Here is a 461,373-nt window from a genome sequence, read left to right on the forward strand (position 1 = left end):
CAGAGGTCGTGGAGTTGAGCCAAACCTTTTTTGGATATGAGGGAAGTCCTGTGCTCATCGGGGATGGTCGTGAATTATTAGGCCAAGAACCCGCTGCGACATATGATTATATTATTATTGATGCCTTTACGGCAACGGGGACACCCGAGCAGTTTATATCCAGTGATTTTTTTGCCATGGTCAAGGACAAGCTGGACTCGGACGGAGCTGTGATCCTTAATGTGTTTGGGCGTGCGGGCAACGATTGGCTTGTCAATGCGATCTATACGACACTTCAGGCACAGTTTGCCTATACACGTGCATTTGCATTACCTACAGAAACAGCGGATGAAGTCCAGAATCGAATTTTAATGGGCAGTCATCACCCAATCGAATTTCAGGTTCGTCACATGGCAGGGTTTGTTGAACAAGAACCAGAAGAAGGATATATCATTGTCGATTAGGACGATCCTGAACAGTGATTCTTCCAGGGAAAGTAAAATGTCATTAAATCGTCAATCTTACGATGTAATTGTTAAGATTTCTCAAACTCTTTATTTGATCTTAACAACTTTTGTATAAGATAGAAGGAATATGCCTTTTCATGAAAATCCGGGGGAAGTAAACGATGATTCCACAGATCAAGAGATCTAGGTTACGAAAAAAAATAAAAAACATCAAGAAGATCAGCCTCACGGCTTTACTCGGGGGGTTGGTCACTATATCAGTTATAATGACATTGACCCTCATGGTCATCTCATCTTATACATCTCAGAAACAGTCACTCATTGATAACACCCTTTCGCTAAATTATGCAAGCGCTGTGCAAATGAGCCAAACGCTGGATTCGCTTTTTTATTCCATGCAGGAGAGCTTGAAATATGCAGCTCAATATTTCCCGGATACGGATCACGCCAATACAAAAGAGTTGAATTCCACATTGGAATTGGTTCGCAATAGTAGTAATTTTTTTAATTCCGTTTCTTTGGTAAATAAAGCGGGGGTAGTCAGGTCTACCTCACCTTACTCACAGGCTAGTGTAGGTCACCATGTTAGTTCCAATGCAGCAAAAGAAGCGGTTAAATTGAGGGCTTCGTATATCTCCGAAGCGTACCAGACACCCAGAACCAAACGCAGAATTGTATTTGTCAGTGAACCGATCTTTGATTCGGCAGGGGAGTATCAAGGAACAATCGGTGGAAATATCTTTTTGCAGGAAAATAATATATTGAGTCTGTCTTTTGGTAGTCAGCTCAAGACAAGTAATGGTTCCTACTTTTTTATTGTGGATAAGAAGGGCACTTTGTTATTTCATCCAAACACCAACCGAATTGGTGAAAATGTCAGTAAAAATGAAGTGGTGCAAAAGCTGCTAGAAAACAAGAACGGTAAAGAACAATACAAAAACCTGGCAGGTGTGGATTCGCTTGCAGGTTATTACAAAGTTCCATCAACAGACTGGGGCGTCGTAATCGTGTCTCCAACCAAAACGGTGTACGATCAGTTGAATCATCATATCCGTATGTTGTTACTGTACACTTCAGTGCCTTTTCTGATCCTGACCCTTATTGTGGTTCGGGTTGCACGCAAGCTGGCCAGTCCTTTTGCTATGCTCGCTGATTTGGTGAATCAGGTCGATAAGGGACAAGTGGATCTACCTGTGATGAAGCCTCACTGGAATAGAGAGGCAGACCTTCTAACGAGAGCAGTTGTTGGCGCATTGGCGAACTTTAGGAAACAGACAAACCAGCTTGTCTATGATGCCAGAACCGATGTTTTAACAGGCATGAACAATCGCAGAACTTTCGAAGAAGTCATCCAGGAATGGATTCAGGATGAGGTGCCATTCTCCATTATTGTTCTGGATATCGACCGCTTCAAGTCCATTAATGATACATTCGGGCATCATGCTGGGGATGAAGTATTAAAACACATTGCCAATATCATTCAATTGTCTGTTCGACCAGAAGATGTCTGCGCCCGGTTTGGTGGAGAGGAATTTGTAGTCTTGTTAAGAAATTCCGAGTCTAACGTGGCTTTTGAGATTGCTGAACGTATCCGAATAACGGTCGAAGAAAGCATATTGCCTATAGATCGTTCCGTCACCATCTCGGCTGGAATTGCCGAATATCCGAAGCACTCCACAACTTCCACAGAACTGTTTCACTTGGCGGATAATGCATTGTATCAAGCGAAGGAAGACGGCCGTAACCGTACGGTTACGATCCAGACGGTTATTAAATAAGCAAGCAAAGAAGCTGTTCCCTAAAAACTAGGGACAGCTTCTTTTGTGTTTTATACCTCTTGTGAGGATCTGGCCAGAACCTCATTTGTATACGTTTCTCCCCAATCTCGCATGCTGAAGATAATCGGCCGTAACGTTTCACCAAATGGTGTGAGGGAATACTCCACTTTAGGTGGAATCTGGGGGTATATTTCACGATGAACAATTCCGCTGCTTTCCAACTCTCGAAGTTGCAGGGTGAGCATACGCTGGGTGATTTCAGGAAACAATTTTCGGATCTCGTTAAATCTCAAAGGACCGGAGAATAAATGATACAAAATGGCACCTTTCCATTTGCCTCCGATCACGCTGAGGGTAACTTCCACGGAACAGCCGTATGGCGCGGGACATAGCTTGGTAGCGTCCTTTTTCATTATAAGTACACCTCCACTTTAGGGTGATTTTCTATGGTATCTATTTGGGTGGTTATATTTCATAAAGTACGTATAGTTCATGAAAGAGCATATCACTTATGATGCAGATTATAAACCCTAATTGTAGTCGAAGGCAGATGTGTTGATGTCTATAAGATAAAAAAGAGCCCCGGTTTCAGGCTCTTCTCTGGATGTATAAAATATGAGGATGAGCGTATATACGCTACTTCAGTGACGATAGAATGGAGTCACATAGAGCCATCGTTGCAATATTATCCTTGGCGCTGGAATGTGGGACAGTCTGATTCTGGCAACACGCGATAAAGTGCACCATTTCACCAACAAACCCGCGTAGATAAAGGTCGCGATAAGCTCCTGACATAGGAGATCCGGAAGGTGTATATACAGTATCTTGCTCCTCGAGAGATTTCCAGGGAAGGCTGGTCGAGCTTCGGGATTGATGGACAGTAAGTGTGTTGATATCTTCAGCTGACGCAAATCCGTTGTCAAAGGTGACGAGTACACTTTCACTCTCCCGTGACCAAGCGCTCATGCCGGTAAAATAAGCGCTGCCTACTACGTTATTCTCAAAAACAAGGGAAATGCTTTGATTAATATGTTCCCCATCCTTCACGGTTGTGCCTGTAACCCGTATTACTTCTCCGAATAAGTAACGCATCAGATCGACCATATGTATGGCAGCGAGCTTCATGAACTGTTCCTCATCCTTGCAAAATGGGGTGCTGTCTACAGCGAATTTCATCTGGAATGAACGTACCTTACCTAGCGAACCACTATCAATGAGCTCCTTCAGCTTCATGTATACGGGAGCATAACGTTTCATAAAACCGACCATGACAACGACGCCGCCTTGCTCGGCAGCCTCTGCTACAGCTGCTGCTTCCGCTGCATTCCATCCGAGTGGCTTATCCACGTATACATTCTTACCAGCTCGAATGCATTCAAGGACAAGAGCGGTCTGATCAACAGGCTGGGCGACCACCACGACTCCGTCACAAGTTTCCTGTTGTAACATAAGCCCAGCGTTATCATACGCTTTTCCGTTGCTGCCAAATCGCAGCAGAGCTGCTTCAGAGCGTTCCATACTGCGTGTGGCAATGGCCTGGATCTGCGCTCCGGCTTCAACAACAGAAGGGTAAATATTCGTGGATGCATGAAACCCGGCACCGATAAAGCACAGATGGGTTGTTTTCAAGGTGGATCTCTCCTTCATTTTTGCATTTGTATGGATGGTATATTTGTTTAATGCTACGATAGGGTGTTTGAAGTTGAGAAAAAAGGACATATGTCCTATTCTTGAATGAATAAAAAAGAAGTTGCATTTTTATTTTGGAGCATGTATACTCTGAATTACGGTAAAACAAGGAATTGCTTCACCGGAACGCTTTTCATCGATGGATGAGGAGATACATATTATGCGGTCGTGGCGGAATTGGCAGACGCGCACGGTTCAGGTCCGTGTGGGCTAACCCCCCGTGGAGGTTCGAGTCCTCTCGACCGCATCTAACAAAAAGGTTCGTGAGTTGCTCTAGGGCAAATCACGAACCTTTTTTTGTTTTGTGGATCATTCGTGTGAAGCCTGCATTTTGCTATCAGCATGCTAATGCTAATGTTGCCGCTGGCGCAGAATGACTGCCGTGATGATCCCGGCAATGGCTCCTGCAATACCAAATAGCGTAACACTGGCAACCACTTCAACCGACTGGAGACGAAACAAAAAAGCGATACCACTGCCAAAAGTGGTTCCGGCCAGAAATCCGAGCGAAATTCCTAATTCTTTCGTTAATTTCATTGCTTCACCTACTTGGAAATGTGAGATATGGATTTGCAAATATTGGGTATAGGCAGTAAAGTGTGATCAGGAAAATCATCACATTTTATTTCCTTTTTTATCTTGTGGTTTTAACCCGTTAATTATGCATGATATCTCATATGGGAGGGTAAGAGCGAATGAATATGAACGAACGAATTGCAGCATGGAATGAGGAAGCACAGCAGTGTGCTTGCGGTCATCAACACCGGGTGGTGGATATGCTGATTCATCTGGAAGCTGGGGCCATTCAGAGGTTACCGGGTTATTTGTCTGAGCAAGGATATCGTCAGGTGACGGTTGTTTATGATCGACATACGTTTCAGGCGGCCGGATCTGATGTGCTGAGCAGTGTTCGCGAAGCGGGAATACATGTGGATGAGATCGCTCTGCCGGAAAATCGTGCGGGTGATATCATTGCGGATGAAGCAGCTATTGTACAGGTCATGTTGGGTGTGAAACTGGAAAGTCAGGCTGTAATTGCGGTGGGTTCAGGTACCATTCATGATCTGGTGAGATTTGTTTGTTCCAAAATGAACAAGCCCTTTCTGTCCATACCGACAGCGGCTTCAGTGGATGGGTTTACCTCTGCGGGTGCACCCTTAATTGTAAGCGGCGTCAAACAAACATTTCAGGCTGTTCCGCCAGAGGCTATCTTTGCCGATCTGGATATTCTGGAGCAAGCCCCGCAAGTGATGACAGCTGCCGGATTCGGAGATATGCTTGGTAAATATACTTCACTTGCAGACTGGATTGTTTCTCGTGAACTGGGCGGAGAACCGTTCTGTCCAGTTGCTTATCGGATGACAGAAGAAGCGCTGAATACCTGCATAGATCATGTACAAGCTATTGCGGAGGGGCGAGCAGAGGGAGTAGCTGTATTAATGGACGCATTAATTGTTTCCGGTATCTCCATGCTGATCATTGACCATTCCCGTCCGGCATCCGGAGGTGAGCATCATCTGTCCCACATCTTGGAGATGGATCTGATGCAAGCGGGAGAAAGACCGGTTCTGCATGGTGCCAAAGTTGGCGTAGCTTGTGCATTGCTTACGGTGAAATATAAAGAGCTTGCACAGACATCGGGTGAACCGGTGTTTGGGATATATGACCAATTGCCGGAGGCCTCTCAGCTCATTGCATGGTTGGAACAAGTAGGTGGACCTGTGACTACTGAGCAACTCGGTGTAACCCCGGAGATGGTGGAACATGCATTCAACACAGCGCATACGCTTCGTCCTCGATATACCGGATTGAGATATATCAATGAAGTGTTAAACACGAGGTCAGGATGACCTTCTAGAGAGAATGATCATGATGAAATGCATAAACATAGCTTTTAGCGGGCTGTGATGGCTCTTTTTGGGAGCAAAAGGCGAAAAAGGGTAGGTTATCTGACATTTCTGATGGAATAGCCAGAACAGTGCTTCAAGTCCGAGAGAGAAGGCATGCATTTTATTTTAAAAAAGGCTCTGGCCTCCCTATGGGGAGATCAGAGCCTTTTGGCTGTTCGCTTATTTAGTTGTTGCGACGATCTTTCAAGATGACATCTGCGAACAAAATAGTTTTCGGGATACGGAAAAATTGCTCCGCTTGTTCCTGAAACGCAGCAGAAGGCAGTGTTCCCTGATGCAGCCATTTGCGGAAAGTGCCGGGATGAACCCCGATCCAGTGGCTGACATCTGTCACCGACAGATCATGGACCATACACAAGCCTGTCAAAATACGGTTACTAACCGGAGAACGGGTCACCGTACGCTTCATGAAGCGAGATGACTCGGGTTGACATATGACAGGGCTATTACGCACAACTTCTTCATTGAAGAGAATATGACGCGGGTAGCCGAGTAATTGGCAAGTCTTGTCCAGATTGGTACTGCCGGGTATCCGTCCTTCATATACCCACGCACTGACACTGCGTGAAGAGATGGAGAGGTCTTCAGCAAGCTGGGACAACTTGATATCATTGGCCATCAGCACGGCAAGAAGAACACGATTGCGGATTTGACAGCGTGTCGGTTTTCGGAATCGTTTAACACGGACGCCTTTTCCCAAGTATTTACGGTTGATCAGAGACCACGCCTGGATGGAATGTTGTTCTGGTTGATTAGGCATATTTCCTCCGATTTTTTTTAACCAAATACTACAATAAACAACGGGGTACTTTCAAGTGCCGGGACTACCGGTTACAAATGCGTCAATGCGTGAATTCACGATAAAGAGGGAACTACGAACTAGACCATGCGCAATTCACATCCTAGTATATTCCTAGATTACAATGTTTCACTAAAAATGAAGGGAGAAATTGAACAGGAATAAAAATAATATAGTTCTAATTACTTATTACTAGGTCTAAAGAACTTTTATCTGTTTTTTGTTGATATGATGCGGTTTATTTCCCTGAATTCCCCAAAAGCATGTGATTTTCGTTCTCCTGTTGCGAAGAGGATGTGCACAAATCTGAAATGATAAATCCGCATGTTCAGCATGACATGTGACCTGTCAAATCTCTTACTTTTACATATATTGTATGATACTCAAGTGTAAGGGAGAGGTGAGGAACGTGCATCTATCTGTGAATACCTTTGCTGTCATCTCGGGAGCATTTGTTACGTTTGCTTTTGGCGGATGGGATCAATTGCTGAGCCTGCTCGCGGTCGCGATGGCTGTGGATTATGTAACAGGTTTGGCAGCGGCGGTAAGAACAGGTGCCGGGTTGAATAGCAACATTGGATTCTGGGGGATTGCTCGCAAAGGGCTCATGCTGACGGTTGTTTTGCTTGCTCATCGAATTGATCTGATCATGGGAACCGATTTTATCAAAGGCGGAGCTATTTATTTCTATCTGGTGAATGAACTCATTTCGATTACCGAGAATTATGCCAAAATCGGTCTTCCATTGCCTGCAAAGCTCAGACAGGCCATTGCAGTGTTGAAGAAACAGGAGGATCAGGAGTATCTGGCGAATCGTGAATGGTCCAAACCGCAGCCAACCGCGGACAACACCAAGCAGCAGGCTGAAACAGGACAAACTTTGCAGGATGACTCTACGAAACAGACGGAGGATGGATCGCAAAAGAAATCCGAATCGAAGGGAAACGGTTCGGATTAGTTTTTCTTATCAAGAGAACGTTTCCAAGTATCCTTTCGTAATAGAGAACGTTATGATATATTTTGGATACATGAAAATTCATTCATTTCTACTATTATATTAAACGAGGTGTTTGCCCAGATGATAAAACATATTGTCCTGTTCAAAATGAAAGATCGCTCAGCAGAAAGTATTGAAGCTGCAGCTCAGGTGCTTCGCAATCTGGAAGGTAAAATTGATGTCCTGGTTTCACTTGAAATCGGGATTGATGTGCTTCGCTCGGAGAGATCGTTCGACATTTCACTCACAGCGGAGTTTGCTTCACTGGAGGATCTCCAGGCGTATCAGGTACACCCGCTTCATCAGGAAGTTATCAAGTACATGAACGAAGTCAGAGAACAGTCAATTGCAGTGGACTACGAAATCTGATCTGTCATTCAAACTACGTTGAGATAAAGGGGACTCTGCATGAGCGATTTAAGAGACGTTATGGAATTTCTATATATTTTTGTTGTGTTTCTAATCGCTTGTCCTGTGATGATATTCTGGCTTAAGCGAAGAGGGAAACGGAACCGATAACTCACTGAACGGGAAGTGAACGAATGTATTATGTGAACAGAGAACAGATTGCCCGCCGGCTTGCTGCTGTACCGGAAGTAGCTGAAGGGCTTCGCGGGGCAGCAGAAGCTTGGGACGGCAGTCTCATGCTGGGGATGGTACAGGAACGGTGTCTTCACCTGGCGATCGAGATTGTTACCGATGTGGGAAGTTATCTAATTGACGGTTTCATCATGAGAGATGCGAGCAGCTATGATGATATTATTCAGATTAATTATGAAGAAAAGGTTTTTGATAATCCTACCTATGAGATATTGCGTCAGCTTGTCACGTTACGCAAGCCACTGGTGCAGGATTATTACACTTGGGAGCGGTCTGAGCTCCATCCGCTTAGCGTAGAGTTGCCGAGTATACTTGAACATTTTACTACTCAGGTTAGCGCCTACGTGGAAAAAGAACTTGGTCCTTTCAATACGGCACAGACCGAGGGACAGCGTAAGGAATGAGGGAAATCGCATGACAAATGAATCAAAAGAATTCAATGAAGCAAATACTGAAAGTAAAGAAACAAATGAATCACCGTCCGGATTCCATCCGGTGTATATGGTTGAACTTTTGTTCCGGGAACGTCCAGAGGTGAATCGCCTGCGTTTGCAGGAAGCAATGATTCGCCATACAGGACAAGTCCGACTGGATGTGAAACAAGAGAGCGGAGGGCAAAAGCATGAGATGCTTGTCTTCTATCATCTGGACCATAAGGTATCCTTCCAGGAAGGGGATATCCCTGCTCAGACTTGCATGCTTCCTGTGAATGAAATCGCAGATCGTGCTCGCTTTGGCGGTGCTCTGCAACAAGCATGGCATTGGCCGGAAGTGGGACAGGTTGTAGAAGCTTCGCAGTACTCCATCCGGATACATGATATGTTCACGGCTGCCATGCCTCGTAAGCAGCGCCTGGAGCTGTTTCAAAAGACTGTACTGGCAATCATGGAAAGTATGACCTGTGACGCGCTGTATTGGTATGGCAGTGACAAGCTCGTTGAACCGGAAGCATATACGCAAGCTCAGGAACGTGAGGAACATCTGTATGCAGCCATGAACGTTCGAATGTATCAAGCCGGAGGTACAGAGGAACAGCGCGGGTTGGTCATGGATACCGTGGGATTATCTGCGCTGGGTGTACCTGATGTCCAGTGTCACTTCGTCGGTCTTGATCCGGATACGGTGGCTCAGACCTTACTGGGTGCAGCGTATTACATATTTGATCAGGGGGATGTTCTGCAAGATGGACAGACGCTGGGTTCTTCAGGTGGACGTCGCTGGCGGTGTGAACATCAGGCGGCATTGATTGCACCGGGACGATATGTGATTGATTTGGACCCGGGGGATGAGCATGCCGCGGCTGATCTCGAGCCGGCTCGTCAGAACTGATTTTAAGCCAAGTCATCTGCATCCATTCAAAAAGGGCGTTCAGATTATTTTTAACATCTGGAGTGTCAAGTCAAGCCTGTGCTGCTTATAATGCATCAACAGAGTAGGCATTCGCCCGGATGGCTGAGCGACAGACCGTTGCTTCTGATCCGGTACTTAAACAATAGTAAAGGGAGAGATGTGACGTGAAGGATTCTAACAAAAGTTTGTTGTGGGGAGCTCTTATTGGCTCTGTAGTTGGTTCAGTAACGGCATTATTGCTGGCGCCAAAATCGGGACGTGAACTTCGTCAGGATATTACAGAAGGTGCTCGTCAGGTATCGGAAAAAGGTCAGGAACTGGCTGGTATCGTGGGAGAACAAAGTTCACAGATTGTATCCAAAGTTAAAGAGACCGCAGATGTTGTGATTCAGGATATTCAATCCTGGCGCAATTGCGCTGAAGGAAAAGAAATTCGCATATCGGCAGCCATTGTTGATAACGAGATTGATAAAGCAGCTGATGAACCCGGAATTGACATTGTAGCGAAGCTTCCTGCGGATGAGTCCAAGGACGACAACTAAGCAAAGCTTGATAAGCAGGCTTTCCTCTATTTAGAGGAGAGCCTGCTTTGTTGCGTGTCCACACATAGGTGACGTAGCGCGGGGATTTAATTTGAACCCTGCGATGAAATCGGGTAAGATGTAGGTACCTTTTTGCCGGAATGTTCATACGGTAGGAAGAAAGCTCTGGGAAACAAACGTTTTGAGAATTAATTCAATGAAGAAGGAAGCGGTGTGTTCGTGCAGCAAGCAATCGCTATATTAGACTCCGGTGTGGGGGGATTGACCGTCGCCAAGGAAGTGATGCGTCAGCTCCCGCGGGAAAAGATCATTTATTTTGGGGATACTGCCCGGACACCGTACGGACCCCGTTCGTCCGAACAAGTAAAACAATTTACGGAACAAATCGTTGATTTCTTGATCCAATTCGATCCGAAGGTTATCGTTATCGCCTGTAACACAGCAACAGCAGCCGCGCTGGAGTATATCCGTGCCAAGGTGAATGTGCCTGTCATTGGTGTTATACATCCGGGTGCGCGGGCCGCAATCACAGCGACACGTACAGGACGTATTGGTGTGATTGGTACCGCGGGTACCATAGGTAGTGGGGCTTATACATCGGCACTCAAACAGTTGTCCCCCTATATTGATGTGGTCAGTCAGGCTTGTCCGGCGCTGGTGCCGTTGGTGGAACAAGGTGAATTTCGTTCCGAGCACACGACACATACGGTGGAACAATCATTGGGCGGGATCAAACAACAGCCAATCGATTGTCTTATTCTGGGTTGTACGCATTATCCCTTTCTCATGGACACGATTCAGGAAGTTATGGGGCAGGAAGTGAAGTTAATCAGTTCAGCAGATGAAACGGCACGTGAAATCAGTACGATTTTATATGATAAACGAAAGCTGGCCAGTGGGGATGAGACCCCGGTGCATCAATTTTTCTGCACGGGTGACCCGCGAATGTTCCAGAATATCACCCGTCGATGGTTGGGGGAGCAGATCTCCAAGACCCCTGTTGTCTGGCAGGTAACGCAATTATCATAGTTATACTCAAATTATGCATGAATAAGACTTTTAATTAATGTATTTTGGTTGTGGACTATCTCGGAACTGTGAAGTTCCGGGATTTTTTGTCGTCATTATGCATTAACCGGAGATAAACATGATTCTTGTCACATGACGGACAACCTGACCTGCATACATATGTTACAGACACGAAATTGGTCAGAACTGGACAGGAGACCTGTCTTTTCCTGTGGAAAGGAGAACAACATGGATCTACAGTGGATTATCGTTCAGCGGGGAGATACGTTGCCGCGAATTGCGTCAGCACACCATATGACCAAAGAGTTACTTGCTGCACTGAACCCGGAAGTGGCTTCCCAGCCTTACTTGCTGGCAGGTCAGATGCTGCGTATTGTCCCCGGGACAGGTCGCAGATACGCTGTACCGCCTGGAGAAAGTGTAGGGGAGATTGCAGAGAGATTTGGTCTGGACGAAGAGGTGTTGCGCCAGGCCAATCCCGAAATCACCAATATAACCGACTGGGTTGGTCGCTGTATTCATATTCCGGCTTCGAATGGAAAAACTATTGTAAAGATTCAGGGAGAGTATGGTTATCGAGAATTAATCAGGGATATAGACAAGCTGGAGAATCAATACCCTTTTATCGAAACAGGGTCCATTGGAACAAGTGTCATGGGGAAGTCGCTGCCTTATTTGCGTATTGGGCAAGGGTCGAGACATATCCATGTTAATGCTTCCGTTCATGCGAATGAGTGGTTGACAACAGCAGTTCTGATGAAGTTTATTGAAGAGTATGCCGAGGCGTATGGTGCGCATAGGGCATGGCATCAATACCAGACAGAACGCTGGATGCAAGAGACGACACTCTGGGCCGTGCCGATGGTTAATCCGGACGGGGTCGAACTGGTTCAGGAAGGTGTGGTCAATCAGCATCCACATGCACAGCAGTTGTTAACCTGGAATGCGGACAGATCACATTTTACCCATTGGAAGGCCAACATCAGAGGGGTGGATCTGAATGATCAATTTCCAGCCCATTGGGATGAAGAGGCAGCGAGAAGAGGTATAACCTCACCTGGCCCCAGGGATTATGCGGGGACAGCGCCATTGACAGAACCGGAGGCACAGGCGCTTGCGCAGTGGACGCAGCAACATACATTTGATGTGGTTGTATCCCTGCATAGTCAGGGACAGGAGATCTATTGGAACTACCGTGATCTGGAACCTAGAGAGAGTGGACCGCTGTCGCGTAGACTTGCCAAAGCTTCAGGTTACAAGGCGGTGAAGCTTGGTGGCAGTGATGCCGGATACAAGGACTGGTTTATTCAAGATTTCGGTAGACCGGGCTTCACGGTAGAAGTTGGATTGGGTGTTAATCCCCTTCCCGTAGAGCAGTTTGATGATATTTGTATAGAAGTGGGAATGTTGTTGGCTGAACTGTTATCCAATGGACAATGAGGCAAGACCCCGAATGACGAAGGTGTGAAACTTAACAGTAGATCATTCGTATAACAGGAACGGACGCTATGAGCGACGTTCCGTTTTTATTATTTTTGATAATGGCATGTCACGTCATTCGTTCTGAATGGTTTTCGAACGGGTAATGATGGATGTGCCGTTTCGGCGACATATACAATTATACGGAGGGATTCAGATGAAGTGGAGAAGACTGCTGTCGTTCAAACGATGGACACAAGTTTTCAAAAGGCTCCCCCGGCTGCTCCGGGCTCCGCAGATTCCTTTGGGAGAAAAGTTGTTGTTTATTATTCCGGCGCTGTTATACTGGGTACTTCCTGACGTCATGCCGTTTATGCCCATCGATGATATCGGGGTCACTTTGATTCTGATGAACTGGTTTGTAAGCCGGGCAGAACGTAAATATCCTGTGCTTCAGGAGGGGACACCTTCTTAATTTGCGGCCCAATGGATCGTTTTAACAATGAATTCGCATCAATGTTATTGCGAAGAGCGGTAACTTTCTTTACAATAGATGCTGTAGTTTAAGAATGCTGAAATTGTTGAAACCTGCAATTACAATATAGGAGATGAAGAGAATGAACTGCAAAATTACGCGTAATGCTGCTAAAGTATTGAAGCTTGAATTGGACAAGCCGGAGAACGAAGGAAAAAAACTGCGCGTTGTTATCACACATGCACATGGTGACCATGCTCACTACGGACTTGATCTCGACACACCAAAAGAAAATGATACAGTTGTATCTACCGATAAAGAGATTGATGTCATTCTCGCGAATGATCAGCCTTTGTTGAACGGTGTAAAAATTGATTATCTCTACTTCCCGGAAGAGGGATTTGTTATTACGAATCCGTCCCAAGGCAATCACGGCGACCACTAAGGGCGCGAAGAAGGGGAACTCATGGCTAACGATATCCGCGTATGCGAAAAGTGTAATCATGTTCGACTGAAATCGATTGTGCCCAAGTTGCAAAAAATGGCTCCAGACACGGAGATCAAGATTGGGTGCAAATCCTATTGCGGTCCTTGCGCGAAACGTGCGTTTGTCTTTATCAACGGTCGGTACATCAGTGCGCCGACAGAAGAAGAAGTGCTCGCCAAAGTTGCAAAGTTCGTGAAGTAATAGGATATGATATAACAAGGTGAGTGGAGAAAACTGTCCACACATCACAAAGGAGGGGCTACGTGCTTCTCCTTTTTTTGCGTTTGGGTAGCAGTGAAAGGCTGCTTCAAAATGCGGCATCATCTATCATTTCAGTAATTTGGAAGGTATCTTCTCGAATTTCAATGGCAATGACGGTAGTATCCTTTTTCAGAAAATGTACATGTCCCAGCCGTTCTTCCTCTAATTCCACCCATCCTGTATCCGCTAACTTCTGAAAATAATCCATTGGTGGGTATAGTCCTTGCTCACCCCCAATATGTTTCAGTTCATACTTAACACCTTCTTTAAGAGTGGGATGATCGGAATAAGCTATGTTTTCAATGAGTTTTGCATTGGTTGGAACCGGGATGTCTGGGTTCATGGATGATGCTTTATATCCGTCTATCTCGTATGTTGCAGGAGCGCAGCCTTGTACCCAAATGAGCAAGGGCAACATGCAGAGTGTCAGTAATATTTTCTTCAAATAAATTCCTCCCGACTCACATGATTATCTAATAAACGTAGCGTAATCAACTAAAGTTACGATAAAAACACAAAAGAAGAATAAGGAAGGCTTGTGTTATCCATCCTAAAGGGGTAACAGGAACATGATAATCCCAAGGAGGAATACTCATGCCGAAGCGTTATGATTCCAGTTTGCAAGCCGATACCACCGTATCTCAGGCGCAAAATGCGGTGAACAAGCTTCATTATGCTGTATCTCAGGCCCTGTCTCATCCGACGGCACAGACCATTATACAGGCGGAACGTCGTCTGGCACATACGGAGCAAGCGATGCGACAAGCAGAGCTTTCACTCGGAGGGCAAGGTGTTGAGTTGGCAGAGGAAATGTTCATCGAGGAGAAGAGAAGATTGAATTCAATCCAGAGTCAGCACGGTCAAGGGAATATATAACGTTCCTGTCACATCAGAACCCGCAGGGCAGCAATGCTTTGCGGGTTTTTCATATCTTTTGCAAAGACTCTCGATCCATGGGTTTACTCCGACAGTATGTCGAATGGTCGCTTAAAATTCTGTGAGAAGGTTAATAGAACAAGAGCAGGCAAAATTCCATACGGGAGGTACAGAATGACAAAACATATTACAGATTGTACGATTCTGAACAACGGAGTAACGATGCCATGGCTAGGATTTGGAACATATAAAGCAAAAGGTAAGGAAGTACAACAGGCGGTTGAGACCGCTTTGGAGGTTGGATATCGCAGTATTGATACCGCGTCCATCTATGGCAATGAAGAAGAAGTGGGACAAGCTATTGCAAGCAGTGGTGTTGCCCGTAACGAACTGTTTGTGACGACCAAGCTCTGGAACGAGGATCAGGGATTTGATTCAACGTTGAGAGCATTTGAAGCCAGTCAGAAGGCACTGGGACTGAATGTGATTGATCTTTACTTAATTCACTGGCCTGGCAGAGACCAGTATAAGGAGACGTGGAGAGCATTCGAACGTTTATATAGCGAAGGAAGCATCCGTGCGATTGGTGTGAGTAACTTTCAAGTTCACCATTTGCAAGATATCATAAATGAGGGTGGAACGGTGCCTGCGGTAAATCAGGTAGAGCTGCATCCGGGTCTGATCCAGCAGGAACTTCAGGATTTCTGCGGGGCCCAGGGAATTCAGCTGGAGGCATGGAGTCCTATTATGAAAGGCAAGCTTAACCAAGAGTCCACCCTCAAAGCGCTGGCCCAGAAATATGGGAAAACGCCAGCACAGATCATTCTGCGCTGGGACATTCAGAATCAGATTGTGACGATTCCGAAGTCCGTTACCCCGGAGCGTATTCGTGAGAATGCTGACATCTTTGACTTTGAATTGACACCGGATGAGTTGAGACAAATTGATGCACTGGATTCAGATAAGCGGACGGGTCCACATCCGGATCAACTGTTCTGGGATTAAGTGAGTCGGCGCTAATTGAATATAAATGTTTGATCATAAGTTAGTGGAGGTTCCGGTTACGGATCGATCTTCCGATCGCTGTTGTCTCCAAATTTTTTTGATTCCTCTTTTCAGAGGATAAAATTTGGAGACAAAGGCGCACGCTTCGCTTCTTCAGAATCGATTCCGTCCCCTCCACAGTAACTGTTCATCAAACAAAAATGTATACAATGAGCTAGAGTGGTATGTAGTATATAAAAAAGCAGCAGGATCAGGGAGTATCCCTTGATCTTGCTGCTTTTTTTAGTGAATTGGTTTAACTTTTTTTCGGGATTTCGCAGCCGTCATCTGTGCAGACGCCGCTGCCGTCAGCTTCGGTTGTATTGGACTCAACCATGGTGAACGGGGAACGCTCGTCCCAAGCTTTCTGAATAGCGTCCAGGAACACCTCGTCCGGCTGAGCGCCTGACACGGCGAACTTGCGGTCGAATACAAAGAACGGTACACCGCGGATGCCGAGTTGCTCGCCTTCTGCTTGGTCAGCACGGACATTGTCGGTGAATTGATCACTGGAGAGCACTGCCGTAGCTGCGTCACGATCGAGGCCTACTTCTTCTGCTAACTGAGCCAACACTTCAGTGTCGCCGGAGTGTTTACCTTCAATAAACACAGTTTGGAAGATCCGTTCACTCAGTTCAAGCGCTTTGCCTTGTGTATCCGCCCAGTGTGTCAATCGGTGAGCTGAGAAGGAGTTCGTAGGGATCATGGCATCGATATTGTATTCCAGTCCTGCCGTGCGAGCATTGGCATTCATCTGGGCATTCATACCTTTGGCCTGTTCCACGCTCATATTATATTTGTCAGCCAGATATTCCGAATTGGTTTTACCTGGGTTCAATGCAGCATTTGGATCAAGCTCAAAGCTTTTGAATTGCAGCTTCACTTCATCACGGTGTGGAAACTGTTCCAATACATTCTCCAAGCGGCGTTTGCCGATATAACAGAAAGGGCAGAGAAAATCAGACCATATCTCAATATTCATTATGTTAAACCTCCATTATCCTTTTAGTTGAAACTAATATAGTTACAATTATAAAGCCACTTTCTATAATTCGCAAGGAGATTGCTATTTATCCCGATATGCCTTGGACCAATGATAAGGCTGGATCTCACTCAGTCTCTTGAAGACCAGTTGACCAGAAGGATCGTATACGGCAGCTTTGACTTCTTCGCCCCAGTAAAATAATCGTTCCTGGCATACACCACAAGGTGTAAGGACCTTAAATTCTGAATGCTCATCATCACGAGCGATACAGAGGGAGTGGGTGACACGTTCGTTCAATTTGTGGGCTTCCAGATAAGCCCCTGTTTCCATACATAGATGCGTGGCATCATTGATAACCTCTGGAGCTACACTAATCAGCAGGGAGCCAGCTTCGGTATAGACGGCACCCGCACCGCCCCATCCCTGAGGATAACGTTGCTTCACAAATTTTGCGGCTGCATTGAACAATTGCTGTTCAATATGGATTGGTTCAGTATGTGATGTCATGTAATGAGAATTCCCCTTTTTGAAATGTAATTCACTTCATTTAGTGTATTTGTTTAGCTTGTCATTACGATATTGCTTATTGCGATGTTACGGCTGAACTGTCTTCCTCTCGAAAGCGCTGAATCAAATCATAGGTAATGACCGTGTCCGAGACATGCAATCGCTTGGTTGCTTCATCATGAGCGGGACGACAAGCGTTGATATCTGTTTTGTCACGTGTGGACAGGTCATAACAAGCGCCGCTCTCGTAGATATAATCATCCGATGGAATATAGAATACAGAACCATCCGAGAATGCGCCATTACGTAGCACAACCGTACGTGCAGACCCGTCATATACATCGTTACCCATATGATAATAGGACTGGTCGGACACCCCGAGCAGATGCAGCACGGATGGCGTGATGTCCAGTTGTCCCGAAGGTTCGTCGAAGGTTCCAGCCGCTGCTCCATCCGGTAAATGCACCAGCAGGGGAACCTCGTTCATGATCTGTGCCATATCCAGTTCATTCAATGAGCGTCCCAGGAACTGCTCGTATTGTGATTGTTCCTTGATCGAGTTGTCGTGGTCCCCGTAGAACATAAAGATGGTATTTTCCCATAATCCCCGATTTTTCAGATCCTCCACCATTTTGCCGAGCGCCGAATCCACGTAATGTACGGATTGCAGATAGTTACCAAACATGGTTCCCTGAAACTCGCCTACATCCAGTTGTTGTTTTTCTTTCGGCAATGCATACGGATGGTGACTGCTGAGTGTAATGAGGAAGGAATAGAACGGTTCGGTCACCTCACTACTCATTTTCTCAACGGATTGGCGGAAAAAGGATTCATCAGACAGGGACCAGCCAAGCGGGTCATCCTGTGCAAAATCATTTTTGCTATAAAACTTGTCGTACTTCATGTTCTGATACATCGTATACCGATTCCAGAAGCCGCTCTCATAAGCGTGAAATACGTTGGTGCTGTACCCGTTGTCCTTCAGAATGGAAGGGAGGGAATCATACGTATGGTCTGCATACCGTACAAAGGCCGAACCAACCGGAAGTGGATGTAGGGAAATGTTTGCTCCAAAATCGGCATCGGACGTTCTACCCTGACCGGTCTGGTGATAAAAGTGACTGTAATACTGACTTTCCTTCATCAGTTCATTAAAATGGGGTGTGATCTCCTGACCCCCAATGCTCTGGCCAATCATGAAGTTCATAAAAGCCTCACCCTGGACAATGATCACGTTGCTGTCTTTATATTTGCCAAACAAGGCATCATTCTGCGGGGCAGTTTCTTGCCTTTCAGCGAAGAACGCTTTTGCTTGCTCAACATCAGCGGGATCAGCCTGCGGCCCGGAGCCGATGTGGTCTTTGGCATAGTTGTACAGATCATAACCGTGAAAAGCGAGCAGTCCGGTCACATTATACATGGATACATTCCACCAGTTGTTATCGAACAGGCCTTTGGCCCATGTTTTGCTGTAAAAATAAATCGGGCCGACAGCGAGGCCAAGTCCCAGCACAAGGGCGATGCTGCCAGCCGTGAGACGGCGGCGCAACCGTGCCTTGCCATCGTTATACGAATAACTCCCGTAACCAGTAACAGATGTACTGGAGTGCTTCGAACGGTAACGTCTACTGAACATTACGATAGTTGCGAACGGAATGACGACAAGCCAATCGGCAAAGAACCAGAGATCACTTGTGTAAATCAATGTAGCGATGCTGTCACCCAATGCGTCAACTTGTCTGGCCTGCAACAATACCGGAATGGTCAAGAAATCCTGGAAATAGCGATAATACACCATATCGGCGTAGATTAGTGCGGTAAGCAGCAGGTTAAGGACCGCGAGAGACACGATCATGCCTCTACGTGGCAGCAACCAGGTCCAGAAGGACAAGAGTAGTAAAGATCCAATGGCAATGACTTTATCCAGCAGTCCCATCGTAATGTTATAAGCGTGAAGATTGTGATGGAGCCACATGAGTTTGAGCAGCATGAGCACAAGAAAAATAAGATATAACGTTAATGGATGATATAGAAGCCCGCGTGGCATGGAGCTGCGCGTAGGCCGAGTGACAACCATATGTATGTCCCCCTTGCTTTTGTTGTTTTGTTATCGGAATGTAAAATAGGGCTCCATCCATTATAGCGTGGCCTCATGTGTTTTCAACTATGCCTCAGAAGAATTGATTTCTGCGGAAGTGAAGGTCGATGAAGGAGAATTCATATGACCAGAAAAGCGCACAAAAAAAGCGCCCCGGCCATGGGTGGCTGGAGCACTTTATATTTGGAACAATTATGAAGATTGTGGTGTTTTATTTCGTGGAGGCAGTGGGCCCAAATACTGATAGTATTGGGTTTCAATGCGTCCGTTGAACAACTTGCGACGTTTGTCTGCCTTATGACCGAAATACTCCTCAAAAGCTTTGGTCGACGTGATTGCAAAAAAGGACCATGTTGGCATGTCGAGGTAACTGCGCCCTAATGAGCGGAGTAACTTCTGAACTTCTTTTTCTTCACTCAAACGTTCACCATATGGGGGATTGGTAATGATAACACCATATTCACCCTGTGGTCTTGCGCGATGCGCGGGCAGAACGCTGACTTCAATGTCTTTAGCAAAGCCTGCGCTCTTGATTGCAGCCTGAGCTACTTCAATCGCTTCCGGATCAATGTCGCTGCCCGAGATTTGTAACGGGATATCGTCACGCACAGCATCGAATGCTTCTTCACGCGCCTGTTCCCATAATTCTTCAGGAATGACAGCCCAGTCCTCAGAGTTGAAGGTCCGACGAAGTCCTGGTGCAATGTTCCAGCCGATCATGGCGGCTTCGATCAGCATTGTGCCTGATCCACAGCATGGGTCATAGAATGGACGGGATACATTCCAGCGGCTGAGCTGAATAAGAGCTGCAGCAAGTGTTTCTTTGAGTGGCGCTTCGGTAACGAGTTTACGATAACCCCGTTTATGAAGACCCGGTCCCGTTGTATCTAAAGTAAGCAGGGCGCGATCGTTCAGCAGAATGACCTCAATTACATAACGAGACCCGTCCTCTGGGAACCACTCTGTGTCATAAGTCAGTTTCAGTTTCTCTACGATTGCTTTTTTCACGATCCCTTGTGATGCAGGCACACTGCTAAGTTGGGATTTTTGAGAGCGACCTTCTACAGGGAATTCGCCGTCGGCTGGAATCCACTCTTCCCAAGGAAGTGCTTTGGTGCCTTCAAACAATTCGTCAAATGTCGTGGCAGGGAATTCACCCATTTTCACCAATACGCGATCCGAACTTCTCAGCCACAGATTACAACGGCATATATCAATATAATCTCCTGTGAAGAAAACCCGGCCGTTGTCGATCGTAACATCTTCATACCCCAGTTGCTTCAGTTCCCGGGCAACAACAGCCTCGAGTCCCATCGCCGAGGTTGCAATCAATTGCAATTGAGCCATGTGATTCATTTCAACTCCATTTCAAGCTGGAGAAGGGAAATCCTTCTCTCTGCTGTATAGTAACGGTGCGGCCTTGCCGCTTTCCGTGAAAAAACTTACAATGAGAAATGCGGTGAACGTATGCATTCCTCTTTCGAGGTGATGCACCAGTCAACCGCCTGTGTTGATAACAAACATTTATTATAGAACATTGGCATCCATATGGAAAGCAGTCCAAGTGTCCAAGGAGGATTTTAGTGGTGAATCTGACCCCTGATGAATATGTAAATCAATTATTTCAAGAGGATGAGCTTTTGCTGAAAGTGAAAGAGGCTATCCGTTCGAATGGTATGCCGGAAGTTTCGGTGGCTGCGGCGTATGGACGACTGCTCACGTTTCTAGCGAAGACATCCAAAGCAGAAGCTGCGCTCGAAATCGGCGTATTAGGCGGTTACAGTGGGATATGCATTGCACGCGGGTTGCGTGAGAATGGAACCCTGACTTCGCTGGAACTGAGAGAGGAATATGCGGCAATGGCGCGTGGTCATCTGGAAGAAGGCGGTTTTGGCGAAAAGGTAGAGTACCGCATTGGTCCGGCCGCAGATAGCCTGGAACAATTGGAGCAGGAGGGTCGCACATTCGATTTCTTCTTTATTGACGCAGATAAGGAGAATTATCCGGTATATCTTGACTATGCCATTAAGCTGGCCCGGCCAGGTGCGGTCATTGTAGGTGATAATTGTTTCCTGCGTGGTCGTACGCTGAATCCGGACAAGCAGGGACCGGCTGTGCTTGCTGTTCGTCGCTTCAATGAACAGATGGCGAGTGACCCGCGCCTGGTGACGACCATGTTGCCGGACTACGATGGGCTCGTACTTGCCTGGGTGAAGTGAAAGTGGATATTTCCTAAAGATAAAACTCCGATGGAACACGATCTCACGCTTTTATGTTTGTGAGGGGGATCGTGATTCTGTTCGGAGTTTTCTAAAAACACACAAAGAAAGAGATGACAACATTTTGAAGGACAGAAAATGTGTCGTCTCTTTCTTTGTGTTTACAGATATCTTTGTAGTAGTTCTATTTATACTTCAGGTGTTCCGTACGTTTCGAACCATTTTTTGATGGTGTCAAAATCATCACTGAAGGACAAGCCCAGCATCAATAATACACGAGCTTGTTGTGGACTCAGGTTGTCGCCTGCAATAATGCCTTTGCCGCCGCCGTATACACTTCCCGAACCCGTCCGAGTGGTGGTCACAAAGATGACACCTTCTTCAATGGCTTTGGTACGAGCTTGTCCCATAGCTTTGGATATACCGCCAGCTCCGGTACCGGAAGTCACGATTCCTTTGGCACCGCTGCTCACGAATCCTTCAATGGCTCCGCCGCCAGCTTCTTGGTACGAGATCGCGATTTCTACTTTGGCCAGATCTGCCTTTGTGATTTTACTTAGATCAAATACGGGCTTCGCTGTGCCTTCAGGTTTCAAGGCACGTGCTGGAGCACGGTAGATTCGGATATTTTCTTCATCAATATATCCTACAGCTCCGAGCATCGGCGTTTCAAACGTATCTGTCCGATAATCATTTGTCTTGGTTACACCGCGAGCAAGCTGGATTGTGTCATTCAACATGAGTACTGTGCCGAATGAAGTGGTACGACCACTACCTGCAAGTTTGATGGCGTTGTACAGATTGGCTTGAGCGTCGGAACCGATGACGGTCCATGGACGCATGGAGCCTGTGATCACGACCGGTTTGTCACTCTGAACCGTCATATCGAGGAAATAAGCGATTTCTTCCATTGTATCTGTACCCGTGGTAACGACAACACTGTCATACATTGCAAGAGCTTTATCTACCGTTTGCGACAAGTCATAGAGGTCGGTCATGCTATAGGAACCTGAACCTGAATTTCCGAACTGGAGTGTGCTAACATCAGCAATCTTCTGTTTATCCGGTAAGGCGTCTACCATCTCTCCAATCGGAAGTGTGCCTGCCTTGTAATTCTGGAAGCTGGTGGCATCCTCGGATTGTCCGGCAATCGTTCCGCCAGTTCCGATTACCAATACATTAGGTAGTGCAGATTGCTTGGAAGAGTCTGGTATTGCGGGAATGGAAGTATTGCGAGCTGGGGTAGTGGTTGCTGTCTGAACAGCACCTGTTGTGCCTTTCACCTCTACCGTAGCTGCGTGCGCGGCGTAGGTTCCAATGGGGGACAACGAGATGGTTAATGCTGTTAAAGCTACGGTACTCCATACGGCCCAGGGACGAAGATTGGATGTTTTACTCATGAATAGCACTCTCCTTCAAGTAAGTGTGATGTTAAGTTTGTTAAGAAGAATATGTATACCATTTCAAATTGATTGTATTTTATGTTAAGTAATATGACAAACTTAGATAATGGTAGAGTAATCGGTTACATTCCTAGATAATGAGAGTAAAATGATTATTTATGAGGAATTACAAAAGAATATTCATTCTGCTAGAGATATATAAGAGCTGGTTTTAGGAGTTTTGAAGAGAAATATGCCTTCATTGTGTTATTTAATCTTACATATTGAGTCTTTTGTCCTGATAAAATGAAGCATTTTAATAAAAGAATGTCGAATTGGGACGCATATCAGAAGTAGGTAACAAAATAAGAGGATGATAGTAACGCATATTAGGTAATGGGGATCAATTACGGTCTAAAGAGTGGTTTCGTTATAGAGTTATGTTTATAATAGGGGTGATTAACATATGTAAATAAATATATAATATTGATTGGAGGAGAAACGATGAAACAGGCACCGAGAAAGTATGCAAATTACATTCCGATTCGGGAACTGGAGACTTTGGAAGAGAGGTTACTTCCCTTCAAGGTGTATGCAGAACTTCGTGATAACACTCCAGTCCGATATGATGAGCATCGAGAATGTTGGGATGTTTTCGGGTATGAAGATGTGAAGTACGTTCTGAAAAATCCCAAACTGTTCTCTTCTGCACGTGATCGTGCCAATACGAGCATGTTGACGACAGACCCTCCCAAACACAAACAGCTGCGTGATCTGGTGAACCAGGCGTTTACACCCAAGGCAATTGAAGCATTGGCTCCGCGTATTCAGGAAATCACAGATGAGTTAATTGCTCCACACCTGTCAGAAGGACATATGGAACTTATTGATGACCTTGCAACACCATTGCCCGTCATTGTCATTGCGGAATTGATCGGAGTCCCTGCGGCGGATCGTCAAAAGTTCAAAGACTGGTCTGATGTATTGGTGAAAGGCGCACGTGACGATAGTGAGCAGGCCTTCCAGGAGTTATTGGAGGAGAAAAAAAGAAATATGCAGGAGTTGCATATCTATTTCACTGGCATTATGGAAGAACGTCGGTTGCAGCCAGAGGATGATCTGATCTCATTACTGCTTGCTGCGGAGATTGATGGTCAGAAATTGACTGCAGATGAAGTGGTAGGCTTCTGTATTCTTCTACTTGCTGCCGGTAATGAAACAACAACCAACCTGATTACCAATGCGGTTCGTATCCTATCCGAACAACCTGAGCTACAACAGGAGTTGCGCGAACATCCTGAACGGATTACTTCTGCGATTGAAGAGACGCTGCGATATTATCCGCCAATTGTCGCGATTGGGCGGGTCGCCAAGGAAACTGTAGAGTTGAATGGTCAGACGATTCAAGCTGGAGAGCAGGTGATTTCCTGGGTTGGAGCTGCTAATCGGGACAGTGCCCAATTTGAACACCCGGAAGATTTCATCTCTGATCGCAAGCCGAACAGACATATGGGCTTTGGTTTTGGCATTCATTTTTGTTTGGGTGCACCACTCGCTCGATTGGAGGCAAGGGTAGTTCTTCATACATTGCTTCAGCACATGGGAAACATTCAACTTGTGCCGGGAACGGCTCTGGAACCGATACAAAGTGCTTTTGTATTTGGTGTGAAACATTATCCGATACAATTCAATCTAATAAATAAATGATGAATGGCGCATGAATGACAAAAGCCGCTCTCAGGCCAATTAGGCGCTGGAAGCGGCTTTTTCAAATGGAAAAGTAAGATGGACTAAAATGGATAGGGAATCAGGATTCCCGAATAGAAGCAGGTTTGTTATACAATTTGAATCGGACCCAAACCATATTAAGCAGCAGCAGTCCGCCAGAGACGATAAACAGACCTTCGATCCCGATGAATCCTGCCATAAAACCTCCAATGATCGCTCCAAGCATGTTGCCTAACGCAAGGGTACTCGTATTAAAACTGAATGCACGGCTGATCATGCTATCGGATGTATAGGAACGGATCAAGGCATTAACGCTCGGAAGCAGGCCACCCATGAACACACCCATCATGAAACGAACAACAATGAGCTGCCACACGGTCTGAACAAATGCCTGCGGAATAAGCATGAGTCCTGTTCCTATGAGTGAGAACGTAAGTACCTTGTGAGGACCAATCCGGTCACTCAGCTTCCCGAGAATCGGAGACATAGCCATATTGGATAGTCCCGTAACTGCACCGACCATTCCTGCCCAGAAGGCCACATTTACATCCGAAGCATGCAATTTTTGCACATACAGCGGCAAGAGTGACATGGGGCTGATCATTGCAAACTGCAACAGGAACGTCACAGCAAACAGTGCGGGCAGTTGAGGTGACTTGTTCAATTCCTTCAGACCGGACAATACGGATTGTGCCGGCAGTTTGGCTGCTTCTTGACGGTCAAACTTCTCTCTCACCAGGAACATGGCGAGCATGGAAGCAACAAAGATCAGTCCACCTGTAATGTAGAAAATGGGGCGGAAGCCTACCGCATCCGCTAACAAGCCACCAATGAGTGGACCCAGAATTGTGCCGGCAACCTGCCCGGACTGACTGATTCCCATAGCGAAACCCATGCGGTCTTTCGGCGTGGTACCCGATATCAGTGCAACAGCCGCAGGATTGAACCCGGAGATTGTACCGTTAAGCAAACGCAATAAGAGAAGCTGCCAGGGATTCTGTGCCAGACCCATAAGGGCAATTACGATGGCCATCCCGAATCCCGAACGAAGCAGCATAACTTTACGACCATACTTGTCCGATAACTTGCCCCACAGCGGTTGAAACAAAAATGAGGTGAGGAAATTGGCTGCAAAAATAAATCCCGCCCAAATGCCAATTTCATGTTCGCCAACAACGCCCAGATCTCTTGCGAGATAAAGAGACAAAAATGGGGTAATCATGGTCATGCCCGAATTGACCAAAAATTGTCCGAACCAAAGCACAATGAGGTTTACTTTCCACGTTTTCAAAGTGCTTTCACTTCCTTTCAAAGATATTTCTGTAATTCTCAAAAAAACACCATTCTTTCATTATAACATAATTGGCATATGAGGGATGGGTGTAAGGAATGTCATAGTATTGTCACGTAGAACGCATCTGCATGTGGTTGTTACGGCTGTTTAAAAAGGGCATAATGGTAATTATGAGTCCAAAAACTATTGGAGGCTTCTTACATGAGCTATAATGATCGACTGATTCGGGCAAGTTTCAAACAACAGGTAGACCGTGTCCCGGTATGGTACATGCGTCAAGCTGGACGTTACGATCCTGAATATCGCAAAATTAAAGAAAAGTACTCCTTGCTAGAAATCTGCAAACAACCCCAGCTGGCGGCTGAAGTTACACTTATGCCGGTACGCAAACTTGGTGTAGATGCGGCTATTTTGTATTCCGATATTATGAATCCGGTTGCCTCTCTGGGCATTGATTTTGACATTGTAAAAAATATTGGTCCAGTTATTGATAATCCTATTCGGTCTGCTGCAGATGTGGATCGGCTACGTCCCATCGACGTAGAAGGAGATCTGTCACATATCCTGGAAACCATTCGAATTCTGGATAAGGAGCTTGATGTGCCTCTTATTACGTTTGCGGGCGCACCATTCACGATTGCGAGTTATCTGATTGAAGGCCGACCTTCGAAAGGTTATATCCGCACCAAAACGATGATGTACAGCGAGCCTGAGGTGTGGCACAAGCTGATGCAGAAGCTTGGTGATATGGTTATTACATATGTCCGTGCGCATATTGCGAATGGCGGTAAGGCATTTCAGTTGTTTGACAGCTGGGTTGGAGCACTTTCTCCCAAAGACTTCAAAACATATGTGTTGCCTACGATTACCCGTATCTTTACCGAATTATCGGATTTGAATGTACCGAAGATTTATTTCCCTGGTGTTGCATCCGGTGAGTTGTTGCCAGCACTGCATAATCTGCAAGCCGATGTGATTGGACTGGACTGGAGAGTATCCATTTCGGAAGGGCGTCAACGTCTTGGTGGCAAGTTTGCAGTACAGGGTAATCTGGACCCATATTTGCTGACTGCCCCAATGGAACTGATTAAAGAGCAAGCCAAAGTAATTATTGACGAAGGAATCAAGGAGCCGGGTTATATTTTCAACCTGGGACACGGATTATTTCCTGAAGCATCGCTAGAGAAGCTCAGAGAACTAACGGCGTATATTCATGAATATTCTGCCGAAGCAATGAAGACTGGGGTGACGGTAACCAATGACTAATACTGTAGGTGTACTGGTGATGTCGTATGGCACACCAGAAAATATGGAGAGTGTTGAGGCGTATTACACACATATCCGCAGAGGACGTCCGCCTGAACCGGAGCAATTGAAAGAACTGACGGATCGTTATGAAGCCATTGTTGGGGGTGTATTCCCACTTCGGGAGAACACAGACAATCAGGTCAAGGCCCTTCAAGAGACATTAAACCGCGATGAGCGTGGCACTGATGTGGAATTCCGTTGTTATCAAGGACTGAAGCATGCCTATCCGTTTATTGAGGATGGCGTGGAGCAGATGGCGAAGGATGGAATTCAGACAGCGATTGGTATTGTACTGGCTCCTCATTTTTCCACGATGAGTGTAGGCAGTTATATCAAACGTGCGCGTGAAAAAGCAGAAGAGCTGGGCGTTCATATGTCCTTTATTGAGAGTTATCATCTGCATCCGAAGTTAATCCAGGCGTTGTCCACACGTGTCAGTGCCAAGTTGGATGCGTTCGAAGAAGCTGGAGCAAAACGCGGAGATGTGAAGGTGTTGTTTAGTGCGCACAGTCTGCCGGCACGTATTGTGGAGATGGGTGATCCATACCCGCAACAATTGCTGGAGACTTCGGAAGTGATCGCCTCACGTGTAGGCATAACCAATTGGCAATTTACGTGGCAGAGTGCCGGACGAACAGCTGAGCCTTGGCTTGGACCGGATATTCTGGATACGTTACAGGAGCTTTCTCGTGAACAGGTAGAGGATGTACTTGTGGCGCCAATCGGGTTTGTCTCGGATCATCTAGAAGTACTTTATGATCTCGATATTGAGGCCAAATCGATTGCCAAAGAAATTGATATGCGCCTGATGCGTATTGATTCTCTCAATAGCGATCCTCTATACATGGAGACATTAAGCGACGTTATTATAAGCCAATGGCAGCAAGGGTCGGATGAGTAATGGGCGATAAGAAACGCCGTGTTGTTGTCGTCGGCGGTGGCCTCACCGGCCTCAGCGCGGCATTTTATATCCGCAAGCATTACCGGGAAGCAGGCGTTGAACCCGTGATTACTCTGGTCGAGAAAAGCTCGTCCATGGGAGGCATGATTGAGACACTGCACCGGGATGGATTTGTGATTGAAAAAGGGCCCGATTCCTTCCTGGCTCGCAAAACAGCAATGATTGATCTTGCCAAAGAATTGGAGATCGATCATGAGCTGGTCAGTCAGAATCCGGAGTCGAAGAAAACGTATATCATGCAACGTGGCAAGCTTCATCCTATGCCAGCAGGACTCGTTCTCGGTATTCCTACAGAATTAAGACCGTTCCTGAGAAGTGGGCTTGTCTCTCCGGCAGGCAAACTGCGGGCGTTGATGGATTTTGTCATCCCGCCTCGTCGTACAACAGAGGATGAATCGCTCGGTTATATGATTGAACGCCGTCTTGGAGCTGAAGTGCTGGAGAACTTGACCGAACCACTGCTCGCGGGAATCTATGCAGGTGATATGCGGAGATTAAGCCTTCAGGCTACCTTCCCGCAGTTCGGCGAAGTAGAGCGGGATTACGGCAGCTTGATCCGGGGCATGATGACAGGTCGCAAACCGGCTGAGACGCATACCGGAACCAAACGGAGCGCTTTTCTGAACTTTCGTCAGGGACTGCAGAGCCTTGTTCATGCACTTGTCCATGAGTTGCAGGATGTGGATCAACGTCTGAACACCGCGGTGAAGTCACTGCAACGTCTTGATGGAACGCAGACCAGATATCATGTTGAGCTGGAAAATGGTGAAATGCTTGAAGCGGATGATGTAGTGGTTACTGTGCCGACATATGTCGCGTCAGATCTGTTGAAGCCTCATGTGGATACAGCGGCACTGGATGCGATTAACTATGTATCTGTGGCCAATGTAGTGCTCGCTTTTGAGAAAAAAGAGGTGGAGCATGTATTCGACGGATCGGGTTTCCTCGTTCCGCGGAAAGAGGGTCGGAATATTACGGCTTGTACGTGGACATCGACCAAATGGCTGCATACCAGCCCGGACGATAAAGTACTGCTCCGCTGTTATGTCGGTCGCTCGGGTGACGAACAGAACGTAGAGCTTCCAGACGAAGCGTTGACGGATCTGGTTCTCAAAGATTTGAGAGAGACGATGGGTATCGAAGCGGTGCCGATCTTCTCCGAGATTACAAGGCTTCGTAAATCCATGCCTCAGTATCCGGTGGGACACCTCCAACATATTGCTTCCCTGCGTGAGGAACTTGGCAGCAAGTTACCGGGTGTGTACATTGCAGGTGCAGGTTATGAGGGCGTAGGCTTGCCGGATTGCATCAAACAAGCGAAGGAAATGTCTATTTTGGCAACACAGGCGCTTGTAGCAGATTAAGTACAGCAAGAGAGCTGTCTCACCGTAGAATTATCTACTGGAGAGATGGCTTTTTTCATATGAAGATCTAGAAGCTAAGCGAGTTAATCCCCTTTCAATCGATGCAGTTCCAAGGAAAGATGGAAATCCAGAATATGCCTGATATAATGGTATGTATGGCTGTGAAGAAGAGGAGTTGCTTATGTATCCCCCAAGATCAGATCGAAGTGTAGAGAGAAAAAAAAGAAAGCGCACCCGTGATAGAATCATCTGGACAATTAATCTTTTATTGATCATGACAATTGGTCTGGTGGGCATTTTTTATGTGATTAACACACGTCAGCAACAGGCAGACCAGCCGGTGAAGCAGCAAATTGTTGATCAGGATCAGCCTTCCATTGGAGACGATGCCAAAGGCGGGGATCAAGTAAGTTCTCCAGACTCGGAGGAGTCTGATGAGACTCCTGAAGAAGACGCCGAAGCAACGAATGAAGAAACAACAGCAGATGCAGGTGAGCCATCTGGCGTAGCGACCCCAGACACTTCAGGCAATACCAATAGTGAGAAATCAGAATCCGGAACGAAAAAACCTGCGGCAACTTCGACTCCGTCCGGCACCAAGGGAAATGCAGGTGCGGATAAGGAAACAGGGGCATCGAAACCTACCAATTCAGCGAAGGATGTCACGATTAACTTTGTTGGCGATATTCAATTCTCGGGCAAAGTTGCTGAATTGCTGGATAAGAACGGTTATGACTATCCCTTTGTCAAACTCGGCAGATTATTCAAGGATGATGATCTTACCATCGGCAACTTGGAGACTCCGATAACCCAAGGTGGTACTGGTGCAGCTGACAAAACGTATGTATACAAATCTTCGCCCAAAGCATTGGCGGCAATGGCCTCTGCGGGTTTTGATGCTGTCAATTTGGCTAACAATCATATTCTGGATCAGGGTGTAGAGGGTTTGGTAGATACGTTAACCTATCTCAAGGAATATGGCATAGCTCACACTGGGGCCGGTATGAACAGGGATGAAGCCTATGCACCAGCGTATCTGGAACGCAAAGGCATGAAGATTGCATTGCTTGGGTTCTCCCGAGTTGTACCGGAAACGAGTTGGAAGGCTGAGGGCAATCGGGCTGGCGTGGCTGAAGCCTATGATTCCACAGGAGCGGTCAAAGCGATCCAGGAGGCCCGTAAGAAGGCTGATCTGGTAATCGTGGTTGCTCACTGGGGCGAGGAACGTGTAAGTACTCCGAACAGTGACCAGACCCGATTGGCTCATGAGTTTGTCGATGCCGGCGCAGATCTGGTCATAGGTGGTCATCCTCATGTGTTGCAAGGGTTGGAGTATTATAAGGGGAAATGGATTGCATACAGTACGGGGAATTTCATTTTCTCCAGATCAACAACCGAAGAGACATGGAAAACGGCGGTATTTCAGGCACGCTGTAGTGCTGATGCAGCTTGCAGCATGAAAGTCATCCCTTATGAGGCCGGGCTTGGTCAGGCCATTCCAATGATTGATGAGGCAAACAAACTGCTGCTGCAACAGATGGCAAAGCTCTCGCCAGGCATTCGATATGATGGAAATGGAGTCGCTTCGCCAAATTAATAACCTTTTTGAGGAGGGAATCGAATGAACAACCTTTGTGTAGCGCACCGTGGATTTTCTTCTATTGCACCAGAGAATACGATGGCTGCGTTTCTAATGGCCATGGAACGGCCTGAAGTTCAGTGGATGGAGCTGGATGTGCAGTTGTCGCGTGATGGTGTGCCAGTAATCATTCATGATTTTACAGTGGATCGCACCACGAATGGAAAGGGTCTGGTTCGGGAAACCGATTGGGCAGATCTGCAACGTTTGGATGCCGGAGCATGGAAAAACAAGTCTTACAAAGGCGAACGCATTCCGGCGCTAAGTGAATTGTTAGATCGCTCGTGCGGCAGAGTACGTTTGAACATTGAACTGAAAACGCAGGGAGACATGTACCCGGGTCTGCCTGCGGCTGTTATACATGAAGTGAGAAAAAGACATATGCAAAATGATGTTGTAATCACCTCATTTGAACCAGCCGCTCTGATCGAAGTGAAGAAACTTGCACCGGAGATCCAGACGGGGCTGATTATCGATGCACGACCAGGTGATCTGTTAACTGCCCTGCAGCAGATGAATTGTACATTTCTCTCGATTGGATACACCAATGTAGACAAATCCTTAATGAACGATATGCGGAGTGCAGGCATTCGGGTGATGGCTTGGACAGTAGATGACAAGACCATTATGAAGAAACTGGCCGCAGTTGATCCAGAACTCATGTTATGTACGAACCGTCCTGACGTATGGGAGCTGGCATTTCAGGAGACGAGCAGCCGATTCTTCAGACCGTAATTACCCTAAATGCACTATTGAATCCAATAAAGGTGGTAATATACCCATGTTGACTAACATTCGCAACGTATACTGTGTAGGACGCAATTATAAACTTCATGCGGAAGAATTGGGCAACGCGGTTCCGGATGAACCAATGATCTTTATGAAACCTTCTCATGCAGTCGTGCCCCTGAATGGTGAAACGCTTGAATTGCCTGCTACCAAGGGTGAAGTTCACTATGAAGCCGAATTGGTCGTTCAGATCGGCCGGAGTTATGAGCCGGGTATGGCGGTAGATGAGCTGGTGGATGCGTATGCGTTTGGTATTGATTTTACGTTACGTGACGTACAGACTGTGATTAAGAAAAAGGGCCACCCGTGGACTGCGGCCAAAGGGTTCAGAAATTCCGCTCCGGTTACTGCATTTAAGGCGTTTCCGGGTGCGGTAGCATTACTGGAGAAAGACTTTACATTGACCAAAAATGGTGAGGAAGTCCAGCGTGGTAATATTCGTAACATGATCTTCAGTTTACAGGATATTGTGGATTATGTAGGTCATCATTACGGCCTGGGGCCGGGCGATGTCATTTTTACAGGAACACCGGAAGGTGTTGGACCAACACAAGCAGGAGATGTGCTCGAACTGGCATGGGACGGCGAATCCTTGGGTGCCTGCACGATTGGGGCAGCGCAATAAGGATTACACATCATACCTGCTTGAGATGAATAGGTTACAAGAAAGGGGCGTGAATACGCTCCTTTTTGCTGTGTTATCGTGGATATATGTTTATATCTTCATCGTACGGATACGCTACTAAGTTACGCCAAGCTGTATGTTGTATTTGCGCTCTGTGTGACCAACTCTTCCAGTTCGGCTTGTTGTGCAGCATGTTGCTCCGAGCTGATACTTCCATTTGCGAGCCTTTCATCCAACTGCTCCCTGAGCTGCCTTACTTGTATAGCAATGACCTCATCCAAATTCCCCTTGTTTTCCTCCGTAATTGTTCTCAGTGATTTGCCGTTGTACAGCTCCTGATACAGATGCTCTTCTGAAGACTGATTCAGAGCGCTGAGCAGCTCGTCACTGCTTCCCTCACGAGTATCCAGGTCAAGGATAGACCATTTAGCAGTAGGTATGGGGGAGATGGCGGATTGGCCCCATGCGGTTCCAGCGAAAGACATGGTGACAATCATGGTGCCTATAATAATGACTCTTTTCATGTTCATATGTATAATCCTCATTTCTGTAGTTGAGTACGAACTGAATCTTGTCGTAGATGTATTCGTTGATATATCGATCTGAGAATAGTGTAAACGGGAAACCTGAAGTGAAACTTAAAACAGGATAAGTAATTTAGCCCGACAGAGAACGACCGTAAAAGAAGATCACTAATGTAATTCGCACTTGACAGGTTGGGTTAGTTGGTTATATGATGATCTCAATTATTTTAATACTCATTAAATGAACAGTGAACTAATTTGAACTGAAAATATATCGAGCTGATTGGACCACCAAAGGCTCCCGGGACTACTCCTCTAAGGAATGTCCTCGGGGGCCTTTTTTTGTTCGCTGTTGAAGCTTCAAACGATCAAGGAGGTTATGAAATGAGTGATAGGGACTGGGAAGCGTTGGAGCGGACGGATTGGTTATTTCGCAAAATGGTCAGACGATTCGTCAAAGAGCGGGATCGTATCTCTGTAGAAGGTATCAGCCTGCCAGGCATGCTTATCCTGCACAAAATCATTCGTGAGGGAGAACAGCGGCTTGGAGATCTGGCAGAACAGTTGGACTTCACATCGGGTGCCATCACAGCTCTGACCGATAAGTTGGAGAAAAAGGGACTCACCATCCGCAGACGAAAGGAAGACGACCGCCGGACGGTTTTACTGGACATCACTTCCAGCGGACGGGAAATGTATGCGAGAAACAGCAACATCGGTGCCCGATGTATCACGCTTCTGTTTGAGGGTTTTACGAGTGAGGAACTGGAGCGGCAAAGTCGATTCTACGAGCGGGTAGTAGCGAATCTGGAGGGATTCTCAGACACGGTGCTGGAATTGGCGGAAAACAACGGAATACAAGAACAGGATCAGTCCTTCGCAAGTGACCTTGAGCAGAAGCAGCGGGATAATACCGGGAAGAGTAACTATCTCAGTTATTGAGATTGAGTCCAGGCAACGGCATTTGATATACCACTAACATTCTAGGGGAGAGATGATCAATGGGGCACTCAACAATATATCCAACTGGAGCGACATTATACAATCCGGACAAAGCTTGGGGCGGTTATACCGTTTATCAGGCAGGTGAGGAAGGCGTAGTATTGATCGATATGAATGGCAAGGAGGTTCACCTGTGGAAAGGATTATTAGGTTTTCCGGCCAAAATATTACCTGGTGGCTACGTGCTGGGCAGCACGGGTCGGAGAGATCCGAAGTTCGGTATTCAGGATAATGTCGATCTGGTTCAGGTGGATTGGGACGGCAACATAGTATGGAAATACAATAACTACGAACACATCGAAGATCCGGGGTATGAGCCACTATGGTATGCCCGCCAGCATCATGATTATCAGCGTGAGGGAAATCCGGTAGGTTATTATGCACCTGGCCTTGCGCCAAAGACGAAGAGTGGCAAAACCCTTATTCTGGCACACAAAAATGTGATTAACCCGCAAATTTCAGATAAGCCATTGCTTGATGATGTCATTATCGAAGTCGATTGGGAGGGGAAGGTACTTTGGGAGTGGCTACCTAACGAGCACTTTGAAGAATTAGGTTTTGATGAAGCGGCTCGAAATGTTCTGTTCCGTGATCCGAATACACGTTCTTTCGGTCATTTGGGTGGTGGTGTAGGAGACTGGTTACATATTAATTCTGCTTCTTATGTTGGACCCAACCGCTTCTATGAAGACGGAGACGAACGGTTCCACCCCGACAATATTATCTGGGATGCAAGAGAGGCCAATATAATCGCAATTACAGACAGGCAGAGCGGAAAAATCGTATGGAGACTGGGCCCCGACTATACTTCAACTGAAGCGAAGCACATTGGCACAATTATCGGGCAGCATCATGCACATATCATTCCTCAGGGCCTTCCTGGAGAAGGGAACTTGCTTGTATTCGACAATGGCGGCTGGGCAGGTTACGGCCTTCCGAATCCGGCTTCCCCATTTGGATTAAAACATGCGATTCGGGATCACTCTCGTGTGCTGGAGATTAACCCGGTCACTCTGGAGATTGTCTGGCAGTATACATCGGCAGAAGCAGGTTTCTCGGTTCCGACGGATTCTTATAAATTTTATAGCCCATACATCAGTTCCGCCCAGCGTTTACCTAACGGCAACACCTTGATAACCGAAGGTTCCAATGGCAGATTGTTCGAAGTGACAGCGGAGCATGAGCTGGTCTGGGAGTATGTCTCCCCGTACACGGATGGGCGGAATACCAATATGGTCTATCGCTCATATCGAGTCCCTTATCAGTGGGTTCCACAGTTGGAGAAGCCGCAGGAAGTTGCCATCGAAGCCATTGATGTCTCCACCTACAGGGTACCGGGAGCAGCACCCAAAGGTTCTGCATCCATCGTGAGCGTAGAGACAACTCTTCCATTTGTTGAGGGAGCAGCCTGTGTGGCAACGTCGGATGAAGGCAAGTCGGGCGGTTAAGCGTCAAGAATCATGACTAGATCGAATGGGGTGTATATTGTGAGAAAACCATCCATAATTACCGGCGTATTGATATTATTTCTGGTTACGGCACTCATATTATCCGGATGCAGTTCCAACGCAGCAGGATCTGGAGCAAAAGATGCTACCGGCAAGAATACCGATAATGTAAAAATTCGAATTGCAGATACAAGTATGAACCCAACGTTCAGGGTAGCCATTGCCAAAGGTTTTTTTGAAAACCGGGGCATAGATGCAGAGAGTATTACGTTTGGCTCACCGGCTGAAGGTGTAAATGCACTATTTATCAAACAGGTTGATATTGCGTACGGGGCGGACTTCCCTGTATTGAATGCTCTGGCTAAAGGGGAATATTCAGTCATCGCTTCTGCAGGCCAGACTACGGATGAAGCGGCAGCCGCCTGGAAGCTGTATGTAAGGGATGATATTCAGAGTGGAGCAGATTTGAAAGGCAAGAAAGTGAGTTTCATTCGAGGCACATTTATTCCATATCTATGGGATGAATATTTGAAAGATCAGGGGGTGGCGCTGAGTGATGTGACGCAAATTGGTCAGGGGGCTTTTGATGAAGCCTACATCGCACTGAAACAGGGAGACCTTGATGCCGCTTGGGTCATAGGTTCCGCGTTAACCGATAAATTCGATGCACTCGAAGGAGTACATCAGCTGACGGATATGTCTCAGACGCCTATACGCCTTGGTATGGGACTGGTATCAAGTAATGAATTCATCCAGGCAAACCCTGAAAAGATAAGTGACTTCCTTGCTGCGCTGGATGAAGCATCCACGTATGCCCAAGCGCATCCTGAAGAGGTTGCCGATCTGATGTATCAAGAGACCAAACAGCCTAAAGATGCCACGTTGAAAGATCTTCCGATCAATCCATGGGAAGTTGGATTTACGCAGGCTGCTTATGATAGTTTGGCGGGTCAGAAGCAATATATGGTGGACATTGGAATCATCGAACAGGATTTTGATCTCGACACCAAACTCAATCTGACTTCTCTCCAGCAGGCGTTGCCGAAAAAAGTGACATATAGTAAATAATTCTTATTGAAATGGGAGGTGTCCGTTATGTCCTTACCTGCAACTCAGCATACCATTCATATTGAACAGCTTCGGAAAACGTATCATGCCCCGACCAATGGGGATGTACATTATATCATTAAGGATGTCGATCTGGTTATCAAGGGAGGGGAGTTCTTTGTCCTGCTTGGTCCCAGTGGGTGCGGGAAGTCAACGCTGCTGAATATGATCGCGGGTTTCATCTCCAAGTCAGGTGGACAGCTCAAGGTGGACAACAAGGAGATCGACAGACCGGGCAGGGATCGGGCAATGGTATTCCAGCAGGCGGATTCTTCTCTCTTTCCATGGCTAACTGTGAGGGAAAATGTTGAATTCGGACTTCGAATGTCCAAGGTCCCTAAGACACAACGACGTGAGATCTCTGATCGATACATCCAGCTTGTGGGACTGAGTGCTCATGAGGGGAAATTTCCGAAAGAGCTCTCGGGTGGCATGAAGCAGCGGGTTCAATTGGCTCGGGTACTTGCGAATGACTCGGCGATCTTGCTGATGGATGAGCCATTCGGTGCGCTGGACGCGATGACACGGCGGACGATGCAGAAGGAACTGGTGAATATTTGGAAAGAAACTCATAAGACCGTTATCTTTGTCACCCACGATATTCAGGAGGCGTTATTGCTTGGTGAGCGCATAGGCATTATGTCCGTAGGTCCGTCTTCGAATATAACGGATATTTACCACAATACGTTACCTTACCCTAGGAACATCGCCTCGTCTGAGTTCAACACCCTGTATGACCGAATTCAAGGCCACTTTGAAGAATAACTGAGGTGATATGTAAGATGAAATGGTTGGAGAAAAAATGGGTGTCTATCCCGCTTCTATGGGTAACGGTCATCTTAATTTGGCAACTTGGCGCCCTAATCTATGGGCCTGACGTAATCCCTGGTCCGTGGCACACGATCCTGGGAGCACGAGAACTGATAGCTGACGGTACGCTGATGGAGTATATCGGAATCAGCTTCACTCGTGTACTGGCGGGCTGGGTACTCGGAAGCATCATTGCTATTCCGGTAGGGCTGATTATTGGCAAGGTGCATATCATCCGGCTGTTCGCCGAGCCATTCCTTAACTTTATACGTTTTATCCCGCCTATCGCCTTTATTACCTTATTCCTGGTGTGGTTTGGTATTGGAGAGCAATCCAAGATCGCACTCATTATGTACGCAACCTTCTTCATAGTTGTGTTGAATACACTGACAGGTGTGCTCTCCGTCGAAGAGGACAAAATCCGGTCGGCCCGCAGTATGGGAGCCAATGAACGGCAGATTCTGCTGCATGTGATTGTTCCGGCGACAACCCCGTATATCTTCACGGGTGTGCGACTGGCGATGGGAACCTCGTATATGGCCATCATCGGTGCTGAGATGATTGCCTCCAATGAGGGAGTGGGGTACTTGATCTGGAATTCCAGACTCTTTTTCCGGACGGATTGGATCTTTGTCGGGCTGATTTCCCTGGGTTTTATGGGATTCCTGACGGATCGATTGTTCAACTGGTTTGGTCGCAGAGTACTCTACCGATATGGGGTCATTGGCGGAGCGAAGAGGGTCTAAATTAGGTCATAGGAACATTGAATTCCAGACGTTACTTGAAGAGGGGAGTTATCCTGTTTTAACGTTTGATCAATAACCTGTTTTGGTACTTCTACACGAGGCCAAAACAGGTTTTTTGTGTGCTGTCGTAAGGAGTTTCGGCATTGGGATCAAACCGTGGTATAATTGAATTTCAAAAATACAATAAACGTCATGCGGGCTGTACATACGCTGCATGCAGGAGACATTATGGATTGGATTATTGGCGCCGTATGCGCTTCTATGGTGGCAGGTGCTGCCTATGCGAAAAAGTCGCTAACCTTGTCTGGCTGCCTGGCAGCCATCATGATGGGAACGATATATTACGGAGCGGGTAACCTGTTCTGGTTTGGCACGTTATTGTTGTTTTTCATTACTTCAACGTTGCTCTCCAGGTTTCGTAAAGATCGGAAGCAGGAGCTGGAGAGATCCTATGCCAAGTCAGGAAATCGGGATGCAGGACAAGTGATGGCTAATGGTGGAATGGGCATGTTCCTATGTCTGGGATACTGGATATTTCCACATCCGGCATGGGTGTATGCTTTCATTGGTGTAATGGCTACCGTTACATCGGATACATGGGCAACCGAAATTGGGAGTCTCAGTCGCAAGCCGCCGCGCTCTGTGCTCACGTGGAAGGTACTTACGCCAGGTGCTTCAGGAGGTGTTTCACTTCTTGGCACCGTGGCTGCAGCCGTAGGCGGGGCTTTGATTGGTGCGGGAGCATTCTTGTTTTCCTGGATCGCCGGGATCGAAGGGCTTGGTCTGTTTAGTTGGACTTTTGTCGGTCTTGCAGGCGGGTTGGCAGGGGCTTTTGCCGATTCCTATCTGGGCGCAACGTTGCAGATGATGTATCGTTGTACTGTGTGTGGCCGTGAAGTTGAGGTACATGAACATTGTGGGCATCCAACGGTTCGGGCTCGTGGCTGGGCATGGATGAGTAACGACCTGGTGAACGTGCTTAGCTCAGTGATCGGCGGATGTGTGGCGATTGGTTTAGGTAACATTTTGGCGTTGTAAGGGGGAGTACATTTGAGCACGGTACAGGGAGACAAATCGGAGGCTATTTTGGATGCGGCCTATGGTATTTTTGGCTCGAAAGGTTTTTATGAGACCAAAATGTCTGATATTGCAGACGAGGCTGGCATCGCAAAAGGCACCATTTATTTATATTTCAAAAGCAAGGAACAATTATTTATCGCAGTATCCAAGCGGGACTGTAACAGCTTTATTAGCCGCCTGGAATATGCTTTGAACTCACATGAGAACACAGGTGATAAACTTGGAGCAATAGCCAAGACTCACCTTACGTATTATTATGAGCGCCGCAATCATACCAAGCTCTTTTTTATGGCACCCAATAATGATCCGGACCTGATGAAATTCATGAAGGCATTCATGAATCAATACATGAGTATGGTGTGTGAGGTATTGGAAAGTGCAAGTGTACCTGAGCCTGTATTGCTCGCTGAAGCCTACATTGGAATTCTGGATCGGCTGAAGATGGATATCATGTTAAATCCGGAGTTTAATGAGGAACATCTGAACAAACGAATTGCTTTTGCAGCAGCATTGTTTCTGGACGGATGCCGTTCTTTTTTACAAGTTTAAAGTTAGTGCGCGGATGTACGTAATGTTGAATATTAATTTACAGAGAAGTGGGTACGAGCAATGAACATAATGACGGTAGAGCAAATTGCAAAAAGTTATGGCGAAAAAATATTGTTCAAGGACGCTTCATTTGGCATGGCTGATCAGGACAAGATTGGTGTCGTTGGGGTAAATGGAACCGGTAAATCCACGTTTTTGCGTGTGATATCTGGCATGGAACCTGCAGATGCGGGACAGATCTCGATCGGTAATGATGTACGAATTCAGTTCCTGGCGCAAAATCCAGACTTCAATCCGGATAATACAGTACTGCAACAAGTATTCGAAGGTGACAGCCTGGAAATGAAGACCGTGCGAGAATATACGGAAACGATGGAATTATTGGAACTGAATTCGTCCGATCCAGCGTTGCAAGAGCGGTTATTACGTTTGAATCAGCAAATGGAGCAGCTTCAGCTCTGGCAGATGGAGAGTGAAGCGAAGAGCATTTTGTCCAAGCTGGGTATTCGTCAATTCGATGCACTGATGGGCACATTGTCTGGCGGACAACGCAAAAGGGTAGCACTTGCTGCTGCACTAATTCATCCTTGTGAACTGCTCATTCTGGATGAGCCGACGAACCATATTGATAATGATTCGGTCGTTTGGTTGGAGCAGTACTTGCAGAAGCGCCGCGGTGCACTGCTTATGATTACGCATGATCGGTATTTCCTGGATCGTGTGGCGAATGTCATGCTGGAATTGGATCATGGACGTTTGTTCCGGTATGAAGCCAACTATACACGCTTTCTGGAACTGAAAGCGGAGCGTGAAGAACGGGAAGCTTCTTCCGAACAGAAGCGTAAGAACTTGCTTCGGACGGAGCTGGCATGGATTCGTCGTGGTGCCAAGGCACGGACGACCAAACAAAAAGCGAGAATTGATCGTTTCGAACAACTCAAAGACCAACAAGGAGTCCAGCGCTCCGGTTCATTGGAAGTATCGGTTGGCTCCACTCGTCTGGGTAAAAAGATTCTGGAGATCGAGCATCTTTCCAAATCCGTCGGTGGTCGCACACTGATTGAAGATCTAAGTTATATTGCCGTACCTGGAGATCGGGTAGGGATTGTCGGACCGAACGGTAGTGGTAAGTCCACGTTGCTTCAGATGATATCTGGCAAGCTGGAACCTGATGCAGGTGTGGTTGACGTTGGTCCTACGGTCAATCTGGGTTATTTCACACAGGAACATCAGGAGATGGACGAATCTCTTCGTGTCATAGAGTATATTAAAGAAGTGGCCGAGAATGTGAAAACGGCCGATGGCTCTCTGATTACAGCATCCCAGATGCTGGAGCGGTTCCTGTTTACCCCGGCATCCCAGTGGACGCCAATCTCGCGTCTTTCTGGTGGAGAGAAGCGTCGCCTGTATCTGCTGCGTGTGCTGATGGCTGCGCCGAATGTATTGCTGCTGGATGAGCCGACGAATGATCTGGACATCCAGACACTCGCTGTACTGGAAGACTACCTGGATGATTTCCCCGGTGTTGTCTTTGTCGTATCCCATGATCGCTATTTCCTTGATCGTACTGTGGATAAAGTGCTTTCTTTTGAGGGCAACGGTGCTGTACGTGTACACGTCGGCGACTACAGTGAATATGCGGAATGGATGCTGAAAAATGCGCCTGGAGTTACTCAAGAGAGTGACACTGGAGCGGCGAAGGTGAAGCAGTCATCGGAGAAAGCGACGCCTGCTGTGTCAGCGGCCAAACCGAAGTTGAAATTTAGCTTCAAGGAGCAACGTGAATACGACCAGATTGATGAAAATATTGAGAAGGCTGAAGCCAATCTTGTCCGGATTAACAAAGAGATGGAAGAGTCATTTAGTGATTCTGCCCGTCTGCAGGAGTTGATGGCGGAGCAGGTTGAGGCTGAACGTCATCTGGATGAATTGATGGAACGCTGGACCGTTCTGAATGAACTTGCAGAGCAGATTGAGCAGAGCAAGTCTTAATTTATAACTAAACATCGCCCTTTCTTCTAGAGTGACTTGATGTCGCTTTGGAGGAGAGGGCTATTTTTTGTTTGTGAATTTCGCATGAAAGTGAAACGTTCAGTATATTCATTACGTTGTATAAGTAAAGAATTCCATAGAAGGGAGAGAACACCATACTTATGTATAAAGAAATCAATGAACAGTTGGCGGTACTCAAGGAAAAGGGGAGAATTTACGAGAAATGGACCAAGCGTTTGGAGAAGCTTCAAACGGAAGAAACTGAATGGGAAGCAAAGGTAAAACGTCGTCAGGAGCACCTCCAGAAGGAGCAGAAAGATGTTGATCGACTGAACAGTATGACATTGGCAGCATTTTTCTATCAGCTGATTGGCAAGAAAACGGAGCGGCTGGAGAAGGAAGAACTCGAACTGATGGAAAGCAAGGCTGCATACGATACCGCTTGTCGCATGTTACAAGACGTACAGGAGCAACGAATTCATGTGGAGCAGGAGTTGGAGGGCGGGCGGCAGTATCAATACTGGCAAAGCGATTACAACGCGCTGTGGGGGAAGAAGGAAGGTCGACTGCTGGACCAGGATGCGGAATTGCAACAGATGGCTGAGAATCGGGAACATCTGGCAAGTGAGCTTCAGGAACTGGATGAAGCTTTCCGGGAGGGGGAATACCTGCTCTATGCCCTTGAACGTGCCGAGAAGGCTTTGTCTTCGGCAGGTAATTGGGGTGTATATGACATGATGGGTGGTGGAGTGATCTCCACACATATCAAGCGAGGACGAATGGATGACGCTCAGGTCGCCATCATGGATGCAGGTAAGCGTCTACGACGATTCCAGAAGGAGTTGGAGGATATAGAGATGGCTGTACACGCGGATCTGCATCTGGGAGGTCTGCTTTCATTCGCAGACTATTTCTTCGATAACCTCTTCGTGGACTGGATGGTTCAGGACAAAATTCGCAAAGCCGAACGTCAGGTGAAGGATGGACTGAGTGCCGTTCGGAAAACCATGCATGTGTTAAGAAATGAAATGCGTGACCATAAGGCAGAGTTAGAGATATTGGATCGTAAGTATCATGCATATGTCGAACAGGCAGATTAAAAGAAATGACAACAAAGGCCCCTTCCAAGCACACCGAATTGTGTGCTTGGAAGGGGCCTTCTGCTTAGACGAACATGCCATGATAATTTCGTCGATCAATGATTCTTTTTTATTTGGTTGTAATGTAGGCTGTGAGCAATCGTGCTGTATTCAGGACAGCATCCTTATGTGTACGCTCCATGGAATGAGATGCGTGAACTCCAGGACCGATCAGTGCTGCACGGATATTGTTTCCTCCGCGCAATGCTGCGCTGCCATCTGAGCCATAGTGGGGATAAATGTCCACGACGTAATCCATTCCATCTTGTTTGGCCAGTTCAATGAGACGACTGGTCATATCGTAGTCATAAGGGCCAGAAGAATCTTTGGCACATATGGAAACGTCAGTTTCTTTACAGCTCAGGTCATCACCCATAGCTCCCATGTCTACAGCGATTATTTCACTGATTTCCGCAGGGATATACGATGCGCCATGTCCAACTTCTTCATAGTTCGAGATAAGCAGAGAGACGTTATGTAATGGTTTCCAGCCTTCACGATGTGCAGACTCAAGGATGCCAAAGAGGGCAGCTACGCTGGCTTTGTCGTCCAGATGACGTGATTTGATATAACCACTCGGCGTGATGACTGCGCGAGCATCAAAGGAGATAAAGTCGCCGACAGAGATCCCGAGTTTCAACACATCTTCCTTGGAGGAGACGACCTCATCGATTCGAACTTCCATATGGCTCTCGGTCCGTTCAAAGGTGCGTGCATCCGGATAGACGTGTACAGACGGATGAAGGGAGAGAATGGTGCCTGTGTATGTCTTTCCATCCCGTGTATGGATGGTGCAATATTCGTTTTCGATACTTTGCATCGAAAACCCACCGACAGAGGTAAGCTTCAATGTGCCATAGGATGTAATCGAGCGTACCATGGCCCCTAGCGTATCCACGTGGGCGCTTAAAGCGATGGTCTTGGAAGAGTCCTGTCCGGGCAATGTAAGCACCGCACCGCCCTTGTTATTCAGCTCACAGGCGATGCCCACTGCTGCTGCTTCCTTCCGGATCATCTCGATAATATGATGTGTGTAACCACTTGGGCTTGGTGTGTCCAGTAATTTTTTCAGAAAAGACAGAACGTATGATTCATCAATTGTAAAACTCATTGTGTAATTTCCTCCTCGGATCATGGGTATGGTGTGAAACAAAATACAGCCTGTCTGGGGGAGAGAATGTGATACTACCATTCCTGACTCGCCAGCAGGCTGTCTCTGATTGGTTACAGTGTTCCCGTAGGGTTTCCTTTGCGCTGACTCTGGATCGAATCATTCTCCAGTAGGCTGTCGGGTTCATTTGAGTCAAGCGAATCCATCGATTTGAAAGAATCCAACGTAGATTTGCTTGTCGCGGAACTCTCCAATTCAGATACACGCAATTTCAATTGCTTGTTCTCGCGTTGCAGTCTGTATTGGCGATAGATGCCATATGACCCTACAATAATTCCACCGATCAGGGTACAACCGAGAATCAGCAAGATTAGCGGGATTTGTACCGTGTTAAATAACAGGTTGACTTGTACGGAATCCACATTAATGACCGCAAAGATTCCCGTGAGCAATGCAAAAACAAGACCTGCTATGAGTGCCCATTGCATTTTCATGGTGTTGCCTCCTTGTTGAACAATTGAGAACTAGATATGCATTACCCGTATTCGGGTATGTTGCATCTTGCAATGATGATAAAATCCCCTGCCCAAACGGGCAAGGGATGCAGGTCACATGGAAAGACAACCTTATTTGGTTAGCTGCTCCATCTGTTCAATCAATTCCTTGAACACACTCATGGCTTCACGAATTGGCTGTGGTGTAGACATATCCACACCTGCTTTTTTCAGAATGTTGATGGAGTAATCACTGCCACCGCTCTTCAGGAAGCCAAGATATCGGTCAACAGCCGGTTGGCCTTCTTCCAGGATTTGCTTGGAAAAGCTTGTCGCTGCGGAGAAGCCTGTAGCATATTTGTAAACGTAGAAGCTGTTATAGAAGTGGGGAATACGAGCCCATTCCATTTCAATTTCTTTGTCAACAGCCATGCCTTCTCCGTGATATTTAACGTTCAGATCATAATAGATCTCGGATAACAATTGTGGTGTTAATGCGTCACCTTGTTCCGCACGTTCATGAATGATTTTCTCGAATTCAGCAAACATGGTCTGACGGAATACCGTTGTACGGAATTGGTCGGCATAATAGGTTAACAGATACAATTTTTCCTTTGGATCTGTTGATTTGTTAAGCAGGTAATCCATGAGCAACGCTTCGTTGGTCGTGGATGCAACCTCTGCCAGGAAGATGGTGTACTGGGCATCACGATACGGAAGTGTTGTATCCGAGTAATGTGAATGCAAAGCGTGACCCATTTCATGTGCGAGTGTGAACATGCTGTTCAGGTTATCTTTGTGATTCAACAAGACATACGGGTGAGTGCCATAAGCGCCCCAGGCATATGCGCCAGAACGTTTATTTTCATTCTCATATATATCGATCCAGCGGTTATCATATCCAGTCTGCAATGCGTCAGCATAGTCCTTGCCGAGTGGTTTCAGACCATCTTTGACCGTTTGTTTCGCTTCCTCATAGGTAATATCCATTTTGTATTCGTCTACGAGTGGAGCGAACAGATCGTACATGTGCAATTGATCCACACCCAGCAACTTTTTGCGCAGGTCCATATAACGATGCAATAACGGAAGGCTCTCGTGAATGGTGTCTACCAGATTGGTATACACATCCGTTGGGATGTTATCTCCATATAGGGACATTTCCATCACGGAAGGGTACTTCCGAACATTAGCATAGAACATATTTTTGGTTACATTTGCGTTCAAGGCAGCGGCAATTGTGTTCTTCTGTTTAGCATAGGTTTCGTATACCGCTTTGAAGGCACGTTCGCGAACTTCACGGTTAGGGTTCTCCAGGAACTGAATGTAGCTGCCGTGTGTCAGCTCGACTTCCTTACCATGTTCATCCTTGATTCTTGGAAACTTGAGATCGGCGTTATTCAGCATGCTGAAGATGGTCTGTGGTGCTTGTGAAAGGTTGCCTACCTGTGCAAGCAAAGCCTCTTCAGCTTGGCTAAGAACATGGGCTTTTTCGCGTTTCATCTCTTCCAGCGTAAATGTATAAGCAGAGAGTTTTTCGTTCGCAATAAATGCGTCCAACTGATCATCAGGCAGGGAAAGAATCTCCGGTGTGACAAAAGAAAGTGCTTCACCAACCCGTACGCCTAATTTCTGGGCTTTTTGGGACAGGTTTTGATATGTAGGATTAGCTGTGTCTTCATCTTGATGCATGCGTGCGTACACAAAGAGGCGTTCTATTTTGAGGCTGATCTCATCTTCGAATTCGAAGCAAGATTTGAGTACATCAGGTTGATTCAGTTTGCCTTGGAATTCGGAGGCCTTCTTGGTCAAAGACGATACTTCTTCATATTCTTGATCCCAGGCTTTCTGATCGGCAAATAAATCTTCCAGTTTCCAGCTATGTTCAGCTGGCACCTCGGAACGTTTCAATAATTGACTCATGGAAATCCTCCTTTGATGATCTGATGAATGGTTGGACGAAGCTGCCTTCGTCTCGCTTGCCTGTGCGGAGAGAGACGAAGGAATCAGACTAAGTACCAGGATAACAGATAGCGATTTCTGGTATTTCAACGGCCTTCCTCCTTACGATACGAATAATCTCGTATAGTATGACCTTAGGCACGTTGAAATATTTGAATATCTGGGTCCCCTTGATTAGGCTCCCATGTTATACAGAAAATAAACGATCAGGAAAAAGGCGAAACAAATGAGCAGGGTAGCAATAAGCGCCATTCCGCGTCTCAGTCGATCCGGGATGGAATTGCGTCCCAGAATAAGCACAATACCAAGGGAGAAGGCAAGGATAATAAAGATGACGACATTGCTAGAGTCAAGCTGCATGGGTTAGACCCCTTTGAAGGCAGCCATCAATTGACGCCATTCATCCTCACGGTTCTCAAAGTCTGCTTTTGGGAAACGGCGTTCAGCCCAGTGCATTAATGCAGGACGGCTTAGGAAAGTATGGCATTCTTCGCCCCACTCTTCCGAAATTTCTCGCAGTACGAGATATTTGCCTTGAACTTCTACGGTCATCATATTCCACTTGTCTGTTTTGTATATTTCATGTTTTTTTATCATAGGTAGTCTCCAAACTAACGGTTTTGGTAAAATGATACCGTACCCTACGATTCAAAGCAAATTTTTTCGACATTTATGGAAAGATAAATTGCAAAATGGAAGCCCATACAGTATAATAAAGGTATTCGCCATAGATGGCGATATTTTTAGGAGGTTTTTCATTTGAAAGGTACAGTTAAATGGTTTAACGCAGAAAAAGGCTATGGCTTTATTTCAGTTGAAGGCGGCGAGGACGTATTCGTACATTTCTCCGCAATCCAAGGAGATGGCTTCAAAACATTGGAAGAAGGTCAAGCGGTAGAATTCGAAATCACTGATGGAAACCGTGGTCCTCAAGCAGCTAACGTAAACAAACTGTAAGAATTTTTCCGGTCAACGGACTTCTTATATATGATAAATTTATAGCTGAATATTAAGAACCTAAGCACAGTCCCCCAAGGGAGGCTGTGCTTTTTTTGATTCTAAAATTTTCAGTGTAAATAACGGTTGAATACGGTGTATGTTCCCTGTGTGTTCAGGGGACGCGATTGGTCATGCTGGACCATAACTTCAATCCGAAACCGATCAGTGCAGCCAGGGAGAAAACCATAGCGGTGAGATAGAAGGTTTGTCTGCCTGCATGTTCCAGCAGCAGTCCGCCTAACGTTCCGCTAAGAAGTCCCGAAGCACTGGACCAGACAATGGTGAACAAAGCCATACCCGTAGCTCTGTAGCCGTCCGGAACTAGGCGAATGATATAACGGACCGCCGTAACGTAGAAAATACCAAAGGTCACACTGTGCATCGTCTGAATTGCAACGACAGCTGCTGGTGTATCGGATATGGACATGAGAAGCAAACGAACCGTATACATCAGTGCAGCAAAAGCGATTAGCGGCAGTTCTTTATAACGGTTTCCATACTTGCTGAGAAGTAGAAATATGGGGATTTCACTTACGGAAGAGATCAGCAAAGACCAGCCGATCAGCCCCTCGCTGGCACCCAGATCTTTTAGCGTGATGGTAAGAAATGCTTCGTTCATGCGATGTCCCATGGCAAGCAAAAATACACAGCCAAAAAAAGTGAGCACATCTCTGCGTTTCAGAATAGCCCATAACCCCGATAGATCCATTTTGCTACTGCTCCCCGAAGGTTGATCCTTCAATTGAAAACTGATCAATAGTGTAGTTGCAGCAAGACCAACGCAGACCCAAATTGTCCATGCTGGACCAAAAGATCCAAGGAAATACCCGATACTTAATGCAAAGAAGGCATAACCGATCGATCCGAAGACTCGAATGGAAGTGAAATTTCGGCCGTACTTGCTGGCCGTTGTAATGGCCATCGTATCGGAGAGAGGATAGACCGGATAATAGAAAAAGTAAAACAGGGTCACGAGTACAAATACCTGACCGAAAGTTGTTGCATTGGCGAGCATGATCCCTGTGATCAATTGACCACCAAGCAGAATGATCATCACTTTGCGTACCGTTTGGTATCTGTCGCTGGCCATGCTCCAGAACATATTGGAGAACACAGAGATGAGGGGGCCAATTCCGTAGAGATATCCAATCTCAGCCCGACTGAAGCCCAGATGACTGAAGTAAAGCTGGAAGTATGATACCACCAGAACGGTGGAACCAAAGATGGTGAACATGAGAGCCCGGAGCCAGTTCTGATCCGGGCGGGCGTTGTGACTTAATTTCATGATGAGAGACTCCAATCCTGATAACAATTCAATGATTTTATTACCCTTTCAGGGATGTTGATTTACGGGCTTTCGGCACGGACATCGTAGGTTCTTGCTTCGTGCGCCGGATGACAAGCCAGACAATGATGAGTTCGGCGAGCAGGCCAAGGGATTGGGCAACAGCGCCAATCATGCCGTTCCACGCAGGAAAGATACTAACCAGTATAAGAAGCACAATTACTGTGCAGATTGCATTCGCAGTTTGCGAACGAAACATCGTTTTTGTCTGACCGCGAAGCAGAATGAGGCCATTGCTGAAATCCAGAAAAGGGAAGATCAGCGGAAATAAGACGAACGCACGCAATGTCCACAGACTTTGTTGCAAAAGTTCGCCCTGAACGCTCATGACATTTTCGAGTACCCATGGTCCCAAGGGGGTATAGGCAATCGACACCATCATCGCAAACGGAATAAATCCGGTGACAAGTGCGAATTTTCGTACCAGTTTGGCGTCCACAAGGTAGAAATTCAGCACGATCTGATGGATGTATGTAAAGAAGCTTAGCATCAACTGCATCAGACTGCTTGCTATGGCAAAGGACGAAATGGCTAGTGCAATCCCGGTCGTTTTGCCCAGTACAATGTTAATAACCGGTCCTATGAACAGCGCTACAAAGCTGGATAACAGCAGTGGCTTATAAAAGCGAAATACGTCTCCCTTGCTCTCGACGGGATGATCCTTAAGCTTGGCTGGCATCTTGCGTTTGATGCTGTTTCCCTCCAGAAAGCTGACGAGCGCTTCAATCATCATGCCCGCAGCAAAAATGATAGCGCCTACACGTCCACTGTCAATGCTGTCTGTGTATATGAAATAGAGGGATAGGCCGTACATGCCGGCTAAACGGAATACCATCCCAATGGTTAACCACTTGGTGCGGTTATTCGTAATGATGATCCCCTGATAGATGTTGCGGATCACTGAAAAGATACTCACATACATGAGAATTTCATATACGTCGATGACTTTGTTCAGCAGATCCGGACTTACACCAAACAAGTATTTGAACACCCCGGTACCAACGGGAGAGTATACGATGAGAAATCCAATGAGAAGCACACAGGCAAGAAATATTTTGGTCACAAACGTGAGGGCCTGAAAGGAAAGGCGATCGCGAACCAGTGCGGAACAGGTTTGCCGCAGCAGGGTGGAGGGGCGTTCCGTGAGGGTTAACAAGCTACCAGCGATGGCATAGCTGGCAATAACCGTCTCGGGATGAGCGGAACGTGCTAATGTGCTGTTTATGATGACGTGAGAAATGGTGACGAGAGAGGCGGAAATGCCAAGTGGCACAAAAAAAGAAAATAACCGTCTCCACGAAAGTGATTCACTTGACGACATGTCAACGACTCCTTTGATGGATGAAATATGCCTAGTATATCACAAAGTTTTGGACGCGGATGCGATTTTTTATGCGGAATATGCGGCAGATCATTTGTACAATTAAGGGGATCATATTATAATAGGAATGGTTAAAAATCGCTCTAATACGTATTCAACCAAGTGGAGGCACATTTATTTTGAGCCAATCAAATCGAAAACGTCATCAATATCCGCGTGGACCGCTGGCATTGATGAGAGGGGTGTACAAATACACCATTCCGGAAACACGGAAGGCATTGAATGGATGGCGTGCTCAAGCTGAGGCGATTCCGAATGAGGAGTTGCGTACACAGGCACTTGCCAGTCTGAAGGATAAACAGTTTCACTGTGAAGGCGGAACCGTCTACGCATTAGCTGATTTGCCCAACAGGCACATTCTGATTCCGCTGATCGTTTCATATCAAACTATTAGTGATTATTTGGACAATCTGTGCGACCGCAGCACGTCGATGGACCCGGATGACTTTCGTCTTCTCCATCAATCCATGCTTGATGCGGTAGATCCCGAAGCAATTCCCGTCAATTATTATGCCCTCCGTGAGGAGCAGGATGACGGCGGATATCTGCGGAATCTGGTGACCACATGTCAGGAACTGACCCGTCAGTTACCAGGCTATACGTCCGCCAAGCCCCAAATTCAGGATCTGGCAGGCCTATACACGGACCTGCAGGTATATAAGCATATCAAGCCGGAACTGAGAGAAACGGCACTGCTCGAATGGTGGTCGGAGCATCGTCATCGCACACCTCAGTTTCGTTGGAACGAATTTGCTGCTGCAACTGGCTCTACACTGGGCGTTTTCATGCTGTTTCTGGCTGCGAGTGACGATCAGTTGACTGAAGAGCAAGCGGCTTCGATCCACACGGCCTATTTCCCACATGTATGCGCATTGCACATTATGCTCGATTATTTAATTGATCAGGATGAGGACCGCATCGGGGGAGATCTCAACTTCTGCAATTATTATGAGAATGTGGAGACCATGCTGGACCGAATTGCTTTTATTGTGGAGATGGCACGCAGCGATGTACAGAAGATTCCGGGAAGCTCCTTTCACCGGATGATCATCGAAGGACTGATTGCCATTTACCTGTCTGATCCCAAAGTCAGCGAACAACAGGAAGTTCGCGTCGTATCCAAACGTCTGCTGAAAAATAGTCCGATCACAAGAATATTTTTCTTCATTTTCAGTCGCTGGATACGGAAAAATATGTAAGTCAGGTGTGATATTGCGGAGCCTGAAGTGAAACTAGAGGAGGAAGAAACATCATGACAGCAGTAAAGAAAATCGCAGTATTAACGAGCGGTGGTGATTCACAGGGGATGAACGCGGCTGTTCGTGCGGTTGTTCGCAGCGGACTGTTTCACGGTCTCGAAGTATTTGGAGTTCAACGTGGATACCAGGGTCTTTTGAATAATGACATTTTCCCAATGGATTTGCGGAGTGTAGGGGATATCATCCAACGTGGGGGAACGGTTCTTCAATCGGCACGTTGCAAGGAGTTCTATACCGCTGAAGGTCAGCAAAAAGGTGCGGACATTTTGCGTGCGCGTGGCATTGACGGTCTGGTTGTTATCGGTGGGGATGGTTCCTACAACGGAGCGAATAAACTGAGCAAACTGGGCATTAATACCATGGGTCTGCCAGGAACGATTGATAACGATGTTTCATTCACCGACTATACCATCGGATTTGATACAGCTGTAAGCATAGTAGTTGATGCAGTGAACAAATTACGTGATACGATGTCTTCACACGAACGTTCTTCCATCGTTGAAGTTATGGGTCGTCACTGTGGAGATATCGCGCTGCATGCCGGACTTGCTTCGGGTGCTGAAACGATTCTTGTCCCAGAAGTTCCATTTGATATGGACGAAGTAGCAGATCGGATGAAAGCTAACTTTGCACATGGCAAACGTCACAGTATTATCATCGTTGCAGAAGGCGTAGGCAAAGGTGAGGATGTAGCAAAAGAACTGATGGAACGTTGCCCAACGTATGAGCCGCGTGTAACCGTTCTGGGTCACATTCAGCGTGGGGGGACGCCAACTCCATTCGACCGTAACCTGGCAAGCCGTTTAGGTGACTTCGCTGTTCGTAGTCTGATCGCAGGCGAGACAGACAAAGGTTGTGGCATTATCAAGGGTGAGCTTACCCTGACGGATATTGATAAAGTGGTTAACACAAAAAAAGATTTCGATATGGTGACTTACGAGCTTGCACAACGTTTGTCCCAATAACTCGATTCATAAGCAAAAAGAGCACAGTCCCGTGGATTGTGCTCTTTTTGTTGTTTCACGGAGTGAGTATATCGATGTTACGCCTTACGGAGTGCCGCTTGTTTTTGTATCAGGAAGAGTCTCCAGAGAAGCGCTGTTGCTCCTACAGCAAGGCCGGCAATGAGGCCAATCCAGTATCCGAAGGCGCCGAGTGAAGTATACGTAGCAGTTAGATAACCTACAGGCAACCCAATAATCCAATACGCTATGAACGTAATGATCAGTGCCGGATTCACATCTTTGTAGCCACGCAATGCTCCTTGGGTCGGTGTGGCAATCGCATCCGAGATCTGAAAGAAAATGGCGTAAATGAGGAAATGCTGCGTAAGTGCAATGACCTCTCGATCGTTTGAATACACGCCTGCAATCTGTTCGCCGAACACAATCAACACGATCGCTGTCAGCAGTGAGAGCCCGATGGCTCCACCAATTCCAAGCAGACTGTATTGTCTGGCATCTCTCAGACGCCCCGCACCTGCCTCATAACCCACAAGGATCGTAAGAGCCATACATATACTCACAGGCAACATGTAGAGCGTAGAAGCAAAGTTCAGCGCCGCCTGATGGGCAGCAATTGTTGTGGTATCGAAACGGCTCATCATTAAAGTCACAGCAGCGAAGATGGACGTTTCGAAAAAAGTCGCGAATCCGATGGGCACTCCAATCTGGAGTAACTCTTTCCATTTGGACAATGATACACGGGTCCATCGACGGAAAATGCCATATTGGGCGAAAGGTTCGACCCGATGGACAAAAAAGAGACTAATAAGAAAGATCAGCCAGTATGTACATGCTGTAGCAACTCCAGCGCCAACACCGCCCAATTGTGGAAAGCCCCAGCGGCCGAATATCAGCAGATAATTTAGAATGATGTTAACGGGCAGGGAAACCAGCGTAATGAACATCGTAGTCCGTGTCTGGCCAAGTGCATCCATGAAGCTGCGCAGCACCGTATATCCGAAGAGCGGGATAATGCCAAAAGCGAGTGCACACAAAAAATAAAAGGCAACTTGGGCAACCCGGGGCTCTAGAGGCATTCCGTTCAGTATAGGGCCAAGTAACAACGCCCCGGCTCCGATAACGACTAGACTGACTGCAATCCCTAGATACAACGCCTGGATGACGTTATACCCGATCTGATCATTACGTTTGGAACCTAACAGATGGGAAACGACAGGTGTAATACCGATCAGAATCCCGCTTAGTCCAGTTTGAACTGGCATCCACAGACTTGTGCCGATTGCGACGCCTGCAAGGTCGGCCGGAGAAAACTTGCCTGACATATTGGTGTCGAAGAACGACATGGCAGAGAGGGCGATTTGAGTGGTAAAGATGGGCAAAAATATAATCAGGAATTGCTTCACTTTTTGGGAAAAACTTGTTGTGTTCATGTTCACTGGCAGTGCCTCGCTATTCTAAAGAGATGTCATCCAAGTGTCATATCTGGACAGCTATTTATTGTAGTGGATTTTGTTCAATTTGAATAGGGACAGAAGCAGAGTGGGGCAGTCAGAGAAAAATGAACACCAAAAAACCTCGCTCCGCTTCAAGCAGAACGAGGTTGGATGAAATGAGAAGTATGAAAGAGTGCGGATTACTTATATTGTACACCTGATGTATAACGGTTGGACGCATTCCAGAGCAGATATTCATGCACATCCATGTCCTTCATCGCTCTAATCTGGTCTTCCACTTGTTTCTTGCCATACTTGATATAATGCCCACTGCCCAGCCAGCTTGCTGTGAAGTCCTGAATCCACGGACGAATGACGGGTTTGAGTTCTTTGGTAGGGTCCAGTTTCTTGTGTGTATCTTCCATTGAACCCTTGATGGTTGTGTAAGGATCTTTGTCAGGGTCCTTGACCCCATACCAGCCAGTAGAATAGTGACTAGGGTATACCATCGGTGAGATCACGTCCACGTTTTCGGATATTTTAACAAAATCCTGTCCAATGCCCTCAGCCGCAGGTACAGAAGCGGCGTAACCGAAAATATCAACCGAGACCCGAACACCTAGCGGGGCCAACTCCTTGCGTGCATATTGCACGAATTCAGCTACAACATCCACTCGTGACTTGTCGGATTTGGTATATTTCAGGACATCGGCTCGAGTTTCGAATCCTTCCGGGAAACGAACGTAGTCAAATTGAATCTCTTTAAATCCAAGCTTGGCAGCTTCCTTGGCAATCTCAATGTTATAGTCCCATACTTCCTTGCTGTACGGATTCACAAAGCTGTCGCCTTTGCCATTGGCCCAGACAGATCCATCCTTGTTGCGGAAGGAGAGCTCCGGATTTTTCTTGGCAAGAATCGTATCTTTGAATACAACGACACGTGCAATCGGGTAGACCTCATGTTTTTGCAATCGTTTCATCAAGGCATCGATATCCCGAATAAAAGGTTGGGATTTACCCATTTTCTGAAGCGCTTTGTTTTCTGTGGGATAAGTTATGTATCCGAGATCGTCTTTGATATCAATGACCATGGCATTCAGTTCTGTACTGTCTGTCAGTTCCAACAATTCTTTCATACGTGCGCCGCCAGCGCTGTAGGCTGTGACGTAAATACCTTTGACCACAGGTGCGTCAGGTTGAGGATCCATTTTGGCAGGTGGGTTATCGGCATCAATAACGACCTGATCTTTTTGAGATTGGATGATTGCAGTGTTAAAACTGTTGGTTAACGATTGGAACTGGGGATTTCCCTGATCCGCCACTGCGGGGGCACCACCAAAGCTTCCAAAGGCCATAGCCAGTAAAGCCCAAAACATGTTCATTCATTTCCACTCCCTTATGTGTGCATTCCATGTATGAATTATACATTAAAGCCTCTGGGCTTTTAACCATATTAAGCAAGTAATGAAACACATGGAAAAAATGAAAACCGCTTCCTGCTGAGGAAATCCTCTGCAAGAAGCGGCGTGATCAATCTGAAAAAAAATTATTGAATGTAAATCTCATTTTGATGCTCACAAATACTGTACTGAATGATTTCCATTGCGTCTCCCTGTTCCAGGATGCCCAGCCCATCCCGGAGGACTATCAGTGAGTCGAGTTCATTCGGTTTCAAGAAAGGGAGCATTTCCGGGCACCATCTGTTGACAATCTCAAACAGTTTTACCGTTTCCATATCCACAATAATCACCCTTTCCTACTCGAATTCCAAAATGGTAAGTCATTCGGCGCGATTCGGGAAAGCATATGGCCTGTGAAATTGAAGGGTTGAACCTGCTATACAACATATTTAGGAGCCGTACACCGTTATTATACCACAATGTTGTGAATTGTTAACCGTACAGGTGTCTCAACTTCTGCGAAATGAACCCATAACACCAACCGTTTCCACAATGTTAACAAAAGCGTTTGGATCTGTATCCTTGATAATACGTTTAATTTCAACCAACTCGTAGCGGGTGGTAACGGTCATGAGCATGTCCTTCTCAATATCCGTGTATGCTCCCTGAGTCTTAATTTTGGTAACTCCACGAGGCCGAACAAGTAATTTTTTTAACATGGCTTCGGTTTCGTTTGTAATAATGTACAGCGTTACTTTGACGTGACTGATATGAATCAGATCAAGCACTTTGCCTGTAATGTAAATGGATACCATGGAGGCCAAGGCTGTATTCCAATTGTCACTCAGGTATCCTGCAAGCATAATAATCGAACCGTTCATGCCAGCCATTACCGTACCAATCGGAAAGTCTCGTTTACGCGTGAAAATGGACCCAACAATGTCGAGTCCTCCTGTGGAGCCACCGACTCGGAAGGAAACGCCAGTGCCCATTCCAATAAGCACACCGCCAAAAACAGAACTAAGTAAAGGGTCTGTTGCCACAGCAAAAACAGGCAGAAGCGCAATGAACCAGGAAGTGGCTGCTACCGAAAGAATACTTAATGTAATGAAGCGTCGTCCAAGAATAAACCAACCTGCAATGAGCAGGGGAATGTTAAGAACAAAATACATTATACTAAGATTCAACGTTGTAAAATAACCCAGAAGCATTGAAATACCGGACACCCCGCCGCTTAAAAGCTGATGGGGGACCAAAAACCAGTTAAAGCCGCAGGCAATAGCTGCAGCACCCAAAATGATCACTAAAGAGTGCCAAATTATTTTGGGCAATTTAATCACCTCATTTATATTTAAAACCAGATTGCTGGTAATCTTGAATTGTTTTGTGATATAATAATTTGTGGATATTCTTGAGTAGGAAACTTTTCCTAAATGGAGCAATAAAATTTTGAAATGTTTCAAACACATGTATGTAGTTTTAGTCTTATGTTGGGGACCCATTCATGGAATTATATTCGTTAGTGAAAATAATTCGTCCCGTTGGGATACCCTATAAATATTAACGCTACTTAAGAATACAGACAACAAAGTGGATTGTCCACCATGTCCACCATATAAAAGGAGCATGAATAATTTTGACAAATTTAAACTTTACAGATTTCAATCTTGAACCACTGGTGCTGCAAGCCATCACTGAGCTCGGGTTTGAAGAAGCAACACCGATCCAATCCAAAGCGATTCCTTTGGCACTCGAAGGCAGAGATTTGATTGGTCAAGCTCAAACAGGTACGGGTAAAACAGCTGCATTCGGTATTCCGTTGATCAGCAAAATCACAAAAAGTGACGAGAAAATCCGCGCCCTTATTATGGCACCTACACGTGAACTTGCAATTCAAGTTGCTGAAGAGATCGAAAAACTTACTCGCTTCAAAGGTCTTCGCTCCCTGCCAATCTACGGCGGACAAGATATCGTGCGTCAAATCCGTGCACTGAAAAGAAAACCACAAATCATCATTGGTACACCTGGACGTCTCCTTGACCACATCAACCGCAAAACAATCAAACTAGATGATGTACAAACTGTTGTACTGGATGAAGCAGATGAAATGCTCGACATGGGTTTCATGGAGGATATCCAATCCATCCTGAAACAAGTTCCAGACGAACGCCAAACGATGCTGTTCTCAGCAACAATGCCTCCTAACATTCAAAAATTGGCACAACAATTCTTGAACAATCCTGAACACATTTCTGTGATTCCGAAACATGTTAGTGCACCATTGATTGACCAATCCTATATCGAAGTACCTGAGCGTCAAAAATTCGAAGCATTGAGCCGTTTGTTGGATATGGAATCTCCTGAACTGGCGATCGTATTCGGACGTACAAAACGTCGTGTTGACGAATTGGCTGAAGCTTTGCAAAAACGTGGATATTCTGCAGACGGTCTTCATGGTGACTTGTCCCAGAATCAACGTGATGCGGTAATGCGTAAGTTCCGTGACGGCAGCATTGACGTACTCGTTGCAACAGACGTGGCTGCACGTGGTCTCGACGTATCTGGTGTAACTCACGTTGTTAACTTTGACCTTCCGCAAGATCCGGAGAGCTATGTTCACCGTATCGGTCGTACAGGTCGTGCGGGTAAAGAGGGTGCTGCTTGGTCCTTCGTTACACCGCGTGAGATTGATCACTTGCACTTCATCGAGCGTGTAACACGTCACCGTATTCCACGTAAACCACTGCCAACAATGGCAGAAGCGGTTGAAGGTAAACAACGTTTGACAGCAGAGCGCTTGCTGGAAATCGTACAATCAGGCGAACTGAACGAATACAAAGGTATTGCGATTCAAATGCTTGAGCAATATGATTCTGTTCAACTGTTGTCGGCTGCACTGAAGCTCCTGACAGGTGACAAGAAAGATGCTCAAGTTGATCTGACTCCTGAAGACCCAATCCGTGCAAAACGTCGTAAACCGGATGTTCGATCTGGCGGACGTAAACCATCGGGTTACAGCGGTAACCGCACAAGTGGTAGCGGTGGCAGTGGTGGTGGTTACAACCGCGATCGCAACAGCAGTGGCGGCGGACGTGGCGGTTACAACCGTGATCGTAACAGCGGCAGCAGCACTGGCGGTGGAAGCAGAGAAGGTGGTTACAACCGTGACCGCAAACCGCGTCCAAGCAGTAACGAAGGACGTCGTCCAGCGAAAGATTCTTCTTTCGAGTAATATAAACGTATGATCTGATAAATGGAGCGGGCAACTGCTCCATTTTTTTATTTTCAAAGCGCCTGCAATCATTTTATTTCACTGTCAGAAGTGGCCAGAAGCGCTAGCTAAGGACAATGACGATCTCTTTTCGGGAAGTACTGGCTTTTCCTATCTATAATAAGGTATATTAATATTAGACTTAAGGTAATTCGCAAGGCTGCAGAGGAGGAGAAATGTTTGGAATTTAAAGGAGCTATGGGTGGGATCTACCGGCTTACAGAGTGGATTACGAGACTGGCCGCAACCAATCTGTTGTGGGCTATTTGTTCGTCTCCGTTCTTGTTTTTCTTGATTATGAAACTGCTCGTGATGCAGCAGAACCTCGCAAACGAATCATTGCAAATGAACTGGGCTATAGCTATTGTGGCACCGCTTACACTGTTCCCGGCGACTTCGGCGCTGTTTACGGTTGTTCGTAAATGGAATATGGGCGATACGGATGTTCCGATCTTCCGTACTTTCTTTGTAGGTTACAAGGAAAACTACAAGCAAAGTTTAATTGGGGGCATTTTTTACACACTGCTGTTCGCGATTATGTATCTGGATTATACCGTGTACATGACGCAGTTCCGCAATATGCAGCTCGTGGGAATCATCATGTTAGTACTGCTTCTCTTGTTATTCGTATCACTCTTTAACTTTTTCTCGATGGTTGTACACTATCATATGTCCATCGGACTCATTATCAAAAACGCGGTATTGCTTACGCTGATCAGACCATTCCGTGTATTTTCCACATTGCTGGGAAGTGGATTGCTGTTCTACATCGGTTTCCGTTATCCGGTCTTGTTTGTTTTCTTCATTATCAGTATCATTGCTTGGTTTGCTTTCTTTAACTTCTACGCAACCTTCAACAAGATGCAGGAGCAGATGGAGAAGATGCAACTCAAGAAGGAAGAAGAGGAAGCTGCTGCGCTGGCTGAACAATCAGCAGAGAATGGTGAAACATCTGAGCCATCAGACGACAAAAACATTACATTGCAAAAATAAAACATGATGGATCGCCATTTACTTTTTACACAGTTAGGGATATAATAATTGTACATCCTGCGATGTACGTTTCGGTTATTCGTTGTTTTGAACCAATGATGATGTCTTCGGGAGATCAACACAGAATGTTGCTGAAAAGCCCTGTCTATACGACATGGGGACTTCAAAAAGCATTTTTGCGGTCACCCACCTGCCAAGCAGGTTCATAAGACAATGTAGCCGGACGGCATAGGCGGGTTCCTAAATCTTCATGTACAGCACCCTGACTTTTCCTCTTTAGAAGGAATTTCAGGGTGTTTTTAAGTTGTGATGAATGTTTTTGATTGGTTTTACGATAAATATGATGCTTGCCCTTTTGTTACTACTTGAACAATGTTACACTAAGATACATAAATGGAACGGTTACATTCAAAGGAGGAAGGGTCTTGACCTTAAAGAGAACGCTCGTCGGTATCATCCGCAGCATGGAGGGGACCAGCGATCGAGCCAAGGATCCCAAATTAAAAACACGGTATTATAACTTATCCAAAGACAGAGCCTGGGAAGAGGTCTCTTCGACACTCAAAAAGATTCCGGGTTATAAAGTGCTGCATGAAGTGCCTTCTGTTGGAGAAGTTATTCTGGAGAAGCGGACTACCTTTGGACGGACGATGGATATTACAGTTTCCATTATCTCGGTAAGTCCTGTTCGCAGTGCGGTGGATATGTATTCAGCTTCTCGTGGTTCACTTGGAGACTTGGGTTCCAATTATCGCACGATTATGAACTTATTCTCTGTACTGGATAAAAAGCTAAGCAAGTATAAAGCAAATGATTGAAATAGATGATAAATAACAAAAGCGAGTGAAGGTTAACCTTCCTCGCTTTTGTTCTGAACGTATGATAACTTCTACAGCAAAGCTTTTACAGCAGCAATTGCTTGTTCGAAGTTAGGGGAGTCTGTCATTTCAGGCAAATACTCCACATATGTAATCCGGTCTTGGGCATCCAAAACAAAAATGGAGCGCATGTCGAGTTGGAATTCTTTGATCAGAACGCCGTAGTCTTCACCGAAAGAACGTGTTTTGTAGTCTGACAATGTAACTACGCGGTCAACACCAGCTGCTCCACACCAACGGGCTTGAGCGAACGGAAGGTCAACGCTTACTGTCAAGACAACAACATTGTCTCCGAGATCTCCAGCTTCCACGTTGAAACGACGAGTTTGCGCATCGCATACGCCAGTATCCAGGGAAGGAACAACGCTGATTAATTTGATTTTGCCTGCGAAGTCTTTCAGGGAAGCGTCCTCAACCAGGTTCTTGCTCAGTGTAAAATCAGGTGCTTGATCGCCCACTTTCAGTTCGGGTCCGATCAATGTAATAGGGTTGCCTTTAAATGTGGCTGCGCCTGTACGTTCTTGTGTCATAATAATGTTCCTCCTTATAAATTGGTGATCCGTGCCAAAATCCATTATAATCTTTTATGAAAGGCATTGTCCAATTCGGACATGTACCATTACGATGGATCAGAGATGTAAGTCCGATCTGAACAGGGTGGAGTGAAAGAAGAAATTTATGATATTTATTCGCTATGAGAACTGGAAAGGTTATTTGAAGTATTTCCCTTTGACGTCGCTTTTTTTAATTGCCAATGTAGTCATGTTTATTGTGTTAACGGTGAACGGTGGATCAACAAACAATATGGTGCTGCTGAAATTCGGGGCACTTACGAATCATGAACTGTTCGCGCATGAATGGTGGCGTTACATTACATCCATGTTCCTGCATGCGGGCTTCAGTCATTTATTGTTTAACAGCTTTGCGTTAATCGTATTTGCACCACCAATGGAGCGGTTGCTCGGGTCGGTAAGGTATGGTGTATTGTACCTGGGTGGCGGTGTATTGGGTAATATTCTTGCTGTTGCGTGGTACAACTCGGTTGGGAGTATTACCATCTCGGTAGGGGCTTCGGGAGCGATCTATGCCGTCTATGGTGCATTCCTGTATGTAGCGCTGTTCCAGCGAACGATGATGGACGAGGCTTCGCGCAAAACGATGTACACGTTGCTTTTGTTCGGGATCATATTCTCTTTCGCCATGTCAGGCATCAACTGGATGGCTCACCTTGGCGGATTGTTGGGTGGATTCTTTATTTACGGACTGTTGATCAGATTGTGGAAACCCCGCAGCTTAAAGAGGTAGTCAGAACGTTCTCAAGATGGAATGCAATCCAGGATAAGTAGGGTATAACAGATTGGAGCGATCAGGACGAGTGGAATTAAGACAGTTGCATTACTTTTTGAAAGTGGCACAGAAGGAACATGTAACACAGGCTGCTGAAGAGTTGCATGTGGCACAGTCGGCGGTGAGTCGTCAGATTCATCAGCTGGAAGAAGAGCTGGGCGTGGACCTTTTTATGCAAAAGGGGCGGAACCTGCAGTTGACTGCAGTGGGACAGCTTTTTTGCAAACGAATTGAAGGTATATTAAAAGATTTGGACAAGGCAGTCGGGGAAGTTCATGAGTTTCTTGATCCGGAGCATGGGGAGATTCGAATTGGATTCCCTCATAGCCTGGGGATTCATCTCATTCCTTCCGTTGTGGCTGCTTTCCGTCAGCGTTACCCTAACGTGAAATTCAGATTCAAGCAGGGGATGTTCCCTACACTGATTCGTGATGTGTTATCTGGAGAAGTAGACTTGGCATTTATTTCTCCTTTTCCAGAGAAGCATGATCAAGTAGATGGTGATATTGTACTCACAGAAGAATTGCATGCGATCCTTCCTCCCAATCACCCGTTAGCTGGTGAAGAGACCATTGCGCTTGAACAACTCAAGGATGATAAATTTGTATTGTTTAGTAAAGGTTATTCTCTTCGTCCTATTGTGTGGCATGCCTGTCTGGAAGCTGGTTTTACACCCAAGATCGCTTTTGAAGGGGAAGAGACTGACACCATCCGCGGATTGGTTGCTGCGGGCATGGGGGTCAGTCTGCTACCTGAGATGGCGTTATTCCAGACCAATCCTTTGCAACCGGCACATGTGGCCATCTCCCATCCCAAAGTAACACGGACCATCGGGTTAATTCACCGTGCGGATGACAAACTGCCGCTGGTTGCCCAGTCCTTTCGTTCATTTTTGCTTCATTATTTCGGTTTACAACAAAACAATACCCCATCCGATTAACGGTGGGGTATTGTTTTTGTTGTATTAGGTATCCAATTAATCGCGGCTGTTGAAGATTCCGATATAACGAATCAACTCAAGCAGTGAGATCAACGCTGCAGCAACGTAAGTCAAGGCTGCGGCATTCAGAACCTTTGCAACACCTTTTTCTTCTTCGTTACGGATGTACCCTTCGGATACCATAATCTCTCTAGCGCGATTACTTGCATTGAACTCAACCGGTAAAGTGATGAGTTGGAATGCTACAGTTACGGAGAAGAAGATGATACCGATACCTACAAGGTTCATGGCATTGAAGATGAATCCTGCAATCAACAGGAATGGAGCTAATCCGGATGCAAAGTTCACAATTGGGAAGATCCGGTGACGCAGTGCCAGCATCGGATAACTTTCTTTATGCTGAATGGCGTGGCCAACTTCATGACACGCTACCGAAACAGCTGAGATTGAGTTTTCATAATATACTGGTTCTGATAAACGTACAACCCGATTGATCGGATCATAGTGATCAGAGAGCGTACCGCGTACAGGTTCAATTGGAACATCGTGCAGGCCGTTAGCATCAAGCATCTGGCGAGCGGCATCGTAACCAGTCATTCCGTTCTGGTTCGGTACCTCCGACCAACGTCTAAACGTACCTTTAACGCGAAATTGCGCCCATAAAGAGAGCAAAAAGGCGATAATGATCAATACGAACATACCGTTATTAAAACTCATATTCATTCCTCCGCTTTCTAAGAATAAGCTACATCATGGTGTTCTCAAGCAAGATTTTTAGTGCCTCCATTGTACCGGCACTTTTGGTGAGGAGTCCTGCCATCATTTTACGTGCTTGTACAGGTTTCATCTCTCCAAGTAGCGGTTTGAGTTCGTTAACCTCTCGCTCAAGTTGTTGTACATGAAGCTCCAGTGTTGTCAATTTGCTGGCAACTTGTTCTTCTGTACTAACCAGACGCCACTTTTCAAGAGATTGCTTAATCTCGTCGAGACTATACTTCTCTTGTTTCATCTGTACAATACGTTCAAGCCTCGTTAAAGTTTCATTACTATAGAGACGATAATTTTTTTGTGTACGTTCTTCGGGAGCGATTAGTCCAAGCTTCGTGTAATAATCAATCGTCCGTTCACTAACACCAGCGGTCTTGGCAAGTTCGCCAATCCGAAAAAGTTTCATATCCCCAATGATATTCACCTCGCTTGCAAGTTCAAATGTAGGGAATTGTAGTTTCCACTTGTGAATTTCTAGACTACGCCCAATTTTCTTACTAATAAGTATGATACATGATCTTTAACCGTACAGTCAAACGTTATGCTTTGGCAATCAGCATACTGCATTTCTATATCTATGTACTCATAGAATGTGATTATGTACTTAAGTGCAAGAAAAAGACGTATGACTTTATTCCCAGAAATATTTTTCAGTTTTGATGAAAATACTCTTGTCAACTTTCCTCTCTTCTGCTTATAATGACATTAAGAGTTTCACGTTATGTGAAGAAACTTAACATAAGAGGGAGTGGGGTATATGAGAAAGAAATGGTTGGTTTCCGTGTTAGTAATGCTTACTTTGTTCGCTTTTCCGGTCAGCGCATTTGCGGCTGCGGAGGGTCCGACTAACATTGAACTTCAAAGTGGTTTGAACTCAGCCTTTACGTTTTTGGCTGTTGTACTCGTGTTCTTGATGCAAGGGGGATTTGCTTTACTCGAAGCGGGTTCAACACGAATGAAGAATGCAGGACACATTGCGGGTAAGACCATCCTGACACTGGGAATTTCAGTTATTGCCTTCTGGGCTTTGGGTTTCGGTCTTGGTTTCGGTAATGGTAACAGCTTCTTTGGAACAACAGGGTTCTTCCTGAGTGGTGACAAGATGGCTGCTTCCTTCGAATCACTGGCTTTCTCCGATGTTCCACTGACTATTAAATTCGTATTTCACCTCGCCTTTGCGGCGGTATCTCTGGCCATTGCCTGCGGTGGTATGGCTGAACGTGCAAAGATGAGCGTATATATTGTTTTCGGTACTCTTTATACCATTATCATGTATCCGGTTGTTGCTCACTGGGTATGGGGCGGCGGCTGGTTGGCTGAGCTGGGTATGCAAGACTTTGCAGGATCGACGGTTGTTCACTTGACTGGTGCGACTGCAGCATTGGTAGCTACCATCTTGTTGAAACCACGTATTGGTAAATATAACAAAGACGGAAAACCTAACATCATTCCAGGTCACAACCAAGTGTATTCCGTACTCGGGGTTATTATCCTCTGGATCGGTTGGTTCGGATTCAACCCAGGTAGTACATTATCTGCCATGGGGGATGGGTTCTTCGGTTATGTTGCATTAACTACTAACGTAGCTGCTGCAGCTGGTGGTGTTGCTGCGCTGTTGATCTCATGGGCAGTACTTGGTAAGTCTGATATTCCTAGCATGTTAAACGGTGTGCTTGCGGCACTCGTTGCGATTACAGGAGCATGTGCATTCGTTGAACCTTGGGCAGCGCTGGTTATCGGTGCTCTGGCGGGTATCATCACATTCTTCACAGCACAGTACTTCGATCGTAAAGGAATTGACGATCCAATCTACGCTTTCTCCGTGCATGGTATTGCTGGTATGTGGGGTGCGATCTCCACGGGCTTGTTCGCTACTCCTGAACTTGCCGAGAATGCTGGTGTAGGTCAAGCGGGTCTGTTCTATGGCGGTGGATTCCACCAATTGGGCGTACAGCTTCTCGGTCTGGCAGGTGCTTTTGCCTTCGTACTGGTCATGTCCTTCATTATTCTGGGTGGAATGAAAGCGATCATGGGCATCCGTGTTACTGAAGAAGAAGAAACAATGGGTCTGGATATCAGTGAGCACGGTACTTACGGATACCCTGAACAAATGAAAAATGTAGATTCTAAATCCAATGGTGGTACGTTCAGCTCCTGAGGTGAATGATGCTGAATCATGCTTCAAGGAGGCTGGACATGATGGAACCCATCTCGTATACAAACTATTCCTGGTCTTATAAGGGAATCGATGGTGCGGTGTCTTCTCAAGAACTGCGCCAGGAACGTGTAATATTACAGAACGAGCTCCAGGAATTGTTGTCCGCTTCCTTGTCGCCGATCGAGTGGTACCAAACGGTAAATGAACTGCATGACCGGATTGCACGGAAAGCAGTAGAGTTATGCATTCAGGGGATGGTTGAGGAAGGCTTCGGCCAACCTCCCGTCCCCTATGCCTTTATCGTATTTGGCAGTTCCGGCAGGGAAGAAGCAACGTTATGGAGTGATCAGGATAATGGCATGATCATTAGCGATACTCCGCATGAAGGTAAAGAGGAATATTTTGCTCAGCTCGGACAGCGAATGACGGATATGTTAGAAGAGCTTGGTTACGCCAAGTGCGAAGGTAAAGTCATGTGCTCTGAGCCACTCTGGAGAAAAACACTGGCCTCATGGAAACAACAATTAGCAGATTGGAGCTCGGATCTGAATTGGGAGCCTGTTCGTAATCTGATTATTGCTTCAGACATGCGTTTTGTTGCAGGTGAGCAAAGTCTGGCGGAGGAATGGATCACGAGTTTTTATGAAAAGTTCAGACTGATTCCTGAACTTTCGGATGCAGTTCTTCGCAATACGGTTAAACATAAAGCTACATTAAATGTACTTGGACGTGTGGTCACAGAACGATTTGGTGAACATGCAGGCGGATTTGATGTTAAGTATGGTTTGTACATTCCGCTGGTGAACAGTGCTCGTTATTTGGCTTTGCAACATGGGATCAAGGAGTCATCTACGTTAAAAAGAATGGAGAGACTGACTTCGCTTGAAGCTGTTCCATTTACATTACTGGATGCATGTCAGCGGGCCTTCTTGGCTGCTTTGAAATTTCGCCGAAGTACACCGGTTGTCATACAAGGGGATTTGCAACATAGCAGTGGGTTCCTGGATGAGAAACAGATGAAACAAAAGCAAATTCATTATGAGCTCAGGGATACGCTCGGGTTGGTACGACGAGTGCATCGTGCTTTGCAAAGACAGTTGCGTTTTGCAGAAAGGAGACGTCCATGAGAGAGCCGGCAAGGGGCAATACAGGATTCTGGAATTCGCTGCGTCAGGGAGGGGTTCCTTCCGCCATCGCTTCCATTATGGGAGCCCCTACGGCGCAACACATGGCGTTTATCCGTTCGATGATGAGAGATCAGCGCAGACCTGAGGTTCTGCATACACCTCTAAATGAGCTGGACGCAGTTGTATTTGATCTGGAAACGACGGGATTTTCGCCCCAGCATGGGGATGAGATTATCTCATTTGGTGCGGTTCGTATACATGGTGGTGTGGTACTGGAAGGGGAGCAGTTCTATACGGTGGTGCAGTCCAAGACTGCGGTTCCGGAACATATTACTGAACTTACAGGTATTACGCAGGAGATGACGCTGGACGCACCGACTTTGCTGGAAGGGCTGCATGATTTCATGTCTTTTGTAGGTGGAAATGTTCTGATTGCACACGCAAGTGCGCATGACCGAGCTTTTCTGAATGCCGCTCTGTGGCGGACTTCAAAGGTAAGGTTGACACATCGTTTAATCGATACGATGATGTTGGCCCGCTGGCTTGAACCAAGCAGGCCGGGGTATGGTCTGGATGAATTGCTGGAATCCAGAGGGATTCCGATCTATGGGCGGCACCATGCACTGGAAGATTCAAAAATGACTGCACAGTTATGGTCCTGCTACTTGGAGGACATGACTCGTAAAAATGTGGAGACCTTGGGTGATTTGTATACCCAGCTAAGTCACGCATAACGGAACGGGAAACAGATTGTATGAAGGCACAAAACGTTGTGCCTGATCCTGCGATTCCTTCGAGGATTCAATCAGATAACCGTTCAGATGCATATGAGATCGCAACCCGCTTGTTAGGTCGGGTGAGCCGATGAGGTACATCTGAAGTAAACCGGCGAAGGCCGGAAGAGCTTGCATGTCCTCTACGGATGGAACAGGCCTTGTCTGCGGATGAGAATGGAAGATACCAATGAGCTTGGGCTCGGAGAATACGCACCGAATCCATTCGGCATCGTCCAGAGTAAAATGGCGCAGCGGGTCAGGTGCTACGTTACGAATGGGCTGAAACCGACTGATTCGTATACCGCCCGCTGCGGTTTCACCCAGCATAACCCCGCAGGCTTCTTGCGGCAGCGAAAGGAACATGTGCTTTGACATCTCTTGTTCTACGGAAGAAGGGATGTAGATGGCGTTTTGCTGCCCGTGAAGTGCTGCCATTTGTATTCACCCCTCTCTCTTTGGCTCCTGCTATGGCAGGAGTCCTTTTTCATTTTATTTTCTGTAATGCGGATTGTAAAATTTTAAAGGAAAAGGGTACAATAATAAAGAGAACATTTGGGAATCATGTTCTGGTGAACTGTAATAGAGCGTGATAAACACTTAGCATGTGCAGAAATTACGGTTTTAGTTTCAACAGGCTAATTATATAAAAGGGTGGCGGGTTATGAAACGAAACATATACATACTCCTTGGTGTTGTCTTGCTGGTTGGTATTGCACTGGCCCAGAATGCGGGTGACGGCATTACAGCCGTCTTTAAGCAGGAAGAACCCATGCCTACAGAGACGGGACCTCGTGCGGGTCTTCTGGCGCCCGCTTTTTCTCTGACAGCAATGGATGGGAAGACGTACAGTGTGGGTGGTGCCAAAAATAAGGCCACGTTTGTCAGTTTCTGGGCATCCTGGTGTGAGCCGTGTAAACAGGAAGCTCCTGAGCTGAACAAAATGGCTGCAAAATACAAGGATAAACTTGACCTCTACGGTGTTAATGTAACATCATACGATAAACTCAAGGATGCCAAATCTTTTGTGGATGAATACCAACTGACATTCCCTATTCCTTTGGATGAAAAGGGGACTGTGTATGCTCAATACAATGGGGTGGCTTTTCCGACGAATGTTCTGATTGACTCCAGAGGCGTTATACAGGAGATTGTTCTGGGCATATTGCCCGAGAAAGAGTTGGAACGTAAGATTAAAGAGTTAATTGCGAATTAATTTTCTGCAAAGAAAGAAGCCTTTGCATCCATGAATCATGGGTACAGAGGCTTCTTTTTATTTTCCGGGAAATATGGGGTATTAGTGGTTGCTTATCCCATGAGCAGGAATAGGGAGTGTGCCCGGTTCATCCTGCAATTTTTCTTGAAGCAATGCATAGCGGAAACTGTGTACGAGAGCTTCCCAACTTGCTTCAATTACGTTCTCGGATACACCAACAGTGTTCCATGTGTTCTCCGTATTTTTGGATTCGATCAATACACGAACTTTAGCGGCGGTGGCATCTTTCTCATCCAGTACACGCACTTTGTAGTCCGACAGATGCATGTTGGCAAGTGAAGGGAAGTATTGTACCAATGCTTTCCGAAGCGCATTATCGAGTGCGTTCACCGGACCGTTACCTTCAGCAGCGGTATAAACACTTGTTCCAGCTACATTAAGTTTGACAAAAGCTTCAGAAACAACGGATTTGCCCGCCGTTTTCTCCACAAGCATTTTGAATGATTCAAAAGTGAACAATTCTTTCATGTCACCGTTCGCTTCACGAATTAACAATTCAAGCGAAGCATCTGCACCTTCGAACTGATAACCCTGATGCTCCAGGTCTTTGATCTTCTCAATAATCTGACGTGAATTGGCACTGCTTGGATCGAACTCAAGCCCCAGTTCCTGCGCTTTGGATACAATATTACTCTGTCCGGCAAGTTCCGAGACCAGCACACGTTGTTTGTTACCAACCAGTTCAGGCACGATGTGTTCATAGGTACGTGAATCACGCAGGATGGCAGAGACATGAATTCCACCTTTGTGAGCAAAAGCAGCATTGCCGACATAAGGCTGATTAATCGGCATATTCACATTGGCAATCTCGCTAACATAACGAGCCACGTTTGTAAGTTGTCTCATGGAATCCTCAGTAACACATTCATAGCCAAGCTTCAGTTGCAGGTTCGGGATAATGGATGCGAGATTGGCGTTACCGCAACGCTCTCCATAACCGTTCATCGTTCCTTGCACCTGACGGGCTCCGGCTTGTACAGCGCTGAGTGTGTTGGCCACAGCCAGTTCACAATCATTATGTGTATGGATGCCGAGATGGGCATGAGGCAGGCTTCTATGCAATGTGGATACGATCTCGTGTACCTCGTTAGGCATCGTCCCGCCGTTGGTATCACACATAACGAGCCAGTCCGCTCCAGCTTCGTGGGCCTTGGTCAAGACCGCTTGAGCATACTCCGGGTTATGTTTGAATCCGTCAAAGAAGTGTTCTGCATCAAAGATCACTTCCATTCCATTCTGTTTCAGATAGGCGATGGAATCATAGATCATGGACAAGTTTTCTTCCAATGTAGTCTGCAAAGCGGTATGCACATGGAAGTCCCATGATTTACCGACCAGGGTTGCAGCCTGAGCACCAGATTCGATCATGCGCTTCAGGTTGGCGTCTTCACTAGCAACGCTGCCTTTACGGCGGGTACTGCCAAAAGCAACAACCTTTGCGTTCAGGTTTAATTCCTTGACTCTTTTGAAAAACTCAATGTCCTTGGTATTGCTGCCGGGAATTCCGCCTTCAATATAATGGACACCCAGGTCATCAAGCTTCTTGGCAATTTTGAGTTTGTCGTCTGCCGATAAGCTGACACCCTCCCCTTGTGTGCCGTCACGTAAAGTCGTATCGAAGATGGAAATGGCCTTTGACATGAAGATCCTCCTTTGAGATAAAGCGCTCTTTTAAAAGTATGGATTGTAAGTTGGGAAAAGCTGTTAAGTACGTTAGTGGACGAATCCTTCGATTCGGCAACGCTACACTGTGTTAAACTGGGTGCGCTGATTTGTCCTAAAGTCGTCAATTTGTATAATTAATTATTATATCACCATTATAGCCAAATGCTACATCGAAATCGCAGTATCATGTAACATTTAACGAATTTTAGAGAAAAAAGAAGGATGTTAATCATAATCCGGATGTATGTTATAATCTATTATTGAGTTTTAATTGGAATATATGGAAGAAAAGGAGGGTTAATTTTGAGTTTTGTATGGGAAAATACGGTTATTGCCCTGGTCACTTTGATATTTTTTGTGAGTGTAGGCTGGTTGATTATTCGGTCTCTGATCAGATCTCGCAGAAAATAAATGTTCGTGACTGAATTAACATAACGGGTTTGATATACTATAGAAGAAAGAAATTCGTTTCATTAATTAGTGTGCAAGAAAGGGCGGGGGTTCATGATGTCTTCAGACGGCAATCCTCCAGCGAATGTGGATCAATACTACCCTACAGCCGGACGGGTGATTCTGCATGTCGATATGAATGCTTTCTACTGCTCTGTACATGAAGCCGAGGAACCAGATTTATATAGAGGAAAAGCAACGGCCGTTGCGGGCAGCAGTGAACTGCGAAAGGGTGTAATTGTAACCTGCTCATATGCCGCTCGTAATCGAGGCATCTCAACAGGAATGGTTGTCCACCAAGCCTTGAAAAAGTGCCCTGATCTCATTGTGATTCGTCCTGATTTTCATTTATATCGTCAATATTCAAGAGCTTTCATGCAGATTGCGTATAGTTATACCCCTCAACTTGAGGCAACGTCCATTGATGAATGTTATCTTGATATTACAGGGTCAAGGCAATTCGGGAATCCAATGGAGATTGCGGAGAGCATTCAGCGTAGAATCAAGGATGAATTGGGGCTGCCATGTTCCATTGGCATTGCCCCCAATAAATTATTGGCAAAAATGGCTTCGGATCTGAAAAAACCGAACGGTATCTCCATTCTACGTATGAGGGACGTACCCCGGATTCTTTGGCACAGGCCATGTAACGAGATGTTTGGCATTGGCAAAAAAACGGCTGAAAAGCTGAAAAAACTGGGCATTGAAACGATTGGTCAATTGGCCAAGTCGGATGAGAACATGTTGACCGAACTATTCGGAGTTAATGGAGCATGGCTCAAAAATTCTGCGAATGGCATTAACCATTCCGCAGTTCACGCGGAACGGGAAGCCAATAAATCCATTGGACATACAACCACTTTACCGGCGGATGTATCGGATATGAATGAGATTCATCGTGTGTTCCTCAATATAAGTGACCAGGTAGCCAGAAGATTGCGCAAGCACGAAATGTTCAGCCAGGGCATTCAGATTACGATCCGCACACCGGATATGAAGACAATCACCCGATCACGTTTAATGGAAGTTCCTACGGAGGATGCAACGGTCATTTACCGTGAGGCCTGTAAACTATTTGAGAAGCATTGGGGTAGTGGCAAGCCTGTACGCATGCTGGGTGTGACACTTCAGAACCTGATTCCAAGAGAAGAATCCGCTGTGCAGATGGACTTGTTTGAATATGAGCAGAAGCCCAAGAAGGACAATCTGATTCGGATTATGGATCAGTTACGTGATAAATTTGGTGAGAATGCTGTTGTGACCGCCGGCATGCTTGGAGACGATCCTTCCGTGCTGCTTCGGAATCATAAAGTGCGCGGTACTTCCCTGCAAAAAGATAACTTGCAAAGTCTTGATTAAATAAGGGATAATAGAGACTTGTGGTTGCAAAATGATTTGTAATTATCCTTACTTTGGTTTAATATGTTTCTAGATAAAAACACTGTACGTTTTGAATTTTAGGAGGAGAGAATGTAAATGAGTAAATATACTTGGGTTGAAAAAGACACATGCATCGCATGTGGCGCTTGTGGAGCAACGGCTCCAGACATCTACGATTATGATGATGAAGGTTTGGCTGAAGTTATCTTTGACGGCGATGCTAACCATGGTGTCAAAGCTATTCCAGACGACTTGTTTGACGATATGCAGGATGCATGCGATGGCTGCCCTACAGATTCAATCAAAGTAGCGGATGAGCCTTTCAATAAAGAAGGCTAAGGTTTTCTCACTAAACATACGGCACTTTCTTTTGTCTTAACGACAAGGGAAGGTGCTTTTTTTGCATTCATTTAAATGTGATTATCCGACTATGGATCAAGGACGAACATTGTCGAACCCCCTTTTTTCCACCGGGTACTCAAGTCCTATGGATTCAACGCCTGGTTATGCCGATATATAATGATATACGGAAAAAGGCGAAATAGTGGAGGATCGGATGCAAAATACTCATCTAAGAACATATGTTAAGAAACATCCCGACAATAAAATGGCTTGGTACTTGCTCGGAAAGGAGTATTTGGGCGAAGGACAGGAGGCCAAAGCCAACTATTGCTTTCAGCAAGCGGGCGAGGTTTATGAGGCATTTGAACGCAGTAAAGCTCCTGCGGACATCTGGGTAGACTATCAGGAGAAACTAGTGGAGATGTCTGAGCAAAAAGAGAAAAAACAACGTAGACGCAAAATGTGGCTTACGTTGTTCATGCTGCTTGTGCTGGCAGGTCTGCCACCTGCGGACGCTCCGGGTTTCAGTCGTGAAGCGACCGACGCACTGTCAGCAGCACTGGAATCCACAGATGACATCGCAGCGCCTGTAGAAGCGAATAAACAGGTTGGAACTGCATCCATTGCGCCAAGCAATGTGTTCACTGCTGCGGCATTTGGTGGAGGTAATCATGGTGAGGCTGCGCTCGCAGCTGCCTGGTCTGGGTCTGGTCCAAAAGTAGAGACCTCTGCTGTACTGGGTATGCAAACCTCGGATGACTGGTCTTTATGGAAGCGAAATATGCCTGTGAAATACATAGTACAAACCAATACAAGCGGGAAATTAACTGCACAGAGTTATGATGCCAAGCAATGTAACTGTGAACCTCCTGAAATTACACCGAAAATCAAAAAGATGTCCTTGGCGTGGACCGCCAAGCAGGAAGCAGCTGCATCATTATCAAGTGCAATCGTTGCCTATCGCAAAAAAAATGACGCTTGGCCCAAGAGTGTAACGCAAATGGCTCAGCCATTTCCGAACAATATTCTGGGAGAGACTGCGTCAGGGATGACCGAGATGTTTCCGAAGCTGTTAGCTTTGCATCAAGGAAAGGTACAGGAAGGGAAGAGCGATTCGAGTGGTAAAGAGAATGGTTCAACGACCTCGAATTCGTCTCAAGGCAACAATGCCGCTTTTGCAGATACGCTGGGAGGTCAGCCTTTTTTGCAGGAACCGTTGGAGATTGTTATTGATAAGAATAAACATAAACTTGCATTAATCAGTGGGGATACCATTGTTCGTATGTATGATGTGGGACTTGGCGGTGATCGAACACCTGAGGGTTCATTTATCATTACAGATAAAGTGGTCAATCCGAATGGACGCTCGAACGGTGAGTTTGGAAGCAGAGGTATGCAGCTCTCGAATACGAATTATGCCATCCACGGGACCAACGAGCCAGACAGTATCGGACTGGATGAGTCCCTTGGATGTGTGAGAATGCGTACAGGAGATGTAGAAGAGTTATTCGCTCTTGCTCCGCAAGGTACTCCGGTACGCATTGGAGAAGATGTACTGCCAGATCTGACGCTTGTTCCAGAAGCAAAGCAGCGTTATCAGCATACGCTTGTTCCAAAGCAGAATAATCCGAACAAAACGTATCACTGGCTGAATTGATCTGTTAGATATGTAGAATCAGATGGATTCAGCCTGAATCATCTACATGTTGGCAATAATGATAAGAGCACCAATGATGATGATCAAGCCACCTACACTGGCTGCTGTCCATGCAATGGCTTTGCGATTCACTTCTTCTTTCTTTTGCTGTAATGCAGGTGGTTTACGTTTGGGAGCCATGAGTTATTCCTCCTTATTTGGAATAGAACTGGTGTAGAGTAACCATGCTCTCATTGTAAAGAATTCAACTCGTCATTACCAGTGGGCGGGTGGATTTCTTGTGAGCATTTTGTATTATTCGATTTGTGCTGTCTATGCGCAAACTACTTTCCTTTTTAATAAGAAACAGATAGACTTGTGTGTAGAGTGTTTTTTTACATATGAAAAGACGGACAACGGCTTTTTGGCGTACCGGACCAGAACGGAGTGAGTGATTTGTTATACAGAAGTCTTGCTAAACCTTTGTTGTTCAAAATGGACCCTGAACAGGCCCATCATCTGATTATTGGCGGCCTTAGTGGCGTGGGTAGCATCCGTCCGGTTCCTTCCGGACTGCGTGTGATGTACGGCGTTCGGGAAACGTCTGATCTGGCTGTTGACATGTTTGGGTGTCATTTCCCTACACCTGTTGGTCTGGCTGCGGGTCTGGACAAAAACGGGCAGGCCGTAACGGGCTTTTCTTCCATCGGATTTGGATTCATGGAAGTGGGAACCGTGACACCACTTGCACAACCAGGTAACGATCAACCACGGCTGTTCCGTTTGCCTCCAGATGAGGCGTTGGTGAACCGAATGGGCTTCAACAATCTTGGTGCGGAAGCCATGGCAGGTGAATTGGCACGTCTACAGAATCGGCGTATTCCAGTGGCTGTTAACATCGGCAAAAATAAGGCAACGTCTAATGAGGAAGCTCACTTGGACTATTCGAAGTGCATTCAGGCACTATACGATTATGCTGATCTGTTCGTGGTTAATATCAGTTCACCAAATACACCGGATTTGCGTAATCTGCAACATGGGAATGAATTGAAGGAACTGCTCGCTGCGGTTATGAACGAGATGAACGTGCAGCATGCACGAGCGGGCGGAGCGACCAAATCCGTTCTGGTGAAGATCGCACCGGATGTGAATGATCAGGAACTTGAATATATGGTTCGCACCATTGCAGACAGCGGTGTTGCTGGCATTATTGCTACAAACACAACCATCAGTCGTACAGGACTTTCCCACCAACATGCAAAAGAGACTGGCGGTCTGAGCGGTAAACCTCTACGTGACCGTTCAACGGAGATTATTCGCCAGATCTATCGCCAGACCGAAGGCAAACTTCCGATTATCGGTTCAGGTGGCATTTTCACAAGTGAGGATGCATACGAGAAAATTAAAGCCGGAGCAAGCTTGGTCGAAATATATACAGCATTGATCTATGAAGGACCTGAGGTGAATCGGCGCATTCATGCCGGACTGCGTGAGTTGCTGCGCAAGGACGGTTATCGTCATATCTCCGAAGCGGTTGGTGCGGAACATTGTTAAGAAGGAATGTGAATCCCCAGAATGAAAATATAGAAGCATGGGAAGAGCGTAAAATGGTTCGGGACTCTTCCCCCCACCAAACATCATGTATAATGGAATAGAACAGGGGACGCTATAGAGACAGGAGGCATAAGCATGGACGGTAGAGACTGGGGTACATTTTTACTTCCTTATGAACAAGCGGTAGAGGAATTGAAAGTCAAGTTTAAGACAATGCGAGCGGAACTGAAGAAACGGGAAGAGTATGCCCCGATTGAATTCGTTACCGGTCGTGTCAAAAAAATATCCAGTATTCTGGAGAAATCCAGACGACTGAATGTGTCGCTTGATGACGTGGAAACAGGCATTGAGGATATTGCAGGTATCCGCATTATGTGCCAGTTCGTGGATGATATCCGCCGGGTTGCCGAGTATATTCGAGGCCGTAAGGATCTCACGGTACTCATTGAGAAAGATTACATTACGAATTTCAAAGAGAGCGGCTATCGTAGCTTTCATATGATTATTGAGTATCCCGTTCAGACGGCTCTCGGACAAAAGAAAGTTTTGGCCGAGATACAGATCCGGACACTTGCCATGAATTTCTGGGCTACCATTGAACATTCGCTGAGTTACAAGTTTCGGGAAGGGTTACCTGATGAGATGAGAACCAGGCTGAAAAAAACGGCTGAGGCCGCGTTTATACTGGACAACGAGATGTCTGCAATTCGTCTACAGATTTTGGAGGCGCAGAAGGCGTTTGAGGATGATTCCAATATCGTGTCAAGAACATTGAATATCATTCATCAATTATACTTCTACCACCTTGTCAGTGAAGCAATTGAAGCACAGAAGCGATTTAACGATTACTGGGAACGTCATGATATGGAAGGACTCAAAGACTTGCTGGATGACGTGAAGAAACTTCTGAACAACGCCAGAAAGGGCGAAAACCCGGATGAGCATCTATGAGCCACTGTACGTGGACTACTTAATCTACTTCAATCGGGATCAGGATTATTTCGAGTGCCATGAGGTTCTGGAAGAATTGTGGCTTGAACGGAACCGGGATTCTCTCTATAAAGGGTTGTTACAAATTGCAGTTGGTTTATACCACTTCAGGAATGGCAATCTCCGCGGAGGAACGATGATGTTACAGAGCTCACTTGATCTTCTGGAACCTTATCCTGCTACGATTCTGGGCATTGACCTTGGGGCTTTGGTACGGGATGTACAGGAAATCGTGAAGCAACTGTCCCAATCAGATGTTCAGTCTGTGACTTACAGGGATTTGTCCATACGAATTGTTGATGAGGTCTTAGAACAAGAGATATCTAGAAGATCGCTTGAGCTAAAACCTAATATTCCGCAGCGCCGGAGTCCTACCAGAGGGCGAATATACGAAGAGAAGATGAAGGCGATGGATCAGAGTAACAGTTGAACCGTAATCAGCATTAACATTCAAATGAGCATCCCATGGATATGAAGTTCCATGGTTATGAAACACCCCGACGATTCCTGTAAAGGGAACGATCGGGGTGTTTTTGAATGTTGCGTTATATTCAGATGATTGCAAGTGGCACAGCCTGTCCTTCAACAGAACGTTTCTGGTGATACAAGTGCCTGATTGTAGATACTTGTGAAAACGGAACTATCAGTTAGCTTGCCGAAGGAGCGGCGCTGCCTTTATATTTTTGGAAAAATTGTTTGTAATCATCCAGCGTGTAGCCCTGGTCACTGCCATTCTCTTGCAGTCCGCCAACCATACGGTCTTTCTCGACACCAGCCTCATAATAGACGAGTGTAGGTGTGAACTCGATATTGTAATCGGTCCATCCTGCTTCGAATTCACGCAGATTGAACTGTGGAAGCTCAATACCTTCACTGTCAACGAGTGGCATCAACTGAGGTGTTGTGGCACGGCAGTGCGAGCAGTCGGAAGCAAAGAAATAAACAAAAAAGCTGTCTTTGTTATCGATTTTGGTTTTGAGATCAGTGGGTACAATAATTTGTTGATAGTTGGGATCACTAAGTAGCTCCCGTGTAGCTGGATTAAGCTTGGAAGCAGCAATGCCATAAGCATTTTCCACTGAATCCATCTGTTTCTTGGATTGCTGGTCTACGACAACCAGTGCTGCAATCATAATGATTAAAATACCCAGGAAAATAAGGATCGCAGCACTTTTCTTTTTCTTCTTGGATTTCATTGGACATCCCCCATCGATCATATCGAAATATAGTTTGGGCAAAAATAAAGGTTGGGATAATATGCATAAACACCCGAATTTTTGCTCAGGAATCAATCTACTTGCCATTATACTACATTACACGCTGTAGTGGAATAGATACGATATGATAGGAAAGCAAAGCCTGGATATGATAAAATGAAACGATATTGCAATCTTACGAAGACAGGATGAGTGGGAATATGGGTGTAAAGTTACCTTTGATATTTGCTGAGCGAATGAAAAGTTTGCTGGGTGATGAGTTTGAACAATTTATGAAATCTTATGAACAGTCTCCTCATGCGGGACTGAGAGTGAATACGCTAAAAATATCGATGGAACAATTCGATGAGATTGCTCCGTTTGATCTAAGACCTATTCCGTGGTGTGAGACAGGATTCTATGTACCTCATGGTGTTAAACCGGGGCTGCACCCTTATTATCATGCAGGCCTGTATTATATACAGGAACCAAGTGCAATGGCTCCAGTTGAATTATTGCAGGTTGAGCCTGGAGATCGTGTGCTTGATCTGTGTGCTGCTCCGGGAGGGAAAACAACACAGATTGCTGCAAAGCTGCAAGGCAAGGGTGTACTTGTGACGAACGATATCCATGCTGAACGCACGAAAGCGCTAGCCAAGAACGTGGAATTGTACGGGGTGCGTAACGCGGTTGTTTTGAATGAGTCACCAGAGCGGATCGCGAATGCATTTCCTCATTATTTTGACAAGGTATTAATTGATGCGCCTTGCTCAGGTGAAGGCATGTTCCGCAAGGATGAAGACATGGTGAAATCGTGGGAACATCATTCGGTGGAAAAATGTGTGCTCATGCAGCGGGATATCTTGGAGACTGCGGCACGATTGCTGGCCCCGGGAGGAACCATCGTATATTCGACATGTACCTTTGCGCCGGAGGAAAATGAAGCGATGATTGCGGAGTTCCTGAATGTAAACCGTGATTTCGTGGTAATGGACATTCCTGAAGAGACAGGGTTCGCAACAGGACGTCCGGAATGGGTACGTCAGATGATGCCGGAGAAGGCAGAAGAGACAAAAGATGTGTTGGATCTAACGCGTGGTACGGCAAGATTGTGGCCTCACCTTTTGGAAGGAGAGGGACATTATGTCGCTGTATTGCAGCATCGTGCAGGGCAAGGATTACAAACAGATCAACCTGGAGTAGTTAAAGAAGGAGCAATGGAGTATGGACAGGTCGTGGATGTGTCCAGGATTGAAGTAGAGGGGAACAAGGATCACTCTATTGCTGCTTCTTCAATTGCTATGACCAAGGCTGATCGAAAAAAGGAACGTTTATTGCGAATCGAATCCCGAGAGTCCCATGACAGACAGGCTGGCGGGGGCAAGAATTCGGGTAAACAGGGCAAAAAAGGTAAAGATCACGGTGGACGTAAATCGGAACGGGGTCAGGGACGCGGAGCTGATCCGGCAAGTATTGATCCGATTGCGATCTATCATACCTTTATGAAAGAACAATTGGAGATGGAGTTAACTGGAGAGACGGTATGTTATGGAGATCGGGTGTATCAATCATCGGTTGGTGCAGCTCGGTTGGAGGGACTGAAAGTCATTCGTCCAGGCTGGTTTATGGGAACGATCAAGAATGGACGATTTGTTCCGTCCCATCCGCTTGCCTGTGCTCTGAATGCATTTGAAGCACGGCGAAGCGTAAATCTGTCATCCGCTGATGGCGAAGCCGTGAGATACCTCAAGGGTGAAACGTTAAATATTGAAGAAGAACGAGTGGTGCTCAAGGCGGATACGGTTGCCAAAGGGTACGTTCTTGTATGTGTAGATGGTTATGCCGCTGGCTGGGGAAAATGGCTGGATGGTGTACTGAAGAATGAATATCCGGCAGGGTGGAGGTGGACATCGGTATGAGTGGAAAAGGGAAACAAACGCTGCGTCTGGACAAAATATTAAGCCATATGGGTGTGGGAACACGAAGTGAACTCAAAAGGATGGTGAAACAAGGCAGAATCCATGTGGACGGCAAAGCGGTGAAAGACAGCGGTGTACAGGTGAATCCCGAGGTCAACGTCATTGAAGCCGATGGCGAGCGGATTATGTATCGGGAGATGATCTATCTGATGCTGCATAAACCTCCGGGTGTTGTGTCTGCTACCGAGGACAACAGAGATAAGACGGTACTGGATTTGCTGCGAAAAGAGGATCGGGTGTTCAATCCTTTTCCTGTGGGACGACTGGATAAGGATACGGAGGGACTGCTCATTCTTACGAATGACGGTCCACTTACCCATGATCTGTTATCTCCACGCAAGCATGTGCCCAAAACCTATGAAGCCCGTGTTCTGGGAAACGTGGATGAAGCGGATGTGCAACGTTTCAATGCGGGCATTCAATTGGATGACGGATACGAGACATTGCCTGCTGAGCTGACTATACTTGGCCGGGAAGAGACCGAAGAAGGCACGATCTCGTCGATCTCGCTTATTATTCACGAAGGGAAATTTCATCAGGTGAAACGTATGTTTCAGGCGGTAGGCAAGCGAGTGATCTATCTGAAACGCGTTGCGATGGGTGAGCTGGAACTAGCTTCCGATCTTGCGATCGGAAGCTATCGTGAACTAACCGCAGATGAGTTGAACCTTCTGCGGAAGTAAGAGCTCCCGTCCTTCGCGAAGCGGAGCAGGGAGTTGTGGAGGGAAGCGAAGCCCCGGTACGAACGCCGAAGGCGAGGAAGCTCCCGTCCTGCGCGAAGCGGAGCAGGGAGTCGGGCAGAGAGCGAAGCCCTGCCCGTAATGGTCCCGGTTAAGCTTGGGCGGGACCGCCGCTGACCAGCGGTGTGCCCGGCAACAAGCGTTCCTACGACAACCGTGACATAGCAAGACCCGACCTACCACCGGTGAGCAAGACGGGAGTCCAGAGGGCAGAGCCCTCTGGGGCCCTCCCTCGGAAGGGAGGGTTTGGGTGGGTGCGATTACTACAGAGATGAGGATGAAGCCAGATGACTTATAAATTAATTGCACTTGATGTAGATGGAACATTGCTGAATGATCATCATGAACTTACCGAATGGACTCAGGAGACCTTGATCCAAGCTTCCCGTCAGGGAGCAGAGATTGTCCTGTGTTCAGGTAGAGGTCCTGCCAACACGATTCCTTTTATGGAGCAGATGGGACTGGATGGATATGTGATTACACATAATGGTGCTGTAACTGCACAGGTAGATACTCGTGAGGTGGTTCATCACTTTGCATTAGATGGACAGGGACTGGAGCCGATCATATCCTACTGTCGAACCAATGGAGTACATTTTGACATCAATACGGCATTTGGTCTGTATGTGGATCAACCAGAAGGTCTCGGGTTGCAGGTGCGTGAGATGTATTACAACTTTATGGCAGAGCCAATGAAGTTACCCAAGTGGGTTGACATGACAGAACCGCTGGCGAAGTTCACTGCATTTGGACCGATTGAACAGATGGATGCCGTGCTTCAGGAGTGGTCTACGTGGAATCTGCCTTATTATATGACACGGAGTGGTGACTTTTTTATAGATCTGATGCATCCCGAAGCGTCCAAAGGCGCTGCGCTTAAAAGGCTTGCCGAATCAAAGGGAATCATGCTTTCGGAGATTATGGCGATTGGTAACTACTTCAATGATATTACGATGCTGACCTTTGCGGGCAAAGGCATTGCCATGGATAACTCACCGGACGAGGTGAAAGCTGCTGCGGACGAGGTTACACTCTCCAATAATGAGCAGGGTGTGGCACACGCAATTCAAAAATATGTGTTATCCGTCTAACCTTACATCTTATATCTGAAATGCGCGCTTTCCTCATAATCTACCGTCCTTAGGGACATCCTAAGAGAATAACGTTAGGAATGGAGGAGGACACGTGATGAAATATGATGTGGAATTGGTTGCAGACCTGCGGACATCAGGTGGAGAAGTACAGGACGTGATGGTCAATGGTCAATATGCAGGCTCACTTTTCCTTGTGTTCAGAGAAGGAGATCGTTTATCTGGTAGTCTTCAGATCGAGCAGGAGTCTCTGCCTGATGATACAGAGCAACGTATCGTGGAAAAAGTGCATGCCTATGTCCAATCTCTTGCAGATGCGTTGGAAGCTGCGTATTATGAAGTGCTGGTTAGTTGTGGCTCATTACATTCGGTGTTGCATAAGCCTGAGTCAGAGACAATGTGGCCGTCTGAAGAGATGAATCATGACGAAGGCAGCTATGACGATATAGACAGCAGTGGAAGTAAGGTAATACCTGTGTCACAAACCGAATCGTTTACATATGAAGATCGGGATCAGGTTCTGGAGATGGAAATGGTAAGCGCAGGACGCAGCATATCGACGTATATATTCAATGATGTCGAAGGGCAGGAACTTGCAGAAGCTTCCTTAAAACAATATGGCGCTGATGTACAAGGTGAAATACACTGGTATGACGAGCCGGAAGAGAATCAATTGGAAGCTGCGGCAGAGTTGCTGGTCAGAGAGCTGGATGAAGATATCATTGATACGATTACAATCCGCATGTGGCATCAGGGCAACGAACTCGAAACGCTAGAGTGGGTACATCGCGATTTCTCCGAGGAATTTGAGGATACCGATGAATCGGATCTGGATGAGTTGGAAGCTGCTGAAGAAACATGTTATGTCATGCTAAAGCGTAAGGAACGGGAGTTCCGGGTATATGAGCTGTTTCTTCAGGAGCGAGGTGGATTGCCTGTGGGAACAGCAACTATAGACACTTCTCATTCGGATCTTACGGGATACATTGATTACGAGGTTCCTGGTACCAGCATGCAACGAAAGAATCTGGTCGAAGTGTTGATGCAGGAGTTGGACAAGGAAATGGAGTTTGACACCTTGCACCTGACGATGTTGTATCGAAATCAGATTATTGATGAAGCCAGAATAGATGGGTAAAGGGCAACCGCCTTTTACCTTTTTTTTGTTCTCATTTTGACGAAAAATCCATTTCCCGGTATAGTACCATTAGTTTAAAAGAGATCAGGAAGCGGAGGAGAACAATGATGCACTCATTCAGGATCAATAGCGAATATATTAACGATGGTTTTCAAGCGGTTCAGGCGAATCCTGAAGATACGGAGGATGTGATGTCGCTTCTGGTGGAGACAGCCGAATGGTTACAGAGTCAAGGTTCTTCCCAATGGAACGCTTTGCTTAAAGGTGAAGATTCACATGATACGGCAGGGGCGATTCGCCGAGGGGATGTGTTTGTATTTAAAAAAGGGGCGGACGTAGCGGGGATGGTCATCCTTTTGGTTCAGCCAAGTCCTTGGGATATTCATCTTTGGGGTTCAAAAGCTTATGCCGAAGATGGCGCAATTTATCTGCATCGGCTAGCGATTCGAAGAAAATATGCTCAGAGCGGTCTGGGACGGTCCATTTTGCAATGGTCCAGCAGCGGGATACATTTTGAAGGCAAACATACTGTTCGGTTAGATTGCGGAGCGGGCAATGCTACGTTGAACGCCTTTTACGCACGGAACGGGTATACTTTTTTGGGAGAGACCGATGGTTACAGTACATATGAGAAGCCCGTGCAGCCACTGAGCTGAGAATTCGGACTGTCCAATGGAAAGATTGACGACAATCGCGAGGAGTTGACTGCTGGTTTAAAGATTTTGCTTCTGAGTGGCACGTTTCATGAATATGTTGTATATACGAGTTGGTGAAAAAAAGCTTAGTCAGTTTTGCTTTGAATGAGCGGTTTAAATAGCCAAAAGTTTGCAGTATCTTTCGTAATATAGATGTTCCGGCTTCGCTATGTCATAATGGATACTATAGCCGTATCCAGATATAAATGGATCATGAATGAAGATGCATTGAAAGAACGTAAGTTAAAAAGGGGGAAACTAACGGTGAAATTGCTGCAGGCGCTTTTCTTTCCTCCGGAGCAGCCCGGAGGTGTATCCTCTATGATTCCGTATATGCAAGAGAGATTTACAGCCCCGAGGTGGGAAATGGATCTGTTCTCGTTGCCAAAGCGAATTCGCAACAAGGGCAGAGAGGAAGTTCATTTCGAAACGTTTGACTGGACGGAATATCAGGATAGTCCTGTTGTCCAAAAATATATTCAAACCTATCGTGATTATCTTTGGTGGACCAAACTGCGTATTCAGAAGCCTTATGATCTGATCCATGCCCACCACCCAATTGCAGGACTTGCGATGAGAACGGTTTTCCCGGATACACCCCTCATTCAGACGATTCACTCCAGTTATGAACGAGAATTAATACTTAATGGACGCATTGAAACGGATGGACCGGAGCATCGATTCCTGCTTGCGATATATGGTGAGCTGGAACACCAGGCAGAGCGTCTCTTAACGGTGTCGGATTCGTTCCGTCGTTATCTGGCCCCCTACGTGAAGGAACCTGATGTCATCGGTGTGATTCCCAATGGATTTGATGAGAAGCGGTTTAAGCCGATTCCTCATGATAATGCGATACCACAACTGGTCACGGTATGTCGGCTTGTTCCGGCGAAAGGGTTGGATATTCTTTTCAAAGCCTGTGCGGAACTGAAGGGCCGAGGTCATGATTATGTGTTACATATTATTGGAGATGGACCGATTCGTCCTGATCTGGAAGAATTGGCACAGCGATTGGGGATCTATAATGAGACCATCTTTTATGGTTACACACTGCACCCTGAGGAATTCATGCCATTCTTTGATATTTTTGTACTTCCTTCACGGGCAGAAGCATTTGGTTCCGTCTTCGCTGAAGCGGCGCTGAGTTGTCTTGCCCTTGTGGGTACGGATGTAGGTGGTATACCGGAACAGATCGAGAACGGTAGCAATGGGTTGCTTGTACCGGCAGAAGATCCTTCTGCATTGGCTGAAGCGCTTGAAAAGGTGATGCTGGACCCGGCTTATCGTTATGAACTTGCCCGTTCAGCGTGTGAAAAAGCCAAAACACATTACTCGCTCGGCAGATCGGTCAATGAGTTGAAGAAGATGTATTTACAGTTTCCCAGCAAGGCCTAAAAGAGAGAGCAAAAAGTGCGAGCCGCTGTGCTAAACAGCGGCTTTTTTTTCATGCAAAAGGAAGGCGCATGAGTGATGAATTATGGTATGAAGCAAACGGATGCTCATATTCATGAAGTACATCACCATTTATATATTTTTGCGTCCACGGAAGGCACCCCAGCGGTTTAATACCAATTTGGCTGCCCAGAACAGTGCCAAACTTCCGAAGATAGGATAAAGGATGGATAGTAGAGAACTGAATCCAAACTGACTGAGTGAGTAACACAGCAGCATAATGGTTAATGTAATGAAACGGGGATGAATGCGTATATGTTGTCTGAGTTGCAAGGTCATGCCGTAGATATCGGCAACAAATGTACTGAATATTTCCATGAAAATAAGGGATACATATACAGATTGTACTGCCCATCCAAGTTGAAAGGCAATGCTGCCCATCGGAATTTCGAATTGGATGATGCCGGGCATCTGTGCTGACATGGCAAAATGAGCTGCCATCAGCATGAAACCTACGCCAATTCCACCCAATACTCCGCCCCACTTCAGCACATTCCGACTGCGAATCTGGTTGCCAACGGGCACAAGAACAGCTTGAGCTAACGCCAGATTGAACGAACTATACAACAATGGAGACAGCCATACTTGAATAGGGTTTGAGTCTGTCGTCAATGTGATGAATCGGGAAGCTCCTGGATGATGGATGGTACTAGTGATCATGAGCAGAGATAACAGCAGCATCATGGGCACGACGATGCTATTCATTTGAAGGATAGCCTGGATGCCCCGACCGAGAAGCAGATATGTCCCTACAAGTGTGACGATCAGACCGGTCTGATAATGCAAACCCAGATGTTCGACAAAGACGGAACCTGCTCCGGCAAGCATGACGCTGTTCACGCCAATGAGAATGAGAAGGGTCACCCAGGTGATCCATTTGCCCGCCTTGGGCCCGAATAAATGTTTGTTCAGGTCCTCATAAGAGCGGGACCCGGTATCGTGAGCGATCAGCATCATTTTGGTACCTAACCAGACAAAGAGCATGGTGGATAAGCCTATGGTGACGGTGGCCCATTTGCCATACTGGGTAAAAAACTGCAAAATTTCCTGCCCTGTAGCGAAGCCGGCTCCGACAACCGTTCCGATGTATGTAAATGCGATCTGCAGCACCCGAAATGCCTGTTTCATGTGTTTCCCCTCTCAGGCCCCTGTATAGTTTGGACATGCGGGTACCATGGTACAAGGTATGCTTGACCCACGAAAGTCATGACAATCGATAATGTGCTTTGGCTTGAATTGTGTCTCAATGACAGCCCCCAGGCAATTTCGCTTGAACTTATAGATAGATATATGATACTTTTACCTCATAGGATAGGCTTGGGAGGTCAAATCATGGAATTATTGAAACAACGAATTTTACAAGAGGGTGTTGTTATCTCGGATCAAGTATTAAAGCTGGATGGTCTGTTGAACCACCAGATTGATCCTGCATTAACGATGGAGATGGGACGTGAGTTTGCTGCCCGTTTTCGTGAAAGTGGAGTAACTCGGGTAATCACGGTAGAATCCTCAGGGATTCCGGTTGCGTTTGCCGCAGCCTATGAACTTGGGGTGCCCCTTGTATTCGCCCGTCGTAAAAAAACACTTCTGGCTGATCCTGATGCTTACTGTGAACGTGTACCGTCCTTTACCAAAGGAATTGTAACTGACATTATGGTATCCCGCGAGTTCATTCATGAGAATGACCGCATTTTGTTCATTGATGATATTATTGCCAATGGAGATGCGGCTCGTGGCGTCATCAAAATTATTGAGCGTTCTGGCGCGGAACTCGTCGGATTCGGCGTTGTGGTCGAGAAAAGTTTCCAGGCAGGGGCACGCACGATTCGTGAACAGGGTATTCCGGTGGAAGCCTTGGTACGCATTCGTTCCCTGAACGATGGAACAGTACAATTTGACGATAACGAAATGTGACATTTTAAAGGAATAGGGCCTATTTTTTGAACTATGCCTTTGCATGACCGCCGATTTCATTTATAATGGGGTTATGTTAGGGAGAGGAGGCAACACCATGGGGAACCAACCGGCAACAGAACAATTTTTTAATGATAAGCTGGCGGAATCGAAAGTTCATTTTGAACGTGCCCTAGATTGTAAACATACGGAATTCGATGACCTTTATCCCTATATGATTGAACATCCTCAATTTTTCTGGTACAAACGCTATGTTGCCTGGTCAGAATTACTGACGATTGTAGGCTTGTGCGAAGAGTTGTCCTTCTCTTGGAAAGAACAATTTACACCGCATCAAGTGGAGTACCTTGAAGAACGTGTGATGTCCGCCAAAGTGCTTGATTTTTGGTTCGAGAAGAACGACAGCAAAGAGCACGCACAGCGGTAACTTTCAGTCGGGACATAATTTCGAATGACATGACAGTCTAATACAGTCACGTGAGACCTAAATGACATTTCATTTAGGTCTCTTTTTGTAAATAAATTTGGAAAATAGGAGCCATGCGAATGATTAGTGATACAGAATTGGACGCCCTGCGTCTGTCAGGTGAGAAAGTTAGAGTAGTACGGGACGAGCTGGAATCGAACGATGTAACCGGGATTGTTGTTGCCTGGGATGGCGAGCAGGTACTTATCCGACGTCAGAATCGACGTGTAGTTAAGCTGGATCGCAGTTACAAATATCAGCTGTTCAGCGAGCCGCGCCAGAGTCCACTTAGTGAGTAATAGCTTATGATTATGGCAGAGCCATGAGCGTTTAAATGTTTGGAATTACCATGATATCTTGGCATAATTGGCTCACTCGGGAGAGAAGATAGGTACAGTGAGGAAGATCTGTAACTATAAGCCGAGAGGGTGTGCTACAAGCCATGACATTGATGAATGATAAAGTTCATGCCTACAAGGATCAGATTGGAGCATTAAGCGATGTACTGCCAGGTGTGGTGAAGTCGTATCATGAGTTTACCGGAGAATGTTTCCAACCTGGCGTGATTGATGCCAAGACAAAACAGCTAATTGCGCTTGGGATTGGATTATTCGCCAACAATGAGGTATGTACCTTCTACCATGTAGAAGAAGCCCGTGCCAAGGGAGCAACAGATCAGGAGATTATGGAGACCGTTGCGGTGGCCGGAGCTGTTGGAGGAGGACATGCCCTCTCTCAGGGTGCGATGCGAGTGCAGAAGGCGCTGAATTAATGAAAAAACATGGTCATACTCTGTTTAGTACAGGAGTAATGACCATGTTTTTTTAAAGTTCATCTTTACTTGTTTTACTGTTCAGTTTTTTATTGTATTTGTCCACGTCCGCAAATTTTTCCATTATGGAATAGCGTGCCTTATATTTAATCGATGATGATTTAGTCCAATATTCAATCGTTGATCGGTCACTGGTCCAATTATATATAAAACTGTTATTGTAGCTTTCAAGCTCTGGTTTACCATACTTATTCGTAAGTTCTTCCAAAATTTCATCAGAATCCTTATTAGTCAAAGTGCCGAAATCGTAACTTGCTTCAATCATTAAAAAGTCATCTAATGGATATGCATCTGCTGCATTTTCCATTTCTTCAAGGCGCTGGTCCATTATTTTGTATATCTCTTCTTTCCTTGTTTCTGTGGTGTTGGGGTTATTTAATTCCTCTGATAATTCACTTCCTTCTTCCATCATTTCCAGAATGCCATCATTGTCTAATAAATCAGTGAAAACGTATTTAGCATCTGCTTTCTTACCCAAGACTACAAGATTGGAATACTCGATACTTTTCTCATGGTCATTATGTACGTCCTCTTCATAGCCCAAGTTACCGTTCTTTTCTTCGGCTGAAATGACTTTGTCGATCTTGGTACCCCATGAAACATCTCTAAAATCTTTTTCGTTCTCGCTACTGCATCCTAAACTACCTATCACTAAGATAGCAAAACTTAAAACAAACATTAACTTTTTCAATTGTTCTCCTCATCTCCTTTTATTTCCTAAAACATTTTACATTGTTTAAGAAAGCAGTTAAAGACAAAAAATGGTTAAAAAAAAAGGCATCCGGTTAATAACCGATGCCTTTTTGTATGTGAATTACATTTTACCTAACATTTTATCATACATAAACTGTCCAGTTACCCGACGTGCTGTTACGTAACGATCATTGAAGTATGGATTCGATAACTTCGTGATGCTTACACCTTTACTGCTGGAGGCATGAGCGAATTGTCCGCCGCCGATATATACACCTGTATGTGAAATGCCTTTGCCTGTTGTATTAAAGAACACCAGATCACCTGTCCGAACATTGCTCTTGGATACTGGCGTACCTGCTTTGGCTTGCTGCTGAGAAGTACGTGGCAATTCAATGCTGTATTTGTTGAAAAGATATCTCATAAAACCAGAACAGTCGAAGCCGGCTACAGTCGTGCCACCCCATTTGTAAGGTATACCTGTCATGTTGTTCACTACGGAGTTGATACTGCTTGCCTCTGTGCTTGTTGCCCCGGATGTAAATAATACAGCTGCTCCAAAAATGGAGATAATCAGTTTTTTCAAAATCAATGTTCTCCCTTCGATGCCTACGGAGTTAGCTAAGGGTTCGGTAGAAGGTTCCCTATATTTCCTATGTATAAGAATAATTCACCCAAATTGGTTCCCCCGTTTTCAAACATGAAACTCGGCAATGAATAATTAAGTTTTTGTAACTATTTGAAACTATATTGCATAAATGCGTAATTGTCAAACCCATTTAAAACCCTTCGTAATACCTCAATGTTAGCGGAATTAAGGTTTTTATATGAAAGAAGGGATCAAGTTTGGGAATCATTCATGACAAAAACGTCATTAATGATTCGTTTAAGACGAATTTGGATAAATAAATAGGTTTGTCATGAGTTAAAAGAACTATCCCGTTATGTAGAATTAGAGAGATTATATTCATTAAGTTGCATATATTGACAAAAATCGATTTTTTGCATATTATCTGATTATCCAATCCACATATTGGATTAAAATTGATTTTATTATGCTATAAATACAAATAAAGGAGGTTTGAGGGCGTATATCATAGGTAAAGTAGAAGTGGAAGATTTATAAAAATGAACATAGGAGAGTGTTACATTTGAAAGCGAAGAAAATAATTACTTTTGTCCTGGCATGTACGATGGTGTTCTCAGCAGTTGGAACGGCAGTTCTTCCTGTAGGGACGGTATCTGCTGCGGATGCATCGGGTACTACAGCGAGTGTTTCTGATATTTTGAAGAACCAGCTGCCGGATGGAGGTTGGAGAAAAGATTATAAACAGACAAGTGGAGAGTGGGCGAAGTCCACGATAGACAACAAGGCTACATACTCAGAAATTAGAAGATTGGCGAAGGAATTTAAAAAGACAAATGATCCGCGATACTCCACAGCTGCAATCAAAGGGATTAACTTTTTGATCAACATGCAGTATTCAAACGGCGGATGGCCACAAGTTTACCAAAGCTCCGGATATCACAAGCATATCACTTACAATGATGATGCCATGATTAACGTAATGATCATGCTGGATGAAGTAGCAGCACGCAAAGGTGATTTCTCGTTTATAGACAGCACACTTGCTAACCGTAGTAAAAATTCAGTTGCCAAAGGTGTGGAGGCGATTTTGAATACACAGGTCGTTTCAGGTGGTAAGCTGACAGCTTGGGGACAACAACATGATTCCAGTTCCCTTAAACCAGCGAGCGCAAGAATCTACGAAGTGCCATCGCTGACAGCTGGAGAGAGTGTAACGATTGTTAAATTTCTGAAAACCAGACCTGCTAACGCTAAAATTACCGCATCCATTAAAGGAGCGGAGGCTTGGTTTAACAAGGTGAAAATTACGGGGTACAAATATGAAAGAGCTAATGGAGATAGTAAAATTATCGCTGATTCCAAAGCAGCACCAATTTGGGCACGCTTCTATGAGATAGGAACAGATAAACCAATCTTTATTGGTCGTGACGGGGTAGTTAAATACAAATTAAGTGATATTGATAAAGAAAGAAGAGGCGGGTATGCATGGTATGGCAACTGGCCTTCCAAGCTGTAATTTGTAGTATGCTTCCGTTTTAATGAACCAAACTCTTAGTAGTTAAAGGTAAAGCCTGAATCGACATGGACGTCTGGTTCGGGCTTTATTGTTATTATTTTCAGTGTTGACATGATAGATTCCACATGATATATTACTTCTTGTCGCCGATATTGATCACGGAGATACAATATGCGGTCGTGGCGGAATTGGCAGACGCGCACGGTTCAGGTCCGTGTGGGCTAACCCCCGTGGAGGTTCGAGTCCTCTCGACCGCATCTAATAAAAAGACTCCTTAAGCGTTAGCTTAAGGAGTCTTTTTTTGCTTTTTTTGATATAACACTAACACTAGATTTAGTATCCAACAGGTTAGTGCTTAGCTGCACGTACAGCAAATGTCTTCCATTAGCCATACGGAACGTTTATTGTGCTGCGGTAACATTAACGCTGTCAATATTCGGTCCTTCCGATCCAGTGGTAACCACTTTCAATGTATTGGTCCCCGTGTTCATGGGGACCTGTATTGTTTTTTCAACCCAAGTGGACCAGCTTCCCGTAGCCGGAAAAGGCTCGTTGCTGATGACTTTGGTTCCATTAACAAAAATGTCGAGGTTACGGGTTCCGCTTTCCAGCGCATAACGAAACTTTACGTTTTTGGTACCTGTAATTGTGTTATTAATGCCGTTCCATTGAATGGCTGAACCAGTCATCGCATTGAAGTTAACATACCCGGAGCCAGTGTAACCAGGGTAGATCGTTTCAATGGTAGCATCCGTAAGAGTTGTTCCGGTCTCGGCTTCATAAGTAGTGCCACTACCTGTATTTCCGCCGTTATTCCCGCCAGTAATGTTGGCAACAAACGTTGTTACGCTCTGAGCCGGGAGCTGTGCCGTGAAGGCCCCATTGGATACGTTAAGCGAGGCCCCGCTTGCCAGGTTGCGACTGCTGTCCGTAATCCATGAGGACACCGTGGAGGCATTACCATTTTGCAGAACGAATTTTTGGCTTGTGGCCGAAGTTCCACGGTTAATTGCTACGACAACGACCTTGTTATCCCCTTTGTAGGCAGAAACAAATGTGTTCGTATCCGGGTTTTTGGTTGCATCCACTCTGAGATAGCCAGGACGTACAAATTTGGAGAAATGGGCCATATTATATCCGCGTTTGCTTATGGTACCGTCCTCTTTCATCGGACCATACTGTCTGCGGATGTACCACCACACATAGGCCTGGAAATCACCTTCTACCATGGCATTGTGCATGTGATAGGAAACGTCTAATGCTTCAGGCCAGCGGTCTGCTGAGTTGTTGTCACTGTTCGGAACATACACCTCAGTCATCCACAGTTCTTTGCCGGCTCCTTTTTGCTTAAAAAGAGGGTAGGCAAAATTCGAAATCTGGGTTCCATACGTATGTGCTCCCAGAATGTCCATGTTGGCAAGTGCCTGCGGATCATTCAGGATGGGGTCGGATATATTCTTTAAGTACTGGAAGGATTCAGGCGCCATGACTTTGGTACCTTGGATGGACCCGGCATTTTCTTTCATGAATCGAAGGATCTCTTGTGGAGTCCACCAGGTCCAGTCATGAGCATAATCCGGTTCGTTTTGTACCGAAATGGCATACAGATCTACGCCGTTATTTTTCATGTAGGTTACAAAGTCGTTCAGATGTTGCGCATATGCAGTATATTTGTCGTATTTCAGACGTTTGGCATTGGTGTCCCCATTGCGGTTGAACGTTTCAACCATGCTGCTTGGAGGATTCCACGGGGATGCGAATACGATAGCTCCTTTTTCAATAGCCCGTTTGGCAGTGGCAACTTCACGATACCAGTTATTGGAATCTGGATCAACGTAGATCCTGAGAATTGAGAAGCCTAACTGATTCTGGTCATTACCAAAAGCAGTTTCACGTTGAGCGGGCGTCAGATCACCAATCCAGGCAGGAAGGTTAATGCCCCCAAAGCCCTTGATCAGCTGTTTTTCCGAGGACAAATTAATGTTGGCATCGCTGGCTGCTGACACATTTGTCGGGGTTAACATCAAAGGCAGGGCTGTTAAACAGGCCAAAAGAACATTAATCGTCTTTTTTAGTTTGAATTTCACTACTTTCATCCTCCTCGATAGTGGGAAATGGTTACATAGAGAAACCGTGACCAGAAAAACAAACAAGAATAGCGGATTGTCTGGCATTTATTTTATGTAAACCCTTTCAAAACCTCCTTCCATAAATCATAGGAAAGAAATGCAGCACATAAGCTCTTTCATTTGTTGATTCTACTAAATAATTCCTAAACTGAAAACCTGACAAATTACAGTATTTTTTCTAATTAATCTCTATTTTCTAACTGTTCAATGACAGTTCTTGTCTGAATGCTAAGGAGGAAACGGGAATGATGGAGATCTTCACTTGAGATAGAGGTCTTCAAGGGCGGGGATATTATCATTAAGGAAGGCTTTGGCTTACATATTCCTCCCTTCATTATCAAACAATGAGATCACAGAAGTTACAGGGGAGGGAATCATGATGAAGGTACAGAGAAAGAATTATCGATTCATTGCAGGTATCATGGCATTATTGATTGTGTTTTACGCAGTCTTATCGGCGGGAGGGCCTACAGCAGCAGCTTCAGAGTCTCCATCGAATCATAAACGGTTAGCAATTATCATCGATGACGTCGGAAATGACATGAAGGGAACGGCAGAGATTCTTGCGATGCCAGTTAAACTAACGGTAGCGGTTATGCCCTTTTTGCCAACAACAAAGAAAGATGCGATAGCTGCACATGAAAAGGGGATGGATGTGATTGTGCACATGCCCATGGAACCCAAGAAAGGAAGACCTGAATGGCTGGGCCCCGGTGCAATCACATCCAATCTAACAGATGAAGAAGTCCGCTCACGCGTGGAGAAAGCGATTGATGATGTGCCCCACGCCATTGGCATGAACAATCATATGGGTTCCAAAATTACTTCGGATAAACGCATCATGTCCATTGTGCTCGATGTATGCAAGGAGCGGGGCCTCTTCTTTGTAGACAGTCGTACGAACTTTCGCTCCGTGGTGGGGGAACTGGCCATATCCAAAAATATGCCACCTGTAGGTAATGACATTTTCCTGGATGATCAAAACTCCAAGCAACACATTCGCAAGCAACTGGACCTGGCTGCTCAGCGTGCGATCGACAAGAATATCTGTGTTGTCATTGGTCATGTCGGTCATTCAGGGATGAACACATCCGCAGTAATTCGTGAATCCGTCTCCCGTCTGCAAAATCAGGTTCAATTTGTTGGAATCGGTGATCTGGTTCGAGATGTGTGGCAATGGCAATCTGCTCCTACACTACCGACAGATAATAAATAATACCATTGGCAATGGACTGGGCGATTCGTTTTTGCTCAGCGGGGTCACTCATTCTGGCTCGATCTGCCGCATTGCTCAAAAATCCGGTTTCGACGATGACGGCAGGTTGCTTCACGTAATTCAATATATAAAAGGGCTTGCCCCATACGACCCCGTGCTCCGTTCCGTACAACTTGTTCATGGCATCCTGAATGGATTGGGCCAGCAAATAACTCCTGGCTTCTTTCTGGTGCAGTACCACCGGGCCGTGTGCTGTGGATCGGGGACTCCAGTTCGCATGAATGCTGACCACGATATCTGTACTTACTTCTTCGCTAAGGCTTTTACGTTGGGCAAGATCTCTGGTATGACGGGAGCGGCTGTTCAGCCAGCGGTTCTCATCACTAAGTGCATAATCACCCAGTCGATTGATGATAACGGCATACCCTTTGCTGCGAAGCAGGAGATAGACCTTTTGGCTAATGGCCAGATTGATATCTTTTTCCAGCACACCTTGGGCTGACGTACCACCGTCAATACCGCCATGGCCTACATCGAGCAGGATAACGGGTGCTGCAAAGGCATGATGACTTGAGCGATAAGCATCTCCATCGGTCACTGGCAGCATGGATGGACTGTTCTGGGACGGGGCTGCTTTTCCATAAGCGACATGGGGCAGCAGGGGAAGGCAATGGAAGCTGATTAACAAGGCTACCGAAGCGGTCAGCAGCTTATGCATGGGAATACACACTCCTTCATGAAATAGGTATCGAATGCAGATTAACGACTCGTTGGATACCTTTGGCATTAGACTGTGCATTCTGAGGGTTTTCATACTTCTTTCAATAAAAAAATGTTTAACTAGTACACATCCTGCACACAATAGAACTATCGTAAGCTCCGCGAATGTGCAGGAGCGAAGGAGGCAGATGTTATGGCCAAAAGTGATGAATTGGTAAAATACATTACGCAGCGGGTTGTTCATTATATCGATACGCCGAAGGATGAGCGGAAAGGCCGAACAAAAAGGAAAGAGCCGTGGGCGATGAAATGGTTTGGTATGATCCCTTTCGCTGTTTCCCTGTGGGTGGGGAAAAAGGAAAAAGAATTCGATACACAGTCTCATAAACGAAGTTCTTCGGGTAAAGGGTGACTATCGCTTACCTATTTCACTAATGTAAAGCAAAAAGACGCAATCCCTTAATAAATATGGGAAGGCGTCTTATTTGTTGTAGATGTTTATAGTTTTACACGTTATCTGACTGTATGTTAAGAATTTGCTGATGATCAAGGATTTAAGAGGTAAAAATGGCCATCTTGCTGCAATGTACTCAAAGGGATAAAGCGTTGAATGGATGATTTTCCACCTAGCGCTACATATAGAATGGACTCTGCTTCCTGATCTGTATGCCACAGCTGATAACCGCTAACGGGTAAAGGACCGCCGTATACGATATTACGATCACCCGCTGAGAAAACAATCCCTTGATTCTCCCCGTGTTGTATTACATCTTGTGCCCGGTCGGCAGCAACAGGCTTGGCGGTAATCCACAACAGATTGTCAGCCGGATTAAAGACGGGTCTGAGATAAAATGGATCGACTGATAAAGATGGCGTTGTGGACAAATCAGTTATGCTGGCAGAGATCTGTTTGGAATCAGCCTCCAGTAGGTTCAGGAACTCTGACGGTAGTACATCTCCGTTCGTAGCATCAATATAAAGTGCAGGTTGACTAGGTTGTTCCACTTTCCAATATGCCAGCAGGGGAAGAGCATAACCAAGATGAAGCTCTCCTCCGCCAGAAAGTAATGCCTCAAGGTTCACATGTTGTCGATCCAAGGCTTGTCCAAGAAGTTCATTGTTGTATGGTGACTGTTCTCCTTGACCATATTCACTAAGCATCATCTGTCCCTGTTCTGTGGCGGTAATAATCATGTATCCGATAGGTTTACCCTCAAATGCAGCTTGCACCAGCCAGCTATGTGTACCCGGCCCCAGAGGATAGAAGTCCAGGTCGGCGTTCTTCCAATTTGCTTCGCCGTTAGCCGTACCGAGTGTAACTGCTTGTTGCTCTGCAAATCGTTGCACAGCAGCGGGAGCTAGCTTGTCATTCTGGAATGCATGATTTTCGGGACTATATTCTGTGGATGATTCGGGGGACAGCGAAGACGCTTTTTGTTCCTCTGCATTGGCTATCGACCAAAAAGAGAATAGGGCAAGACAACTGAGCAAGCCCAAGGTTATACAGGTTGTTTTCCGAGGGTTGTTCCAACATGTATGAAAGAATCGTTTCAAATTTACACCTACTTTTCATTTATCCGTTACCTGAGCGGGTTCTAGTTTCATTCTAGGGGACAGGCTATGCAAAGGTTGCTGCAACCTGTCGGGCAGCTGATCATGAATAAACACTACTTTTGCCAGCATTTGCAGGAAAAGTAGTGTCTTCGTCTATCTTAAGTGAAACATGCCGCTGCTAATCGCAGTCACTTTCACTTTGGGTTCATATTGCCAGATCATCTCGGTCCGGCGTGTCTCGTATTGCAATTTCATGGCTTCACGATCGATTACCGCCTGCTTGGCTTTCTCTTCTTCGGCTTCTGTCTCGGTGTCGATCGGTATTACGGCCTCTGCGGCCAGTTCTACATCTGCTCCAATGGGTTTAGCGTTAGGTATATCCAGAACTTTTCTCAGGGGTACAGGTGGCGTGCGGTCAGAAGTGACTTTCCCCGTGTCTGAGGTTATGTTACCTGGTGATTCTACCTCAGGCGTATCTTCCCGGAGTACCGCCTCATAGTAGGTGTCCAACACGTCCAGCTCCAGATCAAGCCGCTCTTGGGCTTTCTCTGCCCAGCTATAATCGAGTTCCAACAAGCGGTTCGTCAAATGAGATTCCAGAGCAGCTCCGGCATCGGATAACGAAACTTTAGCTGTCTGCACATGCATGTTCTCCGCGAGCCTTGGACTGAGATCACGTCGGTTCAGCTTAGTGCCGAATTTTTCTATAATCTCACCCGAGCGAAGGGAGATGCCGAGAAAATGCAATTCCTCCCGTTTCAAATCACAGGCGAATTCTACCTTGAAACAGACACCAAGCCAAGGTTCATATACGGCTGGCGCTGTAGCGCGTAATTGCCGTTTGGGAGCCTGTTCGAACAGGTTCACGAAGGCACCGCCTTCACGGGCAGCGCCGAAAATCTGTTGGAGCCTGCGACTGCCATACACCACTTCTTCACGCAATATTCGACCTGGCCCCAGCTGTGGCAGCGATGGCGTAATACCGAAGTAACGACCCAGAATGGTATCTTTCGGTGGCTCACCTGGGGTATTCCCATTGGTTACGCCATTCGTACCCGCAGGGTCAGTTACAACCGGAGGTGATGTTTGCGCTGCTTTGGCTTCTGCTGCTTCAATGGCCTGCTGATAACTGTCAGGATCAAATATAAATGTAAAGGACATCGTCTCAGCGGGTGCTCCGGTTCGTTCCACGAACCCCCAATAATAGGGGCGATTGGTCAACGCTTTGTCTGCCTCAGGCGAGAGTTTGACTGTAACATGGGCAGGGGAACGCTCCATAATTTGACAATCCAGTGCTTCCAGATAGGTGAGAACATAAGCCTGCACTTCATGGGGAGACATGGTCATGAGTTAGCTACCTCCTTTGCGAAGATCCAACAACCCGGATACGGCAGGCCCTTCATCTGAAACCTCACGTTGAATAGAGTTCAACGATTGTCCAAGTGAATCCATTTTGCGGCGAATATCTTCATCAGTTTGTGATTCCAACATGATTTTGTACAAACTTTTCTCAATAGACTCCTTCTTCTCCAGCCGTTCCAGAATGACATCCAAGCCGCCGATCACCATCTCAAACATATTGATCTTCTCATGCAGCAAATTCAAAATATGTTCCTCTATGGTTCCAGTCGTGGATAAATTGAAGATGTTCACGTCATTTTGCTGTCCCAGCCGGTGTACCCGACCGATCCGCTGCTCTACCCGCATAGGGTTCCAAGGCAGATCAAAGTTGATCATATGATGGCAAAATTGCAGATTAATGCCCTCACCACCCGCTTCGGTTGCAATCATGGCCTGCACACGCCCGCGGAAGAGATCCATCATCCAGTCTTTTTTGCCTCGATTCATGCCACCCCGATAGGGTACAGCCGTGAGCCCATTGTTGCGGAAATAGTTTAGCAGATATTCCTGCGTGGCCCGGTATTCGGTGAAGATAATTACTTTTTCATTCATGTTGCGAACCAGTTCCATCGTTTTCTCCGCTTTGGTATTCTCCTTGATCGCTTTAATATGGGCAACGAGTTCCCAAATCTTGTCCCGAAGGGGAGAGTCCAGCGGAAGTTTCTTCGACAGATTAACAAGCGTCACGAATACAGCATCTCGACTGCTGCACACTTCACGCTGCAATGTAACAAGGGAGAGCATGCTACTCAGGTTGCCGCCAGCTTCCTGGTACTGGTCTTTAACAAAGGAAGTCACGCCATCATATAGCGCTTGTTCTTCGGGCGATAGTTGCAGATTCACGTTGGAGACATTCCGTTTGGTAAATTGAACGGGGCCTTCGCCGCGGCGGTTACGAATCATGACTTTGGATAACTCGTTCTTAAGCTGTTCCTGATTTTTCGGAACCCGTTTGTCTACAACAAAGTTGGCTGCAAAATCACCCTGACGACCCAGTTGACCGGGCTTCAGCAAGTTGATTAGATTGAACAACTCGCTCATATCGTTCTGCACAGGTGTAGCTGTGAGCAGCAGACAATACTTTTTGCGCAATTTCAGCATGAATTGATAGTTGGTTGTTTTCTTGTTTTTGAGCTTATGGGCCTCGTCAATAATGATCATGTCGTAATCGGTATTCAGCAGCATATCTTTATGCGGGTCACGTTTGGCTGTATCCATGGAAGCAACAACGACTTCATTTTGCCAGGAATAAGCCTTTTTCTGGGCAATCGCAGGGATGCCAAACTTTGAATTCAATTCCCGTACCCACTGCAAGACAAGAGACGCCGGGACGAGAATGAGTACCTTGGATACGAGACCCCGAACCATATATTCTTTCAGAATGAGACCGGCTTCAATGGTTTTGCCAAGACCCACCTCATCGGCGAGAATGGCCCGGCCTGACATTTCAAATAATACTCTGCGTGCAGTGTCCATCTGGTGAGGAAGTGGAGTAAGGCCTTGCAGATGCTTCAAACACTGGATCTCGTCAAAATTGGGAATCAGATTGGTTTCTTCGGCTTGAATGCCCAGTTGGAAGAGTCGATAATCCCCCCAAGGACCTCCTTTATCCAGTCGTGATTCCAATTGATTAATCCAGCTTCGATCAAATTCCAACGGAACGGGCAGCTCGGCTACAGGTTGATTGGTGTGGTGCGGGTTTTTCCGGTTCATGGTGTTTCCTCCCCTGCCATACGTGATGACGTTTTATTCGTAGGTAATAGTATGGACGAATGAGAGGTAGTTCATAACTATACAAGTTGAACTACAGTTTATTTGCACGAACACTACGATGACAGAACAACCTTCCAATCGCTGTTATCCCCAGATTTCTTTGATTCCCTTTTCTGGAGGGGAAATCCGGTGATAGCGTATGCTTTCGATGCAGCTTTCTTTCAGAAAGCTTTTAGGCGAACGCTTCGCTTTTTCAGGTTTTTTCTGTCCTCTCTGTTGATGTGCAAATGATTAGTTTAACTTATATTGAACCCAGAAATTTAGTAAAGGCACATGTTTTTTTGTCCTAAAAAATTCACAGGTTTTGTATGCGTGAGTCTAAGGGTGTGTGAAGAAGCTTGTCCGAGCAGGAGAGTCCAAAAAATAAGGTCTGTGATAAAAGTCATATAGAAAATCAATATATGGTGTAATATACTGGTTTTATATCACTATATGTGGTGTTTCATCATAATTTGCTTTTATAGTGAAAATGGAGCTTTATACTGGGGAGGTTGAATGTAGCGATGAAATCGAACCAACGATCGTACCAATTAGAAGGACTCAGCGAAAAAATATTTCTGGACCGATACGCCTGGAAGGATGCTGACTCGAATCATGCCAAGGTCGGAGATGTGGTACTGGTATTAACAAAGGATGATCCCAAGTTTCCAACCAAGGAAGTGGGCGAAATTATAGAACGTCAGGGTCAGCTCGTACAAGTAAGGACTCGAAGCGGAGAGATCATCGAGACCAGCGTGGAGAAACTGACACTCAACATTGAAAAAACACCGGAAGAGATGTGGAGCCGGCTTGCCAAAGCCATGGCCTCTGTTGAATCCACAGCAGATCAGCGGGCAACGTGGGAGTCCAAGTTCCGCTCCGTGTTGGAGGATTGGAAGTTAGTACCCGGAGGGCGTATTGCTGCGGGAGCGGGGGCAAGCGATGAGCTGACACTCTTTAATTGTTATGTCATACCGTCTCCGCAGGACAGTCGGGGTGGCATCATGAAGACCTTGACCGAGATGACGGAGATTATGGCACGTGGGGGAGGCGTGGGTATTAATCTGTCCTCGTTGCGTCCTCGCCGAGCGGTGGTGAAAGGTGTCAATGGATCATCCAGCGGTTCCGTATCGTGGGGCGGATTGTTCAGTTATACGACAGGACTGATTGAACAGGGCGGAAGCCGGCGGGGTGCGCTCATGCTGATGATGAATGACTGGCATCCGGATGTGCTTGATTTTATTACCGTGAAACAAACGATGGGGCAGGTGACCAATGCTAATCTGTCTGTATGTGTGAGCAACGCCTTTATGGAGGCTGTCAAGCAGGACGGAGATTGGGATTTGGTTTTCCCCGATACGAACGATCCAGACTACGACACGGAGTGGAACGGGGATATGCAGCAGTGGAAAGCCGCAGGTCATTCGGTGGTACACTATCGTACGCTGAAGGCTCGCGAAATCTGGCATACCATTATTGAATCAGCCTGGAAATCGGCAGAGCCTGGTGTGGTATTCATGGAGTACTATAACCAGATGTCCAACAGCTGGTACTTTAATCCGATCATTTGTACTAATCCTTGCGGTGAACAAGGCCTGCCTGGCTGGGGTGTATGTAATCTGTCAGCGATCAATCTGTCCAAATTCTATGATGAAACAAATCATGATGTGGCATGGGATGAACTGGCGGAAACCACTCGCATCTCGGCTAGATTTTTGGACAATGTCATCGATGCAACACCATATCATTTTGAGGAAAACAGACTGAATCAGCAACGTGAACGCCGGGTGGGGCTTGGCACGATGGGGCTGGCAGAGCTGATGATTAAGCTGCGTATAAGGTACGGCAGTCCTGAATCCCTTGAATTTCTGGATAAACTGTATGGATTCATGGCGAAGGAGGCTTATCTGGCATCGACAGAGATTGCAGCAGAGAAGGGAGCTTTCCCTGCTTTCGAAGCTGAACCGTACTTACAGAGTGGATTCATGAAAAACATGGTTGCGAGATACCCTGAAGTAGGAGAGGCCATTCGCAAACAGGGCATTCGAAATGTCACACTGATCACACAGGCGCCAACGGGAAGTACAGGTACGATGGTGGGCACATCAACAGGGATTGAACCGTATTTCGCCTTCAAGTATTTCCGTCAAAGCCGTCTAGGTTATGATGAACAGTTCGTACCCATTGCGCAAGATTGGCTGGATGAACATCCGGGTGAAGCTTTACCAGACTATTATGTGACAGCGATGGATCTGTCTGCTGAGAATCACATCCGAGTGCAGGCTGCGATTCAGCAATGGGTGGATAGTTCAATCTCAAAGACGGCCAACTGTCCGGCTGATTTTACGGTGGAGGATACGGCTGAGCTGTACGAACTGGCCTTCGACCTTGGCTGTAAGGGAGTAACGATATATCGCGACGGCAGCAGGGATGTGCAGGTGTTGTCCACGTCGAAGAAGGAAGAGACCCATTCCGAAGATCAGAACACGGCGGAAGCAAAAGAGAAGACGGACGTATCTGCAATATATAACCCGAATAATATACGAGGGCAGGCAGGTGTTGAAGCGTTCAGTAGCGAGGTTGATGTTGAGACTCTTTCTTCTGATCAAGCCCCTTCTTCTGCTACAGTGCTGGATAAACAATACAGAAGCCGTCCTCAAGTACTGCGCGGTGCGACATACAAAATCAATACGCCATTCGGGATGGCTTACATTACGATCAACGATCTGGAGGGAACGCCGGGTGAGATCTTCCTGAACGTGGGCAAAGCGGGATCGGACGTGTTTGCCATGGCTGAGGCACTCGGTCGAGTATGCTCTCTGTTCCTGCGATACGGAGATCATGGGCACAAGGTTGAACTGTTGATTAAACATCTCAAGGGAATTGGTGGTTCGGGAGCGATTGGCTTCGGAGCCAACCGGGTGGAATCGATTGCTGATGCCGTCGCCAAAGCATTGGAAAGTCATGTACAGAGCGATGTGCAGGAGAACGAAACTAGAGCATTACAAGAACAGAATCAAGTGGAGAGCACGTATCCAAAAGTGGAAGATCAGAAAACCTTTACCGAATCGAGAGATTTATGCCCTTCATGCGGCTCGGCATCCCTGATGAATGTGGAAGGTTGCAAAACATGCAGCAACTGTGGGTACAGTAAGTGCAATTAAATACCTTTTGAAAAAAGAGAAAAAGAAAGGCACTCCTGACTCCATTACGAAGTCAGGAATGCCTTTTCGTCATTTAGCTAACTAACACCAATCCTGGCATCGATCTGCAAGTGATTGCAGTTCATTAAATAAAACGCCAGCATGGTAGCCGTCGCACACGGCGTGATGTAACTGAACGGATAAGGGAAGATATACTTGATCGTTTTGTTGAACATATTTCCCCATCGTGAAAATAGGCAACAAGTAGGTTCCCTCATTGTAAATATTCAGATTAAATCCAGTAAAGTTCACCCAGGGAATGCTGGAAACGGGAAATGTATTTGGCGGTTCATTGGGTTTGGCAACAAATTGTTTGTGATCTTTGTAATTCTTCATATCTTCCAGATAACGAATGTGGAATGTCTCGAAATCTTCATGGAATGTCGTCCAGATCGTTGAGAAACTCTTGTCGTCCTCATGAAAAATCGTATAACTCGGAGACATTTCGTCCCAGTAGCCCAATCTCCCCTCGGCATCAAAACAGGTTCGGAATTCCCTGTGTGCATTGACGACCGTAGAGATCATATGAATAAGAGCGGGATAGAACTTCAATCCTTTAAGCTTCAGTTCGTTGATCAATAGAGTGATATCCAGATTAGCAGTTATGCTGTAAGTACATCTGACCTGATTCAAGTAGTGGTCAAAGTATGGCTTTCGATCCCACTGATCTAACACGATTGAATTAAACATAAGTTATAACCTCCTAAATTTGAATATTGCCTTCATTTAGGAGGTATATTTGACTGATTTGACCATATCCTATCACATTCCCAGTATCGTATTTTTAGAAATTGACCATCTCAGTATAACATGATACTGAATGTGTCGCTTATAGCGAAATCCTCTGCAAAACGCTTTTTCAACCAGATTTTTTACTTTATAATTAAAGTTGTGTTTATAACGAAGAAGAGAGGGGATTAGATGCGTCAGCCGATAGAAGAACCCATATTTTATTCTTATCCTGGAATGGTAGCGGTGGTGACTTCACGTCATGAGGGAGTCCAGAATGTGATGGCGTCCGGATGGCATACATACATCGGATCATCACCAGGCGTATATGGCATCTCCCTTCGTAAGGAAACATACTCCTATGAACTCATTGAGAAGAGCGGCGTATTCGGTGTTCATTTCCTGCCAGGTCATCGATCGGAGTGGATTCAAGCTGCAGGAACGTTCAGTGGGAGAGATACGGACAAATTCACAAGATTCGGCATTCCGTATGAGGAAGGAATCAAGGTAAGTGTACCCATTTTGACAGATGCTTATTTTGCTTATGAATGCAAGGTTATGGAGATTACGACATATGGTGACCATGAATGGATTGCAGGCGAAGTATTGCAGCGATATCAGGATCAGAAGTACTTTCTGGAGAATGGAATGGTTGATCTGGAGAAGTTGCAAATCCCAATGTACACAGGGCGTTCAGCATACCGGATCATGGATGCGAGGACAGAAGAAAAGATTCACCCGTTCCACCTCTAGGGTCCTAGGCAAGAAGAAGCAATTATGAGCAAAACTTTCAATCCGGTCTGACATAGGTTTATAATGGATATTGGCTGCTGAGCAAGTCGGCAGCCTTTTGTTATGAATTCAATTGTTTCAATCGATGTGTGCGTGGGTATGCTGGTTTGCGCAAGCGGGACAGGTAATTTTAGCCACTCGATGAAAAGTACTATATTTAACGACAAAATTAGAGTATGATTTTACAGCTATATGAGCTGGCAGGAAAGGTTACATCGGTTTAATCGTTTGTAACTATTCCTGTAAAGTATGAGGCTTATTTCGGGCGTATAATGCTAAACGTGAACTCACGAATGAATATAAAGAATATTTTAATAATTAACTTAATGGACAGGCAACTCGTCTTCTTTAAGATTATAGAATTCACACAGAATGTCGCATCATCGGATCGTGCTTCAAACAGAAGCTTTTCTTATGTTGTAAATGAAAGATGGAAGGTGCAATACGTATGTTAATGACAACCAGAACGATCAGGAGTTCCTTTATGCCCCCAACACCGATGTTGTTGACTCACAGTAACAAGGAGGGGCATGCATGTCACAATCGTTAAATCGTAAGAGACATATGAACGGACTTGACGGCTTGCGAGCCATCGCTGTACTTGCGGTAATCGCGTATCATCTGAATTTGGATTTTATTCCGGGCGGACTGCTCGGTGTAGGTATATTCTTTGTTCTCTCGGGATATTTGATTACAGATATTCTCGTGTCACAGTGGCAGGAACATGGACGCATTTCACTCGGTGATTTCTGGGTAAGACGGGTAAGGCGTTTGCTTCCAGGCATGCTGACCATGACAGCTGTGGTGATGATCTGGTTGGCTTGTACAGACCCGTCCCGGCTTGCTGCGCTTCGTGGTGATATCGTTTCGGGTGTATTATACATAAGCAATTGGTGGTATATCTTTCACAACGTTTCCTATTTCGAAAGTTTTGGCCCTCCATCACCGTTTGGACATTTCTGGTCACTGGCTGTGGAAGAGCAATTTTATCTTATATGGCCTCTTCTACTGATCGCAGCAATCGTAGTGTTCAAAAGAAAGGGATGGCTGGTCGTCTTCATTGTCGTCGCAGCTGAATTGTCTGCTGGCGCAATGGCCATCATGTATAATCCGGATCTGGACCCGAGCCGTGTATATTATGGAACAGACACGCGGGCATTCGCACTTCTTGCCGGTGCTGCTCTTGCCGTGGTGTGGCCTAGTCGCAAGCTGTCGAACTCTCTGTCTGGCATGAACCGGCTTGTGCTCGATGTGTCGGGACTTGCTGCGCTCGCTTTGTTAATCTACATGATGTTGAACAGCAGTGAATATGATCCGTTTCTGTATCAAGGGGGCATGGTGCTTCAGGCTATTGCAACAACGTTGCTGGTAGCGGTGTTGGCTCACCCATCGTCTTTCCTGGCACGTATCATTGGCGCGAAGCCATTACGCTGGATCGGAGAGCGATCCTACGGATTATATCTGTGGCATTATCCTGTCATTCTGTTAACCAATCCCGCGGTGGATACGGGAGGAGCACATCCTGTACGAATCATTTTACAGGTTGCTGCAACGGTTGTACTGGCCTCATTGTCCCTTAAATATATTGAAAATCCGATTCGGTACAACGGATTCCGTGATTCTTGGTCCCGATTATGGGGAAGAGGGCGGTCAACGATCGGTATACGTAACGTATGGTGGAAGCGGGCAGGCCTGTTGATGACGATTCTGTTGTTGTCCTATACGGTATCTCAGATGATGGTCTCACATGCAGCGAACTCTGACTCCCATTCGGTATCGATGTCCAACACATTGAATGGAGAGAATTCCGTGGTGGAGGAACAGGGACAGGATGTGTTGCCAGCTATTACAGCGACGTCAGGCTCTGGTCAAAAGAACGATGCTCATACCCATAAACCGGAAGCAGGGACGAAAGATGATCCGGGGAAAAACGAGAAGCCAACAGGAGAGTCTGCTCCAGACTCAAAACCTGACGACCAAGACAATGCAGTGAATGCTGGCAAGGACGGTCAGTCTGAAGATAAGCCGGCTGATGACTCCGTGACTAACGAGAATGATACACCAGATGACGCTGGAGCGAATCAATCCGATAATACGGATCATACAGATGATGCACCTGATTCATCTCAGGACAATGAAGAAACGGCTCCTCCTGCCCAGGATGGCAAGGTTCATTATACCGTCATTGGAGATTCGGTGATTTTGGATGCAAAACCGTTTCTGGAGCAAAGTATATCGGGAGTGTATGTGGACGGACATGTCGGTCGTCAGATGTGGCAGGCAGGTGATGTATTGGAAGGTCTGAAGCAAAACAACCAAATGGGCAGCAAAGTGGTGCTGGAGCTCGGGACGAATGGTTCCTTTAACTCCAAAAACTTGAATGCTGTGCTTGATTATCTGAAGGATGAGGATCACGTATATCTGGTTACTGTGCGTGTACCTCGTCCGTGGGAACGAACGGTGAACAGGGCTTTGAATGAGGCAGCATCCAAATACAGCAATGTCTCGTTGATTGACTGGAACAGTGCAAGTCAGGGACATGACGAATATTTTGAAAAAGACGGCGTACATCTCACTACGCAAGGGTCCGAAGCTTTTGCAGATCTGGTGAAAAACAGTATCCAATAATACGCAATCCATATTTAATACGATTTAGCACTTATTCATTATATATAGCCTGGGTTGAAGCTACCGACGGCTGCAACAAGAAAGAGCTCTCATTGTGAGGGCTCTTTTTAGTTGTTATGAACAATAAGTCAGCAAAGTAAGTTCCAAACAGGGGAACCGATATTTTTCACCCCTGCATCCGTGGATCGTCACCTTACGGTATGATAGCGTTAACATTTACAATAAGTGTATTCAAATCGCCGAGGGGGATTATAGAGATGTTGAAAAAATGGCTTTCGGGTTTCCTGGCAATAACGTTGTTCTCCATTATTCTGGCTGGCTGTGCTGGCGGGGACACTTCAGAAGGAGGCAGTGGCAATGACAAAGTAACCGTCACTCTCTGGCACAACTGGACCGGACAGGATGCAAAGGCGGTTGCGATGCGCAAAATAATTGAAGATTTTCGTGCGGCGCATCCAGATATTGAAGTTGTGGATGAAGGCCTGCCAACAGATGGTCTCAAAACCCGGCTTCGTACGGTGGCAGCTGCCAACGAGATGCCAGACCTGTTCGTGATGTGGCCGGATGCCATGACGAAGGAATTTGTCAAAGGGGATCTGTTACAGCCCATTAATGCAGAGCTGGACGCAAAGCCGGAGTGGAAAGATAACTTTATCCCGAATGCACTGGACGGATACACCGTGGACGGGAATATCTACTCCGTGCCCATGAATTTGGCGCCGAGTTCATTCATTTATTATAATGAAGCTCTTTTCAAGCAGTACAACGTAAAAGTACCTGAGACATGGGCGGAACTGGAACAAGCGATTGCTACTTTTAATCAAAATAAAGTCATTCCCATGGCACTTGGCAACAAGGCCAACTGGGTAGCTCAATCAACGATATTCAGTACACTGGCTGATCGGATTACCGGCACAGACTGGTTCTTGAAAGCGGCAGCACAAGAGGGTGCAAGCTTTACCGATCCACAATTTATTGAAGCCTTGAACAAGATGCAGGAGCTAGGCAACACCAAGGCATTCCAGGATGGATTCAATAGTATCGATGAGACACAGATGATGCAGCTTTATTTCCAAGGTAAGGCAGCGATGGTCATGAACGGCGGATGGGCCTTGGCAAATCTGGTGAACAATGCACCTGAAGAGGTGTTGAACAACACACATATTACGATTCTTCCTCCAGTGGACGGAGGTCAGGGTGAACCAAGAACAACATCCGGTGTAGTAGGAACCGGGTTGGGTGTAAGTAAAAAGCTGAGTGGTGCACAAAAAGAGGCAGCGATGGAGCTGTTCTACGCGCTGGCAGGACCAGATGGTCAGAAGGCCACATTGGATAGCAGCACATTGGTGAGTTACAAGATTGATCTGGACAAAACCAAAGCACATCCATTGTTCGTAGAATTATATGATTTGATGCAGGAAGTGAAGATCACGCCAGTATACGATTCCAAGCTGGGATCAGCAACGGTTGAGGTTATTAATAATGCATTGCAAGAGTTGCTTATGGGTGGCAAGGCTGAAGACATTGCGGCCAAAATTCAGGCGGCTCAAGCCAATGCAGTTAGTCAGTAACCATTCGTTAAAACCCCTTCCCGGCAGGGGAGGGGTTTTAAGTATGAATGGGATAGTCAGTTGCAAGTCGGTAAAGGCATTTATGGAAGGGAAGTGAACAGATGAACGCACTGCGCAGTCGGCGTTTTATTATGCTGGGGCTGGCCCCGGCAGTCATCATTTATGCATTGTTTGTATTTGTACCGGTCGTGTGGTCGGCATACTACGGTTTCTTCAACTGGTCCGGCATTGGCGCATCCAAATATATTGGTGTGGATAATTACATTGAGATCTGGCATGATCCTGTGTTCTGGCGGGCACTGAAAAATAACGTTATTTTTGTGTTGGCATCGGTATTTGGACAAATTCCGTTAGCGCTGATGCTGGCGGTCATATTACACAAAAGCAATCCGTTACAGCGGTTTCTGCGTTCAGCCGTATTTCTGCCGATGGTGTTATCCACTGTCGTTATCGGTATGATCTGGCAGTATATCTATCATCCGCAGATCGGGATATTGAACTTTCTGCTGGACGCACTGGGGCTTGAAAGTTGGAAGCTGCAGTGGCTTTCCGATGACAAGATTGCAATTTTCTCATTGGTACCGCCGCTGCTCTGGAGTTTTGTCGGGTTGTATCTAATTATCTTCATCTCGGCGCTACAGAATATTCCCGGCGAGATTCATGATGCTGCCAAAATAGACGGGGCTTCAGGAATTCGGAAGCTGGTATCCGTCTCTTTGCCCATGATCTGGGGTACGGTTCAGGTAGCAATTATTCTATGTATTTCGGGTAGTCTGAAATCCTTCGATCTGGTCTACATCATGACCAAGGGTGGTCCGGCACATGCGACAGAACTGCTTGCAACGTATATGTACAATTCAACCTTTACAACATACCGATATGGTTTTGGTAGTGCAATCTCAACAACCATCGTACTGATCTCCCTGCTGCTGATCGGAACAAGCCAGTGGCTAACCAGTCGCAAACGAAAAGAGAATCAATAGAGAGGAGGAGTTATCATGCAAGTGACACCTGTATCCATGCCATCACCACGAAGCGGCTCGGGCCATCCGATTCGTCGCCTACGTAGCGGAATTGTTTGGACGCTGCTAACGGTCTATGGTATTTTAACATTGTATCCGTTCTACTGGCTCGTGATTAGTGCATTCAAAACAAATGAAGATTTTTATAGCAGGCCCTTTGGACTGCCGGAAAACTGGAATGTTGCCAATTTCAGCAATGCATGGGAAAGCTCCAGGCTGGGGACCGCTTTTGGCAATTCACTAATTGTATCGGTTGGATCACTTATTCTGACGCTGTTTATTGCAGCGCTGGCTTCATTCATCCTGGCCCGTTTCCAGTTTCGCTGGAAAGGGTTAATCATGACCTTCTTTGTTGTTGGCATGCTCATTCCGATCCATAGTACACTTGTCCCCTTATTTATTTTAATGAAACAGATGTCCCTGCTAAATACGTACTGGGCCTTAATATTACCTTATACGGCTTTTGCATTGCCTACGGCAATTTTTGTGCTTACTGCTTATCTGACAAGTGTTCCACGTGATATTGAAGAAGCAGCTTTTATTGATGGAACAGGACTTTGGGGGCTGTTTACCCGGATCATGTTACCCATGTCCGTACCTGCGTTGTCAACGGTTACGATCCTGAGTTTCTTGCATGCGTGGAATGACTTTTCATTTGCGCTTGTATTCATCAACAAAACCGGATTGAAAACGTTACCGCTGGCCATTGCGAACTTTGCGGATGGGTATCAAACCGATTACGGATTAACGCTTGCTGCCATGACCCTGTCGGTCATTCCAACCATTATCTTGTATCTCGTATTCCAGGAACAGGTTATGAAAGGTATGACAGCCGGAGCTGTCAAAGGGTAAGCGAAAGCGCATCCAGAGGAGGAGAAACGTTTGGCACGCTGGCTCACATCTTCGTTACAAAGGAAGCTATCCGTCGTTGTGACGGCTTCAATGATTGTGCCTTTGTTGGCCTTGGGCCTGTTTGCCTTTCTAATCTCTTCCCGCATCACAGAGCAAAAAACAAAGCTGTCCGGCATGGATACGCTGAAACAGGTAGAGGCCAATCTTCGTTATATGTTGCAGGATGCCGAGAATCTCTCCATTTTCCTGATTGGAGAACGGGACATCCAGCAGTATCTTAGCCATAATGAAGATCATGAGCTGGACCGGGTGGATATTTTGGGCAGGATGACCAATCTGGCAGCTTCCAAGAAATATATTGCGAACATCGCCATATATCCAAGCCGATTCGATGCCACATTGTCTACGGCTACCTGGTATGAATCCAATAATTCAAGCTTATCTTATCCACCAGTGCCGAGCGGAGAAGCAGTGAAAAAATGGACGGGGGTATATCCGGTCCAGAATTATGCGGGTATACAAAATGTGATCACATTGGTTCGGCCGATTCGCAGTATCCATGATTATCGACCCATTGGCTGGTTAGCCATTAGTCTGGATGAGAAGGCCATATCCAAGGGATGGGCCGCTCTGGGATTAGGCAGAGGGCAAGGCAGACTGGAGCTCATCGGCAGTTCTGGAGAAATTCTGTCTTCGATGGACAAATCCCGGCTTGGACTTAAGCTGGAAGGTGTCGAACCAGGGATTTCGACGTTAATTCAGGATGGCGGTAGCGGAACCACCACGTATGGAAGTGGTGACGATAAACGGACGTTGCTCTATTATCCGGAAGAATTGACGGGGTGGACGTTGGTTGGAACGGTTCCTTATGACCAGTACAAGTCGGAGAATCGGTACATTCTTATTCTAACCGGCTGCGCCGTTGCGATGTCTGCTGCGATCAGTGCTGGCTTGGTCTGGTTTACGGTGCGGCGTGTGACGAGGCCGCTTCGTGTGCTTACCCGGCATCTGTCCCGAATTGATCCGGAACGTCCGCTTCCTTTGTTTCGATCTGAAAGTGATGACGAGATTGGCAGGCTTGGGGAGAGTTACAATCTGCTCGGTGCACATATTCAGTTATTGAAGGAAGAGATTATTCGAGGTGAAGCTCGCAAAAAAGAAGCGGATCTTCGTGTGCTTCAGGCGCAGATTAACCCGCACTTTCTGTATAACACGCTCTCTTCAATTCATTGGATTGCCTTGATGTCTGAAGAGAAGCGGATTGCAGATATGGTTGAGGGTCTGAGTGATTTTCTGCGTATCAGCTTGAATAATGGTCAGGATTACTGCCCTGTGGAACAGGAGATCGCTCATATTCGCCATTATGTGCGTGTGCAGTCGATTCGTTTCCCTGATCAATTTGTGTTGCATTATATCGTAGATCCAGCGCTTGAGAAGCGAATAATGCTGAAGCTATTGCTGCAACCGCTTGTTGAGAACGCCATGATTCATGGCATTCAGCCCAAAGCAGGCGTGGGCACCATCACCATAATGATTCGCAAGGACCCGGATAATGAACAGATGAATGTGCTGGTGCTGGATGATGGTGTCGGCATGGAGCCGGACAGGCTGGAACAATTAAGGACAAGCATTAGGGAATGGAAGGGAAAACAGCCGGAAAAACAGCTAAACCAAGGCGGTTATGGGCTCTGCAATGTAAATGAGAGGCTGCTGCTCCATTATGGAGTGAATGCACAGCTTGAAGTAGACAGCAGGGTTGGGGGAGGTACCCGGATTTCGTTTTCCATTCCAATCTTGGAGGGTTCGCCATGAGACTATTAATTGTTGATGATGAAGTGATTATCCGTACAGGGCTTGCCAGCGTTATCGCTTGGCATGAACTCGGAATTGAACTTCTTCAACCTGCTGCCTCGGCAGAGGAGGCGTTAACACGCATGGCAGAGGAACGTCCGCATATCCTGATGACGGATATTCGGATGACAGGCAGATCGGGGCTGGAACTGGCAGAAGAGGGACTGCGATTGTTACCTGAGCTGGAGGTCATTATTTTGTCCGGATACGATGACTTTTCTTATGCGCAGCAGGCGATACGCCAAGGTGTTACAGATTATCTGCTCAAAACAAGCAAGCCGGAAGAGATCATTAAGACCGTATTACAGGCCAAACAGCGGATCACGGAACGTTGGGCAGAGAAGTCCAGAGAGGGACAGCTTATGCGGGAGAATCGGGAGCGTTTATTTGCTGGGTGGATCATTGACGGTGACACCGCTTCGGGCCAATTTCCTTCATTTCTGCGATCTGATGCTGGAATAGAGGCAGCGATTGATGGCCTTGATGATGAACAGATTCGCAGACAAGTCATTGTTCTTCTAGCAGAGGGGTGGAATCGATCCTCGGATGCGCTATTACGATTTGCGGTGCAGAATACCCTGGAGGATATGTTACCTGGTGCCATTGCTCATGTAGAGAAACAGCAAATTATCTGTGTAGTTTCATGGCCGCCTGTGGAACATGAAACTACGTTCAGGCTGGAGATTGCATTACGTCGGGTGGAGCAATTACTGAAGTGCACCCTGCGCGCAGCGGTAGGTCTGCCTGTGCGTGGATATGCAGATCTGCACGAAAGCTACAGAACTGCTTCAGCTGCTTTCCGATATCGAGGTTTGATGGATGATAAAGTATGGCATTATGAGCACGTTCAGGATCGCCAAGGTGGTAAAACTGTACTTACGCACGAAGAGGAGACCACACTTGGTTCAATATTGCTGGATAATGATTCAGTGAGGTTAACGACATGGACGCGAGAACTGGTGGCTAATTTGATTACAGAATCGGAGGTCACGCCAGAATCGTTCAGTGCTTGTCTGCACTCTGCGGTCATTGCAGGTCATCGCTGGCTTACCCGCACAATGCGAGCGACAGGGCGTGAAGAAACCGCAAGGCTCGAACCCTGGTTGCCGGAACCGGATGCCGGAGCTGTAGATCTTGGGGATATGTTGTTCCACCATCTGTATGGTCTGATGCATGTCTATCATAGCCGAATGGGTCAGGGACAGGCTGCCCATGTGCAAAAGGCTATTGGTTATATTGAATCTTCATTGGCGCAGGATATTAATCTGCAGCAGGTAGCTGGACATGTTCATTTGCATCCGGGTCATCTCAGTGCACTGTTTAAAAAAGAAATGGGTGTGACCTTTGGAGATTTTGTCACCGATATGCGTATCCGAAGAGCGATGGATATGCTCGCGGTGTCTCCAGCGAAGATCAGTGAAGTCGCTGCTATCAGCGGCTACGAAGACGTGAAATATTTTAGCAGGCTGTTCAAAAAACATACCGGCAAGACCCCGAGTGAATATCGAGAAGAGGCGCTGTCGTTCAAACCTTCGGGAAGTTAGAAATGAGCAGACCAGGCAGCATGTCTTGCATTTCTGCAAACGTTTTCGATAGGGTATTACTCAGGGTTATTGGAGAGTGAGGGTGTATTAATGAAGATCCATAGTTCAAGTCAGGATTTATCGGGAGAATGGAAAATACAGCATTTTGAAGTTGGAGAGAAACGGGCAATGGATGTGGCAGCTGCTGCGCTGGATGACCGTTTTTGGATCGGGGCTGAAGTGCCTGGGGATGTACATGCTGCACTTATTGAGCGCAGTATCATTGATCCGCCCTATTACGGACATAATGATGCCAAAAGTCGCTGGATTGAACAAAAGGAATGGTGGTACCGCACAACCTTCAATCTGATGAGAGATACAGAGAGCGAGGAGCACTTTGAATTGGTGTTCGAAGGATTGGATACGTTTGCAACGGTTTACGTGAACGGCCATGAGGTCGGGAAAACGGCCAATATGCTCATGTCACATACGTTTAATGTAACGTCACTGGTACGGAGCGGCTGGAATGCGATTGCTGTCAAGTTTGACCCGCTTCACCTGCATCACCGGGACAAAGAAACCTTCGACTGGTCCTCGTATACGAAGGAACGGCCATGGCTGCGCAAAGCAGCGATGAACTTTGGCTGGGACTGGGGTCCACGTATGGTTACAGTGGGGATCTGGGGTGCGGTAAGGCTGGAAAAACGAACAATCGCCAAGCTGGAAAATGTGTATGCTCGTACGGAATCAGTCAGTACAGAGCTGGCTGTCTTACATGTCACGGCGGATGTGAAGTCGGTCTTGTCTTACCGTAGCAGACAGAAACGTGAGCAGGCTGTGGTTGCGACCTGTAATGTTCGTCTGTTGGATCGCAGCGGACACGAGGTGGCATGTGCCACTGAACTACCTCTAGAAGGTTATAAGGCAGATACCACATTAAACATTACGTCACCTCAGTTATGGTGGACTCATGATCTGGGTGAGCCGTATCTGTATACACTGGAGGTTACATTATACGCAGATGGCGTTGAGGTGGATCGTTATAGCGAGCCCTATGGGTTACGAACGATTGAGCTGGCTCTTCACAATGAACGGGGTGAAGATACATTTACGTTTATTCTGAACGGAGTCAAAGTATATGCCAAGGGTGCCAACTGGATTCCGGCTGATCATCTGATTGGTGCCATCCCAAACTCCCGGTATCGTGAGCTTGTCGAGCTGTCGGTGGAAGGGCATATGAACATGTTGCGTGTCTGGGCTGGTGGTATATATGAGAAGGATGTCTTCTACGATGAGTGTGATCGGCAAGGAGTGTTGGTGTGGCAGGATTTTGCATTCGCGAACGCACTGTTCCCGGATTTCAATCGTGATTTCATGGATAATGTACGGCAAGAGGTAGAAAACAATGTCCTGCGCCTGCGTAACCGTGCCTCGCTTGCCCTCTGGTGTGGGAATAATGAAATAGATTGGCTCTATGATATGAAGTCTGCAAGTGGAGATATTACCAGTCCGTTCTACGGCGAACTTATCTATCATGAACTGATCCCTGAAGTGCTGGATCGCTTGGATCTGTCCCGTCCGTACTGGCCTTCTTCGCCGTTCGGGGATAGTAATGGTCAGGACGCGAATGATCCCGATGTCGGGGATCGTCACAACTGGCAGGTATGGCATGGCTCGGTCTATCCAAGGAAGCATGGAGAGCCGCCGTTGCTGGACTACAGTATTGAAGGTGTGACGTTCAAAAATTACAAAAAGGATCATGCGCTTTTCAGCAGTGAATTTGGTATGCACGCCTCGGCCAATCGTTACACACTGGAGAAAAATATGCCCGCAGGGCAGTTTTACTGGGGCAGTCCGGAGATGGCCTACCGTAACAAGGATACCAATCACCAGAAAGGTATTCTGCTGATGGAGGGTTATACAGGCATTCCGCAAAATATAGAAGAATACATGAACTATTCCATGTTGACTCAAGCAGAAGGATTGCGCTATGGAATAGAACATTTCCGACGTATTAATCACCGTAACAGCGGTACACTCGTGTGGCAATTAAATGATAGCTGGCCGGGTACAAGCTGGTCGATGATCGACTATGAACTGCTGCCGAAGGCATCCTTTTATTACGGGAAAATATTCTTTCATCCTGTCCTGTTGTCATTGGAGCATGAACCGGGTGAACCGCTTGCGTTGTGGGTCGTGAACGATACACGGGACGTCTTGAAAGGTCAGCTGCTGCTCAATGTCTATGAATTGCATGGAGAGAAGATCTACTCCAGCTCACATGCTGTTGAAGTGACATCTCAATCCGCACTGTGTATTGCCGAATTAACTGAAGTAGAGGTGTTACAGGGCAGACGTGCGGAGGAAGTAATGGTTGAGTTGGTATCCGAAGGATTTGCAGCGCCGAGCAATCGGTACTTCTTGCGTGATCCTAATGATGTGACATTGCCAGAGTCTCAATTGAGTGTACATGTGAACGAAGAGGAACAGTCTGTTACGGTTACGGCCAGTGGAGCGATTGCACGATTGGTGAAGCTGGAGCTTCCCCTTGGGCGTGTCCGATTCAGTGACAATTATTTTGATCTGCTCCCTGGTGAGAGCCGAACAGTAAGACTTCGTCATCCAGAGCAAACATCTCTGCCACTGACAGAACTTCGGGTCAGTGCCATGAACGGCAGAGAAGGATAAAATAAATAGACTTCGAATTATTCGAGGTTCAAGGTGGTAATCCTGAGCAGGGATGCCACCTTTTTTACTTTTGCAGCAGGGTGAGTTCCTGTCGTTGTGTCAGGTGACCTTGGCCTTATTCCACAAGCGAAACTTCCAATCGGGTTCACATCTTGAATCGTTAAGGTTAGAATGATATAGAGAAATCGTTTTCAAAGGAGGTGGGTTCATGTCATATGTCTTTTACCCGGAGATGGTTATATTCATTCTGATGTTGATCCTGCTGATTATTGGTATTGTATATATCCGAAGGACGTTGATACTGTACAAGAAGCACCCAGAGAAGACACGTTTGCTCCACGCAAACGAAAATGAAGAAGGACACGGAATTACATAAAAAAGATAAACCAACAAACCAAACAGCCGATTCTTCTCTAATGAGGAAGTGATTGGCTGTTTGGGCATATAGGCATTTTATCCGTATTAACTGGGTTTAGAGAAAGGATTCATAACGCTGTTGGAAAGAGGATTCCATCTCCACTTGTCGAGCAAGTTGCTGCTGTACCTTTGCACCGCGAATCGTCTGAAGTTCCTGAAGTTGTGTAGTGGAACTGAATTGATCTGTAGCCATTTGGACAAGTAATTCGGAGAGCACATCCGCATCTTCGAGCGCGGCATTAAGTCCAAACGCACCGGTTGGGGTCATGGTATGAGCGGCATCACCGATGAGTACAACATTGTCCTGTGCCCACGACTGGCAATAGCTGCTTTCGACAGATAACAGAACAAAATCACTCCAGCTCTGAATATTGGCAGCTACAGAATCAGACAGGCAAGGAAAAGCAGATACAAGTTTATCTACAAAAGGAGCAATCGGCTGCTCTCGCAGCTTGGAGTAAGCTCCCTCGGGAATGTTCCACCCAATCTGAACATAACCGCCGAACTGTGAGAACAGTGCGAGCTGTTGACCATCCATGCTGGCCATCCGAACAGCGGGTTCCCAACCTACGGGTGCCGGAATGCGTGCCCAGAGCAGATCATACCCGTGCTTGCGAATCTCCGGGGTCATACCGGAATGTTTGCGTACCGCAGAGTATCTGCCATCAGCGCCAACAATTACAGATGCTTCAATGGAGGCAGGAACGCCGTTCTGCCGAATGTTAATACCCACGACCTGGCCGTTCTTGTCTCGTAACAAACCGGTCATAATCGTATTGAATAGTACTTGTTTATATGAACTGTGCTGCTGAGCATGCGACACGATGGCTTCCAGGAGATGATCTTGGGGTACATGAATACCAACATGAGATTCTCCATTGCCCGGTGATACCGTATGAATAATCTGCCCATTTTCCCAATACTGAATCTGTTCCAAGAGCAGCGCTCCGCGTTCCTGAATGAGGGAATAGAGGCCGTGTTTATTCAAAATGGCTTCGCCATCCACATTGAGCAACTCCCCGCGAAAAGACTTGTGCAGGTGGGGCTGCCGCTCAATGAGCATCGTGGAGATTCCTTGTTGATTCAGTAAATAAGAAAGCAAAGCACCGCCAGGACCTGCGCCGACGATGCAAACATCTGTTTTGAGTTGAGATTGTATATTCTGATTCATGTGCATAAGTCCCTTGCATTATAATGGTGACGCTTTATTTACTTTATAACAACAGATTTATTAAAATCATTAAGTAACTAAAAGTAACTTTAAAGATATAGGTTATTATAAACAAACTCGTTGCCATAATGCAATAGGTGAAACCCGAAATAAAACAAGAGTGGCAGTCAACGATAGAGTGTCGGATACAAGCGCATTTTTCACAAACATCATAGTGTAAATATGTTACAATATAAGGTAGGTTATGATGAAAGGCAGGAGGAACGTTTATGAGCCCGGATACGGAGCGAAACTCTCAATTGGCAAATGTAGATCAATTGTTGGAGGCCTTCTTCAGATATAAAAACAAAGTATTGGATCAGCAGCAGAAGACCGAAACCAACTGTAAACTGAATCCGACAAAAAGTCATATATTGGGCATGATTTTACGTGAAAAACGCTGCATGGCGGTTGATGTGGCCAGACAACTCAGTTTGTCTTCCGGCGCAACCACCATTGTACTGAATCAACTGGAGACGGAAGGGTTGATCCAGCGGGTGCGCAGTGAAGAAGATCGGAGAATTGTGTGGCTGTCCTTAACGGATGAAGGCGCGCAGCTTGCCAAGACACTTAATGCGAATCGCGGCCGAATGACGTGGGAATTGTTGCAAGCACTTTCCGAAGAAGAGCAACAGCAGATGTTTGGCATGTTGAAGAAAATTGAACTGAAACTGCTGGAGAACATGAAGTCGTTTGAGCAGATCCACCGGTAGTCCATATATGACTTGATCCTTGAAGACGTCAGTCCTCATGAGTTCGTCCCTAATTGCGGAGGGGTGAGCCTTGAAGACTGGCGTTTTTGAGTTTGTTCATAAATGAAAGCGAACCACATGATCCGTCATGCCTTCTTGGATCAAAATTTCTTTTTGCTTGCTGCCCATCAGGTCAAAGTGGGGAAAGGGCTGCCGCCGATGAATGTATCGCGGGTCCAGCCCATGATCGTTGCACCAACGCTCGAGACGTTCCAGATCTGCACAGCCAACTTTGGTGACACTGGTGATGTCGGGGAATCGGTTGTCAATCCAGAAATGAGTGAGGTACGCAATCTCACCCCGAGCCACTTGTTCCTTCCACGCAGCAAGCTCTTGTCGTTTAATTCCAAATGCCATAGATGCAAGTTCCTTTCCGAAGGGTATTGTCCTTAGCATATTGTAACATCTTATATACAGGATCCATCAGAATTCTTCAATCTATATAAGTTAACTAAAGATTATTTATACTGACACTACGATGACAGAATAACCTTCCAATCGCTGTTATCCCCAGATTTTTCTGATTCCCTTTTCTAAAGGGGAAAATCCGGGGATAGCGTATGCTTCCGATGCAGCTTTCTTTCAGAAAGCTTTTAGGCGAACGCTTCGCTTTTTCAGGTTTTTTCTGTCCTCTCCGTTATCGTGTAAATGAATAGTTCAACTTATATAGACTAGTCTGAGAGCAGTTAAATGGGTATATGAATATGACAACATTTTTATAATAAAGGTTGGATTATGTTAAAATAAACCTATACAACAAAGGTTTCACCACTTCTATAGCGGAAAGGGATTGTCATCATGGAAATATTTATTGCCGTACTTGTGTTACTGGTCCTGATCGGTTTATCCAATATTTTAAACCGGTTTGTACCCTTTATTCCCATTCCGCTCATTCAAATCGTGCTTGGTGTAGCTATAGCTTTGCTTCCTGCAGGTGTTCACCTGCCGTTGAATCCGGAATTGTTCTTTGTACTGTTCATCGCACCTTTGTTATACAACGATGGTAAGCGAACGCCAAGGAATGAATTATGGAATCTGCGTGCACCGATACTTCTGCTTGCACTAGGGCTTGTATTCGTGACAGTAGTCGTGGCGGGATATGCCATTCACTGGCTGATTCCTTCGATTCCGTTACCTGCTGCTTTTGCTCTTGCAGCCATATTGTCCCCGACAGATGCAGTGGCCGTTGGCGCCATGGCAGGGCGAGTACATTTGCCCAAAGGCATACATAGACTTCTTGAAGGTGAAGCATTAATGAATGATGCATCCGGCCTGGTCGCCTTCAAATTCGCAATTGCAGCCACAGTTACAGGTGTATTTTCCCTGGCGAATGCAACCTTTAGTTTTATTCTGATTGCGATTGGCGGGCTTCTTGTCGGGGCATTGTTATCTTTTCTGTTAATCAGGCTAGGGGTATGGATCCGTAGACTGGGCATGGAAGATGTGACAATTCACATGCTGCTGCAAATCCTGACGCCATTTATCATCTATCTGGTGAGTGAAGAAATTGGGGTATCAGGTATTCTTGCGGTAGTGGCAGGCGGTATTATCCACGCCATTGAGCGTGACCGTGCTGAATCGGTTCAGTTGAAAATGCAGGTGGTATCTGCGAGCACATGGTCAGTCATTTTATTTATACTAAATGGTCTGGTGTTTGTTATTCTGGGTGTACAGGTCCCGGATGTGTTGAGTACCATATTTGAAAATGTTTCGTTTAATAACTTGCAGGTGTTGGGGTATGTGGGCTTGATCTCTGTGCTACTGCTGGTTCTGCGTTTCCTCTGGATCTATCTGTTCTGGCAAGGGAATGAATTGCTGCGTACCAAATCCTCAATTGGCCGGCCCAGATTCAAGGATATTACGATCATTTCCCTCTCTGGGGTGCGGGGGGCTGTAACATTGGCGGGTGCCTTCTCCATTCCTTATGTGCTTCAGGATGGATCACCTTTTCCTGAAAGGGATCTGATTATTTTCCTCGCGGCAGGGGTTATCCTCTTCTCCCTGATTGCGGCGAGCGTGTTTCTTCCCGTTCTGGCCAAGGACGATGGGAAATCCACAGAAGAAACACCGCAGAAGTCAGAACGAAAAGCACATGACATTATGCTGAATGCGGCAATACGAGCTGTCAAATCCGAAATGAACGATGAGAACAAAGCTGCCGCTCTCGCGGTTGTCTCCGACTTGTCCAAATACATCAGACAGGCCGCAGGTCAGCTTACCGCCGATAAACGCAAAGATATTCAGAAACAAGAAACGGCTATTAACCTGATTGCCACCCGTGCGGAACGTAAAGAAGTTGAAGTAATGTTGGACGAAAATGCAATTGCTTCTGATGCGGCCTTCAAATGTGACAGCTGGTTGGATCGCAAGGAAATGATGCTGGCGAATCGCGCAAACACTCAGTTCATGACTTCGATCAGCGAGATCGGGCGTGTGTTAGGACATCTGTTCACCAACCGGTCCCAAAAGCCGAATCAACCATTCATGCTAGAAAATGCAGAACTGTTCCGTCAGGTGAAGTTACGTACCTCTGAATCGGCAATTAAGGCCATTCGTGCCCATATGAATGATGGGAATCGAGTCGTCGCACTGTCGGTCATTGCCAAGTATGAGCGTGTAATTGCCAAATTGCGCACCTGGAACCAGGGTAAAACGGAAGATCCGTTTAATCAGGAGAAATTGGAGTTGCAGATGGTGGCCATTCAGGAACAGCGCAATACGGTTCAACAGCTGTATGAAAACGGCGAAATCACCCGTGATGTGGCTGCGAAACTTCGTCGGTTTATTAACGACGTTGAAGCGACTGCGCTGAAAAACACCTAATCCGATAAATCCGATATTTTAAATATGCTAAACGGTTTGATATAATATGGACAAGAAAGACATCACAACTAAATTGTACTTATTCGATCAGTGAAGGAGAGATGAGACATGGCAGAACAACAAATTCGGTTGGGTAAAACGGATCTGATCGTGAATCCCATTGGACTGGGTGCGAATGCAGTAGGCGGACATAATATCTATCCGGACATGCTGAATGATGAGACGGGTAAGGAAGTGGTTCGTACAGCTTTGAAACAAGGTATTAACTTTGTGGATACGGCATACATCTATGGACCTGAGCATTCCGAACGACTGATCGGTGAAGTATTGAAGGAAACCGGTCAGCGGCAGAATACCATCATTGCAACCAAGGCAGCTCATAAATTAGTGGATGGCAAGATTGTCATGGATAACTCACCTGCTTTTCTGAAAACAGCCGTGGATGAGGCGTTGAAACGTCTGCAAACCGATTACATTGATCTGTTCTACATCCACTTTCCGGATGAACATACGCCTAAGGATGAAGCGGTAGATGCGTTAAAACAATTAAAAGACGCTGGTAAAATCCGCGCCATTGGCGTATCTAATTTCTCCATTGATCAGTTGCGTGAAGCCAACAAGGACGGGCATGTAGACGTACTGCAATCTGAATATAATCTGTTCAAAAGAGATGCGGAGAAAGAGCTGTTGCCGTATACGGCTGAGCATAACATTTCTTTTGTGCCCTATTTCCCACTGGCTGCGGGACTGCTGGGCGGTAAATATAATCGCAATACAACCTTTCAGGATGGACGGGCGAAGAACCCGCTGTTTACAGGTGAAGCTTTCATTGAAAATTTGGATAAAGTTGAGCAACTGCGCAGCATAGCACAATCCAAGGATGTTGAGGTTGCTCATCTGGTTCTGGCCTGGTACCTGACACAGCCTTCCATTGATGCATTGATTCCGGGTGCCAAACGACCGGAACAGGTCATTAACAATCTGCAAACATTAAATGTGGAATTAACTGCTGAGGAAATTGCAGTCGTGGATCAGATCTTTCGTTAATGAGTTTGAGTGAATCGGGAAATGCTAACAGGGAGTTTACGTATGAAGATAAAGTGAGGACACCACATGAACCTGAAGGCAGTCCGAGTCATCGGAATGTTCACGCTAATTATTTTGCTGGGTAGCAGTTCTGCCTATGCAAAGCCTGTACAGAAGAACCGTCAGTATTATGAGGAACGAGGAGAGATTGTGTGGGAAGTTCCCACACAGGATAAACTCATCGCCCTTACCTTTGATGATGGACCAGATCCGATTCAGACTCCGCAGATTCTGGCTTTGCTTCAGCAGTACCATGCCAAAGGAACTTTTTTTGTACTTGGCAAATGGGCAGATAAATTTCCTGAACTGATTAAGCAGGAACAGCTCGAAGGGCATGAAATCGCCAATCATACGTATGCGCACACGTATGCAGTTCGATCAACTAGTGCGGACAAGTACATGAAGGATATGAACGAAGCGGAAAGTTCCATCATTGAAGCGGGTGCTGAGCGTCCCCTGTTGTTCAGGCCACCGGGCGGCTATTACAATGACATGGTCATCCAGGCTGCCAAACAAAAAGGGTATACCATTGTACTCTGGTCCTGGCATCAGGATACACGGGACTGGGCTTCTCCAGGTGTATCAGCTATCGTTAAAAAAGTACTGAATAACGCACGCAATGGGGATATTGTACTCTTCCACGATAAGGTGGAAGGCAAGTCTCATACGGTAGCTGCACTCAAAACAATCCTGCCGAAGTTACAGCAGCAAGGGTACCAATTCGTTACGGTGTCTGAGCTGCTTGCTGTCAAGGCACGCGAAGCCGCGAAGGATGGAACTTCGCCTTCGTCTATTTTAAAGCATGTGCAGCCCTGAACATGGTAATCCAATTAGAAACCGAAGGTCTCAGTTGAAGAGACCTTCGGTTTCTTTATCTTGGTCTTCATATCAACCATGGAATCAGGCGTAGGAGGTTATTGCCGTGTCCCTTTTGTTTTGAAACCAAAACGTCTACAATAGATGGAGCTTTATGTTTAAGGGTTATATAGTATACAAGATATGAATTACGACATAGAGGAGAGTGAACATAATGAATGGACAACAACGTGTGAATATTAAGCCAGGTCTGGAAGTGGACATTGTGCTGAAGCAGGATCAAGCTACAGGTAAGCTGACACGTGGCATTGTGAAGGATCTGTTAACCAAGTCACCTACGCATCCACACGGAATCAAAGTACGACTGACGAGTGGTCAAGTGGGACGTGTGAAACAGGTCATTACAGGAGTCTCGAACTAACTGTGGCCCAAAGTGGGGAGATGAGTACTACCGCAGAAGTAATGGCACATCTGGCTTCGGGCAATACACGTCAGCAGGACGCCTATTATGTGTTACAGAGTAGTGGATTGCTCGAAATATTAGCTGACTATCACCCGTATCCAGCAGGAACGGTACCAATTGATATTGATATTCCGGGCAGTGATCTGGATCTGCTGTGTTATGCAGAGGATCTGGATGTGTTTGAAGCCGAGATGTACAATCGAATCGGAGCCGTTGCTGAATTTCAATGTGTACGTGGTGGGGATCTTCCAGACCAACGTCCTTATGTGACTTGTAATTTGCAAGTGGGACATTGGCCTGTGGAGATTTTTGCCCAATCCGTGCCGGTTAATAGGCAGAATGCATACCTACATATGATTGTGGAGTGGAGATTGTTACAACTTTGGGGAGACGCGGGGCACCGTGAGATCCGCAGACTGAAACAGGCAGGGTGGAAGACGGAGCCTGCATTTGCTTCTGTACTTGGATTACAGGGAGATCCATATTTGGACATGTTGCATCTGGCAGAGATGAAACGTGAAGATCTCTGGAACTGGGCGCGTTCACGCACGTTTTTTTGAACGGTTTAGTATAATCTTTGGTCAGATTAGAAAGATGGCTACAATTGTCGTTACCGTGAGTCCCAGCAGTACAGGCTTCAGGTTGCGTCTTGCAAGTTCAAAAGGATTGACTCCGCAGATTGCAGCAGCAGGAATCAATGCCCATGGAATCAAGGTTCCGCCACCTACCCATATGGCTGCAACCTGACCGAGTGCTGTCAGCACAGGTGCGGAATCTGCCGTTCCTGCAAACATGGACGCAATCGAGCCAACCAGGGATATCCCCGAGAACCCCGAACCATCCATACCGGTAACTGCTCCGGTCACCGTCATTGTAATTGCCCCCACCGTATCATTCAATGGCACTAGTCCAGCAAGTGCGACCCCAAGATCATTCACAATCCCGTGTGAACCTTCAGGAAGAGGGTTGATGAACAACTCCGTAATCGCAGCATCTCCCAGATAAAAAAATGCAGCTATGGGAATAACCGGTCCAAACACCTTGAAACCAAACTGAAATCCTTCTATTAAATAGTTAGTCGTTTCCTCTGGTCCCGCATGTCGATGTGCGGCAAGGGTAACGGCGATCAGTATAACTACAGCAGTTCCGCCAATCAGAGCTGTTGCATCGCCGCCCTGCAACTTCAATACAAACATCAGAATCACATCAACTGCGAATAACAGAGGAATAAGCAGTGCGAAAGCTTTTTGCAGACGGGGTGACATCACTTGACGTTGAGCAGGCTGATTAGCGGGTAGGGCGGTGGTGGGCACAGTCTCAGATGAGGAAGAAGGTTCCGTACTCACGGTGGCATCTGGGGAATGAACAGGTGAGCCTGATCTCATCTCTTTGCGCAGCATCCAGAAGGCTGTAAGGGTAGATACGGTCCCCATGACAATAACTAAAGGAATGCTTGCCGTCATGACGGAAGTAACGGGGAGACCCGCTGCATCAGCCGTAAGTTTGGGAGCCCCTTGAATAATGTAATCCCCTGACAGTGCAATCCCATGTCCAAACAGGTTCATGGCAATGGCAGCTCCAATCGGAGGAAGGCCTACACGCACGGCTACAGGAAGCAGTACAGCACCGACTAAAGCTACTGCTGGGGATGGCCAGAAAAATAGCGATACGACCATCATGATCAATCCGATACCCCAATACGCGACCTGAGGAGAACGGATAAACCGGGTGACGGGTGTCACCATGACCTCATTGATGCCTGTTCTGATCAGAACGCGGCTCATCGCCACAATAATCGAGATGATGAAGATCGTACTTAACAATTCTTTTGTTGCATAGATAAAACTGCTGAAGATCCCAGCAACTGACCCGCTTAAGGTTTCGGTTGCCAGAAGTCCAATGGTCATAATACCCGCGACACAGATGATGGTGGTGTCCCTGCGCCGGATCATTACCGCAATAATCAAGATGATATATGCCAGATAGACATAGTGTAATGCCGTGAGTTGAATATTCATCGAACAGGCCTCCCTACATCCTGGTGACTATCCCGAGGAGTGATATATCGTATGCATGTCAAGATCGGGCGTTCGTGGAGTTGAGGGCTTGCCGCAGCATTTATTTTTAGGGAGAAGCTTCTGAGCTATAAATGAAGGACTTATTTTACAACTGGAGAATTTATTACTACATGAAACTTGTCACTCTTGAAATTGGAGCGGATGAAAGTCACCAGAATTGATATGTGAAGGTCACGTGACCCCATAGACAATGGCAAGCAGGGGTGATTACAATAAACATGCCATCATAAGGAAGAAAATAGAAAAACTATGTTGAACTAAAAGGGCGGGAATCCATAATCCATGAATTTTATCCGTTCACTTCGTTTTAAATTTATAGTGGGTCTTACATTGATCATGCTGCCATTATTCATGCTGCTTTATTACAACAACGTCTACGCGATGAAAGTTGTACGTGACAAAGTATCCCTCACCAATATGAATCATCTCGCCAAGAGTGTGGAGCAGAATGAGCGTGTGTTACAGGAGACGAATCGGTATTTATATAGTCTGGGTGAGCGGGACCCGGATATTATCTCTCTGTTTTTTCTAAAATACGGCAGCGGTGATTATATCATTGCAAAGCAACGGATTATGAACAAATTCATGACAGATATCGGTTTTTATAATCTAATCGATTCTTTTTTTCTATATGATGCGGTGAATGATGATCTGCTGCTCGCGACTTCAGGCAATTATGATGTCAAAAAGTCGGTTGTGCAGGAGAGTATGCCAGTCCAGATGCAGCAATTGGAAGGGGATATCCAGAAGCCGGAATGGAGCATCGTGCGTGGCGGGACGTGGAATGCGCTGGTGAAAACGGTGCGAATCAACCAGCAGTTCTATGCAGGTGCACTTGTGGATATGAATGCACTGAATCATACACAACAATTCACTGAATCCGGAGATCGGGGAGGCGCAGTCATTGTTGGAACAGACGGTGGGGCGCTATCGGATTCCACATTAAATACTGCACAGATTCAGCTGGCTGCAGCGCATCTCTCCGGCCTGAAGAATCCGTATCAGGTTATCTCTGAAGTTGTGAACAAGGGCGAAGCGCGTCAATATTTGATGCTGGGTATTGCCTCGGCCATGTCCGAGATGAATTATATCGTGCTGCTGCCTGAGGAAGACATGATGCGTAACCTCCCGTTTTTCCAGCAGATCATTCGTCTGCTTCCCATTGGTGCGGCAGTTATTCTGGTTACTGCACTGATCTTTTTGCGGCATCTGTTATTCCGCCCGATGAATGCGTTAATCCGAGGCATGAGAAGGGTGAGCCGTGGAGATCTCGATGTGAAGCTGGACCCGCCATCTTCCTCGGAACTTGAATTTATGACCCGAAGTTTTAATCAAATGACCAGTGAGATCAGGCATCTGAAGATTGATGTGTATGAGGAACAGCTGCGGACGCGGGAGGCAGAGTTCAAACAACTGCAGATGCAGATCAATCCTCACTTTTACCTGAATTCACTCAATATTATTCATAGTCTGGCTTCCTTGCAAAAGCATGAGTTGGTGCAGCAGATGGCTGGTCATCTGGCCGATTATTTTCGATTCAGTCTGCGTGCAGGCAAACGTGTTATTCGTCTGGATGAAGAGCTCGAGCACATTCGTCATTACTTAGAAATTCAAAAGTTGAGGTTTCCAAGCAGATTCGATTTTGAACTGGATGTCGAACCGAATCTGGGACATTATGTGATTCCGCCATTAACCATTCAGCCTTTTGTAGAGAATGCCATTATTCATGGATTTCAGCGCCGGACACAAGCATTTGTCATTCGGATCGTGGCGCGCCTCGGTGAGAAGTCGTCCGGTCAGATCGATGGGACGGTGCTTCAACTGATGATTGTGGACAATGGTGTCGGATTTGAAGAGGAGTTGTTGGGGCGTCTGCAACATGGTCAATACGCTGAAGACCCGAGTGGACAGCATATCGGTATATGGAACGTGGCTCATCGGCTTTTAGTAAAGTATGGTGATCAGGCCAGTTTGCAGTTTGGCAATGAGGTGGATCATGGCGCCAAAGTCATCATTGATTTACCCGCTCAGACCGAAGAGGAAGAAGGGGGAGCCTATGCGGAACCTGTTGATCGTGGATGATGAAGTGTATGCATTACAAGCAATGGTGGAAGGAGTCGATTGGCAAGCAGCAGGTATTGACCAGGTATATAGTGCTGGTGATGCCGAAGAGGCAAGAAAGATTTTAAGGGCAAATGCTATCGATATCATGATCTGTGATATCGAGATGCCCGGTGAAACAGGGCTTGACCTGCAAAGCTGGGTGTTGAAACATGATCCAGGCATACTGACCATTTTCCTGACAGGGCATGCTTTATTCGATTATGCTCAGACAGCCATTAAGCTAAACAGCTTTGATTATGTGTTGAAGCCGGCTCCAGCTGATCAATTGATTAAGGTAGTAACTCAGGCAGTGGAAAAGATCAAGGATGGAGAGCAGCGTACCCGTACCAACGAAGTTTATGAGACCGTATACAAACGCTGGAAAACCCATAAACCGCTGCTGACGGAACGCTTTTGGAAAGATGCCATCTCTCAGCGTATCACGTTAACCCAGCAACGGTTGCAAGAGCTCGCAGAATTGTATGGTGCCGAGATTGATCCGCAGGCTCGTGTGTTACCCATTGTGATCTCAGTAGAGGAATGGGTGCGTGATTTTGATTTGCGTGACGAAGAGGTATTGGAATATGCCCTTCGTAATGCAGCCAAAGAGATGTTACTTGGCGACAAACCCGGTGAGGTGTTTCAGGATCAAAGTGGATTAAATATTGTGCTTGCTTATGAGCAAGATGGCATCATTCCGAGTGCGAGCGAAGTGGCACAACATTGTCAGGGGTATATTCAGGAATGTGGTACGTATTTCTACTGTCGGTTGTCCTGTTATGTTGGTGCCCCGGTTGCTGTAACTGAGCTGCAAGGCATGTTAAATGAACTGATGGATATGGAACGTCGCAATATTAAGGAGCTTGAAGAAGTTTTTGTCTATGATGAGTGGGGAAGAGATCAGGAAGATCGCTTTTTGCCTATTCCATGGTTTTCGGAATTATCCATTCTTTTTGAGACGGGTAAAGTAGGGGATTTGCGAGAACGTGTGGATGAGATTTTTGAGTTGCTTGCTGCCCAGGAGGGATTGTCTCCTGAAATGCTGCATCTCTACTATCATGCCATGCTGCATGTGGTCTATCCGCTGCTTCATCAGAAAAACGTATCAATACGCAGTCTGTATCCGGGTGAACGGGAGCCGGAAGAGGGTATGGTGACAAGGTCGTTGCCGCAGTTGAAACAGTGGACAGCTGATCTGATTGATCGTGTTATCCCGGTGTTGTACCCGGACGATCATAGCCCCATGACCATTGTGGATCAGTTGTGCGTTTATATTGAAACTCATATTGGTGAAGAACTCATGCGAGAGGAACTTGCAGCTTTTGCCGGATTCAATCCTGCTTATCTATCCCGTCTGTTTCGGAAAGAGAAGGGCATGTCCCTATCTGAGTTTATCCTGCAGGGCAGAGTAGCCAGAGCGAAGACATTGTTGTCCCAGTCCACCGTCAAAGTGACGGATATCGCTGGCAAGGTGGGGTACTATAATTACTCGCATTTCACCAAAATGTTCAAAAAGTGCACGGGTATAACGCCACAGGAGTTTCGAAAACAGTCACGTACCGTATAGTTCAGGGCGCAGCATGCTGCGCCTTTGTTTTGTTTATTTTGGCACTAAAGTCATAATTTGATAAGTCAACAGGTCACCACAGCAGATAGAGGTCTTACTCGCCCCGCCGTATACTTGAACCACAGGAGCCGCAACGGAGCTTCATCCTGAGGAAGAATTCAAGAGGAGTGAGGGAGAACAAGTTATGAAGACACAACCCCAGGCGGGTAAGGGAGTACGGATATCGGAAATACCGGGAGAAACAGTCCGAAAGCGCAAGTCTGTGTGGCACAATCTTGGCAAATTCAAGGTGCTGTATCTCATGTTCTTGCCAGGTGTCCTGTTTCTGCTGGTGAACAACTATATGCCGATGTTCGGCGTTCTGATCGCATTCAAAAATGTAAACTATGCTGATGGTATTTGGGGTAGCCCATGGAGTGGATGGGACAATTTTAAATATTTGTTCTCCACCAGTGATGCATGGGAAATTACCCGAAATACACTCGCGTATAACACGGTGTTCATTGCACTAAATCTCTTAGTGGGTGTCGGGCTTGCTATTCTGCTCAATGAAGTGAAGAACAAGGCAATGTCCAAGTTATATCAATCACTTATGCTATTACCGTATTTCCTGTCCATGATTGTGGTCAGTTATCTGGTACTGGCTTTCCTAGGCAAGGATTCAGGCTTCATGAACTCAACGATTCTGCAGATGTTCGGTGGTCAGCCGATCGACTGGTATTCAGAGCCGAAGTATTGGCCGTATATTTTGCCACTGGTGAACACATGGAAGAATATTGGATATTATGCCGTCATTTATCTGGCAGCTGTCGTAGGTATCGATGAAGAATATTATGAAGCAGCTGTGCTTGATGGTGCAACCAAATGGCATCAGATACGCTTCATTACCATTCCGTTTCTCGTCCCATTAATCGTCATTATGACGTTATTGCAAATTGGCCGTATATTTTATGCAGACTTCAGTCTGTTCTATCAGGTTCCATTGGAATCGGGAGCGCTGTTCCCTGTAACGAATGTACTGGATACCTACGTATATCGTACGTTCCTTATCGGTGGAGATATCGGGATGTCATCAGCAGCCGGTCTATACCAAGCAATCGTTGGATTTGTGCTGGTTCTTGTATCCAATACCATCGTAAGGCGAATAGATAAAGATAATGCATTATTTTGAGAGGAGGCAAGTCAGCTGTGAAATCACGTGATCCACTAGCCGTATCGAAGCGTTCCGCATCCGTTATTCATGCGATGTTTCTATTCTATGCCATTGCCTGTATCGTGCCGATCCTGCTTGTCTTCGCCATCTCATTTTCGGACGAGACAACTGTAATTGCCAATGGATATAAGCTTATTCCAGAGAAATTCAGTCTGACGGCTTATGAGTTTCTGTTCAGAGATATGGATCAGATCATTCACTCGTATGGTATATCCTTTATCGTTACCGTTGTAGGTACCATTACAAGTGTTGCGCTGACCGCATTGTATGCGTATCCGCTCTCACGGAGAGATCTGCCTTACCGGGGCTGGTTTGCCTTTTTCATCTTCTTCACAATGTTGTTTAATGGGGGTCTGGTACCTTGGTACCTGGTCTATGTCAACGTATTGGATCTGAAAAACTCCCTACTGGCACTCATTATGCCGCTACTGCTATCCCCATTCTTTGTACTGGTCATGCGTACATTCTTTGCGAACTCCATTCCGGTGTCTATTCTGGAATCGGCTCGGATTGATGGTGCGGGAGAATTGAGAACGTTTGCACGTATCGTGCTTCCGCTCTCTCTTCCCGTAATGGCAACCGTCGCGTTGTTCAGTACATTGAATTACTGGAATGACTGGTACCTTAGCATGATTTTTATATCAGATAACCGGACGATCAGCCTTCAGTACCTTATGTACCGGACGCTGCTCGATATTCAATATTTAACAACCAACTCCAACGTCTCTTCACAGATTTCGTCGCAGGGTGGATTGCTCAATCTGCCTAACAAAACTCTGCAAATGGCGATGGCTGTGGTCGGTATTGGTCCAATTGTACTGGCATATCCGTTCTTCCAGCGTTATTTCATCAAAGGTCTTACGGTTGGCGCTGTGAAGGGATAACTCTGAACCGGTTAGCGGAGTGGGCAAGGTAAATGAAGATGGACTGAAAGGGCATATACAGAAGTAGTTATCGGTTTAATTGTGAATTGGGGAATTCGGTTGTATGGTTCAACACATGACAGGAGGGGTTCAATTGGTTAGATCATTAAAGGTATGGTCACGCATGATGGCAACGGTTATGGCGCTGAGCCTGGTGCTGGCTGCTTGCTCATCAGACAAGGGTGGAACAACAACACCTGGCGCAGAAGGCGGAGGAGCAAGTGAAGGTGGGGGCAAACCCTATGAAGTGACACTGTTCTACCCAGGGACACCACAGAAGGATGTCGCTCTGGTGGAAGCCGAGATTAACAAAAAGATGGAACCGAAGATCGGAGCCACGCTTAAGATCAATGCGATTGACTGGGGGCAATGGGATAACAAGCTGAATCTCATGATTTCTTCAGGTGAAAAATCAGACATTATCTTCACAGCAGCTTGGCAGAACTACACGGTGAATGTAGCTAAAGGCGCATTCTTGCCCTTGAATGAACTGCTTGATGCACATGGTCAGGATATTAAGAAAAACCTGGACCCTGCCTTTCTGGAAGGTTCCCAGGTAGACGGCGTGAATTACGGCGTTCCTACGAATAAGGAACTTGCTGCCACACGTGGTGTGTTGGTACGTAAAGATCTGGCTGACAAGTATAAGCTGGACCTGACAGCTGTAAAGACATGGGCTGATCTGGAGCCACTTCTCAAAACAATCAAGGAAAACGAGCCAGCTATCACACCATTCTATATGTCCAACACCAATGGTAACGGGCTGTTGGAGAATCTGGATTGGGATTATCTCGGTGATGCTTCCGTACCTGGAGTCATCTCCAAAACAGCAGGCGGAACAACGGTGCTGAATGAAGTGGAGACCCCTGAATTCAAAGAAGCGGCCGAACTCGCCCGCAAGTGGTATCAAGCAGGATATATCAATAGTGATGCTGCTACGTCCAATGTGTTCCCGAAAGACCAGGCGAAGGCTGGAAAAGCGTTTCTCTGGACCGATGGCATGAAGCCAGGCAAGGATAAAGAAGAAGAAGGGTATGTGGGTTTCCCACTGACTCAGATTGAGATGACACAGCCGACAATCACGACGGGTGATGCGTCTGGAGCAATGCTTGCAATCTCCCGTTCTTCCGAACAACCGGAGAAAGCGATGCAGGTGATTAACCTGCTGCATTCCGACAAGGAAATTAACAACTTGCTGAACTTCGGAATTGAAGGTACTCATTATGTGAAAAAAGACGGACAGGATAATATCATTACTCTCCCTGAAGGCGTTGATGCCAACAGTCGTACCTATAACCCTGGTGCCCAATGGCAGCTTGGTAACCAGTTCCTGAACTTCCTCTGGGATAATGAAGATCCACAGAAATGGGAGAAGTTCAAAGAGTTTAACGCCAAAGGTGTGAAGTCGCCAGCACTGGGCTTTACGTTCAACAGCCAATCTGTCAAAAATGAAATTGCGGCGGTCAACAACGTGAACAAACAGTTCAAGCCGGGTATGACATCGGGCGCCGTTGATCCAAATGAGATGATTCCGAAATATCTGGAGAAATTGAAAGCAGCGGGAATTGATAAAATTATTGCAGCCAAACAGGAACAACTTGATGCATTCCTTGCCAAAACTAAATAAAATGATCATCTATTATGATAAGAGACTTGTATTCTAGAAGCTCTTGTCGGTGGCAAATCAAAAGGACGTTTTCGGTGAACAACCGAAGACGTTCTTTTGATTGTTGTTTTTTTGATTTGGATTGTTAATCATAAATAGGAAAAATATGATATAATAAGGTGGTTGATTAGGGGGTGTTCGTGTGTCGAGAACCAGACTTGTGTTCTCAGGGGCTTTATTGCTATTTGCTATTATCTTTACATTTAACCATCATCTTGGTTTTTCTGTTGGGGATACCATGCTGTCAGCAATAGGTATATCACCGTATACTACGTCTTATTTAAGTGGTGTACATATCACACTTTTCCTGGGAATGGGAATCTTTGCTTGCGGCTTCTACCTTACACGCAAAGAAATCGGGAAATCATTCCCCGGTCTTGCAAAAGGGTTATGGATCGTAGTTATCGCTATCGTTCTCAGTTATTCGTACATGACGGATAAATTCATGTATGTAGCCAAGTGGGGAACTTCAGGCATTAATGCGGTATCCTATGTACAGAATGCAAGCTCTTGTACCTTTAACGTGCTGAAAACGGGTGAGACCCGAGCAACCTGTGACCTGACACTCAAAAATTACGGCAGAGATTCCGTATCCGCCGTGTTATTGCCTGATCTCGCACGCAGTTATAAGTTTAAGGACGATCCACTATTGGAAGCCTTGCAGTCTGTCCAATTAAGGCCCGTACAAGTTGAGATTGAACGCCATGGAACGTTTACAGGCAGGTTGGAGTTTTACGGGAAAGCGGAATCCCCTCTGTTCGTCAATGGGAAACTCATGGATATTGTGCTGGATGTAGGCGTGGATGGAGCGAATACGGTATTTGATTATGATATTCCATAGTTGATATTTTCATAGAAAAAAAGAATAATTACATAAACAGAAGTGGAATAAGGTTTGATTCGAATAGAAAGATTAAAGATATATACTGAAATTAGATAGAGAGCTGGCTAATCGCTGGCTCTTTTTGTGCGTGGAAGTTGCATTTAGTGCAGAAATATTGGTTTTATCTCCTTCCCCCTTGAATTGGTAACGCTTACGCTAGATAATGAATTGGTTTGTCTCAAAAAAATAGTTTGTCTTTAGCGCTTACATCATTACAATTAATGTCAAGACAAATTAAGACAAGGTGAGATGAAAAGATGTCATATCGGACAAACCTGTTTTCCAAAATGGTCATTCTTATTCTGATTATGCTGATTCCTGTAGTGCTTTTGTACTGGTACTCCAATCACAAAACAACAGCTGTTCTCAGAGATGAGTTAAATCGATCGAATAGTAACCAGCTTGAATTTTTCCAAAATCAAGTGAACACACACATCGAACTGTTATCCTCATGGCCGAATCTGCTCATACATGATCCTGATATTGCCAGCTTCAAGCGAATCTATGCGGACAGTAACTACTTTGATCTGGATGCGATCAACCTGGTCAAACGTATTCAGAATAAGCTGAGTATTCAGGAAAGCTCATCCAATTGGGCCACGAAATTATATCTGTATTCTCCTTCGCTTGGCAGGGTGGTTTCCGAAAGGGACGCACGTTCTTACGATAAAGAAGCGCTAAGGGAAAATATCAGTTCCGGCTGGGATGTACGCAAAATTCAGGATGGGGAAGATGATCGGTTCATGTTTAGCTGGATTACGGTATCTCCATACGGTATTAAAGACCCGGCTAATAATGCGGAAACGATTATTAAACTGGAGTTTGACAGTGATAACATTCGGGATATGCTGGATAAATTCAAGGACGATGGCAGGCATGATCCCTTCTATTTCCGTGAAGAATCGGGGGTTATCTATAACCGGACTTCGGATCGTTCATTAACGAATCAGTTGATGGAAGAACTGTCCATCCATAAACTTCAGGACGTTGATAATCGTACAGTGGTGATCGGGAACGAGCCTTACATGGTCAACACGGTGAAATCCAGTACAACAGGCTGGTATTTGGTGGACTATATGCCGCTATCAGATATTCTGAAGCCCATTCATCAATCAAATATGCTGTTCTATTCTTCCATGATTTGTTTGTTGTTAATGAGTTTTGGTGTGGCGTATTTGTTCTATGTTCAGGTGCAGGTACCAGTGAAACAACTCATTCGCGGGTTCCAGCGGTTGAAGCAGGAAGATTATTCAGTGAGGATTAAGCCAAAGGGCCGCAATGAATTCAGTTTCCTGTCCGAACGTTTCAACTTGATGGTGGAGCAGATCCAGCAGTTATTTGAACACGTTTACCTGGAACAGATTCATGTGCGTGAAGCCCGGTTGAAGCAGCTGCAATCGCAGATTAACCCGCACTTTTTCTATAATTGTTTCTCCTTCATTACGAGTATGGCGAAGCTGAAGCGTATGGACGCTGTTGTAGCGATGTCGCATAACCTATCGCGATATTATCGGTATACGACAAGACAGGAGCGGGACGTGGTACCGCTGACAGAAGAGATTGAATTTGTCAGCTGTTATCTGGAGATCCAACGGATGCGTATGGACCGGATTCATTACAAGATTGATCTGTCTGATGAGATGTTAAGACAGGAGGTACCGCCACTCATCGTGCAACCATTGGTGGAGAATGCAGTGATTCACGGCATCGAAGCGGACGCGGAAGCAGGAGAAATAAGAGTATCCGGGGAAAAACAGGGCGGTGTCATGGTTCTTGTGGTAGAGGATGATGGGCAAGGCATGACGCAGGAGGCACGTGAGGCGCTTCTGAGTAAGCTCAGGGGAACGATGGATCAGGAGATGGGCTGTGGCCTGTGGAATGTGAATCAGCGACTCCAGCTTCGATATGGGGAGCAGGCTGGGCTTGATATAACGGAATCGGAACTTGGCGGGTTACGCGTTACACTGTCATGGCCTGCCGAGCAGGAGTTTCTTCTGGAGAATGAAGGATAAGCACTTGGAATGTGTAGCGCATGATGCACGATGGAATCCATTTGCAGAATGAACGAAATAGGGAGTGAATCACTTGATTGATATATTGCTGGTAGATGATGAGACATACGTAACAGAAAGTCTGGAACTTACGATCCCCTGGGGAGAGCTTGGAGTAACGACCGTGCTGCGTGCCGCATCCGGTAAGGAAGCGTTGGAGATTATGGAGGAAAATGCAGTAGATATCGTAGTTACCGATATTCGCATGCCTGGCATGTCAGGACTGGATCTCATTGCAGAGGTAAGCAAGCGTTGGTCTCATATCCGCTGTATTTTACTAACGGGTCACAGTGATTTTGATTATGCTAAAAAAGCCATTCAATTGCAGGCAGCGGATTATATCCTGAAACCCGTAAACGATGATGAGTTTATGGGATCGGTGTCGGCAGCCATCACGTCTCTTCGCGATGAGTGGGATGAATTTGATAAATATCACCGGCTTTTATACAGTCGGAAGTCTGACTATAAGATTTTACGAGAAAATCTTATGCATGATCTGCTGCTGGGACGTGAGATCACGGCGCGGGCGCTTCGGGAACAACTGCAACAATATGAGATTCATATTGATCCGGAACAATCGGCTGTGATGATGCTGATTCGCCTTACAGGACGCTTCTCATCAATGGACCAGCAGTCTCTGGATCTGATGGATTTTGCGGTAGGTAATATTGCAGAGGAAGTACTCGGAGAGCAATTTAACGTGTGGTTTGGTCGCGGACCCCATGAGTGTCTGGTTATGTTCTTGCAGAATCAAGATCAGATCGTAGCTCCGCAGATGGACTTGGAGACGTTGAGAATCTCAGCTGAAACTTTCCGTGAGCATGTCATTCGATATTTACAGGGAGATCTGTCCATGGTAGTTACACCGTCATTTCCCTTTAATGAGTTGACAGCAGCTTATCGAAAAAGTCTGGGTTCGCTTGTCCTTTCAGGACCGGAAGAACACAAGATTATATATATGGACATGGATCAGGCACTCAGCAAAAGACCGGAGAATGATGCGACGCAGGCTCTCGAAGAGCTGTACAAACCGCCTGTACTTCCTCAATTGCTTGAGACCAAGCAATGGGAAGCGGCAGCGCGTAAGCTGAACGCGGTCTTTGACGCGGCAGAACAGGTTCGATTGTCCAGAGAACATGTGTATGAGATGTATCTGTCGGTAACCAATGCATTTATGTATATCGCCCATAAACAGGGGCATCTGGTGCATGAGATTGATCATGCGGGATTCGATCTGCTCCTTGCTCATCAGTTGATTCAATCCCCCGAGAAGCTGCGGCGCTGGGCAACCGAGATGCTGGCGAAGCTTCAGGAAGAGTTGTCCGATCAGGAAGGTGTGCAGAGCCGCAGACATGTGATCAAGCAGGTTCAGGAGTTGGTTACAAGAGATACAGGACAGGATCTGTCAGTGAAGATGATTGCGGACAAGGTATATTTACACCCCGTATATCTATCGAAAATTTACAAGGCAGAGACAGGGGAAGGTCTTGGGGACTACATGATTCGTATGCGCATGGAACGTGCTCTGTATCTGCTTAAGAATAGCAATAAAAAAATATACGAGATTACGAGTGAACTTGGCTATCAAAATCCGCAATATTTCAGCAAAATGTTCAAAAAACATTATGGTATGACACCAAATGAATTTCGGGATCAGGCATAATTACAACAACATTCCAGAATATAGGTTGGCAAAGGTGCAGAAATCTTGATTTCGTATCATAGGCTCAAAGGCCTGGTCAGCCTATAATGAAAGGGTAACCAAAACGATTTAAGGGGGAACAACATGAGAGCGCAATCAACGAAAAAGAGATTCTTGACGCTTCTCGCTACAACGCTGAGTCTAACTGTCGTTCTTGCAGGATGTTCAGGAGGCAGTGGGGGCGGAGATAGTGCAACACCAAGTACATCTGGAACCCAAAACGAATACAAAGAAAAGTATGATCCGGAAGTAACCATTACAACAGCATGGGGAATTGACCCTGAGCTGAAGTTTAAAAATGGCGAATCCATGGAAAATAACGTGGCTACCAAGTGGGCCAAAGATCAATTCGGGATTAATATTAGCTCGCTCTGGTCTGTAACGGATACGAATGGCGCATTTGCAACCAAACTTCGCCTGGCGATGTCTTCTGGTCAAGATATGCCTGAAATTGTAACGGTGGGTGACAACTTGCTTGCTCAGGATCTGATTGATTCCGGCATGTATCAGGAAGTTGGTCCACTGTTCGACAAATATGCTTCAGACACATGGAAAAAAGCGATGGAGCAAGATCCTAACGTATGGAACCAATATAGCCGTGATGGTAAAAGAATGGGTATCCCTGTTCTGGACTATGCATACAACAATGATTACTTGCTCTGGATTCGTCAGGACTGGCTGGATAAGCTGAAGCTGGAAGCTCCAAAAACAATCGATGAGCTGGAAACCGTTATGGAAGCTTTCAAAAACAATAACCCGGACGGTTTGGCTCCTGAAAAAGTCACTCCGCTCAGCATTGGTTTCAAAACATCCATGAATACATGGATGGGAGACCCATCCTGGATTTTCGGAGCATATGGAACATTACCGTTCCAATGGAATCTGGCTGCGGATGGCAAGCTGGAGTATGGTTCCATCAATCCCGGTATGAAGCAAGGTTTGGTCAAATTGAGCGAATGGCTTAAAAAGGGGTATATCCCACAGGAAGCAGCGCTATGGGATGAGAACAAAACAGCAGAGCCCGCAGTTGCAGGAACCGCCGGCATTATCCCAGGTCCTTACTGGATGAGTGGATGGCCGTTGACTGACACAGTGAAGAATTCGCCTGGTGCCGTTTGGAAACCGATTGAAATTCCAACGGGTCCTGAAGGTAAAGCAATGCGTCATGGAACACAATTCGTAAACGGTGTTACGTTGATCAAAGCAGATATGGAACACCCTGAGGCGTTCTTCACGTATCAGAACTACCTGTTTGACAATTATGCTGATCCTGCACCGGGTAGCCCGTATGATAACGGTCTATTCGACGGATATGACTACCAGCTGGACGCGAACGGAAAACAGAAAAAGCCAGACGAAATTGATGGCGGATATGTCAATGTCGTACGTTACCTGTTAGTTCGTGATGGTGCACGTATTCCAGATGCACAGATGAAAGCGTTGCTTAATTTGGCTGATGGCAAAGAGCCTGAAAGCAAGCTGGAAAAAGACGTGGCCGTAAACTATGGACCAGAAACTCCTGCAGCAGCGAAAGTGTTGCTGAGCCAAGAAGAAATTTCCTTCAAAAACATGTTCACAGGTCCAACAACACAGACGATGAAATCCAAGTTGGACTATTTGAATAAAATCGAGAATCAAGCATTTAACGAAATTATCTATGGCAAAAATCCGGCGGATGCGTTTGATACCTTTGTACAAACGTGGAAATCGGGTGGTGGTGACCAAATCACGCAAGAGGTTAACGAATGGTATGACAGTGTGAAAAAATAGTTACAAGCAGCGCTCAGACGACTAACGTCTGGGCGCTTTTTTTGTTTATTCAAGTTAAGGCAAAGTGGTTGAATTTGTGCCATTTATATTGCTTTTATGTGCTGTTTGGGCCCCATAAAAGGTTGATATAATCGCATTATAAGCCACTCAGGGAGTACTTGAGTAGGAAGAAATACAGGGGGAGCAATCATGAGAACTTTGAAACGCACTTGGCCATTCCACGTTATGCTGTTGCCAGCCATTATCTTTCTGATTATCTTCAGCTATGTGCCTATGGGCGGGATCATTATGGCATTCCAGAACTACAAGCCATGGCTTGGGATTAGCGGTTCTGAATGGGTTGGGCTGGACAATTTTAGATATCTGTTTGAACGTGAAGACAGCTTACAGGTCATCTGGAACACATTGATTATTGCTGTACTTAAACTGATTTTTAATTTATTTGTTCCATTTGTTTTTGCCATTCTTTTGAATGAGGTTCGCAAGATGGCTATACAGCGAACGATCCAAACACTTGTCTATTTACCTCACTTCTTGTCCTGGGTCATTCTGGGCGGGATTTTGATAGATCTGTTGTCAACAGGCGGCTTGGTTAACCGGGTTCTGGGAACCTTTGGACTCGGGCCATATTTCTTCCTTGGAGACAACAGTTGGTTCCGATCTACGGTCATTCTGACAGATGTGTGGAAAGAATTTGGCTATAACATGATTGTCTTTCTGGCTGCCCTTGCCGGAATTAATCCAGCATTGTACGAAGCAGCGGAAATTGACGGAGCAGGACGCTGGAAACAGACACTGCACATTACAATTCCTTCACTTGTGCCGATGCTGATGGTTGTAGGAACACTGGCACTTGGTAACGTACTGAATGCCGGATTTGACCAGATTTTCAACTTGTATAACCCGCTCGTATATCAAACGGGTGACATCATTGATACATTCGTATATCGTTCCGCAATGCAAAATGGTGAGATGGGCTTTGCAACGGCGATCGGATTATTCAAATCGGTTATTAGCATGATCTTGATTCTTGTATCTTACAGCTTAGCCAAAAAATACGCTGGATACCGCATATTCTAAACGAATGAACAGAGAAAGAAGGGACCACGATGTATCATAAATCATTGCCTTATCGCGTGTTTAATATAGTCAATACCTGCTTTCTGATTCTAATTGCCATCATGTGTATCATACCGATGGTTCATGTACTGGCGGTATCCTTTAGTACAAAGGCTGCTGCCGATGCAAATTTGGTCAATCTCTGGCCTGTAGGTTTCTCCCTTGAGGCATACAAAAAGACAATGAACAATCCAATTTTCTTGAACTCGCTCTGGATCTCACTGTTACGTACAGTGATTGGTACAGCTATCACCTTGCTGATTACGTTCCTGGCGGCGTATCCGTTGTCCAAAGAGAATAGTGAGTTCAAAGGCAGAACGATTTACTCCTGGATTTTTGTGTTTAGCATGATTTTCAATGGAGGGCTGGTTCCATTCTATATGGTTATCCAGAAGATCGGGTTGATGGATTCCTTCTGGGTACTTGTACTCCCGGGGGCGGTTAATACATTCCTTGTCATCCTGATGCTGAACTTCTTCCGTGGTATTCCAAAAGAGCTGGAGGAAGCAGCGCTGATGGATGGAGCTAACCATTTCAGAACATTGTTCAGTATCTTCCTTCCCATTTCGATGCCGTCCATTGCAACAATTGCATTGTTCAGTATGGTGTTCCACTGGAATTCCTGGTTTGATGGCCTGCTCTATATGAATAACGCCAAGGATTACCCACTTGCTACATTTATGCAAACAGTCATTATTGGACGTGACATGAGTAGCATGAGCATGAATCCCAAAGAGATGGAATCTCTCTCTCAAACTACGGTAAGGGCAGCTCAGATCTTCATCGGAAGTGCACCGATCTTGATTGTGTATCCTTTCCTGCAACGTTTCTTTGTCAAAGGTATGACGTTGGGCTCAGTTAAAGGCTGAGCCAGTACCCCAAATTAATGGAGGTTGATACAGTGAGCAATTTGACGGAAAAGACATTCATTCTGGGAATGGATGTGTCCTTTATGGATGAAATCGAACAGCATGGCGGGAGTTATAGTGATGTGGATGGCAAGGAACAAGACTTGCTGTCCATCCTGAAGATTAATGACGCTAACGCGATACGACTTCGAATCTGGAATGATCCTGTTGGTGGATTCTGCAATCTGGAGCGGACGGTGGAGGTAGCCAAACGAATCAAGGAACAGGGATTGAAATTTTTGCTGGATTTCCATTACTCTGATCGCTGGGCTGATCCAGCCAATCAATGGAAGCCGAAAGCATGGGAGAATCTGTCCTATGAAGAGCTTCAACGTGCGGTATGCATGTATACGGCTGACGTTCTGAGAACGTTGAAGGAACACGATGCGCTTCCAGACATGGTGCAGGTGGGCAACGAGATTACCCCAGGCATGTTATGGAATGAGGGACGTGTTGGTGGAGAAGAGCATGATACGGATGAACAGTGGGAGCGTTTTGCCGGCCTTGTGAAGTACGGAATTGCTGCGGTCAAATCCGTTGACGCGGATATTCAGATTATGATACATATTGATCGTGGTGGAGATAACGCCGAGAGCCGCAAGTTTTACGATCGCTTTGAAGCACTGGGTGTGGAGTTTGATATCATTGGTCTCTCGTATTATCCTTGGTGGCATGGCACACTTGATGCGTTACGTGATAATCTTCATGATCTGGCTGAGCGTTATGGCAAACCAATCAATGTAGTTGAAACCGCTTATCCATGGACATTGGAGCAGCCGGAAGGCATTGAATGGATTTTGAATCAGGAAGATATGTTGTTGCCAGGATACCCTGCAAGTGTAGAGGGACAGACCAAATATCTGAAGGATTTATTGCAGATTATCCGCGAAGTTCCTGGTGGTTTGGGGCACGGATTCTATTATTGGGAACCTGCCTGGATACCAAGTAAAGAAGAATGGTCCGTCGGGCACCCGAATAACTGGGGCAACCTCACCATGTTTGATTTTAAAGGTCGCAAGTTGGAATCGTTTACAGCACTTGCTACTGTTGAAGAATCAGATGTCGTGACATACGTGTAATCTAGCGTAATACGTATCGTCTGTGAAGTCGTTGTTATCGTTATCGTATATAAACTAAAAAAACAGTAATTAAAGCAAGGGAGTTGTCCTTATGACATACAAATTTCCACCTGTAAGTTCCAAAGCCCCGCACATGTTGCATGGCGCAGACTATAACCCGGAGCAATGGCTCCGCTATCCTGAAGTGCTGGAAGAAGATATTCGCTTGATGAAGCTTGCCAAGTGTAACGTGATGTCCATTGGTATCTTCTCGTGGGTGTCCCTTGAGCCGGAAGAGGGTGTATACACGTTCGAATGGCTGGATCAGGTTTTGGATCGTTTTGCAGCAAACGGTATCTATGCATTCCTCGCTACACCAAGTGGCGCCAGACCTGCTTGGATGTCCGCGAAGTACCCGGAAGTGCTCCGCGTATCCGAGAAGCGTGTCCGCAATCTGCATGGTTTCCGTCACAACCATTGTTATACTTCCCCGGTATACCGTGAGAAGGTTACTGCGATCAACACAAAACTGGCAGAGCGTTATTCGGATCATCCGGCTGTAATCGGCTGGCATATCTCAAACGAGTTCGGCGGAGACTGTCATTGTGATTATTGTCAGGAAGCGTTCCGTGGTTGGGTTCAGAATAAGTATAAAACACTCGATGAACTGAATCATTCGTGGTGGACCACATTCTGGAGCCATACGGTTACAGACTGGAGTCAAGTGGAATCTCCTGCTCCACACGGTGAGACACAGGTACACGCAATGAATCTGGACTGGCGCCGTTTCGTTACGGATCAGACAGCTGATTTTATCGTCCATGAAACGAAACCATTGAAAGCTCAGAATCCCGATCTGCCAGTCACAACCAACCTGATGGAATTCTATGGTGGTCTGAACTATTGGAAGTTCGCTGATATTCTGGATTTCCTCTCTTGGGACAGTTATCCGACTTGGCATGATGCAGATGACGACGCGAAACAGGCATCCCGTATCGCAATGATGCATGATATCGTTCGTTCCATCAAAGGCGGTCAGCCGTTCTTGCTGATGGAGAGTACTCCAAGTTCGACGAATTGGCAAGATGTCAGCAAGCTGAAAAAGCCGGGCATGCATCTGCTCTCTTCTATCCAGGCTGTGGCGCACGGTTCCGATAGTGTTCAGTACTTCCAGTGGAGAAAAAGCCGGGGGTCCAGTGAGAAACTTCATGGTGCGGTGGTAGACCACGTAGGAACGGAACACACACGTGTGTTCCAAGATGTCACCGACGTAGGAACGGCTCTTGAAGGTATGGAAGCCATTGTAGGAACAGCGGTTCCGGCAGAAGTTGCAATTATATTTGATTGGGAAAACCGCTGGGCCGTTAATGATTCCCAGGGTCCACGCAATATCGGTGTGAAGTATGAGCAGACCGTGGAAGAGCATTATGAAGCATTCTGGAAAAAGGGAGTCGCTGTAGACGTTATTGATATGGATGCAGATCTGTCCAAGTATAAGTTGCTGATTGCTCCAATGCTCTATCTGGTACGTGAAGGTGTCGGGGAACGCATTGAGAAGTTTGTAGAACAAGGCGGTACGTTTGTAGCAACTTACTGGTCTGGTATTGTAAATGAAAACGATCTGTGTTTCCTGGGTGGATTCCCAGGCCCCCTGCGTAAGACACTTGGCATCTGGTCCGAGGAAATTGACGGACTGCATGATCGTGATCTGAACGGAATCATTCCGGAGAAGGGCAATGAGCTTCAGCTCAATACAGCGTATGATGCAATTGAACTGTGTGATCTGATTCATCTGGAAGGCGCGAAGTCCCTGGCTACGTACCGTTCTGACTTCTATGCCGGACGTCCGGCATTGACGGTTAACCAGTTGGGTACAGGAAAAGCATATTATGTAGCGACACGTCTGAAAGCACCATTCTATGATGATTTCTATGCGAAACTAATCGCTGACCTGAACATTGAGCGTGGACTTGAAACCGAGTTGCCTGCCGGAACAACGGCACATACACGTACAGATGGTACAGCAGATTATGTGTTTGTACAGAACTACACGCCAGATGAGAAGCTGATTGAACTAGATGGACAGTCCTATACCGATCTGCTCAGTGGTGATGCCGTGGAAGCAAGTCTCAGCTTGAAGCCATATGACATTTGTGTTCTGCGCAGACCGGCTGCCCGGAAATAATATAAGTTCTATATGCTACTAAATGAATGAAGTTAGTATTGAGAAAAGATGCCCTGAACGCCTGCATTGGTGTTCAGGGCATCTTTTTTTATTTTATGTATTTGGCTGTTGAACGACTTTTTCTGGACAAGATAAAGGATAAACGTGTCCGCGTAGCGAAGACAAACACGTAACATGTAACTCAAGACTTTCAGTCTGGGAGGAATGGAAATGAATCAAAGAAATCTGGATGGTAACAGCATTATTATTCGACTGGAAATGACAACTAAGGATATCAAGTTTGGCGAAGTGGCTTCGGCCATCTCGGAAGCTGGGGGAGACATCATTGCCATCGACGTGATTTCCACCAATCAGGATGTAAGCGTACGCGACTTGACGGTCGCCGTTACAGATGCACAAGATAACAGTAAAATTATAGAAGGGGTGCGCCAGCTTAAAGGTGTGTCCATTATTAATGTATCGGATCGGACGTTCCTGCTTCATCTGGGCGGTAAGATCGAAGTAACACCAAAGACCCCGATTCAAAACCGGGAAGATCTGTCACGTGTGTACACTCCGGATGTGGCTCGTGTATGTTCAGCCATTTCAGAAGAACCCGGTAAAGCCTTCTCATTGACAATTAAACGGAATACAGTGGCCGTCATATCGGATGGCAGTGCCGTACTTGGACTTGGTAATATTGGTCCTCGTGCAGCGATGCCCGTCATGGAAGGTAAAGCGATGTTATTCAAACAGTTTGCAGGTGTGGATGCTTTCCCAATCTGCCTGGACACACAGGATACCGAGGAAATCATACGTACTGTGAAAGCGATATCACCTGGTTTTGGCGGCATTAATCTGGAGGATATCTCATCACCGCGCTGTTTCGAGATTGAACGTCGTCTGAATGAGGAATTGGACATTCCTGTATTTCATGATGACCAGCATGGCACAGCGGTTGTGTTATATGCTGGTCTGATCAATGCGCTCAAACTGGTGGGCAAGTCCATTGAAGATGTGAAGATTGTGGTCTGCGGTATTGGTGCAGCAGGAGTAGCTTGCAGCAACATATTATTGTCCGCGGGAGCCAGCCGGCTTATAGGTGTCGATCGTGAGGGTGCGATTGTGCGGACACAAACCTATGAGAATGAAGTCTGGAGTGATTATGCAGCTCGTACAAACCCGGAACTGGAAACCGGATCGCTGCGTGATGTCATTCGTGGAGCCGATGTGTTCATTGGCCTGTCCCGCGGGAATCTGTTAACTCGCGAAGATGTGCAGACCATGGCAGAAGATCCAATCGTGTTTGCAATGGCAAACCCGGTACCTGAGATTATGCCTGCCTTGGTGGAAGACATTGTGGCTGTAATGGCAACAGGACGATCCGATTATCCGAATCAGATCAACAACGTGTTATGTTTCCCGGGCATCTTCAGGGCAGTTCTGGATTGCCGAGCCACCGAAATTAATGAAGAAATGAAGCTGGCAGCCGCGCAAGCGATTGCATCGGCCATTACGGATGAAGAGCGTACACGTTATTATATTATTCCGAGTGTGTTCAATGATAAAGTAGTCAAATCGATGCGCAGTCGCGTAATTGAAGCAGCTGTTAAGACGGGTGTAGCTCGGCGTATTCCTCGTGAACAGGCCCGTGAAGGCGGGGAATCGTAAGATGTCAGAGAACCCTCTTCAACCTGGCGGGAATCTGCAAGAATTAGGGCACATGCATAATATAGATGGAATAACGGCAGGAGAGGCTGTTCTGCGCGCCGCCCGATCCTTTGTTCAAGGGGACTCATCCAAGCATAGTGATGGTCATGACTGGCCGCACATTGAACGGGTAACCGCACTTGCGATTGAACTCGCTCACCGCATGGGTGCAGATCCATTTGTCTGCGAACTGGCTGCTTTATTACATGATGTACCGGATGAGAAGCTGAATGAGAGCTTGGAAGCCGGGATGGCCAAACTGAATGACTGGCTGGATACCCAGCCTCTTGACCCGGATATACGTAATAAGGTTGTGGGTATTATTAGCACCATCTCATATGCGGGAGGCCAGCGTCCTGCGGTCAGTTCGCTTGAAGCACAGGTTGTTCAGGATGCGGATCGACTGGATGCAATGGGTGCGATTGGGATTGCGCGAACCTTTGCCTTTTCAGGCGCCAGAGGGCGCGAGATGTACGATCCGTCCCTTCCTCCACGGGAGCAGATGACCCGTGAGGAATATCGCAATGGGCGCAGCACAACGATAAATCACTTTTACGAGAAGTTGTTCAAGCTCAAGGATCTGATGAATACCTCCTATGGCAAGGAGCTGGCGGAACAGCGTCATGATTATATGGTGCAGTTTGTGGACCAGTTCAAAAGGGAATGGGAGGGCACGGACCGTTAGGCAGGCATAATAAGCATGAGTATTCCACAGAGGTATAATAAGTAACAGAGGCGAATCTTTGAAGTGGAGAAATCCATATTGAAGATTTGCTTCTTTTTGGGTTAATAATGTGTATTAACATACATAAAGAAATCAATTTCATAATACCTCTGACTTATGACATGGCAACGGAAGACCTTACATGGTACAATAAATCGTTCTCCTGAATGAATTCAGGCAAAAAAAGAAATATGGGGTAATAATGAACATGATCATCAAATGTAAAATTTCAGGTTCGGTAAAGAGGAGGGGTCACCACCATGTCGTTTGGTGCACGTGTACTTAAGACGGGGATCGCGGTCACGCTTGCCTTGTACCTAAGCAGCCTGTTCTTGAACCCGCAATCTCCCGTGCCTGCCGCAATCGCGGCTATATTCGCCATGCAGCCTTCCATCTATCGTTCCTGGAAATACTTCCTGGATCAATTGCAAACAACCACGCTGGGAGCTATTGTCGCCCTGGTGGGGGGCATGGTGTTGTCCAATGAGCCAATCGCCGTTGGATTAATTATTGTACTTGTCATCATGATCTGTCTTAAATTGAATATGGGTGAAACGGTTGGACTGACACTGGTCACGGTTGTATCCATTATGGAAGCCTCGGGTGACTGGCATTTTGCACTCAATCGTTTTCTGTTGACACTGGTTGGTATTGTATCGGCGTTTCTCATCAACATTACGGTATTTCCTCCGAAACCGAAGGTTCAGTTCGTGAAGCAGATCCATAGTGTATTCAGCGGTATGTCGTTGCTTCTGCGAACTTCGATCTCGGATGAGATCAAGGAAGTTGTATTCCGGGAGGAGAAAAGCAACCTGGGAGGTTCCATTAAGTCTCTGTCCGACAAGTATAACTTGTTCGAAGAGGAACAGAAAAAGATGAAACGTTCGAAATTCAGCGAAACTCGTCAGATGGTGGTCTACAAACAAATGCTGCTGAGTCTGCAAAAAGGATATGAGGTGCTGGATTCGGTGGAACGCCACTATTTCCAGGCACCGCGGACAACGGCCATGGATCAGTTTTTTGACTCACATCTTGAACTGGTTATCAAATTCCATGAGCATGCACTGCTCAAGTTCGAGGATAAGCTGAAACCTAATGGGGAAGAAGCCGCACAGTTTGTATTGGATAATGACCGTTTCATGGAGCAGGCGATCACCCAGTTTGATATCGACAAGGAAGGGATGTTACGATTGTCGATCGTGGCTGCTGCAATTTATGATTACGGATATCAACTGGAACGTTTGAATCGACTTGCCGAACATGTGCATAGCGCCAGTGAAGACAAAGAATCACAGGACAAAATTTTAAATTGGCTTAAGTGGCCTTAAGTGCGAGTTCAAAAAGGCTGGTTTTCAGTACCGAGAAGATGGAATGAAGCTAGAAATGGAGTAGCGGAGCGTAGGAAAAACTACGTGAGCAACGGACATTTCGGCTGAATTTCATATTCGATGCTGATGATGCCGTTAGGCATGATTCGTAATCAAAAGTAGACTTTTTGAACAACCTCTCTAAGTGCGAATTGCGCACCTGCTTGGCGATCATATACAATGTAGTTACAACATTGCCCGGACCATCGTGTCCGGGTTGTTTTGTCATACATAGGGCTGAAGCGTATGAATGATTTTTAACGAACTGAGGGATAGAGACATGATTATAGAGGAACTGGACGCTGAACTAATGGAATGGTTGAGTGGGACAAATCTGGAGCATAAACAGCATGAAGCCATGCAACTGCTGACCGTATCTGAGGATCAATGGCCGCATCAGGCGATGATTAGTATGGGAGAAGTGATTGCGCTAAATCCGCAGCAGCTTAGACTTGCTTTATGGCCAGGTACACAGACCAGTATGAACATGAGCAATACAGGCAAGGCTACCTTGATTACGGTTCAAGGACATCGATTGCTGCATATCCGTATAGAAGTAGAACGGTTGCCTGAGATTGAGGGGGCTGTTCATCCGAGAGATCGTTTTGAAGCAAAAGTGCTTCAGGTACGTGTGGATCACGCGCCATATGCGGAGATCACTTCAGGAATAACCTTTCAATTAAAAGATGAACTTGGAGCAATTACACGCTGGAAAGAGACGATTGAAGAATTACGAAAGTAGGCAGGAGTTGCCAAGTCAGTTGAGGACCCGGTGATTGGGTAATAATGAAGAAGAAAACAACAAAAAACGCCTCCGCTTGCATCGGGACGTTGTCACTGGTACAATAAAAAATGGTTTTCAGAAAATTAGAACTAATTAACATATAATTAAAATGTTTACTTTCTAATAATTATACCATTGCCTTTTCGGGCTTGTCAAATGGGATTTTGAGGACACAATCCGGGGAAAGAGGGGCTATTAACATATGAGTACAGATCAGCAATGGAATGAGGAACAACAACGGGTCAACACCGTGACCGATCAGATTGAACGCAAGATCACAACGTTAGAAGATGAAGTAGGCTCCTTCCGTGACGAAGTGGTTGGAATGAGAAAAGACTTTTGGGACGAAGTCACGATGAACTTTAGTGAAGCGGACGATGTCGGAGAGACATCAACCAGCATGCGGCAGCAGTCACAGGTACTATCCGATCGGGAGCGCAGCCATCTTAATACAGCGGCTGCGTTGGACAAAATGAAACGACTGCATCACTCACCATATTTCGGCCGCATTGATTTCAAGGAAGACGGGTATCCAAATGCTGAACGCATTTATCTGGGCATTGCATCGTTGCTGGATGAGAAGGAAGAATCTTTTCTGGTCTACGACTGGCGTGCGCCGATCTCTAACCTGTATTATGACGGAGCACCGGGTCCAATCACGTATCATACACCCAGTGGAGAGATCAGCGGTGATATCGAGATGAAGCGGCAGTTTGTCATTCGGGACGGACGTATCCGGTTTATGTTTGACACGGGGGTTACGATTGGCGATGAGTTATTGCAGGCCGTGCTCAGTCGAACTTCGGATGCACAGATGAAGAGTATTGTAGCGACCATTCAGAAGGAGCAAAACCGGATTATCCGTAATGACCGGACACGCATGCTCATTGTGCAAGGCGCAGCCGGCAGTGGCAAAACATCCGCGGCGCTCCAGCGTGTAGCATATCTTCTCTATAAATACCGCGAGCATCTGCAAGCGGATCAGATGGTTCTTTTTTCACCAAATCCGATGTTCAACAGTTATGTCTCCACGGTACTGCCTGAGCTTGGGGAGGAAAACATGTTGCAGACGACCTTCCAGGAGTATTTGGAGCGCCGTTTGGGTCGTGAATATCAACTGGAAGATCCGTTTATTCAACTCGAATATGTACTTACAGGGACGGAAGATCCCGATTACGATGTGCGCATGTCCAGCATTCGGTTCAAGTCATCCGAATCTTTCCTGAAGGTGATTACACGTTATAAGGAAAGCATGTTGTCAGGTGGCATGAAATTCAAGCCGGTTCGCTTCCAGGGCCGAGCGATTGTCACGTCAGAGGCTATGGCTGAGAAATTCTATAGTTTCGAATCATCCGTTAAGCTGGTGAGTCGACTGGAGATGTTGCGGGACTGGATGCTGAAAGAACTGTCTGCCTTTGGTAAAGGTGAACTGGATGCGCCTTGGGTAGACCAGCAGCTTGATCTGATGGAGCCGGAGGATCTGCAACGTGCCTATCAACGGTTGAAGCGCAAGCAAAAAGGAAAGACCCATACGTTTAATGACTTTGAGCAGGAAAGAGAAATTCTGGCACGCATGGTGGTCAGTGACCGACTCAAACCTTTGCGAAAATGGATTAAGTCCTTACGATTCGTTGATATAAGACAATTATATGCACATCTATTCAACGATCAGGCTCAGATGGAGCGATTGTTGGGTGATGAAGCGCTGCCTACTCAATGGGATGAAATCTGTAAGATGACTTTACGCAGGTTGAAGCTTCAGGAGTTGGCATACGAAGATATTACGCCATATTTGTACTTGCGTGAGCTTATGCTTGGATTCCATATTAACTCCAATATTCGCCATGTCATTATTGATGAAGCCCAGGATTATTCTGCGTTTCAGTTGGCATTTATGAAGAGGTTGTTCCCACGGGCGAAAATAACAGCACTCGGTGACTTTAATCAGGCCATCTATGCCCACTCTTCAGTGCTGAGTGGAACAGGACCTTTGACTAACCTGTACGGTCCAGACAATACAGAGGTCATTGAGCTGACCAGAAGTTATCGATCTACTCGGGAGATCGTGGAGTTTACCCGTGGCATGGTGCCTGGTGGGGAAGAGATTATTCCATTTAACCGTAGCGGCGAGAAGCCTAAAGTGATTGTTTCTTCTGAAGCCGAGCGTCATATGAACGTCATCACGACAGATCTCAAACACTTGATTGAGGAAGGGTATGAATCAGTTGCAGTGATCTGCAAGACCGCCGAAGAGAGCAGAGACGTACATGCTGCATTGAGTAAGGCGCTGCCCACAGCACCGAAGTTAATCAAGAAAACGACGCTGGCTTTTGAACAGGGTGTTCATGTCATCCCGGCGTATCTGGCCAAAGGTGTGGAATTCGATGCTGTCCTGATCTATGACGGCTCTGCGGAGCAGTATGCTCAGGAGCATGAACGCAAGTTGTTCTATACGGCTTGCACACGAGCGATGCATCTGCTACACGTTTACTGCGTGGGCACACCGAGTCCGTTCATTACCGCCCAGTCGGAAGAAAAGTATGATCTTGGCAAGGTGTCTGCTGCGCAAGTGGACTGACATAACACTTCATATGCATAAGAAGGCTTCCGTTCATTGGAACGGGAGTTTTTCTGTATATGATACATAGATCGGGAAGAAGCTAGCTTAGCGAGGGAAGTATACATGTTGAGGTTCCAGCCATATAGGTGATCGTATCGAATGAAAATACCTAACGTGAATTCGTAAGGATTGGGTTCCGTGGATAAAAATGACTTCTTAATTTGTATTCAAGCACAATGGATGTAATTTTTCTTTACACATGAAGTCCGGACTCATATAATCGTAACAATATATTTTTTTGGATCGTTTATTAAAGGAGGCAACAAAATGAACATACCATCTTTTGAACGGCCACTTATGGCTGATTGTGTACCTGATCTGGTCGCTACAGCACGAGGAGATTTGCCAGCGACTTTGGTCATTCGGGGAGGTACGCTGGTAAACGTGATATCGGGTGAGATTTTGCCGGAGATGTCCATAGCCGTACAGGGAGCTCGAATCGCTTATGTCGGTAAAGATGTGAGCCACACCATTGGAGAACATACCCGGATTATTGAAGCAAACGGTAAGTATATCGCTCCTGGTTTGCTGGATGGACACTGCCATATTGAAAGTACACAGATGAAAGTAACCGAGTTTGCGAGAGCGGTATTGCCTTCAGGCACAACCGGAGGTTTCTTTGACCCACATGAGATCTCTAACGTGCTTGGTCTGAAAGGTCTGAGACTGATGCTGGATGAAGCACGGACCACACCGATGGCAGCCTATATGCAGGTGGCTTCCTGTGTGCCTTCCACTCATCCAGGACTGGAGACAACAGGTGCTTATATCGGGCCTGAAGAGGTAGCTGAGGCTCTTTCCTGGGGTCCGGACATGATTGGCCTTGGTGAAGTGATGAACTTCCCTGGGGTAGTCTATGGGGACGAGACGATGATCGGTGAGATACAGGCGACCCTCCGTGCAGGTAAAGTGGCTGACGGTCACTTTACCTGGGCTGCAGATGACTGGCGTCTGCCAGCGTATGCAGCGAGTGGCGTTACAGGGGATCATGAATGTGTGACCAAGGAAGATGTGGTTGAACGTCTGCGACTCGGAATGTACGCGAAGATGCGCCAAGGTTCGGCATGGCATGATGTAGCCGAGACGATCAAAGCCTGCACTGAGCTTGGACTGGATACACGCCGGATGATGCTGGTGACCGATGACCGAAGCTCTGAATCCCTGCTCAAAGAAGGACATATGGATTTTGTTGTTCGTCTCGCAATCTCCCAAGGGGTGAAGCCGGTTACGGCTTTCCAGATGGCAACCATTAACACGGCTGAGCGCTTTGGTGTTGCGCGCGACATTGGTGCGGTTATTCCGGGCAATATAGCTGATATTATTCTGCTGGACGGCCGACTGGCTGATGTACGTGTGGGCATGACAATTGCTGCCGGGCAAGTAGTAGCCGAGAACGGGAAAATGACCGCGGTATGGGACAGTTTCACGTATCCGGAGGAAGCACTGAACACGGTGAAGTTAGAAGCAAATATTCAGCCAGAAGATCTGAAGCTTGCTGCACCGATTCAAGAGGGCACGATTGGTGCCAAAATCATTCATGTGACAGAGAACCATGTGGATACAAAGGAGAAACACCTGCCTGTTAGAGTAGAGAACGGCAAAGTTGTGGTTTCAACTTCAGGGGAAGTATGCAAAATTGCGGTATTGGAGCGTCACAAACAAACCGGGAATCGAGCGGTAGCGCTTGTTGGAGGCATCGGTTTCACATCCCCTGCAGCGATTGCGATGACGGTTGCTCATGATAGTCACAACCTGTTGATTATCGGTAATGATGATGCCCTGATGGCCGAAGCCGGTAACCATGTCATTCGTATGCAGGGCGGGGTCGCCGTGGTAACGGCAGCAGGTGTAACCGAATTCCCGCTGCGGATTGCAGGTTTGATGTCAACCGAGCCATTCGAAGTCGTTGCAACGCAATCGGCAGCAGTCAGTGAAGCTTTACAATCCGCAGGATGTACGTTGAATAATGCGTTCATGACGCTTTCGTTGCTCGCGCTGGTTGTGATTCCGGAATTACGGTTGTCCGACAAGGGGCTTGTGCGGATTTCGGCAGAAGGTATTGAACTGGTGTCACTTTTCGATGAAGTGGTTGACAATACACCGGTGGCTCCATCGGGTAATGAATGAACGGAAATGTCGACTAGAAATCATTAAATAGGGTTCCATATAAAGCCGCCTTAGGGCGGTTTTTTGGTGTGTTTTGAGAGAAAACGCTTTCTAGGTCTTCTGGAGCTTGGTGTACATATGGCAATAATGACTGAAGTCATGCTGGAATAAGGATTGAATTTGAAAATAATGAATAATTGTGACTTTTGAACTATACATACAGAACTACGAATTCCCGAAATATAGTTATATGATTCTTTCGTAGTGAGTCTTAAAGATGATATTGCATATAAAAGCAATTCAAATTCGTCGTACGTAATAAGTATCCATTAAATGAATATGAAACGACACAATTTCATCCAGATTTGCACGTCAGAGCTGATAACTTCAGAGGGAGTGTACAAATATGAAAAGCAAAAGGGGTTACCGTTTTATCTTATTACTGAGTTGTTTGATCCTGTGTGCGAGTACAGCCTGTTCTTCCAAAGCCATTGCGGATGGTTCAGTCGACAGTTATGCAACGATTCATGGAGAACTTGATGTGCCAGTGAGAGCGACTTGGGTATGGGATACCACCCAGATCCGAAGTAATCCTCAAGAGGTGCTAAATTACGCTACAGCGAACAAGATCAATACGATCTATCTGCAGTTGAACCGGGATATAAAAAATCCTGAGTATAAAAGTTTTATCCGCCAGGCGAGAGCCAAGAATATTGCGGTGGACGTCATGGATGGAAGATCAGCCTGGGGGTTGACGGAAAGTCGGGAGCAGATTGCATCTTTCCTGGACTGGATCGAGGCATATCAAGCGCAGGCATTGTCCAATGAGAAATTTGCTGGTATTCATCTGGATATTGAGCCACATGTGCACCCACAATGGAAAATCAATCAGGGCAGTGTAATTTCCCAGTGGCAAGGAAATGTGGAGTACATTGTTGAGCGAGCATCACGGATGAAAATGCCGGTAGCGGCTGATCTGCCTTTCTGGCTCGATAACTACAAAATTCCGGGTTCCACGATGGCCGTAAGCAGTTGGATGATTCGCAAGTTTGATTCCATCACGATTATGGCTTACCGCGATACAGCAGCTGCAATCTATAGTGTAGCGAAGGATGAACTTGCAGAAGCAGCTCTACTTGGCAAGACGATCTCAATCGCCGTGGAAACAAAGCAAAGCAAGGAAGGTGACTTCATTACTTTTTATGAAGAGGGATCTGCTTATATGGAAGCACAATTAAAGTTGGTCGAAAAAATGGCTTCAGTACATGCGTCCTTTAATGGGTTCTCCGTACATGAGTACACTTCATGGAAGACGCTGAAAAAGTGAGGCCAATGTTAAGCTTCAAAGCGTAAGGCTGATAGCAGCGAGTGAGATGAGTTCTAACTGAGCCAGTGTGGCTCAGATCAGAGCGTTATCTTACTCGTTGGCTGGAAAGTTGATAAAAAAGATAAAGAAGGTGTTTGCAGCTGAATAGCTGTGAGCACCTTCTTCTTTTATACCTGAACCAAGGCAGATTCCATGGCTACGTTCTCATAGAACAATTTGCGATACTGTGATGGTGTGGTGGCTTTATGCTTTTTAAATGTAGTGATGAAGTAGCTTAGATGCTCAAAACCCACATCCATGGCGATATCAACAATTTTGTGATCCGTATTCTCAAGCTGAACGCAGGCCTGTTGAACGCGGTAATAGTTAATGTAATCAACCGGGGTTTTCTGCACCATCTGTTTGAAGAAACGGCAGAAGTGTCCTTCGCTCATATTGGCTTCATCAGCCAGTTCTTTCAGCTTCAATGGCTCAGGATAACGCTTGTGGATATAGCCGAGCACGGATTTCAGGCGCTCTACCTTGTCATGACTCCCTGTAGCGATGGTGCCTTTGAGCGGAGCAGGTCTCATATGTTCGAACATACGGGCAAATATGAGATACAGGTACGCTTTCGTTGACATTTCACACGTTTCTGTTCGGGCAGCATGGTCAGCGAATATGCGTTGCAGGTGATCCAGAATTTCTTGTCCCCAATCCTCATCTGCCTTGATATGAAAAGGGGGGATCACGGTTTTACGCACCAGTGGACCAATGAATTTCTCCTGGACCGTATCGAAGGTGCGGCTGCCAAGCAGCTCCGGATTAAATACAATGGAAGAGAATACACAGGGAATATCACCTTTCAGATAACCTGCATGAATCTCACCTCGATTGATAAAAATGGCTTCTCCAGCTTGAACCTCAATGGTGTTCATATCAATCTGAAAGACCGCACAGCCCTGAGTAACCATGGTGAACTCCATTTCATCATGCCAGTGGCAATCCAGAATGCTATCGCCGTTCAGCTGTTGTATATCGGGGTACACACTGACTGGATACATGGCATTGCCGTGAATTCGGTCTTCGCGTAATCGTTCACGTTCCATATCAACGCCTCTTTTACTTCATTTTTAATGTAATCGTTTCCAAAGTTTGGTGTTGATGTTCAAGAATCGGATGGTTATTATCAAAATTGTGATATATTTAGTCAAAATAAGAGAAGAAATTCATTATTAATATCAATATTATTATAGTATAACAAAAGGGGGAAAGAAAACATGAAATTTACTGATGGATTCTGGATGACTCGTGAAGGGTACCAAATTCAAAACCCGACTGACATTCGTGATATTGTACAAAAAGATAATTCTTTGACCGTATATGCGGCAACTAAATATATTCGCAGCAAAGGCGACACGTTGAACGGTACATTGCTTAAAGCAACATACAGCTCACCTATGCCAAACGTTATTCGTGTAACCTTGAATCACCATAAAGGCGGAGTGAAAAAAGGGCCTGTATTTGAGCTCAACACGCAAGATGCAAACGTTGACATCTCGAAAAATGAACAAGGCGCAGTTTTGAAAAGCGGTAACCTGGAAGTTCAAATCGACAAAACAAACGGTTGGGACGTTAGCTTCCTATATGGAGGAAAGCGTATTACAGGTAGTGGTCAAAGAGCGGCTGGTTATATTACAGGTCCAAGCAAGGAAGCGTACTTCCGCGAGCAGCTTGATCTCGGTATTGGTGAATATGTTTACGGACTCGGTGAGCGCTTCACACCGTTTGTTAAGAATGGCCAAATCGTCGATACCTGGAATGAGGACGGCGGTACAAGCAGTGAGCAGTCCTATAAGAACATTCCGTTCTACTTGTCCAATAAAGGATATGGTGTATTTGTAAACCATCCGGAACGCGTATCCTATGAGATTGCATCTGAAAATGTATCCAAAGTTCAATTCAGCGTAGAAGGAGAGACTCTGGAGTACTTCATTATCGGCGGTGACAATCCAAAGGATGTACTTGATAATTATACGAAATTGACAGGTAAACCAGCACTTCCACCAGCATGGACATTTGGTCTGTGGCTGACAACTTCATTCACAACGGATTATGATGAAGCAACGGTTAACCATTTTGTAGATGGTATGGCTGAACGTGATCTTCCGCTGTCTGTATTCCATTTTGACTGCTTCTGGATGAAGGAATATCAATGGTCTGATTTTGTATGGGATGAAGCGATGTTCCCGGATCCGGAAGGCATGCTTGCACGTCTGAAAGAGAAGGGTCTTAAAATCTGTGCTTGGATCAATCCATATATTGCAGAAAAATCCTACTTGTTCGATGAAGGTATGGAGAACGGTTATCTGGTCAAAACAGCCGATGGTAGCGTATGGCAATGGGATATGTGGCAAGCAGGTATGGCTCTGGTTGACTTCACGAATCCGGATGCTGTGAATTGGTATAAGAGTAAGCTCGAAGTCCTGCTTGATCAAGGTGTAGATTCCTTCAAGACCGACTTTGGCGAAAGAATTCCGACAGATGTCGTGTACTTCGATGGTTCTGATCCGGTTAAAATGCACAACTATTATACACAACTGTATAACAAAGCTGTATTTGAATTGCTCGAAGAGAAGATTGGCAAAAACGAAGCTGCTCTGTTTGCACGTTCCGCAACAGCAGGTGGTCAACAGTTCCCGGTTCACTGGGGTGGTGACTGTTCTTCCACGTATGAATCCATGGCTGAATCGCTTCGCGGTGGCCTGTCACTGGGGCTTTCCGGTTTCGGATTCTGGAGCCATGATATCAGTGGTTTTGAAAGCACAGCGAGCCCTGACGTATACAAACGCTGGGTACAATTCGGACTTTTATCTTCACACAGCCGCCTGCATGGCAGCACTTCGTATCGTGTGCCTTGGCTGTTTGACGAGGAATCCGTGGACGTTGTTCGTGATTTTACCAAACTCAAAATCAGCCTGATGCCGTACCTGTACAATTCTGCGGTAGAGTCAACGGTAAAAGGTATTCCCATGATGCGCGCTATGCTGCTGGACTTCCCAGAGGACCCAACAACATACAGCCTGGATACGCAATACATGTTTGGTGACTCGATTTTGGTGGCTCCAATCTTCAACAAGGAAGGCGATGTGCGTTATTACCTGCCTGAAGGAACTTGGACGAACTATCTGACAGGAGCGAAAGTACAAGGTGGACGCTGGATCAGTGAAAACCATGACTTCAAAACGCTTCCAATGATGGTCAAACCAAACAGCTTGATCGCTGTGGGTGCGGTGGATAACAAACCGGATTACGACTTTGCAAATGATGTATCTCTGCACTTGTTCGAGCTGGCTGATGGTCAAACGGCTCAAGCTGTCGTTGTGAACCAAGCTGCTGAACAGGAGCTAACAGTTAACGTTACACGTAATGGATCAGTGCTGGATGTTCGTGCTGAAGGTGCAGGTAAACCTTGGAACATCGTGCTTCGTGGTATTGAAAGTGTATCCAGCGTTGAAGGTGGTTCCCAAATGTCTGGTGCAACTGGTGTTGTTGTTACGGCAGTAACAGGTGCAAGCGCGCTTACAATCCAACTGTAAAATGATATAGTAGAAGAAAAGGACGGTGCCGAAAGGTGCCGTCTGTTTGTCTACGATGATAGGAGATTGAATGAAATGAGTACAATGAATTCCGGTTTGCACTGCACGATATCAGCAGAGATGCTGCATCAACTGGTAGAGATTAATTTTGGAAGCGATACCAAAGTGAAGGAGTTTGGTCTCCTGCAAGGTGGACTTTTTAATACAACTTATCGGATTCACCTTGAACATACATCCTATACGGATGTGATTTTACGGTTGGCTCCAGAGCGGGGAGAGATGGCGGCTGATTCTGCGAGTGACCCACTCTTTTCTTTTGAACGTACGATGATGGCGGCTGAACCGATTGTGTATGAATATTACCGTAAGGCAGGCATTCCTGCTCCCAACATTATCGCCTGTGATGATAGCGGATCCATCATTCCAAGAACGTACATGTTTATGGAGTTTATTCCAAGTAAGCAGCTGGATCACGCATCAATTTCAGACATAGACAAAGAGCGATTGTATCATCAGCTTGGCGTCTATACCGCCATCATGCATCAGATCGAGGGGGCATCGTTTGGGTGGCCGCAGGGTGATGGGACGATTAGAGGCTCGGATCAATGGTCCGAGGTGCTGCACTCATTTGCAGAAGAAACGGCACTTAAAGCGGCACAAGTCAATTATATGTCAGGTGTGGGAGAAGAGATCGCTGCTATTTTCATCCAAAATAAAGATTTATTTGATCAAGTGACACGTCCGGTACTCGTTCATAATGACCTATGGGAAGCAAATGTACTTGTTCATCAGAAAAATGGTGAGCTGAACATTGCGGCCATCATTGACGGAGATCGTTCCATGTTTGCCGACAGGGAGTTTGAAGCCATATTGTCGACAGAATCAACGGCTTTTCATGAAGGATATGATCGTCCACTGGACTCATCCGCTGAAGGACAGGCACGCAGGCTTGCGTACCGAATACTTTCTTCGTATTTTAATGCCTACGTTCATGAACATCAGGTCAATCAACCTGAAGATGGTCAGAAGTATCGCCAGCGTACGCTGGATTTACTGGAGCAATGGAAGCAACTTGGACATAACTAATTCGCAGGGGGAATGAAGGATGAAGGAGTATCATCAATACCCGATGTGGGATGCATCACGTTCACTTGAGGAACGGTTGGATGACCTGATTGCACGATTAACAACGGAAGAGAAGATTAGACTAATTCCTACACGCGAAGCAGCTGTACCAAGACTGGGCATCCCAGCCTACAACGTTGGGGGCGAAGCTGCCCACGGGGTTGCATGGAAAGGAGAGGCAACGGTATTTCCGCAACCGCTCGGTCTATCCAGTACCTGGAATACAAGACTCATGCGAGAGATTGGTTCAGTCATTGGTGATGAAGCTAGGGCATACCATCACCGTGATCCTGAGGTTCACGGGTTAACATTGTGGGCACCAACGGTTGATCTGGAACGTGACCCACGCTGGGGCAGAACGGAAGAGGGATATGGCGAGGACCCGGTCCTCACGGGAGAAATGTCGGCAGCTCTCGTCAAAGGTATGCAGGGAAATGATCCTTTTTATCTGAAAATGGTCGCAACATTAAAACACTTTTTTGCCAATAATAATGAGAAAGATCGGCTGAATTGTTCATCCAGCATCGATCCGCGCAATCTGCGGGAATATTATTTAAAAGCATTTGAGACACCATTTGTGGAAGGTGGAGCCTTGTCCATGATGACAGCTTACAATTCCATCAATGGTACACCTGCCATTGAAAGTCCATATGTGAATGATGTGGTTAAGGGTGAGTGGGCGATGCCTGGGTTTATTGTATGTGATGGCGGAGACCTGTCACAGACGGTGAACTATCATGGTTATCACACCAGTCATGCCGAATCAGCAGCAGGTGCGTTGAAGGCAGGAGTGGATTGTCTTACGGATGAAGTTGATCTTGTTGTATCTGCTCTGGAAGAGGCTCTTGATCAGGATCTGTTGGAGATCGCTGATTTGGACCGAGTAATTCGTAACATCTTCGGTGTGCGAATGCGACTTGGACAACTGGATCAGTCGGGACGTAACCCGTATGCCTCCATACCCGAGTCTGTACTATGTGCACCAGAACACGCCAAACTTAGTTATCGTGCCGCTGCCGAATCCATTGTTTTACTCCAAAATGACGGATTGCTTCCCTTGAAGCCAGAAGCATTACAGAAAATTAGTGTGATTGGACCCCTTTCCGATGTTGTCTATACCGATTGGTACAGTGGCACACTGCCTTATCGTGTATCCGTCCTCGATGGATTGCGTAATCGACTACCTCATTCAGACATAACGTATTCAGATGGGAATGACCGTATTCAGCTGAAGACAACAGACGGTCAGGTTATAACCTTGGGTGCGGAAGGTACGCTCATCGCTGTACCGGAGGATAGTGCACCTGCAGCCGCCGAGTTTGTACATCAGGATTGGGGCTCGGGAAGTCATACGCTGAGAAGTGTGAACAATCATCGATACGTTAGTTTAACCGAGCAAGGCATCTATCAGGCAAACGCACCGGAGATTGGTGGCTGGTTTGTGAAGGAAGTTGTTCGCATAGATCCTCTAACGGATGGAAGTAACACCTTGCGGACGTGGAACGGTATTCCGGTTGGACTGAGCGAATATCAGGGACAGGCTGCTGTATCACCACCACGGCCACAAGGAGAACAAACTACAGCTACAAGTACAACTCAGGACAATGTGAGTGCCTCTGGACACGCAAGTCAATCACCAGGCAATACACAGATACCTTCTGCATTCAATATTGATATTGTGACCAGCGGAATACAACAAGCCGTAGAAGCTGCACGTAGCAGTCAGGCATCTGTCGTTGTTGTTGGCAACAGCCCATATATCAACGGCAAAGAAGAAATTGACCGCCCAAGTCTGCTGCTTCCGCCGAGTCAGGTCGAGCTTGTCAAAGCCGTGTGTGAAGCCAATCCCAATACGGTGGTTGTCATTATGGGCAGTTATCCATTTGCCTTGCAGGAGTTGAAAGGTATTGCCCGCGCAATCGTTTATATGACACATGCTGGTCAGGAATTGGGTAATGCGCTTGCAGATGTGCTGTTAGGTTATTATGCCCCGGCAGGCAGATTGAATATGACATGGTATGAAGACGAATCACAGCTTCCTGACATGATGGATTATGACATCATTCAGAATGGCATGACTTATATGTATCATGAAGGACCGGTTCAATATGCATTTGGTCATGGCCTGACGTATTCCGAATTCGAATACGAAGCGATTCGTGTAAATCGTAGTGCTCCGGTGGAAGACACCACCACAGATCAATTAAAGATTGAAGTGGAGATACACAATACAGGTGAACGTGACAGTGATGAAGTCGTACAGATCTATGGATCTTCCTACACCTCCCGAGTGAAACGTGCTCAGAAGCAACTGCTTGCTTTCCGTCGTGTTCATGTCAAAGCAGGGACGCGTGTTACGATAAGTTTAGAAGTCCCTGTTCAGAAGCTGGCGCTATGGGATGTTACCCGAGATCGATACTGCCTGGAGACATCGACCTGGGCCATCCTGGCAGGGCGTTCTTCTGCAGATATACGTCAGTCGGCTGATATTGAAATTGAAGGTGAGACGATTCCGGATCGTCCGCTGCACTTGCTTACCTTTGCCGAGAATTACGATGTTTGTAGAGGTGTTCTGTTGGATGAATGTCTGGAAGGACGTTCGGCAGTTCGGGCAATTAACCAGGAAGAACCTTTATATCGAGATGGTCAGTCATCCTGGATCGCTTTCAACCATAATGCTGTTCAGGAAGTACAAGGATTTGAAGCCAGAGTGGCAGCTTATGGGGAAGAGGGCAGACTTGAGATTCGTTCTGGAGGACTGGAGGAAGAACTGCTTGGTGTGTGTGAGGTTTCTGGACCTGGTGGCAGTGTGAATGGAAAAGATATCAAGTGGACAACGGTCCAGTGTTCGCTTGAGGCGCCCCATAAGGTGAATGAGCTGTATATTATTTTCAAAGGTGGAGCAGCGTTGCGCCACTTTAGATTGTTGTAGTTGTAGACATCATGAACCAAAAGAGCTGTCTTGCATAAATTCGTGCAGGCAGCTTATTTGTGTGAACAAGCGGTAACATCCAGCATGTCCTGAATAATCAACCTCCGAAACAAGCACAATAATGCTGTTGTGTGTAGAATCTGTAAAGGTGGTTGTGGTATGAACGATAAAAAGTGGGACCTCGTCGCACTTGCTTCCATCCCTTTAATTATGACCTTGGGTAACTCCATGCTTATACCGATCCTGCCACAGATTGAACGTGAGTTGAAGGTATCTGCATTCAAGGTCAGTATGCTTATTACAGTCTACGCTGTAGTTGCCATTCTGCTTATTCCACTCGCAGGATACTTGTCGGATCGTTTTGGCAGAAAAGCAGTCATTATTCCCAGCCTTATCATTGCAGCCGTCGGGGGTGCTGTAGCTGGTGTGGCTGCATGGATTCTGAACGGAAATATAGCTTACTGGACCATATTAGGTGGCAGGTTATTGCAGGGGGTTGGAGCAGCGGGGGCATTCCCGATTGTGATACCTTTGGTTGGGGACATGTTCAATGATGAAGATCAGGTATCTAAAAGTCTGGGAATCATTGAAACTTCGAATACATTTGGCAAAGTGTTAAGTCCAATTCTGGGAGCAGCACTGGCTGTGTGGTTATGGTACCTACCATTTCTGGCTATTCCCGTTCTATGTGTTCTTTCGCTGATCCTGGTTATTTTCTTGGTGAAAACACCCAAGAAAAAAGAAAAACCGCCCACCTTTACAGAATTTGTGGCTTCCATTAAAGATGTACTAAAAGAAAAAGGACGATGGTTGTACGCCTTGTTTGCGATCGGTGGAATTTGTATGTTTATTCTTTTTGGTGTGCTTTATTATCTTTCCGAGACATTGGAGAGCGAGTTCGCCATGAAGGGCATTGTAAAAGGTCTCGTGCTTGCCATTCCGCTAGCGGCACTGTGTCTTTTTTCCTTTTTCGCAGGAAAGTGGATCGGAAAGAGTAAGCCTCGCATGAAGTGGATCGGATTCACAGGACTTATTCTTGTAACTGTTTCGCTGGGTGTTATTGGAGTTTTCGATAATATCTACGTTGTCCTAGGTCTATTCACATTGGGAAGTGCGGGAATAGGGGCAACCTTACCATGTCTGGATGCTCTAATTACTGAGGGTGTGGACAAAAAGCAGCGAGGTACGATTACGGCTTTGTTCAGTAGCATGCGATTCATCGGTGTATCACTCGGCCCACCTGTTGTTTCTTTACTCATTGGCAAACAACATTTTTTGCTTTTTGGTGTGCTTGCCGCTTCTGCAGCTGTAGGAGGACTACTTACATTATTTGCAGTTAAGCCGGATAAGGGAGACCAACCTACTTCAGGAAGAGGACAGAAACAGGACGAACGACTCATCGAGCGAATCGAGCCAAGTAGAGGGTATGCTCCTATAAGGCGCAAGAAAAGTCCATTTTAAATAGAAGGTTCTGTATGCTACGTTCATTCCCAAGCTGTCGTAAGCTTATTAGATCTTCAGATCTGTTCCAATAAAAAACGCGTTTACACCTAAGAAAGCGGATGAATTTGCTTTCTCGGTGTAAACGCGTTTCTCGTTTCTATGAGCAGAATGACCTTAACCAATCATTCGTATTTACTTATATTCGACTGGCTAGTTTCGGTGTTTCCAGCTCCAGATTCTGAATCCTTGTTCTGATCTTGAGGTGGTTCCGTTGCAGTGATATGAGTATGAGCGAGCAGAGCATGAGGTTCAATGGAGAAGCTGCCGCTTCGTTTTCCCTGAATCAGATATATAAGCAAGAACAGAATCATAAACATCACGGAATAACGATACATATCGGTATAACTGGTCATGGCCGCAATGGCGCCGAGAAGAAGGGCGCCGGTCGCAATCCCCAGATCCAGCGAGTTCAAAAACATGCCGTTAGCCATACCCCGTTGAGTAGGAGATACAACTTGAATCATCCAGGTCTGCAGAGACGACTGCATGGAACCATAACCGATTCCGTAGATAAAGGCAGCGATGAACAGGACAGACATGGAGGTTGCATAAGAGAGCAGAATGAGGCCGACAGCAACGAATATTGCTCCTGGAATGAGCAGTGCTTTTGGACCTTTATTGTCATAGATCCGCCCTGCAAATGGTCTAACCAATAACACGGCGAGTGCATTGAACAAAAAGAACAGCGCAGGATTGGCCAGATTGGCTTCTTTACCATACAAAACGATGAATCCGACAAGCCCACCATAGGTGATGGATAATAGGCAATTCAGCACACTGGGCAGAATCAGCTTGCGGTTGAAAGGGGTCTTCTGTTTCGGGTTGGACCCTGAAGCACTTGTTGTGGCTTGTGGCATGATGGTTGTACTGTTATCGGTTCTGACTGCTTTTTTGCGTGTCAGCGAATAACTCAGTGGATAGATCACAGCGAGGACACCCGCAGTACATAACATCAGGGTTACAAATCCAGCGCCCTGGAGCAGAGTGACCCCAATGATTGGCCCCATAGACATAGCCAGACTAGTCGATAGACCAAAGTAACCCATACCTTCACCCATTCGTTTGACGGGCACAATATCCGAGGCCATCGTTGGAAAAGCGGTACTGCTCATACCAAACCCGATACCAAACAACATTCTCAGCAACAAGAGCACAGCTATACCGGCAGCAAAATAATAGCCGAGTGTTGCCAGCAGGGCTACGGACAGACCTATATAGATCATGGCGTTACGAAGACCCTTCTCCAGTGCTTTCGCGGAATAGAGACGGGCTGCTATGGCACTTAGTGCAAACAGACAGGTGAATAAACTTACTTCAAACGCATTGGCGTGAAATCGCTCCTGAACGTAAGACGGAAGCGGAGAGACAATCATGTGCAGTTGCAAGAACAACAAGAAGTTGCACAGCATCAGCAGTATAAAATCGGTAGTCCATAGTCTAACTTGTTGTGTAGATTGTTCTTTCATGATGATGTATTCCCCCTGAGTTGTGATTCATTACAAGTTGCGGTTAATGAGGGAAAGAGTATGTTTAAATGCTTCCATCTGGTCTTCGGATATACCTTCAGCAAGTTCTTTATTCATTTCTCTTTCAATCGGAACGAGGATATCAATTAACGCTTTGCCTTCCGTGGTGAGATATAACAGATAGGCTCTGCGATCCTGTTCGCTGGTCCGGCGTTCTACCCAGCCTTTTTTCTCAAGCAGATCAATGATCCGCGCAGTGGTGGGTTGGTCTTTGAAGACACGTGCAGCGAGTTCCTTCTGATTAACACCTTCACCGCGGTCAACATTAAAGAGAACAGAAAATTGCTCTGTCGTAATATCATAAGGTTTGAATCGTGTCGCAAGTAAAGCTACAGCTCTACGATGTGTGAAACCCAGCATGAATCCAACAGATTGTTCCAGTGTATAGTCCATGTGATTGCTAGACCTCGCTTCCATAATAAAATGTCCCAATTAATTAGTTGTTATAACAACTATATGTCAAACAAGTATTTTTGTCAAAATGAAATATTCTCATATCGAACTTACAGGTGCGCTGTGCAATGATCCAAAAATCCTGTTAGAATAGTGATGAAACCGCTTTTATATAATCGATTTCCAGCGTGCTTGAAGGATGGAGAAAACCAATTTGCTCTAACTGATGTTGGAGATGAACAAGGAGAGCTGTGTATGCTAAAGAATATACCCGCAATAATACCTCCAGAGTTACTCAAAATCATGTCCGAAATGGGTCATGGAGACGAGTTGGTTCTGGCGGATGGCAATTTCCCCGCAGCCAGTCATGCCAAGCGACTGGTACGCTGTGATGCACTGGGAGTCGTTGAACTTCTGGATGCCATCCTGCAATTATATCCACTGGATACCTATGCTGAGCGTCCCGCTGCTGTCATGCAGGTTGTGAAAGGGGATCAGGTGATCCCGATCATATGGGAAGACTACCGCCGATTAATTGAAGAATACGAAGGCATTACGGATGCTTTTGATCATGAAGAACGATTTGATTTTTATAAACGGGCTTCGAATGCCTATGTGATTGTTGCAACGGGTGAGCGAGCGCAATACGCCAATCTGATTTTGAAGAAAGGCGTCATTTTCCCAGATGCTGATCCTGGTCAGGAACAGCAGAATGCTGAATCGAACTGAATAATTACGGCGACGGAGCAGTGGATGCTTTGGTCGCCTTTTTATTTTTACCAATACGGAGTTAATATAACAAAACGTACAGAATTGGCATGGACTAGATAAGCACGATGCAATCTAGAAGCGCGCATGAACGATTGTCAGATCACTGCTGAAGATACTACAAACTTTGATGCAGATGATGAATGTGGAAAATGAAAGGACTGTTTTACAATTGGAAGAAATACAAACGAGGAGACGATGGTCTCTATCCCAGAGGAGTTGAGTGAAATGCAGCACGGAATCAGACAAGCGGGTCTTCCTGATTGTAACGAAGTGGGACAATTGTTCAATGAGTACAGGATGTTCTACAACCAAAATGCTGACATTGAGGCAGCACATCAGTATATTAGAGAACGAATGGAACGCCATGAATCGGTGATTTTGGTAGCAGAAACAGATGCCGAAAGTGATCATGGGACAGATGAAAGTAACGGTATGTCACTCTCGAATGGCTTTATTTGTACAGGATTCGTTCAGCTGTATCCCAGTTTCAGTTCGGTATCGATGGGGCCTGTCTGGGTGCTTAATGATCTATATGTGCATCCGGATTATCGTCAGCAAGGCATTGCCAGGAAGCTCTTGCAAGCAGCCAAACAATTGGCATCTGAGCGAGGAGTTCTTCGTATATCACTCTCAACCGAGTTAAGTAACAAACAAGCACAAGCTTTATATGAATCCGAAGGATATGCACAGGATACCAAATTCATGTATTATGAACTTAATGTATAGGAGGTTGCTCAAAAAGACGCACTATATGAATGAATGGCACACTCGTGTCGTCGGCAACAAGGGAGGGGAGTCACAACATGATGCAGTGGATTGCCATGATCACAATGTTAATTGATCATATAGGGGCTGTCTTTTTTCCACATATTATAGAGTTGAGGATCATAGGTCGTATCGCTTTTCCAATTTATGCTTTTGCAGTGTATATCGGTTATAAACATACACGAGACGTACAAAAATACATATGGCGGCTGTTCTGGATTGCAATCATATCACAGGTGCCGTTCATGGCGGCGTTTAATCATTATTCTCTGAACGTGGTATGGACATTGTGGTCAGCCCTGTTGGTATTATTCGTTATCGATAAAATGCCATCCAAACTACTGCGGATTCCGATTGTCATTGGAGCAGGATTGTTTATGGAAATTAGCCAGATGGATTACGGGATGTACGGGTTGTTATTGGTTCTGTTATTCCGTTATTTCCAGGGTACTGTACTTGTCGTGGCACATGTCTTGTTAAATGCACTATATCTTCTGCTGCATAACAGCTCTGTGCAAATGTATAGTGTGCTCGCAACCTCCGGCATTGCTATTGCTCAGTATTACCAGGCGGGTTTCCGTATGAAGGGGCCGCGTTGGGTCTGGCGTTATTTCTATCCAGCTCATCTTGCCATCATTGCAATTATCCGATGGGTCTAAAAGAATGACTCGAAAATGCGAAGAAAAGAAGCGATCTTATCGTCAGTGAATGACGATAAGATCGCTTCTTTTTGTATGACCTTATTTATTAATTAAATGCTAATGATAAAGTGAACTTACTCCATTGCTGTAGAAGTGCCGTTATGGCGCCGGATTGCAGACGGGAAATATCCAATCTGAACGGCATAGTCTAACATGGCGGAGATGAAGTGATCATCTGTTTTTGCACATGAGATGCCAGCAGGTTCCACATAAGCTGTTGTGACAGGGCAAGCATAGACATATGCTGAGTCCTTCGCGCCGTCGCCTTCAAGCTGTGCAATAGCCAACTGAAGAGCTTCCGGCTCTTTGCTGATGCTGGCATCGAACAACCAACGTGTGTAATCCGCGAAAGGTAGCGTTTCAACTTCGTAACCAGCCCGATTCACAGAACGGATCAGCTCATCATAGCGGATGGGCTCCGGATTACAGATGTGGAATACACGACCGGCGGTATCCTGACGTAAGGCCAGATGAACGATAGCTTCACTTGCATAGTTGATCGGTGTAAAATCAACCATCCAGTCAGCCGCAGGAGCCTTGCCGAGCAATAACATCGCTTTGATCATACGATAAAAGGCGTTGCTATCAATATTGGACTGGAAGCGTCCAGTTTCGGAGTGGCAAGTGAGATTACCTGCACGATAGATGCTGACAGGTACACCTTGCTCGGCGGCAATCATGAGCACTTTCTCGGCTTCAAGCTTACTGTCCGAATACAGGTTGTCCACATGCAAATCAGCCGGGAACCGATCATATTGCAGGGAAGATTCCCATTGTCCGCTGAGTGCCAGATCTTCCGGAATACCCATCGTGGATACATGGTGGAAGGAAGCACCAGGTTTGCTGCGAATCAGATCCAGTAAAGCCACCGTTCCTTCCACGTTTGTTTTGGCGAACTGATCGGCATCGCCAAAATGACGTACGTCTGCAGCGCAGTGGATGACACGGTCAATTCGATCCTGAACATAAGCCGTTTGTTCAGCGGACAGACCGAGATTAGGTTGTTCGAGATCCCCTTCAATAATTTCCACACGAGTGGAGAGCTGGTCAGTCAGTTGTTTGCCGAAATAACCTTCCAACACGTTAGTCAAACGTTCCATTGCAGTTATTCCGTTGGATGGTCGACGAACAAGGGTATAGATTCGTGTACTGGAATTCAAAATTAACTGTTGCAGCACATGAGAGCCCAGATAACCAGTCGCTCCGGTCAGTAACACATGCTCAGGTTCACGAATGAGCGGATACCCTAACTGGGATGTTAACTCCACAGGGTGTTCGGATAATTGTGTAATCATACCATCGGTCACCACTGAATCCGTAACTTCTGCAGCACTGAGAGACAATACTTCCACACGACGAGCGAGAGCGCGGACTGTTTTCTCGGCAAAGAAGTCGGCAATTTTCAGCTGTGGATAATGTGGCTTCAGAATGACCAGTACATGAATGACCCGGAGTGAATCACCACCAATATTGAAGAAGCTGTCTTCGACACCGAAGTCATCATGCTGAAGGATTTCTTTCCATGCACCCAGGATAATGGATTCCGTCTCCGTCTCAGGCATGACCCGGTCAGGGCGATCTTCATATCGTTCCACATGAGGCAGGGATACCATCGCTTTGCGATTGATTTTTCCAGTTGGGGCAATCGGCATTTCATCCAGCTGACAGATCCACTTTGGTACAAAATAAGAAGGTAGTTTCTCCGTCAGTTCTGCTTTGATGTCCGAAACAGAGAGGGTACTGCCATCTTTCGATGTAAAGTAACCAACCAGCATATTTTGTCCATCGGATTCTTTCTTCGGAATGACGGCAACGTTCTGGATCTGATCAAGCCGTGCAAAGTGATCTTCAATCTCCCCGATCTCAATCCGGTGACCACGAATTTTTAGCTGTGAGTCACTACGACCGACATATTCCAGTAACCCGGTATCCAGCAATTTGGCAATATCGCCAGATTTGTAGATTTTCTCACCTATCGCAAACGGGTTCTCAATGAATGCTTGCTCTGTACGTTCTGGCTGATTCAGATAACCTTTGGCCAATGCAGGGGTAGCGATATATACCTCACCAGGTACACCTGCCGGACAGAGCTGTTGTTCTTCATTCACAATGTATACTTTGTAGTTATGAATCGGTTTACCGATAGGGATGTTCACCACATGTTCGGGAACCTGCTCACTGATGCGGTGAGTAGTTGTGGCTACTGTACATTCGGTAGGTCCGTACACATTAACAATATCAATCTGGTTTCCGAATTTGCGCTGGAAGGCACGAACTTGTTCACCATAGAGCGCTTCTCCGGCTACAGTAATGATTCTGACTTTGGCCAGCTTGTGGAAACCTTCATCGGATAAGTAGGAAGCAAGCTGATTGAAGAAAATCGTAGGCAGTATCGTAATGATGTTTGTTCCTGTCCGTTCAATTGCACTTGCGAATTCTTCTACGGATACCCGTTCTTCCGCAGACAACAGATATAATTCTGCTCCATAGAACAAGGCGCCAATGGTATCCCACACGGATGCATCAAAGCTGTATGTAGCAAACTGGGTTAATACATCACCGGGTTGAATGTCACAATCACGCTGAACCACACTGCCAAGATTGGTTACACCCCGGTGGGCAATAAGTGCACCTTTGGGTTTGCCGGTCGATCCTGACGTGTAGATAATATACGCAAGATCATCGGGCTGAATATTCAGATTGGGGTTACTTGCTGCAAATCCGGCTAAACGACCATCCACAGCGAGAATCTGACGGACCGTAGCTATACTGGAGAACAAGCTGGAAGCTTGGGCATAAGAAGCCTCCGTTGTCAGCACGAATGAGGACGCCGTATCTTCCACGATATAACTGTTACGTTCTTGTGGATGCTCAGGGTCGATCGGAACATATGCACCACCTGCCTTCAGAATACCAAGCAGGGAGATGATCGTCTCCAGACTTCGATCCATAAAGATACTGACGAATTCACCTTTCTGCAATCCATTGGATAACAGAACACGTGCAACCTGATTAGCTCGTTCATTCAATTCCCTGTACGTATAACTTTTGGATGGCGATGTTATCGCCTGTGAATCCGGATATGCCGCGGCCGTTGCTTCGAACCAGCCATGAACCGTCTGATTCTCTGGTTCGAGAACGGAAGTATCATTCATTTCACGGTAAAGCAATCGATCTGAGGCGGAAAGAATATCTACAGTACCGATTGCTTTCTCACCGTCACGCACAAGGGCGAGTAGAAGAGTCTGATAATATTCTGCATATCTCAGCACGGTAGACTCTTTTAACAGTGAACTATCATAGAACAGATCGAGGATGAGCATGTTTTGATCATCTCGAACGTTCCAATTTAATATTTGAGGAGCTTGAGGCAACTGTACACTATTCAGCATAAAAAACGATTCAGGGTATCCACCGTTTTGCAACGTGTATTCAATCTTGAGCTGCTCTGAAACCTGATGACATAGTTGGCTGAAGGTCAATTTCCCCTGAATCTGTAATGAAAGATAGGATGCTGCCTGATCGGGAGAAAGTATACCTATGGCAAGTTCCTGTTCAGCTGACAATCGGAATAACAAGGCTGCATAAGCTGAGAGGAGTACCGGGTACACCATCTGTTCTCCATACTTCTGTTTAAGTTCACGGCTCAGAGAAGCATGTAATGTGATTTGAGCAGACTGATAAGAGAATGATTGTTGACGTCGCCCAAAATCCAGTGGAATCTGCAGAACGGGCAAGCTAGATTCCATGGAATGGGAAGAAGATGGTTGGTTTTCAATCACTTCAGTTATTCCTCCTTGGTTCAAACCGAATGTTTGTGGATTTGAATTATTGTTTGCTTACATTGAAATGAGAGATCAATTCTTGGAGTTCCTCAGACATGGTATTAAGACGTGTGGAGGAGTCTACCAGTGTAATCAAAGATGCTTTTTGCTCATCAACAGATGAGGAAATTTGTTCACTGCTGTTTGCTGTCTTACTTACGCTTGAAGACAAGTCGTCCGCTGTAGCGGTCATTTCCTCCGTACCCGCAGAGATTTCTTCCGTCGCGCTTGATACTTCCTGAATCTGATTAGATACTTTTTTCGCTGCTTCTAAAATATCTTCGAAAAGTTGTCCTGTTTGATCGGCTACGCTGAGTCCTGTATCTACTTCTGACGTACCTTGTTCCATTGCACGTACAGCTTGTTTAATTCCAGCTTGAATCTCTTGGATCAATACGCCAACCTGGCTGGTCGCTTGTTCAGACTGCTCGGCAAGTTTACGTACTTCACCTGCAACAACTGCAAATCCTCTTCCTTCTTCACCAACACGAGCTGCTTCAATGGAAGCATTAAGAGCAAGCAAGTTAGTCTGGCTGGAGATACCCGAGATGATATTGAGAATATCACCGATTTCCTGTGAACGACTCTCCAGAACCTCAATGGCAGAAGCGGTATTCTTAACCGATTCCGTAATCAGATTCATCTGTTCAGATACCTGACGGACAACGCTGTTACCTTGTTGTGAACGACGTTCCATCTCATAGGCTTCATCCGCTACACTTGCCGAGCTGCTGGCAATCGTCTGGATTACGGTAGCCATCTCGGACATGGCCCGTGCACTATCCCGGGTTGCCTGTTCCTGTGAACGAATGTTGGAAGTGATTTGAGTCACATTATTATTGATAGAATCTGCATTCTCACTGTTGCGCTCGGAAACTTCATATAGCTCTTTGGCAGACTGATTTACTTCTTGTGATGTGATTTGCACTTTAACGATAGTATCGTTGATTTTGCGAACCATGGTGTTGAACTTCTCATTAACGAGTCCCAGATCGTCTTTTCCTGTCGGAATGTTGACATTCAAATTACCCCGACTCACGTCATCAATTCCTTTGATCAAGTGACGGATAGGGGAAAGTGTGTTTTTAACGACAAGGTATTGGATAATCAGGAATAACAGCAAGAAGGCCACAAGGATGATAATTCCGTTTTTGAGCAAGGAGTTTAGTCCCGCGGGTACGGCTGATGCATCTGCATCAATGGCAAAATATGAGAAAATCTTACCGTTGCTGTCTTTGATTGGATATGCAATGGTTGTCCAAGTTCCGAAATCATCGGAATAAAATGTTGTGAATGTTGGGCGATCCGTATTAAGCATTTCTTTCAGTGCATTGGCTACAACGACCGGCTGCTCATACATGTCACCAATATTTACGTTCTCACTTTGAAAAGCCTCTCTTAGGTTGGTCGGCATCGCTACAAGGGAAGTTAATCTCTTGTTATCGCCACCGAGCTCAACACCGAAGATGTAGGCTTGTGCAATGTTAGGATAATATTCTTGCATCTCATCGAAATACGCTCGTAATTTCGTTTGTGTTGCTCCATCATAGCTACCTTCCGCAATAGCAGCTTGTACCTCGGTAGGATTGATATCTTCAGCCCACTTTTTGGTAATCTGTTCCACCTGTCCATGCAGTTGATCAACAAGAACTGTTTTTTGAAAATAGTAACTGCTTGCGATAAGTGCTACCCCGATGATAACGATATTCGTAAATGAGAGTAACAAATTTTTGGAGAAAAACGACATGCTTTTCCAACTTAATGATTTCACTAAATTCCACTCCTGATCTTCTTTAAATTAAGAAACTTTAGGGTTGCATTGGTACAGTGAACTAGATCATTCCGTGATCCCCTCCAAAGGAAATTTATGCGACCATGGTCTTGGTTTATCAGTCGCTTTCGTAGAGACTTATGTACCGTATGAACCATAGGTGTCTAATTATTAAAACACATCTATAATTAATATGTCGTATAAAATGTCGTTAAATTGAATAGTATCGTTAAATTTTTTTTAATATTTTACGTATTTATGGACATATCAGATGGTTTATAGGTATTTAGAACTGTTTATTTTAAAATTTCCCATTTTTTAGCTTCATTCTGTATTCTATAACATGGTGGGTAAAAATACATCCTTCAACAAAACAAAAATATGATGCAAAGATGCAACATAAGGCACGGATATACATCGGAAGCGGTTTTATCTATAATAACTACATATGCATTTCTCAAATTATGAGCAGCGGGGGTTTATAGATGAATCTTAAACAGATAGCAGCAGAGCGTGCGGCAGAATATGTTGAAGATGGAATGAAGGTTGGATTGGGTACAGGTTCAACAGCTTATTATGCCATCTGCCGGATCGGTGAGCGGGTACGTGATGGATTAAACATTCAAGCGGTTGCCACTTCAGAGGCTTCGGACAAGCTTGCCCGTGAATGGGGGATTCCCATTGTCCCATTTGACCAGATTGGACGTCTGGATCTGACCATTGATGGCGCTGATGAAGTCGATCCCGAATTTAACCTGATTAAAGGGGGCGGCGGGGCTCTTTTGCGTGAGAAAATCGTGGCGGCCAATAGTGACAAATTGATTATTGTAGCGGATGGCAGCAAAGCCGTGCAAAAGTTGGGGAAATTCCCGCTTCCAGTTGAGGTGGTTCCATTTGCTTCGGAGTGGACCTTCCAGGCGCTCGAAAAATTGGGGTGTCAACCACAGTGGCGGATGGATGGACAGCAACGTTATCTGACAGACAACGGAAACCTGATAGCGGATTGTCATATGGAAGCGATTGATCACGCTGCGAACCTTAATGTTCAATTGAACATGTTACCAGGTGTTGTGGATAACGGACTATTTGTGGATATGGCTAGCACAGTCATTCTTGCCAACGCGGACGGCAGTATCGAAGAGCTTCATCGTTCTTAATATGGAAGAGGGTGCGTTGCATTTCATGAAAGAACTACCAATCGTGGATGGTGAACTTGTACTCAGGTGTGTGGAGAAACAGGATCTGAAAGAACTCTATGAATTGATCTATAGTGATGATGTACCTGAATGGAAGCAATGGGATGCACCCTATTACCCACTTAAACACGAAAGTTATGAAAGTTTTGAACAAGGTATGCTCAAACGTATGGATGTAGATGCAGGCGATTCCAAACCCGTTTCAATCCGTATTATTGAATCCGACAGACAAATTGTGGGTACAATCAGCTATTACATAGAAGATGAGTTATCCATGTGGCTGGAAATGGGGATTGTAATATACAGATCTGTCCAGTGGGGACGCGGGGTTGGCACACGCTCACTTGTCATGTGGTCAAGTCATTTGTTCGAACAGATGCCTTTGGTTCGGGTTGGATTGACTACTTGGTCTGGTAATGAACGTATGATGCGTGCGGCTGCAAAAGCCGGATTACAAGTAGAGGGACGAATGCGGAAGTGTCGTATCGTTCGCGGGCAGTACTATGATTCAATTCGTATGGGGATGCTCCGTGAGGAGTGGGAGCAGAGGCTGTCCCCTCATACGAGCCTAAATGTAAACAACTGATGGAGGATTATTGAAATGCCGAACACGGAGGACAACCGGGAACTGTCTTTACAATTATTTGTGGTTCTTGCTCGTGCCTACAATTCTGTGACCTCACGTTCCAATCGGGACATCCAGAGTCATGGTCTGAATACGACAGAATTTGGCGTGCTTGACTTGTTATATCATAAGGGACCACAGGCATTGCAAAAGATTGGTGAGAAGGTGTTAATGTCCAGTGGTAATATTACCTATGTTGTAGATAAGTTACAAAATAAAAATCTGCTGTTTCGTCGGCCATCCAAGGAAGATCGGCGTGTCATTTACGCTGAATTAACCGAGGAAGGAAGACAGTTGTTCACACAGATATTTCCTCAACATCACCAAGTTATCATTGATGCTTTGGAGGGACTTGACCCTTCCGAGAAAGTGGATGCGATTAAGATGTTGAAGAAGCTGGGACTGGCGGCAGAAGGGAAAACTGACTTGCGTTCATAACGCAGGTCAGTTTTTTTGTGGAACCTTAAAGTACAGTATACTGGCTGACTTACTTGCAAGGCCCTCCATAATATAGGAAGATTATTCTATACATGCATGGCGTTAAACACATGATCATCAGGAATTCATGTATAATGGAACAGAACTTTTAAGAGCGGAATGGATGGATTGGAACAAGTAGAAGAACCTATCCCGATTGCAAGTGAGCTAACATCGATCTCATTCTGGATTAGTCACGAATGATGATGGAGATGTGATGCGGGTAGAGGAGGGGTGCATCTATGAGTCATCAAGAAGCAGGAGAACGTTTACTCCAGGAATCGGGGAACTTAGCTGACAAAATAACGGAGAAACAGTATCTCAGACAGCCCGATTTACTTGAGCGATTTGGTGAGAACGGAAAAATGCGAACCAAACAGGATTCTCAGTATAGCTTGAACTATTTGGCAGAAAGTGCACTCGTACAGAGTCCAGGCCTGTTTACTCATTATATTGCCTGGCTGAAAGTTCTACTTGAAGGTTATAAGGTATCACAAGAAGACCTGGCGATTAATCTCAATCTGATCAGAGAGACATTGGAAGAAGAATTTGACCATCCGTCAAAGGCGCTTCTGCTCGATTATCTGGATATGGGAATATATAGAACAACACAATTGGAGTCACAGGCGGGTTACATCAACGAATCCATGCCATATGGAGATGCTGCGCAATCGTACTTGCAGTGTTTGCTTGAGAATAGACGGAAAGAAGCATTCGAAATCATTGAAGCTCAGTTAGAAGCTGGGGTGACGATTCGTGATATTTATCGTTATATCTTTCAGCCTACCCAATATGAAGTTGGGCGATTGTGGCAATGCCATCGGATAAGTGTGGGGCAAGAACATTTCTGTACGGCAGCGACCCAGTCATTCATATCACGTCTCTATTCTAGCTGGATGATTCATACGGGTCAGGATAAAAGGCTAGTTGCCACCTGCGTAGGCAGTGAACAACATGAGATCGGACTGCGTATGCTCACAGATGTGTTCGAGATGGAAGGCTGGGATACGCACTATCTGGGAGCCAATGTTCCTAATGGAAGTGTAGTAGAAGCTATAGAGCGGCATCAGGGGGATGTTGTTGCGATTTCAGTTACGATGACGTATCACCTTCATCTGGCCAAAGAATTAATTCATCTGATTCGTCATCATCCGGCAACGGCACATGTGAAGATTATGGTTGGTGGATATCCCTTTAATATTGATCAGGAGTTATGGAAAACGATAGGAGCCGACGGTTATGCTCCGGGAGCCGATGAGGCAGTTGCGGTTGCAGAACAATTATTGGCTCAGCCAGCTAGATGCAATCATCTGGATCTGGATATGGTTAGGGATTAGGAGAGGGATGATGTGGTGTCTAATGAGAACGGAGAGATACAGAGGCTACGCAGAACGATTGAGCATTTATCGGATCAGATGATCCGAAGCAAAGAGCAAGAGGAACGGACACTTGCGGAATTCTCGGAGATGAATAATGAACTGGTGACACTCCATCGTCTGCTTGCAAAGAACAATAACAGTCTTGAAGCTGCACGTCAGCAAGCAGTAGATGCAGGTGATTCAAAAATCGCATTTATTGCAGGCATCAGTCATGATTTTCGTACGCCATTAAATGGCATATTGGGGATGGCTGAGATGCTGAAGTTGTCTCCATTGTCTGAAGAACAGGAAAATTCCGTTTCCGTTATACAGGATGCTGCCAAACTGCTGCTTAAGCTGATTCAGGATCTTCTGGATCTGTCCAAACTTGAGGCGGGGCAGATGCGACTTGAACTGGGAGAAGTGGACCTTCAAGAGACGATAAACTATATTGTTCGTTTGCTCGAACCCCAAGTCAGAAAGAACGGAAATCAGTTATCGATAGACTGTGACCCCAGAATCTCTACTCTTCTTGAAGGGGATTCAACGAGGATTACACAGATACTGATCAATCTGATTCAGAATGCGAACAAATTCACATCAGAAGGAACGGTGCGGATACGAGTCACCCTTATGAAAGATGATGAGATTACACAAATGATCCGACTTGAAGTCGAAGATACGGGGATTGGTATCTCGGAAGAAGATCAGAATCAGTTATTTCAACCCTACGTGCAGACTGAACGAGGTCGCTCAAGTGAGTATGGAGGAACGGGCCTTGGATTATCGATCTGCAGGTCGCTCGTTACACTGATGGAAGGTCAGATTGGAGTAGACAGTCAGGAGGGTGAAGGATCAACATTCTGGTTCGAACTTACACTTGGTAAGAAAGACGGTAACCAGTCCGCTAACCAGTCTGTTGCTTCCGCTCAAGAGCATCAGGGGCGTGATATGGATGATGAAGCTCCTTCTATATCTGTATTGCTGGCCGATGATAATGTTATCAACCGGCAGCTTGTTATGTTGCAGCTCAAGAAACTGGGAATAACCCAAGTGGACGCTGTAGTGAATGGGGAAGAGGCAATAGCTGCTTTTCTCAGCAAAAAATACAGTTTGATTCTCATGGATTATATGATGCCATTGATGGACGGTTTACAGGCAACACGCAAAATCCGCTCGATAGAAATGGATGAAATGCGTCATACCACACCAATCATTGCAATGACAGGTAATGTCATGCAGGGAGAGAAAGACAAGTGTATGGAAGCCGGGATGAATGACTTTATTGGCAAACCCTTCACGCTGGAAATTCTGAGTAAGATGATCGAGAAGTGGCAGCAATCTTCCGAACCGACCGAGGTACTAAATATGAGCATCGTACATGAGATTGCGGAATTAAACACCGATGGTGATCGTACACTCCTTGGTATGTTGTTGGACATGTATCGTACCGATACACCTGGCAAAATTGAGGTGCTGCGCAGACATATTGTGTCCGGTGACCATGTTGCTGCAACCGAGGTAGCCCATGATCTGAAATCAGGGAGCTTGAGCCTAGGGATTCGTTATTTATCAACTTTGTTTGCCCGGATAGAGCAGTTCGCGAAGGAAGGTCAATCACGGAAAGCAGAACCATTGCTGGATGCTTTATTACCCGCCTATCAAGCAGCATGTGAGTCACTTCAACGAGTAAGTAAAGATTGAACATATCTTAATAAGGAAAGAGGGTAGAACTCGTTCATGTTATTTTACGTACTTGCAGCACTAGTACTGATCGTTCTTGCTCTTTTATCGGCAGGTGGGCTTTATTTTTTCAAAACGGCCATTCGCCGTACGCCAAAAACGTTTTTGGTGGATAATCCAAATCTGATGCCTGAACCGGACAATGAAATCATCAGCAGTGCTTCTGACCTGAAGTGGCTGGATGTTCAGCCTACAGAAGAGATATCTCTTCAATCGCATGATGGATTAAAACTGCACGGTACATGGCTTAGTTCCAATAAGGGGTCAGATCAGACAGTGATTCTGGCACATGGTTATTCGGGGAAAGGTAGAGAAATGGCTGGTTTTGCCCGATTTTATGCTGAAAAACATGGGTATAACGTGTTAATGCCGGATGATCGAGGTCACGGCCGCAGCGAAGGTGACATCATCGGTTTTGGCTGGTTAGATCGGAAGGATTATGTCCAGTGGAGCAACTGGGTGCTTGAAAAAGTGGGTACAAAAGGGGAAATCATATTGCACGGCATATCCATGGGAGGAGCAACCGTACTGATGACAGGTGGTGAAGCCCTGCCGACTCAGGTTAAAGCGATTGTGTCTGATTGTGCATATACATCCGTGGAAGAAGAACTGACGTTCCAGTTAAAGCAATTATACAAGCTTCCTGCATTTCCGTTTATACCTGTCACAAGTCTGATCTCCCGGTGGAAAGCAGGGTATTCCTTCAGAGAGGCTTCGGCACTCAAGCAACTTGCCAAAGTTAACGTTCCCGTGTTATTCATCCACGGTGAGGCTGATACGTTTGTACCGACCGAAATGGTATACAGGTTGTATGAAGCTTGCCCAACCAAAAAGGAATTGCTGACCGTCCCCCGTGCGGGTCATGGCACAGCGTTTCAAGTCGATCGCACCGGATATGAGGCGGCACTGGAATCCTTTATGAAGGAAAATCTGTTGCCTTCGTGCTTCTTACCTGAAAGTTCAGAGGCCAAGTAATGCGATGACCTTGTGTTTATAGGTATGCCCATGATCAAGGGGGCGCGGCGTTTAATTGATTTTTTTGTGACAATCTGGGTATTAAGTAGAAGATGCAAATCATTTACTAAACGATGGGGGTATCTTGATGGGAAACGAACAATTTGAGGCTGCACGAAAAGCAGAGGCAGGTTATCATTCCAACTTCTATCAGAATAATGAATTATTCGCCTCCGGTACCTGGATGTCGAGGCCCATGCCTATGGTGATGGATATGCTGGAACGTTTACTTACTCACAAGGAGGAATTGCGTGTCCTCGATCTGGGATGCGGAGTTGGGAGACATACGATACCGATTGCACAGCGCCTTGCAAAAACGAACAGTGAAGTCATCGGTGTGGATTTACTGGATGAGGCCGTAGATGGACTTCGCAAGTATGCGAAAGAATATCAGGTTGATCATATCGTGCAGGCAGTGAAAGCAGATGTTGAACATTATGCTATGGAGCCAAACTATTTTGATTATATCGCTGCTTGTTCTTGTCTGGAACATGTTTCAAATAAGCAAGCCTTTATGGAAGCGATAGACCGGTTACAGGCCGGAACTCGTACAGGGGGCATTCATTGTATTACGATGAGTACCAATGTGGAGGAAAAAGAAATCAATACAGGCAAGGAGATTAAACCATTAATTGAGCTGAACCTGCCCACAACCGAGGCGATTGCTATACTGGAGGATGCCTACAAAGGCTGGAATATTCTGCTTCAGGAACATGTTACACAGACGATTGAAGAGGAAAAGTATGATGAACCGACACAATTTCGTTGTGAACTGCTTCGTTTCGCTGTGCAAAAGCAATAAATTCTCTGCCGGGACCTGACAAAGGACCCGGCAGTCTTAATGTGTGGTCTGAAGGGAGATCGTTAAGGATGAATACATATGTAATAGGGATGGATGGAGGAGGGAGTCACACGCGTGTGGCTGTCGCAGATCAGAACGGGAAGATTTTATCCTATGTACAAAAGAATGGTTGCAACCGCTATCACGATACCAATGCTGAGCTAAATGTGCTGGAGGGTATTGCTGAAGCGATAACTCAAGCGGGGCTCAAGTCGAGTCAGATCGCCTCCATTCAGGCAGGAATGGCAGGCTTGAATGAGCCTGAAGATACAATTTGGGCTGAGGCATTGCTCGCTCGTACGGGGATTACAGGCAGGATCAGTGCGGTAAACGATACACACATCGCACATACAGCGGCCTTCGACGGTGAGCCAGGCATTGTCGCTATTGGAGGAACAGGATCTCTGATCCTTGGCAGAACCGAACAGGGAGCTTGGCTCCGCAACGATCAGTTCGGTCATTATGCGCCGACAGCAGCACGTTTTTTAGCTTACGACACAGTGCATTCCATCCTCGCGGGGCGTTATGGGCCGCAGGACCAAGCTTGGATTGAGCAGGTGTTGAAATATTGGAATGTTGCCTCAATTCGAGAGCTCGCTGCGCTGGGGATAGCCGGTTTTGCCGAAAATAAACAGGCGACCAACCGGAAATTTGGTCAGATGGCGTCTATGGTGACGGAAGCTGCTGCCCGGAATATTCCCCTCGCAGTTAGGGTGTGCGACTCGGCTGCCGATACGGCTGTTGTGGGAATTCTCATGCTGGCGTCCTGTTTCGATCAGCCCACAGTGTCCATGACGCTTACCGGAAGCTGTCTGAGTTCACCATATATGGTGAAGGCTGTTCAGAAAGGACTGGATGTTACTTACAGGGCCGATGGGAAAAGAATTCAGTACATAACCAGTGACTTGTTGGCAGTTGGGGGCGCACTGCTGGATGCTTATCATTTGGCGCAGATCAACGTATCGGATAACATCTCAACTGTGCTTCAATCGGAGCTGAATCGGCACACGACTTGAACTTTTAGAGGCTAACGACTACAATACGATAACGGAAACAAGCAAGGTATAGGAGGAATCAAGGTGTTAATTAATCTGAAATCACGCATACGGGAGCCGGAAGTACAGGAACTGTTGTCCTATTCGGTCTTCCCTGATCCGGATCACTTGAACCGTGCGTTGCAACAATATGTAGAGAAAGACGAACTGCAAATGGCCGGTTACGAAGATGAGGGACAATTGATCGGTCTCATTGGATATGAGAAGACAGGAACAAGTGAGGTTACCATTCATCATATCTCGGTTTTGCCTGAAAACCGCTTTAAAAATTATGGACGTGGTATGATCTCACAACTGTTGGCAACATACAATCCCGATAGACTGATCGCTGAGACCGAGCTGGAAGCCGTCGAGTTTTATCGGAATACGGGGTTCGTGGTATATAGTCTGGGTGAATTATATCCAGGTGTGGAGCGATTCCGTTGTGTGCTTGAAAAAGAGGAAGATACAGACGAAGAGTAGCACAGAGGTCTTTTATTACTTTAAGAAATATATGGATTATAATCATTACAGGATGTTGGATTTGGCAATAAGCTGAGTCGGACGTCCTGTTTTTTTGTCGTTTTCATCTAAAAAGCAGGAAAAAAGTATTGCTTTGTGAGATTGTTTCATTATAGAATAGTTTCACAGAAGAATAGTTCGTTAAGTGAACTATATAGATTTGGGAAAGGAGAATGAAAAATGAATACACCGGATGCAAAAAGTTTGGTGAACCGCTATTTGGATGCTTCCTTTCTGGTCAATAAGCGGTTTGATACCCGGATACGTGAACAAGTGGGGCAGACCATAACAACCGATCAGTTCTGCGCACTTCGTCTGATTGAAGAGAAACCTTCCTGCACACCCTCTGATCTGGCAGAGCTTCTGTGCATAGGCAAGAGCAGCATTACCGCTTTGGTCAACAAGCTGGTGGATCGCGATCTGGTCCATCGGGCCGGGGATGAGCGTGACCGCCGTGTTGTATATCTGACACTGACGGATACCGGACGACAGGTATACAGGGAAACAGAACAGGAAATACAGCAGATTCTGGAGCCGTATCTGGTTCATTTTAAACCGGAAGAGGTTCGAATTTTCATTGAATCTTTTGAGAAGCTTGCAGCTTTGCTAACGCATGAAGGAGGACAGGAGAACGAATGAGAGCGATACTAAAAGCAAGATGGTGGTTAATGGGGCTATGGGTTGTTGTAGCTGCCGTGTTGATGTTTACTGCCCCTAACATGAGTGAACTGATTCGGGAAAAGGGACAGTTTTCGGTTCCGGAAGGGTACTCTTCCACCCAGGCAGCAGCAATTTTGAATGAAGCTGCAGCGCAAAAGGGAGAACAGCAAGGCAGCCAGATCGCTCTTGTATTTTATAATCCGGAAGGTCTGGGTACCACGGGGAAACAAGAGGCAGAGAAGGCTGTTAAAAACTTGGAGGCCGACAAGGAGAAGCTGGGCATTCTGTCCATTCTGGAACCTTTCTCTCAGCCTGAACTTTCAGAGAAGATGATCTCAGCTGATGGCAAAACGATTCTAACATCGCTATCCATTGATCAGGGAGATCGTACGGTCAAGGAAATGCGGGAAGACCTGAATGAAGCATTGAAGTCCGTCAATGTGGAGCACTACATAACCGGTAAAGGTCTGATTGATGAGGACACCATTGAGAGTTCCCAAGAGGGGCTTAAGAAATCGGAATATATTACCGTTGTCTTTATTTTGCTCATTCTGTTCCTGGTCTTCCGTTCGTTTGTAGCTCCGTTTGTCCCGCTGCTGACGGTGGGGATCAGTTACATTGTATCGCAACAGATTGTTGCATTCCTGGTGGATGGGATGGACTTCCCGATATCCACATTTACGCAGATCTTTATGGTCGCCGTCATGTTTGGGATTGGTACGGATTACTGCATCCTGTTGATCAGTCGGTTCAAGGAAGAACTGGCTCATCATGAGAATACGTGGGATGCCATCATTGCGACCTATCGTACTGCCGGTAAAACGGTACTCTTCTCAGCACTGGCTGTGCTGGTTGGATTCATTGCGATCGGATTTGCCCAGTTTATGTTGTACCGCTCTGCGGTTGCCGTAGCTGTAGGTATTGCTGTGATGATGCTTGCCTTGGTGACCATCGTACCATTCTTCATGGCGGTGCTGGGCAAGAAGTTATTCTGGCCGTCGAAGGGTTCACTTGAACATGCGGAGAGCAAGATCTATGGTGCAGCTGGTCGCTTTTCACTTAAACGTCCATGGGCTGCGTTGCTCATCGTTGCAGCGGTCTGTGTGCCTCTTCTGGCAACCTACGATGGCAAACTGTCGTTCAACAGTCTCGATGAGATTGGCGAGAAATATGATTCCGTAAAAGCATTTAACATTATCTCTGACAGCTTTGGTCCGGGTGAATCGCTGCCGGGTCAGATCGTCATCCAGAACGATGAAGCGATGGATAATGCAAAGTATATGGCCGTTGCGGAGAAAATTAGCCGGGAAGTAGAGAAAGTAGCCGGAGTCTCTGGTGTCCGTAGTATGACACGACCTACGGGGGATGAGATTAAAGATTTTGAAGTTACACAGCAAGTCGGAACATTATCGGATGGACTGGGTGAAGGCAAGACGGGTCTGGACAAAATCCGTGATGGTCTGAGTGAAGCCAGCAGTCAGCTAAGTAAAAATGAACCACAGTTAAAAGAAGCTGCTGATGGAGCAGGTGAACTTACTAAAGGAACCTCCCAGTTGCAATCGGGTATCACGCAACTCAGTCAGGGACTTGGGCAGATTGAAAAAGGCATTCGAGATGGTTCCGCAGGTGCAGGGGATCTGAAAGCAGGACTCCAGCAAGCGAAAACGAGTGCAGATCAGCTTGCGCAGGCGAACAATCAGTTGCTTGAAGCCTATCGTCAGGCGGGAGCAGGGGTCGCTGCATTGGGGGATGGAACCCGCGAACTGGAACAACAGCTGAACGGGGTTTCAACAGCTCTAACCAGTCTGTCTGAATCCTTCACAGCACTTGAAGAGCGTTATCCTGAATTGCAGCAAGATGCTGATTACCAGCGTATCAAAGGCACGATTGGTGAAACCGGTTCTGGCACAGCGCAGCTTGCTCAAGGTTTGGGTCAGATTAAGACCAAGCTTGGAGAAGCCGCAGCTGGAATTAATCAGGCCAATGAAGGGTTTGCCTCCGCAGCAGCCGGACAAAAGGCACTTTCCGATGGCCTGAGCCAGATTGTAACGGGAATCGGTCAGTTGCAATCCGGTCTCAAACAGGCTGCGGATGGTCAGGGTAAAGTGATTAGCGAAATTCCTTCCATTCAGGATGGACTTGGCCAGCTTCAGGGTGGTCAGGAGAAAATTCAGCAAGGCTTCTCCGATCTGAGTGGTCAGCTGACACAACTGACAGATGGATTGAATCAAAGTGTCGATGGTATTAAACAGGTATCCGGGGGACTGGATTCGGCACAGGATTATCTGACCCAACTGCAAAATTCACCTGATTCGGATCTGGCAGGCTGGTACGTTCCTGAAGAAGCACTGAACAACAAAGACTTCACACAGGTGTTTGATACGTATCTGTCCGAAGATCGGAAAACGATGACGATTGATGTTATTTTCGCCGAAAATCCATACGGCACAGAAGCCATTGATCGTGTTCCTGACATTGAGGCGGCAGTACATCGCGCGGTACAAGGCAGTACGCTTGAAAAAGCAGACATCGCCGTAGGTGGCGTTACGAGTACGTTTGCAGATTTGCAGGAGATCTCGAATAACGATTATACACGTACTGTAATGTTGATGCTGGCGGGTACATTCATTATTCTGGTTGTGCTGCTTCGCTCGGTCATTATGCCATTGTATCTGATCGTTTCCTTATTACTGGCTTATTTCACATCGATGGCTTTAACCGAAGTGATCTTTGTTAATATCCTCGGATTTGCAGGCATCAGCTGGGTTACTCCGTTCTTCGGATTTGTCATGCTGATTGCACTTGGTGTGGATTATAGCATCTTCCTGATGGACCGTTTCAATGAGAACAAAGGCATGAAGGTACAGGATGCGATGTTGTACGCGATGAAGAACATGGGAACCGTCATTTTATCTGCAGCGGTCATTCTGAGCGGTACATTTGCTGCGATGTATCCATCCGGTGTTCTCTCGATGATGCAGATTGCCACAGTAGTCCTTAGCGGACTGATCTTGTACTCTCTGCTGTTCCTGCCATTCTTCGTCCCAGTGATGGTGAAGATGTTTGGCCGGGCCAACTGGTGGCCGTTCCCGAACAAGGAACAATCAGATTCCGTTGATTCGGATCGAACCATAGGCATGTAATGCATTGCAATGGATTAGGCTCTGCCGCGTTATGCGGCAGGGCTTTTTTCTTTTTCTTCCTCTACAGAGAAGAAATATGGTTTTATGCAGCAAAAGAAAGGTACATGCCTAAGGACACCATCCCGCGCCTTGTCTTGCCTCTCATCATAAGATATAGAGCAGTTCATTATTGTTCAGAGACATCACAGCAGAGAGGGGCGACGGGATGGTATATCGATATGTGGCTATAGGAGATTCATTAACGGTAGGTACAGGAGCGTTGCTGGGCACCGGCTTTGTTCCTTTATATCGGCGAATGGCAGAAATGAATGTTCGTACGTTTGTATCCATGGAAAATATGGGCGTAAATGGACTGACGTCGGGGGAAATGTTGCAGATGATCTCTTCGCATCCCCGAGTGCGGCAATCGCTCCGTGAAGCGGATATCATTACCATATCTATTGGCGGGAATGATCTGATTCGTACGTTCAAAGCAAGTAATGGCATTCCAAATGCCAGCAAAATGACACAGGTGCTCGGAGAAACCCGCAGTAATGTATCCCAGATCATGCGGCACATTCGGCAGTTAAAGGGTAACCATGAGTATATGGTCCGATCCATCGGATTGTACAACCCGTATCCACAAGCGACGGAAGCTGCCTACTGGGTGCGCCAATATAATTCGTTTTTGAATGGAGCGGGATCAGGCAACTATGCGTGTGCTCAGGTGTATGACAGGTTTGAAGGTCGTGAGCGTGAACTGTTGTTCTGGGACAGAGTACATCCCAATGCAAGAGGATATCGTGTCATTGCAGAGCAGCTTAATCGGACGGGATATTATCCGTTCTCTTGATCACTTTGGAACAGAACTAGACCGAGCGATGGACTTCCTTTAAGATAAATAGAAGACAGTTCCATTTTGTGAGATAAAGGGGTTAATTTTTGGTGCAAAATATCGATTCCGGTTCCCTCCATCCTTCAGAGCAGCAACGTATATCCGAAGTGTTGGCCTCATATGGTTTCACATCGGACTGGAAAGGTGAGCGTGGAAAGGGTGGGATGAATAATTCTACCTACATGCTCCATATAGACGGGACGAGTTACGTCATGAGACAATATGAGACACATAATGATCCGATGAAAATCACCTTTGAACACAAGGTGTTGGAAGCCCTCCAACATTCGAACTTTAAGTTTGATACTCCTTCACCTGTTAGACGGTTATCTGGCGAGGGAGATACATTCCTTCCTGTAAAAGATCCCCTCACAGGTCATACCAAAATTGCAACGCTGTTTCATTATCGGGAAGGTGTCAATCCCATCTGGCATAAGCCAGACCAATTATTTGGCCTCGGTAAAGCGGCGGGGGCCCTGTCTTCTGTTATGGCAACGCTGGATATACCCCTTGATCCTGTATATCCACCGTACTATCGAATTCAGGATTCGTATCCGCTCTGTTCACCAGAACGATTATTACAGCTATGTGCATCGCCGCCGGAGCAATTGGTCGCATGTGCGCATGAGCTGAAACAACTGAGGGATGGGCTACCAGGTCTGTTTGAAGCTCTGCGGGGAATGGAACAGTTGCCGCATCAATTGGTCCATGGAGACGTGAATGCTTCGAATGTATTGGCAGATCAGCAGGATGGTGAAATCTGTGCCATTTTGGATTTTGAATTTGCGACATGGGATTTGCGGGTCATGGAGTTAGCTGTTCCAATGTCTGACCTTCTGACCATGGACAAGAGTGAAGATTGGATGTGGCAGGCACAGGAGGGACTGATCAGGGGATTTCGGGAACAGGTCAGCCTGGAACCGGAAGAGTTGCTGGCCATACCTCGATTGATTTTGCTGCGCAGTCTGGATGTGGTCATGCATTTCATCAGTCGGATGTTTGAGGGTACAGATGAGCCGGAAGTGGCTGTGGAGCAGATTGTGAAACTCAAACTGCGGATGGACTGGATGCGTCTTCATAAAGAACGACTGCGTGAGATATTGGTGTATTAATATCGTTGTTAAGAATAAAGTGCACTGGTTCTGCTCATACGAGGGCAGAGATCAGTGCACTTTTATTGGTTAGCAGAGTGATATATGCAAATTATAGCGTATAGCGGATGAAATTATAATCCACGTTTGCGGAACCAACTGCGGACAGCCCAGCGGCGCTCCTGACGTTTCTTGTATTTGGGTAACGAACGATAGACGTTCAACGATTGCTCGTAAGCCTGCTTCGCGTCTGCATTGCGCCCAAGGGAACGGTGAACCGAGCCAAGCAGATAATAAGCTTCACTGGAAGAGGAATGAATCTCCTGAAACTGATGCACATAATCCAGCGCTTTGTCCTCATGCGTATCTTTGAAGGCTCCAGCAAGGGTTAGGTATGGACGTCCGTACTTGACTCTGGGGTTGATCTCGAGGGCTTGCAAAATATGACGTTCGCCTTTTTCGATGTTGCCCAGATGAAGTTCAGTCGTTCCTAGTGCCTCCCAATACTCAGCCGATTGTTCGTATGGGCGCTCCAATTCAAGCAATAACGTATGTGCCTCATTGTAACGCTTGCGCTCAATCAGCAGGCGAGCCAGCTCCAGCTTGGAAGAAACTTCATTGGGGCTCATAGCAAGTTGTTGCCGAAGCCGGGAGATGTTACGCATACGTTTCAGAGGTTTCGTGAAGCTTGGGAATACGCCAACATAGCGACGATCCAGGAAATACAGTATAACGAGTAAAATGAGGATGGCAATGAACGGATTACCTACAATCCGCCATAGAAGGCCAAAGATAAGAAATTTAATAAGCACAGGTTCAACTCCATTTATGATGTAATCGCGTTTCGTACACTTAAAATATACTTCGATTGATCCAGCGGGTTAACTCCTCTGCGCTTGCGAGCATGAGTCACATCCGTAGGACAATCCTGATATCCGGCAAACGAAGTCGTAAGCACCCCGCGGCCACTTGTCTCGGAACGCAGTTTCACCGGATAATCCATTGAGGTGGCAAGAGGCATAACTCCTTCAATAATACAACGTCCGCTACCAATGACGGGGGCTTCGAAGGTTGCCCGCATATGTACCAGATCGCTAAGGGCCTTACCACCGTATTCTTCGGGGACCGTCAGCCGGAACTGAAGAAGGGGTTCCAGCAACGTGGTACCTGTTCTCGACAATCCATCCATGATTCCCATAGGCGTGGCTACAACAAAATCCAGCGGATGTGTATGCCAGACATGATGTTCCCCTTCTACCAGCGTGATGCGCAGATCGGTTACTTCCCAACCGAGCATACCTTGAGACAAGGCTTCCGGAATACGTCGTTCAACTTCATTTTGATAACGTAATAGCAGATCGTCTGTCCTTACGGTCGAGGCATAGATCAGACCGCTTCCGCGAGGCAAAGGTTCAATCTTGAAGCGGAGGATGGCCCAGCAGGGCTTAGGCATCGTATAGGCGATGTAACCTTCTCCGGCTGTACGGGGTGTCTCCTTATAGATGACGGATGGCGGATCAAACACGACATCCAATCCGAAACGACTCAGCAACAGGCTGGATAAAATCTCAAGCTGAATGGTTCCCATGACCTTGAGATGCAGTTCTCGTTCCTCCGGCAACCATTGCAGGTCGAGTAAGGGATCTTCATCCGTCAACTCTTGCAATGCTGCAACAAGATCGGGGTACTGTGCCGGGTCCTTGCCATGTACTTGTACGGTCAGCAAAGGTACAGCCATCTGTGGCAGAGGAGGTACACCCTCAGGATTGCCGATAATGTCACCCACATGTGTGTCACTCAGTCCGTACAGCACAGCAATCTGTCCCGCGTGAACGGCACCGGTATCCGCCCATTTCCGTCCATCCATGCGGCGAATCTGTGTCACTTTCTCTTCAAGCTCCCGCGTCGAATTATGGATGGTATCCCGATTATGTAAGCTGCCACCATACATACGGACGTAAGCCGTACGTCCCATCGTGCGATCACGTTCAATTTTGAACACAACACCGGATACGGGAGAGTCCACTGGTTGTGCAGGTGCAGGCAGGAAGGCAAGGACCGTGTCTAGCAATGCCGTGACGCCAATTCCTTTGCCGGAAGCCCCATAACACACAGGGAACATCTCACCCTGATGCACATACCGCAGGAATGCTTCATTCAGATCCCTTTGCGATAACGGAGTCTCCTGGATGTAGGCTTCCATGACCTCTTCGTCCAGCTCGGCAAGTATCTCGACCAGACCTGGAATGGAAGGTGTCCCATCGGACAGAGAATCTTGATTCGGGTTCCATAGGGAGTCGATGCCATGAAATGAATCTTCATGGAGCTGATAAGCTTGGATTTCACATGCGAAAGGGGACAGGGTGGAACGAATCTGCTCCATTACCGCTGGGGCAGACGCGCCAATCCGATCCATTTTATTAATATAAATGATGGTTGGGATGCGAAGTGAACGAAGGGCATGCCAGATGGCTTCACTCTGGGACTGAATGCCTTCAACTGCCGACAGAATGAGAATAGCGCCATCCATTACCCGTAGCGTTCGTTCTACTTCGGAGCTAAAATCAATGTGACCAGGCGTATCAATGAGGTCAATGATGGTGTTCTTCCAGATCAGAGAGGTCATGGCTGCCTGAACGGATATGCCACGTTCTTTCTCAATGTCCAGGGAGTCTGTGGCTGTTGTTCCATCATCTACACGTCCCGGACTGCGGACGACACCACTCTCAAATAACATATGCTCGGTGGTTGTTGTTTTCCCCGCATCCACATGGGCGAAGATGCCAATATTCCTGCGATTCAATTCGTTTAACATGGAATGCTAAGCTCCTCTGACAACGGAATGCAATGTTTCCGACAAGTAATAATCCAGATTATCATACCACATCTTCCATATGGAAGAATATGTGGATATATATGATTAGATCCAGGAACCTACGTCCAGTCTGGTTCTATTTTAACGAGAACTGTTCATGGTTCTGCGGTATGCTGCGGGCGTTGTACCGGTTAATTTTTTGAATTGACGGTAAAAATGGGGCAGACTGTCGAACCCGCAAGCATCGGCAACGGCTGCCATCGTCTCATCACCTTGGACCAGATGCTCTTTCGCCATAATAACCCTTCGTGCTAATGCATAATCCGTTAGAGTCATACCCGTGTATCGTTTGAATGCACGACTGAAATGGGCAGGGGATACAGAGGCGTACTGCGCCAGTTCAGGGAGGGACAGGCTACTCCGAAGGTTATCGTCAATATGAGAGATCGTAGAAGAGAGCCATGAGGGACCCGGAGCGGATTTACCAGGATTCGCAGGTCCCGCTGCTTCCAGACGTTCCAGAAAAATGAGTAACAGTTGCAGCCTTAACAGGGCCGCATGTGCGCTTAGATGATGACCGAGCTGGAATTCGGTCTGAATATCATCAATGAGGGCGGCCACCTCTGATTGCTCCTCTGTGTTCAAATGTCTCTTATACACACGTTGTTTACGACAACGTTCAAACAGGCTTAGCAAGGAAGAAGCAGCGCCTCCGGCGGTCGATGCCAGTAAGCCCGGGCTGAAGAACAATGCGGAAGATGTGACAGGATTGCCTGCATCCGGCAGGGCTCGATGAACCGTGCTGCCCGGTATAATGAACAGATCGCCTTCCTGCATATTCTCAAGTCCTGTATCAATAAAGATGCTTCCCTGTCCACGATATACATAGATAATTTCATGCCAGTCGTGAAGGTGATCTGGCAACTCGTTCTGAGGGGATTTGGTGTCGCTGTACACCAGGCGGAACGGAATACCGGATTCTGCTTGAATAGTCGTACGAACAGGTGAACGTTCCATAAAGCTCCTTTCCAGACGATCGTCTTCAACGAGATGTTATACCTGGTCATGAGAGAGTATATTTACCGCAATATAAGCAATTTAATTTCCTTTTATTGATGATACAATGAATTTAAAGCGTTTACAATAAAAGGGTGCAGAGCCTTCGAGCTGCATTCCGACAGTACAAATAATCGATGAGGTGAGTGTCCATGTCGGCAAGCACGAAACGGCCAAGGTTGAAGCTGAATTTACTGGGGAGCGATGGTCAGCGCAAGTGCAAGGAGATTATGGAGCGTCCCGTGAAGGTTTTGCAGATTGGAGAAGGTAATTTCTTGCGGGGATTTGCAGACTGGATGCTTCATGAGAGTGCCAGACAAGGCAAATTCCATGGAAGTGTAGCCGTTACCCAACCACGACCGGGAGGCAAAGCCAAGCTGGAGCAGATTCGTGATCAGGACGGATTATATACGATGATTACGCGTGGTCTGTCTCAAGGAAAGCCGGTTGAGCGGACAGAGTTGATCTCCATTTTCTCACAGTGTATCAATCCGTATGAGGAATGGGATGCCTTTCTGAACTTGGCGGAACTGCCTTCACTTGAGTTCGTTATTTCCAATACAACCGAATCAGGATTGAAATATATGCAGACAGACTATATCGAGGGTGAACCGATCCAATCATTTCCGGGGAAATTAACGGTTTTCCTGCATCAGCGATATTTGAAATTTGATGGTGATCCATCCAGAGGTTTGATTCATCTGCCATGCGAGCTGCTTGAAGGCAATGGTGACGTGCTGCGCAGTTGTGTCCTCCGTCATAGTGAGGATTATGGGTATTCGGATGGTTTCCGTTCATGGATCGAGAACGATAATCACTTCTTGAATAATCTGGTAGATCGAATCGTAACAGGTGCGCCGACCCAGGAGGAAGCTGATTCCCTGACAAATCGCTGGGGGTATGAGGACCAGTTGATTAATACGGCAGAGCCATATCATTTCTGGGCCATTCAGGGTGATGAATCATTGGACAAAAAACTTCCTCTCAAGCAGGCAGGTCTTAATGTACATTGGGTGAAAGATCTGAAGCCTTTTCAGGTACGCAAGGTTCGTATTTTGAATGGGGCGCATACCTTAATGTCATCCCTCGGCATTCTGCAAGGCAAGCAGCATGTGAGAGAAACGATGGAAGATCCACATTTTGGCACATGGATCAGGGAAGCTGTTCATCAGGAGATCGTGCCTGCTCTGGATATGCCCGATCATCAGCTGGACCAGTACGCAGAAGAAGTGTTCGAACGGTTCCTTAACCCATATATTGATCACAAATTGCAAGATATTGCTTTGAATACGATCGGAAAATTCAAGGTGCGTGTGCTGCCTACACTTTTGTCTTACGAGCAAAATCAGGGAAGTTGGCCAGAACGATTAATTCATGGATTTGCTGGATTATTGTGTCTCTATCGTCCGGTAAATACGCCAGAAGGTTACAAGGCACAACGACTGAATGGGGAAGATATTCTGCTGCGGGATGACCCGGATGTCCTGGCTGCTTTGGCTGCACACTGGGATGGTTATGACACGCTTAACAGGGATCAGAACCAACTGGATGACCGGGTATCGGCTGTGTTGTCGGATACCCTGATCTGGGGCGAAAATCTGGATGCAAGAGAAGGGCTGCGCACAGCTCTTGTTCGTGAAATCGGTTTGTTGGAAGGTGAAGGGAAATGAACACAACAAGTACAATCAATGACTGGATTGCCATTCAACCACAGGATGATGTCATTATAGCGCTTCGTGACTATGCCAAAGGGGAACAAATTACACTACCAGAGGGAGTTTCTTTTAATTTGCTGGATGACGTGCCCAAAGGGCATAAGATTGCTGTGCATACGCTGGCACCGGGCGATGATGTGATGAAGTATGGTTTCTCCATCGGGATTGCCCAAGAGCAGATCGAGCAGGGAAGCTGGATTCATAGTCACAATCTGAAGACGGGTCTGCACGGATTGCTTGAATATGAGTACCAACCGGGAGTCCAGATTCAGACAGACATGCCTCCGGAACATCTGCGCTCATTCGATGGATATTTGCGTCCCAATGGTGAAGCAGGTATCCGTAATGAGATCTGGATTGTCAATACGGTCGGGTGTATCAATAAAGTGTGTGAAGCTTTGGCACGTATGGGTCAGTCCCAGTTTGGAAGCCGGATAGATGGTGTATTTCACTTTCCACATCCATTCGGGTGCTCACAGCTTGGTGATGATCTGAAGTATACACAACAGTTGCTGGCCTCCTTGGTGGAGCATCCGAATGCAGGAGGCGTGCTCGTCATCGGTCTGGGCTGTGAGAACAATCAGGTCGATGAATTCCGTGAGTGTATTGCTCCGGAATACCGCGGCAAAGTACGGTTTCTCAAAGCACAGGAAACGGATGACGAGCTTGAGGAAGGGCTTCGACTGATGGAAGAACTTGTGGAGATCGCTGAACATGAACAACGGCAGCCGCTTCCGCTCAGCAAACTCAAAATTGGTTTGAAGTGTGGTGGTTCCGATGGTTTATCTGGCATTACAGCCAATCCACTGGTCGGTGCTGTTGCTGATATGTTGGTTGCTGCCGGGGGTACGGCTATTCTGACGGAAGTTCCGGAGATGTTTGGTGCGGAGACGATCTTGATGAACCGGGCTGCCAATGAGCAGGTATTTCACGATTTGGTGGACCTTGTGAACGGCTTCAAGCAATATTTTGTTAACCATGGCCAGAACATCTATGAGAATCCTTCACCTGGGAATAAGGCGGGTGGCATCACAACACTAGAGGAAAAGTCACTTGGATGTACGCAAAAGGGAGGACGTTCTTCCGTTGTCGACGTTCTGCGCTATGGCAAACGTGTAACTCAAACCGGTCTGAACATTGTAGAAGCACCTGGTAATGATCTGGTGTCTGTAACGGCACTGTCTGCGGCGGGTGCACATATTGTGCTCTTCACAACAGGGCGGGGGACTCCCTTCGGAGGTCCGGTACCTACCGTCAAGATTGCGACCCAATCCGATCTGGCGAATCGCAAAAAACACTGGATTGATTTCAACGCAGGCCAGCTGTTGGAGGGGCAGACGATGGATGAGGTGAAAGTACAGCTGTTCAGCCAACTGATTGACATTGCTTCCGGACGGTCACACACACTCAGTGAGCAGCATGGATTCCGGGAAATTGCCATATTCAAGGATGGCGTAATTCTCTAAATCCATTCTGTATAGAGGCTTTTAATTGTTTGGGTTACATTATAATATGATGAACCACAGCCAATTCCGGTTGAAATCTGCACTACAACCGGGATTGGCTTTATTTAGATTCCACGGATGCCAAGCGCTTTGGAGATGCTTGATAATGCGGCAGGTGAAGCATGTTGCTGTAGTTGCGCAGTTAACAGTTCACGTGCCTCTTCTATGCTGCCTTCAAATGGCTTAATGCCATGACGTTGCATCCAGTGATCTGCGGTTTCATATGCGGAGCTGTTCCATGCAACTTTGCCTTCTGCGAGCCCCTCTTTTTCTTTGGTTCCACTGATCACAATGGCTGCACAGCCCTGAAGGTCCAGAAGTCCACGGTCAAATGTTTTTTTGTCCTCTTTTGCCCCGAAACCGGCTTGTGATCGCAAGGCACGTCCATCAATGCCTTCCTGTTCTGCAACTAACGCATGGAGTTTGAACGCTTCACGGGAGAGCAGACCCGCTTCATACTGTTCCTTGATGGTTCTGGAATCGGCCAGCAGTCGGTGTACCCAAGGGAAGTATTCAGATGAGACAAGAAGCGCTTTCTTTTTGACAAATTTTCCATATGCAGCAATGCCCTCTTCAGCCAGGCGTGAACGCCATAACCAGGGATCGAATTCATCATCCTTGTGCCAATTTTCTTTGGGGGTTAGCGATGATAGAGAAGGATATTCGGCAAATAGTGGAGCCAGAGGCAGCAGCCCCATAGACTGGATACGCTGTACTGCTTCTTCGTACGTTATAACGGCTTCATATGTCATGATATCAGCAGGCTCCTTTTTGTGTGTAGTCAGGCTACGACTTGGTTGAAGCAAGGTATCTCCGGCTCACTTCCTCGGCATGCTGACGAATCTCACTGCGAAGTTCGAGGGGTTCGATCACTTCGGCTTCACGTCCCAATCGGTAAAAGAATCGTACGGCCCAGTCCCATTCCCCTGGTGGACAAAGGAATGATAATTCCCAGAGATCCGGGGCAATTTCAATCATCTTTTCACCAATATGTTCGTCCTGTTCAGCTTCAATCATTCCCTTATAACTCAGTTGTGCCTTAACCAGGGTTGGCGGCTGTTCTGGAGGGATCGGCTTACTCTGCTGTTGCTCCGCCTGTTCGTTAAGCACCTGTGCATCCTGTGGTTCGATCGCTTTGACTTCGATAATTCGGTCAACCCGGAACAGACGCTGTTCACCATGTTCGAGGGAATATGCTTCACAATACCAGAAGCCAGAGGAGGCATATACCCGTGTGGGACAGATATGCAACCATCGCTGTCGTGATGCGGAGCGATACAGCACACTAAGCCACCCGTGTTCGGGTATACATGCCAGCAGTGCGTCCAGATGAGGAAGAATGTAATTGCGGTCTGGAATATGATGATACAGCTGTTTGAGCATGGGATCAATTCGCGACATGATATCATCGGGAATGATGGCCTTAACTTTGTTCATCAGGGTCAAACGTTTCTCATGAAAGGGTGTGTCGGCGTAGCGACTTAGACCTTCAAGAGCGAATAGGAGCGTCGCTGCTTCTACCGGGTCCAGCTGTAATGGGGGTAATACGTAACCCTCCATCAGTCTGAAACCGCCTCCCGGACCGGAAATGGCGATAATAGGCACATTCATCTCGGAGAGGGACTGAATATCCCGAAGAATCGTGCGACGGGAAACTTCAAATTTCTCACCTAATGAGTGTGCCGTTTCGTGACCATGCTGTAATGCCATTACGATGGCAGCAAGCCGATTTGTTCTGTTCATGTCAGCCACTCCGTTTCGATCTGCGCCGCCGGAAAGTGAAGTCGTAGTTATATTTCTATTGTAACAAAGTATAAGTGACATCATGAGTGTCACCAATATTTGAACTGTTCATTATTTTATAATGGATCAGCATCAGGATTCACAAGCATGTTCCGGCAGGCTTTGTTAAAATGTGTTTCTCGTCCAATTCGCTTTGCATACTGATATTTCCTTCTATCAAAAATACCACAGATCATGCCAAAAACCCGCATCCGGTGTAGACGGATACGGGAAGTAGCAGTTTTTGGCTTACAGAAGACGATAAAGGTCTGAAATCTATACCAATATCCTCGCTGAAGACAATAACAAGTATAAAAGGAATGAATATGTGACACTTTGTATCACGGGTATTTCTATCACATTATATTATTTCGAATGATTTCAATGAAGTGAAATCGCTTATTTCATTTCGAGCAGTTGCACTCCACGGGCTTCAATCTCAACACTTCCCGAAAGCTCACGATTGGTGAGCAGATCATGTGCTTTAGCTGTTCCCAGATCATAGGATTGCGTGGTTTCGTTATGGTTCATGACAAACAGGTACGGTTTACCGTCTTTGGTTCGTGCGCTTACTTCAACACCTTCTGGTGTCTCAAGCAAGGACTCTACGTTCTTGGCTGCTGCAAGCTGTCCCAGCAAACCATCCAGGAAGCGCTCATCCGGGTCGGATGCAACGTACCAGGCTTCACCTTGACCAAAGGTATTACGTGTCACAACAGGCATGCCTTTATAAAAGTCGTCTCCATACTCCGCGATGACTTCGGCTCCTTCACTGTGCAGCAGGTCACACAGCATGCCGCAGCCATAATCTCCTTGAAGATCACCGTACGTTTCTTTGAGGACAATGCGGTTCTTTTGCTCAGGCAGCAGGGCATCAATCTCCTCCACCCAGATTCCGAGCAGTTTACGGAGTTCTCCCGGATATCCACCTGTAGTCACGAGATCGTTCTCGTTCACAATGCCACTGAAGAAGGTCGTCAGGAATGTTCCACCTGCTTCAACATACTTCTCCAGTTTGGTGGCAAACCCTGGTTTTACCATGTAAAGGACAGGGGCAAGGACAATGTCGTATTTGCTTATATCCGTATCCACACTGATGATATCTACCTGGATGTTGCGACGGAAGAAGGCTGCGTAGTATTTATGGATCTGATCCACATAGTTCAGGGCAACCGTAGGTCCGCTTGATTTTTCGATGGCCCACCAGTTATCCCAGTCGAACACAATCGCTACTTTGGATTCAACAGATGCATCCAGCGTGGTATCTCCAAGGATCTGCAATTCCTTACCCAACTCAGCGACTTCGCGGAATACACGTGTGTTCTCATGCCCAGCATGCTCAATAACTGCACCATGATACTTCTCACAGGCACCGATGGAGCGGCGAAGCTGGAAGAACATAATGGTATCGGCCCCGTGCGCAACAGATTGATAACTCCACAGACGCATGACACCTGGACGTTTCAGTGAGTTATACGGCTGCCAGTTCTGCTGACTTGGTGTTTGCTCCATCAGCATGAACGGTTGACCATCCTTCAATCCGCGCATAAGGTCATGAGCCATTGCCGTGAAGCTGACAGGAGTGGCGAGACCAGGATAACTGTCCCAGGAGACGATATCCAAATATTTTGCCCATTTGAAATAGTCCAATTGTTTGAAGAATCCCATCAGATTGGTAGTAACGACGGAGTCCGGAATATGTTTTTTGATCGCATCGTATTCCAACAGATAACAATCCAGCATGCTGTCGGAGTTGAAGCGAGAGTAGTCCAGCGAGATGCCCTGGAACGTTGAATTATTGTTACCCCAATGTTCGCTCAGGTTGCTTGGTAATACAATCTCGTCCCAATCGTAGAAGGTATGCCCCCAGAAATTTGTGTTCCATGCTTTGTTGACCTGTTCCAGAGTCTGATAGCGTTCTTTCAGATACACGCGGAACGCTTTCTCACAGTTGTCACAGTAGCACTCACCGCCATATTCATTGGAAATGTGCCATACGAGAACCGCAGGGTGATCCTTGTATCGTTCGGCCAGTTTATCTGCAATCTTCTCAGCGTATTTGCGATAGGTCGGGCTGTTGGGACAGGAATTATGGCGCCCACCGAATTTGCGTTTGCGTCCATCGGCATCTACACGAAGCACGTCTGGATATTTCTTCGCCATCCAGGCCGGATGGGCAGCAGTGCTTGTTGCAAGGCATATATAGACACCATTTTCATATAAACGATTAATTAGTTGGTCGAGTTCTTCAAAACGGTAAGTAACTTCATCAGGCTGAATCAGTGCCCATGAAAATACGTTGATTGTGGCAATATCAATGCCTGCCAATTGGAACATGCGCAGGTCTTCAAGGTGGGTTTCGTGATCCCACTGTTCCGGGTTATAATCGCCCCCGTAGAACATTTTGGGCAGTTTGCTGCTAATCAATGTGTTCACCTCTTGTATAAGAATAATCCTATACTATATGATACATATGACTTTTAAAATATAATAAAAGTAATGACTCATATAAGAATACGGAAGTTTATTTCAGCTTATACCCAAGGAGGCATCCCATGTTTATCTCCCCCCGACATCAACGATATTTCATGACATCACGTGATCAGCCGCTGCCCCTTTATATTGAGAGCCTGGGTTATAACGGCAATCAGGAGAAGGTGTCCAGACCTGTGGGGTATCCCTGTTACCACTGGCTTCAGACCGTGAAGGGAGCCGGAGAATTCAAGTTTGCCGGGTCCACGGTCATACTGGGGGAAGCATCAGGTATTTTGCTGCCACCGAATGAACCGCATGAATATGTGCGCGCCCAAGGAGAGTGGGAGACCCTTTATATTACATTTGGCGGTTCCCAGTGTCCGGCAATCTTGGAGTCACTTAGTCTGGGTGAAGCGGCGTTCCATCAGTGGGAGCAGAGCAGTCCGTTCAACGATTACGGCCAGGTAGTGCTGAATTCAATCAGAAGTGATCAGGATTTGTCGGGACTCGAGGCGTCAGCGGATATATACCGATTTTTGATTTTGCTCAAAAAACATGGCATGACGGGCAATCGGTCTTCGATCTCTCATGCCGTGGAGAGACTCGCTCCGCTCATTGCATTCATGGAACAGCATTATGCGAATCCTGAGATTGGTCTCGAACATATGGCTGACGTCACGGGGATCTCATCCAGACATCTGAACACCTTGTTCAAGCAGTCCTTTGGCATGACAGCCTACAGTTATTTCATTTTGCTGCGCATTCGCAAAGCCAAGGAAATCATGACCGCAGACCAAAGACCCACGATTAGGGAAACTGCAGTTAGGGTAGGGTTTCGCGATGCAAGCCATTTTGTAGCAACCTTTCGCAGGATTGAGGGGGTGACTCCTGAACAGTTCCGTAATTTGTACTAACATGTACCCAAATGAACAAAAAGTGATGCCAGGAAGGTATTGATGCGTTAGGGTCATTACCGTTATGATGGTATCGATTCCTGAGATTCGAAAACGTTTAAACGGACCCATGGTTCCGTTCTATTTGGAGAGGATGATTGAAGATGACAACAACGATACCCTTATGGGATCATGCTGCACCATATGCAGCCCAGGGCCATGAAGACGAAATGCCACATTTGATTCCATTTATTCACCCTGGTTCAGAGAGCGCTGTCATTGTGTGTCCAGGTGGCGGTTATGGATTTTTGGCTGATCATGAAGGTGCTCCAATAGCTGAATTGTTGAACCGTGCAGGTATAAGTGCATTTGTCCTGAAATATCGGGTGGCGCCTCACCAGCATCCTGCACCGATAACAGATGGTCAGCGTGCCATACGTTATGTTCGTGCGCATGCTGAGCAGTATGGTATCAACCCTGCCAAGATTGCAGTACTCGGTTTCTCCGCAGGCGGACATCTCACAGCAACATTGGGAACGCTATATGACGAGGGACAACCGGATCATGAGGACCTCATTGAACGCCAGAGTTCACGCCCGGACCGAGTTATTCTCTGTTATCCGGTCATTACGATGGAGTCCTATGGACATGCCGGTTCCCGTGAGAATTTGCTTGGGTCTGATGCGTCTGCCGAGCAGATCAAGGCTTTCAGTGCGGAGCAGCAGGTGAGAGCGGATGCTCCTGAAGCGTTCATCTGGCACACCAGCGCTGACCAGGCAGTGCCTGTAGAGAATAGCTTACGTTACGCACTTGCATTGGGTGAGCATGGCATTCCCTATGATTTGCACGTTTTTGAAAAAGGTTCACATGGTCTTGGATTGGCTGAGGACAACCATGCGATTCGGGTATGGTCGGATCTGTGTCTCACATGGCTCAAGAATCAAGGCTGGTAATTTTTCTGGCCGGTATCAAGTGAACGGTCCTGACTAATCGAGTAATCCGTATATTAGCGCTTTGAAGCGAAGGAGAAAATAACGATGAAATTGCAAAAAAACGACAAGCTTTTGTTTATCGGGGATTCGATTACAGATTGTGGTCGGGAGCATCCTGTAGGTGAAGGCAGTTCAGGTCTGGGCCATGGTTACGTAGCGCAAGTGTATGCCCTCTTGCGGTCCATCTATCCGGAATTGATGTTGCGTGTCCAAAATGTGGGTAATGGTGGAAATACGATTCGTGATCTGAAACAGCGCTGGGATCGTGATGTGCTTGACCTTAAACCGGACTGGCTGACGATCATGATTGGCATTAATGATGTATGGCGTCAGTTCGACAACCCATTGTCAACAGACTCACATGTGTTTCTTGAAGAATACGAATCCACATTGCGTGAACTGGTGGCTTCGGTTCGTCCCAACCTGAAAGGTCTGGTACTAATGACGCCTTATTATCTTGAGGCCAATCCGGAAGATCCGATGCGGGCAACGATGGATATCTACGGAGAAGCGGTACGCAGGGTAGCCAGTGAGTATGATGCGGTGTATGTGGATACACAGGCTGCATTTGCTCCATTTTGGGATCATTTCTATACGTCTGTGTTGACTTATGACCGGGTACATCCAGATGCAACGGGCCATATGGTACTGTCCAAAGCATTCTTGGATGCCATCGGATTCGAATGGTCAGGCGGCGTCAAATCTGAATAAGGACGTGATGGCATGAGCGACGTAACTGTAGCAGTACAAACCCCGGCATTACTGGGGGAAGGACCAAGCTGGGATGCGGAGAACAATCGATTATTGTGGGTAGATATTGAAAGCTTTAAGGTGCATGTGTATGATCCGGCTACAGGGCAGGATCAGGCTTATAATGTCGGTGAACATGTCGGGGCTGTTGTTCCCTATCGTGGTGACGAAGTTTTGGTTGCTTTACGCAGTGGATTCCATACGTATCACTTGCATACGGGTGAGCTGCATGCCATTGAGGACCCCGAACAAGATAAGGATACCAATCGTTTTAATGATGGAAAATGTGATGCGAAGGGCCGCTTCTGGGCAGGCACGATGAGCATGAATAATGAAAGCAAAGCCGGATCGTTGTATTGTTTGGAGCAAGGGCAACCCGTTCGCACAATGGTACAAGGTGTGTCTACATCCAACGGCCTGGGCTGGAGTCCGGATCGGCAGACCATGTATTACATTGATACCCCGACACGTTCTATTGACCGGTTTGATTTTGATCTGACGGCAGGTACGATACAAAATCGGACAAGTGTCATTCACATACCGGAGGAATTCGGTTTTCCGGATGGGATGACGGTTGATGGTGAGGGCATGCTGTGGGTTGCGCACTGGGGCGGAGGAAGAGTTACTCGCTGGAACCCGCATACATCAGAACTGTTGCAACAGATCGAGGTGCCGGCAGATCAGGTAACATCCTGCTGTTTTGGTGGACCGGATCTCGAAGAGTTATACATTACAACAGCACGTATAGGGATTAAGGAAGAACGTCTGAAAGAGACACCGGATGCGGGCTCACTTTTTGTCATCAGACCGGGAGTTAAAGGGCAAAAGACTCACGCTTATGGTAGCCAGCAATAAACAGGAGCCTATGTAGTGAACCTTAGTGAACTTCTGTCTTGTTTGCCAGGTAAGATACGATTTCATTTTTTAATCTTATATAAAATGTACAAAGGTGCTGTTCTAACAGCATCTTTTTTGATTTAGATTATCGTCTGTATAGAACAAAAATAAAACGACTTTTCATTAAAGTAACGGACCAAATAGTTCCATTATGTGGTATTATTTGGATTGAAGATGAAGCTCTACGGAGGACGTATTAGATATGTAGGAAAGGTGTAATTATGAAATTAAATCATCTGAACCTAACAGTTACTGATGTTCCAGCTGCTCGCGAGTTTTTAGAGACTTATTTTGGTATGACATGTGAAGGTACGAGAGGAAACGCATTTGCAGTTATGTTTGATGATGAAGGTTTTATTCTCACCCTAATGAAGGGTAAAAACGTACTCTATCCAATGACTTTTCATATCGGATTTCCCCAACCAACCGAACAAGAGGTTGACAGGATATATAGTCTTTTGAAAGACAATGGTTTTGAAGTAGACGCACCTAAGCATGCACACGGTTATACTTTTTATGTTGAAGCCCCTGGTGGATTTACTGTTGAAGTCTTGTGTTAATCTATATCCCATTGAAGTCGCTATTTTAGCGGCTTTTTTGTTGTATAAACAAGTTTAAACACTGAAAAAAATTCACAAAAATCGGAATTTCGACAGAGGGGTTTGGAGATTGCCAGCGAATGTTATTTATTGAAAGTATTATCCAGATAACCACGAATCAAGAACAATTATGTAAGCGCTTAACGATATGACTGGAAGGGGGTGAGGCTTCTTGTATCAAGGGATGCATTGATTCGTCTGGCACGCCATCATCAGCACGATGAGACAGCGGGGATAGACCGAAATGCAGTAACGAAGTAGAAGAGGAGGATAAGTTGATATGAGAACGTTTATGGGGAAATTGCGAATGATGAGCCTGACGGTTGCCGTAGTAACCGCCTCGCTGGGAGGACTTGCTGGAACAACAGCGGCGGCACCAAGTGAAGCTTATGAGTGGAAAAATGTGGTGACGGGTGCAGGAGGCGGGTTTGTACCGGGCATTATTTTCAACGAGTCGGAAAAGGATCTGATCTATGCCCGTACAGATATCGGGGGAGCCTATCGCTGGAATGCGGCTGACGAGAGGTGGATACCCTTAACGGATTTTGTCGGCTGGGATGACTGGAACAAGAATGGTGTGGACGCACTGGCTACGGACCCAGTTGATCCTGATCGGGTGTATATGGCAGTTGGGACGTATACGAATTCGTGGGACCAAAATAATGGCTCCATCTTGCGCTCTACGGACCGGGGAGATACATGGCAGACCACAACACTTCCGTTCAAAGTTGGCGGCAACATGCCGGGACGTTCAATGGGAGAACGTCTGACCGTGGACCCAAATGATAACAGTATTCTGTATTTCGGTGCACGAAGTGGTCATGGGTTATGGAAAAGTACCGATTACGGTGTGACCTGGAACGAAGTCACAAGCTTCCCGAATCCGGGAAATTATGTGCAAGATCCTTCGAATGAATATACCAGTGACATCGTAGGTCTGGCATGGATTACGTTTGACAAAACAACAGGTTCGGCAGGGCAAGCAACCCAGACCATCTATGTGGGTGTTGCGGATAAAGCTCAAAGCGTGTATCGCAGCACAAATGGCGGCCTGACCTGGTCAGCTGTTGCTGGTCAACCTACAGGTTATCTCCCGCATCATGGTGTGTTTGATTCAGACGGCAGCCTCTATATTACCTACAGCGATGGTGTTGGACCGTATGATGGGGCAAAAGGTGACGTGTGGAAACTGAATACGTCGACAGGTGTCTGGACCAACATCAGCCCTGTTCCAAGCAGCAGCACGGATAATTATTTTGGATATGGCGGATTGGCTGTTGATGCTCAGAATCCCGGTACATTGATGGTTGCGACATTGAATTCCTGGTGGCCTGATGCCACGTTGTTCCGCAGTACAGATGGCGGAGCGACGTGGACACGCATATGGGAATTTGATGGATATCCGAACCGGAAGTTACGGTATACACAGGATATTTCGGCAGCGCCATGGCTCACATTTGGTACCAATCCTGCCCCACCCGAAACAACCCCGAAACTGGGCTGGATGATCGGTGATCTGGAGATTGATCCGTTTGATTCGGATCGCATGATGTATGGAACAGGTGCTACGATCTATGGAACGAAGAATCTGACAGACTGGGATGATGATGAAAAAATCAATATTTCAGTGATGGCGAAGGGGGTTGAGGAGATTGCCGTACTTGATCTGATCAGCCCGCCAAGTGGTGCACATTTGATAAGCGGGGTGGGGGATGTCTCCGGATTCCGTCATAACAATCTGGACCAGGCGCCAGCTACCATATTTACGAGCCCGAACTATTCTTCCACAGAAAGTCTGGATTTTGCAGAGTTAAGTCCAAATACGATGGTTCGCGTAGGTAAAGCAGATTATGCTGCTGATCCAAATGCAAAATCCATTGGTTTGTCGAGTGATGGGGGGACTACGTGGTATAAGGCCAATGCAGAACCTGCCGGCACAACCGGAGGGGGGACTGTAGCCATCTCTGCGAATGGTAACCGACTCGTATGGAGCACGTCAGATAAAGGTGTACATTATTCGACTGGCGGCAATTCATGGACGGCAAGTACGGGCATACCTGCACAGGCGAAAGTGATTTCGGATCGTGTGAATCCAAACAAATTTTATGGATTTGCAGCGGGTAAAATCTATGTGAGTGTGAACGGTGGTGCTACTTTCACGGCATCATCTGCGACCGGACTTCCGATGGAAGGAAATGCCGATCTGGATGCCGTTCCAGGTGTTGAAGGCGAACTCTGGTTTGCAGGTGGTAGTGAGGAAGAAGGTCCTTATGGATTATGGCATTCCACAGATTCAGGAGCGACATTCACAAAGCTTGCCAATGTAGAGGAAGCAGACAGTATCGGATTTGGTAAAGCGGCCCCTGGGCAGAGCGTTGTTGCGTTATACACGGTTGCACAGATCGATGGAACACGTGGATTCTTCCGCTCCGATGACGGTGGTGCCAATTGGGTTCGTATCAATGATGATCAGCATCAGTATGCTCGTGTAACCACAATTACGGGTGATCCGCGTTTGTATGGAAGAGTATATCTCGGAACAAATGGCCGCGGAATTTTGTATGCTGACCGTGTTGGAGGTAACAATGGCGGGGGTACTCCAGTGACCAACTCTGCGATTACACCGGTTACAGCCGAATTTGATCGCAAAGCAGGCAATCAGGTTAATATTCCAGTCACGTTAACACTTAACGGCAATACACTTGCATCCATCCGTAACGGGAATGCAACGCTGGTTCCAGGTACAGATTACACGTTGACAGGCAATGAGGTCGTATTAAGTAAAAACTACCTGGCTTCACTGCCAAATGGCGCAGCGACGCTAACCTTTCAATTCAGTGCAGGCGACCCTGCGACCTTGAATCTGCTCATTAAAGACACGACAGCTGCACCTGTTGGAACCATACGCATTGAGATGTTTAACAGCAACACTTCAGCGACGGGCAGCTCGATTAGTCCCAAATTTAAACTGACAAACACAGGTACTACAGCCATGAATCTGTCTGATGTGAAAATCAGATACTATTACACGATAAATGGTGAACAGCCTCAGAACTTCTTCGCTGACTGGGCGACAGCTGGCAGTTCGAATGTAACAGGCACGTTCAGTGCACTCAATCCAGCTCGGACAGGTGCTGACCACGTGCTTGAGATTGGATTCACAGCTTCCGCTGGAACTCTGAGTGCAGGACAAAGCACGGAAATCCATACGCGCATCTCCAAGAACAATTGGACCAACTATACTCAAACGGATGATTATTCTTTTGCAGGTAGTCAGACTTCCTATACGGACTGGTCCAAAGTCACCGGTTATATCGCGGGAAGTCTCCAATGGGGAATTGAACCATAAGTGAGTGATTTAACGAAATAAAGGATTGAAATAGGGGTCCTGATTCGCCAGATGATCAAATGGCGAGTCGGGGCTTCTTATTTTGTCGAAATATAGTGTAAACTATAGATAGTTACCATTGCTTAAAGGATCGTTTTAGGATATAAAAAGATGTACAATTAATTTAAAATTAATGTAACCGCTAACACTGGAAAGTGTTTATAACCGATATATAATAGTTGGTATAGCCTGTACAGATATAGAGGAAAGATTAGACAAGGGGGTCGCGATCATGAACCGGTTGTGCAAGGTGCTGATTGTTGACGATGAGTTTCTGGTAAGACAGGGCATAAAGCACCATATGAACTGGGAAGCGGAAGGATTTATCATTGTGGGTGAAGCTTCCAACGGTGAAGAAGGATTACAGCAGGTGAACCTGTTAAAACCGGATATTGTGATCACCGACATTGTCATGCCTGTCATGGATGGCGAAACGTTTGTCCGTACACTAAAAGCCAGTAATCCGCAGATTGAAGTTATTGTACTTAGCAGCTTCAGTGAATTCGAGTATGTACGTTCAACGCTTCAGCACGGGGCAGCCGATTATATACTGAAACCCAAGCTGGATACAAATGAATTATTGCAAGTCCTTCAACGCACAGCGGGTAAAATTCCCGAGCTACAGTTCGAGCCGTCGCACGATGGCTGGAGACTGGGGCAATTGATGGAGAAGATGTTGTCCGGATTTACACTGGATGAAGATAGCGAAATGCCGATCATTCGAGATACCTTTCCGTATGAATCCTTTCGCTTGCTGGTGTATAAACCCGTGGGTGCTGGAGGGAATCCGCTGAAGATGGATCAGGAACAGATTGAATCCAAGCTCCGCAGTGATCTGCCTGAAGTAGAATGTGCAATGGTTCCCGCAGAGGGTACATTACCTGTGATGCTCCTTAATGTCGATCCTGCGAGAGATGAATGGATGCTTGAACGGATCAGACAGTTGGCCAGTGAAAATGTAGCAGGAGAAGGCAGTCCTGGTTGGGTGCTTAGTGAAAGCTTTACTTCATTTGAACAGATGGGTGTTGTTTACCGGGAACGCCTGATTAAGCTGATTGAATATCGTTTCTATTATAAGGATCGACCAATCCTGGTGTATGGTGAACTGCCTCCAATGCATCCCGCAGGTTACCAGTTTAATGTGAATATGTTTTTGCAGCATGTGAAGCGTAACCGGGTCGAAGCGGCAAGGGAGTATTTACAGGATCATGCAAAAACACTTGGACGGGATTATATTGCCGATGTGTTTGAGATCAAATCATTTCTCGGTAACTTGATCTTCAACGTGACCATTACCCTCGCAGATATGGATGTCCAGTCTGCCGGGCTGGAAGAGAGCAAATATACGTATTTTAAAAATGTGGACGGGGCTTCAAGCCTGGACGAAGTCATGACTGTGCTTGACCAATTCATGACGGAAGTTCAGGAGTGCACCGTTGGTGCGGGTGGAAAACGAAGTGATCCCAACATGAAGATGCTGCTGGATTACATGCATGAGCACTTTGATCAGCCGCTCGGGCTTGCTGAAGTAGCCAAGCACTTTCATTTTAATCCATCGTATTTATCCAGTTATTTCTCATCTCACAAAAAAGAAGGATTTAATGAATACTTAAACAAAATTCGGATTGAAAAAGCCGAGGAACTGCTCCGATCCGATGATGTAACGATCTCTGAGATTAGCAGTATGGTAGGTTATTCCGATCATAGTTACTTTTGCAAAGTATTCAAAAAATTCACCGGATTATCACCAAGCCGATACCGGCGCAAATTCTGGGCATAAAGTCAGAAGGATAAGATCATGAAGAAATGGATGAACCAATTATCTCGTCTCGGATTGTTTCCTAAGTTGTTTCTGGTTATGGTGGTCAGTATTGTCCTCGTTTCTGTACTCATCTTATGGACGACCATTCACATGTCAACCAATCTGTTTACTGAGACGTTCAGTATCACAAACTCCAAGGTGCTTAATCAGATCAAAACAAATTTTGAATCCTTTAATGAGGCCATTGCTGCCGTATCGAATAATGTGACGCAGAGTGGATCGATCCGAGGATTCCTGTCCGAAGGAGATGCCGATTCCCTCACGATGGCCAAATCCTTCTATAATATGAGGGAAACGATGGATCGAATTCAATCCATCACAGAATCCTACGAAGTTGGGATAACAATTATCGGGATTAATGGACGGAGCTATTCCACGAATCGTGCTCACCTTGAGTTGTCCGTGGATGAATTGAAGCAGGAGCCAATTACGATGGAAGCCGCTGAGACGCCGAGTCGTCTTATCTTTGATGTTTACCAAAACGAGGCAACGCTTGGGAGTCAGCAGATGATCTCTGCGACGAAAGCGTTGACGGACCGAACACGTAGCCGGATATACGGTACGCTTTATGTCACGATGAGAGAAGACATATTCCGGCAATTTTACAGCAGCTTTACAAGTCGTGGCAATGATGTGGTCATTATGAATGAAAAAGGTGAGATTGTATCATCGAATCGTGAAGACTGGATCGGAACAACTCAGCTGGATTTGTTATCGTATGCCCGGGATATGAACAACAACTCTCCGAGAAGTATTAATGCTCGTGTGATGGATCAGGATAGCGTTGTGCTATCCGAGTATTTACCGTTCTATCGGTTTTATATTGTCAATGTCGTGGATAAGGATCTGGCGATGGGTCAACTTATCGATATGAAGACGGTTGCCCTGATCTGTGCAGCTATCGTTGTAGGGGCACTCATCCTTGTGTTTCTCATCACCAGCCAGATTACCAAGTCACTGCGCAGACTTGTGAAGCAGATGTCCAACATTACAAAAAGTGATCTGGACAACTATATTCCGGTGAGCGGAAGCTACGAGAGCAGGCAGCTTGGTCATGCTTACAATTACATGCTTGATGAACTGCATGATTATGTGGATCAGTTAGTACAGACACAGCATGAACAACGGAATGCAGAGCTTGCGGCATTACAGAGTCAGATTAATCCTCACTTCTTGTACAATACACTTGCATCTGTCAAAGTTCTTGTGCAACAAGGCAACAAAGACAGGGCTGCGGAGACGATTAATGCATTAATTGGATTGTTGCAAAATACGATCAGTGATGTGAGTCAGACTGTTACAGTGGAACAAGAAGTCGAGAATTTGAAAAATTATGTCTTCATTAATCACGTCAGATATGGTGGCCGGATTAAAGCAGCTTTCTACGTTGCTCCGGATTGTACACACTATCATGTACCCAAACTGGTGATCCAGCCGTTTATCGAGAATGCATTTTTCCATGGATTCATCAAGAAAGAAACGGGTACGATTCATGTCATGGTTTCCAGAGCGGGAGAATCACTGATCTGTGAGATTATGGACAACGGGGATGGAATTGAAGGACTTGTCATGGGAGAAACGTTGCCCAATCCAAAGAACAATCGTCAACTATTCAGTGGTATCGGTATTCGCAATGTCCATGACCGTATTGAGTTATTATATGGTTCACCTTATGGTGTCACCATTATGAGTACGGTTGGGGAAGGAACGAGAGTCACCGTTACACTACCTTTAATCACGAGTTGAATCGAAACCCGATTCGATTAAATACACTTAAAATCGAGATCCTTCGCTTCTGTTTTCTACAGAGTCGGGGGATTTTCACGTGTCAGAGGTAAAGCGGGTGAAATCATTTTTGTACTATTTCAAGATCAAGAAATTACAAAATCAAAAGAAATTACAAAAAACCAAATTTAATGCAAACGGTTTCTGTAAAGGTTTTCATTGTGGTAATAAGATGACAAATCCGCACAAAATTATTACTAACGAATGGAGATATGGGAATGATAAGATGAATACATCGAAAGCAACCGCTTTCAGAAAACGCAAACAAATTACACACAAAGAGGTCGAAGGGGAGTTGAATGTTTTGAAAAAAATGTGGGTATTGATGCTCGTTACAGTACTGCTGTTGTCCGCATGTTCATCCGGTGGCGGAGGTAAATCCGCTAGTGGTGGTGACGAAAAAACAAACGAAATCACGGTCTGGGCTTGGGACAAAGCTTTTAACGTAGCTGCAATGGAAACAGCAAAAGAAGCATATCAAAAAGCAAATCCTGATGTGAAAATCAACATCATTGAATACGCTCAAGCTGATATCATTCAGAAACTGAACACAGGTCTTAACTCCGGAACTGCCAGCGGTCTTCCAAACGTAGTTCTGATTGAAGACTATCGTTCACAAAGCTTCCTGAATGCATATCCTGATGCGTTCAAAGATCTGTCTTCCAGTATCACGGCTTCCGATTTTGCAGATTACAAACTCGGACCAACAGCGTTTGATGGCAAACAATACGGAGTACCATTTGACTCCGGCGTTGCTGGTTTGTACTACAGAACAGATCTGCTGGAGCAAGCTGGCTACAAAGCAGCTGACCTGCAAGACATCACTTGGGATGACTACATCCAAATTGGTAAAGACGTAAAAGCTAAAACAGGTAAAGAGCTTCTTTCTCTTGACCCGAATGACCTTGGTTTGATTCGTATGATGATCCAAACTGCAGGTAAATGGTATTCCGCAGAAGATGGTAAAACACCTGACATTGCTAATAATGCTGCTCTGAAAGAAGCGTTTATTACTTACAAAGCAATGATGGATGCCAACATTGTTAAATTGCACTCTGACTGGAGTCAATTCGTTGCGAACGCCAATAACGGTAGCGTAGCAACAATTCCTACAGGTAACTGGTTCTCACCATCTGTACGTCAAGAAGCTTCCCAATCCGGTAAATGGGCTGTAGCTCCAATGCCAAAAATGGCTGGTCAACCAAACTCTGTTCACGCATCCAACTTGGGTGGTAGTTCTTGGTATGTTATGAACAACGTTCCTGGTGCAGATCAAGCAGCTGATTTTGTAGCAAAAACATTTGGTTCTGACAAACAATTGTATCAAGATCTGTTGAACAACATCGGCGCAATTGGTACGTACAAACCAGCAGTTGATGGTGACGCGTATGCCAAAGCAGACGAGTACTTCGGCGGACAAAAAATCTTCACAGACTTTGCGAATTGGACGAAAGAAATTCCAAGCGTAAACTATGGTATCAACACATATGCCATTGAAGATATTCTGGTTGTAGAAATGCAAGCATTCCTGAACGGTAAATCAATCGATGACGTTCTGGCTGATGCACAAAAACAAGCTGAAGCACAATTAAACTAAGATACCCAAGGTAACTTATAGAACCCTAGGAAACATCGGAGCCGTCTCCCACGTCCGGCGCAAGTCGAACCGGATATGGCGAGAGGCTCCGTGGGTTCTACCCATGTTCCATGGAGAGAGAGGAGCCATACTGTGAAAGCCATGAATACAGGAGACAGTCTCCAAAAGAAAAATAATTTGACTGGATGGGCTTTTGTTTTGCTGGCTGTTGTCGGGATTGTTGCATTTTACTTCTATCCGATGATTCAAGCGCTGCTCTTATCGTTCAAGTCTGGTGTAGGAGCCAATCTTGAATTTTCGGGCCTTTCTAACTACAAAAGATTGTTAGTTGATACAACATTCCGTACAGCATTATCGAATACTTTTATCTACTTGATTATTCAAGTGCCTGTAATGATTATTCTTGGTTTGTTTATTTCCGTATTGCTGAATGACAGCACACTGCGTTTCCGGAGCTTCTTCCGTACAGCGATTTTCTTGCCTTGTGTAACTTCATTGGTAGCGTACTCTGTTGTATTCAAATATTTGTTCGCACCAGATGGAATGGTGAATCAATTCCTGATGGGCTTGCACATTATTGGCGATCCAATTCAATGGATCACAGACCCGTTCTGGGCTAAAATTACGATCATAATCGCCGTTACTTGGCGTTGGACCGGATATAACATGATTTTCTATCTGTCATCCCTGCAAAACATCGATCAATCAATCTATGAAGCTGCAAGAATTGACGGAGCGAATGCTTTTACACAATTCTTCAAAATCACTGTACCTTTGCTTAAACCGATTATCCTTTTCACGTCCATCACATCAACGATTGGTACATTGCAAATCTTCGATGAGATTATGAATATTACCAAAGGTGGTCCAGGTAATGCGACCATGTCGATTTCACAATACATCTACAACCTTTCGTTCAAATATTCACCGGACTTCGGTTATGCAGCAACAGTGTCGTATTCCATCGTAATCTTGATTATTGTATTGTCCATCATCCAGTTTAAAGTGGCAGGTGATAATAAAAATGGCTAAAGCTAAAGCAAAACGGATTTTCACGTATGTGTTCCTATCCATCGTCGCCTTTGTATCCATTTTCCCTTTCTTCTGGATGCTGGTCAGTTCAACGAATGCATCTGTCGATGTAACGAAAGGCAGATTGTTACCGGGTTCAGCTTTCATTGATAACTTCAACAAACTGATTGATTCGACAAATCTGGTACAGGCTCTCGGAAACTCGGCGATTATCTCTGTAGTCTCCACTCTCTTGGCACTGTTTATTGGTTCCATGGCAGGTTATGGTTTCGAGGTATATCGCACGAAGTCTCGTGACATTGTGTTTAATATCCTGTTGTTATCCATGATGATCCCGTTTGCAGCTATCATGGTACCACTGTATCGTATGTTTGCAACAATCTCGGGAGTTGCACCGGTTATCGGAATCAACACGATGGCAGCAGTGATCCTGCCAACCATCGCAACAGCGTTCCTGATCTTTTTCTTCCGTCAGAACACCAAAATGTTCCCGAAAGACTTGCTGGAAGCTGGACGTATTGATGGTTTGAGTGAACTCGGCATCTTCTTGAAGATCTATATGCCAACCATGAAAACAACATATGCAGCGGCAGCAATCATTACATTCATGAGTAGCTGGAACAACTATCTGTGGCCACTCATTGTATTGCAAACACCTGACCAACAAACGATTCCACTGTTGATCTCAAATCTGGGTGCTGGTTATTCTCCGGATTACGGAGTAATCATGACAGCAATCGTGATTGCAACACTGCCTACAGCAATCGTTTTCTTCATCATGCAGAAACATTTTGTTGCAGGTATGGTAGGTTCCGTGAAGTAATGAAAACAGCATAATCCGTGCAAATGACGGATGCAGGAAAGAAGAGAGGGCGCTGTTATGGCGTACCTCTGTCTTTTTTGTTTATGTAAAGCAAAAGGAAATCCAGCGTAAACCTTGAATAAGTCAAACTATAACGTTTTAAAGGGAGAGAGAGCCGATGAAAGCAACAAAGGCAGATATCAACTGGTTGGGGGACGTAAGTGTATTTGAGGTGAACCGTCTTCATGCCTATTCCGATCACCGTTACTACCAAACAATGGACGAGGCTGTAGGTTCAGGCGCGATGTCCATGCGTTATGATCTGAATGGTACGTGGAAATTCAACTATGCAATTCGTCCAGACAGCCGTTCTGAGTTTTTCTATACATCCGATTTTTCCAGTGAAGGCTGGGATGATATTGAAGTTCCGGGGCATATCCAACTACAAGGATACGGACAGATTCAATATGTAAATACACAATATCCTTGGGATGGACTGAACGAAATTCGTCCGCCGGCATTGCCGCAGGATAAAAATCCGGTTGGAAGTTACATTCGCACATTCCACCTGCCGACAGGTTGGGAGTCGAATCCGGTATATATTTCTTTCCAAGGTGTAGAGTCTGCATTCTATGTATGGCTTAATGGACAATTCGTAGGATACGGGGAGGACAGCTTCACGCCATCTGATTTTGACCTGACGCCATTCCTTCAGGATGGAGAGAACAAACTCGCGGTTGAGGTGTATCAACGCAGCACAGGCAGCTGGCTGGAAGACCAGGATTTCTGGCGTTTCTCCGGCATTTTCAGAGATGTGTATCTGTATACCGTCCCGACTGCACACGTACGTGATGTTCATGTTCGCACAGATCTGGACAAGTCCTATACCAACGGTACTTTGCAAGTGGATCTGAAGCTGGAAGGAAAAGCGGTTGCAGGAGCACGTGTAGAGGCTGAACTTCGCGATCGTGAAGGTAATACCGTTAAAACGTTTGAATCCAAAGTTAACGATGGACAAGTAAGTCTTCGGGAAGATATTGGTACAGTGAATCTGTGGAGCGCAGAGATTCCATACTTGTATCGCCTTTATATTCGTGTATATGATGCTGCGGGTACACTGGTTGAGGTTGTTCCTCAAGCCGTTGGTTTCCGTACATTTGAAATGATCGATAAAGTGATGCACATCAACGGTAAACGTATCGTATTCAAAGGTGTGAATCGCCATGAGTTCAACCCGCGTCGTGGACGTGCGGTTACGAAGGAAGATATGCTGTGGGATGTTCGTACGATCAAACAGAACAACATGAATGCCGTACGTACGTCACACTATCCAAACCAAAGTCTTTGGTATGAGTTGTGTGATGAATACGGACTTTATGTTATTGACGAGATGAACCTGGAGACACACGGATCTTGGCAGAAACTTGGCGCCGTTGAGCCTTCATGGGTTATTCCAGGTGACAAACCGGAGTGGCATGATATCGTTATGGACCGCGCTGTATCCATGGTGGAGCGTGACAAAAACCATCCGTCCATTCTGATCTGGTCTTGTGGTAATGAATCACATGGTGGTGAAGTCATCTACAAAGTATCCCAATACTTCAAATCGGCTGATCCAACACGTCTGGTACATTATGAAGGTGTATTCCATGATCGCCGTTTCGATGAAACAAGTGATATGGAGACTCGCATGTATGCCAAACCGGCGGACATTGAGGAATTCCTGAATGCAAACCCGACGAAACCTTATATCAGCTGTGAGTACATGCATGCCATGGGTAACTCTATTGGCGGTATGCACAAGTATACGGAGTTGGAAGACAAATATCCGATGTATCAAGGTGGATTCATCTGGGATTACATCGACCAATCCATTTATAAAAAAGATCGTTACGGCAAAGAGTTCCTCGCTTATGGTGGAGATTTCGGTGATCGGCCATCAGACTATTCGTTCTGTGGCAACGGTATTGTCCATGCTGATCGTAAAGTAACTGCGAAAATGCAGGAGGTTAAATTCCTGTACCAGAACATCAAGCTGTTCCCGGATCGTGAAGGCGTCAAAATCGTAAACGGTAATCTGTTCGCAGATACATCTGTATTGGAACTGGTATACAGCCTGGAGCGTGAGGGACATGAAGTGCTGCGTGGAACATTGGAAGTGAACGTGGATGCGCAAAGCGAGACAGTAGTTAAGCTTCCGCTGGGTACAGAATCCCTGGTGGGCGGCGAGTACGCTGTGAACACCGCATTTGTGTTAAAAGAAGATACACTGTGGGCTGACAAAGGCGAAGAAGTGGCATTTGGACAGTTTATTTTCACACAGGATCAGGTAAATGATACAGCCCAGACGGACCTGAACCTTGTAAGTGATGTACAAGTGGTTGAAGGTGACGTTAACATCGGTGTTCGTGCTGGCAAAACGCATGCGCTGTTCTCCAAACAGTTTGGCACACTGGTTTCCCTAAAATTGTCCGGTCGTGAGACCATTGCTGTACCACCTGCACCGCTCTTCTGGCGTGCAATGACGGATAATGACAAAGGAATGGCGATGGGCTTCGAACTGGGTGCCTGGTATGCAGCGAGCCTGATGCCACGTTCTGTAGAGTGGAAAGCGGAACAGAAACCGGATCAATACCGGATCGAGTTCACGTACAAGCTCAACATTTCGGAGGATGTACAAGTGAAAGTGGTCTATACTGTACATGCAGATGGAAGCGTGCGTGTGCATAATACGTACAAAGGTACAGCTGGATTGCCTAACCTGCCAATCCATGCATTGTCCTTCAGAACATCACCTGACTTCGAAAACGTGGAATGGCTCGCGATGGGACCCGAAGAAAACTATGCAGACCGCGCATTTGGCGCACGTCTGGGTATCCATGGAAGTAAGGTAGCTGATACCGTGGCTCCTTATCTGGTACCGCAGGAATCGGGCAACCGTACGGGCGTACGTTGGGCCAAATTGACAGACAACGCGGGACGTGGCTTCAAAATTGAAGCATCAGGAACTCCGGTTGAGCTGAATGTATCACCATATACAGCATTTGAGCTGGAGAACGCACAGCATGCGTACGAATTGCCTCCTGTGCACTATACGGTCGTGACTGTAGCGGGTAAACAAATGGGTGTCGGCGGTGATGACAGCTGGGGTGCTCCGGTTCATCCGGAATACCTGATCCCTTCGGACGGCGAACTGACATTTGAATTTGTCATTCGAGCACTGTAAGCAGCGCAATCGTTCAGAATAAAGAATATATTTAAATAAAGAACAGAGGTCTTCGCTCGTCGGAGACCTCTGTTTTGTTATGTCCATGAATGGCTTGAGATGTGATCTATGAAACCGTTCTCTCTCCGGCCACGTAATGTAAAAGACAGGAAACATAAGAGGGGGTTCAAGATGAGTAGAAAAGCAAAGACAGGTATATGGGTGACGGTGTTAGTCTTCTTGGGCATCATTGTTGGATGTTTCATATGGTATTTCAATACGGCTTCGGGTGAACGTGCACTCAAAACGATGAGATCCAATAACTCTGGCGGTCTGGAGAGAGTTGTTAAAGTGTACAGTAATAATGGTGAATTGATTCAGACCTATGATGGCAAGATTGACGTGGAAGATACGGAATACGGCAATAAAGTATTATTTGATCTCAATGGGAAACGTGTCGTGATCTATAATGCAACGATTGTTGTTGAAGAGAAGTAAAGCGTAAATTGCCAGTCTTGACGAAGCGCTGGTTTGGAATTGGGATGACACCTTATCTCTTATATGGTAAAATTAAGGGAATAATATAAGGGTCGGGTGAGATTTTTATGGTGGATATGTACCTCATAATCCTTGTTGCTATCTTGGGAATGATCCTGTTCTATAGCTTTATCGCTTATTTCTTGATTCGTTTCATTTCGAAAAAAGCATTCAAGCTGACGTTAACCAAATATGAAATGATGGAGATTATGACTTGGCTTGCTGTGCTGTTTATCACCTTCATGATGATTAAGAATGGTTCGATTAATCTTCTCTTACCGGTTGTTCTACTTATCATTCCATTGATCAATTTACGACTTTCCAATCGAAAACATCGAGAGCCGAACTCGTAAGGCCTTGCTACGTTGGGGTAAGGCACAAGAAGGATGAACATAGGAAAGGTTGACGGAGATTACATCACTAGTCAACCTTTTTCAGTTGCATTATGAATGGTGAAAATGAATGGGAGGAGTTCAATAATGATCTTCGGAAAGTCAACGGATACTTCAGGTTTAACGCAGGTTGCCAATCTGTCGGATGAGCTGCAGCCTGTTTTTGATAAAGTAAAAAGCAAGTATCAAGTCGTTGATATAGAACTCTTCTTTGTTTTCAGGTGCCTTCCTGAAGAATACGAGAGAAGGTCCACAGTCAGGCATGTGAAGAAGGAGAATGTCATCTATTTTGATCTGGTGGTCAGTGAGGATCGGTATAAGACATTAAGCAAAAGCAAACAACGGTATGTGTTAAGCCATGAGTTTTATGCTTTTTTGAGTGAAAAGATTAAGAAATACAAGATTGAACATCTAGATTCAAATGAATTTATCGCAAATATGGGCATGTGGCTGAGGGAGATCGGATGGTTACAGACCGAAGAGGAAGCCGAAATAAGTGATTTTGAAGAAAAATATAACTAACATAATAAATGAAAACTTAAACAACAAAAAGAAGCCCTCTTTCGAGAGCTTCTTTTTCATGGGAGAGGAGAAACCGGACGAAGAGCTTATGGGGAAACGTAAGTCTTCTCCGCGGTTGTCTACGACACTTGTGATGTCGATAATTATAGAATCGCCCGATTGTTTCCTTTTTATACATATGCGTCAACAATTCGTCAACAATTTTCCAAGGGAAATGAAGACCGCACATTTTTCAAACTGAACCCGAGTGTGGTACGATAGTCGTATCAATAAACTTACATAGAGAAAAGGTGACTCGTCAAGTGAGAGTGGTATCTGGGAGTGCGAAAGGCAGGCCTCTGAAGGCTGTTCCTGGCACGGGTACGCGGCCAACCACCGACAAGGTGAAGGAAGCGTTATTTAGCATGGTTGGTCCTTATTTTGAGGGCGGCACAGCATTGGATCTGTTTGCAGGCAGTGGAGGTCTCGGTATTGAGGCGCTGAGCCGCGGCATGGACAAGGCTGTTTTTGTTGATTTGGAATCAAAAAGTATTGAAGTTATCCGCATGAATCTGAAGGCGACCAAGCTGGAAGACCAGGCGGCTGTATATCGTAATGATGCAGGTCGGGCATTGAAGGCACTCGCCAAGCGAGGCACAACGTTTGATCTGGTGTTTCTGGACCCGCCATATCGCATGAAAAACGGGCACGAGTTGATGTTAACCATGCACGAACTGGAACTTCTGGAACCCGAAGCAACCATCGTGCTTGAATATGAATCCAAACATGATTACCCTGAGCAATTCGGCCCGTTTGAACAAACGCGCAAGGCTTTGTATGGGGAGACGGCAGTATCCATCTATTATTATGCGGCAGAAGCAGTTGAAGGTGGAGAATCCATTACACTGGAAGAGGAGGCTCCTCATGACTGAAATGATACATCGACAGGAACGGATCGCCGTATATCCTGGAAGTTTTGATCCCGTAACGATGGGGCATTTGGATATTATCGCCAGAGCGTCGAAGCAATTTGATCGCGTCATTGTGGCTGTGTTGAACAATATGAGCAAAAATCCGCTGTTTACGGTGGAGGAGCGCAAAGAACTGATTACGGAAGTAACCCGCCATTTACCCAATGTGGAGGTGGACAGTTTCCGCGATCTGACAGCCAATTATGTCCGGCAAAAGGAAGCTCAGGTCATCGTTCGTGGTATACGCTCGGTAACTGATTTTGAATACGAGTTGCAATTGGCATCGACCAACAGCAAGTTGAACCCGGATGCGGAAACCATATTTATGATGACAAATCCCAAATATTCCTATTTAAGTTCCAGCATCGTCAAAGAAATCGCTCATTATCATGGAGATGTTACAGATCTTGTCTCACCTGAAGTGGAAGCTGCGCTCCGTCAGAAAATCAGCGAGAAAACCGGCGGTTAAACCAGAAGGTAAGACCCGAGAGACTAACCATGACTGCAAGAAGTAACGCAAGACCCATGCATGCAGCAGGGAAGACACTCCAAATGGTGTTGATCGTGTATGTGTTACCTGGACTATGTATGAGTAGCCAACCAAATGGTGTTGAGAGGTCTTGCTCTGCATTCGTCTGTAATGTGGTCCAGACTTCTGTGCTATAACGGCTGAACGGCATCCATAGGAACAGACTGATGAAAAAGGCGATGAATCCATGAGTCAGACGAACTCCAGCAAAGTACAACATCGATTTGCTGCCCGGACCAGTTGTTTTCAGGACAGTAGAGACTTGCAGATGGGAGCATAAACCACCCCATCCAAGAACGGCTGCAAGTAGAGATATGAGCAGCATGGGTGTTAATGAAGTCTGGCTCAAATGATAGGTGCCGAGGTGAAGCTCGAAGAAGGCTGGCCACAGCGCAGCAGAGGACCCGGGAGTCAGATAAAGGGAGACCAACCGGATAAATACGGCAAAACCGATCATGTATCCCCCAGTCATCATTAAGGTCTGCACAGCTTGGGATACGGTGTCACCGAGCAGTTTGCCAAATCCTCTTCCATCACGACGATGGGCTTCTCTGGCTGCAATCATCATATCGGACCATATACTGCGTCGTTTGGACGTTGCGTGGTGGGGTGTAGATGAGCGACTTATGGAACTTACAGGACTTGCAGGGCTTGCAAGCTGAGAATGAAAAGAGTTGTTATCTGCTTGCGCGGCTGTGGAGCCAACCCTGTTTGTCTGGTTACCCGGTGCTGGCAGGAGGCGTGTGGCAAGAATGGCTGCAATCCAGCCGCTGATCCAGTGGACCACGAGTAAAAAATATCCGGCCGCTGGCTGGTGGAGAAAAGCAGCACCAACGACCAAAATGATCATCATTGGATTGGCAAAATGAGATGCCGCCGCAAGGACAACCGCCTGCTTGGCGGTAATTTGTCTATCCTGAAATAAACGGGATACCGCATCTGCTCCTGCGGGGAATCCGCCGCACATGCCAACGGCAATCGCCAGACCTGCGTTGCCTGGGAGTCTGAACCAGCGTTGCATTAACGGTCCAAGCAAGGCGCCGATCGCGTGGGTGAAACCAAACGCAGTGAGCATTTGGGATAACATGAGGAACGGGAGCATGGCAGGGAAGATTATTTTCCACCATATATCCAGACCTTGAATAGAGGCGTCAAACGCTTCTTTGGGGGACGCAACTACCGCAATGACCAACATTAAAGCGCCGGTGCTTAGGATTATCGTTCGTAACGGGCCAGAATCTCTAACCTCGCTCTGTAATGTCATCGTTTCACCTCATATCAGATAACGCCGATTTGGCATCTGAATCGTAATGGACGGCCGAATGACGCCCGAAGGGCGGTTCGGCCTTGACCGGACAGGCTATTGTATACAGCGGCCTATCCGGCCTGTACCATTGTATGCACAAGGACCAGAGTGTTAGACTTGAAAAAATGATTAAACAAGATCAGCTGAGTATCTGCATTACAAAGAGCGTGAATCCAACCGGAGAATCGAAGTATTCACAAGGTGGAATTACGATCGCTGATTAGTGTAGAATTCGGCTTGTATAGAGATACAAAGAACGGAGGCTCATGTGATGAATCGGATTCGGAAATCTGGCGGATTCAGAGCTTCGATCTTTGTGATCGTGGTGGCTCTGGTCGTCTATGTTGCTGTGTACATGCCAACGCCGTATATCATATATATGCCTGGCAGTGCAGATGAAGTAAAACCAATGGTAACCGTTAAGGGTGGAGACCAGGAAGAACGCGGTGTGTTCATGATGACGACCGTGTCGGCAACATATGCCAATGTGTTTTTGCTAGGAACCTCTCTGTTCAATAAAAATGCTCAAGTGGATAAAAAGGAAGACCGACTGCGCGGCAAAAGCGAAGCGGAATACTCTGCCGAACAGGTATGGTTCATGAGTGACTCACAATCCTCCGCAATGGAGGCTGCATATGAGCAGGCTGATGTGGCTTACTCTATTGTACCTGAACATATCTTTGTATTTGGACTGTCCGAAGACCCAAAACCGGAAGGAGATATTGCTCCGGGCGATATTATTCTGGGAGTGAATGGAACAGCTACGCCGGATAATACGGTGCTTTCTGCCCAGTTAAAAGATAAAAAGGTCGGAGATACAGTCGAAATGCAACTGGAACGTGGTGGAGAGACCATTAGCCGGGACGTGAAACTGATTCAGGTAAAAGACAATAAAACAGGTGAAATCCGCCCGGGACTCGGAGTAATGATTGGTACGGTTCAGAAGGTGAAAGCGGAAGATCCGGACAAACAGATCTCCTTCACCGATACTCAGGTTGGTGGTCCGTCTGCCGGCTTGATGTTTACGTTGGAGATCTATAACCAGTTAACTCCTGGAGATCTGACCAAGGGGCATCGAATTGCGGGTACAGGTACCATTACCAAGGACGGTGTGGTGGGTGCCATTGGTGGTGTAGTACACAAGATAGTAGCCGCTGATCGAAAAGAAGCGGAGATCTTCTTTGTACCTAAGGATAACTATAAGGAAGCAGCAGCCAAGGCTGAACAGATCGGCACCAAAATGAAACTTGTGCCTGTGAGCACGGTGGATGATGCGCTGGCTTATTTGAAAACCTTGTCCGTGAAATCATAGGTTATAATCGGGCCGGAAGAGATCGAGCCAACGTTGAACCGCATGAATAAAGAATGGATGAAATCGGAATAATTGATTACAGTGGAATGAAGTGTGATCAAGAGATTTGAGAAGATTAACAGATTTACAAGACTCAAAGGGGTAGAGATACCTAAAAAATTTAAGAGAACTAGAGAAGTGAATAAGGGAATCCCCTTGTTGCGAGGTGCCTGAGCGGCGCGCAGCAAGGGGATTTTTTTAATTGTATAGTTTAGTTTTCAGTAGTCGACATGAATGACCTGTTTGATGATGGAATATAAAGCTCCTTAGGAAATGAAGCTTTGTGGTCCAAAGCGGATTACAGTATCACAGGCGACTCATAGTAGTCACTGAACATCTTGCGTGTGTCCCTATGCTCGCAAGCGAGCCCATACGCAACCTGAGCTTGTATATCCAGTTCAAGTTGATTGTGTGTGAACGTCGACGGTTTCAGCACAACAGGAAGCGATGCAGTCTTCTTCATTTGTTTAAGCAGGCTCTGCCCTTGAGCATTAAATCCGAGGACTCGTAGATATCCGGGGCCGGCAGCCAATTGCTCTGGTGAACACTCGGCTTTGGTGTGATTCAGGAGCAGGTGGGCGAGCATACGCTGGAGTTTGGTGCGTGTGTATCGTTTGGTCTTCAGTGCATTCAGGAGTGCTTCGACTGAAGGCTCCGGGAGCTGAGCGAGTGCACGGCTCAGTCGGTGTTCCAGGCCTTCAGTGACTTCGGCGATGCGTTCCAGCTCGGAGGCACGGCGGGTGGCCGCGAGGTGCAACAGCGGCTGTGCAAAGCGCTCCCAGTGTATGGGAGCGCGCCCTTCCTGCCATTCGCGATGCAGAATGGCAAGGGTTGCCGCCGGCACGTATGGCGCGGCGGCGTTGGGTCCGTCCGCCATCAGCAGACGGCGGACGGCTGTGGCACTGGCGATCGCCCCCGGCCCGGGCGTCGCCTCATGATACTCGGCACCGGTACGCGCCGCCGTAAAGGGCTGGATCGCACTGCCAAGTCGTTGCAGCGCGATCAGGTAGTGCAGCCCAAGCGAATTGTTGGGCTGCTCCAGCAGTGCAGCGGCGTCGTGAGCATCGACGCCGCCGGGCGCCAGCGCTGCCGCCGCGCCTGCGTACGCGGCGGGGTAGCTGGCGCCTTCCCGCAGGCGGCGCGCGATGTCCTCGCGCATCCCTGCGGGCTCCACAGCCAGCACGCGCGCAATGCGCTGCAGGCTGTCCAGGTCGCCGGACTCGCTGCCAAAGCAGAGCGAGTCCACAACGCCGGTGCGGTGCAGCAGCGATACCGCGCCGAAGGCAAACCACTCGGCCGGTTGGACCGCGTACGCAACCGGCAGTTCAAGCACGAGATCCGCGCCTGCGTGCAGCGCCATCTCGGTGCGCGCCCTTTTACCCACGATGGCGGGTTCGCCACGCTGGAGAAAAGGGCCGCTCATAACTGCGACAACTGCGTTTGCGCCGCTTAGCCGCCGAGCTTCCTGCAAATGATAGACATGCCCATTGTGCAAGGGGTTATATTCAACAATGACGCCTACGGCTCTCATGATTAGACGTACTCCTTTCAATTGGATAACCGAGTATGTATAACATCCATTCCATCATAGGGGATGACATGTATTAGATCAAATCATGCACCTATTCAGACAAGAAAAAGCACAAATCCGACATCAACGGATGTCAGACTGTGCCTGCAAATTTATTGTATATTACAGATTTTTCGATCATCGGAGAACGGCTTCTTCATCTGAATAAATCAGCACGTTTAGACACTTTCCGGAGCGGGAGATAGACTTGCTTTCGGCCCAAAAAATTCATAATGAATGTTGTCCGTCGCAACACCGAGTGCCTGAAGTTCCGTATACACTGCCCGCATGAACGAAACCGGCCCACACAGATAATAGGTGGCATCCAGTTCATCAATCACTTGACGAAGCCAGGTGGCATCCATATAACCTTCCTTATGAAAATACTCATTTTCACGATCAGCATCCTCAGGTTGAGTATAACAATAATAAGCTTTAACGCCCTGATTACGTTTGGCCAGACTGTCCACATAATCACGGAACGCGTGAGATTGACCATTGGGACTTGAATGCAAAAATGTAATGGTGCGATTTTCATTCAAGTTAACCAGCGTATTTAACATACTGATCATGGGCGTTAAGCCAACACCACCACTCAGGAGAACAACAGGCCGTTTATCGTCTGCATTCAGCGTGAAGTCGCCAGCAGGAGCGGATAGCTCCACAAGACTGCCTTCTTCAATGTGATCGTGGAGATACGTGGATATAACTCCGTCAGGGCGCTCTAATACACCTCGCTCACGTTTAACGGAAATGCGATAGTAGGGTTTACCCGGGGTATCTGAAAGGCTATACTGACGAATCTGGGTAAATGACTGTGCCTCTGGTTTGATTTTGATACTGATGTATTGTCCCGGTTCATAACTGGCAATGGGCTGACTATCATCTGGAACGAGGTAAAAGGACGTGATGACTTCACTTTCCTGCACTTTCTTGGCAACCTTGAAGGTACGGAACCCTTCCCAGCCACCCGTCTGGTTTTCCGCTTCTGTATACATGTTCTGTTCGATCCCGATAAAGGCATCTGCAATGACATTGTAGGCTTCACCCCACGCCGTGATAATTTCATCCGTTGCCGCGTCTCCAAGTACATCTTTGATGGCTTGAAGCAGATAGGTGCCAACAATCGCATATTGCTCGGGAACGATACCCAGGCTGCGATGTTTATGTGCAACTTGCCGGACGGCAGGCAGGATGGAGGACAGATTATCGATATGCAGGGCAGCGGTGTATACCATATTGGCGAGGGCGGCTTGCTGTCGTCCTTGTTTCTGATTTGCGTGATTGAAAATATTCAGTAGTTCCGGATGAGCTGTGAACATCGTTTCATAGAAATGGCGTGTGATCGCTTCGCCGTGGACTTCAAGTACGGGTACTGTAGATTTAATCACTCTAATGGTGTGCTCGCTTAACATACATTTTCCCTCCCGATATGATATGAAATAGTTGGATAATAAATCGGTCATGGAGCTGATCGTGTTTCGGTTTATAGCAAGTATAGATAGGGGACAAGCGGGTCTGTGTGATATAGATCACACTAAACGTTAACGAAATGTGACCGGTGTTTGCAAGGAACTACAACTAAAATGACGACTTGTGATTTATCTTGAAGTGAGTCTATAATAGACCAGATGGAGTAAACGTCTGTGCGGTCAGTGTTTTTAAAAAGGGTGTAAAGTTAAAAGTGTTGACAAACGTCTTGAAAAATCGGTATAATGATTTTTGTTTGTTAAGTCAATTTCATAATACTTTTAACGAAGATTCGTCAGAATACATACAGTCAGGATTTATTGCTTTACAAAAGCAGGCTTGACCTGTATAACTGTCGTGAAACGTTTGATACGAATTATGAAATTGGTTTCGTTTGGAGTGATGGAAATGTTAATGCCATTTCGCAAAGTGGCTACCAGTGATGGTCCCCTGAAGTTTAACGAACAGTGGGAGATTAAGGAACTGGTTTCTAACCGACAAGATATCACAGCCGTTACCCCGCTGACTGCGGACTTATCTGCAGAATTCAGAGAAGGTGACGTTGTGGATGTTCATGGCAAGCTGACTGTAGGAGTGGACATGTTGTGCTCCCGTTGTCTTAAGCCAATCAATGAACATTTTCATATTGATTTTCATGAGCAATTCAAGCAGGGAAAACAGCCAAAGGAATTACACGAAGACGATGATACGCTCTATGTGGATGGAGATAGCGTTGATCTGAAGGGTTATGCCGAGGAAGCTTTTCTGCTGGATCTTCCGTTTATACCGCTATGTAGCGATACATGCAAAGGGTTATGCCCTAAGTGTGGCCATGAGCTGAACGAAGGTGACTGTGGTTGTGATAACGAGGTTATCGATCCGCGGCTTGCAGGGCTCAAGGATTTTTTTAAATGAGCATGATTGAAAATCGAACATTTTAAGACTACCTGCAAAGGTTGATTTTGATAAGGAGGTGGGAATAATGGCAGTACCTCAACGGAGAACGTCCAAGACGCGTCGCGACAAACGTCGCACTCACTTTAAATTGGCTGTACCGGGCATGGTGAAATGTGAACAATGTGGCGAACTTAAACTTAGTCACCACGTGTGCAAAGTGTGCGGAACGTACAAAGCAAGAGAGATCATCTCTCAATAATAGTTTGACATTAAGTAGCACTTCATTTCGATGAGGTGCTACTTTTTTTGGATTAGAGAGTGCAGGTAGAGTGAGCTAACAAGCATGAAATCCTTGCACCAGAAGGGTGAATTGTTTTTGTTAGGCCAGTCTTTCTTTTTGACACGGGATGAGATATACTATAGTTTAGTACCAGGTTCTAAGATTTGACGTTACATATAGATGAACCATAATCCGTTTGAGAACGACCCTGGTGACCAGGGATGCAACTATAGAAGCAACACGAAAGAATGGTTGAACTGGCCGGACGGGACGGTTCCGTAAACGATACAGCGGGGGGTGTCAGGCATCGAACGTGTACCGAAAAGACAGAGGCAACAGCAGTTAACCAAAATGATAGAAGAGAACCCGTTTGTGACGGATCAGGAACTTACACGCCAATTGAAGGTGAGTATTCAGACGATTCGTCTTGACAGGCTGGAACTTGGAATACCCGAACTTCGGGAGCGGATGAAACTGATGGCAGAGCTCTCGTATGATCAGGTACGCTCGTTGCCCTTGCATGAGATTATCGGTGATATTGTGGATCTGCAACTGGATAAGAGCGGGATTTCCCTGTTTGAGATTAAGGAAGAACACGTGTTTTCCAGAACAGGGATTGCACGCGGACACTATGTCTTTGCACAGGCTAACTCCTTGGCTGTAGCCATTATTAATGACGAGATCGCGTTGACTGCATCAGCAGACATTCGCTTTGTCCGTTCGGTTCATTTGGGAGAGAAATGTATTGCAAAGGCTTATGTGAGATCGATTCCGGGTCAAAAGGGCAAAGCCAAAGTGGAAGTATTCACTTATGTAGGTGAAGAAATGGTGTTTCAAGGCAACTTTGTAATCTACCATTCAGGTGGAGAAGACAGCGGAGAAGGAGGTCATTTGGAATGAAAATCGTCATTGATGCCATGGGAGGTGACAATGCACCTGCATCAACGGTAGAAGGTGCGATTGCCGCAGCCACGGAATGGGCGGATACACAGATCGTCCTGATCGGCGATGAAGCCAAGCTGGAGCCTCTTTTGAGTCAGTCAGGTGTGAGACCTGCTAATCTTACGGTCCGGCATGCTTCCGAAGTTATTGGTTCGGATGATGAACCCGTCAAAGCAGTGCGTCGCAAAAAGGATGCCTCCATGGTGGTCGCAGGCCGCATGCTGAAAGAGGGCGAAGCGGACGCGATGATCTCGGCGGGCAATACTGGAGCTTTGATGACAGCGGGTTTGCTTGTTGTAGGTCGCATGGAAGGCATTGAACGTCCGGCGCTTGCACCTATGATTCCAACGATTGATGATGTAGGTGTGCTTGCGCTGGATCTTGGAGCGAATATGGATGCCAAACCGGAGCACCTTGCACAATATGGTCTGATGGGCAGTTTGTATCGGCAAAAAGTACAGGGCATTGAGTCCCCGCGAGTGGGCTTGCTTAATGTAGGAACAGAGCCAGGCAAGGGAAATGAGTTAACCAAACATGCATACCCTTTACTTGAACAACTCCCAATTCGTTTTGTCGGTAATGTTGAGGCACGTGATGTGCTGACTGGTGCTTGTGATGTGCTTGTATGTGACGGTTTTGCAGGGAATATCCTGCTGAAGTCGCTGGAAGGCACAGCAGGTGCCATTTTCGCCTTGCTTAAGGAACAATTTTCATCTTCTCTCAAAAGTAAACTGGCTGCAGCTGTACTAATGCCTGAGCTGCGTGGGTTGAAACGAAAGCTGGATTATACGGAGCATGGCGGAGCGCCACTCCTCGGTTTGAGCAGACTGGTTGTGAAAAGTCATGGATCTGCTGATGGCAATGCCATCAAAAATGCTGTGCGCCAAGCTCGGATTGCAGTGCAGAATCAGCTGGTAGAGAGCATATCTAAGGAAATTAGCGGGAAGTGAGTGACGATATGAATAATTTGCGCCCAGTAGGGATTATTGGTACAGGGAAATATGTGCCTGAGAAAATTTTGACAAATAGCGATCTGGAGAAAATGGTCGATACCAATGACGAGTGGATCGTCAGTCGTACGGGAATCAAAGAGCGTCACATCGCTGCACCCGATCAGGCAACTTCTGATCTGGCATATGAGGCGGCTATTAAAGCCCTTGAATCTGCAGGCATGACAGGCAGTGATCTTGATCTGATCATTGTTGCAACGATTACTCCGGATTCTTCGTTCCCATCGACAGCCTGCATTTTGCAGGACAAATTGGGTGCAAAAGGTGCTGCGGCATTTGATCTGTCGGCTGCTTGTTCCGGATTTGTATACGGTTTGGCTAGTGCTACGAGCTTCATCCAAAGCGGTATGTACAACAATGCACTTGTTATTGGAGCGGACTGCTTGTCTCGTATTACGGATTATACAGATCGTAACACATGTGTCCTCTTTGGGGACGGAGCAGGCGCGGTAGTCGTAGGTGAAGTTCCGGAAGGTCGCGGATTCAAAGCGTTCGATCTCGGTGCCGAAGGTGCTGGCGGTAGTCTTCTTCAGATGGAAGGCGGCGGTTCCCGACTGCCTGCTACTGCAGAGACCGTTGAAAATAAAAAGCATTACATCAACATGAACGGTCGTGAAGTGTTTAAGTTTGCGGTACGTGTCATGGGGACGGCTACCATTGAGGTATTACGCAAGGCTGGTATGGAGCGTACGGATGTGGATCTGTTTGTTCCTCACCAAGCGAATATTCGAATTATCCAATCTGCGATGCAACGCCTTGAACTTCCTGAAGAAAAGGTTGTAGTCAACGTGGATAAGTATGCAAACACATCGGCTGCTTCCATCCCGCTTGCTTTGGTAGAAGCAGCAGAAGAAGGTCGCATGAAAGCCGGAGATACCGTTCTGATGGTTGGATTCGGTGGCGGTTTGACATGGGGTGCATCGGTACTCGTTTGGTAAAATAGACATCTGGGAGATGAATGAGATGGGTAAAATAGCATTTGTATTTCCCGGACAGGGATCACAGGCTGTAGGCATGGCCAAGGACGCGTATGAGTCCGTGCCTGCGGCAACCGAGATTTTTCGCACAGCAGATGAAACATTGGGTTTCTCGCTGAGCACCCTTGTATTTGAAGGACCGGAGACCGAGTTGAAACAGACATCAAATACACAACCGGCTCTGTTGACAGCAAGTATTGCCTTGCTAGAAGCTTTCAAAGAAAAAGGAATTCAGCCTGACTATACGGCTGGACACAGTCTGGGAGAATACAGTGCACTGGTGGCAGCGGGCGTTCTTTCGTTTGCTGACGCAGTGAGCACTGTGCGGGCACGTGGTCAGTATATGGAACAGGCAGTACCGGGTGGACAAGGAGCGATGGCTGCTGTGTTGGGTGCAGATCGGGAAGCGCTGGGGGTGCTTTGCCGTGACGTATCTGAAAGTGGTCATGCGGTTGAACTTGCCAACATTAATTGTCCGGGACAAATCGTCATTTCTGGTGTGAAGGAGGGCGTAGCTGCTGTCGCGGAACGAGTGAAAGAAGCAGGCGGTAAACGCGCTATTGCATTGGAAGTAAGCGGTCCGTTCCACTCTTCATTGATGAGGGGGGCAGCTGATAAGCTGGAAGAGAAACTGAAAACAGTTACGTTCTCACCGGCAGCGGTCCCTGTAGTCGCTAATGTGACTGCAAGACCTGCAGAGGATGGACAGGTTCAGGATTTGTTGACAGCTCAGGTCTATTCTCCTGTATTATGGGAAGACAGTGTGACATGGCTTATTGAGCAAGGCGTGGATACGTTCATTGAGATTGGATCTGGCAGTGTATTGACCGGTTTGATTAAAAAAACAGATAAAACCGTAAAACTGTACAATGTGAACAGTCTTGAAACGCTCGAAGCAACGACAAGTGCGTTGAAGTGATTAGCAGGGATTAGATTTGGGGAAAGGAGGAATGATTATGTCTAAACCATTAGAAGGTAAAAATGCACTCGTTACCGGGGCATCCCGGGGCATTGGACGCAGTATTGCACTGGCACTTGCAGAAGCTGGAGCGAACGTAGCTGTGAATTATGCGGGTAGCCAAGCGGCAGCTGAGGAAGTGGCGGAAGCGATTCGTGCCAAAGGAGTCAAGGCGATTACACTTCAAGCCAATGTTGGCCTGATGGATGAAGCTGAACAAATGGTCAAAGCTACACTCGAAGCATGGGGCAACGTTGATATTCTGGTGAACAATGCTGGTATTACCCGTGATAATCTGATCATGCGTATGAAAGAGGAAGAATTCGATCAGGTTATTGAAACCAATCTCAAAGGTGTGTTTAACTGCCTTAAGGCGGTTACACGTCCAATGATGAAACAACGGTCGGGAAGAATTATCAATATCTCCTCGGTTGTAGGTGTGCTCGGTAATGCTGGACAAGCGAACTATGTTGCTGCCAAAGCAGGAGTCATTGGCCTGACAAAGGCATCTGCTCGTGAACTGGCTTCTCGTGGAATCACAGTCAACTGTGTTGCACCAGGTTTCATTGAGACGGATATGACAAAAGAGTTGTCCCAAGAGCTGGTGGACGGTATGCTAAGTGGTATTCCGTTGTCCCGTCTGGGTCAGCCGGATGAAATCGCTGGTGTAGTCACGTTCCTGGCTTCACAGGCTTCATCTTATATGACAGGGCAGACGTTGCATGTCGATGGTGGCATGTACATGTAATTCTTCCCGGACTTGAACAATAGTCGGGGAACAGGCGCTGGACGATCCGAAATGCCGGAAAAAGGCCGGGTTCCCCGGCCGGGAGCCGCATATGTCTTCTATGGCATTTTGCCTGCGATTCTCGTATAATACCAAAGAAGGAGGTGAACCGGATGTCCGATGTATTGGAGCGTGTAAAACGCATCGTCGTCGACCGCTTGGGCGCAGACGAAGCTGAAGTTACACTTGAAGCATCTTTCAAAGAAGATTTGGGTGCTGATTCTTTGGATGTAGTGGAATTGGTCATGGAATTGGAAGATGAATTTGATTTGGAAATCTCTGATGAAGATGCAGAAAAAATCACGACCGTAGGTGAAGTTGTAAACTACATACAATCTCATACCTAAAGTCATTTTTAGTCCCGCACATGTTTTCGAACAGGCGGGACTTCTCATCATTCATTGGTTTTTCTCATTCCGCAAGCAGCTCTACTCAAACAGGCCTATCTTGGTTGAATAGATGTCTGTTTGCGGATATTCCCACAAAATACTTGCGTAATGCAGTCGATATAGAGGTGACTCGGTTTGAAACAAAGAGTAGTAATTACCGGAATGGGCGTAATGACATCGCTCGGAAAAGATTTGGAAACGTTCTGGGGCAGTTTAATGGCAGGAAAGTCCGGAATTTCTCAGATTGAGGCGTTTGATGTTAGTGAATACACGACACAGATTGCAGCCGAGATCAAGGATTTCAACCCGGAAGAATATATGGATCGCAAGGATGCTCGCAAAATGGACCGTTTTGTACAGTTCGCTGTGGCAGCCGGCTTCAAAGCCGTTGAAGACAGTGGTCTGAAAATTAACGAGAATATTGATGCAGAGCGTTTCGGTGTATCTATCGGATCAGGTATTGGTGGATTGGGTACGTGGGAGGACCAACATAATGCATTGTTGCAAAAAGGTCCAAAACGGGTAAGCCCATTCTTTATTCCCATGATGATCTCCAACATGGCTTCAGGCCAAATGTCCATTTCCCTTGGTGCCAAAGGTCCTAACATTAATGTTGTTACCGCTTGTGCAACAGGTACACACTCCATCGGAGATTCCTTCAAGCTGATTGCCAATGGTGATGCAGATGCCATGATCTGTGGTGGTGCGGAAGCAACAATCAGACCAACGGGTCTTGCAGGGTTCTGTGCGATGCGCGCAATGTCTACACGTAATGATGATCCTGCGAAGTCAAGCCGTCCTTTTGATACAGAACGTGATGGGTTTGTTATGGGCGAAGGCGCTGGTGTTCTGATCCTGGAATCCCTGGAGCATGCTCAAAAACGTGGTGCACGCATTTATGGTGAAGTGATCGGTTACGGTCTGACAGGTGATGCACATCACATGACAGAACCAGATCCGGACGGAGCGGCACGTTGCATGAAGATGGCACTTCGTAATGCGGGCATTGAGCCTGAAGAAGTGGACTACATTAATGCACACGGAACTTCGACGCCTGTAGGCGACAGATCCGAAACGCTTGCGATCAAAAAGGCGTTTGGTGATCATGCGTACAAGCTCGCCGTGAGTTCCACTAAGTCCATGACGGGCCACATGCTTGGCGCTGCTGGTGGTGTAGAAGCGGTTATCTGCGGATTGTCACTGACACATCAGACACTGGCTCCAACGATTAACCTGGAAAATCAGGACCCGGAATGTGATCTGGATTATGTACCAAATGTTCCACGTCAAACCAAAGTTAATATTGCCATGTCCAATTCATTTGGATTCGGCGGTCACAATGCCACCATTATTCTCAAAAAATTTGAAGCATAAGGGGCTAGTTCGTTTGAGTGAAGATCTGAAGCAGTTACAACATAAACTTCAAATCAAATTTGACAACAGGCAGCTTTTAAAACAAGCGTTTACCCATGCTTCTTATGTAAACGAACACCGGTTCAGTCAGCATCAGGACAACGAGCGCCTGGAGTTTCTGGGCGATGCCGTGCTGGAACTGACTGTATCGGAGTACTTGTATCATTTGTATCCTAACCGTCCGGAAGGTGAATTAACTAAGCTGCGGGCATCCATTGTCTGTGAGCCTTCCCTCGTCAAATTTGCTGAAGCGTTGGGTTTTGGGCAGTATGTACTTCTTGGTAAAGGTGAGGAACTAACTGGAGGACGGACACGGCCGGCTCTGCTGGCAGATGTGTTTGAATCTTTCATTGGTGCATTGTATCTGGATCAGGGGCTTGCGCCTGTTCGGACATTTCTTGATCAGCATGTCTTCCCATTAATCGTATTGGGCAGCAAGCTGCAAATGAGTGATTACAAAACGGAACTGCAGGAACTTACTCAGCATCACAATATGGGAGCTTTGGAATACCGTATCGTTGAGGAACGGGGACCTGCCCATGAACGTGAGTTTGTCTCGGAGGTCCATATGGGTCAAGAAAGGCTTGGCAGAGGTACAGGACGTTCCAAAAAGGAAGCGGAACAACAGGCTGCATCTGCAGCACTTGATCGACTGAAGCTTCCGGAAGCCGGAGCTTAACCGATAGCGCATAGACAAACGAAGAGCAAAGAGCAGCCCGCGGGTCCGCCCCGGCGGAAGTAATCGGCCGGACTGCTTTTTGCTCTTTTTTTTGTAAAGAGGTTCAGGGGGAGTTAGCCTGATCGTTAACTAGATAAATGAACTTTATTTCAGTTCAATTTATTTAGGCGCTGGAAGGCAATACTTGAAATTTGCAAGAGGAGGTGACGAGAAACCCTATGTTTTTAAAACGGATTGAATTGGGTGGATTCAAGTCATTCGCCGACAAAACGGAGATGGAGTTCGTTCGTGGCATTACGGCTGTTGTAGGTCCGAACGGAAGTGGAAAGAGTAATATATCGGACGGAATCCGCTGGGTTCTGGGGGAACAAAGTGCCAAGTCACTGCGTGGTGGCAAGATGGAAGATATCATCTTTGCAGGCAGTGACGCACGGAAGGCCGTTAATTTCGGTGAAGTGTCGCTAACGCTTGATAACGAGGATCACGCACTTGCATTGGATTTCGGTGAGGTGACGGTGACTCGTCGTGTACATCGCAGCGGAGATAGTGAATATTTTATTAACAAACAATCTTGTCGTTTGAAGGATATCACGGAGTTGTTTATGGATACCGGCATTGGTAAGGAAGCCTACTCGATTATTGGACAGGGGCGAATCGAAGAGATTCTGAGTACCCGTTCAGAGGATCGTAGAGGCATCTTTGAAGAAGCTTCAGGTATTGTTAAATATAAATCCCGCAAGCGGGATGCGACGCGCAAACTGGATGAGACCGAGCAGAATTTGCTGCGGATTCATGATCTGGTGACTGAACTTGAAGATCAGATTGGACCGCTAAAGGAACAATCGGAGAAAGCGATCCACTATAAAGAACTTCGTTCACAGCTCAAATCGCAGGAAATTTCCATGTATGTGTACCAGATCGAACAGATTCATGCTTCCTGGAGTAAGGCAAATGAGCGCCTGCAATCGCTAAAACAGGAAGAGGTTGGACTCGCAGCGATTGTCTCTACCCATGATGCCAAGCTGGAAAATGATCGGAATGCGCTGCGTATCCTGGAAACAGAGACAGAGCAACTGCAAGCCGCCTTATTGCAATTCAGTGAAGCGACAGAAAAAAGTGAAGGACTTGGAGAATTGCTCAAGGAGCGCTCCCACCATCTGCAAACAAATCAGGAGCAGCTCAAAGTAACACTTGCTGCCAGTGAAGAGAGACATCGCGAACGGGAAACCGAGCTGCTTGCACTGCGTGAGAAGTTTGGCAAACTTGATCTCGAACTGAATGATGTGAGAAATCAGTTGTCCCAGGAAGAAGCCAAACTCATCGGTGTTACAGGTGGCATTAGTCAACAGCAAGAGGAAAGCCTCAAAGGCAATTTGCTGGAACTGATGAATCAGATGGCTCAGACACGCAATGAAATTCGTTATGTGGATCAGCAGAAAGAAACGCTGGAGCGCAGAATGAATCGCGCGGCTGAAGAATCAGGCAAATGGGAAGATCAGAAGGAGACACTGGAGAGTCGCAAAGCGGACATTGAGAAAAAAGTTGTTCGTTTGGGCAAAGAAATCAGTGATCTACGTGGTGGCTACATTACGGAAAGTGAACGACTCCAGTCGCTGCAGAAGCTGCTCGAAGAAAGTCGGGGTACGGTCCGTAAATGGGAACAGAAGCGTGAAGCTCAAGTTTCCCGCCGCGATACGATGAAAGAGATGCAGGATGATTTTGACGGATTCATGCTGGGTGTCAAAGAGGTCCTCAAGGCTTCACGTAAAGGTACGCTGAGCGGTGTTCATGGAGCTGTGGCTGAACTCGTAAAAGTTCCCGAGAAGATCGAACTTGCGGTAGAAACAGCAATGGGAGCGTCCTTGCAACATGTAGTCATGGAAAATGAATCAGTTTCCAGACAGGCAATTGCTTTTCTGAAGCAACGCCAGTTGGGGCGTGCAACGTTCCTGCCTCTGGATGTCATTCGTCCTCGTGCCATTGGAGCGGCTGAACGTTCCATGATCGAAGGTATGGAGGGTTTTGTGGGGATTGGTGCTGATCTTGTACAATTCGAATCCAAGTACGCTTCAATCATTGGCAGTCTGTTAGGTAATGTTATTATTGCCGAAACGTTGGAGGTCGCCAATAAAATTGCGGCTCGCTGTCAGTATCGTTTCCGGGTTGTGACGCTTGAAGGTGACGTGGTCAATGCGGGTGGTTCCATGACAGGTGGTAGCCAGCACAAGAAAAATGTGAGTCTGCTCAGCCGGAAACGGCAGCTGGACCAGCTCGACCAGGATATTCTGGATACGGAAAATCAGATCGTGAAACTGCATCGCAGTGTGGATGATGTAAAAGTTCAACTGGAGCAGTGTCAGGACAAACTGGATGAACTTCGTCAGTCCGGTGATGATACCCGAAATGCAGAACAGCAGGCTTCGATGGAAATGAAACAGGTAGAGCATGAGCTTCGCCATGTGCTTGAACAGGTTGCCGTTGCCGGGCAGGAGAAGAGCGGCTTTACCGAAGAGATCAAAGAGCTGGATATGGCACGTATCGTCGCTGTGAAGAAGCTGGAGCAGCTTGAAGAGGAAGAAAAAGCGACTCATCGTGCCATTCATGCAGCCGAGTTTGCTCGGAAAGCCAATGAATCCGCGAAGGAAGAATTGCAGAGCCAACTCACCGAATTGAAAGTGCGCGAAGGCAAGCTTGATCAGGAGCGATTCTCCAATGGAGAACAATTGCGACGTCTGGAGCGGGAAGTAGAGTCGCTGGTGAAAGATCTTCGTCAGAATCGCACGTTGCTGGCTTCGATGGAAGCAGATCTCAAGAAAACACAGACCGAGAGTGTTAAACAGATTGAAGATCTGAACCAGTATAAGCTGAAAAAAGCGGAAGCTTCTCAGGAGCTGGACTTCAAACGTGCTGCCCGAAGTGAGTTGTCGAAAAAGCTTGAGCTTGCCGAGAGCGAAACGAAGGAACAGCGCACGCAGTTAAAAGCTGTGGAAGAACAGATGCGACAGACGGAAATTTCCGTGAACCGGCTGGATGTTGAGCTGGAAAATATACTGCGAAAACTGACGGATGAATACGAACTGGGCTATGAACTGGCCAAAGAGCGTTATCCTGTGCCAGAAGACGTGGAGCATACACAGGCAGAGGTACAGAAGCTGAAGCGCAGTATATCGGCCCTGGGTGATGTGAACCTGGGAGCGATTGAGGAGTTCCAGCGAGTCAATGAGCGATACGAGTTCCTGAGTGAACAGAAGAATGACCTGGTTGAAGCTAAAACAACGTTGTACCAGGTTATTCGGGAAATGGAAGACGAGATGGCGAAGCGATTCAAGATCACGTTTGATGCCATCCGCCGTGAGTTCGGTACCGTGTTTAGCAAGCTGTTTGGCGGGGGACGTGCTGACCTTGTTCTGATGGACCCGGAGCGCTTGCTTGAAACGGGAATAGATATCGTGGCTCAGCCACCAGGCAAGAAACTGCAAAACCTGCAACTGTTATCCGGTGGGGAGCGGGCTTTGACGGCGATGGCTTTATTATTTGCTATTCTGCATGTGAAACCAGTACCATTCTGCGTGTTGGATGAAGTAGAGGCAGCACTGGACGAAGCTAACGTGGTACGTTTTGCCCAGTACTTGCGTGAATTCTCCGAACAGACACAGTTTATCGTTGTTACCCATCGTAAAGGTACGATGGAAGAGGCAGATGTGCTGTACGGTGTTACAATGGAAGAGGGCGGAGTATCCAAGCTTGTTTCGGTTAAACTGGAAGATGAGGAAGCAGTAATTGCCTGATCTGATCCAAACCTGCGAGACAAACGAACTCATTGTAATCATTGATAATCATTCAGATTGAGCATTTTTGCAGAAGCGCTTAGATTATGGACACGATGGAGGGGCTTTATGAGTTTTTTTAAAAAGCTGAGAGACAGCATTGCAAGCAAAACGGAGTCGGTCACCAAACAGTTCAAGGATGGATTGGAAAAGACACGTAAAGGGTTAGTGGAAAAAGTGTCGGATCTCGTAATCCGCCGCAAAAAAATCGATGAAGAGTTCTATGAAGAACTGGAAGAGATTTTGATCGGAGCAGATGTTGGCGTGAATACAGTCATGAATCTGATCGAAGACCTGCGCGTTGAGGTGAAAAAACGCAAAATTGAGGACGCGGCTGAGCTGCAGCCTGTATTGTCCGAGAAACTGACGGGTCTTCTTCGCGGTGAACAGAATAACGAATTGAAAATGAATCCGAATGGCATTACCGTTATTTTGTTCGTTGGCGTTAACGGTGTTGGTAAAACAACAACGATTGGCAAGTTGGCACATCGATTTAAACAACAAGGTAAAAAAGTCATCATGGCAGCTGGAGATACGTTCCGTGCCGGAGCCATCGAACAGCTGGAAGTATGGGGACAACGTGCCGGTGTCGATGTGATCAAACAGCAATCTGGTTCTGATCCAGCAGCGGTTATGTATGATGCGGTACAGGCAGCGAAACAACGGGGTGCGGATGTTCTGCTCTGTGATACAGCAGGTCGTTTGCAAAACAAATCGAACCTGATGGACGAGCTTAACAAGATCTATCGTGTCATTCAGCGTGAAATTCCGGATGCTCCGCATGAAGTACTGATGGTACTGGATGCAACAACAGGTCAAAATGCTTTAAACCAGGCTAAACTTTTCGGTGAGAAAAGCGGTGTAACTGGCCTCGTACTGACGAAACTGGATGGAACGGCCAAAGGGGGGATCGTTGTTGCGATCCGTCAGGAGCTGGACTTACCTGTGAAGCTCGTAGGACTGGGTGAGAAGATTGATGATCTGCAGCCGTTTGATTCTGAGCAATTTGTGCATGCTTTGTTCGCCGGATTGATCCAGGAACAGCCAGCGGAAAGTGCTGAAGAAGAGGAAGCTAATTCCTAGAATCATTAATAATAGGATGAATTAATAATGTTAACCGTATTGCCAGTGATATACGTGATAAGTGTCACGTGTAATGTCACTGGCAATACGTGTATAATGGAGGAATAAAGCAGGCAATGTTAAAGGGTTAGAAAGGACGGTTGAAAATGGCCAATACGTATACCTATTCTCGCCGTGAAGAAGTCGCCAATGCGGTGACACATGGAATCGGCGCTGCACTCAGTGTAGCTGCACTGGTGATATTGATTGTATTTTCAAGTATGAAAGGCACGGCTTGGCATGTGGTCAGTTTCACGATCTACGGAATCACCATGCTGTTGCTCTATACAAGCTCTACACTCGTGCATGCATGGAAAGATGGAAAAGTGAAAGATTTATTTGAGATTTTCGATCATTCTTCCATTTATTTGTTTATTGCGGGATCGTACACTCCGCTTTTGTTTATTGCTGTTCGCGGTACACTTGGATGGACCCTGTTCGGTATAATCTGGGGTATCGCATTATTCGGCGTGATCTTTAAGGCGTTTTTTACGAAAAAGTTTCTATTCATGTCCACGATTTTCTATATTGCGATGGGCTGGCTCATCGTTATTGCCTGGCAACCGCTTATGGCTGCCATTCCTACAGGCGGCATTGTGCTGCTGGTTGCTGGAGGCCTGATGTATACACTGGGTACGCTCTTTTATGTATGGCGTGGTTTTCCGTACCACCATGCGATTTGGCATCTCTTTGTGCTGGCAGGCAGTATTCTTCATTTCTTTATGGTACTGCTGTACCTGACACCACTTCGTTAGAACACCATAAACGGATGCATCTCCACGGACTGAGATGCATTCGTTTTTTCTTCTACATCGAGGTGGGTCGCAGGGATACAGATAGAATTTGCTTGTAGTGAAAAAGGTATAAACCGCCCGTTAAACATCGAAATAACATATCATCAGAGCTGTTTTTATTGTGACAAGTATTTTTGCTTGACAACCTGATTTGTTTTAGGTATTATTAGGAACGTTGCAAGAGTGTAAAGTGTTTTTCCTTGACGAAGGGAGTGCCCCGATGTGAGTCAAGAAAATCGGCTTGAGAAGACAAACCGGATTAACTTGCTGTTTGCTTTTTATGAATTGTTACTTACCGAGAAACAGCAGACTTTTCTAAAGTATTACTTTCATGACGATTTCTCACTTGGTGAAATTGCAGCCGAGTTTGAGATCAGCCGCCAGGCGGTATACGAGCATATCAAGCGTGCCGAACAAGTGCTGGAAAATTACGAAAGCAAGCTGGGCTTGCTGGAAAAGCATGAACGGCGTAATCGCAATCTTGAAGATTTGCAAAATGCATTGGAACGCGCAGGCGTCTCCATTGATAACAACAAACAAATACACGATATCGTTGCTCAGCTTAGTGAATGAAGAATTGGCTGAGCGGAACGGATCGGTCTTGAAAACAGTATTAAAGCTTAAGGAGGTGGGATCATGGCATTTGAAGGATTAACGACCCGATTACAGAATGTGTTCAGCAAGCTGCGCGGCAAAGGCAAGGTGTCTGATGAAGATGTAGCCGAGGCTATGCGCGAGGTACGTCTGGCATTGCTCGAAGCGGATGTAAACTTCAAAGTGGTCAAGGAATTCATCGCCAAGGTGAAAGAGAAGGCTGTTGGCAAAGAAGTGATGGAGAGCTTCACGCCAGGAATGGTCATCATCGACATCGTTAACAAGGAACTAACGGATTTGATGGGTGGAAGCCAAGCAAAACTGGCTAAAGCGAACAAACCGCCTACGGTGCTGATGATGGTTGGTTTGCAGGGTGCTGGTAAAACAACCACATCGGGTAAACTGGCTAAAATGCTGCAAAAGCAAAACAGCAGACCATTGCTTGTTGCAGGAGATATTTATCGTCCGGCAGCGATCAAACAGTTGCAAGTACTTGGCGAGCAGATCAAAGCGCCGGTATTCACACTGGGAGATCAGACAAGCCCTGTTGAGATCGCACGTCAAGGTCTTCAACATGCCAAAGATAACGGTAATGACTATGTCATTATCGATACAGCTGGACGTCTGCATGTTGATGAAGAACTGATGGAAGAACTTCGCCAGATTCACAGCGTAGTGAATCCGGATGAAGTACTGCTTGTCGTAGACAGCATGACAGGTCAGGATGCGGTTAACGTAGCAGAACACTTTAACCAGCAGCTTAATCTGACCGGGGTTGTCCTGACAAAGCTGGATGGAGATACTCGTGGTGGTGCTGCGCTTTCTGTCAAAGCAGTTACGGGTTGTCCAATCAAGTTTGCTTCCCTTGGAGAGAAACTTGACGCTTTGGAGCCGTTCCACCCGGAACGTATGGCTTCACGGATCCTCGGTATGGGTGATATGTTATCTCTGATTGAGAAAGCACAATTAAACATTGATACCGATAAAGCCAAGGAAATGGAACGGAAGATGCGTAATGCAGAATTCACGTTTGAAGATTTCCTGGAGCAGATGGATCAGGTGAAAAAGCTGGGACCAATCGACCAGATCATGGATATGATTCCCGGCATGGGCAAGATGAAACAAGCCAAGGATCTGAAGGTTGATGATAAACAGATGGGCCGGATCGAAGCGATCGTTTACTCAATGACGACCGAGGAGAAACGTAACCCGGACATGATCAACCATAGCCGCCGGAAGCGTATTGCTACCGGAAGCGGAACATCTCTGGCTGAAGTAAATCGTCTGATCAAACAGTTTGATGAGATGCGCCGCATGATGAAACAGTTCTCGGATATGATGGGACCTAAAGGCGGTAAAAATAAAGCGATGAAGCAGCTTAAAGGTATGGGTAAAGGAATGAAGTTTCCTTTCCGTTGATTTAAGCAAAGCTGGATCATATACAGATTTCATTGAAGGAGGTGAATTTTCAAATGGCAGTTCGTATTCGTCTGAAACGTATGGGTGCTCACAAAGCTCCTTTCTACCGCGTAGTGGTATCGGATTCCCGTTCCCCACGTGACGGTCGTTTTATCGAGGAGATCGGTTACTACAACCCGGTTGAACAACCGGCTGTTGTTAAGATCGATGAAGATAAAGCATTGGCATGGCTTCAAAACGGTGCACAAGCATCTGACACTGTCCGCAACTTGCTTAGCAAAGCGGGCGTGATGAAGAAGTTCCACGAGTCTAAATTATCTAAATAAAGTGCTGATTCGGAGGGTCATCTATGGAAGAATTAGTAAGCATAATTGCTAAGGCTTTAGTCGATCATCCGGAAGATGTGGCGGTTCGGACGGTTGAGAAAGACCGGCTTGTCGTTTATGAGTTAACCGTTCATCCTGACGATGTCGGGAAGGTAATTGGTAAACAGGGACGAATCGCGAAATCACTTCGTACGGTCGTCACATCAGCAGCAGTTAAGATGGATAAACGGGTTACCGTTGATATCATATCTTAAAGATATACGAAAGGGGGTTAGGATGCATGTCCTAGCCCCTTTTCGTGCATGCTGAAACTAATATGTTAGACTAGATATTATAATGTATTAAATTTTGGGGTATGAGTGACTTCGGAGCAGTACAGGGGACGGAATCGATTCTGGAGAAGCGTTAGCGCTCGCCTTAAAGCTTTCTGAAAGAAAGCTACATCGGAAGCATACGCTATCACCTCATTTTCACCTTTTAAAGCAATTTTCAAAATGAGGGGGTAACAGCGATCGAAAGAACGAACCGTCGCCGGAACGGCTGTACCAGAGTCGAGGTACCTGTTTAATTTGATTTAATTTTATAGGAGGATTTATGGCAGAGTTTATGAATGTAGGTAAAATCGTTAATACGCATGGAATTCGCGGTGAGGTGAGAATCATGCCTATAACCGATTTCCCAGAAGTGCGTTTCGCGAAAAATGCAGAGTTGTTTTTCTTTACACCAGATAATCATCCCGTCATAGTTAACGTGGAATCTGCACGTTTGCATAAGAATATGTATATTCTTCGTCTGAAAGAGTATGGCAATATTAATGAAGTAGAGAAGTTTAAGGGCGGCATGGCCAAAGTGTTGAAAGAGAATCTGGCTGAATTGGAGGAAGGTGAATACTACTTCCATCAAATCGTTGGGTGTTCGGTTATCACCGAAGAGGGTGAAACGCTTGGAACCATCTCTGAAATTTTGACTCCGGGTGCCAATGATGTATGGGTTGTCAAAACGCCTGCAGGTAAAGAAGTGCTGATTCCCGTTATTGATGATGTAGTACTTGATGTGGACATCGAAAAGAAGCAAGTGAAGATTCACCTGATGGAAGGGCTGCTGTAACATGAAAGTGGATGTATTAACGCTATTTCCGGAGATGTTTGACGGTGTGTTCGGAGCAAGCATTCTGGGTAAAGCTCAAACGAAGGGGCTCGTATCCCTTGGTGCAACCAACTTCCGTAATTATGCGACCAATAAACATAATACAGTAGATGATGCTCCTTACGGTGGGGGTGGGGGCATGGTGCTGAAACCAGATCCGATCTTTGCTGCTGTAGAAGATGTTCTGGAGCAACGCGGAGAAGCTGCGGCATCGATGAAATCTCCACGTATCATTCTAATGTGTCCGCAAGGTGAGACGTTTACACAGAAAAAAGCAGAAGAACTTGTGCAAGAAGATCATCTGATTTTTATATGTGGACATTATGAAGGTTACGATGAGCGTATCCGCGAATTTCTCGTGACGGATGAACTATCCATTGGTGATTACGTACTCACGGGTGGGGAGTTACCTGCTATGGTTGCGATCGACAGTATCGTACGTCTTATACCCGGTGTGCTTGGCAATGAGACAAGTGCTGTGACGGATTCATTCAGTACTGGACTCCTCGAATATCCACACTACACACGTCCACCCGAGTTTAGGGGCATGAAAGTACCGGATATGCTGTTGTCGGGACATCATCTGAACATTGAGGCATGGCGCAGAGAACAGTCGTTGCTTCGTACGCTGGAGCGCAGACCGGAGATGTTGGAAAAGGCCGATTTGACGGATAAAGAACGTATTTGGTTGAAAAAGATACGCCCGAACCGTAAAGATAGCACAGAGTAAGTATATGTATCGTATAAACACGTAAATATTATTTTCCAGAGTTCGAAAAGGCCGACCTTGATACCAAAGGTTGGCTTTTTTTTGTGTACATTGAAAAGAATACTGGATTTTCATTAGTATATTTTATAAAATGTAAGTATAAATAATGAAACTGAGTTTCATCAAATGAAACAAAAGGAGGTGTATGAATGACTTACAATATTATTGGTCTTGATCATATTCAGCTCGCGGCACCTGAAGGTTGTAAAGCGGAGGCACGTCATTTTTTCAATAACCTGTTAGGCTGGACGGAGATTCCCAAACCTGAAATTCTGAGAAAACGGGGTGGTGTATGGTTCGAGTGTGGCAGACACCAAGTGCATATTGGAGTACAAAAAGATTTTATTCCCGCCACAAAAGCTCATCCGGCATTTCATGTACAACATTTGGATCAGTTGCGTGATCATCTCATTCATAACCAAATTCATATTGTCGATGACGAAGCAAGAGCAGATGAAGGAGTAAGACGTTTCTATATAAATGATCCTTTTGGCAATCGCCTTGAGTTTTTAGAGTGGGTTTAAAATCATTCATTTAAATGGTTTAATTACGTAGGCACTTTATTGCAGATTTGAACTTTTTTGCATGATTCTAAATAGGGTTGTAAAAGAAAGGGATTTTCTTTATGGTGAACTCAGCTGGAATTGAATATAAAGATAGCTGAGGAGGAAGGTTATGAATCATCAGCCTTATGAAATCGCGAGAGTAGATATTAGCCAAGCTGGAGAACGCTGCAAAATGCTTTTGGGAGATCTAAATGGGGATGGCAGACTTGAGATGTTGCTGGTACAGGCAGATGGGGGTATAGACGATCGGTATGTCCCACATCAGGTATGTTGTTTGACTGCGTTTGATCTGGAAGGAACATTACTATGGCAGGTTGGAACTCCTGATCCGGATGCAGGTGGTCCGGGTTCAGACTATCCCGCTCAGATCGCAGATTGGGATGGAGATGAAAATAATGAAGTTTTGTGTGTCATGGACAAACAATTTCTCGTGTTGGATGGCCGGACCGGAGAGATCAAAGAAACACGTGATCTGCCAGGGGATGAAGCACATGACTGCATTATTCTCGCCAACCTGACGGGTAACCAGCAGAAAATGGACATTATATTGAAAGACCGCTATAGGACGTTATGGGCACTCGACCATGATTTTAATTTGTTATGGAAGCATGAAGGGAATCCGGGACATTTTCCATGGGTATATGACATCGATGGAGATGGGAAAGATGAAGTGATGGCCGGATATGACATGCTGGATCATGATGGGACGTTGTTATGGTCTTGTCATAATCTCGAGGATCATGCTGACTGTATATGGTTTGGAGACGTTGACGGTGATGGGCAAGTTGAGGTTGTCATTGGTGGCAGTGTTACGGTCATGATGGACCGCTATGGTAATGAGAAGTGGCGTTATGAAGATTCGATTGAATCACAGCATATTGCATTGGGTCATTTTTGTACTGGAATGGAAGGTTTACAGATTGCAGGCCTGGACCGGATTGTCCGAGGGGATGAGCATGGTAAGGATGGAATGTTCATGCTGGATAGCGCAGGGCAAGAAATTTGGAAAGAAAATCGCGCGACTCGGGGCTGGTTAACCATTATAGAGCCTGTGTGTAACTGGGATGAGGGTGGACTCGATTATATTTTGGCGTATCGCAGAGGTGGAGATGTGTTGCCTTCTTTGGTAGATGGAGATATGAAAACGGTTACTGAATTCCCGAAAGAGGGATATGCGGTGCATGCAGACCTGGTTCAGACGGGGAAAGAACAGATCATTATCTATGACGCAGAGGAAGCGGTGATGTATTCCAGCTCTCCGATGACATTATCACTTACCGATGCAAAAAGAGCCAAGCCACAGCTTAAAATGCTGTATAGCTCGACTCTGTATCCGGGCGGTGAAGTTAAAATCTAGATTTTACTGGTCATTCTCCGATGCAGATAATTCGTTCTGCGGACTGGATTCGGGTTGAAGCAAGATCGCCAAATCAGTACCTGTCGTGACCGTCAAGCGAGGCAGCTTCATGGGATGATCTCCTGGATGCACAAATCCAGACTTTACGGTAAAGGCCATGCGATATCCATGTTGCTGTAACTTGTAGATCATCTGTGTACTGGTATAACCAAAAGGATAGGCCAGATAAGGTGTGTCTATTCCGGTTTGCTTCATATGCTGGATATCATCATCCAGAAGACTGGTGTCCAGACCGACAGGAACACTGTTACCACAGCGCATAAATCCCTTGTGATGCAGGTTATAGGTATGGCTGTTAAATTCAAATACATCAGTTGCTGCCTGCATCTCTGGTTTGGAGATGAAACTGTTAATTGCGGGCTCAAATTCCGAAGGTTGATCTTGAATTTTACTGCCTATGACAAACAGCGAGGCATGAAAATTATATTTTTGAAGCACAGGGTAAGCTAATGTATAATTGTTCTGGTATCCATCATCAAAGGTAATCACAATGGATTTCTGTGGCAGGGAAATCTTCCCGCTAACATATTGCTCAAGCTGATCCAGTGTAATCGTGCGGTAGCCTTCATCATGCAGGTATTTCATATTTTGCTCAAAATCCTCCAGATTAATGATGGATTTATTATCTGTCTCGTGATTATTCAATTTGGGCTCTATGTAATGATACATCAGTACAGGTACTTCTGTAGCAGTACCTTGTTCAATCCTGAAGGTAGAACGATCCAGCGCAGATTGGTTGGAGAAGTCAGTGTGTGACAGCTCGAATGCTTTGCGTTTGACTATGTCCCAGGATGTGCAGGCTTTGTGTGACAGTGCATTCGTTGGGTGAGTTACGGCATATGAATATAGTGTAATGGAGCATGTGAGCATGGCGAGTAGGACAAGTGTGATCTTTTTCCAATATTTCATAAGTCTGGGTATTCTCCTTTTAAAGTGGTCAATAAGTTATATCATAGACGATATTACTACACTGGAAGTTACAGTTTTTTTTCCTGTATCAGGTTGACTTGCAGATTAGAGCGTTGATTCACTATCCATATGGGAGAATGTATTTTAGGATGAAGTTAACATGTGATGGATGAGTTTCAGAGTGGCAGATTGAACAATAGGCATTTGTTTAAATTCTCTTGTGTTTTGATATGCTGCGTGATACAATAAGTCTGTTATGTGGAATACGGCGGTCCTCTATGGATGATGAAGGAGACAAGGTGATCTCTGGAAGAAGTATGAACGCCTGTATGGAAGGAGGGAGTCATAGATGAATATCGTTCAAGCGATTACACAAGAACAACTTCGCAAGGATCTTCCGAGTTTTCGTCCTGGTGACACTTTGAAAGTGCACGTTAAGGTAATCGAGGGAACTCGCGAACGTATCCAATTGTTCGAAGGTGTTGTGATTAAACGCCGTGGTGGTGGAATCAGTGAGACTTTTACAGTTCGTAAAATTTCTTACGGTGTAGGTGTGGAAAGAGCTTTCCCGCTTCATTCCCCTAAAATCGATAGAATCGAAGTGGCTCGCCGTGGTAAAGTTCGTCGTGCGAAGCTTTATTATCTTCGTGAACTACGCGGTAAAGCAGCGAGAATTAAAGAAATTCGTTAATATAACGGATACCGGGAAGGGCTTGGAGACAAGCCCTTTTCGTTTTTGTCCGGGAAAAGTTGAACCGGAGGTACACTTCCGAGTAAAATGGTATGGCAACACATGCGGTGAATAGTCCGGGAGGCTTGTAAAGTCAGTTATTGAAGTGCGTGTTCAAAAGACCGGTTTCAGTACCGACTTTTTGAACAACCTCTTGAAGGCATTTGAATTGTGGATTAAATGTACTGTAATGCTTGGTGAAAGATTACATAACTGATGTGAATGTTTTGTATCCATCCATTGAGTTATTGGAACGATACAGAATGCTGGATGTGTGTACTGCTATAAACATGTACTGTGAAGAGAGGAAGATCTTGAATGGAACAAGAAGTTCAACATGACCAGGGCAATCCTGCCGAAGAGAAAAATAGTCGATCCAAAAAAGCCAAAAATGAAATTGTTGAATGGCTTAAAGCTATTGTTATCGCATTAGTTCTTGTCATTCTCATTCGGTGGTTGCTCTTCAAACCGTTTGTTGTGGACGGTCCGTCCATGCAGCCGAACTTTGAAACGGGTGAACGTGTGATTGTCAACGAAATCTTATATGATATCAGAGAACCGAAGCGCGGTGAAGTTATCGTCTTCCACGTACCATCCGAAGGTCGAGATTTCATTAAACGTGTTATTGCTGTAGAAGGTGATACCGTTGAGGTTCAAGACGATACCGTGATGGTTAACGGTAAAAAGGTTGATGAAACGTATATTCAAGGAGCCATTGATGCAGCTGAAGCAAATGGTGGAACCTATAACGTGAAGGATTTCCCGAATGAACAGTTCCCTGATGGCAAAGTGCCGGCAGGTCATGTGTTTGTCATGGGAGATAACCGTCCAAATAGTACAGACAGCCGTATGATCGGTTATGTTTCGTTAAAAGATATTATTGGTCGTGCAGATGTGATTTTCTGGCCGATCGGTGAGATCAAGTGGATCAACCACTGAAATTGAAGTAAATAATGAGGTGAAGACAAGTTGACGATACAATGGTTTCCAGGTCATATGACTCGAGCCAGACGCCAGATTCAGGATAAGTTAAAGCTCATCGACGTGGTCATCGAACTATTGGATGCCCGTCTGCCTGTCTCCAGCCGTAATCCAATGATTGATGAAATATTGCTGGATAAACCCCGGATGATTTTGTTGAACAAATCGGATTTGGCAGATGCAAAAGTGACGCAAGAATGGATTGAATATTTCAAAAAAGAAGGAATTACCGCTTTTCCTGTAGATGCTTCGACGGGAACGAATGTTAAAGATATTCCCGTTCAGGCCAAGCTTCTTCTTAAAGAAAAAATTGATCGTCAAATTGCCAAAGGGATTAATCCTCGTGCGGTTCGCGGGTTGATCGTAGGGATTCCCAATGTAGGTAAATCAACACTGATTAACCGACTGGCTGGACGGAGTATTGCGTTAACAGGAGATCGTCCTGGTGTGACGAAGGGGCAACAGTGGATCAAAGTTGGCAAAGAAATGGAGTTATTGGATACTCCGGGTATTCTTTGGCCCAAGTTCGAAGATCAAAATGTAGGTTATCGTCTTGCCGTAACAGGTGCAATCAAAGAGGAAATTTTGAATGCAGAGGATATCGCCTTTTTTGGAATCAGCTACCTGATGCGTTATTACTGGGACGCTCTTGAAGAGAGATACGGACTTCAGGAGTTCTCCAAAGATGCAGATGATTCAGACAGTGTTATTGCGATTATGGAACAAGTCGGTCGTATCCGTGGATGTGTTGTAAGCGGTGGACGCATTGATCTGGAAAAGGCATCACGAGCATTTCTGCGTGAACTGCGAGCGGGAAAAATGGGACGTTTTTCTATGGAAGCTCCCTATTAAAAAAATGGACTCTACACGATGAAGATCATTATCTTCATTTGTTCATTTCATATATACAAGTGCCGAAAGAAGCGGCCGTTACCGGATTACCGGGAGCGGTCGTTTTTTTGTGTATACAAACGCGGAAGAAGAGCTGGAACATACGTCGAAAACGATAAAATGGAAGAGGATTGAAGAACAGTACGCTTTATGGAATTGGCTGACCTATATATCAGGTGCATCTAATTCGTGCTATGATGAATGGTGGTGCAATTTAAATTAGACGAGGTCTGATATATTCAATTTAAACCATCAAATACCGATAAATGAAGACATAACTATCTTTATTATTGTAAACCTCAAGGAAAAGTTTTGCTGTGAGAGACAGGTTGTACAGAACAAAAGACAGAGGATCTGCGTCTATATTATAAAAAAGTTGTAAGTGATACGCATGCTGAAAATGCGTGGGTAGAGGAGATGAGTATTATGTTTGAAAATAATGAAGAGATCGGGTTGAATCTACTGGATACACCGATTGGACCAAAGAAGAAAAAAGAAGCCAGTGAACCTCGAGACCTGTTGCTCTACGAGCGGGAGTATTGGGACAGTGGATTTGAACGTATTGCTGGCATTGATGAGGTAGGACGGGGCTGTTTGTTTGGGGATGTTGTTGCAGCGGCGGTTATTTTACCGAAGGATCTTATCCTGGAAGGTGTGAATGACTCCAAGAAATTAACGGAGAAAAAACGAGATGCATTATATGACATCATTATGGAAAAAGCGCTGGCGGTAGGTATCGGGTACGCGGATGCAGAGACAATTGATCGGCTTAACATCAAGCAGGCTGCGAGACTTGCGATGAAACGAGCTGTTGAAGCATTGGGAGAAACTCCTGATTATATGCTGGTGGATGCCGAGAAGGTGGATGTAAATGTACCTCAACTATCCATCATTAAAGGTGACGCTAATAGTCAATCGATCGCAGCGGCATCTATTATTGCCAAGGTAACGCGAGATCGGCTGTGTAAGGAAGAATGGGATACGTTATATCCGGAATATGGTTTGTCGATACATAAAGGATATGCAACAAAAGTTCATCGGGAGCAAATTATGGCATTGGGGGCAACCCCGATGCATCGGCGCAGTTTTCTGGGCAACCTGCTTGGAGAGCAACAATCGTTGTTTTAACACAGGTTTGAAGAAAGGAGGGGGAGAGATTTGAATATCGGTTCCATGATAAAGGGATTAATGGGAGATAGTAAGCCCGGCAATGCCAAACCGCTTGAATTAAAGGAAGGTCAGGTGGTTCGTGGCTCCGTCGTTAGTGTATCCGATGATGGAGGAGAAGCAGTTCTGCAGATTCAAGGTGTGCAAGTGCGCGCCAAGTTGGAGACTCCACTCCGTCCGGGTGAGACCACGTTGCTTCAAGTGCAGCCTCCAGGTGAAAATGGCATAACGGTAATGAAACCTATGACGGGTGCACTTGCTGAGCTGCCACAAGCTTCGCTGAACAACCTGCTTAAGGATGTAGGACTGCCGGATACAAAAGGGAACCGGGAGCTGTTACTTGCCATGCAGCGTAGCGGATTGCCGCTAACGAAGGATAATGTGGCTATGGTCCAGAATATGATGACTGCCAAACCCGCACAGGTTCCTGTGGAAGAATGGGTGCAGGCGACGGGGATTGCTTTTCAGCGTGGTCTTCCGGTTACGGCGGAAACAGTAAAAGGATTACACCAGACGGTGTTTGGCCCCCCTCTGCACCAGTTGTTAAGTGGGTTGGCTGACCAGTTGGAAACGATGCTTACTCAAACTACAGGTAAACCGGTATTGCCTGGAGAACAATCTGCTGCGATGAAACCAGCAGTCATGGCTGGTGCACCTGTTGTGCCGAATGCATCACAGGCGGAAGAAGGATTGGTTGCATCAAGCAATGGTCGTCAGGTGACTGGAACCGGAACGCCTGCTTTGTCGACGCAACAAGGACAAACGGCATTGGCAGGATCTATATCCATGACGGATGGCGGGGCAGAGGATGCAGGTACTGCGGTGAAAGGAAACCTGCAGACTGGCGCAGGGGCAGGAAATGCTGAAGCCGGGGCAAAGGCAGTTGCCAGCAGCGTTGAAACGGCTGGCAAAGGGGGCGCAGGTATTCCGTCTGGAACCGGAATACCTGGGGAGAGCCCGCGCGGAGCTGACGCGGGCCAAGTCGGGAGCCGCCCGGGTACACCGGGGGCGGCAGCTGAATCTGTGGCTGGCCGTGTAATTACAGGCCAGCCTGAAACAGGCGCGGCCGGGCGGACTGACGGCCGCGCTGAAACGCCTGCTGCTGCGGGGACGCCGTCCGCAGCAGGCCAGGCGGCGCCAGCAGCGCCTACGGCAGCGCAGCTGGCGCCCAAGCTGCTGGCGCTGCTGGACGCCCTGCGCAGCGCGTCCACTGCCGCACCGGCACAGCCTGGTGCGGCAGCACAGGCCGCCCCTGCATCGCAGGGCGGCCAGGCGGCTGCGGCTGCCGGAGGCGTGCCGCAGCCGTTGCCAGCCGGCGCTGATGCGCCGCCGGCTGGCGGTAATGCCGCAGCACCTGCGGGAGCTGCGGCAGTGCACGCGCCTGTCACCCACGAGGGGGACCCGTGGGTGGGGCGCGTGCTGAAGCTGCTCGGTGCGGAGCACGAGCAGCAGGCCGTTCACGGCGCGGCAGCGCAGCCGCGCGTGGGGGATGCGGCGAGTCCGGCGAATGCGGACACGCTGAAGGGCTTGCTGCTGCAGCTTGCCAGCAGCGAAGGTGCACCGGCGGCGCTTAAGGATGCCGCCGGACAGGCCGTGCAGTATCTGACAGGTCAGCAGTTATTGCTGACGACAGATCGCAGTGCTACCTTTGCACAGATGCACTGGTTTATTCCGATCACTGGACCGGACGGGGAAGAAACGGCGTCTGTTCAGATTCAATCACGTCGTGGACCTCGTGGAGAGCTGGATGCGTCCAACTGCCGTCTATGGTTTGATCTGGACATGAAAAGTCTTGGGCCTACTCTGGTAGATGTCCATGTGGTTAATAACATTGTCAGTCTGCGTGTATTGAATGATCGCGAAGGAATGGGACCGCTCCTGGAGAGCGGACGAGAGGTCATCCATCAGGCATTGGACAAGCTGGGCTATCAACTGCTGACCTTCAAGGCGGAAACGTGGCCTGTGGGCCAGGAGCCGGGCGCGGAGCGGAAAATGACGGCCTCGGATTATAGTCCTGAACGTTACAAAGGGGTGGACTTGAAGGTATGAAAGACGAGTCGTCACAACCGGACCTGCTCTCCAAAAAGGCGGTTGCCCTAAAATATGTTCCTGGAGAGAGTGAAGCACCTGTTGTTATAGCTAAGGGGCGCGGTAAAGTGGCAGAAGCCATTCTGGATAAAGCCAGAGAAAACGGCGTGGCAGTTCAGGAGGATGCAGCACTTGTGGAGGTACTCTCCAAGTTGGATCTGGATGAACAGATTCCGGCAGAACTGTATCAACTGGTCGCAGAGGTGCTAACGTACGTCTACCGTGCAGATCGAATGGCCTCAGGACGTGAGGAAAATGAGTCATGGTAGACCGTAGATTGGGTCAGGAGCCAGGATTAAAGCTCACACGACAGCAGAAAGGCCGATTAGGTGAAGAGGCTGCCTGTCAATGGTTGCGAGAGAACGATTATCGGATCATTAGACAGAACTGGCGTTGCCGTAGCGGTGAAATTGACATCATTGCTTCCTGCGAGGGTCTGATTGTCTTTGTAGAAGTAAGAAGCAGAAGTGGAGCCGCTCAGTACGGTACACCTCAGGAATCGGTTGATATGCGTAAAATGCAGCAGGTGCGTTCAACCGCATCCGTTTATTTGCAAATGACGGGAGAGACGGAACTTCAGATCCGTTTTGATGTAATTGCCGTAATGCTCGATCAAGCAGGAAAACCTGTCTCTGTGAATCATATTGTTAATGCTTTTTAAGAATTACACTCAAAGTTATTGCTATATTAATTGATACGAATTGTATCTTTTTGATGTGAGTTGGTCAGTGATTTCGAAGTACAAGTTTAATTATGTCTTATCTTCGCATTCGTTTTAGTTTTAAAATTAGTTAATATACTAAAGCCGTAGTTCCTCTTTATACAGGAACTGCGGCTTTTTTTTGATTTAACTATGAAATCATTAAACAGAGGATAGAGCATTGATAATAAAATCATTGTATTTCAGAAATTTATAGATACAAAATGTATCATTTGTAATAAACTAAGAAAGTTGAAATTTAAAGAGAGGTTGGTGGGATGTATGAAAGAGCTTCAGAATACTTCGAACAACACAGTAAAACAAGTATGGGAGTGCCCTCGGATGGAAGTGCTGGATATCAGCGAGACCATGAACGGTGGACAGGGGATTTGGCAATATGTTTGGGACGGAGAATTCTGGAAGCTTGAACTTATGGTCAGTTAATTTAAGAGGTTAAAGAGGAATGTTTGATCAATAAAATAAATGGTGAGGTGTAGTGAGAAGATGCAGACAAGTATCAAATGGATCATTCGACTAAGTACACTATCTTTATGTTTCATATTGTTTGGAATCATGTATTCCGGAGTTTCTTATGCAGCCGATCCGTCTAGCCAGGCAAGTGTATCAGGTAAAGTTATTGATCGTCAGGGATTACCTGTCCAGGACGCTACTGTAAAGTATTGGCTTAATTATCGTGGAGATACGTCAGAGAAAAGCGTGAAGACGGATGGGAATGGACGGTATCGTATTATTGAGTCCGTTGAAGACAATACGGAAATTACTTTTGTAGTTGAAGCAGAGGGTTATGTGACGTACAGACACTATAGCTCCTACGGATTGTCCGGTGGAGAACAAATACAGCTAGATTTTCGTATTTATGAACCTTCCACGATTGTGGGAACGGTCAAAGATCAGGCGGGCAAACCTGTTCCAGATGCTCGTATAAAAGTATCAAGTGTCTTTGATCGTATAGTGAAATCTGATCAGCAAGGTCGATATGTGGTTACAGGAATTGATTACGCCTATAATCCGAACACTGCAATAGGGTAGATGCCGATGATTATATGTTATATGAACAGGGTCGATTGAGTGTCCGTGAGGGAGGAACCTTGAGAGTGGATGTTGTTTTGGCAGAGGCGGCACACGTGCGGGGAAAAGTTGTAGATGAGTCGGGCAATCCAGTAATTGGGGCTAAAGTTAATGCTGGAGGTTCGGCAACAACAGATGCTCAAGGTAACTATTTTATAAAGCGCGTGCCAACAGGCACCAGAACAATAACGGGGGAAGCAACAGGATACTTAAAATCTACTCAGAACGTTACCCTCGTACAAGGAGATCATAATACGTTTAATATCGTACTTAAGAAGGATGCAGATATTACACCTCCAGTAACCAAGTACAGATTAGTTCCTATTACAGATACTGTGAACGGGAAAATATACATCAAAGGATTTACATTCAGACTTCAGGCAACAGACGAAGTCAAAGGTTCGGGCGTAAAAACAACGCAATATCGAATCAATGGGGGAGAATGGAAGAACTATGAAGGACCCGTCAAGTTTTATGCCCCTGATGTCAAGGTGGTAGAGTACTACAGTACAGATGCTGCAGGTAACCAGGAGAAGTATAACAAAATGGATTTTGTTAATGGCACATTTGAAGGGAATGGCACGTTTGAAGGGGAGAGTTACGACGATTGATTACTCGTTGATATGATATGTGAATGAATAACATGAGAATAAAAGACGGTTCTGACTTGATGATCCCTCTTGGTGAATCAAAATTCAGAGTCGTCTTTTCTATTCGTAATGACCTTAACGGTAATGATCTCTGCCGCCCCTTTGAATCTCGCGATCAGATGGGTGTATAATCAAGAAGGTAAACAGGTAATCTTTTATGTCATAAAGAAATTATATTGAATGTACAAAGCCGCGAATCACTATTGCGGTTGCAAACGATTTTATAAACAGGAGGTACGGCCGATGAATAAAGCTACGAAAACAATAAATGAAGTCAGAAATGCGATTCAAAACCGTCGTACGGTGAAAAAATTCAAAAAAGAAGCTGTTCCTACACAGCAGATTATAGAATTGCTGGACACCGCAGTCTGGGCTCCTAACCATAAACTGCGTGAACCTTGGAGATTTTTATTGTTTACCGGGAATGGACGGAAGAAACTGGCTGAGGCTATTGATGCAGAAATGGGAGAAGATAACAAATTCTCAGCCAATATTATGCAAGTTCCATCCGTTATGCTTGTCGTGCTGGAAGAAGATCCAAGACAGAATATCTGGGACGAAGACTTCGCTGCAGTCAGTGCATTGGTCCAGAACTTTATGCTTGCAGCCTGGAGTGAAGACATTGGAACGTTCTGGGTGACCAAGCCATTTTTGTACGCTCCCAAATTCCGCAAACCGCTTGGAATAGAGGCGGGAGAGAAGATTGTAGGCATGATTTATATGGGATACCCTGATGTTATTCCTTCTGCCAAAGAACGCACACCAGCTAAGGACAAACTCACTCTTTTTGAATAATAAATTGTTAAATTATTGTAGACCTTAGCTATATACGATCCCCTTATGTTACAGGGAAATTTACGTACAAGTACCTTTCTTCACAGAAGAGAAGGGCTTGTACGTTTTTTATCATGTTGGCGTATCCGCATTGTAGAATCTGCATAAGAAATCTTTCTCGATCTTCCTCTGCTGTCTACAGTTTCATGCCCATTTCACTGCCTTTGGGTAAATCGACCCGTTCTTTTTCCATATGCTTCTTAAAATAGCTTCAAAATAAATTAAGATCCAGTTGACGATACTGGATGGCTTCAGCCACATGAGCTGTCACAATTTCACCTTCATGGTCCAGATCGGCAATGGTCTGTGCCATCTTGATAATCCGATCATGTGCACGCATGCTCAGGTTTAACGTTTGCAGCGTTTGCTCTAACAGTTGCTCTGCCTCTTGGGGGAGATGGATCGTTCGTCGCAAAAGCGTGCCCGAAAGCTGGCTATTCCAACGAACGGAACTTTTGGCATAACGTGTAGCCTGAATTAGATGAGCATGGATCACTTTTGCCTGCATTTCTTCAGAGGAAGGGGAAGCAGCAGACTTGCGCCACTCACCTGGTGGAGGAACCTCAACCTGAAGATCAATGCGGTCCAGCAGTGGTCCTGAAATTTTGGCTCGGTATGCGGCAACACGGGCTGGACTACATATGCAGCGTTGCTCCTCCGAATGAGCGGACAAATATCCGCAGGGACAGGGATTCATGGAACATGCTAGCATGAACTGGGCCGGAAAGGTGAATGCAGCGCGTGCCCGACTAATTGTCACTGTGCGATCCTCTAACGGCTGCCTTAATACCTCCAGCACTTGGCGCTGGAATTCAGGTAATTCATCCAGAAACAATATGCCCCGGTGGGCAAGGCTCACTTCACCCGGTTTCGGGATACCACCGCCTCCAATCAGACCAGAAGTGGATATTGTATGATGAGGCGAGCGAAAAGGTCTGTCTGCAATCAGGCCTTGAGGCGCTTCTTTCAACTTGCCTGCGGCACTTAATACTTTGGTGACTTCCAACGCTTCATCTTCTGACAAAGGAGGAAGGATGGAAGGCAGACGTTTGATTAACATCGTTTTGCCCGTGCCTGGCGGTCCAACGAGCAATATGTTATGCATGCCTGCTGCTGCAATCATAAGCGCGCGTTTTACATGATGCTGCCCCAGAACATCGCTATAGTCATCTGCAAATAATGGTGTTTGTCTTGGCTTCCTATCCGCCATCTTATGAGTCATATCCGTTATAGGAGCAGCGAGGTGTACATAATTTTTCAACACGACTGGTCCTGCATTCGAATTATTTGGTATCCCCACTGAGCTAGCGGGTTGATCTGGGTTTTCTGGAGCAATATCCTGTAAATGACGAATGCCAAACACCTGGATACCTCGAATCAGTGACGCTTCCTCCACGTTATCCAAAGGCAGGAGCACGGAGGTAAAGCCTTGTCGTTTGGCCAGATCCACCATGGATAAAATGCCGGGCACGGACCTGATCGAACCGTCCAACGCCAGTTCGCCAACCACTAGTGTCCGTTCCTTGGGAGGGAGTAAAAGCTGGCCGCTTGTCATGAGTAAACCAATAGCAATAGCTAGGTCAAAGGAGGATCCTTCCTTGCGCAGATCAGCGGGGGCCAGATTGATTGTGATCCGCTGTAAAGGATACTGATATCCGCAGTTTTTAATCGCTGCACGGACACGTTCAACGGCCTCACGAATGGCTGAATCCGGTAATCCGATGATGGACGTCTGTGGCAGACCATTGGATAAATCGGTTTCCACCTCGATCAGAACGCCATCGATTCCGTACAAACACGCACTGTGCAATTTTCCGTACATAACAAAGAAACACCTCACTCGATTCTTGACTCCGCATAATACGGGTCAGTCTACGAATTAAGGTGCTTCCTCAGCTTCTACTAAGCATTTTATATAAAAGGAATCATGGAGTCAACCTGTCATTATCATTGCTGTAGTCATCATTCCAGATCCCTGAATTTTAGTTATGGAAGGAAAACATTAAATAGCTATGGTGAAGATGGTCTATATATATCTTTCGTTATGATTATCAAATTTGGCGCAAGAAAACTCGAATCTATTCCATTGACCTTATGTATTATTTTTATTGAATTATGGGGATGTACTGCTGGTCATCTATTCATATTTATGTTTTACACAATCTAATTTATCATAATTAAATTGATTAGTAAAATCATTTGTGCTCAATTATTCTGTTTTTTTTCTATTTTGTGATAGTATAGAACTATAGTTCCTGTGTTATAAGGAATAGAATGCACAATAGGCAGGTGAGAAAGACATATGCAGACTGACAGTTTGAAGCTGGATAACCAATTATGCTTTGCCATATATGCTTGTTCACGTGAGATTACGAAGATGTACCAGCCTTATCTGGAGGTGCTCGGCGTAACGTATTCCCAGTATTTGGTGTTGATGGTTTTGTGGGAACGTGAAGAATGTACGGTTAAAGAGATCGGGGAGGCTCTCTATCTCGATTCGGGAACGTTGACACCCCTTCTCAAACGTTTGCAGTCAGCAGGACTTATTAATCGCGAACGCTCGGCTCAGGATGAACGAAAAGTATTAATTACACTAACCGACTCGGGCCGTGAGTTGCGGAACAAGGCATTATCCATACCTGAATCCATTCAGGGAGATGCGTGTTTGAACAGTACAGAGTTTGAAACATTGCTGGGTCAGTTCAAAGGATTGCTGGAGAAAGTTCACGAAACCAACACGAACGCAGCCAAAAAATAAAATGTAGTTTTACATCAAGGAAACCTCAGTTTTTAGCTGAGGTTTTTTCCATATATACCCAAGCATTCACAATATGGGATCATACTCATATCAAAATACTGTCTATTAAACATTAATTTTTTAAGGAAAGCGTTTTAAAAACGTGTTACAATGAATTGGGTTTAAGTGAAAATAGTCAACATTTGTCTTTTGTTAGTCTACCAACCCGCCTTGTTGCAGTCATGTTGATAGGAGGATTCGAGAATGAATATCCATGAATATCAAGGAAAAGAAGTACTGAAACAGTATGGAGTTACCGTTCCAAACGGAAAGGTTGCTTATACAGTCGATGAAGCGGTTGCGGCCGCAGAGGCATTGGGCAGTCCGGTGACTGTTGTTAAAGCGCAAATTCACGCAGGTGGCCGGGGTAAAGCCGGCGGCGTAAAAGTGGCAAAGAGTACGGATGAAGTTCGTGCCTATGCTTCCGAAATTCTGGGCAAAGTATTGGTAACACACCAGACAGGACCAGAAGGCAAAGAAGTGAAACGTCTTCTGATTGAAGAAGGATGCGATATCCGCAAAGAGTATTATGTGGGTGTTGTTGTGGACCGTGCCACAGGCCGTGTAGTTATGATGGCTTCCGAAGAAGGCGGTACTGAGATTGAAGAAGTAGCTGAAGCTACACCTGAGAAAATTTTCAAAGAAATCATTGACCCTGCCATTGGATTGCAAGTGTTCCAGGCCCGTAAACTGGCTTACAGCATTAAGATTCCAAATGAACTGGTGAACAAAGCTGTTAAGTTCATGCTCGCGCTGTACACTGCATTTGTCGAAAAAGATTGCTCTATTGCCGAGATCAATCCTCTCGTTGTTACCGGAGATGGAAACGTTATCGCGCTAGATGCAAAATTGAACTTTGACTCCAACGCCCTGTTCCGTCATAAAGACATTTTGGAACTGCGTGACCTGGATGAAGAGGATGAAAAAGAAATCGAAGCTTCCAAATACGACCTCAGCTACATAGCACTTGATGGCAACATCGGCTGTATGGTCAATGGTGCGGGACTTGCGATGGCAACGATGGACATTATCAAATACTACGGTGGAGACCCGGCCAACTTCCTTGACGTTGGGGGCGGTGCGACAACGGAGAAGGTGACTGAAGCATTTAAGATCATCTTGTCCGATGCCAAAGTAGCTGGGATCTTCGTTAACATCTTCGGTGGCATCATGCGCTGTGATGTTATCGCCAATGGTGTTGTTGAAGCCGCGAAGCAGCTTGGCCTGACCAAACCGCTGGTTGTTCGTCTTGAAGGAACTAACGTGGAGCTTGGCAAACGTATTCTGGGTGAATCTGGCCTGAATATCGTTCCTGCTGATTCCATGGCCGATGGTGCACAGAAAATTGTTGCCCTCGTAAAATAAGTTCATTCCTTAGTACCGGAGCTGTCCGGGAATTGAAAAATAACCGTAAGGATGTGAAGCAACGTGAGTATTTTGATCGATAAAAATACAAAAGTCATTACGCAAGGCATTACGGGTTCAACGGGAATGTTCCACACGAAGGGCGCATTGGACTACGGAACCCAGATGGTAGGCGGAGTTACACCGGGTAAAGGCGGAACTAATGTGGATATCACGTTGGAAGACGGCACAGTAGCTAGTCTGCCGGTGTTCAACACTGTGCAGGAAGCGAAGGAAGCTACAGGCGCAACAGCGAGCGTCATTTACGTTCCTCCTGCATTTGCAGCAGATTCCATTATGGAAGCTGTTGATGCTGAGCTGGACCTCGTAATCTGTATTACAGAAGGTATTCCGGTTCTTGACATGATCAAGGTTGACCGCTTCATGGAAGGTAAAAATACCGTCCTGATCGGACCAAACTGTCCAGGTGTCATTACACCAGGCGAATGTAAAATCGGTATCATGCCTGGTTATATCCATATGGCAGGGCACGTAGGCGTTGTTTCCCGTAGTGGAACACTTACCTATGAAGCCGTTCATCAACTGACGACACGTGGCATTGGACAATCTTCTGCTGTAGGAATCGGGGGAGACCCTGTAAAAGGCTCCGAGTTCATTGATATCCTCAAACGGTTCAATGAAGATCCACAGACTCATGCGGTCATCATGATTGGTGAGATTGGTGGTACAGCTGAAGAGGATGCTGCAGATTGGGTACGTGAAAACATGACCAAACCGGTTGTTGGCTTTATCGGTGGCGTAACAGCGCCTCCAGGCAAACGGATGGGCCATGCTGGCGCTATTATCTCTGGCGGTAAAGGTACAGCCAAAGAGAAAATTGCGAAGCTGGAATCATGTGGAATCAAAGTAGCACCAACTCCTGCTGAGATGGGTTCAACTTTGGTGAGTGTACTTGAGGAACGCGGTATTTTGAATTTGTGCACGACACATTAATTCTTTTTCGTTATAATAGAAGAAACGGCTCGGAAATGATTTATTTCTGGTAGACCGACTATTATGGTTACGGAAAAGGTAAGCAACCTTTTGTCCTTGAACAGGGCGAAGGGTTGCTTTTTTTGCGTTTTTTTACGGGAAAAGGGGGAGGAATTGTCTCTCATCTGCGTAAACGCTTGCATTCCGTGGTCACTTAACACACAATATGAGGGAAGATCTCTTCCCACTTTGGGAGGTTTATGGTATGGAAGAACGATGGATCTTGTTTGGGTTGCATGAGATGGAGGGTATTGGCAAGAAAACAATCTCGAAACTGATTTTGGGACAACATGAATTAACCGAACTATTGAATTATGGGGAAAGCGACTGGGTCGCAGCAGGCTTGCGCAAAGATCAGGCTGCCCGTTTGGCTAGCCAATTTACTATCGACTGGATTGAGAGTAAAAGAGAACACGTTTACAATCAGGGGATAGAGGTTATTACTTATCTGGATCAGAATTATCCCATATTAATGAAGGAAACCGTTCAGCCTCCCTGGGTAATGTATGCTCGAGGGGATGTTAGTTTGCTACACGATTCGTCTATTGCCATGGTGGGAACTCGTATGCCAACCGTGTATGGACGCAAAGTTGGGGAAAAGCTTGCAGAGCAATTATGCAATGCAGGACTGACGATTGTAAGCGGGCTTGCCCGCGGTATTGATAGCGTATGTCATGAGGCAGTACTACGTGCAAAGGGAAAAACGATCGCAGTATTCGGAACAGGGATTGATAATATATACCCTCCCGAAAATACAAGTCTCGCTGAGCGAATCGCGGAGACGGGGCTGCTTTTGTCGGAGTATCCACCAGATACGAGAGCGCGCCAGGGATTATTTCCGGAACGGAATCGAATCATTGCCGGTCTGACACTGGGAACATTGGTTGTTGAGGCTGACATTCGCAGTGGTTCACTCATTACAGCAGATGCTGCGCTTGAAGCAGGCAGGGATGTATTTGCAGTCCCTGGACCTATTACATCGCCGAAAAGTCGGGGAGCACACAATCTTATCCGTCAAGGGGCCAAATTGGTCACTTGTGCAGCAGATGTATTGGAAGAGTATCGATTGGGCTTGCCAAATGCAGAACAACTTCCTTACAATAGAGGACGTTCGACCGAAACAACCGAGCCTTCCGGGCGAGGGATATTCGCTGAGGTTAAGCTCTCTCCAGATGAACAACGCGTGATTTATCTGTTGGAACAGGGAGAACAATCATTGGATCAAATGGTTGAGCTGCTTGGTTGGGATTTTGGACATTTGCATTCAGTTCTGTTATCTTTAATCATAAAAAAGCAGATTAGCCAATTACCAGGCACTAAATACGCGAGGGTATGACGAAGCTACAACCTACGTAGTGCGTGGAAATATATAATTAGCAGAAGTTATTAACTATGCATAAGCTTACAGAAACAGTTTCATGACAGTTTCATGACTGAGAGGAGGATGAACCTATGGCGGATGCACTCGTAATCGTGGAGTCGCCCTCAAAGGCGAAGACGATAGGCAAATATTTAGGCAGCAAGTTCATCGTAAAAGCTTCGATGGGGCATATTCGCGATTTGCCAAAGAGTCAGATCGGCGTTGAGGTAGAGAATGATTTTAATCCGAAATATATTACGATCCGCGGCAAAGGTTCAATTCTGAAAGAACTGAAGGATGCACGTAAGAAAGTGAAAAAAGTGTATCTCGCAGCTGACCCGGATCGCGAAGGTGAGGCTATCGCATGGCATTTAGCCCATGCCCTTGAACTGGACGATACGGCAGATTGCCGGGTAGTATTTAATGAAATTACAAAACAGGCGGTCAAAGATGCGTTCAAAACGCCGCGGAAAATCAATATGGATTTAGTTAACGCGCAGCAGGCAAGACGTATTCTGGATCGGCTCGTTGGATATAAAATTAGTCCGTTATTATGGAAGAAAGTGAAAAAAGGTTTGTCAGCAGGCCGAGTTCAGTCCGTGGCTGTTAAAATCATTTTAGATCGTGAAAATGAAATTGATGATTTTGAGCCGGAAGAATACTGGAGCATTACCGCCAAACTGACAGCAGACGGCAATCCGTTTGAAGCCAAGTTTCATAAACTGAACGGGGCCAAAACAGAGCTGGGCAGTGAAGCGGAAGTGCAAGAGATCCTGAAACAGATCGAAGGTGCAGACTTTACGATCAAGGAAGTTAAAGAGAAAGAACGGAGCCGTAACCCCTCCGCCCCGTTTACGACAAGTTCTCTGCAACAGGAAGCGGCACGTAAATTGAATTTCAGAGCTTCCAAGACGATGTCGGTCGCCCAACAACTATATGAAGGTGTAGACCTTGGAAAAGAAGGCACAGTAGGTCTCATCACGTATATGCGTACGGACTCCACACGAATTGCGACATCTGCACAAGAAGAAGCCAAAGAATATATCGTTGGTAAGTATGGTGAGCCATTTGCACCTGAGACTCCACGAAACTATTCCAAAAAAGCAGCTAATGCTCAGGATGCGCATGAAGCGATTCGTCCAACTTCAATTCTGCGTGACCCTGACTCAATCAAGTCATTCATGAGTCGCGATCAGTTCCGGTTGTATAAACTGGTATGGGAACGTTTTGTAGCGAGCCAGATGTCTTCGGCTATTCTGGATACACTCTCTGTAGATATTGCTGCGGGGGACACCATTTTCCGTGCAGCAGGTTCGAAGGTACGATTCCAAGGTTTCATGAAGGTATATGTTGAAGGAAACGACGATGGTACAACCGATGAAGATCGTCTGCTGCCTCCGTTGAAAAGTGGAGATGTGCTTGAGAAGCAGGAGATTGAGCCAAAACAGCATTTTACACAACCGCCACCCCGATATACGGAGGCAAGGTTGGTTAAGACGCTTGAGGAATTGGGTATAGGGCGTCCGAGTACATATGCGCCAACACTGGAGACCATTCAGAAGCGCGGATATGTTGCAATTGAGGAAAAGAAATTCATGCCAACGGAGCTTGGTGAACTGGTCATCGAACAGATGGAAGAGTTTTTCCCGGAAATCCTGAATGTAGAATTTACCGCAAACATGGAAGGTGATCTTGACCATGTGGAGGAAGGTTCGGAGGATTGGGTCAAAGTACTCGCAGAATTCTATGAATCTTTTGAGAAACGGCTTGAATTTGCGGAAGAAGAAATGAAAGAAATCGAGATTGAAGACGAAGTATCGGATGAGATCTGTGAGAAGTGCGGCAAACCGCTGGTTTATAAACTCGGACGTTTTGGCAAGTTTCTTGCGTGCTCTGGCTTCCCTGATTGCCGGAATACCAAACCGATTATCAAGGATATCGGCGTGACTTGTCCGAAGTGTAAGGAAGGTCATGTTGTAGAGCGTCGTAGTAAAAAAGGACGTATTTTCTACGGTTGTGACAAATATCCTGAATGTGATTTTGTCTCATGGGACAGACCTTCAGCTAAACCATGTCCAAGTTGCGGATCGCTAATGATTGAAAAGCGGAACAAAAAGGGAGCACGATTGCAGTGTACTTCATGTGATCATCAGGAGCCGGTGGATGAACCGGATGACGAATCAGCAGATTAGTATATATGTGAATCAATTCAATTATAGTGAAATATGAAATTGCTTTATGGGGGTAAATGATTTTGACGAATGAACAACAAGTAACCGTTATTGGTGCCGGGCTGGCAGGAACAGAAGCGGCCTGGCAGATTGCAAGTCGCGGCGTACGCGTAAAATTATACGAGATGAGACCTGTTGTGAAAACGCCAGCTCATCATACGGATAAATTTGCAGAACTGGTATGTAGCAATTCGTTGCGTGCGAATGGATTGACCAATGCAGTGGGTGTGTTAAAAGAAGAAATGAGAATGCTCAATTCTCTTGTATTGTCAGCAGCAGACAAACATGCGGTTCCCGCAGGTGGGGCACTTGCTGTGGACCGGGATGGATTTTCAGGTGAGATTACATCCACGTTGCACCAGCATCCGCTCATCGAAGTGGTGAATGAGGAACTAACTTCTTTGCCGGAAGATGGCATCGTTGTTGTTGCAACGGGGCCGCTGACTTCACCTGCATTGTCTGAGCAAATCAAGGCACTAATGGGGGAAGAGTATTTCTACTTCTATGACGCAGCTGCACCGATCATCGAAAAAGATTCAATTGATATGAATAAAGTGTATCTGGCTTCCCGTTATGATAAGGGTGAAGCGGCATATCTGAACTGTCCGATGACAGAAGAAGAGTTTGATGTCTTCTATGAAGCTCTCATTACTGCTGAAGTCGCTCAATTAAAAGAGTTTGAGAAAGAAATCTACTTTGAAGGCTGTATGCCAATCGAAGTGATGATGAAACGCGGAAAACAGACGGCTCTGTTTGGTCCAATGAAACCGGTAGGTCTGGTTAATCCTCATACAGGAGAGTTGCCACATGCGGTTGTTCAGCTTAGACAGGACAATGCAGCTGGAACCCTGTATAACTTGGTGGGCTTCCAAACGCATCTGAAGTGGGGAGAACAGAAACGTGTCTTTTCTCTTATTCCTGGACTTGAAAATGCAGAATTTGTTCGTTATGGCGTAATGCACCGAAATACATTTATTAACTCTCCTAAACTGCTTCTTCCTACGTATCAGTTTAAAGAGCGTCCTAACCTGTTCTTTTCAGGTCAGATGACGGGTGTAGAAGGATATGTGGAATCTGCTGCATCAGGGCTGATTGCCGGCATGAACGCAGCCAAAGCAGCACTTGGGCAGGAACTGGTGGTATTGCCGGTAGAAACAACACTTGGCAGTATGGCTCAGTATATTACAACTGCTGACTTCAAGCACTTCCAACCAATGAACGCAAACTTTGGTTTGTTGCCGAAGCTTGAAACGAAGATCCGTAACAAAAAGGAAAAAAATGAAGCTCTTGCACAGCGTGCACTGGATGGCATCACTAGTTTTGCTGCGGCAGAAGGTCTAACTGTTCCAGAACGCGTATAAATTATTCGTGGGAGGATGCTGATATCATGGATATGTCATTTCATGCTACAACGATCTGTGCTGTTCGTCATAATGGTAAGGCAGCAATCGCAGGAGATGGTCAGGTGACCATGGGCCAAAGTGTTGTGATGAAGAATACAGCCAAGAAGGTAAGACGTTTGTACCGCGGACAGGTTGTTGCTGGCTTTGCTGGTTCTGTGGCGGATGCGATCACCCTGTTTGAGAAATTCGAAGGTAAGCTGGAGGAGCACCATGGTAACTTGCAGCGTGCCGCGGTAGAGCTTGCCAAGGATTGGCGTCAGGATCGGATCTTGCGTAAGCTTGAGGCGCTCTTGATTGTGATGGACAAATCAGGTATGCTGCTCATTTCAGGCGGCGGGGAGATTATCGAACCGGATGATGACGTTATTGCTATCGGATCAGGTGGAAACTTTGCCTTATCTGCTGCGCGTGCGTTGAAACGTCATGCAGTAAACCTGGAAGCGAAAGATATTGCGCGTGAATCGCTTCAGATTGCATCGGAGTTATGTGTATATACCAATAGTAATATTATTGTAGAAGAGTTATAAGCCAAAGAAATCTCCCGTAGTGGAGCATGATTCTGTAATCTGCTCCAGGACGTCTAGGGGATTCTTTGTCCTTGTTAGGAAAAATAAATTCAACATACTGGTAGGAGGGAAGCAATATGAATACTCAAGCGTTAACACCGAGACAGATTGTTGCAGAGCTTGACAAGTATATTGTAGGTCAAAAGAAAGCTAAAAAATCGGTAGCGGTAGCTCTTCGTAATCGTTATCGGCGTAGCCTTTTGCCTGAGCACACTCAGGACGACATTGTGCCTAAAAATATCTTGATGATTGGACCTACCGGTGTGGGTAAAACGGAAATCGCTCGTCGCCTCGCTAAACTGGTAGGTGCGCCATTTGTGAAAGTGGAAGCTACCAAGTTCACGGAAGTAGGTTACGTTGGCCGTGACGTTGAATCGATGGTGCGTGATCTGATTGAGACATCATTGCGGATGGTGAAGTTGGAGCGGACTGAAAAAGTGAAGGACAAAGCTGAAGAAGCCGCCAATGAGCGAATTGTACATATTTTGGCTCCTTCACAGTCTAAGTCCAAGAGTCAGCGTAATCCCTTTGAGATGATCTTTGGTAATAATGGCAACAACGTTCAGGAACAGGATGAGCCAGAACCGGATATTGGGGTTGCCGAACGCCGCCGTAAGATCAAGTTTGATCTGTTGTCCGGCAAGTTGGAGGATGACATCATTGAGATTGATGTCGAAGACACTGCGCCTAACATGATGGACATGTTTGCTGGACAAGGTAATGATCAGATGGGCATGAATATGCAGGAGATGTTTGGCAGCCTCTTACCTCGTCGTACGAAAAAGCGCAAGCTCGCTATTAAAGAAGCGCGCAAAGTGTTGACCCAGGAAGAAGCAGGCAAATTGATCGATATGGATGATGTTACACAAGAATCCATTCGTCGAGCAGAGCAGACAGGTATCATTTTCATAGATGAAATTGACAAGGTTGCCAGTCAAGGGCGCGGTAGTGGTCCTGATGTATCCCGTGAGGGTGTGCAACGTGACATATTGCCTATCGTAGAGGGCTCTACAGTAATGACGAAATATGGCCCTGTCAAAACGGATTATATCCTGTTTATGGCAGCTGGCGCATTCCATGTCGCCAAACCCTCTGATCTCATTCCCGAGCTTCAGGGACGCTTCCCAATTCGTGTGGAACTAAGCAGTCTAACACTGGAGGAGTTTGTATCCATTCTGACTGAACCCCAAAATGCACTGACCAAGCAGTATGTTGATCTGTTGCGGACAGAGAATATTGAGATTGAGTTCTCGGATGAGGCCATTCGCGAGATTGCCAAATTGGCTGAATCCGTCAATCAAAATACAGAAAATATAGGCGCTCGTCGATTGCATACGATTCTTGAAAAGCTTTTGGAGGATTTATCCTTTGAGGCACCTGAGCTTACACTGGAACGTATGGTTATCACTCCTGAGTATGTCCGGGAGAAATTAAATGATATTGCGCTTGATCGTGATTTGAGTCAGTATATCCTGTAACATGGGACTAGCAACGTAGTTGTTAAAATGATGCTATAAATGAACGGTATGCAAGAGAGTAGAGAACATTTGTGTGATCGACAAAGGGAAGCAATCCTTTAGCGATTCATAAAGGCCCTCTTACTTGACGCATATCGTTTATTTTTGTTTCTATCTAAAGGATTTTGAAGTTACAACCGATAAAAGATGTGTGGTTGTTATACGGATCGACAAAACCTAGGACTTGTGCCGCATGTATACGAAGTTAAAACCTATCGGAGTGGTAGTTATTCTTCAGTTCCATACCCAATGATTCCCATTAAAAGAATTTTTCTTATTCCAAGTCTGGTCATCGGTTTAGTCGATAGATTGGTAAATGTTGCGTAAATGCGCAAAATGATGAATTGTTGAAAAGTGTGAAGCCACTAATTGTTTTCTTAGAATTAAAATATATAGACCCCACTTAATTGTTAAGAAAGTGTTGTGTGGGCAAGACGAGTTTTGTTCATTCTTGAAAGATAACTTGTCAATTGATTAATATACAGCTTTGTATGTATACCCATCATAATGTTCATAAAACCTTAGTATGACGGCAAAAAATTCTAACATTCTCAACTAAAAAATATTCGGAAATATACATAATTACGGGCGTTATAAGCTCATATTGAGACTTGAAAGTTTTTTTTTATTTAAAGAATGTTTAAGAACAATAAGGGAGAGTATTAACATACTTTTGTTTTGGGCCCGAACATTTACGAAAAAATTCATAATTTGCAGAAAATACACAAAAAGCCCCGTCTTTCAGAAAAGATAGGGCTTTTTTCTTATTGTAATAAATCCCAAACTCGAAGAAACTTATGTTATACGACAACATCAGAGTTAATTCTACTTAAGTCCTAGAAAACCGTGTAAAGACGAATGTTTTTGTCGAAAAAAACATAAGAATTTTCAAGGGAAAAGATTCAATCTTTTTCCATTACTTCTAAAGAGAGGAGGGGGATTGTGAATCTTTTAAACGATATCAGCTTTAAAAGATTGCAAGGTGCACTCGATGCGTCCAATATCAGACAACGAACAATTGCTGACAACATCGCGAACGCCGATACCCCGTATTTCAAGCGCTCGGACGTTTCTTTTGAAGAAATGTTGCAAGGGCAAATGAATGGAGATATGCCTGTTCTTAAGGGTAAAGTAACTGATGCAAGGCATTTTGTCATAGGTCCTTCCTCTTCCGTACCAACGCCAGTAGTTAATATGGACCAGTCAACTTCCATGAATAACAACGAAAACAATGTCGATATAGACAGGGAAATGAGTCTTCTGGCGGAGAATCAGTTGCGTTATAACGCTTATATTCAGCAAGTGAACGAACAAATTAAAATCATGCGTGTTGGCGTGGAAGGGAGATAACCCAAATTGAACATTAGTAATAGTTTTAGTATCAGTAGCTCAGCGCTGACAGCCCAACGGTTGCGGATGGACGTTATATCTTCCAACATTGCCAACGCAGAGACGACGCGCGCGAGCGTATCCAATGGTGAAGCGGTCCCTTACAAACGTAAAATGGTTGTGCTTGAGCCGAATAAAACGTCATTTGGTACGATGCTGCAAAATCAGATGAGAGGTAGCGGTTCAGGAGATGGCGTAAGAGTAACGGAGATTCGCGAGGATCAGTCACCTTTGAAGCCTGTGTATGACCCTTCTCATCCGGATGCAAACGCAGAAGGATATGTATTTATGCCTAATGTGGATATTGCGAAAGAAATGGTTGACATGATTTCTGCCTCGCGTTCCTATGAAGCAAACGTAACAGCACTGAATTCAACCAAAGCGATGATCTCCAAAGCTTTGGAGATTGGAAGATAATCTGCTTAGAAATGAAAATAAGAAAAATAAAAACCAGGAATGAAGGGGAGGGACATTAATGATTCAGAACAACATGTTTAGCACACAGGGGATACAACCGCTACAGATGAAGAGTGCAACCGAAAGTAAGCCTTCTACACCAGCCGAAACCATTCAGAGCTTCGGTACATACTTACAGAATGCATTAGGTTCCGTTGCAGCACAGGAGGCTCAATCGCATGAAATGTCGAATCAATTTTTGGTCGGCAAAGCGAATGTGGATCAGGTGATGATTGCTTCAGAACAGGCCTTGTTAAGCCTACAACTCACAACTCAAGTCCGAAACAAAGTGGTCGAAGCATACCAGGAAGTTATGCGAACGCAGTTATAAAATAACCTACTTGCGCTTCGATAATAGCGCTGATCATTACAACAAAGCAGCTGCGATGCTGCTCCTGATCGTCAACCTATGAAACGGCTGGGGTTGAGTAAGGACAGACTAAGCAAAGTTTCGGATGGGGTGACAGAGTGAATGAGAGAATCGCCCAGTACAGGGATAAGGCATCCCAGTATTGGAATAGTTTTAGCAAAAAGCAAAAAGTATTATTTATATCCACCTTCCTGTTTCTGATTTTGGCTGCAGTTGTACTCACGATGCAATTGTCAAAAACGGAATATGAAGTTGCTTTTACAGATTTGAATGCAAGTGATTCAGCGGGCGTAATCAGTTATCTCGATTCATCTAGCATTCCATACAAATTAAGTTCAGATGGCAAGACCATATCTGTACCGAGTACAAGTGTTGCAATTGCAAAGGTGAACGTTGGATCTCAAGGGATTATTCAGAATGGTTCATTAGGGTATAAGTCATTCGAGGAGTCATCATCCCCCATCGGGATGACGGATAAAGAGTTTGATGTAAAGTACAACAACGCTATAAACGGAGAAGTTGAACAGTTACTTCAGCGGATGCAAGGGATACAGGATGCTAAAGTACTGGTTAATATGCCGAAAGATAACATCTTTGCTGGTTTAGAAGAACAAGACAAAGCATCAGCATCGGTAGCTCTCCAATTCAAACCGGGTTATCACCCAAATCAGGCAGCGGTAGATGGATACTTTAACTTGGTCAAAACTGCAATTCCTAATCTGCCTGTTGAGAATATCACGATTACAAACACAGATGAAGCAGAATTGATTCCAACTGCCCGAGGTGGCAGTGGCGGGTTGTCTTCCGAAGTTCAAGAGAACATGGCACTACAGAAAAAGTTTGAAAACGATGTCCGTAATAACGTGAAGCAATTCCTTTCCCAGATTGTAGGCGAAGACAAAGTTAATGTTTTGGTAGCCTCCAAGCTTAATTTTGACAAAGAAACACGTAAGGAAAATCTGGTCACACCTGTTGATGTAGATAATATGAAAGGCATCGAGATCAGTGTGCAGGAGATTCAAAAGAGCTACACTGGCGCAAGCAATCCAACAGGTGGTGTTGCTGGCACAGGACAAGAGGAAGTTCCGGGTTACCCATCATCTGATGCAGCCGGTAACTCTACCTCTGAAGAATCATCAAGTACTATAAACTACGATGTTAATCGAATCGCCAAGGATATCATTTCCAGTCCGTATACTGTAAAAGACTTAACCATTAATGTTGCAGTTGAACCACCGAATGGAGAAACAGAATTACAGGGACCGGTTCAGGACGCAATTGAGAACATTTTGGTTAACATTGTTCGTGCTTCACTGGCAGACTCAGGCACTATAATAAGTGACGCCGATCTGACAAAGAAAGTTTCAGTCATGTCACAAGGATTCCAGTCTGCCTCTGCAGACAATACAGGTTTCCAGCTTTCCTCAACGATGATGTGGGGTGGAGGCGCACTCATAGCGGCATTGATCGCAGCGGTAGTTATTTTGTTAGTACGCCGTCGCCGCAAACAAAACGAAGTCGAAGAAGAAGAGATTCCTCTTCCAATAGCAACAGAGTTCCCGTCCATTACGCTGGACAGTGTAACGAACGAAAGTCAGGTGCGCAAACAATTGGAGAGTTTGGCCAAGAAAAAGCCAGACGAATTCGTCAATCTGCTGCGTACATGGCTGGCTGACGAATAGAGGTGAACGCATTGGCGAAGGCAAGCAGTCAAGGTTTGACTGGCAGACAAAAAGCAGCAATTTTGTTGATTACATTAGGTCCGGAAGTATCAGCTCAGATCTTCAAACATCTGCGTGATGAGGAGATTGAGCAACTTACGTTGGAGATTGCCAACGTTCGCAAGGTTGATTCTTCCGAAAAGGACATGATCATGGCCGAGTTTCACCAGATCTGTCTGGCGCAGGAATATATCTCACAGGGCGGTATCAATTACGCCAGAGAAATCCTGGAGAAAGCTCTGGGTTCATCAAAAGCACTTGAAGTCATTAACCGTTTGACAGCTACGCTGCAAGTCAGACCGTTTGACTTCGCGCGCAAAGCGGATCCGAACCAAATTTTGAACTTTATTCAGAATGAAAGCCCGCAAACGATTGCCCTGGTTCTGTCTTACCTGCAATTCGAACAAGCTGCGGCGATTCTATCATCCTTGCCGCAAGAGAAACAGGCAGATGTCGCTCGCCGGGTGGCTGTTATGGATAGTACTTCGCCGGAAGTCATCTCTCAAGTGGAGCGGGTTCTGGAACAGAAACTATCTTCTACCGTAACGCAGGATTACACGAATGCGGGTGGTATTGAATCGATCGTTCAGATTCTGAACGGAGTCGATCGTGGTACAGAGCGTACCATTTTGGACTCGCTTGAAATTCAGGATCCTGAGCTTGCAGAGGAAATCAAAAAACGCATGTTTGTATTCGAAGATATCGTCAATGTGGATGATCGTTCGATTCAGCGCATTATTCGGGATATCGACAACGCAGATTTGCAGCTGGCACTCAAAGTGGCAAGCGAAGAAGTTCGGGATGCCGTGTTCCGGAATATGTCGAAACGGATGTCCGAGACATTCAAAGAAGAGATGGAATTCATGGGACCTGTGCGATTGCGTGATGTTGAGGAAGCTCAGACACGTATCGTAGGAACGATACGCAGATTGGAAGAAGCCGGTGAGATCATTATCGCACGCGGTGGAGGAGATGATATCATTGTCTAATTTGATTAAGTCTTTCCAGTATGTACCCGTTGATGACCGCAAAAAACTTGAAAATCATCATCATTATGGTGGTGCTGAGGAGTCTGAAGCGGAATTATACGGTGATAGTGCTGAATGTTCTGAAGCAGAAACGCTTCAAGCACGCGTGGACGAAGAAACACAACGTCTTACCGCAGAGATGCTGGAAGATGCCAAGGAGTTTGCAGAAAAGCAAGTACGTGAAGCTTCAGAAGAAGCAGAGCGCATGCTTCAAGAAGCCCGTGAACAGATCGATAGCTGGTGGCAGGAACAACGACAACAGGATGAACATCTGACCGAAGCACTTCGTTCACAAGGTTTCCAACAGGGTTTTGAAGAAGGCAAGGTACAAGCTGAACTGGATCTCCAGGTGCAGATCGAAAAGATGATGAATGAAGCCCAGGAAGTGCTCAAGGAAGCTTATGTAGCTAAAGATCAGATCATTCAGGAAGCCGAACCGTTCCTCGTGGAGCTCGCTTGCGGGATCGCTGAGAAGGTCATTGATAAGCAACTTACCATTGAACCCGATCATACATTGGAACTGATCCGTCAGAGTTTGTCACGTAAACGGGAGCAGGGTTTGATCACACTTTGTGTGGCACCTGATCAGTTTTCATTTGTACAGGCAGCTCGTGAAGAATTATCTCTGTCCATTGACTCTCAGGCAGAATTGCAGATTTTGCCTGATTCAACGGTCAAAGATAAGGGTTGTGTCATTCGTTCTTCGTTCGGAAGTGTAGATGCGAGAATTGATACACAGCTTGCTGAGATTAAAAAAGAACTGGTCCGCATAGCACTTGAGGATGAGGAGCGAAAAAATCAACATGAAGGTTCTTAGTTCACAGCGATATATGGAACATTTGCGCCAATTCGATCCTGTTCGTATTAACGGCAAAGTTACTCAGGTCATTGGTCTTATGGTGGAGTCAGAAGGGCCAGATGCAAGTATCGGTGACGTATGTTATATCTATCCTGGTAAATCGGCCAAACCTCTACAAGCCGAAGTTGTTGGGTTTCGAGATAACAAAGTGCTGCTTATGCCACTGGGTGAACTTCAATCCATTGGTCCTGGTTGCGATGTAGTAGGTACGGGTAAACCACTCGGCGTTCAGGTAGGCTCCGAATTGCTCGGTAAAGTGCTGGACGGACTTGGGCAGCCGCTAGACGGTTCCCTTCTCCCATCCAGAATGCCGATGTATTCTACCTCCAATACTCCGGTTAATCCAATGGATCGTCCACGTGTACTTGAAACGATGGGTGTTGGTGTAAGAGCTATCGACGGATTGTTGACCGTAGGTAAGGGACAGCGTGTAGGTATTTTTGCCGGTTCTGGTGTTGGTAAGAGTACGTTGATGGGTATGATCGCTCGGAATACGGCAGCAGATGTCAATGTCATCGCGCTTGTAGGTGAGCGTGGACGTGAGGTTCGCGACTTTATCGAACGGGATCTGGGTCCAGAAGGACTGGAACGCTCCGTAGTCATTGTTGCAACTTCAGATCAGCCTGCCCTGATTCGGATTAAGGGAGCAGTTATTGCGACCACTATTGCAGAGTATTTCCGAGATCGTGGAATGAATGTGATGCTCATGATGGATTCGGTAACCCGATATGCGATGGCACAAAGGGAAGTGGGTCTGGCCGTAGGTGAACCTCCGGCAATGAGAGGATATACGCCATCGGTTTTTGCAAGTTTGCCCAAACTGCTTGAACGGGCGGGTACAGGACCTACCGGTTCGATTACAGCCTTTTACACCGTTCTGGTCGATGGGGATGACATGAATGAACCGATCGCGGATGCGGTAAGGGGTATTCTGGATGGACATATTGTGTTAAATCGATCCATTGCAAATAAGGGTCATTTTCCAGCGATTGATGTGCTAGCCAGCATAAGCCGTGTTATGAAGGATATTGCTCCGGAAGAGCAGTTGGAAGCCGTTAATAATATGAAACGTTTGATGGCTGTGTACAAAGAATCGGAAGATTTGATCAATATTGGAGCTTACCAGCGGGGATCAAATGCAGCCATAGATGAATCGATAGACCAGATTGATAGTATATGGAACTTTACCAAGCAGAAAGTCGACGAGAAAGTCACTTTAAGTGAAGTGCAGGAACGTTTGATTCTTGAATTTGCAAGGAGATGAATGGGTAAACGATGAAATTTCGATATCATTTCCAGAAAGTTGTTGACCTGAAGAGTAATGAAAAAACACAGGCAGAGTGGATGTTATCCACAGCGATCGGTAAACTTCAGACGGAGGAAGAACATCTGATACAACTTCTTAATGATAGAAGTAATCTGATCGGCATTATCCAATCTGCTACGGAAAATACAGCGTCTGTAAACAGTCTGCAGGAGATGCAGCGTTATGTACATCACCTTGACGAGTGCATTTCACGCAAAAATAGTGATGTTAAACATGCTCAGGTCAATGTGCAACGGAATCAGACGTTTCTGAACGGTAAGATGGTTGATGAAAAAGTATGGCTTGGAGCGAGAGACAAGGCAAAAATCAAATTTCAGCAGGAGATGCTCCTCCGGGAACAGAACGATCTGGACGAGATGGCTACTGTACGCTTCGCTGCCAAAGCCGGACGCGCGAATTGATGTGAGCCGGACGCGAAGTTGTCTCGTGAAGGAGGAATGAACGATGGCTGTTAAAGATGATAGCGACATGGAAAAAGAGTCGGGAGGCGGTTGGGAAAAATTTCTCATGATTTCAATCCCGATTGTATTCACCGTAGTATTGCTAGGTGTACTACTAACGCTATTTAATGTAGATATTCGTAATAATTTGTTTGAATTCGCCAACAAGATACCGGTAGTCAAGGAATGGGTACCTGATCCTGTACTGGATCCTGAGAAGGAGAAGCTGGAGAAGAGTGAGCAGCAGGTTGAAAGTGCTGAAGCCACAATCGAAAAGCTGAAATCCCAAGTAACCGCCAAAGAAACAGAGCTCAAGGCAGCACAGGAAGCAACAACAACCGAAGCAAAGAAGGCCACTGACCTTCAGAAGAAGTTGGATGATGCGGAAAAAGCGGCTGAAACGGCTACAGCAGCAACGCCCGAAACGGAATCTGATTATCAGAAACAAATCAAGGATTTGGCTAAAATGTATGCTGACATGAGCCCAAGCAAAGCTGCACCGATTTTGCAAAATATGACGAATGAGGAAATGGTATTGTTGTTGAATGCCATGCAGTCATCTGCTCGGACCAAGGTGCTTGAAAAGATGGACCCGAAAACAGCAGCCGACGTCACTATGATGATGAAGGATGCTAAACCGTCCGGGGATCTGGCGCTGGATGCGCTGCAATCCAGATTGAAGAAAGAAACCGCAGCAACTTCAACTGCATCCACAACCACTAGCAAAAACCTGGATAAAAACCAGCTTAGTCAAACATTTGCTTCGATGTCTGCTTCAAGTGGTGCCAAGCTATTATTGGAAACATACAAGTTAAGTCCTGACAAAACATTGACCATCCTGAATTCAGTAGATGATGCAACACGCTCTCAATTGCTTGAGAACATGTCTTCAGAGGACTCGGTTGAAACTGCAAAAATTTTGAACAGATTAATGGGTAACAAGTAGAGTTGATTACACTGTATAACCGAGAGGAGGTGAAAATAAATGTCGATTGTATATCAAATGGCATCCACAGCATCTGCAAAAGCAACGGGAGCAGGTCAGACGACTGGAGCACAATCGAAAGGTTCAGCTGCAGGTGCTAGCGGTGAATTTCTCCAAACTCTTGCACAATCGTTATCTGGAGGAAACACAGAAGGTGATAGTTCAAGCGCTACTGGAAGTTTAACTGCCAATCCGTTGGTGATTTCCTTTGCTACAAGTGAAGAAGGAGAAGCGGCATCAATCACGGCTGTACTGAATTCGTTGTTCACGGATTTGGATGTGCTTGACGAAGCTTTGGAAAATGACCCAGCTCTGCTTGCAGGTTTGCAAACTCTGATCCAACAGATGTATACACAATTAAGTAATCCTTCAGGTACTAATGCAGAAGGTTCCGACGAGTCTTCGAACGGAGCGGAAAGCATAAAAACAGTACCCGCAATTGAATTGTCGCAGCATCCGGCAGCAGTACGTTTTGTTCTGCAAGATATGCTTACACAATTAGTAGCTGGAATGAATGATCCTGAGAGTAACGTTGCGAAGAACGCTCCTGAATTCAAACATTTGTTACAATCTCTGCAGAGTCAGCTTCAAGAGGCTGGAGTGGATACCACTAGTAACAAAGGATGGACTGAACTGAAATCCATACTGGATACATTGACTGCAGTTAAGGATCAGACTGCACAGGTCGCTCCAAGTACTTCGCTTCAAACATCCAAACAGGATTCGGTCGTACCACAAGTTCTTGTTGCGGCAGTGGCGAATTCTGGAACCCAGGTGAAAGCTGAGGCTGAGACAACATCTGCTTCAAATGCAGGTGGAGAAGTGGAACACTCAACCATCATTACTGCAGGAGAGCTGTCCTTGCGTTCATCAGGTACAACAGTAGGAAAACCGGCTGAACCTGTAATGCAAACATCACAGTTTGCCAAGGAAATGACACAGTTTGTTGTTAACAAGCTGGATATTGTCCAGCAAAAAGGATTTTCCGAGGCAACCATCTCACTTCGGCCTGAGCATCTAGGTAAATTGGATGTTCAAATTACCTTGCAGAACGGGCAGTTGGTTGCACGGTTTATGACTGAGCATACGATGGCTAAAGACATGCTTGAACAACAAATGACGCAGCTGCGTTCTTCACTTCAAGCCCAGGGAATTCAAGTGGAACGACTTGAGGTTACCCAGAACAGTTCAATCGGATCTCAGATGTATCAGGACGGAGGCCGCCAGCCGGGAAGTAACTCTCAACAACAACGCCGTTCGCGTGAGCGTGAGGAACAATCGGATGACGCTATAGCTACAGCAGGGATTCAAGAAGAATTGCGTAACTGGCGTAGCGAGCAAGTCGAAGGAAACGAATTACAGAGAGATACGTTTAGTGCTAAGGCTTAAACAGAAATGAGGTGAGCATATGGCTAATGAAATTGTCTCAACGAATAATACCTGGCCGAACTATTCGGCAGCCAATAAAGCAACCACAAGTGCTGCAACAAAAGAATTGGGTAAAGATCAGTTTCTAAAAATCCTGATTACCCAGCTGCAAAATCAAGACCCGATGCAGCCGATGGAGGATAAGGAATTTATCGCTCAAATGGCACAGTTCAGCTCCGTGGAACAACTGGTCAATATTTCTACGCAGCTTAAAACATTGAACCAGTCCCTTGGTGCTGTATCCGGCATGATTGGCATGGAGGTAAGTTGGCTTTCTTCTAATAAAGATGATAACGGGACTCTTCGTCAGGGTATTGTAGATTCCATCATTGTAAGAGATAGCGTCCAATACGCAAAAGTAGGCAACGACGAGATTAAGCTGGATGAGATCATTCAGGTGAATTATCCAAAACAGGCAGAAGAGAGCCAAACTCCGGTACAGAATGTTCAGGATGTAACCCCTGAAACGAACGAGAGCCAGGAAGTTGAATCATCCGCTGAAACGGGTGATACGGAAGATAGCGGGAAAACGATATGAGTGATCGCATAACGGTTGGACAATTATACGCAGGCCCGATTACACCGAATATGCTTCAAAGACCTAAAACGGGAGAAGCTTCGGCTATACCCGAAAAACCTTTTGCAAAAGTACTGGAAGATAATCTTCTGAAATTGAGCAATCATGCTGCCAAACGATTGGAACAGCGTGGTATTGAACTCAAGACTGAGCAAATGGAACAGATTGGTTCTGCTTTGGACAAAGCTGCTGCCAAAGGAGCCAAAGAGTCATTGATTTTAATGCAGGATATGGCTTTTATCGTCAATGTCAAAAATCGTACTGTGGTTACCGCTATGGATAGTGAAAGCATGAAGAATAATGTGTTCACTCAGATTGATAGTGCCGTAATCATTTCTTAACCGGCTGGCCCTTCTCGGGAGCCGGAATGCCGCTGACCGACTGATGCGGTAACCAAATGAAGACTGGGAGGATTTTTAAAAATGATAAAATCAATGTACTCAGGCGTTTCCGGGATGCGGGGTTTCCAAACAAAACTCGACGTAATTGGTAACAATATTGCGAACGTAAACACGGTTGGCTTCAAAGGCAGTCGGGTTATGTTCAAAGATATTATGAGCCAAACAACGGCAGGGGTAACTGCCCCTGGCGATGCAAGTGGTGGTGTCAATGCGAAACAAATCGGTCTTGGTGTAACGGTAGGTTCAATTGATACGCTGCATCTGGCAGGTAGCCCAATGACAACGAATAATCCAACAGATCTTCGGATTAATGGAGATGGATTCTTCTTGGTACGTTTGAGTGAAGATCAGGAAGTACCTTACCTGACTCGTGCGGGGGATTTTCATGTGGATGCTGCACGTAACCTTTTGACATCGGATGGATTGTTTGTTCTGGATAACGGTGGCGGAAATATTACCATTCCAGATGACGTCGTTTCCTTTACGATTGGTCAGGATGGAACGATTAACCAGACCATGGCAGACGGAACTATCGAAGCGGGAGCACAACTTGGTATCGGAAAAGTGGTCAATCCAGAAGGTCTTGAGAAAATTGGGGGCAACTTGTACCGTATGACAGCAAACGCGAATCCGGATGGGGCACTGGAACCATTGACAGCGAACAGTGCTGAGGACGGAACGGGAGCAATCATTGCTGGACAGCTCGAAATGTCTAATGTGGATCTGACCGGTGAATTTACTGAGATGATCGTAGCTCAGCGTGGATTCCAGGCCAACTCCCGGATCATTACAACGTCGGATGAAATACTTCAGGAAGTTGTTAACCTGAAACGTTAATAGCTGATTAATGAATTTTTAAAACGTGGGGGAGCTTGCTCCTCCCACTCTGATCAAGGGGGCTTAGCATGATTTCGGTTACGCGGTTAAATGGTTCTCCCATGTGGTTAAATGCGCTGATGGTTGAAATTGTGGAAGAGACGCCGGATACGTATATTACTCTGGTAACTGGAAAGAGACTGATTGTGCTTGAAAAAGCCGCTGACGTTATTTCCAAAATTAAAGATTACAACCGTGAAATCGGGGTTCAGGCAGCCACTATTAAAGTGCAGCAAACGGAGGAATCCTGATGAAAAAAATGATGCCCTGGCTTGCAACAATGTTGCTGGCGATAACACTCATTGTGGTGGTTGTGTTTGTATTTATGCAAGGACAGAACGGGAATAAGGACGACACACATACGGCGGCAGCTTCAGAAGCCAAGAAGATGACTGCGGATGAGATTGTAGAAGTTTCCTCTGAGCTTGGAGAAATTAAAACCAATTTGGCTGATACAGATCATGTTATTGTCGTTAGCTTCTCATTCAAGTTGGCTGACGTAAAAGCCAAGGAAGATTTCGAGAAAATTAAAGAAATTGTCGTAAAACCGATTATCATTCAGACGCTTGCAGATACGAAGTCTGATGAACTGGCTACAGCAAAGGGTCGGATACTATTTAATGAGAAATTAACAGGTCTTATTAATGAAGCTTTACCAGAAAGTAATTTAAGTAGTACGAGCTTTTCATCCATTGTGATAGCAACGATGTAAATGAACAGAACATGCTGTAGACCTGTAAGGGGGTGAGAACATGGTGGATGTATTATCACAAAATGAGATTGACGCCCTATTAGCAGCCCTTTCCTCTGGTGAGATGGATGCTGAGGAATTGAAGAAGGAAGAAACTCAGAAAAAAATCAGATCGTACGATTTTAAGCGGGCAGTGCGTTTTTCCAAAGACCATATCAGAAGCTTGACTCGTATTCACGAAAACTTTGCACGCTTTCTCACCACTTATTTTTCAGCCCAACTGCGGACGTTCGTTCAAATCAATGTCGTTCAGGTCGAACAGTTGCCTTATGATGAGTTTATCCGTTCTATTCCTAAGATGACGATATTGAACATTTTTGAAGCGGAGCCACTACAGGGACGAATGGTGATGGAAGTCCATCCAAACGTGGGATATGCGATGTTGGATCGCCTGCTTGGTGGAACCGGAACTGCTCCAACCAAGATCGCATCGATGACGGAGATTGAGACGACCATCATGGAGCGGATATTCAGCCGAGCATTTGAAAGTTTGCAGGAAGCATGGAAGACTGTGTTGGATATTTCCCCAAGGATGGAAGCGCTCGAGACCAATCCGCAATTTATGCAGATTGTATCTCCCAATGAGACCATTGCTCTGATCTCGCTCAGTACCAAAATTGGTGACACGACAGGCATGATCAATCTATGTATACCGCATGTCGTTCTTGAACCTATTATGTCACGGTTGTCAACTCATCAGTGGTTTGTTTCGGAGAAGAAAACGAGAGCTCCGGAGGAGTATGATGCTCTAAAAGAGCGTGTGAACAAAGCCAAGTTACCAATCGTTGCGGAATTGGGAGAATCGAGAATTTCAATTGCAGAATTTCTGGGTTTGTCCGTTGGTGATGTCATTACGTTGAACAAACCAGTTGATGAGGGACTTTCCATTAAAGTGGGTGACAAACTGAAATACATGGGCAGTCCGGGGACAATCAAAGACCGTGTGGCTGTGCAAATAGACAAGATTGTCACCGAAGGAGTTGAAGAATTTGACGAGTAAGGATTATTTATCCCAAGAAGAAATCGATGCTTTGCTCAGGCAATCGGAATCGATAAACAGCTCTGAACCCGCTGAAAAGACGGTTGATGATTTTTTGACCGAGCTGGAGCAGGATGCCTTGGGGGAGATTGGTAACATTACATTTGGTAGCGCGGCAACAGCCTTATCCACGCTATTAGGCCTCAAAGTAGATATTACAACACCTAAAGTTTCTATCATTAGTCGAACGCAGTTTGAAGAAGCTTTTCCTAAGCCGCATGTTGCCGTTCATGTGAATTATGTGGATGGATTCGAAGGCATTAACTCACTTGTTATCAAGAAGAGAGATGCCCAAGTCATCGCTGATTTGATGTTGGGTGGCGAAGGAAATCCGGTCGATGAAGAACTGAATGAAATCCATATTAGTGCAGTACAGGAAGCAATGAACCAGATGATGGGTTCCTCTGCAACCTCAATGTCCACCATTTTTAATCGTTTTGTGAATATTTCCCCTCCAGGAATCGATATTCTCAATCTGGAGAGTGGAGAGGGTGTAAGTAATCTTCCAGCAGATGAGACCCTTATCCAAGTTTCATTTCGTTTGTTAATCGGGGATCTGATCGATTCCAATCTGATGCAGTTGCTTCCAGTACATTTTGCCAAAAATATGGTAGATATGCTGATTGGAGGCGCTCAGGAGTCAACTGCAAGCGCACCAGTGGCATCAACACCTGAACCTGCGCCAACAGCTGTACCAGCAACGCCACCACCGGTTGCGGAGCAGCCGCCCGTTCAGCACCAACAGGCTCCACAGGCTCCACAACAGCCTGCTCAGGACTATAACGGATATGGACAGGCCCCGATGGGTATGCCTCAAGGAATGCCGCCACAGCAGCCGTATGGCATGCCACCGCAGCAACCTTATGGTGCACCTCAACATTACGGTGGAATGCCAAATAGGAATGTTAACGTACAACCAGTTCAATTCGCCAATTTGCAAAATGGGGCGTATGGTCAGGTAGACGAAAATAATTTGAATTTATTGATGGACATTCCCCTTAAAGTCACCGTAGAATTAGGAAGGACCCAGAAGCAAATTAAAGATATTTTGGAACTGTCACAGGGTTCGATTGTCGAACTGGATAAGTTAGCCGGGGAACCTGTCGATATTTTGGTAAATAACAAACTGATCGCCAAGGGAGAAGTTGTCGTTATTGACGAAAACTTTGGTGTTCGTGTTATAGATATCGTTAGCCAATGGGACCGAATTCAGAAATTACAATAAGCACAATTTAGGGAGGACTTGAATCAAGATGGCAAACCGAATTTTAGTCGTAGACGACGCTGCATTTATGAGAATGATGATCCGGGACATTTTGTCCAAAAATGGATATGAGGTTGTTGGTGAGGCTCAGGATGGCTCACAAGCAATTGAGAAATTTAAAGAGCTTCGTCCGGATCTGATCACAATGGATATTACGATGCCTGAGATGGACGGCATTGCAGCTTTGAAAGAAATCAAGAAGATTGATGCTAACGCTAAAGTAATTATGTGCTCCGCGATGGGTCAACAAGCGATGGTAATCGACGCTATTCAAGCAGGTGCTAAAGACTTTATCGTTAAACCGTTCCAATCTGACCGCGTTATCGAAGCGATCAGCAAGACACTGGGCGTTTAAGAGACATGATGATGGCTCAGGGTGATATTCCAGGAGGAGCTGGCGTGGGAAGTAATTATTATTTACAGCTTGTATGGGTGATTGTTGTCCTGGCCGTCATCCTGGCCCTTATTGTTTACCTGATCCGTTTTCTAAACAAACGGAATCAGCAAATGTTCCGGCACGGCACAATTCGTACCCTGGGTGGAGTTGGACTGGGGCAAAACAAGTCGTTGCAAATTATGGAAATTGGTGGATGTGTATATCTGCTTGGTGTAGGTGAAGACATCCAGTTGATAGATAAGGTTTCGGATTTGGAAGAGGCCCAAAGAATCATTGATTCCTTTGAACGAGATGCTGCTGCACAACAAGGAAATCTCTCACCTCTCATTGCCAAGCTGACAAAACGTTTCCGTAGAGAAGAACCGCCGCGGGAAATGGAACTAGAGGACACAACTTCTTTTCACGAAATGTTTGAATCCAAACTTCGGCAGATGCCTAACCGTAAAGAGAAGATGGAAAAGCTCCTGGATAAAGACAATACTACAGATCGGTCGAGGGATTCATGAAGAAAAAGATTTGGTTAGCGTGTTGTTTATTAGGACTTATCAGTCTGGCATCTGTAACGGTTGCCTTTGCCGAACCCATTCCGAATATTGATATTCAGATTGGAAACGGTGATGGAGGGACACCAAGCACGAGTTCACTGTCCATCATTCTGTTAATTACGGTGCTTAGTATTGCTCCAGCAATGCTTGTACTGATGACCAGTTTTACTCGGATTGTGATTGTGCTCGGTTTTATACGTACATCTTTGGGTACACAACAAATGCCACCCAATCAGGTGCTGGTCGGTTTGGCGCTATTTCTGACACTTTTCATTATGTCGCCGACATTGTCTTCCATAAATCAGGTAGCGCTTCAGCCCTATCTCCAGGGAGAGCTAACGCAAACAGAGGCACTTGAAAAAGCAGCGGATCCCATGAAGAAATTTATGTTTAGTCACACCAGAGAAAAAGATCTTCTGCTGTTTATGAAGTACAATCAGACTGAACAACCAAAGACCTATCAGGATATCCCAATTACTGTTATGGTGCCGGCATATGTAATCAGTGAGTTGAAGACAGCATTCCAGATGGGGTTTATGATTTTCATTCCGTTTCTGGTTATAGACATTGTTGTCGCGAGTACACTCATGGCAATGGGGATGATGATGCTTCCGCCGGTCATGATCTCATTACCTTTCAAAATACTGCTCTTTGTCCTTGTGGATGGGTGGTATCTGGTTGTCAAGTCACTGTTACTGAGTTTTAACACTTGATCCGGAAAGTTAAAGGAGGACGGTCATGACTTCGGAATTTATTATCGGTCTGGCCGGGAAAGCGGTATACACGTCATTGCTGGCCAGTGCACCCATGCTTATACTAGCTCTGGTTGTAGGACTTGCAATCAGTATTTTTCAAGCGACAACTCAAATTCAGGAACAAACATTAGCTTTTGTGCCCAAGATTGTTGCCGTACTTCTGGCAGTACTTTTGTTTGGACCTTGGATCTTAAATATCTTGGTCGATTTCACGTTTAACATTCTCGATAATCTATACAGATACATAGGGTAGGCTTTAGCAGATGGAGACATTGTTGCAAAGTTTCCCTGTCGCTCTGCTTATGTTTTGTCGAATCACATCATTTTTTGTAACTGCGCCAGTTTTTTCGGCTCGAAATGTGCCGGCTTCAGTTAAAATAGGTATCTCTGCATTTGTCACATTATCTGTCTATCTGATTTACGGAATAGACCAGACCGTACCCACAGACCTGAGTTATGTCTTATTGATCATCAGAGAGATTCTAATTGGCCTGCTTTTAGGTTTTGTGGCTTATCTGTTGATGACGGCAGTTCAGACTGCGGGGACCTTTATCGATCTACAGATCGGTTTTGGTATGGCCAATGTATACGATCCAATGACAGGTGCTTCAGCTCCACTTACGGGTAACTTGAAGTATGCATTTGCTATGCTTCTGTTTCTGACGATGAATGGTCACCATTATTTGCTGGATGCGATCGTTTACAGTTACCGGTGGGTACCATTATCGAATGTGTTTTTCCTACGGTTGGCAGATGGAAGTATTGCTGAATTTTTGATTCAGACCTTAGGTCAATCATTTATGCTGGCTTTTCAGATGTCGGCTCCGATTGTAGTTGCGTTGTTTTTGACGGATGTTGGATTAGGTTTTTTGGCCAAAACTGCTCCTCAATTTAATGTATTTGCAGTTGGGTTGCCGCTTAAGTTACTCGTTGGTCTTGCTATTTTGCTTTTGCTGGTTCCCAGTTTCTCCTTTGTATTTAGTCAATTGTTCGAAGCGATATTCAGATCGATGGAAAAATTGCTTGGAACCATTGGACAAAGGCCCGGCTGAGTGAAACGGAGGAAAAGACACGGATGAAACTTCAACTCGACCTCCAGTTGTTTTCAGGGGAGAAGACGGAGAAAGCTACCCCGAAAAAGAGACAGGATACACGAAAAAAAGGACAGGTTGTAAAAAGCGCTGAACTATCTGGCGCATCCATTCTCCTAATCGTGTTTTTGATCATGATGGTATTCAGCAATTTCTATAAAGAACGTATAGTTCGTCTGTTTACAGATATCTTCATCAATCGATTGAGTATGGATATCACCGGAGAGAATGTAATGGCGCTTATGATGCGCTATGGCATTGAAGTTTTGTTATTGATCGCTCCCGTTTTGCTGGGTGCGTTACTGGTTGCTTTGATCGTTAACTACATGCAAGTTGGTTTTCTTCTTGTAGGGGAAGGTTTGAAGCCGAAACTTGAGAAACTGGACCCGATTAAAGGTTTCAAAAATATATTCTCTCTCCGCTCATTAGTGGAATTTGCTAAATCCATTTTGAAAATGTCGATTATCGGTTATCTCGTTTACAGTACAATTAAAGGCTACCAGTCAGATATTGCTTCACTTTCTCATTTTTCATTGGATGCTATTTTACATTTCGCTGCGTCGATCACTTTAAGTCTTGGGATCAAGATTGCAGTGGCATTAATGATACTTGCGATATTTGATTACATGTATCAGAAGTATGACCATGAGAAGAAGATTCGTATGTCCAAGCAAGACATCAAAGACGAGTACAAGAAAATGGAAGGTGATCCGCTGATCAAAGGTAAAATCCGGGAACGCCAGCGTCGTATGGCTATGCAGCGTATGATGCAGGAAGTGCCGAATGCGGATGTAATCATTACGAACCCAACTCACTTTGCGGTTGCGTTAAAGTATGAAGGTTCCGAGATGGAGGCACCACAGATTATTGCCAAAGGTCAGGATTATGTCGCCTTGCGTATTAAGGAAATTGCCAAAGAAAACGGTGTTATTACGATGGAAAACAAGCCGCTGGCACGGGCATTGTTCCAGAGAGCCGAGATTGGTGACGCTATACCGGCCGATTTGTTTCAAGCGGTAGCTGAAGTGCTGGCTTATGTATATAAACTAAAGGGCAGAACGAAATAAAAGGGGATCGGAGGCCGTACATTCATTGAAGATTAAAGATATAGCTGTCCTTGCGGGTATCATTGGCATTGTGTTAATGATGATTCTCCCGATCCCGCCCTGGCTGTTGGACTTGTTGCTCGTCGTCAACATTTCAATTGCACTGATGATACTTCTTGTTGCCATGAACAGCAAAGAAGCGTTGCAGTTTTCTATTTTTCCAGCTTTGCTGTTGATCACTACACTATTCCGACTGGCACTGAACATTTCGACAACCAAGCTAATCCTTGGTGATGGGGATGCGGGAGCCGTTGTTGCTACCTTTGGTAGCTGGATTGCCGGAGGGCAAATTGCGATTGGATTTATCGTGTTTTTGATCCTCGTTGTTGTTCAGTTTATCGTTATTACAAAGGGGTCTGAGCGCGTAGCTGAAGTTGCTGCCCGATTCACCCTCGATGCGATGCCTGGTAAACAAATGAGTATCGATGCGGATCTGAATGCGGGTCTGATCAACGAGCAACAAGCTCGTGAGCGTCGTTCCAAAATTGAACGTGAAGCCGATTTCTATGGAGCGATGGATGGAGCAAGTAAATTCGTAAAAGGTGACGCTATTGCAAGTATTATCATCCTCCTGATCAATCTCATAGGTGGGTTCATTATCGGTATGACTGTGCATGGGATGGCTTTTGCAGATGCAATGTCAACGTACTCTGTACTGACTATCGGAGATGGATTGGTAAGCCAAATCCCGGCTCTGCTTATTTCCACAGCAGCAGGACTTATCGTCACCAGAGCGTCTTCAGAAGGAAACCTGGCAGATGATATTACGGGGCAACTGTTTACATATCCAATACTAATTTATATCGTAGCTTTCGTTATTGCCATGCTCGGTTTCTTCACACCCATTCATGTTATTACTACGCTTCCGTTGGCAGGTGTGTTGGCATATGCCGCGTGGCGTATGCAGAATAATCTGAATTTGAAACAAGTAGCGGAAGAACAGTTGGAAGAAGAACAGCAGATTGAAGAGGTTAGAAGTCCTGAAAGTGTAATTAACCTGCTTCAGGTGGACCCTATTGAGTTTGAATTTGGTTATGGTTTAATCCCGCTTGCTGATAATCAGCAGGGTGGGGACTTATTGGATCGGATCATTATGATTCGGAGGCAGTGTGCTCTTGAACTGGGGTTAGTCGTTCCGGTCATACGGATTCGAGATAATATCCAGCTCAGACCCAATGAGTATGTTATCAAAATCAAGGGTAATGTGGTAGGTGGCGGAGAACTGTTGTTGAATCATTACCTTGCCATGAGTCCTGGCTATGATGAGGAGTCTGTAACAGGTATTGAAACGACAGAACCTGCTTTTGGACTTCCAGCACTATGGATTGATGAAGTAACCAAAGACAGAGCCGAACTTGCAGGATATACGGTCGTTGATCCGCCTTCCGTTGTGGCTACACATCTGACGGAACTGATTAAGAAACATGCGCATGAGTTACTTGGAAGACAAGAGACAAAAGCACTTGTGGATAATCTCAGAGAGAACTATTCTGCCCTTGTGGATGAACTGATCCCTTCTCTACTTTCCATTGGTGATGTACAGAAAGTGCTTGCTAAGTTATTGCGTGAGAAAATATCTATTCGGGATATGGTGACCATCTTCGAGACACTGGCTGACTATGGTACGTATACGAAAGATCCTGATGTGCTGACTGAATACGTCAGACAATCCCTCTCGCGTCAGATTACTCAGCAGTTCTCACAGAAAGGTGAGACACTTCGAGTGATCACGGTTGGACCTGGTCTTGAGAAGAAAATTGCTGAAAGTGTGCAACAATCGGATCAAGGCAGTTATCTTGCGTTAGACCCTGTTTCTACACAAAGTGTATATCAGAAGCTCAGTGAACAAGTAAACCGTTTGATTCAATCAGGTCAACAACCTGTTGTATTAACTTCTCCAACCATTCGGATGTATCTGCGTCAGGTTATTGAACGTACTATGCAGGACATTCCTGTGCTTTCCTACAGCGAGTTGGAGCCGAATGTTGAAATTCAAAGTATCGGGGTGGTGAACTTATGAGAGTAAAACAATACGTTGTTGAGACCATGCCCGAAGCTATGCTTCAAATTCGCAAAGACCTGGGAAGTGATGCTGTTATTCTGTCCACCAAAGAGATTAAGGTGGGCGGAGTGATGGGAATGTTTCGAAAAAAAAGGATTGAAGTTGTAGCTGCAGTGGATAAGGAAGAAAACAAGCAAACAACAAAGCCAGTACAAAATCAATTCACACCTGTACCTCGTGCATTTGTACCTGAGGCTTATCGGCAAACAGCTCGTTCGTTTGTTGCGGCTTCTGATGAGTCGGCTACAACGAATACAGCTGATCAAAGTGTACAGGACCAATCTGCTGCTGCTCCGTCTGTGTTTGAATCGCGTAATATCGGTTCAGACATAGACAGCAGCTCAGGTTCTTCGAGCATGGATCATAAACCGCGACCGCAAGGGGCGGATTTTTCGGGTTCAACAACTGGTCCAAAGCCAACAGGTTCAGACCTGCAGCAGGATAAGTTGATGACTGAATTGCAGGATCTTAAACAAATGGTGACCAGGCTTTCAAAGCAAGGTACTTCTGCAGACCCTGTGCCAGAGGAACTGCAACCGATCCGAGAGCGTTTGACAGAACAAGATGTCTGGCCTGAAGTATGGGAATCCTGGTTTGATTCAATTCAAGCAAAATGGTCTGAGGATGGATTGAAAGAACAGGATGTAGAACAAGCGGTGAAACTTGAGGTCATGCACTTTTTGGAGCAACGTATTGAAGAAGGCATTCTTCCAACCACTCGAATCGTCTATGTAGCTGGACCAACCGGTGTAGGGAAAACTACGACGATTGCAAAATTGGCTGCTGAACAAATGTTCAAAAAACAGCGTAAAGTTGGATTCATTACATCAGACACGTATCGGATCTCGGCGGTAGAACAGCTTAGAACATATGCTTCTATACTGAATGTTCCACTTGAGGTGGTACAATCGCCCGGTGATACACAACGTGCCATTTCTCGATTAGAGAATTGTGATTTGATCTTTATGGATACAGCGGGTAGAAACTACAGAAATGAATTACTTGTTTCAGAACTGCAAAGTTTGCTTGCTCCTGTAGAGAATAGCGAAACCTTTCTGGTCATGAGCATGACTTCCAAAAGCGCTGATATGGTGCAGATCACGGAACATTTCAGTAAATATGGACTGGATAAGGTGATTTTTACCAAAATGGATGAGACTGGGAGTTGCGGTCCGCTATTTAACTTGTTACACCGTTTTCCACTCAAGCTCGCATATGTGGCAAATGGACAAAATGTTCCGGACGATTTGTTGAAACCAGATGCAGATTCGTTGTCTAAACAGTTGCTGGGAGAATGGTCACAATGAAGGATCAGGCAGCTGCACTTCGAAGTATGGTCTCCGCGCCATTGGAATTGGAAGGCATTGAGCGAGATATTCGATCCTCGAAAATCATTACTGTGGCCAGTGGTAAGGGAGGTGTTGGTAAATCCAATTTCACACTGAACTTTGCCTTGGCGTTGCAGGCTTTGGGGCAAAAGGTACTTGTATTTGATGCTGATATTGGAATGGCTAATATTGATGTTCTTATGGGTACGTCTTCTTCCTATAATCTTTACCACCTGTTGTACCGACAAAAAACCATAAGGGAAATCATACAACTGGGTGCCAGTGGCTTGCCTTACATTGCTGGAGGATCGGGCATGAAAGAGTTGTTCTCATTGTCAGATCGTGATCTGGAGTTTTTCGCCAGTCAAGTCGAGGATATTGCCCAGGAAATGGATTATGTCATCTTTGACACTGGGGCAGGACTCTCCAGAGAGAATATGAAGTTCATCGGTGCTGCTGATGAATGCCTGATTATAACTACACCTGAACCGACTTCAATAACCGATGCTTATGCTTTAGTCAAAGTTATGCACGGCCAGGAAAATGCTACGCCCTTTCGGATGATCGTTAACCGGGTGGAAGACGAACGAGAAGCGGAACGGGTGGCAGAAAAAATAGCTGGAGTGGCGAGGCGGTTTTTGCAGACGGATATTCCGCTGCTTGGGTATATTTCAGAAGACGCCCAGGTAGTCAAGGCGGTTAAAAGGCAAATGCCCTATAGTCTGGCTTATCCGAATGCCAAAGCCTCTAAAGATATAGAGAAACTTGCTCTTCGTTATCTGGCTGTACCTGCAACTCCGGGATCCGGAACCTTGACAGGAATCAGGGGATTTATGAATAAGTGGCTTAAACGGACAACGTGATTTCTGAATAAAGGAAACAGGGGTGACACAACATGGCGGCGTATCAAGTATTGGTTGTCGATGATTCCGCTTTTATGCGTAAGATTGTTACGGATTTGATCCAAGCGGATCCGGAATTCAAGGTTACGGCAACGGCATCAAACGGTAGAGAAGCGATTCAAAAATCACTAGAATTGAAACCCGATATTATTACAATGGACGTTGAGATGCCCGAAATGAATGGGTTGGATGCATTAAAATCAATTATGAAGGAATCTTTCGTTCCTGTGATTATGCTCTCTGGTATCAATGAACAAGGCATGAAAGAAACCATTATGGCGCTTGAAGCTGGGGCATTTGACTTCATTCGCAAACCATCTATTTCACATGACCAGGATATTGCTCAAGTTGGTAAAGCCTTGGTTGAACGCATGCGAGCTGCGATGAATGAGATCAAAAGAAAAGCTGATCGTGAGTTATCCATGAAAAATAGAGACATGTTGCGAGGAGCAGTTGCTCCCCCAACTCAGCCATTGCAGAAAGAACTGCCGGCCAGGGATCGAGCGGAGCCCGTGAAAAAAACGATCGAATCTGTCGAGACGATTCAACGCTCTATTCGAGAGCGGACTGAAGCCTTTCAGGCCAAAGCAAAGAAACCCATTGAACCATTGTCACCTTCAAAACCAGATCGCGTAGAGAATAAACCGGAGCCTTTGCCAAAAGCTGAGCGTAATTTGGGGGCGAAGGCAGAAAAAGCAGTGAGGTCAGCTAATCCAGTACAGACTCCAAAGGAAGTTCGACTACCTAATGCAGCTAGAGTGGCAGCTGATCAAATAGCGGCAACTTCTGCCTCTGCAAAAGCCAAGGATGTAATCAAGCCTAATCCTGTTCCCAAAGGTGGAGGGGGGCTGGAAGGACCATTCAACAAACTTGTGGCAATAGGTTGTTCTACGGGTGGACCGAGGGCTCTCAAAACTTTGCTCGAGCAGTTGCCTGCTGATTTGCCTGCACCGGTCATTATTGTGCAGCATATGCCGCCCAATTTCACACGTTCTTTGGCTCAACGATTGAATACATTCAGTCCACTGCATGTGGTTGAAGCTGAAGATGGAATGGTTCTGAAAAAAGGAACCGCCTATATAGCACCCGGCGGATTCCATGTGAAAGTTAACAAAACAGCAGACGGGAAGTTTATTGTGAAGTTGACTGAAGACCAACCAGTGAATGGACATAGACCTTCAGTGGATACGATGTTTGAGTCACTTCTGCCGTTTACATCTTTACAAAGGCATCTTGTTTTGCTAACGGGAATGGGAAGTGATGGAGCACGTATGATGAAGAGATTATACGAAGCTGGAGTTACATCAACCTTTGCCGAGAATGAAGAAACATGTGTTGTATATGGTATGCCGCGCTCTGCTGTAGAGCTGCAATGCGTTCGTCATCTTCTGCCATTGCAGGAGATTGCTTCTAAACTTGTTCAAGCAGTGAAATAACGGAGTGTAACTCACGGAGGAGGTGCCTCACAATGGACATGAACCAATATTTATCCATGTTTATTGATGAGTCTAATGATCATCTGCAATCGCTTAACGAAAACATGCTTCAACTTGAAGGTAATCCGGAAGACCTGGGCATAGTTCAGGTTATATTCCGCTCTGCTCATACCTTGAAGGGTATGGCAGCAACTATGGGCTTTGAAGATTTGGCATCACTTACACATAAAATGGAAAATGTGTTGGATCTGGTTCGTAATGAGAAATTGAAAATGCAGGATTTCATTTTTGATACCATGTTCAAGAGTCTGGACGCTTTGGAAACCATGGTTCAGGATATTACCGAAGGTGGACAAGGTAAAGCAGATGTGTCGTCAATCGTAGCTTCACTTCAAGCCATTGAAAATGGTGAAATGACAAACGGAAATGGACCTGTTACAGAAACAAACAAGCCGGCTAACGCTTCAATCTCTTCGGCTGTGGAGCTGGATGAATTCCAATATTCAGTGCTGGATCAGTCGATCGCCGAAGGTCATCGTGTGTTCTACGTGGATGTGCTTGTTAGCGAGCATAGCCAGTTAAAAGGTGTACGGGCTTATATGGTCTTTGATATGCTGGAACGTTCGGGTGAAGTCGTTAAGGCTTACCCATCCGTTCAGGATATTGAGCAGGAGAAGTTTGAGCGCAGTTTCTCGTTGTATTACATAACAACTAAAGAGGCGCACGAACTGGAAGAAGGCATCATGAGTATCTCTGAGATTGAAAGTGCAAAGCTCATTCAACTGGATCAGGAGACTCTTCAGCAGATGGCTAATCAGGTAGCAGCTACAGTTGAAGCGCCACCCGCACCAACAGCTGTAGCTGAGGTTGCTTCGCCGGATAAGAATTCTGTATCCAAAGAAGATGCCACAACGGCACCAGCTAAAACAGCTGCACCGAAGCAAGCTGCTGCACCTTCACGTACCATTCGTGTGGATATTGAACGTCTCGACGTATTGATGAATCTGTTCAGTGAATTGTTGATTGACCGTTCACGTCTGGAGCAACTGGCGAGTGAGACAGGCAACAATGATTTATCCGATACAGTAGCTCATTTAAGTCGAGTTAGCACAGATTTGCAAAATATTGTACTGAAATTGCGGATGGTTCCGGTAGATACCGTATTTAATCGATTCCCGCGCATGATCCGTGATCTGGCTAAGACACTTGATAAAAAAATCGATCTGGTGATTACAGGTGCTGAGACGGAACTGGATCGCACGGTAATTGATGAGATTGGTGATCCGCTTGTGCATTTACTGCGTAACGCGGTTGACCATGGTGTGGAATCCATTGCAGAGCGTGTAGCTGCAGGTAAACCAGAGATGGGTACAGTAAACCTGCGTGCCTTCCACAGTGGAAATCACGTATTTATCGAGATTGAAGATGATGGTAAAGGTATCTATCGCGACAAGCTTTTGAAAACAGCGATCAAACGTGGTGTTGTTACCGAAGAACAAGGTGCCAAGATGAGTGATGATGAAGTGAATCAACTGTTGTTCGCACCTGGTTTTAGTACTGCTGATATTATCTCGGATATCTCTGGCCGGGGCGTTGGCTTGGATGTAGTAAAATCGAAGATCACTTCGCTTGGCGGTAATGTAACGATTCATTCTACTCCAGGCAAAGGCACGAACTTCTCTGTTCAGCTTCCGTTGACACTATCCATTATTGCTGCAATGCTTGTACGACTTGGTTCAGAGAAATATGCTGTTCCGTTGTCCTCCATTGTAGAGACGGCCATTGTACAACGTGAGCAAGTTCGTAATATTCACGGCAATAAAATGATCACGTTCCGTGAGTCACTGATTCCGTACTTGTCTTTGAGCGAAGTATTCTCTGTACCGGATTTCAATGACGCTGATGAGCAAGAAACAGAAATTGTCGTGATTCGTAAAGGCGACCGTCTTGCAGCCGTAGCTGTTGAAGAATTTATTGGACAAAGTGAGATTGTTCTCAAATCAATGGGAACCTATCTTCCTGCTATTGAAGGAATCTCTGGAGCAACCATTCTCGGAGATGGACAAGTAGCCCTGATTCTTGATCCTAATGCATTTATTAAATAAGCATAGAGCTAAGTCTTACATTTAATAGGGAGGTTTTTTACATGGAAGAAGAGTTGAAAGTCATCGTCTTTAAATTGGGTTCCGAAGAGTATGGTATTGAGGTAGACAAGGTTCAGACGATTGAGCGGATGATGCCAATTACCCGTGTTCCCAAGACACTTTCCTTTGTAAAAGGAGTTATTAATCTACGCGGTGTTGTAATTCCAGTCATTGATCTGCGCGGTCGTTTCTCCCTTCCGGAAACGGAATACACGGATCAGACTCGTATTGTTATCGTAGGTGTAGACGACATGCAAGTTGGCTTTATCGTAGATTCTGCCAATGATGTTATTGATATCAAGAGCAGTGCGATCGATAGCCCACCAGAAGTGGTTGGCGGCGTCAAAGCGAGATACCTGCGAGGTGTTGCTAAATTGGAGGATTCACGCTTGTTGATCATGCTCAACCTAAACGAAGTATTAAATAAAAGCGAGATTGTACAGCTGGAAAGTGTTGAGGGCTAGTACCGTGGAGATGTTCAACCGATTTGAGGTATTCCAGATGGATGTGCTCAAAGAGGTCGGTAACATTGGAGCAGGCAACGCCGCAACGGCGTTGTCTCAACTCCTCAACAGACCGATTGACATGGGTGTACCTACAGTACAAATGCTCCCTTTTGAAGAAGTTGCCGAAAAAGTGGGCGGAGATGAACGCATCGTGGTTACCGTGTTTCTTCGTGTAGAAGGCGAAGCACCGGGAAATCTTTTCTTTATGATGACACCAGAGGCTGCTAAAATGTTGTTGAATAGACTTGCCGGGTTTGATCTGAAAGAAGGACTCGATTTTACAGATATGGAACAATCAGCGCTTTCCGAGATTGGAAATATTTTGGCTGGATCCTATCTTTCTTCTCTGGCAGATTTCACGAAGTTGTCTATGTATCCAACTGTCCCTGGACTTGCCATCGACATGGCAGGTGCCATTCTAAGTTATGGCTTGCTGCAATTTGGCGAGATGGGTGACGCTGCATTGTTGATTGACACATCTTTCTTTGAAGGTGAAGATCAAGTTGAGGGTCAGTTTTTCCTCATTCCGGATCCACCATCCTTTGCAAAGATATTTGAATCGCTAGGGGTGCCACTGAGCCATGATTGAGGACAAAAGCGTCGTTAAAGTCGGTATGGCGGATTTAAACATCGCTCATCTTCCTGGTGTAATCCGTACGACTGGCTTGGGTTCGTGTGTGGGATTAACAATGTATGACCCACATTTGAAGCTGGCTGGAATGGCGCATGTCATGCTTCCTACTTCAGAGATCGCCCGTGAAGGGAAACTGAACACTGCGAAATATGCGGATACGGCGTTGCCTGAGCTTTTGGAAAAGATGATTAAACTGGGCGCTTCACACTCACGTATTGTGTCTAAAATGGCCGGAGGCTCTCAGATGTTTGCCTTTGCTGGCGCTGGAGATACAATGCGTATTGGACCAAGGAATGCAGATTCTTGTCGAGAGTGGCTTCAAAAACTCAATATCCCTCTTCTAGCAGAAGATACGGGTGGGAATTATGGACGAACGATTGAGATGGATTGTGAAACTGGACTTTTGACTATTCGAAGCGTACAAATGGGTGTAAAGGAACTATAAGACTATGATAGGAAACTACCGCATTAATCTTGGAGCAGGCATCGTTGGGTTTATTCTTACTTTTTTTGTAGCATACAGCAGCAATGTGCTGATGACCAGTTTAATTCGCGGATTGATCGGATTCGTAGCCTGGTTTGTCCTTGCATATGGTTTACGCTGGGGATTGGGATTGCTGCTGAACCCTCAGATCGAGGGAAATGGGTATGGTTATGATTCACCAAGTGCTCAAGATCAAAGAGGTTCACAGGTGGACATTAAAATCGAAGACGATGGACAAGAGCTGAATGATTTGCTCAAGAATGGACAGAACGCTTCATCTGGGGACGATCTTCCGCCATCTGAGACGAAAGCTCCAACGGGATTCGCCCCTTTGGATCCGCCTAAACTTGTCCGGACCAAGGATCCGGAGGAATTGGCGCAGGCCGTTCGTCACCTGACAGACAAATAAGGAGGGTGAAAGCAATTGAACGAGCGTAAAGCTTCACATTTGAACCATTCTGATCTGTGGGAAAAGTGGAAAGAACATGGAGATCTTGAAGCCAAGAAAACTTTGATTGAAAAGTATCTTCATATTGTAAATTATGTATCCGGTCGACTGGCTGTTGGTTTGCCCAAAAATGTTCCCAAGGATGACTTGGAAAGCAATGGAGTTATGGGTTTAATTGATGCATTGGAGAAGTTCGACTATGAACGTGGTCTGCAATTTGAAACTTATGCATCATGGAGGGTCCGCGGAGCCATTCTTGACGGTCTGCGTCAAGGTGATTGGGTTCCGCGTTCTGTGCGTGAGAAGGCCAAGCGAATTGAAGACGCCTATCAACAGCTGGAACAAAGTTATCTCAGGTCTGTTAGTGATGAGGAAATGAGCGAGTACTTGGACGTATCCACTAAAGATTTTCAACATATGCTTCAGGAAGTGGCAGTCATGTCACTTTGCTCGCTGGAGGATCCAATTCGTGAAGAAGAGTCTGAGACTCGTCTGTCTTTGATGGTGGATGAGAAAGCCAAAAATCCGGATTATAAAGTGAATGAGTTTTATTTGAAGGAAGCTTTGGTGCAAGGGCTTGACAAGTTGACGGTAAAAGAGAGAACGGTTGTTTCACTATTGTATTACGAAGATCTTTCTCTTAGTGAAATTGCTGAGGTTATGTCCCTTTCTCCGTCTCGTATATCCCAGTTACATTCCAAGGCAATATTACGATTACGCGGCACGTTGGACAAACAGAAAGATTTGTTGATGCGTAAAGATTAATAGAGAGAAGTAATATCATTGGAGTTTGGGGAGTGGAAAGTCTAAAAGGGGGAAGAATTGCGGTGACACAGCGGACTGCTTTGGAACAATGTTTAAACATTGTTTTATCGGACGACAAATGCACAGCCTACCTTGAATTTTCCAAAGAGGAAGAAGGCTTTGCCTGCACGATTGATGAACTTGAACAATTTGTGGCGGACAAGGGCATCAGACAAGGTGTATCGCGAGAGGCATTATTACTTTTTGTGAGCAACCCTGAAACCTATTTAAAAGATAAATACAAGATTGCCGAAGGTATCGCTCCCATTCAGGGAACAGATGGATTCATCAAGATTCTGGTTGGAATGGACGATACGAACGAACGACGACCGCTCGAATCGGAAGATGGAACCGTCGATTACAAAGAAGTGACCCGGTTAAACAATGTCCGTAGTGGTCAGATCATTGCAGAGCGGATCGCTCCTAGCGATGGCATATCCGGCAGGGCAGTAACGGGTGAGGAAATTCCTTATCGTCCGGGAAAAGAAGCTCGGTTTAAAGTTGGGAAAAACGTTGTGATTAACCCGGATGGCTCTGCGATGTATGCTGCACTGGATGGGCTGGTTACCAAAACGGACGGTAACAAACTGAATGTGTTTCCGGTCTATGAAGTCAATGGTGATGTTGACTACAATAACGGTAATATCGACTTTGTAGGCACAGTTGTCATACGAGGCAATGTACTTACCGGATTTAAAGTAAAAGCAGCAGGTGACATTCGTGTCGTCGGAGGTGTCGAAGGAGCTGAACTGGAAGCAGGCGGCTCAATCGAAATTACCGGTGGTATTATTGGTTATAACAAAGGACTGGTACAAGCAGGCCATAATGTTAAATGTACTTTCATTCAAGAAGGCAACGTAGATGCCGGTGAAGATGTTCTGGTTTCCCAAAGTATTATGCATTCCAATATTCGTGCTGGCCACGGTGTCATCTGTGCGGGAACCAAGGGTCTTATTGTTGGTGGCTCGATCCAGGCTGGTCAGAACGTCTCAGCGCGTGTTGTGGGCAACAGCATGTCCACGGTCACTTCCATTGAAGTTGGTGTGCTACCAAAGTTGCGTAATGAACTCAATGATTTGCGCAAGGAAGTCAGAGAGCAGATGGATTCCTTGGACAAAACGAAGAAAGCTTTGACATTGCTGGATCAATTGGCTGCCGCTGGACAACTAACTCCAGATAAGATGTCGATGCGAATCAAGCTGAATGCTACGCAGAAATCTGCTCTTCGTATAAGTGAAGAAACGAAAATGCGTATCTTTGAAATTGAAAAGGCACTTGAAGATACAAGTAAGGCTCGTGTTGATATTCTGAAGATGATTTATGGAGGCTCTAAAATAGTTATCGGCAGATACACGAAATTTATTAAAGATCCAGTGAGTCGAATTTCATTTTATTATCACGATGGTGATATTACGATGGTTCCATACGTTTAAGTACAGCATTCAGGCACAGGAAGAAATCCATTCGAAACCGTGAGGTGAGCGTATGAGTTTCAAAGCAGTGGAGTTGCAGATTGCGGTACCACGAACAAGTGAAGCGGGACGTTATCAAAGTGAAGCCCAACAGCGACCAATTACGGATCAGAATCTTTTGGCAGAGCAAACGTCGAAAGAAGCAAATGAAGCAAGGCAACGAAGTGAAGCAATGGACGAAACTTCACAGACTTCGGTGCGTGATGGTCATAACCATGATGGGGATCAGCAGAGTGGTTCCGATGGACAGGAGACTGCTCAGGCTCAAGAAACTGTCAAACCTGCAGAGCACCCGTACAAAGGTAAACATATAGATTTGTCATTGTAATAGATGGTTGTTATAGACATGAAGCCTTGCGCACCGATGGTTGAATCAGAAGGAGAGAACCCAATTTGTCACCATGGATCATTATTGTCATATTAGGGGGCTGCGCCATCGCCTACGCTTATATTATGCCTCGGAAAAACAAGGCGCAAGAGCCCGGGCATCAATTGGTGCAGGAGATGGAATCTACGCTTGAACATTACATGACCGAGATCGAAAATGATAATGATGCTCTTATTCAACGTGTGGCTGAAATGAAGGGAGAAGCGACAGCAGCAGATCAACGTATGCAATTGCAACTTCAGGAATTACAGCAGCGGTTGGATCAGCTGGAACAGAGCAAAAAGAACGAACCTGTCGCATCAACTGTGCCACACTTAGGTAATGTACCTGTGCAAGCTTCCGAAGGTTTGCAAGCTCAAGCGCTCGTGAAAAGTGTACAAGCAGAGGCGGCCCAGCAGGCGTTAGAAGCAGACCTACAGATCAGCAAGGTCGAAACTTTGCCTGAGCGTGAATCGATTAAAGATAGATACCCAGAACTCTTTAATTTACATGCTGAGGGTAAATCGATGGATGCCATATCCAAGCAGACAGGCATTCAGCGTGGTGAGGTACAGTTAATACTTCAATTGGCAGAACGGGAGGAAAGCTAAGTCATGGACAAGCGATCCTTATGGATTGGTCTGGGGAGCGGCATGATTATTGGTGCAGTTTTGCTTCAACTGGCCACAGTCGGACAAAATGCATTATCGGATAGTAATCTGGCCCCTGAGCAGACTGCCAATATGACCAAAGAACAGCTTGAAACAGCGGCGAAAAGCCTGGATATGAAGGTGGTCGGTTCTGAAGAGGAATTGTACACAGAAGCAGAGTGGGTGGCGAAGAAAAAGCAGGAGAGCAGTGAGTTGCAAGGGGAAACAGCAACACCACCTGAGACAGTAACCTCTACGGAAACACCTGCAGAGCCTGAGAAGCCACAAGAGCCTACTGCAAGTGAAGTTAAAGGGCAGAAAGAGATAACTGAGCCGAAGACAACAGAACCTGTAACGCCGAGCAATCCGAAAGGCGCAACAGTATCATTCAAAGTACGTTCAGGCAATAGCCTTGCGATCGTTGCAGCAAACCTAAAAACCGCGGGAATCGTAGATGATGCTCAAGCATTCATAAAGGCTGGCAAGGCTGAGCGAATCAATACCAAAATCCAGGTGGGTACCTATACGCTTGAAAAAGGCGAAAGCTTCAAATCCATTATCGCAAAAATTACGAAAGAACCGTCAAACTGAGCATGCTCGGACAGGACGGTTTTTGCGTATTAAACGATACATTTTCAAAGCTTGATAATAATTAGCTCTGAGTTACATATCAAGTTTAAATGATTCGATACTAGCAAAAAATGAAAAGTAGATTTTAGCTTCAAAGACTGTTGCATCGGACAGTCAGTTATGCTATATTAGATAACGGTGTTAAAACACACGCATGTGCTAATTTTGTTGAGGGTGCTTTCCTTATGGAGAGTCTTGGCGAAAAATGATGCCGGCGGAGGACACAATAAAAACCATATTAGGAGGTGTGTGAAGATGGCAGTAATCTCCATGAAGCAGCTTCTCGAAGCTGGGGTACACTTCGGTCACCAAACTCGTCGTTGGAACCCAAAAATGGATCGTTATATCTTCACTGAAAGAAACGGAATTTATATCATCGACTTGCAAAAGACGGTGAAAAAAGTCGAAGAGGCTTACAACTTCGTTAAAGGAATCGCAGGAGAGAATGGTACAATTCTTTTCGTGGGTACTAAGAAACAAGCTCAAGATTCCGTTAAAGAAGAAGCTGAACGTGCTGGTCAATTTTACATTAACCAACGCTGGCTTGGCGGTACCCTGACTAACTTCCAAACTATTCAAAAACGTATTGATCGTTTGAAACAGTTGGAAGCTTGGGAAGAAGACGGTACATTCGCTGTATTGCCTAAAAAAGAAGTTATCTTGCTTCGCAAAGAAAAAGATCGTCTGGAGAAATTCTTGGGCGGTATTAAAAATATGAAAGGCCTGCCAAGCGCCCTGTTCATCATCGATCCACGCAAAGAGCGTATCGCTGTTGCGGAAGCTCGCAAATTGGGTATCCCAATTGTTGGTATCGTTGATACTAACTGCGATCCGGATGAGATCGATTATGTTATCCCAGGTAATGACGACGCGATCCGCGCTGTTAAATTGCTGACAGGTAAAATGGCTGATGCTGTAATCGAAGCTAACCAAGGCGAAGAAACTTCCGCTTAATAGATTCGAACATATGTTATAAACTAAATGAAAAGGGTGGTTGGCAGGTGGATAACCTCTCACTGCCCTTTTTTTAGAGTGTACGTACAATACTTAATGTTGGAGGGAATTTATAATGGCAGTTAATGCGAGTGCAGTAAAAGAACTTCGCGAAAGAACGGGCGCTGGTATGCTCGATTGCAAAAAAGCACTGGAAGAAGCAAACGGTGATGTAACAAAAGCAGCTGAATTGTTGCGTGAGAAAGGTCTTTCTGCAGCAGCAAGCAAAGCAGGCCGTGCAGCAACTGAAGGCGTTGTTGAATCTTACATCCACGCTGGTGGACGTATTGGTGTCTTGGTTGAAGTTAACTGTGAAACAGACTTCGTTGGTAAAACGGATCAATTTAAGGATTTCGTTAAAGATGTAGCTATGCAAATTGCTGCAGCTAATCCTAAATTCGTTACACGCGAAGAAGTTCCTGCAGATGAGCTGGAAAAAGAAAAAGAAATCCTGAAAGCTCAAGCTCTTAACGAAGGCAAACCAGAAAAAATCATTGAAAAAATGGTTGAAGGCCGTATCGGTAAATACTACGAAGAGTACTGCCTGCTGGAACAAACTTTCGTTAAAGATCCAGACAAAACGATCTCTCAATTGCTGAACGAAAAAATCAGCCAAATTGGTGAAAACATCTCCATCCGTCGTTTCGTTCGTTACGAACTGGGTGAAGGTCTAGAGAAAAAAGTAGACAACTTCGTAGAAGAAGTAATGTCCCAAGTAAACAAATAAGACGGTTTCTATAAACCGGCGAGCAGAATTGATTTTCGAAGATATAAGAATGATGAAACTTCGAAGCGTAAACTCCCTTATATCTCAGGAAAACAATGCCTTACCGGTTAAACGTTTTTCCTAAAAGAGCGGAACACAACTGTGTTCCTTTCTTTTTAAGCAGGAGGCCATGCGCGAGAAGTTTTGTTGGTTGAACACCAAGCGTGTTCGATTCAAAGTGGAGGGTGAATAATTGGAACAGCCAGTATTTAAACGTGTTGTCTTAAAGGTCAGCGGAGAATCTCTTTCCGGTCAAAACGGCTACGGTATTGATGCGGATACGATCTCGTCGATTGCCCAACAGGTAAAAGAGGTTGTTGCACTTGGTGTACAGGTTGCTATTGTATGTGGCGGCGGAAACATCTGGCGTGGAATTGCCGGTAGTGAAAACGGCATCGATCGTGCAACTGCCGATTATATGGGTATGCTGGCGACAGTAATGAACTCGCTGGCACTGCAGGATGCTTTGGAACAGATTGAAGTGCCTACGCGTGTACAGACATCTATTGCAATGCAACAGATTGCAGAGCCTTATATTCGTCGTAGAGCTATTCGCCATCTGGAGAAAGGCCGGGTCGTTATTTTTGCAGCAGGTACAGGTAACCCGTTCTTTTCCACGGATACAACAGCAGCACTGCGCGCAGCGGAGATTGAAGCAGAAGTTATCTTGATGGCCAAAAATAAAGTTGATGGTGTATACTCAGCAGATCCGTTTAAGGACAGTACAGCTGTGAAATTTGATCAGTTGACTTACATGGATATTCTTAACAAAGACCTTGGTGTAATGGATTCGACGGCATCCTCGCTTTGTAAGGACAACAACATCCCGTTGATCGTATTTGCCATTACTGAACAAGGTAACATCAAACGTGTTGTTCTGGGCGAACGTATCGGAACAATCGTTAAAGGGAGTGTAGATTAATGCCACAAGCGGTTAAACAACATGCCGAAGAGCGTATGGAAAAAGCAATTCAAGCATTGCGTCGTGACCTGGCTACTTTGCGTGCAGGCCGCGCAACTCCAGCTCTTCTGGACCGAATTCAGGTAGAGTATTATGGAGCAATGACGCCATTGAATCAACTCGCTAATATCAGTACTCCGGATTCCCGTACACTGATGATTCAGCCTTGGGACAAATCCTCCATGGGTGACATCGAGCGTGCCATCATGAAATCGGATCTGGGTCTTACTCCAGCCAATGATGGGAGCATGATCCGTTTGTCTATTCCGGCATTGACGGAAGAACGTAGAGCGGAACTTGTTAAGCTGACGAAGAAGTTCGGTGAAGAAGGTAAAGTAGCGATTCGTAACATTCGCCGTGATGCGAATGATGACATCAAGAAAATGGAAAAGTCAGATATTTCCGAGGATGAATCCCGGAGACATCAGGATGATATCCAAAAATCGACCGACAAGTTTATTGCTGAAGTCGATAAGGTACTCGCTGCCAAAGAAAAAGAAATTATGGAAGTGTAAGACAAGCGCAGCCCCTCCAATACGGTGGGGTTTTGTCTCTTTTTCCAAGCTTCAGATAAAGAAACTTCAGGGATTTTGGAGGAACAGGAATGATCAAACGGGTTCGGTCGTGGTGGAATGGGGCTGACAAGCAGGAAACGCTGACTATATCCGAGGACAATATCCCGCAGCACGTCGCCATCATCATGGACGGCAATGGACGATGGGCCAAACGTTTGGGACTCCCGCGTATAGCCGGGCACCAAAATGGCATGAAGGCGGTCAAACGTGCGACCATCGCGGCGGATGAACTGGGCATCAAATATCTGACGATGTACGCTTTTTCGACAGAAAACTGGACGCGTCCAAAAGAAGAAGTGGATTTTCTGATGCGACTTCCGCAAGAATTTCTGGCTATAGAGCTGGATGAACTTATAGAAAAAAATGTGCGCATTCGCATGATGGGGCAAGAGGAACATTTACCTTCTCATACCATCAATGCCTTGCGGGAAGCCATTCGTCTTACGGAACATAATACAGGTCTCGTTTTGAACTTTGCAATGAACTATGGAAGTCGTCGTGAAATGACGAACTGTGTTAAACAGATCGCTCTGCAGGTGAAATCGGGGGAACTATCGGCAGAGGACATAACACCTGAACTCATTGATAGACATATGCTGACGGTTGACATGCCTGATCCGGATCTGCTGATCCGGACGAGCGGAGAGTTGAGATTAAGCAACTTTATGCTTTGGCAGCTTGCATATAGTGAATTATGGTTTACGGATATATACTGGCCCGAATTTGGCAAAAAGCATTTGCTTGAAGCAGTAGCCGAATATCAGCGCAGAACAAGGCGTTACGGCGGTTTGAAATAGATGGAGGATGAAGCCGTTGAAACAGCGATTAACGACAGGAATCATAGCAGGTGTGTTGTTTTTAGGTTTTTGCATGCTGGGCGGACCCTGGTACCATGGTTTGGTATTGCTTATGGCTCTCATCGGTTATTATGAATTTGTTAAAATGACCGGGGTGATGCCTTTTTCAGGTGTGGCCCTGATTGGATATGCTGGTGTTTTTGCCATTGTGTTTCCTTGGGAAATGCTGTGGGAGGCAAGACCGCTATCCTTATTTCAGGTCATTTGGATAGTAATGCTTGTACTGATGACAGCTTCGGTTGTTACTAAAAATAAGGTTTCCGTGAATACAGTGGCCATGCTTTTCCTCGGCGTGTTGTATATAGGGATCGGTTTCTATTACATTGCAGAATCCAGACATCTGCTTCATGGGTTGTTCTGGACGTTCCTGTTGCTGGGTTCCATATGGGCCAGTGATGCAGGAGCTTATTTTGTAGGGAAACTCATTGGTAAAAACAAACTGTGGCCTTCCATCAGTCCAAACAAGACTATAGAGGGCGCACTGGGTGGCATCGTAATTGCAATTGTTACTTCTGTCATTTTTGCATTAGTATCAGATGGTTTGCTTTCCTGGCAGAGAGCGATTGTAATCGGAATTGCCTGTGCAGTTGTAGGTCAAATGGGTGACTTGATCCAGTCTGCATACAAACGTGTATATAATATCAAGGATTCAGGCAGTCTTCTCCCTGGGCATGGAGGCATTCTTGATCGGTGCGACAGCTGGATTGTTGTTTTTCCATTCGTACATATACTAATGCTACTGCCCTACTAAAGAAGAACATGAGTCTGAGATAACAGCATTGTTCGCCGTAGGCATTGGATAATTAAAGATGAGGTGCAGCATGAAAAAAATTGCGATTCTCGGGTCAACCGGTTCCATTGGAACCCAGACACTGGATGTAGTTGACATGCATCCAGAACTCTTTAAAGTGGAGGGACTGGCTGCCGGAGGCAATACAGACCTGCTGATCGAACAAACCAAACGTTACCGGCCGAAGAAGGTATCGGTGGGGTCTAAAGAACTGGCGGAGAAGGTAGCTCCACATTTGCCAGCAGGAACGCAACTATTTTATGGCAACGAAGGACTCGTAGAAGTTGCGGCAGGAACCGATGCACATACGGTTGTTACAGCGGTGGTGGGCAGTGTCGGATTGGAGTCAACGCTTGCTGCCATAGACGCAGGCAAACAGATCGGACTGGCCAACAAGGAGACATTGATTACAGCCGGGCATATCGTTACGACAAGAGCGGCTGCCAAAGGAGTCTCTTTACTGCCCGTTGATAGTGAGCACTCTGCCATTTTCCAATGCTTAAATGGTGAAAACAGAGAACGCCTGACAGGCATCACGCTCACCGCTTCAGGTGGATCATTCCGTGATCTTACCCGTGAACAGTTGAAGAACGTGACTATAGAGGATGCGCTTAAACATCCGAATTGGTCAATGGGCTCCAAAATCACGATAGACTCGGCAACGATGGTTAACAAGGGACTTGAGGTCATTGAAGCACATTGGTTATTTGGTCTTCGATATGATCAGATTAATGTATTGCTTCACCCGGAGAGTGTTATTCATTCATATGTGGAATTTGATGACACAAGCATCATCGCACAACTGGGGAATCCGGATATGCGAGTTCCAATTCAATATGCACTGACTTACCCTGACCGCTTGCCATCACCGGCACAGCGTCTGTCTCTTGCTCAAGCTGGGAAATTACATTTCCGTGAGATGGATATGGAACGGTTCCCGTGTTTAAGAATGGCGTATGAGTGTGGTAAAATGGGAGGAACCGCAACAACGGCGTTTAATGCAGCCAACGAGGTTGCTGTAGCCCGTTTCTTGCGTAAAGAGATTTCATTCCTTAAAATAGAAGATATTATTGCTTTTGTGCTGGAAGCACACCACAATGTGGACGAGCCTGATCTGCAGGAGATCGCACGTTGTGATCAGGAGAGCCGTAAGCTTGCGGCCAGTCTGTAATCTCTTTTTTCATAACAAATTGGAAGAAGTGATTCTCTTGTGCGGCATCAGAGAATAATGATAATCTAGAGGGACAGACTGCGGTATGTGCCGTGAAGGAGGATGGATAGGGATTGGAAACCATACAAGTGGTATTTCTAACGGTGCTCATGTTCTTTGTCATCGTGACGGTTCATGAATGGGGGCATTATTATTTTGCCAAACGTGCCGGTATTCTTGTACGGGAGTTTGCGATCGGTTTTGGTCCCAAATTGTTCTCATATAAAAGAAACGAGACCCAGTTTACATTGCGTTTGTTGCCTTTTGGTGGATATGCACGGATGGCAGGAGAAGATCCGGAACTGGTAGAGATCCAGGAAGGACAGACCATTGCGGTAAGATCAGCGGATGACCAGGTGAAGATGATCTATCTGGACCAGCTGGATAACCGTAAAAATGTAATACGTGGTGAAGTCATCTCCATTGATATGGAGAGAGCGTTGAAGCTTCAACTCGATGTAGATGGAGAGATTCAGGAGTATCGTATACATCCCCAAGCGATGTTGGTAAGTCGTGGTAAACAAACGCAGATTGCACCGAAAGATCGTCAATTCGGCAGCAAAACCGTTGGACAGCGTGCATTAGCTATTTTTGCGGGCCCACTCATGAACTTTATCTTGGCCTTTGTGCTGTTTGCTGTATATGCGCAGATGGCAGGAGTTCCGGTGGAAAACCCGAAGAATCTTGAAATTGGTGAAGTGCTTGAAGGTGGGGCAGCTGATCAGGCGAACCTGCAAAAGGGCGATATTATCGAAACCATCAATGGTACTGCAATTGGTACGGATTCACAAAAAATGGTGTCCATGATTGCCGATTCCAAAGACAAGCCGATGGAATGGACGCTGCGCCGGGGTTCGGATACGTTTAATATAACGATTACTCCACGCGCTGTAGAAGGACAAGAGGGCGGTAAAGTGGGAATCGTACCTACGTTACCAACCCGATCTGTTGGATTTGTAGAGACATTTAAAGTTTCAGGCGTGGCCATGGTTGATACAACCAAAATAATATTTGAAGGTTTTAAACATTTGATCAATCAGTTCAACATGGATGATATTGGTGGCCCAGTTCGTACATTTGAAGTGACAGGGCAAATTGCTAAACAAGGGATTGAACAGTTAACGAGATGGGCAGCAATTCTGAGTCTGTACCTTGGGATTTTTAACCTGCTACCAATACCTGCACTGGACGGCAGCCGTCTGGTATTTTTGGGAATTGAAGCGCTGCGCGGCAGACCTGTTGATCCCAATCGCGAAGGCATGGTGCATTTCATCGGATTTGCGATGTTGTTTGTGTTGATGCTGGCAGTAACTTACAATGATATATTACGTTTAATTAACGGATAATTACGGTTGGACTACGCTCTGGACATTCAGAGATAGTCGTTATGGGAGGACGCTGGAGTCTTATGTCAAAGGAAAATGATAAACAGTTCGTGACTGAAATCACACCACAGGGTGAGGATTTCTCACGCTGGTACATTGATGTTATCAAAAAAGCTGATCTCATGGACTATGCACCCGTACGCGGTTGTATTGTGTTCAAACCAGACGGTTTTGAAATCTGGGAACATATTAAGGATGAGTTGGATCGTCGTTTCCGGGAAACGGGTCATCGCAACGCATACTTCCCGATGTTCATTCCTGAGAGCTTCTTTCAAAAGGAAAAAGAGCACGTGGAAGGTTTTAACCCTGAATTACCATGGGTTACGGAAGCTGGCGGAGAGAAACTGGAAGAACGTCTGGCAATCCGTCCTACATCCGAAACGATTATTGGTCACATGTATTCCAAGTGGATTCAGTCTTATCGGGATCTTCCGGTACTGATCAACCAGTGGGCTAACGTAGTTCGTTGGGAAAAAAGAACGTTGCCTTTCCTTCGCACAAGTGAGTTCCTGTGGCAGGAAGGTCATACAGCGCATGAGACGGAAGAAGAAGCACGTGAAGAAACGATGAAAATGCTAGAGATTTATCGTGAAGTGGTTGAGGAATACTTGGCTATTCCTGTAATTGTAGGTCAGAAAACCAAGTCCGAGAAGTTTGCGGGTGCGGTGGATACGTACTCGATTGAAGCCATGATGAAGGATGGACGTGCAGTACAAGCAGGTACATCTCACTACATGGGGACGAACTTTGCAAAAGCATTTGAAATCCAGTATCTTAGCCGGAATAATGTGCTCGAGCTGGCTTACACCACTTCATGGGGAGTAAGCACACGTTTGATCGGTGCATTAATTATGGTTCACGGAGATGACCGTGGTCTCGTACTTCCTCCTAAGGTAGCACCGACACAAGTGGTCATGATTCCAATTGGACCTCCGAAAACGCGTGATGCTGTTGTTGGGCGTGCAGATGAGTTGTTCACTGAGTTGAAAAAAGCTGGAGTCCGTGTGAAAATGGATGATCGCAGCGATGTTCGCCCAGGTTGGAAGTTCAATGAATACGAGATGCGCGGTGTTCCGATTCGTCTGGAGATTGGTCCACGTGATATGGAAAATGGCGTTTGTGTACTCGTATCACGCATCACAGGTGAGAAGAAAGTGGTAGAACAAGCAAACCTGGTAGAAGAGATCCAGGCTATGCTGACACAGATCCAGGTAGATATGTTAGAGCGTGCTCGCACATTTATGTCGGATAACTTCTACTCCGTGGATACACTCGATGAGATGAAAGAACTGATGGAAAATAAACGCGGGTTTACACTGGCTGGATGGTGCGGTTCAGAAGCTTGCGAAGATAAAGTAAGAGAAGTCACTGGTGCAACAAGCCGGAACATTCCGTTCCAGCCTGCGGAAGAAAAGCATACGTGCCTGGCTTGTGGTGAAAAGGCTGAACACACGGTTGTGTTTGCAAGAGCGTATTAAGTCAGGATAACCTGACTATATACATTGAACTAAACATTTACATGAGAACGTAGAGAACAGAAATAACCTGAAGAAGCAAAGCGTTCGCCTTTATCCCCGGATTTTCACCTTTGTAAAAGGGAATCAAAAAATCTGGGGATAACAGCGATCTGAAGGTTGTTCTGTTATCGGAGTGGTAAGTGTAAATATCTCTTTGTTCAATTTATATAATGACACGTACGGACTGTAAGAGTAATGAATGGAGAGCTTCTGTCGGATAAAATGAGTCGGTGCGAGTTCGGATCGGTGACATTTTTGAATGCAGGGGCTTTTCATGCTTTAAGGGGGTACAAGGAGGAACACGATGAGCGGATTCGAGGAGAAGAGAAAACGGTTTGAGTTGTTGATGAAACAGGCAGAGCTTCCGGCTGGTCTGTTAGAGCCCTATTTTTTGGATGGATGGATTGAACAAGTAGAGACCAATCGAAGTAATCGGGAATGGAATATTCTGATTGCAAAGGATACGTTGGTACCCGCTCCAATCTATCGCACATTTTGCCTGCATATTCAAGAGAAGATGAATCATATCGCCAAAATTTCATTTGGCTTCAAATACACGGACCAAGTACAAAATGGTGATATCGTCACTGAATATTGGAATCTGTTTCTGGAGTGGGTTACCCGTGAGATTCCATCTGTAAATGGTTGGATGAACCGGACAACCTTTGAATGTGAAGAGGATCTTCTACAACTGACAATGAGTGATGCTACGTCGATGGAATTGGCTCGTAAGAAACAGATTGATCAGGCTATTACGAAATTCTATGACAAGTACTTTCATCTACCTCTTCGCATCAAGATGCAAGTGGGCGAAGTGGGAAGTAATAAAGAGGCCATGGAACAGTTCCAGGCCCAAAAACGTGTAGAGGAACTTGAGGTCATCGAGAAGATGATGAGTGAAGTGGACACAGAAATCCCGGTGGATGAGGAGCAGGGTGATCTGCGTTTGCAAATGGGTTATGACATCAAGGAGCCAGCAGTACCCATGCAGGAAATCCAGGATGAAGAGAAAAAGGTCACGCTTCAAGGTTCAGTGTTTGGACTGGATCGTAAAGAATTGCGAAACGGTAATACGTTGTTTACCTTCTACCTGACCGACTTCACGGATTCCATGCAAATGAAGATGTTTGCCAAAACAAAAGAGGATGTTAAAATTCTCAGTTTGTTGGCTAACGGTAAATGGGTAAAAGTGCGTGGTCGTGTAGAGTATGACCGGTTTATGCAAATTCCTGAGCTCGCCATGATTCCTTCGGATTTGATTGAAGTTAAAGCACCGCCGTCTCGCAAAGATAATGCACCAGAGAAACGGGTGGAGTTCCATTTGCACTCTACAATGAGTACGATGGATGCTGTAACTTCAATCGACAAATACGTGAAAATGGCAGCCGAGTGGGGACATAAGGCGATTGCTGTCACTGATCATGGTGGGGTGCAGGTATATCCCGAGGCTTCCAAGGCTGCTAAGAAAAACGGGATTAAGATGATCTACGGCCTTGAGGCCAATGTCGTGAATGACTCTGTTGCCGTTGTAATGGCTCCTCAGCCATTGGATCTCCAAACAGCAACATACATCGTATTTGATATCGAGACCACAGGTTTGTCGGTAACACAGAACAAAATCATTGAGATTGCAGCCGTGAAGATGCAAGACGGTAAAGAAATCGACCGGTTTGCAACGTTTGTGAATCCGCATGAACGCATTCCCTACAACATTCAGCAGTTGACCAATATTAATGATGACATGGTAAAAGACGCACCTGAGCTGGAGCCTGTTATCCGTGATTTTGTGCAGTTTGCTGGTGATGGTGTGCTTGTTGCGCATAATGCACGCTTTGACATGGGCTTTATCCAGGCTTCCCTGAAGCAAATTGGATTGCCAGAGCTTCCTAACCCGGTCCTTGACACATTGGAACTGGCGAGATTGTTATTTCCAAAAAACAAGAACCACCGTCTGAATACGATGGCTGATAAATATAAGGTTGGACTCGAAAGTCATCACCGTGCCATTGATGATACGGTTGCACTCGCGGGTATACTGATCGGATTATTAAATGATGCTGCTCAGATGAAAGGATTAACGAGACTTGATCGCTTGAACGATTATGTAGGTGTCGACTTGTCGAATACAAGACCTTTCCATTGTGGCATCTATGCATTGAATGATGTCGGTAAGAAAAATCTATATAAGCTGGTATCTCTCTCTCATACGGAACATTTCAAGCGGGTACCGTGCATTCCCAAATCAAAACTGATAAATTTGCGTGAAGGTCTTGTTATTATATCGGGCTGTGAAAAAGGGGAGTTTTTCGAAGCGGTGCTTAACAAATCGCTCGAAGAAGCGGAAGAGATCGCTGAGTTCTATGACATACTGGAGATTCAACCACTTACGATGTATATGCATTTGGTGGATAAAGGGTTGGTAGCTACACCCGAAGAAATCAAAACAGCGATCCGTAAAGTCATCGATATAGGTGCGAAACTTAATAAACCGGTCATAGCTACAGGTAACGTGCACTATTTGGAACCACGTGACAAGTTATATCGGGATATCACCATTCACGGTATTACAGGATTTAGTCCACTGAAAGATCAGCGTAAACCGGATGCACATTTTAGAACGACAGAGGAAATGCTGGAAGAGTTCCAGTTCCTGGGTCAAGAGAAAGCATACGAAGTCGTTGTTACAAATACGGTGGAGTTGTCTGACCGATTTGAGGAAATTAAGTTATTCCCGGACAAACTGTTTACTCCGATTCTGGAAGGTGCGGACGAAGAAATCCGTAATACCTGCTATAACACTGCCAAGTCCATCTATGGCGAGGAATTACCAGAAGTAATCGTGGCACGACTAGAGAAAGAGCTCATTCCAATTATTAAATACGGTTTTTCTGCCAACTATCTGATTTCGGAGCGCTTGGTTAAAAAATCGAATCAGGATGGTTATCTCGTAGGTTCGCGGGGATCGGTAGGCTCCTCTGTTGTTGCTACATTCCTGGGTATATCCGAGGTTAATCCACTACCTGCTCATTATATTTGCGTAAATTCAGAATGCAAACACAGCGAGTGGTTCCTGGACGGCAGCGTTCGGAGTGGATTTGACCTTCCAGAGAAAGAGTGTCCGGATTGTGGTGGCACACTTAAAGGAGAAGGCCAGGATATTCCGTTTGAGACCTTCCTTGGGTTTAAAGGAGATAAAGTTCCCGATATTGACTTGAACTTCTCTGGAGATTATCAGCCTCACGCACATAACTACACGAAAGTGCTATTTAGTGAGAAAAGTGTTTTCCGTGCGGGAACCATTGGTACGGTGGCTGAGAAAACAGCATTTGGTTTTGCCAAGAAGTATGAGGAACAGCATCAGAAGAAATGGCGTGGAGCTGAATTGAATCGTTTGGCCTCTGGCTGTACTGGGGTGAAACGGAGTACTGGACAGCATCCTGGCGGTATTGTCGTGGTACCTGATTATATCGAAGTCGAAGACGTTACACCTGTTCAGTTTCCGGCTGACGACGTTAATGCGGAGTGGAAAACGACACACTTTGATTATCATGCTTTTGAAGAGAACTTGCTGAAACTTGATATTCTGGGGCACGATGACCCAACGATGATGCGGATGTTGCAGGATTTGACAGGTGTCGATCCAACAACCATTCCGATGAATGATCCGAAAGTCATGAGCATGTTTAACTCAACCGAAGCTCTGGGTGTTACACCGGAACAGATTAGGTCGCCAGTCGCGACGTTTGGAGTGCCAGAGATGGGGACGAAGTTTGTACGTCAGATGCTTGTTGAATCCCAGCCGACGTCTTTTGCCGATTTACTTCAGATTTCCGGATTGTCCCATGGTACAGGGGTATGGCTTGGAAATGCTCAGGATCTGATTAAGAACGGAACGTGTAACATTAAGACGGTAATTGGTTGTCGGGATGACATTATGTTATTCCTGATTTATAAAACGGGAATGGACGCAAGTCTGGCATTTAAGATTACCGAGAGTGTTCGTAAGGGACGGGGTCTACCACAGGAATGGATTGACGAGATGAAAAATTGTAAAGTGCCTCAATGGTACATTGATTCTTGTCTCAAAATCCAGTACATGTTCCCGAAGGCTCACGCGGCCGCTTATGTTATTTCGGCAGTACGTACGGCATTCTTCAAGCTGTATCATCCGATTGAATATTACGCAACTTACTTTACCGTTCGGGCGGATGAGATTGATATCGAACTCATGTGTCAGGGATACGACGCGATCTATCGCAAAATTACGGAAATTGAGCAATTAGGTTTCCAGGCACCTCCAAAAGAGAAAAACATGTTACCTGTCCTGGAAATGGGTCTGGAAATGGCAGCGCGCGGATTCTCGCTGAAATCCATTGACTTATACCGTTCGGAAGCGACAAAGTTCATCGTTGACGGAAAAACACTAATCCCTCCATTTTCGGCGTTGGCAGGAATCGGGGATAATGCTGCTCGCAATATTGCTGCAGCACGTGATCATGGTGAGTTTCTATCGGTTGAGGACTTCCAGCAGAAGTCGAAAGCAAGTAAGACCATTGTTGAACTCCTGTCGAATATGGGATGTTTCCGTGGCTTGCCAGAGAGCAATCAGCTTTCCCTTTTCTAGGATTGAATTTGGATCTAACCTTAGCGATCGTTGGGGGAACGTAATTTTTCCTTCATTAGTAAGTAAACTGCCTGAAGCATCGCTTACTTGTCACTATTACCAGACTATGTTATAATTTTTGAAGTGAACGAGATAGTACGAATTTCTAAAGAGTGGGGAAACCCACTCTTTAGTCTTTGGTATACAAGAATCTTGGGTATTGAATAATCTGCCAGTGCTTTTTTTGCTGGTGTAACCTAAGTTGGAGGTTATTGGTTTTGAGCACAACGAACATTAAATCTACCGTGGAAGAAATGATCCAACCCTACTTGAACGAACAAGGCTTCGAGCTGGTTGACATCGAATACGTCAAAGAAGGCAGCAACTGGTTTTTACGGGTGTATGTCGACAAAGAGGGTGGCATCGACATCGACGATTGTGTCTTGATCAGCGAAAAGCTGAGTGCCAAGCTGGATGAGAACGATCCGATTCCAACCATCTATTTCCTTGAAGTGTCTTCTCCCGGTGCGGAGCGTCCACTGAAAAAACCTGAGGACGTTACCAAATCTGTAGGCAAAAATGTTTTTGTTACAACCTACGAGCCGGTGAACGGATTGAAGGAATTTGAAGGCAAGCTGCTTTCCTTTGATGACGGGGAACTCGTGATCGAAGCAGGCAAAAAACAGCATGCCATTTCTTATGATAAGGTTGCCAGTGCGCGCCTAGCTATTTTGTTTTAAGTGCCTTGTTCACTTTATTAATGAAAAAGACACATCTCACGATAACGGCAAGGTGCTCATGAGTTCAGAGCCTTTCGCCGTTTTACGTATGAGATGCCATGTTTGAAAGGGGGATCAACATTCATGAGTATGGATTTTATTGAAGCAATGAATGAATTGGAACGGGAAAAAGGGATCAGCAAGGATGTGCTGTTTGAAGCGATCGAGGCTGCACTAATTTCCAGCTACAAGCGGAATTTCAACACGGCCCAGAATGTGCGTGTTGACATGAACCGTAATACGGGAGTTATTCGGGTGTATGCCCGTAAATTGATCGTGGAAGAAGTCCTGGATTCACGTACCGAAATTTCATTGCCTGCTGCACGAGAAATCAACCCACACTTCCAGCTGGAAGATATTGCGGAGATTGAAGTTACGCCGCGTGATTTCGGACGTATCGCGGCACAAACTGCCAAACAGGTAGTGACCCAGCGGATTCGTGAAGCCGAACGCGGCCTGATCTACAACGCTTTCGTAGATAAGGAAGAAGATATCGTTACGGGAGTGGTGCAGCGTCAGGATTTGCGCAATATCTACATCGATCTGGGCAAAATCGAAGCGGCTTTACCGCTGACCGAATTGATGCCGAACGAGAAGTTTGTTCATGGTGACCGTATTAAGGCGTATATCACCAAGGTCGAGAATACGACAAAAGGGCCGCAAATCATTTTGTCCCGTACCCATCCGGGCCTCTTGAAACGTCTCTTTGAACTGGAAGTGCCTGAGATCTTTGACGGTGTAGTTGAAATTCGCTCCGTCGCTCGCGAAGCAGGGTTCCGCTCCAAGATTGCCGTTCATTCCCGCAACGAGGAAGTTGATCCAGTTGGATCTTGTGTAGGTCCTAAGGGAATGCGCGTGCAGACCATTGTGGGTGAGCTGCGCGGTGAAAAAATCGACATCGTTCGTTTCTCCGATCAGGTAGACGAATATGTTGCTAATGCACTGAGTCCTTCCAAAGTATTGGAAGTTCATGTATTTGAGGAAGAAAAGATGGCTCGGGTTATCGTTCCGGACTATCAACTGTCGCTCGCAATTGGTATCAAAGGCCAAAATGCCAGATTAGCAGCCAAATTAACCGGCTGGAAAATCGACATTAAGAGCGAGAGCCAGGCGGAACAGGAATTCGGCAGAGAAAAAGATTCTTCTTCTGAAATGCATCAGGATTCCGTCTCCGTCGACTAAAGTAAAGTACGGGGGGCGCTGACGTATGAAACCAAAAAAAGTGCCGCTGCGCAAATGTGTGGCATGCCAAGAAATGATGCCCAAAAAGCAGCTGATTCGCATTGTTAAAACGCCAGAGGATGAAGTGCTGATCGATTTGACTGGCAAAAAATCCGGACGTGGTGCCTATTTATGCGGCAAAGAGTCCTGTTTTAAGCTCGCACTCAAAAACCGGGCTTTGGATCGGGCGTTAAAAGGCAAAGTCTCACCTGAAATTTACGAGCAATTAGCAGCTGACTTCATTGCGGTTGAGGATGAATTCAAAGCAGCACAGGAGCGTGAACATGACTAATATTAAAACGCTGTCTTATTTGGGACTCTCTATGCGTGCAGGTAAACTTGTAACAGGTGAAGAAATTGTACTTAAAGCGATCCGTTCTTCCGAAGCTAAAATGGTTATTGTTGCGGGTGACGCCTCAGCCAATACACAAAAGAAATTTCGCGACAAATGCGGAACTTATAAGGTTCCTCTGTTGATCGGATTTGACCGGGATAGCCTGGGATCAAGTATCGGTAAAGACACGCGTGTTGTTCTTGCAGTAACGGATCGAGGGTTTGCAAAAATGATCTCCAAGCAAGTCGGTATAATGTCGGAGGTGGAGTATATTGAGTAAACAGGAAAACAAGGATAAATTGCGAGTTTATGAATATGCGAAGTCCCTTAATATGAGTAGTAAAGAAATTATAACCATTCTTAAAAAGCTGGAAATTCCCGTAAACAATCATATGAGTGTCATGGAGAATGGTTCAGTCGGTAAGGTGGAACAATTTTTTAAAGATATAAAATCCACTGCTGCTTCGAAACAAGGCAACGATGCAAAACCAGTTGCTACTTCGGCAGTGCGCAGTGACAAACCAGTGGACAGCAACCAGCCGGCCGGCGGAGTGAACACGCCGAAGAGTAGTAACCCATCCGGTAGTCCCGTACAAACAAAAATACAACAGGAAAAGCAGGTAGGTATGAACAATAGACCAAATTCCAACAATAACAATGGCACCCAAAGACCCAGCGGCCAAGACAGCCGCAACAGAACGAACTCTTCCCAAGGCTCAAGTCAAGGAGGACAATCAACTAACCGTCCAAGACCAGCTCAAGGTGGACAAAGCAGTACTGCATCCCGTCCGCAAGGAACGGGTCAACGTCCGAATAACAGCGGTGGCGGTCAAGTAAGAACTTCAGGCCCTAACAGCGGTGGTAATACAGGTACTGCTGGCAACCGTAGCGGTGGCCAAGGTCAGAGCCAAGGACAAGGCCAACGTAGAAGCGGCCCAGGTGGTACTACTGGCAACAACAACAATAGTGGTAACCGTTCGAACAGCGGTGGCGGTGGACGTCGTTATGATGACAACCGTGGCGGCAACTTCCGTGGTAACCGTGGTGGCAAGAATAACCGCAACAGAAATCAACAACAGTACCAACAACGTGAGAAAATTGATAACACACCTAAGAAAATCATCGTTCGTGGTGATATGACCGTTGGTGAAACAGCGAAGTTGCTCCATAAGGATGCTTCCGAAGTTATCAAAAAGCTCATCGCTATGGGCGTTATGGCAACAATCAACCAAGAGCTTGATATCGAAACAATCCTTCTGCTTTCAGGTGAATTCGGTGTTGAGGTTGAAGTGAAGATTGTGCTTGAAGATGACCGTTTCGAAACACTGGAAGAGAATGATGATGCTGCTGACTTGCAGGCTCGTCCACCAGTAGTTACGATCATGGGTCACGTTGACCATGGTAAAACTACTTTGCTGGATGCTATTCGTTCCACGAATGTATCCGATGGCGAAGCAGGCGGAATCACGCAACATATCGGTGCATATCAAGTTGAAATTAACAACAAAAAGATCACGTTCCTGGATACTCCGGGTCACGAAGCGTTTACAGCAATGCGTGCACGTGGCGCACAAGTTACGGATATGACGATTATTGTCGTAGCTGCGGATGACGGTGTTATGCCACAGACCATTGAGGCGATTAACCATGCCAAAGCTGCCGGGCTACCAATCATCGTGGCTGTCAACAAAATTGACAAGCCGGGCGCTGATCCAGACAAAGTGAAACAAGAATTAACCAGCTATGAACTCGTTCCTGAAGAGTGGGGCGGAGATACCATCTTTGTTAACGTGTCAGCGAAACAAAGAATGGGTCTGGAAGGTCTGCTTGAAATGATTCTGCTGGTTGCAGAAGTGAACGAATACAAAGCGAACCCGGACAAACGTGCCCGTGGTACAGTGATTGAAGCCGAACTGGATAAAGGACGTGGCCCAGTTGCACGTATCCTCGTACAGCACGGTACATTGAAAGTCGGCGATGCTTTCGTTGCAGGTAACTGCTTCGGTCGTGTTCGTGCGATGGTCAATGACAAAGGTCGCAAATTGAAAGAAGCTGGACCTTCAACACCTGTAGAAATCACAGGTCTGACTGAAGTTCCAGGTGCGGGAGATCCATTCATGGTGTTTGAAGATGAGCGCAAAGCGCGTTCCATCGCTGACAAACGTTCGATCACGCAACGTGAATCCGATCTGGGTACGCATACTCGTGTGACATTGGATGATCTGTTCCAGCACATCAAAGATGGCGAGATCAAAGATCTGAACGTAATCATCAAAGGTGATGTACAAGGTTCGGTTGAAGCATTGAAAGGTTCCCTTGCGAAGATCGAAGTTGAAGGTGTACGCGTGAAAATTATTCATAGCGGCGCTGGTGCAATCACAGAATCCGACATCATTTTAGCTGCAGCATCCAATGCTATCGTGATCGGTTTCAACGTTCGTCCTGATAACCAGGCGAAATCAACTGCAGATCAAGAGCAAGTAGACATTCGTCTGCATCGCGTGATCTACAGTGTTATCGAAGAAATTGAACAAGCGATGAAAGGTATGCTTGATCCGATCTACAAAGAAAAAGTTATCGGTCATGCTGAAGTTCGTAGCACGTTCTCCATCAGTAAAGTGGGTACCATCGCTGGTTGTATGGTTACCTCGGGTAAAATTACGCGTTCTGCGGAAGCACGCCTGATTCGTGATGGCATCGTCCTTTACGAAGGTAAGCTGGATTCCCTGAAACGTTATAAAGATGATGCCAAAGAAGTAGCACAAGGTTACGAGTGCGGTATCACACTTGATAAATATAATGATCTCAAAGAAGGCGACGTTATCGAAGCTTTCATTATGGAGACAGTACAACGATAAGCAAGGAAGCATGAGGTGAACAACGATGGCTAAGATTCGTACAGGTAGAGTGGGCGAGCAGATCAAGAAAGAAATAAGTCTGCTCATCCAGTCTGAACTGAAAGATCCACGTATCGGCTTTATTACGGTAACGGGAGTCGAAGTGACAGGAGACTTGTCGCAAGCCAAAGTTTATCTGAGTGTCTTCGGTGAGCAGGAACAAAAAGATAACACGCTCAAAGCTCTGGCAAAAGCAAATGGATTTTTGCGTTCCGAGCTGGGCAAACGTATCCGGTTCCGGCATGTTCCCGAGTTGATATTTAAGATTGACGAATCCATCGCTTATGGCAGCCGAATTGAGAAGCTGCTTGGCGATATTGGTTCCGACAAGAACGAATCCCAGTAACAGAATAGAGGAGACGGCAATGCACACTTATGAACAGGCGCTCCAGGCCGGAAAGCAATTTCTGCTGGAGCATGATGATTACCTGGTCGTGTCGCATGTACAGCCGGACGGTGACGCAGTCAGCTCGACGGTAACGGTGGGCTGGCTGCTGTCATGTCTGGGTAAGACATTCACGATGATTAATGAAGGTGAAATCCCGCATCGCATGCAATTTTTGTGGGAAGCAGGCAACATTGTGAACATGACCGAACAACCACCGCAGCGAAAATATAAAGCTGTTATCTGTGTGGATTGTGCAGACTTTGCCAGAGTAGGTTTGACACGTCATTATTTCGAAGACGATGCTGTTATCTTGAATATTGATCATCACCCTACAAATGACGGTTATGGTACAGTTAACATCATTAAGTCAGATGCTGCTGCAACGGCTGAAATCTTGTTCGATTTTCTTAACCTGTTCCAAGTAACATGGGATAAAGATGTTGCGACGGCAGTTTATACAGGATTGCTTACGGATACAGGTGGATTCCGCTATGCCAACACCAGCCCAAATGTAATGACAACGGCCTCCAGACTGCTTGAACATGGCGTGGATGGTCCCTATCTCGCCCAGACCTTGTTGGAGCAGGTGACTCTTCCGCAAGTTCGGATTTTGAATCAGGCACTATCAAGCCTGCAGATGACAGATGATGGAAAGATAGCCTGGGTTGTTATTACACCAGATGATATGGTGGCTTGTGGAGCAGCTAATGAAGATCTTGAAGGGGTAGTGAACTATCCGCGCAACATCCAGGGCGTGGAAGTTGGTATCTTTTTCAAAGTCATCAACGAGAATGCAGTCAAGGTTTCTTTGCGTTCAGCTGGAAAGATTGATGTTTCTGCACTAGCACAGACCTTTGGCGGAGGCGGGCATGTGCTCGCAGCCGGATGTCGTCTGGAAGGCAGACTTGATGATATTATCGCAAAAGTATTGAAGCAGGTGAATGCACAATGGTAAAGCCATTTGAAGGTGTACTTCCGGTATATAAACCGGCGGGATTTACTTCTCATGATGTTGTAGCCAAAATGCGCCGCATTCTCAAGATGAAGCGCATTGGGCACACAGGCACACTGGACCCACAAGTTACAGGTGTTCTGCCGCTCTGTCTTGGGCGAGCGACACGTGTGGTAGAATACATGCAGGAGCTTCCGAAGGAATATCTGGCTACGCTTAGATTGGGTCTGTCTACTGACACAGAGGATATGACAGGGGAAGTCGTTGAGCGTGCTGAAACGACTGTGGAAGTAACACAGGAACAGGTTCAACAGGTGCTTGAGCAGTTTCTGGGCACGATCTCACAGGTACCTCCTATGTATTCTGCGGTAAAGGTAGACGGCAAACGTCTTTATGAGCTTGCTCGTGAAGGGAAAACGGTAGAGCGCAAGAGCCGTGAGGTCACAATCTATGAGCTTGAGCTTACAGGGATTGAAACTCAGGGCGATACGACCGATATATCTTTCCGGGCCTTATGTTCAAAAGGTACTTATATTCGGACATTGTGTGTAGACATTGGGCGGCAACTCGGATATCCATCCACCATGGTTCAACTGGAGCGTACGATATCTGCAGGTATCTCTGCAGATCATTGTCTTCGTATTGAAGAAGTGGAACAACTTATGGCTGAGGGAACTTTGGCGGAGGCGCTGATTCCTGTTGACGAGGCTATTGCTTCGATTCCGGCCCACAAGGTTGGAGATGAACAGGCCAAAGGAGCACTTCAAGGTCAGAAACTGTCTGCACGTCTTTTGGAACCGCCAGTGGAGCAACCAGGTTTGCTGCGGTTGTATGCTCAGGATGGTACGTTTCTGGGGATATTTGAACGGGATGAACTAAAACCAACGGTGAGGGCAGTTAAAGTCTTTTTGCCGGAATAAAGAGGTTTCGGGCTTGGAGTTGTGGTGATGCTCAAGCTTGGCCTATCTAGTGAAATGCAGGTGAATGATTGTGAAAACCGTAATGCTAACCTATCCGCAGACGTTACATTCGACTGAGCTGAGCACACTGCCCCAAGTGCTTGCGATTGGTCAATTCGACGGACTGCATCTCGGACATGCAAGTGTCATTTTATCAGCTGTCCGCATTGCGCGGGAAACGGGCATGCAGGCAGCGGTCATGACCTTTCATCCACATCCGAAGGAAGTTATGCGCAAAGGGGATTACGAGGGTTATTTAACTCCCTTGAGAGATAAAGAAGACATCTTGGCAGGAATGGGCGTTGATGTACTCTATGTGGTGGAGTTCAATGAAGATTTCTCACGGTTGACGCCGCAACAATTCGTACACGACTTGTTGATTCCTCTTCAGACACGAACAGCGGTGGTGGGTTTTGACTTCCGTTTTGGTCACAAGGGCGCAGGGGATGAACAACTTCTTCGTACTTTGGGAGAAGGAGAGATGACGGTGGAAACCGTTCCTCCTTTCTTGTTAAATGGTGAAAAAGTGAGCAGTTCTCTCATTCGTGGCCTATTGAAGCGTGGGGAGATGGATGAGGCCAGTCAGTGGCTTGGCCGACCTTACAGCATCAGGGGAACCGTCATTCACGGGGAGAAGCGTGGACGAACGATTGGATTTCCTACAGCCAACCTTGAACTCACGGATCATTACGTTACCCCGTCTAAGGGTGTTTACGCTGTTCGTGTGCAGTATGGTGAACAGGAATTGCACGGCGTAATGAATCTGGGTGTGAAACCTACGTTTCACGAAAGCGGGATGAAACCTACGTTTGAAGTGCACCTGCTTGATTTTGATGGACACTTGTATGACCAGGAACTAAAGGTTGAGCTCGTTCACTATATTCGTGCAGAACGAAAGTTTGACTCCATTGATGCATTGATTAGCCAGATTCGTGAAGATGCATTAACTGCTGGCCGCCTGTTATCTTAAAGGCTCAGGATTAAATGCATGTTTACATTTACTTTAACTAGGCAATTATGATATACTGTACTACGTTGTCGATTGAGACAACATTAACCTTGGCTTGGTTGCTTGCTCTCACCGGCGGTGACGAGGCTAATGGCGATTATATTGAAGGAGGTGAACAGGATGGCATTGACTCAAGAACGTAAACAACAACTGATCGACGAGCACAAAACTCACGAGTCCGATACAGGATCTCCAGAGGTGCAAGTTGCTATCCTTACGGAAAACATCACAAGTTTGACAAACCACTTGCGTACGCATAAGAAAGACCACCACTCACGTCGTGGACTTTTGAAAATGGTAGGTCAACGTCGTAAGCTTTTGGCTTATGTGAAAAACAAAGATGTTAAACGTTACAGCGCACTGATCGAAAAACTCGGATTGCGTCGTTAATTATCGTACATGTTTTCAAAATCAACCTGGCTGTTATCCGTCATTCTTTTGTCTAAAAGGACAAGCGGAACTTACAGCCGGGTTGTTTTGTAGATGAACATGTTGCCATATATTTGTAGATGGGGCTCCGTGAGGAGCTTTTGTTGTGCAGGTTAGCATGTTGAAAGTTCCATACATAGCTAATGAATGCAGGACAAGCAGGAAATACTGTGAATATGCAGAATCCATTGAATTAGGAACGATTAAAAGGAGGGGTTTCATGGAACAGCGTGTTGAAATGCAGCTTGGTGGAAGAAAGCTTACGCTTGAGACCGGGCGTTTGGCCAAGCAGGCTAATGCTGCCGTTAAGGTAACATACGGGGATACCGTGGTATTGTGTACCGTGACAGCATCAAGTGAGCCGAAAGATCTGGACTTTTTCCCATTAACGGTGAACTATGAAGAAAGATTGTACGCCGTAGGTAAAATCCCGGGAGGATTTATTAAACGTGAAGGCAGACCGAGTGAGAAAGCGATTCTTTCAAGCCGTCTGACAGACCGTCCAATTCGTCCTTTGTTCCCGGAAGGCTTCCGGAATGATGTACAAGTTCTGAATATCGTTATGAGTGTGGATCAGGATTGCGAACCGCAGATCGCTGCAATGATTGGTACATCAGCAGCATTGAGCATTTCGGATGTTCCATTCAGCGGACCGATTGGTGGCGTGAAAGTGGGTCGTATTGATGGCGAGTTCATCATTAACCCAACGATTGCACAGCTTGAAGTCAGTGATATTGAACTGGTCGTTGCAGGAACCAAAAATGCCATCATGATGGTTGAGGCCGAAGCTAACGAAGTGCCGGAAGAAGTGATGCTCGAAGCAATCATGTTTGGACATGATGAGATCCAAAATATTATTGCTGTAATCGAACAACTTGTACAAGTTGCTGGAAAAGAAAAAATGGCTGTTAAGTTGCGTACCGTTAATGCTGAAGTTAACAGCAGTGTGCGTGAATTCGCGAGCGCTCGTCTGGTCGAAGCGGTTAAAATCGCCGAGAAGCATGCTCGTCAAGATGCAATCGATGTAGTGAATGACGAAACCGTTGCTCACTTTGAAGAGAAATATATTGAAAGTCCGGAATTGTTCAAAGACGTGAAGGAAGTTCTGCATGACATCGTCAAAGAAGAAGTCCGCCGTTTGATCACGCATGATAAAGTTCGTCCGGATGGACGTGGACTTGATGAAATTCGCCCAATTGAATGTGATACATCTCTGCTGCCACGTGCACATGGTACAGGACTGTTTACGCGCGGTCAAACGCAAGCACTTAGCGTTTGTACACTTGGTGCACTGGGTGATGTTCAGATTTTGGACGGAATCAGTCTTGAAGAAACGAAACGTTTCATGCATCACTATAACTTCCCACCATTCAGCGTAGGCGAAGCGCGTCCATTGCGTGCTCCGGGTCGTCGCGAAATCGGACATGGTGCACTGGGTGAGCGCGCTCTTTCCAAAGTGATCCCTTCCGAAACGGATTTCCCGTACACGATTCGTTTGGTATCTGAAGTTCTGGAATCCAACGGCTCATCATCTCAGGCAAGTATCTGTGCCAGCACTTTAGCTATGATGGATGCAGGTGTTCCAATCAAAGCTCCGGTTGCGGGTGTGGCTATGGGTCTGATCAAAGATGGTGACCATGTATCCATTCTGAGTGATATTCAGGGTATGGAAGATCACCTGGGTGACATGGACTTCAAGGTAGCAGGAACACCTGAAGGTGTAACCGCGATTCAAATGGACATTAAAATTGCTGGTATTAATCGTCAAATTTTGTCTGATGCATTGGCGCAAGCCAAAGAAGGTCGTATGCACATTTTGGGCAAAATGAACGAAATTTTGAAAACTCCACGTGAGCAGTTATCACAATATGCACCTAAAATTACAACGATGCATATCAATCCGGACAAAATCCGTGATGTGATCGGTGCAGGTGGTAAAATTATCAATAAAATCATCGAAGAAACCGGTGTTAAAATTGATATTGAACAGGATGGACGTGTCTTTATCGCTTCTTCCAACCAGGAGATGAATGATAAAGCCAAAGCGATCATCGAAGGTATTGTGCGCGAAGTATTGGTCGGCGAGATTTATGTCGGCAAAGTAAAACGCGTAGAGAAATTCGGTGCATTTGTTGAAGTACTTCCGAACAAAGAAGGTCTGGTACACATCTCGCAACTGTCAACTGAACGTGTTGCCAAAGTGGAAGATGTTGTAGCTATCGGTGATTCCATTACGGTAAAAGTAACGGAAATTGACCCACAAGGTCGAATCAACTTGTCCCGTAAAGCAGTTTTGACTGCTGAAGCTCCGGCTCAATCTTAGGAAACCGAAGCGACAGGTTATAAATGGATAGATTGAATGAAGAGACAGAATGTGAATTTCTGGCTCTTTTTTTAACGTTTAAATATGTATAGCAAGGATGAAACCATGGCTTAGCATTCATATTTTTGCCCTTGTCCTCATATGATGGGGACAAAGACGGCGGGAGGATGGAGCTGTGGGAAACCAATCCAAAAAGCTGGCGGCTGTTCTGGCGGGTGTGACTGCGGTCATATTGATCGGACAAGTTGGCAGTGTACGTACATACATTACGGAGATCCGTGATGGGCCAGGTACGCAAAATGCTTTTGACATGTTTAAGGAGGCAACGGGAGAAGATGCGCTGTTGTCTGCGATTCGGGATAAAGCGGCTGAAACGAAAATTGCTCCGGTGAATGCCAGAGTGGATCGGGTATGGAAAGCGATTCCTGGTTATAATGGCATGGAGATTGATGTGGAAGCGACATACCGTAAGGCGCTGAGTGGAACGTTGAATACCAAAATAGCGTATGTCTACCGTCAGATTGAGCCGGAGATTCAGCTTAAAGATTTGGGTGCACATCCGATCTATCGGGGCAATGCAAACAAACCGATGGTTTCTTTTATGATTAATGTGGCCTGGGGGAACGAGTACATTAAACCGATGCTGGATACGCTTGATGCCGAGAAAGTGAAGGCTACTTTTTTTCTGGATGGAAGTTGGTTAAGCAAAAACGTTGAACTGGCCAAAGAAATTCAGAAACGTGGGCATGAGATGTCCAACCATGCATATTCTCACCCTAATATGAGTCGATTGAGCGCTGAACGGGCCAAGCTGGAAATTAGCAAAACCCAGGATCTGCTCCATAAAACACTGGGTGTAGAGAATCGTTGGTTTGCTCCGCCTTCCGGTGACTTTAATCAGAAGACCGTTGACATTGCTTCATCCATGGGACTGCAAACCGTGTTATGGACAGTAGATACTGTGGATTGGCGTAAGCCAAGCCCGGATGCTGTTGTTGCCAAAATTGCTAAAAATACCGAGGCAGGCACGTTAATTCTAATGCACCCTACAGCTGCTTCTTCGGGAGCTTTAAAGGGCATGATTCAATCCATACGGGCCAAAGGTCTGGTGCTCGGAACAGTAAGTGAGACGCTGTCTTCGGAACGTGTAAATACCCCTGCGGTTGAGTGAACGTTATTTTTTTGTTAATATCAAACAGTTGGAACCAAATGTCGATTTCAATTTCAAGGTTGAGATCAAGGCAATTATAGAGATGTAGGAGGGCCAACCATGAAAAAAATTCAGCTGGGCAATGGCCTCAGAGTTGTCATGGAACAGATACCGACCTGCCGTTCTGTGTCTTTCGGAATATGGGTCAAGACAGGTTCGCGCAATGAGCAACCTGCAAGTAACGGAGTATCACATTTTATTGAACACATGTTATTCAAGGGAACAGATCGTTATGATGCCAAGGCGATTGCGGAGCAGTTCGATGCGATTGGCGGTAACGTGAATGCATTCACTTCCAAAGAATACACGTGTTATTATGCTAAAGTGTTGGATGAACATTTGCCGATTGCGGTTGATGTATTGTCTGATATGTTTTTCCGCTCCAAAATGGATGATGGTGAATTGATCAAGGAGAAAAACGTCATTCTGGAAGAAATCTCGATGTATGAAGATACGCCTGATGATATGGTTCATGATCTGATGGCCTTGGCCGCCTATGGTGAGCATCCACTCGCATACCCAATCCTGGGTACGGAAGAACGTCTCAAAGCGATGGATTCCAGTCATCTGCGTGCATATATGAAGCAGCACTACACGATTGAGAACACAGTCATTAGTATCGCGGGTAATATTGATGACAGTGTAATCGATCTGATGGAGAAACATTTTGGTGCTTTTGATGTAAATGGAGTAACGGAAGTAGTCACGATGCCAGCCTTCCAAAGCGGACAGCTCTTTCACAAAAAGAAAACGGAACAGAATCATATCTGTATCTCGTTCCCGGGCTGTAAAATCGGAGATCCCCTGCAATTCGCTATGGTTGTTCTGAATAACGCCATTGGTGGAGGCATGAGCTCCAGACTGTTCCAAGAAATTCGTGAGAAACGGGGTCTTGCGTACTCCGTGTATTCCTATCATAGTTCTCATGCGGACAGCGGACTGTTCACGATATACGCGGGTACAGCACCGAAACAGACCAAAGAAGTGCTTGATCTGACCAAAGAGGTTCTACGCGACTTGGCTGTAAACGGCTTGTCCGAAGATGAGCTTCGTAAAGGAAAAGAACAGCTGAAAGGTAGCTTGATTCTGAGTTTGGAAAGCACAGGCAGTCGTATGAATCGTCTGGGTAAAAACGAACTCATGTTGGGCAGACACCATACGCTGGATGAAATGATCACCAAAATTGAGCAAGTGACCATGGACGATATTAACGCGGTACTTGATCTGATGTTTGCTGAACCTTTTGCACTTGCTATGGTTGGCGCTTCAGATAAGACGATCGCTGGATTGAGAAGGGATGATTTTGTTGCATTACGTTCAAATACAGAAACTGCCGGGCAATGAAGATATTAAACTGCCTCAAAAAATGTCGGAGCTGGCATCCGGCTTTGATGTAGTAGCTGCACTTCAGGAAGATGTTGTATTGCAGCCGGGTCAGCGTACGCTGATTCCTACCGGACTTGCGATGGCAATGCCAGCTGGATTGGAAGCACAGATCCGTCCTCGGAGCGGACTGGCTTTCAAACATGGTATTACCTGCCTCAACACACCGGGGACCATTGATGCGGATTATCGCGGAGAAGTTAAAGTTCTGTTGATTAATCTGGGTCAGGAACCGTTCACGATTGTACGGGGAGAGCGCATCGCACAGATCGTCTTCCAGACCGTGCCTGCGGTTGAATTGACGGAAGTGAATGAACTATCGGAAACGGTACGTGGTGAAGGCGGATTCGGTCATACCGGGAAATAAGCAACGTAAATATACTCATTCTTTAGAGTCGTCCCTGACAGGGACGGCTCTTTTTTACATTCGAGAAACGGAAGGAGGAATGCAATTATTGTTTTCACCCCCCTGTGGGCCCCTGCATACGATAAGGCATACATGTGGTGAAAGGAGTGACGTCCCGATGCTGACCGGAGTCCGGATTGTAGTCCTGGGCGGAGATGCGCGGCAGCTTGAAGTCATTCAAAAGTGCGCTGAGCTGGATGCAACGGTAAGTGTAGTGGGTTTCGATAAAATAGAGCGTTCCATTCCAGGGATTGAGCACCAGGAACTGGAGGATGAAGTGTTTGCTTCCGCAGATGTACTGGTACTACCTGTCGTCGGTTGCGATGACCAGGGAAAAGTAAGTACTTCGTTCAGTGACACACCGATCTATTTGAAAAAGGAACATATTGCAGCATTACCTGAGCATTGTATTGTGTTCACAGGTATGGCAAAGCCGTTCTTGCGCGAACTTTGTCTTGAAAATGGGCTGCGACTTGTTGAAGTACTTGATCGTGATGATATTGCACTTTACAACTCTATTCCAACAGCTGAGGGAGCCATCGCCATAGCTATTCGGGAGACGGACTTCACAATCCATGGTTCGGAATGCATTGTGCTTGGCATTGGTCGAACAGGATTCACAATGGCCAAAACACTGCAGGGACTTGGAGCAAATGTACGGGTGGGAATCAGGCGGGAAGAGGATGCTGCCCGCGCTACAATAATGGGCTGGAAGCCTTTCATGACAACGGATTTGGCCGCTCAAACCGGGGAAGTTGACTTGCTTTTTAATACGATACCGACTATGATAATCACAGCACAAATCCTGTCCAGAATGCCGCAAAAGGCTGTCATTATCGACCTCGCATCCGCTCCTGGCGGCTGTGATTTCAGGTATGCCGACAAACGCGGTATCAAAGCGCTACTTGCGCCTGGCCTCCCCGGCATTGTTGCTCCCAAAACGGCTGGCGGCATTATTGCCGACGCGTTGATCCGTTTGCTTTTGGAAGAACAGAACGCACGGGAGGTTAAATCATGAACTGGCAGGGAAAAACGGTAGGTTATGCAATTACGGGTTCTCATTGTACGTTTGAAGAGGTTATGCCGGTAATTAGCCGCTTCGTAGCTGAAGGTGCCAACGTCATTCCGATTATTTCGAATTCGGTTCTGACGACGGATACACGCTTTGGTACGGCGCAAAATTGGCAAAAACAGTTGAAAGATATAACAGGTAATGATATCATTTCTACAATTGTTGAAGCGGAGCCACTAGGGCCTTCCAAGCTGCTTGATGTGCTGGTTATTGCTCCATGCACAGGGAATACAACAAGCAAGCTGGCTAATGCGATGACCGACAGTCCAGTGCTAATGGCAGCCAAAGCGCAGATGCGCAATCAGCGTCCGCTTGTGCTCGCGATTTCCACGAATGACGGTCTGGGCTTGAATGCTGCGAATATCGCCAAATTGCTCGTGGCTAAATACTTGTATTTTGTGCCATTTGGGCAAGACGATCCAGTGAAAAAACCAAACTCGTTAGTCGCCAAAATGGAATTGATTCCAGAGGCTTGCTGGAGTGCTCTTGAGGGCAAACAGTTGCAGCCGATGATTGTGGAGCGTTCTTCACAGGCTTGATGGAACAATGATTCGGTGACAACGTTTATGCGCTTGGAGAAATGAAGAAGGGTTCGAGAGACAAAGAAAATCATGGGGGACGATATGCTGGATTGAACAGCTACTATGTCCACGTTCCTGTCTATAAGGCATTCCTGCTTGCGGGCAGTACAGGTTAAGCAAGCGGGAGAGGTCTATTGTGAATGTATGCGTCATGACCTCGCTAACAACCGCAACCTTTGATTTGCGATTGTCCCAGACAATTACAAGAAAAAGGAGCGGCATGGAATGCCGTATAAAATGCTGAAATTATCGCATCAGAACGCTCCCTAGAGTGATCCATTTGTTGATTTGACCCGTGTCCAGTCTTCTTGCGTACACAAATGGAGGAATAAAGATGCGTATCATGGTACAGAAATTCGGAGGCACGTCTCTCTCCACTGTTCAGGCGAGAGAGCATGTGCTCCGTCACGTTAAACGTGAACTTGAAGCAGGATTGAGTCTGGTCATCGTTGTGTCTGCGATGGGACGCCGCGGCGAGCCATATGCGACTGATACGTTGCTGGACTGGGCTGCACAGAACGGAAACGCACTATCCGCACGCGAAAAGGATTTACTGCTGTGCTGTGGTGAAATCATATCTGCGACAACGTTGAGCAGTTTACTCGAACATGAAGGCATTCCAACTACAGTGCTGACCGGTGCACAAGCAGGTTTTGTGACGGACGACAATTTCGGGAATGCCCGGATATTGGATGTCCGTCCTGTTCGTGTGTTGGAGCAGCTTCAACTCGGCCGTGTCGTCGTTGTAACCGGATTCCAGGGGCAGACAGAGAACGGAGACTTCACAACACTGGGTCGTGGGGGAAGCGATACGTCTGCTACAGCTCTGGGTGCAGCATTACGTGCTGAAATGGTGGATATCTACACAGATGTGAACGGGATACTTACCGCTGATCCGCGAATTGTTGAGGATGCACGTCCACTGACTGTTGTGAGTTATGCAGAGATCTGTAACATGGCTCACCACGGGGCCAAGGTAATCCATCCACGTGCGGTTGAGATTGCGATGCAATCCCAGATTCCAGTACGGGTAAGATCTACTTTTGCAGACACGGAAGGAACGCTGGTTACGCATCCGGAAGGATTCCAGGATGTGCAGACAGGCATTGTTGACCGTTATGTAACAGGCATCGCCTACGTGAGCAATGTAACGCAAATTACGGTGGATGTGCCTGGTGGTGCAGATCGATTGCAACTAAAAGTGTTCAAAACCATGGCTGAGAATTCAATCAGCGTTGATTTTATTAATGTTACCCCCTCGGGAGTTGTCTATACGGTTTTTGACAGTGATTCCGAGAAAGCCATACAGGTATTGCAGGAGATAGGTCTCAAGCCACAAAGCCTGTCCGGTTGTGCCAAAGTGTCCGTCATTGGCGGAGGCATTAATGGTGTACCTGGAATCATGGCTCGAATCGTGGAGTCCTTGACACTGGCAGACATTCAGATCCTGCAATCGGCAGATTCGAATACAACGATCTGGGTACTCGTAAAAAAAGAAGATATGGTTCAGGCCCTGAGGGCACTTCACGCCTCATTCGAACTTCATTTGTAAATAACTGAAGTTAGAGGAGCCAAACCTGTTTTGAAGGAGGAATCGAATTGGACTTTGGAAGATTGATTACAGCAATGGTCACTCCGTTCAATGAACAAGGAGAGATTCATTGGGAGGAAACGGCACGTCTAATCGACTATCTAATTGTAGATCAAAAGTCGGAGACGCTTGTGGTTTCTGGAACAACAGGGGAGTCTCCAACACTTAGTGATACTGAGAAAGTTCAATTATTCGAATTTGCAGTGAAACATGCGGCCGGTCGGTGCAAAATTATAGCCGGAACGGGAAGCAATAACACGGCACATTCCATCCATTTGACACAGGAAGCTGAACGTGCCGGAGTGGATGGCATATTGTTGGTTGTTCCGTATTACAACAAACCTAGCCAAGAAGGTTTGTTCAAACATTTTGAAGCGATTGCAGGCTCCACCACGCTGCCAATTATGCTCTACAACGTGCCTGGGCGTACTGTAACCAGCCTGTCAGCAGAGACAACGCTTCGTCTTGCACAGATTCCTAACATCGTCGCTACGAAGGAATGTGCGTCTATGGAGCAGGTTACTTTGATTGCAGCAAGTGCTCCAGAAAATTTCAGAGTTTATTCCGGTGATGATGCTTCAGGCTTACCAGCGATTGCGGTTGGAGCACATGGAATTGTCAGCGTGGCCAGTCATGTCGTAGGGGCAGAAATGAAGAAAATGATTGACGCCTTCTATGGCGGAGCACCTCTTCAGGCTGCTCAGATTCATCAGCAGTTGTTCCCGGTGTTCAAAGGCCTGTTTGAGTGTCCACAGCCTCTACCAAACCCCGTAGCGGTGAAATATGCGCTGACATTGCGTGGTCTAGACGTTGGTTCCGTACGATTGCCACTTATTCCGCCAACGGAAGAGGAGCAGGTTTATATCAAAGGTTTGCTTAATTTGTAATCATTTTGGTTGTATATGGACTATTTTATTAATCATGGAAATATCCCTCAGATCAGCAAAAGAACCGCTCCTCTTCGTAGAGGCTGCGGTTCTTTTTTTACGAGTAATGTGAGGTTTCTTTTCCACTGCCAAGGGGAAACCTACAGGTTAACGAGAGAGTGACTTGTTTTTTTTGTTTTTAATCATGTATAATGATGTCAAGTGACTGGGTGCGGTATTTTTTTGAAATTGAAAGCGACATCGTTTCGTGGTGTAGCTTTGCGGTGAAAAAGGAAGGAACGGCTAAGAGGGAATTTCAACTCCAACATGTTGGTCAAAGGGAATAACTTCGAAGAACTTCTTCCAAATATCGTGAATAAAGGTGTTCTTTTGCATTCATCCCGATAGGTGGGTATGTGATGTATGGACTACTTTTCTTAACTTACAATAAATAATAAGGTACGACGTCCAACTACCATAGGAGGTTTAGATTCATTTGTCTAAGAAAAATAATAACGATAAACTGATGATTTTTGCTTTGGGCGGCGTAGGCGAGATTGGTAAAAATATGTACGTCATCCAATACGCCAACGACATTGTAGTCGTAGATGCTGGTCTTAAATTCCCGGAAGAAGATATGCTTGGTATTGATATTGTCATCCCTGACATTTCTTACCTGACTGAGAACCGTGACAAAGTAAGAGGAATCATCCTTACTCACGGACATGAGGATCACATTGGTGGTCTGCCATATGTTCTCAAACATCTGAATGTCCCTGTATACGGAACAAGACTTACGCTTGGACTTGTAGAAAACAAGTTGAAAGAAGCGAATTTGCTGGGTGAAACAAAACGTATTCTGATTGATGCTGATTCCGAGATCCAACTTGGATCTGTTCTGAAAGCATCCTTCTTCGCTACTAACCATAGTATTCCGGATTCTGTTGGTGTATGTGTCGAAACACCGGAAGGTGCAGTTGTTCACACAGGTGACTTCAAATTCGACCATACTCCAGTCAATGGTCAATATGCAGATCTTCAGCGTATGGCACAGATCGGAACAAATGGCGTGTTAGCGCTGTTGTCCGACAGTACGAACGCTGAAAAACCTGGATTCACACCATCGGAGAAAAATGTGGGTATCGTGCTGGAAGATATTTTCCGTAAAGCAAGTCAACGTGTTGTTGTAGCGACATTTGCTTCCAACGTACACCGTATCCAACAGGTGATCAATGCAGCAGAAGTGACTGGACGTAAAGTTGCAGTTATCGGACGCAGCATGGTGAATGTGGTTGGTATTGCTTCAGAACTGGGTTATCTTGAGATTCCGGATGGCATGATCATTGAACCTGAAGAAGTAGGCAAGATGGCAGCTGATCGTGTCGTGATTCTCTGCACAGGAAGTCAAGGAGAGCCAATGTCAGCACTGACACGTATGGCTCGTTCCACACACCGTAAAGTGGACATCCTGCCAGGTGACACCGTCATTATCGCAGCAACACCTGTTCCAGGTAATGAAAAATATGTAGGCCGTACGATTGATGAACTGTTCCGTCTGGGTGCTAACGTGCATTACAGCGGTGCTAACAGTGGCGTCCACGTATCTGGTCACGGTAGCCAGGAAGAGCTGAAACTGATGCTCAACCTGATGAAACCTAAATTCTTCTTGCCAATTCACGGTGAATTCCGTATGCAGCGTCGCCACGCGGTTCTTGCTGAATCTGTAGGGGTAGAACCTGAGAACATTTTCATCACGGATATCGGTGAAGTGATTGAAATTCAAGGTGGAGCAGCACGTAGAGCAGGTAAAGTTACTGCAGGTAATGTGTTGATCGACGGCCTGGGTGTAGGCGATGTGGGTAACATTGTACTTCGTGACCGCAAATTGTTGTCACAAGATGGTATCCTTGTTGTTGTGGTAACACTGAGCAAACAGGATGGAAAAATTGTTTCCGGTCCTGACATCATCTCTCGCGGATTTGTGTATGTACGTGAATCGGAAGGACTACTGGATGAGGCCAACCGGATCGTTAGCAGCACATTGCAGAAGTTAATGAGTGAGAACGTTAACGAGTGGGCTTCACTCAAAACAAATGTTAAAGATGCACTGGGACGCTTCCTGTATGAGCAAACTCGTCGTAGACCGATGATTCTGCCAATCATTATGGAAGTTTAAAATAAGCTAAACAAAAACATATATTCAGGCACACAGTCGCCCCTTCTCTACGAGTAATATTGGACGGTTCCTCGTAGAGAAGGGGCTTTTTTTGCGTTTTGAGGAAGATCTGCAATAGCGTCAATATGTGAAGCAATTTGATGTAGCGGGTATAAGGCGGTTGGAAAAATCCCCATACTAAGGAAATACATTAAATGTTTCTGGAGAAGGGGATTATTAAAATGAATGAACGTATGAATGACAAGCAGACGTCAAGATCCAATCAACCGGAAGTTGAAGCACCGGAGATTCCGATTCAGGAGGACAAGGCCATCTCTCCCGTGACAGAGACTATTCAGCAATTTGGGCAGACACAGTCGCCTGCAGGTGAATCGAATATTTTCTGTATGACCATTATTGGACAGGTCGAAGGGCATTTGATTTTGCCACCACAAAATAAAACAACAAAGTATGAGCATATCATTCCACAGCTGGTGGCCGCAGAACAAAATCAGCGTATTGAAGGTATACTGATCATTTTGAACACGGTAGGTGGAGATGTAGAGGCGGGTCTGGCCATTGCAGAGATGATTGCTTCTCTAAGCAAACCTACGGTGACTGTTGTCATTGGAGGCGGGCATAGCATTGGAGTACCGATTGCTGTAGCTTCAACATATTCCCTGATTGCCGGAAGTGCAACGATGACGATCCATCCGATTCGGATGAACGGCCTTGTCATTGGTGTACCTCAAACGTTTGAGTATATGGAGAAAATGCAGGAGAGGGTTGTTCGGTTCGTGACTTCTCATTCGAATATCTCTGAAGAGATGTTCAAAGAACTGATGTTTAAGACCGGTGAGTTAAATCGGGATATTGGTACAGCTGTAGGAAGCGCAGATGCAGTGAAATATGGATTGATGGATGCAGTAGGCGGAATTGGGCAGGCTATTACTCAGTTAAATCAGCTCATAGGAGACAAGAGACAGACTCTGCAAGTGGGAGGTTATACCCAATGACATTATATACAGTGATGCCCCCGGAACAACTCTGGTCGGGAATGTGGAAAGAGGACGAAGATACAAAGGAGATCAAGATGAATGGTTTATTGATGCAAGTGAGACCTGTTAATGTCAATGAAGCCGTTATTGTACGTTTGCTGGATTGTCCACTTGAAGCCTATCTCAATCCTGCTAATATGCCCGGTTCGACCATTCCGCTTTCGGGTAACTTGGGATCAGCATAACGCGACGAATTCAGACAAATTGAGCAGAAAAAGAACATATGTACGGATTATATTTGTATGGTATAATATTCTTCTGGGGGTGACCTGATTTTGGCCAGAAGAAAAAAGAGGAAAAAAAAGGGCGCTGGTTTTAGTGGCGTTTTAAAATATGAAATTTACGGGATTGTGCTTATTACCCTTGCTGTCATAGCATTATCGGGTGAAGCCACCGTTGGACGTTCGCTTTCCAAGATGTTCGGACTGATGCTTGGTAAGTTTTATTTTGCGATTCCACTTGTTGGTATTTATTATGGTCTCATGGTGATGATTCACCGGAAATGGCCGAGTGGCTGGACCACACGCAAGACAGGACTTGTTTTGCTGGTCTTTGCCTTAACTCTGATGAGCACTGTCTCTGCAATGCACCAGAAGCTCATTCCGGTTGGTGCGCTTGAGCCTGGTGCTGTGATTACGCAGGTACATAATGATATGCAAACCGAGTTGCTAACCCCTGCTGCGCCAGGTGAGAGGGACTCCATGCTTAACAAGGACATCAGTGGTGGTTATCTCGGAGCTGGGCAATTTGCTCTTTTCCTGTGGCTGTTTGGCAGCCTTGGGGCGAGACTCATCATGATTGTCATGTTTATTATCAGTTTTATGCTGATTACAAGTCTATCTTATGTGGATCTGATTCGAATATTCCGAACCAAGATCTGGGATGCCGGGAGTTCGATGTACAAGAAGCTGGAGTCGAGGCCTTCTGCACGTTCTGCTTCAGCATCTGATGGAAGGAAGAAAGGTAACGCTCGTAAAGTGGTGCCTGTTCCTGTTGAAGATGACGAAGACGAGTATGAGGATGAATTAGAGGAACAGCATCTGCCAAAACGAAAATCGCCAATATTCTTCCAACTTTTCGGGAAATGGGGAGCTAATCGTGAACAGGCGACATCAGGACGTGAAATGGATGAGGTCGATTCGGCAGAAACAGAACAGATTGTGTACCGCGCCGAACAAGATTACAATGTAGAGGCGTGGCAGGATGCGACCGAAGACGTAGCGAACAAATCAGCTTCATCACGTGTTCCTGTTCAGGCTAAACCTAATTCAGCGCCGATCATTCGAGACTTTTTTGAGCACGTCAGAACAGAAGAGGCAAGCATTGAAGATGATCTGGACGATGCTTATCCTTTCCCGGATAATCTGTCCGATCCAAACGTAGTACAACAGGGCGAGCATGCCATTAAAATAACGGATGAACTGGTTGAGACAGAGTGGTCTGCATCCGATGCGGGTACGAACGGATTGAATGCTGTGGATGAGATTCAGAGTGGAGAAGAAGTACCTAATGATGCAATGCAGGGAACAGATACTCCAACTCCTGAAGGGCAGAACACACAACCGGTGAAACCACCACCGCCACCTCCTAAGCCGTACAAGCTGCCATCATTCCGTCTCCTTGCCAAGCCGAAGAATGGGGGCAAGGCGGGTGACCAGAAGGATTATATGCAGACAGCACGCAAGCTGGAAGCTACACTGGAGAGTTTCGGTGTTCGTGCCAAAGTGCTTGAAGTGGTCCGGGGCCCTGCCGTTACAAGGTATGAAATTCAACCTGATATTGGTGTTAAAGTCAGCAGAATTGTCAGTCTAACTGATGATATCGCGTTGGCTCTGGCGGCAAAGGATATTCGGATGGAAGCACCGATTCCCGGAAAGTCTGCGATTGGTATCGAAGTACCTAATGGTGAAGTATCCGTTGTAACGATGCGGGAAGTAATGGAGACAGCAACGTTCCAGGATGCAGAATCCAAAGTGACCATTGCATTTGGCCGAGATATCTCGGGTCAGACGATTATTGGTAACTTGGCTCGTATGCCCCATTTGCTGGTCGCAGGTGCTACAGGTTCTGGTAAGTCGGTGTGTATTAACGGAATTATTACCAGCATATTGTACAAAGCCAAGCCGGATGAAGTGAAGTTCCTGATGGTCGATCCCAAGATGGTTGAGTTGAACGTATACAACGGAATTCCACATCTGATGGCGCCAGTAGTAACTGATCCTAAACGAGCGTCACTTGCTCTCAAAAAGATTGTGGTTGAGATGGAGAAACGATATGAACTGTTCTCCAAATCAGGCACGCGTAACGTCGAGGGTTACAATAATCTGATGAAAGATAATCCTGCGGCTGTTCTGCCTTATATCGTTGTCATTGTGGATGAGCTTGCAGATCTGATGATGGTTGCTGCCGGAGATGTGGAGGATGCCATTGCACGACTCGCTCAGATGGCTCGTGCAGCCGGAATCCATCTGATTATAGCCACACAACGTCCTTCTGTTGACGTTATTACCGGAGTAATCAAGGCTAACATTCCATCGCGGATTGCCTTCGGCGTATCCTCCCAAGTCGATTCCCGAACGATTCTGGATATGGGTGGGGCTGAGAAACTGTTGGGCCGTGGAGACATGTTGTTCATGCCAATGGGCGCATCAAAACCGGTTCGTGTACAAGGTGCATTTATGAGCGATGAAGAAGTCGAGAATATTGTAAACTACGTACGTGGTCAAGGTGAAGCGCAGTATGATGAGTCCATTGTACCTGAAGTGGATGATTCCATTCAGGCAGCAGAGGAAGTGCAAGATGAGTTATATGAGCAAGCTGTACAGATTATTTTGGAGGCAAAACAAGCTTCAGTCTCCCTGCTGCAACGTCGTATGCGGGTTGGTTACACACGTGCAGCGCGTTTAATTGACTCCATGGAAGCTCGTGGTGTAATCGGTCCTTATGAGGGCAGCAAACCAAGAGAAGTACTGGTTTCACTTGAACAGTATCAGCAGAATAAAATAAGCTCATAGTGTAACATGTAACATGGTTACAACGAATTATTTAAGCCCTCAACCGTATTGGTTGAGGGCTTTTTGCTTGCTGGGCAGACTGAAGTTTTGCCATCTACTCCAAAGATCGGATGATTTGGTGCATAGGAAACAAGCCGGCTTGTCATAATAACCTTAGCGATTCTGTTAATCCCACTAGAGAAAGGTAGAGCACAGTCGATGCGAAAAATGAACCTATGGCTTTTCACTGCTATTTTGCTGATATCCGCATTGGGAATTCGTTATTTGCTTCCTGGGAATACAGCAACTGAAAGTTCAGCCGAGCGTACACCGCAGGTAGAAGAAAAGGCCTTGCCTACGTTTAGCAGCAATACAGTGAAATATGGAAGTTACGGTCAGGATGTATATGAGCTTCAGGGGCGTCTGAAGTACCTGGGATTTTACAATGGTAAAATCGACAGTAATTTTGGCAGCAGCACACTGAAATCCGTTAAATGGTTTCAATCCGAGTTTGGCATGAAGGCAGATGGTGTGGTTGGAGCAGAGACCAAACTCAAGCTGTACAATGCGTCAACCAAATGGTCGCCAACAGAGCCGCCGTTACACAAGGAATCCTCAGGTGGGGGTGGAGACAGCAACAATACCGCCGATAAAGAGCAAGACAATATGGGATCTGCCAATGCCCTTGGTCTCTCAGAGAATGAACTCAAGATTATGGCTAACGCTGTATATGGTGAAGCCCGGGGTGAACCGTTTGAAGGTCAAGTCGCAGTAGCAGCAGTAATTCTGAATCGCGTTAATTCACCAAGCTTTCCGAGTACACCTTCTGGTGTGATTTTTCAACCAGGTGCATTTACGGCTGTAGCGGACGGACAGATCTATCTGGAACCAAACGCACAAGCCAAAAAGGCAGTCGAGCAGGCCTTAAATGGATGGGATCCGTCCGGTGGATGTCTCTATTATTTTAACCCGAAGACAGCAACATCCAAATGGATCTGGACCCGTCCACAAGTGAAAACAATCGGACAGCATATCTTTTGTATGTGATGATGTTGGAAGCAACCAGAAGGCGTGACTTCGGTTGCTTCTTGCCTTTTGAATGGGTTAAAATGGTTGTTACGTTTAGCTTAATACGATTGCATGATAAATGACGCCGTAAAGGGGTTTTGACATTTGAATACATCAGGATTCGAACGAGGTAGCAAGAGAGAGTTTCGTATACATGTGCTTCCGACTAAACGTTTTAAAACGTTTGCTATATCGCTATATGCAGGAGTTCCCTTACGGGAAGATACAGTAACCAAAGTAGCGCTGACACCTTTTGTTCTGCGACGGGGCACGGAGTCCTATCCGGAAACAACGCAATTTCGTGAGCAACTGGAGCATCTGTATGGAGCAGGTTTTGGTTTTGACGTCTATAAACGCGGGGATTACCAGATTGTACAGTTCCGAATGGATACCATTAATGATTCCTTTGTTGGAGGAGATGAGCAGCTACTGGATCGTTCATTTGCCTTCCTTGGAGAGGTTCTTACTCGACCTGTACAGGAGAATGGACATTTCAGGACGTCTTATGTACAAGCAGAGCGAGAGACTGTTCGCAAAAAGCTGGAGTCCATCGTGAATGATAAAATGCGCTATGCCGCTGAACGCAGTATCGAGGAAATGTGCAAGAATGAGCCGTACCGTCTTCATCCACTGGGTGAGCGAAAGGATCTGCCCGGGATTGAGCCCGACACACTGACTGCGTCTTATCAGGAGTGGCTGCAGCAGGCGAGTATGGATCTGTACGTGGTAGGGGATACGACACTGGAGGAGGTCGAGAACCTTGTTCAGCGTCATTTCAATGTAAATCGAACGTCCTCCTCTGATTACCAGACACAGGCAGCGGTTCGAGGAGATAAGGAAGTGGAGACCGTTGTTGAGCGACTGAATGTGAGTCAGGGAAAACTTAATATGGGACTCCGTACATCTATCACTTATGGAGATTCTCAGTATGCTGCAGCACTACTGTACAACGGGATTCTCGGTGGTTATCCTCATTCCAAACTGTTTGTCAATGTTCGTGAAAAAGAAAGCCTGGCGTATTACGCGTCTTCACGATATGACGGACATAAGGGCATTGCAACGATTCAATCCGGGATTGAAATCCCTAATTATGAGAAGGCCGTCACGATCATCAAGCAGCAGCTGGAAGAAATGAAAAGCGGTACAATCAGTGATCTGGAAATGTCCCAGACCAAAGCAATGATCCGTAACCTGCTTAAGGAAATGCAGGATTCTGCTTTTGAGATGATAGCTTATGACTTCAATCGACAGTTGTCTGGCAAAGAAAGAACGGCTGAAGAACTGTTGGCTCAGGTAGAACATATTAGCAAGGAAGATGTGCGTGAGGCGGCAGAACAATTCCGTCTGGATACGATTTATTTCTTGCGGGATGAGAAGGAGGAATAATCGGTGGAGAGCATTCGGTATGAGCATTTGCAGGAGACACTATATTACGAAGTAATGGATAACGGACTGCATGTCTATATTTTGCCAAAACCGGGATTCCAGAAAACGTATGCTACGTTTGCAACCAAGTATGGATCGGTGGATAATCATTTTCAGGTTGAAGGACAGGAAGAAGTTAAGGTTCCGGATGGGATTGCCCATTTTCTGGAGCATAAAATGTTCGAAGAACCAACAGGCGATATTTTTGCCACGTTTGCATCTCATGGTGCTTCAGCTAACGCATTTACGAGCTTTGATCAGACAGTTTATTTGTTTTCAGCGACCGAACATGTGAATGAAAATATACAAACATTAGTCGACTTTGTGCAAAATCCTTACTTCACGGATCAAAATGTGGAAAAGGAAAAAGGCATCATTGGACAGGAAATTGACATGTATGCTGATAATCCAGATTGGCGTGTTTATTTTGGATTGATCGAAGCCATGTATCAGAAACATCCGGTGCATATCGATATTGCAGGAACGGTGGAATCTATCCGTACGATTACCAAAGAGATGTTATATGAGTGTTATAACACCTTTTATCACCCGAGTAATATGCTCTTGTTTGTGGTGGGTGGTGTAGATCCACAAGAAGTCATTGATATGGTTCGATCGAACCAGGAGCGTAAGGATTATAAGCCACAGGGGAGTATTCAACGTTTCTTCGAACCGGAGCCTGAGCAAGTAGGAGAAGCCAGACGGGAAGCGAAACTGGCTGTTTCACTGCCCAAATGTCTGTTTGGATTCAAGGAGTCGGACGTTGGACTTACCGGGGAACAATTGTTACGGCGAGATATGACAACGCAGCTGATGATGGATCTTTTGTTTGGCTCAAGCACACGATTATTTCAGAAGCTCTACGATGAAGATCTGATCTCCGACAGCTTTGGACATGAGTATAACAGTTCACCGCAATATGCGTTTTCAGCCATTGGTGGTGATACAAAAGACCCGGATCAACTGCTCGCGCGTATACGTGAAGAAGTGGATGCCATTGTAGAAAAAGGGTTTGAATCCCCGGATTTTGAACGTGCACGCAAAAAGAAAATAGGCGGATATTTGCGTATGCTCAATTCTCCGGAGAACATTGCGCATGAATTTACACGTCAGCAATTCCGTGGCGGTGATTTTTTCAATATGCTCCCGCTCTATGAATCGATTACACTGGAAGATGTAAATCTCAGACTGAGAGAGCATATTCGCTGGGATCAACTGGCTGTATCGCTAGTCGTGAGTCCTTGATATGGAGAGGGGAACAGGACAATTGAAGGCAATCGGGGAAATGACTGTACTGGTAACTGGAGCAAGCGGTGGCATTGGAGCGGCTATCGCAGAACGCTTTGCCAGAGTGGGAATGAATGTTGTTATACACTATATGAAATCGCATGAAGCAGCGAATGAAGCCGCCAGACGGTGCATGGAACAGGGCAGTGGAAAAATCATGACCGTGTCTGCGGATCTTCGCAGCCGGGAACAGATTGAGCGCATGCGTGAGAAGCTCGAGTCGCATAATCTCATGCCAGATATTCTTGTGAACAATGCAGGAATCTCGCACTATGGGATGTTGGCTGATGTTACAGAGGAGATCTGGGATGAAGTGATGGCAATTAACCTCAAAGGCACGTTTATGTGTACACAGGAAATGATGCCTCACATGATCTCCCAAAGGTATGGCCGAATCATTAATGTATCGTCGATCTGGGGACTGTCTGGTGCTTCTTGTGAGGTGCTGTATTCCACAACCAAGGGTGGGGTGAATGCATTCACCAAAGCGCTTGCGAAAGAACTCGCACCTTCCGGAGTAACCGTAAATGCGGTTGCTCCTGGTGCCGTTCAGACATCCATGCTGAACCATCTGGATCAGAGTGAACTGAAGATGCTGGAAGAGGAAATTCCGGCAGGAAGACTTGCTCAACCTGATGAAATCTCATCATTGGTTTATTTTCTGGCTCTCCCTGAATCGGGTTATATCAATGGACAGATCATCAGTCCAAATGGCGGTTGGTTAACGTAAAAAGCAAGAAAAACTTGACTGGCTGTGAACATAACAGGTGAAGGTTGCTGAGAAGCAGTCGTCTTCCGGATTATTTTCAAAATGCTCGTATATAAAATGCCTCGAAAGCACATATTACAACTGTTGATTTTAAATCTCATGCGTCATCTAAGGAGGATTTATCATGTCAACAGAAAAAACAGTGCTCTCCAGTTTTGACACATGGAAGAAGTTCCTGGGTGACCGCGTACTGCAAGCAGAGAAGATGGGGATGAGTGAAGAAACCATCAACAAACTTGCGTATGAAATCGGCGACTTCCTTGATGAGAAAGTCGATCCGGCGAACCATTCCAACCGGGCATTGAAAGAGTTATGGGACGTCGGCGATGCAGATGAGCGTCGTACGATTGCGTGCCTGATGGTCAAATTGGCCAAACAAAACGCATAAGATTACAGATGAAGAGCTCCCGCAAGGGGGCTTTTCTCTAATGATTACAAACGGATTACAGAGCTGTTCTTGTAATTCATTTTCATTTTATATATCATTAACGTGACCCATTTTTAGAAGATGTCTCAGATTGTTGTCCAGAGGACACGTTCTGTTGCTGTCGAATAATGTGGAATAATGCATTACGGGGTGTTGAAATGGAATCTAAACAATGGTACATGGAATATAAAATACATAAGAACAGACCCGGTTTGTTAGGCGATATTGCCTCTATGCTGGGGATGCTTGAAGTGAATATATTGACCATTAACGGTGTTGAAGGCAAAACTCGAGGCATGCTGCTTGAATCGGATGATGATGAAAAAATCCGTTTGCTTGGTGAAATGCTTGGCAAAGTAAACAGCATCACCGTATCGGCTTTGCGTCAACCTAAATTGGTGGATATTTTGGCCGTGCGTCATGGCAGATACATTGACCGTGACTCGGATGATCGCAAGACATTTCGTTTCACACGAGATGAACTTGGGTTACTTGTGGACTTTTTGGGTGAAGTATTTAAGAGGGAAGGCAATCAGGTCATCGGTTTGCGCGGAATGCCTCGTGTTGGTAAAACGGAGTCTATTATTGCGGGCAGCGTATGTGCAATGAAGCGATGGACGTTTGTTTCCTCCACACTTCTGCGTCAGACGATAAGGAGTCAAATGTCCGAAGACGAATTGAACCCGAACAATGTCTTCATCATTGACGGAATTGTAAGTACGATTCGTTCCAGCGAGCGGCATTACAATTTGTTGCAGGATATTATGTCGATGCCAAGTACCAAAGTTATTGAACATCCGGATATTTTTGTGCAGGAATCCGAATATGATTTCAATGATTTTGATATTATTATTGAACTTCGCAACAATCCGAATGAAGAAATTATTTATGATACGTTTACGGCTAGCTACACCGACGAATTGTAAGGAACCGTACGGAATCATGAAATAGATTAGCAACAACTCAAGAGATAAACATAAGGAGGAGATGGCATGTCTGAACTGGGTCAGCAGTTAAGGGAGGCCCGGCTGCAAAAAGGGATGAGTCTTGACGATGTACAGGAAATGACAAAAATTCGCAAGAGGTATCTGGAGGCCATAGAAGCAGGAGACTATAAAGTGCTGCCGGGTAGCTTCTATGTGCGTGCTTTCATCAAAACCTATGCGGAGACCGTGGGACTGAACCCTGATGAGCTGCTGGAGGGACACAAAAAAGACGTACCCGAAGAAGAGACGGAAGCAACGATGGAACCGGTTATTCAGAAGCGTTCCAGCCGTCCGGTTGAGCGTAGTAATCGGTGGATGTCTGTCGCGCTGATGTGGACATTCCCTGTTTTGATCGTAGTACTGTTGTATGTATACGTGGTGTATAACAATGGTGATGAATCAGATAATCCGGGTCTTGATCAGGTCAAAATTACAGATAGTCAACAACAGCCTGAGGATAAACCGGATCCACCTGCCGACAACGGACAGGCATCTAATCCGCCTGCGACAGATTCAGGTACTGACGGTACTGGTAAGGGCGACGCTGGCGGTAATGGTGGCGGTACAGACACGGAAGGACAGACGGACGGTCAAACTGATGGCCAAACTGATGGTCAAACCGACGGACAAACGGGAGAAAATCAGGAAGAACCGACAGACAATTCACCGTCTAATGTGACTGTTGCAGAAGATGGGAAATCAGGAAATATTACGAACTTTAAAGTTAACGGTAGTGCAGGGCAACCTGTAACGGTTACGATCAAAGCAACAGGTCATAGCTGGCTGGAAGTGTACAAAGGCGAAAACTCCAGTGGAGAGAAGTTGGAGTATGGTAACACAGCCGAAGGTGACAGCTATACCTTTGAGTTGGATAGTACAGGCATGTATATTAAGTCCGGTTACGCTGCAGCGACCACGATTGAGGTTGGCGGGCAAGTTGTAACGGATGGCAAGGCGACCAATCGGATCCGTCTGAAGCTTGGTGAAGACAGTAGTAACACTACTTCTTCCACAGGTGTTGAAAATGGATCAACGGACGGTACAGGGGGTACCACGGGTAGCGAATAACCGGGTCAACTGCAGGAGACAATAATCGTGTCTTAACTTGCAGTTAACTTTTGGTGAAGTGAGGTGGATGGCTGTGACAGTCAGCTGGATCGTAACAGGTTTAGGGATCATTGTCAGCCTCCTGGGTTATTACCTGACTCCAAGTGCCTGGGGTTACGGAATATTGGGTTTTGGACTTGCACATGTACTTTTGGGTGTGCTCGATATGTTCAGACAGCCCAACCGCAGCCGCTATTAGGTTGGAAGCTGGACCAGCAAGCATTTTTGGCAGCCACTTGAAGTGGAGGCCAAAAATGCTTTTTTCTTTGTGTAAAATAGCTAGAAATTAGACTTTTGCTTAGGGTATCCTCTATAATGTTACAGTACATACGATTAACTGAAAGGGTGACTGGTTTGAGCTCAGAAAATTCATTTGATATCGTGTCCAAAATGGACTTGCAAGAACTGACAAATGCCGTTACACAAACCGAGAAAGAAATTGGCGCTCGTTATGACTTCAAGGGCAGCAAGAGCAGCCTGAAACTGGATAAGGATGCGTTAACGATCGTATCTGATGATGAGACCAAACTCAAGGCTGTCATTGACGTGCTGCAGTCCAAAATGGCGAAGCGTGGTCTACCATTGAAAAACATTGATTACGCAAAGGTAGAGCCAGCGTCTTCTGGTACAGTCCGCCAGCGTTTGAATTTTAAACAGGGGATTGATCAGGACATCGCCAAGAAAATCAATATTCTGATTCGGGATTCCAAGATGAAGGTGAAGAGTCAGATTCAGGGAGATCAACTTCGGGTAACTGGTAAGAGTAAAAATGATTTGCAAGCTGTCATGCAGTTGCTAAATGGTGCTAACCTACCTTTGGATTTGCAATATACAAATTTCAAGTAATATGGCCTTTCTGTAGCAAAAGTGTTTTTTGACACGGTATTGGGCGTATATTATACTAAGTGTGCATTGCTGGCAGTCAAGCATCAAGTCCAGTCCTCATCGTTTGCTGACTTTGTGAAAAGCAGTACATCTTCTGGAAGTCACCGGAACGTTTAAAGCGTGTTGCTTTTGAGCGGTTGACTTTATTTTTTGCGTTTCTACATAGTGGGATCATGTTAATCTGGATTGACATTGAAACTGTACATTTCATGTTCCGGATGATGATAACGGGATTATGATGATTGTTTGGAGTAATGGAGGATATGAGGGAGGGCGTCTTGTGAATTTACCCAACCGGATTACGCTTGCACGAATTTGCTTAATCCCTTTTTTGATGGTGTTCCTGCTCGTGGATTTTCCATTTTATCCAGAGCCGTTGCAGCTTGGAAGCTTGTCGCTTCCGTATAATCAACTGATTGCTGCTGTTATTTTTATCATCGCCGCAAGCACAGATGGAATTGACGGATACCTTGCGCGGAAAAATAACATGGTTACCAATCTGGGGAAACTGCTCGATCCACTCGCAGACAAGTTGCTGGTTACTGCAGTTTTGATCTCGCTTGTGGAGATGGGCAAGCTGGATTCCTGGATTGCAGTTGTGATTATTAGTCGTGAATTTGCAGTTACCGGCTTGCGTCAAATTGCATTGCTGGATGGTTCGGTTGTTGCCGCAAGTGCTTGGGGCAAGCTGAAGACTGTAGTGCAGATTGTGGCGATTGTGCTGTTGCTGTTGAACAATTTCCCGTTTTCATACACGGGTATTCACGTCGATATTATCGCGGTATGGGCAGCAGCGCTTATTACTATCTGGTCGGGTATCGATTACTTTATCAAAAACAAAAATTTGCTTCATTTAACAAAAGCATAATGGTTTGTTCTTAAATGGGTAATCATGAAGGAAGCATTGGGTCAGGGGCAATAGGAAATTATCCTATTGCCCTTTGATCACTCACCACGTGTACAGGAGGATGCTCAATGAAGGCAGAAATCATTGCAGTTGGCACAGAGCTACTGCTTGGACAAATCGTCAATACCAATGCCAGATACCTATCCCGTGAATTGGCTGCGATGGGGATCGATGTATATTTCCAAACGGTGGTTGGGGATAACCTGAATCGACTTAGTGAAGCTATTCGCATTGCGCAGGGTCGTGCAGACGTTATTTTATTTTCCGGTGGCATCGGACCTACCCAAGATGATCTGACCAAGGATGCGCTCGCAGCTGTTCTTAACCGGAAACTGCATACAGATCGAATGGCGATGGACAAAATTGAGAGCTTTTTCAGAGATCGTAATGTGGACATGACAGAGAATAACCGACGTCAGGCGATCGTTATTGATGGAGGAACACCTCTGGCCAATGAAACGGGCCTTGCGGCAGGAAATGCGATTTCTGACAATGACAAATATTATGTTGTGATGCCTGGACCACCTAAAGAGTTGATTCCAATGTTTGAACAGGAAGTCAAACCTTGGCTGTTCCAGCATGTACTCACAGAAGAGATGCCGATCTATTCCCGAATGCTCAAATTCGCAGGTATTGGTGAATCTGCTCTGGAAGATCGACTATTGGATCTGATTGACGCGCAGACAGACCCTACGATTGCTCCTTACGCGAGCGAAGGTGAAGTTACGGTACGTGTCTCCACGAAGGCTGCGAGTGAGGGAGAGGCGAAGCTGAAGCTGGATGCGATGGAAGTTCAGATTCGCGAGCGTTTGACAGAACATCTCTACGCGAACGAGGATGTGCCTATAGAGTACACGATTGTAACCATGATGTCTGACATGGGGCTGACGCTCAGCGCTGCTGAGAGCTGTACAGGGGGGCTTGTCATGCAAAGTCTGACCTCTGTACCCGGAAGTGCGTCAATGCTCAAAGGTGGAATTGTTTGTTACTCCAATGAAATTAAAGAAAAGCTGCTGAATGTGCCTCATGATTATCTGGAAGGTGAAGATGCACCTGGAGCGGTAAGTCCAGAGGTTGCAAAAGTGCTTGCTGAGCAGATCCGCATGATTGGCGATGCTGATTTTGGCTTGGCTGTTACCGGTGTAGCTGGACCGGGATATTCGGAACGTAAACCACCCGGACTTGTCTTCATCGCTCTTGCTGAACGTGGAAAAGAGACGGAGATTCATGAGCTGCGTATTAATGGGAATCGTGAGACAGTTCGCATTCGTTCAGCCAAAGCGATTCTCTATCGCTTATGGCAAAAACTTGTGGCGATGGATTGATTAGTTAATAGCTTCGATTGCATTTACAGTTCCAAGCAAGTATAATTAAGGAAGACGGAAGAACCGTAGAATTAGGCTTTACAGCCTTGTTTACGGTTCTTTTTTCTGTTTAATGGAAAGTTTCCTTGAGGAAGAGGCGCCTCGGCCTTCACAAAAAAAAACGAATGTATGTTCGAAAAAAAGCTTGGCAAACGTGTTAAAACAAGGTATCATTATCTTATAAACAGTAAAGGGTGTGAGCTTATTGTCAGACCGTCGTGCCGCGCTTGATATGGCGCTCCGTCAAATAGAGAAGCAATTCGGTAAAGGATCCATCATGAAACTGGGTGAGTCCACTCATATGAATGTGGAAATTATTCCCAGTGGTTCCTTGGCTTTGGATATTGCATTAGGAACAGGCGGCTTGCCTAAAGGCCGTATTGTAGAAATATATGGACCTGAGTCTTCGGGTAAAACAACCGTAGCATTGCATGCTATCGCTGAAGTACAACGAGCGGGTGGACAAGCTGCATTTATCGATGCCGAGCATGCTCTTGACCCACAATACGCAAGCAAACTTGGTGTTAATATTGATGAATTGCTTCTGTCTCAGCCAGATACGGGTGAGCAAGGGCTGGAAATTGCAGAAGCTCTTGTACGCAGTGGTGCAGTAGATATCGTTGTTATTGACTCTGTAGCCGCATTGGTTCCAAAAGCAGAGATTGAAGGCGAAATGGGCGATTCACACGTTGGTTTGCAAGCGCGTTTGATGTCTCAGGCGCTGCGTAAACTGTCTGGTGCAATCAGCAAATCCAAAACAATCGCAATCTTCATTAACCAGCTTCGTGAGAAAGTCGGCGTTATGTTTGGTAACCCAGAAACAACACCTGGTGGTCGTGCTCTGAAGTTTTATTCCACAGTACGTCTGGATGTGCGTCGTATTGAGAGTATCAAATCAGGCAATGACATGATTGGTAACCGTACTCGTATTAAAGTTGTGAAAAACAAAGTGGCACCTCCGTTTAAACAAGCGGAAGTGGATATCATGTATGGCGAGGGTATTTCGAGAGAAGGCAGTATCATTGACATTGGTACAGAGCTGGACATCGTTAATAAAAGTGGTGCATGGTACTCCTACGAAGGCGAGCGTTTAGGACAAGGTCGTGAGAACGCAAAGCAGTTCATGAAAGAGCATAAAGATATTGCTGACATCATTGAACAAAAAATTCGTGTAGCCAGTAACTTGGTTACTGCAGTTCCTGCGCCAACTACTGAAGAGCAACAAAAAGAAGCAGCAGAAGAACAAGAATTGTTTGAAATCAACGAGTAATCTCTCAAAACCTCCCATGTAGGGAGGACCCTGAGGGTTTCCCCTCTGGACTCCGTAAACTTGCCTGATTGAGCTTGGCTTGATTTGGATAAGGAATTATGGTGGGAGTGCTCTCGGTGTCCAGCAGCCCCTGTCCCAATGGACAGGGGCTGTTGGCACGCTAACTGTCAGAGATAACTGTGGAGATAAAGGCCGGGCTGACTTCCCGGCCTTTTGTATTACTAGTGTTCTTTGTCTTATGTGAAGATGTGCTTGGCGTAGTCAGAATGAAAATGTTATGAAAGGGGAGACCTGAATGGATCAACATGACGAGGATTTGTATGAAGAAGCAGAACAGGATGGCCTATCCCAATTTCCGGACAACGAAGAACTTATTATTACACGTGTAGAACGAACGAAGAGCAGGCAAGCTCGTTATCGAATCACTTTTGGTATCCACTCTATTACGGTCCTTGAAGATGTGATGATTAAATACAGGATGACTCAAGGTAATACGTTTATGAAGAAGGATCTGGAGGAAATCATTGTAGCTGACGAGCGACAGCGGACGTATGCACAGTCTCTGCGCTTTTTGGAGCATAAACCGCGCACACGCCATGAATTAAGTCAGAAACTTCGTCAGAAGGAGTTTGCTGCACCTTTGATTGAAGAGGCGCTGGATCGGCTTGAGCGGGAGAACCTGGTGGATGACGATCTATTTGCGAAGGAATGGACAAGACAGCGTATGGAGGGCAAGCGGAAGGGAAAACTGTGGATAAGGCAAGAGCTACGTCAAAAGGGCATTGCCAATGATCTCATTGTTGAGGCACTAGAAGGGATCAGTACAGATGCGGAATTTGAGACTGCCTTGAGTGCAGGACGCAAAAAATGGAATCAGGTCAAAGGGGACGTCAAAGAGAAGAAAAATAAAACGCTTCCCTTCCTAATGAGACGTGGTTTTTCAATGGATATGGTGCGCCGGGTCGTGAATTGTTTAATTGAAGAAGATGAGGCTGGGGACTCTGAAGATGACGAAGCGTTGTTATGGGATTAGCAGCCTAGAGTCTCTATACTGCATTCTCTTGACAATTTCTTTCGTCAAATACTAAAATGGACATGAGTCTGTAAGAAATGGACAACCCTTTTTCCTTCCAAAAAAGCGGTTTCGGTTTCTTAAGATTTATACCATTCTTAATTATGGGTTCGCTGGAAACAGTGAATAGTACGTGGAAACATGTACATGTGAAATGAAAATCGGCGGGGGATCGCCGTGAGTATTCGTTATTCCCAAACATATGTAAGGTTTGAAAACTGCAAATTGACCCAAGGAATGCCTTGGAGGAACCAACGAGGAGGTGAACAGTATGAATCCTGCAATCACGATCGCTCTCGTTGTGGCCGCGCTAATCATTGGGTTCGGAGTAGGGTATTTTATTCGCAAATCTCTTGCAGAGGCTAAAATCTCTAGTGCGGAACAAGCTGCCGTACAAATCGTGGAGAACGCGAAGAAAGAGGCAGAGGCACTGAAGAAAGAAACGGTGCTGGAAGCGAAGGATGAAATCCATCGCATTCGTGCTGAAGCTGAAAAAGACACTCGTGAACGTCGGAATGAAATTCAACGACAAGAAAGACGATTGTTGCAAAAAGAAGAGTCGCTGGATAAAAAATTGGAATCACTCGAACGTAAAGAAGAGCAAGTGGCTAACAAAGAGAAACGAATTGATGAGACTCAGCAGCAGATCGAAATGATTTACAAAAACCAGGTGACAGAGTTGGAACGTATATCCAACCTCACCATGGAAGACGCACGCAGTATCATACTGTCCAACGTAGAACAGGAAGTTCGTCATGAGACGGCTCAAATGATCAAGGACATTGAACAACAAGCGAAGGAAGAAGCGGACAAAAAGTCCCGCGAGATTATTACACTCGCCATCCAACGCTGTGCGGCTGACCACGTAGCGGAAACAACGGTATCTGTTGTTACCCTGCCAAATGAAGAAATGAAAGGCCGGATTATCGGTCGTGAAGGACGTAACATCCGTGCGCTTGAAACCCTTACAGGGATTGACCTCATTATCGATGATACGCCAGAAGCTGTTATTCTGTCGGGCTTTGACCCGATTCGCCGTGAGATCGCCCGTACTGCCCTGGAGAAACTGGTGGCTGATGGACGTATTCACCCGGCACGGATTGAAGAGATGGTTGAGAAATCCCGCAAAGAAGTGGATGAGCGCATCCGTGAATACGGTGAGCAAGCTACCTTTGAAGTGGGCGTGCATGGTCTGCATCCGGATCTGATCAAAATTTTGGGCCGGTTGAAGTTCCGTACAAGTTACGGTCAGAACGTCTTGAAACATTCCATGGAAGTCGCTTATCTGGCTGGACTGATGGCTGGCGAACTTGGAGAAGACGTAACTCTGGCAAGACGTGCAGGTCTATTGCATGACATCGGTAAAGCGCTGGATCACGAAGTGGAAGGATCACACGTCGAAATTGGCGTGGAACTGGCGAAGAAATACAAAGAACATCCGGTTGTAATCAACAGTATCGCGTCCCATCACGGAGATTGCGAAGCGACTTCGGTCATTGCCATGTTGGTTGGCGCAGCAGATGCGCTCTCCGCAGCAAGACCAGGCGCACGCCGCGAAACGCTGGAAACGTATATCAAACGACTGGAGAAGCTGGAAGAAATCTCAGAATCCTTCGAAGGTGTCGAGAAATCGTACGCCATTCAGGCCGGACGCGAAGTTCGCGTTATGGTACAGCCTGAGAAGATCGATGATGCTGAAGCCTTCCGCTTAGCCCGTGACATCACGAAGATGATTGAGAATGAACTCGACTATCCGGGTCACATCAAAGTCACCGTCATCCGGGAAACCCGTGCGGTTGAATACGCAAAATAGAGCAATACGGAAAAGTGGCCGCGGTAGTGGGCCACTTTTCCTTTTGATAGCCTCTTAAAGTGTGCGGTCAAAAAAGAGGCTAGGCTTATTCGACTGAATCCCATATTCGATCAAAGGCTTTTTGTATAAATACACATCATGGAACAAGAGATAGAGTCCTGCAAAGGTTCAACATTTGAAAAAAGAGAACTTTGCAGGAATTGAGGAGGCAGTAATCAGTGAAAGTTTTGTTTATTGGTGACATTGTAGGCAACGTGGGACGTAAGGCATTAAAGGAAAATTTACCGTACCTAAAATCGAAGTATAAGCCACATGTGGTGATTGTGAATGGTGAAAATGCGGCAGCAGGTCGCGGCATTACCGGTGCAATCGCAAATGAGTTTTTCAACTGGGGTGTACATGGTATTACACTTGGTAATCATACTTGGGACAATAAGGATATTTTTGATTTTATAGATGATGAGCCCCGCATGATTCGTCCAGCGAACTTTCCACCAGGCACACCAGGGCGAGGATACACGGTTGTCAAAGGCGAAGGGAAAGAGCTGGCGATTGTCAATCTTCAAGGAAGAACGTTCCTGCCTGCTCTGGATTGTCCATTCCGTGTAGCTGATGAAATTGTAGACGAGCTGCGCCAAGACCATAAATGTATTTTGGTCGATATGCATGCGGAAGCGACGTCAGAAAAGATTGCCATGGGATGGCATCTGGATGGACGCGCGTCTCTCGTTGTAGGTACACATACGCATGTACAGAGTAATGATGATCGGATTTTGCCTGGAGGAACGGCTTACTTGACGGATGCAGGCATGGTAGGGCCTCGTGACGGTATATTGGGTATGGAGCGTGAGGCCGTGCTGCGTAAGTTCTACACCCAGCTACCTGTACGTTTTGTTGTAGATGATGGCAAATGGCACTTCCATGGTGTTTTTGTTGAAATTGATGAAGCAACAGGTGCGGCAACACGCATCGAAAAAATTCGTCTGATGGAGGACGAGTGGCGCATGGAATAGGGGCATTGTCCCAATTTGCAGGGAAACCCGTCTAAAAAGAAGGAATTTTTTTGCCTCCCGCGAATAACATCTAGTAAGTGGAAACAAACTTTCAACATTCCCAGGGAGGTACTTACCATGGATGTATTAAAAGTTTCAGCAAAGTCCAATCCTAATTCTGTAGCCGGCGCTCTTGCAGGGGTTCTTCGTGAACGTGGAAATGCTGAACTGCAGGCAATTGGAGCGGGAGCACTGAACCAAGCCATTAAAGCGGTAGCGATAGCCCGGGGATTTGTAGCACCAAGCGGAGTTGACCTGATTTGTATTCCAGCTTTTACAGACATTGTGATCGACGGCGAGGACCGAACGGCCATTAAGCTGATTGTGGAGCCCAGATAATACATGCAGTATGCATTGAACCTGTTTACGATGTAGACAGGTTTTTTTGCGTTTTCTTAGCAATAACATATTGAGGAGGGTTTAAGATGTCCATGTCTGATTGGCGTGTAGCTGATTTTCACTGTGATGCACTGAGCAAAATTTTGATGCAGCCTGCTCTTTCTTTTGAAGATGCTCCACAACTGGATGTGAATTTGCAACGCTTGAAAGAGGGGAAAGTAGGGTTGCAGGCGTTTGCCATCTATTTACCCGAAGTACTTGGCAGAGGCAAGTTTGAACATGTGATGGGGCAGTTGGAGATTTATCGTAGACGTGTAGAGAGAAGTCAGGAGCGGCTTGGCGGCACACAGACGTTGTTATGGCGTGAACAGGTGGCTCAGGTGGGGCAAACAGAGGGTCCGTGGGGATTAATCACATTGGAGGGTGTGGACGGCCTGGAGGGCAACCTGTTCTATCTGGAGTTATGTTATCAGATGGGCGTTCGAATAATTGGACTAACGTGGAATTATGCCAATTGGGCGGCTGATGGAGTCATGGAGAAGCGTGGGGCCGGTCTGACCGAGAAAGGGAAAGAACTGGTGCACCAATGTAATGAAATCGGAATGCTGTTGGATGTGTCACATCTGACGGAGAAAGGGTTCTGGGAACTGGCTGACTTGAGTAAGCGTCCTTTTATCGCCTCCCACTCCAACAGTTATAGCGTATGTCCCCATGTGCGCAATCTGAAAGATGATCAGATCCAGGCTATCATTGCCCGGGAAGGGCGGATTGGACTGACGTTTGTACCCTGGTTTGTAAAGCAGGAGGGTGAGGTACGTATAGAAGATCTGCTGCCTCATATTGAGCAATTCTGTTCTCTAGGCGGGCAGCACCATCTGATGATGGGGTCTGATTTTGATGGAATTTCAACGTATATTCAGAAACTTGAACATTCAGGACAATATCCGAGACTGATGGAAATTCTGCTCAAACATTATGATGAACATCTGGTTCGTGGCTGGTTGTGGGGGAATGCAATGAGTTATCTGGGGGAACACTTGCCAGAGAGCAATCCGAAGATGCAGATGAAGGGGAATTCCATGAAATAGTGAACTGGTGTGTGCGTTGAATGGGTTGAATTGAAACTTGTTTTCCAAATAAAGGAGGGGAATGATGGTGAAATAAGTGTATTTCATGAATTTTCACCAGTTCGTTTTCATTTCACTCCAAAAAGGGGTATAATACCATTGGATTGTTAAGAGCCTGAGTACAGGCCATAGATAAACAAGGAGTGAATTTACAATGAGTAAAACAGTACCTGTGGGCGTATCTGCCCGTCACATTCATGTATCCCAAGAGCACGTTGAAATTTTGTTTGGCAAAGGTTATGAACTGACTGAATTTAAACCTCTGTCCCAGCCTGGCCAATACGCTGCTAACGAAACAGTAGCGGTAATTGGTTCGAAAGGACAGTTTGATAAAGTGCGTATCCTCGGACCTGTTCGCCCTGAAACGCAACTGGAGATCTCCATGACAGATTCATTTGCGATTGGTGTTAAAGCACCTGTACGTGAATCTGGAAGCATTGAAGGTACACCAGGAATCACAATTAAAGGTCCTGCTGGTGAAGTAACAATTGATAAAGGTGTTATCGTTGCTGCTCGTCACATTCACTTCCATACTTCTGATGCTGCTAAATGGGGTATTGAGGACAAACAAATGTTGAAAGTTCGTCTGGGTGGAGATCGCGGTCTTGTACTGGAAAATGTACTGGCTCGTGTATCCGATTCTTTCGCACTGGACATGCATATTGATACAGATGAAGCTAACGCTGCTGGCGCTCGTAATGGCGACACTGCTGAAATCATCGATTAATGACATGTATAGCTTCAGCCCCCAATTTTGGCGGTCTGAATAACATATAAACCTGAGCACAGCCAACAGGGGCCGGTTAATTCCAGCCCTGACGGCAAGGCTCAGGTTTTTGTGTTTTCTGAGTGCTCTTCTGAGCATGGCATGTTTCGGATTAGACGAAGGGAGATGCGCTTTGGATGTGGAACTACAGCCCAATTCATGCTATAATTTGCTGTAATGCTCTTTTAATGTTCCAAGCAAGGAATTCACGTGGAACAGGGATGAATGAACGATTTTTTATTAATAGAGGCTGTAAGGAGTGACCGAAGGAAATGGCTAAAGACTCAAAAAAGGATTACTCCCAATATTTTGATTTCTCCGATGCCAAAGTAATTTCGCAAGATGAATTCAGCAAAAAGATAAGAATCCGGGGCCGTGAGATTAACATCAAATCGGAACCCAATCATCGTCAGGAGAAACAGCGGGGCAAGGAAGACGTCCAGGTGCTTTACGAAAATGCCGTTCCCGATGAACTGAAAAACATAGGGAAAGGCAAACATTATATTGTATATACGTATGGATGTCAGATGAACGAGCATGACTCGGAGACCATCAAAGGACTTCTAGAGTCTATGGGGTATCAGGCTACAGAGGATCGCAAAGAAGCTGATATTATTCTGCTCAACACATGTGCCATACGAGAAAATGCGGAAGATAAAGTATTTGGTGAGCTTGGTCACCTGAAAACGCTAAAACTCGAACGTCCGGGATTGTTACTTGGTGTATGCGGGTGTATGTCCCAAGAAGAAGGCGTCGTCAACCGAATCATGCAGAAGCATGGCTTTGTGGATATGATCTTTGGTACACATAATGTGCATCGACTGCCACATCTAATCCAGGAAGCGCTGTTCAGCAAAGAAATGGTTGTTGAGGTATGGTCCAAGGAAGGCGACATTATTGAGAACCTGCCGAAGAAACGTGAGGGTATGCGCGGCTGGGTGAACATTATGTATGGCTGCGACAAATTCTGTACATATTGCATCGTTCCGTTCACGCGGGGCAAAGAACGCAGCCGTCGTCCGGAAGATGTCATTGCCGAAGTACGTGATTTGGCACGACAAGGCTTTAAGGAGATCACGCTTCTTGGTCAAAATGTGAATGCGTACGGCAAGGATTTCACCGACCTGAACTACAGTTTTGGTGACTTGATGGATGCCATTCGCCTTATTGATATTCCGCGAGTACGGTTTACAACCAGTCACCCACGTGACTTTGATGACCGCTTGATTGAAGTACTGGCCAAGGGCGGAAATTTGGTAGAGCACATTCATCTACCGGTGCAATCTGGCAGTTCGGAAGTACTCAAACGTATGAGCCGCAAGTATAACCGGGAACACTATCTGAAACTGGCTGACAAAATTAAAAAGGCCATCCCGGATGTTGTGTTGACAACGGATATTATTGTTGGTTTTCCAGGGGAAACGGAAGAACAGTTTGAAGATACACTTTCCCTTGTCCGTGAAGTAGGGTATGATTTTGCCTATACCTTTATTTATTCCCCGCGTGAAGGTACACCGGCTGCAGTGATGGAAGATAACGTACCGATGGAAGTGAAGAAGGAACGTTTGAAGCGCTTGAACGAAACGATCAACGAATACAGCCACCGAAGCAATGAAGAGCAACGGGGCAAAATCGTTGAAGTGCTCGTTGAAGGCGAGAGCAAACGGAATTCCGAAGTTCTGGCAGGACGTACGCGCAGCAACAAGCTGGTGCATTTTGAAGGACCTAAAGATTTGATCGGTACTTTCGTACAAGTGGAAATCACCGATCCGATGACTTTTTATATTCGGGGCAACCTGCTCTCAGAGCCGGTAGCTGCCAATCAGTAATACACACACACAAATAAGATGAGAATTTTGGGGTTCAATATCAGGTTCGGACATTTGCGCAAGTAGCGGAGGGGACGGAATCGGTCTGTAGAAGCGAAGCGTTCGCCTTTGTCTCCGGATTTTAACCTTAAACAATTGTAATCAGAAAAATCCGGAGACAACAGCGATCAAAAGAACGATCCGTTCCCGCAGCGGTCATGGAGCAGACGTTTGAACTCATTTGAGCCCAGGTTCTCATCTTATATCATCTCATAGAATGGAGCGATTTCAGTGGCGCAGGAAGAAGTGCAGTACAACCATTATGGAATGCCAACCTACGATACGCGCAATCTGGTCATACGCGACGACATTATGGGAAAAGCCAAAGAATTGGCTGATATGCTCGGAACGAGTGAGGAAGTTAGACAGTTTCAACAGGCTGAAACCAAAATTCGGGATCATGAGCGCATCCAGCAGTTGATTGCAACGATTAAGAAAAAACAAAAAGAGATTGTTGCTTTTGAAAGCTTCAAAAATGTGGAGATGGTCAGCAAAATTGAACAGGAAATTGAAGATCTGCAAAGCGAACTGGACAGTATTCCATTGGTTACGGAATTCCAGCAGAGTCAGAGCGACATCAACTACTTGCTTCAACTCGTGATTTCGGTAATCCGGGATACAGTTTCCGAAAAAGTAAACGTGGAGGCTGGAACGGATTCACCTCCGACCAGTTGCGGTTAAATGACGGAAGGGTGCGGACGCTGTCCGCGCCTTTTTTGACATTGCATAACTGTTAACGTGGAGTGGCTATCGCCAAGTACTCGGAATATAATTCCAAGCAAAGCTCCACGCTGTGGGGTTATTTTGTGTGGCGTAGCTGATTTTTAATGATAAAGGCACATGACATCAAGAGAGCTTGATACGTACAGTAAATAAAGGAGAAATGAATAATGAGTATTTTGGACAAAATGGTGGAAGACGGAGACGGACGATTCTGGGGATTTCTCGGCTGTCGTTATATTAAAGGAGACGGCAATGAAGTACAGATCGCGTTGACAGCAGGCGAACATCATACCAACTCCATGGGGATTATACATGGGGGTGTACTGACTTCACTGATGGACCAAGCGATGGGGATGGTTGCAACAGCAGCAATGGAAGTAGATGGCTGTGTGACAACGAATCTGAACGTACATTTTCTCGCACCGATGAGACAAGGGGAATTAACGGTGACGGCTAAGGTACTACATCAGGCTGGACGCAGTGTTACGACTCAATCGGAGGTTCGTGATGCATCGGGCACGTTGGGATGTATGGCTACGGCGACATTCCGCATAGCACGCCCGAGAACGTAACGCACGAATCCTGCGGTTGACAAAAGATATTATTATGTCATAATGAAATTATCAAAATGAAAATAGTCGGTGGTGCCCATGAGCGAAAACTACGAACACTTCAATGCAGAGAGCGACGAACAAGCAGCACGTGCTTATAGTTCCCAAAAATATCGTACCCCCGATGGTGTTCCTGCGGATATCGTTATGTTCACCTTGACCAAGCGGGAACGCAAGACAGTGACCAAGACACTTCCCATTCGGGAACTGAAAGTGATGCTGATCAAGCGCAAAGGCTGGCCTTTTGCAGGTAGATGGGCATTACCCGGTGGTTTTTGTCAGGAGAATGAATCCATCTACGGAGCAGCAAAGCGTGAGCTGATGGAAGAGACAGGTGTAGACGGTGGACATCTGGAGTACTTGAATGTATACAGTCAGCCGGGTCGTGACCCGAGGGGCTGGATTATTTCTCACGCATTTTTCGCGCTTGTGGAAGAATGGATGCTGGATCAACGCCAAGCAGCAGATGATGCCGAAGATGTTGGATTGTTCACCATTCAGGAGGCGCTGCAAGAATTGGAACTGGCCTTTGATCACAGAACAATCATCGAAGATGCTTATCGACGTATTCAACAGCAGATGCTGGAAACGACGATTGCTCGTCAGTTCCTGCCACGTGATTTTACATTAAGTGAATTATATCAGGTTATTCAAAGTGTTGTACCGGATTTTGAAGAACCAAACTTCATTCGCAAGATTACGTCTACCCGCAGTCGTAAAGGCATTGTGGAAGAAGTAAGAGATGAAGAGGGGAACCTCGTGAGTTCCAACCAGTACTCGCAGCGTCCGGCGCAGCTATATCGTTTTACAGAACTTGTACCACGCCTTTCCATCTATACGTAATAAGGTGTAGATGTGTCAATTGGATTGAATCAGAATCAACCATTTCTGGGATAAGGGAGTGTGGACGATGAAAGCACTGATTGTGATTGATTTTACGAAGGATTTTGTGACAGGTTCTTTGCCTGTAGGTCAGCCGGCGGTAGAGATCGAAGAAACGATTGCAGCTGTAACCGAGGCCTATTGTAAGAACAAACATGAGGTAATCATGGCCGTGGATCTACACGAAGAAAATGATCCTTACCACCCGGAGACTGTACTTTTCCCACCTCATAACATCAGAAATACGGAGGGAAGACAGTTATATGGACGTCTTGCCCAAGTGATGGAAGAACGAAAAACCGATATTCGGTGGATGGATAAGACGAGATATAGTGCATTCTGTGGGACCGATCTGGAACTCAGACTGCGTGCACGTGGTATTACGGATATTGCACTGATTGGGGTATGTACGGATATTTGTATATTGCATACCGCAGTGGATGCTTACAATAAAGGTTTTCATATTACGGTATATGAAGATGCTGTTGCCAGCTTTAATCCGGCAGGACATGAATGGGCGCTAGGACATTTTCGTTCCAGCCTGGGTGCTTCGGTGGTTAAGGCGAGTGAGACAGTCTTGGCTTAATTTACTCCATAGTCATGTTTGGTTGACTTCATGTTAGGAACCGGATGAATGTGGTGAATGGTGTATAGAGTTTTCCGGGAGACTTGTTTGTTTAATACGGATGAACAGAATCATGAAGAATAAGTCTCCATATGTTAACCCGTGTCCACAGATGAAACCTGGGGGCACGAGCGGAAGTCAGAGAGGATGAGACAAATGCAGACAACTAGCCTGGCTTTACATACGGATAAATATCAGATCAATATGATGTACGCCCATTGGGTGAATGGTACTCACAAGCGGAAGGCGGTATTTGAAGCCTATTTCCGTAAGCTTCCTTTTGGCAACGGATATGCGGTATTTGCCGGATTAGAACGGATTGTGAACTACATCAGCCAGCTTCGGTTTACGATGGACGACATCAAATTTTTATCCAAACAAGAGGAAAATTACGATCCGGTCTTTCTGGAAGAGTTGCTCCAGTTTTCATTTCAGGGGACGATTCATTCCATGAAGGAGGGCGCAATTGTTTTCCCTGACGAACCGCTCATTCGGGTAGAAGGCTCCATTATGGAGACACAATTGGTGGAGACGGCGATACTTAACTTCATGAATTATCAGACGTTGATTGCAACCAAGGCTTCGCGGATCAAACAGGTGGCACAACAGGATACGTTGCTCGAATTCGGTACACGGCGTGCACAGGAAGCGGATGCTGCCATCTGGGGCGCACGAGCTTCGTATGTAGCAGGCTTCCATGCAACGTCCAACATGCTGGCCGGAGAGCGCTTCGGAATCCCAACAGCAGGTACACACGCCCATTCCTGGGTACAGAGCTTTATGAGTGAGCAGGAGGCGTTTGACGTGTATGCCAAAGTGTTGCCTGATCAGGTTACGCTGCTGGTTGATACCTTTGACACGTTGAACAGTGGAGTACCTCACGCCATCAAGACAGCCAAGAAGTTGGAGAGCCAAGGCAAAAAGATGAACGCGATTCGTCTGGACAGCGGTGACCTTGCGTACTTGTCGATTCAGGCGCGTCAGATGCTGGATGAGGCTGGGCTGGATTATGTGAAAATTGTAGCATCCAATGATTTGGATGAAAATACGATTTTCAACCTGAAAGCTCAAGGAGCACGGATAGATACATGGGGTGTTGGTACACAGTTGATTACGGCTTCTGACCAGCCATCTTTGGGTGGAGTGTACAAATTGGTGGAACGTGAAGTGGACGGTGCCATGCTGCCTACGATCAAAATATCTGCCAATCCTGAAAAGGTGTCCACTCCAGGTAAAAAGGAAGTGTTCCGGATCATTGATCCGAAACATGGCAAAGCGATTGCAGATTATATCTGCTATCCAGATGAAGAGCAGCCGCTACAGGGCGGACCGCTCAAGCTGTTCAACCCGCTACACCCTTACCTGAAAAAGACGGTTACCCGCTACGAAGCGGTCAATATGCTGGAGCCAATCTTTGTGAATGGACGCAAAGTGTATGAACTGCCTAATCTGGATGAGATTCGGGCGTACCACCGGGAACAGATGAACCTCTTCTGGCCGGAATACCAACGGAAACTGAACCCGGAGATCTACCGTGTGAACATCAGCCCTGCGGCATGGAATATGAAGCAGAAGCTCATTGCGGAACATGTGAAATCCACAGAGGAATGATCTACACATAAGAATTACAAAGAGGCATAACCAGTGAGGGATACTGGCTTATGCCTTTTTGATGCCTATAAAATGTATACGTTCTTAGCGGATTTGAACGATTCAATGATCGCAAGCAAAATTTCCCGCTATACGCGTTCTGTCTTCTGTGAAAGTACGTCGATAGTTGATAGACTTTATTCTTATATGATCCCGATGAGATGGACCAGGGATGTAAGAAATCTCATGGACAGACTGCCCAGGTAGCAGGCTATACTGGAATTTGTCTTGTTCAGTTCGAGAGATTGTTCAAAAATAGACTTTTGAACATGTATTTACAGGGGGAACAGCAGTTATTATTTCTCGGGAAAGCGCAGGAGACGCCAAATTCTGCAACTATTGATTCAATCCCGCAGCTGCAGGGGATGAAAGTAAGAGGAGGTGCAGACATGAGATGGATACTAGGACTGGTCTGGATCGCTTTTATTGCCTATGCATTGTTGTTGGCACCGGGGCAGTCACCTGGAAGTGATCCAATTTTCAAAGAACTGATTACCATGCAAAGCAAAGAACCTTGGTTACTTACGGTATTTTCGTGGTTAGGTATTTTCCCGGCAGTTTATACTTGTATGCTGTTAAGAACATCTGTGAAAGAACGAGGTGGCCGTGTACCGGCTTGGCCTTTTGTTATACTTTCTTTCGGACTTGGTGCTTTTGCGCTGCTTCCCTATTATGCATGGTCGTCATCCGCGAATAGAGCTTCGGGTTACGCAAGCTTGCACTTTGGTCGTCAGCGGGAGTCGGGAATTGGACGGGTAGCAGCTCATAAGTTGACGCATGTAGTCCTTCTGCTGTTGACGCTGGGTACGGCATTCTATGCCGTGACGCAAGGTCATCCGGATGAATATATGGACGCGTTCAAGCAATCTGACTTTGTACATATCATGACGATTGATTTTGTACTGCTGACCTTGCTTTCCGTGATTGCGATATACAGGGATGCCAAAGGCAGTCGACGTTCACCAGCTTGGGCCGCGGCAGGCATCATCCCTATTGTGGGTCCGCTAATCTATCTGTTGACGCTCAGGAGAGACAGAGCTTGATCATCAACATCTGAAGAATCCAGAAGTAAAAGGTAGCCGTTAAGCCTGAATACGAACAATTCATGTGCTTAATGGGAAAATATATAAAATCCAAATAAGGAGTGGCTATTGATGAAAAAACATTTTAACGCATATGTTGTCCGTAAAGAAGAACAGGGAGGAGTGAAAGCTGCTATAGAGCAACTGAAGAAGGAAGATCTGCCAAATGGAGATGTAACGTTACAGGTGCAATATTCCAGTGTCAATTATAAAGACGGACTCGCGACTCTTGAAAAGGGTGGTGTCGTTCGTGAGTACCCGATGGTACCGGGAATTGATCTGGCCGGAACGGTAGAGGAGTCGGTCAGTGGACGTTTTGCACCAGGAGATCGGGTGATCAGTACAGGATTTGAACCTGGCGTATCCCATTACGGAGGGTACAGCGAGTATGCTCGTCTGCGCAGTGAATGGCTGGTGCCTCTGCCACTGGGTCTCAGTGAGAAAGAAGCCATGGCAATTGGAACCGCAGGATTTACGGCTGCACTTTCGGTAGATGCGCTGTTACAGGCTGGAGTGACACCGGAGATGGGCAAGGTTCTGGTTACGGGTGCAACGGGTGGCGTTGGCAGTATGGCAGTTGCCATTCTGGCGAAACTTGGCTTTGAAGTAACAGCCAGCACAGGCAAGAAGGAGCGGGAGGAGCCCTTGCTTCGAAACTTGGGGGCCTCAGAGGTTATTACTCGTGAAGAAGCCGATGCTCCAGCTAAAGGAGCCATGGGTAAACAGCTATGGGCGGGAGTGGTTGATCCAACAGGAGGCCCGGCTCTCGCGGAGCGATTGAAACAGATTCAATACGGAGGAGCGGTTGCGGTATCCGGGTTAACTGGAGGCGCAGCTTTTGAATCGACGGTACTTCCATTTATTTTGCGTGGCATCCAGCTTATTGGTATAGACTCTGTATATTGTCCGATGGAACGTCGGGAACGGGTATGGAAACTGCTCGGTGGAGAATGGAAACCGGAGCGCGCGCTGGAACTGGGAATCCGCGAAATTTCTCTGGACCAGTTGCCTCATACGCTTGAGACGATACTCCAAGGTGGTGCAGTAGGTCGAACTGTAGTCAATACCATATCAGATCTGCCATCCGCATAAGTTTCCAAGTCCTAAGACATGCTAATTCTACCTGATTGGGTCACAGTACATGTGACTGGAAAGGAAGGATTGGCATGTGTTTTGATAGAAAAGGACGAAGTCTGGTTGGGAGAACAATGAAGTCGATACTTGTAAGTGGTGTGTTGATCACAAGTGTCTGGTCCCTGGTGGCTTGTTCGGCATCATCCATTGAGCAGGAGCGGAAGGTCTACACCCGTGAAGCGACAGATGAAGGAAATATGCGGGCACAGAGTCAGGGACACGGATTAAACGGTGAATTGGTGAGTGAGATCAGTAAGAGTTTTGAAGCAAAAGGCATTCAGCTGATGAATAATATGTCTGCCGATGACGGGCATGGTGGGATCTCTTATATGTATTTGTTGAATGGAAGTGGCAGACACATCGTGAAAGTCCATATTTTCAGTGATGCAGCTACCCGGGCGGCCAGCATGAAACAAATGTATAGTGAGAATCGTGATGAGGCTGTCTTGGAGAATGCGCTTGGCCGGACAACGATTCGCAGCAAAGGATACGTCTCACTTGTTTATACAGCTTCGGGTGGGGAAAAGGACAAGTATGAACAGGATGTTATGCAGGTGTTCCAACATGTGCTGGGGCAAATAAGGTAAGTTGAGCGAGATCCCCTTCGTACTTTATTATACAGCTGAAAATAAACCCGAAAAACCCGTCTGATCTTTCAGACGGGTTTATATATTTCACGCATCACATGCCGCAGCTCAGGCAAAATGAGTTTTTCCATGGCCAATTTGACAGCTCCTTTGGAGCCCGGCATGGAGAAGACGGCTGTGCGTCCAATCGTTCCGGCGACGGCTCTGCTCAGGATGGCAGCGGAACCGATATCCTCGGTGTAACTGAGAAAACGGAAGATCTCACCAAAGCCCGGAAGTTCCTTGTCGAGTAGCGAGGATACCGCTTCGTAGGTTGTATCTCGGGGTGCAATCCCTGTTCCCCCGCTGAGCAGCACGGCTTCGATATCATCACGAACAGCTGCATCTTGCAGGATGCTTCGAATGTTCTCCGTTTCATCTGGAGTGATGATGTATTCAACAATCTGATAACCCGCTTCACTCAGAAGCTGGTGCATGAGCTGGCCACTGGTATCGGTGTCTTTGGTGCGTGTGTCCGACACTGTAACTATCATGCATGATACCGTGGTCGGAGCTTCCTGGCGATGTTGTTCCACTGAATTAGTCATGAAACTTCCTCCTTCAATCAACATGTCCTCATAGCATAGACCATCCGTTAACATCAGGCAATGTACTGGGGAAGAATTGAACATGATTGCATAACGAATGCGGGATGGTGTACACTCGCTAGATATAGATAGACTAGGTTACAAGAAGGACAATCAGAGAGGTGTATACGCATGAATGAAACAATTTTAAAAGAACAATCCATACCTGTATATATACTTTCAGGTTTTTTGGGAAGTGGAAAAACAACACTGCTTGTTCAGTTGATCGAACATTGGCAACAGCAGGGTTTGCGTCCCGCAGTGGTTATGAATGAGTTAGGCGAAGTCAATCTGGATGGTCAGATTGTGGATTCCACCGTTCCGATGACCGAGATGTTAGGTGGCTGTATCTGTTGTACCGTACGTGGTGACTTGGGATTGCAACTTGCTGATCTCGTTCAAGAGGAATCACCGGATGTGATCGTTATTGAAGCAACCGGTGCGGCAAATCCAATGGAGATTCTGGATGCGGTAACGGAAACCTCGCTCTACATGCGACTGGAACTGAAAAGTCTCATTACCGTTGTGGATACGGCACATCTATCTGGTTTGTATCAGGAGCAGAAGGGGCAGACCTTTAAACTGATGCAGGAGCAGATTCGCTGTGCGTCTGTGCTTCTCTTGAACAAAACGGATCGGGTGAGCGCACAGGAACTGAAGGATCTGGAACAGCTTTTGGCAAAATGGAATGGCTTCGCACCTGTAATCCCTACGGTCAAATGTGAGGTGGAGATGGATATGTTGCTTCGCAGCGGGGCAGACGTACACGTGCGTGATTCAGCTTCTGAAGCAGGTAAGCCAGCTCACCAAGAGCATCATGTGCATACGGAAACCTGTGGTACACATGGCTGCAATCATGGACATGAACATACTGATCATACAGTCCAAGGCGATGATACGAATACTGACGCATCCCATAGCCCTGTCCATGCCCACAGTCACGAGCATTCCGCTCCTCATGCATCACACGAACATGTCATGGTATATACGCATTATTTCAGTCAACCGGTGAACAGCGAGGCGTTTGAACAATTTGTATCCGCATTGCCACGTGATGTGTATCGAGCAAAAGGCATTTTATCGTTTAGTGACACGGCGAGTCGCTTCTGGTTCCAGTATGCCTACCGTGAATCGGACTACATGAAGATCACACCTCAGGGAGATGTCCCTAATGTTGCTGTGTTTATAGGTGAACATTTTGACCAAACTGTCATTCGTGACCAATTACTGGAATTGGAAGCGATAAAGTAGGTTAGATGATTCAATATTCCTCCGAACTGGGTATTAAGATGCATAGCAAACTTTGCCTGGGAGGTAACTTTAAATGACACAACAACAATATCAACAATGTATCGATGCTTGCCTGGAGTGCATGAATGCATGCAACGTATGTTACATATCGAGTCTGAAAGAATATGAACTGGCAATGTTGCGTGATTGCATTCGTTTGAATCGGGAATGTGCGGAGATCTGCAGTTTTGCTGCACAAGCGATGACACGTGGAAGTGATTTCATTGCTGAAATATGCGAATTGTGTGTGAAAGCTTGTGAAGCTTGCGCCGCAGAGTGTGGCAAACACAACCACGATCACTGCCAAGCATGTGCAGAGGCTTGCCGCAGCTGTGCAGAAGCTTGCCGATTGATGGCAGCAGTAGCGTAAATATTATTTCACTGGAATATATAATTAAAACCGATAATGACCGTTGTCCCCTAAGGGAAGGCAGTGTACACAAGCATCTGAGACGATGTGCCTATGTGTTGCCTTTCAGTAGGGGATTTTTAATGCAGGTTGCCAAGTCTGATCGTGGTATGTATAATGATGGCAATGAATTGAAACGAAGAATATCAATGATCGGGAGAGTAGCCAGATCCATACATGACAGCGAGCCGGGAGAGGTGGAAGCCGGTATGACATGACCTGAGTGAACCGCACCCGTGAGATGGTTATCCGAAAAGATGTACGTATCCCAATTGGGGATAGGCCAGATCTGTCTGAGGGTAACCCGGCTTGCGACCGTTATACGCATCGAGCGGAACAGGTTCTACGGGTATGCATGTTGATGCATATGAAGAGCAGCCTGTTCACCTAGAGTGGTACCGCGGGAACTGTTAAGTCAGCTCTCGTCTCTTATGTAGAGACGAGAGCTTTTTTGTGTTTATTTTTAGCCACTAATGAATGGATAAGGAGTGTTAGACATGTTGATGAAGCAGGCTGCGGCCGATATTGCCCCTTTAACGGGATTGAATGAACAAGAGGTTATGAGATTATTGGAAGTTCCACCACAAGCGGAGATGGGTGATGCAGCATTCCCTTGTTTTGCATTGGCGAAGTCATTAAAAAAAGCACCGGCAGTCATTGCAACTGAGCTCGCAACGGGATTACAGGCATCTGGAATTGAAGCGACTCCCGCCGGGCCGTATGTAAATATCCGTTTCAATCGGGAGAAGCTCGCGCCGAATCTGCTGAAAGAACTGGGGAATGCGGCATTTGGTAAGCTTCAGCTTGGTCAGGGTTCGCGTGTTGTGATTGATATGTCTTCCCCTAACATCGCAAAACCCTTCGGAATCGGACATTTGCGTTCTACTGTAATCGGTGCAGCACTGTATCGGTTGTATAACGAAGCAGGTTATACCTCCGTAAGTGTGAATCATCTGGGAGACTGGGGAACCCAGTTTGGCAAGCAGATCGCAGCATACAAACGGTGGGGCAATGATGAAGCGCTGCAGGCAGACCCGATCCGTACTTCTCTGGAGCTGTACGTGCGCTTCCACGATGAGGCGGAGAACGATCCTTCACTGGAGATTGAGGCACGCGAGTGGTTCCGCAAGCTGGAGCAAGGAGATGATGAAGCACAGCGGTTATGGGCATTCTTTGTGGAAGTGAGCATGAAGGAATTCAACCGGATGTATGAACGTCTGAATGTACAGTTCGACCATACGCTGGGAGAGAGCTTTTACAATGACAAGATGGGCGCAGTGGTTGAAGAACTCAAGACAAAAGGTTTACTTGAAGAGAGTGACGGAGCACTCGTGGTACGCTTAGAGGATGAGAACATGCCCCCGTGTCTGATTATCAAAAAAGATGGCACAACGATCTATCCTACACGGGATTTGGCTACGGCGGTTTATCGTCATGATGTGATGAAGGCAGATCGGTTGTTATACGTGGTCGGAGGCGAGCAGAAGTTACATTTCCGTCAGGTATTTGCGGTCCTATCCCGGATGGGTCATGAATGGTCTGCGAAGTGTGAACATATCCCGTTTGGCCTAATGCGTTTTGAGGGACGGAAAATGTCTACCCGCCGCGGTAAAGTTGTCTTTTTGCAGGAAGTGTTGGATGAGGCAGTTGCTCGTGCTTTGCAGATTATTCAGGAGAAAAACCCGAATCTGGAGAACCCTCAGAAGGTGGCTGAGGCTGTTGGTGTAGGTGCCATTGTCTTCGGTGATCTGCGGAATAATCGGTTAAACGATGTGGACTTCTCCCTGGAAGATGCGGTGAGTTTTGAAGGGGAGACCGGACCTTATGTGCAATACACCCATGCTCGGATTCAAAGTGTGGTTGCCAAGGCAGAAGAGGCGATCCGTATGGAAAATGAAAACCCATTGACTAAACCCAACCTTGCGGAAGGTGAGAATAACACAGAAACCACTTCATCCCTTATCGGAGATACCTCATGGGCATTGCTGAAACTGCTTGGTGATTATCCCGAGTATCTGGAAAAAGCAATTCATCGGAATGAGCCTTCGGTCATTGCCAAATATACAATAGATGTCGCTCAAGCGTTCAACCGCTTCTATCACGCCGAACGGATTGCGGATGCGTCATCTGATGTAAGATCCTTCCGGGTGGCATTGGCCAAACGGACTGCCGAACGACTCGCGTACAGTTTACATTTGCTAGGTGTGCAGGCCCCGGAACGGATGTGATCCCAATGACATGGAGTACACGTGGTATTTTCAAGAAGTCGGATCAAGCTACACCAGACTCATCAGTCCGAGGTATATTGCTTCAACAAGTGAGCAAGCGATTAGGTCATGCTCAGGTACTGAATCAAATTAATCTGGAAGTGAAACAGGGTGAATGTGCTGTGCTTGTTGGCAGAAACGGCTCGGGAAAAAGCACGTTGCTACGTATGTTGGCAGGTATTTTGTTACCCGATACAGGATCGATCCAGCGCACAATGAAGGGTTCTGATGGGTATGCAGTAGATGGCCTGCCACGTTTACCCTTTATATCTAGGGAGTACTTGTGGGACATGGGACGGATTCGGGGCATTCGCCCCGAAGAACTACGTGGGCGGATAAGAGAACTTAGTGAACTTTTATATCTGGATACCGCGATCGATCAGAAGTTACCCCTATTATCCAAGGGCACATTGCAAAAAGTGAATTTGATTCAGGCCCTGTTACCTGGACCGGGTGGTCTCTTGCTGTTGGATGAACCGTTGTCTGGCTTGGATATTCCAGCTCAAGAGGGCATTGTATCCTTATTGGGGCAATGGAAGGATGAAGGGACATCCATCGTTACAGCTTGTCATGAACCGTTGCTTATTGAACGTTTGGCAGACCAGGTGATTGTGTTGAAGAAAGGCCGCGTGCTCCGCTACTGGAGTCGTGAAGATATACTACAAGCTGGCGAACCCGCTGTACGTATTCAAAGTCTGACGAAAGCTGGAGAGGATCTGGCTAACGATCTATCGATTGTACAACAACCGGGAGTACTGTCTTTGGTTCGTAATACAAGCTCGGAGAAATCCAATTCTTGGTTGTGGGATTGGAAAATAGTTCAACAATCAACAGATGATGTCCTCAAAAGAATTTTGGCATCCGGAGGTTCGGTTGTGTCTGTACAACAGGAGGAAAGTCAATTACATATGGAAAGTCTGCTGGAAGGACAACATCCGGCTGTACATGCGAGTCTTAGAGGTGTCACAGAATCTGTCGACTTAAGCTCTTCCATGGATGATGCGGGGGGAGAAGCCAAATGATCTATCTGACCAGATATTTGTTAAGGCATCACATTCGCTCACAGAAATATTTTGCACCGGTTATCTTTTATATCATCGCCATGCTGCTGATCTATTCTTACAAACCCAACCCAATTGCCGACAGTTACAGCGTTACGGCTATGCTGTTATTTCTGGCAGCTGCTTGGCTCGGAGTAATGGTGATGAATACGGAATCTGCAAAGCAGGTTCAATTACTCGTCCTACATACAGGAAGCAGGCGTAAGGTTGTAATAAGTCAATTAATCTGTGCCTGGATCATGCTAATCATGCTCACCGCAATCACTGTGCTGTATCCCGTGTTCGCGGGAATGTTCGAGAGACAACTCACAGGTGAGGAGTGGATGATGACTTGGTTAGGACATCTGGGGTTATCACTGCTGGGATTAGGCATTAGTGTATTCTTTCAAAAATCGTACATTCCCTTGCTTAGTCGCAGTATGCCTGCCCTCATTATTGTATTATTACTATCGTTTATCCAAGGTTCCTTAAGTGAACGTTTGCCTGAATCGTTAGAATGGATCGGCCGTATTCTTCCGCCAGCCTTTTATCTGGTTCGTGAGATGATGTTATTTGATGAATCCAAGATGAACTCTTTTGTTTCGGTTACGCTGTGGACTGTGATCTATGCATTAGCGTTACTAATCATCCATGTGTGGCTGTCCGGGAGAAGAGATCTGCGGGGTTAGAAGACGCGCTTCCCGATAACTTGAATGTTGCTCTTGGTTTGGTTAGGATAGAGGGACATGGAATGGATAACATCGTACGGTTGAAGGAGGCGCTCGCATATGCAAAATACAGATATCCAGAATGGTGACATGCTGGACAGCGAACACTCCAGGGAATTGTTTGCCTATTACGGATTGGCCGTGTACTACGGGCAGGCGCTTGAACAGCAGCTGGTCAATCTGATTTTATTAATGAAAATGTCTCAGGGCAAGGCTGTGTCTGAAGAAGACCTGGAAGATCTGTACGAACGAAAGATGAGCAGTTCACTGGGGCAGCTCATTCACGAAGTACGTCATCATTTTACATTCTCTGAGGAAGAGACTCGCCAGTTGAATGAATTATGGCAGCAACGTAACCGTATCGTACATCACTACTTCAAGGAACGAATTCACGAGACATTCAGTCCGGAAGGACGCTCACGCATGATTAAGGAATTGGAGGATTTCAAAGACCGTGCACAGGAGTTGGAGATCCGTCTTCAGCAATATACGGGTGCATGGATTGCAGAGCTTGGTCTGGATGCCGAATCCGCAGCAGCTCTGCAAACGCTGGAGCGGATGCATACCGAGAGTATGCAAGCGAGGGCTTTGGAAGAGGATGAATGACAAGCAAACGGATAACCAAACGCTGGATATTAATGACGGTTCTGGCTGTAGTATTCGTTGGAATCCTGTGGACTGTGGTTACGGCAGTACGTATATCAGTATACACGGATGAGGATTCACCCAGGATATCGGATGCAGCGATCATTCTGGGCGCAGCCGTGGTGGGGGATAACCCTTCACCTGTATTTCGCGAACGTATTGAACACGGGATTGAATTATACCGTCAGGGTACAGTTCGTAATCTGCTTTTCACAGGCGGGTCAGGTGATGCTGGAGAACATACGGAAGCTGAAGTGGGTCAGAAGTATGCCATTGCACATGGAGTAGATCCTGCGGATATTCGCATAGAGACCAAATCCAGAATTACCGAGGAGAATCTTCTCAATTCAATTCCAATTGGTGAACAGGCCGGTTATCAAACCTATACGATTGTGAGTGATCCATTACATATGAAACGGGCCATGAAGCTGGCTGCCGGGCTGGGTATGGATGCCGTACCATCTCCGACACGAACAACGGCTTATCGAACCTGGCGCAGCAAGTTTCCTTTTCTCGCAAGGGAGACTGTGATGTACATGGGATATACGATCAAGGGATGGATAGACAATCCGCAGCAGCCATGAGGTTGCACGCGGATTGTTTTTTTGTCTGGACGAAATAAACAGTAACCGAACATACCTCCAGATGAAAATACAAAAAAACCGATCTACACCGCAAACCCTAAGGTAGCTGTGTAGATCGATTTTTGTTTTGCTGTTGAGTACATCATTTTTGGTTGGTTACTTAAAGAGCTATCTGTTTTACACTGTTATGCATTGCCTCCGGCAAAGGAGGTTGAGGTTGGAACGGAATCACCTGACGATTTCTCGACAGTTGCGACCGCTGCTGCTTGCGCACCTTGTTGAAGCTGATACATCTTATAATAGCGGCCTTTAAGCTCCATCAGTTCATCATGTGCACCTTGCTCAACGATACGCCCGCGATGCAGAACCAGAATCTGATCTGCTGAACGAATAGTGGAGAGGCGGTGAGCAATGATGAAGGTCGTACGTCCTTTTTTGAGGACCTCGAGTGCGTTCTGAATTAGTGCTTCCGTTTCCGTATCAATATTGGCAGTCGCTTCATCCAGAATAAGGATGGCCGGATCAAATGCGAGTGCACGAGCGAAGGAGATTAACTGACGCTGACCAGCAGACAATGTGCTTCCTTTCTCGATGACAGGTTCGTCAAAGCCTTGAGGCAAATGAGCCAGTATACGTTCGGCTCCTACATCACGCAGCGCCTGTTCAATTCGTTCACGGGAGATCTTCTCATCGCCAAGACTGACGTTGGAAGCAATGGTGCCTGTGAACAGATACGGGTCCTGCAATACAATCCCCATATGCTCGCGAATCCACTGTTTAGGCAGATCTTTGACGTTCTGACCGTCAATCGTGATCTTGCCTTTTTGCGGATCATAGAACCGGAATAGCAGGTTGATGATTGAGCTTTTACCCGAACCGGTGTGGCCGACCAGAGCGACTGTCTGACCTTGGGATGCTTTGAACGAGATATTGTTAAGCACGTAATCTTTTTTATAGGCAAAGGATACATCATCGAAGACAACATTCCCTTTGTATCTTGGCATGGAGCCATCCGTTACAGCTTCTCCCTTTTCATCCATCAGCTCAAAGACACGCCCAGCAGATACGAGGGAGGAGTCCAGGTTGGCGAGTTGATTCACCATACCGGTGATTGGCTGGAACAAACGGCCCAGAACATCAACGAAGGCATACAGAACACCCAGAGAGATAATACTTGTGCCATCCAGCACACTGGAACCGAAGTACCACAGGACCACCGCAAAGGCGATATTTCGTAATACGTTAACCAGGTTGTGTGAGGTGAAGGCATTCAGGTTGAGCATTTTGTTCTGGTGTTTCATATAGTCATCATTCAGATCTTCGAATTCCTGTTTGGTTTGTTTCTGATGGCGGAATACGCGGATAATGGACATCCCCTGAATGGACTCGTTAATGATTGCATTGATCTCACTCAGTCGGGATCGAATGATCGTGTTGTAACGAGTGGCGAATTTGCGATAGAGCACAATCCATGTAATGAGCATCGGCACAACGAATAATGAGATTAGACCCAGGCGAACATCAAGCAGGAAGAGTGCGACATACACACCTGTAATCGTGATGATTCCTGAGAAAAAGTTCGAAAGAACGGCAACGAACAGATCCTTGACGGCTTCTGTATCGTTTGTGACCCGAGATACAACTTTACCTGCGGGCAGGTTATCAAAAAAGTGCACCGGCAGTCGCTGAATATGGGCATACACATCGTTACGCAGTCTTTGAATAACCTTGTTGGCCGAGGATTGCAGCCAGAAAGTTTTACCAAACTCCATAATGACCGAGATCACGAGGAAGATCATGTAATACACAATTAATTGATAGATGCTGGGCATCTCCGGTTTGTAAAAAGCAAACAGTTCACCAGCGGACAGGGGGGTTGCCGCATATTGGCCTGTTACCTCACCTGCGCGTGTAACCGTGAGGGTTCCATCCGTATATGTGCGGTCCCCGTCAGGTGCATTGACCGGTTCGTTTACAAAATAAAAACTTCTGCCGGCTTGTAATACCCGCACTTCGGAACCTTTATTTTCATCCGGTTCGAACAAACCTTCGCGTTTGTAATTCTTACCGTTGTAAACTGCGGCTTCATCTGAAGCTGTCGTCTCATAGAAAGGCTGCTCAATCGCGAGCAAGTGATTGTCAATCATGGATTTGGCGATGAATGGCCCGGCAAGCTCGGCCGCAACACCAATAGTAAGCATAATTAATGCAGCGATAAATGTTCCTTTGGCTTTCAAGGCGTAATCAAGCAGCCTTTTGCCTGTATTAGACTTCAATGAATTGACCTCCTACGTGGACAGATTGGACTCGACCTGTTGCCGTTCATACTGTTCACGGTACCAGCCGTTCATGGCTAACAATTCCTGGTGAGTGCCTTCTTCCGTAATTTTCCCGTGCTCCAGTACGATGATTCGGTCAGCATGTTCAATAGCAGACAGGCGATGAGTCGAGATCAGCGTGGTTTTGCTCGAGCGTTTGTTGCGTATATTTTCAATAATTTTGGCTTCAGTACGTGCATCGACCGCAGATAAGGCATCATCAAGGATCAGGATATCAGGATTAGCAATAAAGGCACGCGCCAGCGAAACCCGCTGTTTCTGTCCGCCGGACAGAGAGATTCCTTTTTCACCAACGAGTGTATCCAGTCCATCGGACAAGGTTCCCAGATCCCCGTCAAAAGCGGCGGTACGAATGGCTTCCATGATGACTTCATCACTGGCCCCAGGTTTACCAAATTGAATGTTTTGACGAACTGATTTGGAGAACAGAACTTGTTCCTGTGGTACGTACCCGATCCAGCTGTGCAAGTCATCTTTGGCGATATCCTGAATCGGATGACCCGAGATGCTTAATGTGCCCGAACCGGCAGGGTATTCATGAAGCAGTTGTTTGAGCAAAGTAGACTTACCGCTACCCGTACGACCCACAACACCCAATGTTTGACCCCGTCGTAGCGAAAAGCTGATATGACTGAGATTGTCGACAGTTGAACTTGGGTAACGGAATGTAACATCCTGCATCGCAATTTCTTCCGGATTCGTAACGTGGGCAGGTTGCTCCACATCTTGTACGGCAGGTTCTACCGATAAAGTCTCGTTGACCCGATCAAGCGAAGCGCTACCACGTTGCATCAGGTTAATTAATTCGCCGATGGCAAACATGGGCCAGATCATCATCCCCAGGTACATGTTAAACGATACGAGATCCCCCAGGGTAATTTCATTATGAAATACAAGATATATGCCGTAGGCAAGTGCAATCACATAACTGAGTCCAACGAAGAGCCGGATGGTGGGTTCGAATAGGGCATCCATTCTGGCAACAGCCAGGTTTTTGCGATACACATCTTCGGTCACGTCGGCGAACCGTTTCTCGTCCAGACGTTCCTGCACATAAGCACGCACGACACGAATCCCGGCGATGGATTCCAGCACCTGGTCGTTCATATCTCCGAATGCATCCTGTGCCAGGGTGTAACGTTGATGTACAGCTTTACCATAGATCATCATGGCAATGGCGATAAAAGGTAATGGCAGGATTGCCGCCAAGGTCAGTTTCCAACTGACCAGGAAACCCATCGCGAACAATACGGTGGCCAGAAAGGCTGTAGAGTCTGTTAAGGTCAGCATGCCGAAGCCTGCTGTAGTAGCAATGGATCGAAGATCATTGGTGGCCCGAGCCATCAAATCTCCTGTTCTGTTTTTCTCAAAAAAGGGAGGAGTCATCCGTAACAAGTGGTCCATAAAGCGTGAACGAAGCAGCCGCTCCACCAGATTGGCACCACCAAACAGTTTGTGCATCCAAACGTATGTAACCAGATAGATAATGATGACCGTTCCCAGAATAAGCAAAATATAACGGGTAAGTGAGGTGCCGGTAATGGAACCGCGCACAATCTCGTCGATGGCATTACCAAGAAGACGAGGAGGCAGCAGTTCGGCAATGCCCACCAGAATAAGCAAGATGACACCGGTTAGGTATCGTTTGCGTTCCAGCCGGAAGAACCAGGCCAGGTTTTTAAGTACAGAGAACAAGTGTTATCCCTTCCTTTCGATGTCCGAGAAATGCAGATTCCGTTCATGTATGCCGAAATGTACCCACAAAAAAAGACATACCGCACGCAGGCGGTATGTCTTCATATCATCATACGGCAGCATGGCTCAGAGAACAGAGCCGCCACCATATATAAGTTCGATTGTGAGTAAACATTACAGAGATTTTAATGAAAGATCGCCTGTCATGCCGACTTATGAACGGAATAATGATTTCGGGTGTGCTCCGGTATTTAGTTGTGTGCTGAATTGACCAATCATATGTTTGTTAAACACCGTAATCACCCTTTCTTTTTTTGGAAATAAATACAATGTAGACCTCGTATGTTTGCATCTTAACACCGGTTTTTACAATCTGTCAAACATTTTTCACAATTTATTTTGTCTTTATGTGGTCACTCGGGTTTGTATTCAAGTCCCTGTAGAGATATGATGGAACATATATATACAGAAGGAGCTGACACCAAATGAGTACCATACATGTATCCGATCAAGCTGCTCGCTGGTACAAGGAAGAGCTGAATTTGAACGAGGGAGACAGCATTCGATTTTTTGCCCGTTATAGCTCTGGCGGAGGTCTTCACCCTGGATTTTCGCTAGGTATTGCTGTGGAGAAACCAAGACATCCTGCGGATCAAACCGAAGTATCGGGGATTCAATTCTTTATGGAAGATCACGATTATTGGTATCTGAAAGGGCACCAACTGCATGTGGATATCGTTGATGAAGGTCAGGATATCGAATATCGTTATACTGAAGTCTAAGCAATAGATGGATTACAGGTCGCCACCGGCTTCCGAGTAGGAGGAGGGGATAAGCAGTGAATCTGCCAGCACGAGATTTGGCCCAGTATATCGCGAAACGCTCTCATATTGTTGTAAAGGCGGCTGTGTGGGCTGAGAACGAACAAGGTGAATTACTGCTGATTCAGCATGCTGAACACGGTCACTGGCGGTTGCCAGCAGGTGAGATGCGCCCGGGTGAGGCTATTGAAGATGCTGCACATCGGGAGTTATGGGAAGAGACAGGTTGGATTGCTGATACCATGACACTGGAAGGCCTCTATTCGGGGCCAGACCTTCGGTATCTGCATTCAAGCGGAGATGAAGAGTATTATGTCATTGCTCTGTTCCGGACAGTGATCATTCAGGATGACCTTGTGGAGTCGCGTGTAAATAGTGATGCAGGTCTGAAGTTTTTTGCGCTGGAGTCGTTACCACCTCTGAATCAGATTAGCCGAATCCTGTTAGCGCGGGATATTGCAGAATAAAATAAGTGTTGACGCAAAAAAATGACCTTGGCATGCACGATAAAGTGGATGCCAAGGTCATTTTTTGAAAAATCCGATTCAGGTGCTCAGAGTATGAATTACACCTGATCCAGTGGTTCATCATCCATCGCAAAATCAAAATCATCAATATCGAATACCTGCACAGGTGATTCAGACTCAATAATACGTGCAATCAGTTCAACCTGATCGGTGAGAATCGGGATACTCAGACGCTGAGATGTCAGCAACAGTTCTGTCTCAATGGGATCGAAATACTCCCCGTACTGTGCCGTATCTATTGCGTTGATAATGGCAATGGATACTTGGTCACCAAATAAAATGGAGGGGCTTTTGGCCCATGGAACAAGTAACGCACGCTCTATTTTTTTCTTATTCAGCGGTTCCTCGAAATAAGAAATCATTTCATTGATTTTGGATTTCACATGCTGATCATCTGCCGGGTTATCCATCATGGGATCAGGACTGGTCTGGAATTCATATAGCTCAAGGATGGTGGTATAAGGAACAATATATTCAACAGGCGCGGGCGGCGCTAGCAATTGACCGTAAATGGCCACCATCACGGCTTCTGTAATAAACTGACGTGACATGGTTCCTTAATCCTCCTGCGCCATTAATAGTTGCAAAGTGAATCTATATTTCATGCAACAGCATAACCACAATGTGGATTATTCTGTTGTAGACTCGTGTACATAATTTGCATGAATAGAAGTATATCACACAACGGTGGGAAATACAGCCAATCTGCATAGCATGTCAGGTTACAACTATCACAACTTGAATCAGGATTTGCCCAGTAGCAATGATAAAATTCCCGCCGCAATCAATGGACCCACAGGTACACCCTTGAATAGGGCAACCCCAAGTACCGTTCCGATTAACAGCCCTGCAACGACAGTTGGCTGTGTACCCATCAACGTAGCGCCACGTCCTCCGAGATATGCCACCAGTAATCCTACGCCAATGGCGAGTAGTGATTTCCAGTGCAGGAAAGACTCACCGATCGTCTGCAGACTCATCTTGCCACTGGCAAGAGGTGCCATCACGCCAATGGTCAGAATGATAATGCCCAGTGTAAGTCCGTATTTTTCAAGCCATGGAAATGCCTGATTCAGGTTCAGGACTCGTAGCAACAACAGAAATACCATCGCTACGGTCACAGGTGTGTTGCTGCTGATAATCCCGAGAGCCGCAAATACGAGCAACAGCAGGGAAGTCATATCCATTGTTTTCATTTCCCTTCAGTCTGTCCACGTTGTTTGCTAACGATATGTTCCGCAATGTAACGTCCATGCCAGCGCCCGGATTCAATAAAGACTTCATTGGCATTACGCCCCGAAGCGATGACTCCGCCCACATATACACCAGGTACGCTGCTTTCCATCGTTTGTGCATCATATAGAGGTTTATCCATATCATCAGACATCTCCACACCTACCGACGTGAGTAGTTGACGATCTGGACGGAAACCGGTCATGGCCAGTACGAAGTCATTATCCAGTTCCCGAGTGGAACCATCCGTGTGTATCAGACGAATCGAATCATCGAGTATTTCATTCACGCGTGATTCCAGGTGGAGTGTGATATGACCTTTTGTCACCATGCTCTCGAATAGCGGGCGTACCCATGGTTTAATATGCTGGGACAGACCACTGCCGCGATAAACCATATCAATATGTGCTCCGACCCGAACCAGTTCCATGGCCGCATCCACGGCTGAGTTGCTTCCGCCAATAATGGCGACACGTGTACGGGTATAAGGGTGGGCTTCCCGGAAGTAGTGGGTTACCTTATCTTTATCTTCTCCAGGGATGCCCAGATAGTTAGGATGGTCAAAATAACCGGTAGCTACAACTACATTGCGTCCAGCATGTACGATGGCTTCCCCGCGGCGATTGAGCGTATGTACCTCAAACGTACCATCATCCTTGCGTTTAATTTCACGGGCTTCCTCATAGTTATGAACACGCAGACCAAAATGTTCGGCTACCCTGCGATAATAGGCAAGTGCTTCATAACGAAACGGTTTATCATTAGGTGTGCTGAACGGAACGTTTCCGATCTCAAGCAGCGGGGCTGTGCTGAAAAACTGCATATGGGTTGGATACAGATAAATAGATTGAACGATATTGTATTTCTCAACGATCACAGCGGACAGTCCCAGCCGCTCACATTCAATGGCAGCAGACAGACCGCATGGGCCTCCGCCGATAATAATGACATCTTCCATGTTCTTAATCCTCCTTATTTCAAGCAATATAATCCTACCGTAAATAACGAGCCAATGCCAGTTCAAGCGTGGAGTTTAATTAGACAAGCTTACTTGAAACCAAAGGAGTTGACGTGTTGAGAAGAAAAGACTAATATCAAATTAGATGTATATCTAATTGAAAGCGAGATGAACGATGATGCAGCTGGAGAAAATTGTGGCTTATCATAAAGCGTTGGCTGACCCGACCCGGCTTCGCATGCTGCTGTTGTTGGCACAGGGTGAACTGCACGGACAGGCACTTGCCGAGCGGCTGAATCTGTCACAGCCAACCGTGACACATCATGCATCCAAGCTGAGAGAGGCGGCGCTGATTAAGGAACGACGGGAGAAAAATACAGTGTATTTCACACTCAATCCTTCGTTTATCCGCGAGAATGCACAGGCTTCGGTTGATTTTATCTTTAATCGAGAGGAGGTTGCGGATATGAGTGATGTGAATGAAACATTGAAAGCGTCGGTCATGAGAAATTTTTTCTCCAAAGATGGGCGACTGCGTCAGATTCCGGCTCAATACAAGAAAAAACTGATTGTACTTGGTCATCTGGTCGAGCAGCTTGAATTTGGTCGGAAGTATACGGAGAAAGAAATCAATACATTTATAAAGCAATACCATGAAGACTTTGCAACGATTCGGCGAGAATTTATTATGCATCAGTTCATGTATCGGGAAGAGGAGATCTATGAATTGAATCCGAAGGAAATGTGGACACGCTGGGATCAGGTCAAATAGAGTAGCGTTTGGTAAAAAAAATTGGGCTTGACAACTGTAAAGCTCAGTGTGTAACATAATGGATAATTCTACAAGGGAGGCGATTGTTTATGACAAACTTAAATGCAGTATACGTTAATTTGAATATGAACAGCGTCTCCGGAACGGATCAAAGCATGTAATTTTGCGTTAGCTGGATAGCAGTATCCATTGTAACGTGAAGTATGTCATGCTCAGATGAAGCCACGGGTGACGCACCCGTGGCTTTTTTGTTTGCCAATAAAAGGGTGTTCCTGAATGGTTTATATCGGAGGGTTAAGTATTCTATCCGGTAGATCTGCAAGAAGGGATGATCTCTGATTCGGTTAACTACTTATTGCCACGGGTGTATTTCTACTCGTGGTTTTTTGTTTTGATCTGAACCGGAGATGATTGTTCAATCGGCTTGAACGAAGTAAACAACTTATTTTGGGAGGAATTTTTATTTTAGATAACCATATTGAGAAGTACGGCTGGTCAGCAAAGTGGCAGGAACTGTGGCAAGAGACAGGGATGGAAGAGCAGGAGAAAAAGCCAGCCAGAATTATCGCAGACCATGGACATCTGCAACGTCTGATTACAGAAGAGGGCGAATGCTGGGGGAGAATTTCGGGCCGAATGCGTCATGATAGTCTGGAGAGCAGCTTGGTACCAGCGGTTGGAGATTGGGTGGCGATTACAGGCCAGGCAGGTGAAGAAGCAATTATTCACCATCTGGTGCCACGTCGGAGCAGGGTATCGAGACAGGCGGCAGGTCCGGTGACCAAGGAACAATTAATCGCCGCAAACGTAGATACACTGTTGATCGTGGCTGCACTTAATCATGATTTCAACCTTAGACGACTCGAAAGATACGTGATGATGGCTTGGAATGGTGGCGTAAGGCCAGTCATTGTCTTGAGCAAAAGTGATCTGTGCAACAATGTGGAAGAACAGATCCGAAGTGTAGAAGGGATTGCTCCAGGCGTTGAAGTGCTTGCAATATCTGCAGTGGAGGGTCAAGGCAAATCCTTATTGGAACGATATTTGCAGCCAGGGCTGACTGTTGCGCTGACAGGATCTTCTGGCAGTGGCAAGTCTACGCTGGTGAACTGGATGATGGGTGAGGATGTGCAGCTTACACAATCCGTCCGCGAGGGAGACAGCCGTGGGAGACATACGACAACACACAGGGAGATGTTTGTACTACCCCAGGGAGCCGTATTGATCGATACTCCAGGAATGCGTGAGCTTAATCTCTGGGATGAGGGCAATGATGGGCTGTCGCATGCGTTTGGAGAAATTGAAGAACTTGCGGCCACGTGCAGATTTCTGGATTGCAGCCATACACAGGAAGCTGGATGTGCAGTGAAAGATGCCATACAGAATGGTTCATTGGATGAAAAAAGATTGAATAATTATCTGAAGATGCAGAAGGAATTGCAATATCAGCAACGCAAGGAAGAAGTGGCATCCAGAAGGCGTACCGCCTCCAGCAAACCGGCCAATAGTCGTAAACCCAAGCACTCCCGTAGTGCGAAAGAGTGGGAGGAAGCCTGAAATCAGGCGGGCATCATCCGGTATCTTGCATAAGATAGGTCAGGAGGGATGTCATTATGCCAGATTACAGGATTATTGTAGATCTGTCTGACCACATGTTATATCTTCTGGATGGCAATCAGGTGATTAAGGGCTATCCCGTGGGCACCGGCAAGATGCTCACACAGACTCCAAACGGGGAGTTTACGATTATTAACAAACAATCCAATCCAGGTGGGCCATTTGGCGTGTTGTGGATGGGGCTGTCTGCTCCCCATTATGGGATACACGGAACCAATGAGCCTTGGTCTATTGGCAAATCCGTCTCCCATGGTTGTATACGCATGTACAACTCGGATGTGCTGGATTTGTCTTCCAAGGTATCTGTAGGCACGAGAGTAACGATCCGGCCCTAGGGCCGGATTTTACTTCATGAAAGGTAGTTCAAAAAGTCCGCTTTTGATTACGAATCATGCCTAGCGGCGTGATCAGCATCGAATATGAAATTCAGCCGAAATAAGCGGGAGGCTTACGAAGTATGTTTCCGAAGGAAACATTTTGGTTGCTCACGTAGCTCTATCTACGCTCCGCTACTCCATTTCTAGCTTCATTCCATCTTCGTGGTACTTAAAACCAGACTTTTTGAACACGTATTATAAGGTTAAGATAGCCAGTTACCAAATAAGTTTTACAGCCAGGACTAAAGTGGGTTAATTTGGAATTAAAGAAAGAAGAACATATAATATGGTAAAGCTGCGGCGGTTACGAGAGAAAGTGAGTGATAGCGATGCTGATCAGGCGGGCGCGTGAAGGGGATGCGCAAGGAATAGCCCATGTACATACAGAGAGTTGGAAAACAACGTATCGGGGAATTGTGCCTGACGATTTTTTGGATCATTTGACTACAGAATCAAGATTGTCTCAGTGGGAGAAGACTATTCGTTCTGGCGAAAAGGATCAGATCCTGGTGGTAGCTGAACAGGATCATGGGAACATTGTCGGATTTGCTTGTGGGGGTAAGGAGCGTAAAGGCAAATTACCTTATGATGGAGAGTTGTACGCTATATATTTGCTTAAGGAAGTGCAACAAACGGGGATAGGTCAGCAACTGGCGACACATGTCGTTCATCATCTGCAGACCCACAATATGAAACGTTTGATCATATGGGCTTTGGAGCGAAATTCAGCTTGTCGCTTCTATGAAAAGATGGGAGGCACTCCAGTCCAAACACAGTCCCTCCGCATTGGTGGTCAAGATCTGATCGAAGTTGGCTACGGATGGGAAGACTTAAGCCTCTTTGGAGAGAAGAGCCTGCCCGACTGTTGAAAGACTTTCAGATGGCGAGAGAATAGTGTGGGTTGTGTTGTTTCCTTAAACTTTAAAAATGGAATAGCTAATTCAGGTCTTCACGTTTGCGTAATTCTGAACAAGGTTAATGATGTATTACACCGTTGTGCAGGTGTGACATTTAATCTTGATCAGGGGGCGTATTCACATGACTTTAATGGACACTGAACATACAACATGGACGAAACAATATATTAATGGCAGCTGGGTAGATGGCTCCGGTGAGAAAACAATGGAGAATATCAATCCTTATTCGGGAGAAGTTATTGCTACATGGCGCTCTTCCAATAAGAAAGACATAGATAAGGCTTATGAGTCAGCTCAGAAAAATTCGATTGAATGGGCGAAGTCATTACCTGCTGCGAAAGAAGAGGTATTGCGTAAAGTTTCATCCCTGATGACGGAGCGGAAAGAGGAGATCATTCAACTGTTGATCACGGAATCCGGGAGTACCCGTATCAAATCGGAGGCGGAGTTTGCAGCGGCTAAACGCATTGTGGACGAAGCAGCATCTTTTCCTTATCGCATGAAGGGTGAGATCATCCCGTCCAATACCCCTGGCAAAGAGAACCGTGTGGTTCGTGAGCCGAAGGGAGTGATTGGTGTTATCGGGCCATGGAACTTCCCTTTGCATCTATGCCTGCGATCTGTAGCTCCAGCAATTGCTCTTGGTAATGGTGTGGTGATTAAACCAGCATCGGATACTCCGATTACGGCAGGGTGGCTTATTGCCGATTTGTTTGAACAGGCTGGTCTGCCTGAGGGCGTGCTGAATGTCGTTGCGGGAAGTGGCAGCGAGATTGGAGATTACTTTGTCGCTCATCCGGTTCCCAAAGTAATTTCATTCACGGGTTCCACAGAAGTTGGACAAGGGATCGGTAAACTGGCGGGTGAACATTTAAAAGAAACGGCACTGGAACTAGGCGGCAACAACGCCATGGTTGTGCTGGAAGATGCGGACATTGAACGTGCTGCCGAAGCGGCGGTCTTTGGTAAGTTTCTGCATCAGGGACAGATCTGCATGGCTCTGAATCGTATCATTGTGCATACCGATATTTACGACCAATTCGTCGAATCATTTGTTGCCAAAACGAAGAATGTCCAGGCAGGTGATCCAGCGGATGCCAAAACACTCGTGGGTCCTCTCATTCGGGAAAAAGAGGTAGAACGATTGCTGGAGCTTGTGAACAAAACCAAGGCTGAAGGCGCACAGTTAATGCTCGGGGGGACCAGTCAAGGCAGCGTGCTGTCTCCTACTGTACTTGCCGATGTTAAACCTGAACAGGATATCGTGCAGCAGGAATTATTTGGCCCAGTAGCAGTGATCATGAAGGCTCATGATGAGCAGGAAGCTGTACGTTTGGCGAATGATACTCCTTATGGACTTAGTGGTTCCGTATTCACCAAAGATCTGAATCGAGGATATCAGGTTGCCCAGCGCATTGAATCGGGTATGGTGCATGTAAATGATCAGTCTGTGAACGATGAAGCGCATGTGATGTTTGGCGGTGAAAAAGCTTCAGGGATTGGACGTTTCGGTGGGGATTGGGCCATTGAAAAGTTTACACGTACTCGTTGGATCAGCATTCAGCACCAATATCGGGAATATCCGGGAGTGAAATAAGTCGAAAAAGAGTGAACCAGCAGGAGCATTTATGAATGATTAGAGTGGGTTACAAAAAAACGACAAATCATGCGAAAGTCCGTCTCCAGCTTGGTGGGACGGGCTTTTTGCACAATTTTACACCTCAGCAAAATACGGCTTAATATAAGAGTGGAAAAGCTGTTTGGGGCTGACGCTATCTGGTTATTTATGGATACACGGAAGAATCGATCCGTAAATCCAATGGCAAAGGGGCTTTAAATTCATGTCCATTGACCGCTTTATTCTGAGGAAACTGAATACCTGTCAGGAAGAACATACACGTGCCAATTTGGTTCGGCTGTTTGTCATTCGTATTCGTAAAGCCGAGATTGCGGAAGAACATGATGCCGCCTATGTCCTGAGCAAACTGCACTGAGTGATGGCTGACAATAATTGCGATCCGATGTTAACGTGTATACAACTCAAAAAAGGAAGCTTGTCTATAACGACAGCTTCCTTTTTCATGTCTTGTAAAAAATGTGTCTTGGTTGACTCCTTTTAATATAAGGATAAAGCAAGGGAGTCGTTTTCACTTCGACTGTGGAGAATGGCTTCTCCATTAACAATCTCAATACTAATTAAAGAATGCAGACATTTTTGAATGGCGCGTTTACCGTTGCTAATTTTATGCTCAAGAGCACTGCTAAGCAATCTTAATGTCTTCTGCATAGGTTGTTTGTTTTCTTGATTAAAATATACAGGGATTGATTTGTTTTGAAAGGTTATTAGGGTTCTCACTTGAAATCACCTCACGGTTGTTATTTCATACAGCTAATATTAAATTCCAATGCTTAAAATTACCTTAAAATCAGCTTATGAAAACATAAAGGTGGGTAATGTTTGAAAAGTGTTCACAATTCAATTGTGAGCGAAGGAATAAAAGTCCTGAAAAACGTAACTTAATTACCATTTAAATGGAACTAAAAACGATAGTTTTCGTATCCTCGCAATATTTAATTGCATAACTGCCACGAAAGTTCTGAGTCGAATGTACGATATTTTAATATATACGTGGGTCATATGTAACAAAATTACAGGTGGTACATTGCAAACAGGGGGTTTATGTAAGAAAATAGGGTTGATATAACGATTCATTCTCTTTTTTTTGATTTAATCTGACATTAGGACAATTTACATATGAGACCATGGGAGGGATTCGGATGATTCTAACCGTGTATTCCGGCCGCGAGGAAGGAGAATGGTTCGACATCGATGTTCCGGACGAATGTACCATTGAACATTTGAAGACATTACTCGGCGTTCGCATTTTTGGACAGGCACCGGGAGACGGCATTCAGTACATCCTTGAAGCCAAGTTTCCGGAAGGTTTGTGGTTCTCTCCGCAGAACGCACAGCAATTAATGGAAACAGGGCTGCGACAAGGCAGTTGCGTACGTGTCCAGCGGGCTTTTTCAACGACTTCGGAAGAAGCGCCTGTATATGGAAGACGTTCATTGTTTCAACAGGACAGCAACGAATAGGGCTTTTGAACGTATACATTCATTATTGAACGAACTAAAGGAGGTCTTCTCTTCGTGAATGTGTTATATCAGCGTTCCCCAAGAATGACACCGGTTCTCAAGGAAGAGAGACTCGAAATACTCAGGCCTCCAACAGAACCGAGCAAACCCACGTTTTCCATGATATCCATTATTGTGCCGATCATGATGACTATGGTCAGCATTGGTTTCTACGTATATATCAATATGACCGGCAAAATGGGCAACAGCAATTATATGATGTTTCAGATGATGACGGTCATGATGATGCTTACTTCTTACACCATTCCATTCTTCGTGTATCTGAGCAACAAGAAATCATATCGCAAAAAATTGGAAGAACGAAAAACAATGTATCTTGCCCAACTGGACAAACACCGGGAAGAACTGAAAGAAGCTCAGGCGGAGCAAGTGAAGAGCCTGTACGAAATTCACGGTGATCCGGGTGTATGTCTTCAAGTGGTGAAGAACCGGAACAGTTCCTTGTGGGAGCGTTCACCAGAGGATGATGATTTCCTTCAGGTGCGCATTGGAACGGGAGAGATTCCATTCCGCATCAAACTTCAGGTTCCGCGGATTGATGGTTACGAGAAGGATGAGCTGATTGAAGCTGCCCATGAACTTGCGGCTGAATTCCAGACGGTACCGGATGCTTCCATTACATTACCTTTGTTCCAATCGAAGGTTATGGGACTGGTCGGCGATCGGGAGGAAGTACTTGCTTCCCTGCGAGTCATCATCTCACAACTGACGGTACGCCATTCCCCGGATGAACTGAAGCTTGCTGCATTCTATGAAGAAAAGGACAGCAAGGAATGGGACTGGCTTCGCTGGATGCCCCATATCTGGGATGAAGACCAAGGACAACGCTATATGGCCGACAGGCACAGCGGTGCGCATCAATTGGCGGACAGCTTGTTTTCCGTGTTGAACCGGCGTCGTAACAATAAGGAAGACCGCTACAAGAAAAGTGTACAAACGCCATGTTACGTTGTGATTCTCTCCGATACGCAATTGATTGAAGAAGAACCGTTACTTCCGCTGCTGTTGGAGTCGGCTCATGACATTGATGTATGCACCATCATACTGGCTAATCGCAAGGAGTCTCTACCGATGCATTGTCAGTTGATTATGGATGCCTCCAAAGGCAAAGGGGTGTATATCAAAAAAACGGAAGATGCGGATGTTATACAACAAATGTACAAGCCTGATGTGATTTCGAAGGAGATGGCAGAGGCGCTTTCCCGTTATATGTCACCGATCCGCTTAAAGCGGTCATCTGCTTCAGATATCCCGCAAGTGCTTCCGTTATTTGATATGCTGAGTACATCACGTGTGGAAGATCTGGATGTGGTGTCCAGGTGGGGACAGACGAGATATCCTGACACGCTGCCCGTACCGATGGGTGTACGAGCTGGCGGCAAAAAAATTGCGATAAACCTGCATGACAAAATTGAACGTCAGGGTCATGGTCCCCATGGTCTGATTGCAGGTACAACCGGTTCAGGTAAAAGTGAAGTCATCCAGTCCATCGTTGCTTCACTCGCTGCTGAATTCCATCCACATGATCTGGCTTTCATGCTGATTGACTATAAAGGTGGCGGTATGTCCAATACATTTGTTGATCTGCCTCATGTGGTAGGGACGATCACCAATCTGGATGGAAATCTGATCGAGCGGGCGAATATCTCACTTCGTGCCGAACTGGTCAGAAGGCAAAAAATATTAAATGATGCGGGAAACCTCCAGCATATTGATGAATATTACAAGATTCTGCGTTCCAGACATGAACAGCCACTGCCACATCTGGTTATTATCATTGACGAGTTTGCTCAATTGAAGCGGGACCAGCCGGAGTTCATGGATGAATTGATCAGTATCGCGGCCATTGGCCGGACACTTGGGGTTCATCTAATTCTGGCAACCCAAAAGCCGGCTGGTGTTGTGGACGATAAAATATGGAGTAATTCGCGCTTCCGGATCTGCCTTCGCGTACAGAGTGAGGGAGATAGCAGGGATATGATCAAGATTCCAAATGCTGCCTGGATTACAAAGCCTGGTCGTGGATATTTCCAGGTTGGTAGTGATGAAGTGTTTGAAGAAATGCAATTCGCCTGGAGTGGTGCACCTTATAACCAGCAGGAGGATTCAACAACAGTATTGCCTGTTATGGAAGTGCGCCTGAACGGTAAGCGGGAGCCTCTGTTAACTGGAGAGCGCAGAGCCGTTCTCAAAGGTGAAGATGTTCCGAAACAGCTTCAGGTATTTATTGATTATGTTGCGCAATCTGCAGCTGATGCGGGTATCCGTCGTTTGCCAGGACCATGGTTGCCACCTTTACCAGAGACACTGGAATGGGAAGGTCTTCAGGACTGGCAGGAAGAAGAAAATCGGGATCTGCTGCTTGATGGCGGGGCGAGTGGTCTGAAACCACTGGTAGGTTTGCTGGATGATCTCCCTAATCAGCGCCAACAACCGCTCGCATTGCCTGTGGATCAAGGACATCTGGTCGTGTACGGCATGCCAGGACTGGGCAAAACAACATTTGTTCAGACCTTGCTTATGTCTTTGGCCCGTTCCCATAGAACTGAACCTTGGCATGGTTACATTATCGACATGGGCCGCATGATGAAGGACTTTGCAGCACTACCTCAGATTGGTGGCGTGATGATGGCGGAAGAGGAAGACCGGATCAAACGGTTATTCCGCTATATTCTCAAGCTGTCAGCACAACGCAAAGATATCATCTCGGAGGCGGGGGTTAAAACGATTTCGGCCTACCGCCGGACAGCTCACGCGGCTGTTCCGCAGGTTGTGGTCGTTATCGATGGTTATCTTTCATTCCGCAATGCCTATCCGGAAGAGAATGAACTTCTGGAGACGATCCTGCGTGAAGGCGGAAGTCTGGGTATCACCTTTGTGCTCACCGCCAATCGGGTAACAGATGTATTTGAAAAATTCAGAAGTAATATTCCCAATGCGGTTTCATTTGAGTTATCCGATCCAAGCGATTATTATTATGCCGTGGGAAGACCTTCCAAGGCGCCAAGCCAACTTCCGCCAGGAAGAGGTCTGGTCAAAGGGCAAGTGCCTCCGTTAATGTTCCAGGCGGCATTACCATCTTCAGGGGCAGATGAGGGCAAGCGTTCATCTGAACTGCGCCGTACGATTGCTGAGATTCGCCAAGGCTGGACAGGGGAAGAAGCGCCGCAGATTGCTCCACTTCCGGAAGAGATCAAACTCAAGGATCTACTCATTCGGACAGGATCATATGGTCAGGCGTGGGATACATCGTCTATAACTGTCCCTGTGGGACTGCTTACGGATGATCTGGAACCATTCGAGCTTAATCTGCGTGAAGGTCCGCATTTCATGGTAACGAGTCCGATGGAAGGCGGCAAAACGACATTTTTATTGACATGGATGTTATCACTGGCTTATCATGCTTCTCCGGAAGATGTGCAAATATACACAGTAGATATGCGTTATGGCTCAGGTGGGCTGGGGGAAATCAGCAGTTTGCCCCATGTCCGTGGACATGTATCGCGAGAAGAACAGCTTGCACCTGTCATTCAACAGTTGTACGATGAAGTTCTGAAAAGAGGCGAGATTTCCGGTGGACCGGAACTTGTGCTCGTCATCGATGATGCGGACACCTTGTCCAAGCAGCTAAACGATTTTAATGTAAAAGATCAATTGGGAGCGATTGTTCGTCAAGGAAGGGATCGCGGTGTACATGTGATTCTGTCCGGGGTTCCGGCAGACTTCCCGACCTTCGGTTCTGACTGGGTAACGGATGTGAAGGCTTCCCAGAGCGGAATGCTGTTCGGGACTTTAGACCCTAACGATCTCTCGTTCTTCCGTATACCTTATTCCGAATCTGGAGGTAGTTCAGGTGGGCTGAAGGTACTGCCTCCGGGTCAAGGTTATTATGTAAAACGTAAATATTCCAGGGTTAAAGGTGCAGTTCCATGTGATGACAGCTGGAAAATGACCGATTGGATTTCTGAAATTCGTGACCGATGGCATGTTGTAGTTTGAGGGGAGGTGGCTCATAATGTTGACGGTTCATGATTCTAAGCAAAAGGTAGTCACGTTGCAAACAAAGGAACTTTTTTTCCTGGCTGGTATTCTCGGTTCAGACCGACTGCTTGGTGTAGAAGATCCGTTTCGCGGCTATATGGCTGAGGATATCGCGAGGGAGTGGGAGCGTGTCAAAACCTCCCTTCTTGACAAAGGATATCTGATTCGGGATCAGGATACCGATGAGCTGATCATGACACCGACCGTTTTCTCCAGGGTAGCCATTGCCGGATTGTCCGACAGAGCTTGTTGGATTCGCTACACGATCAACGGCAAGTCGTATGAGAGTTATATACATTGCACGGATGAGCGGGTCGTTGAAGTTTCCCGTGTTGACGACGTACCGGACTCGTTCCGGCTCAGCGATCTGGGAAGTGTTCGTGAAGCCATCGATGTTCTGATAGAGCGGATGAAATGGAGCGGCCATTCTCCTGCGGAGAAACCGGCCCTAATGTGCTCCAAGAAAAAATTTTATGATGTCATGAATGAGCTCGAAAACAGCGGAGTACAGACCGTAGCAGCGGAACTCGAACAGGAGACAAGTGATCCTGAGGGCTCACTTGCACTGGCACGCTGTCTGGTGGGTAAGGAGTCAGACGGGGAGCTCAGGTTGCTTGTATGGAATGAAGACGGGTGGAAGTCGCAGTCGGCAGCCTTTGCTGCAAGTGCGGTATCCAACTGGTTGTTCCGGATGAGCACTGCGGCTTCAGATGATTGGCTTGTTGCAGCACTAACGACTAGAGAACAGTTTCACGAGATGCTGCTGGACTGGCTTAAACAGCCTGCAGGGGAAGAGGAAAGGTGATGGTAAATGCGCATTCGTGTGGAACCGGATGTGCTTCGGGCACTGAGCAAGCAGATTCAGTATGCAGCGGAGCAAATACAGCAAAAGATGACAGTGTTGGATCAGGCGATTCATTCGCTGGAGTGGGAGGTTGAATCCCGCGCAGCGGTGATGAATGAATGGAATCACAGTAAACGACTGGGCGAGGATGCGCTGCGTCGATTAATGGACTTAAGCGTACAGCTGGGACGCAAAGCGTTGTTATTCCAGCAGGCAGACATGGAGTATCGTTCCGTGCTGAGTCATGTGAACACAGCCTATGGTAATGCGGTCAATATGCTGAATGTTCTTCAGAACAATCGTACAGGAGAAATCATGCCTGCACATTCTGCAACTGTAGCTGTAGTATCCGATCCCCTTTCCGCAATGGCGGCCGTATATCGTGTACAGGATGCCGCTCCGCCTGATGGCTCCCCGGCTACACTGGTGCAGGCTATGCAGCCTGAGCCTGTAGCATGGAGATTCACAGATCCTTCCTTTCGGGGAAGAAGAGGGACCGAGCCTGTGGTTTCCTGAACAGGGTGAATGAAAGTAACAGCAGAAAGTGAATCTTTTTTTGTAAATAGGCTGTTAGGAGAAGTTTCAAATGCTAAAAATGGGGTAAATAGGATTAGGTCCTTCGGCTTTTGTCCGATCGATCCTGGTATAGTACAATTTGAACAAGTAAAAAATTAATTGCACAAACCAAGGAGGAATTTACAAATGGCAGGACGTATTTTAGTTACCCCAGAGCAGCTTGATCAGGTTTCCAACCAATTTAAACAAAGCGGTGAGCAAAGTCAGCAAATCGTATCTACATTGACTCAATCCATCACAAGCATGGAAGGACAATGGGAAGGTATGACAAAGCAACGCTTCTTCCAAGAGTTCCAAGAAGCTAGCAAACAAATGCAATCATTCGTTCAAACGCTGAACAGCATCAGCGCTGAACTTACAGCTATTGCTAACAAATTCCGTACAGCTGACCAAGCTCGTTAATCTGCTTTACATAGATCAGGCCGATGTGAAGTCTGATTTCGTCCTGAATTATAGGTGGATAGCAAGCTGAAGATGTACAACTACAGCAAAAACCGGGCGTTGTCACAACACCCGGTTTTTGCTGCAACTATGACACTAGGACAGAGAGAGGGATAAGCATGTCTTTTCAACCAAATCCCGGGGATGAAGTGGTGATTAACGACATTGCCTATACGATTGGGCAACATCCGGCAGCGCCGGGTCTGGCTTATGCCCAAGCCGGAAGGCAGGGGATTGTTTATCAGTTAATACCCCGTAATGGTTCCGTTCATGGGGCCAAAGCACTAAAAGTCTTTTTTCCTAAATTCCGTATTCCGGCTATGGTATATCAGTCTGAGCATATGGAGTCTTATAGTGAACTGCCAGGTTTGCAGGTATGCAAGCGTGATGTGCTCACTCCGGAAAGAAACGGAGCGCTCATTGGAAAACATCCCGATCTGTTATATGCGGTGTTGATGCCATGGGTGCAAGGTCAGACCTGGTTCGATGTGATCAGTGATCAGAGACAGTTGACGGCTGAGGAGAGCTTGAAGCTGGCCAGAGCACTTGCTGGAACAGGTTCGGCTATGGAACAACGCGGACTGGCTCATTGCGATATGTCCGCTCCCAATGTAATGATTCCGTTTTTTTCCGAAGTGGAGAACCTGGGGAAGACGTCTGCGGTAGAACTTGTGGATGTCGAGCAGATGTACGGTTCCAAGATGGATCGTCCGGATGCCCTGCTTGCCGGGTCGCCCGGTTATGCAGCCCATCGAACAGTGCACAGCGGTTTGTGGAGTTCATATGCTGACCGATTTGCAGGAGCTGTTATCATTGCTGAAATGTTAAGCTGGTCAGACCCTGTGATTGTAGAGAAGGCGTGGGGCGAAAGTTATTTTGATCAGCATGAAATGCAAACAGTGAGTGAACGGTATTATGCGATGCGGGAGTCCCTTGAGAAGCGTTGGGGTTCCAAACTGTCAGATCTGTTCATTCGAGCTTGGGAAAGTCACGATCTGAGCAGCTGTCCGACGTTTGGTGAGTGGTATGTTGCATTGGCTGCGGTAGACGTGGATCAGGCCAATGCGGCGGCTGCTGCGACATCGGAAGAAGCAGCTACCAATTCGTCCGAAGCTGATGTGAATCTGAAAAAGAGCTCAGAACCAGTAAATGAACCGGTGAATACGCAAGACGGGAACCGTCCCCAAACGCCGCACTCTCCAGATCAGGAAGCGGTTGTGAATCGTCTGTTCCTGCAAGCAAGAGCCCTGGAGGATGAAGATAAACCGGCTGCAGCACTGGAAGTGTACCGCTCTCTTTATCATTTTATTCCTCATAACAGCGCGATGCAGATGGAAGTCGAGGCTGCAATCAAGGAACTGGATGCCAAGCTTAATCCAAAAGAAGACACAGACAAGCCCGTACCTGTGCCATTCTACAGATCCAAAAAGTTCATGATTTCCTCCGCTGTGCTTATTGTATTGCTGGCAGGTGGCGTGCCAACGGTCAAAATACTCGCCGATCAGGCAGAGGTAAAACAGAAAGAACAGCTGGAAGCCACACGGCTGGCAGATATCAAAGCTGCGGAAGAGGCGGAAGCAGCAAAGGCAGCTGCGCTCAAACAGCAGGAAGAACAAGAGAAACAAAAGGCCGCAGATGCTGCAAAACTGGACGCAGAGGAAAAGAAAAAGCTCGCTGAAGCCAAGCAGAAGGCAGCTGATGCAAAGAAAAAAGAAGAAGAACGTAAGGCGTTACAGGCCAAATACGACAAACAGGCGAAATATGAGGCCTTTCTGGTGAAGCAGGAGCAGCAGAAGAAAGAAGCCGCTAAGAGAGCACAGCAGGAGAAGTACGATAAACAGGCAAAATATGAAGCTTATCTGGTCTGGAAAAAAGAGAATGATGCCAAGCTTGCAAAACAGGAAGCGGAGCGTAAAGCGGCAGCTGAAGTTAAACGTCAACAGGAGATTGCTCAGAAAGCAGCTCTGAAGAAAAAACGTGCCCAGAATGTGGTCACGCTGATTGCTCATTACAATAAGACGTATAACGCGCAAAAAGGCAGAAAAATTGAAAATGCGGAATCGTATGCCCGTGATTTCAAAAATCTATACAATACCGATGCTTCCTATTTCAAAGGTGTCGGAAAAGTGGCCGCTCGAATGAGTGCCATTAACAAATTCCTGAGCAACACTAATTATACGTTGCCCAACTTATAAATAACGTGAACGATGGAGGTGACCCACCCTAGATGAACTACACGATTCAAGCATCACAGCGTACACCTGCACTTATTATATATTTAATTGATATTAGCGCCTCCATGAACATGGTTCTGGAAAATCGTCGACGGATTGACGTCGTCTATGATGCCCTATCTCTCGCGATCCGCCAAATGGTATTTCGCTCTACCAAGGGAAATCGTCTGACACCTCGTTATCGTATAGCCATATTGGCTTACAGCGATGATGTATATGACTTGTTGAACGGAATTAAAGGGATTGACGAGATCGCTGCAGTTGGTTCTTTGCCTGACCTGACTCCGAGACGCTTTTCCGATTCTGCGAAGGCTTTCCTACAGGCGGAAAAGATTCTACAGGCCGAAATTCCGAATATGCAGGATTGTCCTGCGCCACTTGTATGCCACATGACCGATGGGGTAGCCACAGGTGAAGATCCCGAACCTATTGCAAAAAGAATTATGGGTATGAGTGTACCAGACGGCAATGTACTGGTGGAAAATATTTTTATATCCGATCATCTGCTGGAAGGTCCAATTGCTGAACCCAGAAGATGGAAGGGAATCTCTTCGGAAACGAATCTACAGGATGAGCATGGAGAGAAGCTGCGGAATATGTCATCCGTCCTGCCCGAAAGTTATCGGGAAATGCTTGTTGAAGCTGATTATTTGCTTGCACCCGGTGCACTCATGATGCTGCCAGGTACCTGTGCAGAATTGGTATCAATCGGGTTCCAGATGTCCGCTGCTACGCCTGTTAGATAGGAGGGGAATCATGAGAGCGATGCGTTTGGCAACATTGTCTGCTGGAGATAAGGGGGGCCATGCCGAGCAACGGCATGGCAACTTTCGCTATGTTAGTGTACAGACGGGAGAACAGCCACTAACCCGCTATCAGGGTACATTTAAGTGCAGATATGGTTATGGCAGAGCGGCTGAGACGGTACATCAGGGAGATACCGGACAGGACTTTGCTGCGGTACGTATGAAAGGAAATATCTGCAATTTTGTATTGTGTGATGGGGTAGGCATGAGTTACCTGGGCGATTTTGCAGCGCGTTTTCTGGGGAATGCTTTGCTGGATTGGTTGGAAACGACGCAACACCCGACAGAAGAGGGCGTGGAGCGTCTTCTCCATGATCTAACCCTTCCTGCATCTCAGCAGTTGGAGAAATTACAGCCACTGGAAAGTTCCCCTTTGTTGCTGCGTGAAGTGTTGATGGAAAAGCGAAGTCGGGGCAGTCAGGCCATGTATGTGTGTGGACGGATCGAGCTTACGGGAGGTGGCCGCAAAAGCCGTGTATGGTTAGCGTGGCAAGGAGATTCCCGTATTCGCCTTTGGCGTAATGGTCAGGAACAGTCTGAATTATTTCAGACTCACTGCAAGACAAATGAGCGTTGGTCTACACTTGAAGGGCCTGTTGGTGGTAAGCCGCACATCTGCGAGATGAAAGGGTCGGCAGGAGATTCACTGCGACTCCAGTTATATACGGATGGACTGAACGACCTGGATGCCATTCAAGCCTATGTCCCGGATGAACACATTCAGGTACTGCTGGATGCTACACATACCGGCGGACTTGAAGATGATGCCGCTTTCATTGAGCTGGAATGGTGAGTGCGGGATATCAAGTTGTGGATCGATCCTGCTGAAGCTGTGACAGCGGCGAAGATCAACTGTGAAAAAACTTGTTGATGTTGATTTAAAAGACACTCTTTTTGGGTAATCTTGTGAAGAATTGGCTAATGAAAGCTTGAATGTACATTCTTACATAATTGCTAATCAAAGGAGTGGAATGGATAATGACACAACATAACGGTAAGTCACGGTTCCAAGGCAAGGTTGCGATTATTACCGGAGCAGGCTCCGGGATTGGGAAAGCCACTGCGGTCAAGCTGGCTAAAGAGGGTGCACATGTTGCATTGTTTGATCTGGTGAATGATCGGATCTCGGAAACGGAAGCAGAGATTAATGCGCTGCACCCCGGTGCGGCAAGAGCATTTGATGTAGACATTTCTGACCCGGCACGTGTGGAAAAGGCTGTACTGGAAACCGTTGAGTTATTCGGCGGTTTGGATATCGTTTTTGCCAATGCGGGCATTAACGGAGTATCGGCACCCATTGAGGAAATTCAGGTTGAAGATTGGCAACAGATTATTACAACCAACCTGAATGGTACATTTTTCACCGTAAAATATGCTTTGCCTCACGTTAAGAAACGGGGTGGCGGCAGCATTATCATTACAAGTTCGATTAACGGCAATCAACGCTTCTCAAGCTTTGGCATGTCGGCGTACAGCACGTCCAAGGCAGGACAGGTTGCTTTTGCCAAGATGGCTGCGCTTGAACTGGCGAAGTTCAAGATACGTGTGAACGTAATCTTGCCAGGAGCGATTGCGACAAATATCGATCAAAGTACGGTCAAAACGGATGATCTGCAACAGATCATTATTCCGATGGAGTTCCCGGAAGGACAGCAACCACTTGCGGACGGGCCGGGTCAGCCGGAACATGTTGCCGATCTGGTAAGTTTCCTCGCATCGTCCGAATCCAGACATATTACGGGAGCAGAGATCGTCATTGATGGTGCCGAATCATTGCTCAGCTAAGTGAGCATTCTGGATAAATTTCATTTTTACTAAGGCGTGTCTTAGGGTGTGTCTGCGATAGTCGTTCCTCTGGAACGGCTTTTTTTGTTATAATGCTAACATTCGAATAGAGATACTGAAGAGCAGTAGGGTACATTCATTAGGAGCGATCATATGCAAATAGAGTTACCGATACAAGAGGTTATTCCTGAGTTAAGACAGTTATTTCGGGATCAAGATACAGGTGTGTTAATTGCAGAGCCAGGAGCGGGAAAAACAACTGTTGTACCGCTGGCTTTGCTGGAGGAGCCGTGGGTTGCGGGACGGAAAATCATTATGCTGGAACCTCGAAGGCTGGCTGCGCGTTCGGCTGCATCGAGACTGGCGGCTACACTAGGGGAAAAGGCGGGTCAGACTGTAGGATATCGTGTACGCATGGATACCCGGGTGAGTCAGGCGACGCGTATTGAAGTTGTGACGGAAGGCGTATTGACCCGAATGTTGCAGCAGGATCAGGGACTTGAAGACACGGCGATGATTATATTCGATGAATTCCATGAGCGTCACTTACATGGGGATTTGGGTTTGGCTCTGGCATTGGAATCCCGAGCGATGTTACGTCCAGACTTGAAATTGCTGGTGATGTCGGCGACCCTCGATTCTGTTCCCGTCTGTGCATTGCTTGGCGAAGGTACAAAATCAATTCACTGTCCCGGGCGAACGTTTCCGGTGGAAACACGATATGTATCGAGACCAACAGCCATGCCACTGGAACAATTCACGGCTCAGATGGTGAAGAGGGCATTAGCCGAACAGGAGGGGGACGTGCTTGTTTTCCTTCCTGGCGCAAAAGAGATACATCGTACAGAACGGGAGTTATGGAATGGTTCTCTTCCCGAACATGTGAAAGTTCATTCCCTGTATGGCAGTATGCCCGTGGAACAACAGGATGAGGCCATACGCCCGGCAGCTGAGGGCTCGCGCAAGGTGGTCTTATCCACCTCCATTGCGGAATCCAGTCTCACACTCGCTGGAGTTAAGATTGTGGTGGATGCAGGGCTAAGTCGTGCATCGGCATTTTCGCCGCGCACAGGCATGAGCCGGCTTGTAACCCTGCCGGTGTCCAAGGCGTCAGCCGATCAACGGCGGGGTCGTGCAGGGCGAATTGCCCCGGGGGTGTGTTACCGGCTATGGAGCGAGGAGGTTCATGGGGGGCTGCCTGAGGCAGCTCGCCCGGAGATCACCTCCGCGGATCTTGCGCCGCTGGCGTTGGAGCTTGCCGTCTGGGGTGTCCAGTCCCCAGCAGAGCTGCAATGGCTGGACACCCCGCCTGACGCCGCCTACGGCCAGGCACAGGCGCTGCTGCGCCAGCTGGGCGGCCTGGACGACGCAGGCCGCATCACGCCCTTCGGGCGGCGGATGAACACGCTTGGCGTGCATCCGCGACTGGCCAGCATGCTGCTCCGCGCAGCGGAGCTTGGGCTGGCCAGCTACGCCAGCATGCTGGCGGCACTGCTGCAGGAGCCTGCCGGCCTCCGCAGCAGTGGCAGTGCGGGCGCGGGCACGGACCTCCGCCCGCGCGTAGAGGCGCTGCTGACCGCGGACAGCAGCGGTATGCCGCAAGCGGCAGCGGCTGTCGCAGACGGCGCGGCCGTGCGGCGCATGCTCCAGGAGAGCCGCCAGCTGCGCTCGGCGCTCGGCCCGGCGGCCGATCCGGTAAGGCCGGATGAGGACAGCTGCGGACTGCTAGTGTCCTTCGCCTATCCGGACCGGATCGGGCAACGCCGGGAGGACGGCCGCTATCTGCTGAGCAGCGGCCGCGGCGTACGGCTCGCAGCGACAGAATCGCTGAGCCGTTCAGCGTATCTGGTCGCAGCCGAGGCAGACGACCAGGGCGCAGATGCGCGCATCCTGCTGGCTGCGCCGTTGCAGGAGCAGACATTGGTGCAGGCAGCTCAGCACCTGCTGCAAGATGAAGTGCAAGTGGCCTGGGATTCTAATACCCGCAGCGTGCGAGCACATAAGAGACTTCGTATTGGAGCCCTTGTGATGAAAGAGAGCAGTATTGCACAGCCACCTGAAGATCAGGTGTTGGAAGCACTATTAACCGGAATTCGAATGGAAGGGCTGGATTGTCTGCCCTGGACAAAAACATCCAGACAACTTGCGGACAGGCTGCGGTTCCTGCATCTCCATCTACCTGAGTGGCCCGACCTGATCGAAGATGATCTGACCGAAGAGTTGGCAGAACATCTTACCCCTTATCTGACAGGCATGCGTTCGGCAGCCGACCTGAAGAGATTGTCGATGCAAGATGTATTACTGGGTGGCCTGAGCTGGACGCAACGACAACAACTGGACGATGAAGCTCCGACGCATATACAGGTGCCCAGTGGTTCGCGTATTCCCGTGGACTACAGTCGTCCAGAGGACCCGGCGCTGGCGGTAAGATTACAGGAGATGTTTGGACAACAGGAGACACCGCGTATAGCGGGTGGGCGAGTCCCGTTGACAATCCACCTATTATCACCGGCTCAGCGACCTGTACAGGTCACACGTGACTTGGCGAATTTCTGGCGAGAGACGTATTTTGACGTCAAAAAAGACCTGAAAGGTCGTTATCCGAAGCACTACTGGCCGGATAATCCACTTGAAGCGGTCGCCACAAATCGGGCCAAACCAAGGGGGAAATAGATGAATGATTTCGTTTTTCAGATATCAACGATTGGGTTCCCAAAGGGCGCTCTTCATCAGGCTCAGACTCTCCTGAACAACCTTAAGTTTTGTAGCTGACCGAATCATTCTCTGACTTAAAGAATCATCCTCTAACCAGGACGTGTCTCAAAACTCACTAACGTGCAACTTTTACTGCCTTTTCGCTCCATGTTAGTCACTTTGCCTTTTCGCTCCATGCTGCGTTACTTTCCCCTTGACGTGCCCCGGCACGCCTACCAAAAACATCCGGCATGGAACGAGAATTCAGCAAAATCTTCTTCTTTTGAGGTTGAAGTCGCGCCCCAGAGCGTGTCCTCAACCTGCCGAAAGCCGGAGTGTAACTGAACGTGCCTGGAGCTGAACATGAAGCGGAGCGCTAACGAACTTGTGACGTCTTATTCAGCGACTTAAAAGCGCCCGCAGCAATCTAAGGAATCTGAAACACGTTATATTCGAATAACCAGCCGTTTACAACGGGTTTGTCAGGTGATTTTGGTAAATAACGTGTCTTATGTTCCTTACAAAATAAAATGAGGACCCGAAGGCTAAATAAGACGTCCTCGGTTCCTTAGAAATCGTCTGGACAATTCGCCAGGATCAGCCAGTCTGGACTTCAAGATGTTTTGGACACCCACGTCCTTCAATGTAGAGCTTGCCTGACAACGTATCACATGCCTGAGTTTGAAGGCATACTCTGATGAGGAATAAAAAGGAATAAACCTCAGCAATTCATTGCTATTAACACATACGATATTGACTTGCAAGCGTTTGAAAGAAACGAAGGCGGGTAATAACATAACGAACCACTCAATCAGATGAGGAGGGATTCATTATGCAAAAGAAAATCGTAGGTGTGTTTAATACAGAACGTGAAGCATCGCAAGCTATCGAGGGTCTGAAGGCACAAGGATTCACTTCAGACGAAATCTCCGTTGTTACACAAGATCGGGATGAACTGAAGGCAATTCGGGAAGAGACAGGTACCAAAGCCCCTGAAGGCGTGGCTGCAGGTGCAGCAACAGGTGGTGTACTTGGTGGCGTAGCCGGTCTGCTCGCAGGTATCGGTGCACTGGCTATACCCGGTATAGGACCGATTCTGGCCGCAGGCCCCATTGCAGCAGCATTTACCGGTGCAGCTGTGGGTGCGGGAGCTGGTGGACTGGTGGGTGGACTGGTAGGTCTTGGTATTCCGGAAGAGGACGCTAAACAGTATGAGGAGTATGTACAGAATGGTAAAATCCTGCTGCTCGTAGATTCTACGGATCGGGACTCCGATGTGTACGATGTATTCAGTGGCAACAGCCAGCTTAACCGGGACAGAGCCGAAGCAGCTCATCGCGGAGACGTGCCAGCCGAACGGCCGGATCTGGATATGGAAGAACGCAGATTGGAAGCCCAAAACAAGGCAGCGCGATTCGGTAACAATACATTCCTGTAATCTTGCCGCAAATATAATCGAAATGAAATAAAACCCAATGACTTAATATCTGTAAAATGGAATGACATATATGATCCACCAGATGGTCATTAGCCGGTTTCCTTAAGGGAAGCCGGCTTTTGTCCCTGTGTTGCATATGGGTGGGTGTCAGTAATGTCGGATGGTGTTTTTACCCAGTCAAGCAGGGAATAACAATACATATAACAGTACAGCTAAAGCGAGTCCAATCACCAGTAGCATCCATGTGAGAAACCGAATTAAACCGGTCGATGCCTGAAACGTCTGTTCATTGATTTGTGTACGCTTCCGATGATAGGCTGCTGCCGAATACACAATGATGGATATGCCGCCAATCAGAGAAGTGATACCAGTTATAATCGCCGCAATATGTGCAAGCCGATCATACGCCGACGAATTGAAGCCAAATCCGGCAGCAAGAAAGCCGATGCCCGCCATGGCAATACCGGTGCGTACCCAGGCCAGAAAAGTTCGCTCGTTAGCCAGATGTTGTTGGACATACTTGGATTCGGTAGTGGTTACGTCTTTGTCTGTTAAAGAAATGTGAATCAACTCCGTTCATTAAATATACGGATTCATTGTACGTTGTTTTTATCGCAAAACCAAGAAAGGATGGCTGAATGCATGCCTCGCAAAGAACGAATTACAGAAATAGAGAGCTTAAGGGGAATTGCCTTTGGAGCGGTGGTTCTCCAGCATTCCATCGCACATTACTCTCTGGTCCCGGAAACGAGACTGGAGGATGGGGTGTTACTGGCCATACTGCTGATGCTCTCCAAATTTGCCGTTCCTTTATTCATATTCATAACAGGGATGGTGCTTTTTTATAACACGGGAGACAAGCTGCATTACGGCAAGTTTATGAGAAAAAGAGTAAACGACGTGATCGTGCCTTATCTGATCTGGTCACTCATTTATTTTACACTTGCACCGCGTGGTTGGACCGGATTCGGATGGAATGACATCCCAGACCTGGGCCTGAAGTTGCTTACTGGCAAAACGACTTCACACTTTTGGTACATCATTATGTTGATTCAGTTTTATCTGTTATTTCCGCTCTTTTTGCGAGCCATTCGTTATGTATATAACCGATATGAGGCCAAGGGGCGCTTGATCGCATTATTGATTTCTGGTGTGGTGTATCTTGTACTTGCGGATCAATTAAGAAACATCGCCAAGTTCATGGAACGGGTGAATATCCCGGTGCTGACAGATGCTTTTACAACGTATGCAGACCGGAATTTCCTCTATTTCTTTATTTATTTTGTGCTTGGTGCCGCAGCGGGGTTATCCGTGCAGCACTGGAATGAATGGATTCATCGATTACGCTGGATATACTGGACAGTGTTTATTGTTCTGGGTCTGCGGTTTACATATCTATTAATGCTGGAGTTTCAGAAGCCGGAAGGAATCAAAATTACGTTTTACACAGTCAGCTTGATCCGCCCTGATATGGCACTCTTTCTGATCGCTTCCATTATGGTCATGTATCAGTTGGCAGGAAAACTTCATAACCTCAGGGCTACACGATTGCTGGGATGGATTGGTGGTGTATCGTATGGCGGTTATCTGATGCATATGTTGATGCTGCGGTACAGCTACATTCCGGATGAGTTGTTCTATGTTGCTATGGGCTTGAACCCTGTCGTTCGAATGACCATCACCTGGTTGCTCGCTCTTACATTATCCTGTGTAGTGACATGGCTTATCTCGCGTGTAAGCTGGGGCAAATGGATTGTGGGAACCGTACCGAAGTCTGTTCGCGATAAATGAATCCATCAACATATGAAAAATTCATAATAGATCACCACAGCTGCACAGGAGTGTACGGGAGTACGAGAGTATACAAACACAAGATACAGGAGCACAGGTATTACAGCTTTTGCACAGACTCTCTTGTCATTAAAATTCGATCTCACGACTCCATGAGCCCTGAAATAAACAACTTTTGAATAACGATTAAAATTTCATTACATGAAAAATTCACAACAGAAAACCTTTTTCCGTGCTTCCCCCAGCTTAACGCGTATTCACACGATTTCTTTCTCACCTTCTTTAAAGATGGATAAAAGGCAGACCAAGCGGAGAAAGATGGCAGAACCCGAACATAAGTTTTATAATACTAGATATATAGGTTCTGACAGGAGGGGAATGAACGTGGCCTTTATGATTGCACAGCGGGCATTTATCAAGCTGTATCTGATTACGATGGTTGAACAGCACAGGGGGTATGGTTACGAGATGCTGGAGGCGATGAAGCAGGAATTCAAAGACTACGGTTATGTACCACCCCAGAGCGAGGTATATCGGGCACTGCATGAATTGGTCCAGCAAGGTGTTTTTTATCGCACGAAGAAGCTGAAGGGCAATGATCCGAAGGTCGATTTTCAGGAAATCGTTTTATATCATTTCACGGATGATGGTGCGGAGAAAGCTGAGTTATACAAGAAACAGGTCAAAACGGATCTGGATCGTTGTCTCGGCATGTTACACAAGGCAGAAGAGGACAATTACGGTACGAAAGGAAGATGAGCATGAACAGACAGTTACAGTGGGGAGTACTCGGTACGTCAACCATTGCCAAAAATGCAGTCATTCCGGCGATCCAGCAGTCTGAACGTGGTGAGGTGTTGGCGATTGCCAGCCGTAGCAAGGAAAAAGCGGAAACCCTTGCCGAAGAACTCGGCATTGCCAGATCATATGGCAGTTATGAAGAGCTCATCGCTGATCCGGACATTGAAGCCGTCTATATTCCTTTGCCTAACCATATGCACAAAGAATGGACCATCAAAGCGGCACAGGCTGGCAAACATGTGTTGTGTGAGAAACCAGCTGCCCTGAATGCTGATGAATCGGCAGAAATGATTGAGGTATGTCATCAGCAAGGTGTTCTTTTTGCAGAAGCAATTATGTATCGATATCATCCCAAGCACAGACGTGTGCAAGAGATTATAGCTAGTGGAGAGATTGGCATCGTCAGAGCCATCCATGGTAACTTTACCTGTAATACCGCTGATGACAAGGAAAATGTAAGGTTCAAAAGAGAAATGGGCGGCGGATCGTTATTTGATCTTGGCGTGTATCCGATCTCGGCAGCCCGGATGTATCTGGGACAGGAACCGGAAGCGGTGACAGTTCACGCTCTATTCTCGGACGAGCATGATGGCGTGGATATGATGGCGTCGGGACTGGTAGAATTTCCGAATTCGGTAGCTTTAACTTTTGACTGTGGCATGTGGGCTTCAGGTCGAGCGGAGATGGAGATTCTCGGGACGGAAGGGCGGATTGAACTGCCAAAAGTGTTTGGCTGGGAAAACAGTGATATTCCACCTCAGATTATTGTACACACGGATTCGGTCAGCCGTGAGGAGCGTGTATCCGTGTCGAATTCCTATGTTCTTCAGGTGGAGACGTTTGCAACGGCTGTGCTTGAAGGAGAGGCCTTACCTTTCAGTCCGGAAAATACCATTCAAAACATGCGCGTTATTGATGCATGCCTGGAATCGGCTCGAACTCGTCAACGTGTGCAACTGATCGATTAGGTCAGTTCAGTTTAAACATACTAGAAAAGTAGACTCCATCTTCAGGGATGAGAGTCTTTTTTTATGTCTTAAAATGTTACAATTATAATATTTTACAATTTAAACGTCTTCATTTGATATTTCTACCAAAATGATGTGATATAAATAGTCATGAGATGACTTGTTTACTATAATCTAGCAGAACGTAACACTAGAAAGTTATAGCTTGCAGTATGCATATCGTGACAACGTTCATCTACTTTGAGGGATCGGGAGGCCGGATTGATGAAAAAGTTGATATCCACCGCATTACTGGCATTGTTGTTAACGTTTGTTTTCCTCACAGGATCACAGTTCACTCCAGTCGCACAGCAGAAGGCATCTGCTGCAACATGTACCATCATCAATACGTTTACAGGTGTAGCAAACTATTTGAGTGCAAACGGAACGTTGCCATGTAACTTTATTACCAAATCACAGGCAACAGGACTCGGCTGGGTAGCGTCAAAAGGAAACTTGGCTGTAGTGGCTCCTGGGAAAAGCATCGGTGGGGACACATTTGGCAATCGGGAGGGACTTCTGCCTTCGGCCAGCGGACGTACATGGCGCGAAGCGGATATTAACTATACTTCCGGCTTCCGTAATTCGGATCGGATTGTGTATTCCAATGATGGACTTATCTACAAAACGACAGATCACTATGCATCATTTACACGTTTGAAATAGAGGAAGGAGCAGCCATGATTACCGTGATTCTGGATGGAGAAGACTTTGCGAGTAGCGCTGAACTTCATCAACAATTAAAGGACAAGCTGAAGCTGCCGGATTTTTATGGCGGTAATCTCGACGCTCTGTGGGATTGCCTGACGGGTACGATTGAACTTCCACTAGAGCTAAAATGGACCAACTACCAAATCAGCGAAGAACGACTGGGGGATGAAGCAGGCCGGGTACGCGATTTGATGTTGGAGGTACAGGCTGAACAGGCTGGATTTCAATTAAGTGTTGAGAAGTAGCAGCAATAAAGGCAGTTCAAATACATTCCATCCCGAGCAGACCACTTGTGGTCTGTTTTTTTGTGTTAAAGGAGGTTGTCCAAAAAGGTTGTTCAAAAAGTCTTTTTGTCGATTACGAATCAACTGAAAGAAGAGCGAGTTTTTTACTTTGCCTACTTAGCGTTAAAATTATTTTCACGGAGGTATTGATTTCTGCACAATTTACGTTAAAATAAAATTAACATGAAAAATATTTTAACGTTGAGGAGAGAAAAAGAATGAATGATAGCTCAGCAGTTGGCAAGCAAGGTATGGGTGAGTTAATACGAATCAGACCGTACATGCAATTTATGCTTAGTAAAGTGGTATCCAGATTTGGTGATTCGATTGACTCGATTGCCTACAGTTGGATGGTATACATTCTAACCGGTTCGAAAGTGTTGATGGGTACGTTGCTGGCGGTGAATTTTTTGCCCAATATCCTTCTGGGTCTGTTCGCCGGGGCTTTGGTTGATCGCATGTCTCCCAAAAAAGTGATTGTGATTACGAATACGGGGCGCGGGTTGTTGGTGGGTATTACAGCTCTGCTGTTTGGATTGGGCCAACTTGAAGTCTGGCATCTGTTTGTCATGACAATTCTGAATTCTTTGCTGGAATGCTTCACTAGTCCTGCGGAAGTATCAAGTGTCCCCCGATTGCTTCCCCCATCGATGCTGCTTTCGGGTAATGCGATGTCCTCTTCCGCAACCAGAGTGGCCGAACTCGCAGGACTTGCAGTGGCTGGTGCCCTTATTGCTACAATAGGCATTGCCTGGACGATCCTGATTGATGCGGGGTTGTTTGCGCTAAGTGCTTTAATTATGAGCCGAGTGGGCTATCCTGAAGGTTCAACATCTGCTAACAATGAAGATAAAACAACAATGGAAATAGATTCTCTTCCTTCCGACAAAAGTAGCATATTCTCCGAAATGGCGGAAGCTTTTCATTTTCTCCGTAAACATGCCTTATTGTTAATTGTCTCCATCCTGTTTGCCTTCGTTAATTTCTGCCTGATGCCGTTTAATGTTCTCCGTACACCCTATGTCATTGAAACGTTGCATGCTGGCGCTGGGGGATTAAGTCTGCTCAGTGGGCTGATGGTGGGAGGCATGTTGCTTAGCGGTGTATGGTTGACACAAAGGGGAGCGAATTATCGTAAAAGTGTGCTGGTCATCAGCGGTATTGTCATGTTGGGTCTCAGTTATGCGATGACGGCACTACCCGCTTATATGACTTCCTTCCAACTGCCAGTTGCAGCGGCCTTTTGTCTACTGATGGGTATGGGGATTCCGCTGGCTACAACACCGCTGGCAACCTATCTTATGGAAGTTACCCCTTCGGAGATGCTGGGCAGAGTGTATGCCCTTCAGAGTATGCTCGTCTTGAGTGTTGCACCACTTGGGAGTCTGGTTTCGGGAGCACTTGCAGATTGGATGACCATGCCTGTTCTTTTTATCGTCTTTGGGATTATGCTTGCCATGTCCGCAGGTATGCTGTTATTTAGCAAAAGCTTTCGGAGTGCGATGTGAAGGATATTTAGAAAGAAACATGATCTGATTTTTTGATAACATGTCATCGCCAGCTTACTTTGACCGAAGTCCTGACGCAGCGGTATAATAGAGATATCGATGGACAACAGGTACCCCGGAAATGAGGATACAGGGATGGCGCACAAGGTTCTTTCAACAATTGAAGAAATTAAAATCTACTCCGATCCTTATCGGATACAGATTATGAATATGTTTAACAAGCAGGGCAGACCATCCACTGTCAAAGAGATCGCCGACCAGATGGGTGAGGTGCCAGCCAAAGTTCACTATCATGTAAAAAAGCTGGAGAAAATTGGTCTGCTGACGATCGTTTCCACACGTGAGATTAATGGGATTATCGCAAAATATTATGAACCATTCACCGGAGAGATCCATCTCCGTCATGAAGATGAAGACAAGGAAAACTCACCATTAAAACAGGTGTTTCGGTCCGAGACGCTCAAATTATTAAATGAGATGTTCGAACAGAGTCGTCAGCGATTCATGCATCAGGCGGAAAACGAAGACCGAATGTTTCTCTCGGACATTACGCTGTACGCCACCCGAGACGAAGTAGAGGAGTTGTATAAAAACATCATAAAACTCTGTGAACCCTATACAACAAAAGAGAATCGACAAGGGGAACATGAGGTCTTTCAGTTATTTTCAGCACTTTCTAAACCTATAGTGAAAATACCTGCTTCCAAGACAGATGCAAAAGAGAAAAAGAAAGCTACGTCTGATAAGGGCAAATCAACTCCGAAAACCTCTCGATCTGTGTCGAAGCGGCAGGGATCTGCATCATCTGGTCGTGAGTCGGAAGAATAAACGGATGGAATACATGGGTTCAGCCTTATCATTGGAAGCCAAGTAACCGTAAACGTGAGAGACTGCTTAGGAGAAAACTAGAAAAAGCCGCCCAATGGCGGCTTTTTAATGCGTGATAAGGAAGGCTAATGGTGGAGCAGCCTATGGAATCCAATTCAATTTTGACGCCTACCTTTTCAGTTCATAACGAAATTACATGTTCTCATCATAGCCCTTCACATCACGTTTGGCTGCGGTTGCGGGGGAATTAGGTGTGCCATATTCTTCGACCGCTTCCCAGGCATCTGCGTTGTCGAACTTGCCGGCCCGCTGCTGTCTTCCTTCCCCAGCACCACTCGGAGGCATGGTCATCACTTCTTCTTCAACGGGCCGATCGTTGCTGATTTCCCGGTTAGGTGTGTCGTCAATACAGTAAGCCGTATAGGGGATAGCTTCAAGTCGTTCGAAGGGAATATCTTCGCCGCACGTTACACAGGTCCCATATGTACCTTGCTCCATACGTTCCAATGCGTCGTTCACTTGATTGAATTCGTCTGTTAATGTATCGTCGATCGCCAGATCACGGCTGCGTTCAAATGTTTCCGTACCGGCATCTGCCGGATGATTATCGTAGGAGGACAGCTCACCGGTTGAATCTTTCAGCGACTGGGCCGGAGCACCGTCTTCCATGCTGGATTCAAAATGACGCTGCAAGTTTTCACGTTGCTCCAAAAGGGCATTTTTCAGTATTTGATGTTGATCTTTAGTTAATGTACTCATAAGGACATGCTCCTTTCCCGTTGTGGGGTGTAGTGAGTCTTTACCCGAAATGGATGAAAAGCAATCATTTTCATGAGGAATAGGGCTGTATCGTTTTATATCTGACGGATTATGTGTTATAAAAAATAGAGAGAGAAAATGCCGTATGTTCTTCACAGGAAATAGAAACACGGCTTGGCTTATAATGGAGGTTGTCAATATGGATGAACATATGAAACGAAGATTGGATAAACAGAGACAATTGTTTAAACAATTGGGAGTGCAGCTAGATGCGTTATCGATACATGAAAAACAATTTAATTATAAACTTCGTGGTTATGATCCGGATGAGGTAGATGCTTATCTTGACCTAGTCATCAAAGATTACGAACGTTTCTATGCCAATATTGCAGATCTGATGGACAAATGGCAAGAACAGCAGTTAACGATCCGAGATCTCAAGTCGTCCGTGAAACCGGTGGAAGATCCAACCAAGATTGATCGCAAACAGCTGGATGATATTGTGAAACAACTGGAATATAGTGTGCGACAGCTCAAGATTAGAGCACGTCCCGAGAAGGATCTGTTCTCTGAATAAAATCAGCAAGACTAGGATTATATTAAATAAAGGTGGTTAATCATGAGTACTCATTTTTCGGTCAGTGTGCATTGTTTGTTGTTATTGTCACTCAGCGCGCCTGAACGAATCACGTCTGCACATATTGCAGGTAGCGTGAATACCAACCCTGTCGTCGTCAGACGTATACTGGGCGGGCTGAAAAAGGCAGGATTAGTGAACTCTTCTCCTGGAACAAGAGGTTTCTACCTGGCGAAGCCATCAAGTGAAATCACATTAGACATGATCTATCAGGCTGCGAAGGACGAAGGTCCATTGTTCCCGATTCACGGCAATTGTAACCCGGATTGTGAAGTGGGCTTGCATATAGACAGCTTGCTGACCAATCTGTATCAGATTGCGGAGTCCAAGGTGGAGCAGTTCTTCGCATCCATTACCCTTGAAGATATGGAACGTTCCAGTTCCCAGATGTTAGCTGTCCCATCGCAGTCAGAGTAGATTGTAATAAGACGAAGGAAAGGTGGGTTGTTATATGAAAATTGTAGTCATCTCTGATACGCATTTATCTCGTAAATCACGCAAGTTACCGACGCAGCTCCTTAATGTATTGCCGAGTGCGGATCTCATTCTTCATGCCGGTGACTGGTCGGATTGGAGCGTATACCCATTGCTTAGTGAGTATGCACCAGTTGAAGGGGTAGCTGGTAATACGGACCCGTCCGAAATCGCTGAAAAACTGGGATATTCCCGTATTGTTGAAGTGGAAGGACTTCGTCTGGGTCTTGTACACGGTCATCTGGGATCAAAGGGTACGGAGCAGAATGCAATTCATACCTTTGCAGGCCAGCATGTGGATGCTGTGATTTACGGACACTCACACATCCCGGTGATGCATACCGTCGACAACACGCTGGTATTTAATCCGGGATCACCTACAGATCGGCGTTTCCAGAAACAATACTCATTTGGCATCATGACAATAGATCAGGGGAAACTACAGGCTGAACACGTGTTCTTTGATCGGGATTAGAGAGATATGATTTCATCCTATATATAGTTATGGTACAAGACATCTTTGAACAGAATTGAATTCTGTTCCAGAGATGTCTTTTTTTGATTTTTGATCACATCATTCTCTTGAGAAGTTATCTCTGAATGGGGAATGTGCTCTGTTCGTTATCTGTCATTCATCTGTTGGCGTTTTCCCCTATGGTGACGTTCAGTGGAGTGATACAATGCCTTTACGACATGAAATGAATACGTTTACATAAGGAGATGGATCATGATGAAACTGTCTGTATTCACCGTGGCTACCCCTGATCTGAATGCAGAGGAATTGGCATCGGCTGCGGCAGCAGCGGGGATTGATGGAATAGAGTGGCGTTTCCGCGGAATTCCTGAAGATGCGATATCCGAGGAGCCTTCTTACTGGAGAAATAATCGATGCTCGGTAGATCCAAGCCGCTGGCAGGAACAGGTTCCTGTTTTTCGTGAAGCAGCGTTAGGGCAAGGTAGAAACTCCATCGCACTTGTACCGTATCTGAACTGTGGAGATCTGTCTGCCACCGAGCAGGCGTTTCAGGCTGCAGCTGGGTTAGGAGCATCTATGATGCGTGTGGGTGTTCCTGGATATGATCGCAAGACCAGTTATCCTGAGTTGTATCGTCAAGCCGTTGATTACCTGAGTGAAGTACAAGATCTGGCCAAACAGTACAACGTCAAGGCGATTGTAGAGACGCATCACCAGACGATTGCACCGACGGCATCGCTTGCCTATCGTCTTGTTGAGTCGCTCGACCCGCAGCATGTGGGTGTGTTGTACGATCCAGGCAACATGGTGCATGAAGGATATGAGAATCATCGGATGGGGCTTGAGCTGCTAGGTCCGTATCTCGCTCATGTGCATGTGAAGAATGCCGGGTGGTTTGAACCTGAAGCGAAAGATTCGCAAAAGGCTAATGCGATTGGGAAGAATAGCGGATTGGCTCTAAATACAGCCTGGAAATGTCAATGGACCCCCCTGACTGAAGGCATAGTCGATTGGGTACAGATGGTGCGGGATCTTCGTGCCGTTGGGTATGACGGATATTACGGCATTGAGGACTTTAGTGGAGCCTTGGAATCCAAGGCGATGTTACAGCATTTTGCAGACGTTTTTGCCGAAATTGAGCGTCGTGTGGACGAGGAGGAGCAGTCATGAGTATTGTACGAGTAGCGGTGATTGGTATTGGAAATATGGGAGCAGCTCATGCCAGAACATTGGTTGCCGGAGAAGTACCGGGTGCAGAATTGGTCGCCGTATGTGATGTAAGAAGAGAGATGGAGAGCTGGGTTTCGAGTCATCTTCCGGCTACGGTCACCTATTGGCAGGATGCAGAGCAGATGATGGCTTCGGGTACGATTGATGCGGTCATTATTGCAACGCCGCACTACGATCATCCCGAACAGGCGATTCAGGCTTTCCAGCATGGTTTGCATGTCATGATCGAGAAGCCAGCAGGCGTGTATACGAAACAGGTACGCAAGATGAATGAAGCGGCCGTAGCCAGCGGTAAAGTCTTTTCCATGATGTACAACCAGCGGACCAATCCACTCTACATTAAACTAAGAGATTTGATCGCTTCGGGGGAGCTTGGTGAGGTACGGCGTACCAACTGGATTATTACGAACTGGTACCGATCCCAAAGTTACTATGATTCCGGCGGCTGGCGGGCAACTTGGGCAGGTGAAGGTGGCGGTGTACTGATTAACCAAGACCCCCATCAATTGGATCTGTGGCAGTGGACCATTGGCATGATGCCGGTGCGAATGCGTGCTTTCTGTTCGTTTGGCAAGTATCGGAATATTGAAGTGGAAGATGATGTAACGGCTTATGTGGAGTATGAAAATGGCGCAACAGGTGTGTTCGTAACGACTACTGGCGAAGCACCAGGTACGAACCGATTTGAGGTTAACGGAGACCGGGGGAAAATCGTCATCGAAGATGGAAAGCTTACGTTCTGGCGACTTCGCGAATCAGAGCCGGAATTCAATCAGCGGTTTACCGGAGGTTTTGGACAGCCGGAATGCTGGAAATGCGAGATTCCAATTACAGGTGTGGAAACGGGGCACACGGGTCTGATTCGTAACTGGGTGGATGCGATTCGCACAGGCGCCCCACTTATTGCTCCCGGTGAGGATGGTATTCACGGATTAACATTATCGAATGCGATGCTGCTGTCCACTTGGACGGATAACTGGGTGAATCTGCCGATCGATGAGGATCTGTTCTATGAGCATCTGCAGGAGCGCATTGCTGGTTCAACGACGAAGAAAGACAAGGCATTCAGTGGCAGTCAACCTGCTGATTTGAGTCAGACGTTTAAATGAAGACGATTTGTTATATAAGACGAATTCATGTAATCATAATTTTATAATAAGGATGGGATGACATGGCTAAAGACGGAATGTTTTATGCACCAAAAAGTGTTACAAAAGAGGTCGTATGTGGTCCGGGTGAATTCACCATTGCTGCTGTTGCGCTGGATCACGGGCATATTTACGGCATGGTTGGAGGATTGTTGGAGGCTGGGGCTACCCTCAAGTGGGTATATGATCCGGACCCGAAGAAGGTAGAGGCATTTCAAAAGCAGTTCCCACAGGCTCAAGCCGCTGGATCTGAGGCAGAAGTGCTTGCAGATGATGAGGTGTTATTGGTGGCGAGTGCAGCGATCACTTCAGATCGTGCGCCGCTTGGCATGAGAGTTCTGGCCGCAGGCAAGGACTATTTTACAGACAAAGCCCCGTTTACCACGCTGGAGCAATTAAAGCTTGCACGAGAAGAAGTGAAGCGAACAGGCAAAAAGTACATGGTGTATTACAGTGAAAGACTGCATGTGGAAAGTGCGATTTATGCCGGACAACTCATTGAACAGGGAGCAATCGGCAAAGTAGTGCAAGTTATGGGTACAGGCCCGCATCGCTTAAATGCCGGAGGAAGACCCGACTGGTTCTTCAAGCATGAGCAGTATGGCGGCATTCTCTGTGATATCGGGAGTCACCAGATCGAACAATTTCTGACGTTTGCATCATGTACGGACGCTGAGGTAGGGTTCAGTCGTGTGCATAACTTCAATCACCCGCAGTTCCCAGAATTGGAAGACTTCGGCGAAGCCTCTCTGATCGGGGATAACGGAGCTTCCGGTTACTTCCGAGTGGACTGGTTCACACCGGATGGTCTGGGCACATGGGGCGATGGGCGTACCGTTATTCTGGGAACGGACGGTTATATCGAGCTGCGGAAGTATATCGATGTAGCGAGAGAGCCGGAAGGTGATCAAGTCTATCTGGTAAACCATGAGGGCGAGTTTAGATACAGTGTAAAAGGCAAGGTCGGTTATCCTTTCTTCGGCCAACTCATTCGCGATTGTCTGGATCGTACCGAGACCGCCATGACACAGGAACATGCATTCAAAGCGGCAGAACTCTGCCTGATTGCACAGCATAAAGCGATGAGCGAGCGCGTGGTGTGGAGTAGCGGAGCGAAGTAAATGTTTTAGATGAAGGCAGCAAAGTCTGATCACTGAAGATTATCGGCAATTCTTCTATAGTTGAGTGAGGAAAGAGCAGCCCAAATGTTAAACTGCATCCTACGTGTTAGTTATGGCTAACATATAGTACAGTTTACTCGGGCTGCTTTTTTGAGTACATTCGTGACTTCGCAGATGGATTAATCTGGGTTATATTATATGTAGTTCGGATATTCGTTAAAAAGAGAGGTATTTACGAAGTTCGTAGATATGATGTTAAACGAAATCATCAAAGACGGAGAGGGATTAAAAATGTTTAAGGACAGAGTATATATTTCACCAAGATACTATCTTGAAGATTACTTGGCATTGAATTTATCTTTAACAAGTGATGAGCAAACTTGGCAGCGAGCGATAAACATATTTTCAGATCGAATTGAAGGAAGGTTTCTACTTCTGATACAAGAATATTCTGATAACATAACGGCAAATTATAGATATATTGATTATAGTTTTAGCACAATGGCATTATGTAGTTTGCTTATTGAAACGCTTCATCAGTTTTATAATGGGCTTGATGTTACTGTTTTCAGAGGACATAAAGAAGCATTTGTACAATTTTTGACTAGAAGTAATTATTTCGGGAGTTATTTCACACGAAGAACAGCCAGTTTTTTTTATTCAGATATTAGAAATGGAATATTGCATCAAGCGCAGACAAAAAGAAATACTCAGCTTACTTTTGAACAAGAAAACATGATTATTGAAATCGAAAACGGAATTAGTTTAGATGTAATTAAATTTAAAGATGAATTACTTAACGAATACCAAGAATACTTAAAGAAACTAAATAACGATAGTAATCATGAACTGAGAGAAAACTTTATCAAAAAAATGGATTATATTACAACGAGAATTTAGTAATGCGGATACTCAAAGCAATGAATTCGTTTAACAATATATTCAAGCAGCGGCTCCGTTGGAGCCTTGGTCTGCGGGAAGGATTCCGAAGAGGAATATCAGCAGACAACCCCTTTGGGGTTCATGAATACAGGAACGTTATGAGAAAGTGATGTAGACATTGTATAGAGGGAGATTATTCTAGATGATTCGAAATACAGTAAGAGCATTGATTATTCAGAAAGACAATCTTTTATTAATAAAGAAAAGGAGAGCAAATATAGGTATTTATTATGTACTACCTGGAGGAGCTCAAGAAGAGAACGAAACATTGGAACAGGCGTTAAGTCGCGAGTGTATGGAAGAACTGGGTATTGAAATATCGAGTAGTAGGTTAGTTTGTGTAAGAGAATACATATCGCGCAATCATGAATACTCTTTCATAATGAAGGAAGTTCATTCTATTGATTTTATTTATGAGTGCAACAATCAATTCCTAAATAATGAATTAAGAAGCCTACAAGCTGATGTTGGACAGGTTGGGATTGAATGGTTATCCATTAATGAAATTAAGAGGACAGTGTATAGGCTAGAAGAATCTTTAGAACATTATAAATTTCCTAGAACAACCAATGAATTCTTTAAAGAATATTTTTCGGATCAAGTAATAAAACCATATTCTAGCGTAATATTTGAAAGTAATCCATAGAAGACATCACCATCTCATAACACCATATTCACGCATCGGGCATTCGCCCTCGGTCGCCAGGAGAGATTTCGGGGAAGCTGAATCAGGCGTCAACCCTGCACTGGCTAAGTCCGTCGGACCCGCGCTTACGCGCTTAAGCCAGTGAGGGTTCGTGAATACACAACGTTATGTGCAATCAGCTTAAATAAGAGAAAGAAAGAGTGAGATAGATTCAGAGTAGATATTTATTTGTATCGCGTGAAGGAAAAGTCGTGAAGATCGCTCGTCCTAAAGATCATAAATATAAATCTGTTCCTCAGTTAGCAGGTGAGGACGTACTTGAAGTAATCTTGTATTACAGAAACAAAGATAGGAAGCCACATGAGCTGCTGATGGTGGGATTTGATAGATTCCGTTTGGATTCTCAGGGGAATTATGTACAGACAGAAGAGGATAGAAAAAGAGCTTTTCATAATTTTCATTCTTTTGGAATGGCCGATTTGCTTGAAGGAATAGAAGATGAAAAGGAAGACAAGCCACTACCTATACCTGTTGCTCCAATAATTCCAACAACTGCTGAGAAAAGATCATTATACGATTATATAAATGAGAAACTACCGAATTTTTCGGATGATGCTCCCTATGTAATAGAAAATAAAATTAAAGCTGCTAAAGAGAAATATGAAGAGTTCAAAAGCATGGCAAGGAAATCAAGAAATCCTTCTAAGTAGTTCGAAGAAGAAGCTGACAACACATAACATAATATTCACGCTGCGGGCATACGCCCTAGGTCCAGCATTCGCCGGACACTCGACATGCGTAGAGTCGTGAATACAGGAACGTTATGCGAAACCCTTGTGAAAGCAAACCCTAATTAAAGCTTAATAATGGATGTGAAGAAGTGGATAGTAAACTTGTAACGTGCACAAGTATAGGCGTTTATGGACACGCCCTTACTAAAGGGAACGTTTATCAAGCAGTGGCTGAAGAAGCCGATCGATATAGAATCATTGGGAACCATAATAAGAGAATATGGATAGATAAATATTATGTTGCTGAGGGAGAAGTTGAAATTCCTCTTTTAACTGGCTGGAAGTTTGATGATTCATTAGAAGACTTTGATTTAATTGAAGTAACGATAACCTTTAATAACGGAACGAAAAGATGGTGTCTAATCACAACACCGGAAAGATTGGTCGAACATTTTAAACAATCTCAGTTAGATCCACCCGGTTTTAATATTCAACACTTAATTATTGTAAGAACAATGAATGATAGAGATATTGAACAAACTTTAAAACACTTAGATGAACAAGGCGAGATCGAGAAAGCCACCCTATTTTTAGAATAGAAGATTCGGGGAAGACAAGGGCATCGCATAACATAATATTCACGCTGCGGGCATACGCCCTTGGTCCGGCATAAGCCGGACACCCGACATGCGTCGGGTCGTAAATACAGGAACGTTAGGCGAAACCCTTGCAAATACTTGTAAAAAAGGAGTGCCAATGATGAAAGGTCAAGATGCTTCAGGAATCATTATAATAGATGGTCAAGAAAGAGTTTTATTAGTTCATCATACGTATGGAAAGAAGCAATGGTCTTTACCCGGCGGGATGGTCGAAGATGGTGAATCAGCATGGGATGCAGCAGAGAGAGAACTTAAGGAAGAGATAAATATAACAGCAAAAGACATTGAGGTCTCAGGAATGTATTTTCAACCCCACAAGAATAGATACATTTATACATTCCGATCACATGCTTACGAAGGTGAGTTGGAAGTAGATAATCAAGAGATTGATTCTTATGGTTTTTTTGGAATGGATGAATTGCCAAGGCCAATTTCAAGTTTTACAGTCGAGAGACTTAAAGACGCTGTTAGTAATACAAAGACTGTATTTAGAGAAGAACAAGTAGCGAAGTATGAAATATTAGAATAGAACCCATGTAGTAATACAGGATGGCAAGGGCATCGCCTAACACAATATTCACGCTTCGGGACATTCGTCCCTCGGTCCGGCAGAAGAAATTCGATGTAGCTCTAAGTAGCCGGACACATCCATTCCCCTAAGATAAGAGCTATCTAAGGGGAATGGATGTCGTGAACACAACACGTTAGGCGAAACTTCGTAGTAGATAATAATAAAGAGGAGTACATTAATGGATTATGCTATTATCCGCATGAACGAGGTTTTTCCAAGTGATAATGATGTTGCTAAGTGGGTAGTTGGATTGGCAGTCATACATAATGATTTTCTCTTTCTAAAGAAGAAGTTATTCAAATCTTCAGACGTGCTTTCGGACTTGATTTCAGAAGCACCATCTATCCTTAAAATTCTCACTGCTTCCCTAAGAGAGGCTATTTTCTATCTAGAGGAGTCTGAAAAATTAGCAGAAATAAGGACATATATTAATTCTTTACCCGAGCAGTTAATCCAGATGTATATGGCTCTTAAACTTCTATTTGGAAACGGTGCAAAGGCAGATTTATTGCAAAAATTAACAAACGCAAGAAACATAACTTATCATTACTCCAAACCTCAAAGGAACGAACTATCAGAAGCATTAAAAGCGTTGAGCAATGAAATTATATTTTACGAAGAGAACGACCAAAGGTTCTTGTTTGCAGAGCACGTAAGGAGTACAATTTTATTAAATTCATTGTTTTCGTCTAATGAAATCAGATTAGGACAAGAGTTGCCCATATCAGAATTAATAATAAGTATTAAAGAATCTATAGAGACCTTCATTGATTTTTCTAACAAGGTGAGTAGACACTACTTGGAAGATTTTTGTGAGTGATTCATTGCAGCATCGCCTAACATAATATTCAAGCAACGGCTCCGTTGGAGCCTTGGTCTGCGGGAAGGAATTCGAGGAGGGATTTCAGCAGACAACCCCTTCGGGGTTCGTGAATACAGGAACGTTTTACGTAATTACTGCAAATTTATAAAATGATAAAAACACATTGGAGAGCATATGAATAATTTTCTTGAAAGCAGCATTGCAGGGATTCCTTGTATACAGATCAATTCTAGTAATGAATCCAAAGGTATAATTCTTCTGTATCATGGCTGGGTTTCAAGCATTAATGATTACGTGTTCCTTGGATCATTGATTTCTAGTTGGGGTTACATGGTGATCATTCCTGAGATCCCGTATCATGGAGCCAGAGGGAAACTTAATTATTTCGATCCATTAGAGTTACAACAATATTATTGGAGTGTCGTTGTTCAGGCTGTGGACGAAGCACGGCAAATTATTTCTGAATTAAATGATAATATAGTTGCGGTTATTGGACATTCCGCAGGCGGGTTTATCGCTGGAGGTATTTTCGCGAATAACGTAGGTATTAAATCTGCAATTGTAATAAACGGTTCTTGTGCTTGGGTGAGATTTGAAGAACATATATGTGAACTAGAAGGAAGAGAACCTTGGAGATTAATAGATAGGGACAGAATCAGGAAGTTTGATCCAGTGTCCTCACTAGAATACATGCGGGGTAGATCAATGCTGATTTTACATGGAGCAGAAGATACCACAATATCAATAATGAGCCAGAGATACTTCATGCATATAATTAGGGAAGAGAATCTATTAAATTCAGTAAAATTCGTTGAGTACTCTAGGGTTAATCATCATATTACTCTAAGTATGTTAGAAGAGGCTAAGCGTTGGTTATTAGAACAAAGTGACATCTGAAAGTGATTCAGTGAAGGCAGTAACTACGTATAACACAATATTCACGCATCGGGCATTCGCCCGCGGTCCGGCACGAAGTGAGAAGAGGATTCGAGGAGGCAATTCAGTTTCAGGGAAGCGGAATCAGCGGACACATCCGCACCGTCTAATCGCATCGCGGCCTGTTCCTGGCGGAGCCTTAAGTCGGTGGGACGTCGTGAATACGAGAACGTTATACGCAACCCCTTAAGAATGTTAAACCATGCAACCATTTAATAACAAATAATAAATATAGGTGAAAGAATACATTTACAGCGTAGCAGTTGAAACCAGGATGAACGGAATATTAGAAGGTGTACCATATAACAATAAATTTCTACATCGTTAGTTATGCTCCTTGGTCATCAAGAGGAATACCAGAGAAGCGGATTCATAATAAAGTGCAAACTAAAAATATCTCTATTATGCGAAAGAGAGGATCAAATGAAACATCATTTTGGTTTTTCATGGAAGGGTCTGATCATCTTTTTATTGCCAATGATACCAAATATATTTTATTTTCTAATTCCTGCGTCAGATATATCAGGAAACAATGCAAATAGCCATTTTATTTTAGATGTTTTGGAGCACGGAAGTCAGACGATATTTTTCTTTCTTCTGATATTTGTTGTAAGAAAACAAGCATCTGAAATGCGATGTCCGTATATAATTGGTATGGCAATAATGTTGATTTTTTATTATGGGCTATGGATATTGTATTTTACAGGCAATGCAAACTCGATTATTTTTTTGGGGATGGCCGTTCTCCCGGTAGTATATTTTATATTAGCTGAGATTTGGCTTCGAAATTATCTGGCTATTATACCAACAGTACTTTTTGGTATTGTGCATGTCATTAATACATATTTGTCTATTGCGAATTAAAGGGAGGACAACAATCCTCTTAAATTTTGATTGTGCGTTCAGCATGTATTCTATATCAAGGATTAAGTCCCGAATGGTGAGGTTAGAAGTAAGCCATAGCTTAAGGCAGGGGTGTCCAATGTGAGCAGGAATCTGAATGAAGCCATCGGCAAATCTCCGGTCCGAGGAACACGAGCCTCTTATATGGCTAGCGTTCATTGGATGAACAAATAAAAGTGATATAGATCAGTTAAGGAGATCGTTTGGTTGGTTCGAGTTCCAAAATGTCTAAACTTTTCTTCAAAACAAACAAGTTTTTGTATGATGTCGACCCAATTCCTCCAGGTTACCTTGTAACAATCAGAAATGGCTTCATTAAAGCACTGAAGCGAAAGGAATATATAAACATGAACAATTCCCTCCTGAAACTTCGAAAGAAATTTATCTTAATAATAGTGATTATAGATATAATTTGGTTATTTTCATTTATCATCAATTATGATATTACTATATTCAAAAAAAGTAACTTTGTAATGCCTATCATACTACACATCATTTTATTTTTTTGGTTAGGCTATAAAAGTAAAGGAAGAAAGCTAATTCTTTTTGTTGTTTTGATTATTTTTTCTTCTCTTCTTTTGATTAAGTATTCATTTGCTCCAGTATTTGATCCATACAGCTACGAACATCTGCATATCCCTGGCCCTGGGCATTATAGTGAAGTTATAGTTGAACATCGAGCTAATCTGCTGGATCAAGGCATTACACAGTATCGTGTCTACCAAACGAAGTTTTGGGGTTTATTCTTAACTGAGTTAACGACTAAGGAAGTTGTGATAGAAGAGCCACATGACTTATATCTTTCCCAAGAAGATATTTTTGATTACTCTGCTCCAAAATGGACGAGAGGGACAGTTAGCTTTGATACCTATAAAGGAAAACTTACTTTCAAGCTTAAATGACTGAACATAAAATCCAAAATATTTATGAATTGGATTACTTCAAGAAGGTGCTATGGAAAGGCATTAGGATAGGGACATAAGGACGATTTTAAATGAGAACTCAAAGAAGCTCCCAACATCACCTACCATAATATTCATGCTGCGGACATTCGTCCTTTGTCCGGCATTTGCCGGACACTCAGCATACGCCGAGTCCTGAATACAGGAACATTAGCAGAAACCAAGGGATGCCTTAATTAAATTACAAAGACTAGAAAAATTATTATTTAAGGACGGGGATTTCAATGAGTAGCTTGTTACTAACCTCTTGTGGTTTTTATACTGAAGATATTAAAAATCAATTTCTGGATTTTATTGATGGAGATATTTCTCAATTAAAAGTCTCAATTATTACAACAGCATCCCCTAGAAAAGAAACTAATAGATATGCACAAAGAGCAATGCAAGAGTTTAAGGACATGGGATTTCAACATATCAATTTTGTAGATATTGAATTTGATGACCCGCAAATTCTCTTACATAGAAATGTTATATATATCAATGGTGGAAATCCATTTACATTATTGTATTACGCGAAGAAAAGTGGTGCTGATGAAGTTATTAAAACACTGGCTGCACAGAATGTAATTATAGTTGGTGTAAGTGCTGGAACTTTATTACTGGGCCCGAATATTAACATTGTAGATTTCTTTACTCCACAGATGAACACAATGAATTTAACGGATTTTAAAGCATTAGGTGTAACCGACAAGCTTATTTTTCCTCACTATGATCGAGAGGACATATTTAAAGATAGTACTAATAAAACAATTGAAGAGAGAATAATAGAATTTGAATCCAATGAGAACTGTAAGGTGACAAGGCTTAAAGATGAAGAATATATTTCAATCTTAATAAACCAAGCACATTGAATCGAAGAATTCCCTGAAATCTTGCTAACACTGTATTCACGCTGCTGTGCTACGCCCCTTGGGCTCCCAGTGGGATTTCGAGGAAGTAGCGTCCAGCAGACACAACTCCTGTGAGGCTAACTCTTCGACTTAGTCGCTCCTTTAAGCCTCACGGGTCGTGAATACAACAACGTTAGATAAAATAACGAAGAAGTTTATATTGGGAGTTGATTCATTGAAGTATTCAACTGTAGTTCTTGACTTGGACGGAACATTATTAAATTCAAAGAAAGAAGTATCTAAAAGAAACGTAGATGCGGTCTTATCTTGTTATCAGAAAGGAATGAGAATAATATTTGCAACAGCTCGACCGCCTAGGGCGGTAAATTGGTTGCTTCCACAAGGATTAGTAGATATCTAATACAAAAACGTTAGCCGAATGAAGTTCTTATTTTAGGAGGAGTCTATATGATATTAGAAAAAGTTATAAATAGAATTGCAATACAAAGTGAATATAAGGATTTGGTTGATAAGTATGTGGATCATATCCTTAACGAATTCAAAGATAAGATTCATAGCATTTATATGTGTGGATCGATTCCCAAAGGAACGGCTAAACCTTTTAAGTCAGATGCAGACTTTACTATTGTATGTGCAAATCCCGAAGATATTGATTACGAAAGATTGTCAATGATTAAAGACAGGCTTTTGGAAGAATATCCATTCGTCACTAAGATGGATACGATCATTTGCTCGATTGATGATGTATTAAGTAGACCAAATGATTGGGGTTTTTGGATTAAGATCATTTGTGTTTGCATACATGGGGAGGACATTGGTGAAAAAGTACCCCCGATCATAATTTCTCCAGAATTCATTTTAGACTTAAATACAGATACCAAGGAGGAAGTAGATCGTGTACATCGTTCACTTTCTAATGTTAGTGATCACGCAATGAAAACTAGATATATTAAAGGTTACTCTAAGAGATTAATTCGTGCATTATACTCTTTGGTTTTAGAAGATACAGGGGTATGGGAAGATGAAATCATGAAGATGAAGGATGCCATAGTAAAATATTGCTCGATTGACGGCGCTTTAGTTGAGTATCTGTATGCTTGTTACTTGGATAGCGATGTTTCTGTTGAAGAGTTTCTGGAAATTGCAGATGAAGTATATCACTATTTTGAGAATGCCTTAAATATAATGGCTGCTTCAAAAACTTCCTCTGGCTAACAACATTTTTACGATATTGGTCACTCTGAGAGGCGATTTCGTCGTATAACATAACATTCAAGCAGCGGCTCCTCACGGAGCCATGGTCTGCTAGACATATTTTTTGGAAACGCTTCATCGAACCCATTCAACTAATGTTGAACGTTATAATTACAGGAACATTAGGTAAATAATGGTTAGTGAGAGGAGGATTAAATGCATATAAGAGGAGTAATTCTTGAGGGGTACTCAAATGCCGGGAAGACTTCAGTATTAAAAGCGATTAAACGATATCAATCACAAGAAGAATCCTCAGAACGGAGTGTAGTTATTCTTGGAGAACATTATTCTCAAAATTGCCTAACCAGATGTTCAAGCATCGTCGCTAGTGCTCTTCGGTCTGGTAGAAGTTATAAGCAGAAGGATGTATTCAGCCAGTCGTCGTGAACACAAAATGTTAGATGAAATCAGTTAAAATCAAAATCAATATGAGGTGCGTAATGGATCGTAAGATTATTCAAACCGCAAAAGAGATTGCGATAAGAATTATTCGCGAAGCAGGTCTAATCTCTAAAGAAAAGTTTGATAGCTTTGTTGAACTGAGATCTAAAGATGAATTTGGGGATGTAGTTACTGAAGTAGATCATATCTGTGAAGAAATCATCATCAAACAAATACAAGACGTATTTCCAAATCATCAGATACACAGCGAAGAGGCAGGGCTTATCGGAACTAAGCACGATTGGTTATGGTTAATTGATCCTTTAGATGGAACTAATAATTTTGCAATTGGTTTACCTGTTTTTTCGATATCCATTACCTTAATGTACAAAAGAGAGCCTGTTCTTGGAGTGGTCTATGAACCTCTAACAGAACGTTTATTTGTATCTGTTATTGGTGAAGGGGCAAGCTGTAATAATCGACAAATACAAATGAAGAGTAACCCGAATATTTTCAAAGGAAATATAGGTTGGATTCAAGGTCACAGAGTACAAAACGACCCACAAGCAGTAAAACTAAGACAATACATTGATATTAGATTTAAACGAATGTTAAGATTATGGGCTCCAACGCTTCAATGGTGTATGTTGGCCAAAGGAGATATTGATGGGATTGTTCTGTACAATTCTGAAGGTGATGACTTGTATTCAGGTATCTTAATGGTCAAGGAAGCGGGGGGACTTGTTATAGATTTTGAAGGAAATAAATTTAATGGAATGAAAGAAGAACCTTATTTAATTGCATGTCACCCGAACCATAAAGGGGAATTGTTGAAAATTGTAAGAGAAGGATTGAGTTAATGTTACAAGCAACTGACTTCATCTAATATTATATCCATGTATCGGGGCTTACGCTCCTTGATCATTCCGATGTATAATTAAAGGAATATTTCTGATGACATCCGAGCCGACCTAAGATAAGAGCTATCTAAGGTCGGCTCGGGTCGTGAATGCAGGAATGTTAGATGAATATCTTGTAGTCAATACATTACATTATATTAATAAAGGAGATCTGAAAATGAGAAAACTCGTTTTATTTCTGCACGCTTCACTTGATGGGTTTGTAGAAGGGCCGAACGGTGAAATGGACATTGGCTGGGTTTCCTACGATTCTGATTTGGAGAAACACGCACAAGACGTTTTGAGTACTGCCGACACTGTCCTGTGGGGACGTGGAACTTATCAGATGATGTATAATTACTGGCCATCTGTGTCTTCAGACCCATCAGCTTCACCGTATGAACGCAATCATGCCGAGTGGATCGAAAAGACAGCCAAAATCATATTTTCCACAACGCTGGAGAAAGTGGAATGGAACAATTCCAGACTGGTGAAAGAAGATGTCGAGGAAGAGATTAGGAACCTCAAACAGCAGCCAGGCAAGGATATGGTAATCCTAGGCAGTCCAAGGTTTGCACACCATGTGATGGGTCTTGATCTAATTGATGAGTACAAAATCACAGTTTCTCCTGTCCTGATCGGTAGCGGTTTGCCATTGTTTCAAGGACTACAAGAGAAGACCAATCTTAAACTTATTGAAAATAAAACTTTCAAGTCGGGAGCTATTGGTCTCTGCTATCAGGTGGTTAGATGACTCCTCGTAAAGTAGTTGCATCACCCAACGGGACTTACTAACGGGCAGACACCTCCTACTAGGATAAGTCTTAGACCCGGTGGTTGATACTACCTTTAAGTAGTCTCTCGAGTGCATGAATACAAAACGTTATCTGGAATCAAGGCAAAAAAAATATCTGAAAGATGGTGAAGTGATGAGTAGTATGTATACTGAATCCGTACAAAACGATATTATGAAAGATATCGAAACAAAATATGGGTGGATTGTACATGCAGTTGAACCAAACTATCTGGGTTATGGTAATTTAAAGTGGATTATGACAACTGAGATTGGGCCCATCTTTGTTAAATAATATTGCAAGATAAGGTATCGACGCGGATTAGATGGGGTTAAAGAAGCACTAAAGTATCAACATCTTATGCATCTTGATGGGATTCCTTGTCAGCCAATATATAGTTTCAACAGTGAGTATATTCATACCATCCGGGGAGGACTATATGATTTCTGGTGTTAGTACTGGAAATTTAATAGAAGGAGGGCAATTAAACAGCCTTCAGATGTATAGTCTTGGTGAAGCTACTGGTCGTATGCATATGTGGATGAAAACACATATGCCAAAATTACCATCCTTACAATGGGAGTTGCCTTCAAAGGCAAAGATGTTTGAAAAGATACAAACCAATCTAAATGAAATGAAAAAAGTGACTAATAAAAGATACATAGAAGCGGTACAGAAAGAAAGAATTATTCTTGAAAAATTAGATTTGGATATATTTAATGAGTGTGCTAAAGGATGGGCGCATTGGGATATGCATGTCGACAATTTATTATTTTACGAAGATAGGCTAGAAGATATTTTAGATTTTGATAGACTACACTACGTATATTCAGATTTCGACATTTCCCGCGCGATACTCTCAAGTGCACTTTTAGATGACGGGAAATTAAATGTTGAGTCAACTAGGGCATATATTGATGGTTATAGAATTCATACTAATCTTACGATTGAACAGTTGGTACTATCGATTAAATTAACTTGGTACAAAGAGTTTAAGTGGGTACATGAAAAGTTTAGTCAAGATAAAGCTATGAGTCGGTTTATCGAAGAAATGATTTGGATAGGGAATGAATGGGAAAATCTCGAAGAGATATTCACAACTATCTTTAAATAATGATTGTGGGTTAATTGGAGGAAGGTATTATCTTAAGCCTCTCGGGTTCAAAGGAACATTATCGGAAATATTCGTAAATACTTTATTTTTTGCGGGGGATCTCAAGGATGCGTATAAAGTCAATAATTATTGAAGATTACAACAATGAATGGCCTGAAATGTTTTTTGATCTGAAATCTATCTTAGAACATAGACTCGGGGATCTAGTACTTAGAATCGAGCACGTTGGTAGTACTGCAGTACCTGGACTAGCGGCAAAACCTATTTTAGATATTGATGTAGTAATTGATTCTATGGCATTGCTCCCAGATGTAATTCAAGGATTAGAAAGTTTAGGTTACGATCATGAAGGAAATTTTGGTATTGAGAACAGAGAAGCTTTTGCAAGGAAAGATGCAAATGTTCCCTATAGTATAGTGAAAATACAGAAACCTGAACATCATCTATATGTTTGTAATAAAGAGAGTAAAGAGTTATTAAGACATATTTCCTTCAGAGATACATTAATTAGCAATCCTGAATTTGTAGTCGAATATGCCAATTTAAAGAAAGAACTTGCTATTAAATATAGAGAAAATCGCCAGTCTTATACGGATGGGAAGACCGAATTTGTAAATAAAGTTCTTAATAAATGTGAAATAATTTGTAGGTAGTTCAATTGGCTAAGACATCCGCTAACAAATTTTCACACTCGCGAGGCTAATGCGCCTTGGTCTTCCAGAGATATTTCGAGGAAGTCGTATCAGACAGACAACTCCTACGAGGCTGAGTCTTTGACCCAGTCGCGATACAGTAACTTTATGCGCCATTAAAGGAGATTCGTTTATGAAAGGTAAGATACTCTTATTATTTTTTATTACGATAGTGTTTTCATCTTGCCAAAATAGTAGTCAATCGACTACCTTGAACAGCGAAACTAAATCAATAATGAATTCTGAACTGCCTCCTGAAGCAGTGAGTACAGGTGATGGAACAGAATTAAAAGAAATAACGGAAGGTCTATCAGATACTGCTAACAATAAAAAAATATTACCCATGAGCATTGGGAACCTTGATTTAAAAGGAGAATTTTATGATGAAATGCTTCGAAATCCTATAGATCATGATTATGAAGTGGAATTTAATGAGGCTCAAAATTCAAAAGAGATTATTACAACAATGGGATGGGGGGCGTTGGAAAGCAAATATACAGAGATTTGGGATAAAGAGTTGAATCAAATATATAAAGAGCTTCTTTCTAAGTTGGATGAAGAACCAGGAGAAGCACTAATTGAATCGCAGAAAGAATGGTTACAGTATCACTTAAGGGAAACAAAATTTGTTGAGAAGACATTTATTAATAATGGTTACCTAGGATCACAAGGATCGGTAAGCCTAGGCACGGTTATACGGGAGAGAATTAGGGAAAGAACAATGCAATTATTTGAATATCGATATTTGTTAGATGGTGAAGTTGAGTTTCTATACCAAAGTAAAAAATAGAGTTGGAATCTGGATCGAAGGTGTTAGGTGATGCTTCGAAGTCAGTAACGGCATATAACAATGTATTCAAGCTGCGGGGATGCCAGGCCTTGGTCGCCTGCGAAGTTTCGATGAAGTGAATCCAGACGACACATTGAGTTTACTTAAGATAAGAGCTATCTAAGGAGAATCAAAGTCAGGAATGGACATACGTTAGATGAAACCACGAAGTGCATTGAAAAAAACAAAAGGAGTTAGATGCAAATATGGAATTAAAACTTGTCCCAGTAAATCCTGAAGATAAAAGTATACTAATTAATTTATATGAATTGTACGAGTATGACTTCAGTAAATATACAGGTCGAGATATAGATAGAAACGGAAAATTTGAAGTAAACATAGATTATTATTGGGAAGGCGACGAAAGATGGAATCCATTTTTTATAGAAAGAGCAGGTATAATCGTTGGTTTTATAGTAGTCCTTTTTGAGAATATGGATACTGATCCAGATCCGACGCATGTGATATACGATTTTATGGTTTTACAGAAATACAGAAGATCGGGCATAGGTCGTAAAGCAGCAATAGAAGCATTTAAGATGTACAAAGCGAATTGGAAGATTTCGCAAATGGAGAGCAATCTTCCGGCAAGGACCTTTTGGAGAAGTGTAATAGAAGGTTTTAAAGGAACTAATTACACTGAACACTATGTACAAGATCAAAAAAAATATATACAAGAATTTACTACAAGAAATTAAAGGCATATATTGCGGGCTAATTCAGTACAGCATCACTAAACTCATATTCACACTATGAACCGACTGATGTTAACTCTAGGTCCGCCCGAGGATTCCAAGAAAATGGACTCGCAGGGGTCGTAAAAACGGGTATATTATACAACAGAATCAAAAACAATAGAAAAAGAGGGTCATATAACCCTCTATATATTAGAATTCTGCAATTCACTAAATAGTTGTAGGGCATCTTTGAAACCTTGTATGTAGATACTTCTTTCTAGGATGGATTGGAGTGAGATTTGTGCGTCTTCGTAAAGAAAAACTGTATGTTGAAGTTGATCGGGCAAAGCATCACGAAGTGTTTTAAAATATTCATCTCTTCCAGCAGAAAGCTGAGTGTACTCCCTATGACACTCCAGAAGCTTAGTATAGAGCAAATCTAAACGTATCCTTATCAGTGGTTCTGTTGATGATTGCTAATATGAAAGATAAGGTAGAATTATGGAGGGGAAAAGATGAACATAATCAAGTGTAGTATACGAGAACTCATGGCGGAACATCGAATAGATGATATAACAGAATTGATGGCAAAATCGGGCTTAAGTCGGAATTCGATCAATAATCTCTATAGGGAAACAAATATAGAAACAACAAAGCTGGAAACCTTACTCAAGCTATGCGATACATTTAATTGTAAATTATCTGATTTGATTGAATACGTACCAGGAGAAAAATAAATCGTGAAGGTCAATTCTAGAAGCGATTCCATCCTATAACATAATATTCAAGCATTGCTCCTTCGGAGCCTGGGGCTGCGATGGATTTTGAGAAGATTTTCAGCTGACAACCCCCTTTGGGTTTCATTATTACAGAAACGTTGTCCAATACTCCCAAAAAAAACAACAAGCATAGGAGCAATATTATGACAATCATTTTCAAAGAAATAAAAGACATTGATACACAAGCAATTCAAGAACTGTTTCACTCGGTGGAATGGAAATCAGGAGATTTCCCAGAAGATCTTAGACAAGCAATAAACAACTCGCATACGGTTATTACAGCATGGGATGATACTAAATTAGTTGGCTTAATAAATGCATTGTCTGACGGCGTGATGACAGTATATTTTCATTACATGTTAGTACACAAAGAATATCAATCATTAGGAATTGGAAAGAGAATGATGGAACAAATGCTTAGTCGATATTCTAATATCAAAACAAAAGTGCTTATATCCTATGATAGTGCAGAAAAATTCTATGGATTATTTGGATTTAAGCCAGAAGAAGGCACAAAAGCCATGTTTATTTCAGATATGGTATAGCATTTTGGGAGTTTATCAAAGAAGTTGGGATCATCAGATAACAACACTTTTCAGTTCTAGGCATTTAGCATAGCCATTAGAGGAAGAGTGGTTATATAAACCAACATAGGAGGAATTAGAATGAAATTTATCGTTTCTGCTAGTGTAATCGTTCTCAATGAACATAATGAGATTTTACTCATGAAAGGTCGAAGAGGCTGGGAAATGCCTCAAGGTTGTGTTGAAGAAGGAGAGACTATTAGGCAGGCAGCAGTACGAGAAGTGAAAGAGGAAACAGGAATTGACATAGAATTAATTAAATTTTGTGGTTTGTATCAGAACATAACGCGCGGCGTATGCAACAATATATTTACTGGAAAACCGATTGGTGGAGCTTTAACTACCAGTGATGAAAGTGAAGAGGTGGGCTACTTTACTTTAGAAGAAGCTGGGCAAATGATAACATGGGGGAATTTCTATGACAGAATTCACAATGCATTAGATGAGAAAAGTCATCCTTTTTTGATTGAATTTTCAGAATAAGGGCAATCATTAGATCACAATATATTCACTTATCGGGTTTACTCCCTCTGTCCGAAGACGAGATCTCGATAAATTAGAGAAAATATACTCCACATGACACTCCACAAGCTCTACATTATGGTAGATTCTATCTTAAAAGGTGCTCCTCTCATGGTTGGTGATGTTCTAAACAAACACCATTCTAGCATAGATAGGAGCTCTTTTTATATGATTGTACCTTCGTAACTCAGGTTTAATTGCGCTAGTTTTCTTATTAGGATATAGATATAAGAGTAGTTTAATATAAGGAGCAGCCTGAAAATAAAGGTTGCTTCTTTTTTCACTTTTACACTTCGCAAATGGAACATTGTGGGTTATATTGGATATCATTTGGTTCTATAGTAGGGAAATGGAGGTATTCAGCCTTGGATGAAAATATACGCTTTCCGATCGGACACTTTGAGCCAAGTCTTAACACCACTAATGAGGACCGAGTTCACATTATAGGTCAAATTCCCGGAATTACGAAGACCTTAAAAGAGATTACACAACATCTCAATGCTGATCAACTCTGTACTCCTTATCGTGAAGGCGGTTGGACAATCACACAGATTGTGCACCACCTTGCGGACAATGACATGAACGCTTATATCAGATTTAAGAGAGCCTTGACTGAAGATGAACCGATGGCAAGCTCATATCGAGAGGATTTATGGGCATCATTAGATGATTACAGGAGTGCGCCCATTGAAGATTCAATTTTGCTGATGGAAATACTACACAAGCGATTTCTCTCGCTGTTGTATGGTTTACATCGGGATCAGTTTAGACGAAAACTCCGAACAGAAGTGTTAGGTACAATTACACTGGATATCGCGATTCAAAGATTTGTATGGCATGGTCAGCATCATATTGCTCAAATTAAATCTTGTATAACATCGCAAGGGTGGTAGGGTCTTATACACATCTCAAGTGTGGAGGTAACATATGGGTAATGGAAGGATTCTGGGCATTGCATATAATGTGATTCCAGTGAAAGAGTTAGAAGTGTCAGCTGCCTGGTTCGTAAAACATTTTGGATTTAACATTCGCCACCAACGCGAAGGATATTTGAGTTTATTTCGGGGTGATCGCCCAATTTTGGACTTGATCCAAAGCGATAATGAAACACGAGCGACATTTGAAATTCATCAGAGAAAGAGATGGGTCATTACATTTTTCACTGATGATATTGCTGCTTTACATAACTATTTAACATCAGAGAATGTGAAAGTAGGGGATATTAGTGATGAGGGACACTATGGGAAGTTTTTTGTGTTAGAAGATTTGGACGGCAACTTATTTGATGTGTGGGAACACCATGATTGTGAATTGAATTTTTAATGAGGAACTTTGGTCAGCTGCTATCATTTACCGAGGGTTTAGGGGGATACGAATGTTGATTGAAGACGAGAAAGTATATCCTGACTGTTCAGTTGAAATAAGAATAGTAGACGTTGGCGGCTTAACAAAGCCACAGCTTATTCAGAAATTGGACCAATACTCTATTTTATTGAATAAATATGGAAAACAGTTGTTAAATGATGAGAGATTTATAGTCTCCAATACAAAGCAAAGCTTGCAAACGGTTGAGTTGACCGTCAGACAACTTGGATTTTCGGATGGTGCTACAACTCTCCAGTTATTTCGAAGAGCAAATGAACTTGGGTTGGATTGTTGTCCGGTTGAGTTAGGACCTTATCTAAGACTGCAATATTTGGATCAGCCCGAGATAGTTTCTACCCATATTTCAGAGGAGAGGAAAGCTCCGTCCGGCTCCATTACTATAGCATCTGAAGCCCTTACAGAGGATATTGATTTTCCAAAAGGTTTTTATCTCAGACGAATAAACGACGAGTTTTGGTTACGAGGATATCTTGCGGACCATCTACATGTATGGAGTCCTCATGATCGCTTTATCTTCTGCAGGGCTCAGCTTCTATTATATGAGGATCAGGAAGATGTTTTGAAAGGAAAGGAGTGAAGATCAATGGATATCAAAAACAAAAGCGGAGATGTGCTTGGGAAAATTCAAATTGAATCCTTACGCAAAGATAGTGCGATTGACCGGATCGTCATTGACTTAAAGCCTGGTGAGGGGAAGGCGATTTATACCGCAGATGCTACAGAGAACCAATTCACGCAACAGACCAATTATGCAGCCATTCCATGGGAAGACGGGTTGGAACAATTGCAGAAATTTTATTCTCCATGGCAGCCGAAATTTCCGATCGATTCTGATATCGATGCCATTCATGTGTTTTATGGATTTGATAATCTAACTCCGCAAGAAATCGATGAAATGATTGAAGAAAGTAACAGGTTAGGCAGAAATGTAGTGATACGAGACCTGAAGCCCAATAAGAAGGTTGTGGGCATCAGCATCACGTATAAAGAATACGGTGGTTATAAACTTAACATTTTCGGGACAACAAAAAGCCGGATCGCATTGCCTGATCATGATGGTACTAAGGTTAAACAGGTAGCCTTACGTGGCGTCGAAGCATTTTATATTTTCAATAACGAAACTTTCCAATTGATATGGATCGAAGAGGATGTGCATGGGAAGGCACTGCAATACGAGATCATTGGCAGAAATATGTCAGAAGATCTTGTGATGAAGATTGCGAATTCAATGAACGGATAAATTTTATATTATTTTGAGTGAGGTGCTACGATGAGTTACAAAGCTATTCTCATAGACCAATTAAATGCCTGTTATCATGATCAGAGCTGGTTTACTCCACTTCATGATATGTTGACAGACCTCAATGCTGCGGAAGCCGCTTATGTAAAGAATGAGGGAGAGCATTCCATTTGGGCGATCGTCAATCATCTTATTTTCTGGAATGAGAGGTGGCTTGAGAGATATGTTGCCGAACAGGTCGACGGGCTGCATTCAGTGAATAATGAGGATACATTTGACATAGATCCGTCTAACCTGAACGATGTGGAGTGGCGCAAGACACTACATAGACTGAAAACCGTTTTTAGTGATTGGAACAGGGCACTCGAAGATAGCGATGAACATAAATTGACCCGTGAAATTCCTTCCTATTTTAACGCGCCCTGGTGGGGAGTTGTATCGAATTTATGCATTCATAATGCCTATCATATTGGCCAGATCATGCTGCTCAAAAAATCAATGAAACACACGTAGTACACGCTGTATTGCGTTTACAAAATTATACTTAAGCAAAGGAAGATGACTTTCATGGAAAAAGGCAAAATTATATTTTTGAACGGTGTAACGAGCTCTGGTAAAACTTCAATTGTAGAGGCGATGCAATCATACGATGATCCGTTTTTCTATGTGGTCGCTAATGATCTTTTTGAAAATACGATCGGTGATAAACATCTTCAGACGGATTACTGGAAGTATCTGAGTGAAGCGATTGTAATGATGTATCATACGGCAAAAGTATTCTCAGACCATGGCAAGCATGTTCTGATCGATGGCATACTGGTTGAAAGAAAAGAGCTCGCGCCGCATTATGAACAAGTCAAACAGATTTTTGAAGGGTATCCACTGGATATCGTTGAGTTAGATTGCCCTCTCGACATCTGTCGTCAGCGTAACATTGAGCGTGGTGATCGCAGAGAAGAGCAATCGGATGAACAGCATCAAATCATGGCTTCCGATATTCAGTATAGTTTCTCGGTGGATACGAGTGTGCATACACCTGAGGAATGTGCCGAGATGATTATCAATACGCTGTTTAAAAGTGAATAAAGGTTCACTGTATGAATTGAAGAGAATGGTTGTCCTCGAATTGTATTGAGGAGAACAATAGAGACCAGTGATGAGAACAATGAGTTGTTTTTTTAATCACACGGATGCAGACATCATTGTAACTGTTGAAAGAGAGTGGTATTCAAGGATCGTACTACAAACGTTATATCGATACCATCTGGATGAAGCGTCCTTTCAATTTTTTAATAAAACAGCTGTGTATTATATTTCCGATCAGGTGATTATACCAAGCTACATAGAGAAAGTAGTTCACTTGGTAGAAAGGCTTTTGCTAGAGGAGTTAAACTGCGATTTACAACGAATTTATATCCTTTAAGGGAGGCTGTAGGGTTCGAACATAGTAGGTTAGGGGGATGACATTGCTTTCTGCATATTGGAGGTACTTTTTATATGTAACTGAACATAAATTGAATGTTTTAATAGAGTGCTGGCATGAAGGTCTATATGCACAGGGGTTGCTTCATGATTTATCCAAGTTTTGTCCTCAAGAATTTATTCCTTATGCAATCAAGTTTTATGCGGGTCGTAAAGATGAAGATACAGAACTAAGATGGAAGAACGCATGGTTACATCACCAGAATCATAATAAACATCATTGGGAGTACTGGATTGTAAACAGAACTACAAAAGAAGCTCTGCCTATGCCACAAAAATATTTTATAGAAATGGTATGTGACTGGAGGTCTTTTTCGAGAAAATGGGGCCGCAGAGTCAAAGATTCCAATTTGGCAGAACGCATGATGAACTCGGAAGATGTTATTCTACATCCAATGACGAGAGAAGCGCTTATGCAGTACTTATTAGAGAGGTGAATAATGATGATCCAAGATGATATGCGCTTTTTGGAATTGGCCATAGAAGAGCGGGCTGCCGTAAAACGAAAAATGCGGAAAGAATGGAATGTTAGACGGGGAATTATCAATACAGTGTGGGATGAAAGGTTCATATGATAACAGGTGGAATTACAAAAAACACTCTGATTAATGATTTAAGACGATTAGGTGTTAAGAAGGGCATGACGATAATCGTTCATTCCTCCTTCAAAGCAACAGGTAAGGTTATAGGCGGCCCGGTAAGTGTTATTTTAGCTCTGGAAGAAGCCGTTGGAACCAATGGAACCATTGTCATGCCCACTCAAACAGAACATCTTTGTGAACCTTCAGAGCATGACGCGAACCTGTCTTCAGAGGAAAATGAGTTCATCAAAGAAAATATGCCTATTTATTATCCTGACTTAACACCAACCTCGTATATGGGCATCATTCCTGAGGTGTTTCGGAGTCAAGATGGTGTGTTTCGAAGCTCACATCCGCACATGTCTTTTGCTGCCTGGGGGAAAGAGGCAAAACGGATAACGGAAGATCACAACTTGCATTATGCATTAAATGAGAAATCTCCGTTAGGAAAAATCTATGATTTGAGTGGATACATTCTGTTACTTGGTGCACCTACAAATAGTAACACCTCCCTGCACCTGGTCGAGTATAAACAGCAGAATACATTTGTTAAGCCAAAAGTCTGGGGAGTAAAAATGCTGGTGGATGGACTTGAACAATGGACTACATACGATGATATTAACAATGAATCAGATGATTTTGAATTGATTTTTAATGAGTTTAAGATCCAGACTAAAGCTGTTACCGAAGGAATGGTAGGGAAAGCAGTGAGTTATTTGATACCCCAAAGAGAGATGGTTGATTATGCTTTGGGATGGATGAATCGGAACCGAAGAGAACATATAGGGCAGTGAATCATCTCAAAAAGAAAGAAGGGGGAAATGTAATCATGACCAAAGAGATTGAAGATTTGCTTCAAACTTTTGAAGAATGGGCTTTGTTTGTTAAGACGATGAATCATCTTGAAGAGAAGACCTGGAATTCGAGCTTGGAAGAAGGAAAATGGACGATAAAATCAATCGTAAGTCATATCATGTTATGGGACCGATATTTTTACAAGGAAGCGATTGAGAAGATTGCGCTGAAGCAGGAAGTTACGTTGAAACATATCAATTTTGAAGAGTTTAATCGAAAAGCTATTGAGTACGGGAACCGAACAGAGACGTCCGAAATCGTAAATAAGGCTATCACGTACCGCCATAAAATTATGAATGACATTCGAGGGTTATCGGAAGAACAGCTTCATCAGACGTATTTGGACGCAGAAGGGAACGTATTTTATATTCCGCAATACCTTAAAGATTTTATATGGCATGACAATCATCATATGGAACCATTGAAGAAATATCTTGCCAACCTTGAAGCGTAAAGGATTTAGAAGGCAGGGGGCAGCACGGAATGCAGTATGTGGCGTGCTTTGAATATAATAAGTATTCCAAACCAAGGAGGGATTGTAGTGAGTACTCATACAATTGAATTAACTCAAGAAAGTCTAATCGGGTCATTTACCAATGAGGTAACTCCCATATTGAGCGTGAAATCTGGTGACACCATTCGTTTTCAGACGCTGGATGCGGGCTGGGGAACGGGTGTGAGTTATGCGGAACGCATGAAACCTTTTGATCGACAAGGTGAAAAAGATGGAGGTCATGCCTTAATCGGTCCGATCTATATCGATGAGGCGAAGCAAGGACAGACGTTGGAGATTGTTTTCAATGAGATCGTACTCGGGAGTTACGGGTTTACTTCCGCTGGCGGATATCCGAACTGGCAGAACCAGAAGTTACATCTAACAGAGGTTGAAGAACTGTCGCTGAATTGGACACTTGATCGTCAAACGATGAATGGAACCTGTGAAATAAAAGGAAAGTCCTTCACTGTATCTCTCTCGCCGTTTATGGGTGTAGTGGGCATGCCGCCAGAGTCACGAGGGATTCATACAACATGGCCGCCTCGCTATTGTGGAGGAAACATCGACTGCAAGGAACTGGTGCAGGGAAGTAAATTATATTTACCTATTCCCGTAGACGGAGGTTATCTCGCAATTGGTGATGGTCATGCACGGCAGGGGGACGGTGAAGTCAGCTGTCAGGCCATTGAATGTCCGATGGAGCTTGTCGATATCACGATCAACGTGATTAATGATATGATTTTAACCAATCCTCGTGCACATACGCCATCCGGCTGGATTACCTTCGGTTTTCATGAAGATCTGAATGAGGCTACGGTTCAAGCATTAGACGGAATGCTCCATCTGATTGGTGAGTTGTACGGACTAGATCGAGTGGAAGCGATTGCACTTGGAAGCGCGGTAATTGACCTGCGTATCACCCAAATTGTGAATGGCGTTAAGGGTGTGCATGCTGTCCTTCCACATGATGCTTTTAAGTAACTTGAGCCCCGTTATACGTCGTATTAGATGAACTTGGGAGTCGATAAAATGAGAGGCAGACCACAGATCGTTTTAGATATCGCAGGGGTTTTGTTAAGTAATATGTCATTGACGTGCTGGAGAGATATGATTCAGGAAACCAACCTATCGGCAGCATCCTTGAAAGTACATTTTACAGGAATCAAGCGACAGCTCTGGACAGGAATAATGCGAGAAGAAGAGTTCTGGCAATCGTTGAATCAGGCTTATCCCGAATTATCAATAAGCCGAGCGAAGGACATCTTAACCAATTCAATTGTTCCCTTACCAGCGGCTCAATACCTTGAGCGATGGAGTGAGTTTGCCGATATCCATCTGCTCAGCAATCATTGTAAGGAGTGGATTGAGCCGAATCTGAACCGTTTAAGCTTATTTACCAAAAGTATAACCATCTCTAATCAAGTGGGTTTATGCAAGCCTGAGATTGAGATATATCAACGGGTCGAGACTTTCCTGGCAACTGGAGAAGAGGTTCTATTTATAGATGATAAAGAGAAAAATTTACATTCGGCTAAGCTACTTGGTTGGAAGACTTTACTGGCTGACGAAGCAGGAGATTGGGTTAATGAAGTTGAGTCATTGCTAATTTAGACGGTAAATAACCCTAAACTCCAAATTGCTTTAGATGATGATCTAAATGCTTGTATATGCCTTTACCCCATTGATCGGCTGTTAATTTTCCGAAGAAGGGATGGGGGTGGCGCGAGAATTTTTCTGAAGCACCTTGTTGAAAGATATTAATCTGCTGCTCGAGTTTTTCTTTTTCTGTTATAAACTGTCGATGGTCATCAATAATGATTGTCGGGATCGTAGACATATTATGGGGCAAGGGCTTGTCATTATAAAACATTGGTTTTGCGAACCGTCCTATAAGTCTCCCAAGTAATCCTCTAGGTGGAAAAGCATTTCCTAAGGGGATATCATGAAATGCTGAACAGTGAGCCAGCATTTGAGAGACCTGCATCGTGCCCCATTTAGGGATGGAATTTTCACTAAGTTGATCCATGCGCTCTGTAATTTCAGCGGCATTTATCGTATCAAATATACTTTTCACAAGAACACCTCAGTCCTTCAAGATATATAATTTGAACTTGAACTATCATCATTCTATTATTGAAAGGTTTATCCTCTTACTATCAAGAATAATAAGATATGGTAAGTTTAGTCAATGTATTATGGGGAAATCACAATTGAAATCGGAGGATACGAATTTGGAAAATAAGGAAACATTTAATCTCGTAGCAGATGAATATGAACGATATAGACCTGTCTATCCGAGTGAAATGTTTGATGATATTTTTACATATCTGAATCTCAATAAAGACGATTCCATTCTTGAGATTGGCTGCGGAACGGGACAGGCCACAAGCGGATTGGTGAGCGAGGATTATACAAACATCACCTGTATTGAATTAGGCAGTAACTTGGCACAGTTCACCGCAGACAAATTCAAGTCATATCCATCGATTCAAGTAATCAACACTTCCTTTGAGGAATGGAATAACGAAGAAAAGCGATTTCAATTGATTGTGTCAGGAACGGCCTTTCACTTCATTGATCCGGAAGTAGGTTACAACCGGGCTTGGGAATTGCTAGAGAATACAGGCGGCATTGGACTTTTCTGGACGATTCATGTACCGGTCTATGACCCGCTGCACAATGAAATTCGTTCCCACTACACAGCATTAGCCCCTCATTTAGATGATTCTCAATATCCTTCGCCAGATGAAGTTATCCAGGAGCGTAAAGAAATAACAGAAAAATCCGGCTTGTTCACGGATATTGAGGTTAAGGAGTATAACTGGATACAGTCCTGTTCCAGCGAAGAGTATGTCTCGCTGTTAAATACCAATTCCAAACATCAGCAGCTTTCTGATGATGTTCGGCGTTCACTTCTGGAGCGAGTCAAAGATTCCATTGATGCTGCAGGTGGAACGATAGAGAAACAACATAAGGTTGCTCTTTTTCTAGGGAAGAAAAAGGTCTAAGGATATATGTTTTCATTATTTCACAGAAGAACAGGAGGGAATATATGAGTGATCCGCGTTCAACATACAGTATCCAAACGGCAGTGTTAAGTTTACAAGAGGAATTAGAGAGGTTAAAGATGCAGGCGGTCATGGGGTGGTCCAAAGAATTCCGAAATCTGGAGTGGTATGGTTTGAAAAATGGAATGCGTGTATTGGAGGTCGGAAGCGGACCAGGTTACATTACAGAGCAATTATTAAACAGTCTGCCGGACAGCGAGCTTACCTCGCTTGAGATTGATCGTTCACTGCAAGCACAAGCCAAAGAACGGCTGAAAGATATTCCTTCCAAGCGAGTACAATTTGTAGAGTCTTCCATCTACCAGATGGATCTGCCTGATGATTCTTTTGATTTTGTCGTGGCAAGACTGATCTTTCTTCACTTGAACAATCCTGACGAAGCTGCACAAGAGATATACCGTGTACTGAAGCCTGGCGGCCATCTTGCCATTATTGATGTGGATGACGGCGTTTTTGGAGCGGTGAATCCTGATGTTCCTGCTTTGCATACGGTATTAATGAAAATTTCGGATTATGTGGCACAACACGGCGGTAATCGTTTAATTGGTAGAAGTCTGCCGCGTCTCCTTTCTGAGAACGGATACATCGATGTTGACATTGATTCTGTCCTTCAACATAGTGATCTGTTAGGCATAGAAGGCTTTAAGCACCAGTTTAATCTTAATCGTTTTGTACATTTTGCTGAAAAAGGTGTGATTAGTTCGGAGGAATTTGCTCAGCTGCAACAAGCTTCTGAAGCGATAAATCATTCGCCGGAAGCCTATGCCATGATGAATTTCATTACAGCTTGCGGCACGAAGCCATTGTAAGAACTGTGTACCTTTGAAATAAGCTTTACTTGCTCGGTGCTCGGACACTGTCTATGACAGACTAAGCTTCCTAAGAGAAGGAGGATGGGAATGAATATCGCTCAAGCTTTCCAGGAAACTGTAGTGCAAGGAGATCATCAAGGTATGATTGATTTGCTGAAAAAATATGAACAATCCAGCAAGTTATCTGTCAATGAACGAGGTTGGGTCTACTGGAATGTTTCCGATGGTTATGCCTTGTTAAGTGAGCCGGAACTGCTTTATGCCAATCACCGGGCATTCTTCGAATGGGGGAAAGAAAATCTCGCCCCGGAGCAGTTACACTGGTTCGTTTCGGATTCAACACAAGCGTTGTCATTATCTCTGGGGAACTACTTTAATTATTGGATGGATTGGTACCATTATGCTTGTGATCATGCCCCGAAGTTGGATACCAACCGAGGTGTTCGATTCGAAAGCCATCGGGCTTTGGGTGGCTCGCTTTGGGTTTTGGAGAGATACAGTGAAATGAACAGTGTGCTTGAAAATATGAACCAGCTCATACAAGAAGATGATTCATGGTCCAATATTCTTTTTGCCCGGATTACATACAACAAACAGCGTCTGGTCTATCTGTATCATACCGCGGATTTTGCGGGAGTCGAAGCTCTTGTAAACGAAACGATGGACTGGATTGATGAAATCAATGATAGAGCACTACGGATTTCAAGAAAAGATGAAGTGGTCGGCAGCTGGGAGGATATTAATGTCTCCAGAAATTCGCAGAGAGATATCACAATTGCGTTAAACAATTTGGCCTGTATTTTAACGGATATCGAAAGGTATGAGGAAAGTGTGAATTTGTTTATCCAGATACAGGAACGTGGTCACCACATGAATGCATATGGTTTTTCCAAATGGATATATTCGATCTGGAAGACAAGAGGGACTGAGGCAGTTAAAGATGAATTAGTAGCTAATGCATCTTATGAAATAGCTGACCTTGTGAAACATACTCCTGAACTATTAGAGCTCAAAGATTAGGTTTGAGGTTGTATAAAAGAGGACTGAACTGCAAGGACTAAGAAAGAAGGAATGCATGAAGTGAACTATGACATCTTGTTAAACAGATTTCCGAATGTGAACATTGTTAAACTAACAGGTGGTTATACCAATACGACCCTTTTACTTGAGGGAACTGATCCGCAAATGATAGCTAAAATCTATCATGTAGAGAATACAGATGCAAGGACAGAAATAAGCTCGCTAACGTTGTTAAATCATTCTGGCGTGACTCCGCGAGTGCATGATTGCTTTGAAAAAGAAAACTGGCTGTTTGTTATGATGGATTACGTTCCAGGAATAAACGCACAGATGCTGCTGGATGAAGACGGACTTGACCAAGGCAGGAAAATTTATGAGCAGCTTGGTATATATCTCGCCAGAGACGTGCACTCCATCAAACGATATGATTGCGAAGCAGAGTTGCCAGTCATAACGAAGTCCGCTGTTGATGTGGAGGAACTTGAGTTTGTACCCTCCGGAATCAAAAGCATGGTAAAAGAAGTGTTGGATATTTCCAATCATGGGGAGCAAACTCTGATTCACGGAGATTACGGACCGCATAATGTCATGTTATCCAACGATTCAATGTTCATTTTGGACTGGGAGTGGGCAGGGTGGGGCAATCCGTTGTTTGATATCGCATGGGTGGTGTGGTTTGTGCATCTTCATTATCCTCACATGGCAAAGGATCTGTCAGAAGTCTTCTTAAATGCATATACAGAACGTACAGATATTGAAGTAACAAATGATACAATTAGGGCATATTCCACATCCAAAGTAATACAGATCATGAACCGAATCAAGAATGCTCATCCAGATGTACATAGGGAATGGCTGCGCAGATTAGAATGGACACTGCAAGCGAGCTTTGGCAAGGCTTAATCGGAAAATTTCATGAAACGTTGAGAGGAGTGATGTGCTATGAGAAACAATACAAATCTGAGTAGAAGAAATGGAGTTGCCAGAGGTGTTTTTGTCTAACGCAGAGGACCCCCAAGGAAGGGATTCCTTTGTGTAATTTTCACTAGGAGGAATTTCAATCTATGATTCATTTAAACAGTGTGTCGGTGGATAATTGGTATGCATGTACTCAACTGAATGTAACGGAAGAACAGAAAAAAAGTTTTCCCGCGCCGGTTGTATATTGGATTGCTGAATCCAAGGTTGTGACCGATTTTCGACCCATGGCCATCTATGCTGATTCGGATCTGGTTGGTTTTGCTGTGTACTCAGATAAGCCAGATCATGAGGATAACTATTGGCTTCTTGCGCTAATGATAGATACCAAATATCAGGGCAGAGGTTATGGAAGAGAATCGCTTAAGAAGTTGATTGATCTAATGAAAGAATCGCTGAATTGCAAATGCATCATGATTGGACACAGGCCGGAAAATGGTATCGCCGGGAATCTGTATGAATCACTTGGTTTTCAGAGAGTAAGTGAGGGATTGATCGATGGCGAAGTCGTTCGGCTTCTAAGATGCAAGTAGTGCCAAAAAACACGCGATTTGGATTGTAAAGGAGGTAGCTTTTCTTTGAAGCATGTACACATTATTTCTCATTACTCTTTATCATGTTAGGAATTGTGATTATTACGATCTCGAAAATGATTGAAGAGGTGATTCCCAAACTAGGGTATGCAGCATTCCAGTCAGCAGCAGCTGGAAGTTATACTCCGAGTGATTATCAAGTGAATTTTGCACTGAATTATTGGATAGGCGCGATATGCGTTTTGGGTGGAGTTATCTGTTTATTAGCTAGAATGAATTGGGTTCAGAACTCCATTCGTGAAATGAATATAAGAAACAAAGCGTTTGATGAAACTCATGCCGACACAAGAGAACTGAAATAGGCTATGATATGACATAAAAAAAGAAAGGGCAGATCAATATGATTACATTCCAATACTTTGAACCGGAAGATTTTGATCAACTAATCGAATGGAGTGGGGATGAAGCGTTTCTACTCCAGTGGGCTGGCCCGCAGTTCCATTATCCACTTTCCAAGGAACAGCTAGCAGATTATTTGCATGGTGCGAATGATAAGAACACTTCGAATAAGTTCATTTATAAAGTGATGGATGAATCAACTCAGGAGATTGTGGGCCATATTGCTCTTGGCGGTATCGATCGATATAATCGTTCAGGACGTATCGGTAAGGTACTTCTTGGTAAGCCATATCAGGGTAAAGGCTATGGAAAGCAAATGATCGATGAGGCACTTCGAATTGGATTTGAAGAGGAGAAGTTACACCGGATCAGTCTGGGTGTATTTGATTTTAATGTCTCAGCCATCCGATGTTATGAAAAAGCGGGCTTTGTACGAGAAGGACTTATTCGTGATGCGAGAAGACATGAAGATACATTCTGGAATCTTATCGAGATGAGCATTCTAGAAAACGAATGGAAGAAATAGCTTCTCAAAAGGGCTCATTATACTTGAGAGGAGGTTTACCCACCCGTCATGCTGAACATACTAAAAAAGCTGACTTTTTGGTTTGTTATTTTCTCGCTAACCGTATGTTTCATTAATCTATCAGGGAACGATGATAAGAATATTCTGATTTATCTAACGAATCCTATAAATCCGTTGCTGAATGACTGGTTGACCCAAATAAATACAAATCCAGAGACGACTTCATTTTTCAGGCCGTTGATATACTTGTTCCATTTGATTTTTTGGGGAGGAGTGGGGCTCATCCTCGATCGGGTCATTATGAAGCTTAAGCGTAATAGGTAGATATGAGCAACTCTCAGAAAAAGGTCATCTTTCTTGAGAAACACTTCGATGAACGGATGTAATAACTACGTGTACGAAAATTTAAAAGGTACTGTCCTCCTGTCATTTTCATGACAGAGGACAGTACCTTATTTACTTCCTTCCTGATTGATTACAATGATCCCCGTATCAATAAATTCCTTCACAGGCGCGCCGTCGCTTGCGAGTAACAAGGTCTCCATCATTTTGGCACCCCAGACTCCTTCATTCTGTGAGATAACGGCAGACAATTGACCGTTGAGCAACCCGTTTTCACTGGTCGGGCTATCACCGAACGCGATTAAATGCCGGTTAAGGCCTTTCGCTTTCCAGATCAGGGTAGAGGCAGAGACGGATACAAAATCGAGCCCAATAATCGCATTGAAGTGAGGGTGAGCTTGAATCATGTTCTCCATATCGGACATGGCTTGATCTTCATTCCCTTGATGATAACGAACCTCCAAGATTTCGATGTCTGTTTCACTGCGGATATAATCAATGAATCCATTAAGCCGCTGTTGCAAACCTTGCATCTCCTCCAAGCCGTTCTCGACAAGAATCATACCTTGATTATGCAGGAGTCGTGTAGTCGTCATCGCGAACTGCTGGCCAGTGCGATAGTTATCGGCGCCCACATAAGCGATTCGATGACTGGATGGGACATCTGACTCAAATGTAATGACAGGAATACCCGCAGCTTGGGCTGCATCAATAACGGGTGTAAGTGCAGCAGCATCCACAGGAGAAATAGCTATCCCGTCCACATGCTGTTTGATCATATTCTCCATGATACGGATCTGTTGTTCGGTATTGGCTTCATCAGGTGCGTTTACAATTAACGTAATACTGTGTTTCCCTGCATACTCCGTTGCATCCTTCGTGATCATCTCATAGGTTGGATACGTCATTGGATAGATAATACCGAAAGTTTTGCTCGCTGCAGATTTCTCTACAGGTGAAGTCGCAGGAAGTGTTGCAGCCATCTGCTGTGGACGAATGTTTGCCGAACCGAATGAAATGATCATCGGGAACACAAGTATTAGTGTAAGTAAAAGTGCAAATCTGGCTTTATTCATACATTGGCTCTTTTCTCATATCTGATGGTCTGGTCTGCGATGCCTCGGTCCCTTGAGTTCGGTATTCTCTTGGTGTAAAACCTGTTGTTTTCTTGAATATATTAGAAAAATAGTGAGAGTCATTGTAACCAACTTTGTAAGCAACCTCAAAGGTTTTGTTGTTGGTTGTTTTCAGCAGCTCCTTGGCTTTGCCGATTCGAATCTGGGTTAGATACTCCGTTATCGTTTGACCAGTTTCCTGACTGAAAATCTTGCTTAGATGACTTGGACTGATTCTGACGTGTGCAGAAATCATCTTCAACGAGACCTGTTCGTTATTGTATTCACGAGATACATAGGCTTTCACCTGATCAATGACATCACTGTATTTTCCGGAGCAGGCTGCTCTTCTCTGCCATAACAGGTTAAGCAGGGAACACAGATATTGGGTGCAATCCTCCCAGCACGTAATCTTCCGGATCGTCTGCTGCAGGGAAGTAATGTTCTCATCCGAATGGTCACTCATGCGGAACAGCTGATTCGCAAGCCGAAACGACTCCAGCGTAAGATCATTCAACAGATAGAAGCCATACGAGGAGGACTTCCAGTCAAAGGACTGTAATGGAGCGGCAAACTCCTGCACAAAATGGTCACGCAGATTGGGGCTGCCGATTTTGAGGAATTCAAGAAAAGAATTCCTGTCGAGAAAAAGAGTCGTGTGCTCATCCGGGTTGATTTCACGTAGAGAAGCTCTGTTCTGAAGGGTGAGCCGGGTAATATATTTATCCTCCTCCGCTTCCAGATACGAGACATGAATTCCTTGCAGACGCTCCTGTTGACTGCCAATGCCCAGAATAATATTACATTTGAACATATGTTCAAGTTCCATACGAACCCGCCCGCGAAGCTGCTCCAGATATACGGATATGCTGTCATCGGAGTGATACTTGAGCAGAAGCACCAACTCGGTTCGGCTTCGAATATAAGGAAGAAGTTCAACGTGGGGATCACGAGTTTCCTCCAGTATGGGAAGTAGCTTCTTCATCAGGGATTCCGGGTCCCGGGAATCATCTGTTAATCGAACGTCGATAATGACAATGGTATAATACCTGGCCGAGAGAGGAAGTGAGAGTTGTTTGGCTGATTCAATTGCATCGGTTGTACCGATGAGTCCTCCGCACAGATCGGCCAGCAGTTTTTCTTTGGTGATCGTCCGGTTTGTCATGCGTTGATGTTCTTCATCCATTTGTTTGCTGACCTTATGCAGCATTTGGATTAGCTCTGCTGCACTAATGGGCTTTAGACAGTACTCGGTCACACCAAGTCGGATGGCCTCCTGGGCATAGCTGAATTCATCATGACCACTCATGATAATGATTTTGATATCAGGTTGTTGAGTGCGAACGATGGAGGTCAGTTCCAATCCGTTCATAAATGGCATTTTGATATCTGTAATCAAAATATCCGGAGCCCATTCATGAATTAAAGGTAACGCAAGCTCACCGTCGGGTGCATCCCCGCAGTAGTGAAAACCTTCCTTTTCCCAATCGATGCAGCTCCGTATATTCTCCCGAATTCCAATTTCGTCATCCACGATCATCACCTTTTTCAACGGTTAACCTCCTTGCTTTTGGGGATACGAATCATAAATGTGCTGCCTTCCATATACGTACTTTCCATTTCAACACCATAAGATGGTCCAAAATATAGTCGAATCCGGTGATGTACATTGAGCAGACCGAATCCGCCTTCCTGCTCGTCATCTTGGGGTGAACGGGAAGCAGCCGGCTTCTCCAGCTCTTCACGTAATTGTGCCAATCGATCCGCAGACATGCCAATTCCGTTGTCCTGTACGGTGAGAATGATGCTATTGTCCTCTACATATCCATGTATGGATATCAGCCCTTGACCGCGTTTGTTCTTGATCCCATGATAGAGCGCGTTTTCAATCAGGGGCTGCAGCGTCATTTTCAAAATGGGATAATCCTGAAGCTCACGATCAACGCTGATCTCGTAGGTGAGAATATCGTGGTACCTCATCTGTTGAATAACCAAGTAACTCCGCGCATGTTCAAGCTCGGTTTGAATGGATACCCAGTCGAATCCTTTGTTCAGACTCAAACGAAAGAACTTCGAGAGGGCTTGCACAAGTTTGATTACATTTTCTTTTTTCTCTGCTTCAGCCATCCATAAAATAGACTCCAACGTGTTATACAGGAAATGAGGGTTGATTTGAGCTTGCAGCGTACGTAGTTCAGCTATTTTCACCTGTTCATTCTCCCGGATGCTCTTTTCGATTAGCATTTTGAGCTTATCCAGCATCACGTTGAAGCTTTTGCCCAGATCAGCAATTTCGTCCGAGCCGTGTGGTGTGACTTTGGCTTCCAAGTAACCGTTTGCAGCTTTACGCATCTTGTTCATCAGAATTTGGATGGGAAGAATCAGTCGATTATTCAGGAAAAAATATAACGATATTGCAAAGAAGGCACTTAACAAAACCGTGATGATGATTAATTGGCGAATGCTATTGGCCTCTGCAATGATTTCCTGATAAGGAGCTACCCCGATCATTTTCCATCCGGTCTGTTTTGAGGTGCTGTATACAACAAACTGGGGCTTGGATCCTGCAGACAGAATAAAGCTGTCGTGCTGTAGATGTAAAGGGACCGATCGGATCTGATCCATCATGGTTATGGATGCCGTGGTGGCATCCGGCCTGAAGAGTGTATTTCCGTGTTGATCACTAATATAGAAAAAACCGGAATCCTTAATGGGGGTATTCGTCAAAAAATCATCAATGAACGAATCATTTAAATCAATTACTATGAACCCGATGACCTCATGTGTAATTCTCTCTTTGACCGTGGTTATAATTGAAAGCGCATTCTGTTTAGGGTAAGCAAACCCATCCAGCCTGTTATATTCGGCATAGGCTGCAGAATGAGGAATGCGCAGAATGGCATCCGGATACTGTATCAGATACTTGAAGTACGGGTTACGCAGCGGATTTCGTTCCAGCTTGAACACGCCTTTTCGTTCACTTATGCCTTTTCCATAAAAATTCACGAACGAGATATTAAGTACCTTGTCATACTTGTAGGTTTCCCGATAAAGATTGTATGTCTGAAGGATGGCTTTGGCTTCCGGGTAGGACTCCGATTGAGAATACAGATATTGAAGCACTTGCGGGTTCTTGCCCAGTTCGAGCAGCCGTTCCGTATCTTCAAACAAGATGTCAATGTTCCTGGCAAGCTGGTCGGCAACCAGCTGTGTCGAGGCCTTGTTATGATTGGATACGACCGTATAAGATTTGTGGTAAGAAATCAATCCAACCACGATCAGTGGTACTGAACTGAGGATGATAAACATGCTGAGTAATTTAAGCCTGAGGCTTGAAGCAATCCATTGAATGAGTTTCAACGTATTCCACTCCATCTGAAGGGATCAAAAATGTATCATTAGTATAACATGATTTTCTAATATGTAAGAGAATCGCTAAATACTACACAATTAAACAAAGAAATTACACTTTTTAAACTCCATTTTTTGAAATTACTAAATTATTACATAAATAAAGTATGAGACTCCATATAAGCTCGTAATGAAAGCGTTTTATAATGTGGTCACACCACAAGGTGAAACGAAAAAGGGAGGATCACAACATGCGAACCAAAAAAAAGTGGGGACTTGCCATAACATTGGCTATGGTGATGCTGGTCAGCACGGCATGTAGCAGTACCAATGGAGGAGCAGGCTCCGATAATGAAACTTCAACGAGTGGGAATGGCAGTACACCTGCCAGCGCCAAAACAATTACGCTTGGTTTTTCGCAGGTTGGTGCGGAGAGTGGCTGGCGTTCGGCGAATACCAAGTCGATTCAGGATTCAGCCAAAGAAGCGGGTTATGATTTGAAATTCTCCGATGCGCAGCAGAAGCAGGAAAATCAAATTAAAGCTTTGCGATCCTTCATACAACAGAAGGTGACGGTGATCGCTTTTTCCCCTGTTGTAGAATCCGGTTGGGATACCGTATTGAAGGAAGCGAAGGATGCAGGAATTCCCGTGATTTTGACGGACCGTGCTGTGGATTCCCCGGATAAAACCCTCTACAAAACCTTTATTGGCTCCGACTTTGTAGAAGAAGGACGCAAAGCAGGTCAGTGGCTTAGTGACCAATACAAGGACACACAAGACGAGATCAATATCGTTGAGCTGCAGGGCACTACAGGCTCCGCACCGGCGAATGACCGTCAAGAGGGCTTTATGGAATTGATTGCTTCCAATTCGAAGCTTAAAGTGATTGCTTCACAATCGGGTGACTTTACACGTGCCAAAGGCAAAGAAGTCATGCAAGCTTTCCTCAAAGCACATAAAAAAATAGATGTTCTCTATGCACATAATGACGATATGGCACTTGGTGCAATTCAGGCCATTGAAGCGGCAGGATTGAAACCAGGCGTAGATATTACCATTATCTCTGTGGATGCCGTGAAGGATGGGATGCAGGCTGCTGCTGATGGCAAAATCAACTTTATCGTTGAATGTAATCCGTTGTTAGGACCTCAATTAATGGAAGCGGTTCAATCGGTAGTAGACGGGAAAGACATCGAACCCCGAATTGTTACGGATGAGACGACCTTCACATCGGAGCAAGCCAAAGAAGCATTGCCAACACGCGAATATTAAAAGCAGATTCGTATAACACCGAAAAGTCATTTTTCGACCAGGCTGTCGCTAAATGACTTTTTTCCATAACAAAGGAGAGGGTTATATGGCCGAGCAAGCACCCATTTTGCAAATGACAGGCATCACCAAACAATTTCCCGGGGTTAAAGCGCTGTCCAGCGTCAGCTTTCGCTTGTTTCCGGGCGAGATTCATGCCTTGATGGGTGAGAACGGAGCGGGGAAGTCGACGCTTATTAAAGTTTTGACCGGCGTTTATTCCATTGATGAAGGAACGGTAAGCATGGATAACCGGGATCTTTCGATCTCCGGTCCGCTTGAAGCGCAAAAGGCGGGAATCAGTACCGTTTACCAGGAGGTCAATCTCTGTCCCAACTTAACGGTTGCTGAGAATATTTTCATCGGGCGGGAACCCATGCGATTTGGCAAAATCAATTGGAAACAAATGAACAAAGATGCGGAGAACATTCTGCGAGACAGATTACATCTGTCCATCGACGTTAAGGCTCCTTTACAGACCTACTCGGTCGCGATGCAACAACTGATTGCAATTGCAAGAGCACTCAGCATCTCGGCCAAAGTGCTCATATTGGATGAACCCACATCCAGTCTGGACAAAAACGAGGTTCAGCAACTGTTTCGTATTATGCACAAATTAAAGAGTGAAGGTCTCGCAATTCTTTTTGTTACTCATTTTCTTGATCAGGTATACGAAATGTCGGATCGTCTAACGGTGCTCCGTAACGGGGAATTGGAAGGAGAGTACATAGCCGCAGAACTTCCACGCATGGAACTGGTGCTCAAGATGATCGGCAAGGAGCTCGAGGTGCTTGAGGAGCTTCCGAAGGAAGCGGATGCTGCCCAGGCGGAGTCGGGAGAACTGTTAATTACCGCCAAGGCACTTGGACGGAAAGGCGCCATTGAGCCGTTCGATCTGGACATTCGCAAGGGAGAAGTCGTGGGCTTGGCTGGGTTATTGGGGTCTGGTCGTACCGAGATCGCTCGCCTTTTCTTTGGTGCAGATCGTTCAGATGTAGGCAAGCTGCTCGTTGTAGATACAGGAAGTACGGTCAAGTCGCCGCGTCATGCAATTGATCAGAATATTGCTTTTTGCTCCGAGAACCGTAAAACCGAAGGCATAATCGATGATTTGACCATTCGGGAGAACATTATTCTGGCTTTACAAGCGACACGAGGTTGGTCCAAACCAATCTCACGCAAGAAACAGGATGAGATCGCCGAAAAGTACATCAACCTGTTAAATATCCATCCGAAAAACCCGGAGCATTTAATTAAAAATCTGAGCGGCGGTAATCAGCAAAAGGTGTTGCTTGCACGGTGGCTGCTGATGAACCCCGATCTGTTGATTCTCGATGAACCTACGCGTGGAATTGATATCGGTGCCAAGACTGAAATACAGAAGCTGGTGCTCTCTCTGTCGAAGCAGGGCATGGCCGTGCTGTTCATTTCGTCCGAGCTGGAAGAAGTGATTCGTGTCAGCCACCGAATTGCCGTAATCCGGGACCGCAAAAAAGTGAAAGAACTTAGCGGGGATCAGATCCATCAACAGCAAATCATGAAAGCAATGGCAGGAGGTTAAAGAGATGGCGGGCAAGATGCGTAAACATCATTTGTTTTGGCCGTTATGTATGCTTGGTTTACTTTTAATCTTTAATTTGCTGTACTCTCCGGATTTCTTCTCCCTCGTCATGCGTGAAGGGAATCTGTATGGCAGCTTGATTGATATTCTCAATTTTGGAGCGCCTTTAATTCTGGTATCGATCGGTATGACACTGGTGATTGCGACCGGAGGTATCGACTTGTCCGTGGGCTCCATTGTAGCGATCTCCGGTGCCGTGGCTTGTATGAGCATCAGCAGAGGAGTGGATCAGAGTTCGCTTTGGCTTGTGTTGGGTGCACTTGGATTATCTATAGGTCTCTCACTGATCTTGGGCATATGGAACGGGGCGCTGGTTTCGGTTGCCCGAATCCAGCCCATTATTGCAACGCTTATCCTGATGGTAGCCGGACGTGGGATTGCGCAATTAATTACGAGTGGACAGATTATTACGGTATCCAATGCAAACTACGCCTATATCGGGGCAGGTTCGCTTGCAGCATTACCTTTTTCCATCTTCATCGTATTAACTGTGCTGCTTGTTGCCTCATTGCTGACGAGAAAAACGGCACTGGGACTGTTTATTGAATCGGTCGGAAGCAACGCAAACGCGAGCCAACTGGCAGGTATTCGTTCAAAAACGGTTATTCTCACGGTATATGTCTTCTGTGGTCTGTGTGCCGGCATCGCCGGGCTTATTCTCAGCTCGAATGTATCCAGTGCGGATGGAAATAACGCAGGTCTGTGGTATGAACTTGATGCCATTCTTGCGGTAGTCATCGGGGGTACTTCGCTCAATGGTGGTCGTTTCTATCTAATGGGTACCGTCGTTGGAGCACTCATTATCCAAACCTTAACAACGACGATCTATATGATTGGCGTCCCGCCAGAAGTTACGCTGGTTGTCAAAGCCTTTGTTGTACTGGCCGTATGTTTGATTCAATCCGATTCATTCCGCAATTCCATGGTGATCCGTTGGAAAAAACGGAAGTTTCCAGCCGAACAGGGGGTTAACCGCCATGTTTCTTAATCGTAAGTATCTCCCGGTCCTTGTCACCTTCGGTTTGCTGGCCGTGATGTTTGCTATAGGCTCTTTCCGGTATACAGGGTTCTTTTCCACACAGGTACTACTTAATCTTCTCATTGATAACGCATTTCTGATTATCACGGCGATTGGCATGACATTTGTGATTGTATCGGGAGGAATCGACCTGTCGGTAGGTTCTGTCATTGCGCTGACGACCATCATTAGCGCAAGTCTGGTCGAGAAGCAAGGGTGGTCGCCTGCGATCGTTATACCGATGGTGCTTGTCATGGGTGCGCTCTTTGGCACAGTCATGGGGGCGATCATCCACTATTTTAAAATTCAGCCTTTCATCGTGACACTGGCAGGCATGTTTTTGGCGCGGGGGCTGTGTTATGTCATTAGTCTCGACACCATTACCATTACAAATCCATTTTACACACAGGTTGCGCAGGCGAAAATTTCCCTGCCAGGGGGCAGCTTTGTCTCCATTAATGTGATTATTGCTCTGGTCATTGTACTGCTCGCGATCTACCTGGCACATTACACCCGGTTCGGGCGCAACGTTTACGCCATCGGCGGAAGCGAGCAATCCGCGCTGCTTATGGGACTGCCGGTTGCACGTACCAAAATCCTGGTGTACACGTTCAGCGGTTTATGCTCCGCGCTTGCCGGTGTTGTCTTCACCTTTTACATGTTATCCGGTTATGGATTACACGCCATGGGTCTTGAACTCGATACCATCGCCGCTGTTGTAATAGGAGGCACCTTGTTAACAGGTGGTGTGGGGTATGTGGCGGGAACCTTTATTGGTGTATTGATCCAGGGGGCTATCCAAACTATAATTAGCTTCGAAGGCACGCTAAGCTCATGGTGGACCAAGATTGTGATTGGCCTAATGTTGTTTGTTTTTATTTTATTCCAACGACTGCTTAGCGGGCGGCGAGTATCCTCGAAATCACTGCATTAAGTGGATCGAATGAAATGAAATTGCACACAAATACCGACACAATTATATCACTAGATGTGCTCTGCATCGGTGGCAGCAGAGACTAACATGGAGATGGGAGATGCGTGAATGAGAAGACATATGATCGGGTTGCATTTGTTCATACTGCTACTGCTGCTTGTCGGTTGTACAACACCTGAGTCTGAATCTGTGTCTCCTCCCATCTCGTCTAACAACTTGGAAACTCTCCCATCTGTTGAGGAATGGATGGAATCAGCGGTAGCAAGGGATACCTCTACGAAACCGATTGTCTTGGGTTTTTCACAACTGGGTAGAGAGAGTGCCTGGCGTCTGGCAAACTCCACGTCTATCCGGAATGCTGCGGCAGAATCGGGAATCTCCCTTGTAATAAAAAATGCAGAACAGTCTCAGACGAAACAGTTCGAGGCTGTTCGGTCGTTCATCAGGCAAAAGGTGGATGTCATTGCCATTGCACCGGTCGTGGAATCGGGCTGGGATGGTATTCTTCAGGAGGCCAGGGATGCAGGTATACCTGTGATCATCGTAGACCGGTCAGTTGATGTTAAAGACACTTCACTTTTTGTGACAACGATTGGATCGGACTTTTATGAGGAAGGTGTGAAGGCTGGGAAGTACATTCAGGATCGGATGCGAAATCATTCGGGTTTGATACGGATTGCCGAACTGCAAGGCACGAGTGGTTCTACACCCTCTATCCAGCGTGGCGAGGGCTTTAGAAGCATTTTCGACACCAGAGCAGATATCATCTTCTCACAAAGTGCTCCTGCCGATTTTACGGAGGACAATGGCAAACAAGTGATGAAAGAATTCCTTCAGGTCCCGGAAGATGAACGGCCGCAGGTTCTTTTTGCCCATAATGATGAAATGGCTTTTGGCGCCATTCAAGCGATTGAAGAAGCTGGGCTGAAGCCGGGAGAGGACATTATCATTGTTTCGGTGGACGGCTCCCGCAAAGCACTTGAAATTCTAGCCAGTGGGAAAATCAACGCTGTGGTGGAATGTAACCCGCTGCTTGGTCCTCAGCTTATGCAGGCTACAAAAGAAATTATTGCAGGGCGTACACTCCCGAAGCGCATGGCACCCCCGGAGGACATTTTTACACAGGAGAGTGCTAGACGGGAGATGTACAACAGGCGATTCTAGAATATGCGAAAAATAGAACATTTTGGATAAAATTCAATTTACTTTAAATAAACTTATCGTTTATACTGAACTCACCTTGAACTAAAGTTCTTTTCTATGAGAAAAGACGTAGCGGTTTGCATACTTTTGAAAGCGCTTTTTTTTGAGGGGTGAAAGTTCGATAAAGAGAGGGAGTGTAAAAGGTATTATGCTGTCAATATATTATGAGGAGGTAATTTTATGTTCAAAGTAAAGCTGGCAAAGGTGGTAATATCTCTCGCACTTTTCGGTACCTTGTTTTCTATTCCAGGGGTGCCCAATGCTCGTGCTGCAGATGCAAGTTGTCCGAATGGTTATGTAGGTCTGACGTTTGATGATGGCCCATCTGGAAATACAACAAACATGCTTAACGCGTTGAAGCAGGCGGGCTTACGGGCAACGATGTTCAATGTTGGACAAAATGCACAAAATAATAAATCTCTGGTTACTGCACAGGTGGCAGCTGGGATGTGGATTGGCAATCATTCCTATACACATCCAAACATGACTACATTAAACAGTTCTCAGATGTCGTCAGAGATTACTCGGACACAGCAGACGATCCAGTCCATTACCGGAAGTTCACCTAAACTGTTCAGACCTCCTTACGGTGCGACAAATGCGACTTTGAAATCCGTTGTGAGCCAAAACGGTTTGAAGGAAGTACTGTGGAACGTAGATTCCCAAGACTGGAATGGTGCCAGCGCAGCCCAGATCGTGGCAGCTGTGAACACGATGAAAAGTGGTGACGTCATTCTAATGCATGATCAGTACCAGACGACACTTCAAGCCATTCCACAGATTGCACAAAATCTGAAGAATCGTGGCCTTTGCTCCGGCATGATCTCACCGACGACAGGTCGGGCAGTCGCTCCTGATGGCAGCACCACCAATCCCCCAGGTACGTCAACAAAAGTAGAAGCCGAGAATATGACCAAAGGTGGACAATACACCGGCAATATCAGTTCTCCTTTCAATGGCGTGGTCCTTTATGCCAACAATGATTTGGTTAAATACACTCAGAATTTTGCAACGAGCACTCATAATTTCTCGCTTCGTGGAGCTTCAAACAATGCCAACATGGCTAGAGTGGATTTGAAGATTGGAGGACAGACCAAGGGGACCTTTTACTTTGGCGGGAGTTCACCAGCGGTCTATACCCTGAATAATATCAGCCATGGAACGGGAAATCAGGTCATTGAGTTGGTTGTAACAGCCGATGACGGGACATGGGATATGTACATCGATTACTTGGAAATACATTAACAAGCTTAAGGCTGATTGAAAAATAATGCACTATGATGAACTCCCGTTGGGTTGACCCAATGGGAGTTCATCATGTTTTTGCCCATTTTGTAACACAAAAGTGGAAGGAAAACATTTATAATGGATGAAATTGTATGTGAAGAATCTGGTTTCTATTGAAAAATTTCATTGAATAGAAGTGGAGTGATCAAATGATCATCATGATTAACGGAGCGTTTGGTTCGGGAAAAACTTCAGCAGCAGAAGCACTCCAACCTTTGATTGCAAACAGTATGATCTACGATCCTGAAGAAATAGGTTATATGCTGAGAAAACTTCTTCCGGAGAATTGTAGAGAGGAAAGGGAACGTACGGATGATTTTCAAGATATCGATCTGTGGAAAATTCTGACCGTAAAAACGGCTAAAGAAGTAAAGCAGAAATACAACAAACACTTAATTGTCCCCATGACCATCTATAAAGAGGAAAACTTTAATTACATTTATAACGGGTTAAAAGAGATCGATCAGGACATTCATCATTTTTGCCTTACGGCTACAGAAGAGACGATTTATCATCGTTTGGCTAAACGCGGAGATGAATATGGAGGCTGGCAGTATCAACAAGCACCAAAGTGTGTTGAAGCATTCAAGGATGAACAATTTCAAACTCGCATTATTACCGATCATCTGGAGACACGTGAAATCATCGAAATTATTTTGAAGAAAATGAACAGAAGAGGATGGAACCTAATTGACGACTGTGACTTTTGAAGAGGTAACCGAACAGCACCTCCCTGAAATTAGAGAGATTTATAACTATTATGTAATGAATACAACGATTTCGTTTCATACGGAGGAATTAGATCTTGATCAGATTAAATCCTCTGTGATGAACAAGGATACACGGTATAAAACTTACGTAATTCTTGAAAACAATCAAATGATGGGCTATGTTCTGATCACCCAGTATAAGAGTAAACAGGCATATGACATTTGCGGTGAGGTCACCATATATTTAAAGCCCGATATTTTGGGAAAAGGCTTGGGGAAACATGCACTACGTTTTATTGAGAAGATTGCAAAAGAACAAGGATTCCATACCTTAATTGCGACGATTTGCATGGAGAATACAAGAAGTAAAACATTATTTGAGAGAAATGGTTACGAACAATGTGCTCTGTTTAAAGAGATCGGATATAAATTTGATAGAAAGCTGGATATCGGAAGTTTCCAAAAGATATTGTAAGGAGAATACGAAATGAGTAAAAACCTATATATTATATCTGGCCCCCCTGGAGTAGGGAAATCTACAACTTCCAAGCTGCTAGTTCAGACTTTAGATAAAAGTGCCTACATTTCTGGAGATGCGGTTAGTCACTTTCCGGTCAAAGGGCGAGGTAAACCCTGGCTTGATAAGGATACACACGACTTAACTTGGAAAAATATATCTAGTCTGGTGAAAAACTTATTGAATTATAAATACGATGTAGTGCTGGATTATGTGGCCTTTCCGGAAGACATTGATGGATTAATGACAGAATTGGCAGACTATCATGTTCGCATAATCTATGTTGTATTGATGGTTGATCGTCAAACCATTATTCGCAGAGACGGTCTAAGAGCAGAAGAATATCAAATGAAAGAAAGAAGTATAATTCTGCTGGACGAGTTTGAAAATCATCCGGATCTGAGAGTAGATAACAAGCTGTATACTAATCATTTTACAGAAGAACAATTACCTGAAATAGTGAGTGAAATTATAAATAATGAAAAATATCGATTGAAATAATCCGTACCTCGTCACTTTGTATGATAGATTGTAACAGAGACAGCGAAAAAGCTGTCTCTTTATTCATCTCAACAAGTT

At 45.7% G+C, this 461,373-nt stretch carries 435 protein-coding genes, 2 tRNA genes, 1 other RNA gene, 2 pseudogenes, 1 riboswitch and 1 other annotated feature (1 of these 442 only partly in view); of the genes and pseudogenes, 368 read left to right on the forward strand and 72 right to left on the reverse strand.

All coding sequences use genetic code 11. The features are described from left to right. Together ACETMN_RS10460 and ACETMN_RS10465 are read left to right on the forward strand one after the other, a co-directional pair. Nucleotides 1-443, forward strand: partial view of a spermidine synthase gene (locus ACETMN_RS10460; protein WP_411736129.1) — the 3' portion only. It extends 295 nt beyond the left edge of the window; 443 of the gene's 738 nt are visible here — the last part of the coding sequence; its start codon lies off the left edge, out of view; its stop codon occupies nt 441-443. A 269-nt stretch (nt 444-712) separates the two neighbouring features. Further along, the gene (locus tag ACETMN_RS10465; protein WP_411736130.1) at nt 713-2,224 is read left to right on the forward strand and encodes a diguanylate cyclase; all 1,512 of its coding nucleotides are present in this window, start codon (nt 713-715) and stop codon (nt 2,222-2,224) included. 50 nt (nt 2,225-2,274) lie between these two features. Here the strand turns inward: ACETMN_RS10465 and ACETMN_RS10470 are convergent, their stop codons facing one another. Both ACETMN_RS10470 and ACETMN_RS10475 read right to left on the reverse strand, forming a co-directional pair. Then, entirely contained in the window at nt 2,275-2,637 is a 363-nt protein-coding gene (locus ACETMN_RS10470; protein WP_091017583.1) for a winged helix-turn-helix transcriptional regulator, read from the reverse strand. A gap of 223 nt (nt 2,638-2,860) precedes the next feature. Continuing rightward, complete coding sequence (locus ACETMN_RS10475; RefSeq protein ID WP_411736131.1) at nt 2,861-3,853, reverse strand: Gfo/Idh/MocA family protein; 993 nt, start codon at nt 3,851-3,853, stop codon at nt 2,861-2,863. A gap of 222 nt (nt 3,854-4,075) precedes the next feature. On the opposite strand from ACETMN_RS10475, the gene ACETMN_RS10480 reads away from it, so the two are divergent. Then, a tRNA-Leu gene (locus ACETMN_RS10480) sits at nt 4,076-4,160 on the forward strand. 104 nt (nt 4,161-4,264) lie between these two features. Here ACETMN_RS10480 and ACETMN_RS10485 read toward each other — a convergent pair. Then, nucleotides 4,265-4,450 (reverse strand): hypothetical protein, encoded by a 186-nt coding sequence (locus ACETMN_RS10485; RefSeq protein ID WP_036609735.1) that lies wholly within the window; start codon nt 4,448-4,450, stop codon nt 4,265-4,267. A gap of 158 nt (nt 4,451-4,608) precedes the next feature. Between ACETMN_RS10485 and ACETMN_RS10490 the strand changes: the two genes are divergently transcribed. After that, nucleotides 4,609-5,763, forward strand: coding sequence for a sn-glycerol-1-phosphate dehydrogenase (locus ACETMN_RS10490; protein ID WP_411736132.1), 1,155 nt, complete (start codon nt 4,609-4,611; stop codon nt 5,761-5,763). Nucleotides 5,764-5,986: 223 nt separating this feature from the next. Here ACETMN_RS10490 and ACETMN_RS10495 read toward each other — a convergent pair whose 3' ends face one another. Further along, a complete protein-coding gene (locus ACETMN_RS10495) occupies nt 5,987-6,583 on the reverse strand; it encodes a helix-turn-helix domain-containing protein (protein ID WP_017689431.1) in 597 nt (198 codons plus the stop codon). A gap of 448 nt (nt 6,584-7,031) precedes the next feature. On the opposite strand from ACETMN_RS10495, the pseudogene ACETMN_RS10500 reads away from it, so the two are divergent. The 10 genes and pseudogenes from ACETMN_RS10500 to ACETMN_RS10545 form a co-directional block, all read left to right on the forward strand. Further along, nucleotides 7,032-7,415: pseudogene (locus tag ACETMN_RS10500) on the forward strand (holin family protein); the annotation flags it as partial. Between the two features lie 285 nt (nt 7,416-7,700). After that, complete coding sequence (locus ACETMN_RS10505) at nt 7,701-7,988, forward strand: Dabb family protein (RefSeq protein ID WP_017689429.1); 288 nt, start codon at nt 7,701-7,703, stop codon at nt 7,986-7,988. 173 nt (nt 7,989-8,161) lie between these two features. After that, a complete protein-coding gene (locus tag ACETMN_RS10510; protein ID WP_411736133.1) occupies nt 8,162-8,623 on the forward strand; it encodes a DUF86 domain-containing protein in 462 nt (153 codons plus the stop codon). A gap of 10 nt (nt 8,624-8,633) precedes the next feature. Then, on the forward strand, nt 8,634-9,548 hold the full coding sequence (locus tag ACETMN_RS10515) for a DUF4261 domain-containing protein (protein WP_105598098.1): 915 nt from the start codon (nt 8,634-8,636) through the stop codon (nt 9,546-9,548). Between the two features lie 185 nt (nt 9,549-9,733). Then, nucleotides 9,734-10,111, forward strand: coding sequence for a YtxH domain-containing protein (locus ACETMN_RS10520; protein ID WP_105598099.1), 378 nt, complete (start codon nt 9,734-9,736; stop codon nt 10,109-10,111). Nucleotides 10,112-10,330: 219 nt separating this feature from the next. Continuing rightward, nucleotides 10,331-11,140, forward strand: coding sequence for a glutamate racemase (gene racE / locus ACETMN_RS10525; RefSeq protein ID WP_411736134.1), 810 nt, complete (start codon nt 10,331-10,333; stop codon nt 11,138-11,140). A 228-nt stretch (nt 11,141-11,368) separates the two neighbouring features. Next, complete coding sequence (locus ACETMN_RS10530; protein ID WP_105598100.1) at nt 11,369-12,580, forward strand: M14 family metallopeptidase; 1,212 nt, start codon at nt 11,369-11,371, stop codon at nt 12,578-12,580. 196 nt (nt 12,581-12,776) lie between these two features. Next, the gene (locus tag ACETMN_RS10535) at nt 12,777-13,034 is read left to right on the forward strand and encodes a hypothetical protein (RefSeq protein WP_036670081.1); all 258 of its coding nucleotides are present in this window, start codon (nt 12,777-12,779) and stop codon (nt 13,032-13,034) included. 142 nt (nt 13,035-13,176) lie between these two features. After that, nucleotides 13,177-13,479, forward strand: a complete 303-nt coding sequence (locus tag ACETMN_RS10540; RefSeq protein ID WP_036670085.1) for a heme biosynthesis protein HemY — start codon at nt 13,177-13,179, stop codon at nt 13,477-13,479. A gap of 21 nt (nt 13,480-13,500) precedes the next feature. Then, a complete protein-coding gene (locus ACETMN_RS10545) occupies nt 13,501-13,722 on the forward strand; it encodes a DUF1450 domain-containing protein (RefSeq protein WP_017689421.1) in 222 nt (73 codons plus the stop codon). A 106-nt stretch (nt 13,723-13,828) separates the two neighbouring features. On the opposite strand, the gene ACETMN_RS10550 is transcribed toward ACETMN_RS10545, so the two are convergent. Beyond that, nucleotides 13,829-14,227, reverse strand: coding sequence for a hypothetical protein (locus tag ACETMN_RS10550; protein ID WP_105598101.1), 399 nt, complete (start codon nt 14,225-14,227; stop codon nt 13,829-13,831). 149 nt (nt 14,228-14,376) lie between these two features. Between ACETMN_RS10550 and ACETMN_RS10555 the strand changes: the two genes are divergently transcribed. Together ACETMN_RS10555 and ACETMN_RS10560 are read left to right on the forward strand one after the other, a co-directional pair. Continuing rightward, nucleotides 14,377-14,658, forward strand: coding sequence for a hypothetical protein (locus ACETMN_RS10555; RefSeq protein ID WP_310334128.1), 282 nt, complete (start codon nt 14,377-14,379; stop codon nt 14,656-14,658). Between the two features lie 174 nt (nt 14,659-14,832). Beyond that, nucleotides 14,833-15,663, forward strand: coding sequence for an aldo/keto reductase (locus ACETMN_RS10560; protein WP_091017566.1), 831 nt, complete (start codon nt 14,833-14,835; stop codon nt 15,661-15,663). Between the two features lie 295 nt (nt 15,664-15,958). Here the strand turns inward: ACETMN_RS10560 and ACETMN_RS10565 are convergent, their stop codons facing one another. The 4 genes from ACETMN_RS10565 to ACETMN_RS10580 all read right to left on the reverse strand — a co-directional run bounded on the left by ACETMN_RS10565 (nt 15,959) and on the right by ACETMN_RS10580 (nt 20,639). Next, nucleotides 15,959-16,684 (reverse strand): DsbA family oxidoreductase, encoded by a 726-nt coding sequence (locus ACETMN_RS10565; RefSeq protein WP_091017565.1) that lies wholly within the window; start codon nt 16,682-16,684, stop codon nt 15,959-15,961. Between the two features lie 84 nt (nt 16,685-16,768). Continuing rightward, nucleotides 16,769-17,194 (reverse strand): cytidine deaminase, encoded by a 426-nt coding sequence (locus ACETMN_RS10570; protein ID WP_197997735.1) that lies wholly within the window; start codon nt 17,192-17,194, stop codon nt 16,769-16,771. Nucleotides 17,195-17,270: 76 nt separating this feature from the next. Next, nucleotides 17,271-19,271, reverse strand: coding sequence for an LTA synthase family protein (locus ACETMN_RS10575; RefSeq protein ID WP_105598104.1), 2,001 nt, complete (start codon nt 19,269-19,271; stop codon nt 17,271-17,273). Nucleotides 19,272-19,484: 213 nt separating this feature from the next. After that, entirely contained in the window at nt 19,485-20,639 is a 1,155-nt protein-coding gene (locus tag ACETMN_RS10580) for a class I SAM-dependent RNA methyltransferase (protein WP_091017560.1), read from the reverse strand. 239 nt (nt 20,640-20,878) lie between these two features. On the opposite strand from ACETMN_RS10580, the gene ACETMN_RS10585 reads away from it, so the two are divergent. Beyond that, nucleotides 20,879-21,511, forward strand: coding sequence for an O-methyltransferase (locus tag ACETMN_RS10585; RefSeq protein ID WP_091017777.1), 633 nt, complete (start codon nt 20,879-20,881; stop codon nt 21,509-21,511). Between the two features lie 188 nt (nt 21,512-21,699). Here ACETMN_RS10585 and ACETMN_RS10590 read toward each other — a convergent pair whose 3' ends face one another. Further along, complete coding sequence (locus ACETMN_RS10590; protein ID WP_411736135.1) at nt 21,700-22,911, reverse strand: asparaginase; 1,212 nt, start codon at nt 22,909-22,911, stop codon at nt 21,700-21,702. A gap of 486 nt (nt 22,912-23,397) precedes the next feature. On the opposite strand from ACETMN_RS10590, the gene ACETMN_RS10595 reads away from it, so the two are divergent. Beyond that, nucleotides 23,398-24,600 carry a cytochrome P450 gene (locus tag ACETMN_RS10595; protein ID WP_091017556.1) on the forward strand — a complete coding sequence of 401 codons (1,203 nt, stop codon included), beginning with the start codon at nt 23,398-23,400 and terminating at the stop codon, nt 24,598-24,600. A gap of 100 nt (nt 24,601-24,700) precedes the next feature. Here the strand turns inward: ACETMN_RS10595 and ACETMN_RS10600 are convergent, their stop codons facing one another. Beyond that, a complete protein-coding gene (locus ACETMN_RS10600) occupies nt 24,701-25,912 on the reverse strand; it encodes an MFS transporter (protein ID WP_091017554.1) in 1,212 nt (403 codons plus the stop codon). Between the two features lie 204 nt (nt 25,913-26,116). On the opposite strand from ACETMN_RS10600, the gene hemE reads away from it, so the two are divergent. From hemE to ACETMN_RS10630, 6 genes are all read left to right on the forward strand, one after another. Further along, complete coding sequence (gene hemE, locus ACETMN_RS10605; protein WP_091017553.1) at nt 26,117-27,181, forward strand: uroporphyrinogen decarboxylase; 1,065 nt, start codon at nt 26,117-26,119, stop codon at nt 27,179-27,181. Next, nucleotides 27,174-28,124, forward strand: coding sequence for a ferrochelatase (gene hemH, locus ACETMN_RS10610; protein ID WP_036609705.1), 951 nt, complete (start codon nt 27,174-27,176; stop codon nt 28,122-28,124). The genes hemE and hemH overlap by 8 nt, the downstream gene beginning before the upstream one ends. Then, nucleotides 28,124-29,548 (forward strand): protoporphyrinogen oxidase, encoded by a 1,425-nt coding sequence (gene hemY, locus ACETMN_RS10615; protein WP_091017551.1) that lies wholly within the window; start codon nt 28,124-28,126, stop codon nt 29,546-29,548. The genes hemH and hemY overlap by 1 nt, the downstream gene beginning before the upstream one ends. Nucleotides 29,549-29,729: 181 nt before the next feature. Continuing rightward, nucleotides 29,730-31,145 (forward strand): CapA family protein, encoded by a 1,416-nt coding sequence (locus ACETMN_RS10620; protein ID WP_091017549.1) that lies wholly within the window; start codon nt 29,730-29,732, stop codon nt 31,143-31,145. A 24-nt stretch (nt 31,146-31,169) separates the two neighbouring features. Next, nucleotides 31,170-31,922 (forward strand): glycerophosphodiester phosphodiesterase, encoded by a 753-nt coding sequence (locus ACETMN_RS10625; protein WP_091017547.1) that lies wholly within the window; start codon nt 31,170-31,172, stop codon nt 31,920-31,922. A gap of 46 nt (nt 31,923-31,968) precedes the next feature. After that, nucleotides 31,969-32,601 (forward strand): fumarylacetoacetate hydrolase family protein, encoded by a 633-nt coding sequence (locus ACETMN_RS10630; RefSeq protein WP_091017546.1) that lies wholly within the window; start codon nt 31,969-31,971, stop codon nt 32,599-32,601. A 122-nt stretch (nt 32,602-32,723) separates the two neighbouring features. Here the strand turns inward: ACETMN_RS10630 and ACETMN_RS10635 are convergent, their stop codons facing one another. Then, nucleotides 32,724-33,131, reverse strand: a complete 408-nt coding sequence (locus ACETMN_RS10635; RefSeq protein ID WP_091017544.1) for a hypothetical protein — start codon at nt 33,129-33,131, stop codon at nt 32,724-32,726. Between the two features lie 378 nt (nt 33,132-33,509). On the opposite strand from ACETMN_RS10635, the gene ACETMN_RS10640 reads away from it, so the two are divergent. The 9 genes from ACETMN_RS10640 to ACETMN_RS10680 all read left to right on the forward strand — a co-directional run bounded on the left by ACETMN_RS10640 (nt 33,510) and on the right by ACETMN_RS10680 (nt 42,959). Continuing rightward, the gene (locus ACETMN_RS10640) at nt 33,510-34,067 is read left to right on the forward strand and encodes a MarR family winged helix-turn-helix transcriptional regulator (RefSeq protein ID WP_091017542.1); all 558 of its coding nucleotides are present in this window, start codon (nt 33,510-33,512) and stop codon (nt 34,065-34,067) included. 59 nt (nt 34,068-34,126) lie between these two features. Then, entirely contained in the window at nt 34,127-35,575 is a 1,449-nt protein-coding gene (locus ACETMN_RS10645; RefSeq protein ID WP_091017540.1) for an aryl-sulfate sulfotransferase, read from the forward strand. Between the two features lie 12 nt (nt 35,576-35,587). Continuing rightward, the gene (locus tag ACETMN_RS10650) at nt 35,588-36,643 is read left to right on the forward strand and encodes an ABC transporter substrate-binding protein (protein WP_091017538.1); all 1,056 of its coding nucleotides are present in this window, start codon (nt 35,588-35,590) and stop codon (nt 36,641-36,643) included. 27 nt (nt 36,644-36,670) lie between these two features. Continuing rightward, on the forward strand, nt 36,671-37,447 hold the full coding sequence (locus tag ACETMN_RS10655; protein WP_074094443.1) for an ABC transporter ATP-binding protein: 777 nt from the start codon (nt 36,671-36,673) through the stop codon (nt 37,445-37,447). A 17-nt stretch (nt 37,448-37,464) separates the two neighbouring features. Continuing rightward, nucleotides 37,465-38,238: an ABC transporter permease gene (locus ACETMN_RS10660; RefSeq protein ID WP_091017536.1), complete on the forward strand. Its 774-nt coding sequence runs from the start codon at nt 37,465-37,467 to the stop codon at nt 38,236-38,238. A 228-nt stretch (nt 38,239-38,466) separates the two neighbouring features. Continuing rightward, nucleotides 38,467-39,276, forward strand: coding sequence for a DUF92 domain-containing protein (locus ACETMN_RS10665; protein ID WP_091017534.1), 810 nt, complete (start codon nt 38,467-38,469; stop codon nt 39,274-39,276). Between the two features lie 12 nt (nt 39,277-39,288). Continuing rightward, on the forward strand, nt 39,289-39,867 hold the full coding sequence (locus ACETMN_RS10670) for a TetR/AcrR family transcriptional regulator (protein ID WP_017689402.1): 579 nt from the start codon (nt 39,289-39,291) through the stop codon (nt 39,865-39,867). A gap of 60 nt (nt 39,868-39,927) precedes the next feature. Continuing rightward, nucleotides 39,928-41,859, forward strand: coding sequence for an ABC-F family ATP-binding cassette domain-containing protein (locus ACETMN_RS10675; RefSeq protein WP_091017532.1), 1,932 nt, complete (start codon nt 39,928-39,930; stop codon nt 41,857-41,859). Nucleotides 41,860-42,020: 161 nt separating this feature from the next. Continuing rightward, nucleotides 42,021-42,959, forward strand: coding sequence for a hypothetical protein (locus tag ACETMN_RS10680; RefSeq protein ID WP_091017531.1), 939 nt, complete (start codon nt 42,021-42,023; stop codon nt 42,957-42,959). Nucleotides 42,960-43,068: 109 nt separating this feature from the next. Here the strand turns inward: ACETMN_RS10680 and ACETMN_RS10685 are convergent, their stop codons facing one another. From ACETMN_RS10685 to ACETMN_RS10705, 5 genes are all read right to left on the reverse strand, one after another. Then, on the reverse strand, nt 43,069-44,109 hold the full coding sequence (locus ACETMN_RS10685; RefSeq protein WP_091017529.1) for a M42 family metallopeptidase: 1,041 nt from the start codon (nt 44,107-44,109) through the stop codon (nt 43,069-43,071). Nucleotides 44,110-44,222: 113 nt separating this feature from the next. Continuing rightward, complete coding sequence (locus ACETMN_RS10690; RefSeq protein WP_091017527.1) at nt 44,223-44,603, reverse strand: lipopolysaccharide assembly LapA domain-containing protein; 381 nt, start codon at nt 44,601-44,603, stop codon at nt 44,223-44,225. A 132-nt stretch (nt 44,604-44,735) separates the two neighbouring features. After that, a complete protein-coding gene (gene pepF / locus ACETMN_RS10695; protein ID WP_091017526.1) occupies nt 44,736-46,526 on the reverse strand; it encodes an oligoendopeptidase F in 1,791 nt (596 codons plus the stop codon). A 213-nt stretch (nt 46,527-46,739) separates the two neighbouring features. Next, nucleotides 46,740-46,925: a hypothetical protein gene (locus tag ACETMN_RS10700; RefSeq protein ID WP_036609669.1), complete on the reverse strand. Its 186-nt coding sequence runs from the start codon at nt 46,923-46,925 to the stop codon at nt 46,740-46,742. A 3-nt stretch (nt 46,926-46,928) separates the two neighbouring features. After that, nucleotides 46,929-47,162, reverse strand: a complete 234-nt coding sequence (locus tag ACETMN_RS10705; RefSeq protein ID WP_017689395.1) for a hypothetical protein — start codon at nt 47,160-47,162, stop codon at nt 46,929-46,931. A 162-nt stretch (nt 47,163-47,324) separates the two neighbouring features. On the opposite strand from ACETMN_RS10705, the gene ACETMN_RS10710 reads away from it, so the two are divergent. Next, nucleotides 47,325-47,522, forward strand: coding sequence for a cold shock domain-containing protein (locus ACETMN_RS10710; protein ID WP_017689394.1), 198 nt, complete (start codon nt 47,325-47,327; stop codon nt 47,520-47,522). Between the two features lie 154 nt (nt 47,523-47,676). On the opposite strand, the gene ACETMN_RS10715 is transcribed toward ACETMN_RS10710, so the two are convergent. Both ACETMN_RS10715 and ACETMN_RS10720 read right to left on the reverse strand, forming a co-directional pair. After that, nucleotides 47,677-48,849: an MFS transporter gene (locus ACETMN_RS10715; RefSeq protein ID WP_091017524.1), complete on the reverse strand. Its 1,173-nt coding sequence runs from the start codon at nt 48,847-48,849 to the stop codon at nt 47,677-47,679. Nucleotides 48,850-48,889: 40 nt separating this feature from the next. Beyond that, nucleotides 48,890-50,230, reverse strand: a complete 1,341-nt coding sequence (locus ACETMN_RS10720) for a multi antimicrobial extrusion protein MatE (RefSeq protein WP_091017523.1) — start codon at nt 50,228-50,230, stop codon at nt 48,890-48,892. Between the two features lie 179 nt (nt 50,231-50,409). Between ACETMN_RS10720 and ACETMN_RS10725 the strand changes: the two genes are divergently transcribed. Continuing rightward, nucleotides 50,410-51,489 (forward strand): tetraprenyl-beta-curcumene synthase family protein, encoded by a 1,080-nt coding sequence (locus ACETMN_RS10725; protein WP_017689390.1) that lies wholly within the window; start codon nt 50,410-50,412, stop codon nt 51,487-51,489. Between the two features lie 53 nt (nt 51,490-51,542). Continuing rightward, entirely contained in the window at nt 51,543-52,514 is a 972-nt protein-coding gene (gene pfkA / locus ACETMN_RS10730) for a 6-phosphofructokinase (protein WP_036609663.1), read from the forward strand. A 77-nt stretch (nt 52,515-52,591) separates the two neighbouring features. Here pfkA and ACETMN_RS10735 read toward each other — a convergent pair whose 3' ends face one another. From ACETMN_RS10735 to ACETMN_RS10750, 4 genes are all read right to left on the reverse strand, one after another. Further along, a complete protein-coding gene (locus tag ACETMN_RS10735) occupies nt 52,592-53,944 on the reverse strand; it encodes an MATE family efflux transporter (RefSeq protein WP_091017775.1) in 1,353 nt (450 codons plus the stop codon). Between the two features lie 203 nt (nt 53,945-54,147). Further along, on the reverse strand, nt 54,148-55,329 hold the full coding sequence (locus ACETMN_RS10740; RefSeq protein WP_091017521.1) for a putative glycoside hydrolase: 1,182 nt from the start codon (nt 55,327-55,329) through the stop codon (nt 54,148-54,150). Between the two features lie 164 nt (nt 55,330-55,493). Further along, nucleotides 55,494-55,682 carry a hypothetical protein gene (locus ACETMN_RS10745; RefSeq protein ID WP_029880762.1) on the reverse strand — a complete coding sequence of 63 codons (189 nt, stop codon included), beginning with the start codon at nt 55,680-55,682 and terminating at the stop codon, nt 55,494-55,496. 174 nt (nt 55,683-55,856) lie between these two features. Continuing rightward, complete coding sequence (locus tag ACETMN_RS10750; RefSeq protein ID WP_091017520.1) at nt 55,857-56,678, reverse strand: YitT family protein; 822 nt, start codon at nt 56,676-56,678, stop codon at nt 55,857-55,859. A 305-nt stretch (nt 56,679-56,983) separates the two neighbouring features. Here ACETMN_RS10750 and ACETMN_RS10755 point away from each other — a divergent pair, with 305 nt between their 5' ends. The 4 genes from ACETMN_RS10755 to ACETMN_RS10770 all read left to right on the forward strand — a co-directional run bounded on the left by ACETMN_RS10755 (nt 56,984) and on the right by ACETMN_RS10770 (nt 60,429). Further along, a complete protein-coding gene (locus tag ACETMN_RS10755; protein ID WP_091017518.1) occupies nt 56,984-58,579 on the forward strand; it encodes a DEAD/DEAH box helicase in 1,596 nt (531 codons plus the stop codon). Between the two features lie 219 nt (nt 58,580-58,798). Next, nucleotides 58,799-59,611 (forward strand): YesL family protein, encoded by an 813-nt coding sequence (locus ACETMN_RS10760; RefSeq protein ID WP_017689383.1) that lies wholly within the window; start codon nt 58,799-58,801, stop codon nt 59,609-59,611. A gap of 51 nt (nt 59,612-59,662) precedes the next feature. Next, a non-coding RNA gene (gene ssrS, locus ACETMN_RS10765) (6S RNA) lies at nt 59,663-59,854 on the forward strand. Between the two features lie 182 nt (nt 59,855-60,036). Beyond that, nucleotides 60,037-60,429, forward strand: coding sequence for a DUF1499 domain-containing protein (locus ACETMN_RS10770; RefSeq protein ID WP_017689382.1), 393 nt, complete (start codon nt 60,037-60,039; stop codon nt 60,427-60,429). A 71-nt stretch (nt 60,430-60,500) separates the two neighbouring features. On the opposite strand, the gene tpx is transcribed toward ACETMN_RS10770, so the two are convergent. Beyond that, complete coding sequence (gene tpx, locus ACETMN_RS10775; protein ID WP_091017517.1) at nt 60,501-61,019, reverse strand: thiol peroxidase; 519 nt, start codon at nt 61,017-61,019, stop codon at nt 60,501-60,503. Between the two features lie 148 nt (nt 61,020-61,167). Here tpx and ACETMN_RS10780 point away from each other — a divergent pair, with 148 nt between their 5' ends. Both ACETMN_RS10780 and ACETMN_RS10785 read left to right on the forward strand, forming a co-directional pair. Then, nucleotides 61,168-61,794: a rhomboid family intramembrane serine protease gene (locus ACETMN_RS10780; RefSeq protein ID WP_036609651.1), complete on the forward strand. Its 627-nt coding sequence runs from the start codon at nt 61,168-61,170 to the stop codon at nt 61,792-61,794. A gap of 70 nt (nt 61,795-61,864) precedes the next feature. Next, complete coding sequence (locus ACETMN_RS10785) at nt 61,865-62,776, forward strand: LysR family transcriptional regulator (RefSeq protein WP_062833647.1); 912 nt, start codon at nt 61,865-61,867, stop codon at nt 62,774-62,776. Nucleotides 62,777-62,812: 36 nt separating this feature from the next. Here the strand turns inward: ACETMN_RS10785 and ACETMN_RS10790 are convergent, their stop codons facing one another. Next, nucleotides 62,813-63,493 (reverse strand): zinc metallopeptidase, encoded by a 681-nt coding sequence (locus tag ACETMN_RS10790; protein WP_036609646.1) that lies wholly within the window; start codon nt 63,491-63,493, stop codon nt 62,813-62,815. A gap of 28 nt (nt 63,494-63,521) precedes the next feature. After that, nucleotides 63,522-63,950 (reverse strand): MerR family transcriptional regulator, encoded by a 429-nt coding sequence (locus ACETMN_RS10795; protein ID WP_017689377.1) that lies wholly within the window; start codon nt 63,948-63,950, stop codon nt 63,522-63,524. 351 nt (nt 63,951-64,301) lie between these two features. Between ACETMN_RS10795 and ACETMN_RS10800 the strand changes: the two genes are divergently transcribed. From ACETMN_RS10800 to ACETMN_RS10810, 3 genes are read left to right on the forward strand one after another with little or no spacing between them, the layout of a single operon-like run. Further along, nucleotides 64,302-65,702 carry an ammonium transporter gene (locus ACETMN_RS10800; RefSeq protein ID WP_074094452.1) on the forward strand — a complete coding sequence of 467 codons (1,401 nt, stop codon included), beginning with the start codon at nt 64,302-64,304 and terminating at the stop codon, nt 65,700-65,702. A gap of 41 nt (nt 65,703-65,743) precedes the next feature. Then, nucleotides 65,744-66,829, forward strand: a complete 1,086-nt coding sequence (locus ACETMN_RS10805; protein WP_373419860.1) for a DUF294 nucleotidyltransferase-like domain-containing protein — start codon at nt 65,744-65,746, stop codon at nt 66,827-66,829. Continuing rightward, on the forward strand, nt 66,826-67,563 hold the full coding sequence (locus tag ACETMN_RS10810; RefSeq protein WP_091017513.1) for an exonuclease domain-containing protein: 738 nt from the start codon (nt 66,826-66,828) through the stop codon (nt 67,561-67,563). Before ACETMN_RS10805 ends, ACETMN_RS10810 begins: the two co-directional genes overlap by 4 nt. On the opposite strand, the gene ACETMN_RS10815 is transcribed toward ACETMN_RS10810, so the two are convergent. Beyond that, entirely contained in the window at nt 67,549-68,040 is a 492-nt protein-coding gene (locus tag ACETMN_RS10815) for a M67 family metallopeptidase (RefSeq protein WP_091017511.1), read from the reverse strand. The two genes, ACETMN_RS10810 and ACETMN_RS10815, sit on opposite strands and share 15 nt — an antisense overlap. A gap of 226 nt (nt 68,041-68,266) precedes the next feature. On the opposite strand from ACETMN_RS10815, the gene ACETMN_RS10820 reads away from it, so the two are divergent. Continuing rightward, a complete protein-coding gene (locus ACETMN_RS10820; RefSeq protein ID WP_091017509.1) occupies nt 68,267-68,818 on the forward strand; it encodes a TlpA family protein disulfide reductase in 552 nt (183 codons plus the stop codon). Nucleotides 68,819-68,899: 81 nt separating this feature from the next. Here ACETMN_RS10820 and cimA read toward each other — a convergent pair whose 3' ends face one another. Further along, a complete protein-coding gene (gene cimA, locus ACETMN_RS10825; protein WP_091017507.1) occupies nt 68,900-70,519 on the reverse strand; it encodes a citramalate synthase in 1,620 nt (539 codons plus the stop codon). A 531-nt stretch (nt 70,520-71,050) separates the two neighbouring features. Here cimA and ACETMN_RS10830 point away from each other — a divergent pair. The 3 genes from ACETMN_RS10830 to ACETMN_RS10840 all read left to right on the forward strand — a co-directional run bounded on the left by ACETMN_RS10830 (nt 71,051) and on the right by ACETMN_RS10840 (nt 74,372). Further along, entirely contained in the window at nt 71,051-72,352 is a 1,302-nt protein-coding gene (locus ACETMN_RS10830; protein ID WP_091017506.1) for a DNA polymerase IV, read from the forward strand. Between the two features lie 117 nt (nt 72,353-72,469). Continuing rightward, nucleotides 72,470-72,712: a ferredoxin gene (locus ACETMN_RS10835; RefSeq protein ID WP_017689369.1), complete on the forward strand. Its 243-nt coding sequence runs from the start codon at nt 72,470-72,472 to the stop codon at nt 72,710-72,712. A gap of 217 nt (nt 72,713-72,929) precedes the next feature. Beyond that, on the forward strand, nt 72,930-74,372 hold the full coding sequence (locus ACETMN_RS10840) for a L,D-transpeptidase (protein WP_091017504.1): 1,443 nt from the start codon (nt 72,930-72,932) through the stop codon (nt 74,370-74,372). Between the two features lie 42 nt (nt 74,373-74,414). Here ACETMN_RS10840 and ACETMN_RS10845 read toward each other — a convergent pair whose 3' ends face one another. After that, a complete protein-coding gene (locus ACETMN_RS10845) occupies nt 74,415-74,552 on the reverse strand; it encodes a hypothetical protein (protein ID WP_017689367.1) in 138 nt (45 codons plus the stop codon). Between the two features lie 255 nt (nt 74,553-74,807). On the opposite strand from ACETMN_RS10845, the gene ACETMN_RS10850 reads away from it, so the two are divergent. From ACETMN_RS10850 to ACETMN_RS10860, 3 genes are all read left to right on the forward strand, one after another. Continuing rightward, nucleotides 74,808-75,905, forward strand: a complete 1,098-nt coding sequence (locus ACETMN_RS10850; RefSeq protein ID WP_091017502.1) for a quinone-dependent dihydroorotate dehydrogenase — start codon at nt 74,808-74,810, stop codon at nt 75,903-75,905. Nucleotides 75,906-76,040: 135 nt separating this feature from the next. Next, entirely contained in the window at nt 76,041-76,856 is an 816-nt protein-coding gene (locus ACETMN_RS10855; RefSeq protein ID WP_036609636.1) for a GTP pyrophosphokinase family protein, read from the forward strand. After that, a complete protein-coding gene (locus ACETMN_RS10860; protein WP_091017500.1) occupies nt 76,843-77,325 on the forward strand; it encodes a DUF309 domain-containing protein in 483 nt (160 codons plus the stop codon). Before ACETMN_RS10855 ends, ACETMN_RS10860 begins: the two co-directional genes overlap by 14 nt. 217 nt (nt 77,326-77,542) lie before the next feature. Here ACETMN_RS10860 and ACETMN_RS10865 read toward each other — a convergent pair whose 3' ends face one another. Then, nucleotides 77,543-78,091 carry a thioredoxin family protein gene (locus tag ACETMN_RS10865; RefSeq protein ID WP_091017499.1) on the reverse strand — a complete coding sequence of 183 codons (549 nt, stop codon included), beginning with the start codon at nt 78,089-78,091 and terminating at the stop codon, nt 77,543-77,545. Between the two features lie 221 nt (nt 78,092-78,312). Between ACETMN_RS10865 and ACETMN_RS10870 the strand changes: the two genes are divergently transcribed. The 6 genes from ACETMN_RS10870 (at nt 78,313) to ACETMN_RS10895 (ending at nt 85,129) form a co-directional block, all read left to right on the forward strand. Continuing rightward, on the forward strand, nt 78,313-80,010 hold the full coding sequence (locus tag ACETMN_RS10870; RefSeq protein ID WP_091017497.1) for an RsmB/NOP family class I SAM-dependent RNA methyltransferase: 1,698 nt from the start codon (nt 78,313-78,315) through the stop codon (nt 80,008-80,010). After that, on the forward strand, nt 80,007-80,753 hold the full coding sequence (locus ACETMN_RS10875) for a pseudouridine synthase (RefSeq protein ID WP_411736136.1): 747 nt from the start codon (nt 80,007-80,009) through the stop codon (nt 80,751-80,753). Before ACETMN_RS10870 ends, ACETMN_RS10875 begins: the two co-directional genes overlap by 4 nt. Nucleotides 80,754-81,097: 344 nt before the next feature. Then, nucleotides 81,098-81,901 carry a Cof-type HAD-IIB family hydrolase gene (locus tag ACETMN_RS10880; RefSeq protein ID WP_091017493.1) on the forward strand — a complete coding sequence of 268 codons (804 nt, stop codon included), beginning with the start codon at nt 81,098-81,100 and terminating at the stop codon, nt 81,899-81,901. A 97-nt stretch (nt 81,902-81,998) separates the two neighbouring features. Further along, nucleotides 81,999-83,039, forward strand: a complete 1,041-nt coding sequence (locus tag ACETMN_RS10885; protein WP_091017492.1) for a hypothetical protein — start codon at nt 81,999-82,001, stop codon at nt 83,037-83,039. 107 nt (nt 83,040-83,146) lie between these two features. Continuing rightward, nucleotides 83,147-83,695 (forward strand): GNAT family N-acetyltransferase, encoded by a 549-nt coding sequence (locus ACETMN_RS10890; RefSeq protein WP_091017491.1) that lies wholly within the window; start codon nt 83,147-83,149, stop codon nt 83,693-83,695. Nucleotides 83,696-83,998: 303 nt separating this feature from the next. After that, nucleotides 83,999-85,129 (forward strand): glycosyltransferase family 4 protein, encoded by a 1,131-nt coding sequence (locus tag ACETMN_RS10895; protein WP_091017490.1) that lies wholly within the window; start codon nt 83,999-84,001, stop codon nt 85,127-85,129. 129 nt (nt 85,130-85,258) lie between these two features. Here ACETMN_RS10895 and ACETMN_RS10900 read toward each other — a convergent pair whose 3' ends face one another. After that, on the reverse strand, nt 85,259-86,314 hold the full coding sequence (locus ACETMN_RS10900; RefSeq protein WP_091017489.1) for a hypothetical protein: 1,056 nt from the start codon (nt 86,312-86,314) through the stop codon (nt 85,259-85,261). Between the two features lie 204 nt (nt 86,315-86,518). Between ACETMN_RS10900 and ACETMN_RS10905 the strand changes: the two genes are divergently transcribed. The 4 genes from ACETMN_RS10905 (at nt 86,519) to ACETMN_RS10920 (ending at nt 88,338) form a co-directional block, all read left to right on the forward strand. Then, a complete protein-coding gene (locus tag ACETMN_RS10905; protein ID WP_036609617.1) occupies nt 86,519-87,100 on the forward strand; it encodes a xanthine phosphoribosyltransferase in 582 nt (193 codons plus the stop codon). A gap of 97 nt (nt 87,101-87,197) precedes the next feature. Continuing rightward, nucleotides 87,198-87,527 carry a hypothetical protein gene (locus tag ACETMN_RS10910; RefSeq protein WP_036609615.1) on the forward strand — a complete coding sequence of 110 codons (330 nt, stop codon included), beginning with the start codon at nt 87,198-87,200 and terminating at the stop codon, nt 87,525-87,527. 119 nt (nt 87,528-87,646) lie between these two features. Next, nucleotides 87,647-87,865 (forward strand): hypothetical protein, encoded by a 219-nt coding sequence (locus ACETMN_RS10915; RefSeq protein WP_091017488.1) that lies wholly within the window; start codon nt 87,647-87,649, stop codon nt 87,863-87,865. A gap of 143 nt (nt 87,866-88,008) precedes the next feature. After that, entirely contained in the window at nt 88,009-88,338 is a 330-nt protein-coding gene (locus tag ACETMN_RS10920; RefSeq protein ID WP_091017487.1) for a carboxymuconolactone decarboxylase family protein, read from the forward strand. A gap of 52 nt (nt 88,339-88,390) precedes the next feature. Here ACETMN_RS10920 and ACETMN_RS10925 read toward each other — a convergent pair whose 3' ends face one another. Together ACETMN_RS10925 and ACETMN_RS10930 are read right to left on the reverse strand one after the other, a co-directional pair. Beyond that, a complete protein-coding gene (locus ACETMN_RS10925; RefSeq protein ID WP_091017486.1) occupies nt 88,391-89,089 on the reverse strand; it encodes a hypothetical protein in 699 nt (232 codons plus the stop codon). Between the two features lie 123 nt (nt 89,090-89,212). Then, nucleotides 89,213-89,677 (reverse strand): C40 family peptidase, encoded by a 465-nt coding sequence (locus ACETMN_RS10930; RefSeq protein ID WP_036609611.1) that lies wholly within the window; start codon nt 89,675-89,677, stop codon nt 89,213-89,215. Nucleotides 89,678-89,682: 5 nt separating this feature from the next. Further along, a riboswitch (cyclic di-AMP (ydaO/yuaA leader) is annotated at nt 89,683-89,814 on the reverse strand. Nucleotides 89,815-90,233: 419 nt separating this feature from the next. Between ACETMN_RS10930 and pelA the strand changes: the two genes are divergently transcribed. Further along, nucleotides 90,234-91,196 (forward strand): pectate lyase, encoded by a 963-nt coding sequence (gene pelA, locus ACETMN_RS10935; RefSeq protein WP_091017485.1) that lies wholly within the window; start codon nt 90,234-90,236, stop codon nt 91,194-91,196. A gap of 173 nt (nt 91,197-91,369) precedes the next feature. Continuing rightward, a tRNA-Leu gene (locus ACETMN_RS10940) sits at nt 91,370-91,453 on the forward strand. Nucleotides 91,454-91,597: 144 nt separating this feature from the next. On the opposite strand, the gene ACETMN_RS10945 is transcribed toward ACETMN_RS10940, so the two are convergent. Next, on the reverse strand, nt 91,598-93,292 hold the full coding sequence (locus ACETMN_RS10945; RefSeq protein ID WP_373419847.1) for a carbohydrate-binding protein: 1,695 nt from the start codon (nt 93,290-93,292) through the stop codon (nt 91,598-91,600). A 454-nt stretch (nt 93,293-93,746) separates the two neighbouring features. Between ACETMN_RS10945 and ACETMN_RS10950 the strand changes: the two genes are divergently transcribed. Continuing rightward, nucleotides 93,747-94,541, forward strand: a complete 795-nt coding sequence (locus tag ACETMN_RS10950) for a divergent polysaccharide deacetylase family protein (RefSeq protein WP_373419859.1) — start codon at nt 93,747-93,749, stop codon at nt 94,539-94,541. On the opposite strand, the gene ACETMN_RS10955 is transcribed toward ACETMN_RS10950, so the two are convergent. Next, a complete protein-coding gene (locus ACETMN_RS10955; protein WP_091017483.1) occupies nt 94,516-95,259 on the reverse strand; it encodes an N-acetylmuramoyl-L-alanine amidase in 744 nt (247 codons plus the stop codon). The two genes, ACETMN_RS10950 and ACETMN_RS10955, sit on opposite strands and share 26 nt — an antisense overlap. Nucleotides 95,260-95,454: 195 nt before the next feature. On the opposite strand from ACETMN_RS10955, the gene ACETMN_RS10960 reads away from it, so the two are divergent. Next, nucleotides 95,455-95,673 carry a YqzE family protein gene (locus ACETMN_RS10960; protein ID WP_036609606.1) on the forward strand — a complete coding sequence of 73 codons (219 nt, stop codon included), beginning with the start codon at nt 95,455-95,457 and terminating at the stop codon, nt 95,671-95,673. 134 nt (nt 95,674-95,807) lie between these two features. Here ACETMN_RS10960 and ACETMN_RS10965 read toward each other — a convergent pair whose 3' ends face one another. The 3 genes from ACETMN_RS10965 to ACETMN_RS10975 form a co-directional block, all read right to left on the reverse strand. Further along, entirely contained in the window at nt 95,808-96,758 is a 951-nt protein-coding gene (locus tag ACETMN_RS10965) for a hypothetical protein (RefSeq protein WP_091017481.1), read from the reverse strand. Nucleotides 96,759-96,968: 210 nt separating this feature from the next. Next, nucleotides 96,969-98,162, reverse strand: coding sequence for a YqhG family protein (locus ACETMN_RS10970; RefSeq protein WP_091017480.1), 1,194 nt, complete (start codon nt 98,160-98,162; stop codon nt 96,969-96,971). A 3-nt stretch (nt 98,163-98,165) separates the two neighbouring features. Further along, complete coding sequence (locus ACETMN_RS10975) at nt 98,166-99,929, reverse strand: DEAD/DEAH box helicase (protein WP_091017478.1); 1,764 nt, start codon at nt 99,927-99,929, stop codon at nt 98,166-98,168. Nucleotides 99,930-100,492: 563 nt separating this feature from the next. Between ACETMN_RS10975 and ACETMN_RS10980 the strand changes: the two genes are divergently transcribed. After that, on the forward strand, nt 100,493-103,132 hold the full coding sequence (locus tag ACETMN_RS10980) for an adenosylcobalamin-dependent ribonucleoside-diphosphate reductase (RefSeq protein WP_091017476.1): 2,640 nt from the start codon (nt 100,493-100,495) through the stop codon (nt 103,130-103,132). An 81-nt stretch (nt 103,133-103,213) separates the two neighbouring features. Here the strand turns inward: ACETMN_RS10980 and catA are convergent, their stop codons facing one another. Continuing rightward, nucleotides 103,214-103,861, reverse strand: a complete 648-nt coding sequence (gene catA, locus ACETMN_RS10985) for a type A chloramphenicol O-acetyltransferase (protein WP_307537893.1) — start codon at nt 103,859-103,861, stop codon at nt 103,214-103,216. Between the two features lie 231 nt (nt 103,862-104,092). Here catA and ACETMN_RS10990 point away from each other — a divergent pair, with 231 nt between their 5' ends. The 9 genes from ACETMN_RS10990 to ACETMN_RS11030 all read left to right on the forward strand — a co-directional run bounded on the left by ACETMN_RS10990 (nt 104,093) and on the right by ACETMN_RS11030 (nt 117,203). Further along, nucleotides 104,093-104,653: a flavin reductase family protein gene (locus tag ACETMN_RS10990; protein WP_076318443.1), complete on the forward strand. Its 561-nt coding sequence runs from the start codon at nt 104,093-104,095 to the stop codon at nt 104,651-104,653. A 573-nt stretch (nt 104,654-105,226) separates the two neighbouring features. Beyond that, a complete protein-coding gene (locus tag ACETMN_RS10995) occupies nt 105,227-107,320 on the forward strand; it encodes an acyltransferase family protein (RefSeq protein ID WP_411736138.1) in 2,094 nt (697 codons plus the stop codon). 257 nt (nt 107,321-107,577) lie between these two features. After that, nucleotides 107,578-108,891 (forward strand): extracellular solute-binding protein, encoded by a 1,314-nt coding sequence (locus tag ACETMN_RS11000; protein WP_036609593.1) that lies wholly within the window; start codon nt 107,578-107,580, stop codon nt 108,889-108,891. 101 nt (nt 108,892-108,992) lie between these two features. Beyond that, the gene (locus ACETMN_RS11005) at nt 108,993-109,874 is read left to right on the forward strand and encodes a carbohydrate ABC transporter permease (RefSeq protein WP_091017467.1); all 882 of its coding nucleotides are present in this window, start codon (nt 108,993-108,995) and stop codon (nt 109,872-109,874) included. Nucleotides 109,875-109,889: 15 nt separating this feature from the next. Next, a complete protein-coding gene (locus ACETMN_RS11010) occupies nt 109,890-110,765 on the forward strand; it encodes a carbohydrate ABC transporter permease (RefSeq protein WP_091017465.1) in 876 nt (291 codons plus the stop codon). 30 nt (nt 110,766-110,795) lie between these two features. Beyond that, nucleotides 110,796-112,577, forward strand: coding sequence for a sensor histidine kinase (locus tag ACETMN_RS11015; protein ID WP_411736139.1), 1,782 nt, complete (start codon nt 110,796-110,798; stop codon nt 112,575-112,577). After that, nucleotides 112,574-114,160, forward strand: a complete 1,587-nt coding sequence (locus ACETMN_RS11020) for a helix-turn-helix domain-containing protein (RefSeq protein ID WP_411736140.1) — start codon at nt 112,574-112,576, stop codon at nt 114,158-114,160. The genes ACETMN_RS11015 and ACETMN_RS11020 overlap by 4 nt, the downstream gene beginning before the upstream one ends. A 90-nt stretch (nt 114,161-114,250) precedes the next feature. Next, nucleotides 114,251-116,827: a beta-mannosidase gene (locus ACETMN_RS11025; RefSeq protein ID WP_411736141.1), complete on the forward strand. Its 2,577-nt coding sequence runs from the start codon at nt 114,251-114,253 to the stop codon at nt 116,825-116,827. A 208-nt stretch (nt 116,828-117,035) separates the two neighbouring features. Next, the gene (locus ACETMN_RS11030) at nt 117,036-117,203 is read left to right on the forward strand and encodes a hypothetical protein (protein WP_179198559.1); all 168 of its coding nucleotides are present in this window, start codon (nt 117,036-117,038) and stop codon (nt 117,201-117,203) included. A gap of 96 nt (nt 117,204-117,299) precedes the next feature. On the opposite strand, the gene ACETMN_RS11035 is transcribed toward ACETMN_RS11030, so the two are convergent. Next, nucleotides 117,300-118,415 carry an FAD-dependent monooxygenase gene (locus ACETMN_RS11035; protein WP_091017457.1) on the reverse strand — a complete coding sequence of 372 codons (1,116 nt, stop codon included), beginning with the start codon at nt 118,413-118,415 and terminating at the stop codon, nt 117,300-117,302. A gap of 269 nt (nt 118,416-118,684) precedes the next feature. Between ACETMN_RS11035 and ACETMN_RS11040 the strand changes: the two genes are divergently transcribed. Continuing rightward, complete coding sequence (locus ACETMN_RS11040; RefSeq protein WP_036609579.1) at nt 118,685-119,167, forward strand: MarR family winged helix-turn-helix transcriptional regulator; 483 nt, start codon at nt 118,685-118,687, stop codon at nt 119,165-119,167. A 96-nt stretch (nt 119,168-119,263) separates the two neighbouring features. Here ACETMN_RS11040 and ACETMN_RS11045 read toward each other — a convergent pair whose 3' ends face one another. After that, nucleotides 119,264-119,563 carry a hypothetical protein gene (locus ACETMN_RS11045; RefSeq protein ID WP_091017455.1) on the reverse strand — a complete coding sequence of 100 codons (300 nt, stop codon included), beginning with the start codon at nt 119,561-119,563 and terminating at the stop codon, nt 119,264-119,266. Nucleotides 119,564-120,004: 441 nt separating this feature from the next. On the opposite strand from ACETMN_RS11045, the gene ACETMN_RS11050 reads away from it, so the two are divergent. The 5 genes from ACETMN_RS11050 (at nt 120,005) to ACETMN_RS11070 (ending at nt 124,954) form a co-directional block, all read left to right on the forward strand. Then, complete coding sequence (locus ACETMN_RS11050) at nt 120,005-122,029, forward strand: Na+/H+ antiporter (protein WP_091017453.1); 2,025 nt, start codon at nt 120,005-120,007, stop codon at nt 122,027-122,029. A 108-nt stretch (nt 122,030-122,137) separates the two neighbouring features. Further along, complete coding sequence (locus ACETMN_RS11055) at nt 122,138-123,076, forward strand: aldo/keto reductase (protein WP_091017452.1); 939 nt, start codon at nt 122,138-122,140, stop codon at nt 123,074-123,076. Between the two features lie 66 nt (nt 123,077-123,142). Next, nucleotides 123,143-123,931 (forward strand): polysaccharide deacetylase family protein, encoded by a 789-nt coding sequence (locus ACETMN_RS11060; RefSeq protein WP_091017450.1) that lies wholly within the window; start codon nt 123,143-123,145, stop codon nt 123,929-123,931. A gap of 214 nt (nt 123,932-124,145) precedes the next feature. Beyond that, a complete protein-coding gene (locus tag ACETMN_RS11065; RefSeq protein ID WP_091017448.1) occupies nt 124,146-124,352 on the forward strand; it encodes a YwbE family protein in 207 nt (68 codons plus the stop codon). A gap of 20 nt (nt 124,353-124,372) precedes the next feature. Beyond that, nucleotides 124,373-124,954, forward strand: a complete 582-nt coding sequence (locus ACETMN_RS11070; RefSeq protein ID WP_146117086.1) for a DUF4269 domain-containing protein — start codon at nt 124,373-124,375, stop codon at nt 124,952-124,954. A gap of 21 nt (nt 124,955-124,975) precedes the next feature. Here ACETMN_RS11070 and ACETMN_RS11075 read toward each other — a convergent pair whose 3' ends face one another. Then, on the reverse strand, nt 124,976-126,412 hold the full coding sequence (locus ACETMN_RS11075; RefSeq protein WP_091017444.1) for a hypothetical protein: 1,437 nt from the start codon (nt 126,410-126,412) through the stop codon (nt 124,976-124,978). A 342-nt stretch (nt 126,413-126,754) separates the two neighbouring features. On the opposite strand from ACETMN_RS11075, the gene ACETMN_RS11080 reads away from it, so the two are divergent. From ACETMN_RS11080 to ACETMN_RS11175, 20 genes are all read left to right on the forward strand, one after another. Next, nucleotides 126,755-128,554: a sensor histidine kinase gene (locus ACETMN_RS11080; RefSeq protein ID WP_091017442.1), complete on the forward strand. Its 1,800-nt coding sequence runs from the start codon at nt 126,755-126,757 to the stop codon at nt 128,552-128,554. Then, on the forward strand, nt 128,529-130,142 hold the full coding sequence (locus ACETMN_RS11085) for a helix-turn-helix domain-containing protein (RefSeq protein ID WP_179198558.1): 1,614 nt from the start codon (nt 128,529-128,531) through the stop codon (nt 130,140-130,142). The genes ACETMN_RS11080 and ACETMN_RS11085 overlap by 26 nt, the downstream gene beginning before the upstream one ends. Before the next feature lie 184 nt (nt 130,143-130,326). Further along, nucleotides 130,327-131,313 (forward strand): ABC transporter permease, encoded by a 987-nt coding sequence (locus tag ACETMN_RS11090; protein WP_179198557.1) that lies wholly within the window; start codon nt 130,327-130,329, stop codon nt 131,311-131,313. 17 nt (nt 131,314-131,330) lie between these two features. Next, nucleotides 131,331-132,239, forward strand: a complete 909-nt coding sequence (locus ACETMN_RS11095; RefSeq protein ID WP_017689303.1) for a carbohydrate ABC transporter permease — start codon at nt 131,331-131,333, stop codon at nt 132,237-132,239. Between the two features lie 133 nt (nt 132,240-132,372). After that, a complete protein-coding gene (locus tag ACETMN_RS11100; protein WP_091017439.1) occupies nt 132,373-133,905 on the forward strand; it encodes an ABC transporter substrate-binding protein in 1,533 nt (510 codons plus the stop codon). Between the two features lie 181 nt (nt 133,906-134,086). Then, nucleotides 134,087-134,785, forward strand: a complete 699-nt coding sequence (locus tag ACETMN_RS11105; protein ID WP_091017438.1) for a hypothetical protein — start codon at nt 134,087-134,089, stop codon at nt 134,783-134,785. A gap of 299 nt (nt 134,786-135,084) precedes the next feature. Next, complete coding sequence (locus tag ACETMN_RS11110; RefSeq protein WP_091017437.1) at nt 135,085-136,839, forward strand: sensor histidine kinase; 1,755 nt, start codon at nt 135,085-135,087, stop codon at nt 136,837-136,839. Between the two features lie 73 nt (nt 136,840-136,912). After that, nucleotides 136,913-138,541, forward strand: coding sequence for a response regulator (locus ACETMN_RS11115; RefSeq protein ID WP_091017435.1), 1,629 nt, complete (start codon nt 136,913-136,915; stop codon nt 138,539-138,541). 123 nt (nt 138,542-138,664) lie between these two features. Then, nucleotides 138,665-140,350: an extracellular solute-binding protein gene (locus ACETMN_RS11120; RefSeq protein WP_091017433.1), complete on the forward strand. Its 1,686-nt coding sequence runs from the start codon at nt 138,665-138,667 to the stop codon at nt 140,348-140,350. A 189-nt stretch (nt 140,351-140,539) separates the two neighbouring features. Next, on the forward strand, nt 140,540-141,430 hold the full coding sequence (locus ACETMN_RS11125) for an ABC transporter permease (protein ID WP_074094500.1): 891 nt from the start codon (nt 140,540-140,542) through the stop codon (nt 141,428-141,430). Nucleotides 141,431-141,459: 29 nt separating this feature from the next. Further along, complete coding sequence (locus tag ACETMN_RS11130; RefSeq protein WP_091017431.1) at nt 141,460-142,338, forward strand: carbohydrate ABC transporter permease; 879 nt, start codon at nt 141,460-141,462, stop codon at nt 142,336-142,338. Nucleotides 142,339-142,370: 32 nt separating this feature from the next. Beyond that, nucleotides 142,371-143,456 (forward strand): arabinogalactan endo-beta-1,4-galactanase, encoded by a 1,086-nt coding sequence (locus tag ACETMN_RS11135; protein WP_082219046.1) that lies wholly within the window; start codon nt 142,371-142,373, stop codon nt 143,454-143,456. Between the two features lie 91 nt (nt 143,457-143,547). Beyond that, on the forward strand, nt 143,548-145,620 hold the full coding sequence (locus ACETMN_RS11140; RefSeq protein ID WP_091017430.1) for a beta-galactosidase: 2,073 nt from the start codon (nt 143,548-143,550) through the stop codon (nt 145,618-145,620). 210 nt (nt 145,621-145,830) lie between these two features. Continuing rightward, nucleotides 145,831-147,270, forward strand: a complete 1,440-nt coding sequence (locus ACETMN_RS11145; RefSeq protein ID WP_091017428.1) for an NAD-dependent malic enzyme — start codon at nt 145,831-145,833, stop codon at nt 147,268-147,270. 52 nt (nt 147,271-147,322) lie between these two features. Continuing rightward, nucleotides 147,323-147,994, forward strand: coding sequence for an HD domain-containing protein (locus ACETMN_RS11150; RefSeq protein ID WP_143786541.1), 672 nt, complete (start codon nt 147,323-147,325; stop codon nt 147,992-147,994). Nucleotides 147,995-148,293: 299 nt separating this feature from the next. Further along, complete coding sequence (locus ACETMN_RS11155) at nt 148,294-149,361, forward strand: FUSC family protein (protein WP_017689291.1); 1,068 nt, start codon at nt 148,294-148,296, stop codon at nt 149,359-149,361. Between the two features lie 319 nt (nt 149,362-149,680). After that, the gene (locus ACETMN_RS11160; RefSeq protein ID WP_091017424.1) at nt 149,681-150,142 is read left to right on the forward strand and encodes a hypothetical protein; all 462 of its coding nucleotides are present in this window, start codon (nt 149,681-149,683) and stop codon (nt 150,140-150,142) included. Nucleotides 150,143-150,386: 244 nt separating this feature from the next. Then, on the forward strand, nt 150,387-152,762 hold the full coding sequence (gene helD, locus ACETMN_RS11165) for an RNA polymerase recycling motor HelD (RefSeq protein WP_091017423.1): 2,376 nt from the start codon (nt 150,387-150,389) through the stop codon (nt 152,760-152,762). Between the two features lie 309 nt (nt 152,763-153,071). Beyond that, complete coding sequence (locus ACETMN_RS11170) at nt 153,072-154,931, forward strand: adenine deaminase (RefSeq protein ID WP_091017421.1); 1,860 nt, start codon at nt 153,072-153,074, stop codon at nt 154,929-154,931. A 385-nt stretch (nt 154,932-155,316) separates the two neighbouring features. Continuing rightward, on the forward strand, nt 155,317-156,237 hold the full coding sequence (locus tag ACETMN_RS11175; RefSeq protein ID WP_091017419.1) for a hypothetical protein: 921 nt from the start codon (nt 155,317-155,319) through the stop codon (nt 156,235-156,237). Nucleotides 156,238-156,404: 167 nt separating this feature from the next. On the opposite strand, the gene ACETMN_RS11180 is transcribed toward ACETMN_RS11175, so the two are convergent. Next, complete coding sequence (locus ACETMN_RS11180) at nt 156,405-157,325, reverse strand: AraC family transcriptional regulator (protein ID WP_091017417.1); 921 nt, start codon at nt 157,323-157,325, stop codon at nt 156,405-156,407. 171 nt (nt 157,326-157,496) lie between these two features. On the opposite strand from ACETMN_RS11180, the gene yicI reads away from it, so the two are divergent. The 4 genes from yicI (at nt 157,497) to ACETMN_RS11200 (ending at nt 165,333) form a co-directional block, all read left to right on the forward strand. Next, entirely contained in the window at nt 157,497-159,815 is a 2,319-nt protein-coding gene (gene yicI, locus ACETMN_RS11185; protein ID WP_091017415.1) for an alpha-xylosidase, read from the forward strand. 75 nt (nt 159,816-159,890) lie between these two features. Then, a complete protein-coding gene (locus tag ACETMN_RS11190) occupies nt 159,891-160,901 on the forward strand; it encodes a phosphotransferase family protein (RefSeq protein ID WP_091017412.1) in 1,011 nt (336 codons plus the stop codon). Nucleotides 160,902-160,920: 19 nt separating this feature from the next. Continuing rightward, nucleotides 160,921-163,872, forward strand: coding sequence for a glycoside hydrolase family 3 C-terminal domain-containing protein (locus tag ACETMN_RS11195; protein ID WP_091017410.1), 2,952 nt, complete (start codon nt 160,921-160,923; stop codon nt 163,870-163,872). A 159-nt stretch (nt 163,873-164,031) separates the two neighbouring features. Further along, nucleotides 164,032-165,333, forward strand: coding sequence for an MFS transporter (locus ACETMN_RS11200; protein ID WP_091017408.1), 1,302 nt, complete (start codon nt 164,032-164,034; stop codon nt 165,331-165,333). Nucleotides 165,334-165,497: 164 nt separating this feature from the next. Here ACETMN_RS11200 and ACETMN_RS11205 read toward each other — a convergent pair whose 3' ends face one another. After that, nucleotides 165,498-166,841: an MFS transporter gene (locus ACETMN_RS11205; RefSeq protein ID WP_091017406.1), complete on the reverse strand. Its 1,344-nt coding sequence runs from the start codon at nt 166,839-166,841 to the stop codon at nt 165,498-165,500. 30 nt (nt 166,842-166,871) lie between these two features. Beyond that, the gene (locus ACETMN_RS11210) at nt 166,872-167,318 is read right to left on the reverse strand and encodes a MarR family winged helix-turn-helix transcriptional regulator (RefSeq protein WP_256975180.1); all 447 of its coding nucleotides are present in this window, start codon (nt 167,316-167,318) and stop codon (nt 166,872-166,874) included. Between the two features lie 231 nt (nt 167,319-167,549). Here ACETMN_RS11210 and ACETMN_RS11215 point away from each other — a divergent pair, with 231 nt between their 5' ends. The 3 genes from ACETMN_RS11215 (at nt 167,550) to ACETMN_RS11225 (ending at nt 169,489) form a co-directional block, all read left to right on the forward strand. Beyond that, entirely contained in the window at nt 167,550-168,023 is a 474-nt protein-coding gene (locus ACETMN_RS11215) for an RbsD/FucU family protein (protein WP_036609525.1), read from the forward strand. A gap of 267 nt (nt 168,024-168,290) precedes the next feature. Next, the gene (locus tag ACETMN_RS11220; RefSeq protein ID WP_091017402.1) at nt 168,291-168,791 is read left to right on the forward strand and encodes a GNAT family N-acetyltransferase; all 501 of its coding nucleotides are present in this window, start codon (nt 168,291-168,293) and stop codon (nt 168,789-168,791) included. 77 nt (nt 168,792-168,868) lie between these two features. After that, the gene (locus tag ACETMN_RS11225; RefSeq protein ID WP_256975179.1) at nt 168,869-169,489 is read left to right on the forward strand and encodes a conjugal transfer protein TraX; all 621 of its coding nucleotides are present in this window, start codon (nt 168,869-168,871) and stop codon (nt 169,487-169,489) included. A gap of 116 nt (nt 169,490-169,605) precedes the next feature. Here ACETMN_RS11225 and ACETMN_RS11230 read toward each other — a convergent pair whose 3' ends face one another. Both ACETMN_RS11230 and ACETMN_RS11235 read right to left on the reverse strand, forming a co-directional pair. Then, a complete protein-coding gene (locus ACETMN_RS11230) occupies nt 169,606-173,280 on the reverse strand; it encodes an amino acid adenylation domain-containing protein (protein ID WP_373419858.1) in 3,675 nt (1,224 codons plus the stop codon). 79 nt (nt 173,281-173,359) lie between these two features. After that, entirely contained in the window at nt 173,360-175,102 is a 1,743-nt protein-coding gene (locus ACETMN_RS11235) for a methyl-accepting chemotaxis protein (RefSeq protein WP_091017767.1), read from the reverse strand. A 509-nt stretch (nt 175,103-175,611) separates the two neighbouring features. Here ACETMN_RS11235 and rpiA point away from each other — a divergent pair. The 13 genes from rpiA to ACETMN_RS11300 all read left to right on the forward strand — a co-directional run bounded on the left by rpiA (nt 175,612) and on the right by ACETMN_RS11300 (nt 189,725). Continuing rightward, on the forward strand, nt 175,612-176,283 hold the full coding sequence (gene rpiA / locus ACETMN_RS11240; RefSeq protein WP_091017399.1) for a ribose-5-phosphate isomerase RpiA: 672 nt from the start codon (nt 175,612-175,614) through the stop codon (nt 176,281-176,283). 25 nt (nt 176,284-176,308) lie between these two features. After that, a complete protein-coding gene (locus ACETMN_RS11245; protein WP_256975178.1) occupies nt 176,309-176,908 on the forward strand; it encodes a GNAT family N-acetyltransferase in 600 nt (199 codons plus the stop codon). A gap of 15 nt (nt 176,909-176,923) precedes the next feature. Next, nucleotides 176,924-177,385 carry a MarR family winged helix-turn-helix transcriptional regulator gene (locus ACETMN_RS11250; protein WP_091017397.1) on the forward strand — a complete coding sequence of 154 codons (462 nt, stop codon included), beginning with the start codon at nt 176,924-176,926 and terminating at the stop codon, nt 177,383-177,385. A gap of 281 nt (nt 177,386-177,666) precedes the next feature. Beyond that, nucleotides 177,667-178,761, forward strand: a complete 1,095-nt coding sequence (locus ACETMN_RS11255) for a B12-binding domain-containing protein (protein WP_091017395.1) — start codon at nt 177,667-177,669, stop codon at nt 178,759-178,761. A 12-nt stretch (nt 178,762-178,773) separates the two neighbouring features. Next, nucleotides 178,774-180,486 carry an ATP-binding protein gene (locus ACETMN_RS11260; protein WP_091017394.1) on the forward strand — a complete coding sequence of 571 codons (1,713 nt, stop codon included), beginning with the start codon at nt 178,774-178,776 and terminating at the stop codon, nt 180,484-180,486. Between the two features lie 36 nt (nt 180,487-180,522). Continuing rightward, on the forward strand, nt 180,523-181,500 hold the full coding sequence (locus tag ACETMN_RS11265) for an alpha/beta hydrolase (protein ID WP_091017392.1): 978 nt from the start codon (nt 180,523-180,525) through the stop codon (nt 181,498-181,500). A 127-nt stretch (nt 181,501-181,627) separates the two neighbouring features. Next, entirely contained in the window at nt 181,628-182,341 is a 714-nt protein-coding gene (locus tag ACETMN_RS11270) for a class I SAM-dependent methyltransferase (protein WP_091017391.1), read from the forward strand. A 68-nt stretch (nt 182,342-182,409) separates the two neighbouring features. Next, nucleotides 182,410-183,396, forward strand: coding sequence for a BadF/BadG/BcrA/BcrD ATPase family protein (locus ACETMN_RS11275; protein WP_091017389.1), 987 nt, complete (start codon nt 182,410-182,412; stop codon nt 183,394-183,396). A 63-nt stretch (nt 183,397-183,459) separates the two neighbouring features. Beyond that, nucleotides 183,460-183,897: a GNAT family N-acetyltransferase gene (locus ACETMN_RS11280; protein ID WP_091017388.1), complete on the forward strand. Its 438-nt coding sequence runs from the start codon at nt 183,460-183,462 to the stop codon at nt 183,895-183,897. A 219-nt stretch (nt 183,898-184,116) separates the two neighbouring features. Next, nucleotides 184,117-184,575: a MarR family winged helix-turn-helix transcriptional regulator gene (locus ACETMN_RS11285; protein ID WP_091017386.1), complete on the forward strand. Its 459-nt coding sequence runs from the start codon at nt 184,117-184,119 to the stop codon at nt 184,573-184,575. Beyond that, the gene (locus ACETMN_RS11290; protein ID WP_091017384.1) at nt 184,572-187,739 is read left to right on the forward strand and encodes an MMPL family transporter; all 3,168 of its coding nucleotides are present in this window, start codon (nt 184,572-184,574) and stop codon (nt 187,737-187,739) included. The genes ACETMN_RS11285 and ACETMN_RS11290 overlap by 4 nt, the downstream gene beginning before the upstream one ends. Nucleotides 187,740-187,944: 205 nt before the next feature. Continuing rightward, nucleotides 187,945-188,571: a GDSL-type esterase/lipase family protein gene (locus tag ACETMN_RS11295; protein WP_017689264.1), complete on the forward strand. Its 627-nt coding sequence runs from the start codon at nt 187,945-187,947 to the stop codon at nt 188,569-188,571. A 92-nt stretch (nt 188,572-188,663) separates the two neighbouring features. Further along, nucleotides 188,664-189,725: a phosphotransferase gene (locus ACETMN_RS11300; RefSeq protein ID WP_143786535.1), complete on the forward strand. Its 1,062-nt coding sequence runs from the start codon at nt 188,664-188,666 to the stop codon at nt 189,723-189,725. Nucleotides 189,726-189,838: 113 nt separating this feature from the next. On the opposite strand, the gene ACETMN_RS11305 is transcribed toward ACETMN_RS11300, so the two are convergent. The 3 genes from ACETMN_RS11305 to ACETMN_RS11315 form a co-directional block, all read right to left on the reverse strand. Continuing rightward, nucleotides 189,839-190,516, reverse strand: coding sequence for a tetratricopeptide repeat protein (locus tag ACETMN_RS11305; RefSeq protein WP_091017381.1), 678 nt, complete (start codon nt 190,514-190,516; stop codon nt 189,839-189,841). A 14-nt stretch (nt 190,517-190,530) separates the two neighbouring features. After that, complete coding sequence (locus ACETMN_RS11310) at nt 190,531-192,519, reverse strand: elongation factor G (RefSeq protein WP_091017379.1); 1,989 nt, start codon at nt 192,517-192,519, stop codon at nt 190,531-190,533. A 141-nt stretch (nt 192,520-192,660) separates the two neighbouring features. Next, the gene (locus ACETMN_RS11315; protein WP_091017378.1) at nt 192,661-193,536 is read right to left on the reverse strand and encodes an AraC family transcriptional regulator; all 876 of its coding nucleotides are present in this window, start codon (nt 193,534-193,536) and stop codon (nt 192,661-192,663) included. Nucleotides 193,537-193,727: 191 nt separating this feature from the next. On the opposite strand from ACETMN_RS11315, the gene ACETMN_RS11320 reads away from it, so the two are divergent. After that, a complete protein-coding gene (locus ACETMN_RS11320; protein WP_091017376.1) occupies nt 193,728-195,245 on the forward strand; it encodes a tagaturonate reductase in 1,518 nt (505 codons plus the stop codon). Then, nucleotides 195,242-196,756 carry a UxaA family hydrolase gene (locus tag ACETMN_RS11325; protein WP_179198556.1) on the forward strand — a complete coding sequence of 505 codons (1,515 nt, stop codon included), beginning with the start codon at nt 195,242-195,244 and terminating at the stop codon, nt 196,754-196,756. Before ACETMN_RS11320 ends, ACETMN_RS11325 begins: the two co-directional genes overlap by 4 nt. A gap of 104 nt (nt 196,757-196,860) precedes the next feature. Here the strand turns inward: ACETMN_RS11325 and ACETMN_RS11330 are convergent, their stop codons facing one another. The 3 genes from ACETMN_RS11330 to ACETMN_RS11340 form a co-directional block, all read right to left on the reverse strand. Then, complete coding sequence (locus ACETMN_RS11330; protein ID WP_411736142.1) at nt 196,861-197,601, reverse strand: hypothetical protein; 741 nt, start codon at nt 197,599-197,601, stop codon at nt 196,861-196,863. Then, complete coding sequence (locus ACETMN_RS11335) at nt 197,582-198,538, reverse strand: helix-turn-helix transcriptional regulator (RefSeq protein ID WP_091017373.1); 957 nt, start codon at nt 198,536-198,538, stop codon at nt 197,582-197,584. Before ACETMN_RS11335 ends, ACETMN_RS11330 begins: the two co-directional genes overlap by 20 nt. Nucleotides 198,539-198,976: 438 nt before the next feature. Then, nucleotides 198,977-201,004 carry a beta-galactosidase gene (locus tag ACETMN_RS11340; protein ID WP_091017372.1) on the reverse strand — a complete coding sequence of 676 codons (2,028 nt, stop codon included), beginning with the start codon at nt 201,002-201,004 and terminating at the stop codon, nt 198,977-198,979. A gap of 128 nt (nt 201,005-201,132) precedes the next feature. Between ACETMN_RS11340 and ACETMN_RS11345 the strand changes: the two genes are divergently transcribed. From ACETMN_RS11345 to coaD, 17 genes are all read left to right on the forward strand, one after another. Further along, complete coding sequence (locus ACETMN_RS11345) at nt 201,133-201,966, forward strand: AraC family transcriptional regulator (RefSeq protein ID WP_091017370.1); 834 nt, start codon at nt 201,133-201,135, stop codon at nt 201,964-201,966. 143 nt (nt 201,967-202,109) lie between these two features. Further along, nucleotides 202,110-202,898 carry an alpha/beta hydrolase gene (locus ACETMN_RS11350; RefSeq protein ID WP_091017368.1) on the forward strand — a complete coding sequence of 263 codons (789 nt, stop codon included), beginning with the start codon at nt 202,110-202,112 and terminating at the stop codon, nt 202,896-202,898. Nucleotides 202,899-202,982: 84 nt separating this feature from the next. Then, the gene (locus ACETMN_RS11355) at nt 202,983-203,648 is read left to right on the forward strand and encodes an SGNH/GDSL hydrolase family protein (RefSeq protein WP_047842445.1); all 666 of its coding nucleotides are present in this window, start codon (nt 202,983-202,985) and stop codon (nt 203,646-203,648) included. 12 nt (nt 203,649-203,660) lie between these two features. Continuing rightward, nucleotides 203,661-204,542: an SMP-30/gluconolactonase/LRE family protein gene (locus ACETMN_RS11360; protein ID WP_091017366.1), complete on the forward strand. Its 882-nt coding sequence runs from the start codon at nt 203,661-203,663 to the stop codon at nt 204,540-204,542. Nucleotides 204,543-204,805: 263 nt separating this feature from the next. After that, entirely contained in the window at nt 204,806-205,144 is a 339-nt protein-coding gene (locus ACETMN_RS11365) for a VOC family protein (protein WP_091017364.1), read from the forward strand. 319 nt (nt 205,145-205,463) lie between these two features. Continuing rightward, nucleotides 205,464-208,532 (forward strand): X2-like carbohydrate binding domain-containing protein, encoded by a 3,069-nt coding sequence (locus ACETMN_RS11370; RefSeq protein WP_091017362.1) that lies wholly within the window; start codon nt 205,464-205,466, stop codon nt 208,530-208,532. A 271-nt stretch (nt 208,533-208,803) separates the two neighbouring features. After that, the gene (locus ACETMN_RS11375; RefSeq protein WP_091017361.1) at nt 208,804-210,351 is read left to right on the forward strand and encodes a response regulator transcription factor; all 1,548 of its coding nucleotides are present in this window, start codon (nt 208,804-208,806) and stop codon (nt 210,349-210,351) included. An 18-nt stretch (nt 210,352-210,369) separates the two neighbouring features. Further along, nucleotides 210,370-212,139 carry a sensor histidine kinase gene (locus tag ACETMN_RS11380; protein WP_036609485.1) on the forward strand — a complete coding sequence of 590 codons (1,770 nt, stop codon included), beginning with the start codon at nt 210,370-210,372 and terminating at the stop codon, nt 212,137-212,139. A 352-nt stretch (nt 212,140-212,491) separates the two neighbouring features. Next, nucleotides 212,492-213,775, forward strand: coding sequence for an extracellular solute-binding protein (locus ACETMN_RS11385; RefSeq protein WP_223199980.1), 1,284 nt, complete (start codon nt 212,492-212,494; stop codon nt 213,773-213,775). Nucleotides 213,776-213,916: 141 nt separating this feature from the next. Beyond that, nucleotides 213,917-214,807, forward strand: a complete 891-nt coding sequence (locus ACETMN_RS11390) for a carbohydrate ABC transporter permease (protein ID WP_036610887.1) — start codon at nt 213,917-213,919, stop codon at nt 214,805-214,807. Continuing rightward, nucleotides 214,800-215,630, forward strand: coding sequence for a carbohydrate ABC transporter permease (locus tag ACETMN_RS11395; protein WP_036609483.1), 831 nt, complete (start codon nt 214,800-214,802; stop codon nt 215,628-215,630). The genes ACETMN_RS11390 and ACETMN_RS11395 overlap by 8 nt, the downstream gene beginning before the upstream one ends. A gap of 157 nt (nt 215,631-215,787) precedes the next feature. Next, entirely contained in the window at nt 215,788-218,835 is a 3,048-nt protein-coding gene (locus tag ACETMN_RS11400; protein WP_091017359.1) for a glycoside hydrolase family 2 TIM barrel-domain containing protein, read from the forward strand. 171 nt (nt 218,836-219,006) lie between these two features. Continuing rightward, nucleotides 219,007-219,312: a hypothetical protein gene (locus ACETMN_RS11405; RefSeq protein WP_062833752.1), complete on the forward strand. Its 306-nt coding sequence runs from the start codon at nt 219,007-219,009 to the stop codon at nt 219,310-219,312. A gap of 182 nt (nt 219,313-219,494) precedes the next feature. After that, entirely contained in the window at nt 219,495-219,704 is a 210-nt protein-coding gene (locus ACETMN_RS11410; protein WP_411736143.1) for a hypothetical protein, read from the forward strand. A 126-nt stretch (nt 219,705-219,830) separates the two neighbouring features. Next, nucleotides 219,831-220,265 carry a hypothetical protein gene (locus ACETMN_RS11415; protein ID WP_091017355.1) on the forward strand — a complete coding sequence of 145 codons (435 nt, stop codon included), beginning with the start codon at nt 219,831-219,833 and terminating at the stop codon, nt 220,263-220,265. Nucleotides 220,266-220,567: 302 nt separating this feature from the next. Further along, nucleotides 220,568-221,176 carry a 16S rRNA (guanine(966)-N(2))-methyltransferase RsmD gene (rsmD, locus tag ACETMN_RS11420; protein WP_091017351.1) on the forward strand — a complete coding sequence of 203 codons (609 nt, stop codon included), beginning with the start codon at nt 220,568-220,570 and terminating at the stop codon, nt 221,174-221,176. 1 nt (nt 221,177) lies between these two features. Continuing rightward, on the forward strand, nt 221,178-221,684 hold the full coding sequence (gene coaD, locus ACETMN_RS11425; protein WP_085981453.1) for a pantetheine-phosphate adenylyltransferase: 507 nt from the start codon (nt 221,178-221,180) through the stop codon (nt 221,682-221,684). On the opposite strand, the gene ACETMN_RS11430 is transcribed toward coaD, so the two are convergent. Next, complete coding sequence (locus ACETMN_RS11430) at nt 221,662-223,008, reverse strand: nucleoside recognition domain-containing protein (protein WP_091017349.1); 1,347 nt, start codon at nt 223,006-223,008, stop codon at nt 221,662-221,664. The genes coaD and ACETMN_RS11430 overlap by 23 nt on opposite strands. 313 nt (nt 223,009-223,321) lie before the next feature. On the opposite strand from ACETMN_RS11430, the gene ACETMN_RS11435 reads away from it, so the two are divergent. Then, complete coding sequence (locus tag ACETMN_RS11435; protein WP_091017346.1) at nt 223,322-224,362, forward strand: SepM family pheromone-processing serine protease; 1,041 nt, start codon at nt 223,322-223,324, stop codon at nt 224,360-224,362. Nucleotides 224,363-224,699: 337 nt separating this feature from the next. On the opposite strand, the gene ACETMN_RS11440 is transcribed toward ACETMN_RS11435, so the two are convergent. Next, nucleotides 224,700-225,932 carry a nucleotidyltransferase gene (locus ACETMN_RS11440; RefSeq protein WP_411736144.1) on the reverse strand — a complete coding sequence of 411 codons (1,233 nt, stop codon included), beginning with the start codon at nt 225,930-225,932 and terminating at the stop codon, nt 224,700-224,702. A 218-nt stretch (nt 225,933-226,150) separates the two neighbouring features. Next, on the reverse strand, nt 226,151-227,386 hold the full coding sequence (gene hmpA, locus ACETMN_RS11445) for an NO-inducible flavohemoprotein (RefSeq protein ID WP_091017343.1): 1,236 nt from the start codon (nt 227,384-227,386) through the stop codon (nt 226,151-226,153). Nucleotides 227,387-227,849: 463 nt separating this feature from the next. Here hmpA and ACETMN_RS11450 point away from each other — a divergent pair, with 463 nt between their 5' ends. The 21 genes from ACETMN_RS11450 to ACETMN_RS11550 all read left to right on the forward strand — a co-directional run bounded on the left by ACETMN_RS11450 (nt 227,850) and on the right by ACETMN_RS11550 (nt 247,693). After that, nucleotides 227,850-228,356: a YceD family protein gene (locus ACETMN_RS11450; protein WP_047842456.1), complete on the forward strand. Its 507-nt coding sequence runs from the start codon at nt 227,850-227,852 to the stop codon at nt 228,354-228,356. A 67-nt stretch (nt 228,357-228,423) separates the two neighbouring features. Further along, a complete protein-coding gene (gene rpmF / locus ACETMN_RS11455; RefSeq protein WP_017689233.1) occupies nt 228,424-228,597 on the forward strand; it encodes a 50S ribosomal protein L32 in 174 nt (57 codons plus the stop codon). Nucleotides 228,598-228,969: 372 nt separating this feature from the next. Next, nucleotides 228,970-229,518, forward strand: coding sequence for a transcription factor FapR (gene fapR / locus ACETMN_RS11460; RefSeq protein ID WP_047842457.1), 549 nt, complete (start codon nt 228,970-228,972; stop codon nt 229,516-229,518). Continuing rightward, nucleotides 229,515-230,510 (forward strand): phosphate acyltransferase PlsX, encoded by a 996-nt coding sequence (gene plsX, locus ACETMN_RS11465; RefSeq protein WP_017689231.1) that lies wholly within the window; start codon nt 229,515-229,517, stop codon nt 230,508-230,510. Before fapR ends, plsX begins: the two co-directional genes overlap by 4 nt. A gap of 8 nt (nt 230,511-230,518) precedes the next feature. Further along, complete coding sequence (locus ACETMN_RS11470; protein ID WP_036610885.1) at nt 230,519-231,508, forward strand: beta-ketoacyl-ACP synthase III; 990 nt, start codon at nt 230,519-230,521, stop codon at nt 231,506-231,508. A 25-nt stretch (nt 231,509-231,533) separates the two neighbouring features. Then, nucleotides 231,534-232,466 (forward strand): ACP S-malonyltransferase, encoded by a 933-nt coding sequence (gene fabD / locus ACETMN_RS11475; RefSeq protein ID WP_091017342.1) that lies wholly within the window; start codon nt 231,534-231,536, stop codon nt 232,464-232,466. Nucleotides 232,467-232,503: 37 nt separating this feature from the next. Continuing rightward, nucleotides 232,504-233,253: a 3-oxoacyl-[acyl-carrier-protein] reductase gene (gene fabG, locus ACETMN_RS11480; protein WP_017689228.1), complete on the forward strand. Its 750-nt coding sequence runs from the start codon at nt 232,504-232,506 to the stop codon at nt 233,251-233,253. A 152-nt stretch (nt 233,254-233,405) separates the two neighbouring features. Then, nucleotides 233,406-233,639, forward strand: coding sequence for an acyl carrier protein (gene acpP, locus ACETMN_RS11485; RefSeq protein ID WP_024630176.1), 234 nt, complete (start codon nt 233,406-233,408; stop codon nt 233,637-233,639). A 177-nt stretch (nt 233,640-233,816) separates the two neighbouring features. Next, entirely contained in the window at nt 233,817-235,055 is a 1,239-nt protein-coding gene (gene fabF / locus ACETMN_RS11490) for a beta-ketoacyl-ACP synthase II (protein WP_062833763.1), read from the forward strand. A 13-nt stretch (nt 235,056-235,068) separates the two neighbouring features. Next, complete coding sequence (gene rnc, locus ACETMN_RS11495; RefSeq protein WP_036670338.1) at nt 235,069-235,773, forward strand: ribonuclease III; 705 nt, start codon at nt 235,069-235,071, stop codon at nt 235,771-235,773. A 218-nt stretch (nt 235,774-235,991) separates the two neighbouring features. Further along, nucleotides 235,992-239,561 carry a chromosome segregation protein SMC gene (smc, locus tag ACETMN_RS11500; RefSeq protein ID WP_091017340.1) on the forward strand — a complete coding sequence of 1,190 codons (3,570 nt, stop codon included), beginning with the start codon at nt 235,992-235,994 and terminating at the stop codon, nt 239,559-239,561. Between the two features lie 108 nt (nt 239,562-239,669). Beyond that, nucleotides 239,670-240,683, forward strand: coding sequence for a signal recognition particle-docking protein FtsY (ftsY, locus tag ACETMN_RS11505; RefSeq protein WP_091017338.1), 1,014 nt, complete (start codon nt 239,670-239,672; stop codon nt 240,681-240,683). A 146-nt stretch (nt 240,684-240,829) separates the two neighbouring features. Next, nucleotides 240,830-241,477, forward strand: a complete 648-nt coding sequence (trhA, locus tag ACETMN_RS11510; RefSeq protein ID WP_017689222.1) for a PAQR family membrane homeostasis protein TrhA — start codon at nt 240,830-240,832, stop codon at nt 241,475-241,477. A gap of 261 nt (nt 241,478-241,738) precedes the next feature. Beyond that, nucleotides 241,739-242,089 carry a YlxM family DNA-binding protein gene (ylxM, locus tag ACETMN_RS11515; protein WP_017689221.1) on the forward strand — a complete coding sequence of 117 codons (351 nt, stop codon included), beginning with the start codon at nt 241,739-241,741 and terminating at the stop codon, nt 242,087-242,089. 63 nt (nt 242,090-242,152) lie between these two features. Then, nucleotides 242,153-243,529 carry a signal recognition particle protein gene (gene ffh, locus ACETMN_RS11520; protein WP_062833767.1) on the forward strand — a complete coding sequence of 459 codons (1,377 nt, stop codon included), beginning with the start codon at nt 242,153-242,155 and terminating at the stop codon, nt 243,527-243,529. 53 nt (nt 243,530-243,582) lie between these two features. Continuing rightward, nucleotides 243,583-243,855: a 30S ribosomal protein S16 gene (gene rpsP, locus ACETMN_RS11525; protein WP_017689219.1), complete on the forward strand. Its 273-nt coding sequence runs from the start codon at nt 243,583-243,585 to the stop codon at nt 243,853-243,855. A 23-nt stretch (nt 243,856-243,878) separates the two neighbouring features. After that, the gene (locus ACETMN_RS11530) at nt 243,879-244,109 is read left to right on the forward strand and encodes a KH domain-containing protein (RefSeq protein WP_024630185.1); all 231 of its coding nucleotides are present in this window, start codon (nt 243,879-243,881) and stop codon (nt 244,107-244,109) included. 340 nt (nt 244,110-244,449) lie between these two features. Further along, nucleotides 244,450-244,962 (forward strand): ribosome maturation factor RimM, encoded by a 513-nt coding sequence (gene rimM, locus ACETMN_RS11535; RefSeq protein ID WP_091017336.1) that lies wholly within the window; start codon nt 244,450-244,452, stop codon nt 244,960-244,962. A 1-nt stretch (nt 244,963) separates the two neighbouring features. After that, nucleotides 244,964-245,731: a tRNA (guanosine(37)-N1)-methyltransferase TrmD gene (trmD, locus tag ACETMN_RS11540; RefSeq protein WP_091017334.1), complete on the forward strand. Its 768-nt coding sequence runs from the start codon at nt 244,964-244,966 to the stop codon at nt 245,729-245,731. A gap of 188 nt (nt 245,732-245,919) precedes the next feature. Beyond that, on the forward strand, nt 245,920-246,294 hold the full coding sequence (locus ACETMN_RS11545) for a VOC family protein (protein WP_091017332.1): 375 nt from the start codon (nt 245,920-245,922) through the stop codon (nt 246,292-246,294). A gap of 151 nt (nt 246,295-246,445) precedes the next feature. Next, complete coding sequence (locus tag ACETMN_RS11550; RefSeq protein ID WP_091017330.1) at nt 246,446-247,693, forward strand: hypothetical protein; 1,248 nt, start codon at nt 246,446-246,448, stop codon at nt 247,691-247,693. A gap of 3 nt (nt 247,694-247,696) precedes the next feature. On the opposite strand, the gene ACETMN_RS11555 is transcribed toward ACETMN_RS11550, so the two are convergent. After that, nucleotides 247,697-248,662, reverse strand: coding sequence for a polysaccharide deacetylase family protein (locus tag ACETMN_RS11555; protein WP_091017328.1), 966 nt, complete (start codon nt 248,660-248,662; stop codon nt 247,697-247,699). Nucleotides 248,663-249,011: 349 nt separating this feature from the next. Between ACETMN_RS11555 and rplS the strand changes: the two genes are divergently transcribed. From rplS to ACETMN_RS11610, 11 genes are all read left to right on the forward strand, one after another. Beyond that, nucleotides 249,012-249,353 (forward strand): 50S ribosomal protein L19, encoded by a 342-nt coding sequence (gene rplS, locus ACETMN_RS11560; protein ID WP_017689212.1) that lies wholly within the window; start codon nt 249,012-249,014, stop codon nt 249,351-249,353. Between the two features lie 357 nt (nt 249,354-249,710). After that, on the forward strand, nt 249,711-250,331 hold the full coding sequence (lepB, locus tag ACETMN_RS11565; RefSeq protein ID WP_047842465.1) for a signal peptidase I: 621 nt from the start codon (nt 249,711-249,713) through the stop codon (nt 250,329-250,331). A 30-nt stretch (nt 250,332-250,361) separates the two neighbouring features. Beyond that, on the forward strand, nt 250,362-251,225 hold the full coding sequence (ylqF, locus tag ACETMN_RS11570; protein ID WP_036670353.1) for a ribosome biogenesis GTPase YlqF: 864 nt from the start codon (nt 250,362-250,364) through the stop codon (nt 251,223-251,225). A 465-nt stretch (nt 251,226-251,690) separates the two neighbouring features. Then, on the forward strand, nt 251,691-252,392 hold the full coding sequence (locus ACETMN_RS11575) for a ribonuclease HII (RefSeq protein ID WP_091017327.1): 702 nt from the start codon (nt 251,691-251,693) through the stop codon (nt 252,390-252,392). A 45-nt stretch (nt 252,393-252,437) separates the two neighbouring features. Next, nucleotides 252,438-254,480, forward strand: coding sequence for a DNA ligase (locus ACETMN_RS11580; RefSeq protein ID WP_341072913.1), 2,043 nt, complete (start codon nt 252,438-252,440; stop codon nt 254,478-254,480). Further along, complete coding sequence (locus ACETMN_RS11585; protein ID WP_091017323.1) at nt 254,477-254,788, forward strand: EscU/YscU/HrcU family type III secretion system export apparatus switch protein; 312 nt, start codon at nt 254,477-254,479, stop codon at nt 254,786-254,788. The genes ACETMN_RS11580 and ACETMN_RS11585 overlap by 4 nt, the downstream gene beginning before the upstream one ends. Next, complete coding sequence (locus tag ACETMN_RS11590; RefSeq protein WP_091017321.1) at nt 254,782-255,180, forward strand: YraN family protein; 399 nt, start codon at nt 254,782-254,784, stop codon at nt 255,178-255,180. The genes ACETMN_RS11585 and ACETMN_RS11590 overlap by 7 nt, the downstream gene beginning before the upstream one ends. A gap of 321 nt (nt 255,181-255,501) precedes the next feature. Further along, the gene (locus ACETMN_RS11595; protein ID WP_139331839.1) at nt 255,502-255,663 is read left to right on the forward strand and encodes a paeninodin family lasso peptide; all 162 of its coding nucleotides are present in this window, start codon (nt 255,502-255,504) and stop codon (nt 255,661-255,663) included. A 60-nt stretch (nt 255,664-255,723) separates the two neighbouring features. Then, nucleotides 255,724-256,269 (forward strand): carboxypeptidase-like regulatory domain-containing protein, encoded by a 546-nt coding sequence (locus ACETMN_RS11600; protein ID WP_411736146.1) that lies wholly within the window; start codon nt 255,724-255,726, stop codon nt 256,267-256,269. Between the two features lie 65 nt (nt 256,270-256,334). Beyond that, a complete protein-coding gene (locus tag ACETMN_RS11605; protein ID WP_411736147.1) occupies nt 256,335-256,919 on the forward strand; it encodes a carboxypeptidase-like regulatory domain-containing protein in 585 nt (194 codons plus the stop codon). A 282-nt stretch (nt 256,920-257,201) separates the two neighbouring features. Further along, entirely contained in the window at nt 257,202-257,753 is a 552-nt protein-coding gene (locus ACETMN_RS11610) for a nitroreductase (protein ID WP_091017317.1), read from the forward strand. A gap of 250 nt (nt 257,754-258,003) precedes the next feature. Here ACETMN_RS11610 and ACETMN_RS11615 read toward each other — a convergent pair whose 3' ends face one another. Next, the gene (locus ACETMN_RS11615) at nt 258,004-259,614 is read right to left on the reverse strand and encodes a YifB family Mg chelatase-like AAA ATPase (RefSeq protein WP_091017315.1); all 1,611 of its coding nucleotides are present in this window, start codon (nt 259,612-259,614) and stop codon (nt 258,004-258,006) included. Nucleotides 259,615-260,094: 480 nt separating this feature from the next. Between ACETMN_RS11615 and ACETMN_RS11620 the strand changes: the two genes are divergently transcribed. The 105 genes from ACETMN_RS11620 to ACETMN_RS12140 all read left to right on the forward strand — a co-directional run bounded on the left by ACETMN_RS11620 (nt 260,095) and on the right by ACETMN_RS12140 (nt 367,824). Next, a complete protein-coding gene (locus ACETMN_RS11620) occupies nt 260,095-260,550 on the forward strand; it encodes a MarR family winged helix-turn-helix transcriptional regulator (protein ID WP_036609387.1) in 456 nt (151 codons plus the stop codon). 243 nt (nt 260,551-260,793) lie between these two features. Continuing rightward, nucleotides 260,794-261,954 (forward strand): ADP-forming succinate--CoA ligase subunit beta, encoded by a 1,161-nt coding sequence (sucC, locus tag ACETMN_RS11625; protein ID WP_036609384.1) that lies wholly within the window; start codon nt 260,794-260,796, stop codon nt 261,952-261,954. Between the two features lie 63 nt (nt 261,955-262,017). Then, nucleotides 262,018-262,947: a succinate--CoA ligase subunit alpha gene (sucD, locus tag ACETMN_RS11630; protein WP_036609382.1), complete on the forward strand. Its 930-nt coding sequence runs from the start codon at nt 262,018-262,020 to the stop codon at nt 262,945-262,947. Between the two features lie 244 nt (nt 262,948-263,191). Beyond that, nucleotides 263,192-264,322 (forward strand): DNA-processing protein DprA, encoded by a 1,131-nt coding sequence (dprA, locus tag ACETMN_RS11635; RefSeq protein ID WP_091017311.1) that lies wholly within the window; start codon nt 263,192-263,194, stop codon nt 264,320-264,322. Nucleotides 264,323-264,438: 116 nt separating this feature from the next. Then, nucleotides 264,439-266,538, forward strand: coding sequence for a type I DNA topoisomerase (topA, locus tag ACETMN_RS11640; RefSeq protein WP_091017309.1), 2,100 nt, complete (start codon nt 264,439-264,441; stop codon nt 266,536-266,538). 56 nt (nt 266,539-266,594) lie between these two features. Beyond that, nucleotides 266,595-267,938 (forward strand): FADH(2)-oxidizing methylenetetrahydrofolate--tRNA-(uracil(54)-C(5))-methyltransferase TrmFO, encoded by a 1,344-nt coding sequence (trmFO, locus tag ACETMN_RS11645; protein ID WP_373419843.1) that lies wholly within the window; start codon nt 266,595-266,597, stop codon nt 267,936-267,938. Between the two features lie 26 nt (nt 267,939-267,964). Beyond that, complete coding sequence (gene hslV, locus ACETMN_RS11650) at nt 267,965-268,507, forward strand: ATP-dependent protease subunit HslV (RefSeq protein ID WP_076208907.1); 543 nt, start codon at nt 267,965-267,967, stop codon at nt 268,505-268,507. 116 nt (nt 268,508-268,623) lie between these two features. Further along, nucleotides 268,624-270,024 (forward strand): ATP-dependent protease ATPase subunit HslU, encoded by a 1,401-nt coding sequence (gene hslU / locus ACETMN_RS11655; RefSeq protein WP_091017306.1) that lies wholly within the window; start codon nt 268,624-268,626, stop codon nt 270,022-270,024. Nucleotides 270,025-271,005: 981 nt separating this feature from the next. Beyond that, entirely contained in the window at nt 271,006-271,413 is a 408-nt protein-coding gene (gene flgB, locus ACETMN_RS11660; RefSeq protein WP_036670359.1) for a flagellar basal body rod protein FlgB, read from the forward strand. 6 nt (nt 271,414-271,419) lie between these two features. Further along, nucleotides 271,420-271,869 carry a flagellar basal body rod protein FlgC gene (gene flgC / locus ACETMN_RS11665; RefSeq protein WP_017689191.1) on the forward strand — a complete coding sequence of 150 codons (450 nt, stop codon included), beginning with the start codon at nt 271,420-271,422 and terminating at the stop codon, nt 271,867-271,869. 58 nt (nt 271,870-271,927) lie between these two features. After that, nucleotides 271,928-272,239: a flagellar hook-basal body complex protein FliE gene (gene fliE, locus ACETMN_RS11670; RefSeq protein ID WP_017689190.1), complete on the forward strand. Its 312-nt coding sequence runs from the start codon at nt 271,928-271,930 to the stop codon at nt 272,237-272,239. Between the two features lie 137 nt (nt 272,240-272,376). Then, nucleotides 272,377-273,960, forward strand: coding sequence for a flagellar basal-body MS-ring/collar protein FliF (gene fliF, locus ACETMN_RS11675; protein WP_091017304.1), 1,584 nt, complete (start codon nt 272,377-272,379; stop codon nt 273,958-273,960). Between the two features lie 11 nt (nt 273,961-273,971). Next, nucleotides 273,972-274,988 (forward strand): flagellar motor switch protein FliG, encoded by a 1,017-nt coding sequence (fliG, locus tag ACETMN_RS11680; RefSeq protein WP_047842476.1) that lies wholly within the window; start codon nt 273,972-273,974, stop codon nt 274,986-274,988. Beyond that, nucleotides 274,981-275,844: a FliH/SctL family protein gene (locus tag ACETMN_RS11685; protein ID WP_091017302.1), complete on the forward strand. Its 864-nt coding sequence runs from the start codon at nt 274,981-274,983 to the stop codon at nt 275,842-275,844. The genes fliG and ACETMN_RS11685 overlap by 8 nt, the downstream gene beginning before the upstream one ends. After that, a complete protein-coding gene (gene fliI, locus ACETMN_RS11690; protein WP_036609365.1) occupies nt 275,831-277,150 on the forward strand; it encodes a flagellar protein export ATPase FliI in 1,320 nt (439 codons plus the stop codon). Before ACETMN_RS11685 ends, fliI begins: the two co-directional genes overlap by 14 nt. 11 nt (nt 277,151-277,161) lie before the next feature. After that, nucleotides 277,162-277,614 (forward strand): flagellar export protein FliJ, encoded by a 453-nt coding sequence (fliJ, locus tag ACETMN_RS11695; RefSeq protein WP_036670362.1) that lies wholly within the window; start codon nt 277,162-277,164, stop codon nt 277,612-277,614. A gap of 43 nt (nt 277,615-277,657) precedes the next feature. Next, on the forward strand, nt 277,658-278,599 hold the full coding sequence (locus tag ACETMN_RS11700) for a MotE family protein (RefSeq protein WP_091017300.1): 942 nt from the start codon (nt 277,658-277,660) through the stop codon (nt 278,597-278,599). A gap of 39 nt (nt 278,600-278,638) precedes the next feature. Continuing rightward, nucleotides 278,639-280,027, forward strand: a complete 1,389-nt coding sequence (locus ACETMN_RS11705) for a flagellar hook-length control protein FliK (RefSeq protein ID WP_091017299.1) — start codon at nt 278,639-278,641, stop codon at nt 280,025-280,027. 19 nt (nt 280,028-280,046) lie between these two features. Next, complete coding sequence (locus ACETMN_RS11710; protein WP_047842480.1) at nt 280,047-280,604, forward strand: flagellar hook capping FlgD N-terminal domain-containing protein; 558 nt, start codon at nt 280,047-280,049, stop codon at nt 280,602-280,604. Continuing rightward, complete coding sequence (locus ACETMN_RS11715; RefSeq protein ID WP_036609362.1) at nt 280,601-280,984, forward strand: TIGR02530 family flagellar biosynthesis protein; 384 nt, start codon at nt 280,601-280,603, stop codon at nt 280,982-280,984. The genes ACETMN_RS11710 and ACETMN_RS11715 overlap by 4 nt, the downstream gene beginning before the upstream one ends. A gap of 81 nt (nt 280,985-281,065) precedes the next feature. Continuing rightward, nucleotides 281,066-281,881, forward strand: a complete 816-nt coding sequence (gene flgG / locus ACETMN_RS11720; protein ID WP_091017297.1) for a flagellar basal body rod protein FlgG — start codon at nt 281,066-281,068, stop codon at nt 281,879-281,881. Between the two features lie 68 nt (nt 281,882-281,949). After that, nucleotides 281,950-282,171: a flagellar FlbD family protein gene (locus ACETMN_RS11725; RefSeq protein ID WP_017689179.1), complete on the forward strand. Its 222-nt coding sequence runs from the start codon at nt 281,950-281,952 to the stop codon at nt 282,169-282,171. Beyond that, the gene (locus ACETMN_RS11730) at nt 282,171-282,632 is read left to right on the forward strand and encodes a flagellar basal body-associated FliL family protein (protein WP_091017295.1); all 462 of its coding nucleotides are present in this window, start codon (nt 282,171-282,173) and stop codon (nt 282,630-282,632) included. The genes ACETMN_RS11725 and ACETMN_RS11730 overlap by 1 nt, the downstream gene beginning before the upstream one ends. A gap of 40 nt (nt 282,633-282,672) precedes the next feature. Beyond that, nucleotides 282,673-283,671: a flagellar motor switch protein FliM gene (gene fliM, locus ACETMN_RS11735; protein WP_074094566.1), complete on the forward strand. Its 999-nt coding sequence runs from the start codon at nt 282,673-282,675 to the stop codon at nt 283,669-283,671. Further along, on the forward strand, nt 283,661-284,935 hold the full coding sequence (gene fliY / locus ACETMN_RS11740; protein WP_091017294.1) for a flagellar motor switch phosphatase FliY: 1,275 nt from the start codon (nt 283,661-283,663) through the stop codon (nt 284,933-284,935). The genes fliM and fliY overlap by 11 nt, the downstream gene beginning before the upstream one ends. Before the next feature lie 28 nt (nt 284,936-284,963). Next, a complete protein-coding gene (locus ACETMN_RS11745; protein ID WP_017689175.1) occupies nt 284,964-285,329 on the forward strand; it encodes a response regulator in 366 nt (121 codons plus the stop codon). Nucleotides 285,330-285,340: 11 nt separating this feature from the next. Continuing rightward, a complete protein-coding gene (locus tag ACETMN_RS11750; protein WP_091017292.1) occupies nt 285,341-285,877 on the forward strand; it encodes a flagellar biosynthetic protein FliO in 537 nt (178 codons plus the stop codon). Beyond that, a complete protein-coding gene (fliP, locus tag ACETMN_RS11755) occupies nt 285,874-286,629 on the forward strand; it encodes a flagellar type III secretion system pore protein FliP (protein WP_036609355.1) in 756 nt (251 codons plus the stop codon). Before ACETMN_RS11750 ends, fliP begins: the two co-directional genes overlap by 4 nt. Before the next feature lie 25 nt (nt 286,630-286,654). Continuing rightward, nucleotides 286,655-286,924, forward strand: a complete 270-nt coding sequence (gene fliQ / locus ACETMN_RS11760) for a flagellar biosynthesis protein FliQ (RefSeq protein ID WP_047842485.1) — start codon at nt 286,655-286,657, stop codon at nt 286,922-286,924. Nucleotides 286,925-286,934: 10 nt separating this feature from the next. Further along, on the forward strand, nt 286,935-287,723 hold the full coding sequence (gene fliR, locus ACETMN_RS11765; protein ID WP_036609353.1) for a flagellar biosynthetic protein FliR: 789 nt from the start codon (nt 286,935-286,937) through the stop codon (nt 287,721-287,723). Between the two features lie 23 nt (nt 287,724-287,746). After that, the gene (gene flhB, locus ACETMN_RS11770; RefSeq protein ID WP_176872693.1) at nt 287,747-288,829 is read left to right on the forward strand and encodes a flagellar biosynthesis protein FlhB; all 1,083 of its coding nucleotides are present in this window, start codon (nt 287,747-287,749) and stop codon (nt 288,827-288,829) included. Between the two features lie 25 nt (nt 288,830-288,854). Then, nucleotides 288,855-290,888 carry a flagellar biosynthesis protein FlhA gene (flhA, locus tag ACETMN_RS11775; protein ID WP_091017288.1) on the forward strand — a complete coding sequence of 678 codons (2,034 nt, stop codon included), beginning with the start codon at nt 288,855-288,857 and terminating at the stop codon, nt 290,886-290,888. Continuing rightward, complete coding sequence (gene flhF, locus ACETMN_RS11780) at nt 290,885-292,237, forward strand: flagellar biosynthesis protein FlhF (protein ID WP_091017286.1); 1,353 nt, start codon at nt 290,885-290,887, stop codon at nt 292,235-292,237. The genes flhA and flhF overlap by 4 nt, the downstream gene beginning before the upstream one ends. Continuing rightward, a complete protein-coding gene (locus tag ACETMN_RS11785; RefSeq protein ID WP_091017284.1) occupies nt 292,234-293,121 on the forward strand; it encodes a MinD/ParA family protein in 888 nt (295 codons plus the stop codon). Before flhF ends, ACETMN_RS11785 begins: the two co-directional genes overlap by 4 nt. Before the next feature lie 32 nt (nt 293,122-293,153). Further along, nucleotides 293,154-294,596 (forward strand): chemotaxis response regulator protein-glutamate methylesterase, encoded by a 1,443-nt coding sequence (locus ACETMN_RS11790; protein ID WP_091017282.1) that lies wholly within the window; start codon nt 293,154-293,156, stop codon nt 294,594-294,596. A gap of 32 nt (nt 294,597-294,628) precedes the next feature. Continuing rightward, on the forward strand, nt 294,629-296,701 hold the full coding sequence (locus ACETMN_RS11795) for a chemotaxis protein CheA (RefSeq protein ID WP_091017280.1): 2,073 nt from the start codon (nt 294,629-294,631) through the stop codon (nt 296,699-296,701). 41 nt (nt 296,702-296,742) lie between these two features. Then, nucleotides 296,743-297,204: a chemotaxis protein CheW gene (locus tag ACETMN_RS11800; RefSeq protein WP_036609340.1), complete on the forward strand. Its 462-nt coding sequence runs from the start codon at nt 296,743-296,745 to the stop codon at nt 297,202-297,204. Nucleotides 297,205-297,214: 10 nt separating this feature from the next. Further along, on the forward strand, nt 297,215-297,835 hold the full coding sequence (locus tag ACETMN_RS11805) for a chemotaxis protein CheC (RefSeq protein ID WP_091017763.1): 621 nt from the start codon (nt 297,215-297,217) through the stop codon (nt 297,833-297,835). Further along, nucleotides 297,828-298,325 carry a chemotaxis protein CheD gene (locus ACETMN_RS11810; protein WP_017689162.1) on the forward strand — a complete coding sequence of 166 codons (498 nt, stop codon included), beginning with the start codon at nt 297,828-297,830 and terminating at the stop codon, nt 298,323-298,325. The genes ACETMN_RS11805 and ACETMN_RS11810 overlap by 8 nt, the downstream gene beginning before the upstream one ends. Before the next feature lie 4 nt (nt 298,326-298,329). Next, nucleotides 298,330-298,773, forward strand: a complete 444-nt coding sequence (locus ACETMN_RS11815; RefSeq protein ID WP_091017278.1) for a hypothetical protein — start codon at nt 298,330-298,332, stop codon at nt 298,771-298,773. Between the two features lie 15 nt (nt 298,774-298,788). Continuing rightward, the gene (locus ACETMN_RS11820) at nt 298,789-299,577 is read left to right on the forward strand and encodes a FliA/WhiG family RNA polymerase sigma factor (protein ID WP_017689160.1); all 789 of its coding nucleotides are present in this window, start codon (nt 298,789-298,791) and stop codon (nt 299,575-299,577) included. A 62-nt stretch (nt 299,578-299,639) separates the two neighbouring features. Continuing rightward, nucleotides 299,640-301,049 carry a DUF342 domain-containing protein gene (locus ACETMN_RS11825; protein WP_091017276.1) on the forward strand — a complete coding sequence of 470 codons (1,410 nt, stop codon included), beginning with the start codon at nt 299,640-299,642 and terminating at the stop codon, nt 301,047-301,049. Nucleotides 301,050-301,101: 52 nt separating this feature from the next. Further along, a complete protein-coding gene (locus tag ACETMN_RS11830; RefSeq protein ID WP_036609332.1) occupies nt 301,102-301,416 on the forward strand; it encodes a hypothetical protein in 315 nt (104 codons plus the stop codon). Between the two features lie 65 nt (nt 301,417-301,481). Beyond that, entirely contained in the window at nt 301,482-302,066 is a 585-nt protein-coding gene (locus tag ACETMN_RS11835) for a hypothetical protein (protein ID WP_091017275.1), read from the forward strand. A gap of 3 nt (nt 302,067-302,069) precedes the next feature. Further along, a complete protein-coding gene (locus ACETMN_RS11840) occupies nt 302,070-302,696 on the forward strand; it encodes an endolytic transglycosylase MltG (protein WP_091017273.1) in 627 nt (208 codons plus the stop codon). A 294-nt stretch (nt 302,697-302,990) separates the two neighbouring features. Beyond that, a complete protein-coding gene (gene rpsB, locus ACETMN_RS11845) occupies nt 302,991-303,689 on the forward strand; it encodes a 30S ribosomal protein S2 (RefSeq protein ID WP_047842496.1) in 699 nt (232 codons plus the stop codon). A gap of 115 nt (nt 303,690-303,804) precedes the next feature. Next, nucleotides 303,805-304,455 carry a translation elongation factor Ts gene (gene tsf / locus ACETMN_RS11850; RefSeq protein WP_036609326.1) on the forward strand — a complete coding sequence of 217 codons (651 nt, stop codon included), beginning with the start codon at nt 303,805-303,807 and terminating at the stop codon, nt 304,453-304,455. Nucleotides 304,456-304,687: 232 nt separating this feature from the next. Continuing rightward, nucleotides 304,688-305,416: a UMP kinase gene (gene pyrH, locus ACETMN_RS11855; protein WP_017689153.1), complete on the forward strand. Its 729-nt coding sequence runs from the start codon at nt 304,688-304,690 to the stop codon at nt 305,414-305,416. Beyond that, the gene (frr, locus tag ACETMN_RS11860; protein ID WP_017689152.1) at nt 305,416-305,970 is read left to right on the forward strand and encodes a ribosome recycling factor; all 555 of its coding nucleotides are present in this window, start codon (nt 305,416-305,418) and stop codon (nt 305,968-305,970) included. Before pyrH ends, frr begins: the two co-directional genes overlap by 1 nt. Nucleotides 305,971-306,059: 89 nt before the next feature. Next, nucleotides 306,060-306,827, forward strand: a complete 768-nt coding sequence (locus ACETMN_RS11865) for an isoprenyl transferase (RefSeq protein WP_411736148.1) — start codon at nt 306,060-306,062, stop codon at nt 306,825-306,827. A gap of 16 nt (nt 306,828-306,843) precedes the next feature. Further along, nucleotides 306,844-307,638, forward strand: coding sequence for a phosphatidate cytidylyltransferase (locus ACETMN_RS11870; protein WP_411736149.1), 795 nt, complete (start codon nt 306,844-306,846; stop codon nt 307,636-307,638). Between the two features lie 70 nt (nt 307,639-307,708). Beyond that, the gene (locus ACETMN_RS11875) at nt 307,709-308,848 is read left to right on the forward strand and encodes a 1-deoxy-D-xylulose-5-phosphate reductoisomerase (RefSeq protein WP_210107792.1); all 1,140 of its coding nucleotides are present in this window, start codon (nt 307,709-307,711) and stop codon (nt 308,846-308,848) included. Between the two features lie 113 nt (nt 308,849-308,961). Next, nucleotides 308,962-310,233: an RIP metalloprotease RseP gene (rseP, locus tag ACETMN_RS11880; protein ID WP_091017268.1), complete on the forward strand. Its 1,272-nt coding sequence runs from the start codon at nt 308,962-308,964 to the stop codon at nt 310,231-310,233. A 62-nt stretch (nt 310,234-310,295) separates the two neighbouring features. Further along, nucleotides 310,296-311,750, forward strand: coding sequence for a proline--tRNA ligase (gene proS, locus ACETMN_RS11885; protein WP_091017266.1), 1,455 nt, complete (start codon nt 310,296-310,298; stop codon nt 311,748-311,750). A 343-nt stretch (nt 311,751-312,093) separates the two neighbouring features. Next, nucleotides 312,094-316,413, forward strand: coding sequence for a PolC-type DNA polymerase III (locus ACETMN_RS11890; RefSeq protein ID WP_105598217.1), 4,320 nt, complete (start codon nt 312,094-312,096; stop codon nt 316,411-316,413). A 257-nt stretch (nt 316,414-316,670) separates the two neighbouring features. After that, nucleotides 316,671-317,132 carry a ribosome maturation factor RimP gene (gene rimP, locus ACETMN_RS11895; RefSeq protein ID WP_091017262.1) on the forward strand — a complete coding sequence of 154 codons (462 nt, stop codon included), beginning with the start codon at nt 316,671-316,673 and terminating at the stop codon, nt 317,130-317,132. A 123-nt stretch (nt 317,133-317,255) separates the two neighbouring features. Next, nucleotides 317,256-318,353: a transcription termination factor NusA gene (gene nusA, locus ACETMN_RS11900; protein ID WP_062833827.1), complete on the forward strand. Its 1,098-nt coding sequence runs from the start codon at nt 317,256-317,258 to the stop codon at nt 318,351-318,353. Nucleotides 318,354-318,378: 25 nt separating this feature from the next. Beyond that, nucleotides 318,379-318,684 (forward strand): RNase P modulator RnpM, encoded by a 306-nt coding sequence (gene rnpM, locus ACETMN_RS11905; protein WP_017689143.1) that lies wholly within the window; start codon nt 318,379-318,381, stop codon nt 318,682-318,684. Next, the gene (locus ACETMN_RS11910; RefSeq protein WP_017689142.1) at nt 318,677-319,006 is read left to right on the forward strand and encodes a L7Ae/L30e/S12e/Gadd45 family ribosomal protein; all 330 of its coding nucleotides are present in this window, start codon (nt 318,677-318,679) and stop codon (nt 319,004-319,006) included. The genes rnpM and ACETMN_RS11910 overlap by 8 nt, the downstream gene beginning before the upstream one ends. After that, the gene (gene infB / locus ACETMN_RS11915; RefSeq protein WP_091017260.1) at nt 318,999-321,584 is read left to right on the forward strand and encodes a translation initiation factor IF-2; all 2,586 of its coding nucleotides are present in this window, start codon (nt 318,999-319,001) and stop codon (nt 321,582-321,584) included. Before ACETMN_RS11910 ends, infB begins: the two co-directional genes overlap by 8 nt. Before the next feature lie 25 nt (nt 321,585-321,609). After that, a complete protein-coding gene (gene rbfA, locus ACETMN_RS11920) occupies nt 321,610-321,969 on the forward strand; it encodes a 30S ribosome-binding factor RbfA (protein ID WP_017689140.1) in 360 nt (119 codons plus the stop codon). Nucleotides 321,970-321,988: 19 nt separating this feature from the next. After that, nucleotides 321,989-322,966, forward strand: a complete 978-nt coding sequence (locus tag ACETMN_RS11925; RefSeq protein ID WP_411736150.1) for a DHH family phosphoesterase — start codon at nt 321,989-321,991, stop codon at nt 322,964-322,966. Next, on the forward strand, nt 322,960-323,883 hold the full coding sequence (gene truB / locus ACETMN_RS11930) for a tRNA pseudouridine(55) synthase TruB (protein WP_091017257.1): 924 nt from the start codon (nt 322,960-322,962) through the stop codon (nt 323,881-323,883). The genes ACETMN_RS11925 and truB overlap by 7 nt, the downstream gene beginning before the upstream one ends. A 70-nt stretch (nt 323,884-323,953) precedes the next feature. Continuing rightward, nucleotides 323,954-324,892: a bifunctional riboflavin kinase/FAD synthetase gene (locus ACETMN_RS11935; RefSeq protein ID WP_062835982.1), complete on the forward strand. Its 939-nt coding sequence runs from the start codon at nt 323,954-323,956 to the stop codon at nt 324,890-324,892. Nucleotides 324,893-324,939: 47 nt separating this feature from the next. Next, a complete protein-coding gene (locus ACETMN_RS11940; protein ID WP_256719971.1) occupies nt 324,940-325,074 on the forward strand; it encodes a hypothetical protein in 135 nt (44 codons plus the stop codon). Further along, nucleotides 325,052-325,321, forward strand: coding sequence for a 30S ribosomal protein S15 (gene rpsO, locus ACETMN_RS11945; protein WP_036609297.1), 270 nt, complete (start codon nt 325,052-325,054; stop codon nt 325,319-325,321). Before ACETMN_RS11940 ends, rpsO begins: the two co-directional genes overlap by 23 nt. 259 nt (nt 325,322-325,580) lie before the next feature. Then, entirely contained in the window at nt 325,581-327,683 is a 2,103-nt protein-coding gene (gene pnp, locus ACETMN_RS11950) for a polyribonucleotide nucleotidyltransferase (protein WP_091017255.1), read from the forward strand. 175 nt (nt 327,684-327,858) lie between these two features. Further along, entirely contained in the window at nt 327,859-328,854 is a 996-nt protein-coding gene (locus ACETMN_RS11955; protein ID WP_091017253.1) for a polysaccharide deacetylase family protein, read from the forward strand. Between the two features lie 99 nt (nt 328,855-328,953). After that, nucleotides 328,954-330,237, forward strand: coding sequence for a M16 family metallopeptidase (locus tag ACETMN_RS11960; RefSeq protein ID WP_091017251.1), 1,284 nt, complete (start codon nt 328,954-328,956; stop codon nt 330,235-330,237). Next, nucleotides 330,197-330,643 (forward strand): dUTP diphosphatase, encoded by a 447-nt coding sequence (gene dut / locus ACETMN_RS11965; protein WP_017689132.1) that lies wholly within the window; start codon nt 330,197-330,199, stop codon nt 330,641-330,643. Before ACETMN_RS11960 ends, dut begins: the two co-directional genes overlap by 41 nt. Nucleotides 330,644-330,800: 157 nt before the next feature. Then, nucleotides 330,801-331,700 carry a dipicolinate synthase subunit DpsA gene (gene dpsA, locus ACETMN_RS11970; RefSeq protein ID WP_076208873.1) on the forward strand — a complete coding sequence of 300 codons (900 nt, stop codon included), beginning with the start codon at nt 330,801-330,803 and terminating at the stop codon, nt 331,698-331,700. Next, nucleotides 331,697-332,293, forward strand: a complete 597-nt coding sequence (locus ACETMN_RS11975; RefSeq protein WP_062833836.1) for a dipicolinate synthase subunit B — start codon at nt 331,697-331,699, stop codon at nt 332,291-332,293. The genes dpsA and ACETMN_RS11975 overlap by 4 nt, the downstream gene beginning before the upstream one ends. A gap of 376 nt (nt 332,294-332,669) precedes the next feature. Then, on the forward strand, nt 332,670-333,887 hold the full coding sequence (gene dapG, locus ACETMN_RS11980; RefSeq protein WP_017689129.1) for an aspartate kinase: 1,218 nt from the start codon (nt 332,670-332,672) through the stop codon (nt 333,885-333,887). A gap of 47 nt (nt 333,888-333,934) precedes the next feature. Next, a complete protein-coding gene (gene dapA, locus ACETMN_RS11985) occupies nt 333,935-334,813 on the forward strand; it encodes a 4-hydroxy-tetrahydrodipicolinate synthase (protein ID WP_091017250.1) in 879 nt (292 codons plus the stop codon). Nucleotides 334,814-335,288: 475 nt separating this feature from the next. Beyond that, entirely contained in the window at nt 335,289-336,968 is a 1,680-nt protein-coding gene (locus tag ACETMN_RS11990) for a ribonuclease J (RefSeq protein ID WP_076208870.1), read from the forward strand. Nucleotides 336,969-337,189: 221 nt separating this feature from the next. Continuing rightward, complete coding sequence (locus ACETMN_RS11995) at nt 337,190-337,963, forward strand: ClpP family protease (protein WP_143786533.1); 774 nt, start codon at nt 337,190-337,192, stop codon at nt 337,961-337,963. Beyond that, nucleotides 337,960-338,190 carry a YlzJ-like family protein gene (locus ACETMN_RS12000; RefSeq protein ID WP_091017248.1) on the forward strand — a complete coding sequence of 77 codons (231 nt, stop codon included), beginning with the start codon at nt 337,960-337,962 and terminating at the stop codon, nt 338,188-338,190. The genes ACETMN_RS11995 and ACETMN_RS12000 overlap by 4 nt, the downstream gene beginning before the upstream one ends. Before the next feature lie 90 nt (nt 338,191-338,280). Beyond that, nucleotides 338,281-341,019, forward strand: coding sequence for an FtsK/SpoIIIE family DNA translocase (locus ACETMN_RS12005; protein ID WP_091017246.1), 2,739 nt, complete (start codon nt 338,281-338,283; stop codon nt 341,017-341,019). A gap of 198 nt (nt 341,020-341,217) precedes the next feature. Further along, a complete protein-coding gene (sleB, locus tag ACETMN_RS12010; protein WP_091017245.1) occupies nt 341,218-342,045 on the forward strand; it encodes a spore cortex-lytic enzyme in 828 nt (275 codons plus the stop codon). Nucleotides 342,046-342,171: 126 nt separating this feature from the next. Then, the gene (gene yfmF / locus ACETMN_RS12015) at nt 342,172-343,452 is read left to right on the forward strand and encodes an EF-P 5-aminopentanol modification-associated protein YfmF (protein ID WP_091017243.1); all 1,281 of its coding nucleotides are present in this window, start codon (nt 342,172-342,174) and stop codon (nt 343,450-343,452) included. Between the two features lie 3 nt (nt 343,453-343,455). Then, nucleotides 343,456-344,736 carry an EF-P 5-aminopentanol modification-associated protein YfmH gene (yfmH, locus tag ACETMN_RS12020; protein ID WP_091017242.1) on the forward strand — a complete coding sequence of 427 codons (1,281 nt, stop codon included), beginning with the start codon at nt 343,456-343,458 and terminating at the stop codon, nt 344,734-344,736. A 1-nt stretch (nt 344,737) separates the two neighbouring features. Beyond that, entirely contained in the window at nt 344,738-345,508 is a 771-nt protein-coding gene (gene ymfI, locus ACETMN_RS12025) for an elongation factor P 5-aminopentanone reductase (protein ID WP_076326809.1), read from the forward strand. A gap of 163 nt (nt 345,509-345,671) precedes the next feature. Beyond that, nucleotides 345,672-345,935 (forward strand): DUF3243 domain-containing protein, encoded by a 264-nt coding sequence (locus tag ACETMN_RS12030; protein WP_017689119.1) that lies wholly within the window; start codon nt 345,672-345,674, stop codon nt 345,933-345,935. 197 nt (nt 345,936-346,132) lie between these two features. Then, nucleotides 346,133-346,900: a DUF3388 domain-containing protein gene (locus tag ACETMN_RS12035; RefSeq protein ID WP_047842510.1), complete on the forward strand. Its 768-nt coding sequence runs from the start codon at nt 346,133-346,135 to the stop codon at nt 346,898-346,900. Between the two features lie 66 nt (nt 346,901-346,966). Beyond that, a complete protein-coding gene (locus tag ACETMN_RS12040) occupies nt 346,967-348,028 on the forward strand; it encodes a RodZ domain-containing protein (protein WP_091017240.1) in 1,062 nt (353 codons plus the stop codon). 73 nt (nt 348,029-348,101) lie between these two features. Then, nucleotides 348,102-348,266 carry a hypothetical protein gene (locus tag ACETMN_RS12045; protein ID WP_167350848.1) on the forward strand — a complete coding sequence of 55 codons (165 nt, stop codon included), beginning with the start codon at nt 348,102-348,104 and terminating at the stop codon, nt 348,264-348,266. A gap of 155 nt (nt 348,267-348,421) precedes the next feature. Then, entirely contained in the window at nt 348,422-348,913 is a 492-nt protein-coding gene (locus tag ACETMN_RS12050; RefSeq protein WP_047842512.1) for a YajQ family cyclic di-GMP-binding protein, read from the forward strand. 319 nt (nt 348,914-349,232) lie between these two features. Then, nucleotides 349,233-349,820, forward strand: coding sequence for a CDP-diacylglycerol--glycerol-3-phosphate 3-phosphatidyltransferase (gene pgsA / locus ACETMN_RS12055; protein WP_017689114.1), 588 nt, complete (start codon nt 349,233-349,235; stop codon nt 349,818-349,820). A gap of 107 nt (nt 349,821-349,927) precedes the next feature. Next, nucleotides 349,928-351,184 (forward strand): competence/damage-inducible protein A, encoded by a 1,257-nt coding sequence (locus ACETMN_RS12060; RefSeq protein ID WP_091017238.1) that lies wholly within the window; start codon nt 349,928-349,930, stop codon nt 351,182-351,184. A gap of 244 nt (nt 351,185-351,428) precedes the next feature. Continuing rightward, entirely contained in the window at nt 351,429-352,493 is a 1,065-nt protein-coding gene (recA, locus tag ACETMN_RS12065) for a recombinase RecA (RefSeq protein ID WP_091017235.1), read from the forward strand. Between the two features lie 295 nt (nt 352,494-352,788). Then, a complete protein-coding gene (locus tag ACETMN_RS12070; RefSeq protein ID WP_091017233.1) occupies nt 352,789-353,526 on the forward strand; it encodes a regulatory protein RecX in 738 nt (245 codons plus the stop codon). A 310-nt stretch (nt 353,527-353,836) separates the two neighbouring features. Next, nucleotides 353,837-355,378, forward strand: a complete 1,542-nt coding sequence (gene rny, locus ACETMN_RS12075; protein WP_036609258.1) for a ribonuclease Y — start codon at nt 353,837-353,839, stop codon at nt 355,376-355,378. Between the two features lie 218 nt (nt 355,379-355,596). Then, on the forward strand, nt 355,597-356,391 hold the full coding sequence (locus ACETMN_RS12080) for a TIGR00282 family metallophosphoesterase (RefSeq protein ID WP_017689109.1): 795 nt from the start codon (nt 355,597-355,599) through the stop codon (nt 356,389-356,391). Nucleotides 356,392-356,508: 117 nt separating this feature from the next. Continuing rightward, complete coding sequence (locus ACETMN_RS12085) at nt 356,509-356,769, forward strand: stage V sporulation protein S (RefSeq protein WP_007430104.1); 261 nt, start codon at nt 356,509-356,511, stop codon at nt 356,767-356,769. A gap of 86 nt (nt 356,770-356,855) precedes the next feature. Continuing rightward, complete coding sequence (locus ACETMN_RS12090; protein WP_373419842.1) at nt 356,856-357,857, forward strand: dipeptidase; 1,002 nt, start codon at nt 356,856-356,858, stop codon at nt 357,855-357,857. Nucleotides 357,858-358,050: 193 nt separating this feature from the next. Further along, entirely contained in the window at nt 358,051-358,623 is a 573-nt protein-coding gene (pduL, locus tag ACETMN_RS12095; RefSeq protein WP_017689107.1) for a phosphate propanoyltransferase, read from the forward strand. Nucleotides 358,624-358,934: 311 nt separating this feature from the next. Next, nucleotides 358,935-360,491 carry a tRNA (N6-isopentenyl adenosine(37)-C2)-methylthiotransferase MiaB gene (gene miaB / locus ACETMN_RS12100; protein WP_091017231.1) on the forward strand — a complete coding sequence of 519 codons (1,557 nt, stop codon included), beginning with the start codon at nt 358,935-358,937 and terminating at the stop codon, nt 360,489-360,491. 306 nt (nt 360,492-360,797) lie between these two features. After that, nucleotides 360,798-361,211, forward strand: coding sequence for a RicAFT regulatory complex protein RicA family protein (locus ACETMN_RS12105; RefSeq protein ID WP_197997748.1), 414 nt, complete (start codon nt 360,798-360,800; stop codon nt 361,209-361,211). A gap of 209 nt (nt 361,212-361,420) precedes the next feature. Next, nucleotides 361,421-361,825: a PaaI family thioesterase gene (locus ACETMN_RS12110; RefSeq protein ID WP_411736151.1), complete on the forward strand. Its 405-nt coding sequence runs from the start codon at nt 361,421-361,423 to the stop codon at nt 361,823-361,825. A 78-nt stretch (nt 361,826-361,903) separates the two neighbouring features. Beyond that, nucleotides 361,904-362,707 carry an NUDIX hydrolase gene (locus tag ACETMN_RS12115; protein WP_036609248.1) on the forward strand — a complete coding sequence of 268 codons (804 nt, stop codon included), beginning with the start codon at nt 361,904-361,906 and terminating at the stop codon, nt 362,705-362,707. 67 nt (nt 362,708-362,774) lie between these two features. Next, nucleotides 362,775-363,332, forward strand: coding sequence for a cysteine hydrolase family protein (locus ACETMN_RS12120; RefSeq protein ID WP_091017228.1), 558 nt, complete (start codon nt 362,775-362,777; stop codon nt 363,330-363,332). A 195-nt stretch (nt 363,333-363,527) separates the two neighbouring features. Continuing rightward, nucleotides 363,528-364,982, forward strand: coding sequence for a nicotinate phosphoribosyltransferase (locus ACETMN_RS12125; protein WP_091017227.1), 1,455 nt, complete (start codon nt 363,528-363,530; stop codon nt 364,980-364,982). A gap of 428 nt (nt 364,983-365,410) precedes the next feature. Beyond that, nucleotides 365,411-366,064: a hypothetical protein gene (locus ACETMN_RS12130; RefSeq protein ID WP_105598226.1), complete on the forward strand. Its 654-nt coding sequence runs from the start codon at nt 365,411-365,413 to the stop codon at nt 366,062-366,064. A gap of 111 nt (nt 366,065-366,175) precedes the next feature. Then, a complete protein-coding gene (locus ACETMN_RS12135; RefSeq protein WP_411736152.1) occupies nt 366,176-367,195 on the forward strand; it encodes an oxidoreductase in 1,020 nt (339 codons plus the stop codon). Between the two features lie 116 nt (nt 367,196-367,311). Then, complete coding sequence (locus tag ACETMN_RS12140) at nt 367,312-367,824, forward strand: hypothetical protein (protein ID WP_143786531.1); 513 nt, start codon at nt 367,312-367,314, stop codon at nt 367,822-367,824. A gap of 68 nt (nt 367,825-367,892) precedes the next feature. On the opposite strand, the gene ACETMN_RS12145 is transcribed toward ACETMN_RS12140, so the two are convergent. Further along, complete coding sequence (locus ACETMN_RS12145; RefSeq protein WP_091017221.1) at nt 367,893-368,411, reverse strand: molybdenum cofactor biosynthesis protein B; 519 nt, start codon at nt 368,409-368,411, stop codon at nt 367,893-367,895. A 171-nt stretch (nt 368,412-368,582) separates the two neighbouring features. On the opposite strand from ACETMN_RS12145, the gene ACETMN_RS12150 reads away from it, so the two are divergent. From ACETMN_RS12150 to ACETMN_RS12180, 7 genes are all read left to right on the forward strand, one after another. Beyond that, a complete protein-coding gene (locus ACETMN_RS12150; protein WP_091017219.1) occupies nt 368,583-369,701 on the forward strand; it encodes a CobW family GTP-binding protein in 1,119 nt (372 codons plus the stop codon). 73 nt (nt 369,702-369,774) lie between these two features. Continuing rightward, complete coding sequence (locus ACETMN_RS12155; protein ID WP_411736153.1) at nt 369,775-370,110, forward strand: four-helix bundle copper-binding protein; 336 nt, start codon at nt 369,775-369,777, stop codon at nt 370,108-370,110. Nucleotides 370,111-370,289: 179 nt separating this feature from the next. Then, nucleotides 370,290-370,582 (forward strand) — a binding site (T-box leader). 64 nt (nt 370,583-370,646) lie between these two features. Beyond that, complete coding sequence (argS, locus tag ACETMN_RS12160) at nt 370,647-372,377, forward strand: arginine--tRNA ligase (RefSeq protein ID WP_411736154.1); 1,731 nt, start codon at nt 370,647-370,649, stop codon at nt 372,375-372,377. Nucleotides 372,378-372,382: 5 nt separating this feature from the next. Continuing rightward, nucleotides 372,383-373,438, forward strand: a complete 1,056-nt coding sequence (locus tag ACETMN_RS12165) for an ATP-binding cassette domain-containing protein (RefSeq protein ID WP_411736155.1) — start codon at nt 372,383-372,385, stop codon at nt 373,436-373,438. After that, entirely contained in the window at nt 373,435-374,145 is a 711-nt protein-coding gene (locus ACETMN_RS12170) for a hypothetical protein (RefSeq protein ID WP_411736156.1), read from the forward strand. The genes ACETMN_RS12165 and ACETMN_RS12170 overlap by 4 nt, the downstream gene beginning before the upstream one ends. 99 nt (nt 374,146-374,244) lie before the next feature. Next, nucleotides 374,245-374,790, forward strand: a complete 546-nt coding sequence (locus ACETMN_RS12175) for a hypothetical protein (RefSeq protein WP_053061520.1) — start codon at nt 374,245-374,247, stop codon at nt 374,788-374,790. Beyond that, nucleotides 374,787-375,413 (forward strand): YdcF family protein, encoded by a 627-nt coding sequence (locus tag ACETMN_RS12180; protein ID WP_091017212.1) that lies wholly within the window; start codon nt 374,787-374,789, stop codon nt 375,411-375,413. Before ACETMN_RS12175 ends, ACETMN_RS12180 begins: the two co-directional genes overlap by 4 nt. A gap of 185 nt (nt 375,414-375,598) precedes the next feature. On the opposite strand, the gene ACETMN_RS12185 is transcribed toward ACETMN_RS12180, so the two are convergent. Together ACETMN_RS12185 and ACETMN_RS12190 are read right to left on the reverse strand one after the other, a co-directional pair. Continuing rightward, on the reverse strand, nt 375,599-377,689 hold the full coding sequence (locus tag ACETMN_RS12185; protein WP_411736157.1) for an ABC transporter ATP-binding protein: 2,091 nt from the start codon (nt 377,687-377,689) through the stop codon (nt 375,599-375,601). 12 nt (nt 377,690-377,701) lie between these two features. Continuing rightward, nucleotides 377,702-379,447 carry an ABC transporter ATP-binding protein gene (locus tag ACETMN_RS12190; protein WP_105598235.1) on the reverse strand — a complete coding sequence of 582 codons (1,746 nt, stop codon included), beginning with the start codon at nt 379,445-379,447 and terminating at the stop codon, nt 377,702-377,704. 485 nt (nt 379,448-379,932) lie between these two features. Here ACETMN_RS12190 and ACETMN_RS12195 point away from each other — a divergent pair, with 485 nt between their 5' ends. Both ACETMN_RS12195 and ACETMN_RS12200 read left to right on the forward strand, forming a co-directional pair. Next, nucleotides 379,933-380,229: a HesB/YadR/YfhF family protein gene (locus ACETMN_RS12195; RefSeq protein ID WP_036609218.1), complete on the forward strand. Its 297-nt coding sequence runs from the start codon at nt 379,933-379,935 to the stop codon at nt 380,227-380,229. A gap of 56 nt (nt 380,230-380,285) precedes the next feature. Next, the gene (locus ACETMN_RS12200; RefSeq protein WP_411736158.1) at nt 380,286-380,735 is read left to right on the forward strand and encodes an NUDIX domain-containing protein; all 450 of its coding nucleotides are present in this window, start codon (nt 380,286-380,288) and stop codon (nt 380,733-380,735) included. Nucleotides 380,736-380,833: 98 nt separating this feature from the next. Here ACETMN_RS12200 and ACETMN_RS12205 read toward each other — a convergent pair whose 3' ends face one another. The 3 genes from ACETMN_RS12205 to ACETMN_RS12215 form a co-directional block, all read right to left on the reverse strand. Next, a complete protein-coding gene (locus tag ACETMN_RS12205; protein WP_036609214.1) occupies nt 380,834-381,346 on the reverse strand; it encodes a hypothetical protein in 513 nt (170 codons plus the stop codon). A 192-nt stretch (nt 381,347-381,538) separates the two neighbouring features. Next, complete coding sequence (locus tag ACETMN_RS12210; RefSeq protein ID WP_036609212.1) at nt 381,539-381,982, reverse strand: DUF441 domain-containing protein; 444 nt, start codon at nt 381,980-381,982, stop codon at nt 381,539-381,541. A 5-nt stretch (nt 381,983-381,987) separates the two neighbouring features. Then, entirely contained in the window at nt 381,988-382,986 is a 999-nt protein-coding gene (locus ACETMN_RS12215; RefSeq protein WP_192132282.1) for a YpdA family putative bacillithiol disulfide reductase, read from the reverse strand. 178 nt (nt 382,987-383,164) lie between these two features. Between ACETMN_RS12215 and ACETMN_RS12220 the strand changes: the two genes are divergently transcribed. The 6 genes from ACETMN_RS12220 to ACETMN_RS12245 all read left to right on the forward strand — a co-directional run bounded on the left by ACETMN_RS12220 (nt 383,165) and on the right by ACETMN_RS12245 (nt 388,663). Next, the gene (locus tag ACETMN_RS12220; RefSeq protein WP_076249781.1) at nt 383,165-383,758 is read left to right on the forward strand and encodes a metalloregulator ArsR/SmtB family transcription factor; all 594 of its coding nucleotides are present in this window, start codon (nt 383,165-383,167) and stop codon (nt 383,756-383,758) included. A 447-nt stretch (nt 383,759-384,205) separates the two neighbouring features. After that, nucleotides 384,206-385,315 (forward strand): ribosome small subunit-dependent GTPase A, encoded by a 1,110-nt coding sequence (gene rsgA, locus ACETMN_RS12225; protein WP_411736159.1) that lies wholly within the window; start codon nt 384,206-384,208, stop codon nt 385,313-385,315. A 56-nt stretch (nt 385,316-385,371) separates the two neighbouring features. Continuing rightward, nucleotides 385,372-385,710, forward strand: coding sequence for a L,D-transpeptidase (locus ACETMN_RS12230; protein WP_091017202.1), 339 nt, complete (start codon nt 385,372-385,374; stop codon nt 385,708-385,710). A gap of 371 nt (nt 385,711-386,081) precedes the next feature. Next, complete coding sequence (locus ACETMN_RS12235) at nt 386,082-386,621, forward strand: GNAT family N-acetyltransferase (protein WP_091017200.1); 540 nt, start codon at nt 386,082-386,084, stop codon at nt 386,619-386,621. 169 nt (nt 386,622-386,790) lie between these two features. After that, nucleotides 386,791-388,266, forward strand: coding sequence for an aldehyde dehydrogenase family protein (locus ACETMN_RS12240; RefSeq protein ID WP_105598237.1), 1,476 nt, complete (start codon nt 386,791-386,793; stop codon nt 388,264-388,266). Nucleotides 388,267-388,510: 244 nt separating this feature from the next. Next, the gene (locus ACETMN_RS12245) at nt 388,511-388,663 is read left to right on the forward strand and encodes a hypothetical protein (protein WP_164783094.1); all 153 of its coding nucleotides are present in this window, start codon (nt 388,511-388,513) and stop codon (nt 388,661-388,663) included. Between the two features lie 122 nt (nt 388,664-388,785). Here the strand turns inward: ACETMN_RS12245 and ACETMN_RS12250 are convergent, their stop codons facing one another. Beyond that, a complete protein-coding gene (locus tag ACETMN_RS12250) occupies nt 388,786-389,025 on the reverse strand; it encodes a hypothetical protein (protein ID WP_074094612.1) in 240 nt (79 codons plus the stop codon). A gap of 422 nt (nt 389,026-389,447) precedes the next feature. Between ACETMN_RS12250 and ACETMN_RS12255 the strand changes: the two genes are divergently transcribed. The 11 genes from ACETMN_RS12255 (at nt 389,448) to ACETMN_RS12305 (ending at nt 404,687) form a co-directional block, all read left to right on the forward strand. Continuing rightward, nucleotides 389,448-389,768 carry a hypothetical protein gene (locus ACETMN_RS12255; protein ID WP_074094613.1) on the forward strand — a complete coding sequence of 107 codons (321 nt, stop codon included), beginning with the start codon at nt 389,448-389,450 and terminating at the stop codon, nt 389,766-389,768. Nucleotides 389,769-389,822: 54 nt separating this feature from the next. Beyond that, complete coding sequence (gene essC, locus ACETMN_RS12260) at nt 389,823-393,827, forward strand: type VII secretion protein EssC (RefSeq protein WP_091017197.1); 4,005 nt, start codon at nt 389,823-389,825, stop codon at nt 393,825-393,827. A 16-nt stretch (nt 393,828-393,843) separates the two neighbouring features. Continuing rightward, nucleotides 393,844-394,674 (forward strand): hypothetical protein, encoded by an 831-nt coding sequence (locus tag ACETMN_RS12265; protein WP_091017195.1) that lies wholly within the window; start codon nt 393,844-393,846, stop codon nt 394,672-394,674. 6 nt (nt 394,675-394,680) lie between these two features. Beyond that, nucleotides 394,681-395,229 (forward strand): WXG100 family type VII secretion target, encoded by a 549-nt coding sequence (locus ACETMN_RS12270; RefSeq protein ID WP_017689072.1) that lies wholly within the window; start codon nt 394,681-394,683, stop codon nt 395,227-395,229. A gap of 186 nt (nt 395,230-395,415) precedes the next feature. Continuing rightward, the gene (locus ACETMN_RS12275) at nt 395,416-395,691 is read left to right on the forward strand and encodes a WXG100 family type VII secretion target (protein ID WP_017689071.1); all 276 of its coding nucleotides are present in this window, start codon (nt 395,416-395,418) and stop codon (nt 395,689-395,691) included. Between the two features lie 158 nt (nt 395,692-395,849). After that, nucleotides 395,850-397,925 carry a hypothetical protein gene (locus ACETMN_RS12280; RefSeq protein ID WP_411736160.1) on the forward strand — a complete coding sequence of 692 codons (2,076 nt, stop codon included), beginning with the start codon at nt 395,850-395,852 and terminating at the stop codon, nt 397,923-397,925. A 32-nt stretch (nt 397,926-397,957) separates the two neighbouring features. After that, nucleotides 397,958-398,710 (forward strand): vWA domain-containing protein, encoded by a 753-nt coding sequence (locus ACETMN_RS12285; RefSeq protein ID WP_017689069.1) that lies wholly within the window; start codon nt 397,958-397,960, stop codon nt 398,708-398,710. 10 nt (nt 398,711-398,720) lie between these two features. Next, nucleotides 398,721-399,563, forward strand: a complete 843-nt coding sequence (locus ACETMN_RS12290) for a protein phosphatase 2C domain-containing protein (RefSeq protein ID WP_091017192.1) — start codon at nt 398,721-398,723, stop codon at nt 399,561-399,563. Between the two features lie 185 nt (nt 399,564-399,748). Continuing rightward, the gene (locus ACETMN_RS12295) at nt 399,749-400,555 is read left to right on the forward strand and encodes an SDR family oxidoreductase (protein WP_411736161.1); all 807 of its coding nucleotides are present in this window, start codon (nt 399,749-399,751) and stop codon (nt 400,553-400,555) included. Nucleotides 400,556-400,708: 153 nt separating this feature from the next. After that, nucleotides 400,709-403,228, forward strand: coding sequence for an ATP-dependent helicase HrpB (hrpB, locus tag ACETMN_RS12300; protein ID WP_411736162.1), 2,520 nt, complete (start codon nt 400,709-400,711; stop codon nt 403,226-403,228). 853 nt (nt 403,229-404,081) lie between these two features. Continuing rightward, nucleotides 404,082-404,687 carry a general stress protein gene (locus ACETMN_RS12305; protein ID WP_017689064.1) on the forward strand — a complete coding sequence of 202 codons (606 nt, stop codon included), beginning with the start codon at nt 404,082-404,084 and terminating at the stop codon, nt 404,685-404,687. Between the two features lie 177 nt (nt 404,688-404,864). Here ACETMN_RS12305 and ACETMN_RS12310 read toward each other — a convergent pair whose 3' ends face one another. Further along, nucleotides 404,865-405,257 carry a YidH family protein gene (locus ACETMN_RS12310; RefSeq protein ID WP_307537570.1) on the reverse strand — a complete coding sequence of 131 codons (393 nt, stop codon included), beginning with the start codon at nt 405,255-405,257 and terminating at the stop codon, nt 404,865-404,867. Nucleotides 405,258-405,329: 72 nt separating this feature from the next. On the opposite strand from ACETMN_RS12310, the gene ACETMN_RS12315 reads away from it, so the two are divergent. From ACETMN_RS12315 to ACETMN_RS12345, 7 genes are all read left to right on the forward strand, one after another. After that, nucleotides 405,330-406,478 carry an acyltransferase gene (locus tag ACETMN_RS12315; RefSeq protein ID WP_179198554.1) on the forward strand — a complete coding sequence of 383 codons (1,149 nt, stop codon included), beginning with the start codon at nt 405,330-405,332 and terminating at the stop codon, nt 406,476-406,478. A gap of 384 nt (nt 406,479-406,862) precedes the next feature. Further along, nucleotides 406,863-407,237, forward strand: coding sequence for a helix-turn-helix transcriptional regulator (locus ACETMN_RS12320; RefSeq protein ID WP_036609188.1), 375 nt, complete (start codon nt 406,863-406,865; stop codon nt 407,235-407,237). A gap of 2 nt (nt 407,238-407,239) precedes the next feature. Next, nucleotides 407,240-408,247, forward strand: coding sequence for a Gfo/Idh/MocA family protein (locus ACETMN_RS12325; protein ID WP_036670444.1), 1,008 nt, complete (start codon nt 407,240-407,242; stop codon nt 408,245-408,247). A 264-nt stretch (nt 408,248-408,511) separates the two neighbouring features. Continuing rightward, nucleotides 408,512-408,952 (forward strand): ribonuclease, encoded by a 441-nt coding sequence (locus ACETMN_RS12330; RefSeq protein ID WP_036609184.1) that lies wholly within the window; start codon nt 408,512-408,514, stop codon nt 408,950-408,952. A 14-nt stretch (nt 408,953-408,966) separates the two neighbouring features. After that, nucleotides 408,967-409,242 carry a barstar family protein gene (locus tag ACETMN_RS12335; protein ID WP_411736163.1) on the forward strand — a complete coding sequence of 92 codons (276 nt, stop codon included), beginning with the start codon at nt 408,967-408,969 and terminating at the stop codon, nt 409,240-409,242. A 257-nt stretch (nt 409,243-409,499) separates the two neighbouring features. Next, on the forward strand, nt 409,500-410,789 hold the full coding sequence (locus tag ACETMN_RS12340) for an MFS transporter (protein WP_149846526.1): 1,290 nt from the start codon (nt 409,500-409,502) through the stop codon (nt 410,787-410,789). Nucleotides 410,790-410,924: 135 nt separating this feature from the next. Further along, nucleotides 410,925-411,617, forward strand: coding sequence for an ArsR/SmtB family transcription factor (locus tag ACETMN_RS12345; protein WP_091017179.1), 693 nt, complete (start codon nt 410,925-410,927; stop codon nt 411,615-411,617). 192 nt (nt 411,618-411,809) lie between these two features. Here the strand turns inward: ACETMN_RS12345 and ACETMN_RS12350 are convergent, their stop codons facing one another. After that, entirely contained in the window at nt 411,810-412,376 is a 567-nt protein-coding gene (locus ACETMN_RS12350; protein ID WP_411736164.1) for a TraR/DksA C4-type zinc finger protein, read from the reverse strand. Between the two features lie 199 nt (nt 412,377-412,575). On the opposite strand from ACETMN_RS12350, the gene ACETMN_RS12355 reads away from it, so the two are divergent. The 25 genes and pseudogenes from ACETMN_RS12355 to ACETMN_RS12475 all read left to right on the forward strand — a co-directional run bounded on the left by ACETMN_RS12355 (nt 412,576) and on the right by ACETMN_RS12475 (nt 432,146). Next, entirely contained in the window at nt 412,576-412,953 is a 378-nt protein-coding gene (locus ACETMN_RS12355; RefSeq protein ID WP_091017175.1) for a DivIVA domain-containing protein, read from the forward strand. A 42-nt stretch (nt 412,954-412,995) separates the two neighbouring features. Beyond that, a complete protein-coding gene (locus tag ACETMN_RS12360; protein WP_091017173.1) occupies nt 412,996-413,430 on the forward strand; it encodes an Rrf2 family transcriptional regulator in 435 nt (144 codons plus the stop codon). A 34-nt stretch (nt 413,431-413,464) separates the two neighbouring features. Beyond that, on the forward strand, nt 413,465-413,962 hold the full coding sequence (locus tag ACETMN_RS12365; RefSeq protein WP_091017171.1) for a metallophosphoesterase family protein: 498 nt from the start codon (nt 413,465-413,467) through the stop codon (nt 413,960-413,962). Between the two features lie 255 nt (nt 413,963-414,217). Beyond that, on the forward strand, nt 414,218-415,132 hold the full coding sequence (locus tag ACETMN_RS12370) for a sugar phosphate isomerase/epimerase family protein (protein ID WP_091017750.1): 915 nt from the start codon (nt 414,218-414,220) through the stop codon (nt 415,130-415,132). Continuing rightward, complete coding sequence (locus ACETMN_RS12375) at nt 415,129-416,301, forward strand: Gfo/Idh/MocA family protein (RefSeq protein ID WP_411736165.1); 1,173 nt, start codon at nt 415,129-415,131, stop codon at nt 416,299-416,301. The genes ACETMN_RS12370 and ACETMN_RS12375 overlap by 4 nt, the downstream gene beginning before the upstream one ends. 62 nt (nt 416,302-416,363) lie before the next feature. Beyond that, nucleotides 416,364-417,461, forward strand: coding sequence for a Gfo/Idh/MocA family protein (locus ACETMN_RS12380; protein ID WP_091017167.1), 1,098 nt, complete (start codon nt 416,364-416,366; stop codon nt 417,459-417,461). Nucleotides 417,462-417,713: 252 nt separating this feature from the next. Continuing rightward, on the forward strand, nt 417,714-418,361 hold the full coding sequence (locus ACETMN_RS12385) for a hypothetical protein (protein ID WP_143786530.1): 648 nt from the start codon (nt 417,714-417,716) through the stop codon (nt 418,359-418,361). A gap of 184 nt (nt 418,362-418,545) precedes the next feature. Further along, complete coding sequence (locus ACETMN_RS12390; RefSeq protein WP_091017163.1) at nt 418,546-419,049, forward strand: NUDIX domain-containing protein; 504 nt, start codon at nt 418,546-418,548, stop codon at nt 419,047-419,049. 251 nt (nt 419,050-419,300) lie between these two features. Continuing rightward, nucleotides 419,301-419,759 (forward strand): hypothetical protein, encoded by a 459-nt coding sequence (locus ACETMN_RS12395; RefSeq protein ID WP_256975166.1) that lies wholly within the window; start codon nt 419,301-419,303, stop codon nt 419,757-419,759. Between the two features lie 170 nt (nt 419,760-419,929). Next, complete coding sequence (locus ACETMN_RS12400; RefSeq protein WP_091017158.1) at nt 419,930-420,379, forward strand: hypothetical protein; 450 nt, start codon at nt 419,930-419,932, stop codon at nt 420,377-420,379. A gap of 160 nt (nt 420,380-420,539) precedes the next feature. Beyond that, nucleotides 420,540-420,968 (forward strand): NUDIX domain-containing protein, encoded by a 429-nt coding sequence (locus ACETMN_RS12405; RefSeq protein ID WP_411736166.1) that lies wholly within the window; start codon nt 420,540-420,542, stop codon nt 420,966-420,968. Between the two features lie 220 nt (nt 420,969-421,188). Beyond that, nucleotides 421,189-421,830 (forward strand): hypothetical protein, encoded by a 642-nt coding sequence (locus ACETMN_RS12410; RefSeq protein ID WP_091017155.1) that lies wholly within the window; start codon nt 421,189-421,191, stop codon nt 421,828-421,830. Between the two features lie 177 nt (nt 421,831-422,007). Further along, nucleotides 422,008-422,730, forward strand: a complete 723-nt coding sequence (locus ACETMN_RS12415; RefSeq protein ID WP_091017153.1) for an alpha/beta hydrolase family protein — start codon at nt 422,008-422,010, stop codon at nt 422,728-422,730. 462 nt (nt 422,731-423,192) lie between these two features. Next, nucleotides 423,193-423,633, forward strand: coding sequence for a hypothetical protein (locus ACETMN_RS12420; protein ID WP_091017151.1), 441 nt, complete (start codon nt 423,193-423,195; stop codon nt 423,631-423,633). A gap of 386 nt (nt 423,634-424,019) precedes the next feature. After that, nucleotides 424,020-424,574 (forward strand): hypothetical protein, encoded by a 555-nt coding sequence (locus ACETMN_RS12425; protein ID WP_411736167.1) that lies wholly within the window; start codon nt 424,020-424,022, stop codon nt 424,572-424,574. A gap of 284 nt (nt 424,575-424,858) precedes the next feature. Beyond that, nucleotides 424,859-425,485 carry a Type 1 glutamine amidotransferase-like domain-containing protein gene (locus ACETMN_RS12430; protein WP_149846538.1) on the forward strand — a complete coding sequence of 209 codons (627 nt, stop codon included), beginning with the start codon at nt 424,859-424,861 and terminating at the stop codon, nt 425,483-425,485. 214 nt (nt 425,486-425,699) lie between these two features. Continuing rightward, a pseudogene (locus tag ACETMN_RS12435) lies at nt 425,700-425,882 on the forward strand (HAD hydrolase family protein); the annotation flags it as partial. A gap of 50 nt (nt 425,883-425,932) precedes the next feature. Then, the gene (locus ACETMN_RS12440) at nt 425,933-426,700 is read left to right on the forward strand and encodes a nucleotidyltransferase domain-containing protein (protein ID WP_411736168.1); all 768 of its coding nucleotides are present in this window, start codon (nt 425,933-425,935) and stop codon (nt 426,698-426,700) included. A 479-nt stretch (nt 426,701-427,179) separates the two neighbouring features. Then, on the forward strand, nt 427,180-427,980 hold the full coding sequence (locus tag ACETMN_RS12445) for an inositol monophosphatase family protein (RefSeq protein WP_411736169.1): 801 nt from the start codon (nt 427,180-427,182) through the stop codon (nt 427,978-427,980). A 217-nt stretch (nt 427,981-428,197) separates the two neighbouring features. Next, nucleotides 428,198-428,773: a dihydrofolate reductase family protein gene (locus ACETMN_RS12450; RefSeq protein WP_411736170.1), complete on the forward strand. Its 576-nt coding sequence runs from the start codon at nt 428,198-428,200 to the stop codon at nt 428,771-428,773. Nucleotides 428,774-428,948: 175 nt separating this feature from the next. Then, nucleotides 428,949-429,107: a hypothetical protein gene (locus ACETMN_RS12455; protein WP_411736171.1), complete on the forward strand. Its 159-nt coding sequence runs from the start codon at nt 428,949-428,951 to the stop codon at nt 429,105-429,107. Between the two features lie 145 nt (nt 429,108-429,252). Then, nucleotides 429,253-429,927 carry a phosphotransferase gene (locus ACETMN_RS12460; protein WP_411736172.1) on the forward strand — a complete coding sequence of 225 codons (675 nt, stop codon included), beginning with the start codon at nt 429,253-429,255 and terminating at the stop codon, nt 429,925-429,927. 107 nt (nt 429,928-430,034) lie between these two features. After that, complete coding sequence (locus ACETMN_RS12465; protein WP_411736173.1) at nt 430,035-430,580, forward strand: GrpB family protein; 546 nt, start codon at nt 430,035-430,037, stop codon at nt 430,578-430,580. 172 nt (nt 430,581-430,752) lie between these two features. Continuing rightward, nucleotides 430,753-431,409 (forward strand): lysozyme inhibitor LprI family protein, encoded by a 657-nt coding sequence (locus ACETMN_RS12470; RefSeq protein ID WP_411736174.1) that lies wholly within the window; start codon nt 430,753-430,755, stop codon nt 431,407-431,409. Nucleotides 431,410-431,654: 245 nt separating this feature from the next. Continuing rightward, nucleotides 431,655-432,146, forward strand: coding sequence for a GNAT family N-acetyltransferase (locus ACETMN_RS12475; protein WP_192132227.1), 492 nt, complete (start codon nt 431,655-431,657; stop codon nt 432,144-432,146). A gap of 182 nt (nt 432,147-432,328) precedes the next feature. Here the strand turns inward: ACETMN_RS12475 and ACETMN_RS12480 are convergent, their stop codons facing one another. After that, nucleotides 432,329-432,583 carry a hypothetical protein gene (locus ACETMN_RS12480; protein ID WP_411736413.1) on the reverse strand — a complete coding sequence of 85 codons (255 nt, stop codon included), beginning with the start codon at nt 432,581-432,583 and terminating at the stop codon, nt 432,329-432,331. A 57-nt stretch (nt 432,584-432,640) separates the two neighbouring features. Between ACETMN_RS12480 and ACETMN_RS12485 the strand changes: the two genes are divergently transcribed. The 15 genes from ACETMN_RS12485 (at nt 432,641) to ACETMN_RS12555 (ending at nt 441,661) form a co-directional block, all read left to right on the forward strand. Next, nucleotides 432,641-432,862 (forward strand): helix-turn-helix domain-containing protein, encoded by a 222-nt coding sequence (locus ACETMN_RS12485; protein ID WP_411736175.1) that lies wholly within the window; start codon nt 432,641-432,643, stop codon nt 432,860-432,862. Nucleotides 432,863-433,047: 185 nt separating this feature from the next. Continuing rightward, complete coding sequence (locus ACETMN_RS12490) at nt 433,048-433,449, forward strand: GNAT family N-acetyltransferase (protein ID WP_411736176.1); 402 nt, start codon at nt 433,048-433,050, stop codon at nt 433,447-433,449. A 120-nt stretch (nt 433,450-433,569) separates the two neighbouring features. Next, nucleotides 433,570-433,971, forward strand: coding sequence for an NUDIX hydrolase (locus tag ACETMN_RS12495; RefSeq protein ID WP_105598261.1), 402 nt, complete (start codon nt 433,570-433,572; stop codon nt 433,969-433,971). A 404-nt stretch (nt 433,972-434,375) separates the two neighbouring features. Further along, nucleotides 434,376-434,903, forward strand: a complete 528-nt coding sequence (locus ACETMN_RS12500) for a YfiT family bacillithiol transferase (RefSeq protein ID WP_411736177.1) — start codon at nt 434,376-434,378, stop codon at nt 434,901-434,903. 34 nt (nt 434,904-434,937) lie between these two features. Then, nucleotides 434,938-435,333: a VOC family protein gene (locus ACETMN_RS12505; RefSeq protein WP_411736178.1), complete on the forward strand. Its 396-nt coding sequence runs from the start codon at nt 434,938-434,940 to the stop codon at nt 435,331-435,333. A 52-nt stretch (nt 435,334-435,385) separates the two neighbouring features. Next, nucleotides 435,386-435,973 (forward strand): helicase, encoded by a 588-nt coding sequence (locus tag ACETMN_RS12510; protein ID WP_411736179.1) that lies wholly within the window; start codon nt 435,386-435,388, stop codon nt 435,971-435,973. Between the two features lie 6 nt (nt 435,974-435,979). Next, nucleotides 435,980-436,636 carry a DUF4367 domain-containing protein gene (locus ACETMN_RS12515; RefSeq protein ID WP_411736180.1) on the forward strand — a complete coding sequence of 219 codons (657 nt, stop codon included), beginning with the start codon at nt 435,980-435,982 and terminating at the stop codon, nt 436,634-436,636. Nucleotides 436,637-436,666: 30 nt separating this feature from the next. Further along, on the forward strand, nt 436,667-437,149 hold the full coding sequence (locus ACETMN_RS12520; RefSeq protein WP_192132215.1) for a DinB family protein: 483 nt from the start codon (nt 436,667-436,669) through the stop codon (nt 437,147-437,149). Nucleotides 437,150-437,203: 54 nt separating this feature from the next. Continuing rightward, on the forward strand, nt 437,204-437,722 hold the full coding sequence (locus tag ACETMN_RS12525; RefSeq protein WP_411736181.1) for a phosphotransferase-like protein: 519 nt from the start codon (nt 437,204-437,206) through the stop codon (nt 437,720-437,722). Between the two features lie 79 nt (nt 437,723-437,801). Further along, nucleotides 437,802-438,059, forward strand: coding sequence for a DUF6886 family protein (locus tag ACETMN_RS12530; protein WP_411736414.1), 258 nt, complete (start codon nt 437,802-437,804; stop codon nt 438,057-438,059). 37 nt (nt 438,060-438,096) lie between these two features. Beyond that, nucleotides 438,097-438,555, forward strand: coding sequence for a DUF5662 family protein (locus tag ACETMN_RS12535; RefSeq protein ID WP_219845134.1), 459 nt, complete (start codon nt 438,097-438,099; stop codon nt 438,553-438,555). Nucleotides 438,556-438,689: 134 nt separating this feature from the next. Further along, complete coding sequence (locus ACETMN_RS12540) at nt 438,690-439,493, forward strand: aminoglycoside N(3)-acetyltransferase (RefSeq protein WP_411736182.1); 804 nt, start codon at nt 438,690-438,692, stop codon at nt 439,491-439,493. Between the two features lie 35 nt (nt 439,494-439,528). Continuing rightward, a complete protein-coding gene (locus ACETMN_RS12545) occupies nt 439,529-440,008 on the forward strand; it encodes a DinB family protein (protein ID WP_411736183.1) in 480 nt (159 codons plus the stop codon). A gap of 87 nt (nt 440,009-440,095) precedes the next feature. Further along, complete coding sequence (locus tag ACETMN_RS12550) at nt 440,096-441,031, forward strand: acetamidase/formamidase family protein (protein WP_411736184.1); 936 nt, start codon at nt 440,096-440,098, stop codon at nt 441,029-441,031. Between the two features lie 48 nt (nt 441,032-441,079). Beyond that, on the forward strand, nt 441,080-441,661 hold the full coding sequence (locus ACETMN_RS12555; protein ID WP_179198548.1) for an HAD-IA family hydrolase: 582 nt from the start codon (nt 441,080-441,082) through the stop codon (nt 441,659-441,661). A 13-nt stretch (nt 441,662-441,674) separates the two neighbouring features. On the opposite strand, the gene ACETMN_RS12560 is transcribed toward ACETMN_RS12555, so the two are convergent. Next, nucleotides 441,675-442,124: a DUF1569 domain-containing protein gene (locus ACETMN_RS12560; protein WP_411736185.1), complete on the reverse strand. Its 450-nt coding sequence runs from the start codon at nt 442,122-442,124 to the stop codon at nt 441,675-441,677. Nucleotides 442,125-442,281: 157 nt separating this feature from the next. On the opposite strand from ACETMN_RS12560, the gene ACETMN_RS12565 reads away from it, so the two are divergent. The 7 genes from ACETMN_RS12565 (at nt 442,282) to ACETMN_RS12595 (ending at nt 447,386) form a co-directional block, all read left to right on the forward strand. After that, complete coding sequence (locus ACETMN_RS12565; RefSeq protein WP_411736186.1) at nt 442,282-443,058, forward strand: class I SAM-dependent methyltransferase; 777 nt, start codon at nt 442,282-442,284, stop codon at nt 443,056-443,058. Nucleotides 443,059-443,075: 17 nt separating this feature from the next. After that, a complete protein-coding gene (locus ACETMN_RS12570) occupies nt 443,076-443,927 on the forward strand; it encodes a methyltransferase domain-containing protein (RefSeq protein ID WP_411736415.1) in 852 nt (283 codons plus the stop codon). A 90-nt stretch (nt 443,928-444,017) separates the two neighbouring features. Continuing rightward, nucleotides 444,018-444,950: a hypothetical protein gene (locus ACETMN_RS12575; protein WP_411736187.1), complete on the forward strand. Its 933-nt coding sequence runs from the start codon at nt 444,018-444,020 to the stop codon at nt 444,948-444,950. Between the two features lie 75 nt (nt 444,951-445,025). Further along, complete coding sequence (locus ACETMN_RS12580; protein WP_411736188.1) at nt 445,026-445,853, forward strand: phosphotransferase family protein; 828 nt, start codon at nt 445,026-445,028, stop codon at nt 445,851-445,853. A 161-nt stretch (nt 445,854-446,014) separates the two neighbouring features. Beyond that, on the forward strand, nt 446,015-446,461 hold the full coding sequence (locus ACETMN_RS12585; RefSeq protein ID WP_091017096.1) for a GNAT family N-acetyltransferase: 447 nt from the start codon (nt 446,015-446,017) through the stop codon (nt 446,459-446,461). Between the two features lie 83 nt (nt 446,462-446,544). After that, nucleotides 446,545-446,823 carry a hypothetical protein gene (locus ACETMN_RS12590; RefSeq protein WP_143786527.1) on the forward strand — a complete coding sequence of 93 codons (279 nt, stop codon included), beginning with the start codon at nt 446,545-446,547 and terminating at the stop codon, nt 446,821-446,823. Nucleotides 446,824-446,861: 38 nt separating this feature from the next. Continuing rightward, on the forward strand, nt 446,862-447,386 hold the full coding sequence (locus ACETMN_RS12595) for a GNAT family N-acetyltransferase (RefSeq protein WP_091017092.1): 525 nt from the start codon (nt 446,862-446,864) through the stop codon (nt 447,384-447,386). Nucleotides 447,387-447,838: 452 nt separating this feature from the next. Here the strand turns inward: ACETMN_RS12595 and ACETMN_RS12600 are convergent, their stop codons facing one another. From ACETMN_RS12600 to ACETMN_RS12610, 3 genes are read right to left on the reverse strand one after another with little or no spacing between them, the layout of a single operon-like run. Beyond that, on the reverse strand, nt 447,839-448,804 hold the full coding sequence (locus ACETMN_RS12600; protein WP_091017088.1) for a sugar ABC transporter substrate-binding protein: 966 nt from the start codon (nt 448,802-448,804) through the stop codon (nt 447,839-447,841). Continuing rightward, nucleotides 448,797-450,386 carry a response regulator gene (locus ACETMN_RS12605; RefSeq protein WP_256975197.1) on the reverse strand — a complete coding sequence of 530 codons (1,590 nt, stop codon included), beginning with the start codon at nt 450,384-450,386 and terminating at the stop codon, nt 448,797-448,799. The genes ACETMN_RS12600 and ACETMN_RS12605 overlap by 8 nt, the downstream gene beginning before the upstream one ends. Before the next feature lie 5 nt (nt 450,387-450,391). Beyond that, on the reverse strand, nt 450,392-452,203 hold the full coding sequence (locus ACETMN_RS12610; RefSeq protein ID WP_091017084.1) for a sensor histidine kinase: 1,812 nt from the start codon (nt 452,201-452,203) through the stop codon (nt 450,392-450,394). A 242-nt stretch (nt 452,204-452,445) separates the two neighbouring features. Between ACETMN_RS12610 and ACETMN_RS12615 the strand changes: the two genes are divergently transcribed. The 9 genes from ACETMN_RS12615 to ACETMN_RS12655 all read left to right on the forward strand — a co-directional run bounded on the left by ACETMN_RS12615 (nt 452,446) and on the right by ACETMN_RS12655 (nt 461,295). After that, nucleotides 452,446-453,468, forward strand: coding sequence for an ABC transporter substrate-binding protein (locus ACETMN_RS12615; RefSeq protein ID WP_017689009.1), 1,023 nt, complete (start codon nt 452,446-452,448; stop codon nt 453,466-453,468). 85 nt (nt 453,469-453,553) lie between these two features. Beyond that, entirely contained in the window at nt 453,554-455,065 is a 1,512-nt protein-coding gene (locus tag ACETMN_RS12620; RefSeq protein ID WP_411736189.1) for a sugar ABC transporter ATP-binding protein, read from the forward strand. A 4-nt stretch (nt 455,066-455,069) separates the two neighbouring features. Next, nucleotides 455,070-456,113: an ABC transporter permease gene (locus ACETMN_RS12625; RefSeq protein WP_083657362.1), complete on the forward strand. Its 1,044-nt coding sequence runs from the start codon at nt 455,070-455,072 to the stop codon at nt 456,111-456,113. Then, a complete protein-coding gene (gene yjfF, locus ACETMN_RS12630; protein ID WP_091017081.1) occupies nt 456,103-457,077 on the forward strand; it encodes a galactofuranose ABC transporter, permease protein YjfF in 975 nt (324 codons plus the stop codon). Before ACETMN_RS12625 ends, yjfF begins: the two co-directional genes overlap by 11 nt. Before the next feature lie 108 nt (nt 457,078-457,185). Then, entirely contained in the window at nt 457,186-458,241 is a 1,056-nt protein-coding gene (locus ACETMN_RS12635; RefSeq protein ID WP_091017079.1) for an ABC transporter substrate-binding protein, read from the forward strand. A 219-nt stretch (nt 458,242-458,460) separates the two neighbouring features. Then, entirely contained in the window at nt 458,461-459,525 is a 1,065-nt protein-coding gene (locus tag ACETMN_RS12640; protein WP_091017077.1) for a polysaccharide deacetylase family protein, read from the forward strand. A gap of 191 nt (nt 459,526-459,716) precedes the next feature. Beyond that, entirely contained in the window at nt 459,717-460,277 is a 561-nt protein-coding gene (locus ACETMN_RS12645; protein ID WP_091017076.1) for an AAA family ATPase, read from the forward strand. Then, entirely contained in the window at nt 460,267-460,752 is a 486-nt protein-coding gene (locus tag ACETMN_RS12650) for a GNAT family N-acetyltransferase (RefSeq protein ID WP_256975196.1), read from the forward strand. The genes ACETMN_RS12645 and ACETMN_RS12650 overlap by 11 nt, the downstream gene beginning before the upstream one ends. Before the next feature lie 12 nt (nt 460,753-460,764). After that, nucleotides 460,765-461,295: an AAA family ATPase gene (locus ACETMN_RS12655; protein WP_091017072.1), complete on the forward strand. Its 531-nt coding sequence runs from the start codon at nt 460,765-460,767 to the stop codon at nt 461,293-461,295. The last annotated feature ends 78 nt before the right edge of the window (nt 461,296-461,373 follow it).

Origin of the sequence: Paenibacillus sp. M2, assembly GCF_046713495.1 — a bacterium.
In the GTDB taxonomy this organism is placed as follows: Bacteria; Bacillota; Bacilli; order Paenibacillales; family Paenibacillaceae; genus Paenibacillus; species Paenibacillus amylolyticus_B.

Excerpts from the sequence above, each read along its gene's own strand:
- ACETMN_RS10810 (WP_091017513.1), top strand. The coding sequence starts at position 66,826 with ATGAGAGAGCCGGCAAGGGGCAATACAGGATTCTGGAATTCGCTGCGT.
- fliI (WP_036609365.1), top strand. The coding sequence starts at position 275,831 with ATGAAGGTTCTTAGTTCACAGCGATATATGGAACATTTGCGCCAATTC.
- ACETMN_RS11865 (WP_411736148.1), top strand. The coding sequence starts at position 306,060 with ATGATCAAACGGGTTCGGTCGTGGTGGAATGGGGCTGACAAGCAGGAA.
- ACETMN_RS12235 (WP_091017200.1), top strand. The coding sequence starts at position 386,082 with ATGCTGATCAGGCGGGCGCGTGAAGGGGATGCGCAAGGAATAGCCCAT.
- dprA (WP_091017311.1), top strand. The coding sequence starts at position 263,192 with ATGGAAGAACGATGGATCTTGTTTGGGTTGCATGAGATGGAGGGTATT.
- ACETMN_RS10845 (WP_017689367.1), bottom strand. The coding sequence starts at position 74,552 with ATGGCTCCCAAACGTAAACCACCTGCATTACAGCAAAAGAAAGAAGAA.
- truB (WP_091017257.1), top strand. The coding sequence starts at position 322,960 with ATGGTAAAGCCATTTGAAGGTGTACTTCCGGTATATAAACCGGCGGGA.
- ACETMN_RS12245 (WP_164783094.1), top strand. The coding sequence starts at position 388,511 with ATGTCCATTGACCGCTTTATTCTGAGGAAACTGAATACCTGTCAGGAA.
- ACETMN_RS12645 (WP_091017076.1), top strand. The coding sequence starts at position 459,717 with ATGATCATCATGATTAACGGAGCGTTTGGTTCGGGAAAAACTTCAGCA.
- rbfA (WP_017689140.1), top strand. The coding sequence starts at position 321,610 with ATGGCTAAGATTCGTACAGGTAGAGTGGGCGAGCAGATCAAGAAAGAA.
- ACETMN_RS11620 (WP_036609387.1), top strand. The coding sequence starts at position 260,095 with ATGCAGACTGACAGTTTGAAGCTGGATAACCAATTATGCTTTGCCATA.
- ACETMN_RS11250 (WP_091017397.1), top strand. The coding sequence starts at position 176,924 with ATGCCGAACACGGAGGACAACCGGGAACTGTCTTTACAATTATTTGTG.
- ACETMN_RS12290 (WP_091017192.1), top strand. The coding sequence starts at position 398,721 with ATGAGAGCGATGCGTTTGGCAACATTGTCTGCTGGAGATAAGGGGGGC.
- ACETMN_RS10645 (WP_091017540.1), top strand. The coding sequence starts at position 34,127 with ATGGGGCACTCAACAATATATCCAACTGGAGCGACATTATACAATCCG.
- ACETMN_RS11590 (WP_091017321.1), top strand. The coding sequence starts at position 254,782 with ATGGTAGACCGTAGATTGGGTCAGGAGCCAGGATTAAAGCTCACACGA.
- dpsA (WP_076208873.1), top strand. The coding sequence starts at position 330,801 with ATGCTGACCGGAGTCCGGATTGTAGTCCTGGGCGGAGATGCGCGGCAG.
- flhF (WP_091017286.1), top strand. The coding sequence starts at position 290,885 with ATGAGAGTAAAACAATACGTTGTTGAGACCATGCCCGAAGCTATGCTT.
- ACETMN_RS12155 (WP_411736153.1), top strand. The coding sequence starts at position 369,775 with ATGACACAACAACAATATCAACAATGTATCGATGCTTGCCTGGAGTGC.
- ACETMN_RS12105 (WP_197997748.1), top strand. The coding sequence starts at position 360,798 with ATGCCAACCTACGATACGCGCAATCTGGTCATACGCGACGACATTATG.
- rny (WP_036609258.1), top strand. The coding sequence starts at position 353,837 with ATGAATCCTGCAATCACGATCGCTCTCGTTGTGGCCGCGCTAATCATT.
- ACETMN_RS11120 (WP_091017433.1), top strand. The coding sequence starts at position 138,665 with ATGAGAGCGCAATCAACGAAAAAGAGATTCTTGACGCTTCTCGCTACA.
- ACETMN_RS10745 (WP_029880762.1), bottom strand. The coding sequence starts at position 55,682 with ATGGAAACGGTAAAACTGTTTGAGATTGTCAACAGATGGTGCCCGGAA.
- ACETMN_RS12530 (WP_411736414.1), top strand. The coding sequence starts at position 437,802 with ATGAGTTGTTTTTTTAATCACACGGATGCAGACATCATTGTAACTGTT.
- ACETMN_RS11610 (WP_091017317.1), top strand. The coding sequence starts at position 257,202 with ATGAATAAAGCTACGAAAACAATAAATGAAGTCAGAAATGCGATTCAA.
- ACETMN_RS12540 (WP_411736182.1), top strand. The coding sequence starts at position 438,690 with ATGATAACAGGTGGAATTACAAAAAACACTCTGATTAATGATTTAAGA.
- ACETMN_RS12265 (WP_091017195.1), top strand. The coding sequence starts at position 393,844 with ATGTTGACGGTTCATGATTCTAAGCAAAAGGTAGTCACGTTGCAAACA.
- ACETMN_RS10815 (WP_091017511.1), bottom strand. The coding sequence starts at position 68,040 with ATGGCAGCACTTCACGGGCAGCAAAACGCCATCTACATCCCTTCTTCC.
- ACETMN_RS11255 (WP_091017395.1), top strand. The coding sequence starts at position 177,667 with ATGAGTCATCAAGAAGCAGGAGAACGTTTACTCCAGGAATCGGGGAAC.
- ACETMN_RS12460 (WP_411736172.1), top strand. The coding sequence starts at position 429,253 with ATGATTTCTGGTGTTAGTACTGGAAATTTAATAGAAGGAGGGCAATTA.
- ACETMN_RS12390 (WP_091017163.1), top strand. The coding sequence starts at position 418,546 with ATGATTCGAAATACAGTAAGAGCATTGATTATTCAGAAAGACAATCTT.
- ACETMN_RS10555 (WP_310334128.1), top strand. The coding sequence starts at position 14,377 with ATGCCGAAGCGTTATGATTCCAGTTTGCAAGCCGATACCACCGTATCT.
- ACETMN_RS10515 (WP_105598098.1), top strand. The coding sequence starts at position 8,634 with ATGACAAATGAATCAAAAGAATTCAATGAAGCAAATACTGAAAGTAAA.
- plsX (WP_017689231.1), top strand. The coding sequence starts at position 229,515 with ATGAAAATCGTCATTGATGCCATGGGAGGTGACAATGCACCTGCATCA.
- ACETMN_RS11700 (WP_091017300.1), top strand. The coding sequence starts at position 277,658 with ATGGCTGTTAAAGATGATAGCGACATGGAAAAAGAGTCGGGAGGCGGT.
- ACETMN_RS10900 (WP_091017489.1), bottom strand. The coding sequence starts at position 86,314 with ATGAAACAGGCATTTCGGGTGCTGCAGATCGCATTTACATACATCGGA.
- ACETMN_RS11585 (WP_091017323.1), top strand. The coding sequence starts at position 254,477 with ATGAAAGACGAGTCGTCACAACCGGACCTGCTCTCCAAAAAGGCGGTT.
- ACETMN_RS11355 (WP_047842445.1), top strand. The coding sequence starts at position 202,983 with ATGAAATTGCAAAAAAACGACAAGCTTTTGTTTATCGGGGATTCGATT.
- ACETMN_RS10945 (WP_373419847.1), bottom strand. The coding sequence starts at position 93,292 with ATGAAAGTAGTGAAATTCAAACTAAAAAAGACGATTAATGTTCTTTTG.
- ACETMN_RS10855 (WP_036609636.1), top strand. The coding sequence starts at position 76,041 with ATGGACGGTAGAGACTGGGGTACATTTTTACTTCCTTATGAACAAGCG.
- ACETMN_RS11875 (WP_210107792.1), top strand. The coding sequence starts at position 307,709 with ATGAAAAAAATTGCGATTCTCGGGTCAACCGGTTCCATTGGAACCCAG.
- ACETMN_RS11295 (WP_017689264.1), top strand. The coding sequence starts at position 187,945 with ATGGTATATCGATATGTGGCTATAGGAGATTCATTAACGGTAGGTACA.
- coaD (WP_085981453.1), top strand. The coding sequence starts at position 221,178 with ATGATACATCGACAGGAACGGATCGCCGTATATCCTGGAAGTTTTGAT.
- ACETMN_RS11225 (WP_256975179.1), top strand. The coding sequence starts at position 168,869 with ATGATGCAGTGGATTGCCATGATCACAATGTTAATTGATCATATAGGG.
- ACETMN_RS11175 (WP_091017419.1), top strand. The coding sequence starts at position 155,317 with ATGAAAAGCAAAAGGGGTTACCGTTTTATCTTATTACTGAGTTGTTTG.
- ACETMN_RS12485 (WP_411736175.1), top strand. The coding sequence starts at position 432,641 with ATGAACATAATCAAGTGTAGTATACGAGAACTCATGGCGGAACATCGA.
- ACETMN_RS12635 (WP_091017079.1), top strand. The coding sequence starts at position 457,186 with ATGAGAAGACATATGATCGGGTTGCATTTGTTCATACTGCTACTGCTG.
- ACETMN_RS11365 (WP_091017364.1), top strand. The coding sequence starts at position 204,806 with ATGAAATTAAATCATCTGAACCTAACAGTTACTGATGTTCCAGCTGCT.
- ACETMN_RS11830 (WP_036609332.1), top strand. The coding sequence starts at position 301,102 with ATGAGTTTCAAAGCAGTGGAGTTGCAGATTGCGGTACCACGAACAAGT.
- fliP (WP_036609355.1), top strand. The coding sequence starts at position 285,874 with ATGAAGAAAAAGATTTGGTTAGCGTGTTGTTTATTAGGACTTATCAGT.
- hmpA (WP_091017343.1), bottom strand. The coding sequence starts at position 227,386 with ATGTTAAGCGAGCACACCATTAGAGTGATTAAATCTACAGTACCCGTA.
- ACETMN_RS11350 (WP_091017368.1), top strand. The coding sequence starts at position 202,110 with ATGACAACAACGATACCCTTATGGGATCATGCTGCACCATATGCAGCC.
- ACETMN_RS10690 (WP_091017527.1), bottom strand. The coding sequence starts at position 44,603 with ATGAAAATGCAATGGGCACTCATAGCAGGTCTTGTTTTTGCATTGCTC.
- ACETMN_RS12495 (WP_105598261.1), top strand. The coding sequence starts at position 433,570 with ATGAAATTTATCGTTTCTGCTAGTGTAATCGTTCTCAATGAACATAAT.
- ACETMN_RS11395 (WP_036609483.1), top strand. The coding sequence starts at position 214,800 with ATGGCTAAAGCTAAAGCAAAACGGATTTTCACGTATGTGTTCCTATCC.
- ACETMN_RS10490 (WP_411736132.1), top strand. The coding sequence starts at position 4,609 with ATGAATATGAACGAACGAATTGCAGCATGGAATGAGGAAGCACAGCAG.
- pduL (WP_017689107.1), top strand. The coding sequence starts at position 358,051 with ATGAGTAAAACAGTACCTGTGGGCGTATCTGCCCGTCACATTCATGTA.
- hslU (WP_091017306.1), top strand. The coding sequence starts at position 268,624 with ATGAATACTCAAGCGTTAACACCGAGACAGATTGTTGCAGAGCTTGAC.
- ACETMN_RS12370 (WP_091017750.1), top strand. The coding sequence starts at position 414,218 with ATGAAACTGTCTGTATTCACCGTGGCTACCCCTGATCTGAATGCAGAG.
- ACETMN_RS11035 (WP_091017457.1), bottom strand. The coding sequence starts at position 118,415 with ATGAATCAGAATATACAATCTCAACTCAAAACAGATGTTTGCATCGTC.
- ACETMN_RS11020 (WP_411736140.1), top strand. The coding sequence starts at position 112,574 with ATGAGACTATTAATTGTTGATGATGAAGTGATTATCCGTACAGGGCTT.
- ACETMN_RS11275 (WP_091017389.1), top strand. The coding sequence starts at position 182,410 with ATGAATACATATGTAATAGGGATGGATGGAGGAGGGAGTCACACGCGT.
- ACETMN_RS12000 (WP_091017248.1), top strand. The coding sequence starts at position 337,960 with ATGACATTATATACAGTGATGCCCCCGGAACAACTCTGGTCGGGAATG.
- ACETMN_RS10960 (WP_036609606.1), top strand. The coding sequence starts at position 95,455 with ATGGCCAAAAGTGATGAATTGGTAAAATACATTACGCAGCGGGTTGTT.
- ACETMN_RS11190 (WP_091017412.1), top strand. The coding sequence starts at position 159,891 with ATGAGTACAATGAATTCCGGTTTGCACTGCACGATATCAGCAGAGATG.
- ACETMN_RS12070 (WP_091017233.1), top strand. The coding sequence starts at position 352,789 with ATGGATCAACATGACGAGGATTTGTATGAAGAAGCAGAACAGGATGGC.
- pfkA (WP_036609663.1), top strand. The coding sequence starts at position 51,543 with ATGACAGCAGTAAAGAAAATCGCAGTATTAACGAGCGGTGGTGATTCA.
- ftsY (WP_091017338.1), top strand. The coding sequence starts at position 239,670 with ATGAGTTTTTTTAAAAAGCTGAGAGACAGCATTGCAAGCAAAACGGAG.
- ACETMN_RS10700 (WP_036609669.1), bottom strand. The coding sequence starts at position 46,925 with ATGCAGCTTGACTCTAGCAATGTCGTCATCTTTATTATCCTTGCCTTC.
- ACETMN_RS12490 (WP_411736176.1), top strand. The coding sequence starts at position 433,048 with ATGACAATCATTTTCAAAGAAATAAAAGACATTGATACACAAGCAATT.
- ACETMN_RS12085 (WP_007430104.1), top strand. The coding sequence starts at position 356,509 with ATGGATGTATTAAAAGTTTCAGCAAAGTCCAATCCTAATTCTGTAGCC.
- ACETMN_RS11090 (WP_179198557.1), top strand. The coding sequence starts at position 130,327 with ATGAAGACACAACCCCAGGCGGGTAAGGGAGTACGGATATCGGAAATA.
- ACETMN_RS12415 (WP_091017153.1), top strand. The coding sequence starts at position 422,008 with ATGAATAATTTTCTTGAAAGCAGCATTGCAGGGATTCCTTGTATACAG.
- ACETMN_RS12035 (WP_047842510.1), top strand. The coding sequence starts at position 346,133 with ATGGAATCTAAACAATGGTACATGGAATATAAAATACATAAGAACAGA.
- ACETMN_RS11550 (WP_091017330.1), top strand. The coding sequence starts at position 246,446 with ATGAATCATCAGCCTTATGAAATCGCGAGAGTAGATATTAGCCAAGCT.
- ACETMN_RS10640 (WP_091017542.1), top strand. The coding sequence starts at position 33,510 with ATGAGTGATAGGGACTGGGAAGCGTTGGAGCGGACGGATTGGTTATTT.
- ACETMN_RS10510 (WP_411736133.1), top strand. The coding sequence starts at position 8,162 with ATGTATTATGTGAACAGAGAACAGATTGCCCGCCGGCTTGCTGCTGTA.
- ACETMN_RS11285 (WP_091017386.1), top strand. The coding sequence starts at position 184,117 with ATGAATACACCGGATGCAAAAAGTTTGGTGAACCGCTATTTGGATGCT.
- flhB (WP_176872693.1), top strand. The coding sequence starts at position 287,747 with ATGAAACTTCAACTCGACCTCCAGTTGTTTTCAGGGGAGAAGACGGAG.
- fliE (WP_017689190.1), top strand. The coding sequence starts at position 271,928 with ATGATTCAGAACAACATGTTTAGCACACAGGGGATACAACCGCTACAG.
- ACETMN_RS11380 (WP_036609485.1), top strand. The coding sequence starts at position 210,370 with ATGAAGAAATGGATGAACCAATTATCTCGTCTCGGATTGTTTCCTAAG.
- ACETMN_RS12510 (WP_411736179.1), top strand. The coding sequence starts at position 435,386 with ATGTTGATTGAAGACGAGAAAGTATATCCTGACTGTTCAGTTGAAATA.
- ACETMN_RS11080 (WP_091017442.1), top strand. The coding sequence starts at position 126,755 with ATGAATTTTATCCGTTCACTTCGTTTTAAATTTATAGTGGGTCTTACA.
- ACETMN_RS10565 (WP_091017565.1), bottom strand. The coding sequence starts at position 16,684 with ATGAATATTGAGATATGGTCTGATTTTCTCTGCCCTTTCTGTTATATC.
- ACETMN_RS12295 (WP_411736161.1), top strand. The coding sequence starts at position 399,749 with ATGACACAACATAACGGTAAGTCACGGTTCCAAGGCAAGGTTGCGATT.
- trmD (WP_091017334.1), top strand. The coding sequence starts at position 244,964 with ATGAAAGTGGATGTATTAACGCTATTTCCGGAGATGTTTGACGGTGTG.
- ACETMN_RS10995 (WP_411736138.1), top strand. The coding sequence starts at position 105,227 with ATGTCACAATCGTTAAATCGTAAGAGACATATGAACGGACTTGACGGC.
- ACETMN_RS10970 (WP_091017480.1), bottom strand. The coding sequence starts at position 98,162 with ATGACCATGTCTCCCCATGAAGTGCAGGCTTATGTTCTCACCTATCTG.
- ACETMN_RS12520 (WP_192132215.1), top strand. The coding sequence starts at position 436,667 with ATGAGTTACAAAGCTATTCTCATAGACCAATTAAATGCCTGTTATCAT.
- ACETMN_RS10575 (WP_105598104.1), bottom strand. The coding sequence starts at position 19,271 with ATGGTTGTCACTCGGCCTACGCGCAGCTCCATGCCACGCGGGCTTCTA.
- ACETMN_RS12120 (WP_091017228.1), top strand. The coding sequence starts at position 362,775 with ATGAAAGCACTGATTGTGATTGATTTTACGAAGGATTTTGTGACAGGT.
- hrpB (WP_411736162.1), top strand. The coding sequence starts at position 400,709 with ATGCAAATAGAGTTACCGATACAAGAGGTTATTCCTGAGTTAAGACAG.
- fabD (WP_091017342.1), top strand. The coding sequence starts at position 231,534 with ATGGGTAAAATAGCATTTGTATTTCCCGGACAGGGATCACAGGCTGTA.
- frr (WP_017689152.1), top strand. The coding sequence starts at position 305,416 with ATGCCACAAGCGGTTAAACAACATGCCGAAGAGCGTATGGAAAAAGCA.
- ACETMN_RS12030 (WP_017689119.1), top strand. The coding sequence starts at position 345,672 with ATGTCAACAGAAAAAACAGTGCTCTCCAGTTTTGACACATGGAAGAAG.
- ACETMN_RS10870 (WP_091017497.1), top strand. The coding sequence starts at position 78,313 with ATGGGTGTAAAGTTACCTTTGATATTTGCTGAGCGAATGAAAAGTTTG.
- rnpM (WP_017689143.1), top strand. The coding sequence starts at position 318,379 with ATGAAACCAAAAAAAGTGCCGCTGCGCAAATGTGTGGCATGCCAAGAA.
- ACETMN_RS12465 (WP_411736173.1), top strand. The coding sequence starts at position 430,035 with ATGCGTATAAAGTCAATAATTATTGAAGATTACAACAATGAATGGCCT.
- ACETMN_RS11595 (WP_139331839.1), top strand. The coding sequence starts at position 255,502 with ATGAAAGAGCTTCAGAATACTTCGAACAACACAGTAAAACAAGTATGG.
- ACETMN_RS11800 (WP_036609340.1), top strand. The coding sequence starts at position 296,743 with ATGGAAGAAGAGTTGAAAGTCATCGTCTTTAAATTGGGTTCCGAAGAG.
- ACETMN_RS11130 (WP_091017431.1), top strand. The coding sequence starts at position 141,460 with ATGTATCATAAATCATTGCCTTATCGCGTGTTTAATATAGTCAATACC.
- ACETMN_RS11155 (WP_017689291.1), top strand. The coding sequence starts at position 148,294 with ATGTCGTTTGGTGCACGTGTACTTAAGACGGGGATCGCGGTCACGCTT.
- ACETMN_RS12040 (WP_091017240.1), top strand. The coding sequence starts at position 346,967 with ATGTCTGAACTGGGTCAGCAGTTAAGGGAGGCCCGGCTGCAAAAAGGG.
- ACETMN_RS11790 (WP_091017282.1), top strand. The coding sequence starts at position 293,154 with ATGGCGGCGTATCAAGTATTGGTTGTCGATGATTCCGCTTTTATGCGT.
- ACETMN_RS10780 (WP_036609651.1), top strand. The coding sequence starts at position 61,168 with ATGATATTTATTCGCTATGAGAACTGGAAAGGTTATTTGAAGTATTTC.
- ACETMN_RS12345 (WP_091017179.1), top strand. The coding sequence starts at position 410,925 with ATGGCGCACAAGGTTCTTTCAACAATTGAAGAAATTAAAATCTACTCC.
- ACETMN_RS10875 (WP_411736136.1), top strand. The coding sequence starts at position 80,007 with ATGAGTGGAAAAGGGAAACAAACGCTGCGTCTGGACAAAATATTAAGC.
- ACETMN_RS11435 (WP_091017346.1), top strand. The coding sequence starts at position 223,322 with ATGAATCGGATTCGGAAATCTGGCGGATTCAGAGCTTCGATCTTTGTG.
- ACETMN_RS11010 (WP_091017465.1), top strand. The coding sequence starts at position 109,890 with ATGCAAGTGACACCTGTATCCATGCCATCACCACGAAGCGGCTCGGGC.
- ACETMN_RS11715 (WP_036609362.1), top strand. The coding sequence starts at position 280,601 with ATGAGTGATCGCATAACGGTTGGACAATTATACGCAGGCCCGATTACA.
- ACETMN_RS12205 (WP_036609214.1), bottom strand. The coding sequence starts at position 381,346 with ATGTCACGTCAGTTTATTACAGAAGCCGTGATGGTGGCCATTTACGGT.
- ACETMN_RS11215 (WP_036609525.1), top strand. The coding sequence starts at position 167,550 with ATGCTAAAGAATATACCCGCAATAATACCTCCAGAGTTACTCAAAATC.
- rpsP (WP_017689219.1), top strand. The coding sequence starts at position 243,583 with ATGGCAGTTCGTATTCGTCTGAAACGTATGGGTGCTCACAAAGCTCCT.
- ACETMN_RS11320 (WP_091017376.1), top strand. The coding sequence starts at position 193,728 with ATGTCGGCAAGCACGAAACGGCCAAGGTTGAAGCTGAATTTACTGGGG.
- fliM (WP_074094566.1), top strand. The coding sequence starts at position 282,673 with ATGGTGGATGTATTATCACAAAATGAGATTGACGCCCTATTAGCAGCC.
- ACETMN_RS10580 (WP_091017560.1), bottom strand. The coding sequence starts at position 20,639 with ATGGCTCAATTGCAATTGATTGCAACCTCGGCGATGGGACTCGAGGCT.
- argS (WP_411736154.1), top strand. The coding sequence starts at position 370,647 with ATGTTGATGAAGCAGGCTGCGGCCGATATTGCCCCTTTAACGGGATTG.
- ACETMN_RS11430 (WP_091017349.1), bottom strand. The coding sequence starts at position 223,008 with ATGACATTACAGAGCGAGGTTAGAGATTCTGGCCCGTTACGAACGATA.
- ACETMN_RS10885 (WP_091017492.1), top strand. The coding sequence starts at position 81,999 with ATGAAATATGATGTGGAATTGGTTGCAGACCTGCGGACATCAGGTGGA.
- ACETMN_RS12175 (WP_053061520.1), top strand. The coding sequence starts at position 374,245 with ATGCAAAATACAGATATCCAGAATGGTGACATGCTGGACAGCGAACAC.
- ACETMN_RS12355 (WP_091017175.1), top strand. The coding sequence starts at position 412,576 with ATGGATGAACATATGAAACGAAGATTGGATAAACAGAGACAATTGTTT.
- ACETMN_RS10545 (WP_017689421.1), top strand. The coding sequence starts at position 13,501 with ATGGCTAACGATATCCGCGTATGCGAAAAGTGTAATCATGTTCGACTG.
- ACETMN_RS10655 (WP_074094443.1), top strand. The coding sequence starts at position 36,671 with ATGTCCTTACCTGCAACTCAGCATACCATTCATATTGAACAGCTTCGG.
- smc (WP_091017340.1), top strand. The coding sequence starts at position 235,992 with ATGTTTTTAAAACGGATTGAATTGGGTGGATTCAAGTCATTCGCCGAC.
- ACETMN_RS11400 (WP_091017359.1), top strand. The coding sequence starts at position 215,788 with ATGAAAGCAACAAAGGCAGATATCAACTGGTTGGGGGACGTAAGTGTA.
- cimA (WP_091017507.1), bottom strand. The coding sequence starts at position 70,519 with ATGTCAAAGGCCATTTCCATCTTCGATACGACTTTACGTGACGGCACA.
- ACETMN_RS11110 (WP_091017437.1), top strand. The coding sequence starts at position 135,085 with ATGTCATATCGGACAAACCTGTTTTCCAAAATGGTCATTCTTATTCTG.
- ACETMN_RS11545 (WP_091017332.1), top strand. The coding sequence starts at position 245,920 with ATGACTTACAATATTATTGGTCTTGATCATATTCAGCTCGCGGCACCT.
- ACETMN_RS12640 (WP_091017077.1), top strand. The coding sequence starts at position 458,461 with ATGTTCAAAGTAAAGCTGGCAAAGGTGGTAATATCTCTCGCACTTTTC.
- ACETMN_RS11025 (WP_411736141.1), top strand. The coding sequence starts at position 114,251 with ATGAAGATCCATAGTTCAAGTCAGGATTTATCGGGAGAATGGAAAATA.
- ACETMN_RS10915 (WP_091017488.1), top strand. The coding sequence starts at position 87,647 with ATGATTAGTGATACAGAATTGGACGCCCTGCGTCTGTCAGGTGAGAAA.
- ACETMN_RS11470 (WP_036610885.1), top strand. The coding sequence starts at position 230,519 with ATGAATAATTTGCGCCCAGTAGGGATTATTGGTACAGGGAAATATGTG.
- ACETMN_RS10840 (WP_091017504.1), top strand. The coding sequence starts at position 72,930 with ATGCAAAATACTCATCTAAGAACATATGTTAAGAAACATCCCGACAAT.
- ACETMN_RS11785 (WP_091017284.1), top strand. The coding sequence starts at position 292,234 with ATGAAGGATCAGGCAGCTGCACTTCGAAGTATGGTCTCCGCGCCATTG.
- ACETMN_RS10990 (WP_076318443.1), top strand. The coding sequence starts at position 104,093 with ATGCGTCAGCCGATAGAAGAACCCATATTTTATTCTTATCCTGGAATG.
- ACETMN_RS10860 (WP_091017500.1), top strand. The coding sequence starts at position 76,843 with ATGAGCATCTATGAGCCACTGTACGTGGACTACTTAATCTACTTCAAT.
- ACETMN_RS12170 (WP_411736156.1), top strand. The coding sequence starts at position 373,435 with ATGATCTATCTGACCAGATATTTGTTAAGGCATCACATTCGCTCACAG.
- ACETMN_RS10530 (WP_105598100.1), top strand. The coding sequence starts at position 11,369 with ATGGATCTACAGTGGATTATCGTTCAGCGGGGAGATACGTTGCCGCGA.
- rpsO (WP_036609297.1), top strand. The coding sequence starts at position 325,052 with ATGGCATTGACTCAAGAACGTAAACAACAACTGATCGACGAGCACAAA.
- ACETMN_RS10635 (WP_091017544.1), bottom strand. The coding sequence starts at position 33,131 with ATGAACATGAAAAGAGTCATTATTATAGGCACCATGATTGTCACCATG.
- ACETMN_RS12180 (WP_091017212.1), top strand. The coding sequence starts at position 374,787 with ATGACAAGCAAACGGATAACCAAACGCTGGATATTAATGACGGTTCTG.
- rpsB (WP_047842496.1), top strand. The coding sequence starts at position 302,991 with ATGGCAGTAATCTCCATGAAGCAGCTTCTCGAAGCTGGGGTACACTTC.
- ACETMN_RS10805 (WP_373419860.1), top strand. The coding sequence starts at position 65,744 with ATGGAACCCATCTCGTATACAAACTATTCCTGGTCTTATAAGGGAATC.
- ACETMN_RS11070 (WP_146117086.1), top strand. The coding sequence starts at position 124,373 with ATGAGTACTACCGCAGAAGTAATGGCACATCTGGCTTCGGGCAATACA.
- trhA (WP_017689222.1), top strand. The coding sequence starts at position 240,830 with ATGGCCAATACGTATACCTATTCTCGCCGTGAAGAAGTCGCCAATGCG.
- pnp (WP_091017255.1), top strand. The coding sequence starts at position 325,581 with ATGGAACAGCGTGTTGAAATGCAGCTTGGTGGAAGAAAGCTTACGCTT.
- ACETMN_RS12135 (WP_411736152.1), top strand. The coding sequence starts at position 366,176 with ATGAAAAAACATTTTAACGCATATGTTGTCCGTAAAGAAGAACAGGGA.
- miaB (WP_091017231.1), top strand. The coding sequence starts at position 358,935 with ATGGCTAAAGACTCAAAAAAGGATTACTCCCAATATTTTGATTTCTCC.
- ACETMN_RS10955 (WP_091017483.1), bottom strand. The coding sequence starts at position 95,259 with ATGCATAAGCTGCTGACCGCTTCGGTAGCCTTGTTAATCAGCTTCCAT.
- ACETMN_RS11910 (WP_017689142.1), top strand. The coding sequence starts at position 318,677 with ATGACTAATATTAAAACGCTGTCTTATTTGGGACTCTCTATGCGTGCA.
- ACETMN_RS12585 (WP_091017096.1), top strand. The coding sequence starts at position 446,015 with ATGATTCATTTAAACAGTGTGTCGGTGGATAATTGGTATGCATGTACT.
- acpP (WP_024630176.1), top strand. The coding sequence starts at position 233,406 with ATGTCCGATGTATTGGAGCGTGTAAAACGCATCGTCGTCGACCGCTTG.
- fliR (WP_036609353.1), top strand. The coding sequence starts at position 286,935 with ATGGAGACATTGTTGCAAAGTTTCCCTGTCGCTCTGCTTATGTTTTGT.
- ACETMN_RS12590 (WP_143786527.1), top strand. The coding sequence starts at position 446,545 with ATGTTAGGAATTGTGATTATTACGATCTCGAAAATGATTGAAGAGGTG.
- ACETMN_RS10485 (WP_036609735.1), bottom strand. The coding sequence starts at position 4,450 with ATGAAATTAACGAAAGAATTAGGAATTTCGCTCGGATTTCTGGCCGGA.
- ACETMN_RS12455 (WP_411736171.1), top strand. The coding sequence starts at position 428,949 with ATGAGTAGTATGTATACTGAATCCGTACAAAACGATATTATGAAAGAT.
- ACETMN_RS10910 (WP_036609615.1), top strand. The coding sequence starts at position 87,198 with ATGGGGAACCAACCGGCAACAGAACAATTTTTTAATGATAAGCTGGCG.
- ACETMN_RS11705 (WP_091017299.1), top strand. The coding sequence starts at position 278,639 with ATGTCGATTGTATATCAAATGGCATCCACAGCATCTGCAAAAGCAACG.
- ACETMN_RS12625 (WP_083657362.1), top strand. The coding sequence starts at position 455,070 with ATGGCGGGCAAGATGCGTAAACATCATTTGTTTTGGCCGTTATGTATG.
- ACETMN_RS10705 (WP_017689395.1), bottom strand. The coding sequence starts at position 47,162 with ATGATAAAAAAACATGAAATATACAAAACAGACAAGTGGAATATGATG.
- ACETMN_RS12445 (WP_411736169.1), top strand. The coding sequence starts at position 427,180 with ATGGATCGTAAGATTATTCAAACCGCAAAAGAGATTGCGATAAGAATT.
- pepF (WP_091017526.1), bottom strand. The coding sequence starts at position 46,526 with ATGAGTCAATTATTGAAACGTTCCGAGGTGCCAGCTGAACATAGCTGG.
- ACETMN_RS12380 (WP_091017167.1), top strand. The coding sequence starts at position 416,364 with ATGGCTAAAGACGGAATGTTTTATGCACCAAAAAGTGTTACAAAAGAG.
- ACETMN_RS10540 (WP_036670085.1), top strand. The coding sequence starts at position 13,177 with ATGAACTGCAAAATTACGCGTAATGCTGCTAAAGTATTGAAGCTTGAA.
- ACETMN_RS12130 (WP_105598226.1), top strand. The coding sequence starts at position 365,411 with ATGAGATGGATACTAGGACTGGTCTGGATCGCTTTTATTGCCTATGCA.
- ACETMN_RS10560 (WP_091017566.1), top strand. The coding sequence starts at position 14,833 with ATGACAAAACATATTACAGATTGTACGATTCTGAACAACGGAGTAACG.
- ACETMN_RS11030 (WP_179198559.1), top strand. The coding sequence starts at position 117,036 with ATGTCATATGTCTTTTACCCGGAGATGGTTATATTCATTCTGATGTTG.
- ACETMN_RS11390 (WP_036610887.1), top strand. The coding sequence starts at position 213,917 with ATGAATACAGGAGACAGTCTCCAAAAGAAAAATAATTTGACTGGATGG.
- ACETMN_RS10620 (WP_091017549.1), top strand. The coding sequence starts at position 29,730 with ATGTATCCCCCAAGATCAGATCGAAGTGTAGAGAGAAAAAAAAGAAAG.
- ACETMN_RS10570 (WP_197997735.1), bottom strand. The coding sequence starts at position 17,194 with ATGACATCACATACTGAACCAATCCATATTGAACAGCAATTGTTCAAT.
- ACETMN_RS12090 (WP_373419842.1), top strand. The coding sequence starts at position 356,856 with ATGTCCATGTCTGATTGGCGTGTAGCTGATTTTCACTGTGATGCACTG.
- ACETMN_RS11125 (WP_074094500.1), top strand. The coding sequence starts at position 140,540 with ATGAGAACTTTGAAACGCACTTGGCCATTCCACGTTATGCTGTTGCCA.
- ACETMN_RS10590 (WP_411736135.1), bottom strand. The coding sequence starts at position 22,911 with ATGAGTAAAACATCCAATCTTCGTCCCTGGGCCGTATGGAGTACCGTA.
- ACETMN_RS12315 (WP_179198554.1), top strand. The coding sequence starts at position 405,330 with ATGCCTCGCAAAGAACGAATTACAGAAATAGAGAGCTTAAGGGGAATT.
- ACETMN_RS10680 (WP_091017531.1), top strand. The coding sequence starts at position 42,021 with ATGTATAAAGAAATCAATGAACAGTTGGCGGTACTCAAGGAAAAGGGG.
- ACETMN_RS12125 (WP_091017227.1), top strand. The coding sequence starts at position 363,528 with ATGCAGACAACTAGCCTGGCTTTACATACGGATAAATATCAGATCAAT.
- ACETMN_RS11530 (WP_024630185.1), top strand. The coding sequence starts at position 243,879 with ATGGAAGAATTAGTAAGCATAATTGCTAAGGCTTTAGTCGATCATCCG.
- ACETMN_RS11580 (WP_341072913.1), top strand. The coding sequence starts at position 252,438 with ATGATAAAGGGATTAATGGGAGATAGTAAGCCCGGCAATGCCAAACCG.
- flgG (WP_091017297.1), top strand. The coding sequence starts at position 281,066 with ATGATAAAATCAATGTACTCAGGCGTTTCCGGGATGCGGGGTTTCCAA.
- ACETMN_RS12220 (WP_076249781.1), top strand. The coding sequence starts at position 383,165 with ATGCAGCTGGAGAAAATTGTGGCTTATCATAAAGCGTTGGCTGACCCG.
- ACETMN_RS11375 (WP_091017361.1), top strand. The coding sequence starts at position 208,804 with ATGAACCGGTTGTGCAAGGTGCTGATTGTTGACGATGAGTTTCTGGTA.
- sucC (WP_036609384.1), top strand. The coding sequence starts at position 260,794 with ATGAATATCCATGAATATCAAGGAAAAGAAGTACTGAAACAGTATGGA.
- ACETMN_RS11405 (WP_062833752.1), top strand. The coding sequence starts at position 219,007 with ATGAGTAGAAAAGCAAAGACAGGTATATGGGTGACGGTGTTAGTCTTC.
- hemH (WP_036609705.1), top strand. The coding sequence starts at position 27,174 with ATGACTAATACTGTAGGTGTACTGGTGATGTCGTATGGCACACCAGAA.
- fapR (WP_047842457.1), top strand. The coding sequence starts at position 228,970 with ATGATAGAAGAGAACCCGTTTGTGACGGATCAGGAACTTACACGCCAA.
- ACETMN_RS10890 (WP_091017491.1), top strand. The coding sequence starts at position 83,147 with ATGCACTCATTCAGGATCAATAGCGAATATATTAACGATGGTTTTCAA.
- ACETMN_RS10795 (WP_017689377.1), bottom strand. The coding sequence starts at position 63,950 with ATGAAACTTTTTCGGATTGGCGAACTTGCCAAGACCGCTGGTGTTAGT.
- ACETMN_RS10630 (WP_091017546.1), top strand. The coding sequence starts at position 31,969 with ATGTTGACTAACATTCGCAACGTATACTGTGTAGGACGCAATTATAAA.
- ACETMN_RS12335 (WP_411736163.1), top strand. The coding sequence starts at position 408,967 with ATGATTACCGTGATTCTGGATGGAGAAGACTTTGCGAGTAGCGCTGAA.
- topA (WP_091017309.1), top strand. The coding sequence starts at position 264,439 with ATGGCGGATGCACTCGTAATCGTGGAGTCGCCCTCAAAGGCGAAGACG.
- ACETMN_RS12425 (WP_411736167.1), top strand. The coding sequence starts at position 424,020 with ATGAACAATTCCCTCCTGAAACTTCGAAAGAAATTTATCTTAATAATA.
- yicI (WP_091017415.1), top strand. The coding sequence starts at position 157,497 with ATGAAATTTACTGATGGATTCTGGATGACTCGTGAAGGGTACCAAATT.
- ACETMN_RS12140 (WP_143786531.1), top strand. The coding sequence starts at position 367,312 with ATGAAGTCGATACTTGTAAGTGGTGTGTTGATCACAAGTGTCTGGTCC.
- ACETMN_RS11710 (WP_047842480.1), top strand. The coding sequence starts at position 280,047 with ATGGCTAATGAAATTGTCTCAACGAATAATACCTGGCCGAACTATTCG.
- ACETMN_RS10650 (WP_091017538.1), top strand. The coding sequence starts at position 35,588 with ATGACTAGATCGAATGGGGTGTATATTGTGAGAAAACCATCCATAATT.
- ACETMN_RS12360 (WP_091017173.1), top strand. The coding sequence starts at position 412,996 with ATGAGTACTCATTTTTCGGTCAGTGTGCATTGTTTGTTGTTATTGTCA.
- ACETMN_RS12450 (WP_411736170.1), top strand. The coding sequence starts at position 428,198 with ATGAGAAAACTCGTTTTATTTCTGCACGCTTCACTTGATGGGTTTGTA.
- ACETMN_RS11745 (WP_017689175.1), top strand. The coding sequence starts at position 284,964 with ATGGCAAACCGAATTTTAGTCGTAGACGACGCTGCATTTATGAGAATG.
- ACETMN_RS11245 (WP_256975178.1), top strand. The coding sequence starts at position 176,309 with ATGAAAGAACTACCAATCGTGGATGGTGAACTTGTACTCAGGTGTGTG.
- ACETMN_RS11960 (WP_091017251.1), top strand. The coding sequence starts at position 328,954 with ATGAAAAAAATTCAGCTGGGCAATGGCCTCAGAGTTGTCATGGAACAG.
- ACETMN_RS11810 (WP_017689162.1), top strand. The coding sequence starts at position 297,828 with ATGATTGAGGACAAAAGCGTCGTTAAAGTCGGTATGGCGGATTTAAAC.
- ACETMN_RS10665 (WP_091017534.1), top strand. The coding sequence starts at position 38,467 with ATGGATTGGATTATTGGCGCCGTATGCGCTTCTATGGTGGCAGGTGCT.
- ACETMN_RS11085 (WP_179198558.1), top strand. The coding sequence starts at position 128,529 with ATGCGGAACCTGTTGATCGTGGATGATGAAGTGTATGCATTACAAGCA.
- trmFO (WP_373419843.1), top strand. The coding sequence starts at position 266,595 with ATGATTTTGACGAATGAACAACAAGTAACCGTTATTGGTGCCGGGCTG.
- ACETMN_RS11805 (WP_091017763.1), top strand. The coding sequence starts at position 297,215 with ATGTTCAACCGATTTGAGGTATTCCAGATGGATGTGCTCAAAGAGGTC.
- ACETMN_RS11235 (WP_091017767.1), bottom strand. The coding sequence starts at position 175,102 with ATGTCGTTTTTCTCCAAAAATTTGTTACTCTCATTTACGAATATCGTT.
- ACETMN_RS11795 (WP_091017280.1), top strand. The coding sequence starts at position 294,629 with ATGGACATGAACCAATATTTATCCATGTTTATTGATGAGTCTAATGAT.
- ACETMN_RS12440 (WP_411736168.1), top strand. The coding sequence starts at position 425,933 with ATGATATTAGAAAAAGTTATAAATAGAATTGCAATACAAAGTGAATAT.
- ACETMN_RS10830 (WP_091017506.1), top strand. The coding sequence starts at position 71,051 with ATGTCTTCAGACGGCAATCCTCCAGCGAATGTGGATCAATACTACCCT.
- ACETMN_RS12165 (WP_411736155.1), top strand. The coding sequence starts at position 372,383 with ATGACATGGAGTACACGTGGTATTTTCAAGAAGTCGGATCAAGCTACA.
- ACETMN_RS12600 (WP_091017088.1), bottom strand. The coding sequence starts at position 448,804 with ATGAATAAAGCCAGATTTGCACTTTTACTTACACTAATACTTGTGTTC.
- ACETMN_RS10720 (WP_091017523.1), bottom strand. The coding sequence starts at position 50,230 with ATGTCGTCAAGTGAATCACTTTCGTGGAGACGGTTATTTTCTTTTTTT.
- ACETMN_RS12375 (WP_411736165.1), top strand. The coding sequence starts at position 415,129 with ATGAGTATTGTACGAGTAGCGGTGATTGGTATTGGAAATATGGGAGCA.
- ACETMN_RS12305 (WP_017689064.1), top strand. The coding sequence starts at position 404,082 with ATGCAAAAGAAAATCGTAGGTGTGTTTAATACAGAACGTGAAGCATCG.
- ACETMN_RS12230 (WP_091017202.1), top strand. The coding sequence starts at position 385,372 with ATGCCAGATTACAGGATTATTGTAGATCTGTCTGACCACATGTTATAT.
- tsf (WP_036609326.1), top strand. The coding sequence starts at position 303,805 with ATGGCAGTTAATGCGAGTGCAGTAAAAGAACTTCGCGAAAGAACGGGC.
- ACETMN_RS12115 (WP_036609248.1), top strand. The coding sequence starts at position 361,904 with ATGAGCGAAAACTACGAACACTTCAATGCAGAGAGCGACGAACAAGCA.
- ACETMN_RS12240 (WP_105598237.1), top strand. The coding sequence starts at position 386,791 with ATGACTTTAATGGACACTGAACATACAACATGGACGAAACAATATATT.
- ACETMN_RS10465 (WP_411736130.1), top strand. The coding sequence starts at position 713 with ATGACATTGACCCTCATGGTCATCTCATCTTATACATCTCAGAAACAG.
- ACETMN_RS12655 (WP_091017072.1), top strand. The coding sequence starts at position 460,765 with ATGAGTAAAAACCTATATATTATATCTGGCCCCCCTGGAGTAGGGAAA.
- ACETMN_RS10685 (WP_091017529.1), bottom strand. The coding sequence starts at position 44,109 with ATGAGTTTTACAATTGATGAATCATACGTTCTGTCTTTTCTGAAAAAA.
- ACETMN_RS10980 (WP_091017476.1), top strand. The coding sequence starts at position 100,493 with ATGAAATCGAACCAACGATCGTACCAATTAGAAGGACTCAGCGAAAAA.
- ACETMN_RS11925 (WP_411736150.1), top strand. The coding sequence starts at position 321,989 with ATGCACACTTATGAACAGGCGCTCCAGGCCGGAAAGCAATTTCTGCTG.
- ACETMN_RS11730 (WP_091017295.1), top strand. The coding sequence starts at position 282,171 with ATGAAAAAAATGATGCCCTGGCTTGCAACAATGTTGCTGGCGATAACA.
- ACETMN_RS12555 (WP_179198548.1), top strand. The coding sequence starts at position 441,080 with ATGAGAGGCAGACCACAGATCGTTTTAGATATCGCAGGGGTTTTGTTA.
- ACETMN_RS11335 (WP_091017373.1), bottom strand. The coding sequence starts at position 198,538 with ATGAACAGAACAAATCGGCTTGCTGCCATCGTAATGGCATTACAGCAT.
- ACETMN_RS12545 (WP_411736183.1), top strand. The coding sequence starts at position 439,529 with ATGACCAAAGAGATTGAAGATTTGCTTCAAACTTTTGAAGAATGGGCT.
- ACETMN_RS11815 (WP_091017278.1), top strand. The coding sequence starts at position 298,330 with ATGATAGGAAACTACCGCATTAATCTTGGAGCAGGCATCGTTGGGTTT.
- ACETMN_RS12270 (WP_017689072.1), top strand. The coding sequence starts at position 394,681 with ATGCGCATTCGTGTGGAACCGGATGTGCTTCGGGCACTGAGCAAGCAG.
- ACETMN_RS11075 (WP_091017444.1), bottom strand. The coding sequence starts at position 126,412 with ATGAATATTCAACTCACGGCATTACACTATGTCTATCTGGCATATATC.
- nusA (WP_062833827.1), top strand. The coding sequence starts at position 317,256 with ATGAGTATGGATTTTATTGAAGCAATGAATGAATTGGAACGGGAAAAA.
- ACETMN_RS12615 (WP_017689009.1), top strand. The coding sequence starts at position 452,446 with ATGCGAACCAAAAAAAAGTGGGGACTTGCCATAACATTGGCTATGGTG.
- ACETMN_RS11725 (WP_017689179.1), top strand. The coding sequence starts at position 281,950 with ATGATTTCGGTTACGCGGTTAAATGGTTCTCCCATGTGGTTAAATGCG.
- ACETMN_RS11060 (WP_091017450.1), top strand. The coding sequence starts at position 123,143 with ATGAACCTGAAGGCAGTCCGAGTCATCGGAATGTTCACGCTAATTATT.
- ACETMN_RS12255 (WP_074094613.1), top strand. The coding sequence starts at position 389,448 with ATGATTCTAACCGTGTATTCCGGCCGCGAGGAAGGAGAATGGTTCGAC.
- ACETMN_RS10740 (WP_091017521.1), bottom strand. The coding sequence starts at position 55,329 with ATGAACATGTTTTGGGCTTTACTGGCTATGGCCTTTGGAAGCTTTGGT.
- fabG (WP_017689228.1), top strand. The coding sequence starts at position 232,504 with ATGTCTAAACCATTAGAAGGTAAAAATGCACTCGTTACCGGGGCATCC.
- ACETMN_RS12430 (WP_149846538.1), top strand. The coding sequence starts at position 424,859 with ATGAGTAGCTTGTTACTAACCTCTTGTGGTTTTTATACTGAAGATATT.
- ACETMN_RS10865 (WP_091017499.1), bottom strand. The coding sequence starts at position 78,091 with ATGAAATCCAAGAAGAAAAAGAAAAGTGCTGCGATCCTTATTTTCCTG.
- ACETMN_RS11005 (WP_091017467.1), top strand. The coding sequence starts at position 108,993 with ATGAACGCACTGCGCAGTCGGCGTTTTATTATGCTGGGGCTGGCCCCG.
- ACETMN_RS12325 (WP_036670444.1), top strand. The coding sequence starts at position 407,240 with ATGAACAGACAGTTACAGTGGGGAGTACTCGGTACGTCAACCATTGCC.
- ACETMN_RS11310 (WP_091017379.1), bottom strand. The coding sequence starts at position 192,519 with ATGTTAAACGAATTGAATCGCAGGAATATTGGCATCTTCGCCCATGTG.
- ACETMN_RS11055 (WP_091017452.1), top strand. The coding sequence starts at position 122,138 with ATGGCAGAACAACAAATTCGGTTGGGTAAAACGGATCTGATCGTGAAT.
- ACETMN_RS11940 (WP_256719971.1), top strand. The coding sequence starts at position 324,940 with ATGATATACTGTACTACGTTGTCGATTGAGACAACATTAACCTTGGCT.
- ACETMN_RS11995 (WP_143786533.1), top strand. The coding sequence starts at position 337,190 with ATGAATGAACGTATGAATGACAAGCAGACGTCAAGATCCAATCAACCG.
- ACETMN_RS12210 (WP_036609212.1), bottom strand. The coding sequence starts at position 381,982 with ATGGATATGACTTCCCTGCTGTTGCTCGTATTTGCGGCTCTCGGGATT.
- ACETMN_RS12110 (WP_411736151.1), top strand. The coding sequence starts at position 361,421 with ATGAGTATTTTGGACAAAATGGTGGAAGACGGAGACGGACGATTCTGG.
- ACETMN_RS10595 (WP_091017556.1), top strand. The coding sequence starts at position 23,398 with ATGAAACAGGCACCGAGAAAGTATGCAAATTACATTCCGATTCGGGAA.
- ACETMN_RS11385 (WP_223199980.1), top strand. The coding sequence starts at position 212,492 with ATGTGGGTATTGATGCTCGTTACAGTACTGCTGTTGTCCGCATGTTCA.
- ACETMN_RS12475 (WP_192132227.1), top strand. The coding sequence starts at position 431,655 with ATGGAATTAAAACTTGTCCCAGTAAATCCTGAAGATAAAAGTATACTA.
- ACETMN_RS12525 (WP_411736181.1), top strand. The coding sequence starts at position 437,204 with ATGGAAAAAGGCAAAATTATATTTTTGAACGGTGTAACGAGCTCTGGT.
- ymfI (WP_076326809.1), top strand. The coding sequence starts at position 344,738 with ATGGAGAGGGGAACAGGACAATTGAAGGCAATCGGGGAAATGACTGTA.
- ACETMN_RS11200 (WP_091017408.1), top strand. The coding sequence starts at position 164,032 with ATGAACGATAAAAAGTGGGACCTCGTCGCACTTGCTTCCATCCCTTTA.
- ACETMN_RS11205 (WP_091017406.1), bottom strand. The coding sequence starts at position 166,841 with ATGAAAGAACAATCTACACAACAAGTTAGACTATGGACTACCGATTTT.
- ACETMN_RS12595 (WP_091017092.1), top strand. The coding sequence starts at position 446,862 with ATGATTACATTCCAATACTTTGAACCGGAAGATTTTGATCAACTAATC.
- ACETMN_RS10625 (WP_091017547.1), top strand. The coding sequence starts at position 31,170 with ATGAACAACCTTTGTGTAGCGCACCGTGGATTTTCTTCTATTGCACCA.
- ACETMN_RS11345 (WP_091017370.1), top strand. The coding sequence starts at position 201,133 with ATGTTTATCTCCCCCCGACATCAACGATATTTCATGACATCACGTGAT.
- ACETMN_RS10800 (WP_074094452.1), top strand. The coding sequence starts at position 64,302 with ATGAGAAAGAAATGGTTGGTTTCCGTGTTAGTAATGCTTACTTTGTTC.
- ACETMN_RS12405 (WP_411736166.1), top strand. The coding sequence starts at position 420,540 with ATGAAAGGTCAAGATGCTTCAGGAATCATTATAATAGATGGTCAAGAA.
- ACETMN_RS12515 (WP_411736180.1), top strand. The coding sequence starts at position 435,980 with ATGGATATCAAAAACAAAAGCGGAGATGTGCTTGGGAAAATTCAAATT.
- ACETMN_RS11840 (WP_091017273.1), top strand. The coding sequence starts at position 302,070 with ATGGACAAGCGATCCTTATGGATTGGTCTGGGGAGCGGCATGATTATT.
- ACETMN_RS11440 (WP_411736144.1), bottom strand. The coding sequence starts at position 225,932 with ATGAGAGCCGTAGGCGTCATTGTTGAATATAACCCCTTGCACAATGGG.
- ACETMN_RS10820 (WP_091017509.1), top strand. The coding sequence starts at position 68,267 with ATGAAACGAAACATATACATACTCCTTGGTGTTGTCTTGCTGGTTGGT.
- ACETMN_RS11170 (WP_091017421.1), top strand. The coding sequence starts at position 153,072 with ATGAACATACCATCTTTTGAACGGCCACTTATGGCTGATTGTGTACCT.
- ACETMN_RS11975 (WP_062833836.1), top strand. The coding sequence starts at position 331,697 with ATGAACTGGCAGGGAAAAACGGTAGGTTATGCAATTACGGGTTCTCAT.
- ACETMN_RS11000 (WP_036609593.1), top strand. The coding sequence starts at position 107,578 with ATGTTGAAAAAATGGCTTTCGGGTTTCCTGGCAATAACGTTGTTCTCC.
- ACETMN_RS10675 (WP_091017532.1), top strand. The coding sequence starts at position 39,928 with ATGAACATAATGACGGTAGAGCAAATTGCAAAAAGTTATGGCGAAAAA.
- ACETMN_RS11160 (WP_091017424.1), top strand. The coding sequence starts at position 149,681 with ATGATTATAGAGGAACTGGACGCTGAACTAATGGAATGGTTGAGTGGG.
- ffh (WP_062833767.1), top strand. The coding sequence starts at position 242,153 with ATGGCATTTGAAGGATTAACGACCCGATTACAGAATGTGTTCAGCAAG.
- ACETMN_RS12195 (WP_036609218.1), top strand. The coding sequence starts at position 379,933 with ATGAGTACCATACATGTATCCGATCAAGCTGCTCGCTGGTACAAGGAA.
- ACETMN_RS11195 (WP_091017410.1), top strand. The coding sequence starts at position 160,921 with ATGAAGGAGTATCATCAATACCCGATGTGGGATGCATCACGTTCACTT.
- rpmF (WP_017689233.1), top strand. The coding sequence starts at position 228,424 with ATGGCAGTACCTCAACGGAGAACGTCCAAGACGCGTCGCGACAAACGT.
- ACETMN_RS10975 (WP_091017478.1), bottom strand. The coding sequence starts at position 99,929 with ATGAACCGGAAAAACCCGCACCACACCAATCAACCTGTAGCCGAGCTG.
- tpx (WP_091017517.1), bottom strand. The coding sequence starts at position 61,019 with ATGACACAAGAACGTACAGGCGCAGCCACATTTAAAGGCAACCCTATT.
- hslV (WP_076208907.1), top strand. The coding sequence starts at position 267,965 with ATGGATATGTCATTTCATGCTACAACGATCTGTGCTGTTCGTCATAAT.
- ACETMN_RS10790 (WP_036609646.1), bottom strand. The coding sequence starts at position 63,493 with ATGAGTTTTAATAACGGTATGTTCGTATTGATCATTATCGCCTTTTTG.
- ACETMN_RS12470 (WP_411736174.1), top strand. The coding sequence starts at position 430,753 with ATGAAAGGTAAGATACTCTTATTATTTTTTATTACGATAGTGTTTTCA.
- ACETMN_RS11325 (WP_179198556.1), top strand. The coding sequence starts at position 195,242 with ATGAACACAACAAGTACAATCAATGACTGGATTGCCATTCAACCACAG.
- ACETMN_RS11040 (WP_036609579.1), top strand. The coding sequence starts at position 118,685 with ATGAGCCCGGATACGGAGCGAAACTCTCAATTGGCAAATGTAGATCAA.
- ACETMN_RS12420 (WP_091017151.1), top strand. The coding sequence starts at position 423,193 with ATGAAACATCATTTTGGTTTTTCATGGAAGGGTCTGATCATCTTTTTA.
- ACETMN_RS10920 (WP_091017487.1), top strand. The coding sequence starts at position 88,009 with ATGACATTGATGAATGATAAAGTTCATGCCTACAAGGATCAGATTGGA.
- ACETMN_RS11050 (WP_091017453.1), top strand. The coding sequence starts at position 120,005 with ATGGAAATATTTATTGCCGTACTTGTGTTACTGGTCCTGATCGGTTTA.
- ACETMN_RS12410 (WP_091017155.1), top strand. The coding sequence starts at position 421,189 with ATGGATTATGCTATTATCCGCATGAACGAGGTTTTTCCAAGTGATAAT.
- fliQ (WP_047842485.1), top strand. The coding sequence starts at position 286,655 with ATGACTTCGGAATTTATTATCGGTCTGGCCGGGAAAGCGGTATACACG.
- rplS (WP_017689212.1), top strand. The coding sequence starts at position 249,012 with ATGAATATCGTTCAAGCGATTACACAAGAACAACTTCGCAAGGATCTT.
- ACETMN_RS11290 (WP_091017384.1), top strand. The coding sequence starts at position 184,572 with ATGAGAGCGATACTAAAAGCAAGATGGTGGTTAATGGGGCTATGGGTT.
- ACETMN_RS10495 (WP_017689431.1), bottom strand. The coding sequence starts at position 6,583 with ATGCCTAATCAACCAGAACAACATTCCATCCAGGCGTGGTCTCTGATC.
- ACETMN_RS11750 (WP_091017292.1), top strand. The coding sequence starts at position 285,341 with ATGGCTCAGGGTGATATTCCAGGAGGAGCTGGCGTGGGAAGTAATTAT.
- ACETMN_RS11415 (WP_091017355.1), top strand. The coding sequence starts at position 219,831 with ATGATCTTCGGAAAGTCAACGGATACTTCAGGTTTAACGCAGGTTGCC.
- ACETMN_RS10950 (WP_373419859.1), top strand. The coding sequence starts at position 93,747 with ATGGCATTATTGATTGTGTTTTACGCAGTCTTATCGGCGGGAGGGCCT.
- ACETMN_RS11065 (WP_091017448.1), top strand. The coding sequence starts at position 124,146 with ATGAATGGACAACAACGTGTGAATATTAAGCCAGGTCTGGAAGTGGAC.
- ACETMN_RS12150 (WP_091017219.1), top strand. The coding sequence starts at position 368,583 with ATGAATGAAACAATTTTAAAAGAACAATCCATACCTGTATATATACTT.
- ACETMN_RS11140 (WP_091017430.1), top strand. The coding sequence starts at position 143,548 with ATGACATACAAATTTCCACCTGTAAGTTCCAAAGCCCCGCACATGTTG.
- ACETMN_RS12215 (WP_192132282.1), bottom strand. The coding sequence starts at position 382,986 with ATGGAAGATGTCATTATTATCGGCGGAGGCCCATGCGGTCTGTCTGCT.
- catA (WP_307537893.1), bottom strand. The coding sequence starts at position 103,861 with ATGTTTAATTCAATCGTGTTAGATCAGTGGGATCGAAAGCCATACTTT.
- yjfF (WP_091017081.1), top strand. The coding sequence starts at position 456,103 with ATGTTTCTTAATCGTAAGTATCTCCCGGTCCTTGTCACCTTCGGTTTG.
- ACETMN_RS11600 (WP_411736146.1), top strand. The coding sequence starts at position 255,724 with ATGCAGACAAGTATCAAATGGATCATTCGACTAAGTACACTATCTTTA.
- lepB (WP_047842465.1), top strand. The coding sequence starts at position 249,711 with ATGGAACAAGAAGTTCAACATGACCAGGGCAATCCTGCCGAAGAGAAA.
- dapG (WP_017689129.1), top strand. The coding sequence starts at position 332,670 with ATGCGTATCATGGTACAGAAATTCGGAGGCACGTCTCTCTCCACTGTT.
- ACETMN_RS11555 (WP_091017328.1), bottom strand. The coding sequence starts at position 248,662 with ATGAAATATTGGAAAAAGATCACACTTGTCCTACTCGCCATGCTCACA.
- ACETMN_RS10715 (WP_091017524.1), bottom strand. The coding sequence starts at position 48,849 with ATGAAATTAAGTCACAACGCCCGCCCGGATCAGAACTGGCTCCGGGCT.
- ACETMN_RS11890 (WP_105598217.1), top strand. The coding sequence starts at position 312,094 with ATGAGCGGATTCGAGGAGAAGAGAAAACGGTTTGAGTTGTTGATGAAA.
- proS (WP_091017266.1), top strand. The coding sequence starts at position 310,296 with ATGTCAAAGGAAAATGATAAACAGTTCGTGACTGAAATCACACCACAG.
- sleB (WP_091017245.1), top strand. The coding sequence starts at position 341,218 with ATGCGAAAAATGAACCTATGGCTTTTCACTGCTATTTTGCTGATATCC.
- ACETMN_RS12280 (WP_411736160.1), top strand. The coding sequence starts at position 395,850 with ATGTCTTTTCAACCAAATCCCGGGGATGAAGTGGTGATTAACGACATT.
- ACETMN_RS11265 (WP_091017392.1), top strand. The coding sequence starts at position 180,523 with ATGTTATTTTACGTACTTGCAGCACTAGTACTGATCGTTCTTGCTCTT.
- ACETMN_RS10735 (WP_091017775.1), bottom strand. The coding sequence starts at position 53,944 with ATGAACACAACAAGTTTTTCCCAAAAAGTGAAGCAATTCCTGATTATA.
- ACETMN_RS12365 (WP_091017171.1), top strand. The coding sequence starts at position 413,465 with ATGAAAATTGTAGTCATCTCTGATACGCATTTATCTCGTAAATCACGC.
- ACETMN_RS10660 (WP_091017536.1), top strand. The coding sequence starts at position 37,465 with ATGAAATGGTTGGAGAAAAAATGGGTGTCTATCCCGCTTCTATGGGTA.
- ACETMN_RS10880 (WP_091017493.1), top strand. The coding sequence starts at position 81,098 with ATGACTTATAAATTAATTGCACTTGATGTAGATGGAACATTGCTGAAT.
- ACETMN_RS10905 (WP_036609617.1), top strand. The coding sequence starts at position 86,519 with ATGGAATTATTGAAACAACGAATTTTACAAGAGGGTGTTGTTATCTCG.
- ACETMN_RS11150 (WP_143786541.1), top strand. The coding sequence starts at position 147,323 with ATGCATAATATAGATGGAATAACGGCAGGAGAGGCTGTTCTGCGCGCC.
- ACETMN_RS11575 (WP_091017327.1), top strand. The coding sequence starts at position 251,691 with ATGTTTGAAAATAATGAAGAGATCGGGTTGAATCTACTGGATACACCG.
- ACETMN_RS11180 (WP_091017417.1), bottom strand. The coding sequence starts at position 157,325 with ATGGAACGTGAACGATTACGCGAAGACCGAATTCACGGCAATGCCATG.
- ACETMN_RS11360 (WP_091017366.1), top strand. The coding sequence starts at position 203,661 with ATGAGCGACGTAACTGTAGCAGTACAAACCCCGGCATTACTGGGGGAA.
- ACETMN_RS10835 (WP_017689369.1), top strand. The coding sequence starts at position 72,470 with ATGAGTAAATATACTTGGGTTGAAAAAGACACATGCATCGCATGTGGC.
- ACETMN_RS12620 (WP_411736189.1), top strand. The coding sequence starts at position 453,554 with ATGGCCGAGCAAGCACCCATTTTGCAAATGACAGGCATCACCAAACAA.
- ACETMN_RS11230 (WP_373419858.1), bottom strand. The coding sequence starts at position 173,280 with ATGGAATCTAGCTTGCCCGTTCTGCAGATTCCACTGGATTTTGGGCGA.
- ACETMN_RS12575 (WP_411736187.1), top strand. The coding sequence starts at position 444,018 with ATGAATATCGCTCAAGCTTTCCAGGAAACTGTAGTGCAAGGAGATCAT.
- rimM (WP_091017336.1), top strand. The coding sequence starts at position 244,450 with ATGGCAGAGTTTATGAATGTAGGTAAAATCGTTAATACGCATGGAATT.
- ACETMN_RS11615 (WP_091017315.1), bottom strand. The coding sequence starts at position 259,614 with ATGTACGGAAAATTGCACAGTGCGTGTTTGTACGGAATCGATGGCGTT.
- ACETMN_RS12505 (WP_411736178.1), top strand. The coding sequence starts at position 434,938 with ATGGGTAATGGAAGGATTCTGGGCATTGCATATAATGTGATTCCAGTG.
- ACETMN_RS12350 (WP_411736164.1), bottom strand. The coding sequence starts at position 412,376 with ATGAGTACATTAACTAAAGATCAACATCAAATACTGAAAAATGCCCTT.
- fliJ (WP_036670362.1), top strand. The coding sequence starts at position 277,162 with ATGAAATTTCGATATCATTTCCAGAAAGTTGTTGACCTGAAGAGTAAT.
- ACETMN_RS10505 (WP_017689429.1), top strand. The coding sequence starts at position 7,701 with ATGATAAAACATATTGTCCTGTTCAAAATGAAAGATCGCTCAGCAGAA.
- ACETMN_RS12060 (WP_091017238.1), top strand. The coding sequence starts at position 349,928 with ATGAAGGCAGAAATCATTGCAGTTGGCACAGAGCTACTGCTTGGACAA.
- ACETMN_RS10470 (WP_091017583.1), bottom strand. The coding sequence starts at position 2,637 with ATGAAAAAGGACGCTACCAAGCTATGTCCCGCGCCATACGGCTGTTCC.
- rpiA (WP_091017399.1), top strand. The coding sequence starts at position 175,612 with ATGAATCTTAAACAGATAGCAGCAGAGCGTGCGGCAGAATATGTTGAA.
- ACETMN_RS11220 (WP_091017402.1), top strand. The coding sequence starts at position 168,291 with ATGCAGCACGGAATCAGACAAGCGGGTCTTCCTGATTGTAACGAAGTG.
- helD (WP_091017423.1), top strand. The coding sequence starts at position 150,387 with ATGAGTACAGATCAGCAATGGAATGAGGAACAACAACGGGTCAACACC.
- ACETMN_RS11315 (WP_091017378.1), bottom strand. The coding sequence starts at position 193,536 with ATGGAACGTTCACCTGTTCGTACGACTATTCAAGCAGAATCCGGTATT.
- ACETMN_RS12535 (WP_219845134.1), top strand. The coding sequence starts at position 438,097 with ATGACATTGCTTTCTGCATATTGGAGGTACTTTTTATATGTAACTGAA.
- ACETMN_RS12385 (WP_143786530.1), top strand. The coding sequence starts at position 417,714 with ATGTTAAACGAAATCATCAAAGACGGAGAGGGATTAAAAATGTTTAAG.
- ACETMN_RS11210 (WP_256975180.1), bottom strand. The coding sequence starts at position 167,318 with ATGGAAGCGAGGTCTAGCAATCACATGGACTATACACTGGAACAATCT.
- ACETMN_RS12330 (WP_036609184.1), top strand. The coding sequence starts at position 408,512 with ATGAAAAAGTTGATATCCACCGCATTACTGGCATTGTTGTTAACGTTT.
- ACETMN_RS12145 (WP_091017221.1), bottom strand. The coding sequence starts at position 368,411 with ATGACTAATTCAGTGGAACAACATCGCCAGGAAGCTCCGACCACGGTA.
- ACETMN_RS12275 (WP_017689071.1), top strand. The coding sequence starts at position 395,416 with ATGGCAGGACGTATTTTAGTTACCCCAGAGCAGCTTGATCAGGTTTCC.
- hemE (WP_091017553.1), top strand. The coding sequence starts at position 26,117 with ATGAGCTATAATGATCGACTGATTCGGGCAAGTTTCAAACAACAGGTA.
- hemY (WP_091017551.1), top strand. The coding sequence starts at position 28,124 with ATGGGCGATAAGAAACGCCGTGTTGTTGTCGTCGGCGGTGGCCTCACC.
- ACETMN_RS11450 (WP_047842456.1), top strand. The coding sequence starts at position 227,850 with ATGTTAATGCCATTTCGCAAAGTGGCTACCAGTGATGGTCCCCTGAAG.
- ACETMN_RS12285 (WP_017689069.1), top strand. The coding sequence starts at position 397,958 with ATGAACTACACGATTCAAGCATCACAGCGTACACCTGCACTTATTATA.
- ACETMN_RS11270 (WP_091017391.1), top strand. The coding sequence starts at position 181,628 with ATGGGAAACGAACAATTTGAGGCTGCACGAAAAGCAGAGGCAGGTTAT.
- ACETMN_RS11370 (WP_091017362.1), top strand. The coding sequence starts at position 205,464 with ATGAGAACGTTTATGGGGAAATTGCGAATGATGAGCCTGACGGTTGCC.
- ACETMN_RS11045 (WP_091017455.1), bottom strand. The coding sequence starts at position 119,563 with ATGGCATTTGGAATTAAACGACAAGAGCTTGCTGCGTGGAAGGAACAA.
- ACETMN_RS12340 (WP_149846526.1), top strand. The coding sequence starts at position 409,500 with ATGAATGATAGCTCAGCAGTTGGCAAGCAAGGTATGGGTGAGTTAATA.
- ACETMN_RS11145 (WP_091017428.1), top strand. The coding sequence starts at position 145,831 with ATGAATCAAAGAAATCTGGATGGTAACAGCATTATTATTCGACTGGAA.
- ACETMN_RS10535 (WP_036670081.1), top strand. The coding sequence starts at position 12,777 with ATGAAGTGGAGAAGACTGCTGTCGTTCAAACGATGGACACAAGTTTTC.